Source organism: Amycolatopsis sp. lyj-109 (assembly GCF_046548995.1).
Taxonomy (GTDB): Bacteria; Actinomycetota; Actinomycetes; order Mycobacteriales; family Pseudonocardiaceae; genus Amycolatopsis.
Genome location: NZ_JAJPWR010000003.1, coordinates 1 through 455,001 on the forward strand (window position 1 = coordinate 1; position 455,001 = coordinate 455,001).

Here is a 455,001-nt window from a genome sequence, read left to right on the forward strand (position 1 = left end):
GGCTCCCAGCGTCAGACTGAATGACGGCCTCGACCCAGCGCCAAGGACACACGACGTCACGCAAGCGACCAGACACGATTTTCACCCCAGCACGGACGTCCCGCCAGGGACACCGACAACTGAATGACTCATTCAAGACACCGCGGCCACACCAGCGCCGCCGAAACCGCCCCCTTCGGGCCCGCCCCCTCGACCCTGCCGAAACTCCCCCACCCTCCCGGGGGGCGTGCCCAAGTCCAGTCTACCGGCCACCCCCGACAAAACCGCAGCTCAACGCCGGTTGTCCACAGGCGACCCCAGATGGGGACAACTCAGAGCAGCTCCAGCAAGAACGGCAGCTCCTGCGGCGCATACCAAGCCAGCTCGTGGTCCTCGGCATCGCCCAAAGTGAACTCCGCGTCCGGATCGCCCAGGTCCGCCGCGTCGATCACCGCCGCCGCCGCGGTCACCGCCTCGGCCGCCTCGGGGGCGTCCACGTGGATCGCCGCCACTGCCGACAGCGGGATCGGGCCGCCGATCCGGACCACCGGGGCGTCCAGGTCCGGCCGCAGCGTCACGCCCGCGACGTCCGCCGACACCACCACCCGGCGCGGCTCGCCCTTCTCCTCCGCCGCGATCAGGCGCAACGAGGCCCGGGCCGCGTCCAGCAGGGCCGAGTACTCCAGCTCTTCGTCCGAACCGCTGACGTACGCCTCTCGCAAAGCGGGCGTCAGCGCGAACGCCGTTCCGCTGCGGGCGCGGAACTCCCCCGATGACTCGAGGTCGCGAAGCATCGCGATGGTCGCAGGCAGATAGACCCTCACCAGTGCGCACCCTTCAGCTCTTCCAAGGACTCTTCGATCATCCCGGCGACCAGATCGACGTCGAACGCGGCCTTGCGGTCGCCGTTCAGTCCGAAGTAGACGCCGCCGTGGTAGGACGTCACCCCGATCGCCAGCGCCTGGGTGCGCATCAGCGGCATCACAGGGAACATCTCGACCAGTCTGGCCTCTCCCGCGTACATCGGCACCTGGGGGCCCGGTGAATTGGTCACCATGACGTTGAAGATGCGCCCGGACAGCGACCCCGCCGCTCGCGCGCCGAGGGAGTGCAGGGTAGCCGGGGCGAAGCCGCCGACCTTGAGCAGGCCGCGGGCCGCCACCGAACGGCCCGAATCGAGGTGCTCGGCCATCGCGTGCCCGATGTGCTGCAGCCGCAGGACCGCGTTCGGCTCGCCGACCGGCAGGTCCACCAGGTACGCCGCCACCTGGTTGCCGAGCAGGGCCGGCGTCGAGTACTCCGCCGTCTCGGCGTCGCGGACCGCCAGCGGGACCAGCGCGCGGATCGTCGTGTCCGGCGTCAGCTGGACCTCGCGCGAAAGCAGCCATTCGCGCAGCGCCCCGGTGATGGCCGCGAGGATCACATCGTTGACCGTGCCGCCGTGCGCCGCGCGGATCTTCCGGAAGTCCTCCAGCCGGGTGCGCACGACCGCGAACACGCGACCGCCCGAGACCCGGACGTTCAGCGGCCCCGGCGGCGCCGGGCTCACCAGCGTGCGCAGCGTCGACGCCACCCCGCCGACCGTCTCGGCGAACTTGCCCGCGGCCGCGAACGCGTCGTTCGCCGCCGACCGGACGTTCTCCACCACCTCGCCCGGCCGCTGGACGCCCTCGCTGACCGCGTCCAGCACCAGCTGGGTGCGGCTCGGCTCGCGGCGCGGCGTCCAGATGTCCTCGAACGGCTCCGGCTCGGCCGGCGCGGGGTCGAGGATGAGCTGACCGAGATCGATCGTGCCGACACCGTCCACAACGGACTGGTGGGTTTTCGTGACCAGCGCCACCCGGTCGCCGGCCAGCCCCTCGATGAAGTACGCCTCCCAGAGCGGCCGCTCCGGCGCCAGCCGGCGCGACATCAGGCGCGCGACCAGGTCGAACAGCTGCTCGTCGCTGCCCGGCTGGGGCAGCGCCGAGCGCCGGACGTGGTAGTTCAGGTCGAAGTCGACGTCGTCCACCCACACCGGCCGCGCCAGGTGGCCCGGCACCTCCAGCACGCGCTGCCGGTACCGCGGCAGGTACGCCAGCCGCCCGCCGATGAGGTCGACCAGCTGCGCGTAGGTGAACCCGGAGCGCGGCCGCTCGAAGATCGCCACGCCGCCGACGTGCATCGGGGTCGCGTGGTCCTCGACGTAGAGGAACGAGGCGTCCAGCGCGGAAAGGCGGTCGGGCATGGGCCGATCCTTACACAGTGCGAGACTGCTGGGTGTGGGTGATGAGTCGACGATCTCGCCGAAGGACCGCTTCCTGACCGTGTACGGCCGGAAGCCGGTGCTCGAGGCACTGGCGGACGACGGCCTGCGCGTGGACAAGGTGATCCTCGCCGACACCGCCCGCGGCCCCGGCGCGGCCGAGATCGAGCGCGCGGCGAAGGCCGCCGGCGTGCCGGTGCAGCGCGCCAGCGCCCACCGGGTCAAGGTGCTCGCCGGCAATGGCAAGCAGGACCAGGGCGTGCTCGCCGACGTCGTCGCCCCGCGGATGCGAGCGCTTTCCGCGGCGCTGGCCGACCGGCGGCCGCCGGCGCGGGTGCTGCTGCTGGACGGCATCACCACGCCCGCGAACGTCGGCATGATCCTGCGGACGGCGACCGCCGCGGGGTTGGAGGGCGTGATCGTGCCCCGGCGCGGCGTCGCGGCGCTGGACCCGCTGGTGGTCAAGGCGTCGGCCGGGGTGGCGTTCCGCGCGCCGGTGCTGCGCTGCGGCTCCGCGCGCGAGGCCGCGGAGCTGCTCACCGAAGCCGGCTACGGGCTCTACGCGCTGGGCGCCTCGGCTCGCGCGACGGTGTTCGACGTCGACCTGCCGCAGCGCGCGGCGTTCGTCCTCGGCGGCGAAACGGCCGGGGTCGGGCCGGAGGTCGGCGAGCTCGTCACGGAGTGGCTGTCGATCCCGATGCCGGGCGACGTCGAATCGCTCAACGTCTCGGCCGCCGCCGCGGTGGTGTCGTTCGAACTGGTCCGCCGCGCGCGCTGATCCTCAGCCGGCCGGGAACAACACGGCCAGTTCGTCCAGCGTCTCGCTGACCGACCGGTGGTGCACCCCGACCATGCCCGCCTGGACGGCGCCACGGATGTTCGTCGCGGAATCGTCGACGAACGCGCAGCGCGCGACGGGCAGCCCGAGCCGGTCGGCCGCGATCAGGTAGACCGCCGGGTCCGGTTTGGCCACACCGACCTCACCGGAAAACACCAGCGCGTCGAAATAGTGGAACATGGTGTTCTTGACCTCGTCCGATGCGCCGGGAGCGTTGGACAGCAACGCGGTGCGAACGCCACGCTCGCGTGCGGACGCCAGGTAATCGTAGAACCGGTCGGCGTCGGGCTCGGTGAGCACTCCGGCGAAATCGACCAATAGCCCTTTCAGCACCCGCCACACCATAGCCGTGGCGCTGAGACGTGTCTCGCCGAGTGGTCGGCTTACCGTATTCGTAGTCAGGAATCCACACTTCGACGGTTCTTGCCCCGATCGTGCGATTCTTGGTTCTTTTTCGGCCCGTTCCCGCCTCTAAGCGAAAGTCGAGTCAGGAAGGGCAGGAAATGATCGAGGAACACCGGTTGCGGACGCTGATCAACTGCGAGGTGCCCCGCCGGGCGGACCGTCCGGAGGAGGTGTCCCGGCGGGAGCACCGCCGCTCCCGCTGCCCGGCGCCGAGGCAGCTCGACGCGGGCGAAGTGGGCCACCTGCTGAACATGCTGCTGGAGGCGTACGACGGCCGCCGCCCGGCAGCGCAGGTCCGCGCGTTGGTGGCCCCGGAGGTGTACGCGGGTCTCACCGGGCCACGGCGGCCGCGGCCACGGCACCGGACGCAGACGATCCACACGTGCACCCCGGCGCCGGAGGTGGTGGAGGCGTGCGCCCGGGTGGAGGCGGACGGCCGGTCGTTCGCGTTGGCGGCCCGGTTCATCCGGACCCCGACGGGCTGGTGGTGCGAGCGGTTCGCGCTGCTCAAACCGCAGGAGCCGGCGAAGCCGAGCCGGCGGGCGGCGTGAGGTGGGGCGGCGGGAGCCGGTCGCCGCCCCGGGCGTGGACGCGGCGGCGCGCCGGTGCCTTGAATGACTCATCCAGGACGTCCGAGGGTGCTGTCGGCGAAGTCGTCGGATGCGGTAGTCGGGTGGTCTGCCGCGGCTTGTCGTGAGTGGTATTTAGGGTTAGAACCCTAAATACCACTCACGACAAGCCGCGGCAGGACGGTAAGCCGGACCCTGGCCCGACTTCGCCAATGCTCGCCACCGGAAGGGTCGACAGGCCGCGCAGGGTCGTCGTCGGGTTCCACTCCGGTGTTCCCGCCAACCTCAGGTCCGGGCGGCGGCGGGCCAGCTCGCGGAAGGCGATCCGGGCCTCCAACCTCGCCAGCGGCGCCCCCAGGCAGAAATGAATGCCCTGACCGAAGGCCAGCTGCCGGCCCGGCTCCCTCGCCGCGTCGAACATCTCCGGCGAGGGGCCCGTTGCCGGGTCGCGGTTGGCCGCTCCGAGGAGGACTACCAGCTGGCTGCCCGCCGGCACCGGCAGCTCGGCCAGCGTCGTGTCGCGCAGGGCCGTGCGGGCCGTCAGCTGGACCGGTGAGTCGTAGCGCAGGACCTCCTCCGCCACGCGCGCCGCGTTCTCGCCGTCCGTGCCCAGTGGCTTCAGGCCGTCCGGAGCGCGCAGCAGCGCCAGCACCCCGTTGCCGATCAGGTTGGTCGTTGTCTCGTGGCCGGCAATCAGCAGGAGCGTGAGCGTCACCAGCAACTCGCCCTCGGTGAGCACGTCGCCCGCGTCCGACACCGCCACCAGGGCCGACAGCAGGTCGTCACCCGGTTCGCGGCGCCGCTCGGCCGCCAATGACCGGAAGTACGCGACGAACGACTGGCGTGCCTTGACCGCCGGTTCGCGCGTGTCCGGGTGCTGCAGGAACGGCGGGTCCAGCGCCCGCGCCATCGCGTGCGACCACTCCGCGAAACGCTCGCGGTCGTCCAGCGGCACGCCGAGGAGTTCCGCGATCACCTCGACCGGCAACGGCTTCGCGAATGCCGTCATCAGGTCGAACTCGCCCGGCGCGCGGTCGATCAACGCTGCCGCGATCTCCTCGATGCGCGGCGCCAGCTGCTCCACCATCCGCGGCGTGAACGCCTTCGCCACCAGCCGCCGCAGGCGGGTGTGGTCCGGCGGGTTCAGCGACAGGAATGCCCGGACCACGCGTCCCGACTCGTCGACCGGCTGGTCCGGGAGGCGGTCCGCCGGATCCAGGTACTCGGGTTCGGGGTGCCCGAACGCCGGGTCGCGCAGCACCTGCGTGGCCTCGGCGAAGCCGCTGACCACGAACATCCGCTCGTCCAGGGCCGCGACCGGCCACCGCTCGCGCCACTGCCGGTACGCCGGGTACGGGTCCGGCCGCCGCTCGGCGGCGAACAACGCGAAGAACTCCTGCGGATCCACCAACTGCTCCCCCTCACGAAAAGAGCCGGGGTGCGCGCGGACACCACACGCACCCCGGCCCTGCTACGTCAGCGACGCGGGCCCTTCTTGCCCTTCTTGGCGGCGTCACGCTGGGCGGCGCGACGGTCCCGGCGGGTACCTCCGCCGCTGCCCGAGGACTGCTCCCCGCCCTCGGCGTGGGACTCGACCTCGCCGTCCTCACCCGGACCGGACAACGTCATGCCCGGCTGCTGGCCACCGCCGCCGAGGCCCTTGCCGCGCAGCGCGGCCGGGACGGACTCGGTGTCGGTCGTCGGCGGCTGCGGCGGCGCCGGCCGGGCGTGCCGGCCCTCCGCGGGCGCGCCTGCCTGGCCGTTACCGGTGGGGACGCCCGCCGGCAGCGCCGCGGCTTCCTCGGCCGGCGGGGCCTCGGCGCGCTCGACCTGCAGGTTGAACAGGAAGCCGACGGCCTCCTCCTTCAGCGAGTCGAGCATCGCGCGGAACATGTCGAAGCCCTCGCGCTGATACTCGATCAGCGGGTCGCGCTGCGCGAGCGCCCGCATGCCGATGCCCTGCTTGAGGTAGTCCATCTCGTAGAGGTGCTCACGCCACTTGCGGTCGAGGACCGTCAGCATCACCTGGTGCTCCAGGGTCCGCATGCCCTCCGGGCCGACGAGCGCGTTGATCTCCGCCTCGCGCTTGTCGTAGGCGTTGTGGGCGTCCTGGACCAGCGCGTCGCGGAGGGTGCTCTCGTCGAGGTCGCCGTCCTCCATGAGGTCGTCCCACTCGATGCTCACCGGGTACAGCGTCTTCAGCGCCGTCCACAGCTTCTCGTGGTCCCAGTCCTCGGCGTAGCCGTTGGCCGTCGCACCGTCCACATAGGCGTTGACGACGTCGACGAGCATGCCCTCGATCTGCTCGCGCAGGTTCTCCCCGGCCAGCACGCGGTGGCGCTCGGCGTAGATCACCTTGCGCTGCTCGTTCATGACCTCGTCGTACTTGAGGACGTCCTTGCGCTGCTCCATGTTGATCTGCTCGACCTGGGTCTGCGCGCTCTTGATGGCCTTGGAGACCATCTTGTGCTCGATCGGCACGTCGTCGGGCAGGCGCATGGTCGTCATGACGCGCTCGACCATCGTCGCGTTGAAGCGGCGCATGAGCTCGTCACCGAGCGACAGGTAGAAGCGGGACTCACCCGGGTCGCCCTGACGGCCGGACCGGCCGCGGAGCTGGTTGTCGATGCGGCGCGACTCGTGCCGCTCCGTGCCCAGGACGTACAGCCCGCCGGCCTCGCGGACCTCTTCGGCCTCGGCCTTCGACTCCGCCTTGACCTGCTCCAGGACCTCGGGCCACGCGGCCTCGTACTCCTCGGAGTGCTCGACCGGGTCCAGGCCGCGCTCACGCAGCACGTGGTCGGCGATGAGGTCGGGGTTGCCGCCCAGCACGATGTCGGTACCGCGGCCGGCCATGTTCGTGGCGACCGTGACGGCGCCCTTCTGGCCGGCGCGCGCGACGATCAGCGCCTCGCGGTCGTGGTGCTTCGCGTTCAGCACCTCGTGCGGGACGCTCAGCTTCACCAGCAGCTTCGACAGCCGCTCGGACTTCTCGACGCTCGTCGTGCCGACCAGCACCGGCTGGCCCTTCTCGAACCGCTCGGCGATGTCCTCGGCGACCGCCTCGTACTTCGCTTCCTCGGTCTTGTAGATCAGGTCCGCCTGGTCGACGCGGACCATCGGCCGGTTCGTCGGGATCGGCACCACACCCAGCTTGTAGGTCTGGTGGAACTCGGCGGCCTCGGTCTCGGCCGTACCGGTCATCCCGGACAGCTTGCCGTAGAGGCGGAAGTAGTTCTGCAGCGTGATCGTGGCGAGGGTCTGGTTCTCGGCCTTGATCTCGACCTTTTCCTTGGCCTCGATCGCCTGGTGCATGCCCTCGTTGTAGCGGCGGCCGTGCAGGACGCGGCCGGTGAACTCGTCCACGATCATGACTTCGCCGTTGCGGACGATGTAGTCCTTGTCGCGGTGGAAGAGCTCCTGGACCTTCAGCGCGTTGTTCAGGTACCCGACCAGCGGGGTGTTGGCCGCCTCGTACAGGTTGTCGATGCCGAGCTGGTCCTCGACGAACCGGACGCCCTTTTCGGTGACGGCCACCGTGCGCTTCCGGACGTCGATCTCGTAGTGGTACTTCGAGTTGATCAGGTTGGTCTTCTCGACCCGCTCGCGCGACCCCATCGTGGTGGTGTCGATGCCGTTCATCAGCGGGACGAGCCGCGCGAACTCGACGTACCAGCGCGACGACTGGTCCGCCGGGCCGGAGATGATCAGCGGCGTCCGGGCCTCGTCGATGAGGATCGAGTCCACCTCGTCGACGATGGCGTAGTAGTGGCCGCGCTGGACGCAGTCGTCGAGGCTCCACGCCATGTTGTCGCGCAGGTAGTCGAAGCCGAACTCGTTGTTCGTGCCGTAGGTGATGTCGGCGTTGTACTGGGCACGCCGGACCTCGGGCTGCTGCTCCGACAGGATGACGCCGACCTCGAGGCCGAGGAAGCGGTGGATCCGCCCCATCCACTCCGAGTCGCGCTTCGCCAGGTAGTCGTTCGTCGTGACGACGTGGACACCCTTGCCGGGGATGGCGTTGAGGTAGGCGGGGAGGACGCAGGTGAGCGTCTTGCCCTCGCCGGTCTTCATTTCGGCGACCTGGCCGAGGTGCAGTGCCGCGCCGCCCATCAACTGGACGTCGAAGTGGCGCTGGCCGAGTACCCGCTTGGCCCCTTCCCGGACGACCGCGAAGGCCTCCGGCAGCAGCTCGTCGAGGGATTCGCCGTCGCCGTGACGCTTGCGGAACTCCTCGGTCTTGGCCCGCAGCTCGGCGTCGGTCAGGTCCTTGACGTCGTCTTCGAGGGTGTTGATGTGATCGGCGATGTTGCGCAGCCGCTTCACCATCTTGCCCTCACCCGCGCGGAGCAGGCGGTTCAGCACCATCCGGTCGACCTCACTAGCTGATCTTGAGCGCGCCCAGGCCGGTCCCGGGCAGGTTCTCCCGCGGTGGCAGCCGTGTTCGGCACCACCTTCCCACCCCCATCGTAGGGAACGGTGGCCGTCGTGTGCACACGCCGTACGTCCTGAGAACCTTATTCAGCCGTCGACCGGCGCGAATGTCACCGCAAGCGGACGGCCTGCGGTCCGTAGCGCCGAGCTAACCAGAATAAGGTTCTGACATGCGGAGGGCCCGCACGCGAGCGCGTGCGGACCCTCCGACAGACCTCCCTTGGGGCCGGCTCAGCCGAGCCGGATCACGCCGTAGTCGAAGCCTTTCCGCCGGTAGACCACGCTGGGCCGGCCCGCGTCGGAGTCGTTGAAGAGGTAGAAGTCGTGGCCGACCAGCTCCATCTCGTAGAGAGCCTGGTCCACCGTCATGGGGTCGGCGGTGTGCTGCTTCTCGCGGACGACGCGGCCGGGCTGGTGACCCAGGTCGTCGTCGGCCCAGCTCTGCTGCTGGGGCAGGTGGAATTCTTCGGCACTCGCGAAGCCGTTCGTCTGCGGTTCGGCTTCGGGTGCGTCCAACACCGCGGTACGCGCGGCGGGACTGGCTGCGGCCGGGGATCCACCACCCGGCAGTGCCGAGGTCGCTTCGGCGACCGATTCCGGACGGCTGCGGCCGTAGTGCACGCGCCTCCGGTCGTGTGTCCTCCGCAGCCGGTTTTCCAGCTTGGTGACTGCGGAATCGAGCGCCGCGTAGAAGTCGGCGGCACACGCTTCAGCGCGTACAGCCGGGCCTCGCCCCTTTCCGGTGATTTCGACGCGCTGGCAGCTCTTGGCCTGGCGTCGGTTGGGTTCGTGGAACAGTTCCACGTCGTACCGGATGACTTTCCTGTCGTAGCGCTCGAGCCGGGCCAGCTTTTCGCTGACAAGCGCCCGATAGTGGTCGGGCACCTCCACGTTGCGGCCCTTGACGACGATGTCCATACACGACCTCCCTCGCTGAGATGACTGCGAGCTGTTGAGTTCACACACGGCGCCGGTATTGCGGGGACGTAAGCCCGGATCGCGGGCTGAGAAGGAACTCGGAAACGGTGGACGACGTCTCGTTCCGGTGACCGAGCGCGGACTCAGCGCACCTCCGGCGCCAGGGACATGGGCTCGTCACCTCCCTGCCTGCGGGGATTGCTGATTGCGGAGCACGTTAGCTCTCTCACGCCCGTTACAACAGCCCCCGAGCCGGGGGATGTCAGGGGATGGGACTCGGTCACCCCGCGCAGTGATCGCGAAGTGGGCACCGCAAAACACCCGCTGGTCGGACGCGCCGCGGTTGTCGTGCGTTCACACGGACGGCGCATCGTGGCCTCCTGCCGGACGCCGAGGGTGACCGCCCGATCTCCCGCTGCCGCCACTCCGGTGGAGTGGCCCGGCAGCCGAGTGATCGTGATCGACACCCTCATGCCCGGACAACGGGCGCCGGTCCGTTCGCGTTCCCGCTTGTTGTCACTCGTGTAGGTGACGTCGGGTTCACCCGGGCGCGAGGAGCGGTTTCCCGGGTGACTTTTTGTGGGTTGAGCTGAGCGGGGTGCGGTTTGCGGTTGTTTGATCGAGGTGAAACGCGGAACCGGTACCACCGTTTTTGGTGGCGTTGGCCCTCGGCCGCACCGCCGGTCTGCGCACTTCCCCGCGGAAGGTCCACAGTGGTTCGCACGGGGTGTCCGTTCGGAGCGCCGGGCCGGTTCAGCCGGCTGCCAGGAGGGTCAGGACGGCGGAGACCGCAAAGCCTTCCGCCGCCAGGGCTCTGGCGCAGGCGGCCGCGGTGGCTCCGGTCGTGACCACGTCGTCCAGGACCACGATGCTGAAGCCCGGGGGTGGGCGGCCGGCCTCGCGGAACGTCAGGCGGCCGGCCAGGTTGGCCATGCGTTGCTCGCGGCCCAGGCCGACCGCGTCGCGGGCTCCTCCGGACAGCTGCAAGGCCGGGGCGACCGCGACTTCGATGCCGCGCGCCGCCAGGACGCTTGCTGCCGCGTTGGCCATGCGCTCGACGTGCGGGCCTCCGCGTACTCGCGCTGCCGACGGGCGGCTGGGGGCCGGGACCAGGCAGATCGCTCGCGCCGAAGGTCGCGGCGGGCGGGTGGGTGTGGCCTGCGTCGGGGTGGGAGGGGACCCGCTCGCGGGCGGGGGCGCCGGGGCAGCGCGAGGGCCGCGCGGCTGAGCTGGGACGGCGTCCGGCCGGGTCGGCGGAGCAGCCAGCCTCGCCGGAACGGCACCGGGCAGAGCCGGAGCACCAGCCAGCCGAGCCTGAGCCTCACCCGGCCGAACCGGAGTACCAGCCAACCCAGCCGAAACCGCACCCGGCCGAGCCGGAGCACCAGCCAACCCAGCCGGAACGGCACCGGGCAGAGCCGGAACACCACTCGACCCCGCCGGAACCGCACCCGGCCCAGCCGAAACCCCACCCGGCCCAGCCGGACCGCCGGCCGGCACCGCGGAACCCGGCTTCAGCGGCAGCACCGCCAGCGCCTCCGCCAGCGCCCGCCCCAAAGACGGCGCCAGGTCCCGGCGACCGCGCTCCTTGTACGCGATCAGCAACCTGCGGCCCACCCCGCGGTACCGAGCCAGCGCGAACACGCGCACCAACCCCGCCGTAGGCCCACGCACCACTTCCCGGGCCGCACCCCACACCGCCGCGCAGCGGGCACAACACGGCTCGCCCCGGGCTCCGCACGCGGCGCAGCGGCTGGGGATCAGCAGATCGAGCAGTCTCTTCAGCACACGGACAGTGTCACGGCCGGCACCGACAGTTTCGAACGCCCGGACGTCACCTACCCGGGTGAAAGATCAGCCCGGGTAAAACGGATCCGCGTCCTTCATCGTGTGGCTGTGCGGGCGCCACACCTCGCCCAGCACCGACGCCGTCCACAGGCCGTTGGCGTCCGCCACCACGATCGGGCGGCCGGTGGCCGCCGTCACGCCGTGGACCGTCGGGGTCAGGTTGCTGCTGTTGAACGCGTCGATGCGCTGGCCGTCCACCGTCACCTTGATCACCGGCTGGGACGACGACTTCGTCACCGCCACCAGGCTGTCCGGGGCGACCCAGTCGACGTCGACGACGTCGACGAGGTCGTGCGGCTGGAGGTTGCGCGGCTCGCGCAGGGACACCGAGTCGCCGTTGACGACCACCGAGGCCACCCACAGCTGGCCCTTGATCACCGCCGCCACGCGGGCGCCGTCGCGGGAAAACCGGAGCTCGGTGATGTCGCCCTGCTGGGTCAGGTCCGTGGCGTTGACGCTGAGCGCCATCCAGTGGCCGTTCTGGTCGAGCACCATCCGGCCCACCGACAGCCCGTCGACCACCGTCCACAGCTCGCCGGTGCCGGGGCGCCACGTCGGGCGGGTCAGGGAACTGCCGCCGAGGCTGGTCAGCGCCAGGTCGTGGCCGAGGTCGCCGATCCGCAGGCGGACACCGCCGCCGCTGCGCTCCACCACCGCCAGGCGCTTGCCGTCGATCGACTGGGCCGCGCTCACGACGTCGTACCCGTCGTCGCCCGCCGGGCCGCCCACCGGGGCGCCGTCGGTGAGGGACCGGACCCGGCCGCCGACCGTCATCAGACCCTGCAGCGGCTGGCTGATCGACAGCGCCGCGCCGTAGTTGGGCAGGTCGTTCTGCCGCCAGTCCGGGTGGTTCGGCACGAGCGGAGCGCCGTCGGCGAGGATGCGGATCCGGGCCGACGTGACGTACTGCAGGGACAGCACGATCTGCGCGGCGATCAGGTTCCGGATGTCGTCGGGCACCCCGGAGAGCCCGGTCAGCGGCACCACCAGCGTCCCGTCGTCGAGGCTCTTGACGTTCGTGTCGATCTCGATGGGCTCGCCGAGCAGGTTCTTCACCGCGCCGGCCAAGCTCGTCGACGGCCCGCTCACCAGCAGGTCCATCACCCGGCCCGGCAGTCCCGACTGCGGCTTCGCGACGACGTAGCGCCGATCGGGCACGAAGGTGGCCGACGAGTCCGAGTAGAAGCTCACCGGCACCGGCGTGTAGTTCTCGCTGAAGTCGGACTCGGTCGCGTACAGGTCGGCCGGCGGGTCGACGATCCGCCACTGGTTGTTCGCCTGCCTGCGCACCTTCACCTGGAGCAGCGCCGAGCTGTAGTCGGGCACGAACGCGCTGCTCTGGTCCAGCGTGCCGATGTCGATCCCGCGCACGTTGACGACCTGCGTGTTCGGGTCCGGCGGCGGGGCGGTGTCGTAGACCGTGCCGAAGGTGTCCTGGATGATCGTCAGGTTGCGGCTCGGCCGCCAGTTCACCCGGCCCTGCTCGTCGAGGTAGGCACGCGCGGCGGCGTTGTTCTGCCCCGGCTTGAGCGTCGCCCCGACGAAGGCGCGGACCAGCGACAGCGGGTCGATGCCCGGCGGCGGCTCCGGCACCACGTCACCGGGGCTCTGCCCCTGGCGCTCGCCGGGCACCACCTGCGGCTGCGATTCCAGCGGCACGTTCGCGCAGCTCGCGAGCAGCACCGAGCACAGGACGAAAAGCAGGAGCTTCGCGCCGGCTCCCCGAAGAGCGGGTGGTTTCACTGACCGATTCCCTCACGTTCCGCGAAGATCGCCTCCGGCGCCGGCGTGACGTCGATGATGCCGAGCGGCACTTCGGTGGCGAACCGGTCGGGCGGCGGCAGGACCAGCGGCGAGTCCCCCACGGGCACGTCCTGCTGACGCGGCAGCAGGAGCCGGAAGCAGGCGCCGTTGCCGGGCTCGCCCCAGGCGTCGAGCTCGCCGCCGTGCAGGCGTGCGTCCTCCTGGCTGATCGCCAGGCCCAGCCCGGTGCCGCCGGTACGCCGGTTGCGGGACGGATCGGCGCGCCAGAACCGGTTGAACACCAGGTCCGCCTCGCCGGGCCGCAGGCCGACGCCGTGGTCCCGGACCGTGATGGCGACGGCGGTTTCGTTCGCCCCGAGCGTCAGCACCACCGGCCTGCCCTCGCTGTGGTCGACGGCGTTGGCGAGCAGGTTGCGCAGGATCCGCTCGACGCGCCGGGCGTCGACCTCGGCGATGACCTCTTCGTCGGGCAGCACCAGTTCCACCGAGCTGCCCGCGTTGCCGGCGATCACCCGGACCTGCTCGACCGCGCGGGTGGCGATCGGGCGGACGTCGATGAACTCCGCGGACAGATCTTCGACACCGGCGTCGAGCCTGCTGATCTCCAGCAGGTCGCCGAGCAGCGCTTCGAAGCGGTCGAGCTCGTCGACCAGCAGCTCGGTCGAGCGCGCGAGGCCGGCCGGGAACTGCTCGCGGGACGCGTGCAGCACGTCCGCGGCCATCCGGACGGTGGTCAGCGGGGTGCGCAGCTCGTGCGAGACGTCGGAGGTGAACCGGCGCTGCAGGCCGCCGAAGTCCTCGAGCTGGCGGATCTGGCGCTGGATGCTCGCGGCCATCTCGTTGTAGGACACCGCGAGCTTCGCCAGGTCGTCTTCGCCGAGCACGGTGAGCCGCTGGTCGAGGTCGCCGCCGGCGAACTGCTCGGCCGCCGCGGCGGCCTGCCGGACCGGGCGGACCACCTGCCGGGTCACCAGGTTCGTGATGCCCGCCAGCAGGAGCAGCAGCACGAGCCCGCCGACCAGCAGCGTGTTCTGCACCGTCGAGACGGTGTTCTGCTCGGTCGTCAGGGGGAACAGCAAGTACAGCTGCAGCGGGGTGGCCACGGTGCTCAGCGGCGTCCCGACGATCAGGTACGTCGTGCGGGCGCCCCCGGCCTCGGTGACGGTGTGCTCGAGGAAGCTCATCTGGTCGGCTTCGACGAACTGGCGCAGCCGCGGCGGCACGTTCTCGAACGGGCCGGCGGTCGACAGCTGGCCACCGGACTGGTCGTGACCGCCGCTGGCGAGGACCGGGACGAAGGTGCCCGCCGCCGACCCGGCCGCGTCCTGGCTGGTCGGCGTGATCGCGATCTTCTTCAGCGCGTTCTCGAGCCGGTTCCGGAGCGCGTCGTCGTTCTCGGAGGAGCCGAGGCCGACGAGCTCGCCGGCGGCCGTCTCCGCCGCCGCGCGGGTCTGCGCCACCGCCGCCGTGCGCTTGGTGTCCAGCAGCCGTTCGGTGATCTGGTTCTGCAGGACCATGCCCAGCACGAAGACCACGGCCGAGGACAGCGCGAGCGTCGAGACGGTGACACGGAACTGCAGCGAGTGCTTCCACAGCTCGTTGAACGCGACCGCGCGACGGCGCGCGAAAACGACGACACGCCGCACCAGGCGTGCCGTCGAACGCGCGAACGCAGGGAACCGTCTGCCAGTCGCGAGAGTCATCGACTCATCACGGCGGGCCGGCCTTGTACCCGACGCCGCGAACGGTCAACACCACCTCGGGGTGCTCCGGGTCCTTCTCCACCTTCGAACGCAGGCGCTGGACGTGCACGTTCACCAGCCGGGTGTCGGCCGCGTGCCGGTAGCCCCACACCTGCTCGAGCAGCACCTCGCGGGTGAACACCTGGCGCGGCTTGCGGGCCAGGGCCACCAGCAGGTCGAACTCCAGCGGGGTCAGCGGGATGGCCTTGCCTTCGCGCGTGACCTCGTGGCCCGGTACGTCGATCGCCAGGTCGCCGATGGTGAGCGATTCCGCGGGCTCGGCCTCGGTGCGGCGCATGCGGGCCCGGACCCGTGCGACCAGCTCCTTCGGCTTGAACGGCTTGACGACGTAGTCGTCGGCGCCGGACTCCAGGCCGAGGACGATGTCGACGGTGTCGCTCTTGGCGGTGAGCATGACGATCGGCACCCCGGACTCGGCGCGGATCGCCTTGCAGACGTCGATCCCGTTCATCCCGGGCAGCATCAGGTCGAGCAGGACGAGGTCGGGCTTCAGCTCACGCAGCGCGGGCAGCGCGCGTGAGCCGTCGGCGACCACCGCCGTGTCGAACCCCTCCCCACGGAGCACGATGGTGAGCATCTCCGCGAGGGCGGGGTCGTCGTCGACCACGAGAACACGTGCCTTCATGTCCCACATATTCGCACTAGTTCCGGCACCCGCACGCACGACCCGCGTGTTTGACCACCAGAAAGATCAAGATCGCGTCGGCTCCCTGCTCCATCCGGGTGCCCGTACCGGCCGCTTTGGACGGTCCGTGAAGGCCGCGCGCGAATCTCGATGCGGCCTTCACGGACCTGGAGGAGGGCTTCAAGGAAGGGCCGGCACGGGCGCGTCGACGTACACGACGCCGTCCGTGACGACCACTCGGTGGGTCCGCACGGGGTCCTTCGCCGGCAGGCAGGTGGGCGCGCCGGTGCGCAGGTCGAACCGTGCGGCGTGCAGCGGGCATTCGACGAAGCAGCCTTCGAGCCAGCCGTCGGCGAGCGAAGCGTCCTGGTGCGTGCAGGTGTCGCCGACGGCGAAGAAGCCGTCCTCGGTGTGGAACACCGCGATCGGAGCGGGGCCGTCGAGGCGGAGGGCCTCCCCTTCGGGCAGGTCGGCGACGGCGCAGGCTCGGATCATCTGGGCCTCCGGGTAACGACTGGCAGGATGCCGGGACGGTACGTGAAAGTTGCGCATTACGAGACTTTGTGCCTCTTGCGCAACAATCCGGCTTCGAGGAGGTGCGCGTCAAGAGATTCGCCCACTCAGCCGATAGCAACCCCGCAAAACGGATACTGTTGCGCCATGCGAAACCAGGACTCTGCTGACGCAACCTCGGCGGGAAAGCGTGCCTCGGCTGGTGGCAACGCAACTCAGAGCCAGGTGCAATCGGTCGACCGGGCCATCAGCGTGCTGGAACTGCTCGCGCGCAACGGCGAAACCGGCATCACCGAGATCGCGGGCGAGCTGGGGGTCCACAAGTCGACGGCGTCGCGCCTGCTCAGCGTCCTGGAAACCAGAGGCCTGGTCGAGCAGCTCGGCGAACGCGGGAAATACGCCATCGGGTTCGGCATCGTCCGGCTGGCCGGCGCCGCGACCGGCCGGATGGACCTCGCGAAACTGGGCCGGGCCAGCTGCCTGGTGCTGGCCGAGGAACTGGGCGAGACGGTGAACATCGCCATCGCCGACGACGGCGTCGCCATCAACATCAGCCAGGCCCGCGGCGCGGCCGCGATCACCACGCAGAACTGGACCGGCCAGCGGACGCCGCTGCACGCGACCTCGAGCGGCAAGATCCTCCTGGCGTACATGGGCGAAACCGAGCGCAAGCGGGTGCTGAAGCGGAAGCTGGAGCAGTACACCCCGCGCACGACGGTCGAGCCGGAAGAGCTGCTGACCGAGCTGGAACGGGTGGTCGAAGACGGTTACGCGGCCTGCTACGAAGAACTCGAGCTCGGCATGCACGCGGTCGCCGTACCGATCCACGGCCCGGGCGGGGACGTCGTCGCGGCGATGAGCGCTTCCGGGCCGTCGTACCGGCTTTCGAAGCAGCGGGTGAAGCAGATCGTGAAGCCGATGAGCGAGGCGGCGGAAGAACTTTCCGCACAGCTGGGGTACTTCCGGGATTAGCGTCGCGCGTCCGAGGTGCGTGACAGCGGCTCGGCTCAAGCGCCCCAATGTGGCCTTGGTTGCGTCTGACGCACCCAAGGCGGCCTTCGGTGCGTCTGACGCACCGAAGGCCGCCTTGGGTCGCTCGGGAACCGGGAAAGCAACTGGGGCATGGCGTTCACCCGCGCCTGAGGGACACCGTTTCGGGTGCTTGACACCGCGTCGCGCATGACGCACGTTGTTGCCGAAGACGCAACCTCGCCCGGAGGGATCCCGCGAAATGGCAGCACGGCCCCGGGTGGTCGTCGTCGGCGCCCGCCTGCTCGGCTGCGCGCTGGCCGACGAGCTGACCGAGCGTGGCTGGACCGACGTCACCGTCATCGGCGACGCCGCGGACGACCACCCGGGCCTGGTGTTCCGCACCCACGCCGACCGCACGCTGACGGCGTTCGCGAAGTACACCGTCGAGAAGTACAGCGGCCTGGACGGCCAGTGGTGCTTCAACCCGGTGGGCAGCCTCGAAGTGGCGACGTCGCCGAAGCGGCTCGATGACCTGAAGCAGCGTCACGGCTGGGCGACGTCGTGGGGCGTGCGAGGCTACCTGCGCACGCCCCAAGAGTGCGCCGACCTGCACCCGCTCCTCGACGAAGCCCGGGTCCTCGGCGGGTTCCACGTCCCCGGCGACGGTCTCCTGCACGCGGGACGTGCGGCCGAAGCCCAGGCCCGGCGGGCCAAGGGCCGCGGCGCCCGGTTCGCCGCCGAGGAAGTCACGGCGATCGAGCGCAGTGGCGGCCGCGTCACCGGCGTCGTCACCGCGGCCGGGCGGTTCCGCGCCGACATCGTCGTGTCGTGCGACGGCAGGCTCATGGACCTGGACGTGCCGCGGATGCCGTCGACCCACGAGTACGCGCTGACGGCACCGCTGCCGGAACTGGCCGGGCACAATGACGAACACGTGCAGGCGGGCCACCCCGTGCTGCGCCACCTCGACACCGGGATGTACGTCCGCGAGCACGTCGACCGGCTCGGCGTCGGGGTGACTCTGGCCGCCGATCTCCTGCCCGCGCTCCGCGACGCCGTCGTCGAAACCACCACGACGGTGGCCCTCCCCGGCACCCCGGACGGGCGGCCGCTGCTGGGCGAACACCCGGCCCTCGACGGCTTCTGGGTCGCCGAAGCCGTCCGGCCCGAGCACTCCGCGGGTGTCGCGCGCGAACTGGCGCGCTGGCTCGTCGACGGGCAGCCGTCGCTGGCCCTGCACGGCTGCGACCTCGCCCGGTTCGCGGCCCCGTTCACCGCGGAGCCGGTCCGGGCGAGCCCGTTCCACGAACGGCAGATCGCACTGGGTGCACACTTCGGTTCCGCGGCCGGCTGGGCGCGGCCGGAACGGTACTGTGACAACCGGGGCTTCGCCCCGGGGCCGGGGGCTTCGCCACCCGAACCCCCGAAAGCGGTGTTGGCGCAGATCGCCGCCGAAGCAGCCGTCACCCGCGAGCGCGTCGCGATGTTCGATCTGACGTCCGAGCCGCGGCTGGCCGTCACCGGCCCCGGCGCGCTGCCGTTCCTGCAGGCCATGACGACGAGCGACCTCGCGAAGGCGCCGGGCACGGCGACCTCCACGCTGCTGCTCGGCGAAGACGGCGGCGTGCGCGGTTGCCTGACGGTGGCTCGCCTCGGCGACGATCGGTTCCACGTCGGCGCCGGCAGACGTCTCGATTTCGACTGGCTGCGGCGGCACCTGCCGCGCGACGGCACCGTGCAGATCCACGAGACCACCCCCGGCACGTGCTGCCTCGGCCTGTGGGGACCGCTCGCCCACGAAGTCCTACCGGGACTGTCCACAGCGGACCTTTCCGCCGAGGAGACGTCCATCGGGGACGTTCCGGTCGTCGCCCTGCGACTGTCCACTGTGGGCGAACCGGGCTGGGAACTACACACCACGGCGGATTTCGGGCGCCGCCTGTGGGACACGCTGCGGGACCGTGGCGTCGGCGTCGCCGGTCACCAGGCCCTGACCAGCCTGCGGCTCGAGGCCGGCGTCCGCACCCCCGGCGTCGACTTCACCACCGAACACGACCCGTACGAGGCCGGACTCGGTTCCGCCGTCCGGCTGGACAAGGGCTACTTCCTCGGCCGCGACGCGCTGGCGGGCCGGTCCGCCGCGACCGTCAGCCGGCGGCTGTCCCGGCTGACGACCGGCAGCGTCGTCGAAAGCGGCGATCCGGTGTACGTCGACGGCCGCCCGGCCGGGTACGTCACCAGTGCCGGATACGGCCACACCGCGGGCAAAGCCGTCGCGTACGCCTGGCTTCCCGTGGAATACGGCCGATCCGGGACACCGCTGCAGGTCGGGCACTTCGGCACGCGCGTCCCGGGGAGGGTGGCATGACGCACTACGACGTGATCGTCGTCGGCCTCGGCGGGATGGGCAGCGCCGCGGCGTACCGGCTGGCGCAGCGCGGGCAGCGGGTGCTCGGCGTCGACCAGTTCGCGCCGGTGCACAACCGCGGGTCGAGCCACGGCGGCTCCCGGATCACGCGCCAGGCGTACCTCGAAGGCCCCGAGTACGTGCCGCTGCTGCTGCGGGCCCACGAACTGTGGGACGGCCTCGAACGCGACAGCGGACGACGGCTGTTCACCCGCTGCGGCGGCCTCATGGTCGGCACGGCGGATTCGCGGACGATCACCGGCAGCGTGGCGTCGGCGCAGGCGTTCGACATCCCGCACGAGCTGCTGGCCGCGGCCGAAATCCGGGGCCGGTTCCCGACGATGGCGCCGTCGCCGGACGAAGTCGCGCTGTACGAGCCGGGCGCCGGGTTGGTGTCCCCCGAAGGCAGCGTCGCCGCGCACCTGCAGCTCGCCGCGCGGTGCGGCGCCGAACTGCACCACGAGGAGAAGGTGTTCACCTGGAGCACCACGGCCGGCGGGGTGCGCATCGGGACGTCGGACAATTACTACACGGCCGGCCGCCTGGTGCTGTGCCCCGGCGCGTGGGCCGGCGAGCTGCTGCGCGGCTTCGGCGTCCCCTTCACGGTCCGTCGACAGGTGCAGTACTGGTTCGCGCCCTCGGGCGGGATCGCGCCGTTCCGGGAGCACCCGGTCTACATCTGGGAAGGCGACGGCTACACGTTCTACGGCTTCCCGGCGCACAACGCGCCCGCCGACGGCGTGAAGGTCGCGTTCCACAGCGGCGGCCGGACGTGCACGCCCGACGGCATCGACCGGGAGGTGTCCGGCGACGAGGTCCACGAGATCGCGGCCGTGGTGAAGCGGCACATCCCGACGCTGCCCGGCGCGTTCCTCCGGGCCGCGACCTGCATGTACACCGACACGGCCGACGAAAGCTTCGTGCTCGCCCCGCACCCGGACGAGGAGCGGGTGGTGCTCGCGTGCGGGTTCTCCGGCCACGGCTTCAAGTTCGCCCCGGTGATCGGCGAAGTCCTCGCGGACCTGGTGGTCGACGGCGCCACGGCCCACCCGATCGAGCAGTTCGACCCGGCCCGGCTACTGCCCTAGCGCCCCAAGGCGGCCTTGGGTGCGTCTCACGCACCGAAGGCCGCCTTGGTTGCGTCTCACGCACCGAAGGCCACATTGGGGCGCTTGAGCCGGGTCAGCTCAGCAGCGTCGTCGCCAGCGCTTCGAGGTCCACGCCCGCGACGCCGTCCAGGACGTGCCACGGCGCGAGCCAGCCCGAAGCGGCCAGCTCGTCGTAGACGGCCGCGCACCGCCGCTGCAGGCCGTCGTCGGTTTCGAAGGCGTCGCGCTCCCGGCCCGTCTCGGTCTCCGCACGGCGCTCGGCGCGTTCGGCCGCGACCGCCGGGGCGACGCGCAGGAGCAGGTGCGCGTCCGGGCGGGGCAGGCCGAAGCGGCCGACTTCCAGCTCCCACACCCACTTCACGACTTCGCCGGCGGCGTCCTGCCGCAGGCGCGCGGCCGCGTACGCGGCGTTGGAGGCGACGTACCGGTCGAGCAGGACGACGTCGTGCGCGGCCAGCAGCGCACGGATCTCGTCCGCGGTGCCGCTGCGGTCCAGCGCGTAGAGCATCGCCATGCCGTACACCGAGTCGGCGAGGTCGCCGTGCCCGCGGTGCAGCGCCTCGCGGACGAGGTCCGCGTGCACGCTTTCGCCGTAGCGCGGGAACGCCAGCGACGTCACACTCGCGCCCTTGGCGCCGAGCGCCGCCGTCAGCCCGTCGGTGAGCGTGCGCTTGCCCGCACCGTCGAGCCCTTCGATGACCACCAGTCGACCCACGGAGGTCACAGTACTGATGGTGGACCGGCGGGCTCGGTGGAAGGGGATCGACGCCGAGCCCGCCGGTTCGTCTAGGCGGGGTGCCGCCGGAGGTGGAGCACGTAGCCGGCGCCGCTGATCGCGAGCACGCCGACGAGGATCAGCAGCGGCACCCAGCCGGTGTCGTGGCCGGACGGCGCCGGGCCGCCGTCACCGCGGGGCATCACCTGGGACGTCGCGTCGTAGCCGCCGGCCTCGCCGTCGCGGGCGTAGACCGAGCCGGGGAGCTTGTCGGCGTAACGCGCCTCGACGATCCGCTGGTAGCCGGCGACCGCTTTGCCGTCGGCCAGCGACGTCACCCGGCCGCCCGAGACCGCGTACCAGGCGTCGACCTGCGGTTCGTGGAGCAGCTGGGCGCCCGCGGGCAGCTTCCGGGCGTACTCGCCCTCGACGTCACCCGAAGCGATGTTGCCGATCTGCCAGGTGCCGTCCGCGGCGCGGACCGACCAGAGCGTCGCGGTCCGGCCGTCCGAGGCACGCGCGGGGATCGCGAAGTAAGCGAAATCACCCGGCGCGGCTTCGGCCTTGCCCGCGACGAAGTCCGGCGAAAGCTCGTACACGGGGTACGCGTCCGGCGCGATCTTCACCGAGACCGGCCCCTGGGCGCCCGGTGCCTGGGCGAAGAACTGGACCAGGACGTCCTGGAACCCCGCGGCCGCGCGGTGCGCCGCGGAGGCATCGGCGCTGCTGATGCCGGCGGCCTGGGCCGCGCCTGACACCGGAGCCGTCATCAGCAGCGCCGCGCCCGTCAGCACGGCGAGCACGATCGCCCGCCTGCTCATCGGGCGATCCCGGTGAGCGTGTGCGTCCAGGTGAATGACGAGTTCTGCGTGTAGTAGCCGTAGGTCGACCAGTTGTAGCGCTTGGCGGGGCCGGGGTCGCCCCAGAACACCCAGTCGCCGTGGGTGTCGTAGCCGTAGAGGACGTGCACGTGGCCGCCGCCCGAGCGGTAGCCGACGCGGGTCTCGACCGGCCGGTCCGCGGCCGTCTGCGTCCGGACGTCGGCGTAGGAGATGCGCCGGTCGAGGTAGCGGCCCGGCGAGCTGAAGCCGAGCCGGGCGAAGGCGCGTTGCGGGTCGGCGAGCGTGCCGGGGAGGTTGGCGCAGTCCGCGCCGGTCTCGCCGTGGGCCAGCTGGCAGAACCGCGTCTGGCTGACGACCGCGCCGTGGTAGGCGGCGATGGTGTTGCCCGCGCCGGCCCAGCACCACTGGTTCTTCTGCTGGAGCTGCAGGACGATCTGGCTCCGGTAGGTCGACGGCACTCCGGGCGCGGCTCCGGCTGTGGCCGGCGCGACCAGGCACAACATCAGGCTCACCGCCAGTACGGCGTGGACCCTGCTCGACTTCACCAGCACGGACGGCCTCCTGCTCGAACGTGGGCGAACCAGCGGTGGTCACAACGGTGAACAACGCGGTCACAAGGAGCAAGAACGCCATCCGGAGGAACGGACCGTTCCGGGGCACAGCCGGAACGCGGAACGCTCACCTCAACGAGGCCAACCTCCCTGAACGGGGGTCGGCACGGCCACCCTACGCTGCTACCGTGAACGTTCCGCGGTGTTCACGCCCAGCGCACACACTGGTCGGGTGAAGGGACGAGCGGTGGCACAAGACGGGAACCTTCCACTGATCATCGATGGCGCCCGCACGACCCGGGCATCGGTCGCCGAACTGCCGAAAGAGCTGACCGAGGCACTCCGCACCGGCGAGTTCCACCACGCCCTCCGGCTGGCGATCGCCTACCGCGGGCTGTCGCTGGCCCGGCTGCGGGCCCACCTCGCGTTGCGCGGGGTCCAAATCGGACAGTCGACGCTGAGTTACTGGCAACGCGGGCTGCGTCAGCCCGAGGTGCCGAAGGCGCTGCCGGCGGTCCGGGCCCTGGAATCGGTCCTCCAGCTGCCGGCGGACGCCCTGGTGGTGCTGATCGGGCCTCGACTGGTCCGCCGTGGCCACCAGCCGGCGGCGTCGTTCCACGACCTGCGTTCCGGCGACATGGGGTCGATCGTCGAGGACCTCCTGGCCGAGCTGGGCGCGTACCCGTCGTCGAACCACTACAACGCCGACCTCGAGCTGCTGTCGGTGCACGACACGATCACCTTCGACGCGGAGCACCGCCAGGTCAGCCTGCGCACGCGGCTGGTGACGCGCGCGCGTCGGCACGGGCCGGATCGCTATCTGACGGTGTACAACGGCGACCCGGGCTGCCGCATCGACGACGTCGAGCTGATCACGGACGAGGGCTGCCGGGTGGGCCGGATGCGCCGCAACCCGGACGCGGACACGATGGCGACGGAGCTGCTGTTCGACCGCAAGCTGGCCGAGGGCGACATCCACGTGTTCTGCTTCGAGGTCCGCGACGACTCGGGATCGGCGTCGCCGGGCTACTACCGGATGCTGCGGGATCGGTGCGCGAGTTACCTGGTCCAGTTGCGGTTCGACCGGAACGCCCTGCCGGCCCGGTGTACCCGCCAGGTCCGGGCCCGCGACGACGCGCTGCCGGTGGTCGCGGAGGAGCTGGCGTGCGACATGGGTGGGGTGAGCAGCGCGTTCTTCAACGACGCCGGGCCGGGGCTGGCCGGGGTCGCGGTCGAGTGGAACTGACGCGTGTCGACCCTCCAGCCACGCGTGTCGACCCTCGGATCACGGCTGCTCTGCTCCGGAAGGGTCGACACGCGTGATTCGGAGGTCGACGCGCGTGATTGAAGGGTCGACACGGTGCCTCAGTGGCCGCGGTGTTTGGCGCGGGATTTGGCTTTCGCCAGGGTCCGGCGGCGGGTGGCGTCGGCGGCCGCGCGGCGTTTGCGGGCCGCTTTGTTCTCTGCCGCGTGCTGGGTGACCGCGTCGCGCAGGGCGCGCTGGGCGGCCGTGCCGATGCCCTCGTCTTGCTGGGCTTTCTTCGCCAGCTTCGCGAGACGCTTGGCGTTGAGCCGGGCTGTCGGCCGCTGTTCGGCGGGGACCGGCGGTGCCGCGCGGGCTTCGTCGGCCAAGCGCGCGAAGTCGCGGCCAGCGGCGAAGACCGCCAGTTCGGCGTTGGTGGGCTCGGCGCCGAAGACGTGACGCGCGGCCCGGACCAGGCCGTCTTCGTGGATCTCGTAGACGCCGACCCAGAACCGGCCGTCGTGGTACAGCGTGAACACCCCGTGCATCGGGAACCTCCAGGCGTGACGGATCAGCCTGGCGTCACCGGTTTCCCTTGACGGGACAACGGGCCCTGTGCGAGCCGCCCGGACTACCCACCGGGCCGTGAGGTTCGTGAAGCCAAGAACGGCCCAGACTACGCGGGGAGGCCGCCGATGCCGATCTCGTTTCCCTCGGGGTCGCGGTAGAGCAGCTTCCGGACGCCGTTGTCGTAGGTCTCCCGGTCCGCGGGCTCGATGCCCCGCTCGGAGATCGCCGCGACGCGCTCGTCCAGGTCGCCGACGAACAGGACGTGCATGGCGTGCCCGGTCGCCCGCTCCGGACGGCGCTCGATGAACACCGCGCCGTGTTCGGTGACCTCCCACAACGCCTCGGTCTCGCTGACCACGAACGTCGGCGGCGCCCCGAAGAGCTTCTCGTACCAGGCCAGCGCCCGCTCGTAGTCGAGCACGGCCACCCCCGCCATCAGGTCGACCATCACAACACCTCGAAACCGTTGGCCTTCGCGGCATCGGCCTGACGCTCGTCGCGGGTGACGAAGGTGACGGGTTCGCCGCCGGTGAGTTCGGCCGTGGAGTGCATCGCGACCGCGATGTGGATCGCGTCCAGGGTGCGCACCGGGTAGTTCTCGGTGACCAGCCGCCGCGCGGCGGGAATGACCCGGCTCGGGTCGAAGGGGATGAGCACCAAGTCCCCGTCCGGAGAGGCAAGGTGATCGAAGTGCGCCAGCATCGCCGCGGGATCGGGAATCCGGCCGGTCCGCTTGGCGGCCGTCATGGCACCGGCGAACTCGACGCGGGTGAAGTCGCTGCTCACCACCGGGGCATCACCCTCGAGGAGCAACTTGCGGAACTTGTCGTGCTCCGGCTCATCCCGAAGGTAGGCGGTGACCAGCGCGCTGGTGTCGACGTACAGCACGGTCACCACTCCCCTCGGGTCCAGTCGAGCGCTTCACTGACAGCCGTGCCCCAGCCTCGGGACAGGTCTTCGAGTTCGTCCAGGGTCGGCACGTGAGCCGGCGGCTCCACGTGCACGACCTTGCCTTCGGCGATCATTCGCCGCTTCCATTCCGCTCGGGTTTCCGTCTTCGCCACTACGCCCCTCAACGCTTCCGTGACCAGGTCGTTCATGCTGCGCCCTTCGGCTTCGGCTCTCGCCTTCAACCGGGCGTGCAGCTCGTCGTCGATCCTCGTGATCAACTGTTTCACCCCCCCATGATAACACGTCACCCGATCGTGCTATCACTGTCACAAGCGCAAAACAAAAGGCCGCCCCGAACACTTTCGGGGCGGCCCTGACCAGCTAAAACGCAAAGACCTCAGTACCGGTAGTGCTCCGGCTTGAACGGGCCTTCGACGTCCACATCGATGTATTCCGCCTGCTCCTTGGTGAGCTTGGTCAGCTCGCCACCCAGTGCATCCAGGTGAATGCGAGCCACCTTCTCGTCCAGCTTCTTCGGGAGCCGGAAGACCTCGTTGTCGTACTCCTCGTGCTTGGTGAACAGCTCGACCTGCGCGATCACCTGGTTCGAGAAGCTGTTCGACATCACGAACGACGGGTGCCCCGTCGCGTTGCCCAGGTTCAGGAGCCGGCCCTCCGACAGCACGAGGATCGTGTTGCCGTTCGGGAAGATCCACTCGTCGACCTGCGGCTTGATGTTCACGCGGCGGATGCCGGGGTAACGCGCCAGGCCGGCCATGTCGAGCTCGTTGTCGAAGTGGCCGATGTTGCCCAGGATCGCCTGGTGCTTCATCTTCGCCATGTGCTCGACCAGCACGACGTCCTTGTTGCCGGTCGTCGTGATGACGAGGTCGGCCTCGGGCAGCGCGTTCTCCAGCGTGCGGACCTGGTAGCCGTCCATTGCCGCCTGCAGCGCGCAGATCGGGTCGATCTCCGTCACGATCACGCGGGCGCCCTGGCCGCGCAGGGACTCCGCCGCGCCCTTGCCGACGTCGCCGTATCCGCAGACCACCGCGACCTTGCCGCCGATCAGGACGTCGGTGCCGCGGTTGATGCCGTCGATCAGGGAGTGGCGGATGCCGTAGCGGTTGTCGAACTTCGACTTCGTCACCGCGTCGTTGACGTTGATCGCCGGGAACAGCAGCTCGCCCGCCGCCGCCAGCTGGTACAGCCGCAGCACACCGGTGGTCGTCTCCTCGGTGACGCCGCGGATGCCCTCGCCGATCTTCGTCCACTTTCCTGTGTCGGCCGCGACCGACGTGCGCAGCAGCTCGAGGAACACGCGGAACTCGTCCGAGGTGTTCTCGTCCGGGGTCGGCACGACGCCGGACTTCTCGTACTCGGTGCCCTTGTGCACCAGCATGGTGGCGTCACCGCCGTCGTCGAGGATCATGTTCGGGCCGAGTTCACCACTGTCGTCCCAGGTGAGCATCCGCTCGGTGCACCACCAGTACTCCTCGAGCGACTCGCCCTTCCACGCGAAGACCGGGACGCCCTTGGGCTCCTCGGTCGTGCCGTGCGGGCCGACGACGATCGCGGCCGCCGCGTGGTCCTGCGTCGAGAAGATGTTGCAGGACGCCCAGCGCACCTCGGCACCCAGCGCCACCAGCGTCTCGATCAGGACCGCGGTCTGCACGGTCATGTGCAGCGAGCCCGAAACGCGCGCCCCGCGCAGCGGGTAGACCTCCGCGTATTCGCGCCGCAGCGCCATCAGTCCCGGCATCTCGTGCTCGGCGAGGCGGATCTCCTTGCGGCCGAACTCGGCGGCCTCGAGGTCGGCGACGGCGAACTCGATGCCGTTGCGGGTCTCGTGCCGCTTGGCAACGCTTTCGGGGGTCATAGTGGCGATTCCTCCAAGACTCGATGACCCCCGAACACTACCGTTGTCCGCTCGACTGTCCCTAGAAGTGTCAGGAGCCCTTACCGTGCCCATGCCCGGCCCGGACACCCGCGTCGTGGAAATCCGCGTCGCCGGGCTCGTGGGCACCAGCGGGGAAACGCTGCTCGACGCGGTTTCGACGGTCGACGTCGCCGGTGACGGCCTGGGCCGGGTGATCCGCCCGGCGGACCGGCTGCGCCGCCCGGCACCCGGGCCGGTGCTGCCGGCGCTGGGCCGGTCGATCCCGCGGACCCTCGAGGGCTACCTCTGGCACGGCATGACCTCGGGCGGCGCGGCGAAGGCCACCTGGGCGCTGCTGTTCCCGTTCTCCCTGGCCAACGTCGCGTTCTGGATGCTGCCCCCGGTCCCGCCGGACCGCCGCCTCGCGCGCGTCCTCGGCGCCGTCTGCCGCGGCCTGCTGCGCGTCGGTGCCCTGCTGCTGACGATGCTGCTGATGGGGCAGCTCGCGGCCATCGCGCTCGACCTCTTCGCCACGCAGTGCCTCGCGCCCGGGTCGGGCTGCCTGCCGGTGGTCCCCGACGTGCTGCGCACGGCGGGAGCCCGGATCGCCGTCGGCGTGCTGCCGCTGCTGGTCGTGATCTTCGTCCTGCACCGGATTTCGAGCGCGACCTGGGCGGTGCACGCCGACGGCGACCTCACCGGCGGCCCCCTGCGGATGCGCGCCGACCCGGAGACGCCGGCCCTGCGCTGCCTGCACACCGTGGCGGCGCTGGCCTCGGTCGCGCTGCTGCTGCTCGGCGGGCCGTTCCGCGTGCCGGCCGGCAGCGTGGACCTCGTTGTCTGGATCATCACACTGGCCGTGGTGCTCGCCACCGTCGTCGCCGCCGCGATCGGCGTCGACACCGGCCGGTTCGCCCGGCCCGGCGTGCTCGCCTTCGCGACCCTGCTCGTCGTCGTGACGGCGGTCCGGCTCAGGCCGGGCGCGGGTCCGCTGCCCGGCACGAACGGCGTCGTCGAGGGCCTCGGCGCGGCCCTGGTCGCCGTCACGGTGCTGTTCGCGCTGTTCCTCGCCCCGGCCGCGGTGCTGGCCCGGCCCGGCTGGAAGCACAAGCCCCAGCGGCTGCGGCCGTGGATGGGCGGCTGGGCGGCCGCGCCGGTGCTCGCGCTGGGCGGCCTGCTCGGCGGCGGCTTCGGCGCCGGGCTCGCCGAGGCGCTCCGACGTCTGTCCGGAGCGGAGCACCTGCGGGTGCCCGACACGTATTTGCTGGTCACGGTCCTGTGGGGCGCCGGGCTGACGCTGGCCGCGGTGCTCGGCGTGCTGGGCTTCGCGGTCGCCGTCCCGCTGCGCCGGCTGCGGCGGGGCATCCCCGAGATCGTCGAGCTGATGGAGCACGACGAACGGCAGGAGGCCCAGGCCGCGGCGGCCTGGGCGCGCTCGGCGTGGGAACGGCGGCACCTGCACCACCTGGCATTGGCGGTCGCGAGCGCGATGTCCGCGGGCGGCGCGGGGTTGCTGGTGCTGCGGTTCGGGTTCGGGCTGGTCCCCGGCTGGTTCGGCCCGCTGTCGGCGATCGGCGTGGTCGCGCTCGGCGCGCTGGCCGCAGGCCTGCTGCGCGTGGTCTACACGGCCGCGCGCACCCCGCAGCGCAGCCGGCACCTCGGCGCGCTGGCCGACCTGGTCTGCTTCTGGCCGCGGGCCGCGCACCCGACGGTGCCGCCCTGCTACGCGCTGAAGGTCGTCCCGGAACTGGCCGCGCGGGCGCGCGAGCACCTCGCCGATCCCGGCACGCGGGTGGTGCTCTCCGGCTACAACCTCGGCAGCCTGCTGACGATCATGGCCGCCGCCCGGCTCGCCGCCGATCTGCCGGCCGCGGACCTCGAACGCGTCGGCGTGCTCACCGCCGGGTCCCCGTTGCAGTGGGGCTACCAGCGCGCTTTCCCGGCGCTGCTGCCGCAGGAAGCGCTGGAACGGCTCTTCGCCGACCTCGACGGCCGGTGGCGGGCCCTCTGCCGCGGCACCGACATCTTCGGCGGCGGCGTGACGACCTGGCGGCACTCGGTCGCCGACCGGCGCCTGCACGGCGTCGGGTTCCTCGCCGGCGGCGGCTGCGGTCCGGTGTCGGCGACGGCCGACGCCAACGGCGTCCTGATCCTCGGCGGCGACCACTGGCTGCCGGACCCGCTGCGCGGCCCGAGCGGGCGGCACCGCTGGGCGCCGGGGGTGCTCAAGCACCAGGACTACGTGGTGGACGCCGAATGGGACCACGCCGTCGCGATGGCCGCCGGCCTCGGCAAGCCGTCCTGGGGCGAGCAAGGCTCGCTGTTCGGGGACTTTCCCCCGAAACGGTGAAGGCCCCTCGCGCGCGGAGCGAGGGGCCTTCGACCGGGGACTAGCTCAGCTTCACTCGGAAGCCTTGCGGCGGAACTTCAGCAGCGCGAGCAGGCCGCCACCGGCGACGAGCAGCAGCGCGCCGACCCAGATCAGCCAGCTGTTGTCGAAGCCGGTGTTGGCCAGGCCGCCACCGGTGCCCGACTCGTTGCCCGCCGGCACGACGGCCGGAGCCGAGCTGGTCGGCGAGACCGAGGTGTCCGCGGTCGCCGGGGTGCTCGGCTTGGCGGTCGTGGTGGTCGTGGCCGGCGTCGACGGCTTGGTGGGCGCCGTCGTGGTGGGCTGCGTCGGCTTCGTGGTCTTCGTGCCGCACAGGATCCACTTGTCGATGTTCGGCTGGCGGCCCTTGAACGTCTTGGTCGCCTTCAGGTTGTTCCACGGCGCGGTCGCGGGGAACACCTCGCCACCCTTGCCGACCTTGCCGGGGATGTACTCATTGAAGCCGTCGTCGCCACCGATGACGACGATGCGGGTCACCTTCACACCGTCGTGGACGGCGGTGATGTTCAGGGTGCTCTTGCCCTCGCCGCCCGTGAACTCCACGTCGCTGTGCTCAAGAGTCTTGTTGTCCGCGCACGCAGCCTTGCCGCGGTCGGGGATCGGGTTCGGGCGGTTGTCGTCGGTGTAGCAGGCCAGGGCGGAACCGGCGGTCCCGATCAGGGCGGCGGTGGTGAGCGCCATGACCGCAACGGCGCCGCGGAAGGAACGTCTGCGCATGAGTTCTCCAGTACCGAACGGGGGAGGAACGGCAAAATCGGGGGACGCGGCACCACTGAACGTGGGAATCACGCGGCTGTAATTCACCCGTCAGTGGCACACGAAGGATCGAAAGGTATCGCACGTCACCCAGCCGCTTACGCGGGGTCCCCCTTTGCACACAAATCGCAAGATCGTCTTGATCAAGTCGTAACCTCGCATTACGCAACCAAACGTAAAAAGCCCCGCCGACCTGGGCGTCCAGGCGGGCGGGGGCTGTTACCGAGCAAGTCAGGCTTCGGGCGCCTTCACGGGTTCGTCGAGCCCGCCGGCCTGCCGCTTGCCGACCAGCGAATGCCGTCGGCTGTAGCCGAAGTACAGCACCACGCCCAGCACCATCCAGGCGATGAACCGCAGCCAGGTCAGCACGGTCAGGTTCAGCATCAGCCACAGGCAGGCGAGGATAGCCAGGATCGGGATCAGCGGCACCAGCGGCACCTTGAACGCCCGGGGCAGGTCCGGCCGCGTCCGCCGCAGCACCAGCACCCCGGCCGAGACGAGCACGAACGCGAAGAGCGTGCCGACGTTCACCATTTCTTCGAGCTTGTCCGCCGGGAAGAACCCGGCCGCGAGCGCGACCAGCCCGCCGACGATGAGCGTCGCGCGCTTCGGCGTGCCGCTCTCGCCGGTCTTCGCCAGTCCGCGCGGCATCAGGCCGTCGCGCGACATCGCGAAGATGATCCGGACCTGACCCAGCATCAGCACCATGACGACGGTGGTGAGACCGGCCAGGGCGCCGAACGAAATGATGTTGGCCGCCCAGTCGATTCCGTTGGCGGAGAACGCCGTGGCGAGCGTCTTGTGGCTGCCGTCGCCCGCCTTGGTCGCGAGGTCCTTGTACGAAGTCATGCCGACGACCACGAGCGACACCGCGACGTACAGCACGGTCACGATGGCGAGCGAGCCCATGATCCCGCGCGGCACGGCCTTCTGCGGGTTCTTGGTCTCCTCCGCGGTGGTCGCGACGATGTCGAAGCCGATGAACGCGAAGAACACCAGCGAAGCGCCGGCCAGCAGGCCGAAGACGCCGAACGAGCTGCTCGCGCCGCCCGCGATCAGGGAGAACAGCGACTGGTCGACACCGGTCTGACCGGCTCCGCCCGTCTCGCCCGGCGGGATGTACGGCGTGTAGTTGGCGCCCTTGATGTAGAAGAAGCCGAGGATGATCACGAACAGCACCACGGCGACCTTGATCCCGGTGATCACCATGGACACCCGCGACGACAGCTTCGTGCCGACGACCAGCAGCGTCGTCAGGACCGCGACGACGAGCAGGGCGCCCCAGTCGACGGTGACACTCCCGATGTCGAACGTCGTCTTCGTGCCCTTGCCGAAGAGGTAGCTCAGCACCGTCTCGAGGTACACCGACCAGCCCTTGGACACCGCGGCGGCGCCGACGGCGAGCTCGAGGATCAGGTCCCAGCCGATGATCCACGCCATGAACTCGCCGAAGGTGGCGTAGGAGAACGTGTATGCGCTGCCCGCGACCGGCACGGTCGAGGCGAACTCCGCGTAGCACAGCGCCGCGAGCGCGCAGGCGATCGCGGCGAACACGAAGGCGAGCGAAACCGACGGCCCCGCGTAGTCACCCGCCGTGCGCGCTGTCAGTGTGAAGATGCCGGCACCGATGACGACGGCGACGCCGAAGACCGTGAGGTCCCACGCGCTCAGGTTCCGCCGGAGCTTCGTATCCGGCTCGTCGGTGTCCGCAATGGACTGTTCGATCGATTTAGTGCGCCACAATCCCGTTCCGGGCACCGTTGACCTCCTGCGGCTGGCCTGCATGTATCGCAGTAGGTCACCCTATCGGGTCAGGTCGGTGACGGCTCGCCGAAGACTGCGAAGTGGATCTTCGGTTATCGCGCGAGGCTGCGGTCGAGGTCCGGTTCGAGGTAGATCAGCTTGGCCACCGGCACCTTGGCGCGGACGCGGGCCTCGGCGTCGTCGATGGCCGTGGCCAGCTCGGCGGTGTCGAGCCCCGGCACCAGCGCCAGCTTCGCCGCGACCAGCAGCTCGTCCGGGCCCAGGTACTGGGTGCGGATGTGGATGACGCGCTCGACCTTGCCCGCGGCGAGCTCGTCGACGATCGTCGCGAGGACGCTCTCGTTGGCGCCTTCGCCGATGAGCAGGCTCTTCATCTCGATGATCAGGATGATCGCGATGACGCCCAGCAGCGCGCCGATCGCCAGGGTGCCGACGCCGTCCCAGACCGGGTTCCCGGTGATGACCGACAGCCCGACGCCCAGCAGTGCCAGGACAAGACCGAGCAGCGCGCCGGCGTCCTCGAGCAGCACGACGGGCAGCTCGGGCTCCTTGGCCTGGCGGATGAAGCCCCACCAGGTCGCGTTGCCCTTGATCTTCTTCGACTCGGTGATCGCGGTGTAGAAGCTGTAGCCCTCCAGGCCGACCGCGACCAGCAGGATGATCACCGCGACGATCGGCGATTCGAGCGGCTCCGGGTGACCGATCTTGTGGATGCCTTCGTAGAACGCGAACGCAGAACCGAGCGTGAAGAGCATCAGCGCGACGATGAAGGAATAGAAGTACCGGTCGCGGCCGTAGCCGAAGGGGTGCTCCTTGTCCGCTTCCCGCTTCGACGTCTTCTGGCCGAGCAGCAGCAGGCCCTGGTTCGTGGTGTCGGCCAGCGAGTGCACCGACTCGGCCAGCATCGACGACGACCCCGTGACGAGGAAGCCGGCGAACTTCGCCGCCGCGATCCCGGCGTTCGCCCCGAGTGCCGCGAGGATCGCCTTGGTTCCGCCTCCAGCTGACACGACCGCTCCCCTGGTAGGTCCTGAAATGTCCGGGTGGAGCCTAATGGGAGCGTGCGAGGACGGCCGTCCCGACCGGGTGAAGCGCGGTCGCCGGTTCTGTCGTACCCCTTCGCTACCGTGGGTTTCCCAGCCGACCACTCCCGGGAAGGTGACATGGCGCACTTCGCCGTGCTCGGTCCGCTCGCCGTCGAGAGCCCGCCGGGCCGGTGGGCGGTCCTGCGTGGCGAGCGGCAGCGCACGCTGCTGGCCGTCCTGCTGCTCAACGCCGGCCAGCACGTCCCCGTCGACGTGCTGGTCGAGGCGCTGTGGCCGGACGGGCCGCCCAAGTCGTACACGTCCAACCTGCACACCTACCTCTCGCGGCTGCGCGACCGGATCGAGGGCCTGCGGGTCGAGCACGGCCCGGCCGGCTACCGGCTGGACGTCGAGCCGGCGGAGCTCGACCTGCTCGCCTTCCGGTCCGCCGTCGCCGAGGGGCGGCGGGCCGGGGATCCGGTGGCCGCCGCGGGGCACTACCGGCGGGCGCTCGCGCTGTGGCGGGGACCGGTGCTGGCCGGGCTGCACGTGCCGCGGCTCGACGCCGACGTCGCCCGGCTGGAGTCCGAGCGGCTGGCCGTGTTCGAGGACTGCGTCGACGCGGAGCTGACAGCCGGGCGGCACGGGGAGCTGACCGGCGAGCTGCAGGCCATGATCACCGAGCACCCGCTGCGCGAGCGGCTGGCCGCGCAGCTGATGATCGCGCTGCACCGGGCCGGGCAGCAGGGCAGCGCGCTGGAGGTCTACCGGCGGCTGCGAACGACGCTGATCGAGGAACTCGGCGTCGAGCCCGGCGCGGAGGCCCGGCGGGTGCACGCCGCCGTCCTGCGCGGCGAGGACCCGGTGCCGCGGCTGCCGCCCGCGGTGTGGCCGGTGTGCCAGCTCCCGCCGGACATCGGGGACTTCACCGGCCGCGACGCCGAACTGGCGGAGCTGACCGGCGTGCTCGGGGCCGGCACCGGCGTCCCGGTCGCGGTGCTCAGCGGCGAGCCGGGGGCGGGCAAGAGCACCCTCGCCGTGCGCGCCGCGCACCGGCTGCGCGCCCGGTTCCCGGACGGCCAGCTGTACGTGCCGCTGGCGGGCCGGGACATCGGCGAGGTGCTGGCCGACCTGCTGCGCGCGCTGGGCGTCCCCGGCCCCGCCGTGCCGGACGACGTGCGGGCGCGCGCGGCGGTGTTCCGCGGCCGGCTCACCGACCGGCGGGTGCTGGTGGTGCTCGACGACGCCGTCGACCCCGAGCACGTCCGCACCCTGCTGCCGGGCACGCCGGGCTGCGCGGTGCTCGTGACGAGCCGCCGGCGGCTGAGCGGGCTGGCCGGCGCGCACCGGCTGCCGCTCGGTCCCCTGTCCGGCGCCGACGCCGCCGAGCTGCTGTACCGCCTCGCCGGGGCGCGCGTGAGCCGGGAGCGCACCGACGCCGAGCGGATCATCACGGCGTGCGCGCGGTTGCCGCTGGCCCTGCGGATCGCGGGCAGCAGGCTGGCCATCCGCCCGCACCTGCGGCTCGGCGAGCTGGCCGGCCGGCTGGAGGACGAGGTCCGCCGGCTCGACGAGCTGACCGTGAGCGACCTCGCCGTCCGGAGCAGCATCGCGCTGAGCTACGAAGCCCTGCGGCCGCCCGCGCGGCGCGCGTTCCGGCTGCTCGGCCGCTGCCGCCTCGCCGACCTGCCGGCCTGGGCGGTCACCACCCTCATCACCGACCCTGCCGGCCCTGCCGACCCGGACGAGGCCGTCGAAGAGCTCGTCGAAGCGAGCCTGCTGGAGGCGCACGGACCGGACGAGACGGGCGAAGGCCGCTACCGGATGCACGACCTCGTCCGGCTGTACGCGGCGGAGCTCGGCGACCCGGCGCCCGGTGACGGCCTCCGGACGGTGCTGGCGGCAACGCTGGCGCTCGCCGACGCGGCGGCGGCCCGGCTGCCGCGTACGGTGCCGATGCCGTCCCCGGCCCACGAAGCGCCCGCGCAGCCGTTGCCGGCCGAGCTGGTGGAGCGGCTGCTGGCGCGTCCGGACGACTGGTTCGCCGCCGAGCGCGCGAACCTGCTGCAGCTCATCGGCACGCTCGGTCCGCGGGAGGCCCTGCTGCTGCTCGACCGCCTCGGCGTCCACCTGTATCTGCACGGCCGGTACGCCGACATGCGGGCGGCGTACGAGACGGTCGTGGCCGCCGATCCCCCGCTGGCCACGGTCGCCGAGGCCACGCTGACGCTGCTGCGGCATGCGCGTGGCGAGTACGAGGAGGCCGCGGTCCGTTATCGGGCGTGCGCCAAGGAGCTCGAGGCGCAGGGTGATCGCCGCACGCACGCGTGGGTTTCGGCGAACCTGGCGCACTGCCTGATCGGTTTGGGCCGCGCGGAGGAGGCCCTGCAGACGGCGGCCCACGCCCGGGAGCTGTTCACTGTGGACGGTTCGGCGGCCTCCGCGGCCGAGCTGGGCTGGGTGCGGGCGGCGGAGTCGGCGGCCTTGCTGCGGCTGGGCCGGATTTCCGACGCCCAGGAGGTCGACCGCACGGCGCTGGCGGCGGCACGATCGGCCGGGGACGCCCGGATGATCGGCGAGGCGCTGCACGCGTTCGCGTGGTCAGCCCTGCTGACGGGCGACGATTCCGGTGCGGTGACGGCGATCGCGGAGTCGGTGGAGCTGCTGCGCGGCACGGCGGTGCGGTCGGCGCTGGCGAAGTCGTTGCGCACGCGGGGCGCGATCTCGGCGGCGACGGGCGCACGTGACGACGCGACGGCGGCCTTCGGGGAGGCTCGCGAGCTGGCCCGGGACCTGGACGAGCGACCGCGCGAGCTGTCGTGCACGCGGGCGCTGGCGGCGAGTTGGATCGGCGAGGGCCGCGCGGCGCAGGCGATCCCGGTGCTGCGGGCGTGCTTGGACGGGTTCCGCGAGATGGGCGGCCGGGCGGCGACGGGGCTGACGTGGCTGGTGTTGCACCGGGCGTACGTCGCCACGGGAGATGCGGAAGCGGCCGAGGAGGCGGCGACCGAGGCAGCGGAGCTGACCGACCCACGCGACGCCAGCGCGGCTGCCCTGCGCCGGGCGCTGCTCGCCCTCACCGAGCCGGCCCGCCGCCCGCCTGCGAAGTGAACTTCGTGAAGGCCACCTTGAGGAAGATAAACTTCCTCAAGGTGGCCTTCACGAAGTTCACCGGCGTCCCGCCAAGGGCCCGTGCGAACCCGGCCGCCGGGCGAGACAAGGTGGTGCCGCCCCCTCACTGCACCACCCGCCTCGCCCCGCCGGCCGGGGTGGCCGCCGAAGTGGTGCCGCCCCCTCGCGGCACCACCTCAAGCCCACGGACGCCGGGCGAATCCGACCGGCGTCACCCCCAGCGGACCCGGCGGCGCGCATCAGCGCACCAGGGTCCCCCCTTGGTGTCGATCGTGGCGGAGCCCGCCACACGGAACGCACACAGAATCTCCCGGGCCCACACACAGGCGCCTCGGGCAGCCCGCACCCGCAGGGCCGGCTGCCCGAGGCGGCTGGACCGTCGGATCGGGTAGCTGGGGAAGCCGGGTACGTGAGGGCAGCCCCTGAGGCGTCTCAGAGGCAAAAGGCAAGGCGGTGGGTCAGTCCTCGCAGGTGCCGGCCGTCGCGCGGAAGAGCTGCGCCCGCCCGCCGCCCAGTGCGCGTACGTGGACCGGCGGGTCCGCCGCCGGGAGCCACACCGACTGGCCCCGGCGCAGCTCGACCTTCTCGCCGTCGTCCGCCGTCACCAGCAGGTCGCCTGCCGTGCACAGCAGGATCTGTGGGCCCACGCTGTCGACCGAAATCTTGTCGTCCTGGCCGGCCGCCCACTCCACCCGCGACAGCTCGAACTCCGGCGCGTCCGTGCGGTACACCGACAGCCGTTCCCCGCTGTCGCCGCACTGGACCGGCATCTCGCCGCACGCGAAGTCGACCACGCGCAGGAGCTCCGGGACGTCCACGTGCTTCGGCGTCAGGCCACATCGCAGGATGTTGTCCGAGTTCGCCAGGATCTCCACGGCCGTTCCGTGGAGGTACAGGTGCAGGTTGCCCGCCGGCAGGTAGATCGCCTCGCCCGCGCGCAGCGTCAGGCGGTTCAGCAGCAACGCCGCCAGCACGCCCGCGTCGCGCGGGTGCGCCTCGCCGAGCTCCAGGATCGTCCGGCACTCCACCGCGAATTCGCCGTGCTCCTGGACGTGGCGGACGCACGCGTCGAGCACTTCCGGCAGCAGCGAATCCAGCGACGGCTGCGGCAGCGTGATCCACGTCGTGAACAGCGCCCGCAGGCCGTCCGGGTCCGGCTGGGCCTCGATCAGCCCGGTGTACTTCGCCAGCCCCGGCGTCTCGATCGCCTTCAGCAGCTTCACCGTGCGGTCCGGGGCGCGGAACCCCGCCAGCGCGTGGAACTCCGTCAGCGCGCAGACCAGCTCCGGCTTCGCCGTCGGATCCGGGTAGTTGCGGTTCGACGCGTCCCTCGGGATGCCCAGCTTTTCCTCGCGGGCGTGCCCCTCCGCGGCCTGGGCCGCCGACGGGTGCGCCTGCATCGACAGCGGCTCCTCCGCCGCAAGGATCTTCAACAGGAACGGAAGCCGCCCGCCCCACCGCTTCGCGCAGCGCTCGCCGAGCTGGGTCACCGGGTCGGCGTCCACCAGCTCGAGCAGGCTCCGCTCGGTCCCGTCGGGGCCGATGACGTGCGACGGGTCGCCCGGGTGGGCACCCATCCACAGCTCGGCCTCGGGGTGCGGCGCGGGTACCGGACGGCCCAGCAGCTCGGGGATCGCCGTCCGCGATCCCCAGGCGTAGGGCCGCACCGCATTGCGCAGCAGCTCCACTGTCACCTCAACTCCACTCCTTCGGCACCGGCGACGCCGGTGCTAGGCGGGTCTCACGCCGTCGCGGGCGCGAAGCGGCCCGCGCCGCCGATGCTGCCCGCCGCCAGCCCGAGATAGACCGCCGCCAGTTCGAACCGCAGTGCCAGCACCGCGGCCCGCACGATTTCGTCGGCCTCGATCTCCTCGGCCGGCGCGATGACGTCCGCACCCGGCAGCAGATCCTCGGCCTGGTAGCGCGCCGCGTCCGTGGCCGGACCGGTCCGCACCGAGAGCAACAGCACCCGGGTGGGGATGTCACCAGAGGAATCGTCCGGATCAGCGAAGATGTCACGCTCCCGGCCGCCCGATTGCGCCGCCCGCCGCAATGCGGGGCGCGCCAGGGCCTGACGATAGTCCTCGACGTCGCACACCGTGGCCGCGTGGGCCGCGAACGCGTGCGCAGCGTGTTCGCCGACGGCCACCGCGACCGGGTCCAGCCCCCACAGCAGGGGAACACGGTCGGCCACCCGCAGGGCGAGCGCCTTGGCCGGGTTCGCGAACGATTCCCTGGCCAGGTAGTCCTTCTCGGCTTCGAGATCCAGCTGGTCGGCCAGTGTCTGGACGTCGGAGATCAGCAGGCCCAGCGCGTTCGCGGTGAGCAGCCCGGCGGCCAGGCCGCGCGGGAACGCCAGCTCCGCCGGCACCGGGATCCGGGGCGCCAGCAGCAGGCCCTTCCCCGCAACGGCGGCCGCCACCGGGCCTTCCGACGGCGCCGAAAGCACCACGGAGGCGCCGTAGCGGGCGGCTCGCTCCAGCGACGCGGCGAGCTCGCGGTCACCGGGGTCGTCCGTGTGCGCGAAGACGACGTCGAGCGCGCCGATCCAGCTCGGCACCACCTCGGCGACTACCACGGGCACCGGGCACGACGGCGCCAGCAGGGCGGCCAGCAGCCGCGTGAGGGTGCGGCTGACCCCCGGCCGGTCGATCAGCACGACGGCGCGCGGACGGCCCATGTCCAGCCGGTCGGACAGTTCCAGCTCCGCGGCGAGCTCGGCGGCCGCCCGCACCTGGGCGCCCGCCATCGCGGCGGCCCGGAGCAACCCCGCACTGTCGGCCTCGGCCAGCCGCGCGGGGTCGTCGAGCAGCGAGTCGTCAAGCACTGTCGGCATCGGAATTTCCGCTGTCACCGGGAAGGGTCGCTTCGTCCAGCAGCAGCACCGGGATGCCGTCACGGACCGGGTACACCCGGCCGCATTCCGTGCACGTCAATGCGTCGGCCTCGGGGTCGTCCGGGGCGCCCGGCCGGAGCGGGGCGTGATCGGGCGACGGGCACGCCAAGATCTCGAGGAGCTGGGCGTCGAGCGTGATGGCCATGGTTCCTCCATACCACGCGGGGGACGGTGGCGAAGAGCACTTCAGGACACAGTTCGGCCCCGGCGCGCCTTCGCCGGGACGGGTCAGTTGCGGATGATCGCGAGCACTTCGTCCACCAGACCCTGCACGGCCTCGGCGTTCGCCGCCTCGACGTTCAGCCGGAGCAGCGGTTCGGTGTTCGACGGGCGCAGGTTGAACCAGGCGCCGCCCGGCAGCTGCACGGTCAGGCCGTCCAGCTCGTCGAGCTCGACGCCGGAGCGGGTGCCGAAGGCGTCCTTGACGGCCATCATCTTCGCGACCTGGTCGTCGACCGTGGAGTTGATCTCCCCCGAGGCCGCGTAGCGCGAGTACGCGCTGGTCAGCTCGGACAGCGGGCCGTTCTGCTCGCCGAGGGCGGCGAGGACGTGCAACGCCGCCAGCATGCCGGTGTCGGCGCGCCAGAAGTCGCGGAAGTAGTAGTGCGCGGAGTGCTCGCCGCCGAAGATGGCGCCGGTCTTGGCCATCTCGGCCTTGATGAACGAGTGCCCGACGCGGGTGCGGACCGGCTTGCCGCCGTGCTCGGCGACGATCTCCGGGACACCCTTGGACGTGATCAGGTTGTGGATGATCGTGCCGCCGGGGTCCTTCGCCAGCTCGCGGACGGCGACCAGCGCCGTGATCGCGCTCGGCGAAACCGGCTCGCCGCGCTCGTCGACGATGAAGCAGCGGTCGGCGTCGCCGTCGAAGGCCACGCCGGCGTCCGCGCCGACCTCGCGCACCTTCGCCTGCAGGTCGACGATGTTCGCCGGGTCCAGCGGGTTGGCCTCGTGGTTCGGGAAGTTGCCGTCGAGCTCGAAGTACATCGGCACGATGTCGATCGGGAGCCCGTCGAAGACGGTGGGGACGGTGTGGCCGCCCATGCCGTTGCCGGCGTCGACGACGATCTTCAGCGGGCGGTTGCCGGACAGGTCGACGAGGTTGCGCAGGTAGGCGGCGTAGCCGGCGAGGACGTCCCGCTCGCTCGTGCTGCCCCGCTGGCCCTCGAAGGCGGGCACGCCCTGCTCGACGGTGTCGCGGATCTCGGCGAGCCCGGTGTCCTGGCCGACCGGGGAAGCGCCGGCGCGGCACAGCTTGATGCCGTTGTACTTCGCCGGGTTGTGGCTGGCGGTGAACATCGCGCCCGGCAGGTTCAGCGAACCCGACGCGAAGTACAGCTGGTCCGTGCTGGCGAGACCGATGCTCACGACGTCGAGACCCTGCGAGGTGACGCCCTCGGCGAACGCGGCCGCCAGTGCCGGCGAGGAGTCGCGCATGTCGTGGCCGATCACCACCGACGGCGCCTCGGGCTTGATGAGCAGGGCGAACGCGGCGCCGAAGTCGCGGACGAGGTCCGCGTCGAGCTGCTCGCCGACCACGCCGCGAATGTCGTAGGCCTTCACGATGCCCGAAAGGTCTGGCACGCCGTCTCCCCGCGAATAGTCGTCCCGGCGCCCGCTGCGCCGCGCGGAAAGCCTACCGGCGGGGTGAGTGGGTTACGCGTTCAGGCGCGACCGGGCAGGACACGCAGGTGGCCGCGACGCCCGGACGGGCCCTCCGGCTCGGGCGCGGGAGCCGGTTTGCCGGGACGGCCGGCCTCGCGCACGGCCTCGGCCAGCGCGGTCAGTTCGTCGGCCGACGGGTCCGGCGCGGCGAAGGCCCCTTCGTGCCGGACGACTTCCCAGCCCTTGGGGACGGTCAGCCGCAGCGCGTGGACTTCGCAGAGGTCGTACGAGTGGGGTTCGGAGGCGGTGGCCAGCGGGCCGACGACGGCCGTGGAGTCGCTGTACGCATACGTCAGCGTGGCCACAGCTGGCTCGAGACAGCCAGTACGCGAACACTTCCGTACGCTCCGCACAAAACGAAACGATAGCGCGTCGCCGCAAGGTCTCCAGCGCGACACGCGCTGAACCGCGGTCGCATAGACTTCCGGACGTGGCGACGGCTCGTGATTACCGACAGCGGCGGCGCTCGCGACGGGACCGGCACGGCCGGGGTCTGCGCGGGACGCTGTATCCGGCGACCCTGCCCGCCGCCGCGAGCCGTGCGGAACGCTTCGACGCGCTGGTGCTCGACGCACTGGAGCCGATCGAAGCCCGCTGGCGGCACGAGCTGACGAAGCTCGACGTGGCGGTCGACGACGTGCCGGAGATCCGGGAGAACGGCCACTCGCCGGCGGACGGCGTCCTGCACGACGGCGCGGTGCCGCTGTCGAGGCTGGTCCCGGCGGGGGTGGACCGGGCGGGGCTGCCGACGCGAGCCCGGATCGTGCTCTACCGGCGGCCGCTGGAGGCGCGGGCGAAAGACCCGTCGGAACTGGCCGAGCTGGTCCACGACGTGCTGGTGGAGCAGGTGGCCGGCTACCTCGGCGTGGAACCGGACGTCATCGAAGGCGAGTGAGGGGCACTTTCACGTGAAAGTGCCACTTTGTCCCGCAAAGCGGCACTTTCACGTGAAAGTGCCGCTTTGGGGGCGCCGGGCCGGGACCGCCGTCAGGAGCGTGAACAGCACCGCCGCCAGCTGGGCCAGCAGCAGCAGGTTCCGTTCCGTGCCCGGGTACTCCACCGTCACCTCGGACGACGTCGGCGGCACCGACACCGCCACCTGGTGGCCCCAAGCCGGCACGATCGGGACCGGCTTGCCGCCCACCGCCGCCTTCCAGCCCGCCTCCTGCTCCGCCGCGAGCACCAGCAGGCGCCCGGTCGGGCCGTCGGACACGCGGACGCGCACGTCCGGCAGGTCCGCCCGGACCGGCGCCACGCCCGGCGAATTCCCCGGCGCGCCGCCGCCCGTGACCGCCGCCTTCGCCAGTTCCGGCGAGATCAAGATCACCTGGCCCGCCGGCGGCACGAGGCGCAGCACCCCGCGGCCGTCGGACGTCGGGGCGGCCACCGAGAGCAGGTCCTTCGCCGTCGGCAGGTACGCCTGGGGGGCCACGCCCGGCGGAAGCACCACGAACTGGACGCCCGCGGCCGCAGCCGCCGCGAGTGCGCCCTGGACCGCCGCCGCGTCGCCCTGGCCGAGGGCGACGCGCCACGACGTCAGGCGGGCCGGGGTGCCCGGCGTCGGGGCGAGCTCGTCGTCTCCATGGTGCGGGAGGCGGCCGCCGATCTGGCGGGTCGCGTCCGGGGCCAGGTCGAGCACCGACCGGCCGGACGCCGCCAGCTCGGCCGCGACCTCCGGCGCGAGCGACGGCCGCTCGCCCGCCCGCAGCGGGCCCTGCGAACCGACCACCACCGCGCCCGCCGCCAGCGCCAGGAACACCCCGACCCCGGCCACCGCCAGCACCTTCGGCAGCCATGTCGCCGGAACCCCGGCTGTGCCGCCGCCCTGCCACGACCCGAGCACGACCCACAGCAGCCCGGCGCCGACGATCAGCAGCGGCACGCCCGCGTAGCCGTACGACGGCGCGCCGCCCTGCAGCGGGGGCGCCGTCACCAGCCGCACCAGCACCAGCCCGCCCGCGCCCAGTGCCGCGAGCGCGAGCCCGCCGGCCGCGAGTTTCGTCGGCCGGACGACCACCGCCACCAGCGCGGCGGCGATCACCGCGACGCCGATCGGCCAGGCGCCCGGGCCGCCCGGGTCGAGCCCGGCGAGGTCCGTGCCGGAAACCGGCGAAGCCGCCCCGCCGAGGCCCTGCACGAGCAGCTCCGGGTGCTTCAGCAGCACCGTCGGCCACGGCAGCAGCAACGCCAGCGGCAGCAGCACCACGATCCCGACCGACGCGATCCGGCGCGCCAGCCCGGTCGGCGCGGGCAGCACGACGAACCCGATCAGCAGCCCGGCGAGCGCGAGCCCGTGCGCCAGCGGCGAAAACGCGCCGAGCAGCGCCACCCCGAACGCCGACAGCGCGGACACGTGCAGCCAGCGCGTGTCCGCGTGCACGAGCAGCCCCGCGATGCCCGCGGCCACCAGCGGCAGCACCAGGTGCACCACGACGACGTCGAGCCGGCCCTGTGCCACGCCGGCGGTCGCGGCCGGCAGCAGCGCGTACGTCGCGGCGACGACCGCGCGGACCCAGCGGCGCACGCGCAGCCGTCGCGTCGCCGCGTACGCGCTCAGTGCGGACAGGGGGATGTCACCGATGAGGAGAATCGCCACCAGCGCGGCCGGGCCGCCGATCGGCGCGAACACCGCGCCGAGCGTGCCGAGCACCGGCAGGGTGGCCGACGCGGGCGCGCCGGTGCCGCCCGCGATCGCGTGCCACGGCGTGAGGTACGACGTCCAGAGCTCCCCCAGGCCGCCGACCGGGAGCAGCTTGCCGCCGAAGAGGTCGAGGCCGAGCCGGGCGCGGTTGACGACCAGGCCGAGCGCGGTCAGCACGACGACCAGGACGACGGGCGGCGCGAAGATCGTGGCCGCCAGCACGCGGCGGCGGTTCACCTCCACGAAGACGAGTTCGGGTTCCGGCTCTTCGACTTCGGGGGCGTCGGTGGATGCGGCGGTGGATGCGGCGGTGGATGCGGCGGTGGCCGCCGGCGCCGGGGTTTCCGGCAGCGCGACGGCGACGAGCGTGCCCGGCCGGCGCAGCCCGGACCCGCGCGAGCCGACCCCGCGCAGCGCGCCCGCGGGCAGCGCCTCCGGGCCGACCGGACGGTTCTCGCGGGCGTCGAGCGCTTCCGGCGTCACCCACGCCGACTCGGTTTCGACGGTCTCGGGGATCCGGCCGAGCGCGACGTCGTTCTCGACGCCGCGGCGCACCAGGCCGACGACGCCGGCGCGGACGGCGTTGCGCAATCGGGTCCCACGTCCGGTGAAGAGCCCGCGAACCGTGCCCGGCCGCGGATTCCGCCGCCGGTGGGCGCGTGCGGCGCGCAATCCGCCGCGTCCACTGAGGAGGTACGCGACGGCGGCGAACTCGGCCCGCGCTGCCCCGGTGCGGCGCAACAGGACGAAGGCCGGTGCGCGCAGCACCGCCAGCAGCGGGAGCCGGATCATGCCGAGCCAGAAGGAAAACGGCGAGCAGTTCACCAGGAAGACGCGCAGCCCGTGGGCGCGGTGCGCGGCGGGCAGGGCGCCGGGGAGCGCGTCCGCCGCCCGCCGCCCGGTGGTGACGGCGCGGGCGTGCCGCACCCGCGCGAGCGGCACCGACAGGACGACGCCGCCGGCGGCGTTCGCGCGCCAGCCGAAGTCGAGATCCTCGCGCAGCAACGGGAAATCGGGGTCGAAGCCGCCGAGGGAGTCCCAGGCGTCGCGACGGACGAGCGAGCCCGCGCTGGGCACGGCGAGCACCTCGACCGGGTCCTCGCCGGTCGTGGCGATCTGCCGGCGGTGCCCGGAGGCGTCGGTGGACAGGCCGGCTTCGACGATCAGCCGCGGATCGGTCCAGTCGAGACCGAGCGAACCGAGCACGGTGGCCGACGGTTCCTTCGTCGCCACCTGCAGGAGCTGCTCGAGGCAGTCGGCTTCGGGCGCGCAGTCGTCGTGCAGCAGCCACAGCCAGGAACCGGGGTCGCCCCACCGCTCGGTGGCGTGCGCGACGGCTTCGGCGACCGCGGCCGCGAAGCCGGTTTCACTCGACAGTGTGATGACCCCGGACAGCACGGGAGAAGAATCGGACCCGGGATCCGCCACGGCTTCGGCGAGCAGCCGTGGGGTCGCGTCGGTGGAGCCGGTGTCGACGGCGAGCACGTGGCGGGGCCGGACGGCGCTGCGGCGCAACGCGGAAAGCGCCAGCGGCAGCCAGTTTTCGCCGTCGTGACAGACCACAATGGCCAGAACGGGCGCGGTGCGCGGAACGGGCGGCGCGGCGGTGCGGGGCAACGAAAGCTCCAGATCAGGCGGCAGTCGGTGCGGCCACCCTACGGCCCCGACCCGTCACCCGATGGTGAACCCGCCGAGACGCCACCGAAGGGAAATCGCCGGTGACGCAAGCATCACCGGCGATTTTCGCAGTTCCACTGTGCGGACGCGACGTAGACGCGAGTTCAACGCGGACCCGACCACGCGCGGGGGTCCGGGGGCGTGCCCCCGGGCGGGGTCTGGGGGTTGCACCCCCAGAAGACGCTGAAACGAGCGAGCATGGTTCGCGCGTTCCGCGAACGCACCTCTCCCTAAATCGCTCGTTTCTTCAGCTTCCGGCGCTCCCGCTCGGACAGACCACCCCAGATGCCGAAGCGCTCATCCTTGGCCAGTGCGTACTCAAGGCACTCGTCCTTGACCTCGCAGCCCAGGCAGATCCGCTTGGCTTCGCGGGTGGAGCCGCCCTTCTCGGGGAAGAACGCCTCCGGGTCCGTCTGCGCGCACAGGGCGCGTTCCTGCCAATCCTGCTCTTCTTCGGTGGCATCGATGAGCTCGGTGAGATCTCCCAGAGCCTGCTCCGGGATCTCGCCCCAACTCATGACGTGCCCCCATTCCTTCCCATCGGCTTCCAACCGCACGTCCGCCTCCTCGCTCCCTAGCACTCCCCAGGCTGGCGGTGGTGAAACGACACTCGCCGTCCCCTCTCGGCGGCGAATGACATCACTGTGATTACACCCGTGTAGTGCGGTCAGGTCAAGCGGAGTAGCGAGTTCGGGGGACGTTCCGGCCCGATCGCGCAAGGGGACACGCCGGTAACTTCACACCGGGCATACGGAAGACTGGAGTACGTGCAGAAGTCAGCAGTGCGCCCCAGCCCGGTCTTCCTCGGCCTCCTCGCGCTCACCGCCGCCGGTGGCGCCATGGCCGCGTTCGGTGACATCAACACCGTTTTCGTCCGCGATCGCGACCCGCTGCTCATCGCGGGCGTGGTGATCTTCGTCGCCGCCGGCTGGGTGGCGTCGCTGTCGCTGCACGAGTTCGGGCACGCGATGGTCGCCTACCGCGGCGGGGACTACAGCGTCGCCCACAAGGGTTACCTGACGCTGGACGTGCGGAAGTACACCGATCCCGTCCTGTCGATCGTCCTGCCGTTGATCTTCCTGTTCATCGGCGGCATCCCGCTCCCGGGCGGTGCGGTCTGGATCAACCGCGGCGCGCTGCGTTCGCGGGGAACGTCGTCGTGGGTGTCGCTGGCCGGTCCGTTGAGCAACCTCGCGGTGGGCGCGGCGCTGGCGCTGGTGGTCGCGCTGGTCCCGATGGCGGGCGGCCTGGTGATCGCGATGTCCTTCCTCGCCCTGATGCAGGTCGTGACGTTCGTCTTGAACATCCTGCCGATCCCGGGCCTCGACGGCTGGGGCGCGATCGAGCCGTACCTGCCCCCGCGGGCGCGCGAGCTCGGCGCCCAGGTCCGGCCGTGGGCGCCGATCATGCTGTTCGCTCTCCTCTTCCTCTTCCGCCCGGCGAACACCGCGCTGTGGGAGGGCTCCTACGCCATCTTCAACGCGTTCGGCGGCTACGTCGACGGCGCGAAGATCGGCTTCAGCGTGTTCCAGTTCTGGAACTGAGGTTTGCCGCGGCCGGGGCGCGGGAATGATCACCCCGCGTGCCCGGTCAGCCAGCCGTGCGCGCGCTGCCACACCTCCCGCAGCCCCGACCGCTCACTCAGGTAGTTCCCCGCCACGCCCACGACCGGCACCTTGCCGACCGCGCGCTGCAGCAACCGGCCACGCGGCCGTTTCTCGAGCTCTTCGGTGAGCTCGCGCAGGCTTCTGCCGAGCCGCCAGACCGTGCCCGCGGCGGCGTTGACCGTTGCCTTGCCGTTCTTCCGCGCCGACGCGGTGAGGTCCTCGGTGAGCCGGGCGGTGGCCGCCGCCTCGCCTTCGGCTTGGCCGGCGGCGAGCGCCGGCGGGATCTCCCGGCCGAACAGCACCGAGGCGATCAGCCGGACCCGGGTGCCGACGTCGGTGACGCCGTACTCGCCGGCGATCGCGCACAGCAGCAAGCCTTGCGAAGCCGCGCCGACGGTGTCCTGCACCGGCACCCGGCCGGCGAGCGCGCCGCCGAGGCCGGGGAGCGCGGTCAGCAGCGCCGTGAACCGGCCGACGCGGTTCATCCACCAGCTCGACCGGTCGTAGCCCGTCATCCGCGTCCACGCGTCCGTGCCGGGCACCTTCACCGACGTCACGCCGTTGACGAGTTTCGCCTTCAGCCCCGAGTCGGCGCCGGCCAAGTCCGGCAGCCCGAACGGGTCGGCGTCCCGCAGGGAGTCGAGCACCGGCCCGCACGCCAGCACGAACGGCCGGAGCACGGCCATGAGTTGCCCGTCGGAGATGGTCACGGTGTTCCTCCCGGCCGCCGAGCCCGGCGCCGGTGCGCCGGGCGTGCCAGAGTCGGCACCGAACCCGGCGGTGTTACGGGGTCAGCCGCGGTGCTCGGTCAGCCAGACGTGCGCGCGCTTCCAGACCACCCGCAGGCCCGACCGCTCCCCGAGGTAGTCCCCCGCCGCGCCGACGACCGGCAGCAGGCCGAGTGCCCGGTGGAACAGGTTGCCGCGCGGCCGCTTCTCCAGCTCCCCGGTGATCCCCAGCAGCCCGCGGCCCAGCCGCCACAGCGTGCGGCCCGCCGCCTTCACCGTCGCCTTGCCGTGCTTCTTCTCCGACGCCCTCAGTTCCTCGGTCAGCTTCGCCGCTTCGTCCGCCTCCGCGGCTTCGTCGTGCTCCGCGTGCTTGCCCGCCGCCAGCTCCGGGTCGATGTCGCGCTCGAAGAGGACCGACGCGATGAGCCGGACCCGCGTGCCGACATCGGTCACCCCGTACTCGCCCGCGATCGCGCACAGCAGCAGGCCCTGGGACGCCGCGCCGAGGGTGTCCTGCACCGGCAAGCGGTCGGCCAGCGCGCCACCCAGCCCGGGGATCGACGTCAGCAGCGCCGTGAAGCGGCCCACCCGGTTCATCCACCAGCTCGACCGGTCATAGCCCGTCATCCGGGTCCACGCCGCCGTGCCCGGCACCTTCACCGACGTGACCCCGTGGATCAGCTTCGCCTTCAGCCCGGACTCGACCTCGGCCAGGTCTTCCGAAGCCCGCGCCTGCAGGCCGAACGGGTCGGACTCGCGCAACGCATCCAGCATCGGCCCGCACGCACGCACGAACGGCCGCAGCACCGCCACGACCTGCCGATCGGAGATCGCCTCACCCACGTCCCGGTCCCCTTCCGACCGCCCGGCGCGGCACGCCGCCGAGCACCATCGCGCCCGGCAGCGCGCTCGCGCCGAGCAACAGCAACGCCCGCCAGTCCTGGATCAGCACCAGGTCACCACCCGGGCCCAGCAGGCCGACCCCGAACACGACGAGCACCCACACCGCCAGGGGTACCCAGGAAAGCCCGGGCCGCACCAGCTTCGCCGTGGTCCACACCAGCCACGGCGTGGTGACGGCGCCCACGAGCACCATCACCGGCAGCGGGACCACCCCGATCCGCAGCGGCAGGAAGAACAGCTCCAGCAGGGCGAGCAGCACCGTGTCGACGGCGAGCAGCGCGAGCAGCAGCCCCTGCTCCAGCGTCAGCCGCTCCGTCACGGTCACAGCCCGCCGAACAGGTCGTCCGCCGCGCCCTCGGCCGGGCCGTGGGCCAGCACGAAACAGTCCTTCGGGGGAATCGGCTGGGCGATCTCGTTGGTCAGCGCGAAGTACGGCACTTCGCCGTCGACCACGGCGAGCTGCGTCGCGTGCGCACGCAGGGCCGCCAGCTTCGCCGGGACGTACGCGGCGACGTCGAGCACCGTGGTGATCTCCTGGTCGGGCGTCACCGGCAGCTCGTCGTCGTCCGGGACGCGGTAGCGGGGCTCGCCCGCACGCAGCGCGGCCAGTCCGGCACGCACCGCGCTCTCCGACGTCACCGTGTGGAACACCCGCTGCACCGAACGCGCGCGGGGCGCCGCCGCCATCGTGATCTCGTGGGCCCGGATGTGGTCGGGGTGGCCGTAGCCGCCGAACGCGTCATAGGTGACGACGACCTGGGGCCGGATCTCGTCGAGGATCTCCGCCAGCTGCGCGGCCTGCTCGTCGACGCCGCCCCCGGTGAAGGCCCGCGGGTGCGACGCCGACGGCGTGCCCGCCATGCCCGAATCGCGCCACCGGCCGAGCCCGCCCAGATAACGGTGCCGCGACACCCCCAGCGCGGCGCACGCGGCCATCAGCTCGGTGACGCGGTAGCCGCCCAGCTGGTCGGCGGCGTGGGCACGCAGGCCGTCCAGCTCCCCGAGGTCGGCCATCACCTCGCCCTCCTCACCCAGCGTGCAGGTCACCACGGTCACCTCGGCGCCTTCGGCGGCGTATCGTGCGATCGAGGCGCCGGTGGTGATGCTTTCGTCGTCGGGATGGGCGTGGACGAACAGCAGCCTTCGCGATACCGGGGAGATCACGGGTTGAGCGTAATTCCCGTGCTCCGACCTTCGTCGGGGACACCCTCGGTTATCCTCGCGCGAGTCGCGACCGCCGCGTCGTGACCGTCTGTACCCCCACGAAGGGCATCTTGGTGAGCACTGAAGCAACTTCGGCGAACGTCGCCGGCGTGTCCGGATCCGTCCTGTCCATCTCCGACCTCAGCGTGTCGTTCCAGACCGAGGACGGCGTCGTGGACGCCGTCAAGGGCATCGGGTTCGACGTGCAGCCGGGCGAGATCGTCGCCGTGGTCGGGGAGTCCGGGTCCGGCAAGTCCGTCACGTCGATGTCGGTGCTGGGCCTGCTGCCCAAGACCAGCCGCATCGCCGGTGAGCTGCGCCTCGGCGAGCGCAACCTGGCGGATCTCAAAGAGAAGGACATGCAGAAGATCCGCGGCAACCAGGTCGCGATGATCTTCCAGGAGCCGATGACGGCGCTGAACCCGGTCTACACGGTCGGCTGGCAGCTGCGCGAGGCCCTGCGTTCGCACCTCGACATCGCCAAGGACGCCGCCGACCGGCGTGCGGTCGAGCTGCTCGACATGGTCGGCATCCCGAACCCCGAGCAGCGGTTCAAGCAGTACCCGCACCAGCTCTCGGGCGGCCTGCGCCAGCGCGTCGTCATCGCCATGGCGATCGCCTGCGACCCGAAGGTCATCATCGCCGACGAGCCGACCACGGCGCTCGACGTCACGGTGCAGGCGGAGATCCTGGGCCTGCTGCGCAAGCTGCGGGACACCCTCGACACGGCGATCGTGCTGATCACCCACGACATGGGCGTCGTCGCCGACATGGCCGACCGCGTCATCGTGATGTACCAGGGCGAGATCGTCGAAGAGGCGCCGGTGCGCGAGCTGTTCGCGTCGCCGAAGGAGGACTACACCCGGCGGCTGCTCGCCGCGGTGCCGGTGCTCGGCCAGCGCCCCGAGGGCCGCCGCCTGCTCGACGACGCGGGCATCGACGCCGACAGCACCGAGGCGGCCAAGATCGCCGAGGAGATCCGGCTGGCCGACGCCGAGCTGGAGGCCGTGATCGAGGAAGCCGCCCCGGCCCTCGAGATCAAGAACCTGGTGCTCGAGTACCCGGGCCGCCGCGGCCAGGCCAAGAACCGCGCGGTCGACGACGTCTCGCTGACCATCGCCAAGGGCGAGATCGTCGGCCTGGTGGGCGAGTCCGGTTCGGGCAAGTCGACCGTCGGCCGCTGCGCCGTCGGCCTGCTGAGCGCGACCCAGGGCACGATCGCGATCGCGGGCAAGGACATCACGAAGATGTCGGCGAAGGAGATCCGCCCGCTTCGCCGGTTCTTCTCGATCGTGTTCCAGGACCCGGCGTCCACCCTGGACCCGAAGATGACGATCGGCGAGTCGATCGCCGAGCCGATGGTGCTGCACAAGGTGCTGTCCGGCAAGGCGCTGTCGGCGCGGGTGCGCTCGCTGCTCGACAAGGTCGAGCTGGGCGGGCACTACATGAACCGCTACCCGCACGAGCTGTCCGGCGGCCAGCGCCAGCGCGTGGCGATCGCCCGCGCGCTCTCGCTCGACCCGGCGCTGCTCATCGCGGACGAGCCGACGTCGGCGCTGGACGTGTCGGTGCAGGCCCGCGTGCTGGACCTGTTCCTGGACCTGCAGCAGTCGCTGCAGTTCGCGTGCCTGTTCATCAGCCACGACCTCGCGGTGGTCGACCTGCTCGCCGACCGCGTCGCGGTGATGCAGCACGGCAAGCTGGTCGAGGTCGGCACCCGCGACCAGGTGCTGCACTCGCCGCAGCAGGACTACACGCGCCGCCTGCTCTCGGCGGCGCCGGTCGCGGACCCGATCCTGCAGGCCGAGCGCCGCGCGGCCTGGGAGGCCGGCAAGCTGGCCCCGGTGGCCGACTGACGCTCAGAGACGGCGGCCGGGCAGTCTGCCGCAGCTCCTCGTGAGTGGTAATTAGGGTTAGAACCCTAATTACCACTCACGAGAACCCGCACCGGACCCACCTTTGCGCAGCAGCGTCACCTGCACCCATGCGTCATTGGACCGGCGCCTCAGCCGACGCGGATGCGGGGATCCAGGATGCCGTAGAGGAGGTCAGCGAGCAGGTTCGCCACGATGACGCTCGCCGCGATCACCACCAGCCAGCCCATCAGCACCTGCGGGTCGTTCTTGTTGACCGCCTCCACCAGCAACGTGCCCATGCCGTGCCAGTTGAAGACCGTCTCGGTGATGATCGCGCCCGTCACCGTGGCGCCGAAGTTGACCGAGAACAGCGTCATCACCGGGATCAGCGCGTTGCGGAACGCGTGCCGCCAGATCACGCGGCTGTTCGAGACGCCCTTGGCGCGCGCCGTGCGGACGTAGTCGGCGCCCAGGACCTCCAGCATCGACGCCCGCTGGAACCGGCTGTACGCGGCGAACGTGATCGCCATGATCGACAGCGTCGGCAGCAGGAACGCGCCGACGTACTTCGCGAGCGCGTCGCCCACTCCGGTGGCCGAGAGGCTCTCCGGGCTCGTCGTGCGCAGCCAGGGGTCGCCGAGGACGTCGGACAGGCCCAGTTCGCGGACCCAGACGTTGGCGCGGATCGCGTAGCCCTTGAGCACGATCGCCACGCAGAAGATGGGCATCGAGAACATCAGGAACGCCAGCGTCGTCGCGGCGTAGTCCCAGATCGAATACTGCTTGACGGCGGCGAGGACACCCACCAGCACACCGAAGAACAGGGCCAGCACGGACGCCGTCAGCACCAGCTCCAGCGTCACCTCGAACGCGGCCATCACCTTCGGCTGGACCGGCGTGAACGCGTTGCCCTGCGCGATCGAGATGCCCCAGTCGCCGGTCAGGAAGTGCCCGAGCCAGGTGAAGTAGCGGGCGAGGACACTCTGGTCCAGGCCGAGCTTGTGCTCGGTCTCGGCGATGGCCGAGGCGCTGATCCCCGGCTTGCTGCGGAGCTCGCCGAGCGGGTCGCCGGTGTTGGCCACCATGACGAAGCAGAGGAACGTGCCGATCAGCAGGACCGGGATGGAGATGACCAGCCGCCGAAGCACGAAGAGCACGAGATTCATCCGAAACCCCCAGGTCCGGCGATCACCTGCGCGAAAACCGGACGCGGGGGCGACCGGAACCGGTCACCCCCGCGTCGCGCGTTCAGGCCTTCATTCTCCGCTGGCGCGGGTCGAAGGCGTCGCGAAGACCGTCACCGATGAAGTTGATCGTCAGTGAAATCAGCACGAGCACGATGAACGGCCCGAAGAACAGCGCCGGCCGCGTCTGCAGCTGGGCGTAGTTCTCCAGGATGACGCGGCCGAGCGAAGTGTCCGGCAGCTGGACACCCAGGCCGATGAACGACAGCGCGGCTTCCGCCAGCACGGCCTGCGCGACCGCGAGGGTCGCGTTGACCGTGATGCTGCCGACCATGTTCGGCACCAGGTGCTTGAAGATGATCCGGAACGTTCCGGCGCCCGACGCGCGGGCCGCGTCGACGAACTCGCGCTGGGACAGCGACATCGCCTCGGCGCGGGTGATCCGGGCGATCTGCATCCAGCCGAACGCCGCCAGCACCAGCGCGACGATGTACCAGGAACCGCCGCCGAACACCTTGGCGAGGATGGCCGCCGCGGCGATCTGCGGGATGATCAGGAACAGGTCCGTCACCCGCGAAATCACCGAGTCGGAGAACCCGCGCAGGTAGCCGGCGATCGCGCCGAACACGACACCGATCACGGTCGAGAGGATCGACACCGTGAGCGCGATGAGGAGCGAGTACTGCGTGCCGCGCAGCACCTGCGACACCATGTCCTTACCGACCTGCGTCGTCCCGAGCGGGAAGTCGCCGTTCGGTTTGGCGAACGAGGCGAACGAGCTGTCCTCGTAGTTGTGCTTCCAGAAGATCGGCATCAGGATGCTCATCAGCACGATCAGGATCAGCACGGCCGTCGACGCCATCGCCAGCTTGTGGTGCAGGAACTTCCGCAAGACCAGCTTGCCCTGGCTGCGCGGCTCGGGCAGCGCTTCCGGCGGAAGCGTGCCTTCGGCGGAAGCGGTTTCGCTCGCGAGAAGAGAGTTCAAGTCAGCCAACGCGAATCCTCGGGTCCAGGATGCCGTACATCAGGTCGGCGATCAGGTTGGCGACGATGACACTGCTGGCGATGACGACGAGCCAACCCATCATCACCTGAGTGTCGTTCTTCGTGACGGCTTCCACCAGCAATGTGCCCATACCGTGCCAGTTGAACACCGTCTCGGTGATGATCGCGCCGGCGAGCACCGACCCGAAGTTGACCGAGAACAGCGTCGACACCGGGATCAGGGCGTTGCGGAACGCATGCCGGAAGATGACCCGGCCGTTGCCGAGGCCCTTGGCGCGCGCGGTGCGCACGTAGTCCGAGTTCATCACTTCGAGCATCGAAGCGCGCTGGAACCGGCTGTACGCGGCGAAGCTGATCGCCATGATCGACAAGGTCGGCAGCAGGTACGCGCCGATGGTGCTGGTGATGAAGTCGCCGACGCCGTCGGTCCTCAGCTGCTCCGGGCTGGTCGTGCGCAGCCACGGGTTGCCGAGGACGTCGGCCAGGCCCAGGTCGCGCACCCAGCCGTTGATCTCGATCGCGTAGCGCTTCAGCACGATCGCGATGCAGAAGATCGGCATCGAAAAGAGCAGGAAGGCGAGGGTGGTCGCGAGGTAGTCGATGATCGAGTACTGCTTCACCGCGGCCAGCACGCCGACGATGATGCCGATGATCAGCGCGAGGATCTCGGCGCCGACGACCAGTTTCAGGGTGACGCCGAACGCGGCCATCACCTTGGGCGCGACCGGCGCAAGGGCGTTGCCCTGGGCGATGGAAATGCCCCAGTTCCCGGTCAGGAAGTCGCCCAGCCACGTGAAGTAGCGGGGCACGATGCCCTGGTCGAGACCGAGCTTGGCGGCCGTGGCGGCCAGCGCGTCCTTGCTGATGGTCGGGTTCTGCCGCAGCTCGCCCAGCGGGTCACCGGTGCCGGCAACCATGACGAAACACAAGAAAGTCCCGACCAGCAGGACGGGGATCGATATCGCCAGACGGCGAAGGATGTAGATCACCAGGTTCAACGAACTGCTCCTCATCCGGGCCTGGTCTTCAGAAGTGCGCTGGACCGCTACCCGGTTGTCTACCGTAGTGGCGGTAACCCTACGGTCAACAGCTACTTCCGGTGGGTACCGGGGCCCGGCTTGTGGCCGAACCCCGGTACCCGCCAGGTCATCTGGAGCGAGGGGAACGAAGAGGCGGGGCGAGCCCTACTTCTTCGGCTCCCACTCGCCGACGTTCCACAGAACACCGTCGTACGACTGCATGTAGACGCGGTCGATGCCCTTGAACGCCCACATGCTCGGCGTCTGGAACAGCGGCAGGGTCGCGTACTGGTCCGCGATCGCCTTGTCGACGTCCTGGTAGGCCTTGAGCTTCACGGCCTCGTCGGTCGCCTTGATCGCGATGTCGTAGTTCTTGTCGATGCCCTCCGCGTCGCAGAGGCCCTGGTAGTTCTGGTCGCCACCGTTCGCCTTGCAGACGTAGATGGAGCGCGACTCCGCCTTGGCGGGCGAAGCGGACCAACCGAAGAGCGCGATGTCGTAGTCACCGGTCGAGACGCGGCCACCCTTGAGGAAGTTGGCGTCGGTCTCGTCCTTGACCTCGATGCCCGCCGCCTTCGCCTGCGAGATGATGATCTCGACGGTCTGGCTGCGACGCGCGTTCTGGTTGTGCGTGATCTTGAACGAAGCGCGCTGGCCGCCCTTGGCGAAGATGCCGTCGCCACCCTTGACCCAGCCGGCGTCGGTCAGGGTCTTGGCCGCCGCGTCGGCGCCCAGGCCCGCCTTGCTGCCGTACAGGTCGGTGTAGCCTTCCTCGCCCTGGTAGAACTCGACCGAGTTCAGGGGCGCGGCGTCGGCCTGGACTTCCTTGAGCAGCTTGTCGGTGATCTCCTTGCGGTTGACCGACTCGAAGAACGCCTTGCGCAGGTCCTTGTCCTTGAACATGCGCGTGAAGTTCAGGTCGAGGTGCTCGTAGGTCAGCTGCGGAGCCGAACCGTAGACCACACCCTGCGCCGCGAGGCCCTTCATCGTCTGGGCCGCGGTGGCGTCCGGCTGGGTCGACGCCGCGACGTCGATCTCACCGTTCTGCAGCGCGGTGGCCATGGCCTTGGTGTCTTCCATGGCCTTGACGATGATCTTCGACGGGCCACCCTTGCCGCCCGCCCAGTTCGCGTTCTTCTCGAGAGTGACGGCCTTCTGGTTGGCGTCGAACGCGGTGATCTTGTACGGACCCGACGACGGCATGATCGACGCGTCGAAGCCCTTCCACTTGTCGGTCCAGAAGTCGCCGGCCTTCTTGAGCTGGGCCGGGTCACCGGTCGGGGCCAGCTTGGTGATGTCGGCGATGCCGGTTCCGGCCTCGAGGATGTGCGCCGGCAGGATCGAGACGCCGTTGAACAGACCCTTGTAGTCGAGGTACGGAGCGCTGTAGTCCGTCTCGAAGGTCAGGCTGTCCTTGCAGGTCGCGGTCGTGATCTGGGCGTACCCGGTGGTCGAAGCCGAGTTGAACGGCGTCTTGCCGTCCGGGCCCTTGGCCAGGCCGCTCTGCGCCAGCCACGCCAGGTACAGATCCTTGCAGTCGTACGGCTTGTCGTCCGACCACTTCAGGTTCGGCTTCAGCTTGTACGTGACGACCTGGGGGTCCTTCGACGTGATGGCCGCCGATTCGAACACGTCCCCGTTCAGCACCTGCTTGTTGTTGCCGTCGAGCTTGAAGGCACCGGAGAGCACGGCGTTGACGATGTAGTTGTTGTAGGAGCTGTTGGTGTCCGGCGTCTGGTTGTTGTACGCCGAGTACCCGTCGTCGATACCGATCGTGACCGTCGCGTTGTACCCCGGGGTGTCCGCGAGCTTGAACACGTCGCCTTGCTCGGCCTTGCCGACAGCCATCGACTTGACGTCGGTCGACGATCCGTTCTGGTCGGTGTTGCCCGAACCCGAATCGCCGCCGCTGCAGGCGCTCAGCAACAGCGAAGCGCCGGCGACGAGCGACAAAGCGGAGACTGCTTTGGATCTCCTCATGAAGTGTGCCCTCCTAGCACTGAGCCCTTGAATATCGGGACAAGGGCCCACACCGCTCCGGTTGTTGGGCCGGAGCCTACGACACGCCAAGCGACACTCAACTGGCGCACTGCGGGTGCACGCTAGAAAGGAAAAGTACCGACAGTCACCAGTTCCGGGTCGATCGTGACCAAAGGGTGACTTCCAGTCGACATCCAGAAATACGACGGTTACCTCATGGATTCACGAGGTCCCACTCGATGGCGTTGGTGAAGATCACCCAGTAGTACTGAATGCGTAGCCAACCGATTACTTCGGGCCGCGAGTCCAGTTCACGGCGGACCCGAACGGGCCCACCATGGGGGGACCGGGCGTGACGCCCGAGATGCCGGATCCGATCGCCAGGGTGTCAGCCAATTGGAACAGCGGAATCACCACGTTCTGGCGCCAAAGTTCAGGCTCAAGAGTGGTGAGCGCCTCGCCGATCGGGGTCGATCCGGACAGCGCCGCGTCGATCGACGGCTGCAGTGCCGGGTCGCAGAACCCGGCCGCGTTGCCCGGGACGACGGGCTTGGTCTTGTCCACGCCGGCGGCCGTCTGCTCCGGGCGGCAGCCGAACGTCGACGCGAGCACGGACGCGGAGTCGCCGCCGACCGCCTGCGGGACGACGGCGATGTCGATCCCGACGTTGCCCGCCGAGTCGCCGGTCGGCTGCTGGACCCCGCCCACGACCGGCATCGCCAGCAGGCCGCTGAACAGGTCGCGCGGCTGCGGCGTGATCGCGTTGACCTCGATGCCCTGCGCGGCGAGCTCGCTGGTGAGCTCCTTGGCGATCGTCGCGTACGGCTCCTGGGCCATCGGCGAGGCGATGACCAGCGAGAGCGCCCGGCCGTTCTTGCGCCAGGTGCCCGCGGTCTTGGTGTAGCCGGCCGCCTTCAGCGACTGCTCGGCCTTGGCGAGGTCGGGCGCGGTGGGCGGGCCGGGCGGGATGGTCGCCGCGTAGCCCTTCACCGACGGCGCCGTCACCTGAGCGTCGGCGTGCAGCGTCGACGACGGACCGCCGTTGACGCCCTCGGTGATCAGCTTGGTGCGGTCGATCAGCGCGGCGACACCGGCGCGGACCTGGGCGTCCTGCAGGGTCGCGCTGACCGGGCGCAGCAGCACGTCGGCCACGAGCGGGCGGGCCACCGTGTGCAGCCGGACGGACGAACCGAGCTCGCCGAGCAGCTTGAGCTCGTCGCCGCTGGTCCGCGCCAGCGCGAACTGGTCGTTGCCGCTGCGCAGCGCGGCCAGCAGCGTGTTCTGGTCCGACCGGCGGAGCACGATCCGGTCGATCGCGGCGGGCTTCTCCCAGTAGCGCTCGTTGCGCTCGAGGATCACCTCGCCGCGGGCGGTGTCCAGGCTCTTGATCGAGAACGGGCCCGCGATGGCCGGGAAGTTCGAGGCGAGCGCCCCACGCCAGCCGTCCGGCGCGTCCTTGAGCAGGTGGGCGGGCAGCAGGTCGGAGAACAGCGTCTGCCAGCCCGGGTACGGCTTGGCGAAGGTGACCTCGACGCGCTTACCGCCCTCGCGCGACTGCAGGTCGGTGATCTGCCGGTAGCCGGCGGGCTCGATCACGCCGGGCTGGTCGCGCAGCTGGGTGCGCAGGTAGTCGAAGTCCTCGGCGGCGATGGGCGCGCCGTCGGACCAGGAGGCGTCCGGCCGGATCTCGTAGGCCACCACGAACGGCTGCTGCGAGATCACCTGCGCGGACTTCATCAGGTTCTTGTCGAGCTGGGTGGTGCCGTCGTCCTTCTGGCGGAACACCGAGGGCAGCAGCAGCTGCGAGAGCGCGGAGGTCACCTGGGACGAGTCCGCCAGGTTGTGCGGGTTGTACCCGCCGAGCACGTCGTCGACGCCGACGACGATCTGCGACGGCGTCTTGCCGGTGGTGGACACGGGCGCGACCGACGACGACACGACCGGCGGTGGCGGGGTGTTGGAGCAGGCGGTGAGCAGCACGGTCGCGAGTGCCAGTACCGGCACCGCCTTGCGATTCACCCGCACGCCCCGTTCCTCCCCGTTTCTCACCGATCGGGTCAGTCATGCTCCCACGACCGCCTTCGCCGCCGGAACCGAGATTCCCATACCCGGATCGGGCGGCCCCGCCGCCCCAAGGTGGCCACTACGGGAATGGACGCGTGACCCACCGTCCGGGTTCCCGGACCGTTCCGGAACGGCGGAACGAACACGGGCCGGACACGAATCCGGTTCACCTCGGTGGTCGGCGCCAGGCAATGAGGCCGGCACGACCCCTATAAAGATATAAGGAGAAGAACGGCCGAATTCCTGACGCTGGGTTCGCCACCGGCCGACTCAGCGTAAGGGAACGGGCACGAAAAAACCTCCCGGCGACACGCGCCGGGAGGTTTTTCCGAAGGGGGATCAGCCGTTGTCGCGGCTCTTGGCGCGCGAACGCTCCTTCGCGCGGGTGTTCACGTCCAGGCTGACCTTGCGGACCCGGACGACCTCGGGCGCGACCTCGACGCACTCGTCGACGGAGCAGAACTCCAGCGCCTCTTCCAGGCCCATCTTGCGCGGGCGGGCCAGCGTCTCCATCACGTCGGCGGAGGACTGACGCATGTTCGTCAGCTTCTTCTCCTTGGTGATGTTGATGTCGAGGTCCTCGAAGCGCGGGTTCTCGCCCACGACCATGCCCTCGTACACCTCGGCGCCCGGCTCGACGAAGAACGTGCCGCGGTCGGCCAGCTGGATCATCGCGTACGCGGTGACCGGGCCGGTCCGGTCGGCGACCAAGGAGCCGCTGTGCCGGGTGCGGATCTCGCCCGCCCACGGGAAGTAGCCCTCGAACACGTGGTTCGCGATGCCGGTGCCGCGGGTCTCGGTGAGGAAGTCGGTGCGGAAGCTGATCAGGCCGCGCGACGGGAGCACGTACTCCAGCTTGATCCGGCCGGTGCCGTTGCCGCTCATGTCCTCCATGCGGCCCTTGCGCGCCGCCAGGAGCTGGGTGATCGCGCCGAGGTGCTCCTCCGGCGAGTCGATGTAGAGGCGCTCGAACGGCTCGTGCAGCTTGCCGTCGATCGTGCGCAGGACCACCTGCGGCTTGCCGACGGTCAGCTCGAAGCCCTCGCGCCGCATCTGCTCGACGAGGATGGCCAGCGCCAGCTCGCCACGGCCCTGGACCTCCCAGGTGTCGGGGCGCTCGGTCGGCAGCACGCGGATGCTGACGTTACCGATCAGCTCCTGGTCGAGGCGGGCCTTGACCAGGCGGGCGGTGACCTTGTCGCCGCCGTTGCGCCCGGCCAGCGGCGAGGTGTTGACGCCGATGGTCATCGAGATCGCGGGCTCGTCGACCGTGATCCGGGGCAGCGCCACCGGGTTCTCGGAGTCGGCGAGCGTGTCGCCGATCGTGATCTCCGGGATGCCCGCGATGGCGACGAGCTCGCCGGCACTGGCTTCGGTCGCCGGGACGCGGGTGAGCGCCTCGGTGACGAGCAGCTCGGAGATGCGGACGTTCTGCACGGTGCCGTCTTCGCGCATCCAGGCCACGGTCTGGCCCTTGCGCAGCTTGCCGGCGTGGATGCGGATCAGCGCGATGCGGCCGAGGAAGTTGGACGCGTCGAGGTTGGTGACCAGCGCCTGCAGCGGCGCGTCGAGGTCGGCGGCGGGCGGCGGCACGTGCCGGAGCAGCGTGTCGAACAGCGGGTCGAGGTTCTCGCTGTCGGGGATCTCGCCGTCGGCGGGCTGCTCGATGCTGGCCTTGCCGGCGCGCGCGGAGGCGTAGACGACCGGGAGGTCGAGGATCGCGTCGTGGTCGGCGTCCTCGATGTCGCTGGCCAGCTCGAGCAGCAGGTCGTGGGTCTCCTCGACGACCTCGGCGATCCGGGCGTCCGGCCGGTCGGTCTTGTTGACCAGCAGGATCACCGGCAGGCCGGCTTCGAGGGTCTTGCGCAGCACGAAGCGGGTCTGCGGAAGCGGGCCCTCGGACGCGTCGACCAGCAGGACGACGCCGTCGACCATGGCCAGGCCGCGCTCGACCTCGCCGCCGAAGTCGGCGTGGCCGGGGGTGTCGATGACGTTGATGGTCACCGAGCCCTCGGGCGTCTGACGGTGGATCGAGGTGTTCTTCGCGAGGATCGTGATGCCCTTTTCGCGCTCCAGCTCACCCGAGTCCATCACGCGGTCGACGAGTTCGGCGCGCTCGGCGAAGGCACCGGACTGGCGGAGCATCGCGTCCACCAGGGTGGTCTTGCCGTGGTCGACGTGGGCGACGATCGCGACGTTGCGCAGGTCGGGCCGGGTCTTACCGGTCGGCCGGCCGGTTTCGACGGTAGCGCTGGCTGCGGGCACGCGAGAACTCCTGAACTTCAAAGGGTGGGTGGCCGCGCAAGCCGTTCAGGCTGTGTTGCCCTCAAGCACCATGTGACCGGCTCTGGTCACACGCGGACCTCACCCAGGATACCTGCCGCCTCATTGTGAGCGGCCCCACGCCCCCCAGTCGGTTAGGCTGGCCTAACGTGGAAACCCGGTGAAGGTCGCCGATCCGGAAGGTGCGTGCGCGTGGGCAAGAAGCCGGACGACCCGCGAAAGGTCGTGCGCAAGCTGATGAAGGCCGGCAAGGTCAAGAAGAAGTGCTGCCGGTCGAAGCCGCGCTGCAAGAAGTGCCCGGTATTGGCTCTGAAGAAGGCGAAGCTGGACTTGGCCGCTTAGTGTGTGATGGCTTCGTTGAGCAGGCGCAGCTCGGGTGCGGTCTTCGTCGGGGAGAACTCGATGACCTCGTACTGGGCGAGGTGCCGCACGCAGAACGGGTCGGACGCCAGGATGGCGTCGAGCTTCCCGCGGTTCAGCGGGCGCGTGATGATGACGCCGCCGATGCGGGGGTTCCGCCGCCCGGACGCCAGGAAGTGGCCGTGCTCGTACTGCTTGTTCAGCCACTCGGCGTGGTCCGGGAGCGCCAGGTCGATGTCTTCGATGGGAGCCGTGTAGTTCAGCAGGACGACATACATGCTCATGACGGTAAACCCGCTCGCCGGGTTCGGCTATGCTCGACGCATGCACGCGCAGACGTCCAGCTGGTGGCCGCCCACGGCGGCCGTCTAGTCCTGCGCTGAATCCAGCGGCCGCCCCGGGATGGGCGGCCTTTTTCGTGCCTTCTCCGGGGTGGCCCCACCTCGGGAGGAAGCACCATGAGCAAGCTGTCCGGCATCACCCCCTCCGGTCACGTCCACCTCGGCAACCACCTCGGCGCGGTCCGCCGCTGGGCCCTCGAGGGCGGCGCGGACGACCTGTACTTCGTCGCCGACCTGCACGGCATGACGACGCCGCACAACCCGGCGAAACTCCGATCCCTGGCACGTGAGCAATCGGCCGTGCTGATCGCCGCCGGCATCGATCCCGAGCGGCTGTTCGTCCAGTCCGACCTGGCCCGCGAGCTGGGCGCGCTGACCTGGGTCCTGGAGTGCACCTGCAACTACGGCGAAGCCGCGCGGATGATCCAGTTCAAGGAAAAATCCAAGGGCCAGGCCGGGGTGCGGCTGTCGCTGCTGACCTACCCGGCGCTGATGGCCGCGGACATCCTGCTGCAGGGCGCGAACGAGGTGCCGGTCGGCGAGGACCAGCGCCAGCACGTGGAGCTGACGAGGACGCTGGCCAAGCGGTTCAACAGCACCTACGGCGAGGTGTTCACCGTCCCGGAGGCGGTGCTCCCGCCCGCGGGCGCGCGGGTCAAGGACCTCACCGACCCGACCCGCAAGATGTCGAAGTCGACGCGCGACGCGGTGGGCGTGGTGTTCGTGCTCGACGAGCCCGACCAGATCCGGCGCAAGATCCGCCGCGCGGTCACCGACGGCGGTTCGGTGCCGGTCCACGCCCCGGAGACCCGGCCGGGGATGGCGAACCTGCTGGAGATCCTCGCCGCCTGCCGGGGTGGCTCGCCGGCGGACCTGGCCGCGGAGTTCTCCTCGTACGGAGCGGTGAAGGACGCCGTCGCCGACGCGGTGATCGAGGAGCTGCGGCCGCTGCGCTCCCGGGCGCTGGCGCTGCTCGACGACGTCGCCGAGCTGGACCGGGTGCGGAAGGCGGGCGCCGAGCGCGCCCGGGAGCGCGGCTCGCACCGGCTCGACGCGGCGCTGCGGATGATCGGCGCTGCTGCGCCGATCGGTTACCAATCCGGCCACAGTCACGGCCGGATGACTTCGTAGCGACGGTCACGTGGCGAGCGCGGGGCGGCCTACTTTTGGCCGGCTTGGTAACTGAGCAGCGCGCGGAAGGCCGGCAGCAGGATCCGGTCGGCAGGCAGCCAGTCGACGTCGTCGAGGTCGTCGGGCCCGAGCCACTGCACGGCTCGGTGCTCGACGGCCCGCGGCTCTTCCCCGGGCGAAACGAGCGTCGCGGCGTAGATCCGGAGGACCTTCCCGCCGGGCAGCGGAATGTCCTCCCCGACCCGGCGGCCGACCTCGACGACGACGTCGAGTTCCTCGCTGCACTCACGGGCCAGCGCAAAGGCCTCGGACTCCCCGTCTTCGACCCGGCCACCGGGCAGTTCCCACTGCCCCGCGTGCTTCGGCGGCCAAGCCCGCTGCTGGGCCAGCAGCTTGCCGTCCCGCACCAGGGCGGCTCCCACGATCACAGCGTTCACAGTCCCGGAACTTACCCGGAAGCCCCCGCCCCGGCCGCGCGCCGGCTCCGCCTCAAGCGCCCCAATGTGGCCTTCGGTGCGTCTGACGCAACCAAGGCGGCCTTCGGTGCGTGAGACGCAACCAAGGCCGCCTTGGGGCGCTTGAGGCGAGCGGTCAGGCGGCCGGGGCCGCGCGCCAGACGACCACGAACCGGGCGCCGCCGTCCGGGGACTCGCTCACCTGGACGCGGCCGCCGCGGCGGCGGACCGTCTCCGCCACCATCGCCAGCCCCAGCCCGGTGCCGCCCGAGGACCGGGCCCGGTCGTCGGCGATCCGGTAGAACCGGTCGAACACCTTCTCTCGGTGCTCCGGCGCGATCCCCGGGCCGTCGTCGTCGACCACCACCCGCACCGAGGACCGCGACGCCAGCACCGACACCACGATCTGCCCGCGCGCGTAGCGGCACGCATTGCGCAGCAGGTTGTCCAGCACCAGCTCGACCTCCGCGTGCGCGGCCGACGCCCACGCCTGGGCGACCGCCGTGCTCACCCGCGTCTCCGGTGCTCCCGCCGGCAGCCGGGCGGCCGCCGCACGGACCTCGCTCACCAGCTCGACCGGCGACGCGGGCGGCACCTCCCCCGCGTCCGACCGCGCCAGCGACAGCAGCCCGTCCAGCAGCGCCGACAGCCGCTCGGCCTCCGTCAAGATGTCCGACAGCGTCTCCTGGGCCAGCTCCGGATCCGGGTTGGTCACCGCGACCTCGGCCTGCACGCGGATCGACGCGACCGGCGAGCGCAGCTCGTGCGCGGCGTCGCCGGTGAAGCGCCGGAGCCGGTCGCTGGCCTGCTCCTGCCGCTCCAGCAGCGCGTTGAACTCCTCCGCCAGCGCCCGCAGCTCGTCGTGCGAGTCCGGCAGCGCCAGCCGCGCCGCCGGTGGCAGCGACCGCACCGAACCCCGCATGCGCGCGACCGGCCGCAGCGACAGGCGCACGACCAGCCACGTCGCGAAGCCCGCCACCAGCGCGCCGACCGCCGCGACGACCACCAGCCACACGCCGCCGTAGTGCACCGCGGCGGCGAAGCCGACCAGGCCGGCGCCCGCGACCACCAGGCGTTGTGACCCGTCCGGCGCGCTGACGACCGTCCCCAGGTACCGCGCGCCGTCGCGCTGGACCGGCTGCCCCGCCTTGAGCGTCGAGACGTCCGAAGGGGCCAGCCCGGCCGGGGTGCCGCCGTCCACCGGCATGCCCGCGATGTCCAGCACCCGCAGCGTCACCGGGGCGGCGCCGGACAGCGGACGGCCCGCGCTCACCTCGGCGGCGGCCGGGCCCAGTGCTCCGGAAAGCTCCCGGTCGACCGAGCCGATGAGCAGCGGCGAGAGGTTCGACGCGGCCAGTGTGGCCAGCCCGAGCAGGCAGACCAGGGTGATCGTCGCGGCCAGGACGGTGATCCGGGCCTGCAGGGTGCGGCCCCGCCACCAGGGGATCACGGGGTGATGACCTCGTCGAGCTGCGCATCGGAGGCCAGGTAGCCGTGCCCGCGCACGGTCCGCAGCAATGCGCCGGCCCCGACCGCGTCGAGCTTGCGGCGCACGTACCCGACGTAGACCTCGACGAGGTTGCGGGTCACCGCCTGCTCCTCGCCCCAGACCGCGCGCAGCAGCTCGTCCTTCGTGACGACCGTGCCCGCGCGGCCGACGAGCACCTCCAGCAGCGCGAACTCCCGCGGGCTCAGGCCGACTTCTTCGTCGTGCCAGTGCACCTGCCGCAGCCCGCGGTCGACGGCCAGCGCGCCGAGCCGCAGCGTGCCGCGGCCGGCCTCCGGCCCCGCCCGGCGCAGCACCGCGCGGACCTGCGCGACCAGCACCACGAACGAGAACGGCTTGACGAGGTAGCCGTCGGCACCCAGGTCGAGGCCGTCGGCCTGGTCGATCTCGCCGTCCTTGGCCGAGACGAGCAGCACCGGCGTGGTGACGCCGTCCTTGCGCAGCCGTTCCAGCACGCGGTAGCCGGACAGGCCCGGCAGCATGATGTCCAGGAGGACGACGTCGAACGAGCCCGTGCTCGCCAGCTGCAGGCCGGTGGGCCCGTCCGCGGCGGTGACCACGTCCATGCCCTCCGCACGCAGCCCGCGCTGCAGCGCCTTCCGCACGCCCGGTTCGTCGTCGACCACCAGCACCCGAGGTTTCACGAGACTCATCATGGCCGGTTTGCGCAGGTCCTGCGTCGGTTCTCAGCGCGATCTCAGCCGGGGAGGGCGAACCTTCAGGGGTATCTCAGCCTCGAGAGGGAAGCGTCGTGGCCAGGGAGCCGGGCACACTCGAGTCCGGGAACACCACAGGGAGAGACGCATGAAACCGAAGACGAAGGGCATCACCGCCGCGGTCCTCGGCACCGCGCTCGGTGCCGGCGGGCTCGCGTTCGTCGCGATGCCGGCCAGCGCCGACGACAAGCCGGCGCTGCCGCAGGTGAGCGCCGAGGACCTGGTGCAGTCGGTGGCCAAGGCGAAGCCGGGCGCGTTCGACGGCACGGTCAAGGTGAGCAACGACCTGGGCCTGCCCGCGGTGGGGAACGCGGTGCCGGGCGCACAGGCGCTGAACATGGACTCGGCGCACATCTTCACCGACGGCGCGGGCAAGAGCCGGCTGGCCGTCACGCAGGGTGCGAGCCAGGAGACCGTGGTCCACGACGGCACCACCGTCTGGGACTACAGCTCCAAGACGAACACCGCGACCAAGGTGACCATTCCGGCCGACGTGGCCCAGCAGAAGGGCGCGGGCAGCGACCGGACGGCCGACCCGCTGGCGGCGTCGGCGGAACTGCTCGCGAAGGTCCGCGAGAGCAGCACGGTGTCGGTCGACGGCACCGCGACCGTCGCCGGCCGCCCGGCCTACGAGCTGGTCCTGACGCCGAAGCCGACCGAGCGGACGCTGCTGCGCGAGATCCGCGTCGCGGTCGACTCGCAGACGCGGATGCCGCTGCGGGTGTCGGTGCTGAGCAACGGCACGGCGACGCCGGCACTCGAGGTGGCGTTCACCGAGATCCAGTTCACCCAGCAGCCGGCCGACCTCTTCACCTTCACCCCGCCGAAGGGCGCCAAGGTGCAGGAGAAGACGCCGACGATCGACCAGAAGGACAAGGACCTGGCCGAGAAGGCGAAGCAGGACGTCAAGGTCGTCGGCGACGGCTGGGACACCGTCGTCACCGGCAAGGTCCCGGCCGACGCGCTGAACGCGGCGCCGAAGCAGCAGTCCGGTCGTGAAGGCCGCGGCGGCAACGCCGACCCGAAGGCGCTGCTCGAGCGGTTCGCCAAGAAGGTCAGCGGCGCGTGGGGCAGCGGCTACCTCGTCACCACGAAGGTCGGCAGCGCGGTGCTGACCGACGACGGCCGGTTCGCCGCCGGTGCGGTGCCGGAGCAGGTCCTGTACGAAGCGCTGGGCCAGAAGTGACCAGCACGGCTGTCCAGTCCGGGGCGGACGTCTCTTCGGAGGCGTCCGCCCCGGCGGTCCCGCTCGCCGCGCGGACCCGGGGACTGCGCAAGGTCTACGGCAGCACCGTCGCGGTCGACCACGTCGACCTCGACATCCCGCAGGGCGCGGTCGTCGGCATGCTCGGGCCGAACGGCTCGGGCAAGACGACCACCATCCGGATGCTGCTCGGCCTGGTCCGGCCGACCGAGGGCGAGGTCGAGCTGCTCGGCCGTCCGATGCCGGACGCCGCCGCGCACGCGCTGCCGGACGTCGGCGCGCTGGTCGAGGGGCCGGGCTTCCACCCCTTCCTCTCCGGGCGCGACAACCTGCTGCGCTTCGCCGCGGCGGAACCGCGGCTGTCCTCGGCCGGGATCCCCACCGCGGTGGACACGGCGCTGGAGCGCGTCGGCCTGACCGGCGCGGCGCGGCGGCGCTACAAGGGCTACTCGCTCGGCATGAAGCAACGGCTCGGGCTCGCTTCGGCGTTGCTGGTGCCGCGGAAGATGGTCGTGCTCGACGAGCCGACCAACGGCCTCGACCCTGCTGGTACCAGGGAGATCCGCAGGATCGTCGCCGAGCTGCACGCCGAGGGCGTCACCGTGCTGGTGTCGTCGCACCTGCTGGCCGAGGTCGAAGCGACGTGCACGCACGTGGCCGTCCTGCAGGCCGGGAACGTCGTCGCGCAGGGCGAGCTGGCGGAGCTGCTGGAGTCCGGGAACGCGGCCCTGCTGGTCCGCACGCCGGACGCGGAGCAGGCGGTGGAAGTGCTGCGGGAGAACCGGATCGGTGCCCGGCTCACGCCGGACGGCGTCCGGGCCGATCTCACCGCGGCCGAGGCGCCGCGGGTGCTGCAGGTCCTGGTGGGCGCGGGGGTCGCGGTCCACGAGGCGACGCGGGCCCGCACCGGCCTGGAAGACCTGTTCGCGCGGCTGACCGAGGGGGCGGAATGACTGCCGTCTTGGAGGCACCGGCGGCCCGCACGGGCCACGACACGGTCCCGCTGCCGCGACTGCTGGCCGCGGAGCTGCGCTGGATCTTCCGGCGGCCGCGCACGCTGGCCGTGCTCGGGCTCCTGGCGCTGATCCCGGTGGTGATCGGCATCGGCCTGACTCTGGTGGACGATGCGGGTTCGCAGGGTGGCGGCCCGAACGACGGCGGCGGAGCGCTGCTCTCGTCCGCGGTCAACAACGCGTTCGTGCTGCCCATCGCGGCGATCGTGATGTCATTGGCACTGCTGCTGCCGCTGGCCTCGGCCATGGCGGGCGCGGACGCGATCGCGGGCGAGACCTCGCACGGCACGCTGCGCGGCTGGCTGATCGCCCCGGTCGGCCGCGGCCGGCTGCTGGCGGTCAAGGCGTTCGGCGTCGCGACGGTGTCGGTCGTTTCGGTGCTGGCGATGTGCGTGACGGGCGTGGTGACCGGGCTGATCATCAACGGCACGGATTCGCTGTTCACGCTGTCGGGCACGACGTTGTCCCTCGGCGGCGCGCTGGCCCGCATCCTGCTGGTGGCGGGCTGGGTGGTGCTGCAGCTGTGGGCGGTCGGCGCGGTGGCGCTGGCGCTGTCCAGCTGGACCGAGCACCCGATGCTGGTGGTGGCTTCGGTCCTGGCGGGCGACATCGTGTTCACGATCCTCGGGTTCCTGACGTCGCTGGACTGGCTGCACCCGTTCCTGCTGACGCAGAACTGGTCGATGGCCCCGGCGGAGGTCCTCCAAGACCCGATGGGCACCCAGATGCTGGGCGAGGGCGCTCTGCGCGCGGTTTGCTACATCGTGATCGGACTTTCGCTGGCCTACGCCCGCATGTCCACTCGCGACGGCTGACGCGGTCGTGAGTGGTAATTCGGGTTAGAACCCTAATTACCACTCACGACGAGCCGACCACCGCCAGGCCGTCGGGGTCCAGTGCCAGCCGTACCTCGTCGCCGGCCCGTAGGTCCGAAGCCGCCGGGGCTACCGCGTCCACAGTGGACTCCGAGAGGCGCACCACCAGGCGCACGTGTTCCCGCCGGTGCACCGCCGCGATGACCTCGCCCGGCACGCCTTCGGCGGCGACGCGCAGCGCGTGCGGCCGCAAGCCCAGCCGCACCGGGCCGTCGTCGACGTCGGGCAAGGCCACGTCGCCGAGGGACGTGTGCACGACCCCGCCCGCGGCCGTGCCGTCCACGAACGTCGTCACGCCCAGGAAGCGGGCCACCTCGTCGTCCGCCGGGTTGCGCCACACCCGGCGGACCGCGCCCTCCTGCCGGACCTCGCCCGCGTCGAGCACCGCCACCCGGTCGGCGAGCGTGAACGCCTCCTCCTGGTCGTGGGTCACCAGCAGCGCCGTGATCTTGCTGCGCCGCAACAGGTCCGCCAGGTCGATCGCCAGCTGCTCGCGCAACCCCGCGTCCAAACCGGACAGTGGCTCGTCGAGCAGCAGCAACCGCGGCTTCGGCGCCAGCGCCCGGGCCAGCGCCACCCGCTGCGCCTGGCCGCCCGACAGCTCCGTCACCCGGCGCTTCTCGAAGCCGGTCAGGCCGACGAGCTCCAGCAGCTCGGCCACCCGTGGGGCCCACTGCGCGCGGGGCACGCCGTGCATCCGCAGGCCGAACGCGATGTTCGCGGCGACGTCGCGGTGGGTGAACAGCTGGCCGTCCTGGAACACCAGGCCGAAGCCGCGGCGGTGGACCGGGACCGGGCCGAGGTCCTCGCCGTCCCAGCTCACCGAGCCGCGAGCCGACGGCTCGAGCCCGGTGATCGCGCGCAGCAGCGTCGACTTTCCCGAGCCCGACGGGCCGAGCAGCGCCAGCACCTCGCCGTCGGCGATGTCCAGCCGGGCGTCGCGGACCGCCGCGAACGTTCCGTAGTGGACAGTCAGGTCCCGTACCGACAACGCCATCAGAACTCTCCCACCCCGCCGCGCCCGAGCCGGTCGATCAGCGCGACCGCCAGCACCGTCACGAGCATCAGCAACGCGCACGCCGCATAAGCCATCTGGTTGTTCAGCTCGCCCGGGCGCCCCATCAGCGTCGCGACCGCGACCGGCAGCGTCGGCGCCGTCGGCCGGGCGAGGAAGCTCGTCGCGCCGAACTCGCCGAGGGCCACGACGAAGCCGAAGCCCGCCGCCGCGACCAGCGGCCGCAGCGTCAGCGGCAGGTCGATCTCCCGCCACACCCGCAGCGGGCTCGCCCCGAGCGTCGACGCGGCCTGCCGCAGCCGGACGTCGACCGAGCGCAGCACCGGCAGCACCATCCGCACGACCAGCGGGATGATCACCAGCGCCTGGGCCAGCGGCACCAGGTAGGGCGACGTCCGCAGGTCGCCGGGCAGCGCGTCGAGCGTCACCAGGTAGCCGAACCCGACGGTCACCGCGGACACCCCGAGCGGCAGCATCAGGACGGCGTCCATCGTCTCGCCGAGGCCTCGCGCCGCCTTTGCGGGTGAGCGGCGCAGCGCCACCAGCACCACGGACGCGAGCACGCCGACGACCATCGCGAGCAGCGTCGCGTCGATGGCCACCTTGAGCGAGTTCAGCGCGGCGTCCCAGCCGGAGACCTGAAGGGCGCCTTTCTCGCCGGTGCCGGTCAGGGCCCGGTACCCGGCGAGGCTCCAGCCGTCCTCAGTGGACACCGATTCGGCGAGCAGCGCGACGATCGGCGTCACCAGCAACGCGAGCACGACGCCCGCCGCGCCGACGACCCACCACTCGCCGCCGCGAGGACGTCGCGCCTGACCCGAGCCGATCCGGGCCCCCTCCTTGCGCCGCCGCGCCAGCCCGCCGAGCACCAGCGCGGCGACCACGGCCGTGAACTGGATCAGCGAAAGCGCCGCGGCCCCCGAGAGGTCGAGGAGGTCGACCGTGCGCAGGTAGATCTCGGTTTCCAGGGTCCGGTAGCGGGCACCGCCGAGGATGAGCACGACCCCGAAACTGGTGGCGCAGAACAGGAACACGACGGCCGCGGCGGACGCGATCGCCGGCGCCAGCGCGGGCAGCGTCACCGACCGGAAGGCCCGCCACGGCGACGCGCCGAGCGCCCGGGCCGCGTCGGTCGTCCGCGAATCCAGCCGCGCCCACAGCCCGGCGACGGTCCGCGCGACGACGGCGACGTTGAAGAAGGCGTTGGCCAGCACGATCGGCAGCACGCCACCGTCCGGCCACAGCGCCCGGAACGCCAGCCCGACGACCACGGTCGGCAGCACGAACGGCACCAGCACCAGCGTCCGCGCCAGGCCGACACCGGGCAGCCGCACCCGGGCCAGCAGGAACGCCACCGGCAGCCCGGCCAGCACCGCGACCAGCGTCGACGCGGCCGCGCTCGCGACCGTGAACCCGGCCAGCTGCCAGGTCCGCGCGTCTTTCAGGACCACTTCGAGCCCGCCCGCGGCGAACCCGCGGCTGATGATCGCCAGCACCGGCCAGGCGAAGAACACCACCAGGAAGCCGATCGGGGCCAGGCCGAGCAGTGCCAGGCCGAGCCCGCGGGCCGTCCGCGGCGGGGCTGTCGCTTTTCGGGGCGGAGTCCCGGATGGCACTGGTGTCACTGCACGAGCGTGCGCCATTCGCCGATCCACTTCTCGCGTCCGGCCTGCACCTGGTCCGCGGGCAGCGTCTGCGGCTTCTGCGGCAGCGGCGCGACCTGCGCCCAGCCCGCGGGCAGGTCGACGCCCTGGCGCGCCGGGTAGACGTACATGTTGGCCGCGACCGTCGCCTGGAACTGCTGGGACAGCAGAAAGTCGACGACCTTGCGCGCGTTCTCGACCTGCTTGCCGTTCGCCAGCACGCCGGCGTACTCGACCTGCCGGTAGCAGGTGTCGAGCAGCGCTTTGGTGCGCGGCTTCCCGTCGTCGCCGATCTCGGCGGCCGGCGACGACGCGTACGAGACGACGATCGGCCGCGGCCCCTTGCCGGACGAGCCGGAGAACTGCTTGGTGTACGCCTCTTCCCAGCCGCTGACCACCTTGACGCCGTTGGCCTTCAGCTTCGTCCAGTAGTCCTTCCAGCCGGCCTCGCCGTACTTGGCGACGGTGCCGAGGAGGAACGCCAGCCCGGGGGACGCCGTCGCCGGGTCCTCGGCGACCAGCAGGTCCTGGTACTTCGGGTCGGCCAGGTCGTCGTAGGTCTCCGGCGCGGGGATCCCCTTGGTGGTGAAGTAGTTCGTGTCGACGTTGACGCAGACGTCACCGACGTCGACCGCGGACAGCCGGTGCTCGGGGTCGACGGCGTAGCGCTGCGGCCCGCGGTCGGCCTCGGGGCTGGTGTAGGGCTCGAAGACGCCCTCGCTGAGCGCGCGTGAGGCGAAGGTGGAGTCAACGCCGAAGGCGACGTCGCCGATCGGGTTGGCCTTCGTCAGCACGAGCTTGTTGGTCAGCGATCCGGCGTCGCCCTGCTTGAGCACGGAAACCTTGATGCCCGACTGCTTCTGGAAGGCGTCGAGCACCTCCTGCGGCGCGAGGAAGGAATCGTGCGTCACGAGGGTGACGGTGGGCGTCTGCTGCGTACCACCGTCACCGTCCGACAGCGAGCACCCAGCGGCGACGGCGCTGACGGCGGCGATGGCCGTCGCGGCGCGCACAGCCCTGCGTTTCATCTACCCTCCTGCACTTCGCCGGACGCGGAGGGAAGGCCCTCCCGTCGCCGGCATGATCCGGTCAGGTGCGAACGGTCGCGGAGTGACCCGCCTCTCAGCCCGGCTGACCGGACTCCCGTGGCAACCGTGCAGCGTAGTCCAGGACGGACGACCATGGAGACATGACGGAAATCTTGAGCGACTCCGAGGCCGATCGTCTTCTGCGCACCGGCTGGACCCGGTCCGGCGCGGTCATCTCCCGCGAGGCGGAGCTGGCGAGCTTCCCCCAGGCGATCGAGGTGGTGGACCGCGTCGCGGTGCTCGCCGAAGCCGCCGACCACCACCCGGACATCGACATCCGCTGGCGCACGCTGACGTTCCGGCTCTCCACCCATTCGGCGGGCGGGCTGACGGCGAAGGACTTCGACCTGGCCGCGCAGATCGACTCGGTGCTCGATTCCGTGTGATCCCGGTTACGCTGAGTGCACCTTTGACCGGGTTCGACGTCTCTCGGTTACCGGAACCTTCGGGAGGGAGACACAGATGACTCAGGCAATCGTGGTCGGCACGGCAGCGTTCGCGGCAATGGTGGCGGCGGCCGGTGGGGTGCTCTGGTTCACCGCCCGCAACCGCCGTCACCTGGACGGCTGAGAGTTCGATCACAGCTGTTAACACGGGGCATGATCAGCGCGCTGTTCCTGCGGAAGCATCGGTTTTAAGCCCTAGGAAGCGCCATGAACAGCACCGCCGCCCTCACGCCCGCCCAGCGCGTCTGGATCAACACCCTCGCCCCCGCGGTGGTGCTGATCGTGATCGCCCTGCTGGGCCTGCTCGGCTAACGAATCCGGTCGGGCGGCGGAAATTCGACCGGCTTCTCGTCGGCCGTGGACCAGTACTCCAGACACGACAACCGGCCGTCATCGACGAACACGATGAGCCCGCCGTCCGGCACATCGGCTTCGGCCGCCACCGAGTTCTTCAGCTCCGCGCGCGGTATCGCGTCGTCCACCGCGAGGTCGATCGTGGGGCACCCGCAGCCGCACCGGCCGATCACCCGGGCCGTGGCGGCCTGCGCCCGCAGTTCCGCGGCACTGGGGAAGTCGGCCGCGAGCAGCGTGTCCAGGGCCGTCCGCTCGTTCGGCGTGAGCGGGCGGGCCGCAGCGTCGTCCACGATCAGTACCGGGACATGCTCGGGATCGTCTTCTCGGCGACCCCGATCAGATCTTCGACCTTCGCGACGTCGGCCGCCACGTCCTCGGCGGTGACCGAAGGCGCTTCGGAAGAGCGGTAAGCGACTTCGTTGCGCCGCACCCGCATCCGGTTGAAGGGCCGCAGAAGCGGCCCGAGCGGCGGATCGAGCTGCGCGAGAACCGCTTCGTAGACGGCGATGTGGCCACCGCGGCTCGTCGCGCGCAGGCCTTGGTTCTGCAGGACGGCCGCCAACGAACGCCGTGCGGCGTCATACGCCAGCGTGTAGGCGCCCTCTGGATCCGAGTCCAGCAGCTGCAGTGCCGAAGCGACGTGCGTGCGGGCCCGGCCCAGCTCCGCCTCCGCAGCCTCCCGCGAAGCCGGGACGGGTTCGAGGGAGCCGCGCGCGATGAGCGCGTCGATCGTGGCGCGGCCCTGGTTCCACCGGGTCATTCTGTCTCCTGATCGAGCTGCAGCGGAGCCAGCGGACGCTCACGCACGCTGGTGAGGAACGGATCCGAGCTGCTCGACGCCCACGCCGACGGCGAGATTCGGTGGACGTTGACTTCGCGCCCCAGCCGCCGCGACACGCCCTCGGCCAGGTCGAAGAGCTCGTCCGGATCGGGCGAACCGACGACGAGGACATCGACGTCACCCGGCGGCGGCCCCGGTTCGCCGCTGTAGCGCGCGGCCCAGGACCCGTAGATGTAGGCCTCGCGCACGCCCGCCACCCCGGACAGGGCCTCGGCGAGCAGCGGCAGCGGCCCGAAGGTGACCGAGAGGACCTCGCTCAACGGCCGGTAGAGCGGGGTATCGGTGCGGGCTTTGACGAGCCGGCTCCGGCCGACCCGCCGGTCTTCGAGGATGCCGCCGACGACGAGCCGTTCGACCTCGCGCAGCACGGTCGTCGCCGAGACACCGAAAGCCTTGGCGAGCTCGGTGATGTTGTACTCGCGCTCGGGGTGCAGCAGGACCAGCGCGAGCAGCTCACCCTGCATGCGCGAACGCAGGAGGGGCAGCAGGCTCGGCGAAGCTTTCATTGGGCGCAGTATATCCTGCGCCCAATGAAAGCAACAGTCAGTAGTTGACGCTCACGGAACGTGCGTCAGACGTTGAAGCGGAACTCGACCAGATTACCACGCCGTGAAACACTTGAAGTGTGACAACACCCCGTCGTTGCGCCATCTACCTACGAGTCAGCTTAGACGCGACTGGCGAGCAGCTGGCTGTTCAACGACAGCGGGCGGACTGTCTACGCATCGCTGACCAGCGCGGATGGCATGTCGTCGGCGAGTTCGTCGACAACTCAGTCTCGGCATCCGACAGGCACAAGTCCCGCCCCGAGTACGACCAGTTGGTCGCCGCGTACGAAGCCGGCGAGTTCGACGCACTGGTCTGTTGGGACTTGGATCGGCTGACCCGCCAGCCTCGCCAGCTCGAAGACTGGATCGACGCAGCGCAAGAACGCGGCCTGTTGCTGGTCACCGCGAACGGCGAGGCCGATCTGTCGACCGACGGCGGCCGGATGTTCGCCCGGATCAAGGCGACCGTCGCCCGCGGCGAGATCGAGCGGAAGGCGGCACGACAGCGTGCCGCCGCCCTCCAGCGTGCGGAGCACGGCAAGCCTCCTCTCGGCGTTCGGTTGACGGGCTACACCCCGGCAGGCGAGGTCATCGAGAGCGAAGCTGTCATCGTGCGCGAACTCTTCGATCGGTTCGCCGCCGGGGATTCCCTCCGCGCGCTTGCCGCCTGGCTCACCGAAACCGGCTTCTCCACACGTCATGGCCGTCCATGGAACCCGTCGAGTGTCCGCACAATCCTGACCAACCCGCGCTACGCGGGACATGCGGTCTACCAGGGCCAGACCAACGGAAAGCGGGGAACCTGGAAGGCCCTCGTTGACGATGACGTGTTCAGACTGGTGGAGACCAAGCTGGCTGACCCGCGACGCAAGACCCAACAGGGGACGGACCGGAAGCATCTCGGGGCGGGTCTGTTCGAGTGTGGCAAGTGCGATGCGAAGGTCCGCTCATGGTCAGGCGACCGCTACCGCTGCCCCAACGGCTGCCTGACGCGTGCGCAGCACTACATCGACGACCTCGTGATCAAGACGATCCGGGAACGACTCGGTCGCGCTGACCTCGCTGACCTGATCACGCCGAAGGAGTCCAAGCGAGCAGAAGCAGCGAACGCTGAAGTCAAACGGCTTACCAAGCGACTGGAGCGCATCGAGGCGGACTACGACTCCGGGGACATCGACGGCCCGCGTTACAAGGTCTCGACGCAGAAGGTCAAGGCGGAACTTGCGGAGGCACAGCGCGTCCTGGCCCGGCTGAGCGCCCGGAACGCTGCAGCGTCGACGCTCTCCGCGTCCGACCCGGTGAAAGCGTTCGACGCCGCACCGCTGATGATCCGTCGCAACGTCGTGGACGCGGTGTCCATCGTGAAGATCGCGCCGACGCCGCGCGGGCGCAAGACGTTCGACCCGAATTCGGTGGCCATCAAGTGGCGCGAAGACCTGGACTAAACCGCAATTCGATTGCACACCGTAGTTGACCGAGTAGATCGACTTGTAGCAATGAACGATCTACGCTGGTCACCATGGGGGATGACAACGAAGACTTGGTGACCATAAGTCACTTCATTGACCGGATGACTCGTCCGGCCTCGCGCGCCGAGTCGTTCTCGGCCGGAGAGATCCTGGATCGCGCCGCGACACTCCGCGAGATGCGAGCAAGTCTCCCAGCCCACGAACAGGCCGCGGTCCTCGCTCAGCTTCCCCACGGTCACGCCGAGGGGTACGAGTCATTCGCTGCAAGCTTCCAGGCCGGACATGACCGGCTGGCCGGCAATCATCGCCGACGGCTTCAGCTCCTCAAAAGCGCAGAAGTCCTGCCGTACCTGGCGTATGCGGCACTGCTTCGCCAGACAACGAAGACAAACGTCAAGTCGGCCGAGAGCGACCTGATCGCCGACTTGAACCCAGGAGGAGCAGCGGACGCCGCCAAAGCTCGAACCTTGGTTCAGCTGATCAAGGTTCTGCTGCTCCTGTCGTCGGCCGGCCAGCGCACGTTCCTCATCACGGCGACTCCATTGTTGCTCTTCCTGCTGCTCGACTTGCTTCCGGCATTGCACGGCCCTGCCCCATCGGAGGGCGGCAGGCGAACCACCGAGCGTGTCTCACGACCTCCGGGCCGCGACCTTCGATCAAAGCCCCGCGTTGCCAGAGGACCGGGACATGTCGTGCCCCTTGCTGTCCCACGCAGTGAGGGTCGCGTCGGGCCGTGCGCGTTCGGGGGAGCGCTGTAGTCCCACGACCCGTCGTCGACCTTCCTGTTTCAGAAGGGCCACACCGTGGCAGACGACAACCTGATTTCCGCCGCGCACCCGGCTACACCGGACTTGGACGCCCACGCTCGCGAGCTCGTCGACGCAGCACCGCCGCTGACACCCAGGCAGCGGGACCGGCTGGCTGCCCTGTTGACCGCACATCGTCCGCCGTCGCGGCGCCCGCAACCACGAGGGAAGGCGGCATGAGCTAGACACCCGCCGCCGCGTTCGCTCGTTGAGCAGGCCGGTTACAGCAAGTATGGTACCGAGCGTGAAACGTGACGAAGGGGCAGCTGAAGCTCGGCTGGCGATCGTTGCGCAGCAGGTTTGGAGTGGCAACCGGGGTCCAGGTGACTTCGTCGACGCATTCGTGAGCGCGTTGGTCTACGCGCAGCGACCGGAGGAGCCGGCGCTGCTGGTGGCCGACCTTGGCGAACGCGGCAAATGGATGGCCGTCTTCACGACACTCGAACGGCTGGCAGCACACGTGGGCGAGTGCGACTACTTCACTACAACGGGTGCGGATCTGTTGGAACTGGTCCCGCCTGGCGTGGGTCTGATGGTCGACCCCGACGATGCGCATCGCTTCCCGGTCCTGTCTCGGATGGCGCCGCCGGAACTGATCGCGCGGGCATGGGCACACGCGGGAGAGCGGGGACGCAAGGCGGAGTAGTTGCCTGACGCAAGTGACAGAGGGGACGAAGAGGAGTGGATGGTCCAGGCTTTCACGTCGACATCGACGTGCTGGAGAACGCATCGAAAAACATGAGCGCCGTCGTACACGACCAGGACAGCTTCGAGCTTCGCGGACTGTGCGGTGAACCAGGTCTGTATGGCCACAGCGGCGTTCACGACGCACTCGCGGAGTTATGTGGCCGATGGAGTGTCGGGCTCGACGCGCTGTCTGATCGCGCCAGTAACCTCGGGGACCTACTCGGCAAGGCAGCATCCGCCTACCGGGCGATCGAGCACACCAACACAGCGGCTCTGAAGTCCGATCCCGGGTGGGACGCAGTCTCGCCCGACGAGCCGACGATTGGCGCTGTCTGATGGCGGAGCTCGGCCAGACGGCCGATCCGAAGGCCTTGATCCCCGGCGATCCGCCAGCCGTGTTCGAGAACGCCAGAGTACTGAGCGAGCGAGCCAAGACGGCCCACGCGGTCGGGGACGCGCTCCGGCGGATCGACACCGGCGCCTGGCAGGGACCAGCGGCGGACAAGTTTCACGAGGACCATCAGACCGAGGTGCCTCGTTGGGGGCAGGCCGGCGACTCGTTGGACAACGCCGCTCTCGCGCTGACGGACTTCGCGAACTGTCTCTCATGGGCGCAGGGGCAGGCAGCCGAAGCCATCGCCCAGTGGCAGCAAGGCGACAACGCCACCCAGCAAGCGAAGACCGAACATGATCGCGCTGTTGCCGATGCCGACGCGAAGACCAGGGCGAACGCACAACACGGTGACCCGACCGTGGTGCAGGCCCCGCCGTTCACCGACCCCGGCGAGGGCCAGCGCCAAGCCGCGCGGGACATTCTGAACCGCGCTCGGCAGCAGTTGGCGAGCGTAGGCAACCTGACGGCTGACGCACTCCGCTATGAGGGAGCAGTTGCGCCGCAAGACTCCCGAAAGCAGGCCGATGCGAACTTCTTCGGCGGCATCTGGGACAGCATCAAGGGGGCAGGTGAAGGCCTCTACCAGATCCTCGCGGATCCGGCTGAAGTCGTCGCATCGATGGCGCACAACATCGCCCATCCGGTCGACACGTTCAAAGAGATGGTCGCCTGGGACGACTGGGCCAATGGCCACGGCGACCGCGCGTTGGGCAAGATCACCGGCAACATGCTGCTTGGGTTCACCGCGTTCGGCGCGGGAAAGCTGCTCAAGGAGCGCGCACCCGGGCACGGCGAGCACGAGCCCGATTCGGAGCGCGGTATCCCGGGAGAGAGCGGCACCCCGGACGTACCCACCAGCTTCGCGCCTACCGACGTGTCCAAGGTCAAGGAGCATCTTTCCCGGCCCGGTCTTGACCATTTCGGACCGAACGACGTGATGCTGGACCGAATCGGGAAAGCTCTGGCTGAGGGAAAGCCGCTGTCAGAGGCACAGACCAACTTCATGCGTCACGAAACGCTCGAGGCGAAGCTGATGGATGGCGGGATGGGCTACGAAGAAGCGCACGCCGAGGCTTTGCAGACCCATCCTCCCGGCAAGAATTATGATCCTGACGTGATCGACCAGGAACCCCTGTTCGGTCCGTGGTGGCGGAAGATGAACGGGCTGGGACCGCGATGACGATCGTTGAAGTGGAACGGCACGGCCTCGTCGCGATCGGCGAAGGCGATCACCCAGCGGCATACCAAGCCGTAGAGTGGCTACGGTCGTCCCAGCCGGCCATCGGCGCCGTGGCCAACCCTGTCCGGATGCACGTCGAAGTCCTGCGACGGTTCGGTGGTCTCGCTCCACGCGCTCTTGTCGGCGGACAGTTCAAGCCCGGCCAGGGCGACCAGACGCAGTTCGCCGTGGCCGTGGCGACCTTCGACTTGTTCGACGCCGACGAGGAGCCGACCTGCACGAGCAAGCTGTGGAAGGAACCGTTCACTGTAGGGCTGCCCATCGAGTTCGCCCAAGCAGTGTCCAGTGCGCTCAGCGAGGGGCCCGGTCTCCCAGCGGGGACCCTCACAATCGACCGCGCAGGCTTCGACCTGGTCAATTCGTCCGAGATGATCTTCGGGCAGGCGACAGCCGTACTGAAGACCGCCATGGCCGCGCAGCTTTCGGGCCAGGATGCCGACGCCGCAGCCAGGTCGCTCGTCAGCACCTGGTGAGTCCGAGCAGTGCCGGAAGCCACGAAGTGTGCTAGTTCCGCTCCCCTCCCTAATCGCGCTGGCTAGCGACACCCAGTCTCGTCACTTACAGTGATCGCATGGCAGAGGCCGAGCCCGACCATCCCCAGATCACGCCGGAAGAAGTGCTGAATCGGGTGGCTGCGGCGGGCGGGCATCTCCTACTCCAAGACCTGAAGCCCGATGAGCTGAAGGCGTGGCGCCATGCGGCGCGAACCGCCCAGCTTCGGCTGTTGCGTGCCGGAACCGCTCGGCTCAGCAAATGGACATCTGGCAACTCCTTGCGGATCTCCGTGAGCGACCCGACCGCACCCCCGAAGCCACCTCGCCAGACGAGCTCGCCGAAGCCGACGCCCAAGAGCCAGGACCACGGCGACTTCATAGGACGTGACGTCCGGGTTCCGTCGAAGCTGCCCAAGGTTCCTCACGCGTTGGTAGTCGAGATGCAGGACGGGATGGCACGGCGCGATGCGGATCGGTGGCGTCCATATCACTCGCGCGCTTTCGTCCCCGACTGGATACCGGATGTACCGCGGCAGAAGACCGGCCGCATGCTCCGGATCTGGCAAGCGATCCTGGACGAGGCCGGTTTCCGGGGATACCGGGTCCGGATAGGAGGCCAGCGTCGCGGTGAACACGTCACGATCGAGGCAGGCCGAGACGAATTCAGGCTAACCGGCGGAGGCACTCAGAACGGATTGTGGCTCAAGCTCCACCCAGAGGAGGGCTACCGCCGCCAGAAGAACACATTCTGGTCCGATGCCCAGGACCGGCCACTCGAGCAGCAGCTTGGAGCAATGTTCGACCGTCTTGAGCTCATGATCAAGGCCGCCGTCGAGCGCCGGGAGGAAGAGGACCGCCAGGCTGCCGAGCGTCAGCGCCGTTGGGAAGCAGCGATGGCCAAGGCCCGGAAGCAGTTCGCCGAACAACACCGCAAGGACGCGCTGCGCGAACGGATCGACGAAGCAAGAGAGGCCGAGGACATCCGTGCCTATGCCGCAGCGCTTCGCTGCTCCGCAGAGACGGTCGATCCGTCGCGCCGAGACGACGTCATCGCCTGGGCGACGTGGGCGCAGACCTATGCGGACGAGATAGATCCAGTACGAAACCGTGCCGGAACGCCGGCCACGCCGGAACCGGGACGGGACGACCTCGCGCCGTACCTGCACGGCTTGAGCCCGTGGGGGCCGAGCTAACGTGACCACCACTTCTGATTCGGGTGCCAAGGTCTCGGCTCAGGCGGTGTCGCTCTGAACACGCTGGCCGGGGCTGGTTGTGGCGCCGTCGCCTTCTTGGTGGGCTCGGGCGGTAGAACTGGCGGCTCCGTCAAGGGGTCAATCTCGGTAGCACGTGCCCGCGCCCATGTCACCCACTCGTCGTGCTCATTCATGCCGGCCGAGATGAGCTGGTCGCAATGCTGCCGGATCCGCTCCGCCTCACACCAGGCGGCGACTTCAGCGCGCAACGCCTTCGCTCGGTGGTCACGGACGACTCTCGCGCGTTCCGTGGCCTTCCGGTCAGCTTCGCGCCGGTCCTTCTCTTCGATATCTCGTCGAGTGGCCTCCGCCCGTCGCTCGACGTCGTCGAGCACCTGCCCCAACGTTTCCTCGACCTGCCAGCCAGAGCGATCACACCACCGAGCATCAGCTGGTTCGCCCGGGCCGCGCACGTGGAGGACGAGCCGCAGGGTCCACCGAGCAGCACTTTCCTCGGTGACTCGTACGGCGTACTGGAGCCCCGACGCCTCTAGTTTGAGAAGCACGTCGCCGATTCCGGGCACCACCTTGAGTCCGCGACGGCCCGCTTCCTTCGCGAGCGCCTGAGCTATCAAGACCGCTCGACCGCGGTTCGTCGCCGAGGCCGGGAGACGTTCCGGCGCGTCGCGCAGTGACTGAACCGCGGGGTGCGGCTTCGCCAGCGTGGCGGGGATCGGCACCCGATCCCCGTCCGGCCGGCGGTACTTGTCAGCGGGATGCTCGCCGGGCCGCATCTCGATGACGAGGTCTCCACTGTCGCGGCCTCGGTGTAACAGGTGCCACCCTTCGGGGACGTGCTTGCCCTGCCGAACGCGGTGGATCACCCGCCGCCACGCAGCACGCACATCGTCGCTCGGCGACACGATCCGTAGTTCACCACCGGCATCGTCGAGCGCATCGAGGAACTCCTCGACCGTTGACGGCACCGGCGTTCGCGGCCCAGCTCGACGTGGTGAACGTGCCATTCACCCAGCCAACACCAACCAGCCGATCTGCGAAACAGAGCAAAGCCCGACCTGGACGAAAGAGTCCACAGCATCGCGACGTGACACCGACGGAACCAGCCAATCGCGGAGCCGGTGCCGGTCCCTCTCGCCTGCTGTCGCAAAATCTTCCATTACTGGCCTGGTTCGGCAGCAGTACCGTCCTCATCGATCTCGCCGAGATAGACCCCGAACGCGTGATTGGCCTCGTCGTAGATCCTGCGCATGCGATCGAGTTCCGCTGATGTCTGGTGAGGCTCCATCCGAAGGTAGCGTCCGAGCAGGGCGATGCCTTCCCGGCATACTCGCCATACGATCTCCTGGGCGCTCCCGATGACGTACCCATCGCCAAACTGGACCATCAGCCACGCGTCTCGGATGACGCCATGGACTAGTTCGGCGTCCGCTCTTACCTGGGCATTCGTCAAGTACGGAAGCGCCCGTTCGAGGCGCTGATGCTGCTCAAGGACGCCGGGATGCTCCACACTGGCCTGCTGGTTCGACACCTCAGCCGCTTCGCGCGAGTGCCCTTGCAGGAAGTACAGAGAAGAGATGGCCCCGTCGACCTTATCTCGTCCGTGCTCGGCAAGGGCCTGCTCCCGCTCGAATCTGTGCTGCGTATCCTGTTCCTTCTTTGATCGGCGACCGCCCAGCCAACCGCCGAACCCGGCCGTGATCATCGCGCCAACGATCGTTCCCGTTGGTGTCAGCCACTCTGCTGTCATGCCGGTCTTCCTTCTCCTGCTCACTCGAAATGCAGCCGCCTGATTCGGCTGACCGTATCCAACTCCGCATCAGTGGCTTCGACGGACGGCGGCGAACGTCGCCCAGCCCCGCCGACGTTGCGGACCCGCCGGTTGGTCGCGTTGCGGTGGAAGCTAAGAGCCGCCGCTGCGCCCGCTGCTGTGCACCCCAGCGCAAGCTCGCGGACGGGCTTTCTTGTCGCTCTTTGAGGATGTACGCCTGCACGGATTCGCATCCGATGCAACAGCGGGTCGGCAGAGCAAGATATTCCAAAGCGAAACGCTTTGCCCCAGACCGCTCCGCGGCCTGGCAGACTGTCCTTGCGGACATCCCGCACGGCAGTCTCAGGCCGACAGGCCGGAACCGGGACGCTGGGCGGCAAGAGCACCTGGGGATCGGCTCTCAACCCGCACCGAACAGATGACCACAGGACCGTCGGGTCGGCCCACCCGGACCCGACGCAGTCGACATCGCACAGCGGTGTCGCAGGACAGGTGTCGGGGGACACGATGACGGGTGGGAACGCGGGCTACCGCGAGCAGTCGACGACGGGCAAGCGCGAGCCGCGCGGGATGCTCCGCTACAGCGACATCGAGTGGGCGGTGATCGTCCAGGTCGCCGCCCTCGCTGGCATGAAGCCAGCAGCCTGGGCACAACAGGCGGCGTACGAGGCGGCTCTGCAAGCTCACCTCGGCAAGGGGACCGACCGCGGTGCCGTCACCGCGTTGATTCAGGAGTTGCGCGAGCACCGGCGAGTCGTCACCAACGTCGGAGGCAACCTGAACGACGTCGCCAAGGTGGCGAACTCGACCGGCGAGATCGAGAACGCGAACGCGGCTGCGACGGTCCTGCGCCTGGTCGCCAACGTGGTGCGAACCGCGGATACGATGATGAAGGACATCCGGCAACGGTTGCTGCCGTGATCGCCAAGGTCGTGCGCGGCTACCGGCCCGCCGGGTTGATCAGGTATCTGTTCGGTCCCGGCAAGTTCGAGGAGCACAAGACTCCCCACGTCGTCGCGTCATGGGACAGCGCGCCGTGGCTGCACAACCCGAACAAGCTGCCGTCCGTAGAACTCGATGACGAGGTGATCGAGCCCGGAGAGTTCGACTTCGATCTCGGTCCGCTGACCACCACGATGCAGGAGCTGGCCGCCGCTGGGCTGCCGGTGACCAACCCGCCCGCGATCTCATCGACGTGGTCGGACCGGCTGCGCACTGGCGGCGTCCCGGCGGACGCACCGAGTTGGCTGAAACACTACCGGTACGACCGCGAGAAGGAGGTCGTGGCGCGGCGTCCGGGCTACGTCTGGCATTGCCCGGTTCGTCTTCATGGCGAGGACCCGATTCTGCGTGACAAGCATTGGGAGTACGTCGCCGAGCGGTTGATGAAGGCCACCGGCATCCAACAGGCTGGCTGCCGGTGGATCGCGGTGCGCCATGCGGATGACCACATCCACCTCATGGCCACGCTCGTGTCGGAGACCACCGGCAAGCGGTTCTATCCGAAGAACGACTGGCCGAAGCTGCGCACAGAATGCCAGCGGCTCGAGCGGGAACTCGGGCTGGTGGCCACGGCGAGCGCAGACCAGACCGCTCTGAAGGAGCCGACCCGAGCTGAGAAGGGTAAGGCCGCCCAACGCGGCAAGCAGATAACAGCGCGAGAGGAGCTACGCCGGATCGTGGCTCAGTGCGCGGCAACATCGACCAGCGGGAGCGAGTTCCTCGCCGAACTCGCTCGTGAAGGTTTGGACCCGAAGACGACACACGACGCCGCAGGCCGCGTTCGCGGCTACACCGTCGCACGGCCAGGTGACCTGACCGCGAATGGCACGCCAGTCCGGTTCTCCGGGACCAAGCTTGCCGCGGACCTGACGTGGCCGAAGTTGCTGGTCCGCTGGGCAAGCGTGCCGACAATCGAGCCTGTCCATCGGACTGACGACGGACGAGTGTCGCCGGTAGATCGTCGTAACGTCCTTGAAGAGGTCGCGGAGGCCGCCGGCCGAGCCGCTGGTGCGATTCGCGACAGCCACGAGAACACCGAGGGGATTGCCCACGCTGCCGGAGAGGTCCTGACAGCTCTGGCTCGAGGCTACGAAGGATACGAGCCCGGCCCGATCAGCAGGATCGCTGAACGCTTTGACCGCGCCGCCCGCACTCCGCATCGCGTCCTACCGAGCCGACTGGGTGCTGCGGCATTCGACCTGCGGCAGGCCTCCAGTCGGATCGCGGTGGTCGGCGCGCTGTCCGGCCGCGGCCGCGAGAAGTTCGCCTTGCTCAGTCTCGTACTTGCCCTCGCGGGTCTGATCATGGAGATCGCAGCCTGGCAACGAGCCTGTGGCCGGATTCACCAAGCCACGGCCGCGCATGACGCGGCCACAGGCCTTTTCGCCCACGCGCAACCCGGCTGCAGCCGACGCACCGTGCAGCCACCAGCCCAGTCCGTGCAGGTACCCGTCCAGGCAACAGCGCCGGTTCGCGCCGCTACGACCAAGAGCAATTTCGCGCCTTCGCGAGTGGTCCCGCGGCTGACGCCGTCGCCCACTCAGCGAGGAAGGCGACAGTAGTCTTCGGCTGACGCGCTGCGGTGCCCCGCCAGCTGTGGATTCCGGACCCGATGAGCGAAGATGTCGTTTATGACGCGGCTACTGATCCTGGGTGGTTCCTGGTTCCTCGGACGCGCCGTTGCCGAGGCTGCGGTGGCTCGGCAGTGGGACGTGACGATCTTTCGACGCGGCCGCGTCGAGTCCGGCGCCGACCCAGCCGACGTGCGTACGATCCGCGGCGACTACGGCGATCCCCGCGATTTCGCCCGGCTCGCGGACAATGGTCCGTTCGATCTGGTGGTGGACAACCTCGCATTCACCCCGCGAGAGACGCTGGCAGTCACCGCAGCCCTGGAGCCGGTCGCGGCGCGGTACGTAGTCATCTCGTCCGTATCCGCGTATCAGGGATGGCCGACCGAGCCGCTCACCGAGGAGTCGGCCACTCTGGACTGCGCGCCGGACGCCGGCCCCGAACCCGGCTACGACGGTGACCCCGGGCCTAGCACATACGGCTTCGGTAAGGCCGGTTGCGAGCGCGCGGTGCTCCAGAATTTCGGAGCCAGCCGGTCGGTCGTTCTTCGTCCCGGTGTGATCCTCGGGCCTGGCGAGTACGTCGGCCGCACCGCCTGGTGGCTGAGCAGAATGAAGCGCGGAGGTGAAGTCGTCGCTCCCGATAGCCCTGGTCAGCCCATCCAGCCGGTGGACGTGCGCGACGTCGCTGCCTTCTCGCTGGACGCCCCGGCTGGCGTGTTCAACGTGACCGCGCCCGGCACGGACACCATGGCCGACTTCATCGCCGCCTGCGCAAAGTACGCACCGGCGCCGGACGGCACGACGGTGCACTGGGTGTCGCCGGAAGTCTTGATTGCGCACAAGGTGCGCCAGTGGACCGAGCTACCGCTATGGCGCACTTACGCGGGCGCTTGGGCGGTCGACGCCTCGGCGGCACGCGCCGCTGGCTTGGTGACCCGTCCGATCGCGGATACCGTCCGAGACACAGCCGACTGGCTTGCCTCAGGTGGCGAACTGATCGCGAGCGACCGTGCAGCTGAGCTGGGCCTATCCCCGGAGAAGGAGTCTGCGATCCTCGTCGACCACAACTCGCGTTCACACTTCGGGTAGTGGACGTCCTCGTGGCAGCTCCAGAGTCGCAGTTGCCCGAGGCAGAGCGTTGGCGGTGAAGTCGATGACGGCCTCGCCAATGCGTCCAGCTTCGGCAGCGCCTCGATACGGCCGCGTTCCGACCAGACGCCCGAGGTTGCCGAGCCGCTGCGTCAGCGCCTCGGTGCGATGCTCGGCCGGCAGCGCGAACACCTCGCTCAAGGCGTCCTCAGCGCCCGCCAGGTCTCCGGACAGCGCCCGCGCCGTGGACAAGTCGACTTGCGCCGACAACTCACCAGCCCGCCACCGCAGCGACTCGGGCTGCGCGGCGAACGACTCGAGGGCTGCCTCAGCTTCGACTTGGCCGCGGTCACCGTCGCGCAAAGCCACGTAGGCAGCGCCTGCGCACAGCGCCCGGCGCGTCCGGTCGAAGCCGAGTTCGCCGCCTACGCGATCCATCAGCTCGTCACTCCCAGCACGATCCAGCTCATCGGCGCTGGCAGCTAAGTCCGCTGTGACCTCGACGCCGGCGCCCAGGTAGGCGAGCGCCCGCGCCCGGACCGCGAACAGCCGGGCACGAGGTGTTCCGATCGGAGCCTGCTCAGCCGCCGCCGTGGCCACGGTGACGACTTCGCGATACCGGCCACCCCACAGCAGCACGGACATAGTTAGGGCACGCGCCCACGTACACAACGACGGATGGTCAATGACGTCGCCGTAGGTGTACGCCGCACGCGCCAGTTCTTCGGCGGTCTCCGGATGGCCGAGGTCGAAGGCCACCGACGACAGCAGTCCGCATACTTGGCCGGCGATCAGGTACAGCTCGGCTCGCTGGCGCGGCTTGTGGGTGCGGTCGAGCTGCGCATACACGGTGTCGCGAAGACGAACCAGCTCAGTAAGCAGCATCAGCGGCGCGACGGTGTAGTACGCGCGGGACAACCGTCCGGCTTCGGCGTGCAGTGCCTCCATCGCGGCCGGGGCGAGGGCGGCGGCCGAGTCCAGGGCGTGCTCGGCAGACTCGCGACCGGTGGTCATCAGCAATTCCTCCAACGTCGCGGTGACCAAGGTCGAGACCTGGTCGATGGGTCGGCCGAACAGGACATCAACGGACTCACCCCACCAGTGTTCGAGCACTCGGCACGCCTGCGGGCGCGGCTGCCCGCCATCCCCGGCAAGCCACCTCTTCGCCTGCCGAGGCGACACGTGCGCCTTCTCGCCGATCTCGGCGCCCGCACGAGTGAACCGGGCGCAGAAGTCGGACAGCGTCAGATGCTCGACGTGCGCGAGCTGTTCAAGACGGCAGCGCGGTCGTGGCATGGCGTCCTCCATGTCGGCTGCATCCACCGTACGAGTCCCGGCAGCGATCTCGCGCATTCCGCATCAGAAATGACCCGGTAACGGCCCGTAGTGGCCTGTGCTTGACCTCTCGGCGTCCAAGGCACAGTCCCGATGCTCAAATACATGACCGGACAGATACCGACCGTGAGCGCCCCGGCCCCTCTGCTGTGGGTGACGGCGGCTGACGCCGACCACTTGCTGAGTGACGAGGCCCTGGCTCACGGCATGTCCGGACACGCCTACATCGCACTCTGCGGATCTTCGATCTGGCCGAAACCGATGATTTGCCCGCCGATGCCAAGGTGCTCGGCTTGTACGTCGATGGCCAGGCCCGCGCCGCGAACCCCCGTCTGTCGCTTGAGCCTGGTCGATCGATTACGCCGACGGTTCATCATGACTCCGGCCGGTGCGGGTGCCCCCGACCCCGTACCGGCCGGACCCCATCCGCTGGTCACGCGGTGAAGGCCGCCGAGTTGCCCGCGCTTCACAAGCTGGCTCGGCTGCGCGACACCGGCTGGCACTTCCTGCCCGTCATCGATGCAGATGGCGACCTGGTCGAAGTCCACGGCGTCCGCACGTGTCCAGACTCTGCCAGCGCTGACGCCGTCCTAATCCGGTACATCACCGACGCCGCCGGCCTGCGCGTAGACCACGACGGCGGAGTGGTCTGGCATCTCGAAGGTGGCCTCGCTGAAGTCATCGACGGCTTGCTCGCGCTTCCTGCGCCGGGCTTTCCCGGCGCTCCACGACTGGTCCGAGGCACCTCACCAAGTGGGCTATGGCTGCCCTGATCCCCCACGGAGTTCCGCGCCAACCGGCGCGGCGCAGAAGCGACACCCGACCCGAAGGAGTCCCCGTGACCGCTGTGCTGACCGAGCGAACCACCGGCCGATCGCTGGTCTCCCATGAGCTGTTCCAGCGGCTCACACACCGGATAGTCACCGACGACAAGCTGGACCGAGACCTGGCCGAACGCATCGTCGACCAGGCCCTCGCGTTCCTGGCAACCTGCGCCACCAACATCGGCGCGCCTCTCGCTCCAAGTGAATTGGTGGACGTCGGCTGGCACACGTTCCTGCTGCATACCCGCGACTACGCCGCGTTCTGCGAACGGATCGCTGGCAGGTTCCTCCACCACGTGCCCACTGATCCGGGGGATCCGAACGCTCGCGGCGAAGCGGCCCGCGACACTCTCGCACGCACTGTCACATCCATCGAAGCGGCCGGGTTCACGATCGACGCCGACCTCTGGCCGCGGTCAGCCGTCAGTTCATGCACCGGCTGCCACAATGGCTGCCACAACGACCCGCCGCCCGCGCGCCGGTAGAAGGGAATCCGATGGCCCGGAGCACCTGGGACGAACTACCCGCTGGGGTGCGCGCTGCGATCGAGCGGAAAGCCGGTCCGGTGGCTGCCGCCGAGGTCCCCTCGGCCGGCCGCAACTCCGACTTCTCCGCCACGCTGCACACCGCCGACGGCCCGGTGTTCTGCAAGGGCATCGCTGACGCCGAGGGCAAGCGCGGACAGATGCATCGCCACGAGGCGGACATCAACCCGTGGCTGCCCTCGGCCGTGGCACCCCGTCTCCGCTGGCGGACAGAAGCCGATGGCTGGCTTCTGCTCGGCTTCGATCACGTCCACGGCCACCACGCCGGCCTCTCCCCCGGCTCGCCGGACCTGCCTGTGGTTGCCGCCACGGTGAACACGCTCGTCGACGCCCTATCCGAGTGCTCGGCCGAGGCACCCCGTCTGGCCGAACAGTGGAGTCGCCTCGCCGCCTGGCAACGGCTCGCCAAGGCCCCTGAAGCACCGCTAGACACGTGGACGCTCACTCACCTGGACCAGCTCGTCCAGTGGGAGGCCCGCGCCATCGACATGGCCGACGGCGACAGTCTCGTCCATACCGATCTGCACTCGCTCAACATGCTGGTCAACTCGGACCGAGCGCTGGCCATCGACTGGGCGTGGTCACGCAAGGGCAGAGCGGCCATCGACGTCGCGTTCCTGGTCGCACGCCTCGTCGCAGCCGGGCACACGGCGGCCAATGCTGAGCGCTGGGCCAACGCATTGCCAATCTGGCAGGACACTCTGCCAGAAACCCGAATCGCTTTCGCGATCGCGATCTGGGGCATCTGGACCTACCAGAGCAACCAGCAACCACGACCCCTCTGGGATCAGCTCGTACCCGCCGCGCGCGCCTGGTCTCACCACTGCCTTGCCCAGACTCCCCAAGGTCGCATATTTCAGTAACGAATATACTACACTGAGTAGCCGAACCTGCTAACATGCCTAGCGCAGCCAAGGGGGTCAGAAGCTCTTCAGCTCACCAAGACCGAACACGACGGCAACGTGGTCAATGAGTGATCTCGAGCTGGTCCGGATTGATGGCAGTGCGGCTCACGAACTCGCACGCATGTGCCAGCGACCACGGGACTGAGCCGGGCACCCGGAGCGCATCAACGAGCTTCACGTTGGCACGTTGTCAAGGACCTTCCGCCATCGGTAACGCAAGATGTCGGCGAGCTCTGGTAAGACTTCACCTTGTGACGACAGAGCCAGCCCGGACCATCACTGCAGAGGACCGCAAGAAGGAACAGGAGCGAGCCGAACTCCACCGGGTGATCTGGAAGATCGCCAACGACCTACGCGGAAGCGTCGACGGCTGGGACTTCAAGGCGTACGTGCTGGGGATGCTGTTCTACCGATTCATCTCCCAGAACCTGACGGCCTACCTCAACAAGGCCGAACGCAGTGCAGGCAACGAGGACTTCGACTACCGCTACCTGTCCAACGCCGACGCCGAGTTCGGGCGCAAGGAGACCGTCAAGGAGAAGGGCTTCTTCATCCTGCCCCAGGACCTCTTCGCGAACGTGCGCGAGCGGGCCAGCAAGGACGAGAACCTCAACGAGACCCTGACGCGCGTGTTCACCAATATCGAAGCCAGCGCGGTCGGCACCGCTTCCGAGGACGACATCAAAGGCCTTTTCGCCGACCTCGACGTCAACAGCGGCAAGCTTGGCCCCACCGTTGCGAAGCGCAACGAAAGGCTGGTCAAGCTCCTCGACGCAATCGGGTCGCTGAATTTCGGCAACGGCGAGTTCAACGAGAACACCATCGACCTGTTCGGTGACGCGTATGAGTACCTGATGCAGATGTACGCCTCCTCGGCCGGCAAGTCGGGCGGCGAGTACTACACGCCGCAGGAGGTCTCCGAGCTGCTCGCTAGGATCACCGTGGTCGGAAAGACCGAGGTGAACAAAGTCTACGACCCCGCCTGCGGCTCGGGTTCGCTGCTGCTGAAGTTCAAGAAGGTGCTGCCCAATGGGGTCAGGCAGGGCTATTTCGGCCAAGAGATCAACCTGACCACCTACAACCTGTGCCGGATCAACATGTTCCTGCACGACATCCCGTATGAGAAGTTCGACATCGCCCACGGCGACACGCTGATCGACCCGCACCACTGGGACGACGAGCCGTTCGAAGCGATCGTCTCGAACCCGCCCTACTCCACGCGCTGGGAAGGCGACGCGAACCCACTACTGATCAACGACGAGCGTTACGCCCCGGCCGGCGTGCTGGCACCGAAATCGAAGGCTGACCTGGCGTTCACGATGCACATGCTGTCGTGGCTGGCGGTCAACGGCACCGCCGCGATCGTCGAGTTCCCCGGTGTGCTCTACCGCGGCGGCGCGGAGCAGAAGATCCGCAAGTACCTCATCGACAACAACTACGTCGACACCGTCATCCAGCTCCCACCGGACCTCTTCTTCGGAGTAACGATCGCGACCTGCATCATCGTGCTGAAGAAGTCGAAGACCGACAACCAGGTACTCTTCATCGACGCCTCGGCCGAGTTCACGCGACAGGGCAACAAGAACAAGCTCGCCGCCGGCCACCAGGCCAAGATCCTGGAGGCGTTCACCCGCCGGGTGGTAGTCGACCACTTCACGGCCCTGGTCGACTACGAGACCATGCGCGACAATAACTATAACATCGCGGTCAGCTCCTACGTCGAGGCCGAGGACACCCGCGAAGCGGTCGATATCAAGGCGTTGAACGCCGAAATTGCCCGGATAGTCGCTCGCCAAGCCGAGCTGCGCACCCAAATCGACGCCATTGTAGGCGACCTGGAATCCGACGATGCGACTGTCTGAATTGTTGTCCAAAGCCCCTGCCAACGAGGAGGCGCAGGTCGAGCGTTTCCTCAATGCTCGCTTGCCCTGGGGCAAGCACAAGACGATCGAGGTCGGCAAAGTCGCTATCAACTTCAAGTGCAAGACCTGCGACAACGTTCGCACGTTCATGTCGGGCGACAAGCTGTCCTGCCTCGGCGTTGGTGAACGTGTGGTGAGCATCGACGCGTGCCTCAAATGCCCAGTTTGCAAAGCGACCATAGAAGCCTGGTTTCTTGTGGTGTCTAGGGATGAGCTGGACGTGCAGGCACCGACCGTGCGATTGGAGCGCTATGTGGACAACCGGCGCGACATAGCGAGTCGGATCGGAGTCGGTGCCGGTGATTTCGATGATCTGCTGGAGCGTGCACAGCTCGCCTACGAGGAACGACTCGGTGCGGGATCCATGGTCTACCTCCGGAAGATCTTCGAAGCGATCACCAAGCAAGTCGCCGATATCGCAAGCATACCCACCATCGGGAATAACGGCGGTCGCAAGCCGTTCCGCAACCTCCTGCAAGAGGTCGATGAGCAGTATCACATCATTCCGCTGGCATTCTCCAGCGATGGGTACAAGTTGTTCAGCGAATTGAGTGAGATCGTCCACGGAGATTCAAATGAGGAAGTAGCCCTGCAAAAGTACTATCCTTGCCGAAGCTTGGTCATCGGGATCATTCAGAATGTCGCCAGTGATCAGGAGATGAAGCGGGCGATCGATGCACTCGGATGGAATATTAACGGGTTGAACGTGCCTTCGAGTGGGGCGATAGTTCCATGAGCGAGATCGACAGGCTGCTTGCCGAGCACTGCCCAGATGGTGTTCCGGTCATGACGCTCGGCGAAATCGGAACCTTTGTCCGCGGCAAGCGGTTCACCAAGGCGGATTATGTCACCGAGGGAATCCCTGCAATCCACTACGGCGAGATCTACACCGCTTACGGGACAGCGACAGACACCGTGATCTCCCACCTTCGCCCAGACATGAAGACATCTCTCCGCTTCGCCGCCCCAGGAGACGTTGTGCTGGTCGACGTCGGAGAGACTGTCGAGGATGTAGGCAAGGCCGTGGCCTGGCTTGGTGACGAGCCCGTAGCGGTCCATGATCACTGCTACGTCTACCGCCATGAAATGAACCCATCGTTCGTTTCCTACTACATGCAAACTCGCCGCTTCCATGCAGAGAAGGCCAAGCATGTGGCGCGCACCAAGGTGAAGACGCTGCTGATGGACGGTCTCGCCAAGGTCTCGATACCCGTTCCTCCGCCTGAAGTGCAGAGCGAAATCGTGCGGATCCTCGACAAGATGACTGAGCTGCAAGCCGAGCTGCAAGCCGAACTGCAAGCCGAACTGCAAGCCCGCACGCGCCAGTATGAGCACTACCGGGACCAACTCCTCAGGTTTGCTGAAGGGGAGGAAGTCAGGTGGGCGACCTTGAGCGAGTTGGCGACGGTCCGAACAGGACAAGCCCCTCGAGACGTCCTTGCTTCCCCTGTCGAAGGCAGCAAATTCCCGTTTGTTAATGCCGGCACCACCGCATCGGGATGGGCCCTGGAGGCCAACACGCAAGCCGATACCGTTACGATTCCATCCCGGGGTCAAGGCGGGGTCGGGGTTGTTGGATACCAGACAAACAACTTCTGGTGCGGACCGCTCTGCTATCGGATCCGGAGTGTTGATGCGAGCATCGTGACGACGAAGTACCTCTACTACTTCCTGAAGTCAATCCAGCCGTCAATCCGTAGCCTCCAGCAGACCGGCGGGACACCTGCGTTGAATCGGAAGGAACTAATCACGGTCGACGTGGCATTGCCGAGCCGTGGAGAACAGGACCGGATCGTGGCAATCCTCGACCGGTTCGATGCTCTAGCGAACGATCTGACGTTGGGTCTGTCAGTGGAGATCGAGGCTCGGCGGAAGCAGTACGAGTACTACCGGGACAAGTTGTTGACGTTCAAGGGGCGGGTGGCGTGAGTCAGGGCGGTGGTGTGGAGGCACCGGATTCGGCGCTGCGGTACGAGCCGATCGTCGTGAGCGACGAATCGACCGTCGTGGCGGCGTACGAGCCGGATGACTGCGGCGATCAGGGCTACCAGTCCGAGGCTCAGCTTGAGGCCGCGTTTATCGAGCTGCTGGGGCAGCAGGCGTACGAGTGGCTCCACATCACGTCGGCGGCCGACGTGGAGGCGAACCTACGCCGTCAGTTGGAACTCCTGAACGATGTCACCTTCAGTGACGCCGAGTGGAGATGGTTCTTCACCAAGAAGACCGCTTCGAGGAACGAGGGCATCGTCGAGAAGACGGCGCGTATCCAGGAGGACCCGATCCAGGTTCTCGCGCGTGACGACGGCACCAGCAAGAACATCAAGCTGATCGACAAGTCGAACATCCATGCCAACCGGCTCCAGGTGATCAACCAGTACGAGACGGTCGGTGAGGGTGCCGGAACGGCTCGCAAGCATCGCTATGACGTGACGATCCTGGTCAACGGGCTGCCGCTGGTGCATCTGGAGCTGAAGCGGCGCGGGGTGCCGTTGAAGGAGGCGTTCAACCAGATCAACCGCTACCAGCGGGAGTCGTTCTGGGCCGACGCCGGACTGTTCGACTACGTCCAGCTCTTCGTGATCTCCAACGGTACGCACACCAAGTACTACGCGAACACGACGCGTGCCCGGAAGGTGGGTGAGTCCGAGAGCGGCAAGCGTGGTCGGAAGCAGACGTCGAACTCGTTCGAGTTCACTTCGTGGTGGACCGACGCAAAGAACCGGCGCATCAGCGACCTGACCGCGTTCACACGGACCTTCTTCGCGAAGCACACGCTGCTGAACGTGCTGACCAAGTACTGCGTCTTCGACGTCTCCCGCACCCTGTTGGTGATGCGGCCCTACCAGATCGTGGCGGCTGAGCGAATCCTGCGGCGGGTGGTGTCCTCGGCGAACGGGAACGGGAAGGCGACCGGGCCGGCGGCCGGCGGCTACATCTGGCACACCACCGGGTCGGGAAAGACGCTGACGTCGTTCAAGACCGCGCAGCTCGCGTCGAAAATGGAGGGTATCGACAAGGTTCTCTTCGTGGTGGACCGCAAGGATCTCGACTACCAGACGATGCTGGAGTACAACCGCTTTGAGAGGGGCTCGGTCAACGGGTCACGCTCGACTGCCGAGCTCAAGCGGCGACTCCAGGACGACAACGTCTCGATCATCGTCACTACGATCCAGAAGCTGTCGCGGTTCATCGAGCAGAACAAGGGCCACGAGATCACCAAGGCTCATTCGGTATTGATCTTTGATGAGTGCCACCGGAGCCAGTTCGGGGACATGGGGACTGCTGTGCGCAAGGCGTTTCGCCGCTCCCACCTCTTCGGGTTCACCGGCACCCCGATCTTCCCGGAGAACGCCGGCGGGGCGACAAAGGACACTACCGAGAAGATCTTCGGCGACCGACTGCACAGCTACACGATCGTGGACGCGATCAACGACGGAAACGTGCTGCCCTTCCGCGTCTCCTACCAGAACACCGTGCGGGTTGCAGACGACGTCGAAGACAAACAGGTTGCCGGGATCGACACCGAAGAAGTGTTGCGCCACCCTGAGCGAATTCGGAAGATCGTGGGGTATGTCCTCGACCACTTCGATACCAAGACCATGCGCACCCAGGGGTACAGCCTGGGAGAGAAGCGGGTGCGTGGCTTCAACTCGATGCTGGCGACCGCGTCAATCCCCGCGTTGAAGATCTACTACGACGAGTTCGCCCGGCAGCAGACGGAGCGCGCAGCCGCAGACCTGTCTTACCGGCCGCTGAAGATTGCTACGATCTTCAGCTACGCGGTCAACGAGGACGAGGAAGTCGGTGGCATCCTCGATGACGAGGCGATGGACGCGGACCAGCTCGACGCCTCCTCCCGCGACTTCCTCGAACGCGCGATCAGCGACTACAACGCTGCCTTCGGCACGACGTACGACACCTCGGCGGCGAAGTTCGAGAACTACTACAAGGACCTCGCGCGCCGAGTGAAGGATCGTGAGGTCGACCTGGTCATCGTGGTCAATATGTTCCTGACCGGGTTCGACGCAACCACACTGAACACGCTGTGGGTGGACAAGAACCTCAAGTCCCACGGGCTGATCCAAGCGTTCTCCCGTACCAACCGGATCCTCAACTCGGTCAAGGCCTACGGCAACATCGTCTGCTTCCGTAATCTGGAGAAGTCCGTCGACGATGCCCTGGTGCTCTTCGGCAACTCCGAGTCCCGCGGAGTGGTGCTGCTCAAGTCGTACGCCAAATACCACGACGCATACGTCGACCTGATCGGTCAACTCCTTGAGCGGTTCCCCGCCGGCTCTGAGCCGTTCGGCGAGGCCCAGGAGAAGACATTTGTCGTGCTCTTCGGCCAGATCCTCAAACTGCGCAACATCCTGACCTCCTTCGACGAGTTCGCTCACGACGAGTCGTTGACGCCGCGGCAACTGCAGAACTACACGAGCGTCTACAACGCGCTGTGGGAGAAGCATCGAAAGCGGGACACCGGCGAGAAGGAGTCGATCCTCGACGATGTCGTCTTCGAGATCGAGCTGATCAAGCAGGTCGAGGTCAACATCGACTACATCCTGATGCTGGTGCAGAGGTGGCGTGACGAGGGCCAGTCCAATATGGGCAAGGAAGCCACGTCGCCGCTGCGTGCCATCGAGGATGCCGTCGATGCCAGCCCATCGCTGCGGAACAAGAAGGACCTGATCATGGACTTCGTCGACTCCATGTCGGTCACCGGCGAGGTCAGCGATGACTGGCGCTCCTTCGTCACCCAACGACGAGACGCCGAACTCACCGAGATCATCGACGCCGAGCGCCTTCGGCCCGAGCAGACGAAGTCTTTTATTGAAGCGGCCTTCCACGACGGTGCGATCGCAACCAACGGAATGGCGATCACTCAGGTCCTGCCGCCGGTTTCGCGCTTCGCGAAGGACAACAACCTCGGCACTAAGAAGGAGCGCGTCATCGCGAAGCTGACCGAATACTTCGAGCGTTTCTCCGGGTTGGCCTGAAAGCACCACCATCATGGGGTCACCCAGCCTTTCCGGTCCGACGGCGGTTTCGAGCGTTCGGCGAGCACCAGACCGCATGTGACCGTGCGAGTTGCCGTAGCAGCTGTTCACGCAATCGGCTCGCGTGATCAGGGTCGTGCCAGCGGGCGGGTAGGCGTGACCTGGCGAATTCGGCGAGCCGCCGCGCCCTTCGGTACTGCTCGTCAGTGAGCAGTTCGCCATCGAGTACCAGCCCCGCCAGCTCGACTTCGCCGACCTGGTCGGCTGGCGAAGTAGTTGTCGCGGGGAACGGCACGAGCAGACCCAAGTCGTCCTCTTGAGCAGCCGTCATCGCTGATCACCGCCAGCGCTGGTGCGGCTCATCGCCAGGAGGGCGAAGCCGCACACCACCATCAACCCGTCGAGCACCAACGGACCGACATCCGCCGCCAGCGGCCCGTACTGCCACGCCAGCAGGACGCCACGCAGGTGGCCGTACGAGATGACCGCTGAGCCGACGGCGACAGCTCCGGCGCCGCCGAAGCGGGCAAGTCCCCACAGAATGCCCTTCGGCCAGGGGATACGGGACAGAGCCTCGATCGCCAGCATCAGGCCGACCGGCCACACAGCCGCCCCGACCTGTGGCGCCACCCCTGGCGACCAGCCAGGCAGTTCATGAGCTGCGGGCAGCCAGACATGCAGGACATTCGCCGCGATCGACATCACGGAGCCGAAGACGAAACCTGCCCAAGCGACCAGCCGACCGCCAGGATGGACCACGGACGACTCGTCGTCGTCGACAACGTCACGAGGATCACCAACGCGGACGCTGTCGGCCGCCACTTCCGCCAGTGCCTTACGGACGGCATGGTCGGTCGCGCCAGTCAGCTTCACCAGAGCCGGTCGCCCAGGAGTCGGTTGGCCAGCCTCGCGAGCCGCATCGAAGGCCTGGCGGACCAGCGCCACCAGCTCGCCGTTCGTCACGGTCATCGGGCAGCTCCCGCCGAACCGATCGCGGCCGGATGGCAACGCGGGCAGAGCGCCGAACGAACGCGGTCGGCATCTAGCCAGACGACGCGGGCCGAGACGGGATCGGCGGGCCGGGCATCGCACTGCCCACAGGGCGACACGGGCGCTCCAGGAGGACGGTTCGCTGGATGGTTAAGGACGTTTCGGGGGCAAGCTTTGCCGCCCGTCGGGTCGCTGTTTGCCCCTCGTGTCGGCACGGTTTGCCCCTCATGCGGATCAACGGGCGGCAAGCTCTGCCGACCGTCGTCCGAGTTGTCCACAAGGTGGATCGTGAGGTTGTAGCCATTCGGTCGCCGGTCAGCCCGCTTCACATATGCGGCCACGATTTCCGGATCCGACGGCTGGATCAGGTCGAGTTCTTCCAGCGCACGGAGGGCATAGCGAACCGACCGCTCGGACAGTCGCGTGTACCGCGACAGCCTCGCGAGCGATGGGAACGCGTTGCGCCCGTCGGGATCGGCGTGGTTGGCAAGTCCAACCAGGACCACCGCGAGGCTCGACGCATCGCGCCGATCCCGGGGAATCGGAGCCCGGGTGAGGGCCCAGTTGATCACTTCGATGCTCACCAGGCCACCGCCTCGGAGAGCGCATACAGCTCCGCTGCCTCAGCGTCGGCAAGACCGATCGTGCCTGTCCGGCGCCGAAGGTCGACTTGGCCAACAATCCACGCGTGAAACCCATCCCGGGCCTCGGTTTCAGTCAACCCCATCGCGTCGGCGGCTTGGTACCAGGAATCGATCACGCCCGAACGGAGCAGGTCAGCGACTACGCACCACCGGCTTGCGGTGGCTTCTTCCGCGATCCCGACGCCGTAAGCAAGCTCGGCGAATAGATCGCGCGGATCGGCCTCTCGGCTCTGGTGCCTAGCCAGGAAAGTCCGGCTGCGAGCAGCTGACCAGCGCTCGACCAGCGCATTGAGGGACAGCGGTGGAATGTCGTGCGGAGTGAGAGACTGATGGCTCACGGCGGGGCTCCATCCCGTCGGAGGCCCCGGTTGGCGGGTTCAGCGCTGGCCGGGGCCGACCTGAAGTCGGACCCGCTCGGCCAAGCGCACTACGTGCTGGAAGCCTCGCGGGCTTCCGACACGGTTACGCCTTTTTGGTGAGACTTGACGTTGCACCGTGTCGGAACTCCACCACGTCGCCGTCGGCCATGACGTAGTCCTTGCCCTCCATGCGGACCTTGCCCGCCGCGCGGGCCGCCGCCATCGAGCCCGCCGCCATCAGGTCTTCGTAGGAGACGATCTCCGCCTTGATGAAGCCGCGCTCGAAGTCCGTGTGGATCACGCCCGCCGCCTGGGGAGCCGTCGCACCCTGGGGGATCGTCCAGGCGCGGGACTCCTTCGGCCCCGCCGTCAGGTACGTCTGCAAGCCCAGGGTGTGGAAACCCGCGCGGGCCAGCGAATAGAGCCCCGGCTCCGGCTGGCCGACCGACTCGAGCAGCTCGCGCACCGACTCCTCGTCGTCCAGCTCCAGCAGCTCCGCCTCGACCTTGGCGTCGAGGAACACCGCGTCCGCCGGCGCGACCAGCTTGGTCAGCTCCTCGCGGCGGGCTTCGTCGGTGAGGACCGATTCGTCGGCGTTGAAGACGTACAGGAACGGCTTCGTCGTCAGCAGGCTGTGCTCGCGAAGCAGTTCGAGGTCGACGTCCTTCTGCGCGGAGAAGAGCGTGCGTCCGCTGTCGAGGATCTCCTTCGCCTTCTGCGCAGACTCGAGCGCGGGCTTCGCTTCCTTCTTGGTCCGCGCCTCCTTCTCCAGGCGCCAGACGGCCTTCTCGAGGGTCTGCAGATCGGCGAGGATCAGCTCGGTGTTGATCGTCTCGATGTCGCTCAGCGGGTCGATCCGGCCGTCGACGTGGATCACGTCGGGGTCGTCGAACACGCGGATGACCTGACAGATCGCGTTGGCCTCACGGATGTTCGCCAGGAACTTGTTGCCCAGCCCGGCACCCTCGGACGCGCCCTTCACGATGCCCGCGATGTCCACAAAGGACACGACGGCCGGGACGATCTTCTCCGACTTGTGCAGCTCGGCCAGCTTGTCCAGCCGGGGGTCCGGCAGCGGCACGACACCGACGTTCGGCTCGATCGTCGCGAACGGGTAGTTCGCCGCGAGCACGTTGTTGCGGGTCAGCGCGTTGAACAGGGTGGACTTGCCGACGTTGGGCAGGCCGACGATACCGAGGGTGAGGCTCACGACCCCGCAGTCTACGTGGCTACCCCGGTCCGGCCCCACGCACCCGACGCCGTGGCGGATTCCCGCCAGCGACGGCGCTGACCTGCTGGCATGCTCGGATCAATGGTCACCCCAACGCTCTCACTCTGGCGGGACGCCGAGCGCTGCTACCGCGTGGTCACCGCCCGTGACTCGCGCTTCGACGGCCAGTTCATCATGGCGGTCCGCACGACCGGGATCTACTGCCGCCCGTCGTGCCCGGCGTCGACGCCGAAGGTGCAGAACGTCCGCTTCTTCCCGACGTCGGCGGCCGCGCAGGCCAACGGCTTCCGCGCCTGCCGCCGCTGCCTGCCGGACGCCGTACCGGGCTCGCCGGACTGGAACGTGCGCGCCGACCTGGCCGCGCGAGCGATGCGCCTGATATCCGACGGGACCGTCGAGCGCGAAGGCGTCCCAGGCCTCGCCCGGCGGCTCGGTTACTCGGAACGCCAGCTCGGCCGGGTGCTCACCGCCGAGCTGGGCGCAGGCCCGCTGGCCCTGGCCCGGGCCCACCGCGCCCACTCGGCGCGGCTGCTCATCGAGATGTCCGAGCTGCCGCTGACGGACGTCGCCTTCGCGGCGGGCTTCTCCAGCGTGCGGCAGTTCAACGAGACGATCCGCGAAGTGTTCGCGACGACGCCTTCGCAGCTTCGCGCCTTCGCGGCTTCCCGACGGGGCCGGCAGAGCGACGTCACCGGGACCCGGCTCAGCCTGCGGTTGCCGTTCCGTCCGCCCTTCGACGCTTCGGGCTTGCTTCGTTTCTTCGCGGACCACGCCGTGCCGGGCGTCGAGGAAGTGACGCCGGAGGCCTACGCGCGCACCCTGCGGCTGGCCCACGGCACCGGCGTCGTGCGGCTGACGCCTTCGGCCAACCACGTGCGCTGCGAACTGATGCTCACCGACCTGCGCGACCTCGGCAGCGCGGTCAGCCGGGTGCGCCGGCTGCTCGACCTCGACGCCGACCCGGCGGCGGTCACCCGCGTGCTCGGCGCGGACCCGGTGCTGGCCCCGGTGGTCGCGGCCGTGCCGGGGATCCGGGTGCCGGGCGCCGTCGACGGCGAGGAACTGCTGCTCCGCGCCGTCGCGCCGGACGTGCCGCCCGGTGCGGAGGTCCCGGGCGAATGGGGCGTGACGCGGCTGTTCCCGACCGCGGCCCAGGTCGCGAGCACGGGCCACCCCGTCGCCGCCGCGCTGGCCGAGGGACAGCTGGACGTGCACGTCGGCCGGGACGCGGCCGAGCTGCGGGCGGAGCTGCTGACGTGCGTCGACCCGGCGACCGCGGACTACGTCGTGATGCGGGTCCTCGGCGCACCGGACGTCCTGCTCGCCGACGATCCCGCCGTCCGCCGCGGCGCCGAGGAGCTGGGGATCTCACCGGATTCGCTCGCCGGGCGAGCGCGCGCGTGGACGCCGTGGTGTTCCTACGCCGGGATGTACCTCCGGCGCGCCGGCGCCTAGCTCTGTTCGCCCTGCCACAGCACGGCCTGGGCGACGACGACCTGCTCACCGTCGTGGGTCGCGGCCGGCGAGCCGTACAGGCGGTAGCCGAGTTCCAGCGCCTCGCTGACCCGGTGGCAGAACTTGGCGTCGTCCGGGCCGGTGAGCAGGCGGTAGCGGGGCAGGCCGTTCGGCGGCTGGTCGGTCATGGCTTCATCTTGGCCGGGTGATCAGCCCGCGCGCACCTGCAACGTCGAGCCCGTGCGGGACTTGCGGACACGCAGCCGGGTGGGGATGCGCTGCCGCAGCTCCTCGACGTGCGACACGAGCCCGACCACTCGCCCGCCGGCCCGCAGCTCGTCGAGGATGTTCATCACGACGTCGAGGGTTTCGGCGTCCAGCGTGCCGAACCCCTCGTCGACGAACAGCGTGTCCAGGAGCGCGCCGCCGGTCTCCCCCGCGACGACGTCGGCCAGCCCCAGCGCGAGGGCCAGCGACGCGAGGAACGACTCGCCGCCGGACAGGGTCTTCGCCGGGCGGATGGTGCCCGAGTAGTCGTCGAGCACGTCGATGCCGAGCCCGCCGCGGGTGCCGCGCGCCCCGGCCGCGTCCGAGTGCACGAACGAGTACCGGCCCTGGCTCATCGTGCGCAGCCGGTGCGTGGCGGCGACGGCGACCTCTTCGAGCCGGGCCGCCAGGACGTACGACCGCAGCGACATCTTGCGGCTGTTCTGCCCGCGCCCGTTGACGACCTCCGCGAGGGCCCGCAGCTCGGTGTACTCCGCTTCGGCGGGGGCGAGTCCGGCGAGCGCCTTGCGCAGGAGCCCCGCCAGCCGGGTCAGCTCCTCGTGCTGTGCGGTGGCCGCCCGCAGCGCCGCGTACGCGGAATCGGCGCGCGCCCGGGCCAGCTGGGCCGCGTCGGTCGCCCGGCCGACGTCCGCCACGTCGTCCGGCGCGATCCCGAACAGGTCCGGCTCGGCCAGCAGCGCCCGCGCGCCCGCGGCGGCCGCCTCGGCCTCGGCGATGCCCTGTTCCAGCTTCTCGATCTGCTCGTCCGGCAACATCGCGGCCCGCGCCTTCTTCAGCGACGTGAACCCCTTCGCCTGCACCGCCGCCTCGACCAGCGCCCGTTGCTGGGTGACCCGTTCCCGGGCGCCGGCGACCGCCGTGCGCGCCTCCGCGACCGCCTCCAGGGCCTCGGCCAGGCCGAGGAGGTGCCGGCGCCGCGCGCCGACGTCCGCGAACTCGCCCCGCCCGGCGACCAGGCGGCGCTCCCGCTCGGCCAGCCGTTCCTCCAGGGCGCGGACGTCGGTCGTGGCTTCGGTCGCCGCCTGTTCGGCCCGGCGCAGGCGGTCGGCGCGCGCTTCCAGGTCGCGCTCCAGCAGCACGACCTGCCGGCCCAGCTTGGCCTTGGCGGCGGCCTGCTCGGTCAGCGCGGCGACGGTCGTGCGGCTTTCCGCCAGCTCGGCGGTGATCGACTCGGCCGTGCGCCCGGCCAGCCGCTCGATCAGCCCGGCCAGCCGCGCCTTCGCCTCTTCCAGCGCGACGACGACCCGCTGCCGCACCGCGTCCGCCGCCTGCTCGGCTTCCTCGGCCGCACGTTCCTCGGCCGGGTCGACCAGTTCGACGTCCCGGCTCGCCTTCGCCGGGTGCTCGGCCGACCCGCACACCGGGCACGGCGCGCCGTCGGCCAACGCGGCGGCCAGCTCGGCCGCCATCCCGTCGAGCCGCCGCTCGCGCAGGTCGAGCCGGCGCTGCCGGGCCGCCTGGTGCGCGTCGACGACTTCGCGCAGCTTCGCCTCGCCCCGCCGGACCTTCGCCTGTGCCTCGGGCAGCTCGGCCGCGTCGCGGGCGAAGGCCCGCAGCTCGTCCACCTTTGCCTTGGCACCGTCGAGTTTCGCCTCGGCTTCGGCCGCGGCCAGGGCGTCCGCGCGCAGTTTCGCCAGCTGGCCGGGGATCGCGGCGAGCTCGGCGGTCAGCTCCTCGACCTGCCGGCGGGCCGTGACGGCGGCCAGCTTCCGGTCGTCGCGCCGCATGACGTCCAGCTCTTGCTGCTCGGCCTCGGCGACCAGCTCCGCGACCGCGCCGGCCTCTTCGCGCGCGGTGGCCGCGCGCGCCTTCAGATCGCCGGTCGCCCGCGTGCCCGACTCCCGCAGCCGGGCCCCGCGGACCTTTTCCGCCTGCTCGGCTTCGGCCAGTTCGGCGGCCCGCCGATCCAGCAAGTCGGCCTCCACGGCGACGCCCGCCGCCCGCCGCGCGGCCGCGACCTCCTGCGCCCACTCGGCCCGCTGCGGCGCCTGCTCGGTGATTTCGAGGAGCCGCAGGTGCGCGTTGCGGACCCGGCGGATCTTCTCCGCGCCCGCGCGTTCTTCCTGCAGGTGGACATCCGCCCGGCGGGCGGCCGACCGGGACTGTTCCTCCTCGGCCGTGACCTGAGCGACGCGTGCTCCCGACTCGGCGAGCACCGCGCCGACCCACTCGGCCACGTCCGTCTCGGGCGGGTCCTGCTGGGCCTCCTGCGCGTACCGGGCCAGCAGCTCCCGCACATCCCGCTGCCGCACTTCCAGCTCGCGGCCACGCTCGGCGCGCAGGTCGGCGAACCAGCGTTCGACGTCGGCGAAGCGCTCGGTGCCGAACAGCCGCTCGAGGAGCTTCTCGCGCTCGGCGGTGTCCGAACGCAGGAAGCGGGCGAACTCGCCCTGGGGCAGCAGCACCACCTGGAAGAACTGGGCCGCGGTCATCCCGAGCAGCCGCTCGACGGTGCGCGCGACCTCTTCGATCCGGATCAGGCCCTCCGGCGCGAGCCCGCCGGGTGCGGTGCCGATCCAGCTCAGCGACACCCGCGCCTGCTGGGTGGTCGTGCCCTCGCCGCGCCGCTTCGGGCGCTGGTACTCGGGGTTGCGCACGATCTTCAGCCGGTGCCCCTGCACGGTGAGCTCCAGCGCGACCTCGGTGACCTGGTCGCGTTCGGCGAGGTCGCACCGCAGCCGCTTGGCCTCGTTGCGGGCGCCGGGGACCACGCCGAACAACGCGAACGCGATCGCGTCGAGCAGCGTCGTCTTGCCCGCGCCGGTTTCGCCGTGCAGGAGGAAGAGACCGTCGGCGCCGAGCACGTCGAAGTCGACCACTTCGCGTGCGCAGTACGGCCCGAAGGCTTCGACCTCCAGCCTGTGCAGCCTCATTTCGCGAGGGCCCCCCGGTCGGCCGCTTCCAAGGCTTGGAACAGGAGCTGCTCTTCGCGCTCGGTCGGCGGGGCGCCGCGGCAGTCGTCGAGGAAGCTGCGCGAGACCTCGATGTCGGACCGGCCGCGGACGGCGTCGGAGTAGCGCAGCGGGGCGCCGGCGTGCCCGCCCGCAGGTTCCCATTCCAGGTGCACCGCGTACGGGAACCGCTCGCGCAGCCGCCGCATCGCGTCGACCGGGCGGACCCGGTCGGTGACCGTGACCGACAGGAAGTGGTCGAGGTAGCTGTCGTGCGCCGGGTCCAGCAGAAGGTCTTCGATTTCGCCGGTGAGCGTGGCAAGCGCTCTCGGCACCGGCAGTTCGTGGCGCCGGACCTCGGCGAGGCCGCGCCGGTCGACGTCGACCAGCCAGACGGATTTGCGTTGGCGCGCTTCGGAAAACGAATACGCCAGCGGACTGCCGGAGTACCGCAGGTGCTCGGCGAGCGTCTGCGGGCCGTGGAGGTGGCCGAGCGCCACGTAGTCGACGCCGTCGAAGACCGAGCCGGGCACCTGCTCGACGCCGCCGACCGCGATCGTCCGCTCGGAGTCGGTGGGTTCGCCGCCGGTGACGAACGCGTGCGCGAGCACGACCGAGCGGACGCCGGGCCGGGCCTCGAGGTCCGCGCGGATGCGGCGCATGGCCTCGGTGAGCACGCCCGTGTGGCCGCGCGCGTCGGGTACGCCGAGGGCGTGGCGTGCCGGTTCCGGTTCCAGGTAAGGGATGCCGTAGACGGCGACCGGGCCGTCGGTGTCTTCGAGCAGCACCGGTTCGGCCAGCCCGGCGACGGTGGTGCGCAGGTGAAGGCCGCCGGCCGCGGCGAACTCCGCGAAGGCGCCGAGGCGGGGCGCCGAGTCGTGGTTTCCGGGCGTGACGACGAGTTGCGCACCGGCCGCGCGGATCCGGGCGACGGCCGCGGTGGCCACCCGCACGGCCTCGGCGGAGGGGACCGCACGGTCGTAGATGTCGCCTGCCACCAGGACGGCGTCGATCGCCTCGCCGGCCACGAGGTCGGCGAGGTGCCCGAGCACCGCTTCCTGTTCCGCGAGCAGATCGGCACCGTGGAACGTGCGGCCGATGTGCCAGTCGGAGGTGTGCAGGAATCTCACGGGGGCCAACGGTACGACCCGGCTCCGACGAAATCGCGCAGGCACGCCGCCCGCTCACTCGAACGTGTGTACTAACACGAGCGGGCAAGATCGGACACGCCCTGCGCGGAATCGATGTGTTCGCAGGTCAGCTACCCAGAGCGACGGGTCGGGTGCGTTTTTTGTCGGTGGGGTCCGCCATGATGTCTGCGAGCTCGCAAGCCCGGAGGTTCGGAGCTCGGGACGGAGGAGGCGAAGTGGCGACAGTGCTGACCACCGCGGCGATCGTGCTCGCGGTCCTGCTGCTGTTCGCCGTCGTGCTGCTGTGGCGGCTGTACCAGGACGGGATGCGCCGGGCGGACGCGGCGGCCCGGCTGGTGGCGGCCGAGCGGGCCAAGGCGGACCAGCAGCAGCTGGCACTGCGGCGCTACGAGGTGGCGTTCGCCTCGATCAGCGGCCGCGGCGAGCTGGGCGAGCAGGTCCTGGTCGAGACGGCCCGGGCGCTGGGCCTGCGCGAGGACCTGCACTTCACCCTGCAGACGGATCTGGCCGGCGGCGGCGCGGCCAAGCCGGACATGGTGCTGCGCGTGGGCGGCGACCGGACGGTCCCGGTGGACGCGAAGGCAAGCATGGCGACGTGGTCCGAGGCGGTGGAGACGGACGACCCGGACGAGCGGCTGGACGCATTGCGCGCACACGTGCGCCAGATCCGGTCCCGGGCGGCCGAGCTGGCGGGCAAGGGTTATCAACGCTGGGCGGACGCGATCTACGGAACGATCATGTTCGTCCCGTCCGACGCGGCGGTGGTCGCGGCACTGGACACCGACCCGGAGCTGCTGCGCTGGCTGATCGATCGCCGGGTGTTCATGTGCGGCCCGACGGGGTTCGGCGTGCTGGCTTCGGCGGCCCTGTTCGCGGCGAGTGACCGGACGCTGGAGGCGGACGTGGAGCAGGTCCGAGCCGGAGCGGCGGCGGCCCACCGGGCGGCGGGTGGCGCGGTGGAGGCGTTGAACCTGTCGAGCACGCACTTGCAGCGGTTCCTGTCGGCGCGACGGCGGGAGCTGGAGGCGTTGGAGACGTTCCGGTCGACGGTGGCGCCGCTGACCGAGGCATCGGGCAGCCCGGCGGCCGTCCCGGCGGTGCGGAAGGGAGACGAGCTGGCAGCAAGCTGAGCGGGCCGGGTTCCCCGGGGTCGACGGGTTCCGGAGGCGTCGCCTGAGCAGTCGCGCCGCCCTTGTCAGCCGGATGCGGCAGCGCTGTGGAAGGTCGCGAATGAGTCATTCGGGACCTCTGACGTCGCGAATGAGTCATTCGGGACACCCCTCCAGGCACACGGGCACTGGCGGTGAGCCGCCGTGACCGTGGCGACCCGGTCACGACCGGACGAGCCGAACGCGTCCGCGAGCCAGCGAGCCCTCGAAGGCCACCGGTCGCCGAGCCGAGCCGCCTGACCAGCTAAAACAACCGGTCGAAGCCGCGCACCCAGCCGCACCGCGCCCCCGTGGCAGGTGCACTCGCCGCGGTCCGGCGCAAGCACCCGACCAACCGCGGGTTGGCCTTGACGCCCCACCCAAGGCACTCTTGCCTCAGCGGGCCGCCGGCTCGCTCACCAGCGCTACCCGGCGCCACCGGAACACCCTCGTGGGTGGCTGTCGGCCCACGTCGGCGGCAGTGCTGGCAAGATCTTCACAACCACGAGATACGGTGTTGCCCTGTGACCGCGATTCGCGATCGCCAGAGCGATCCAGATGCCGACGACGTCCCCGTTGCGTGGGATGAGCGTCCTGTCGTCGGTTCGAGGCGCGGACTGCCCTGGTGGGCGGCGGTCCTGGTCGGCCTCGGCTTGGCGATCGTTGGCGCCCTCCTGGGCAAGCCCAGTCAGGGCAGCATCCCGCTGGTCTTCACCGTCTGCTACATCGCCGGGGCCGTGATCGCGGTCTGCGCGGTGCGGCGCCGCGGCCTGTTCGGGCCCATGGTGATGCCGCCGCTGGTGCTGGCCGTGACCGTGCCCGGCGTGATCCTGCTGACGTCCGGCTCGCAGGGCGACGACATGCTGTCGAAGGCGCTGAACATCGGCACCCCGCTGATCAACGGCTTCCCCATCATGGCCATCACCACCGGTATCACGCTGCTGATCGGCATCGTCCGCATCGTCCGCGAACGCGACCCGGACGCCCCGAAAAAGGGCCAAAAGGCCAAGGCGGACGAAGACGACGACAAGCGGGCCGGTGCGCGGCCGCGGCCGGCCGGTGCGAACCGGACCGGGCAGAACCCGCTCCCGCCCGGCGCGCGACGCGGCCGGGAAGGCGAACCGCCGCGACGTCCGCGTCCTCCGGCGGACGTCGAACGCCGTGCTCCCCGCGCCGGCGCTCCCGCCGAACGCGACCCGGGCACCCGTGGCACGCGCAAGCCGCCGCCGGCCGCCCGGCGCACGCCGCGTCCGGAAGAGGGCGACCCACGCCGGCGCGAGCCGCGCGGGGACGCTCCGCGGCGACGTCCGCGTCCGCCCGAGGACGGCCGTGACACTCCGCCACCCCGTCGCCCGTCCGGTGAACGGAACGCTCCACCGCGGCGGAGCCGTCCCTGGGACGAAGAAGAGCGCTGACGAAACGGCGGTCACCTCTCGTGAGGTGACCGCCGTTTCTCTTGATAGACCGTGCTTGCCGGACCGTGCGCCAACAGGCATCACGCGTGATCAGAGAGGCATCACGCGTGATTGGAGGGGCATCAGACCTTTCGCAGTTCCTTCGGCGGTGCGAAGGTGATCTTCTCGTTCGCCGTCGTGACCTCGTCGACGTCGCCGTAGCCGCGCTCGGCCAACCAGGCCAGCAGGTCCATGACCAGCTCGTCCGGGACCGACGCGCCCGACGTGACGCCCACCGTCGTCACCCCGGAGAGCCACGCTTCGTCGACCTCGTGGGCGAAGTCGACCAGGTAGGACGCGCGGGCGCCCGCCTTCAGGGCCACCTCGACCAGGCGCTTCGAGTTGGACGAGTTCGTCGACCCGACCACCAGCACCAGGTCGCACTCGGCCGCCATCGCCTTGACCGCGACCTGGCGGTTCGTCGTCGCGTAGCAAATGTCGTCGCTCGGCGGGTCCAGCAGGTTCGGGAAGCGCTCGCGGAGCTGGTCGACGCGCTCCATCGTCTCGTCGACCGACAGCGTCGTCTGGGACAGCCAGATCACCTTCGACGGGTCGCGCACCTCGACCTTGTCGACGTCCTCGGCCTGGTCGACCAGCTGGACCTTGTCCGGCGCCTCACCGGCGGTGCCCTCGACCTCTTCGTGACCCTCGTGGCCGATCAGCAGGATGTCGTAGTCCTCGTTCGCGAACCGGTTGACCTCCTTGTGCACCTTCGTCACCAGGGGGCAGGTCGCGTCGATCGTGCGCAGGTTCCGCTCGGCCGCCTCCGCGTGCACCATCGGCGAGACGCCGTGGGCGGAGAACACCACCAGCGCGCCCTCGGGCACCTCGGACGTCTCGTCGACGAAGATCGCGCCGCGCTCGCGCAGCGTGTCGACCACGTGCCGGTTGTGGACGATCTCCTTGCGGACGTACACCGGGGCGCCGTAGACCTCGAGGGCCTTCTCGACGGCGATCACCGCGCGGTCGACGCCGGCGCAGTAACCACGCGGTTTGGCGAGCAGCACCCGCTTGCCGGAGGCGGTTCCGGTGATCGTGGGGGTACCCGCGGGCTCGATTCCGGGACTCGCTGCACTCATGCCCCCAGGGTACGGGCAGCCCCGAGACGACCTCGAAGTCCCGTTCGGGTGAGCTTCGTCCCTCGACCGGGCTGTGCCGGACGTCACGCGCTGCACCCTTCCGGTTGGGCAGGAGGGGCAGTCATGCGGCAGGCTGGACCCATGAAGCCTTTCCCGCTCCCCCTCCGGGTCGCCGCGGGCCTCGCCGTCTCCACCGCCGAGCGGGTTCGCGAACTTCCCCGGCAGCTGGCCGGGCTCCCGGTGACCGTGGTCAGCCAGGTGCTGCAAGCCTCCATGCGGGTGCAGCAGCACGTCACCGAGCTGGCGATCAAGGGCGACAACGCCCTGTCGAGCCTGCGTCCGGTCGAGGACACGCCGAGCTGGGCGACCTTCGACGAGGACGCCGAGCTGGGCGACGTCCCGCCCGCGCGGCCGAACCTCACCCCGGTCGCCGAAGTGCCCGAGCCGCGCACGGAGATCAACGGCCGCGTGCCGTCGGCGGCCGAGCTCGAAGCCGAGCTCGGCGATCCGTGGGCCGACGAGGAACGCGCGCTCGCCGAGGACCACGCCGACGGCGAGCACGACAGCGAAGCCACCGAACCCGAGCCGCCGAAGAAGCCCAAGCCCGGCACGCCCAAGGTCGACAAGAAGACCAAGAGCGAGACGCCCCGGACCAGCGCCGCCGGGTACGAGGGACCGGCCGGGCTGACCGGCTACGACCAGCTCACCCTCCCCCAGCTGCGGGCCCGGCTGCGCCAATTCTCGATCGACCAGCTCGAGACCATCCTCGAGTACGAACGCGCCCACGCCGACCGCTCGTCGTTCACCGGCATGCTGTCCCGCCGGATCGCCAACGCCCGCAAGGCGGAACGGGCGAACGAGGACGAGGACGAAGACGGCGGCGCGGCAGGCCGGTGAGCACCGAGTCCGCCCAAGCCCCCACGAGCACCGCGGAATCGCCGTGGCCGGTCCGGACCGTCGCGCGCAAGATCGGCGACTGGATCCACCGGCTCGGCGCCGTCTGGGTCGAGGGCCAGGTCACCCAGGTCAGCTCGCGCCCGAACACGCAGACGGCGTTCCTGACCCTGCGTGACCCTTCGGCGGACGTCTCGATGTCCGTCACCTGCCCGAACTGGCTGATCCGCGAGATGGAGCCGCCGCTGCGGGAGGGTGCGAGCGTCGTCGTGCACGCGAAGCCGTCGTACTTCTTCGGCCGCGGCACGATCAGCCTGCGCGCCGACCAGATCCGCGCCGTCGGCGTCGGTGAGCTGCTGGCCCGGATCGAACGCCTCAAGAAGCTCCTGACCGCCGAAGGGCTCTTCTCGGCCCAGCGCAAGCGGCCCATCCCGTTCCTGCCGAAGGGCGTCGGGCTGATCACCGGCCGGGCGTCGGCGGCCGAGCGGGACGTCCTGGCCAATGCGCAGGGGCGGTGGCCGCACGTCCGGATCAAGGTGCTCAACACGGCCGTGCAGGGCTCGCAAGCGGTGCCGCAGGTCATGCGCGCGCTGCGGATCTTCGACGCCGACCCCGAGATCGACGTCATCGTCGTCGCCCGCGGCGGCGGCAGCGTCGAGGACCTGCTGCCGTTCTCCGACGAGGCGCTCTGCCGCGCCGTGTCGGCCGCGGGTACACCGGTGGTCAGCGCCATCGGGCACGAACCGGACACCCCGCTGCTCGACTACGTCGCCGACCTGCGCTGTTCCACCCCCACCGACGCCGGCAAGCGCATCGTCCCGGACCTGCGTGAGGAGACCGAGCGGGTCCGGCAGATGCGCGATCGTGGACGCCGGGCGCTGCACGGCTGGGTCGACACCCAGGCGCGGCTGCTCAACCAGATCCGGAGCCGCCCGGCGCTGGCCGACCCGCTGGGCCCGGTCCAGCGGCGGCAGGACGACGTCGACGTCCACCGCGAACGCGCCCGCCGCGCCATGCTGAGCCTGCTCGCCAAGGACCAGGCCGAGGTCGCGAACGCGCGGGCCCGGCTCACCGCGCTCGGCCCGGCGGCGACGCTGGCCCGCGGGTACGCGGTGGTGCAGTTCGTCGATGCCGAAGGCAACCTCCAGGTACTCCGCTCCGTCTCCGAAGTCGAGGCCGGTGCCCAGCTGCGTGTGCGCGTGGGTGACGGCGCTCTCAAGGCGGTGGCGGAAGGAGAGCAGGAGTGAAGGTGACGTTCCTCCCGCTCACCGTGGACGCGGCCAGGAAGCTCGGCGCACATCCGCTGCTGGACCAGGCGATGCGCACCGACCTGGCTGCCGCCGAGTGCTGGACGGCCCTGCTCGCCGGCTGCGGCACCGCCGCCCGCCGCGACCTGGGGCCACAGCTGCGCCGGCTGTCCGAGGCGACGTCCATGCAGGTCGGCTCGCGCTGGTGGTTCGCCGAAGGCGCGGGGCACCGGCGGCGGGTGGCCGGGGCACAGGAAAACCTCGAAGAGGCGATCGCGGAGGGTGACGGACAGGAGTTCGCACTGGCGTTCGTCGGGTACGACCACGCGATGGCCAGCGCGGTAGTGTGCGCGAACAGCGCCAGCCCGTCAGCCCGGAAGGTCGGAGAACACCGAGCGTGAGTGAAACAGCCAGCGAGGAACTCGGCTACGAGCAGGCTCGCGACCGCCTCGTCGAGGTCGTCCGCGAGCTCGAGGCCGGTGGCCTGTCCCTCGAGCAGTCGCTCGCGTTGTGGGAGAAGGGCGAGAAGCTCGCGAAGGTCTGTGAGCGGCACCTCGAAGGCGCGCGCGAGCGGATCGAAGCCGCGCTGGCCTCGGTGGAAGACGGAGAAGCCGACTCCGCGCAGTGAGCTAGGCCATGCCGACGGTATCTGGAATCACGGCGGGTATCTGACAGACTGAACGCCCGCCAGTTCCACGATCCGGGAGGCCCAGATGCCCGCCGCAGACAGTCGTCGTGAAGCGCCCGACCGCAACCTCGCGATGGAGCTGGTCCGGGTCACCGAAGCCGCCGCGATGGCCGCCGGCCGCTGGGTCGGCCGCGGGGACAAGATCGGCGGGGACGGCGCGGCCGTCGACGCGATGCGCCAGCTCGTCTCGACGGTGTCGATGCGCGGGGTCGTGGTGATCGGCGAGGGCGAGAAGGACGAAGCCCCGATGCTGTTCAACGGCGAAGAGGTGGGCAACGGCGACGGGCCGGACTGCGACGTCGCGGTCGACCCGGTCGACGGCACCACGCTGATGGCCAAGGGCATGCCGAACGCCCTCGCCGTGCTCGCGGTCGCCGAGCGCGGCGCGATGTTCGACCCGTCCGCGGTGTTCTACATGGAGAAGCTGGCCGTCGGCCCGGAGGCGGCGGGCAAGGTCGAGCTGGGCGCGCCGATCGCGGAGAACATCCGCCGGGTCGCCAAGGCCAAGCACAGCAGCGTCGGCGACGTCACCGTGTGCATCCTCGACCGCCCGCGGCACGAGCAGATCATCAAGGAGGTCCGCGAGGCCGGCGCGCGGATCCGGTTCATCTCCGACGGCGACGTCGCGGGCGCGATCGCCGCGGCCCGCCCGACCACCGGCGTCGACATGCTGATCGGCATCGGCGGCACCCCCGAGGGCATCATCGCGGCCTGCGCGATGAAGTGCCTCGGCGGCGAGCTGCAGGGCCGGCTGTGGCCGAAGGACGACGCCGAGCGCGAGAAGGCCCTCGCCGCCGGGCACGACCTCGACCGCGTGCTGCTCAACGACGACCTCGTGCGCGGCGACAACGTCTTCTTCTGCGCCACCGGCGTCACCGACGGCGACCTGCTGCGCGGCGTCCACTACCGCGAGGGCGGCGCGACGACGCAGTCCATCGTGATGCGGTCCAAGTCCGGGACCGTCAGAATGATCGACGGCTACCACCGGCTGAACAAGCTGCGGGCGTACTCCTCGGTCAACTTCGACGGCCACCTGGACGCGCCCGACGACGACGTCGTGCCCCCGCTGCCGTAAGGAGATCCGTGACCCGGCGACTGCTGGTTCTGCTGGCCTTGCTGTCCGTCCTGGTCCCGGGCACCGCCGCGGCCGCCCCCGCGATCGTCGGGGGCGCGAACGCCGATCAGCCGTACCCGTTCGCGGTGTCGCTGCACTCCGCGTCGGGCAAGCTGTTCTGCGCCGGCGCGCTGATCGCGCCCACCTGGGTGGTCACGGCCGCGCACTGCGCGTTCGACAAGGCCCCGGCCGCGATCTCGGTGCGCGCGGGCACGAACGACGTCGGCTCGGGCGGCGAGACCGCCCAGGTCGCCCAGGTCGTGGTGAACCCGGCGTTCAACACCCAGAGCCCGGCGGGCGACATCGCGCTGCTGCGGCTGGCCGCGCCGGCCGCGGCGACCCCGATCGAGCTCGCGACGGCCGCGTCGCCGGGCACCGCGACCCGGATCCTCGGCTGGGGCCAGACTTGCCCGAAGGTCAACTGCGGCGAGCTCCCGGCGACGCTGCAGCAACTCGACACGCAGATCGTCGAAGGCACCAAATGCACGTCGGTGTTCGACGGCACGGCCGAGCTGTGCACCGACAACCCCGGCGGCAAGTCCGGGGCGTGCTTCGGCGACTCCGGTGGCCCGGAGATCGTGCGAGACGGCGACCGCTGGCAGCTCGTCGGCGTCACCAGCCGCCCGGGCAACAACGAGCCGGAATGCGCGTCGGCGCCGTCGATCTACACCTCCGTCGTCGCCTACGCGCCGTGGATCGCGGAGAAGACGAAGGCCTGACCTACTCGGCGTTGCTCGAGTGGCCCGGAAACAGGTGCGCGTCCGGGTCGAGCGCGACGGCGATGTTGTTGACGGCCGTGGCCGCTTCGCCGAAGCCGGTCGCGATCAGCTTCACCTTCCCCGGGTACGCGGCGACGTCGCCCGCGGCGTAGACGCGTTCGCGCGCGGTCGCCATCGTCGAGTCGACCGCGATCGCGCGGTGGTGGATCTCCAGGCCCCAGCTTTCGATCGGGCCGAGGTCGGCGGTGAACCCGAGCGCCGCGACGACGGCGTTGGCCGGGAGCCGCTCGTCACCGCTGCCCTTGATCGAGACGTCGACGGCTTCGAGCGTGCCGTCCGGTGCCTCGACGAACCGCGTGACCTCCGCGTCGGTGATGATCCGGGTGCCGAGCTCGCGCGCCTGCCGGACGATCGACTCGGCGGCGCGGAACTTCGCGCGCCGGTGCACCAGCGTCACGCTCGCCGCGACCGGGTGCAGGGCGAGGATCCAGTCGAACGCCGAGTCGCCGCCGCCGACGACCACGACGTGCTGCCCCGCGTGCACCTGCAGCGAGGGGACGAAGTGGACCATGCCGCGGCCGAGCCAGCCGTCACCGGCGGGCAGCGGGCGCGGGGTGAACTCGCCGATGCCCGCGGTGACCAGCACGGCACGGGCCCGCAGCGTCTCGCCGCCGTCGAGGGTCAGCTCGACGGCGTCGCCGGCGCTTTCCAGCTTCTCGGCCTTGCGCCCCAGCAGGTACCTGGGCTTGAACGGCGCGGCCTGCTTCACCAGGCCGTCGACGAGATCGCGGCCGCGGACCTCGGCGAACCCGCCGACGTCGTAGATCATCTTCTCCGGGTACATCGCGGTCACCTGGCCGCCGGGCTCGGGCAGCGAGTCGACCACCGCCATCGAGAGGCCGCGGAACCCGGCGTAGTAGGCGGCGAACAGGCCCGTCGGGCCCGCGCCGATGATCACGAGGTCGTAGGAGTCCCCAGGGACTTCAGTCATGCTCGCTCCAGCCAGTGGTGGATGGCGGTGATCGAGAACACAGCCGATCCTAGCCGGATTGCGCGGGGATGTTCCGGTGTCCGTACAGCCCGAGCAGCCAGGTGTGCCGGATGGCTTCGCGGGCGCGGGCGTAGGCGTCATCGGTAGCAAGCCAGATGGCCTGGGTGAGCAGCTCGATCGTCGCGGCGACGACGGTGCGTGCCGTGAACGGCGGCGGGAGCGGCAATCCCGGCTCGGTCGTGCGCAGCCAGACCGCAGTCCGGTCGAACACCGCTTCGCTCGCGCGCAGCATCTCTTCGCGCGCTTCGAGGCCCGCGTCGCCGAGGGCGTAGATCTCCAGGAGCACCGCACGGGCCACCACGGGACGGCGGCGCACGTAGCCGACGACGAAGTCGCCGCACGCGGTGACGGCGTCGAGCGGGGCCGGCGCCTCGGCCGCCACGGCGACGCCCTGGTCGAGGAACTCGCCGGTCACCGACCGGTAGGCGGCCAGGAACGCGGCCTGCTTGCCGGTGAACTGCTCGTAGAACGACGTGCGGGAGACCCCCGCGGACGCCGTGACGTGGCCGACCGTCGTGGCCGCGTAACCGCGTTCGCCGACGTTGGCCAGCACCGCCTCGACCAGCCGGGCGCGCTGGGCCTGCGCCACCTCTTCCCGGCTGAGGCTGTGCGGCCCTTTGGGGAGACGGGTCTGCATCGCGGCACCGTACCCGGCGGGCGGGCCCGCCGGGTACGGCCGCGGTCCGCCGACGCTCCCCCGCCTCAAGCGCCCCAATGTGGCATTGGGTGCGTCACATGATGCTGTCGGCGAAGTCGGGCCAGGGGCCGGCTTACAGTCCTGCCGCGGCTGGTCGTGAGTGAAAAATAGGGTTAGAACCCGAATTACCACTCACGACCAGCCGCGGCAGACCGCTCACCTGCAATCTTCGCCGCGTTTGGGGGGGCCACGTCCGTGCGTGAGCGGGCGCCCAGCCTGTCCGCGATCTCGCGGTTCGCCCGGCCCTCCGCGAGCATCCGCGGTCAGGCCGGCTGTTCCGGGTCGAGCGCGTTGCCCGCCGGGATGTGCCCGCAGCTCGACGGCGCCGCCTTCCCGGCGAACCGGTCGGCCAGCCAGGCGATCGCCGAGGGTGCCCACGCCGCCGCGCCGCCGACGTGGCTGAGCGCGTCGTACTGCGTGTACTCGATCGAGCCGTTGCCGGTCGCGCAGTACTGGCGGGCGAGCGCCCGCACGTCGCCGGCCACCATCACGCCGTCGCCGGTGCCGATGCCCGGGAGGGTGCGCGTGGTCCCTTCGAGGAACCCGGCGTTGCCCTGTGCGATGAACCCGGGGACCGACGGGGTCGGCGCGGACCCGATGTTGACCTTGTTCACCGCCGCGACGAACGGCGGCACCGAGTTCGGGTTCGCGTACTCGGGTTTCGCGATCTTCTGCCACGTCAGGCCCGGGTACCGGCCCAGGGCGGTGATGATCGACGCGTGCTCCAGCTCGTCGAGCACCTTCAGCCCGTACTCGCTCGCGTACGGCCGCAAGTCGATGCCGTAGCCGCGCGCGACGCCGATCAGCGCCATCGGGATGACGCCGGACCAGACCGGGCTGCCGCCGACGTACTTCAGGTTGTGCGCGGGGTCGACGAGCACGCCGCCTTAAGTGAAGCCGACGAGGTTTTCGTTGACGTCCGGGGCGTAGCCCGGCGCCAGTGCGGCCGCCCAGCCGGTCGCGATGGCGCCGCCCGAATAGCCGAGGAGCCCGAACTTCGTGCTCCTGCTCATCCCCGTCGCGGCCGAGCCGGTCACGGCGCGGATCGAATCGAGGGTGTTGGTGCCGTACTCGGGCCCGGCGGCGAAGTTCGCGGTCTGGCCTTCGGTGTCGGGCACGACGACGTTGTAGCCCAGCAGGAGCGACGGCAGGAGCAGCAGGGACTCGCCGTTGGGCAGGAGACCGCCGAGGGTGACGTCCCCGGCGATCGCCCGCGACGGCGCGTCCGCGGGGTCGAGCGAGTCGTAGGCCGACTGGTACGACACGGCTTTCGTGGGGTCGCCGGTAATGCTGCGGACGACCGAGGTGACGTTCGCGGCCGGACGGCCCTGCGCGTCGGTGGTCCGGTAGAGCAACTGGACAGCCTGCACCGGCGTCGCGAGCCCGACGACGTGGTAGTCCAGGGTCCGGGTCTTGAGGACGGTCCCGGGCGCGTACGACGACAGCGGTGCACTGCCGTCGTAGGAGTAGAAGGAATCGGCCGAGGCGGCGGCCGGACTGGCCGGTGCGGCGGCGAGGGACAGTGCGAGCGCGGCGGCGAACGCGGCGGTGCGAACGGTCATGACTCCCCTTTGAATCATGAAGCTGATCACGCGGATCGCCGTAACCTACCAACGAGTAGGGGTGATGTACAGCCGCGTACACCATCCGGTGAACGGGGTGCGCAACGCCACCACGCGCCGGCCGCCGATCAGGGCCAGAATCGGTGTCATGGCTGATCAGGAATACCGGATCGAACACGACACCATGGGCGAGGTCCGCGTGCCGGCCGACGCGCTCTACCGCGCGCAGACCCAGCGGGCCGTGGAGAACTTCCCCATCTCCGGCCGGGGCCTGGAGCGCGCCCAGATCCGCGCGCTCGGCCTGCTCAAGGCGGCCGCCGCGCGGGTCAACCTCAAGCTGGGGGTGCTCGACGCCGACGTCGCCGACGCCATCGCGGCCGCCGCCGACGAGGTCGCCACCGGAGCCCACGACGCGCACTTCCCGATCGACGTCTTCCAGACCGGCTCGGGCACGTCGTCGAACATGAACGCGAACGAGGTCATCGCGACGCTCGCCTCCCGCGCGCTCGGCAAGGACGTGCACCCGAACGACCACGTCAACGCGTCGCAGTCGTCGAACGACACCTTCCCGACGACCATCCACGTCGCCGCGACCGAGGCCGTCCTCAAGGACGTCATCCCGGCGCTGGAGTACCTGGCCGGCGCGATCGAGGTCCGCGCCGCCGAGTGGGCCGACGTGGTCAAGTCCGGCCGGACGCACCTGATGGACGCCGTGCCGATCACGCTCGGCCAGGAGGCGGGCGCGTGGGCGTCGCAGGTCCGCTTCGGCGTCGAACGGCTGAAGTCGGGCCTGCCGCGGCTGGGCGAGCTGCCGATCGGCGGCACGGCCGTCGGGTCGGGCCTGAACGCCCCGGACGGCTTCGGCTCCAGCGTGGCGGCGGAACTCGCCACGGTGACCGGCCTGCCGCTGACCGAGGCCCGCGACCACTTCGAGGCGCAGGCGACGCAGGACAGCGTGGTCGAGACGTCCGGGCACCTGCGCACGGTCGCCGTGTCGCTCAACAAGATCGCCAACGACCTGCGCTGGCTGGGATCCGGCCCGCGCACCGGCCTGGCCGAGCTGGCGCTGCCGGACCTGCAGCCGGGCTCGTCGATCATGCCCGGCAAGGTGAACCCGGTGATCCCGGAGGCGACGCTGCAGGTGGTCGCGCAGGTGATCGGCAACGACGCGGCGGTCGCGTTCGCCGGCGCGGCGGGCAACTTCCAGCTGAACGTCAACCTGCCGGTGATCGCCCGGAACGTCCTCGAATCGGCGCGGTTGCTCGCGGCCGTTTCCCGATTGCTGGCGGACAAGGTGTTCGCTGGCATCACGGTGAACACCGAACGCACGCGGACCTACGCCGAGGGTTCGCCGTCGATCGTGACGCCGCTGAACAAGTACATCGGCTACGAAGAGGCGGCAGCGGTCGCGAAGCAGGCGTTGAAGGAGCTGAAGACGATCCGCGAAGTCGTCATCGAACGCGGGTACGTGCAGGACGGAAAGCTCACCGAGGAGCAGCTCGACGAGGCTCTCGACGTGCTGCGCATGGCCCGCGGCGGGAAGTGACGCGCGAAGCATGAGTGACGCAGCCGAGCTCGGCGCCTTCCTCAAGGCACGCCGCGCCGCCCTCGACCCCGCCGACCTGGGCCTGCCGCCCGGGGTCACCCACCGGCGGGTCAAGGGCCTGCGCCGCGAGGAACTGGCGCAGCTGGCCGGGATCAGCGTCGACTACTACACACGGCTGGAACAGGGCCGCGCGAAGAACGTCTCGGACGCGATCCTCGACGCACTGGCCCGTGCCCTGCGCCTCGACCCCGGTGAAGCGTCCTACCTGCACAACCTCGCCGGGCCGAAGAGCCGCGAGAAGCCCGCGCCGCAGCGGGTCCGGCCCGAGCTGCAGCAGCTGCTGGACGCCATCCAGGCACCCGCGTTCGTCTTCGGCCGCTACCTGGAGGTGCTGGCCTGGAACGCCCTCGGCGGCGCGGTCGCCTTCGACTTCGGCCGGCTCGACGAGCGCAACATCGCCAAGCTGTCCTTCGCCGGCGACCGGGCGAAGAAGTTCTACCCGGAGTGGGACACCGTCGCCCGCGAGGTCGTCGCGAACCTGCGGGCGGAGGGCGGCCGGCACCCGGGCGACCCGGAGTTCGCCCGGCTCGTCGAGGAGCTTTCGGCGGCCAGTGCCGAATTCCGCGCGCTGTGGGCCGAGCACGCGGTGCGGGAGAAGGCGCAGGGGTGGAAGGTGCTGCGCAACCCCGTCGTCGGCGAGCTGCGGCTGCGGTACGAGACGCTGCGGCTGCCCGACGACCCGGACCAGGGCCTGGTGATCTACCACGCCGAGCCGGGATCGGACAGCGAGCACGCACTCCGCCTGCTGGCCAGCTGGATCGCCGAAGCCCCGCTGACCAGGGCAAACGTGCCGCCGTCCTGAAATTGTCGGTGGTCCGGGTCATGATGTCCGGGTGTTGCTGAGCGAGTTGGTCCACGCGTCCGCCGAGCTGGCGGCGACCAGGTCCAGGAAGGCGAAGATCGCCGTCCTGGCCGCTGTGCTGCGCGCGGCGGAGATCGCCGAGCTGCCCGCGGTGGTCGCCTACCTGACGGGGCAGACGGCGCAGGACAGGCTGGGTGCGGGCTGGCGCACCCTGGCCGCTCTTGGTGCCGATCCCGCTCCGGAGCCGGTGATCCCGGTGCTCGAGGTGGACGCGGCGCTGACGGCGGCCGCGGGCGTGGCGGCGGGCACGGGGTCGAACACCCGGCGGCAGGAGGTCCTGCGCGCGCTGTTCACCCGGCTGACGGACGACGAGCAGCAGTTCCTGTTCCGGCTGGTCACCGGCGAGCTGCGGCAGGGCGCGCTGGAAGGCGTGATGGTCGACGCCATCGCGGCCGCGGCCGAGGTGCCGGCCGAGGACGTGCGGCGGGCGTTCATGTTGTCCGGGAAGCTGGGCGTCACCGCCGTCGCCGCGCTGACCGGTGGGCAGGCCGCCCTGGCGGAGTTCCGGCTCACCCTCGGCACGCCGGTCAAGCCGATGCTGGCGTCGCCGGCGGAGTCGCTGGACGAAGCCATCGCCGAGCACGCCGAGGCGATCGTCGAGTACAAAATGGACGGTGCCCGGATCCAGGTGCACCGGCAGGGTGACGAAGTGCACGTCTGGACGCGGACGCTGCGCGAAATCACCGGGAGCGTGCAGGAACTGGTCGAGCTCGTGCGGGCGCTGCCGTGCGAGTCGGTGGTGCTCGACGGCGAGACACTGGCCCTGACCGACGCCGGGCGGCCGCGGCCGTTCCAGGACACCATGAGCCGGTTCGGCAGCACCCGCGACGAACAGGTCAAGGCGCTGCTGCTGCGGCCGTACTTCTTCGACTGCCTGCACCTCGACGGCGTCGACCTGCTGGACGCGCCGTTGTCGGAGCGGAACGCGGCGCTGCGCAAGGTCGCCGGGGCACACGTGATCCCCGGCGAGGTGGGCACTTCGCGCGCCGCCGCCGTGCTGGAGGCGGCGATGGAAGCGGGCCACGAAGGGGTGATGGTCAAGGACCTGGCCTCGCCGTACGCGGCCGGGCGGCGCGGGCGGGCGTGGCTGAAGGTCAAGCCGGTGCACACGATCGACCTGGTGGTGCTGGCGGCGGAGTGGGGCCACGGCCGGCGCACCGGCACGTTGTCGAACCTGCACCTGGGCGCCCGGGACCCGGACGGCGGTCCGCCGATCATGGTGGGCAAGACGTTCAAGGGCATGACCGACGAGCTGCTGGCGTGGCAGACGAGGACGTTCCAGGAGATCGAGACCCACCGCGACGACTGGACGGTGTACGTCCGGCCGGAGGTCGTGGTGGAGATCGAGCTGGACAGCGCGCAGGTTTCGACGCGCTACCCGGGTGGGCTCGCGCTGCGGTTCGCCCGCGTGGTCCGGTACCGCCCGGACAAGGAAGCGGGAGACGCCGACACGATCGACACGGTCCGCGGCCTGCTGCACGGCGACCGGTCGGAAGGGAGCTGAACGAGGGCGCGCCGATCACGACATTCCGCGCTTCGGCGGTGTTTTCCTCCTAAAAGGAAAGACGAAAGTCGATGTTGCCTTCTCGTCGTTCTCGCCAGAGTGGCTGAGGGAGTTTCCACCAGTCACGGGAGAACAGCATGAGATTGCGCGCTGCAGCGGGGTTGCTCGCCGGCACGACATTGCTCGCGACAGCCTTCGCCGCGCCGGCCGGAGCCACGCCCGTGCCGAGCACGCCGGCTGCCGGGCACCAGCCGTCGAAGCACCACTTCTCGGCGGCCGCGCAGTCGTTCGCCGGCGCGGACACCGTGCCGAAGCGGGTCGCCAAGCTGGAAGCGGCGATGGCGTCACTGCCGAAGGAAAGCACCGCGTACAGCGCGACGAAGCTGTGGAACGCCGGCATCACCGGCGCGGGCAGCACGGTCGCGACGCTGGTGTCCTTCGGCGACGACAAGGTCAAGCAGGTGCTCGACACCTACTCGAAGAACCACGGCCTGCCGCCGGCGAACGTCGAGATCCTCCAGCCGTCCGGGCCGGTGCCCGCCTGCACCGACCCCGGCGTTGACACCGCCACCTGCCAGGGCTGGGGCGGCGAGACCGACCTCGACGTCACGATGATGCACGCCATGGCGCCGAACGCGAAGATCATCGTCGCGGCGACGCCGGTCGCCGAGACGCAGGGCTTCACCGGCCTGCCCGAGATGATGCACGCGGTCGACTACCTGACCGAGCACAAGCTGGTCGACGTCATCTCGATGAGCTTCGGGACGACCGAAGAGAACTTCCCGTCGTTCGACTCGATCAAGACGCTCGACCCGGCGCTGGACCGCGCGAGCAAGGCCGGGATCACGATGGTCGCCTCCTCCGGCGACGACGGCCCGACCGGCGGGTACCTCTACGGCCCGGGCAACTACCCGTACCGGGTCGCGAGCTGGCCGGCGTCCGACCCGCGGGTCACCACCCTCGGCGGCACCCAGCTGCACCTCGACGCGACGGGCGCCCGCACCAAGCCGGACGACGTCGTGAACGTCGCCGACAACGGCTTCTCCGAAGGCGCGGGCCTCTCGAAGACGTATGCGCGGCCGAACTGGCAGGACGGCGTCAAGAAGATCACCGGCAGCAGGATGCGCTCGTTCCCGGACATCAGCATGGAAGGCGTCCACGGCACGTCGCAGTCCGCGCCGCTGTTCGCCGGCGTCCTCGCGCTCGCGGTGCAGGCCAAGCACGGCAAGCTCGGCCAGATCAACCCGGCGCTGTACGAAAAGCTGGGCCCGGCGGGTGCGAAGGCGGGCATCGTCGACGTCACCGAAGGCGACAACAGCCAGGACGGCGTCGTCGGCTTCACCGCGGCGAAGGGCTTCGACATCGCCAGCGGCTGGGGCACGGTCGACGCGTCGGTCTTCGTGCCGGCCTTGGTGAAGGCGCTTCGCTGACGAACTCGCCCACGGAGGCGACGTCCGGCCCGCCGGACGCCGCCTCCCGGCTCGAACTGACGAGAATTTTGCCGACACGCCCCGGTGGCGGCGATCCCTAGAGTGCGCTCCTTCACACCGATCCCGCTCGCTTCCCGAGCGGTCATGGAGGAGCAACCCAAGTGGTCAGCAAGGAACAGATGAAGGCAGCCATCCACGCCGCCTTCGACGGAGCCGTCGCCGACGGGTCGAGCTACACCAAGGTGTACGCCGCGGAAATCAGGCAGAAGAACTACCTGGTCTTCCGGACCACCTCGGTCGCCAACTTCGCGCTGGGCTTCAAGCCGGGGCAGACCGATCTCGTCCTCGTCCCGCTCGAGGAGAAGAACGGCGCCGTCACGGCGGGCACGCCGCTGACGATCAACGACGCCAACCGGGCTTCGGTCAAGAAGCGCGACCTGCAGGGCCGGTTCGTCATCAAGACGACCGACGGCCGGACGTTCCGGCTGAGCATCATCCCGTCCGTGACGAAGCTCCTGGCTGTCGCCTACCAGCTGCCGGTCGAGCAGAAGGCGGAGTACGAGGCGTTCGTCGCGCTCCGGGACTCGCTCCTCGCGACGTAACCGCACCCCCGGGGCTGTCCACGCGCTGGGCAGCCCCCTGGCCGCCGGAACTCGACACCTTCGAGGGGTCCACTGTGGAGTTACCCACGGGTACGCTCCGGCGATGCGCAGCGAGAAGTTCACCCGAGCCTGGTTCGGGGTCACCGCGGCGGTCGCCCTGACCGGCCTCGTCACCCAGGTGGCCCTCACCGCGAGCGACCCCGGCGGACAGGTCGCGAATCTGTTCTGCTTCTTCACGATCGATTCGAACCTGCTGGTCACGCTCGTCTCGACGCTGGTCGCGCTGGGCCTGGTCCGCGGCCGGCTGTTCGCCGTTCTCTGGCTCGACGCGCTGGCCGGCATCATCGTGACCGGCATCGTCTACCAGGTCGCCCTCGCCGGCTTGCACGATCTGCACGGCCTCGCGTTCTTCGCGGACACGATGCTGCACAAGGTGACGCCGATCCTGTTCGTGCTCGGCTGGCTCCTGGCCGGCCCGCGCGGAGCCCTCTCGTGGCGCACAGTCTGGTGGTCGCTGCTCTACCCGCTGACGTGGCTCGCCTTCACGCTCCCGCGCGGCGCGCTGACCGGCTTCTACCCGTACCCGTTCGTCGACGCGGGCGCGCTCGGCTACGGCCTGGTGACGCTCAACTGCCTCTTCATCGGGCTCTTCTTCACCGCGCTCACCGCGGGCGCGTTCCTGTACGACCGCCGGTTCGCGCGGCTCGAACCGGCCTAACCGCGGACGCGGCGGAACGCGTTGAGCCCGTCGGTGAGCCCGGCCTGCACCAGGGTCGGGAGCGCGCCGCGCCGGTCGACCGGCTTACCGGCGGCGATCCGGTGCATCTGCCGGGTGTGCCACTGGATCTCCAGGAGGCTGTCGGCCGGCCGGATGCCGGTCTTCGGGCACAGCCGCGCCGCGCGGACGTCCTCGCCGTCGATCAGCCGGGCGGGCAGATCGGGGTTGACGATCAGCGGTCGGCCTAGGCCGATCACGTCGACCTCGCCCGAGCGCAGCGCTGCTTCCATCCCGCCCGGGGTGGCGAAGCCGCCGGTGACCATCAGGGCGACGTCGGAGACTTCACGCGCTTTCGCCGCGTAGTCCAGGAAGTACGCCTCGCGCGCCTCGGTGCTCGCGCGCCCGGAGCCCATCATCGCGGCCTTCTCGTACGTCCCGCCGGAGACTTCCAGCAGGTCCAGCCCGGCCTCGCCGAGCTCGCGCACGACCTCCAGGGACTCGTCCTCGGTGAAGCCGCCGCGCTGGAAGTCCGCGCTGTTGAGCTTGACCGACACCGGCACGTCGCCCCCCACCGCCGCGCGCACCCGCCGGACCACCTCGAGCAGGAACCGGCGGCGGCGGACGGCGGCGCCGCCCCAGGCGTCGGTCCGCAGGTTCGTCAGCGGGGACAGGAACTGCGAGACCAGGTAGCCGTGCGCGCCGTGGATCTGGACGCCCGTGAAGCCCGCTTCGACGAACGTGCGCGCCGCGACGCCGAAGCGTTCGATGATCGCTTCGATCTCTTCGCCGGTCAACGCGCGCGGCGCCGCGAAGGCGGTCCGGATGCCCCGGTTGCCGAACGGTACGGCGGAGGGCGCCACCGGCTCCCGCGACAGGTACCGCGGGCTCTGCCGGCCGGGGTGGTTCAGCTGCACCCACAGCCGCGTGTCCGTGCCCTCGACCGCGGCGGCCCACGGCCGGTAGCCGGCCGGATCCGGCGTCGCGGCCACGTTGCGCGGCTCGCCGAGCGCGGCCGGGTCGACCATGACGTTCCCGGTGATCAGCGCGCCCGCGCCGCCGCGGGCCCAGGTCCGGTACAGCTCGGCGAGCTCGCGGGTGGGCGCGTTGCGGCGGTCGCCGAGCTGCTCGCTCAGCGCCGACTTGACCAGGCGGTTCGGCAGCACCGCGCCGCACCGCAGCTTCAGCGGCTCGGCCAGGAGGTCCCGGGTCATCGCGTCACCTCTCGAACTTACTCACAGTAAGATGACTCGACAGTAGCATACCGTTGGTATGTCAACTACCTGTCGAATGACCACTAGGGTCGGGCGCATGACGGCGATCGTGCAGAACCTGGTGACCTCCGGCGTTTTCCGGCTCGACGGAGGCAGCTGGGACGTCGACAACAACGTGTGGATCGTGGGCGACGACGCGGAAGTGATCGTGATCGACGCGGCGCACGACGCGAAGGCGATCGAAAACGTCGTGGGCGAGCGGAAGCTGGCCGCGATCGTCTGCACCCACGCGCACAACGACCACGTCAACGCCGCCCCGGAGCTCGCCGCCGCGACCGGCGCGCCGATCCTGCTGCACCCGGACGACCGGGTCGTCTGGGACCTCACGCACCCGGACCGCGCCCCGGACGGCGAGCTGGCCGACGGCCAGGCGATCACCATCGCGGGCACCGAGCTCCGCGTCATCCACACGCCGGGCCACGCACCCGGCGCGGTCTGCCTGTACGCGGCGGAACTGGGCATCCTGTTCACCGGCGACACCCTGTTCCACGGCGGCCCCGGCGCCACCGGCCGGTCCTATTCGGACTACCCGACGATCGTGCACTCGATCCGCGAGAAGCTGTTCGCCCTCCCGGACGCGACCAAAGTCCACACCGGACACGGCGAGGGCACCACGATCGGCGCCGAAAAGGCCGCATCGGACGGCTGGGACCAGCCTTGAGAAGGGGGCACTTTCACGTGAAAGTGCCCCCTTCTCAAGAGGTGTGCTTCCGGGCGACGAGGGCGAACTCCTCGATCGAACGGTCCAGGGCGACCACGGCCTCCCGGACGACCGTCGGCAGCACGGCCCGGGTGAACTCGCCCCCGTCGTCCGGCGCGTGCCGGACGTGGTGCAGGTCCATGTCCTTCTTCCGCACGTTCTTGGCCGCGTCGACCAGTTCGTCCGGCCCGCTCATGACCAGGAGCCCGAGCAAGGACCGCATCTCCGCCCGCACGGTGTAGTACTCGTCCTCGTAGGCCGCGACCCGCTCGGCGCCGGCTTCGCCTTGGCGGTGGTTGACGTTGAGGCTGACGAGGTGCTGCCGGGCCCGGGCGGCGGCCTCGATCAACCTGCCGCAGCGGTCTGCGCGTTCCTGTCGCTGCTTCGCCCGCCGCGCGGCGTTGAGCTTCAGCGGCTCGACCAGCGCGCCCAGCGTCACGCCGACCAGCGACGCGATCGCCGCGATGGCCGCGGCGCTCACCGCCGTCAGCACGTCAGCCGCGGCACGCTCGGCGACACCCGCACCCGCTCCTTGGCCTCTTCGGCCAGGCTTCGCGCCCACTCCTGCAGCCCGGCGACGTCGATCCCGTGCGGTGGCTCGCCCCGGAACGGCTCGATGTTCGCCGCCCCGCGCTCCAGCAGGGACACCGCGCCGACGTTGTTGCCGCGCGCCGCGTGCGTCAGCCCGACCGCCAGCTGCGCGAGGCCGCGCCAGATCTCGCGGTCGGGGCCGTCGGTGGTCTTCCAGGCGTCCTCGAAGACCTCGTGCGCGTGGAACGGCTTGCCGTCGTCGAGCAGCTGCTGGGCTTCCGCAAGCGTTTGCGCGGGCGTCCTGGCGATGCCTTCCGGCTGGCGCTCGACGCCGTCCGAGCCGTACGGCAGCGGGCGGCCGAGGCCGTCACGCGGCCGTGCGTTGCGTGCCCGTCCCTCGGCGTCCCGGTCGCGGCGGCTCATACCCTGAGATCCTGCCACGCGCTCGGCAGGTAGTCTGGGGACTCGTGCGTTTCCTCGACGGCCATCGGCCCGCCCACGACCTGACCTACGACGACGTGTTCCTGCTCCCGAACCGTTCGGACGTGGAGTCCCGCTTCGACGTCGACCTCTCCACCGCGGACGGCACCGGCGCGACCATCCCGATCGTCGTCGCGAACATGACCGCGGTCGCCGGCCGCCGGATGGCCGAGACCGTCGCCCGTCGCGGTGGCCTGGTGGTGCTGCCCCAAGATGTGGACAGCTCCGCCGTCGGCGAGATCGTCGGCTGGGTGAAGAGCCGTCACCCGGTCTGGGACACGCCGCTGGTGCTCACCGGCGGCGACGCGGTCGCCGACGCCCTCAACCTGGTCCACAAACGCGCACACGGCGCCGTCGTCGTCGTGGACGGCGAAGGCCGTCCGGTCGGCATCGTCGACGAAGCGGCCTGCGCGGGCGTGGACCGCTTCGCGCGGCTCGCCGACGTCGCGCAGCCGCCGGCCGTCGCGGTCCCGCTGACCACGCCGGCGCGTGAGGTGTTCGAGCTGCTGAACGGCCACGGCGCCCACCTGGCGCTCGGCCTGGACGCCGACGGCCGGCTCGCGGGCGTCCTGACCGCCGTCGGGGCGCTGCGCGCGGAGGTCTACACCCCGGCCGTCGACGACGCGGGCAAGCTGCGCGTCGCCGCCGCGGTCGGCGTCAACGGCGACGTCGCGGCGAAGGCCGAGGCCGTGCTCGCCGCGGGCGTCGACGTGCTGGTCGTCGACACCGCGCACGGGCACCAGGAGAAGATGATCGCCGCGCTGAAGGCCGTCCGGTCGGTGTCGCCACAGGTCCCGGTGGTCGCCGGGAACGTGGTCACCGCCGAGGGAACGCGCGACCTGATCCAGGCCGGCGCCGACGTCGTCAAGGTCGGCGTCGGGCCGGGTGCGATGTGCACGACCCGGATGATGACCGGCGTGGGCCGCCCGCAGTTCTCCGCGGTCGCCGACTGCGCGGCCGCCGCGCGCGAGCTGGGCAAGCACGTCTGGGCCGACGGCGGGGTCCGCCACCCCCGCGACGTCGCGCTGGCGCTGGCCGCGGGCGCGTCCGCGGCGATGGTCGGCTCGTGGTTCGCCGGCACCTACGAATCTCCCGGTGACCTGCGCTTCGACGAGCAGGGGCGGCCCTACAAGGAGTCGTTCGGCATGGCGTCGAAGCGCGCGGTCGGCGCGCGGACGCGGACGGACAACACGTTCGACCGCGCGCGCAAGGCGCTGTTCGAGGAGGGCATCTCGACTTCGCGGATGTCCCTCGACCCGCAGCGCCCGGGCGTCGAGGACCTGCTGGACTCGATCGGCTCCGGCGTGCGCTCTTCCTGCACTTACGCGGGCGCTCGCACCCTGGAGGAGTTCCACGAGCGCGCGCTGCTGGGCGTCCAGTCGGCGGCCGGCTTCGCCGAAGGCCGCCCCCTCCCCTCCGGCTGGTGACCGCGGTCGTGAGTGGTAATTAGGGTTCTAACCCGAATTACCACTCACGACAAGCCGCGGCAGACTCCTCAGCCCGCGCAGCAGACGTGTTCCGACCACTCCGGAACGTGCCACCAGTGCTGCTTCTCGGCCGATCGGGCAGCGGGCGCCACCTCGGTGGCCGCCCGCGCGCCTGGCTGGCCCCGGTAGGGCGCCAGCAACTCGCCGACCGTCCGCAGCACCCCGCCGACCACCACGGTGCGGACGTTGGCGGCCGCCTTGATGTCCTGCAGCGGATTGCCACACACGAGTGACAGATCGGCGTAGGCACCTCGCTTGAGCACCCCGACCCGGTCCTCCAGCCCCAGCCACCGCGCCGGGTTGCGGGTGGCGGTGGTGAGCGCCTCGTACGGCGTGAACCCGAACGCGACCATGGCGCGCAGGTTCTGGTGGGTGGAGACGGCCACGTTGTCCAGCGGGGAGTCCGTGCCGGTGACCACGAACCCGCCTGCCCGGTGGATCCGCAGCACCATGTCGACGTTCCCGGCGAGGACCCGGCGAACGTACGCGTTCTCCGGGGTGCCCGCGGCTTCCGCCGCGGTCTTGAGCTGCGCGTATTCCCACGGCGGGAAAAGGACCTCCGTGCGCTCGTCGGTCACGAGCGACTTGTCGTCCGCGTACAACGCCTTGGAGTTGAACAACGTCGGCGTGACCGACATCCCCGAGCGGGCGAACAGGGCGATCGCGTCCTGGTACGACCGGCCGATGCGGCTGACCGTGTGCGAGTATCCGAGCCGGTTGGTGGCCCCGGTGTGCTCCATCGCGTCCATGCCGATGTTCGCCGCCGGGTACAGGTAGTGCGACGACAGCGGGATACCCGCCCGGTGCGCGGCGCGGACCACCGCCTGCTGGGAGGCCACCGGAAGCCGGACGTACGTCTTGATCATGTCGTATTCCAGCTCGACCGCGCGGGACAGCTCCAGGTTCAGCTGCTCGGGCGAAAGCGTCGGCCGCATGAAGTTGTAGTAGATCCGGGAGCCGTCGATGGCTTCCCCGGTGCCGAAGTACCTTGGCCCGACCCGGTTTCCGGATTCCAGGGCCTCGCGCGTCTCCAGCATCTGGTACACCGGGTCGCCGGGCGAGCGGGTCGTGGTGATGCCGTAGGACAGCCACAGCCTGCCCTGCCGGTCACCCCACTGCCTGCCGCGCAGGTGCCAGTGGTTGTGGATGTCGACGAGCCCGGGCATGGCGGTCAGGTCGTGCGCGTCGACGGTGCCGGGTGCGTCCCGATGCGGCCGGACGTCGGCGATCCGGCCGCCTTCGACGACGATGTCGACGTCCCGCCGCAGTGTCCGGGCGACGCCGTCCCACGCCGCGCCGACGTGGATGACGGTCCGCCGCGGCGGGCGCGGGCGGGCCCACGTGAAGTCGAGCCGGATCGTGCGCGGCTCGCCGCCGGTGATCTTCTGGGCCTTGAGCTGCCCCTTCGACAGGTACACGAGCGCGTCGTTTCCCTGCCAGGCCAAGGAATCGGTGACCTCGTGGGTGACCTGCCGCGGCGCACCGATCAGCCGTCCGGCGCCGTCGACCGGGGCGATCCAGGCGACGCTTTCGACGGTGAACGCGAGGTACCGGCCGTCGGGTGACCACAGTGGACCGTCGTCGCCGCGGGTGGCGAGCGACCGGAACGGCATCGGTTCGGCGTAGCGGAGTTCCTGGGTCTTCAGGTCGACCGTGAGGATCTGGCTCGTGCCTTCGCGGTACCGCCGCGAGTACGGCTTGACCGCGGCGAGCGCGAGGACCGACCCGTCGGGCGACCAGGTGGGACGGCCCGGCATGAACAGCGGCGGCGTCACCTGCTGGGCACTGTCCAAGGCCACGTCGTAGATCCACGTGGCGCCGTCCTGGTCGGCGTAGGCCACCCGGCCGCCGTCCGGCGACCACCGCGGCGCGACCTGGGCGCCAGCCAGCCGGGTGAGGACGGTGTCCTCGCCGGTGCCGAGGTCGCGCAGCCACAGGTCGGCGGTGCCGAGCCGGTCGCTCGTGTAGAGCAGCTTCGTCCCGTCCGGGTGGAAGTCCGGGTCGGAGGTGAAGTAGCCGTCGTCGATCAGCCGCTGCGGCCTGCCACCGCCGGCCGCGACGACGTAGATCGCGTTGAGGGCCCGGAACGCGATCCGCTTGCCGTCCCTGGACACCACCGGACCGGCGATGCCCCGGACCGGCTTCGGCGCGGCCGAGTCCAGGTCACGGACCCGCCGCCGGTAGTCGCGCGGTGCCGTGGACACGCCCGCTTCGAACGGGACGTCCTTGACGGCGCCGGACTGCTCGCGCCACCGGAGGTGCCCGTCGGCGGTGTAGAGCACGGCGGCCCCGGACCAGTTCGCGGCGAAGCCGAAGACGTCCTCGCCCTTGGTCAGCTGCCGGTCGCCGAGCATGAGGTCCGCTTCGGCGCCGCGCAGCCGCAGGTAGCTGGGCTGCCCGCCGGGACCCGACGCGGGGCCGTAGAGCTTGTCGGCGCCGGTCGCGGTGACCAGGCGCGTGCGGGCGCCGGTGGCCAGGGTGAGGACGTCGATGGCGGTGTCGTTCACCGTGAAGACGATCTTCGTGCCGTCGGCCGACCACCGCGGCGACGCCTCTTCGTCGACCGTGGAGGCCACCGCGGTGATCGCTCCCGAGGCGACGTCCAGCAGGTGGATGCCATAGCTGCCGTCCCGGTCGCCGCTGAAGACGATCTTGGTGCCGTCCGGGGAGAACACGGGCTCCCGGTGGTCGAACCGCCCGCTGGTGAGCTTGCGGGGCGTACCACCGGCGACATCGATGACATAGAGGTGGAAGTTGCCGTCGCGGTACGACTGGAACGCGATCCGGCGGCCGTCCGGCGACCAGCTGGGGAGCGTGGCGTCCTGGAGGTCGTCGGTGAGCCGCCGGGCGCGGCCGCCGGCGGCGGGCAGCACCCAGATCCCGGTGACCAGGTCGACCGCGATCCACCGGCTGTCCGGGGACAGCGCGGCGGACATGTTCGTGCCCTCCCGCAGCACCACGCCGTCTCGCCCGGCGTCCGGCGGCACGTCCGGTTCGGCCTCGGCGACCCCCGCCCCGGCCACGGTCAGTGCGGCGGCGGCTGCGCCACTTCGGACGAGAAGCTCACGACGTGAAAGATTTTCCGGCCCCATCCGGCCAACTATGCCCAGCCCGGGATCGACGGCATAGCGGCCGAGCGGGTTTTTCACCGGATGTCCGGCAAAGGCGGAAAGAACTGCCCAGCTGGTGGCCGCAGTCGTGAGTGGTAATTAGGGTTCTAACCCGAATTACCACTCACGACAAGTGCGGCAGGCTGATCAGCCGTGGTCCTCCAGCATCTCGGTGACCAGGGCGGCGATCGGTGAGCGTTCGGAGCGGGTGAGGGTCACGTGCGCGAACAGCGGGTGGCCCTTGAGCTTCTCGATCACCGCCGAGACGCCGTCGTGCCGTCCGACGCGCAGGTTGTCACGCTGGGCGACGTCGTGCGTGAGCACCACCCGCGACGCCGTGCCGAGCCGCGAAAGCACCGTGAGCAGGACGTTCCGTTCCAATGACTGCGCCTCGTCGACGATCACGAACGTGTCGTGCAGCGACCGGCCGCGGATGTGCGTCAGCGGAAGCACCTCGAGCATGCCGCGGTCGAAGACCTCGTCGAGGACCTCCTGGCTGACCAGCGCGCCGAGGGTGTCGAACACCGCCTGCGCCCACGGCTGCATCTTCTCGCTCTCGGACCCGGGCAGGTAGCCGAGGTCCTGACCGCCGACCGCGTAGACCGGCCGGAACACCACGACCTTGCGGTGCTGACGGCGTTCCATCACCGCCTCGAGGCCGGCGCAGAGCGCGAGCGCCGACTTGCCGGTGCCTGCCCGGCCGCCCAGCGACACGATCCCGACGTCGGAGTCGAGCAGCAGGTCGAGCGCGACGCGCTGCTCGGCGCTGCGGCCGTGCAGGCCGAACGCCTCGCGGTCGCCCCGGACCAGCCGGATGCGCTTGTCCGCCGTGATCCGTCCCAGCGCACTGGAGCTGCCCGCGAGCAGCCGCAGCCCGGTGTGGCAGGGCAGTTCGGCGAGCTCGTCCATGCCGTACTCGACCGGGTCGACGGTGCCGCCGCCGAACAGCGTGTCGAGCACGTCCTGTTCGACGTCGACGTCCGCCATGCCGGTCCAGCCCGACGGCGTCACTTCCTGCGCGCGGTACTCGTCGGCCTCCAACCCGACCGCACCCGCTTTGACCCGCAGCGGGATGTCCTTCGTCACCAGCGTGACCGCCGGGAACTCCGCCGCCAGGTTGAGCGCGCAGGCGAGGATGCGGTGGTCGTTGGAGTCCGTCCGGAACCCGGACGGGAGCACCGACGGGTCCGAGTGGTTCAGCTCCACCTGCAGCGTGCCGCCGTGGTCCCCGATGGGGAGCGGCGCGTCGAGCCTGCCGTACTGCCGGCGCAGGTCGTCGAGCATGCGCAGGGATTCCCGGGCGAACCAGCCCAGCTCCGGGTGGTGGCGCTTGGCCTCCAGTTCACTGATGACGACCAGCGGAAGCACGACAGCGTGCTCGGCGAACCGAGTGACCGCCCACGGGTCCGAAAGGAGGACCGACGTGTCGAGCACGTACATGTGCTGCTGGGATTCGGGCGCTTTCTCCGGGCCAGGAACGGCACCGGTCGAAGAGTGGCCAGAGGCCTTACGGGGCAAACGCTGCGCAGTCACGACGGCATCTCCCTCGAGGGCGTGTGCACCTCACGCCCGCACTCGCTGGGCCGGGCACCTCCCTGGCTGGACCACTCCTCCTGACCGGTTGGTCAGGCGGTGCGGCCACGAGGGCCGGGTGCCGGCCCCCTCGAGCGTCTCGTGGGCGGCTGAGCCGCCCCCTCGATCACCGCCACGACCAGGGCCTCCCGCGAGGACCCGCACGGAACGCGCGCCCTCACCTCGGAAGGTACCCACGAATCCGGCGTCGCGCAGGGAGCCAACACGGTGATTCGCCAGATCGTCACCTCACCGTCGGTCGTCCGAAATCAACTCGGAGTGTCTCCGAGGCGGCATGACCAGCGGCTTTGCGGGTTGTCTAGGAGCCGAACCGGCGGTGCCGCCAGGCGTAGTCGCGGATGGCACGCAGGAAGTCGACCCGCCGGAAGGCGGGCCAGTACGCCTCGGTGAACCAGAACTCGGAGTGCGCGGACTGCCACAGCAGGAAGCCGGAAAGCCGTTGCTCGCCGGAGGTGCGGATGATGAGGTCGGGGTCCGGCTGGCCCGACGTGTAGAGGTGCTCGGAGATGTGGTCGACGTCGAGGATCTTCGCCAGCTCGTGAATGGAAGTTCCCTCGTCGGCGTGCTGCAGCAGCAGCTTGCGTACGGCGTCGGCGATTTCCTGCCGCCCGCCGTAGCCGACCGCGATGTTGACCTCCATCCCGCTCCGCCCCTCGCTCCGGACGGCGGCTTCGCTCAGCCGCTTCGCGACGTCGGCGGGGAGCAGGTCGAGCGCGCCGACGATCCGCAGCCGCCACGGCGTCCCGGGCGCGGCGAGCTCGTCGGTGACGTCGGTGATGATCTTCAGCAGCGGCGTGAGCTCGTCCGGGTCGCGGTTGAGGTTGTCGGTGGACAGCAGCCACATGGTGACGACCTCGACGTCGGCCTCCTGGCACCAGCTCAGGAAGTCCGCGATCTTCTTCGCCCCGGCGCGGTGCCCGTCCGAAACGTCCGTGAAGCCCGCTTCACGGGCCCACCGGCGGTTGCCGTCGAGCATGATGGCGATGTGCCGGGGATGCCGCCCGGCGGCCTGCTGGATCAGGCGCCTGCCGTAGGCGCTGTACACGACGTCGGACAAGAACGAGCGAACACTCACGTCGAGTCAGCCTACGCACCCCGATGTGAGGCGTGTGACTTGAGCACTGCTGGAGAACCTACGCTGCCGTAACCTGGATGTGTGAGCCTGAAGACGGAACCACCCGAGCCCGTAGTGGACCTCCGCCCCCGGCTGCGCGGGCACATCCACTTCTGGACGTTCTTCGGTGCCCTGGCCGCGGCGGCGACCCTGATCAGCGTGGCGGCGTCCACAGTGTCCCCGGTCGCCGCACTGGCGACGTCGGTGTACGGCCTGACGGTGCTCGGCCTGTTCGGCGTGAGCGCGCTGTACCACCGCAAGTTCTGGAGCCCCCGCGCGTACAAGTGGATGAAGCGCGCGGACCACTCGATGATCTTCCTGTTCATCGCCGGGACGTACACGCCGTTCACGCTCCTGGCGATGTCGAAGCCGACGGGCTACGTGATCCTGTCGATCGTCTGGGGCGGGGCGATCGCCGGCGTGGCGCTGAAGATGCTGTGGCCGAACGCGCCGCGCTGGCTCGGGGTGCCGATCTACATCGCGCTCGGCTGGGTCGCGGTGTTCGTGTTCCCGGAGCTGGCTTCGCACGCCGGGGCCGGCGCGCTGGTGCTGCTGTGCGTGGGCGGGCTGTTCTACACGCTGGGCGCGGTGTTCTACGCGGTGAAGTGGCCGAATCACTGGCCTGAGACGTTCGGGTACCACGAGTTCTTCCACGCGTGCACGGTGCTGGCCGCGGTTTCGCACTACATCGCGATCTGGCTGGCCATGTACGCCTGATTCCCGCCCGTAGTAAAACGCGAAAAGCGCGGCCATTCACTCGACATCGAGTGAATGGCCGCGCTTTTCGCGAAGATGGACCGCGGGTGGCTGATGCACACTCAACCACCCACCCACGGACTCCTTCTTTCGTCAGCCCGCCGAGTTGCCGTTGCAGGCGACGTACGACGGGTTGTGGTCGACCGTCAGCAGCTCCAGCGGACCGTTCCACTGCCAGGGCAGCAGGCACGCGTTGTTGAGGATGCTGATGCCACCGTGACCGCCGCCGGTGGAGTTGTTGTTACACGCCGCGTACGAGGGCGCGTGGCCCGCGTGCAGCGCCTCGATGGGACCGTTCCACTGCCACGGAGCCGCGCACAGGTTGTCGCCGATGCTGATGCCACCGCCACCCGGGTGGTGACCCTCGCCGGCGGAAGCCGGGGCGGCAACAGCGAGCATGGCGCCACCGATGACTGCGGCTGCGAAGAGCGTCTTTTTCATCATGAAAAAGTCATCGGGCGATCCGCGTCAGTCCTTTATCGACATCACTCGATGGCTTGGACAACATCACCCGTCCCGGCACTCAAACAGCTTACGCCGGGCGGTGGCCCCAGACCTGTGCAACGGTCAGGGGTTCCACCGCCGTGCGGTTGTCACCATCCAAGCTGGACAGACGCCGCACGGCAGGTGAAGGGCCTCCTCAGCCGAACATCCCCGGCTGGTACTCGCCCGCCGGGTTGCGGACGATCACGTTCAGCCGGTTCCACGCGTTGATCGTGGCCACCAGCGCGATCAGCGCGCCGATCTGCTCGTCGTCGTAGTGCTTGCGCACCGCGGCCCACGTCTCGTCGGTGACGCCGGTGTGCGCGTCCGCCAGGCGGGTGCCCTCCTCCGTCAGCGCCAGGGCCGCGCGCTCCGGCTCGGTGAACACCACCGCTTCGCGCCACGCCGCCACCATTGCCAGGCGGACCGCCGTCTCGCCTTCGGCCGCCGCGTCCTTCGTGTGCATGTCGAGGCACATGCCGCAGCCGTTGATCTGGCTCGCGCGGATCTTCACCAGCTCCTGCGTCGCCCTCGGGAGCGACGACTCCTCGACCGGGCGGGATGCCGCGATCAGGCGCTTGACGAACTTGCCGGTGATCTCGTTCTCGAACATGTTGAGCCGGGCTTCCATGTCGTTCCCCTTCCATCGTCTGCTTCACCCCCTTGACGACCCGGGCGACAGCGTTGTGACAGCGCCGGAAGTGACGCCGGTCACGCCGAATTCAGACCACACCTTCGCGTCCCCGCGGCCGTGGCCGGTCACGCCGGCGGCACCGCGCCCCACCTGCGGACGCCGCCGGACCTGGCCCGCCGGAGACGGTTCAAACGATCACGTTCAGGGGTCACCCACGGGTACACCACGACGGTTGCCGTGGTCGCCGGCGGGGCCGACGGTGGGCTTCATCAAGGAATCGACGTGTGGAAGGAGCACGACCGCGATGGCCAGGACCCTGCAGCCCGAAGAACTCATCGACAGCGCCGTGGTCGACCCGAACGGCAACAAGCTCGGGAAGGTCGGCAACGTCTACCTCGCCGACGCGACGCACCAGCCCGAGTGGATCACCGTCAAGACCGGACTGTTCGGCACGAAGGAAAGCTTCGTCCCGCTCTCCGGCGCACGCACGGACGAGGACGGCGTCCACGTCCAGGTCGACAAGGACAGCGTCTCCGACGCGCCCCGCATCGACGCCGACGGGCACCTCTCGCCCGAAGAGAGCACGCAGCTCTACCAGCACTACGGCCTGCCGGTGCCGCGTACGTCGCCGGACGGGCGGATGGACCGGGGCACGGACCGCGGCAGGGACAGCGGCAAGGCCGCCATGGACGGGAAGCGCGAAGACCGGGCCATGACGCGCTCCGAGGAACGGCTGAACGTCGGCACCGAGCAGGTCAAGACCGGGCACGTGCGGCTGCGCAAGTACGTCGTCACCGAAGAACAGCAGGTCACCGTGCCGGTGCGGCACGAGGAGGTGCGCGTCGAACGCGAGCCGATCACCCGCGGCGACGGCACGGCGGAGATCGGCGAGGCCGAACAGGAGGTCGTCCTGCACGCCGAGAAACCCGTGGTGCGCAAGGAAACCGTGCCGGTCGAGCGGGCACGGCTGCGGACCGAGACGGTCACCGACGAGCAGACCGTGTCCGGCAAGGTCCGCAAGGAGCAGTTCGAGGTCACCGACGACGACCGCAAGCACCGCCGGTCGTGACGGCGCCCGGGCGGGTGGCCGGTACCGGCCACCCGTCCGGGTTACCACCCTGGGGTGCGCCGTCAGGACGTGAGCATCGGCGCCGCGAGGAACTGCTCCGGGATCGCGAACGCGTCCACCAGCGTCCGCGCGTGCGGGCGCAGCTCCGAGCACAGCCGGTTCACCGCCGAGGTGACGGCCTTCGCGCGCGACGCCGTCAGGCGGCCGTGGCCCAGGAACCAGGCCAGATCGTCTTCGATCGCCGACAACGCGTAGAGGTCGCAGACGCGCTCCAGCAGCGAACGGGCGTCGGGATCCGAACAACGCTCGATCGCCGCCGTGAACGCCGCCAGCACCAGGCGCTCGACGTGGACGCGGCCCGCGCGCAGCACGTGGTCCTGCGCCGCGTTGAACACGCCGAACGGGTCGGACGCGGCCTTGCGCAGGCGCTTCGCCACGCCTTCCACGACGTGGTCCTCGCGGTCCTCGAACAGCCGCAGCTGCCACTCGCGACGGAAGAAGACCTCCGAGTCGGACCCTTCGGTGAGCGACTCGAGCGCCTTGCGCACGGACGTCCGCTCCAGGAACGCGTTGACCACCTGGTCGGTGAAGAACCGGGCCGTCGCCAGCGGCGAGAGGTCCTCGAAATCCTGCTTGTAGCTGGTCAGCAGGCCCTTCGCGACCAGCTGCAGCAGCACCGTGTTGTCGCCTTCGAACGTCGTGAAGACGTCGGTGTCGGCCTTCAGCCCGGGCAGCACGTTCTCCGCCAGGTAGCCCGCGCCGCCGCACGCCTCGCGCGCGGTCTGGATGGCCGCCGTCGCGTGCCACGTCGTGAGCGCCTTCAACCCGGCCGCGCGCGACTCCAGCTCGCGCTGCTCCTCCTCCGGCGCCGACGCGTCGATGTCGTGCAGCTTCGAGACCAGCTCTTCCTGGGCGAAGTGCAGCGCGTACGTCTTCGCCAGCGCCGGCAGGAGTTTCCGCTGGTGGGCCAGGTAGTCCAGGACGACGACCTCGTCGCCGTCCGGCTTCGCGAACTGGCGGCGGAACTCGCCGTAGCGGATCGCCAGGGCCAGCGCGCGCTTCGTGGCGCTGCCCGCGCTGCCCGCGACGCTCACCCGGCCGCGGATCAGCGTGCCCAGCATCGTGAAGAACCGGCGGCTGTCGCTCTCGATCGGGCTCGAGTACGTCCCGTCTTCGGCGACGTCGCCGAAGCGGTTCAGCAGGGCTTCGCGCGGGACCCGGACGTCGTCGAAGCCCAGCCGTCCGTTGTCGACGCCGTTGAGGCCCGCCTTCGGGCCGCAGTCCTCAATGGACACCCCGGGCATCGGCGCGCCGTCGTCGTCGCGGATCGGCACGAGGAACGCGTGCACACCCCGCGACTCCGAGCCCGTGATCAGCTGCGCGAAGACCACCGCCAGCCGGCCGTCGCGGGCCGCGTTGCCGATGTACTCCTTGCGTGCCATGGCGTCCGGCGTGTCGATGACGAACCCGCCGTCCACGAAGGTCGCCGTGGTGCGCAGGTGCTGGACGTCGGAACCGTGGCCGTGCTCGGTCATCGCGAAGCAGCCCAGCACGTCGAGGTCCATGATCCCGCGCAGGTACCGCTCGTGGTGGCGCTCGGTGCCGAGCAGCTGGACGGCCCCGCCGAACAGGCCCCACTGGACGCCGGCCTTCACCATCAGCGACAGGTCGCCGTAGCCGAGCATCTCGAACGACGTCACCGAGCCGCCGACGTCGCCACCACCGCCGTACGCCGGGTCGAAGCCCAGGCCGGGGCGGTCGGTCTCGGCGAGCGCGCGCAGCTGGTCGAGCACCTGGGCGCGGTGCGCCTCGATGCCGAGGTCGACCGGGTCCCGGAACCGCGTCTCGGCCATCTGCGCCCGCACCCCGCGGCGCAACTCGGCCCAGCGACCGTCGAGGACGGCGGTCACTGCGTCCGGATCCACCTTCGAGGGCACTTCGGGGACGTCCACGGCTACCTCCGGAAAGGACGAACGGCAGGCTTCCTACTCGTTGGTAGTCAGCCTGCCGCAGCCTGGCCGATCCCGCAGGCTCAGATCGGCTTGCCGTTGACCGTCACGTTCGTGAACTGCGCGTTGTCCACGTACTTCAGCGTGTTCGACGTGTCGGACACGCCTTTGAACGTGGAGTTCGCCACGGCGAACCCGTGCACGTGGGCGTTCGAAAGCCCGCTCACGTCGAACGTCTTGCCGGCGATCTTCGTGCTCGCACAGTTGCTGATCGTGAACGGCCCGAATGACGGGACGTAGCTGCCGGTCTGGCTGTTGTAGGTGGACGTCACGAACACGAAGTTCCGCGCGAAGGTGCCGGAAACGCTGTCGAGGTTGATGTTTTCGGAGAATCCGCCACGCTGCGTGTTGGACTTCACGTACAGGGCGAACTTCGTGTCCCCCTTCACGGTGAGCTTGTACGCGTAGACGTTGCGGATCCCGCCGGTCTGCTCGCTGCCGCAGGTGATCGCGCCCCAGTTGCCGTTCATCACGCAGTTCACCACGACGAGGTTCTGGCACGGGACGTTCACCCTGCGCCCGTCCGCGTCACGCCCGGCCTTGATGGCGATGTTGTCGTCGTGCGCGCCGAGGGTGCAGTTGGCGATGACGACGTGGTCGCACGACTCCGGGTCACAGCCGTCGGTGTTGCTGTGCGCGGTGCTGGGGTCGGTGCTGACGCCGTCGACCGTGACGTTGCGGCACAGCGTCGGGTGCAGCTGCCAGAACATCGAGTTCTTCAGGGTGATGTCCTGGATGAGCACGTTTTCGCAGGCGTACGGCTCGACGAACGCCGAGCGCATGGTGTGGCCCGAGCCCGGCACCACCCGCTTCTCCGGCGCGGTTCCCTTGGCCACCAGCGATTCCAGGTAGGCCCGGTCGCTGCCCTTGTTCCACGACGACGTCGCCGCCGCGTCGAGCGTGCCACTGCCGGTGAGGCCGATGTTCTTCTCCCGGTAGGCGTAGATCATCGGGGACCGGTTGACGCATTCGATGCCTTCGTAGCGCGTCAGGACATTCGGGAACTTCGCCGCGTCACCGCTGAACTTCAGCACCGAACCGGATTCGAGGTGCAGATCGACGTTGCTCTTGAGGTAGATGGCACCGGTGAGGAAGCTGCCGCCGCCGGGCACGATCACGTGGCCGCCGCCGGCCGCGGCGCAGGCGTCGATCGCCTTCGCGATGGCCGCGGTGTTGTCGGTTTTGCCGTCGTTCTTCGCGCCGTACCCGGTGATCGGGAAACTGCGGTCCGGGAACACCGGAATCGTCGTGTTCGCGACGATGTCGTTCGCCGCCGGCCACGGGAGCACGGGAACGTCGATGCGGGGCGCCGCCGAGGCCGGTGAGATGGGCAAGGCCGGGAGCAGCGGCACCGCCGCCACCGCGAGCCCGCCCTTGATCAGCTGCCGCCGGGTGAACCTGCCGTCCATGGACACTTCCTTCACGGAAAGACCTGTGCGACGGCGGAACCGCGGTACGGACCGCGGGCACGACGAACTCTAGGCGCGGAAGCGGGTTCAGGTCCAGGCTTGCGCGATCGGCGAAAAAGCTGTCATGATCGGGGCATGTCGATTCGAAAGGGCGTGCGCGCCCTCGCGCTTTGAGCGCCTCCCGGCGGCCGGACCGCCGAGTTCCCGATATTTCCGCGTGGCTGAACCACGCCTTCAGCACGGCCCCCGCTGATCGCCCGGCGGCCGAAGACGCCATCAGCCGGCTCTACGCCCTGCTCGGCGAGCCACCGCCGCGGTTCACCTGGGTGCCCTCACCGAACGCCGGGCTACCGCAGTTGCCGCCGTCGCAAGCGCTTTCCACGATGCCGCTGGAAGCCCGCCTGGCGAACCGGACGGCCGCGTTGCGGCGTCAGCGCGACACCCAGCCCGAAGCGCAGCAGACGATCCGGGACGGCGTCGCCGGGTTGATCCGGGCGGCCATCCCGCAGTCGCTCGGCCTGCACTGGTACGGCCAGCAGGACGCCTACTGGGTGACGCCGGGCTCGGGAGACCCGGAGCTGGAGCTGTGGGCGACCCTCGTGCGCTCGTGCGGCTGGTGGTGGCCGCGTGACGGCGTTTGCGTCGTCGCCGAACGGCCGTTGGCCCTCCGTCTCGACGACGAGCGCCGGCTCCACGGCACGACCGGGCCCGCGGTGGTCTACCCCGACGGCTGGGCCGTGCACGTCTGGCACGGCACGCGGGTGCCGTCTTGGGTGATCGAAGACCCCACCGCGGACCGGATCAACCGCGAGTTCAACGTCGAGGTACGCCGCTGCGCCGTCGAGCACCTCGGTTGGTCGGCCTACCTCGAGCAGGCCGGGTTGCGGATCCTGAGCCGGGCACCCGATCCCGGCAACCCGGGTTGTGAGCTGCAGCTTTACGACCTGCCGGCGCAGAAGTGGCACGCGCCTTCGCGGCTGCTGCTGGCGGTGAACGGCTCGGTGGAACGCGATGGCACCCGCCGTCGCTACGGGCTGCGGGTGCCCGCCGGATTCGACCATCCCCTCGACGCGGCCGGCTGGTCGTACGGGCTCACCGGGGCCCAGTACGCAGGCCTGCAGCGCCGGACCTGACTTTCCCGAGGTGATCACATGTTTCTTGCCGAACTGCTCGATCGGACCGGACTCGACGTCCTCGACCACCTGGACCGCCAGGTCACCGTGCCGGTGATCGACGGGCTCCAGGCCCAGGGTGACCTGATCGTCCTGCCGTTGGGGTTGCTGGACCCGGCGCCCTCCCGCCGCGACTGGTGGGTGCTGCCCGAGGAAGGACGCGAACTGGTCCGCGGCGAAGCGGGCAACAACCCGCACACGCTGGTCGCGGAGCGCGGGACGTGCCGGCTGACGACGTGGCTGAACGATCCCGAGCGGCTGGCGATCGCGGCGTTCCAGAACACGGCGCCGGCGTGGCTGATTCACCCGGAGCACGGGGCAACCGGAATCGCTCCCGGGGCGTGGTTCGTGCGACGGCAGCGAGAGATGGGAGCCGGGTTCCGGAAGCCCGTGCTGGTCGCGGACTGAGGAGCCGTGGGGTGCCACCGAGGGGGCGGCACCCCACGCCCTCGGTCCTCGAGTTCGTGAAGGCCACCTTGAGGAACTTGTACTTCCTGAAGGTGGCCTTCACGAACTTTGACGGGGGGGGGCGTCAGGCCAGGTCGGGGCCCTTTGCGCGCAGGTCGTCGACCTTGGTCATCGCCTCCCGCAGCTCACCCAGCCAACTGTCCGCGTGCTGGCCGACCAACCGCACCGCCCAGGCCAGTGCGTCCGAGCGCGACCGCGCCACGCCCGCGTCCACCAGCGTGTCCAGCACCAGGCGTTCCGGCTGGCGCAGGCGCGTCATCACCGGGGCCGAGTGCGTCGTGAACAGCGCCGTCGTGCTACCCAAGCGCGCACCCCAAGCCACCTTGCGCTGGTAGCGGTGCTCCGCTTGACGGGCGATCTCGATGCGCTCGTCGCGCGTCTCCTCGCGGTACCGGCTGATCCGGCCCTCTTCGGCCGCCGCGCGGGCCGCGTCGTCCGGGTACTCCTCCGTCAACGCCGGGAGCTCGCCGACCACGATGATCTCTTCGCGGTCGACCGTGACCTCCGGTGCGCCCGTGAACCAGCCGTCGGGCAGGCGGCCGCCGAACCAGGCCGCCGCGTCGTCCGCCGGCGGTACCTCGGCCTGCTGCCAGCCCCGGCTTCCGCGCCATCCGCGTCCCATGTCGTACCTCCGGATTACATGATTACAACGCTACCGAAGTTACGCCGAAAACAAGGCAACGGACACCGCGTTCACCCAGGGCGATCAGAGCTGGGCGGCGAGCTCCTCCGCGGACGTGACCGGGCGGTCGCAGACGTACCCGCGGCAGACGTACGCCGCCGGGGCGCCGTCGACCAGCGGACGGTCGGCCAGCAGCGGGACACCCGGCGCGTCCGGCTCGCCGGCCAGCACGATGCCGCCGCCGTGGATGCCCCGCGCGGCCGCGCGCAGCAGATCCGGACTGGAACCCACCACCGCGACCTGCACCGGGCCGGCCTGCAGCGCTTCGGCCACCGACAGCCAGTGCCCGGCGAACCGCGGTACCCGCCCGGCCAGCACCCCGACCCGCCGCAGCGCCTGCTCGGCCGCCTCCCGGTACCGCGCCGCGTTGTCGTACCCCGCGAGCGCGGACGCCGTCAGCAGCGCCCCGGCCAGCGCGGACGCCCCCGCCGGGCTCGCGTTGTCGCCCGGGTCGGCCGGGCGCTGGACCAGCGTCTCGGCGTCGTCCGCCGTGTCGAAGTACGCGCCGGGGACGTCCGGGGACGCGAAGTGCGCCAGCGCCAGGTCGAGCAGCCGGGTCGCTTCGGTGAGCCACTTCGCGTCGCCGGTCGCCTGGTGCAGCGCCAGGAACCCGTCGGCGGCGCAGGCGTAGTCCTCCAGCACCCCGGCGGATTCGCCGACGACGCCGTCGCGCGAGCTGCGCCGCAGCCGTCCGTCGACGACGTGCACCCGCAGCAGCAACTCGGCCGCGCCCACCGCCCACTCGATCCACTGTGGACGATCCAGGGCGGCACCCGCCTCGGCCAGCGCCGTGATCGCCAGGCCGTTCCACGACGCGATCACCTTGTCGTCGCGGCCTGGCTGCGGCCGCTTCGCGCGCGCCTCCAGGAGCCGGCCGCGCATCGGCTCCGGCAGGTCGCCGAACAGGCGCAACGTCGACGCGCCTTCCTCGAACGTCCCCTCGTCGGTGACGCCGAACAGCTCAGCGGCGGAATCGTCACCGACCACCTCACGCAACTGCGAAGGCGTCCAGACGTACGTCGAGCCTTCGACGCCTTCGGTGTCCGCGTCCAGCGAAGACGCGAAGCCGCCCTCGGGCGTCCGCAAGCTCTCGAAGAGGAACTCCGCCGTTCCGGTGGTGACCCGCAACGCCGTCGCCGAGCCGGTGCGCCGCCAGAGGTGCGCGTAGAAGCGCAGGAGCAACGCGTTGTCGTACAACATCTTCTCGAAGTGGGGCACGATCCACTCGGCGTCGACGGAGTAGCGCGCGAAGCCGCCGGCCAGCTGGTCGTACAGGCCGCCGCGGGCCATCGCCTCGGCCGTTTTGTCCACAAGAGACAGTGCCACCGCGGAACCGGTGCGCTCGTGGTGGCGCAGCAGGAACTCCAGGACCATCGACGGCGGGAACTTCGGCGCGCGGCCGAACCCGCCGTTCACCGGATCCGCTTCCTGCTGGAGTTTCCCGACGGCGCCGGCGAGCACCGCTTCGTCCACGACGGACTCCTGGAGCGGCCCGGTCTGTTCGGCGAGGTGCGCGACGATCTGCTTGGCGCCGTCAAGCAGCTCGTCCGGCCGCTCCTGCCACGCCTCGGTGACGGCGGCGAGGAGCTGCCGGAACGACGGCATGCCCGGCCGCGGCGACGGCGGGTAGTAGGTGCCGCAGTGGAACGGCTCGCCGTCGGGCGTCAGGAAGCAGGTCATCGGCCAGCCACCCTGGCCGGTCATCGCCTGGGTGGCGGCCATGTACACCGCGTCGATGTCCGGCCGCTCCTCGCGGTCGACCTTGATGGTGACGAAGTTTTCGTTCATCAGGGCCGCGGTCCCGGCGTCCTCGAACGACTCGTGCGCCATGACGTGGCACCAGTGGCAGGCGGCGTACCCGACGGAAAGCAGGATCGGCACGTTCCGCCGCTTCGCCTCGGCGAGGGCGTCGGGTCCCCAGGGCCACCAGTCGACCGGGTTGTCCGCGTGCTGGAGCAGGTACGGGCTGGTCGCGCTGGCGAGGCGGTTCATGGTCCCAGGGTCGCACCCGGGAAAACCGGGCGCGCGGTCACCGGCTCCTCGGCCACACTGTGCCAGTGTTGCTCACCATCACGACCACCCGGAACCCGGCCACCGACCTGGGCTTTCTCCTCCACAAGCATCCGGAGAAGGCGCAGTCGGTCGCGCTGTCGGCCGGCACCGCGCACGTCTTCTACCCGGAGGCGGCGCCGGACCGCTGCACCGCCGCGTTGTTCGTCGAGATCGATCCGGTCGGGCTCGTCCGCGGGGGCGGGACGTCGCTGACCCAGTACGTCAACGACCGGCCCTACGCCGGCGGTTCGTACCTCGCGGTGGCGCTGCGGGCCGCGTTCACGACGGCACTGGCGGGCCGGTGCGCCGCCCGGCCCGAACTCGTCGACGAGCCTTTCGACCTGGAGATCCACCTGCCGTCGCTGTCCGCTCGCGGTGGCGCCGAGGTCGTGCACAAGCTGTTCGAGCCGCTCGGCTGGCGCGTTTCGTCGACGCCGATCCCGCTCGACCCGCAGTTCCCGCAGTGGGGCGAAAGCCGCTATGTCGACTTGCGGCTCACCGGCACCCAGCGCGTCGCCGACGCGCTGCGGCACCTCTACGTGCTGCTGCCGGCGCTCGACGGCGACAAGCACTACTGGGTCGGCCAGGACGAGGCGGACAAGCTGCTGCGCGCCGGCGACGGCTGGCTCGCCGGGCACCCCGAGCGGACGCTCATCACGAACCGCTACCTGGAGCGGCGCCGCGCGGTCGTCACGTACGCGCTTTCGCGGCTGGCCGAGGCGGACGACGTCCCGGCGGAGGCCGAAGCGCTGGTCACGGAAGTCACAGATAGGCCGGAGAGCCTCGCGTCGCAGCGCCACGGCAGCGTGCTCGCCGCGCTGCGGGCCGCGGGCGCCCGGCGCGTGCTGGACCTCGGCTGCGGCTCCGGCGCGCTGTTGCGCGTCCTCGAGAAGGAGCGGTCGTTCACCGAGATCGTCGGTGTCGACGTGTCGAGCAGTGCGCTGAACATCGCGGAGAAGCGGCTGAAGGGCAGCACCCGCGTGACGCTGCGGCAGTCCGCGCTGACCTACGCCGACGCGGCGCTGGCCGGCTTCGACGCCGCCGTGCTGATGGAGGTCGTCGAGCACGTCGACTCCGACCGGCTGCCGGCCCTGGAACACGCGGTGTTCGGGGTCGCGGCGCCGCGCACGGTGCTCGTCACGACGCCCAACGCGGAGTACAACCGGCTGTTCGAATTCCTGCCGATGGGGCATTTCCGGCACGCCGACCACCGGTTCGAATGGACGCGAGCCGAGTTCCGCGCCTGGGCGGACGGCGTCGCGACCCGGCGCGGCTACGACGTCCGGTACCTGCCGATCGGACCGGAGGACCAGGAATCGGGACCGCCGACCCAACTGGCGGTCTTCACCACCCAAAAGGAGGTGGCCGCGTGAAGCTGACCGTCCCCGACATGGCGCTCGTCGTGCTCGTCGGCGCTTCCGGCTCCGGCAAGTCGACGTTCGCGCGCACGCACTTCGCGCCGACGCAGGTGCTCTCCAGCGACTTCTTCCGCGGGCTCGTCGCCGACGACGAGAACGACCAGTCGGCCTCGGCCGACGCCTTCGACGCGCTGCACTACGTCGCGGCGAAGCGGCTCGCGGCCGGCCGGACGACCGTCATCGACGCGACGAACGTCCAGCGCGCTTCGCGGGCGAGCCTGGTGAAGCTCGCGAAGGAGCACGACGTGCTGCCGACGGCGATCGTGCTGGACCTGCCGGTCGCCGTCTGCGCCGCGCGCAACGCCTCGCGGGCCGACCGCGACTTCGGCGACCACGTGATCCGGCGGCAGCGCGGCGAGCTGCAACGATCGCTGAAGTCGTTGGAGCGCGAGGGTTTCCGGCGTGTGCACGTGCTGCGGTCCGAAGCCGAAATCGCCGAAGCCGAGATCGCCGTCGAGCCGCTGCGCAACGACAAGCGCGCGCTGACCGGGCCGTTCGACGTGATCGGCGACGTCCACGGCTGCGCGGCCGAGCTCGAGGAGCTGCTCGCCGAGCTGGGGTACGCCGACGGCGTGCACCCGGACGGCCGGACCGCCGTGTTCGTCGGCGACCTCGTCGACCGCGGCCCGGACACCCCGGGCGTGCTGCGGCGCGTGATGGGCATGGCGTCGTCCGGGAACGCGCTGGTCGTGTGCGGGAACCACGAGCAGAAGCTGGTGCGCGCGCTGCACGGGCGCAAGGTCAACGTCGCGCACGGGCTCGCCGAGTCCCTGGAGCAGCTCGGCGCGGAGACCGAGGAGTTCCGCCGTCAGGTCCACGAGTTCTGCGACGGGCTGATCGCGCACTACGTCCTCGACGGCGGGAAGCTCGTCGTCGCGCACGCCGGGCTGCCGGAGCGGTACCACGGGCGTGCGTCCGGGCGGGTGCGCAGCATGGCGCTCTACGGCGACACGACCGGCGAGACCGACGAGTACGGCCTGCCGGTGCGGCTGCCGTGGGCCCACGACTACCGCGGAACGGCGATGGTGCTGTACGGGCACACGCCGACGCTGGAGCCGGAGTGGGTCAACAACACCATGTGCCTCGACACCGGCGTGGTGTTCGGCGGGAAGCTGACCGCGCTGCGCTACCCGGAGCGCGAGGTCGTCTCGGTGAAGGCGCACCGCGTCTGGTACGAGCCGTCACGCCCGCTGGATTCCTCGCGGCCGCTGGGCGGCCGCGAGCCGGCCGTGCTGGAGCTGACCGACGTCACCGGGAAGCGGATCGTGCAGACGGTGCACCACGGCCGGGTCGGCGTCTCGGCGGAGCAGTCGGCGGCCGCGCTGGAGGTGATGAGCCGGTTCGCGATCGACCCGCGGTGGCTGGCGTACCTGCCGCCGACGATGGCGCCGTGCTCGACGTCGTCGCGGGAGGACTACCTGGAGTACCCGGAGGAGGCGTTCGCCGAATACCGGGCCGCCGGCGTGCAGTCGGTGCTGTGCGAAGAGAAGCACATGGGCTCACGGGCCGTCGTGCTCGTCTGCCGGGACGAGGAGGTGGCGTACCGCCGCTTCGGGATCCGCGGCGGCGGCGCGGTGTACACGCGGACCGGGCGTCCGTTCTTCTCGGCCGCGCAGAACGCCGCGCTACTGGCCGACGTGCGCGCGGCGGCGGCCGGGCTGTTCGAGGAGCTGGACTCGGGCTGGTTGCTGCTCGACGCCGAGTTGCTGCCGTGGAGCGCGAAGGCGGGCTCGCTGATCTCTTCTCAGTACGCGTCCGTGGGCGCGGCCGCCCAGGCGGTGTTGCCGGCCGCGGTCTCGGCTTTGACGACGGCGGCCGCGCGCGGCATCGACGTCGGCGAGCTGCTGGCACGGACGGCTTCGCGTTCCTCCACAGTGGACTCCTACCGGACGGCGTACCGGCGCTACTGCTGGCCGACGTCCGGGCTGGACGGCGTCCGGCTGGCGCCGTTCCAGCTGCTGGCGTCCGAGGGGAAGGCGTACCACGACCGGCCGCACGCGTGGCACCTCGCGCAGCTGGACGTGCTCACCGGGCCGCGGTTCCAGCGCACCCGGACGCTCGAGGTGGACCTGCTGGACGACGCGTCGGTCGCCCGGGGCGTCTCGTGGTGGGAGGAGCTCACGGCCGACGGCGGCGAAGGCATGGTCGTCAAGCCGGCGGCGAACCTGACCCGCGGGACGCGCGGGCTGGTCCAGCCCGGGGTGAAGGTGCGCGGGCGCGAGTACCTGCGGATCATCTACGGGCCGGACTACACGCTGCCGGAGAACCTGGAGCGGTTGCGCAAGCGCGGGCTGAACCGCAAGCGCATGCTGGCGCTGCGCGAGTACGCGCTGGGCCTGGAGGCCCTGGAGCGCGTCGCACGGGGTGAGCCGCTGTGGCGCGTGCACGAGTGCGTGTTCGCGGTGCTCGCGCTGGAGTCGGACCCGGTTGACCCGCGGCTGTGAGCCGGTTGTGGCAGGTCAGGCCGTCGAGGACAGGGCACCCTGGTTCTCGGCGGCCCACTCGGCGAGGTGCGCCAGGGGACCCCTGGCGAAGGACGCCCCCAGCGGCGTGAGTTCGTAGACGGCGGCGTCGCGCCCCGCTTCCTGGGGCGTCCGCGCGACCAGGCCACGCGAGGCCAGGCGCCGGAGTGACTCGGTCAGCACCTTGTCGCTCACCCCGGCGATGCGGTCCAGTAGGACGCTGCGCCGGGTCGGTCCCATCCGCAGAGCGGAGACGACGACCGGGTCCCACGTGTGCCTGACGAGTTCGACCGCGGCTCGGACGTGGCAGTCCGAGACGAAGGTCTCGCAGCCCTGTTCGTTCACTTGCCCAGCCTCCCACCCGCGCTCCTACCGATTGGTAGGAGCAGGTTTCTTAGCGTCGTCGTGACACCTCACGAGACGAAGGAGACCATGGTGAAGATCGGACTGCTGGGGACCGGGAACCTTGCGGTGGCACTGGGAAGCGCGTGGGCGAGCGCCGGGCACTCGATCGCGGTCACCGGCCGTAGCCCCGATCGGGCGAAGGCCGCCGTGGAGCGGATCGGTGCCGCCGCGACGCCGGTCGACCCGGGCCGGCTCGCGGGCCAGGCCGAAGCCATCGTGGTGGCGATCGCCTGGGACGGGTTGGCGGAAGCACTGAGGCTCGTCGGCGGGCCGGAGGGGAAGCTGTCGGGAAAGACCGTCATCGACTGCACCAACGCCGTGGACTACGCGACCGGACGCTTGCTCCCGGAGACCGGGTCGGCCGCCGAACTGGTCGCCGACGTCGCGGCCGGCGCCCACGTGGTCAAGGCACTGCACCTGTTCGCCGGCGCATCCTGGCCGTTCACCGGCGAGAGGGAGTCGGCACCGGTGGTCGCGATCTGCGGCGACGACACCGCCGCCCTGAATCGGACCGCCGCGCTGATCGGTGACCTCGGCGCGCGGACCGCGGTGTCGGGCGGGCTCACCGCCGCCCGGCAGGCCGAGGAAGCCGCCGGCTTCGTGATGCGGGTGGTCGCGGCCGGCGCGAACCCGCGCTTCGCGGTTCCGGACGTGGACCCCGGCCTCCTCCGCGCGGAGACCTCGGACAGCTAGTCGGCCTTGGTGGCCGGGGAGTCCTTCACGGGCTTCTCGGCCGCCTCCGGCTGGGCCTTCTCCGCGGCCTCGGGCTGCTCCGGCGCCTCTTCGGCCGGCGGGTCGTCGAAGCTGGCCGGGACGCGCTTGAGGTGCTTCGTCATCGAGCGGACCAGGAAGGCCACCGCGATGAGGAACAGGATCAGCACCAGGAAGCCGACCGGAGAGGACTTGCCGAAGTCCTCCCCCTGCCCGCCGTTGTCGCCGTTGCCCGGCTGCTGCGTCAGGACCAGGGCCGACGCGGTCACCGGAAGCGCCACGCCGGCCGGCAGCGTCAGACTCATGTGTTCACCTTCTCCTCGGCGCCGGCGATGCCGGCGAACAGATCGTCCTCCGGCAACGTGCTGTCGACCAGCGACTTCACCAGCTCGTACTCCTCGGTCGGCCAGACCTCGCGCTGCATCTCGCGCGGCACGGCGAACCAGCGGCTGGTCGGGTCGATCTGCGTGGCGTGCGCCTTGAGCGCCTCGTCCCGCACCTCGAAGTATTCACTGCACTCGACGCGGGTCGTCACCCGCTCCATCACATCGCCCCGGTTCGGGTCCCAGTTCGCCAGCCACTCGGTGTACGGCGACTCGAGCCCGGCCTTCTTCAGCGCCTCGTCGAACAGCACCATCCGGGCGCGCGAGAAGCCGTGCCCGTAGTACAGCTTCAGCGGCTGCCACGGCTCGCCGGCGTCGGGGAAGCGGCTCGGGTCCGGCGCCGCGTCCCACGCCGCCATCGACACCTCGTGGGTGCGGATGTGGTCGGGGTGCGGGTAGCCGCCGTTCTCGTCGTACGTCGTGATGACGTGCGGGCGGAACTCGCGGATCACGCGCACCAGCGCCTCGGTGGACTCCTCCAGCGGCACGACGGCGAACGACCCCTCGGGCACCGGCGGCAGCGGGTCGCCCTCCGGCAGACCGGAGTCGACGAAGCCGAGCCAGCGCTGGCTCACGCCGAGGATCTTGGCCGCGCGGGCCATCTCCTCACGGCGGATCTCGGTCATGTTGGCCAGTACCTCGGGCCGGTCCATGGCCGGGTTCAGGATGCTGCCGGCTTCACCCCCGGTGCACGTGACGACCAGCACCTCGTGACCCTCGGCGGCGTAGCGCGCCATCGTGGCGGCACCCTTGCTCGACTCGTCGTCCGGGTGCGCGTGCACGGCCATCAGGCGCAGGCGCGGGTTGACGGTGTTCCTCAGCTCGTCGGCGTCCACCATGCTCCGAACGACTCCCCTTCTACCCTTATTCCGCGACCCACCTGCGGGCCGCCCACCCAGCGGGCGGATACTCGAGGCGTACCCGCGTCACCATTGTCCTCACGGGTACGACAAGAACGAGCAGGAGGCCCGGGTTGGCAGGCGGACCGGCGGAAACAGCCGTCGGCGGCAGCGCGCCCGCGCTGCCCGAGGGCCGGTACGGCACCGGACGCGCGAAGACGTCCCGGCGCTGGCGACGCTGGCTCTTCCTGGCCATCGCCCTGCTGGTCAGCGGCCTGATCGCCTGGGTCGCGTACCTCAACCTCGGTGCCGCGCCGATCGACGCCGAGCGCATCGCGTTCAGCGAAAAACCGGGCAACGCGATGGAAATCACCATCAACGTGACCCGGGACGACGACAGCAGGCCGGGCGTGTGCGTCGTCCGGGCCCGCGACAAGACCGGCGCCGAGAGCGGCCGCAAAGAGCTCCTGATCCCCGCCGGCGCGAAGTACAACAGGATGAGCACGACGATCAAGAGCATCGGGGAACCGGTGACCGCCGACGTTTTCGGCTGCTCGTACGACATACCACGCTACCTGTCAACCCCATAGCGGCCAACGGGGTGAACCACGCGCTCAACGCCCAGAGCGCGGGGAAATTACGGGCGTCGACCTCTCGCGCCGTGATACTCTGACCGTTCAGCACGGCCCGCGACGGGCCGTGTTTTTCCTTTATCTCAGCCGCGTGGGCACCTAGGCCCGCGCGGGCCGGCTTGAACACGCAAGCCTGGCAGGCCCGACGAGGAGATGGTGACCGTGAGCGACACCAAGGTGACCTGGCTCACCCAGGATGCCTACGACCGGCTCAAGCACGAGCTCGACGAAATGATCGAGAATCGGCCGGTCATCGCCGCGCGCATCAACGACAGCCGCGAAGAAGGTGACCTCAAGGAAAACGGGGGTTACCACGCGGCTCGCGAAGAGCAGGGCCAGGCCGAAGCGCGCATCCGGCACCTGCAGGAGCTGCTGCGCTCGGCCAAGGTCGGCGAGAAACCCGCGAACGACGGCACCGCGGGCCCCGGCAAGGTGCTCACCGTCCGGTACGAGGGTGACGACGAGGACGAGAAGTTCCTGCTCGCCACCCGCGAGGAGGGCGCCGAGGGCGAGCTCGACGTGTACTCCCCGGAGTCACCGCTGGGCAAGGCCCTGCTCGGTGCCAAGGAGGGCGAGGCGCGCGAGTACGAGCTGCCCAACGGCAAGCTCCAGAAGGTGACGCTCGTCAAGGCGGTTCCGTACACCGACGCCAAGTAGGTCGCGGCTAGCGTGTCCTCCCAGGATTCACATTCTGGGAGGAATCAGCCGTGAGCACCGAACCGATCTGCCAGGCGTGCGGCATGCAGTACGCCGTGGCCCGCGACGACTGCCCGGTCTGCGAGGACGAACGCCAGTACGTCCCGCAGTCCGGGCAGCAGTGGACGAACCTCGCCACGCTCCGCTCGAGCGGCACCTACACCCCGCGGATCGAGGAGCAGGGCCCCGGCATCGTCGGCGTCGGCTCGAACCCGGGGTTCGCGATCGGGCAGCGGGCGCTGCTGGTGCAGGCGCGCTCGGGGAACTTCCTCTGGGACTGCGCGGCCTACCTCGACGACGCGCTGGTGGCGCAGGTCCGCGACCTGGGCGGGATCACCGGCATCGCGATCAGCCACCCGCACTACTACACGACGATGGTCGAATGGGCGCGCGCGTTCGACGTGCCGATCTACCTGCACGAAGGCGACCAGCAGTGGATCGGCAGGCCCGACCCGGCGGTGAAGCTGTGGTCCGGGACCACCCTGGACGTCGCTCCTGATCTACGCCTGATCAACCTGGGAGTGCACTTCGCGGGCGGCACGGTGCTGCACTGGCCGGATGGCGAAGGCGGTCAGGGCGCCCTGCTGTCCGGCGACATCGTGCAGGTGATCCCGGACCGGACGCACGTGGGCTTCATGTACAGCTACCCGAACCTGATCCCGGAGCGGCCACACGTGGTCCGTCGCGCGGCGGAGCTTCTCGCGGGGTACCGCTTCGAGGCGATCTACGGCGCCTGGTGGAACGCGATCGTGCGCACCGACGGCTTCGACGTCGTCCAGCGCTCGGCCAAGCGCTACCTGGCCCACGTCATCGACGAAGGCTGAGCGAGCAGTCTGCCGCGGCTTGTCGTGAGTGGTAATTCGGGTTCTAACCCGAATTACCACTCACGACCGGGCGGTGCGTTCGAGCAGGGGGCGGACGCGTGGTGGGACCGGGGTCGACAGCGCGATCGACGTCGACGTGCGCAGGACGTCCGGGACGCCGACCACCTTGTCGATCACCCGCTGCAGGTCGTCGTTGCCCCGGGCCACCATGCGGACGAACAGGTCGCCCTGGCCCGTCGTCGCGTGGACCTCGCAGACCTCGTCGATCGCGGCGAGGGCCTCGGCGACCTCCGTGCGGCGGCCCTGCGCGATCTCCAGCACCGCGAACGCCGTCAGGCCGTAACCCATCGCCGCCAGGTCGAGCTCCGGCGGGAAGCCGCCGAGGATGCCGCGCTCGGACAGGCGGTCGAGGCGGGCCTGGACGGTGCCACGGGCGACACCCAGGCGGCGGGCGCACTCCAGCACGCCCAGGCGCGGCGAGTCCGTGAGCAGCAACAGCAGCCGCGCGTCCAGTGCGTCGAGGTTCTCCGGCATTGCTCGCTCCCTGCGCAAGTTGTCCACCATGACCGCCGGCGCCCGGCACCCACGAAACATATTGTCCAGCAAAAACTGGGACCATTGCACATCTTGCCTCGCTGGGTCGATCCTTCGAGGTATGACCCAGACTGCCGAACCCCAGGGTGCCCTCGACGACGTCAGCTATGACCAGCTGCGTCAGCTGGTCGGGCTCGTCGACCACGACGCCTCGACCGACCCGTTCCCGGTCAAGGCCATGGACGCGGTCGTGTTCATCGCCGGCAACGCCACCCAGACCGCCTGGTACTACCAGATCGCGTTCGGGATGCAGCTCGTCGCGTACTCCGGTCCGGAGACCGGCGTCTACGAGCGCAAGTCCTACGTGCTGAAGTCCGGCTCGGCCCGGTTCGTCATCACCGGCGGCGTGAAGCCGGACTCGCCGCTGCTCGACCACCACCGCAACCACGGCGACGGCGTCATCGACCTGGCGCTGGAGACCACCGACGTCGACAAGTGCATCGAGCACGCCCGCGCGCAGGGCGCGACCGTCCTCGAGGAGCCGCACGACGTCTCCGACGAGCACGGCACGGTCCGCGTCGCCGCCATCGCGACCTACGGCGAAACCCGCCACTCGCTGGTCGACCGGTCGCGCTACACCGGCGTCTACCTGCCCGGCTACGAGCCGCGCGAGAGCACGATCAAGCGGCCGGAAAGCGCGCCGAAACGGCTGTTCCAGGCCGTCGACCACTGCGTCGGCAACGTCGAGCTCGGCAAGATGGACTACTGGGTCGACTGGTACCACCGCGTCATGGGCTTCGTGAACATGGCGGAGTTCGTCGGCGACGACATCGCGACCGAGTACTCGGCGCTGATGAGCAAGGTCGTCTCGAACGGCAACCACCGGGTCAAGTTCCCGCTGAACGAGCCCGCGGTCGCGAAGAAGAAGTCGCAGATCGACGAGTACCTCGAGTTCTACGGCGGCGCGGGCTGCCAGCACATCGCGCTGGCCACCAACGACATCATCGCCACCGTGACGGCGATGCGCGCCGCCGGCGTCGAGTTCCTCGACACCCCGGACTCCTACTACGACGACCCCGAGCTGCGCGCCCGGATCGGCAACGTCCGCGTGCCGATCGAGACGCTCAAGGAGCACAGCATCCTGGTCGACCGCGACGAGGACGGCTACCTGCTGCAGATCTTCACCAAGCCGATCGGCGACCGCCCGACCGTCTTCTACGAGCTGATCGAGCGCCACGGCTCGCTGGGCTTCGGCAAGGGCAACTTCAAGGCCTTGTTCGAGGCCATCGAGCGGGAACAGGAGCGCCGCGGCAACCTCTAGGGTAAAACTTCGTGAAGGCCACCATCAGGAACTCTAAGTTCCTTATGGTGGCCTTCACGGCGTTTTCGGGAACCGGCGGGACCCGGGATCCGTCAGTGTGGAGACGCAGAGAGAAGGGGCCGGGATGCCGGACAGCATCGACGCCAGCGACGCGATGATCGACAACTGGACCAAGCGGCTCGAGGAGAACGCCGCCCGGTACCAGGCGCTGGCCGATCGCATGCAGGGCCAGACGGTCACCGAGCGGTCGAAGGACGGCACGGTCCAGGTGACGATCGATTCGCGCGGGCTGCTGAAGAACCTCGTCATCGCCGAAACCGCGGCCGGGAAGCGGATGGCCGAGGTGTCGGCGCAGGTCATGCAGCTGGTGCAGCGAGCGCAGGCGCGGATCCCGGAGTTGTTGCAGCAGGCGATGACCGAGACCACCGGCACCGGTGACCAGGCCGCGGTGGAGATCGTCCGCGAGGCGCAGAGCACGTTCCCGGCGCCGCCACCCGAGGCCGAGCCGGCGTTCCCGGAGCCCGACCGCGTCCGCCGGTTCCTGCCGGAGGACACGGACGAGCCGCCGCGCACCCCGCCCCCGCCCGCGCCACCCGCCCCGCCGCAGCAGCCGCGGCGCCGGCGTCCGGCGGACAACGACGATGAAGACGATTTCGGCGGACCGATTCTTTCCTGAGGGGGAACCGATGGCGGATGTGGAACTCAGCACCGACCTCACGGCGCACGCGCAGCAGCTCGACGCCATCGGTGACGGGCTGCAGCAGGCCGTCGACGCGGCGAACCAGGTGAGCATGCCGACCGACGCGTACGGCATCCTCTGCCAGCCGTTCCGGATGCTGCTCGACCCGGTGGAGCAGTACGGGATCGACGCGCTCAAGGACGCCGTGCAGGCGATGACGGCGGTGTCGGGCAAGGTGCGCGAGGCCGCGGCGGCCTACCACCGGTACGAGACGGGTGTCGCCGACGACCTGGACAAGTCCGCGGGCGGTGCGTGATGCCGGAGGGGAACCCGCTCGTCGCGGACGCCAAGAAGGACCCGGACGGGCCGGGCGCGTTCACCGCGGGCAACGGCGACTACGGCTGGGCCGGCGGCATCGGCATCGCCGAGTCGTCGATGGACGCGTTCAACGGCATCAAGGACGGCGACTGGGTTTCCGGCGGCCTCGGCACGCTGTCGCTGGCCGGCGAGATCGCCGGGGCGGCGATCGACCCGTTCGGGTACTTGATGTCGTCGGTGGCGTCGTTCCTGATGGAGCACATCCAGCCGTTGAAGGACATGCTGGACTCCCTCGCGGGCAACCCGCCGGTGATCCAGTCCTATGCGGACACTTGGGGCAACGTCTCGAAAGCGCTGGGCGAGCGCAAGACGGAGTTCGACAACGCGGTCAAGAACGGCACGACGGGCTGGACCGGCGCGGGCGCGGACGCGTACCGGAAGTTCGCGGCCGAGCACAGTGACGCCCTGTCGGGCGCGGCGACGGTGGCCGGTGCGATCAGCACGGTCACGATGATCATGGGCCAGATCGTCTCATTCGTGCGGGAAACCGTGCGGCAGCTGATCGCCGACCTGGTCGGCAAGCTGATCTCGTGGGTGATGGAGGAGGTCTTCAGCCTCGGCTTCGGCACGCCGGTGGTGGTGGCGCAGGCGTCGGCCGCGATCGCCGAGTGGGGCAAGAAGATCGCCGGGCTGCTCAAGAAGCTGACCGACTCCATTCGCCGGGTTTCGCCGCTGCTGTCGAAGCTGGTGGACATCTTCGAGAAGATCGCGAAGGTCTTCGGGAAGGTGCTGGGCAAGGTCAGCGGACTGGACGGGCTGAAGGTCAAGGAAGGCGGCTTCGTCCGGAAGATCCCGAAGGGCGAGGCCGGCGGCGTCCACGCGCGCGCCCACGGCGAGGGTTCTTCCGGTGGCGACGGCGAAAGCTCGCACGCCGGCGACGGAGACGGTTCGCCGGACGGCTCGGGCGATTCCGGCCACGCGGACGGGGATTCGCCGAGCTCCGACCCGATGAACACCGACTCCTCGCCCGATGCGGGATCCCGCCGCGGTTCGAGCGGAGACGGATCGCGGTCGCCGGACGGCTCACCGTCGCACGCCGGGGACGATTCCCCGTCGGCGCACAGCGGTGACGGTTCGCCGGAGAGCGGCCCGTCGGAGGTGCGCTCGGGCGACGGCTCGCCTGCCCACACCGGGGACTCGAGCCCGTCGCCTGCTCGCGGCAGCGACGGCACGCCCTCGCACGCGGGAGATGGCAGTCCGTCGCCGACTCGATCGCCATCCCACGCGGGTGATTCGAGCCCGTCTCCTGCTCGCGGCGCCGACAACACGCCCTCCCACACAGGCGACAGCAGCCCCTCGCCCACCCACGCGGGCGACGACACGCCCTCGCACGCCGGAGACAACCGCCCCTCGCCGACGCGCGGCGCCGACGGCACGCCGTCCCACGCCGGGGACGGCAGCCCCTCACCCACCCGCGGCAGCGACAACACGCCCTCCCACACAGGCGACGGCAGCCCCTCACCCACCCGCGGCGCCGACAACACGCCGTCCCACGCGGGAGACAGCAGCCCCGCTCCGACCCGTGCAGGCGACAACGCGCCCTCACACGCGGGCGACAACAGCCCGTCCCCGGCCCGCGCGGGCGACAACACGCCCTCCCACACGAGCGACAACAGCCCGTCCCCGGCCCGTGGCGGCGACAACGGCCCGGCCCCCACGCACTCCGGCTCTTCGCCCGCCGCGCGGTCCGACGCGCCCGGCTCGCACGCCGGCACCGAAACCCCGAGCAGCGCCGCCGCCCCTCCCCGGGCCGACGGCACCACCTCCGCCAGCGGCACCGCGCCGGCGGCTCCGCGCACCGGCGATCCGGGCACGGTCCCGTCGCCGCGCGGCGGGGACGGCGCCGCGGCCGGCGTTCCGCCGCAGGCCGGGGCGCCGATGGCGGGCGGCGGGATGCCGCCCGGCGGCGCACCCGGGAGCGGAACCGGCGGCTCGCCGCGCACCGGCGGTGGCTGGACCGGCACCCCGGGCAGCCCGGGCGCGCCCACCCCGCACGTCGACGCACCGGGCCGGCCCCGCACCGGCGGCGGTGATCTGCCTCCGGGCCGGCCGCGCACGCCGGACGCACCCGCACCGGCCGCCCGCGGCTACGGCCCCGGCACCCACGGACCCGGCACCCACGGACCCGACACCCGGCCGCACACCCCCGACGGCGACACCCACCGCCCGCACGAAAACGCACCCCACGAAACCGGCCCGCACGAAACCGGCCCGCACGACCCGGACGGCGGCGCCCCGCCCCACCACGGCGAGCCGCCGACCCCGGACGAAGTCAACGCGCGGCACTCGGAAAGCACGCCGTCGGGCACCTCGTACCACGCCGGCGATGCCGACATGGGCGACCTGCCGCACCGCGTACAGCCCGACCCGGACGGCCGCTACACCGTCGACGTGCACGTCACGCCCGACGGTCACGCCCGCATCGGCGACCGGCTGTACACGCCGGAGGAGTTCGCGGACATCCTGCGCCGCAACGGCGACTACGACGGGCGCCCGGTCCGCCTGATCGGCTGCGACGCGAGCTCGAACGACTTCGCGCACCGGCTTTCGCGCGAGCTCGACACCGAGGTCATGGCCCCGACGAAGCCGGCCTGGACCGACTCGCACGGCCGCGTCTTCTCGTCCGGCTACGAGATCGGCCCGGACGGCCGGATGCGTCCCCGCATCCCGCCGGACGGCGAGTGGAACACCCACCGCCCGGACGGCTCGACCCACCGCGCCGGCGACGACGGCTTCGCGCCGGACAGCCACCACGGCGACGCGCACGACGTCGACGCCGACAGCGCCCTCGCCCGGGGCAAGGACCACCCGGACCTGCACGACCTCGACGAAGGCTGGCACGAACCGGAGTACGAGGGCCCGCACCCCCACGGCCGCCCCGAACCGGTGACGTTGGCGCCGGGCGAACGGTTCTACGACCCGGCGAACCCCCGGCACCTCGAACCGAACACCCGCTACGAGATCACCGACCCCGACGGGCGCTTCACGCGTGTCTACACCAACGGCGAGGAGCCGCCGCGGATCACGCACGTCGACGCCGACGTGCCGAACACCCGCGTCGGGAACAGCCCCGTCGAGGTCGGCAACCCGGACACGACCCACCTGCTCGGCGACGTCGACTACCGGGTCAACACCGGGGAAGGCCACTTCGAGTTCCACACCGACGCGGACGGCCATCCCCAGCTGGACATCGACTACTTCGACCCGCCGATGACCCCGCCACCCGTCGAACGCCGGATCACCGGCTACGACCCCGGCCACAACGGGGACGGCCCCTTCGGCGCCACACCCCCGGAAGACCTCAAGCCGAACAGCCGGTACGAGATCTACTCGAAGGCGCCCGACGGCACCGACCAGTGGCACGGCACCTTCTACACCAGCGGTGACAACCCACCGGAGTTCACGCACATCAAGACCTGGCACGACAACGAGCGCGGCATGATCAACCCGGAGACGGGTGACAAGCACACGATGCACGACCAGCACGCGGGCCGCTCCGAAGGCGTCCCGGTACGCGGCGCGAAGTACGAGATCGGCGACCTGCACTACCACGCCGACGCGCACGGCAACGCCGCGGTTTCGTGGCCGCCGGACTACTCCAGCCCGGCGACGAAGCGGGTCAACACCGAAGTCCAGGACCGGGTCGGCAAGATCGGCCAGGCCGACGACGGCACCAGCAACGTCAACCGCGGCGGGCACACCGCCGACCACCGCTCCGGTGGCCTGCAGGGGCGGCTGGGCATGGTGCCGCAGCTCTACGAGCAGAACCACAGCGTCGGCAACCCGCACAACTGGCGGCAGATGGAGATCGACCGCCAGACCTTCGCACGCAACCACGGGGACAACGGCCTGGTGCGCGTCTACGCCGACGCCCCCTCGGTCGGGGAGACGCCCGACCGGCTGCACGTGATGTCCGAGAGAATCCACCCCGACGGCACTCGCACGTACAACTACAGGAGCTTCCCGAATGTCGCGAACCCAGCCCCCGTGGTACCCCCCACCCGGACCTGACCTCCGGGCGGCGGACGAGGACCAGGTGGTCCGCTGGATCGGCGGCTTGCTGATGGACGCCGCTCCCGAAGGCTGGCTGCGGATCGACACGACCGCCCGGCTGACCGTGGCGGTCGAGGAGATCGCGCTGGCCGTCGTGATGCCGGACGGCGCGGCCGCACGCATGGAGCCGCCGCCGGATGTCAGCCCGCTGCTGTTCGAGCTGCGGAACAAGAAGTACGTGCGCGGGCGCGGCACCTGGCTGTCGATGCGCCTGGTCATCGAGCCGGACGGCGACTACCGCGTCTCCTACAACTTCGACCTGGACCCGCTGTGGGATCCGCCGCTCGACCCCGAGGTGTACGAGCAGGACTTCGAGGCGTTTCCCCGGGACGACGAGTGGATCCCCGCCTGGTACCGCGAGGGCGTCAAGGGCGAGACCGGCGGGAAGCGGACCCCCGACGAGCCCAACGCGCTGCTGAAGAGCGTCACCGACTACCTGAAGTTCACCCTCCCCGCGGGCTGGGACTACGTCCAGCTGCAGTACCGGGCGGTCGGCGACCACGAGGAGTCGGGTGCGGTCGTCCACTCGATCACCGGCACGGTCTATCCGTGGAACCCTCCGGAGCAGGTGCTCGACCTGCTCCGGCGGCACCGCGCGGCCTCGCTGTCCGACGGCCGGGGCACGTGGGTGAGCCTGAAGTACGAAATGCGCTTTCCCGAGACGGTCAAGGCACAGTTCAACGCGACCGAAGACCCGGGCTTCCAGGAGCAGCCGCCCGCCGAGGCGTACGCCGAAGAGCTGCGCCGCTACCCGCGCTCCGAACGGCGCACGCCTGACTGGCTCCGCCAAGGCGCCGAAGGGGTCTGACCATGACGCAGCCACCGGGGCCGCTGCGGCCGGAGCAGCAGCAGGAGCTCGTCCGGCAGATCGGGGCGGTGCTGACCGCGCAGCTGCCGCCGGGGTGGGGGCAGCTGCGGGTGGAGTACCGCGCCGCGGGCCGGCACGTCGAGGCCGACCTGCTGGTGACCGGCCCGGACGGGCGGCCGCGCCCGGCGCAGCCGCACCCGGAAGCGGTCCGGCTGCTCGGGGTGCTGCGGTCGGGCATGTACCGGCCCGGCTCGGGGACGTGGCTGGGCGCGATCCTGGTCTTCGAACCCGGGCAGCCGCCCGACGTCGACTTCGTACGGCCCGACCTCGAACCGCCGTTCCGGCAGCAGCCGCCACCGATCGGGTTCCAGGACGAGCTGCGGTTCTTCCCGCGCGCCGACGAGCACATCCCGGCCTGGCTGCGGGAGCACGCCGGGCTGACCCCGCCGGCGGCCGACGGCGAGGTGCGCACGCCGCGGATCTACGACGGCGTCGACGCGGCGGGCAAACCGCTGGTCCGGCGCGCGCCGCTGATCCCGGCGGAAGCCGAGCGAGTGCTCGCCTACCTCGACGCGGCGCCGGTCATCCTGGCCTCGCGCAGCAACGGCCCGGACGCCTTCGCACCGGACCGCGCGGACGCGGTGCCGATGAACTTCCGCACCGACGGGGCCTGGGCCTGGCCCGGCGCGGTGGCGTACTACCTGCGGGAGCACGGGGTGCCGCCGGACCCGGACCTGGTCGCCCACATCCGGGCCCGCCGCTTCACCGCGCCGTCGGAGGTCCCCGAGCCCGCCAAGGACCTGGCCCTGGCAGCCATCACCGGAGAGTCCCCTCAGACGACCGTGTAGCCCGCGTTCGTCAGCGCGACCTCGACCTCTTTGCAGTGCTCGGGACCGCGGGTCTCCAGCGCGAGCACGACATCGGCCTCGCCGAGGTCGAGGCTGCCGGAGATGCGCGAATGCTCGACGTCGAGCACGTTCGCGCCCAGTTCGCTGACGCACGACAGCACGCCCACCAGCGACCCCGGGCGGTCCGGGACCCGCAGCCTCAGGTGCAGGTAGCGGCCGCCCGCCGTCATGCCGTGCTGGATGATCTGCAGCAGGAGCACCGGGTCGACGTTGCCGCCGGAAAGAACGGCCACGACCGGGGGCTCGAAGATCCCGGGGTGCTGGAGCAGCGCGGCGACCGTCGCCGCACCCGCCGGCTCGACCACCAGCTTCCGGCGTTCCAGGCACAGCAGCACGGCGCGGGACAGGAACTGCTCGGACACCGTCACGACGTCGTCGACCAGCGCCTCGACGTGGGCGAAGCTGACCAGGCCGGGTTCGCCGACCGCGATCCCGTCGGCCATGGTCGAGGTCGTGCTCAGCCGCACCGGCGCGCCCGCGGCCAGCGACGGCGGGTACGCCGCGGCTTCCTCGGCCTGGACGCCGATGACGCGGACGTCCGGGCGCAGCGGCTTCACCGCCGACGCGACCCCGCCGACCAGCCCGCCGCCGCCGGTGGCGACCAGGATGGTCTTCACCCCCGGCACCTGCTCGAGGATCTCGAGGCCGACCGTGCCCTGGCCGGCGATGACGTCCGGGTGGTCGAAGGGGTGGATGAACACCGCACCGGTCCGCTCGCCGAACTCGATCGCGGCTCTGAGCGTCTCCTCGAGGAGCGCGCCGTGCAGGTGGACCTCGGCGCCGTAGCCGCGGGTGGCGGCGAGCTTCGGCAGCGGGGCCCGCAGCGGCATGAAAACCGTGGACTTGGCCCCGAGCAGCGACGACGCCAGCGCGACGCCCTGCGCGTGGTTGCCGGCACTGGCCGCGACGACGCCCCGCTCGCGTTCGGCCTCGGTCAGGCCGTGGATGCGCGTGTAGGCGCCACGGATCTTGAACGACCCCGTCCGCTGCAGGTTTTCGCACTTCAGGTGCACCGGACCGCCGTGGAGTTTGCGCAGGTCGCGCGCGTGCTCCATCGGCGTCACCCGGGTCACTCCCTTAAGGAGTTCCCGGGCGGCCTCGATCCGCTCGAGGGTGACGAGTTCCATGGGCCGGACTATGCCACTCAGGAACTCCACAGGTTGACCGGACCGTGATCCGGGTACCCTGGGTCGCGTCAACACGCGGTAAACAAGGAGCAACCATGGCAGCGGGGAACGACGCGGACTCGGCCCGACGGGCGCGCGCCACCCGCTCCGCCGGCCTGTTGCCGCTGGTGATCGGGCTGGCCTCGGCCGCCGCGCTCACCGGCGCCGCGTACATCACGGTGGACAGCGCCTCGTGCGGATCGCCGGCCCAGTACATCCGCCACGACAGCCACGTCGAGCTGGTCGGCGGCTGCGTCGACGGTGCGAAGCTGCCGGCCACCGGAACGCCGTCGGCCGGCGACGTCGTGCACGGCAACTACAACCCCTGACCTGGCGGGTTATCTCCCCGCGTGCCCCGGGATGTCTCAGTGCGGGCTGACCAGAGCGCCCCAATGTGGCCTTCGGTGCGTCAGACGCAACCAAGGCGGCCTTCGGTGCGTCAGACGCACCGAAGGCCGCCTTGGGGCGCTTGGGGCTCAGCCGAGGGCGGCCAGGAGGTCGGCCACCAGGTCGCGGCCGTCCTCGATGCCGACCGAGAGGCGGAGCAGGTCGGCCGGGACCTGGAGGGTCGAGCCCGCCGTGCTCGCGTGGGTCATCTTGCCCGGGTGCTCGATCAGCGACTCGATGCCGCCGAGCGACTCGGCGAGGATGAACAGCTTCGTGCGCGAAGCCACCTCCAGCGCGGCCTGCTCGCCGTCGACGTGGCTGAAGGACACCATGCCGCCGAAGCGGCGCATCTGCTTCGCCGCCGTCTCGTGGCCCGGGTGCTCCGGCATGCCCGGGTAGTAGACCTTCGCCACCTTCGGGTGCTTGACCAGCGCCTGGACGACCTTCTCGGCGTTGTCGCTGTGCCGTTCCATGCGCAGGGCGAGGGTCTTGATGCCGCGCAGGGTCAGCCACGCGTCGAACGGTCCCGGCACCGCGCCCGCGGCGTTGCGCAGGTAGAAGAACTGCTCGCGCAGCTCGTCCTCGTTCGTGATGATCGCGCCGCCGACGACGTCGGAGTGGCCGCCCAGGTACTTGGTCGTCGAGTGCAGGACGATGTCCGCGCCCAGCGACAGCGGGTTCTGCAGGTACGGCGTCGCGAAGGTGTTGTCGACCACCAGGCGGGCGCCGGCGTCGTGCGCGACCCCGGCCAGCGCGGCGATGTCGGCGATGCCGAGCATCGGGTTGGTCGGCGACTCGCACCAGATCAGCTTGGTCTCGGGCCGGATCGCGGCGCGCACCTCGTCGAGGTTCGCCAGGTCGGCGACGGTGTGCTCGACGCCCCACAGGCTGAGCACCTTGTCGATCAGCCGGAACGTGCCGCCGTAGGCGTCGTTGCCGAGCACGAGGTGGTCACCGGGGCGGAGGGTACTGCGCAGCACCACGTCGGACGCGGCCATGCCGGACGCGAAGGCCAGCGCGTGCCGGCCGCCTTCCAACGAGGCCAGCGCCTCCTCCAGCGCCGAACGGGTCGGGTTCGCGGTGCGCGAGTACTCGTAGTCGCCCTCGCGGGTCCCGCCCACGCCGTCCTGCGCGTAGGTCGAGGTCTGGTAGATCGGCACGATCACGGCGCCGGTGCGGGGGTCGGGCTTCTGACCGGCGTGGATCGCGCGAGTCTCGAAACCCAGTACGGAGTAGTCGTCCACCATCGGTTCAGCGTACGGGCCGCCCCTGACATTCCCGCCAGGTGGGATAGCTCTCAGTGCCGCGTCCAGTGGCGGGTGGCCGGCCGGGCCGCGAGCACCAGCAGGGCCACGAGCGGCGCCGCGATGACCATGCCGCGCAGCACAGGGTTGTCGATCCCCGTCGGGCCGGCCACGATGAAGAAGATGAGCTGGTAGCGGAGCGCCAGGTCGACGATCGTTGCGACCAGCGCCAGGACCGCCGCGCCCAGGCACAGCACCCGGCCCGCCTCCACGCGCGCGAGCAACGAGACCCCGCCGAGCAGGAGCAGCAGGCCGATGACCGCGTCGGTGATCTGGCTGGGGACCAGCAGATCCTGCTGGTCGAACCCGACAACGAGGGTCCACCAGAAGGTGCCCGTCAGGAACCACAGGCCGCCGAGCACGGCGAGCACCCCGGCGGCGATCGCCGTTCCCGGCCGGGGCTTCGGCGGGGCCGTGACCTCCACTCACCAGCTCCGGTACGAATAAGCACCCTGGCCGGACAGCACCGGGACCACCGACGTGCGGTAGCGCAGGTAGCGGAACGTCGGTGGCAGGAACGCCAGCACCAGGACGAGCACCGCCAGCGCCGCCAGGCCGACGCGGTCGGCCATCGCGAACCCGCCGTGGGTGAACATCGCGTCGGCGAAGCGGGCCGGGGGCACTCCGACCGACATCGGCTCGGTGAGCAGGGCGCCGATGGCCAGCAGGGCCCCCAGGCCGAGCAGGACCGCTCCCGCCGTCGCGCGGAACAGCGTCGCCAACGAACCGAGGAGGAGCACCAGTCCCGCGACGAGGTAGGCGGCGAGGTCCACCAGCACCCAGCCCGGCAGCGCGCCAAGGCTGAATTCGGCCGGCATGTCGAGGAAGATCTTCACCGGTACATATCCCGCGGCGACCGCGGCCGGAAAGCCGAGCATGCCGGCGAGGACCGCCGTTACTCCGGATGGTCGAGTCGATGAATACGAATGCGAATGCGACACCGGGAATCGGTGCGGACCAGTCACAACTCCCCCATCAGGCCGAGCGCGGGACAACGGCGCTCACCCTAACCGGAATCAAGGGAATCAGTCCGGAATGAGAACGGAATTCGGCCGGACGGCGGAACCCAAGATCATTCTTGTGCGGTAGTGGCAGAAATACCGTCACGCGATTACTGACAGTGGCACCACTCCGCAATTGTCCTCTTCGGACAATTGCCGACCGGTGAAATGCATGGTGCCCCGGAGCCGAATCGGCTCCGGGGCACCAATGGTCGTCCTAGCTCACCACTGCTGCTGCGGGGGCTGCGGGGGCTGGCCCGGCTGGCCGAACCCGCCGCTCGGCGGGCCCTGCTGCCCCGGCGGCTGGCCCCAGCCCTGCGGCGGCTGACCCGGCTGACCCGGCTGGCCGTAGCCACCGGGCTGACCCGGCTGGCCGTACCCGCCCGGCTGACCCGGCTGGCCGTAACCACCCGGCTGACCCGGCTGGCCGTAACCACCCGGCTGACCCGGCTGCGGGAAGCCCCCGCTCGACGGCTGTGGGAACCCGCCGCTGGACGGGTTGGGCCCGCCCGGCTGACCGTAGCCACCCGGCTGGCCGTAACCCTGCGGCGGCTGACCCGGCTGGCCGTACCCACCGGGCTGCCCAGGCTGCCCGAACCCGCCCGGCTGCCCGGGCTGACCCGGCTGGCCGAAGCCCGGCTGCTGCGGGCCACCGAAGCCCGGAGGCGGTCCGCCGAAGCCCTGCGGCCCACCCGGCGCGGCACCGCCGCCACCGAGACCGACGAACTGCTGCGTCGCCGGGATGAGCCCGAGCACACCCACGATGAGGATGAGGATGCCCAGGATCAGCGGGGGAAGCCCGATGCCGAACGTGTCCGGGCCGGAAGTCCCGCCGAGCGCCTCGCTGTTCGGGGTCATCCCGATCTTGAGCAGCAGGGCGAAGAGCGCGAGGAGCGCACCACCCGCGACGACCGCGATCGGGACGAACTTCTTGAGGCCGCCCAGCTTGCCCGCGAGCGCCAGCCCGACACCGCCGGCCAGGGAGATCAGCGAACCCAGCAGGATCATGATCACGTAGAACCAGACGAGCCCCGGGCCGATGAGGCCGGCGGCCTCCAGCGCCTTCTGGAGGAACTCCTGGCTCCCGTTGACGATCGTGGAGTAGTCGCTCGCGTCACCCATGTAGTTGAACGAGATGATGAGCGCGATCAGGCCCAGCAGGGTGACGATGCCACCGGCGATGTAGCCGAAGAGGGCGTTGCCGCCCGCGGCCGGCGCGCCGAACGGCTGCTGCGACCCGCCGAAACCGGGCTGCTGCTGGCCACCGAAACCGGGCCCGCCGAACCCCTGCGGAGGCTGGCCGAAGCCCGGCTGCTGCCCGAAGCCACCCTGCTGGCCCGGCTGCCCGTACCCGCCGGGCTGCTGGGCGTACCCACCGGGCTGCTGCCCGAAGGCCGCGGCCGGGTTGTCGGCCGCGCTGGGCGGCGGGGTGTACGGGATCGCCGGCGGCTGGGAGCCCGGGGGCACCAGCTGCGTCGAGTCCGCGACCGGAGCGTCGCCGCCGACCGGGCTCACCATCTGGGTCGCGTTCGCGTCGAACGGCGGCATCGCCTGGGTCGCGCCCGCCCCGCCGTCACCCGGCCGGACGACCTGGGTCGGCTCCGGCGTCTCCCCGAACGGGGAACCGCCCTGGTGCTGGGCGGGCTGGACGACCTGGGTCGGTTCCGGGCTGCCGAACGGGTCCTGCTGCGGCTGGGGGCCACTCGGCGGGCCTTGGGGTGGCTGGCCGCCACCCCACGGCTGGTTCGGTGGCTGCGGTGCACTCATGTGGGTCTTGAACCCCCTTGACGAGAACGCGAAAGTGTTCTATTCGCGACCACGCTATCGGATCGCCCGGCAGGGCGCTCGTAACGCCCCTGCCGGGTTCGCCGATGAAGACTCTTCTGAGGCCTCTTCCGGGGCCTCTTCCGGGGCGCGGTCAGCGACCGGCCAGGAAGCCCAGGAGGTCGTGCCGGGTGAGGACCCCGGCCGGCTTGCCGTCGACCAGCACGAGCGCGCCGTCGGCCCCTTCGAGCGCGGTCATCGCCGCGCCCACCTGCTCGCCGCCGCCGATCGTCGGCAGCGGCGGGGACATGTGCTGCTCGAGCCGGTCGGCCAGCTGCGCCTTGCCGGTGAACAGCGCGTCCAGCAGGTCACGCTCGTTGACGGCGCCGACGACCTCGGCGGCCATCACCGGCGGCTCCGCGCTGACGACGGGCATCTGGCTCACGCCGAATTCGGAGAGGATCGCGATGGCTTCGGCGACGGTCTCGTTCGGGTGAGAGTGCACGAGATCGGGCAGCGAGCCGCTCTTCTTCGTGAGCACGTCGGCGACCGTCGCGCCCGAGGAGTCCGGCGGCAGGAAGCCGTAGGAGGACATCCAGGTGTCGTTGAACACCTTCGTCAGGTAGCCGCGGCCGCCGTCGGGCAGCAGCACGACCACGACGTCGTCCTCGGTGAGCCGCTCGGCGAGCTTCAGCGCGGCGGCGACGGCCATCCCGCAGGAGCCGCCGACCAGCAGGCCCTCCTCCAGCGCGAGGCGCCGGGTGACCTGGAAGGAGTCGGCGTCGGAGACCGGGATGATCTCGTCGGCGACGCCGCGGTCGTAGGTGTCCGGCCAGAAGTCCTCGCCGACGCCTTCGACCAGGTACGGGCGGCCGCTGCCGCCGGAGTAGACCGAGCCCTCCGGGTCGGCGCCGACGACCTGCACGGCGCCGTCGCTGACCTCCTTGAGGTACTTGCCGGTGCCGGAGATCGTGCCGCCGGTGCCGACGCCCGCGACGAAGTGCGTGATCTTGCCCTCGGTCTGCGTCCACAGCTCCGGGCCGGTCGAGAGGTAGTGGCTCTCCGGGTTCTGCGGGTTGGCGTACTGGTTGGGCTTCCAGGCGCCCTCGATCTCGCGGACCAGGCGGTCGGAGACGTTGTAGTAGGAGTCCGGGTGCTCGGGCGCGACCGCCGTCGGGCACACCACGACCCGGGCGCCGTACGCCTTGAGCACGTTGCGCTTGTCTTCGCTGACCTTGTCCGGGCAGACGAACACGCACCGGTAGCCCTTGCGCTGGGCGACCATGGCCAGCCCGACGCCGGTGTTGCCGGACGTCGGCTCCACGATCGTGCCGCCCGGGCGCAGCTCGCCGGATGCTTCGGCGGCCTCGATCATGCGCAGCGCGATCCGGTCCTTGACCGAGCCACCCGGGTTCAGGTACTCGACCTTGGCCAGCACGAGCGGCTTGAGCCCCTTGGTCAACGAGTTCAGCTTGACCAGCGGGGTGTTGCCCACGAGGTCTGCGATGTGCTCTGCGTACTCCACGACCACCAGCCTAAACGGCGCACCGGTGACGTTGTCCACTCGTGGTCCACTCGTGCGGGATCGGCCCCCGGGGAGTGGCGCAGGTCGCGTTCGGCTTTGCCGCCGGCGCCGCGCCCGGCAGTATGGTGAGCAACTGCTTAGCTCGCGATACGAGGATGTGTCACGTCATGCCTGAAGCCGTCATCGTCTCCACCGCGCGCTCGCCCATCGGGCGGGCCAACAAGGGCTCGCTGGTCGGCATCCGGCCCGACGACCTGACCGTGCAGATGGTTCGCGCGGCGCTGGCCAAGGTGCCGCAGCTGGACCCCGCCGACATCGACGACCTGATGCTGGGCTGCGGCCTCCCCGGTGGTGAGTCCGGGTTCAACATGGGCCGCGCGGTCGCCGTCGAACTGGGTTACGACCACCTGCCCGGCTGCACGATCACCCGGTACTGCTCCTCCAGCCTGCAGACCACGCGGATGGCGTTCCACGCGATCAAGGCCGGCGAGGGCGACGTCTTCATCTCGGCCGGCGTCGAGACCGTCTCGCGGTTCGGCAAGGGCAGCTCGGACTCCTGGCCCGACACGCACAACCCGCTGTTCGCCGACGCCGAGGCGCGCACCAAGGCGACCGCCGAGTCCGGCGCCGACACCTGGACCGACCCGCGCACCGAGGGCACCGTCCCGGACGTCTACATCGCGATGGGCCAGACCGCGGAGAACCTGGCGCGGCTGAAGGGCGTCACGCGCGAGGACATGGACGAGTTCGGCGTCCGCTCGCAGAACCTGGCCGAAAAGGCCATCGCGGACGGCTTCTGGGCCAAGGACATCACCCCGGTGACGCTGCCGGACGGCACGGTCGTCTCGAAGGACGACGGCCCGCGCGCCGGCGTCACCGTCGAAGGCGTCTCCGGCCTGAAGCCGGTGTTCCGCCCGGACGGCCGGGTCACGGCGGGCAACTGCTGCGCGCTCAACGACGGCGCGGCGGCACTGGTGATCATGTCCGACACGAAGGCGCGTGAGCTGGGCCTGACGCCGCTGGCGCGGATCGTGTCCACCGGCGTCACCGGGCTTTCGCCGGAGATCATGGGCTACGGCCCGGTCGAGGCGTCCAACCAGGCGCTCTCGCGCGCGGGGCTGTCGATCGGCGACATCGACCTGGTCGAGATCAACGAGGCGTTCGCGGCGCAGGTCATCCCGTCGTACCGGGACCTGGGCATCGACCTGGACCGGCTGAACGTCAACGGCGGCGCGATCGCGGTCGGCCACCCGTTCGGCATGACCGGCGCCCGGATCACCTCGACGCTGATCAACTCCCTGCAGCACCACGACAAGCAGTTCGGCCTGGAGACGATGTGCGTCGGCGGCGGCCAGGGCATGGCGCTGATCATCGAGCGCCTTTCCTGACCCGAGCGCCCCAAGGCGGCCTTGGTTGCGTCAGACGCACCCAAGGCGGCCTTCGGTGCGTCTGACGCACCGAAGGCCACATTGGGGCGCTATTCGTTCGTCTTGACGCACATCGTCGTCGCCGGCTCCGGGTACACCGCGACGCGGGTGGCGTCGGTCCCCTCGCAGACGTTCTTGTCCGCCTGGCCCGTCGCGACCTTGACGAGTTCGCCGTCCTTGGTCGGGTCGGTGCAGGGGACCTTCAGGTAGCCCTTGGTCTTGGACGTGAAGTTCGCCAGGCAGTCGCCCTGCTTCGCGTTGATCATCAGGCACAGCTTGTACGAGCTGCGGCCGCTGACCGAGTAGGTGTCGTAACCCGCGTCCGACCCGCCGGGGCAGTCCTCCGAGGAGGTCTCCAGCTTCTTGGCGATCTTGACGTTCGCCTTCGGGTCGTTGCAGTCGGCCTTCGCCGGGTCGTCGCCGCCCTGGGTGAACTCGGTGATGGTGAGGCAGTCACCGGCGTTCGAGGTGGCCGGCGACTTCATGAAGGAGACGATCCCGATGATGACGATCGCGACCACCACGATCGCACCGATGCCGCCCAGGATCAGCCTGGGAGCCTTCGAGCGCTTCGGCGGAGCCGGCGGCGCGGGCGGGAACTGACCGGGCGGCGGGCCGTACTGGCCGGGCTGCCCCTGCGGCGGCTGACCGTACTGGCCGGGCTGGCCGTACGGCTGCTGCTGCTGGCCGCCCGGAGGCGGTCCGTAAGGATCGGGCTGACCCACCGGCTGCTGGCCCCCGGGGGCCGGAGGGGGAACGCTCACTGTGAACCTCACACATGTGAAATTGAGAACCGACCGGCCCATCAAACACGCAGGGTGAGCGGAACCCGCAACGGGGTCCCTATATGCACGAATTAGACACAGAAAAGGCGCCCCGATGGTTACGGAGCGCCTTCACTGCGGAACTGTGAGCCAGGTTACTCGCGGAAGTACGAGAGCAACCGGAGGATCTCGAGGTACAGCCAGACCAGCGTGGTCATCAGGCCGAACGCGGTGTACCAAGCCCACTTCGACGGCATGCCCTCGCGGATCATCCGGTCCGCCTGGTCGAAGTCGAGCAGGAAGCTGAAGGCCGCGATGCCGATGCAGACGAGGCTGAAGATGATGGCGATCGTGCCGCCGCCGCGCAGCGGGTTGAAGCCGAAGGCCAGTGAGCTGATCAGGTTGAACAGCATCAGGATGGCCACACCGACGGTGGCACCGACGATCCACTTGGTCAGCTTCGGCGTGACCTTGACCGCGCCGGTCTTGTAGACCACCAGCATGCCGATGAACACACCGGCGGTGCCGATGATCGCCTGCAGCGCGATGCCGGGGTAGATCGCTTCGAACACGCCGCTCAGCGCGCCGAGGAACAGGCCTTCGGCCGCCGAGTACGTCAGCGTCAGCGCGCCACTGGGCTTCTGGCGGAAGATGATCACCAGCGAGATGACGAGCCCGACGACGAGGCCGCCGAGCATCGCACCGAGGAGCGCGCCGGAGATCCGGCCGGTCTCCGTGATCTGGACCTGCGCCCAGATCGCCGTGATCACCCCGACGAGCAGCGCGACGCCGAGGGACATCCCCGTCTTGACGACGACGTCGTCGACGGTCATCGGGCGATCGCCCTCGCCGGAGGTCGCCCGGCCGGGACCGTACCCGGGCACGCCGCCCTGGGGTTGGTTGAAGCCCACCGGGGGCCCGTACTGGCCGTAAGTCTGGGTTCCGCCGCCGGGCAGGTTGCGGAACGCCGGGTTGCTACTGGAACGCACCTGATCCTCCTGGATCTGCTGCTTTGTGAATCATCGCTGCATCGGGTTCAACGACCGCCGCGGGCCTGCGGTTCCCGTCGAGTAAAGACCACTTTACTCGACGGCAGCCCGCCTGCCTCGGACGACACGGTAAGCGACGGATGTCACGACCGTTCGGCGACAGCCACCCGAAGAGCGGTACACAGTTTTCCCCCTTGGCGCAACGCTCACTTCGCGTGCTCGGATCTTCACCGAACGCGCGTCGGGGCTTGATCAGTCGTGTGACCTGCAGAGACGCCGGGCGCTGCCGCGCGTCGAACGAAGGAGCATTGACACCATGGGGTGGTCAGCACGCCCGCGCGCGGGAGTTCGCGCGCTCACCGGCCTCGTCGCCGCGGCCCTGCTCGGCACGCTTTCCGTGACGGCCGGCGCCGCACCGGCCTCGGCTGCCAGCCAGGAGGGCATCGGGCACGACGTCGGCGGCCAAGCGGGCTTCGGCTCGGTCTGGCTGGGGTCGTACGTCGTCGGCGGGCAGCAGGTGTTCTGCGTGAGCTTCCTGCTCAAGGCGCCGGACACCGACGAGCAGTACAAACCCGGCGACGAGTTGCTCACGAAGTGGGGCACGAAGCTGCCCGCCGACGAAGCCGCGAACATCTCCTACCTGCTGCTGCGCTACGGCGACACCAAGAACGCGGACGAGGCGACCGCGCTCGCGCACCTGCTGCACTCGTGGACCGCGGCGCCGCGGTCCCCGGCCGACCTCGAGCCGAGCCTGCCCAAGGACAAGATGGCCTACAACGCGCAGGCGCACCTCGACTTCATGCGCGAGCACGGCTTGCAGGCCGCGGCCGACGCCGTCGAGCGGCTGGAGACGGACGCCGAAACCAACCGCGGGCCGTGGACCGCTTCGATGACCACCCCCAAGGGCGACCAGCACCTCGGCGAAGCGGCCGAGTGGACCGCGACCGTGAAGAACGCCCACGGCAAAGGTGTCCCGGGCGTCGCGGTGAAGCTGACGGCGACCGACGCCACCCTCGACGGCGACAAGGCGGACAGCGCCGCGGGCAACGCGAGCCCGCAGGCCGCTGCGAAGGACGTCACGCTGAAAACCGGCGCCGACGGCACCGTGGCCGTGAAGCTGACCCCGACCGGCGACAAACCGAAGCTGGTGGCCTCGCTCACCGCGCCGGCGGACCGGCCGTACGTCCGGCTGCCGATCGACACCGCGGTGCAGCGCGTCGTCTCCACCGGCGGCGAGAAGGAACTGACCGCCCAGGGCGTCGTCAACGTCGCGAAGCCCGGCAAGGTCCAGGTGACCAAGACGGACGCGACCACGGGCCAGGGCGTCGGCGGCGCGGTCCTGCGGATCACCGCCAAGGACAAGACGTCCGCGGCGCTCGGGCAGGACGGCAAGCCGCTCACCGGGGCCGACGGCAAGCCCGCGGTCGTCACCACCGACGGCAAGACCGGCGGCGTGACGGTCGAGAACCTCCGCGCCCCGCAGGAGATCTGCGTCGTCGAGGCGAGTCCGCCGCCGGGCTACACGAACGCCTTCGACCCGAAGAACCCGCCGTCGGCGTGCGGCACGCTGAAGCCGGGCGAGACGCTCGCCCTGACCGTGGCGAACAAGGCGAACGAGGTCCCGCGCGCGATCCCGGCCGGCGACCAGCCGGTCGCGCTGGCGCACGGCGTCGTCGAGACGAGCTACTCCGGGCCGGGCCTGGCCGGGCTCGGCCTGCTCGTGCTGCTGGCGGCCGGGCTGATCGGCGTCGCCGCGCGGCGGGCGTCCCGGCGGTAACGACGTGGTGAAGCACGGCGGCGACTGGCAAGGCGAAGACTGGTTCGTCGAGGAATGGCACCGGGGCACCGGCTGGGCGGCCGTAGAGGACGAACCGCCCGTCCACCCGGCCCCGCCCGCGCCGAAGCCCCGCCGGGGCCGGCTGCTCACCGGCTTCGCCCTCGGCGCGGCCACGGTGCTCGCGGCCCAGTTCGGCGCCACCGTGTTCACCGCGCCGCCGGTGGCGGTCGTGGCCGGCACGGCGTTGCCCGCCGCGGGCGCGGCGGGAGCCGCGGCTCCGGTGCCGTCCCCATCCCCGACGGCCACCGCTTCCCCGGCTCCGGCCGCGCCGGCCGCGCAGACGCCGTCCCCGGCCGCGCAGACGCCGTCCCCACCGCCGCAGCCGCCGGGTACCGTCCGGCTGCCCGCCGGCGGGACGGCGACGCTCGTGCGCAAGGACCTCGGCCCGGGTGGCGAACTGCCGGTGCCCACCGACCTCGGGCAGGCGACGTGGTGGGGCGCGTCACTCGACGCGGCGGGCGGGGCGAGCGTGTTCGCCGGCCACGTGAACTGGCGGGGCGCGACCGGGCCGTTCGCCGAGCTGTGGAGCGCCCGGATCGGCGCCGAGGTGACCATTGTGGACAGTGCGGGCAAGACGTGGCGGTACCGGATCTCACAGCTGGTCACGGTGCACAAGAGCGACCTGCCGGCCCGGGCGGACTACCTGTTCGGCCCGTCCGGCCCGCACCGCGTGGTGCTGGTGACGTGCGGCGGCCGCTGGGTCGGCGGATCGGACGGCTACGAGGAGAACCAGGTCGTCATCGCGGACCCCAGCTAAGTTACTCGTGGGTAACATCACGTTTCGACACGGTGGTCGTCGGCGTCGCCATGCAGCAGAATGCCCAGGGTCAGGGCGGTGCGGCGAGAGGTGAGAAGACGATGACGACGTTCTTGGTGACCGGGGCGACCGGACTGATCGGGCGTCACTTCACCCGGCTGCTGCTCACCCGCCCCGAAGACGACCGCGTCGCCCTCGTGGTGCGCGCCTCCTCGCGGGCCAAGCTGGCGGCGCTGGTCGACCAGTGGCCGCACTCCGACCGCGTCACGCTCGTCACCGGCGACCTCGGCGAGCCGCTGCTCGGCGTGTCCGAAGCCGACCGCGAGCAGCTGCGCGGGAGCGTCGACCACGTCGTCCACCTCGCCGCGCTCTACGACCTCACCGCCGACGACGAAGCCAGCATCAAGGCCAATGTGGACGGTACGCAGGCCGTCGTCGACCTCGCCGCGGACCTGCGCGCGGGCTGCCTGCACCACGTGTCGTCGGTGGCCGTCGCGGGCGACCACGAAGGCGTGTTCACCGAGGAGATGTTCGACGCCGGGCAGCGGCTCGTCACGCCGTACCACCGGACCAAGTTCGAAGCCGAGAAGATCGTCCGCGAGCAGGACCGGGTGCCGTGGCGGGTGTACCGGCCGGCCGTCGTCGTCGGGCACTCCGAGACCGGCGAAATGGACAAGATCGACGGCCCGTACTACCTCTTCCCCGCGATCAACCGGCTCTCCGGGCTGCCCGACGTGCTCCCGTTCGTCGGCCCCGACCTCGGCGACACGAACATCGTGCCGGTCGACTACGTCGCCAAGGCCCTGCTGGAGCTGGTGGTCAAGCCGGGGCTCGACGGCCACGCCTTCCACCTGGTCAACCCCGAGCCGCAGCCGGTCGTCTCGGTGTACAACGCCTTCGCGCGGGCCGCGGGCGCGCCGACGATCACCGTGCAGCTGGGCGAAGGCCTCTCGAAGCGGATCGTCGGGCTGGTCAAGCTGACCGAGCACATCCCCGGCGTCACCATCGCGCGCGACGCCGTCATGGAGCGCTTCGGCATCCCGCCGGTGCTGCTGGACACGATGGCGTTCCCGTCCGTGTTCTCCTCGGCCGAGACGCGCAAGGCGCTGGCCGGCACCGTCGAGGTCCCGCGGCTGGAGGAGTACGCGCCGACGTTGTGGCGCTACTGGCGCGAGCACCTCGACCCGTTCCGCGCACGCAAGCACGGCCCGCGCGGCGAACTGGACGGCCGCCGCGTGATCATCACCGGCGCGTCCTCGGGCATCGGCCGCGCGACCGCGCTGAAGGTCGCCGCCGCGGGCGGTGTCCCGCTGCTCGTCGCGCGCCGCCGGCACGAGCTGGAAGAGGTCCGCGACGAGATCGTCGCCGCCGGCGGCACGGCCTCGGTGTACCCGGCCGACCTGACCGACGAGGACTCGGTGCACAAGGCCGTCGACGCGATGCTGGCCGAGCACGGCCGGATCGACATGCTGGTGAACAACGCCGGCCGATCGATCCGCCGCTCGATCAAGCTGTCGTACGACCGGATGCACGACTACGAGCGCGCGATGGCGATCAACTACTTCGGCGCGGTGCGGCTGATCCTCGCGGTGCTGCCGCACATGTCGGAGCGGAAGTTCGGGCACATCGTCAACGTGTCGTCGATCGGCGTGCAGGGCATCGCGCCGCGCTTCTCGGCGTACGCGGCGTCGAAGGCGGCGCTGGACTACTTCTCGCGGATCGCGGCGACCGAGACGCACGGCGACGGGATCACGTTCACCACCATCCACATGCCGCTCGTGCGGACGCCGATGATCCGGCCGACGAAGATCTACGACGCGTTCCCGACGAAGTCGCCGGAGCAGGCCGCGGACATGGTGCTGAAGGCGCTCGTCGAGCGGCCGAAGCACATCGGCACCCCGGCGGGGCAGGCGATCGGGCTGGCCTACACGCTCACGCCGGGCCTCACCGACGCCGTCGCGTACCAGGGTTTCCGGATCTTCCCGGATTCGACCGCGGCGGGCGGTTCGGGCGAACTCAAGATCGGACGTGGCGAGAAACACCTCTCGCGCGCGGCGATGGCGCTGGCCCGGCTCTCCCGCGGCTTTCACTGGTGACTTCTTCTGGTGACGCAGGGTTTCCGGGGTGAGGCCATTCCGGCGACACGGCGACACGTGTTGGTGATTCGTCAAGCCGGAGGGCGGAGGCGGCGGGTGCCCGGGTACGGTCGGGCCCATGGTTCCTGAGCGCGACCCCGCCGCAACCGCCCTCAACGGCCTCCTCCCCCTCCGTCGTGAGTACACCCAGGCTTGGCACGGCTTCGACCGCAACGAAGTCCGGCAGTACCTCGACCACATCGAAGCCCAGCTGCGCCGGGTGCTCAGCGAACGCGACGCCGCCGCCGCGCAGGCCGCCGCCGCGAGCCGCGAGGCCGAGACGGTGCGGCAGCAGGTCGCGGCGCTTGAAGCGCGCGTCGAGGAGCTCAAGAAGCCGCCGGAGCGGCTCGAGGACCTCGACGAGCGGATGCAGCGGACGGTGACGCTCGCGCAGGCACGCGCGGACGAGATCATCAAGCGCGCCGAAGTGGCCGCGGAGAAGACGTGGGCGTCCTCGACGGAGGCGTCGACGAAGCTGCGTGAGCGGTACTCGAAGCTGGTCGCGGAGCTGGACAAGCAGGCCGACCTGCTGCACTCCGAGCACGAGAGCGCGCTGGCGGAGACGCGCGCCGAAGTCCAGCGGCTGACGGTCGAGGCGGCCCAGCGGCGGGAGCTGCTGGACAACGAGGCCGAGCGGAAGCGCCGGAAGATCGAGCGCGAGTTCGAGGCGGCCCAGGCGGCCCAGAAGGCGGCGCTGGAGAAGCACGTCGCCGACCAGCGCACGGCGAGCAAGAACCAGGCGGAGCGCCGGCTCGCGGAGGCGACGGCGGAGGCGAAGCGGCGTCTCGACGAGGCGACCACGGAAGCCAAGCGGCGCCTGGACGAGGCGACGACTCAAGCGGCGCAGCGGACGACGGTGGCGAACCGGAAGGTCGAGCGGCTGGCGGAGATCCGCGAGCAGGCGCGCAAGAGCCTGGCGATGGCGGAGGACATCCTCAACCGGAGCGAGACGCAGCTGGCGACCCTGCCGGAGGAAGCGGTGATCCCGCAGGCGGCGAAGCTGGTCGGCGGTGACACGGAGTCGGCGACCACGCCGGCGGCGCCGGTCGTTCCGGTGGTGCAGCCGTCGATCCCGAAGTCGGCTTCGAAGCCGACGCCGAAGCCCGCTGCGGCCCCCAAGCCCGCGGTCGCGCCGGCGAAGCCCGCGCCGCAGGCGGCGAAGCCGGCGAACTCGAACGGCCCGGCGACGAAGCCGGCGAACGGCAATGGCTCGAACGGCAATGGCTCGAACGGCAACGGCGCGAAGCCGCTGTCGCCGACGGGCAGCAAGCCGGGCAACTGAGTCCCCGCGTCTTGAATGACTCATTCAGGGCTTCGGAGGTCCTGAATGAGTCATTCAAGACACTTCGGCGGGCCCACCCGGCCTGAGCAGCCCCCGATTTCCACGCTACCGGCGGGCACCGACAGTTCCGGTCTCGCCGGCCGGACACTCAAGCGCCCCAAGGCGGCCTTCGGTGCGTCTGACGCACCGAAGGCCGCCTTGGGTGCGTCTCACGCACCGAAGGCCACATTGGGGCGCTCTAGTTGCGGGCCGTCCGGGGCCAGGGGTTGGCCGTCTCCAGCTGGGCCGCCAGGCCCAGCAGCAGTGACTCCCCGCCCGGGCGCGCCACCAGCTGCACCGACGTCGGCAGCCCCGAGACCGCCGACCGGCCCGCCGGGACCGTGATCGCCGGGTAGCCCGCGAAGTTCCACTGGCCCGTGAAACCCGCCAGGCGCGTCGACGGCAGCACGTTCGCCAGCCACCCGCGTTCGTGCCAGCGGCCCGCCTTCACCGGCCAGTGCGACAGCGTCGGCGTCAGCAGCACCTCGTGCGACGCGAAGAACTCCTCCGCCCGGCCCACCCACCGGTCACGCGTCTGCGAGCGGATCAAGCCCGCCCGCTCGACCAGCCGTCCCGCACGGAAGTGGGCTCGCGTCCGGCGTTGCAGGCGTGAACTGTCGAAGTCGCGGGCCTGCTCCGCCGGGCCCGCCAGCCAGCGGGCCGTCATGCCCAGGACCATCGTCGCCGGATAACGCGGTGCGGCCGGGGAAATCGCGTGGCCCGCCGCCGCCAGGTGGCCTGCCGCCGTCGAGACCGCCGCCACCAGCTCCTTCGGGACCGGGCTGGGCAGCAGCGGCACCGTCGTCGACATGCCGATGCGGACCGAAGACGGCGTAGGCACCGAAGCCAGCGAAGGTGCGTCCGCCAGCACCGACAGCAGCAGTGCCGTGTCGGCGACCGTCGTGGCCAGCGGGCCGTGGACCGACATGCCGAACCAGCCGCCCTCCGCCAGCAGGTCCGCGCCCGGCTTCAACCCCACCAGGCCGCACATCGCCGCCGGGAGGCGGACCGAGCCCATGCCGTCCGAGCCGTGGGCCAGCGGGACCAGCCCCGCCGCCACCGCCGCTGCGCTGCCGCCCGACGAGCCGCCCGCCGCGTACGTCGGGTCCCAGGGGTTGCGGGCGATGCCGTCCGGGGTGTCGCTCATCGGCCAGATGCACAGCTCCGGCACCCGGGTCAGCCCGACGATCACCGCGCCCGCCGCACGCAGCCGCGTCGCGATCACGCCGTCCGAATCCGCCCGCGCGGACGATCCCGCCAGCGACCCGTGCGACGCGTACTCGCCGGCCACCTCCGTGACGTCCTTGACCGCGACGGGCACCCCGGCGAGAGGCAGCGACGCCAGATCCGGCCGCGCGGCGACCTCCGCGGCTTCCTTTAGCGCCTCCTCGGCGCGCACCCGGCGGAAGGCGCCGACGACGCCGTCCGCCGCGGCGATCCGCTCGAGGGCCTCCTCGGTGACCTGCACCGGATCGAGCTGCCCGGCCCGGACGGAGGCCGCGATCTCCACTGCCGTGAGCACCATGATCGGACCCTAGTCCACGAAAAGGTGACAGTGGCAAAGAAAACGTCTCAGATCGCGCCGGCTCGAAGCGCGTAGGCGACAGCGTGGGCACGGTTGTTCAGGCCGCAGCGGGTCATGAGCCCGTAGAGGACGTTCTTCACGGTCCGCTCCGAGTAGCACAGCTTCGCCGCGATCTCCTCAGTCCCGAACCCCTCGGCGACCAGCCGCAGCACGTCGCACTCGCGGGCCGCGAGCCCCGACAGCGTGAGCCCGTTCGGCTCGAGGACGTCCTTGCGCATCCGCTGCACCTGCGCGAGCAGCGCGCCCTGCAACCGCGGCGGCAGGTTGGCCGTGCCGTCACCCGCGGCGAGCACCGCCGTCACCAGCTCGGCGCCGCCCGTCTCGCGGCGCGGCAGGATCGCCACCACCCCGCACTCCAGCGCCGCCATCAGGTCGCTTTCGCGGAAATGCTCGACGACCAGCACGACGTGGGACGCCTTGGCCGCCCGGATCTCGCCCAGGACGGTCTCGTTGACGTGGTCCTCCATCACCAGCAGCACGTCCGGCAGGAGGTCGGTCAGCCGGAGGTCGGGATGGTTGTCCAGCAGGCTCACCGCGCCGGCGTGCGTGATCGGGTCCGAGGCGAGGACGCTCACTTCGACGGGCTTCATGGGGGCAGTGTGGACGGCGTGTCTTCACGCCTTCCCTATTCCGCCTTCACGCCCGTGAAGACAGCTCCTCGAACGCCGCCTGCGCGCGCTCCAGGCACCCCGGCATCCGCCCGGCCGCGCGGGCCCAGTCCCGCTTGGCGCGCCAGTACTCTTCCCGCGCTTCCGGGGGCCAGCCGGCCAACTCCGGCTCGACCCGGGCCTCCAGGTCGGCCAGCAGTTCGCCGAGCTCCCCGGTGATGGCGCCCATCCGGTCCAGCACCAGATCGGCGAAGCTGAAGTCGAGCCGCGTCACGGCTCGCGCGGCCGCGGCATCGAGCCGCCGGTCGCCTCCAGCAGCTGCGCCAGCCGCGACAGGATCACATCGAACTCCTGCTCCCAGTCGCTCATCGCCTGGCCGAAGCGCACCGACGCCTCACCGCGCCACGACGCCTGGACCATCGCCATGTCGCTGTTGACGTCGCGAAGGCCGGAACGCGCGCCTTCCAGGGCGTACGCGAAGCAGGCGGCGGCCCGCTGCATGTCTTCGGTCGGCATCCGCGGCTCCTCTCGGCACCCCGAGCGTGGCGCACGGCGTGGCGGCACGGAACCCCGCCGGGTACCCCTTGCCCGAATGTCCGCCATCCTTGCCTGCCGGTTCCCGGCGTCCGCGTATGCTCACAGCAGGCATCCGGCGTGTGACGATTCGTTCACGCACGAAGGGAGACCGATGTCGGCCGCGGACGGCTCCGCACCGAGACTCCAGCTGCTGGGTCCGCTCAAGGCCTGGCAGGGCGAAACGGAACTCGACCTCGGCTCCGCGCACCGGCGGACGGTCCTCGCCGCACTGGCGATGCACCCGGATCGCACGGTTTCGCGCGAAGAGCTGATCGACGCCGTCTGGGGTGACGCGCCGCCGCAGAGCGCGCAGGGCTCCATCTACACCTACGTCTCCGGGCTGCGCCGCGCGCTGGAACCCGGCCGGGCCAAGGGCGAGGGCCCGCAACTGCTCGCGTCGATCGGGTCCGGCTATTCGCTGCGCCTGGCCGCCGACGCGATCGACGTCCACCGGTTCGAGGCCCTGCGCGAGCAGGCGCAGCGCCGGCACGCCGCCGGTGATCTCCGCGGGGCACGCGAAACTTTCGACGAAGCTTTGGCGCTCTGGCACGGCGTCCCGCTGTCCGGCCTGCCCGGGCCGTTCGCCGCCGCGCAGCGCGCCCGGCTGACCGAAGTGCGGCTCACGACCGTCGAGCGGCGCGCCGAAGTCGTGCTGGAATCGGGCGGCCACGCCGAACTCGTCGCCGAACTGACCGCGCTGACCCGCGAACACCCGTTCCGCGAGGCGTTGCGCGGGCTGCTCATGCGTGCCCTGGCCGGGGCCGGACGGCGGACCGAGGCGATCGCGGTCTACGCCGACGTCCGCGACCGGCTCGTCGAGTCCTCGGGCACCGAACCCGGCCCGGTCCTGCGGCGGCTGCACGACGAGCTGCTGGCGAAGCCCACCGCGGCACCGGAACCGCAGCCGCCGCCCGTTCCGGCGGTGCCGCGGGTGCCGGCCACGGCGTTGCCGGGGCGGGCGGAGATCTTCGTCGGCCGGGAAGCGGAACTCGACCGGCTGCACGAAGCCGTCGTCGATCTCGGCGCCGGGGTGGGGCGGTCGGTGTGGCTGGAAGGCGAGCCGGGCAGCGGCCGGACCGCGCTGCTCGCCGAAGTCGTTGCCGCGGCACAGGATTTTCAGCCGGCGTTCGCCGCCGCGGACGCGCTGGACCAGCGGTTCGCCCTGCGGCCGTTGCTCGACGCGCTGGGCGTGCACCCGCGCGCCACCGACCCCCGCCTGGCCGCACTGGCCGCGCGGCTCGCCGAGCGGCCCGGCGAGCGGCCCGGCGAGGATCCCGTCGACGACGTGCTCGGGCTGGTCCGCGAGCTGTGCGCGGAGGCCCCGCTCGTGCTCGTGGTAGACGACCTGCAGTGGGCCGACGACGCCACGCTGAGCGTCTGGCGCTACCTCAGCCGGGAGACGCGGCGGCTGCCGTTGCTGCTCGTCGGCGCGTGCCGTCCGGTACCCCGGCCCGGCGCGCTGGAAGACCTGCTTGACAACGATGACATCACCGTCCTGGTCCTGCCGCCGCTGGCCGAGGACGCCACGCGCGAGCTGACCACCGAGCTGGCCGGCGCGCCACCCGGGCCCGGCCTGCAGCTGCTGGTCTCCTACGCGGCCGGAAACCCGCGCTACGTCCGGGAAATCGTCGAGACGCTGCTCGCGCAGTCGATGATCGTGCTCGACGGCGTCCACGCGCACCTGGACGGCAATTCGCGCCAGACGATCCCGCCGCCGCTGGGCTCGCGGATCACCCAGTACCTGAGCTTCCTGTCCAGCGGCACCCGCGACACGCTGCGCTGGGCCGCGCTGCTGGGCCGCGAGTTCTCGCCGGCGGACATCGCCGTCGCCACCGAGCGCCCGCCGACGGCGCTGGTCGGCGCGGTCGACGAGGCGATCACGTCCGGGGTGCTCGTCGAATCGGGCGACCGGCTGGCGTTCCGGCACCCGCTGGTGCGCCGCGTGCTCTACGAAAAGACGCCCGCCGCGATGCGGGTCGCGCTGCACCGGCAGCTGGCCGAGGCCTTCGCCGCCGCCGGTGCGCCCGCCGAACGCGTCGCCGAGCAGCTGGCCGCCGCGCCCGCGCAGGTGGACCCGTGGGTCACCGGGTGGCTGCTGGAGCACATCGGGACGGTCGCCACCGAGACCCCGCGGGTCGCGGTGGACCTGCTGCGCCACGCCATCACCCAGGGCACGCTGCCGCCGGACGCGCGGGAGACGCTGACCGCGACCCTGGCCCGGCTGCTGTTCTGGCTCGGCCGGGAGCCCGAAGCCGAGGCTCGCTCGGTCGTCGCGCGGACGTCCGACAGCAGGCGGGCGGCCGAGATGCGCTGGATCCTGGCCTACGTCTACTACCGCCGCGGCGACTTCTCCGAGGCGACGGCCGAGCTCAAGCGGACGCTCGACGACGCCGACGTCCCGGAGATGTGGCGCGGACGGCACGAGTCGCTGCTGGCCACGCTGGAGAAACTCGGCGAAGAGACGGCGCTGGCGCCGGCCGGGCTGCACCCGCTGGACGACGCGGCGCTGGCCGTGCCGAAGCTCGACAGCCTCGACGACGCCGCCGAGCCCCTCGACGCCGCCCGCCGGATCGCCGCGACGCGCGCGGTGCCCGGCGAGATGCACCTGGCCGGCGCCGTGCACTACTACTGGCTGGGCCGCTGGCGTGAGGCGTTGGCGGAGCTGGACGCGGTGATCCGCGACGGCGCCGAGACCGCGTCCTACGTCCTGCGCAGCCCGGGTTCGGCGTTGCTGGTCCACGGCGTCGGCGCGCTGATCGCGGGGCACCGCGGCGAACCGGGCCAGGCGCGGACGCACCTCGACGCGGCCGACCGGCAGCAGTGGCCACCGGGCCTCGAGCCGGACGGCGGCGACTTCCTGCTGGCGGCGCGGGCACTGCTGGCCGAGCAGGAAGGCCGGCCGGAGGCGGCGCTGACGGCGTTGCTGCCGTTGCTGGAGGACACCTACCCACCGGCGGCCCGCCACCAGTGGCTGCCCGACCTGGTGCGGCTCACGTTGCTGCTCGACGACCGGCCGCGGATGCGGGAGGCGTTGCGCCTGCTCGAGCCCGAGGGAGAGGTCCCACCGGCGCACGCGGCGGCGGCCGCGCACTGCCGCGGCCTGGCGACCGGAGACCCCGGGCCGGTCCTGACGGCGGCCGGGCACTACCGGGCGGCCGGGCGGGCGCTGAAGCACGCGAAGGCGACCGAGGACGCGGCGATCCTGCTGGCGGAGTCGGGCGAGCTGGCGGAGGCGCGCACGGCGTTCCGGGGCGCGTTGACGGTGTACACGGAGATGGGCGCGGTGTGGGACGTGCGGCGCGCCGAGTCCCGGATGGGGCCGTTCGGCATCCGGCGGGCGCCCGCGACGAGGCCGCGAGCCACCGCCGGAAGCTGACCGCCCCAAGCGCCCCAAGGCGGCCTTCGGTGCGTCTGACGCACCCAAGGCGGCCTTCGGTGCGCGAGACGCAACCAATGTGGCCTTCGGTGCACCTCCCCTGCCCCCACCGCCGCTTGGGGACGCTGTTGGCGATTGCCGACCGGAACGGCCAACATGCCGACCGGAACGGCCAACTCAGCGACCGCAACGGCCAACACACCGGAGAACCCGGGCGAGTTGGCCGCTGAATTCGCCGACGGCATCCCTGGGGTGCCTGGGTGCGCAACCTTACGAGGGGTTGGCACGTCGGTAAGGTCACCGGAGAAGTCGGTACCGAGATGTCCCTGGGGGATGGGGTCTGGGGCGCACGCCCCAGAGGGGACGGCAACGACATGCCAGGGGATGCGGACGCCGGCCTGCGGGTGGGCGTGCTCGGCCCGCTGCGGGCCTGGCGCGGGGCGGCCGAAATCGGCCTCGGCCCCGCCCGTCAGCGTGCCATCTTCGCGGTGCTCGCCGTCAACGCCGGCCGCCCGGTTCCCCGTGCCGAACTGATCGCCGGCGTCTGGGGCGATTCCGCGCCCGCGAGTGTCGAAGGCAGCGTCCACACCTACGTCTCCGGGCTGCGCCGCGCCCTCGAACCGGACCGTTCGCGCTGGTCCGCGGCCAGCGTGCTGGTCTCGGATCCCGCCGGCTACTCGCTGATCCTCGACGACGACGCGCTCGACGCCGCCCTGTTCGAACGGCATCGCGAACGCGCGCAGCGGCACCTCGAGCAGGGCGATCCGCGGGCGGCCGTCGCCGAACTGGACGACGCTCTCGCGCTCTGGCAGGGCGAAGCCCTCTCCGGCGTCCCCGGCGGGTTCGCCGAACGGCACCGCGAATACCTCGCCGAACTCCGGCTGAACACGCTCGAACGGCGTGCCGAGGCGGTGCTCGCCCTCGGCGGGCACGTCGACCTCGCGCCGGAGCTGGCCGTGCTGGCCGGCGAACACCCGCTGCGGGAGTCGCTGCGGGAGTCGCTCATGCTCGCCCTCTACCGCAGCGGGCGGCCCGCCGACGCCCTCGACGTCTTCCGCGACGCCCGGGCCACGCTCGTCGCGGAACTCGGCGTCGAACCCGGCCCCGCGCTGCAACAGCTGCAACGGCAGGTCCTCGCCCAGGACCCGGTCCTCGACGCGCCCGCGCCGCCGGTCGTCGTCACCGGGCACCGGCTGTTCGGGCGGGAAGCCGAAACGAGGAAACTCGGCGAGCTCGTCGCCGACGTCCGCGCCGGGCGGGGCCGGGCCGTCTGGATCGAAGGGGACGCCGGGATCGGCAAGTCCGCGCTGCTCACCTCCTCGCTACCGGACGGCCCCGGCTTCCAGCGGCTCCGGGCCGCCGCCGACGAGCTGAGCACCCGGTTCCCGCTGCAGGTCGTGCTGGAGTGCCTGGCGATCGACGCGCACTCCCCCGACCCGCGGCGCGCGCGGGTGGCCAAGGAGCTCGCCGGCGAGGGCCCGGCGCGGCGCAGCTGGGGCCCGGCCGACCCGGTGCTCGGCGCCGTCGACCGGCTGCTGGCCCTGGTCGACGAGCTGTGCGCGCAGTCGCCGCAGGTACTGGTGCTCGACGACCTGCAGTGGGCCGACGAGGCTTCCGTGCTGGTCTGGCACCGGCTCTGCGCGGCAACCCGGCAGCTGCCGCTGCTGCTGGTGGCCGCCACCCGCCCGGCGCCGGACCGCGCCGAGCTCGCCCAGCTGCGCCGCGGTGTCCAGGCGCGGGACGGGGTCGTCCTCGACCTCGGGCCGCTGACCGGCGAGGACGTCGGCCGGCTGATCGAGGACCAGCTCGGGGCGCCGCCCGGGCCGGGGCTGCGCGAGCTGGCCGCCCGTGGTGCCGGAAACCCGTTGTACGTCAAGGAAATGGTCGACGTCCTCCGCCGGGCCGGTGCGGTGGAGGTGAGTGGCGGCCAGGCCGACGTCGACGACCCGGCGGAGTTCGAGGCACCGCGGTCACTGGTCGCCGCGGTCGACCGGCGGCTGGACTTCCTCACCGCGCGGACGCAGGAGGTCCTGCGTTGGGGCGCGCTGCTCGGCATGGAGTTCGCCGTCGGCGACGTCGCGGCGGTGCTCGGCACCCGGCCGTCCGACCTGCTGGCGCCGCTCGAAGAGGCCGTCGCGGCGAACGTGCTCATCGACACCGGGACGCAGCTCGCGTTCCGCCACCCCCTGCTGCGCCAGGCGCTGTACGACCGGCTGCTGGCCGGGACGCGGGCGGCGCTGCACCGGCAGGCCGCCGAGGCGCTCGCCGGCATCGGCGCGCCGGTGAAGCGCGTCGCCGAGCAGCTGGTGGCGGCACCGGCCACAGTGGATGAATGGGTGCTGGATTGGCTCGCCGCGCACCACGCCGTCGTGTCGACCCGGGCGCCGCTGATCGCCGTCGAACTCCTCGAACGCGCGCTGGCCGCGTGCACCGGCACCGATCCGCGCCGGGAGACGCTGCTGATCGCGCTGGTCAAGGTGCTGTTCCGGCTGGAGCGCAGCCCGGAAACCCTGGCGCGGCAGGCACTCGACGTCGCCACCGACCCGGACGCCGTCGAGGAGATGCGGCACGTGCTCGCGGCGCTGCGGCACCGCCGCGGGGACACCGAGGGCGCCGTCGCGACGCTCGCCGCGTGGGTGGACGACCCGGCCGTGCCGGAGCTCTGGCGGGTCAAGCACCGGCAGCTGCTGGCGAACTTCCGCCGCGGCAGTCTGTCCGATTTGGACACCGCGGAGCAGACGGCGCACGAGACGAAGGCGCTCGCCGGCGGCGACCGCTACCTGACCGCGCACGCGCTGCAGTCGTTGTGGCTGGTCGATTCGGTGCGCCGCGAGCACGACCGCGCGCTCACCCACATCGACGCGGCGATCGAGGCGGTCGGCGACGAGCACGAGCTGGCCGACCTGCACCTCGACCTGCTCGACAACCGCGTCTTCACGCTGCAGAACCTCGACCGGCTGGCCGAGGCGGGCGATGCCCTGCGCGCGGCGGGCGAAGTCGCGGCGCGGCACGCGCTGCCGGTCGGGCTGCAGGTGTCCGCCGCGGTGCACCGGTACTGGGAAGGCCGCTGGGACGAGGCCTTGGTCGAGCTGGACACGGTCATCGAGGACGGCCCGGCGATCACGTTCTACGGCCTGCGCGAACCGGGCCCGGCGGCGCTGCTGCTGCACGGCGTCGCGGCCCTGATCGCGGGCCGCCGCGACGACCGGGCCCAGGCCGCGGCCCACCTCGACGCGGCGGAGGAGTACGCACCGGCGACCGGCGCCGAGCGCGAGAGCTTCGACTTCCTGCTGGTCGCCGACGCCCTCGCCGCCGAGCAGCGCGGCGACCGCGTCCGCGCGCTCGCGGTGCTGGAGCCGATCCTGAACCCGACGTACGCGCAGATGATGCTGCGGCACCAGTGGCTGCCGGCGTTCGTGCGGCTGGCGATGGAGCAGGACGACGTCGGCCGCGCCCGGCGCGCTCTGGCGGTGTGCGAGGAAGAAGCCGCGAAGGAGCGACGTCCGGCGCGAGCGCACGCGGCGGCGTCGTGGTGCCGCGGGCTGATCGAGGAGGACCCGGCCCCGGTGCTGGCCACGGCCGAACACTTCCGCGCGGTCGGCCGCCGCCCCGAGCTGGCCTCGGCGCTGGAGGACGCGGCCGTGCTGCTGGCCCGCGCGGGCCGGCTGGACGCGGCGCACGCGGCGTTCGAGGAGACCGCCGAGCTGTACACGACATTGGCGGCCCGCTGGGACCTGCGGCGCGCGGAGACCCGGCTGCGCCGCCTCGGCGTCCGCCGGGGTGCCCTGTTCTCCCCGATCCGGCTGGGCCACGGCTGGGAGTCGCTGACGCCGATCGAGGTCCGGATCGCCGGCCTGGTCGCGGAGGGCCGGTCCAACCCGGACATCGCGGCGGAGCTGTCCCTGCCGCGCCGGACGGTCCAGGCCCACGTGGCGCGGCTGCTGGGCAAGCTGGAGACGCCGTCACGTTCGGGCGTCGCCGACGCCGTCCGCCGGCGCGTGTCCGGCTGACCGGGGTTGCGGTTCAGGGAACTGCCGGAAAATGCGGTGAGCACCGACCCGGCCGGGTCGGTGCTCACCGAGCTGCTGCGAGTGCCGTGGCCAGTGTCAGCAGGGCGTGGGCGACAGCTGGATGTACCAGACCGGATCCCAGTTGACGGAGTCGGCTGTCCCCGCCCACTGGCAACGGATCAGCTTGCCGTTCTGGTCAAGAATCCGCATGCCCGCGTTTCCGGTTTGGCTGTTGTTGATGGAGCCCGAGTTGCCGGTGAAGTTGCTCAGCGAATACGTGCCGTAGTTGTAGAACTGGAACTCCCAGCCACCGTTGGCCCCCCAGCTCGGAGTGGCACAGGCGTAGCCGACCGGGCAGTCGTGCACCTCGCCGATCGAGACCCAGACACGCCGGGCCGGAGCCGGCGACGTCGACGGTTCCGCGGCCGCGACCGACGCGGATTTGGCGGCGCCACCTCCCACGCCCGGGAGCGCGCTGCCGGCACTGTTGGCGGGCGCTGCCTGCGCCGGCAGGACACCGGCGGCCAGGAAGCCCACCACGATTCCGATGACCGCCGCGATCCGGCGCTGTCGAATCCTCACTACAATCCCCCTAGGTTTGCGTGAACCGGACCGTACTGACATTCGGGACGGAGATCAAGTTCGGTGGACCGACCCGGCGAAAAGCGATCGGGATCACGAATCACAGCGAGTTGGCCTTGGCGACCCGGCCGAGGTAGCGGCCGGACTCCTTGACCGTCCGCCGCTGGGTCTCGAAGTCGACGTGAATCAGGCCGAACCGCTGCGTGTAGCCCATCGCCCACTCGAAGTTGTCCAGCAACGACCACGCGAAATACCCGCGGACGTCGACCCCGAGATCAAGCGCGTCGCGGACCGCCCGCAGGTGCTCCATGAAGTAGTTCACCCGAGCTGCGTCGTACACGCGGCCGTCGACCACGGTGTCCACAAAGGACGCTCCGTTTTCCGCGACCACCAGCGGCAAGCCACCGGACCGGGTGGAAATCCACGCCAGCAGTGAAGTGAGCGTCGAAGGGGACTGCTCCCAGCCGAACGCCGTCAGCGGTGGCGGGGCCGGCAGGACGTCCAAGCCGCGCAACGTCGGCAGCGGGCAGTTGCTCGGCGCCTCCGGATCTTCGAGCGGTGTGACGCGGGCCGGTGCGTAGTAGTTCACGCCCAGCCAGTCGATCGGGGCCGCGATGAGGTCGGTGTCGCCGTCGCGGACGCACTCCGCGAACCGGCCGGCGGCGGCCACGACGTCTTCCGGGTAGCCGCGGCCGAGCACCGGGTCCAGGAAGAACCGGTTGTGGATGCCGTCGAACTTCCGGGCCGCTTCGAGGTGGGCCGGGGTGCTGCCGTCCGGGATCGCCGGGGCGAAGTTCAACGCCAGCGAGAACTCGTGGCCCGGCCCGGCAAGCGCGCGGGTCGCCAGGCCGTGCCCGAGCAGCAGGTGGTGGGCCGCGACCAGCGCCGTGTCGTGGTCCTGGACGCCGGGAGCGTGCACGCCGCTGCCGTAACCGAGGAAGGCCGCGCAGAACGGCTCGTTGATCGTGGTCCACTGGCGCACGCGGTCACCCAGTGCGTCGTGGACCACGGCGGCGTACTCGGCGAACCGGAAGGCCGTGTCACGCTCCGGCCAGCCGCCCGCGTCTTCGAGCGCCTGCGGGAGGTCCCAGTGGTAGAGGGTCAGCACCGGCTCGACGGCGTGGCCGAGCAGCTCGTCGACCAGCCGGTCGTAGAAGGCGAGCCCGGCCGCGGACGTCGTCCGGCCGTCCGGCATCACCCGCGGCCAGGCGACCGAGAACCGGTAGGCGTTCAGGCCCAGGTCGGCGAGCAGGCCGACGTCCTCGGGGTAGCGGTGGTAGTGGTCGCAGGCGACGGCGCCGGTCGCGCCGCCGAGCACCTTGCCTTCGGTGGCCGCGAAGGTGTCCCAGATGGACGGTCCGCGGCCGCCCTCGGACACCGCGCCCTCGACCTGGTAGGACGCGGTCGCCGCGCCCCACCGGAAACCCGCCGGGAAGGTCATACCGGTGCCCCTTTGAAGATGCCCCGCACGAGGTGGCGGCCCAGCAACAGGAACAGCGCGATGACCGGCACGACGGCGAGGGTCGCGCCGGTGAGCATCAGCGCGTAGTCGGTGTAGTAGCCGCTGGCCAGCTGCGACAGCGCGACCTGCACGGTCGGCGTCTCGTTGGGGTCGAGGACCACCAGCGGCCAGAAGTAGTCGTTCCAGGTGGCCATGAAGCTGAGCATCGCGAGCACCGCGGCCGGCGCGCGCAGGGCGGGCACGGCCACGTGCCAGTAGGTGCGCAGGATCGAGCAGCCGTCGACGGTCGCGGCGTCGACGAGGTCCGGGCTGATCGCGTTCTCGCACGCCTGGCGCATCCAGAACACGCTGAAGGCGCTGACCAGCGCCGGCACGATCACCGCTTCGAGCCGCCCGTACCAGCCGAGGTCGCCGACGACGAGGTACAGCGGGATGACGCCGAGCTGGGCCGGCACCATCGCCGAGCCGACGACCAGCAGGAACAGCGTGTTGCGGCCGGGGAACCGCAGCCGCGCGAAGGCGAATCCGGCCAGGCTCGCCAGCACCACGTTGGACACCATGACGGTGCCCGCGACGATCAGCGAGTTCCCGATGGCCAGCCAGAAGTCGACGGTGTCGAAGACGCGCCGCACGTTTTCGGCCAGGTTCCCGCCCGGCAGCAGCAGCGGCGACGTCTCCCCGATCGCGGCGTTGTCGCGCGTGGCCACGACGAACGACCAGTACAGCGGGAACACCGACGCGCCGAGCACCCCGGTCAGCACGGCGTACACCCAGCCGCCCGGTCGGCGGCGCGCCGTCACGCCGACCTCACGAACCGGCGCACCAGCCGGTAGTTGACCAGCGCGAACAGCGCGCAGATCACGAACATCACCCAGGTCAACGCGGCCGCGTAGCCGGCGTCCAGGTGCGTGAACCCCTTCTCGTACAGATACATGACCAGCGTCTGGAACTGCCGGTCGTTGCCGCCGGTGCCGGCCGAGCCGCCGGCGTCGAACAGCTGCGGCTCGGCGAACAGCTGCAGGCCGTTGACCGTGCCGGCGATGGCGGTGAAGGCCAGCGCGGGCCGGATGCCGGGGACGGTGATCGACCAGAACGTCCGCCACCGCGAGGCGCCGTCGAGCTCGGCGGCCTCGTACAGGTCGCCGGGGACGGCCTGCATCGCGGCCAGGTAGATCAGGGCGTTGTAGCCGGTCCAGCGCCAGAGCACCATGCTCGCCACCGCGAAGTGCGAAGTCCAGGTGGATGCCCGCCAGTTGACCGGCTCGACGCCGAACCAGCCGAGGACCTCGTTGACGACGCCGTAGTCGCGGCTGAACAGCTGCCCGAAGACCAGCCCGACGGCGACGACGGACACGACGTTCGGCAGCAGGACGCCGGTGCGCCACCAGGTCGCGGCCCGCAGCGGCCGGTCGAGCAGCGCCGCGATGCCCAGGGCCAGCAGGAATTCCGGCACCGCGGCGAGCAGGAAGATGGAGACCGTGTTGGCGAGCGCGTTGTAGAAGTGCGGATCCGTGAGCAGGTCGCCGTAGTTGGCGACGCCGAAGCCGCCCTGGTCGCCTTCGAGCAGGTTCCAGTCGTGCAGCGAAACCCACGCCGTGTACAGCAGCGGGAAGGCGCCGAAGACGACGAACAGGGCGAAGAAGGGCGCGACGAACAGCAGCGGCGTGACCGTGCGGTCCCAACGGGCGAGCCGGTGCTGCACGCGCGGCTACTTCAGGGCGGCTTGGGCCTGCTGGACGGCTTTCGTCCAGGCTTGCTCGACGGTGTCGGTCCGTTCTTCGATCCGCCCGAGGGCGCGGCCGAACTCCGGCCGGACGTCGGCGTCGCGCAGGCCGCGGTAGTTGGGGCGCAGCTGGTCGGCCGAGGCAGCGAAGATCCGCCCGGTCGGTGCGTCGCCGAAGTACGCGTCGGTGTGCGCGACGACCTGCGGATCCTCGTACACCGCGGGCTCGCTGGGCAGGATGCCGTCGGAGAGGAAGAGCTTCTTCTGCTGCTCCGGCGCGGTCAGCCAGCGGGCGAGCTCGTACGCCTCCTTCTGGTGCGTGCCCTGCTTCGGCACGGTCAGGAACGAGCCGCCCTGGTTGCCGCTCCTGCCGGGCACGGTGGTGACGTCCCACTTGCCGCGGTTGGCGTCCCCGCCGGCTTCCTTGATCTGGCTGAGCATCCACGCGGGACACGCGACGGTGGCGAAGGAACCCTGCTTGATCGCCACGTTCCACGCCTGGGTGAACGTGGTCGCCGCCGCGGTCCGCCCCTTTGCGGCGAGGCCGCCGGAGAGGAAGAAAGCCGCGCGCACGCTCGGGTTGCGGTCGGCGATGAAGGAGTCGTCGCGCCGGGCGAAGTAGTTCTCCGGCGACTGGTTGAGCATCGCCGTGTAGACCGTCCCGGCGGAGTCGGTGAACTTCACGTCCGGTGTCCTGCTCGCGAACCGCTCGGCGGTGGCGGCGTAGGCGTTCCAGTCCGGGATCAGCTTCGCGACCTCTTCGCGGTCGGTCGGCAGGCCCGCGTTCTGGAACAGGTCACGCCGGTAGCAGAGGGCGAGGCTGCCCATGTCCGTGCCGAGGCCCAGCACGAAGGCGCCGTCGGTGCCCTGCGCCCACTTCCACGGCACCCACTGCTTTTCGAGCTCGCCGGCGCCGTACCCGGCGAGGTCGGCGAACTTGTCCTTCACCTTCCGGTACTGCGGCATGTACTGCTCTTCGATCGCGACGACGTCGGCGGCACCGTGCCCGGTGGCGAGCTGCGTCGCGAGCCCCTTGTGGTGGGTGTCGAAGTCGGTGACGCGGTTCTGCACCGTGATGTCCGGGTGCAGCTTCTCGTACTCCGCGATCAGGGGCGCGTAGCCGAACTCACCGAAGGTCGCGATGGTGAGCTTCGTCTTCTCCCCGGCGTCACCCGGACCGCAGGCGGCGAGCGGGATCAACGCGGCGACCACGATGGCGGTCCGGCGGGCGATCGTTCGCAACAGGCTTCCTCAGATCACACCGGCCCGCACGGCGTAGGCGACCGCGTGCGGCCGGTTGCGCAGGTTGAGCCGGTTGGTCATGGCGTAGATGACGTTCTTCACGGTCCGCTCCGAGTAGCAGAGCTTGCCCGCGATCTCGGCAGTGTCCCAGCCTTCGGCCATCAGGCGAAGCACATCCACCTCGCGCGGCGTGAGTGCCGCCCGGCCACCTTCGCCGGAAAGCGCCTCGACCTGCGCGCGCAGGGACGACGAGCGGCCCCGCGCCGCGGCGAGCACGTTCGCGGTGAGCCGGTCGAGGGCAGTCCGCGGCAGCACGGCGGAGACGTGGCAGTCGGCGAGCAGGCCGACGTGCGCGGGGTCGACGTGCCCGGCCACCAGCACGATCGCGGCGGGCGACTCGGCGGCCGCGGCCCGCAGCGCGGTGACGGCCTCGCGGTCGACCTCCCCGACGGCGAACACCAGCACCGCCGCCTCGCCCCGGCGGGCGCGCGGCAGGACCAGCAGCTCGGGGCGGGCCTTCAGGTGCTTGATCAGCCCGGTCAGGGCGATCGGGTCGGACGCCCACGCCGCCACTCGAACCTGGTCCATCGACCCCTCCTCCGCCCACGTCGAATCCTGACTGCGGCCAGTGTGCTGAGGGCGCCTTCACGAATTCTCTAACGACGGCGGAGCCATTCTTCACGCCGTGAAGTTTGGTCGTCGACTACGGTCGGCGGCACACACCAAATGAGTGAAGGGACCGATGAACCGCCGACGTCTTGCCGCCCTCGGGGTGGCGTTCTCCATCGTGGCCGGATGTCTGCTGGTCGTGGGCCTGCAACCGCGGATCGTGTCCGGTCTGGCGGTGCCCCTGACCTCCGGCCGGCCGGTTCCGCCGCCCGCGGCCGCGCCGCCCGCTCCGGCCGCGCCCACGTCCCGGCTCGCGCGGCCGGACGACTGCGCGTCGCCGGCGGCCGGGCTCGACGTCCGCGCCCAGGTCGCGCAGCTGGTCGTCGTGGGCGTCTCCGGCGACAACCCGGCGGCGACGGTGTCCCTGGTGCGCGACCACCAGGTCGGCGGGATCTTCATCGGGGGTAACGCAACAGCGTTGTTGAAAGACCGCTCACTGGCCGCGGTGCAGGCCGTGGCGCGGGTGCCGGTCGCGGTATCGGTCGACGAGGAAGGCGGCCGCGTCCAGCGCATCGACGACCTCGACGGCGACCGGCCCTCGGCCCGGACGATGGCCGGGACGAAGTCCCCGGACGAGGTTCGCGCGCTGGCCGCCGAGCGGGGCCGCCAGCTGCGCGCCCGCGGGGTGACGGTGGACTTCGCCCCGGACACCGACGTCACCGGCGCCCCGGACGACGACGTCATCGGCGACCGGTCGTTCAGCCCGGACCCGGTCAAGGTGAAGACGTACGCGAAGGCGTTCGCGGCGGGACTGCGCGACGCGGGGATCCAGCCGGTGCTGAAGCACTTCCCCGGCCACGGCCACGGCTCGGGCGACTCCCACAAGGGCACGGTCGTCACGCCGCCGCTGGACAAGCTGCGCGCGGTCGACCTGGTGCCGTACCGGGGTATCGCCGACTACGGGCCGGTCGCGGTGATGGTCGGCCACCTCGACGTGCCGGACCTGACCGACGGCGTCCCGGCCTCCCTGTCGCCGGCCGCGTACCGGATGCTGCGCGGCGAGTTCGCGTTCACCGGCCCGGTGGTGACCGACGACCTCGGGGCGATGAAGGCGATCACCGCGCAGTACCCGCTGCCGGAGGCGGTGCTGAAGGCCCTTCAAGCCGGCGCGGACCAGGCGTTGTGGTCGTCCGGGGGCCGGGTGGACCAGGTGCTGGACCGGCTGGTGAAGGCCGTGCAGAGCGGGGAACTGCCGAAGGCGCAGGTGCAGGAATCGGTGACGCGGGTGTTGCGGGGCAAGGGAATCTGCTGATTTCCGCGGCCGGGCCTAGACTTCCCCGCAACGGCACCCGGAGCGAGGAGCGGCATGGCGGAACTCGGCGGCACCTTCACCCTCGGTGGCGAACTTCCGGTGACCCGGATGGGTTACGGCGCCATGCAGCTGGCCGGACCCGGTGTGTGGGGGCCGCCGAAGGACCACGACACCGCCGTCGCCGTGCTGCGGGAAGCCGTCGAGCGCGGGGTCACCCACCTCGACACCAGTGACTACTACGGCCCCCACACCGTGAACGCCCTGATCAAGGAAGCCCTGCACCCCTACCCCGAGTCGCTCGTCATCGTGACGAAGGTGGGGGCGCGGCGGAGCGCGGACAAGGGGTGGCCGCCCGCGCTGTCGGCCGCCGACCTCACCGAGGCCGTGCACGACAACCTGCGGAACCTCGGCGTCGACGCGCTCGACGTCGTCAACCTGCGGCTCAGCAACGCCGCCGGCGACTACCCCGTGCCGATGTCGCTCGCCGAACCGTTCGGCGTGCTCGCCGAGCTGCGGGAACAGGGACTGATCCGGCACCTCGGCGTCAGCCACGTCAGCGCCGGGCAGCTCGACGAGGCGAAGGCGATCGCGCCCGTCGTCTGCGTGCAGAACCAGTACAACCTGGCCCACCGGGAGAACGACGACCTCGTCGACAAGTGCGCCGCCGAGGGGATCGCCTTCGTGCCCTACTTCCCGCTCGGCGGGTTCAGCCCGCTGCAGTCGGGCCTGCTCGACGACTGCGCCGCCCGGCTCGGCGCCACGCCGATGCAGGTCGCGCTCGCCTGGCTGCTGCACCGGTCGCCGTCGATGCTGCTGATCCCCGGGACGTCCTCGCCCGGGCACCTGCGGGAGAACCTCGCCGCCGCCGACCTCGAACTGCCCGCCGGCGTTCTCGCCGATCTGGACCGGATCGGCACCGCCTGATCGCTACGCTGAGCGCTCGGACAGGCACGAGAACGGAGTCACCGTGGCGGAGTGGGGCGATCTGGTCGCGTACATCAGGCAGGCGTACCGGGTGGTGCGCGACGAGCCCGACGAGCTGCGCATCCGCCTCGTGTTCGGCGACGACCCCGACACCGAACAGCGGGCCCAGATCGTCGTGATCGCCCGCGAGATCCTCGACCAGCGCGAGGACTGGGTGCAGATCGCCACGCCGTTCGCCCGGCACGAGCAGGTCGACCTCCTCGAGGTGCTGACCGAGGTCGGCGAGGCGATCGTGGTGGGCGGGCTCGCGGTGATGGGCGAACACATCGTGCTCCGCCACTCGCTGCCGCTGGTCAACCTCGACATCAACGAGTTCATCGACCCGCTGGAGCTGGTCGCCGGCGCGGCCGAACTGCTGGAGCAGCAGTTCACCGGCCGCGACGACTACTGAGTGTCCGGCTCTCGGCTGGTGCGGTGTCTTGAATGACTCATTCAGGACCTCGGAGGTCCTGAATGAGTCATTCAAGACGTTTCGACGCGCGGCCGGACCCTCGTGCGGCTGAGCGGCACCACCGCGACCGCGGCGGCCACGGCGAGCGCGCCAGCCAGGCCGAGCGCCGCGGCCGCCGTGCCGGTGCCGAGGTAGAGCCCGCCGAGGAGGGCGACGCCGAGGGTGCCGCCGAGCTGCTGCACGGCGTTGAGCAGCCCGGCGGCCGAGCCCGTCTCGTGCGGCCGGACCCGGTGCAGGGCCGCGGTGAAGAACGGCACCGTGAACGTCCCCATCCCGAGCCCGCACAGCGCCAGCGCCCACGGGTACGCGGGCACCCCGCCGGCGTCCATGGCGAGGACCCCGGTCAGCAGGAGGGCCAGTCCGGCGAACATCACGCGTGAGCCGAACTTCGGCACCAGCCGGGCACCGGCGAGGTACGACGACACCGCGAGCCCGGCCGAGAGCGGCAGCAGCGTCAGGCCCGCGGTGCGGACGTCGGCGCCCAGCCCGAGCTGGAGCTGCATCGGCACGAGCTGCATCAGGCCGGTCATCGCCGCGAAGAACAGCAGCGAGCCGGCCAGCGCGGCGGGGAACCCGCGGTGGGCGAACAGGCTCGGCTCGACCAGCGGCGCGGCCGCGCGGCGCTGCTGGAAGCCGAAGACGACCAGCAGCGCGGCCCCGGCCGCGAGCAGGCCCCGGTTCGTCCCCGCCGGGTCGATCAGCGGGTAGACGAGCAGCCCGGCCCCGGCGACGACGAGCGCGGTACCGGCGAGATCGAGCCGGGGCCGGATGGCGGCCCGGTCCTCCCGCAGCAGCCGCGCGGCGAAGAGCACCGCGAGCCCGAGCGGGACGTTCACGAGGAACACCGCCCGCCAGGAGATCGCCTGCGTCAGCAGCCCGCCGAGCAGCGGCCCGGTGACCGCGGACAGGCCCATCACCGGGCCGATCGTGCCCAGGGCCTTCGCGAGTTCGCCGCCGTCGAAGAGGGCGCGGATGAGGCCGATGGTCTGCGGGATGATCAGCGCGGCCGCTGCGCCCTGCACCGCGCGCGCCCCGATCAGGAGTCCGGCGTCCTGGGCGGCCGCGCAGACGAGCGACGCGAGCACGAAGCCCGCCACGCCGAGCTTGAACACCTTCGCCCGGCCGAGGATGTCGCCGAGCCGGCCGCCGGTGATGAGGAAGGCGGCGAAGGGCAGCGTGTAGGCCGCGCTGAACCACGGGATGCCGGCGGCCGGACCGGGGAGATCGGCGTGGATGGCGGGGCCGGCGACCTGCACGATCGTGGCGTCGAGCAGGTTCATGGCCTCGGCGACGAGCAGCACGGCGAGCGCGGCCCAGCGCCGCCGGTGACGCGTCTCGGTGGGCATGGGTGCCTCCTTTCGTTCGGCGCCCACCTTGACCTTGACGCGCCCTTTCGTTCCAGCCCTCACCTGTACTTGGCGGATTTCTTCCATGCCGTGCGCTTGAATGAGGAATATGACCACCCTGGACGCCGTCGACCGCGCGTTGATCCACGCGCTGCACATCGACGGGCGGGCACCGTTCACCAAGATCGGCGACGTCCTCGGCGTCTCGACGCAGACGGTGGCGCGGCGCTACCGCCGGCTGCGGGCCGAGGCGTCGCTTCGCGTCGTCGGCCTGCCGGATCCGCAGCGGGCCGGCCAGGCCGAGTGGATGGTCCGCCTGACGGCGACCCCGCAGACGGCACAGGACCTCGCCCAGGCGCTGGCGCGCCGCGCCGACACGGCGTGGATCAAGCTGATGTCGGGCGGCACGGAGATCTGCGTGAACGTGCACCTGCCATCGGCGAGCGACCACGCGCTGCTGCTGCGGGACATCCCGCGCACGGCGAGCATCACGGCCGTCTCGGCGCACCAGCTGCTGCACCGCTACTTCGGCGGCCCGACGGCGTGGCTGGGCCGGGCCAACGCCCTCGACGCGGCCCAGATCGCGGCGCTGACCCCGCACCACACCGAGCCAGGCAAGCCGCTGACCAGCGACGACGCCGCCCTGATGGCGGCACTGCAGCGCGACGGCCGCACGGGCCTGGCCGATCTGGCGGCGGCCACCGGGTGGTCGGCGGCGACCGTCGCGCGCCGGCTGGCCGGCCTCCAGGCGGGCGGCACGGTGTTCTTCGACCTGGAGATCGACCCGGAGCCCCTGGGTGCGACGACGCAGGCGCTGCTGTGGATGGCGGTGGCGCCGGCCCAGCTCGATCGGGTGGCGCGGACGCTGGCGACCCACCCGGAGCTGGCCCTCGTGGCCGCGACGACCGGGCCGGCGAACCTGGTCGCGCTGGCACTCTGCCCGGACGCGGCCGCCCTGCACCACTACCTGATCCACCGGCTGGGGGCGCTGGACGCCATCCGGACGCTGGAGACGGCGCCGGTGTTGCGGACGGTCAAGGCGGCTGCCTCGCGCTGAGCGGTCGCCCCGGGTCGCCAGGGTCCTAAGTGGACTTCACCTCGACCAGGTGGTCGAGCAGGCCGCGGACGGCTTCGAACTCCCGGGCCTCCTGGCGGCAGTCCGGGCACGCCGTGAGGTGCCGCTCGACCCGGGCCGTCTCGGCGGCGTCGAGCAACCCCAGGCTGTACGCCCCGAGGTCGGTCCGGTCGTACCGGCCCATGGATCGCGTCTCCATTCCGCGTTCCGCAGGGAACGCCCGCCCTATCCGATGCCTCCAGAGTCCTGAGCCGGACGCGTCATCGGCAAACTTCCGCGGATTTCTACCCGAACGGCCGACAACTTCGGGCGGCAAACAGCCCATGTGAGTGACAGCCATGGTCACGCATTTCACCCGGCCGAACACGGAAAGCTTTTGTGCCACCAACTTCGCCGATTCGGCGTCATGGCTCCCGGGCTCGCTCGTCGGACTGGCGTCGGACCGGGATTTCCCGGCTTCGACCTGGGCAAGAAGGCGATCCGAAACGAGGAGAGCGATGACCGTACGGAGCCACCGGGCGGACGACGTCGTGGACGAGGTCGGGGTGTGGCTGGCCGGGGAGTTCGCGGGGCGGCTCCCCGCCTCGGAGATCGAGCGCGTCGTCCGGACGACGCGGATCGACCTCGCCGGGAGCATCGCGCCGGAGGAGCTCGGGGAGATGCTCCACCGGCTGGGCCGGGCGAGGCTGCAGCGCATCCTGCAGCTCGCCCCGGCCGCGCAGCTGAGGATCCCGCTGGCGCGGTGACGTGCCGGGCGGGCACGCGGCTTCGGTGCCGCGTTGCCCGCCCCGCGACCAGTACTTCACCGCAGTGATCGTCGACGATTTCGACGACAGGGCACGTTCGCGCACAACCCTTGCCCGGGACACCCGCGCAATCTTGACTGGACTAGACCAATCTGCTCTAGTGACCGGTGTCACGTTCGTCTCGGCCGGATGAGCTACCCCCACCTTCGACGGCGGGCGCCTGTGCGCCCGGGTTCTGTCGTGGCCGAAGGAGTGAGCGAGCCTTGAGAAGACGCCTTGTCGCGGTCCTGTCCGCTGTTGCCGCCGTTGCCGGGCTCCTGTTCGGCGTGCCCGCCGTCACCGGGCAGGCATCGCAGGCGGCGGCCGCCGCCTGCAGTGCGCCGAACTGGGTCGCCGGGCAGTGGTACGACGTCGGCGCCGTCGTGCGGTACACCAACGGCGGCTACTACCGCGCCAAGAACGCCAACCCGGGCTACGACCCCGTGATCAGCACCTGGTACTGGGAGCCCTACAGCTGTGACGGCGGTGGCGGCACCACCTGCAGCTACCCGAACTGGGTGCCCGGGCAGTGGTACGACGTCGGCGCGATCGTGCGCTACACCAACGGCGGCTACTACCGCGCCAAGAACGCCAACCCGGGCTACGACCCGGTCATCAGCACCTGGTACTGGGAGCCCTACAGCTGCGGCGGCGGCACCGATCCCGGCAACCCCGGCGCGTTCGTGGTGAGCGAGGCCCAGTTCAACCAGATCTTCCCGGGCCGGAACTCCTTCTACAGCTACAGCGGCCTCACCGCGGCCCTCTCGGCCTACCCCGGCTTCGCCGGCACCGGCAGTGACACCGTCAAGAAGCAGGAAGCCGCCGCGTTCCTCGCCAACGTCAACCACGAAACCGGCGGGCTCGTCTACATCGTCGAGCAGAACACCGCGAACTACCCGCACTACTGCGACTGGAACCAGCCCTACGGCTGCCCGGCCGGCCAGTCCGCCTACTACGGCCGCGGCCCGATCCAGCTGAGCTGGAACTTCAACTACAAGGCCGCCGGCGACGCGCTCGGCATCGACCTGCTCGGCAACCCCTGGCAGGTCGAGCAGAACTCGGCCGTCGCCTGGAAGACCGGGCTCTGGTACTGGAACACCCAGAGCGGCCCGGGCTCCATGACCCCGCACAACGCGATGGTCAACGGCCGCGGGTTCGGGGAGACCATCCGCAGCATCAACGGCTCCATCGAATGCAACGGCGGCAACCCGGCCCAGGTCGAGAGCCGCGTCTCGAAGTACCGCCAGATCGCGTCGGTCCTCGGCGTCGACCCCGGCGCCAACCTGTACTGCTGAGCCGGTGGGTGGGCGGGTTCGCCCCGCCCGCCCGCTCGCCCAGTGCCGCGAATGACTCATTCGGGACGTCGGAGGGTGCGGTTGGCGAAGTCGTCGGACGCGGTAGTCGGGTGGTCTGCCGCGGCTGGTCGTGAGTGGTAATTCGGGTTCTAACCCGAATTACCACTCACGACCAGCTGCGGCAGACCGGCAGACCGGCGTCCAGGATTGTCCTGGCCGGCCATCTTCGGCCGCACCGGGCAAAGATCTCGCCCTGCAGTACTAGGGCCGGCTGTAGCGCTGGAGGGTCTGCGGGGAGGGCCGCAGCGCCGGCAGCCCGACGACGACGTCGATGACTCCGAGCGCGAAGGCGATCACCGGCATGATCATGAAGGCGAAGATGCCGAAGGTGATCTGGATGAAGCCGTGCGGATTGTCCGGACCGGGGTCGGACCAGATCAGCGGCGCCGCGTAGGAGAGGTAGAACAGCGGCCACCCGGCGATCGACACCGCCCCGCCGCAGAGTGGGCCGATGGACACCGAAGCCGGCCGGAGCCGCAGGATGTGGCCGGTCCCGCCCGGGTAGTGCCCGACCTCGACCCAGGCCGGGGCGAACAACAGCGCGATGCCGGACATGAGCAGCATGATGGCGCTGAACATTCCGAACATGACCGGGATGTCGTTGGCCGCATTGTGGCTCGTCGGCAGGGTGTACCCCAGTACCGGGACGGCGACGCACATGGCCAGTGCGATGACGGTGGTGACGCCGCCGAGGAGCGGCAGGGTGCCTTTCAGTGGGACATGGCCGTGGTGGTTGCCGCGTTGGCCGCGGTCAACGCGTTCGAGCGGGGTCGTCCGGTGTCGGTTCTTCTTCGGTCGGCGGCGAGCCTTCGCCGTCGTCCCAAAGATCGATCTCGTTCTCGAACGCCCACTCTTCGTCATCCGGCACCTGCACCCTCCCCGATGCGTCACGCTCAGTACCCGGGAGGGACTGTACCGGTGATCGCGGTGAGTGTCAGTCGAAGAGCGAAATGCGACGGAGGCCACCACCCGGCCCGGGTGATGGCCTCCGTCTGCGCAGCTCAGACGCCCAGCGGGTGCCAGACCGTCTTCGCCTCCAGGTACCGCCGCAGGCGCGTGATGTCCGGCGCCGCCGTCCAGTCCGGCTCCGCCGAGGGGACCGTCAGCACCCGCTTCACCGTGTTCGCAGCTTCGCGGGCCAGGTCCGGACGGTCCGCCGGGGCGGCTCCCGTCGGGTCCAGCGCGTTGACGTCACCGTGCGAAGCCAGCCACGTGCCCAGTTCCGAAGCCCGCCCGGTCAGGATGTTCGCCACGCCGCCCGGGACGTCGGACGTGGCCAGGACCTCCGACAGCGTGATCGCCGGCAGCGGCCGCTCCGCGCTGGAGACCACCACCGCCGTCGAGCCGGTGGCCAGGACCGGGGCCAGCACCTCGACCAGGCCCAGCAGCGACGAGCCCTGCGGCGCCAGGACACCCACCACGCCCGTCGGCTCCGGGACCGTGAACGAGAAGTACGGGCCCGCCACCGGGTTCGCCGCGCCGAGGACCGTGGCGATCTTGTCCGTCCAGCCCGCGTACCAGACCCAGCGGTCGATCGCCGCGTCCACAATGGACTCGGCTTTCTTCCTGCCGAGGCCTTCCGACGCCGAGACTTCGGCCGCGAACTGGTCGCGGCGGCCCTCCAGGACCTCGGCCACCCGGTAGAGCACCTGGCCGCGGTTGTACGCCGTCGCGGACGACCAGCCCGGGAAGGCCTTGCGGGCCGCCACCACCGCGTCGCGGACGTCCTTGCGGGACGCGTGGGCCGCGTTCGCCAGGAACTTGCCGTTCGCGTCCGTCACCGGGTACACCCGGCCGGACTCCGAGCGCGGGAACTTGCCGCCGATGTACAGCTTGTACGTCTTCGCGACGGAAATCCGGTCAGACTGCTTTGAATTGGATGTTGAATCAGACACTGAGGTACGCCTCCAGCCCGGTGCGGCCGCCTTCGCGCCCGAAGCCGGATTCCTGGTAGCCGCCGAACGGGGCGGCGGGGTCGAAGCGGTTGAAAGTGTTGGCCCAGACCACGCCGGCGCGCAGCTGGTTCGCCATCCACAGGATCCGGGAGCCCTTTTCGGTCCAGATGCCGGCCGAAAGCCCGTACGGCGTGTTGTTCGCCTTCGCGACGGCCTCGTCCGGCGTGCGGAACGTCAGCACCGACAGCACCGGGCCGAAGATCTCCTCGCGCGCGATCCGCATCGACTGCTGGACGTTCGCGAACACCGTCGGGGCGAAGAAGAACCCGCGGTCCGGGACCGGGCACGGGCTGGTCCAGCGCTGCGCGCCCTCGGCGTCACCCGATTCGACGAGCCCGCGGATCTTGGCCAGCTGCTCGGCCGAGTTGATCGCGCCGATGTCGGTGTTCTTGTCCAGCGGGTCGCCGATGCGCAGCGTCGAGACGCGGTAGCGCAGCTTTTCCAGCACCTCTTCGGCGACGGACTCCTGCACCAGCAGGCGCGAGCCCGCGCAGCAGACGTGGCCCTGGTTGAAGAAGATGCCGTTGACGATGCCCTCGATCGCCTGGTCGAGCGGGGCGTCCTCGAAGACGATGTTCGCCGCCTTGCCGCCCAGCTCCAGGGTCAGCTTCTTCGCCGTGCCCGCCACCTGGCGCTGGATCGCCTTGCCGACGTCGGTGGAGCCGGTGAAGGCGATCTTGTCGATGTCGCCGTGCTCCACAATGGACGCACCGATGTCGCCGGCGCCCGGGAGGATGTTCACCACGCCCGGCGGCAGCTCGGCCTGCTGGCAGATCTCCGCGAAGGCGAGCGCGGTCAACGGCGTCGTCTCGGCCGGCTTCAGCACCACGGTGTTGCCGGTGGCCAGCGCCGGGGCGATCTTCCAGGCCAGCATCAGCAACGGGAAGTTCCACGGGATGATCTGGCCCGCGACGCCCAGCGGCTTCGGGTCCGGGCCGTAACCGGCGTACGCCAGCTTGTCGGCCCAGCCGGCGTGGTAGAAGAAGTGCGCGGCCGCCGTCGGGACGTCGGAGTCGCGCGACTCCTTGATCGGCTTGCCGTTGTCGAGGCTCTCCAGCACGGCCAGCTCGCGCGAACGCTCCTGGATCAGCCGCGCGATGCGGAAGAGGTACTTCGCGCGCTCGGTGCCCGGCATCCTGGACCAGACGCTCGTGTACGCCTTGCGCGCGGCCTTCACCGCGATGTCCACATCGGACTTCGACGCGGTGCCGACCTCGGCGAGGACCTCTTCGGTGGCCGGGTTGATCGTCTTCAGCGGCTCACCCGAGCCGTCGACGAATTCGCCGTTGACGAACGGCTTGTAGGAGTCCTTCAGGTTCGCGATGGCGCGCGACTCGGGCGCCGGTGCGTACTCGAAAACAGGCATCAGTCCACCGTCACGTAGTCGGGGCCGCTGTAGTGGCCGTCCACCTGGGTGCGGCGCTGCAGCAGCAGGTCGTTGAGCAGGCTGGACGCGCCGAAGCGGAACAGGTCCGGGGTCAGCCACGGCTCGCCGGCGACCTCGTGCACGGCGACCAGGTACTTGATCGCGTCCTTCGTGGTCCGGATGCCGCCCGCGGGCTTGACGCCCCGCAGCTCGCCGGTCTGCGCGTGCCAGTCGTGGACGGCCTGCAGCATGATGTGGGTGACCGGCAGCGTCGCGGCGGGGGAGACCTTGCCGGTGGAGGTCTTGATGAAGTCGCCGCCGGCCAGCAGCGCCAGCCACGACGCGCGCCGCACGTTGTCGTAGGTCGCCAGCTCGCCGGTCTCGAGGATGACCTTCAGGTGGGCGTCGCCGCAGGCGGCCTTGATGGCCTGGATCTCTTCGAAGACGGCCATGTACCGGCCTTCGAGGAAGGCGCCGCGGTCGATCACCATGTCGATTTCGTGCGCGCCGGCGTCGACGGCGATCTTCGTGTCGGCCAGCTTGATCTCCCGCGAAGTGCGGCCCGCGGGGAAGCCGGTGGCGACACTGGCGACGTGCACGCCGCTGCCCTGGAGCGCTTCGACGGCGGTGGCGACCATGTCCGGGTAGACGCAGACGGCGGCGACGCGCGGGGTGTCCTGGCGTTCCGGGTCGGGACGGACGGCCTTCGCGGCCAGCGCCCGGACCTTGCCCTGGGTGTCGGCGCCCTCCAGGGTGGTCAGGTCGACCATGGAGATGGCGGTGTCGATGGCCCACCGCTTGGCGTCCTTCTTGATGCTGCGCGTGCCGAGGCCCGCCGCGCGCTGCTCGACGCCGACCTGGTCGACACCGGGCAGCCCGAGCAGGAAGCGGCGCAGGCTCGCGTCATCGCGAGTCGCGTCCACCAGCGGTGCCGGGGTGGCCGGCGCCGCTGACGTGCTGGTCGTGACTGTCATGCGCCTGAGTCTAGGCGGCGGGTCCGACAGTTTGCGGCGCCCAGAGGTGGGTCACCCTCTGTGACGCTTCAGGTAGTGAGTGTCAATACCGCCGGCAGATGTCCGAGCCGGGAAGCACGCACCAGCCGTCGGCCGTGGCGCTCCCAGGCGGCGGAGCCGTGCACGGGCCGGCGCCGACCGAGCACCAGTCGGGTTCGGCCGCCGAGGCCACGGGCACGACGGTCAGGACGGCGGCCGAGGCGAAGAGGCCGGCGGTGACGATCCGGGTGAAAGTGCGCATGACGCCACGCTAGCGGCCAGGCGGCCGGTCAGGACTCGATTTGCGGCGGTTCGGCCCGCTTCGCCGGCTTCCGGTACACGACCACGCCGCCCCAGAAGGCCAGGCCGTTGATCTTCACCGTCGGAGCCGTCGGCGGGGCCGGCGGTGCTCCCGACTTGTCTTCCAGCACGAACCCGCCCATCAGGCCGATCCCCGTGACGTCCACGTTGATGTCGTCCGGGACCGTGATCTGGATGCCGCCCATGATCGCCACCGCGGTGATCGTGCAGTGCCGGTCCGCGAAGCGCGCCTGCCGGAGATCGATCTCCGCGCCGCCCCAGAAGGCGAAGCTGTTGTGCTGCGGGGGCAGGACCCAGCTGCCCTTGCGGACCGCGCCCGACAGCACGCCGATCGACACCGGGGAACCCGGGTGGCCGCCGATGCGCTGGTCCGGGTAGCCCAGGGCCCGCGTGGTCGCCGGCTCGACGGCCGCCGAAGCGACCGGCAGGTCCACCGTCACCGGCTTCAGCTCGCCGAGCGTTTTCGCCGCGTAGACCGTCGTGAGCCGCTCTTCCAGCTCGTTGACCGTGATCCGCCCTTCCGAGAGGGCGTTGTGCAGCACCTGGGCGACGCGTTCGCGGTCCGCGTCGGAAGCCCGCATCTGGTCGGGCGTCAGTTCGCTCACCCGGCGCAGCCTATCGGCGAAAACCACCCAGCGTGTCCCTCTTCCGGAGGACACTGGACCGATGGGGTCGACAACAGTGGAATTCCCGGACGGCGTCCGGGTCCGCGGCCGTGGGCTGGGGCGCCCGCGGCCGGACGAAAGCGCGCCGGACTTCGGGCTCTACCTGGGCACGAGCCGGCTGCGGCGCAAGCACGGCGGGGGTATCAGCTGGCCGCACGAATGGGTCACCTGGCCCGATTTCCTGCTGCCCACCCGGCCCGCGGAAGCGCGCCGGCAGATCAAGGCCTTCCACGAACGGGCGAAGGCCGAGACGGTCGAAGTCGCCTGCTACGGCGGCGCGGGCCGGACCGGCACGGTGATGGCCTGCCTCGCCACGCTGTCCGGCGTCCCGGCCGGGGAAGCCGTCGCCTGGGTGCGGGCGAACTACCACGAGCGAGCCGTCGAAACGCCCTGGCAGCGCGGCTGGGTGAAGAGCTTCGCGAAACAGCTAGATTGACCCGCATGGATGTGCACGTCGTCGATCACCCCCTCGCGAAGGCCCGGCTCTCCACGATGCGCGACGCGCGCACCGACAGCGCCGCGTTCCGGGCCGCGCTGCACGAGCTCACCGTCATGCTGGTCTACGAAGCCACGCGCGACGTGCCGGTGAAGATCGAGAAGATCCACACGCCGGTCGCCCGTACCGACGGCTACAAGCTGGCCAAGCCGCCGCTGCTGGTGCCGGTGCTGCGCGCCGGGCTGGGCATGGCCGACCAGGCGCACAAGCTGATCCCGGACGCGCAGATGGGCTTCGTCGGCCTGGCGCGCGACGAGGAGACGCTCAAGCCGACGCCGTACCTGGAGTCGCTGCCGGAATCGCTCGCCGACCGGCCGGTGCTGGTGCTCGATCCGATGCTCGCCACCGGCGGCTCGATGGAGTACACGATCCGCCTGCTCACCGACCGCGGCGCCGACGACGTGACCGCGATCTGCGCGCTGGCGGCCCCGGAGGGCCTGGCGCACCTGGAGAAGACCGGCCTGCCGGTCCGGGTGGTCACGGCGAGCATCGACGAGCGCCTCAACGACTCGGGCTTCATCGTCCCGGGCCTCGGCGACGCGGGCGACCGCCAGTACGGCGCCGTCTGAGCCGGTGCCGGTCCTGAACTGGCGGTGGATCGCGGTGACCGCCGTCGCGGTCGCGGCCGTCACCGGAGGGCTGCTCTGGCTGTTCTTGGCCTGGTCGGGACGGCCGGAGGCACCGGTCCGGATCGACGCGGTCAAGACCGCGTTCGGCATCGGCGCGGGCGCGGGCGGCGTGTTCGCGCTGTGGCTCGCGACGCGCCGCCAGCGCACGCTGGAGCTGCAGCTGGCCGAGACGACCCGCGTCGCGTCCGTGACCGAACGGGACCTGGAGGAGCGGCGGGTCACCGAGCTGTACACGAAGGCCGTCGAGCAGCTGGGCAGCGAGAAGGCCCCGGTGCGGCTCGGCGGGCTGTACGCGCTGGAACGGCTCGGCCAGGACAACCCGAAGCAGCGCCAGACGATCGTCAACGTGCTGTGCGCCTACCTGCGGATGCCCTTCGAAGGCCCGGAACACGGCATCCGCGGCGCGGACGCGGTCCAGCGCGCCGGGGACGCCATCGGCTACGACGCCGCCGAGCTGCAGGTCCGCCTGGCCGCGCAGGAACTGCTGAAGACCCACCTCGCCGCCGACCACCCGGCGTTCTGGCCGGGCATGTCGATCGATCTGCAGCGTGCGACGCTGGTCGACTTCCGGCTCAGCGGCTGTGCCGTGGTGGTGGCGGACTTCAGTCACGCCAAGTTCATCGGCTCGGTGCACATTCGGGGGACCACCTTCGCGCAGAAGGCCGGCTTCTACGGCAGCACGTTCACCTCGCTCGCGAACTTCGACCGGTCCGTCTTCGCCGAAGGCGCGTACTTCTCCTGGGCGACCTTCGAAGGCGTCGCCCGCTTCGCGCGGACGCGCTCGGAGGGCGGCCTGCGGTTCCACCACACGACGTTCGCCGCCGAAGCCGTGTTCGAACGCAGCAAGCACGAGTTCGACCTCGAAGGCGCGACGTTCGCGGTCGAGCCGGAGCTGCCGCAGACGGGCACCGGGTAGCGCAACGTCCGGGCCGGTGCCGGCCATTAGGAGGCGTGACCAGCCAAGCTACGGGGGCGCCGGTGGGTGACCGGGCACAGGATGACCGAGCACAGGATGACCGAGCACAGGATGACCGAGCACTGTGGGACCGGGCGGCCGAAGGCGACGAAACGGCCTTCAGCGAGCTCTTCGAACGCCATGCGGAGGCCGTCTGGAACCACGCCTACCGCCTGACGGGCTCGTGGAGCGCGGCCGACGACCTGACCTCGAACACCTTCCTGACCGCCTGGCGCCGCCGCGCCGACGTCACGCTGGTGCGGGACAGCGCCCTGCCGTGGCTCTACACGGTCGCCGCCAACGCGGCCCGGGACGAATACCGCGGAGTGCGAAGACGGCTACGGCTGCTGCGCAAGATCCCGGATCCGCCGGTGGTGTCCGACCACGCCGACGCGGTGGCCGAGCGGCTCGACGGCGAGCAGCGGCTGCGCGAGATCGTCGAGGCCGTCCGGACGCTGCCGAAGTCGCAGCGGGAGGTCGTCGAGCTGTGCCTGCTCGGTGACGTGAGCGTCGCCGACGCGGCCGCGTTGCTGACGGTCGCCGAGGTCACCGTCCGCGCCCACCTGTCCCGGGCCCGCGCCCGGCTGCGCACGTTGCTGGAGGAGAAATGAGCGACGATCTCGGCCTGCCACTCCGGCGGAAGCTGCCGGACGACGTCCGCGCGCGGTTGCGGGCGGACGTCCGCCGGGGCATGGGGAAGCCGCGTCCGGCCCGCGTCCGGTACGTCGCCGCCGCGGCGGCCGTCGTGGCGCTGGCGGCGGGAGCGGTCGTCGCGACGCAGGTGTTCCGGCACCAGCCCGCGGCCGAGCCCGGCCCGCCGCCGCCCCCGGGCGTCGTCAACCCGCCCACCCTCGACGTGCGGGTGGCGACCTCGTCCCTGGACCGCTGCTGGGCCGCGGTGCAGGCGGCGGGCAAGCAGGACCGCGTGCCCCCGCGGCAGGACTGGGTCCCCGTGTTCACCGAGGTCTTCCAGACCGACTCGGTGGTCGCGGCGACCGCCGCCGGCAAGCCGATGTTCTGCGAGACCACCGAGACGACCGTGACGCTGTCGGACCCGGAAGCCGCCCCCGCCTACACCCCGGGCACGCGCACGGGCCTCCTGCTGTACAGCGCGACCGGAATGGCCGGCGGGATCCTCGCCCCGGGCGGGGAAGGGAGCTACCTCGCCGCGGAAACCGAGGGCGGGGAGAGCAGCATGTCGCAGATATCGTTCTCCCCGGTGACCCGTCAGTTCACCGGCGTGACCCGGAGTGACCCGGCGCGGACGACGCTCTCCATCGGCAAGCCGATGGAACCGGGCGTGCGGCTGCCCGCGGCGCCGGCGCCCCTGCTGGCGGTCGTCGACCGGCCGGTGACCGCCGACCGGACGTCGGCCGCGGGCCGCGCGCTGGGCGACTGCCTGGCGGCGGCGGAGATGGAGGCGATCCCCGATCCCGCGGCGTACGAGCCGGGGCCGTTGCTGGAGACGGACACCTACCGGGTGGTCCTCGGCCGCCGCGGCGACCGGTTCGTGGTCTGCACCACCGAGCCGGACTACCGGCGGCCGGGGAAGACGAGGGTCCGCGCCTTGCCCAGCGGCCCGCCGCCGCAGGCACCGCCGGCGTACCCCTTGATCGTGGACACCCTGGGCCGCGAAACGGGTGCCCCGCCGGCGACGGATCGCCGTCCGTTCGCCGCGGCCCTGCCCGCGACCGCGGCGACGGCGGTCGTCGACTTCGGGAGTCAGGGGAGTATCGAGGCCCACGTCGTGGCCGGCATGGTCGTCGTGTGGGACCCCGAGAACGTCAAGCTCTCCCCGGAGACGAACGTCCACGTGACGGCGCGGGACGCGAAGGGCGCGGTCGTCTACGACGGCTCGCTGCCGCTGGTCTGAGGCCGCAGCCAGCCGGAGGCGTTCGCGCGCAGGGCCGCCTGGTACGCGCCCGTGACGTCGAACTCCTCCGGCAGGTTGCCGGTCAGCTCCAAGGACACCAGGCCGTGCACGATGGCCCAGCAGCCGACCGCGACGGTCTCCGGCGGGACGTCGAGGAAGACGCCGTCGGCGATCGCGCGGCGGATGATCCGTTCCAGGGGCTTGAGGGTCTCGCGGGCGAGCTTCTCGGCGTCTTCGTTCGGCTCGAACCCGGGCACCGACTTGGTGAACATGATCCCGTACAGGTGCGGGTCGGCCAGCGCGCTCGTGCGGTAGGCGCTGCCGAGCGCGACGAGGTCTTCGACGGCGTCGCCGGTCAGCGGCGTCCCGGCCATCCGGGCGCCGAAGCGGCGGAAGCCCTCGGTGTAGAGGGCGTTCACCAGATCGGGTTTGCTGCCGAAGAGCGAGTACACGGCGGTGGTCGACGTCCCGGCGTCGGCGGCCAGCTTGCGCAGGGAAAGCGCCTTCGGCCCGTCGGCCGCGAGGAGCTCGCCGGCTCGGTCGAGCAGCTTGAGCCGGAGCGCTTCGTCGTGCGTGCGGGGTCGAGCCATGCACGCAGCGTATCGGAACGGTGTTATGGATGACCAGCGAACAGATTTGACCTGGAGTGCACTCCAGGTCGTACTGTCGGGCGCATGAGCTACTCGATAGCGGAAGCCGCGCGACGTAGCGGACTGTCCATCGACACCCTCCGGTACTACGAGCGCATCAAACTGCTCGACCCGCCCGCGCGGGACGCCGCGGGCCGCCGGGCCTATTCCGACGACGACCTCAACTGGCTGGGCTTCCTGACCAAGCTGCGTACCACCGGGATGCCCATCAAGAGCATGCGCGAGTACGCGTCCCTGCGCCGGCACGGCGTCGCGAGCGCGGGCCGCCGCAAGGCCTTGCTGGTGGAGCAGCGCCGGTCGGTCGCCGAGCGGATCGCCGAGCTGCAGGGCTGTCTCGACATCCTCGACTACAAGATCGAGAACTACGCCCAGGTCGAGCGCAACGTGCTCGGCGTGGAACCCGGTATGGAGGAGATTTCCGCGTGAAGAACAGGAAGCTGGGCGGCCTGGAAGTCGGCGCTCAGGGGCTCGGCTGCATGGGGATGAGCCAGGCCTACGGCGTCCGCGACAACGACGACGAGTCGATCGCGACCATCCACCGCGCGCTCGAACTCGGCGTGACGCTGCTGGACACCGCGAACGTCTACGCCAACGGCGTCAACGAAGAGCTGGTCGGCCGCGCGATCGCGGGCCGCCGCGACGAGGTCGTGCTCGCGACGAAGTTCGGCATCGTGTGGAACGACGGCGCGATGGGCGCCCGCGGTGACGCCGCGTACGTGCAGCAGTCGTGCGACGAGTCGCTGCGCCGGCTCGGCGTCGACCACATCGACCTGTACTACCAGCACCGCGTCGACCCGGACACGCCGATCGAGGAGACCTGGGGCGCGCTGGCTTCGCTGGTGGAGGCCGGGAAGATCCGGTACGCCGGGATTTCCGAGGCGAGCGCCGCGACGATCCGGGCCGCGCACGCGGTGCACCCGGTGACGGCGCTGCAGAGCGAATGGTCGCTGTGGACCCGGGGGATCGAGGGCGAAATCCTGGACACCTGCCGGGAGCTCGGCATCGGGATCGTCCCGTTTTCGCCGCTGGGCCGGGGATTCCTGACGGGCGCGGTGACGTCGGTCGCCGACTTGCCGGAGGACGACATGCGCCGCGGCCTGCCGCGGTTCGCCGAGGGCAACTTCGAGCGCAACATGGCGATCGTCGACGCGCTGCGCGAGCTGGCGGGGGCGAAGGGCGTCACCGCCGGGCAGCTGGCGCTGGCGTGGGTCCAGTCCCAGGGCGAGGACGTGGTGCCGATCCCGGGGACCAAGCGCCGCAAGTACCTCGAGGAGAACGTGGCGGCGGCTTCGCTGGAACTCACGCCCGAGGACCTGGCCGCCATCGCGGCAGCCGCACCCGCCGACGCGATCGCCGGGGAGCGCTACCCGGAGCGCCTCGCCCGCGCCGCCGGCCGCTAAGCAGTCTGCCGCAGCTCGTCGTGAGTGGTAATTAGGGTTCTAACCCTAATTACCACTCACGACGGGGTACGTGCGTAACTTTCCTCTGAGGGTTTTCTGAGATCTCCGGAGCAGGCTCGGCGCCGATCATGCGGTCGGTGCCGAGCTCCTGGAGGTCGTCGTGGCGGAGGAAGTGCTCGATTATCTGGTCGTCGGGGCCGGGCCGGCCGGATTGCAGCTGGCTCAGCACCTCGGCCACGCCGGGCACCGCTACCTCGTGCTGGAGGCCGGTTCCGCGCCCGGGCACTTCTTCGAGACCTTCCCGCGGCACCGGACCCTCATCTCCATCAACAAGAAGCACACCGGGTACACCGACCCGGAGCTGCGCATGCGGATGGACTGGAACTCGATCCTGGCCGACGGCGACGACAACCCGGTCCTGTTCACGGACTACAGCGAGAAGCTCTTCCCGGACGCCCCGGACCTCCTCCGGTACGTCGCCGACTACGCGGCGAAGCACGAACTCGACATCCGCTACGACACCCGGGTGACGCGCATCCGCCGCGAAAACGAAAGTTTCGTGCTCACCGCCGGTGCCGAAGAGTTCAGGTCGAAACGGCTGATCATGGCCAGCGGCGTCACCAAGCCGTACATTCCGCAGTTCCCCGGCGCCGAGCTGATCGACCAGTACGTCGACGTCGACGTCGACCCGAAGAGCTTCACCGACCAGCGCGTCCTCGTGCTCGGCAAGGGAAACTCCGCCTTCGAGACCGCCGACAACCTGATCGAGCAGGCCGCCGTCGTGCACGTCGGCGGGCCACGCCCGGTGAAGCTGGCCTGGCGCACGCACTTCGTCGGCCACCTCCGCGCCTACAACGCGGGCATCCTCGACATGTACCAGCTCAAGCTGCAGCACGCGATCCTCGACGGCGACGTGCGCGAAGTCCGCAAGGACGCCGACGGCTACCACGTCAAGTTCGCCTTCGCCCGCGCCGACGAAGTGATCAAAGAGATCCGCTACGACCGCGTGATCGGCTGCACCGGCTTCCGGTTCGACGCGTCGCTGTTCGACGAGGACTGCCGCCCGGAGCTCACCATCAACGGCCGGTTCCCGGCGCAGACGCCGAGCTGGGAGTCGGTCAACGTGCCCGGCCTCTACTTCGCCGGCACGATCACGCAGGTCCGCGACTTCAAGAAGGCCACCAGCGCCTTCATCCACGGCTTCCGCTACGGCGTCCGCGCGCTGGCGAAGGTGCTGAACGAGCGTTACCACGACGTCCCGTGGCCGCACACCGAGCTGCCCGCCAAACCGGACGCGCTGACCGACGCGGTGATCACCCGGATCAACCGGAGTTCCGCGCTGTACCAGCAGTTCGGCTTCCTCGGCGACATCGTGGTCGTGGACGGCGACACCGCCCGCTACCTCGAAGAGGTGCCGGTCGACCGGGTGCTGGAGGACCCGCCGGACGACGCCTACGTCGTCACCCTCGACTACGGTCCGGACCACGACAAGATCGACCCGTTCGACTTCGTCGCGCGCGCCGCCCAGGACAAGGCGAACGACCACGGCGAAGGCCACTACCTGCACCCGATCGTCCGGCACTACCGCCGCGGGGAGCTGGTCGCGACCCACCACGTCACCGAGAACCTCGAGAACGAGTGGGACAAAGAGGTGCACGTCGAGCCGCTGACCGCGTTCTTCGCACGGGAGCTGTGATGCGGACGATCGCGGAGTTCGAGGCGGCGGCCCGGCAGCGCCTCGACCCGGTGCACTACGACTACTTCGCGGGCGGTGCGCAGGACGAGATCACCCTGCGGGAGAACGAAACGGCGTTCCAGCAGCTGCGGCTGGTGCCCCGGGTGCTGCGCGGCAGCGACAAACGGGACCTGAGCATCGAGCTGCTCGGGACGCCGTCCTCGATGCCGATCCTGGTCGCGCCCACGGCGTTCCACCGGCTCGCGCACCCCGACGGCGAGCTCGCCACCGCGCGGGCGGCGGCGCGGGCGGGCACGATCATGATCGTCAGCATGGCCTCGACCACGGCGATCGAAGACATCGCCGCGGCCGCCCGTGAGGTCGCGCCGGACCCGGGCCTGTGGTTCCAGCTCTACCTGCAGCCGGACCTGGAGTTCACCGAGGCGATCGTGCGGCGCGCGGAGAGCGCCGGCGTCAAGGCGTTCGTCGTCACCGTCGACTCGCCCGTGCTCGGCCGCCGCGACCGCGACGACCGCAACGACTTCCACGACCTGCCGCCCGGCCTGGCCGTGGAGAATCTCCGCAACCTCGGCGAAAACCGCAGCGGCGGGAACGCCAGCCACGTCCGTGAGATCGTCATGTCGGCCGGGCTGAACTGGGACCACATCGCGTGGCTGCGGTCGAAGACCAAGCTCCCCGTGCTGATCAAGGGCGTGCTGCACGCCGAGGACGCGCGGCTGGCCGTGCACCACGGCGTCGCCGGCCTCGTCGTGTCCAACCACGGCGGCCGCCAGCTCGACACCGTGCCCGCCACCGTCGACGTGCTCCCCGAGATCGCCGCGGCCGTCGGGGGAGCGCTGCCGGTGCTGCTGGACGGCGGGATCCGCCGGGGCACCGACGTCGTCAAGGCGCTGGCCCTGGGCGCGGACGCGGTCGGCGTCGGCCGCCCGGTCGTGTGGGGATTGGCCGCGGGCGGGCGCGAAGGCGTCTCGGAGGTGCTGGAGATGCTGCGAGCCGACTTCGACCAGGCCCTCGCGCTGTGCGGCGGGCGGCACCCGGCCGATCTCACCCCGGACCAGGTGCGGCGGTGATCGGCAAGGTGATCGGCAAGGTGCTCGCCTGGCTGCCCGGCCGCGTCGTGGCGCTGCGGATGCGGATCTTCGCGCTGGTCAACGGCCAGGACGTGGTGACCATCCCGGGTCCGCAGGTCGGCGTCGCCGACTTCCGGCGCGTCTACGCCGACCCGGCGGCGAACGGCCGCAGCCGCGGTGCCGCGCTGTCCGACCTGTTCTGGTACTGGCTGTCGCCGGGACCCGAAGTGCACCAGGAACACCTCGAAGCCGGGCCGCGCTACGACGAGGTCGCCAAGTGCACCCGGCACATCCTGATACGGTCCAAAAAGGACTCCGAAGAGCTGACCCGGCGCGTCGCCCGCCACGTCCTGGCCGGCGTCCGCCCCGGGCTCGTCCGGCTGCGCGACGAGATGATGCCGATCTGGGCCGAGCTGTACTACGAGCTGGTGTTCGACGAGCCGTGCCCGCGGCAGGCGCGCGAGCTCATCGTGGCGCACGCGGACGACGTCGCCTCGGCGCTGAAGTGCGTGCGGCCGCGGAACATGCGCCGCCGGGCGCGGCTGACGAAGTACCTCAGGCAGCGCCTCGCCGACGTCCCGCACCCGCTCCCGGAGTCCCTGACACCGGCGGAGCAGGCCTACTACCTGCAAGGCACGTTCTTCACCACGGCCGTCGTGCAGATGTCGGAGGCGATGGCGCACCTGCTGATGATCATCGCGCAGGACGACGGCATCCAGCAGCGGCTCGTCGATCACCCGGAGGACATCGACCGCGTCATCGATGACGGGCTGCGCGAATACCCGCTGTTCGGCATCGCGCACCGCATCTCCACGGCGGACATCGAGCTGGACCACCTCACCATCCCGGCGGGCACGGTGCTGTGCTTCAGCTACCCCGAATACGCCGCACAGTCCACATCGGACGCATTCATCCCGTTCGGCGTCGCGCAGAACCGGGCCTGCCCGGCCCGGGGCCTCGCGCCGCCGACCATGCGGATCGTGACGCGGGAAGTGCTGCGCCGCTTCAGTCTCGCCTCGACGGCCGCGCACACGCGCTCGATCCCCAACCGCGGCCCGGCGCTGCTCACCCCCCGCGGAGCCCGGCCGCGGCGCGCGCCCCTGGTGTGGCTCGCGGTCCGCGACCGCTGGGAAGACGTCTGGCGCAGCTTCGCCCAGCTCGTGTTCGGCACGTACATGGTTCTCGACGCCCGTCGCCAAGCCCTGTGCTCGACCTATTTCGCCGGAGGCACCCGATGAGCCCGTCCGAAGCGGCACCGGTCTTCTTCCTCGCCGTCGTGGCGATCCTCGTGGCGGTCCGGCTGGTCTGCCTGGCCGCGGTCAAGCTCGGCCAGCCGCCGGTGGTCGGGGAGATGATCGCCGGCGTGCTGCTCGGCCCGTCGCTGTTCGGGCTGCTGCTGCCGGACGTGCAGGCGGCGCTGTTCCCGGACGGCATCCGCTCCCTGCTCTACGTCGGCGGCCAGATCGGCCTGGTCATCTACATGTTCGGCGCCGGCTACGAGTTCAACCTGAGGAGCGTCGCCGAGTCGCGGAAGTCGGTCGCCGCCATCTCTTCGGCCGGCACGCTGGTGCCGCTGGCGCTCGGCATCGGCGTCGCCGTCGTCGGCATGACGTGGGTCGGCATCGGCAAGGACGGTGTTTCGCCGGCGACCTCGGCGGCTTTCGTCGGCGTCGCGCTGGCGATCACGGCGTTCCCGATGCTGGCCCGGATCATCACCGAACGCGGGATCGCCTCGACGAGGTTCGGCTCCCTGGCGCTGGCCTGCGGCGCGCTCGACGACGTGCTGGCGTGGCTCCTGCTGGCCGTCGTGCTGGGGATGCACGCGGGATCGGCCGGGCCGGTGGCGCTCGCGCTGGGCGGCGGCGTCCTGTTCGCCGGGCTGGTGTTCATCGTCGGCCGCCGGCTGCTGGCGAAGGCGATGCGCAGCGAGCGCATGGGGCTCGACCAGCGGGTCCTCGTCACGGCGATGACGTTGTTCGCCGCCGCCTGGTTCACCGACGTGATCGGCCTGTACGCGGTGTTCGGCGCGTTCTGCGTCGGGATCGCGTTCCCTCGCACGCCCGCCGCGGATGCCGTGCTGGCGAAGATCATGCCGATCGGCCGGATCGTGTTCCTGCCGCTGTTCTTCACCTACTCCGGCCTGAACACGCGGTTCGCCCTGCTCGCCGACCCCAAGCTGCTCGCGTTCGCCGTGCTGTGCGTGGTGGTCGCGATCATCGGCAAGCTGGGGGCGTCCTGGGGTGCGGCCCGGCTGGCGGGGGAGCCGCCGGCGATCGCGACGCGCGTCGGCGTGCTCGTCAACGCCCGCGGGCTGATGCAGCTGATCGCGCTCAACGTCGGGCTGGCCGCGGGGATCGTCTCACCGGCGCTGTTCACGGTGCTGGTGCTCGTCGCGCTGGTCACCACGATCATGACCGCGCCGCTGCTGAGCTGGCTCGACCGGCGTGCTGCCCGCAAGGGGAGTACCGACGTACTCCTGACGGCCGAGCCCATTCCGGTGACCGGGAAAAGTTGATTCTTCAAGTTCGGAAATAACTGTCAAGATGGATCGGTGCGCGACGGGGTGGCGAAACCGAAGGTGCTGCTGGTCGAAGACGACCGGGAACTGGTGGGCATGTTGGGGGAGCTGCTCGCGGACGAAGGCTACGAGACGGAAGCCGCGCACGACGGCCAGCGGGGCCTGCACCTCGGGCTCACCGGGCACTACGACGTGCTGGTCATCGACCGCCGGCTCCCGGTGCTCGACGGGCTGGAGCTGCTGCGGCGGCTGCGGGCCCGCGGGGTGACCACGCGGGTCCTGGTGCTCTCCGCGCTCGGCGAGGTGGCCGATCGCGTGGCGGGCCTCGACGCCGGCGCGGACGACTACCTCGTCAAGCCGTTCGAGGCCGAGGAACTGCTCGCGCGGCTGCGTGCGCTGGGCCGCCGCGACCTCGAAGGAGCCGAGTGCCTGCCGCTCGGCACGGCGGCGCTCGACCTGCAGCGCCACGAAGTCGTGTTGCCGCGCGGCGAGCGGATCATGTTGTCCGGGCGGGAGTTCGAGCTGCTGCGAACGCTGGCCCAGCGGCCCAAGGCGATCCACCCGCGGGCGGCGTTGCGCACGCGCGTGTTCGCCGACTCGACCGGTGAGTCCATTGTGGACACTTACGTGTACTACCTGCGGCGCAAGCTCGGCCGGGACGCGGTGCGGACCGTGCACGGCCTGGGGTACCAGATCGGCGTGGTATGAGCCCGGAACCCGAGGAGCGGGCCCTGCGGCGGGCGCGGTGGGTGATCACCGCGCAGATCTCCGTGGTGGTGTCGCTGCTCGTGGCCGTCGCGGGCGCGATCGCGTACGGGATCTTGCTGTCCGGCCAGCACGCCGACGCGGACCGCCTGCTGGCCAGGACGATCCAGCTCGGCCCCGGCGCGACCCCGCCCGGCTGCGTCTGGCTGTTCACGCCGGGGGCGCACACGCCTTCGGGACCGCCGCCGGCGGGGATGCCGATCCCCGAGCTGAACGCGCTGGTGCCCTCGCCCGGCGACGTCCACACCGAACGGCGGGCGATCGACGGGATGACGTACACGTTCCGGGTGGAGAACCGCGGCGGCGTCGTCTCCCAGGCGTTCTTCGAGGAGCGCTACCAGATCCAGGACCGCTCGTCGCTGGTGTCCGGGCTCGGCGTCGCCGAGGTGCTCGCGCTGCTGGCGGCCCTGGGGTGCGGGCGGGTGCTGGCCCACCGCGCGATCCGGCCCCTGGAGGACGCGCTGCGGCGGCAGCGGACGTTCGTCGCGGACGCGTCCCACGAACTGCGCGCCCCGCTGACCCGGCTGCACACGCGCGCGCAGCTGCTGGCCCGGCGGGCGTCCGGCCGCGACGCGGCGGAACTCGACCAGCTGGTGCGCGGCACGCGGGAACTCGGCGAGGTCGTCGAGGACCTGCTGCTGTCCGCGCAGGCGTGCGGCGAACGGCCGTCGCTGGAGCTGGTCGAGCTGGGCGTGCTGGCCGAGGAGGCGGTGGCGGCGGAGGCGGTGCGCGCTTCGCAAGGCCAGGTCCGGTTGGCGGTGACGCGCGAGCGGCGGCCGTACGTCGTCCAGGGCGTCCCGACGGCGTTGCGGCGGGTGCTGTCGGCGTTGCTGGACAACGCGCTCGGCCACACGCCGCCGGGCGGCTCGATCGAGGTCTGGCTCGGCGTCCCCGACGAGCGGCACGTGGAGCTGCGCGTCCGCGACACGGGCGTGGGCTTCCCCGCCGCCGACGCGGACCGCATCTTCGAGCGCTTCGCCCGCGGCTCCGACGGCGACGGCCGCCGCTTCGGCATCGGCCTCGCCCTGGTCCGCGAAGTCGTGACAGGCCACGGCGGAACGATCGCGGCCGCCACCCGCCCCGGAGCCGGCGCAACCTTCACCCTCCGCCTCCTCCGCGCCGACCCCTCGTGATCAGACCGCCGACACGCGTGACTCAAGGGTCGACACGCGTGATCCGAGGGTCGACACGTGTGATTGGGGCGACGACACGGCGAGGCATGCCGGGCTTCGCCGTGTCGACCCTTCAATCACGCGTGTCGACTGCTCAATCACGCGTGTCGACCCTTCAAACACGGCGGCTTGGGAGGGCGAAGCGGATTTGGCGGGCCAAGGCCGGGGCGAGGGTGGTGCAGGCCGCGTCGATTTCGGCCGCCAGGGGCGGGGGGTGGGGTGGTGTAGGTCGCGGCCGAGTGGTGGAGCCAGGCGTGGAGGTCGTTGTGGGCGTCGGCGGCGAGGGCGGGATCGTGCAGCAGGGTTAGGTCGGTGTGCAGGCGCAGCCAGGTGTCGCGGTTGCGGAGGAGGGCCACGGCCGCCCGTCGGGTGTGGAGCGGGTGGGCGGGGGACAGCAGGGCCTGCAGCGTGGCCGGGTCGACGAACCGCCCGCGCAGGAACGTCACCACCTGGCGGGTCACCGCGGGTGACGGGTCCGTCAGCAGTGGCCGCACCGCCGTCGACTCCGGGGCGATCCGGCGCAGGCCGCGGACGGCCACCCGGCGGATCCGGGGCCGGTCGTCGGCGAGGTGACGCTCCAGGCGCCGGGCGTCGGCAGCCGTGCCGGTCTCGCCGAGCCCCGCGAGCGCGCCGAAGGAGACCGGCATCGCGCGGTAGTGCGCCGCCAGGTCGCCACCTGCCTTCAGGACCAATGCCTGCGCCATCGACCGGACCGCCGACGACCGATCCGCCAGGTGGGTCACGGCGACGTCGGGGCCGAGCAGCGCCAGCGCCCGCATCCGGACCTTCGGCACGCCGGCCGCCAGCAGCTCCTCGACGCACTCGCCGCGGTCGAGCAGCGCGTTGCCACAGGTCGCACGCACCACGAAGTCGGCGTCCTGAGTCGCGATGGCGAGCAGCCGCTCGCGCGACAGCCGCCCGATCGCCTCCGCGTGCACCCACCGGCGGGTCTCCCGGTCCTCCAGCGCCAGCGCGTCGTCGAGCAGCCGGGGCGTGAACGCCCGCCGGAACAGCGTGGTCATCCAGTCGTCGACGGCCCGCCGTCGCAGCACCCCGATCAGCGGCAGCATCGTCCGGAAGGCCGGCTCGTCCAATTTGGACAGAGCGGCCGGCCGGGCGAGCTCCCGGATCGGCCGTACCCAGTCGACGCACCGGATCAGCAGCAGCGGCAGCGCTTCGGGATCGGTGCGCACGGCCAGCCGTTCGACGGCGACCTCCCGCATGCGCCCGTTGCCGTGGCACGCGGCTTCGGCCACCACCGCCCGCGACGGGTCGCGGCCCAGGTCACGCGCCTCGTGGCCGCGGAAGCGGTACCACCGCTGGTTGGTCCACCACGCGTTGCGGACCGCGACGTCGAACTCCACCCACCGCCGGGCATCGCCCGCGGCGAACACGGCGAACACGTCGAGGTCGGGCATTTCCTTCTCGAACATCGGCCTCCCCCTCCGGCGCCCAGGATGCCGGACGCCGGAGGGGAGCCGAACCGATTTACGCCAGCAGCGCCCGCACCGCCGCCGGGGCGTCGGCGATCGCGACCGGGTTCTGCTCCCGCGTCGCCAGGCTCCGGACGGTCACGTTCCCCGCGGCCCAGTCGTCCTGGCCGACGATCACCACCGCGACCGCGCCCGCCTTGTCCGCGCGGGTCAGCTCCTTGCCCAGCTTGCGGTGCTCGATCGGCGTCGACGTCCGCAGTCCCGCGCCGCGCAGGGACGCCGCCACCGAGCGGGCCGCGTCCGAGAGGTCCTCGGTCACCGGGATCACCATGACGTCGACCTCGCTGCGCGGGGCCGGGGTCAGGCCGTGCGTGTCGAGGAAGTCGATCAGCGTGACGTCACCCATGCCGAACCCGATGCCCGGGATCTGCTGCGGCGTGAACATCGACGCCAGGTCGCTGTAGCGGCCGCCGCCGAAGAGGGCACGGCGGTTCTCCGGCGAGGTGTCGAAGACCTCGAACACGGTCGACGTGTAGTACGCCAGCCCGCGCACGATGATCGGCTCGTACTTCACCAGCGAACCCGCGCTGCTGTTCAGCACGCGCACCAGGTTCGACTGCTCCCGCACCGCGGCCGGGATCTCGTCGAGCAGCGCCTCGCCCGCGTCGAGCGTCTCGGCGAGCTTCTCGAACTGCTTGTCCGACAGCCCGATCTCGCCCGCGCTCTCGGCCAGCTTCTCGCGCGGGTACTTCTCCCAGCGGTCCACCAGCGCGAACACCTGGGACAGGTGGTCCACCGACACCCCGGCGACGTCGGTGAGCGCCGACGTCAGCAGGTTCCGGTCGTTGACGCGCAGCACGAACATGTCCGGCGTCGCGCCCAGCGCGGCCATCATGTCGTGCACCAGCTCGAAGATCTCGATCTCGCAATTGGCGCTGTCCGAGCCGAAGATGTCCGCGTTGATCTGCCAGTGCTCGCGCACGCGGCCGCGCTGCGGCGCCTCGTAGCGGTGGCAGTTCGGGTGGCTGTACCAGCGGACCGGGAACGACAGCGACTTCGCGCTGCCGGCGATCATCCGCGCCACCGACGGTGTCATCTCCGGCCGCAGCGCCAGCCGCCGCCCGCCCTTGTCGGTCAGCGTGTAGAGCTGCTTGTCGGCGAGCTCCTGGCCGGACTTCCGTTCGTAGATCTCGGCCGACTCGAGGATCGGGCCGTCGTAGCGGAGGAAGCCGCGGCGCTCGAGGACGTCGTAGAGATGACCGAACACCTGCGTCCGGACGGACATTTCGGCGGGCAGGAAGTCCCGGGTCCCCTTGTAGGGCGCGGTCGGCAGGTATTCAGGCACGTCCCCAGCTTAACGACCGGCCGCATCCGGGTTTTCAGGGGAAGGCGACCCCGTACGCCGTGAGCAGCATCGTCGCGGCCAGGAACACCGCGCCCGCGGACGTCACGCGTCCGCCGAGCTTGCCGCGGTTCGGGATCAGGTGGAGGAAGAAACCACCCGATTGGGCAAGGATGCCGAACAGCAGCAGGAAGCAGGTGATCCACAACGTCGTGTCGGGCAGCGTCGTGCGGCTCAGGATCTGCAGCGCGACCAGGGCGAGGATCAGCAGGACGCCGGCGTGCGCGTGGCCGGCGCGGAACATCGCGCGCTGGTGCTCGGTCAGCTTGCGGTCGCGCATGACGCCCATCAGCGCGTAGCCGCCGTACATGACGGTCGGTAGCGAGACCAGGGCGATCACCGTGAACAGCTGGGTGGGTCCGTGCATCGGAGACTCCTTGAAGAGGGTGCGGCGACTGTAACACTGTTTTAAAACACTGTCACCAAAGCCGGCATTCCCAGTTCGTGAAGGCCACCTTCACGAACTTGAAGTTCCTCAAGGTGGCCTTCACGAACTTCAGACGGGACGGCCCTGGGCCAGCACCAGCAGCGGGTTGCGGAGGGCGGCGAGCGAAGCGAGGGGGTCGCCTTCGACGACCAGGACGTCCGCCGCGAGCCCGGCTTCGAGCCGTCCGGTCACCGCGGCGAGGCCGAGCCCGGCCGCGCTGTCCTCGGTCGCGATCTCCAGGATCCGGCGCCGTGGGAAGCCGAGCCATTCGTAGAGCTCCAGCGCGCCGACCGGGTCGTCGAACACCGAGCCCGGCAGGCCGGCGTCGGTCCCGGAAAGCAGCCGGACGCCGTGCTCCTCCATCCACGGCAGCCGCCCGTACATCGCCTGCGCGACGTCGTCGCCGAGCTTCTCGACGATCACCCGCCAGTTGCGGCTGCTCGTCGAACACGCCGAGATGCCGTCGGTGGCCATCTGCTTGGCGACGTGCGAGCGGCGGTCGAAGGAGCGCGGCCCGGTCAGGAAGCTGCAGTGCTCGACCGTCGACACACCGGCGTCGACGGCGGCCTCGATCGCGTCGGCGCCGTGGGCGTGCGCGGCCACCGGCAGCCCGTGCGACGCCGCGTGCTCGGTGATCACCCGCAGCTGCCGGGCGTCGAACTGCGACTCCCACATGTCCGCGCCGCCCTCGGTGATCTGCCCGCCGCTGGCCATCACCTTGATCACGTCCGCGCCCGCGGCCGCGTTGGCGTCGATCAGGGCGCGGATTTCGCCGTCGGAAGCCGTTTCGCCGCCGAAAAAGTGGCAGTGCCCGCCCGGCACGGTGATCGGCGGGCCGGACACCAGCAGCCGCGGCGCAGGAGAACCCTCGAACGAGCGCCGGACGGCCGCGCCGAGGTGCCCGCGGTCCCCGAGGTCCCGCACGGTCGTGACGCCGCTGCGCAGCATCGCCGTGAGCCGCGAGCGCGCGCCGTCCAGGAGGTCTTCGGTTCCGGAGAAGCGGGCCGGCATCTCGCGGGACGCGTCGAACGCCAGGTGCACGTGGACGTTGCACAGCCCGGCCAGCGCGGTCCCGGTGGGGAAGTCGTGCCGGGCCGCGTCCGGCGCGGCCTGCGCGACGACGTCCGCGCGCGGGCCCGCCGCGACGATCACGCCGTCCCGGACGAGGACGGCGCCGTCGTCGACCGGGGTGGCGGGCCGCGGCAGCACCCGGCCGGCGGTGATCAGGGTGTCCACGTCACTTCCCGTTCGTCATCGCGGCCGACAGCGCGAGCAGCGGCCGGACGTCGGATTCGATGTCGTCCGCCCCGGCGGGCAGGACCTGCTTGGCGCGGCCGTCGCTGGCTTCGCCGTCCGCGTGCCGCCGCAGCGCCGTCTTCAGCGCGGCCGCCGCGGCACCGGGATCGGTGGCGACGACCTCGCCGAAGTCCGCGTCCAGGTACGGCGACAGCTGCACCAGGCCGTCCCGGATCTCGATCACCCGGCGGTAGTGCACGCGGTGGATGCCGCGCGGGGAGAGCCGGTCACCGCGGCGTGGCGGGGTCCGCAGCACGATGCTGGGGAACGCCTCGACCAGGACCGTCCACAAAGGAGCCAGCGTCTCGTGTTCGCGCCGGTGCTGGCGGCGGCGCCGCAGAGCGGAAACCCGCGCCCGCAACCCGGGATAGGTGACGCCGGCGAGGAACAGCATCCCGCCGGCGATCACGAACGGCACGCCGAGCAGCAGCAGGATCTTGACGACGGGGCCGAACCCCCACGCCACCACGATGTACAGCGCGCGGAAGATGCTGCCGACGGCCGCGCTGGCCATGCCGATCGCACTCAGCCGCAGTCCGATCCGCAGGTTTCGGTCGGCCACCCGCAGATATCGCACGATCCAGGCCGTGCAAGCGAGGAGACCGTAGATCAGGTACAGCCCGGCGCCGAGGTAGAAGACCGCGACCCCGCTGTCGTGGATCGTCGACGGTCCCAGCGGCAGGCCGCGCAGCTCGGGCGGCGTCCGGCTCATCGCGACGATCATCAGCACGATCGCCGCCACCAGCGGGATCAGCTCGACCACCACCCGGCGGTACCGGCGGGGGCCCAGCGTCGAGCCGAGGAAGAAGATCACCAGCGCGCAGATGCCGCACGCCAGCAGCGCGTTGTTCGCCACCCGCGACGCGCCCAGGCCCAGCAGCGCGTCGACGTCGTCGGAGAGCACCGGCTGCTGCAGCAGGAACGCCGCCGCGAACCCGGCGACGCACGCGGTGACGGCCCAGTTCGGCACGGTCGGCGCGCGCGTCACCTGGTAGATCCGCCACGCGAGCGCGGCGGCGAACAGCACCAGTGCGATCAGGTTGACAGGGCTGAACAGTGTGCTCACAACCACCCTTGGTGATCGCCGAGCGCCCCCTGGATCCGGCGGAGATCCCGGTCAGCGGCGCGCCTGGGGATCGTGTAGTTCAGGACCGACGCCCATTCGAGGATGATCGTCGCGACCGTTTCGGCTTCCCACTCGTGCGCGTCATCGTAGGACGAGCGGCGCAGGGCGCGGTGTACGGCATCCGGGTCAAGATCCGTCGCGGGGCCGCGCAGGAAGTCCGCCGGCTCGGCGTCGCCGTGCGGGTGGTGATCCGCCAGCATGTGCCCGAGCTCGTGCAGGATGATGTGGTCCTGGTGCGATTTCGTCGTTTCGGCCTGGTAGAAGATGTAGTCCGCGGCCGCCGTCGCGATCCAGCAGCCGAACGGCCCGGGCACTTCCAACGGGTACGCCATCAGCCGGATCGGCTTCCCGCGCCGCTCACCGAGCCGCGCGCACAGCACTTCGACGTCCAGCGGCGGCCCGATGTCCAGGTCCTTGAGCAGCTTCCGGCAGCGGCGGCGCAGCTCGCGCTCCTTCATCGCGCCGTGTTCCCCGGGCCCCAGCCCTCGCGGTCCGCCGGGTTCCGGCCATCGCGTTCGGCCCGCTCGTAGCGCTCGACGAGCTCCAGCAGGTCCATCACCTGCCGCCGGCCCTGCGGTGACAGCTCCTGCGCGCGCATCGCCATCAGCTGGGCCTCGCCCCCGGGCGCCGCGGCCGCCTCTTCGTCGAAGAAGTACGTCACCGGCACGCCGAACAGCCTCGCCAGCGCCTCGACGTAGTGGATCTTCGGGTTGACCCGCTTGCCCGTGGCGAGCTGCTGCAGGTAGGCGGGCGACATCGCCGGGCCGCCCGCCCGCTCGACGGCGGCCGAGATCTCCCGGTAGCTGTGCGGTGCGCGGCCATCGACCCGAGCGGCCTCGATGAGGGCGCTCAGACGCTCCGCGAAAGTGCGTTCCCGTGCCATCTCCACCCCCTGGAAAGCCAGCCGCGGAAAGTCTAACCGCACATCCACTGTACGCATATGTTGACAGCTGTCGTATGCAGTGGTTTACAGTTGGCTCGCCTCTCGCCTGGCTCTCCGTGCCCTGGGGGTGCACGGAACGACTCAGGCGAGAGGTTGTCGCGCCTTCGACTCGTCATGATCGGCCGTCTGTAGTACGCTTCAGAGGTCAAGGTTGAACGCCCTCGGGCGATCCCTTGATTACGGCCTGTTGCCGGAGGTCGACCCCCAGGGCTTCCGGTGACAGGCCCCTTTAATTTCTGCCCCTCCGCGGTCAGTCCATCAGGGTGGCGGCCAGCGTGCCGCCCAGTTCCGTGCAGGCTTCGAGGGTCTTCTTGTCCGGATCACCCGTGGTGATGACGGGTTCTGCCGCTTTGGCCCACGCCAAGCCGGTCGTGATGGCCAGCAGTTGTCGTTCCGTGCCCGAAGTGTCGCTGTTGCCGTGAATCCAATACCCGAACGGGCGACCTCGCGTCTCGTCCAGACACGGGTAGTAGATCGTGTCGAAGAAGTGCTTCAGCGCGCCGCTCATGCTGCCCAGGTTCGCCGGCGTGCCCAGCAGGTAGCCATCCGCCTCGAGCACGTCGGTGGCCGTGGCCGCCAGTGCCGCGCGGCGGACCACCTCCACTCCCTCGATGTCCGGGTGCGCCGCCCCGGCCACGACCGCCTCGAACAGCGCCTGCGTCGACGGCGACGGCGTGTGGTGGACGATCAGCAGCTTCGGCATCAGGCGAGCAGCTCCTCGACGTCCGCCCGCAACGCCGTCAGCCGCTCCTGCGCCGCACCGCGCGCGCCCGCCACCACCTGCAGGTACGCCTTCAGCTTCGGCTCGGTCCCGGACGGCCGCACGACCACACGCACGCCGTCGCCGGTCAGCCGCACCACGTCGGCGTCCGGCAGCAGGTCTTCGAGGGTGACGTCGACGCCGCCGAGCCGCGCCGGCGGGGTGGCCCGCACCTTCGCCATCAGCTGCCCGCGGACGGCGAGATCGGTGACCCGCAGCGAAACCTGGTCGGTCAGGTGGACGCCGTGGCGCTGCGCCAGTTCGTCGAGCACGTCCAGCGGCGTGCGGCCCTGCGCCTTCAGCTGCGCGGCCAGCCCCGCGGCCAGCGTCGCGGCGGCGATGCCGTCCTTGTCGCGCACGAAGCCCGGGTTCACGCACAGCCCGAGCGCCTCTTCGTAGGCGAACACCAGTCCTTCGCCGGCGCGCACCAGCCACTTGAAGCCGGTCAGCGTCTCGGCGTAGCGGGCGCCTTCGGCCTTCGCGATCTCGCCGAGCATCGACGACGACACGATCGTGGTGGCCACCAGCGGGTCCGGCAGCGTCGTACGGTCCACTGTGGACAAGACGTACGAGCCGAGCAGCACGCCGGTCTCGTCGCCGCGCAGCATGCGCCACCGCCCGTCCCGCTCGCGGACGCCGAGTGCGCACCGGTCGGCGTCCGGGTCGAGCGCGATCGCCAGGTCGGCGTCCACATCGGACGCCAGCGCGAGCAGCAGGTCCGTCGCGCCCGGCTCTTCGGGGTTCGGGAACGACACGGTCGGGAAGTCCGGGTCCGGCGCGGCCTGGGCGCCGACCAGGTGCAGGTCGGTGAACCCGGCCCGCTCGAACGCCGCTTGCAGCGTGTCGGCGCCGACGCCGTGCAACGCCGTCGCGGCCACCCGCACCGCGCGCTCGTGCCCCAGCGGCAGGGTCGCGACCTCGTCGAGGTAGCGGTCCAGCAGGTCGGCGACCTCGGCACCGGGCGCCCGCGGCACGTCGACGGCGGCCGGCGCGGCCTCGATGGCGCGCTCGATCTCGCCGTCGGACGGCGGGACGATCTGCCCGCCGGTCGCGTCGTAGAGCTTGTACCCGTTGTCCGCCGGGGGATTGTGTGACGCGGTGATCTGGATCCCGGCCACCGCGCCGAGCCGGCCGACGGCGAACGCGAGCACCGGCGTCGGCAGCGGGCGGGCGAACACCTTGACGTCGAAACCGGCCGCGGTCAGCACCTCGGCGGCGGCCGTCGCGAAGGCTTCCGACCCGTGTCGCGCGTCGCGGCCGACGACGACCAGCGCACCGGCGTGCCCGTGCGCCTTCAGCCACTCCGCGACCCCGGCCGTCGTGCGGGTGACGACGGCGACGTTCATCCCGTTCGGCCCGGCGCGCACCGGGCCGCGCAGCCCCGCGGTGCCGAACTCGAGGGGGCCGGCCAGCCGGTCGGCCAGGTCTTCGGCGGCGCCGGGGTCGCTGTCCGCGCGGGCCAACACGGCCTCGAGTTCGGCGCGGGTGGCGGGGTCCGGGTCGGCGGCGATCCAGCGGGAAGCGGCGTCACGCAGGGTGGAATCCGATGTCACCGCGACAGCCTACGGGCTATGGTCGGGTAGGTGCGCTTACTCTTCACCTCACTGGGGTCCTTCGGCCACACCTTCCCGCTCGTCCCGCTGGCGGTCGCCGCGCGCGACGCGGGCCACGACGTCGTCTTCGCCACCTCGGAAGACTTCCTGCCACAGCTGACGAAAGCCGGGCTCGAGACGGCGGCCGCCGGGCTCGCCATCAAGGACGCGTTCGGGCAGGCGTTCGGCGAAGGGGGTCCGCCCGGCCCGCCGGGAGACATCCCGCGGGAGCTGCTCTTCCCGGTCGTCGCGAAGGTGTTCGGCGAGCTGATGCCGAAACGGTTCGTCGCCGACCTGCTGCCGCTGTTCGAGCACGTCCGCCCCGATCTGGTGGTGAGCGAGGCGGGCAATTCGGGCGGCGCGTTCGCCGCGCTCAAGGCCGGGATCCCGGTGGTGGCGCACGGGTTCGGTCGCGTGTCGACCGGCGACCCGATGACCACGCAGATCCGGGACGCGATCCGCGCGCACGGCGCTTCGCTGGGCATCGAGGTCGGCGAGGACCTGGCGTTCGGCGGCCCGTTCGTCGACATCTGCCCGGAGTCGGTGCAGGACACGGACTTCCTGGCGCGCACCCTCCGGGTGCCGCTGCGCCCGGTCGGCTGGAGCGAGCCGGGCGAGCTGCCGCCGGGCGTGCTCGACAAGCGGCGTCCGCTGGTCTACCTGACGCTGGGCACGGCGATGGGGCACGCGGGCGTGCTCACCGAGGCGATCGCCGGACTGTCCGGTTTGGACGTCGACGTCCTGGTCGCCACCGGTCCGTCGCTGCCCGAGGACGCGCTGGGCGAGGTCCCGGCGAACGTCCGGCTCGAGGCGTGGGTCCCGCAGGCGGCGCTGCTCCCGCACGTCGACCTGGTGGTCCACCACGGCGGCAGCGGCACGACGCTCGGCGCGTTCGGCGCGGCCCTCCCGCAGTTGCTGCTGCCGCAGGGCGCGGACCAGTTCACCAACGCGGACGCGGTCGTCACGGCCGGCGTCGGCGACCGCCTGCTCGGCCGCGGGATCACCGCCGAGGCCGTCGCCGAGAAGGCCCGCCACCTCCTCGCGGACACCTCGGTCCGCGACGCGGCCCGCACCTTGGCCGCCGAAGTCGCCGCCATGCCATCCCCGGCCGACGTCGCCGCCCAGCTTCCCGCCTTCGCCTGAACTTGCGTCAGGCGCGGGTGACCAGGTCTCGGAGCAGGGAGCCCATGCGGGTTGCGGCCGCGCGGCCGGCTTCCAGGACTTCTTCGTGGTTGAGGGGTTCGCCGGTCATGCCCGCCGCCAGGTTCGTCACCAGGGACAGGCCGAAGACCTCGACGCCGGCCGCGCGGGCGGCGATCGCCTCCAGGACCGTCGACATGCCGACCAGGTCCGCGCCGAGCGTGCGCAGCATCCGGATCTCCGCCGGCGTCTCGAAGTGCGGCCCGGTCAGGCCCGCGTAGACGCCTTCTTCGAGCGACGGGTCGATCTCGCGGGCGATGCCCCGCAGCCGCGCCGAGTACAGGTCCGTCAGGTCGACGAAGTTCGCGCCGACGATCGGCGAGCGCGCGGTCAGGTTCAGGTGGTCCGAAATCAGCACCGGCTGACCCACCTGCAAGCCTTCGCGCAGGCCGCCCGCCGCGTTCGTCAGCAGGACCGTCCGGACGCCGGCCGCGGCCGCGGTGCGCACGTTGTGCACCACCGGGTCGATGCCCTTGCCCTCGTAGAAGTGCGTCCGGCCCAGCATCACCAGAACGTTCTTGTCGCCGACCTTCAGCGAGCGGATGGTGCCGCCGTGGCCGACCGCGCCGGGTGTGGTGAAACCGGGCAGTTCGGCGAACGGGATCTCCGTCTCGCACTCCCCGATGACGTCCGCCGCCGGGCGCCAGCCCGACCCCAGGACCACCGCGATGTCGTGCGCGTCGACGCCGGTGCGCTTGGCGATGGCGCTCGCGGCTTCTTGTTCACTCATACGAGGGAGCGTAACCGGGCACTTTGCCACTTCCGGGGTCCGGGGGCGGGCTCCCGGCCGGGGTGCGGGGGCGGGCCCCCGCAAGACACTGCACCACCAGGAACACCACCAGCCCGAACGGCGACAGGAAGATCGTCAGCAGCAGGATCGGGCTGACGAGCCACGGCGAGATCCCGCGGGCACGCCCTTCGAAGTACATCCACCGGGCGATGAACAGGTCGAACGCGATGAGGTGCGCCCAGACGAGCCCGGCGCCCCACGGCGTGGCCAGCAGCGCCTGCAGGACGCCGAGGTCGGGCCGCAGCATCGCCCGCCCCCACTCGCCGAAGTGCGGCAGCACGAGCGCGAAGTAGCACCCGAGCGGCAGCAGCGGCACCCACGGCGACTTCATGATCCGCTCGGTCCACCGCCAGTTCGGGGCCAGGATCATCAGCGCCCAGAACGGCGCGGCCAGGGGGAAGGTCAGGTCGAAGAGGCTCATCGGACGCGCACCGTAGCCCACGAAGCCAGCCCGGCCGCCGCGACCAGCACCGCGAACGTCTCGAGCGTCGTCGCGTCCGGGTGCACGATCGACTGCGCCCGCAGCGCCTGCCAGGTGACCAGCGCGGTCAGGCCCGCGTACCCGGCCGCCCCGATCAGGACGAGCCGGGCGCGGACGATGTCGTCGCGCAGCCGCCGGAACCGCGGAGCCAGCGCCGCCAGCGCGATGGCCAGCAGCGGCAGGGCCTGCAGCGCGTGCATCCCGACGAAGTGGGGGATCCGCAGGTCGCCGCCGGCCGTGCTCCAGCCGAGGATCGGCAGGCCGGGGCCGCCGTCTTCGAGCCCGACGGTGTGCCCGCCGACCAGGTCCGGCTGCCCGCCGGTCCGCCACTGCGCGAGCTGCTGCGCGGTCGGTGATGTCATCAGCTGGCCGAGCGTGATCCCCACCAGCGACAGCGCGGCCCCGGCCCGCACCGCCCAGAACGTCGCGCGGTCGGGCACCTTCGTGAACAGCACCAGCACCGTGAGCGCCAGGGTGGCGATCCAGAGCACGGCGATCATCGCGGCCATGGTGCCGAAGATCGCGGCGTCCTGCGTGGTCGAGACGTTGAAGTGGCTCGCGTGGCCGCGCACGGCCTGGAACACCAGCAGGACGTACTCGGCGGCGAAGATCACGACGAGGAGGTTGGTGAGCCCGTTCGCCGTGCGCCGGAACTTCGGCAGCAGCGAGACGAGCCAGCTCCAGGTGGCGAAGTAGAACGCCCCGGAGACCGCGAACTTGAACGGCTTCGCCCAGATCGGCGCGCCGGCCAGGGTCCGCCGGTCGAGCAGCAGGGCCGCGACGCACAGCACCGCCACCACCCCCAGCGCGACGGCCGCGAGCGCGGACGGCCGGTGCCACGTGTTCGTTCTGTGCCGGAGATCGGCAAGGATGGTCATGGTTCCTCCCAGAACGGATAGTCAAGCTCTCCGTTATGGGAAGTTAAACTATCCATACTGAGAAGTCTTCAGGGTCGTCCCCGAGACGGCCCCGGGATCGGAGCGGAAACGCATGCGGATGGCCGAGCTGAGCGCCGAGTCCGGGGTGCCGGTCGCGACCGTCAAGTTCTACCTGCGCGAGGGCCTGCTCCCGCCCGGCGAGCGCACCAGCCCGAACCAGGCGCGGTACTCGGCGGCGCACGTCCAGCGGCTGCGGCTGATCAAGGCGCTCACCGAAGTCGGCGGGCTGCCGCTGGCCTCGGTCGGCGTCGTCCTGAGCACGATCGACGGCGACGAGACCCCGCACCGGACGATGGGCGTCGTCCAGCAGGAGCTGGCCGGGCCCGCCCCGAAGGTGTCCGACGAGGCCGCCGAGTGGGCGTCCGGGCGGCTGGCGGACCTCATGAGCCGCCACGGCTGGAAAGGGCACCCGCCGGAGCACCGCACGATGGCCAACCTCGTCGCGGCCCTGGCGACGGCCAAGGAGCTGGGCCAGGAGAAGCTGACCGAGCGGCTCGAGGAGTACGCCGAGCTGGCGATGCGCGTCGCGGAGCTCGACGTCGAAGTGGTGAACGGCCTGACGTCGCTCGACAAGATCATCGAAGCCGGGCTGGTCGCCTCCGTGCTCGGCGACCGGATCTTCGTCGGCCTGCGCCACCTCGCCCAGGAGCAGGTGTCCCGCCAGGTGCTCGGCGGTTAGTCCGAGACGCTCAGCGTCGGGGCGACCCGGTCGAAGACGTCCTGGCGGCCGGAGTTCTCCTGCTCGGCCGGCACGGTGACCGAAAGGATCCACAGGCTCGTGCCCGCCTGGACCAGGTTCATGAACGTCACCCGGGTGCCGCCCCCGTCGCTCGCCGGCAGGTTGCCGCCCTCGGCCAGGCGGTACGTCAGCGTCGAGCCCTTGCCGCCGGGCAGCGGTGACGGCCCGAAGAGCTGGAACGCGTTGCCCGGGTAGGACTCCTTCAGCCAGGAGATGTACGCCTCGTCGTCGGAGTACTGGGCGAAGTACTTCATCAGCCGTTCCACCCGCAGCGACCGGCGGCCGTCGGGGGAGACGTACTGCACCGCCGTGCTCGCCCCGAACTTCGACGTCGTGTGCGGGGCGACGAACTTCTGCCAGCCCTCCGGCACCTGGAGGCCGAACTGCCCGCCGTTGCCGGTCACGTAGCTCGCGTCGCCGGACTGCTGCACCAGTGACGGCGGCGGCACGTCGGTCGGGCCGTTCGACGTGTTCCGCGAGGCGGCGTCCGGCGGCAGCAGCGACTGGCCGCCGACCGCTCTGGCCAGCGCGAACCCGCCGCCCGCGGCGAGCAGGAAGAGCAGGATCGCCACCGCGACGAGCACGGCGGTGGCCGTGGAGCCGCGCCGCGCCGGCCGCGGCGGCGGGGGCGGGACGAACATCGTCGGCGCACCCGAGGCGGGGCCCGCCGAGGGCGCCGGGGTGGGCGGCCGCAGGAACGGCAGCGGTCCCGGGTCGGCGGCGAGCTCGCTGCTCGACGCCTCGGCCTTCTTCTCGGCCTTGATCCGGTCCTTCTCGGGCAGGATGGTCTTGATCACCTGCGTGTCGGTCGCGTCCGGCTGCGCGGACGTCTTCTTGCCGTCCGGGGTGTGGAACAGCTCGGGCCCGAACAGGTCGAGCGGCGTCTTCGTCTGCAGCGGGTACAGCCGGTGCCGGACCTCGCGCAGGGTGATCCGCTTGCCCGGCTCCTTCTTCATCAGCGCGCCGATGACGTCGGCCAGCGGGCCGGCCTTCGGCTGCGGCACCTTCCCGTTGACGACCTTGCCGACCGTTTCCAGGGGGTCGCCGTCGGCGTCGTACGGCGGCGCGCCCTCGACCGCGGCGAACAGCGTCGCGCCGAGGCCCCACAGGTCCGCGGACGGCGTGACGGCGCCGCCGGAGGCCACTTCCGGCGCGATGTAGGCGGGCGAGCCGAGCATGATCCCGGTCCGGGTCATGGTCGCCTCGGAGACGTTGCGGGCGATGCCGAAGTCGGTCAGCTTGATCCGGCCGTCGCTGGCCACCAGGACGTTGCCCGGCTTGACGTCGCGGTGGGTGATCCCGGCGGAGTGCGCCGCCTCCAGCGCGGACGCCACGGCGATGCCGACCGCGGCGGCCTGCCCGACGGTCAGCGGCCCGTGGTCGCGCAGGATGTGCGCCAGGCTGCGCGAGGGCAGCAGCTCCATCACCACGAACGGCTGGTCGTCCTCGCGGGCCACGTCGTGCAGGATGATCACGTTCGGGTGGGACAGCACGGCGATCGCGCGGGCCTCGCGCAGGGTGCGCTCCCGCAGCTCGTCCGCCTGCGCCGCCGGGATGCCCGGCGGCACCTTCATCTCCTTGACGGCCACCTGCCGGTGCAGGAACTCGTCGTAGGCGGACCAGACGGTGCCCATCGACCCGGAGCCGAGCACCGAACGCAGCCGGTAGCGACCGGCGACCACTCGTGTCTCTTCGCTGGAGGGGGGCACCCGCCAATTGTGGCGTACGGGACCGACAGTCTGTGCAAGCTGGCCCCTAACCCGTCCCCGGCCGCCCCCTAGCGCGACCAGACTCACAGGTCGAGCGCGGCGAGTGCCTCTACCATCACTGGTTATGACTGATGTGGCCGGTCCGGAGTCAGTGCCGATCTCCGAGCTCGACCTCGCGGCCGAGTTTCCCCAGGCAACGCGCGCGCAGTGGCAAGAGCTGGTCGCGGGCGTGCTGCGCAAGAGCGGGAAGCTGCCGGAGGACTTCGCGGGCGCCCCGGAGAGCAAGCTCGTCACGCGGACCTACGACGGGATCGAGATCCAGCCGTTGTACACGGCCGAGGACGTCCCCGGCGACATCGGTTTCCCCGGCCTGCCGCCGTACGTGCGCGGCGCGCGCCCGGAAGGCCAGGTCGGCACCGGCTGGGACGTCCGGGCCCGGTTCACCGGCGACGACGCCCGCGCGGTCAACAAGGCGATCCTCGCCGACCTCGAAGGCGGCGTGACGTCGATCTGGCTCTCGGTGCCGCCCGCGTCGCTCGCCGACGCGCTGAACGAGGTGTACCTCGAGCTGGCGCCGGTCGTACTGGACGCGGGCCCGGAGTACGAAGCGGCCGCCGAAGCCCTGTTCGAGCTGTTCGCCGAGCGCGAGATCCCGGCCAGCGAAGCCACCGCCGTGCTGGGCGCCGACCCGATCGGGCTGGCGGCCCGCTCCGGCGCCGCCGTGGCGCTGGAACCGGCCGCCGCGCTCGCCGTGCGTGTCGCCGGGAAGTACCCGAAAGTGCGGACGATCGTCGCCGACGGCCTGCCGTTCCACGAAGCCGGCGGCTCGGACGCGCAGGAGCTGGGTGCGCTGGTCGCCGCCGGCGTCACCTACCTGCGGGCGCTGACCGACGCCGGACTCGACGTCGAAGCCGCCGCCGGGCAGCTGGAGTTCCGGCTCGCCGCGACCGCCGACCAGTTCTCCACCATCGCGAAGCTGCGCGCGGCACGCCGCCTGTGGGCGCGCGTCGCCGAGGTCTGCGGCTTCACCTCGCCGATGCGCCAGCACGCGGTGACGTCGCCGGCCATGCTGACCAGGCGCGACCCCTGGGTGAACATGTTGCGCACGACCGTGGCCTGCTTCGGCGCGGGCGTCGGCGGCGCGGACGCGGTCACCGTGCTGCCGTTCGACGCGGCGATCGGCCGCCCGGACGCCTTCTCCGCGCGGATCGCCCGCAACACCCACGCCGTGCTGCTGGAGGAGTCCAAGCTGGCCGGTGTGGCCGACCCGGCGGGCGGCTCCTGGTACGTCGAGAAGCTCACCGACGACCTCGCGCACGCGGCCTGGGCCGAGTTCACCGCCATCGAAGGAGCGGGCGGCCTGGTCGCCGAGCTTTCCTCCGGTGCGCTGGCCGGGCGGCTGGCTTCGACGTGGGAGAAGCGGTCGAAGCGGATCGCGACGCGCCGCGACCCGCTCACCGGCGTCAGCGAGTTCCCGAACCTGGCCGAGAAACCGGTGGTCCGGGCGCCCTCGGAGTCCCCTGTGGACGGTGGGCTGCCACGGCACCGGTACGCCGAAGACTTCGAAGCCCTGCGGGACGCCTCCGACGCGCACCTCGCTTCGACCGGTGCGCGGCCGAAGATCTTCCTGGCCACGCTCGGCCCGGTCGCCGCGCACACCGCGCGCGCCGGGTTCGCCGCCAACCTGTTCCAGGCGGGCGGCATCGAAGCCGTCAACCCGGGCGCGACCGATGACCTGCCCAGCGCGTTCCGGACCTCCGGTGCCCGCGTCGCCTGCCTCTGCGGCACCGACGACGCCTACGCGGCACAGGCGGCCGACGTCGCCGCGGCCCTCGGCGCCGAGTACGTCCTACTCGCGGGGAAGGGGTCCTACGACGGCGTGGACGGGAACGTCTTCGCCGGCTGCGACGCCCTGGAAGTCCTCGACGGCCTGCACGCCAAGCTGGGAGTCACCCGATGAGCATCCCGAACTTCGCCGGTCTCGACCTCGGCACGCCGTCGCCGGGTGACCGCGACACCTGGGCACGTGCGGTGGAGAACGCCACCGGCAAGGGCCCCGACGCCCTGGCCTGGGAGACGCCCGAGGGCATCGGCGTCAAGCCCGTCTACACCGCCGCCGATCTGTCCGATGTGGACTTCCTGGGCACGTACCCGGGCGTCGCGCCCTTCCTGCGCGGGCCGTACCCGACGATGTACGTCAACCAGCCGTGGACCATCCGCCAGTACGCCGGGTTCTCCACCGCCGAGGAGTCCAACGCCTTCTACCGGCGCAACCTCGCCGCCGGGCAGAAGGGCCTCTCGGTCGCCTTCGACCTGGCGACCCACCGCGGCTACGACTCCGACCACCCGCGCGTCTCGGGTGACGTCGGCATGGCGGGCGTCGCCATCGACTCCATCTACGACATGCGGCAGCTCTTCGACGGCATTCCGCTCGACAAGATGTCGGTGTCCATGACGATGAACGGCGCGGTGCTTCCGGTGCTCGCGCTGTACGTCGTCGCGGCCGAGGAACAGGGCGTCAAACCCGAGCAGCTCGCGGGGACCATCCAGAACGACATCCTCAAGGAGTTCATGGTCCGCAACACCTACATCTACCCGCCGCAGCCGTCGATGCGGATCATCTCCGACATCTTCTCCTTCACTTCGCAGCACATGCCGAAGTACAACTCGATCTCCATCTCCGGCTACCACATGCAGGAAGCCGGCGCGACGGCCGACCTGGAGCTGGCCTACACGCTCGCCGACGGCGTCGAATACCTCCGTTCGGGTGTCGCCGCGGGGCTCGGCGTCGACAAGTTCGCGCCGCGGCTGTCGTTCTTCTGGGCGATCGGGATGAACTTCTTCATGGAGGTCGCGAAGCTGCGCGCGGCCCGCCTGCTGTGGGCGAAGCTGGTGAAGGGCTTCGACCCGCAGTCTCCGAAGTCGCTTTCGCTGCGGACGCACTCCCAGACGTCGGGCTGGTCGCTGACCGCGCAGGACGTCTACAACAACGTCGTCCGCACCTGCGTCGAGGCGATGGCCGCGACCCAGGGGCACACGCAGTCGCTGCACACGAACGCCCTCGACGAGGCGCTCGCGCTGCCGACGGACTTCTCCGCGCGGATCGCCCGCAACACCCAGCTCCTGCTGCAGCAGGAGTCCGGCACCACGCGTGTGATCGACCCGTGGGGCGGCAGCGCCTTCGCCGAGAAGCTGACCTACGACCTCGCGCGCAAGGCGTGGGGCCACATCAGCGAGGTCGAGCAGGCCGGCGGCATGGCCAAGGCGATCGACGCGGGCATTCCCAAGCTGCGTATTGAGGAGGCCGCCGCGCGCACCCAGGCGCGCATCGACTCCGGGCGGCAGCCGGTCATCGGCGTCAACAAGTACCAGGTCAGCGCCGATGAGGAGATCGACGTCCTCAAGGTCGACAACGCCGGCGTCCGGGCCCAGCAGCTGGAGAAGCTGCGGCGGCTGCGGTCCGAGCGTGACTCCGCGGCGACCGAAGACGCGCTGAGGCGCCTCACCGAAGGCGCTCAACAGGGCGGCAACCTGCTGGAACTGGCCATCGACGCGGCCCGCGCGAAGGCGACCGTCGGCGAGATCTCCGACGCGCTGGAGAAGATCTGGGGCCGGCACTCCGGCCAGATCCGGACCATCTCGGGCGTGTACCGCGAGGAGGTGGGGAAGACGCAGAACGTCGAGAAGGCCCGTCAGCTGGTCGACGAGTTCGCCGCGGAGGAGGGCCGCCGCCCGCGGATCCTCGTCGCGAAGATGGGCCAGGACGGCCACGACCGCGGCCAGAAGGTGATCGCCACCGGCTTCGCCGATCTCGGCTTCGACGTCGACGTCGGCCCGCTGTTCTCCACCCCGGCCGAGGTGGCGCGGCAGGCGATCGAGGCGGACGTGCACGTCGTCGGCGTCTCGTCGCTGGCCGCCGGGCACCTTTCGCTGGTGCCCGCGCTGCGGCACGAGCTCGCCGAGCTGGGCCGCGCGGACATCATGGTCGTCGTCGGCGGCGTCATCCCGCCGCAGGACTACCCGGCGCTGCGCGAGGCCGGTGCGGCGGCGATCTTCGGCCCCGGCACGGTGCTCGCGGACGCGGCCATCGACCTGCTCGGCCAGCTGTCGGCGCAGGAGTCCTGACCGTTGCCGCGCAAGATCGACGTCACCGCCTACGCCAAGGGGGTCCTGGCGGGTGATCGCGGGACGCTGTCGAAGGCGATCACGCTGGTCGAGTCGCAGCGGGAGGACCATCGGGCACTGGCGCAGGAGCTGCTCGTCGAACTGCTGCCCGCGGCCGGTGGCGCCCGGCGCGTCGGCATCACCGGCGTCCCCGGAGTCGGCAAGTCGACATTCATCGACCAGCTGGGCACCGACCTGACCGCGGCCGGGCACCGGGTGGCCGTGCTGGCCGTCGACCCGTCGTCCACCCGGACCGGCGGGTCGATCCTCGGCGACAAGACCCGGATGGCGCGGCTGGCGGTGGACCCGCGGGCGTTCATCCGGCCGTCGCCGACGTCCGGGACGCTGGGCGGGGTCGCGCGGGCGACCCGCGAGACGATCGTGCTGATGGAGGCGGCCGGCTACGACGTCGTGCTGGTCGAGACGGTCGGCGTCGGGCAGTCCGAGGTGACCGTGGCGAACATGGTCGACTGCTTCCTGTTCCTGACCCTGGCCCGCACCGGCGACCAGCTCCAGGGCATCAAGAAGGGCGTGCTGGAACTCGCCGACGTCATCGCCGTCAACAAGGCCGACGGCGACCACGAGCGGGACGCCCGCCGCGCGGCTCGCGAGCTGGCCGGCGCGCTGCGGATGATCTACGGGCCCGAAGCGTCGTGGACGCCACCGGTGCTGACCTGCAGCGGCCTGCACAACGTGCGGCTCGACGAGGTCTGGGGTGCGATCGAACAGCACCGCGACACGCTCACCGCGTCCGGCGAACTCGACGCCCGGCGGCGGCAGCAGCAGGTCGACTGGACGTGGGCGATGGTGCGCGAGCAACTGCTCGGTCGGCTGGCGGTGCATCCGGACGTGCGAACGGTCGTTCCCGACGTCGAACGGGCGGTGCGGGACGGTGAACTGACGGCTACCCTCGGTGCACAGCGGATCCTCGACGCGTTCGGTGGCTGACGTGCGGGTGGTCCGTGGGCAGAATGCCTGGTCGTGGCGAAGGGATGACATGGCGAAACTGCGGGGTCTGGTCCTGGTCGGGCTGCTGGGGGCGGTCCTGTTCACGGCGTCGCCGGCACTGGCTGCACCGGTGCGTCCGGCCGCCGTCACATTGAGTGTGGCTTCTCCGGCGCTGGTCCCGGCGCAAACCACGGTCAATCCGGGTCCGGTCCTCGACCCGGCCCAGACGGACAAGGCCAACACCGAGAAAACCAGGAACAAGCTGGTCGCGGGCTTGATCGCGGTGGTACTGCTCGGCATCGTGATCTGGGGGCGCAAGATCCGTTCGAAGCGGGCCAAGGGGTCCTGAGGTTTTCGGCTTTGCCGAAGTGGTGCACGCCGTTCAACGCAGATCCGGTACCGGCCGTCTAGGACGCCGGTTTTCGAGGCGCGGCTTGCCGCCTGCATGGTGCACGATCGTCTGCAAATGCGTACAGATCGATCGGCACGACGCGTGACCCCAGCCGCTGCGCGGGTTACCCGTGTTGCGGGAGGAGGTGCGGCGTGACGGTGCTCGACTCACGGCCGGACGTTCCAGGCGACCCCCAAGGGCGCATCATCAACCCCATGGAGGGGTCCGAGGCGCTCATTTCCGAAGCCGGCGTAAGCATGGCTCCCGTGGAGGACCTTGGTGCGGGCCGCGGCCCGTTCTGGCTGGACGACTGGCTGCGCGCCAACGCGACCGACGTGCTGGCCTGGCGGCGGCACATCCACGCGCACCCGGAGCTGTCGCGGCACGAGTTCGCGACCACGGAGCTGGTCGTCACCCTGCTGCGCTCGGTCGGCCTCAAGCCGTGGGTGCTGCCGGGCGGCACCGGCGTCGTCTGCGACATCGGCAGCGGTGAGCGGTGTGTGGCGCTGCGCGCGGACATGGACGCGCTGCCGCTGACGGAGGCGACCGGCCTGCCGTACTCGTCGACGACCGAGGGCGCGGCCCACATGTGCGGCCACGACGCCCACACGGCGATCCTCCTCGGCGCGGCCCGCGCCCTGGCCGGCGCGCCGGAGCTGCCGGGCCGGGTGCGGCTGATCTTCCAGCCGGCCGAGGAGGTCATGCCCGGCGGCGCGCTGGACATGATCGCGGCGGGCGCGCTGGAAGGCGTCGAGCGGATCTACGGCCTGCACGTCGACCCGCGGCTCGAGGTGGGTTTGGTCGGGATGCGCGTCGGCGCGCTGACGTCGGCCGCGGACCTGATCGAACTGCGCCTGACGTCGCCGGGCGGCCACACGTCCCGCCCGCACCTGACGGCGGACCTGGTGCACGCGCTGGGCACGGTGATCACGTCGCTGCCCGCGGTGCTCTCCCGCCGCGTCGACCCGCGTTCCGGGACGGTCCTGGTCTGGGGAGCGGTCCACGCGGGCCAGGCGGCCAACGCGGTCCCACAGGACGGCGTCCTTCGCGGCACGTTGCGCACGGCGGACCACGAGGTCTGGACGGCCCTGGAACCGCTGGTCGCCGCCTCAGTGGAGTCCCTGCTGGCCCCGACCGGTGTCGGCTTCCACCTGGACTACCGCCGCGGCGTCCCGCCGGTGGTCTCGGACGCGGAGTCGACGGCCCTGATGCGCGCGGGCACCGAGGCGGCCCTCGGAGAGGGCGCGGTGGCCCCGACGGAGCAGTCATCCGGCGGCGAGGACTTCGGCTGGTACCTGGAGCACGTCCAGGGAGCCTTCGCCCGCCTCGGCGTCTGGCCCGGCCCCCCGGCCCCCCAATCGGACATCCACCGCCCCACGTTCGTCCTCGACGAGCGAGCCCTCCTCTGCGGAGTCCGAACCCTGATCCACACCGCCCTAACCACCCTCGCCTAGCCTGTGTCGTCTCTTAAAACACGCGTGTCGACCCTCTGATCACGCGTGTCGACCCTTCCCGCACTGTCGGGTTGTGCACAAGTTATCCACAGGCAGCTAGTTGTCCACAGATCGAGAATGAGGTCCTTCCAGGCGGACGCGGAAGGGCCTCATTCTCGATCTTGTGAACGATTGGGCAAGACGACATGGAGTGCTCTCGCGAGGCGAAGCCGATCGGATTCTAGGCCGGCGGAAGGTCCTCGAAGGGCTCCAACGAGGGCTGCTTTCGCAGCCGTGGCGGGGCGTCGTCGTGCACGCCACCGACCTGCTGAAGCTGCCGACGAGAGCCGCCGCCGCATTGCTTGCCGTCGGTCCGCCTGCTGCGCTGAGCGGTGTGACTTCCCTTGCCCTGCATGGTGTTTCGGCTGCCGACGACCGTGACATCCATGTGATGGCGCCGTATTCGCGGCGCATCCGGTCGCGAGCCAGCCTGGTCGTGCACCAGGGTGGTTTCCGGGACGGGGACGTGATCGAGATCGAAGGCCTTTCGACCTTCATGATCGACCGCGCCCTCGCCGATCACCTCTGCGACGGGAACAAGCGAAGCGCGTTCAGCGCAGTTGACGAAGCTATGCGAGGGCTACCTCCGGACCACTGCGCGAAGCTCCGGGAGAACGTGCGCGATCGGCTCGCCGACCGTCGGGACCGGCGAGGTATCCACAGGGCGTTGATGCTCTTGGACCTCGCCACCGGCAAGGCGGAGTCGCCTCCGGAAAGTGTGCTCCGGCTCATCGTCGTGGAAGCCGGCTTTCCGGTGCCCGAGCCCCAGTACCCGGTCACCACGATCGACGGCCGCAAGTTGTACGTGTTCGACATGGCGTGGTCGAGCAGGCAGATCGCGCTCGAGTACGACGGGTACGCAGCGCACGAGGAGCGGCGTGAGTACGACCTCGAACGTGACAACCGGATGGCAGCTCGCGGCTGGATCACCGTCCGGGCCGCCGCAGCCGATCTCCGGGATCCGAGTCGTCTTCTGATTGAGTTGCGGTGTGCCTTCGACCAGCGATCCGGCCGGGCCGCGTGATCAGAAAGTCGACACGCGTGATTGAAGGGTCGACACGCGTGATCAGAGGGACGACACGGTTAGCCGGTTATGCCGGAGCAGGGGCGGGTTCGGAGGTCGTCGACGTAGTCGGCTGGGGCGCCGGCCGCCTCGGCGGCGTCGGCGAGGACGCCGAGGTAGCGGGCTGAGGGGAGGCCGCCTTCGTAGGCGTCCAGGACGTAGAGCCAGGCCAGGACCGAGCCGTCCATGGACTGGACGCGGAGGCGGATCTTGTTGTGGATCCCCAGCTCACCGCCTTCCCAGCGGTCCAGGCCGGCCTCGTCCAGCGAGGTCACGTCGTAGAGCACGACGAACACCCGTGACCCCGGGTCCTCGACGATCGTGGCCAAGGCACCTTCCCACCCCAGGTCCTCGCCGCCGAAGGTCAGGCGCCAGCCCTCCAGCCAGCCGCTGCCGGCCATCGGAGAGTGCGGCGCGCGCTCCAGCATCTGGGCGGGCTCCATGTTCGATCCGTACGCGGCATACAACGGCACGCCGACAGCGTAGCGACACCTCCCTCACCCGAGTGGACGCACTCGCCGTGTTCGCCCACTTCAGTGTCCGGACACCTTCGCCGCGTACGGTGAGAGCACCGCACGCACACTCCGAGGAGGACCCAGGTGACCAGGATCGTGATCATGGGCGGGGGCCCGGCCGGCTACGAAGCCGCGCTGGTCGCAGCCCAGCACGGGGCCGACGTCACGATCGTCGAGCGGGACGGCCTGGGTGGCGCCTGTGTCCTCTACGACTGCGTCCCTTCGAAGACGTTCATCGCGAGCTCGGGCGCGCTGGCGAAGATGCACGACCTCAGCGAGCTCGGCATCAACACCGACCTGGCCGACACCAGCATCGACCTCCCGACCGTCCACGGCCGGGTGAAGGGGCTCGCGCTCGCCCAGTCCGCCGACATCCGCGCCCGCGTCCAGCGCGAAGGCGTCCGCGTCATCGCCGGCGAGGCCCGCTTCTGCGACGAAGAGCCCGGCCTGGCGACGCACAAGGTCGCCGTCACGACCAAGGACGGCACCGAGAAGCTGCCCGCCGACGTCGTCCTCATCGCCACCGGCGCCACCCCGCGCGTCCTGCCCGGCGCCGTGCCGGACGGCGAGCGCATCCTCGACTGGCGTCAGCTCTACGAGCTCCAGGAGCTGCCGGAACACCTCGCCGTGATCGGCTCGGGCGTCACCGGCGCCGAGTTCGCGTCCGCCTACACCGAGATGGGCGTCAAGGTCACCGTCGTCTCCAGCCGCGACCGCGTTCTCCCGCACGAAGACGCCGACGCCGCCGCGGTGCTCGAAGAGGTCTTCTCGCAGCGCGGCACGACCGTCGCGAAGCAGGCGCGCGCCGACCGCGTCGAGCGCACCGAAAAGGGCGTCGAGATCCACCTCGCCGACGGCCGCGTGATCGAAGCCAGCCACGCGCTGATGACCGTCGGGTCGGTCCCCAACACCCAGGACGTCGGCCTCGACAAGGTCGGCATCTCGCCCGGCCCCGGCGGGTTCATCACCGTCGACCGCGTTTCGCGCACCTCCGTTCCCGGGATCTACGCCGCCGGCGACTGCACCGGCGTGCTCATGCTGGCCTCGGTGGCGAGCATGCAGGGCCGCATCGCGATGTGGCACGCGCTGGGCGAAGGCGTCGCGCCGATCAAGCTCAAGACCGTCGCCGCCAACGTGTTCACCCACCCGGAGATCGCCACCGTCGGCATCAGCCAGCAGGCGATCGACTCCGGCGAGGTGCCCGCGCGCACCATCATGCTGCCCCTGGCCACCAACGCGCGCGCGAAGATGGAGGGCCTCCGCCGAGGCTTCGTGAAGCTGTTCTGCCGCCCCGCCACCGGCGTGGTCGTCGGTGGTGTCGTCGTGGCGCCGCAGGCGAGCGAGCTCATTCTTCCCATCGCGCTCGCCGTCCAGAACCAGCTCACAGTGGACCACCTGGCACTGACATTTTCGGTCTACCCCTCGCTGTCGGGCTCGATCACCGAGGCCGGCCGCCAGCTCATGCGCCACGACGATCTCGACTGATCCGGCACGCAACCCGGGCGCACCCGTCGCGTCTTGTCGGTTGTAAGGCTGAAGAACGCGAAGGGTGCGAGAGTGCGCAAGACGGTGGTTTTCGTTGTGGCAGCGGTGATCGGGACGACGGCGCTGACGGGACCGGCGATGGCGCAGAGCACCGGCCCGGCGCCGAGCCAGGCCTCGAGCACGAGCCCGGCCCCGAGCGCGAAGGCCGGCAGCGTTCAGCTCAACGTGAACACCGCGATCAACCAGACGCTGGTGGACAAGTACGTCCGCGACGCGCCGAACGTCGCGCTGGCGAAGTGCGAAGGCCCTTCTCCGACGTTCTCCTCGCCGGCGCTGACGTTCGCCAACTACACCCCCGGCCCGTTCATGGGCGCCGACGCGAACATCAGCGCCGATGTCGAGCTGAAGCCCGGCACCGCGGCGGGGACGTACCCGCTGACCGTGACGTGCGGCAGCCAGACCTACACGACGCAGTTCACCGTGCCCGCCGCCCAGGTCGCGAAGGTGCCGTCCGGCGCCGCGAAGGCCGGCGACGGCAGCATGGCGGGCTGATTTCCCGAAAACGTCACGACCACCCCGGAGCCGCGCTCCGGGGTGGTTTTTTCATGGCCCGAGGCAACCCTCTCCGCAGGTAGAGCGTCTTTCCCAGCAGAACTCCCGGGGAGGGAAAAGGAAATGCAGAAGATTCTGGCCGTCGCCGCCGTTGCGGGCGGATTGCTGCTCTCGGCCCCGGCGGCCTTCGCCGCGACGCCGGCGGAGCACCCGGGGAACCCGAAGGCCTACTTCCGTGTCATGCCGACCGCGGCCCGCCCGGGCGCGAAGGTGCAAATCCGGCTCGGCTGCGAAGCCGCGAGCACGCGGAATCCGGCGTCCCCGGTCCTCACGATCGGCGCGCTGCGGCGCGTCGGCCCGCAGAACGACCCGGCCAAGGCACCGGCCGCAGCCGCGTCGGCGGTCGTGCAGCCGGCGAAGCCGGGTGTCTACCAGGTGTCGTTCTCCTGCGGCGGTGCGGAACTGACCACGAAGTTCACCGTCCTGGGTGAACGTCGACAGGTGGCGAAGGTGCCGTCGGGAGCACCCCAGACCGGCGGCGGTCCGGTCGGCCACGGCCCGCTCGCCGCCGCGGGTGCGATGGGCGTGCTGGCCGTCGGCGGTGGCGGTCTCGTGCTGGCGCGGCGATCCCGGCGGCGCTGACCCGCTGATTACCGGATCGGAGGCCGCCTCTCGGGGCGGCTTTTTCGTGGGCTCCCGACGTATCTTTTCGCGACGCATTCGTGACCTCCAGGTGCAACCAACCGCTGGTGGAGACGTCCTTGGAAGCGTAGGTGGGGGCTGGGGCCGAAGCAGGGGGAACTGCGAACGGTGTCCGCGACCCGTCGTTTTCCGATCCGGAATTATTTGGGGAGAAAGAATGAAGAACACTGTTGTCGTCGCGGGCGTTGCCGCGGCTTTCCTGGTTCTCGCGCCCGGCGCCGCGCTCGCCACCACGCCGACAGGGGCGCCGGCGACGCCGTCGACGAGCACGATCCGGACCGCGCCGCCGTCCCCGACCGGCATGCCGACGGTGACGCCCACGCCGGACCCGGGGACCGACTTCCCGGACGGCCCGATCGCCCGGATCAACCGGTCGTTGACCGTGTCGCCGGGCAAGGCGGTGCCGGGTGCGCGCGTGAAGCTCGACTTCGTCTGCCGGACGCACGGGCCCGACGAGAAGGTCTCCGTTCAGTCGGCGGCGCTGGCCTTCGGCAAGCCCGGCGACCCCGCCAGATGGGCCACCGCCACCGTGAAGGACGTCAAGCCCGGCAAGTACGCCGTGACGATGTACTGCGCCCACGAGGACTCCACCACGTTCTTCGAGGTGCTCCCGGCGGCCAAGCAGGTCGCCAAGGTGCCGTCGGGTGCGCCGCAGACCGGGGGCACCGACGGCCCGGCCGATGACTCCGGGTTCCCGGCCGCGGCCGCCATGGGCATGCTGGCCGTCGGCGGAACCGGGCTCGTGCTGGCCCGGCGGGCGCGCCGTCGCTGACCCGGCGGGCCACTCCGGAGCCACGGTTCCGGAGTGGCCCGGCCGCGGAGGTACCGTCGGGCTCAACCGAAGTAACCACCCGGACGTGTGAACGTGCAGGCGCCAGTCAGGGGGAGAGCATGACCAGGAGGATCACGAGCAGACGGGGTGTCCTGATCGCCGTCATCGCGGCGCTACTGGCCACGCTGGTGGTGCTGGCGCTGACGCTGGGCGGCGGCCCCGCCCCGGACACCGCGCAGCCGCCGTCCACCCAGCCGGTCGCGGTCGTCCCCACGCCGGCGGCGGGCAGTCAGGACGCCGACGCAGACGCCGACGCGGCGCTGCCCAAGTCCGAGCCCGTCTCGATCGACATCCCCAAGATCGGCGCGCATTCGTCGCTGATCCCGCTGGGGCTCAACCCGGACAACACCGTCCAGGTGCCGCCGGTGACCACGCCGCTGCAGGCCGGCTGGTACACCTACGCGCCGACGCCGGGCGAGACCGGTCCGGCCGTCGTGCTCGGGCACGTCGACGGCAACCACCAGAAGGGCATCTTCTTCCGGCTCAAGGAGCTGGCCGCGGGCGATCGCGTCTCGATCGCCCGCAAGGACGGCACCACCGTGGTGTTCGAGGTGACGAAGGTGCACCAAGTGCCGAAAAAGGACTTCGAGAACGAGGGCGTCTACGACGACACGTCCGGTCCCGAGCTGCGGCTGATCACCTGCGGCGGCGTCTTCGACCGGAGCGCGCACAACTACGTCGACAACATCGTCGTCTACGCCCGCCTGGTCCAGGGCTGATTTTCGGTTTTTGTCGGTGCCCGGTGCCAGACTGTCCCGGTCGTCACCAGAGGCGACGCAGACGGAGGGTTGGGAGTCGCCATGGTGTTCCGGGACGAAAGATGGCCCGAGGGTACGCCCGGCTGGGTGGACCTCATGGTGCCCGATCAGGCGAAGGCGATCGCCTTCTACGGCGGCCTGTTCGGCTGGGACGTGCAGCGGGGCGGTGAGGAGACCGGCTACTACGGCATGGCGGAGCTGCGCGGACGTCCGGTCGCCGGCATCGGCCAGACCCCACCGGGCCAAGACATCCCCCCGGTCTGGACGACGTACCTCGCGGTGTCCGATGTGGACCGGACGGCCGCGGCGATCACCGAGGCCGGCGGGCAGATCGTCATGCCGGTGATGGAGGTGCTGAAGGAGGGCCGGATGGCCGTCGCCGCCGATCCGGCGGGCGCCGTCTTCGGGCTCTGGGAGGCCGGCAACCACATCGGCACGCAGGTCACGGCGGCCCCGGGCACGCTGGCCTGGAACGAATGCATGAGCCGCGACTACGCGGCGGCGAAGCCGTTCTACGAGGAAGTCTTCGGCTACGGCTTCCAGGACATCTCCGGCGACGACTTCACGTACGCGGTGGTGCTCATCGACGGGCGTCCGGTCGGCGGCCTCGGCGCGGTGCCACCATCGGTGCCACCGGAGGTGCCGTCGTACTGGTCGGCGTACTTCTGGGTGGCGGACGCCGTCGCGAGCGCGGCCAAGGTGACCGCGCTCGGTGGCACGGTCGAGGGGAAACCCTTCGACTCGCCGTACGGGCGGCAGGTGCGGGTCACCGACGACCAGGGCGTGCCGTTCATGCTCGTCGCCCCGAACGAGCAGTCGGGCGAACCGGAGGGCTGGGAAGTGTGAACGGGCGGGCCGGGAGCGCCATGAGGCGGCACCCCCGGCCCTCGCCGGTCGGTCGGCTCAGTCGGCTCAGTCGTCTTCGGAGACCCAGTCCAGGGTCTTCGTGACGGCCTTCTTCCAGTTGCGGTACTCGCGCGCGCGGCGGTCGTCGTCCATCGACGGGTCCCACTGCTTGTCCTGGGCCCAGTTGGTGCGGATGTCGTCCTCGGACTTCCAGAACCCGACGGCGAGACCGGCGGCGTAGGCGGCACCCAGCGCGGTGGTCTCGTTGACCACCGGGCGGACCACCGGCACGCCCAGGATGTCGGCCTGGAACTGCATGAGCAGCTCGTTGACGACCATTCCGCCGTCGACCTTGAGCGCCTTCAGCGGGACTCCGGAGTCGGCGTTCATCGCGTCGAGCACCTCGCGCGTCTGGAAGGCGGTCGCCTCCAGCACCGCGCGGGCCAGGTGGCCCTTGTTGACGAACCGGGTGAGCCCGACGATCGCGCCGCGCGCGTCGGATCGCCAGTAAGGAGCGAACAGACCCGAGAACGCCGGGACGAAGTACGCGCCGCCGTTGTCTTCGACGCTGCGCGCGTGCTCCTCGATCTCGGCCGCGGTCGAGATCATGCCGAGGTTGTCGCGCAGCCACTGCACCAGCGAACCGGTGACGGCGATGGAGCCTTCCAGCGCGTAGATCGTGTCGTTCGAGCCGATCTTGTAGCAGACCGTGGTGAGCAGCCCGTTCTGCGACATCACCTTCTCGGTACCGGTGTTGAGCAGCATGAAGTTGCCGGTGCCGTAGGTGTTCTTGGCTTCCCCGGGCGAAAGGCAGGCCTGGCCGAACGTCGCGGCCTGCTGGTCGCCGAGGATGCCCGCGATCGGGACGCCGGCCAGCGCGCCCTTCTCGCGGACCTTGCCGTACTCCTCGGACGAGGAGCGGATCTCCGGCAGCATCGAAAGGGGGATGCCCATCTCGCCGGCGATCCCGGCGTCCCACTGCAGGGTGTCGAGATCCATCAGCATGGTGCGGGAGGCGTTGGTCGGGTCGGTGACGTGCACGCCGCCGTCGGCCCCGCCGGTCATGTTCCACAGCACCCAGGTGTCCATGTTGCCGAAGATCAGGTCACCGGCTTCGGCCTTCTCACGTGCGCCCTCGACGTTGTCCAGGATCCACTTGATCTTGGGCCCGGAGAAGTAGGTCGCGAGCGGGAGGCCGACCTTGTCGCGGTAGCGCTCCTGGCCGCCGCCGAGGTTGCCGAGCTCGGTGACGATCTTGTCGGTGCGGGTGTCCTGCCAGACGATCGCGTTGTACACGGGCTTGCCGGTCGTCTTGTCCCAGACCAGGGCGGTCTCCCGCTGGTTGGTGATGCCGACGGCGGCGATGTCCTTGGCCGTGAGGTCGGCCTTGGCCAGCGCGCCCGCGGCGACCCGGCGCGTGTTCTCCCAGATCTCTTCCGCGTTGTGCTCGACCCAGCCGGCGCGGGGGAAGATCTGCTCGTGTTCGCGCTGGTCGACCGAGACGACGCGGCCCTCGTGGTTGAAGATCATGCACCGGGTGGAAGTGGTGCCCTGGTCGATCGCTGCTACGTACGAAGTCATGTGTGCTCCCGGAAATCGGCGTCGGAGGAGGCGATCAGGTCAGGTTGTGGACGACGAGGTAGAGCAGGGCGGCGATGGCGCCACCGGCCAGCGGGCCGACGACGGGGATCCACGAGTAGCCCCAGTTGGGGTTCGCCTTGTTGCGGATCGGCAGCAGGAAGGCGTACGCGATGCGCGGGCCGAGGTCGCGGGCCGGGTTGATGGCGTAGCCCGTCGGCCCGCCGAGCGAGGCACCGATCACGAGCACCACGAACGACACGCCCGCGTAGCCCAGTGCGGAGTTGCCGAAGTTCGGCGTCCCGCCGTCGCCGGCGGCGTAGCTCGGGCTGAGCAGGATCCACGCGACCAGGACGAAGGTGCCGATGACCTCGGTGACGAGGTTCCACACGGTGTTCGGGATCTGCGGTCCGGTGGAGAAGATGCCGAGGGTGTTCTCGGGCTCGGGGTGGTCGTCGAACTGCAGCTTGTAGGTCGCCCAGCAGAGCACCGCACCGATGATGGCGCCGGCCATCTGCCCGATGAAGTAGAACGGGACGTCGGCCCACGGCGTCTTGTCGGCGATGGCGAGCCCGAGGGTCACCGCCGGGTTCAGGTGCGCGCCACTCGGCGCCGCGATGCTGGCGCCGGTGAACACCGCGAACGCCCAGCCCAAGTTGATGAACAGGAAACCTGCGTTGTGACCGTTGTTCTTGCGCAGTACGTGGTTGGCCACCACGCCGTTGCCGAGCAGGATCAGCGTCGCCGTTCCCAGTAGTTCCCAGACGATTATCGCTCCAGCACTCACCGCTGCACCTCCACACTGGACACTCTGCGCAGGGTCGATCACGGCGTGCCACGGCACCGTTGCCGACCCACGTCCGCGCGACGTTACCGGGGCGTAGAAGCTACTTCCAAGCACCTGGAAGGCGAATCTTTTCAAGATCCCAGTCAAGATCCCGGTCAAGATCGCGGAGGGTTACGCCACAAGTGTCATCCGTGGACGGGCGGATGATCACCTGGTCGTGCGATGCTGGAAGCCTCGCCGGCACGAGGAGGAATGTCACGTGGCTCAGCACGCATCGGAGACGAACCCGGCTCGCTTGGGCCCGGTCAAGCGGGAAGAGACGTGGCAGCGGCTCGGCAAGGAAACGTTCGACGTCGTCGTCATCGGCGGTGGCGTGGTCGGCGCGGGCACGGCGCTGGACGCCGCGACGCGTGGGCTGCGGGTCGCGCTCGTCGAGGCCCGTGACCTCGCCTCCGGGACGTCGAGCCGGTCGAGCAAGCTCTTCCACGGCGGCCTGCGGTACCTGGAGCAGCTCGAGTTCGGCCTGGTCAGGGAGGCGCTGCGCGAGCGTGAGCTGATGCTGACGACCATCGCGCCCCACCTGGTGAAGCCGGTCAGCTTTCTCTACCCACTGACGCATCGCGTGTGGGAACGGCCGTACACCGCGGCGGGCCTGCTGATGTACGACACGATGGGCGGCGCCCGCAGCGTCCCGGGGCAGAAGCACCTGACTCGCGCCGGCGCGCTGCGGATGGTGCCGGCGCTCAAGCGTTCGGCGCTGATCGGCGGGATCCGCTACTACGACGCGCAGTCCGACGACGCCCGGCACACGATGACGGTGGCCCGGACGGCGGCGCACTACGGCGCGGTCGTGCGGACGTCGACGCAGGTCGTCGGGTTCCTGCGCGAGGCCGACCGGGTGTCCGGCGTGCGCGTGCGCGACGTCGAGGACGGGCGCGAAACGGAGATTTCGGCGGCCGCGGTGATCAACTGCACCGGCGTCTGGACCGACGAGCTCCAGCGCCTTTCGGGAGGCCGCGGCCGGTTCCGGGTGCGCTCGAGCAAGGGCGTGCACATCGTCGTCCCGCGCGACCGGATCGTCTCGGAGTCGGGGATGATCCTGCGCACCGAGAAGTCGGTGCTGTTCGTGATCCCGTGGCGCAACCACTGGATCATCGGGACGACGGACACGGACTGGAAGCTCGACCTGGCCCACCCGGCGGCGACGAAGCACGACATCGACTACCTCCTCGAGCACGTCAACACGGTCCTCGCGACGCCGCTGACGCACGACGACATCGAAGGGGTGTACGCGGGCCTTCGACCGCTGCTGGCGGGGGAGAGCGAAGAGACGTCGAAGCTCTCGCGCGAGCACGCGGTGGCGCGGGTGGCCCCGGGCCTGGTGGCGATCGCGGGCGGCAAGTACACGACGTACCGCGTGATGGCGGCGGACGCGGTCGACGCGGCGGCGGTGGACCTGCCGGGCCGGTCCCAGCCGTCGATCACGGACAAGGTCCCGCTCCTGGGCGCGGACGGCTACCACGCGCTGGTCAACCAGGCCGACCACCTGGCGGCGGAGCACGGCTTGCACCCCTATCGGGTGCGGCACCTGCTGGACCGCTACGGCTCACTGGTCCACGAGGTCCTGGCCCTGGCGGAGGGCCGCCCGGAGCTGCTGAAGCCGATCGAGCACGCCCCGGACTACCTGGGCGTCGAAGTGGTGTACGCGGCTTCGCACGAAGGGGCGCTGCACTTGGAGGACGTCTTGGCCCGCCGGACGCGCATCTCGATCGAGTACGCGCACCGGGGCGTGGACTGCGCCGAGCAGGTGGCCACCCTGGTGGGTGAGGTCCTGAGCTGGTCCTCCGAAACGGTGAAGCACGAGATCGAGGTCTACCGGGCCCGGGTGGAGGCGGAGCGCAAGTCCCAGTCCCAGCCGAGCGACGAAGCGGCGGACGCGTTGCGGTCGGCGGCCCCGGAGGCCCGCGCGGGGATCGTGGAGCCGGTGAGCTGAGGCCGGCTTCGGTCAGGACGTGCGGTGCCAGCGGATCAACCGCTCACCCGTCGGCGCTCGCTCCGCCTCCGGGCCGACCAAGGTGAACCCGCAGCGCTCGGCCACGATCGCCGAGGCCGCGTTGCTCTCCTCGTACCGGTAACTCACCTCGGTCAACCCCAGCCCCCCGAAGCCGAACCGGAGCGCGGCGTTCAGCGCCGTCGTGGCGATCCCCTTGCCGCGCTCCGTCGGGTGGATCCAGATCGTCGCTTCCGCGTACGACGCGTCCAGGTTCAGCTCCCGTAGCCCCACCTCGCCGAGCAGCCTGCCCGAGGTCGGCTCCGCGATCGCCCAGGAGCAGCGCTCGTCGCCCGCCCACTGGGCTGCGCGCAGGGCCACGTACTCCGTGGCCTCGTCCGGCGTGCGCAGCCGGTAGTTCAGCACGTACTTGCGGTGCGTCGGGTCGGCGAACGCCTCCATCAACAACGGGCGGTCGTCGATGTGGCGGTCGGCGCGCAGCTGGCGCAGGTAGTAGGTGCCCGCGTTGATCTCCACCGGTTCCACTCCGCCCAGCCTAGCCAGGCCGGGAGCACGCCGCCCCCGGCCCGGCGATCAAGACCGGTTCACGTCATCAGGCGCCAGACCACCGGTACGCCGCCCTCGTCGAGCGGACCGTTCGACGCGACCCCGGCGAACGTTCCGTCGTCGGTCACCTGGCTCGCCTGGTAGCTCGAATAGCTACCGGGCTGCCGCAGGTCGCCGGTCGGGGTGGTGTCGAACCACGTGACCGGCTTCCCGCGGAACGAGCCCGGTACCGGGGCCGTCCCGAAAGTCAGCCCCGCGCGGTTCAGCGCATACGCGCCGTCGCCGCCGGGCAGCACGGTCGGCACCCCCGCCGAGTTCCAGCGCATGGCCCGGGAGCCGGCGACCGTGCCGTCCGAGGCCGAGCCGACGACGACGCCGTTGCGGATCGCCGAGCCGCTCGTGTACTGGAATCCCGGTGCGGTGAGCTCCCGGTAGACGCCGTCCTTCCACACCAGCCCCGACTTGAACGAGGAGAACAGGACGGTCCCGTCGTCGTCGATGTCCAGCGGGATCTCGTACTCGTGCGTCGCCGGGATGATCACCGGTGTGCTGCCGTCCGCCGGCCACACGATCGCGCCGTTCCGCGCCGGGTCTTCGTCGAAGACCTGCCCCACCACGTCTCCGCGGGCGTTGACGGCTGTGGTCTGAGCCTCCTTGTAGCCCGCCGGGGTCTCGCGGAGGTGGAATCCGGCCGCGTCCAGCACGAACGACCGGACAGCGCTCGTGTCGTAGTCGATCGCCGTGCCGACGACGGTGCCGGCGCCGTTCTCGTCTTCGGCCATCGCCCATTCGAAGCCGTCCGGAACGCCGCGCAGCACCGGCTTACCGCCGCGCCAGCTCACGACCTGCAGCTTGCCGCCGACGATGAACGACCCCGTGTATTCGCCGCGGCCGTTCGAAGCCGTCAGATAACCGTGCCCGGCGGCATCGGCCCCGGCGGGCAACGGCAGCACCGTCGGCCGCCAGCCCAACCGCGCGGCCTGCGCCGGTCCCGCCGCCAAGGCCGCAACGGCGATCGCCACGGTGGCGAGCACCCCCGAGCGCGCCCACATCTTGTTCATGGACTCCTCCCTTTCCCCCGACCTGCATGATCACCACGCCCGAACGCGGGAGCAGGTTGCTTGGCAAAAGGAGTAATCAGGAGCGGCGGCGGGCCCTCGCGATCATCGCGACGACCAGCGGCAGCGCGACCGAGATGATCAGCAGCCGGCCCCGGGAGAGGATCAGCACCGCGATCGCCAGGACGATCGCGATCGGCACCGCGCCCGCCGTCAGGAACCGGACCAGTGCGGTGTCCTCCGAGGACGCCACCGGTACCCCGGGCGCGGAAACGCCGCTCAGCAACGCACTCGGCCGGGGCGACGGCAGGTCGTCGAACAGCGGTACGAGCTCGCTGACCCGCTTCGCCGCCGTGACCTTCGCGGTCCGGGCTCCGTACTCGTCGATGTCGAGCCGCCCGGTGCGGACGTGTTCCTCCAGGACGTCCAGGGCGTCCTGGCGTTCCTCGTCGCTCAAGCGCATGTCGCCCACCGTGGGATCAGCGACCCAGCTCGCGGCGGTAGGAGTCGCGCAGCTCGCGGCGGCGCTGCCGGTCGCGCAGGTGCCGGTCATGGCGATCACGGTGGCGCTGGTCGTGGTTCCAGTCGTGGCCCCACATCGACTTGCCGAACACCGTCAGCCCGATCGGGACGAAGATGATCGGCCAGGCCAGGACGCCCGAGGCGATCAGCGCGATCGCGGCGATGAAGGCCAGCGGCACGATCGCGGCGACGAACCGCTGCGGCGGCGACCAGTTGTCGGGGGTTCGCGGGCGGGCCGGCTCGGGGGCCGCGGCGGCGGGCTCGGGTGCCGCGACGGCCTGGGGGACGTCCTCGTACCGCGGGTGCGGGGCCGGCAGGTCCGCGAAGATCTCGCTGAGCTCGCCGCGGGTCTTGGCCGCGGTGATCCGGGCCGAGCGTTCGCCGTACTCGTCGATGTCGATCCGTCCCGCCGTCATGTGCTCGCCGAGGGCGGACAGCGCGGACTCACGGTTCTGGTCGCTGATCCGCAGCTGCGGAGACGGGACTTCGGTCACGTAGTCGATGGTAGGCCGCCTCGGGGTCGGCCCACCACGACATCCGTAACGAACTGCGCTACTTGATCTCGAGCAGCTGTGTGCCTTGCGTCACGGCAGCGCCCACTTCGACCGAAAGGCCGGTGACGGTGCCCGCCTTGTGGGCGGTGACCGGGTTCTCCATCTTCATCGCCTCGAGGACGACGATCAGCTCACCGGCTTCGACCGGCTGGCCCTCTTCGACGGCCACCTTCACGATGGTGCCCTGCATCGGCGCCGTGACGGCGTCGCCGCTGACCGCGGCCTTGGTACCGCCGGCGCGCTTGCGCGGCTTCGATTTGACGGCGGTGCCGCCCCCGCCGCCGCCTTCGAGCGCGAACCCGCCCGGCAGCGACACCTCGAGCCGCCGGCCGCCGACCTCGACGACGACGTTCTGCCGCGGTTCCTCTTCGGCCGCTTCGACGTCCGGCGCCACGAACGGCTCGATCTTGTTGTCGAACTCCGTCTCGATCCAGCGGGTGTGCACGCTGAAGCCGTTCTCGTCGCCGATGAACGCCGGGTCGTCGACGATCACGCGGTCGAACGGCAGCACCGTCGCCATGCCTTCGACGACCATCTCGGCGAGGGCGCGGCGGCTGCGCTCGAGTGCGTTGTTCCGGTCCGACCCGGTGACGATCAGCTTGGCCAGCATCGAGTCGAACTGCCCGCCGATGACGCTGCCGGATTCGACGCCGGAGTCGACGCGCACGCCCGGCCCGCTCGGCGCGACGAACTTCGTCACCGTGCCCGGGGCGGGCAGGAACCCGCGGCCGGCGTCCTCGCCGTTGATGCGGAACTCGATCGAGTGGCCGCGGGGTTCGGGGTCGGAAGTGATCCGCAGCTTTTCGCCACGCGCGATGCGGAACATCTCGCGCACCAGGTCGAGCCCGGTGGTTTCCTCCGACACCGGGTGCTCGACCTGCAGCCGCGTGTTGACCTCGAGGAACGAGATCGTGCCGTCGACGGCGACGAGGTACTCGACCGTGCCGGCGCCGTAGTAGCCGGCTTCCTTGCAGATCGCCTTCGCGGACTCGTGGATGCGCTTGCGCTGCTCGTCGCTCAGGAACGGCGCGGGCGCCTCCTCGACGAGCTTCTGGTGCCGGCGCTGCAGCGAGCAGTCGCGGGTGCCGACGACGATCGCGTTGCCGTGCATGTCGGCCAGCACCTGCGCCTCGACGTGCCGCGGCTTGTCCAGGTAGCGCTCGACGAAGCATTCGCCGCGGCCGAACGCCGCGACCGCCTCGCGGGTGGCCGATTCGAACAGCTCGGGGATCTCTTCGCGGGTGCGGGCGACCTTCAGGCCGCGGCCGCCACCGCCGAACGCGGCCTTGATGGCCACCGGCAGGCCGTTCTCGTCGGCGAACGCGACGATCTCGGTGGCGTCCTTGACCGGCTCCTTCGTGCCCGGCACCAGCGGCGCGCCCGCACGCATGGCGATGTGGCGCGCGGTGACCTTGTCGCCGAGGTCGCGGATGGCCTGCGGGCTCGGCCCGATCCAGGTCAGCCCGGCGTCGAGGACGGCCTGGGCGAAGTCCGCGTTCTCGGAGAGGAAGCCGTAGCCCGGGTGCACCGAGTCGGCACCCGACCGCTTGGCGGCGTCCAGGAGCTTGTCGAAGTTCAGGTAGCTCTCGGCGGCCGTCGTGCCGCCCAGCGCGAAGGCTTCGTCGGCCAGTCGCACGTGGGGCGCGTCGCGATCCGGGTCGGCGTACACCGCGACGCTGGCCAGGCCTGCGTCCTTGGCGGCTCTGATGACGCGTACCGCGATTTCGCCACGGTTGGCGACCAGGATCTTGGTCACCGGACCACCCGTGGTTTCGCCGACCTGCTCGGCCACCCCGCACCTCCTGCGTCCGACAGCTGCATTGCTGACCGCCCACGCGGCATCAGGGAGTCTACGGATATGACGTCGGGAGTCTCTTGAGTGAGAGGTGAACCACGCTCAGACGTGGTGGCGCAGCTCCTCGGGCAGCGGCGAATCGAGCACGATCACGTCGTACGGGTTCGCGGAGTGCACCTTCGGCAGGTGCTCGGTGTTCACCAGCACCCACGGCTGGTGCTCGCCGCAGCAGTCGATCAGCCGGTCCAGCGCGGTGAAGGCGACCAGCGCGGTGCGGCCGTCCGGCGTACGGCGCAGCTCGATCGACGCGCCTTCGGTCTCGGTGCTGACCGGGCCGGTCGGGAGGTACAGGGCGGGCGGCAGGTTGGGGTTCGTCACCCGGACAACATAGACGGACACCCTCCGCTACCCGCGACCCCGTCGGGCACCCACGCTTTGGGGGGTCCGTGGGGGCGGGCCCCCCGGGCGGGGTACGGGGGTTGCACCCCCGGGGGATTCAGTCACATCGCGCCGGGGCGCCGCCGACAGACGGTCGGGAAGCGGCTTACGCTCTGTCTTATGCGGACTACGGCAGCGCGGACGCCTCGGTCGGCGCTGCTCACCGCGGTGCTGGCCGCGGTGGTCACCGTCGCCGCGATCGGCGCGGTGTTCCTGCTGCGGCCGCGGCCCGAGGCCACCCCCGGCCTGGCCGAACCCGCCGCCGCGCCGGTGACACCGGCGGTGACCTGCGGTGGCGGCCCGTGCCGCCAGCTCGCGGCGGTGACCGTCGGGGGCACGCCGGTGGTGCTGCTGACCGGCCCGGCGGGTGGTTCGGCCCGCCTGCGCGTCGGACCCGAGCCGGGGACGGTGTTCGAGCTGTCGATCGCCCAGCTGGGTGTGCGGCTGGACCAGAACTCCCTGCGCTGCATCGACGGCCCGGCCCCGGCGTGCCTGGTCCGCGGCGATGTCGGTGACGACGGCACGGCCGCGTACGGCGAACTGCTGGTCGGCAGCGGGGGAGTGTGGCGCGACGCGGGCAAGCCGTACTACGCGGACGCCGGGACGCTCTCGCTCTACGACGTCACGGCCGACGCCAGCCCCGACGTGATCGTGGTCCGCCACGACTGCGCGGACTCCGCCTCCGGCACCCCGAAGTGCGCGGCGGCCCCGGTGCTGGGCGAGGTGTACGACCTGGCGGGCAAGTCGGTCGGCTGCACCCGCCGGGTCACCTCGCCCTCGGACCTGCGCGGCTGGCCGGACATCCGCTTGACCCGCGCCGACCTCCGCGCCTGCCCGTCCTGAAACGCCGTGAAGGCCACCTTCACGAACTTTAAGTTCCTCAAGGTGGCCTTCACGAACTTGTGGGTCAGGCGGGAGCGGGGGCGGTGTGACGGGCGGTGGCGCCGTCGTCGCTGTGGTCGGGACGGTCGGTGGGGGCGTTGAGGACCTCGTCGTCGAGGAGGCCTTCGCTGCGCGCCACGATCGTCGGGACCACGATCTGGCCGGCCACGTTCGTCGCCGTGCGCATCATGTCCATGATCGGGTTGACCGAGTAGATCAGGGCCAGGCCCAGCGCGACCTGCTTGGCGTCGAGGCCGATGAACGACGTCGTCAGCGTGAACGCCGTCAGCCAGCCGGTGGTCCCGGCGGTCGCCAGTGCGCCGACCACGGCGACCACGACGATGCCTGCGTACTGCCAGAAGTTCAGCGACACCCCGGCCAGGTTGGCCACGAAGATGGCCGCGATCGCCGGAAACACCGCCGCGCAGCCGTCCATCTTGGTCGCGCTGCCGAGCGGGGTCGCGAAGGCCGCGTACGCCGGCTGGACGCCGAGGTTGACCGCGGACTGGCGGGTCAGCGGCAGCGTCGCGGCCGAGGACTGCGAGGCGAACGCGAACTGGATCGCCGTGCCCGCCTTGGCGAAGAACTTCAGCGGGCTGACCTTCGCCACGAACTGCAGCAGGATCGGGTAGACGACGAACAGCACGAGCAGGCAGCCGACGTACACCGCGAGCGTGGTGGAGAACAGCGGCCGGAACAGCGCGTCGCCGTAGTTGGCGACCGCCGCGCCGATCAGGCCGATGATGCCGATCGGGGCCAGCCGGACGATCCAGCCGAGGTAGCGCTGGATGATCTCGAACACGCTCGTCGTGAAGTCCACGAACGGCTTCGCCTTGTCACCGAGGCTGTAGGCGGCGGCGCCGATGACCAGCGCGAGGAACAGCACCTGCAGCGTCTCGCCGTCGGCGAACGCTTTCACGAAGTTCTCCGGCAGCAGCCCGTTGACGAAGGCGTCCCAGGAGCCCCAGCGGTCGACGCTCTTCGCTGCCTTGTCGGCGTTCTTCGCGGTCGCCTCGACGCCGCCGAGCCCGCCGGCACCCGGGTTGAAGATCCGGCCGACCGCGATGCCGATGAGCGACGCGATGAACGACGTGATGGCGAACCACAGCACCGTCTTGCCGCCGAGGCGCGCGGCGGTACGGCCGCCGCCGAGCCCGCGGAGGCTGTTGATGCCGACCACGATCGCCGTGAAGACCAGCGGGATCACCGCGATCTGCAGCAGCGTGGTGAAGATGGTGCCGATCTGGTCGAGGAGATCGGTCAGCCAGCCGGCCTCGGTCTGCCGCGCGATGACACCCAGGAGGGCGCCGACGACGAGCGAGCCGAGAACCGCGGCCGCGAACACCCGCGGTTTGGTGTACGTCCGGATGAAAGACACGGGGCGACTCCGGTGCTCGAAAGTTGCAGTCTGTCTTGCCGGGTAAAGGGAACGTCAGGCAAGCGAGGACTCTTCCGGATCACCCGAAGGTGTGGTGCCTTTCTCAGGATGCGGGAGGCCGCCAGAGATCGACCACACTCACGCCGACCTCGGCCAGCAGCCGGCGCGTCAGCGGCAGGCTGATGCCGATCACGCTGGTGTGGCCGCCCTCCAGTCCTTCGACGAACCAGCCGCCCAGGCCGTCGATCGTGAAGCCGCCGGCGACGTTGAGCGGCTCGCCGCTGGCGACGTAGGCGTCGATCTCCGCGGGGCTCGGCGTGCCGAACCGGACGGTGGTCGATTCCCAGCCCGCGGCCTCCTTCGCGCGCGTCCCCCCGTCGAGCCGGACGACCGCGTGTCCGGTGAGGAGTTCACCGGATGTTCCCGCCATCGCGGCCCAGCGGCGGCGGGCGACGTCCGGCGAACCGGGCTTTCCGACCATCTCCCCGTGGATCGAAAGCATCGAATCGCAGGCGACGACGACGGCGTCCGGGTGCGCGGCGGCGACCTGGTCGATGACCGCTTCGGCCTTGGCCGCGGCGAGGGCCGCGACCAGTTCGGAAGGGGACGGGTCGGTCAGGGAGGCGGCGACCGCGTCCTCGTCGACGCCGGACACGAACACGGCGGGATCGAGGCCCGCGGAACGCAGGAGGGCGAGGCGGGCGGGGGACTGGGAGGCGAGGACGAACTGCACGACTGAAACTTACTTGACCAGGGGGACGTGACCGAATCGTGACCGGCGTCACGCCGCAGGCGAGTTAATTTGTTTTGGCTCGCAACTTATGGATCGACGGATTGTCACGGAGAACCGATGCCGCTCCTCCGCACCACGAGATCATTGCGAACCACTGTCCTGGCTGGTCTGCTCCTCGCGGGCACGGCCCTCGTCCCGATGGCGTCCGCCACCGCGACGCCGCGCTACGAGAACCCGCGCGCTTCCGTGGCCGACCGCGTCACGGATCTGATGGCGCGGATGACGCTCGACGACAAGGTCGGGCAGATGACCCAGGGCGAGCGGGGCTCCGCGACTCCCGCCCAGTCCGCCGCTGCCCGGCTCGGCTCCATCCTCTCCGGCGGCGGTTCGACGCCGGCGCCGAACACGCCGGCCGCCTGGGCGGACATGATCGACGCCTATCAGCGGGCGGCGACGTCGACCGGCCTCGGCATCCCGATCATCTACGGTTCCGATGCCGTGCACGGCCACAACAACGTCCAGGGCGCCACGGTCTTCCCACACAACATCGGCCTGGGCGCGGCGAACGACCCGCAGCTGGTCGAGCAGATCGGCGCGGTCACGGCCCAGGAAACCGCCGCCACCGGCGTCAAGTGGGCGTTCGCGCCCTGCCTGTGCGTCGCCCGCGACGACCGCTGGGGCCGCACGTACGAGTCCTTCGGCGAAGTCCCCGCCAACGCCGTCGCGAACTCGGTGGTCATCAAGGGCCTGGAGGGCCGCGCGCTCGGCGACCCGACGTCCGTGCTGGCCTCCGCCAAGCACTTCATCGGCGACGGCGGCACCACCGGCGGCGTCGACCAGGGCAACACCCAGATCACCCTCGACGAACTGCGGAAGATCCACCTGCCGCCGTTCCAGGCCGCGATCGCCCACGGCGTCGGCTCGGTGATGATCAGCTTCAACAGCTGGAACGGCGTCAAGGACCACGGCAACAAGTTCCTGATCACCGACCTGCTCAAGGGTGAGCTGGGCTTCTCCGGGTTCGTGGTCTCCGACTGGAACGGCATCGACCAGATCGACGGCCAGACGGGATTCACCGCCGCCGAGGTCAAGCAGGCCGTCAACGCCGGGATCGACATGGTGATGGTCCCCAACGACTACCTGAAGTTCGTCAGCACGCTGAAGGCCGAAGTCCAGAACGGGCACATCCCGATGGCGCGCATCGACGACGCCAACCGGCGGATCCTCACGAAGAAGTTCGAACTCGGCCTGTTCGAGCACCCGTACACCGATCGCTCACTGCAGAAGGACTTCGGCAGCGCGGCCCACCACGCACTGGCGCGGCAGGCGGCGCGCGAGTCGCAGGTGCTGCTGAAGAACGACGGCGTGCTGCCGCTGGCCAAGACGAACAACAAGATCTTCGTGGCCGGGAAGAACGCCAACGACCTGGGCAACCAGTCCGGCGGCTGGACGCTGACCTGGCAGGGCCAGAGCGGCGAGCGGGTGATCCCCGGCACGACGATTCTCGACGGCATCAAAGCGGGTGCCGGGAAGGGCACGGGAGTGACCTATGACCGTGCGGGTAACGGAATCAACGCCACTTACCAGGTCGCCGTCGCCGTGGTGGGCGAAACGCCGTACGCCGAAGGGCAGGGCGACCGGCCGAACGGTCTCGGCCTCGACGCCGAAGACGTCGCCCTCATCGGCAAGCTGAAGGCCGCTCGGGTGCCCCTGGTCGTCGTGACCGTCTCCGGACGGCCGCTGGACATCGCCGCGCAGCTGCCTTCGTTCAACGGGCTGGTGGCGGCCTCGCTGCCCGGCTCGGAAGGCGCCGGCGTCGCGGACGTGCTGTACGGCGACTACAACCCGACCGGGAAGCTGAGCTTCACCTGGCCGAAGAGCTCGTCCCAGGAACCGATCAACACCGGTGACGGCAAGCAGGGCCTGTTCCCGTACGGGTTCGGCCTGTCCTACAGCCGTCGCCACTGAGCGGGTGGCTCGTGAGTGGTAATTAGGGTTAGAACCCTAATTACCACTCACGACCAGCCGCGGCAGACCACCGCTCCCGCGGTCCGTGCAGGCCCTCGTCCCGGTACCCGACACCGGAACGGGGGCCTGCACGGTGCTACGCCGCGGCCGCTTCGGGCACCGGGGTTTCCCAGCGTGGCTTGACCCGCTGCATCACCGCCGCCGAAACCACGCCGAGCAGGAGCACGCCCATCGGCAGCAGCATCGTCACCCGGGCGGCGTCGGTCAGTCCACTGTGGACCGCCTCGGTCGCCAGCTTCCCCGCCTGCGCGGCGATCTCCGCGGGCAGGCCCGGCATCGGCGACGGGCCGCCGGCCGAGCCGAACTCCCCGGTGCCCGCCGCCGCGTGCGCGATCCCCTCGGCGAACGGCGCCCGGTACTGCTCCGGCAGCTGCGAAGCCGCCTTCGTGGCCTCGTCCGCGATGGACGCGCTGATCCGCGCCTGCAGCAGCACGCCGATCGCCGCGCTGCCGAGCACGCCGCCCACCTGGCGCGCGGTGTTGAAGATGCCGGACGCGGTCCCGGCCAGCCGCGGCTCGACCGAGCCCATCGTCAGGTTGCTCATCGGCGAGAAGATGCAGCCGATGCCGAGCCCGCACACCAGCAGCGCCGGGACGAACGTCCACGGGTTGCTGTCCGGCGTCGCCTGCAGCGCGATGATCCCGAGGCCGGCCGCGAGCGCCGCCAGGCCGAACATCACCAGGTACTTGCCGTTCACCTTGTCCGACAGGTTCCCGACGAACGGCGCCACGATTCCGGCCAGCAGTGACATCGGCGCGGTCAGCAGGCCCGCCGTCGTCGGGGCCAGGCCGAGCACGGACTGGATGTAGATGACCAGCGGCAGGAACATGCCGGTCATCGCGAAGCCGACGGTGGCCGCGGTGAGCGTCCCGGCCGAGAAGTTCCGGTTCGAGAACACCTGCAGCGGCAGCAGCGGCTCACGCTTGTTGAACCGCTGCCAGACGACGAACGCGACCAGCAGCACCACGCCGGCGCCGATGATCTCGAAGACGGTGATCCCGCCGAAGACCGTGCCCCAGTCGTACTGCTGGCCGTTCTGGACGCCGAACACGATGCACAGCAGCGCCGCGCTCGAGAGCACGATCCCCAGCAGGTCGAAGGAGTGCGAGTGCTTCGGCTGCCAGTCCGGCACCAGCAGCAGCGTGAGCACGACGGCGATCACGCCGATCGGCACGTTGACGTAGAAGATCCACTCCCAGCCGAAGTGGTCGACCAGCACGCCGCCGAGCAGCGGGCCGGCGATCGTCGCCAAGCCCGCGACGCCGCCCCACATCCCCATCGCCGGGCCGCGCTTGGCCGGCGGGAACAGGTGCGTGATGAACGCCAGCGTCTGCGGCGTCATCAGCGCGGCGCCGAGCCCCTGCACGGCCCGCGCGGCGATCAGCATCTCGACGTTGCCGGACAGGCCGCACCACAGCGACGCGCCGGTGAACACGACGAGCCCGGCGAGGAACACGCGCTTCGGGCCGAAGCGGTCACCGAGCCGGCTGGTGAACAGCATCGGCACGGCGTAGGTGAGCAGGTAGACGCTGATCACCCAGACGATCGAGTTCAGCCCGGCGCCCAGCTCGCGCAGCATGGTCGGGATCGCGATCGACACGATCGTCGTGTCGAGCAGGATCATGAAGAAGCCGAGGCACAGCGCGCCCAGCGCGGCCCACGGGTTAGCTTGTCTTGCGTTCATCGTCGTCTTCCTCGGTGATGAGCGTGAGCTTGGGTGGTTGGTGTTCCTGGAACGGGATCCGCCCGGAGCGCAGGTCTTCCATGAGTCGTTCGGTCCACTCGAGTTCGAACAGCCGGTGGTCGCAGCTGTAGCGCCAGTCGAGCCAGTAGATTTCCGGCGTCTTGTCCTCGGTGAGGTGCTGCAGCACGGCCCGATCGGAAGCCACCGCGGAGCGCAGCCGCATGAGCCGGGTTTCGAGCTCGTTCAGGGACGCCTCGCGCCCCAGTTCGTCGATCACGGCGAGCCCGGACAGGTAGGCGGGGAACTCCGTGGCGACGTCTCCCAGGAGTTCGCGGCCGCGCTGGTTGAACTCGTCCAGCCCGGTCTGCGTCATGCCGTAGACGGTCCGTTCGGGCCGCCTGCCGTCGCGTTGCGTGTCGACGACCTCGATGAAACCGCTGCGGTGCAGGCGTTCCACGGTGTGGTAGAGCGAGCCCGCCTTCACGTTGACCCGCGTGTCGACGTACCGCTCGCGCATGAGCGTGGCCATCTCGTACGGGTGCATGGGCTTCTCGTGGAGCAGCTCCAGCACGGCGATGCCGAGTGGCGTCAGCTTGGCCGAGGCCATGATCGGATTCCTCCATATCGTTTATTCCACGTGGACTATACGACTCGGGCTACCGTCCGGTCCACGGTCATTTCCGTGACGGTCCGTACACCTTCCGACATGCGTGAAGGCCACCTTGAGGAACTTCAAGTTCCTCAAGGTGGCCTTCACGAACTTGCGGTCAGAACGGCCAGTCGGCCATCGAGCCGCGCTCGAGCAGCGGGATCATCCGGAAACCCTGGTCGGTCAGGCCGCCGAACGTGTGCCGCAGCCCGCTACCGGACGGCGCGTGACCGGCCCGGTACCCCGCGAGGTTCCAGGTGTACAGCGGCACGTGCGCGGGCAGCGCCTGCCCGACGTCGCCGTACGCGGCCTGCTCGTCGGTGAGGATCACGACGCGGTCGTGCTTCGCGTAGTGCTTCTTCACCGCGCCCGCCGTGTCGGTGCCGCCGCCGATGAAGAACCCGCCGGACTTCCAGCGCTCGACGTCGTTCAGCAGCGAGCCGCCCCGGCGCAGCTTGAACACCTTGGTGCCCTGACCCCAGTAGCCGTCCGAGAACGACACGACGTCGGCCTTCGCGCAGCGCCGGCCGAGCGCCAGGCCGAAGACCGCGGCGGCGTCCCAGCGCATCAGGCTGCCGTCCTTGCTGAAGCGGTCGTTCATCGACGCCGACGTGTCGACGAGGACGAGCGTCCGGCCACCCAGCACCGGCACGTTCGCCAGCGCGTGCGCGATCGCCCGCTCCAGCGCCCAGCCCCACAGCGGCGACGGCGCCGCCCGGTGGGCCGCGAGGAACCGCATCGGCAGCTGCCGCGACTTCGCGACCTGCACGGGGTCGGCGAGCCGCTCGGCAACCCGCTGGGCGACCGTGTCCGAGACGCCGGCCTCGTCGAAGTTGCGGAGGTTCCGCAGCAAGGCCATGTAGCCCATCGACGGGATCAGCGCTTCCCAGACGCGCGCGTCCAGGGGACCCTGCAGCCACCCGGCGACCGACTCCCACGTCATGCCCGCGGAGTGGAGCACGTCCGCGGCGTCCGGTCGGTCGAAGAGCCGCCGGCGACCGCCGACGTCCCGGCTCATAAGCTCCGCGCGGGCGCGCAGGGTGGCGAGGGCGTCCGGGATCGCGTTGCCGCGGCCGTGGCGCTCGTCGAGGATGTGCTTGAACAGCTCGCCCCCGCCGGCCGGGTGGGTCAGCTCGAGGACGTCGGCGAACCGGAACGTGTGCGCGGCGGAGTCCCACTTGACGAAGGATCGCTCGTCGTAGAGCTTCACCGCGGCATCGGCGATCCCGCGCTTGACGGGCTTCGGAACGGCCCGGCCGTGCACGGAGGTCCAGTAGGCGAGCAGCTCACCGGGCTCGTCGGCCCGCTGCAGTACATCGGCGACGACCTGGCGGCTGAGCCCGTCGAGGCCGGCGTCGCGGCGCGCCTTGGCGAACTCGGCGGCCCCGACGAGGGACGCCGTCCGCAGGTGCGCGCCGGAGCGCAGCCAGCGAAGGAACCGCACAGTCCACTGTGGATCGTCCAGGGTGGACTTCCGGATCAGCTCGGCGTACCGGGTGTCGCGCGTGCCGGCGGACTCGTAGAAGCTGTGCTCGCCGACCATGTTGGTGACGGCGAGCAGGAAGAGTTCGAACTTGGTGTCGCGCGCGTAGCCGGCGCCACCCTGGTGGGTGACGGTGGACGGCGTGGCCTCGCCGCGGACCGGAGAGGTCGCGGCGGGCGCTCGTGCGGTATTGAACTTGCTCATTTCTCCCCCTTGGGTGGAACTTTGCGGGGAGCCACGGCCACAGCGATGCCCGAGATCGAAGTCGGTGAAGGTACGGTTGCTGCTCTGCCGCTGAGCTACCGGACCGTGAGTGGTCCGGGAGGGATTCGAACCCCCGACCTGCCCATTAGGAGTGGAAGTAACCCTCGCCTGCGCACCGGGCATCGGTGAAGCCGTGGCTCCCGAGATCTTCGCTGCCCGCGGGGGTCTCGTTTACCGCAAGAAGTAACCGCGGGCTTCGCACCGGGAGTGCGAACCCAAGGTAGCAAGCGATCGCCGTCGGCTCGAACGCTTTTCGGGTGTAACAGCCGGTCGCGTCCGGTCGACTCCGTGTTCTGTGACGATCGGTGGAGTCGACCTCTCCCAGCACCTGCTGCCCTTCGGCCTGGTCGTGCTGGTGGCCGCGGTCGTGGTGGTCTGGGTTTCGAAGCAGTTCTTCGGTGAGTACTTCAAGAAGTCGGGGGCGAAGGCGTTCGACCGGTCGGCAGCCTTGTTCTCCCGGAAGACGAAACTGCGGAAGCGCCTGATCCGCCGGTACGCCGAAGTGGTGTCGCGGGACTACTCACAGCATGCGGTCGGGTTCGTGACCGACCGGGTGATCGACATCGACCGGGTGTACGTCCCCCTTCAGTACGAGCGGGACGGGTGCCGGGAGGACATCTACGAGAAGCTCCGCGAGCAGCCCCGGTCCGTCATCATCGGCCCGGCCGGCGCGGGCAAGTCGCTCCTGCTGAAGAACTCGATGCTGATGTGGGTGCGCCGGGTCCGTACCGGCGCGGCCGAGCGGATGCCGGTTCTGATCGAGCTGCACCGGTGCAACGACGGCTCGGCGGCATTGGCCGACCTCGTGGTCGCCGAACTGGCGCGGGCGTACCCGGCCCGGTCTCGGCACCGTGACGCGGTGAAGGAGATGACGGCGCAGGCGTTGCGGGACGGCCGGCTGACCTTGCTGTTCGACGGTCTCGACGAGGTCGGTCGCGTTCAGCAGAACCGCGTGTTCGGGACGCTCCGCGACTTCGCGCGGGATTACCCGGAGTGCCAGGTCATCGTGACCTGCCGGGACGTCGTCTACCAGGGCCAGCCGATGGGCTCCCAGTTCACCCACGTCGTCCGGGTGGCGGAGTTCGACGATGCGGCCATCATCCGGTTCCTGGGGAAGTGGGAAGGACTCGCCGGCACTCCGGCGGCGGCCGAGGTGTTCGCGAGCCTGCAGAAGAACCCGGCGTTGATGCGGCTCGCGCGCAGCCCGCTGCTGCTGACGATGATCGCGTATCTGCAGACCGAGGTGTTCGCGAAGACCGGCCGCAGGCTCCCGACGTCGCGTCCGGCGTTCTACCAGGAGGCGATCACGCACCTGCTCGGCCGGGACGCGGACCTGGGCCGGGGCGACTCGCTCACCGTGTACGAAGTGGGCGAGAAGCTGGCGGTGCTGCAGCGAGTCGCCCTGGTCACGATGCAAACCACGACCGAGGTCGACGACCGCCTGACCATCACGAAGAAGCTCCTGGAGAGCACAACCCGGGGGCTGCTGCCGGACCTCAACCTCGACCAGACGCACATCAAGCCCCTGCTCGACGAGATCATCGACCGCAGTCAGTTGCTGGTGTCGATCACCAAGAACCGGACGGCCTTCGTCTTCCGCCACCTGACGCTGCAGGAGTACCTGGCAGCGACCGAGCTGGCGGATGATCCAGACGGGCTGCTGCTGCGGTATCGCGCGGATCCGCTCGCGTGGCGGGAGACGGTGAAGCTGTGGTGCGGCGCGAGCAGCCGGGACAGCACCAAAGTGATTTGCCGCATCTTCGAATCGCCCGAGATGCACCACAAGATCCTCGCCTTGGAGTGCTTGGCGGAGGCGAAACGAGTCGACACCGCGTTCGCCCGGACGGTCGTCGATTACTTCCTGGACCGCCTGGGGCGGCCGGCTCTGGATCGACCGGCGATCGTGTCGGCGGTCGGATCGGTGGCGGCGGACAGCCGGCCGCGGGGGCAGGAAGTCCTGCGGCGGTTGATCGCGATCGTCGATGCCGACGGCGAAGCCAAGGCCGACGCGATGCAGGCGCTCTCGGCGTCGGGGCGGGTGGAGGCCGCGGAAGCGCTGGCGCCCCGGGCCGCTGCCGACGAGGACCGCCGGGCGGCCCTTCGGGGGATGGGTGAGCTGGCATTGCCGGTCCTCACCGCGCGAGCGGCCAATGGGTTTCTCTGGGCGGTGGACGACCTGGCCATCGTCGGGACGCCGGCCGCAGCCGCAGCCCTCGCACAGATCGTTTGGGGTGACACCAGGGCGGCCCGCCGGTCCGCATGGCGCCTCGCGGCGATGCTCGGCGACCCGAACGTGGAGGAGGAGCTGAAACGGCAGTCCGTTCCGCTGGAAGGTTTCCCGGTGGACCGGTGGATCTGGCAGCCTTTCGGTGAGGCGCCGAGCGAGCCGCTGGCCATGATCGCCGGCCGCATCGGACGCCTGCTCGGGAGTTCGCGCCTCCGCGACATCCCGGACGACCTGGGCACCATCGACCGCCGCCTGGGCATCCCGCTGACCCTGCGAGCCCTCAAAGACGTTCAACTGCGCCCGGGTGCGCTCGGCGGTCCGATCAAGGAACTGCTCGGCATGGGCCGGACCGCGACCTTGACCGGTGTCCGGCTGCAGCTCAAGGACTACTTCCGCGACGCGGCCAAGCGACCGGCGCCGAGTGCGGAGGACGAGCGGCTCGCCGCCCTGATCAGAACCGAAACCGGGATGGTGGCGTTCTCCCGCCGGCTGATCGGGATGTTGAGTTGGCCGGTGCGTGCGGCGATCTACGGCGTCGTCATCCCGGAATCGTCCCTGCACCCGATCCGCACCGAGGACTGGCCGACGGTGCTGAAATCGCGCAGGAACACCCGAGCGCTCTGGGTCGCGGCCCGTGTCGGCCTGGGATTGGTGAGCGGTGGCTGGCTGGCGGCGGGCGTGGTCCGGTCGATCCTCGCGCTGACCGGGACCTGGCCGCTGGGGCCGACCTGGGTGAATTGGGCGCTTCAGCTGTTCATCCCGCTCGCGATCCTGCTTTACTTTTGCATCGACTACGACTTCATCGCCGATGTGCTTGTGCTGGCGCTGGTCGTCATCATCGGGACGCTGCTGTTCTTCGGCATGCTGACGCTCGCCTCGATGTCGACCTGGTACGCCGTGGCGGGGTTGCTGGCGATTCTGGTGGCCGCCGGCGGTTGCGCCCTGTGGGCACGCCGCCTCGACCGGATCAACGACAACCCGTTCCGCCGCTGCCTGGAGGCCGACGCCGTCCGGCTCGACGACCGGACCTCCGTGATCGCCAGTTAGTTCGCATCAAGAACTACTTGTGCTATGTTCGTGGTACGAACTAACTGGGAGGAATCATGACGCACTTCGGCATCGGCGTGTCCACCGCGGTCACCGCCGTCTCCGACACCCTGAAGCTCGCCGTCCAAGCCGACCGTGGCGGGCTCGATCTCATCACCGTCTCCGATCACCCCTACTACGCCGACCGGCTCGACGCGTACGCCGAAATCGGTGTCCTACTGGGGAAGACCGAACGGGTCTCCGGCTTGGTCAGCGTCACCAACCTGCCGACGCGGCCCGCGTCGATGCTCGCGCGCACCGTCACGAGCCTGTCCGCGCTGACCGGGGGCCGGATCGTGCTCGGCATGGGGGTCGGCGGGCTGTGGGACGACATTGCCCGGCTCGGCTTCACCAAACTGACGCCCGGGCAGGCCGTCCGGGCCTTCGAGGAAGGGATCCGGCTGGTGAAGCTGCTCGGCGGGGGCGGCGAGCCGGTCTCCTTCGACGGCGAGTTCTACCAGGTCACCGATCTGGAACCGGCCGCGGCGGAGATGCCGCCGGTGTGGACCGGGTCGGTCGGGCCGAAGTCGCTCGCCGTCACCGGGCGGGTGGCCGACGGGTGGATGCCCGGGCACGCCGCCGACTGGCTCAGTGAGCGTTACCGCACCTCGCGTCCGCTGATCGACAAGGCCGCCGTGGACGCCGGGCGGGATCCCGCCGAGATCGCCACCGTCTACAACTTCCCGGGCCGCATCACGGCGGAGCCGCTGGCCGACACCCGCGCCGACGACGGACGCTGGATCGGCGGCTCGCCCGCCCAGTGGGTCGAAGAGCTGACCGGTGCGGTGCTGGAGCACGGCGCCGCCGGGTTCGTGCTCTTCGGGCCGGGCGGGACCACGCCCGACGCGACCGCCGCCGCGCGCTGGGCCGAGGAAATCGTGCCCGCCGTGAGGGAAGCCGTAGGCTGACCGGATGGGGAAGAGCGGGGCGGACCTCGGTGTCGTGGCGGGGCTCGTGCGGGCGTCGTTCCTGGTGAACGCCGTCTACGCCGAGTCCGCCCGCGAGTTCGGGCTCACCGTGGCGCAGGGCCAACTGCTGTGCGTGCTGATGGGCCGGCCGTACGGCATGGGTGACCTGGGCGCGACGCTCGGCCTCGAGAAATCCAGCCTTACCGGCCTGGTCGACCGCGCCGTCCGGCGTGGGCTCGTCCGCCGCGAGCCCGACCCGGTCGATCGCCGGGCCGTCCACGTCGTCCTGACCGGGGACGGCCGCGAGCTCGCCGAGGACTTCTACGCGGTGACGTGCCGCCGGGTCGACGAGCTGGCCGCGGGCCTGAGCACGCCGGACCGCGACCGGCTCGCCGCGCTGCTGGGCGCGATCGTGCGGGACAACGAAGCCCCGACGGTCTTCCTCGACGCCCTTCAGGCCTGAGGCAAACCCGAAGCGCGCCAAGCACCTTCGCCGGGGTGAAGCGGCCGGCGCAGCGAAGCGGCGTGATCGCCCCACCACGACGTCCGCGGCTTCGGCTTCTCCGGCGCCTTCGCGGCCGACGCAGCGGCGACGATCGCCGTCAGCGCCGCCAGCTCGGCGTCGCTCGGGTTTCCCCGGACCACCCTCAGCAGGGGGCGCTGCGGTTCGTCGCTCACAGCGGGATGTTCCCGTGCTTCTTGGGCGGGAGCGATTCCCGCTTGTTCCGCAGCAGCGAAAGCGCCCGCGCGACGTGCCCGCGGGTGTGCGCCGGCACGATCACCGAGTCGACGTACCCCCGCTCGGCCGCCGCGTACGGGTTCAGCAGCGTGTCCTCGTACTCCTGGATCAGCTCGGCGCGGAGCGCATCGACGTCCTGTCCTTCGGAAGCCGCCTTCGCGAGGGTCTTGCGGTGGACGATGTTCGCGGCGCCCTGGGCGCCCATCACCGCGACCTGCGCGGTCGGCCAGGCCAGGTTGATGTCGGCGCCGAGGTGCTTCGAGCCCATGACGTCGTACGCGCCGCCGTAGGCCTTGCGCGTGATGATCGTGACCAGCGGGACCGTCGCTTCGGCGTAGGCGTAGATCAGCTTTGCGCCGCGACGGATGATGCCGTTCCACTCCTGGTCGGTGCCCGGGAGGAAGCCCGGCACGTCGACGAAGGTGAGCACCGGGATGTTGAACGCGTCGCAGGTGCGGACGAACCGCGCGGCCTTCTCGGACGCGTCGATGTCGAGGCAGCCGGCGAACTGCGTCGGCTGGTTGGCCACCACGCCGACGCTGCGGCCGTCGACGCGGCCGAAGCCGACGATGATGTTCGGCGCGAACAGCTCGTGGACCTCGAGGAAGTCGCCGTCGTCGACCACCCGGTTGATGACCTCGTGCATGTCGTACGGGGTGTTCGGCGAGTCCGGGATGATCGTGTCGAGCTCGCGGTCGGCGTCGGTCACGTCGTCGAAGAAGCCGGCCGGCGCATCGGAGGGCTCGAAGACCGGCGCTTCCGACAGGTTGTTCTGCGGCAGGTAGGAGAGCAGTTCCTTGACGTAGGCGATGGCGTCCTCGTCGTCGGAACCCAGGTAGTGCGCGACGCCGGACTTCGTGTTGTGGGTGCGGCCGCCGCCGAGCTCCTCGAAGGTGACGTCCTCGCCGGTGACCGTCTTGACGACGTCCGGGCCGGTGATGAACATCTGCGACGTCTCGTCGACCATCACCACGAAGTCGGTCAACGCGGGGGAGTAGACGTGCCCGCCCGCGTTCGCGCCCATGATCAGCGAGATCTGCGGGATGACGCCGGAGGCCTGCACGTTGCGGCGGAAGATCTCGCCGTAGAGGCCGAGCGAGACGACGCCCTCCTGGATCCGCGCGCCGCCGCCCTCGTTGATGCCGACGATCGGGCGGCCGGTCTTGATGGCCAGGTCCATCACCTTGACGATCTTCTCGCCGTAGACCTCGCCGAGGCTGCCGCCGAAGACGGTGACGTCCTGGCTGAACACGCACACCGGGCGGCCGTCGACGGTGCCGTAGCCGGTGACGACGCCGTCGCCGTACGGGCGGTTCTTCTCCTGCCCGAAGTTGGTCGAGCGGTGCCGGGCCAGCTCGTCGAGCTCCACGAACGAGTTCTCGTCGAGCAGCAGCTCGATGCGTTCCCGTGCGGTTTTCTTGCCCTTGGCGTGCTGCTTCTCCACCGCGCGGGCCGAGCCGGCGTGCACCGCCTCGTCGTACCGGCGGTACAGGTCGGCCAGCTTGCCGGCCGTGGTGTGGATGTCCGGTTCATCCTCGGGCGGCGTCCCGAGCGGCTCCGTCGCACTGCTCATGCCACGGGAGCTTAGCTACTTGCCGGTCACTTCGCGTGTGGCGTAGGCAACGTTGAGAGGTTCGCCGGTGGTGGCGTCCAGGTAGGTCACCCGGAGGTAGGTGATCTTCGCGCCCGGGATGACCACGCGGCGCCAGTCTTCGCCGATGACCTTCGTTTCTTCGTCTTTCTCGCAGGTCAGGGCGTCGCCTTCGAGGACGAGCTCGCGCTCGGCGAGCGGGCCCGACGGGGTGTACGAGCGGACGTACCCGTAGAACGACGTGCCGTTCTCCAGCTGGGCGTGTGCCCAGGCCCGGCTTCCCTTCGGCCGGTCCGTGCGCAACGCCTGTGCCCATGCCGAGCGTTGCTGGACCGTGGCCGCTTCTCCTCGGCGGCGGGCGAAGAACGCCTCGAACCCCGTCGCCAGTGCGCACGCCACCGCGAGTTCGACCGCGACGCTCACCACGATCAGCGTCAGGTGCTCGCGTGCGTAGGCCTCGCCTCGGGCCAACCAATCCGACGGGCTGACGAACAAGCGGGCTCCCGTTGCCTGGACGGCCGTCAGGAGCAGCACGGAGACCAGCGTGAAGACGAGGCTGCCGAGCGCGACGCGGGACGCTTCGCGGAACGCCGTCTCCTGGTGACGGCCACGGCGTCGTTCGCGGCGCAGCTCGAACACGATGCCCGGCGCCACCAGGGCCAGGAAGCCGGCCAGTGCGCCGAGGGTCTGGGGGATCATGGGCGGCTCAGCCGGTCGGGCCGCCGCGGCGGGGTGGGGGACCGTCCTCCGAGTCGAGGTCCGGCCGGACCCGTTCGTGGCGGGGTGGTGGGGGCGTGCCTGGGAAGTCCTCCCAGTCGCCGTCCACAGGCTCCCAGTCCCCGGGCGGCGGTGGTGGTGGGTGGTTGGTGCTCATCGAGTTCCCCCTCGTGATCGGCCGCTCCACCTTACTCAGGACGCCGTCGCGCGGACCAGGCCCGACTCGTACGCCGCGATCACCAGCTGCGCCCGGTCGCGCGCCGCCAGCTTGTGCAGCAGGCGGCCGATGTGGGTCTTCACCGTGGCGATGCCCAGGTGCAGGCGGGCCGCGATCTCGTCGTTCGACAAGCCTCGTGCGATCAGCGTCAGCACCTCCTGCTCGCGGGCCGTCACCCCGTCCAGCCGGGTCACCGGGCCGGATGGCAGCCGCGCGAACTCCGCCACCAGGCGCCGCGTCACCGACGGCGCCAGCAGCGCGTCGCCGGACGCCACGACCTCGATCGCCGCCAGGAGGTCCGCCGGGCGGGTGTCCTTCAGGAGAAAGCCGCTCGCGCCCGCGCGCAACGCCGAATAGACGTACTCGTCGAGGTCGAACGTCGTCAGCATCAGGACGCGGACGTCGGATTCCGTGCAGATCCGGCGGGTGGCCTCGATGCCGTCCATCTCCGGCATCCGGACGTCCATCAGCACGACGTCCGGCTGCTCGACGCGGGTCAGGGCTACCGCCTCGGCGCCATCGGACGCCTCGCCGACGACTTCGAGGCCCGGTGCGCTGTCGACCAGCACCCGGAAGCTCCCGCGCAGCAGTGCCTGGTCGTCGGCGATCAGGACGCGGGTCATCGGGCCGCCACCGTTTCTTCGTAGGGGAGCCGCGCGAACACCCGGAAGCCGGTTTCGGCTGGTGCGGCGGAGAATTCGCCCGCGTAGACCGCGACGCGTTCGCGCATGCCGATCAGTCCGTGGCCGGGGACGGCCTCGCCACCGCGGCCGTCGTCGAGCACCTCGATGGTCACCTCGCCGTCGCCGCCGGCGACGTGGATGCGGCACTTCGCGGCGCCCGCGTGCTTGACCACATTGGTCAGTGCCTCCTGGACGATCCGGTACACCGACTGGCCGACCCCGCCCGGCAGCTCGGTGAGGCCGTCGACGACCAGGTCGACGGCGGGCCCCGCCTGCTGCGCGCGTTCGGCCAGTGTCCGCAGGTCGTCGAGCGACGGGGCGGGCGCCAGCGCCGGGACGCCGGTGCCGTCGCGCAGCACGCCGAGCATGCGCCGCAGCTCGGCCAGGGTCTCGCGGCTGGTGTCTTCGATGACGCGCAGCGCGTCGCGGGCCTGGTCGGGCTGTTCGAGGGCGACGTGGTTGCCGACCGCCGCCTTCACCGCGATCAGGCTCATGCTGTGCGCGACGACGTCGTGCATCTCCCGCGCGATCCGCAGCCGCTCCGCCGAAACCGCTTGCTGGGCGTGGGTTTCCCGCTCGATGGCGGCGTGCGCGCGGCGGCCGTGGACGGCGATGCCGAGCGCGAACCCGACGATCAGCGCCGACGCGCCGAAGTTGACCGTCGTCGCCGTGCTCGGGTTCGGCACCGCGACGCCGATCACGCCGACGCCGACCAGCCCGGCCGCGAAGCCGATCCGGGTCGCCCGGCTGCCGTGGGCCACCACGAAGGTGTACAGCGCGCAACCCGCCGCCACGACGGAGACCGCCAGCACCGGCCCGCCGATCGGCACGGCCGCCGCCGTGATCACCAGCGACAGGATGTAGGCGGGGCCCGGCCACCGGCGCCGCAGCACGATCGGCACGACGCTCAGCGCGAGAATGGTCCAGCCCAGCCAGGTGGGCAGCCAGGGCGGCAGCGACCACGCGCCGGCGGCGAGGTTGCCGCCGGCCCCGAGGGTCAGCACGAGGACGGCCAGGACGTCCAGGACGACGCGAATGCGCATGAACCGAACGTAACGCCGAATCGGCGGCCGCGCGTCAGCCTTTGGTCGGACCCGAGGCGTAGTGCTTTCGTACGACTTCGACGCGCTCGGGCGCCACTCGGGCAGGTCGACGTCGTGGGTGGCGGCGAACAGCTTGTCGAGTGGCTCGTGCCGCCGTCTGCAGTGGGGTCAAGCGCCGCGGACGGCGGAGACCGCGGCGGCGAGTTCCGGGTCGCCCGCGGCTTTGTCGAGCGCGGTCCGCAGTACCGCGCAGTACGTCGGCTCGGTCTCGGAGTAGCGCTTGCGGCCGGCGTCGGTGATCACCGAGTAGACGCCGCGGCGGTCGTCTTCGCACAGGTCGCGGATGGTCAGGCCGGCGTCTTCGAGGCGGGCGCACATCCGGCTGACCGAACTCTGGTTGAGGCCGATCGCGTCGGCGAGTTCCTGCATCCGCAGGCCGCCGGGGGGTCCCGCGACGAGCTTGCCGAGCGCGCGGTAGTCGGACAGGCCGAGCCCGTGGCGCCGTTGCAGGGCTTTGGCGAGTTCCTGCTCGATCCGGGCGTGCAGCACGAGAACGCGGCCCCAGGCCAGTTCGTCGACGGTCATCTTCCGGCCTCCTCTTGACGCCAGGATAGTCCAGGGACAGTATTTATATGTACATGCAAGTAGATCGAGAGGGTGGACATGAGCGATCGCAGCTTCCTGTTCCTGGTGGGCGCCGCGCGGGCCGGGGGCAACACCGAAATGCTGGCCCGGCTGGCGGCCGAGGGGTTGCCCAAGGACGTCGAACAGCGGTGGCTCCGGCTGCCGGAGCTGCCGCTGCCGCCGTTCGAGGATCGCCGCCACGGAGCCGGCGAACACCCGGCGCCGGGGGAGAACGAGCGGCTGCTGATGGACGCGACGTTCGCCGCGACCGATCTCGTCATCGTGTCGCCGGTGTACTGGTACTCGGTGGCGGCGAGCGTGAAGCTCTACCTCGACTACTGGTCGGGCTGGATGCGGCTGCCGGTCGAGTTCAAGCCGCGGATGCGCGGCAAGACGCTGTGGGGCGTCAGTGTCCTGAGCGAGACGGCGCGCGAGGCCCAGCCGCTGATCGGCACGCTGGAACTGTGTGCGGAGTACCTGGGCATGAACTGGGGTGGCGTCCTGCTCGGCAACGGCAGCCGCCCGGGTGACGTGCTCCGGGACGCCGACGCGGTGTCGGCCGCGCCGACGTTCTTCGCCGGCGCGGACCTGGTCACCGCCTAGTGCGCCAGGGACACTTGCGCGCGCGACCTGGCAAAACCCGGCTGGCCGGCCAACTCGCCAACGGCAGCGGCCAACTCACCCGCGTGTCCGGTGAGTTGGCCGTTCCGGTGTGTGAGTTGGCTGCTGCGAGCGGTGAGTTGGCCGTTCCTGTCCCGGCAGACCAGCCACCACTGCCACGTCGACCGAAGAACTGTCCCTGTAGTGCTAGCTCAGACGGCCTTCGCGATCAGGCGGAGGCCGGCCACCAGGTCGGCGCCCGAGGGGGCGTGGTCCGGGTCGATCAGCCACTGGAGCATCACGCCCGACAACAGGGCCTGGTGCACCGTGCCGACGGCCCGGGCCTCGGCGCTGCCGTCGTCGAGGCCCTGGAAGAGGTTCGCCAAGCCGTGGCGGGCCCGCTCGACCGCGTTCGCCAACTGGGCGCGGACGTGCTCGTCGAGATCCGCCTGGGAGCACGCCTCGAAGCTCACCGCCCACATCCGGCGGTGCTCGCCGAACGACTCGATCACCCGCTGCCAGATCAGCTCGAACCGCTCGGCCGGCGACGCGTCCGGCGGCGTCTCCACCTGCAGCGTCTTCGCCAGCGTTTCGCCCCACTCCTCGTTCGCCTCGATCAGCGCGGCGTTGAGCAAAGCCTCGCGCGAGCCGAAGTGGTAGCCGATGGCCGCCATGCTCACGTCCGCCGCCGAGGCCAGGTCTCGCACCGTCGTGCGGGCGTAGCCCTTCTCGTGCAAGCAGCGCTTCGCGCCGGCCAGCAGTGACTCCTTGTTGCCCATGCCGGAAGCCTAGCACGAACGTCTTAGGCTAACGCCTTGCGCGATCGCCCAAATCCGGGTTACCGTTCGCGGCATGCAGAACAGACGAGTCCTCATCTCCGGCGCGAGCGTCGCCGGCCCCGCCCTGGCCTTCTGGCTCCGCCGGCACGGCTTCACGCCGACGGTCGTCGAACGCGCTCCCGAACTGCGCGACGGCGGCTACGCGGTCGACTTCCGTGGTGCGTCCCTGCAGGTCCTCGACCGGATGGGCCTGCTGGGCGCGGTCGAAGCGGCGGCGACCCGGATGGGCGACGTGACCTATGTGGACAGTGCGAACCGGCCGCTGGTGGTCACGCCCGCGACCTACCAGAGCGGCGAGCTGGAAATCCTGCGCGGCGACCTCGCGCGCATCCTGTACGACGCGACGCAGGACGGCGTCGAATACGTCTTCGGCGACTCCGTCACCGGCATCACCGAGCACGGCGGTGCCGGTGACGGCGTCACGGTCAGCTTCGCCCACGGCGAGCCGCGCGAGTTCGACCTGGTCATCGGGGCCGACGGGCTGCACTCGAACGTGCGGTCGCTCGCCTTCGGCGACGAGTCCCGGTATCGCCACGACCTCGGCTACTACGTCTCCATCTTCACCGTGCCGAACCACCTCGGCCTCGACCGCGTCGGCCGCTTCTACAACGAGCCGAACCGGACCGTCGGCGTCTACAGCGCGCGGGACAACACCGAGGCCAAGGCCCTGTTCTGGTTCGGCGCCGATCGGCTGGACCACGACCCCCGGGACGTCGGGCAGCAGCGCCGGATCGTCGAGGAGACGTTCCGCGACGTCGGCTGGGAGACACCGGCGCTGCTCAAGGCCATGCGGGAAGCGCCGGACTTCTACTTCGACTCGGCGAGCCAGATCAAGCTGGACTCGTACGCACGCGGACGCGTCGCGCTGGTCGGCGACGCCGCGTACTGCGCCGCGCCGCTCTCGGGGATGGGGACGAGCCTGGCGATCGTCGGCGCGTACGTGCTCGCGGGGGAACTCGCGGCCGCGGGCGGCGAGCACACGGCGGCGTTCGGCGCGTACCAGGAGGAGATGCGCGGCTTCGTCGACGCCTGCCAGAAACTGGCCGAGGGCAACGGGAAGTGGTTCGTCCCGCCGACGCGCGGGTGGCTGCGGTTCCGCAACCTGAACTACCGGCTGCTGCCGTACCTGCCGTGGCGCAAGCTGATCGAAGAGCTGCCGCTCAAGGCGGGCAACGCGATCACGCTGAAGCCGTATGCGGTGGCGCCGGCGTGACGCCGCGGCGGTTCGCGATGCCAGCCATGTTCTCCTCGCCCCAGTCACCCAGCGGCAGCAACGCCGTGTTCAGCCGCTGACCCAGCTCCGTCAGCGAGTATTCGACCTTCGGCGGGATCTCCTGGAACACCTCGCGGTGCACGATCTCGTCCGCCTCCAGCTCGCGCAGCGCCTGGATCAGCATCTTCTCGCTGATCCCCGCCACCTTCCGCTTCAGCTCGCCGAACCGCAGCGGCTCGGCGTGCAGCGCCCAGAGGATCAGGGCCTTCCAGCGGCCGCCGATGACGTCGACGGCCGCGTCCAATCCGCAGCGGTACGTTCGAGGCTGCATCCAGGATCCTTACGTTTTGGTGGGTACCTGACTTATTAGTCGGTACTTGTCCAGTGTAAAGCGTGCCAGCAGCATGGAACCCATGGGAGAAAGCAAGAAACAGGTGGGCGTGCTCGGCCTGGGGCGGATGGGCGCCGCCCTCGCCGGCGCGCTCTTGGGGGCGGGACACGACGTCTCGGTGTGGAACCGGTCGCCGCTCAAGGCGGGACCACTGCTCGACCGTGGCGCCAAGCTTGCAGCGACCCCGGCGGAAGCGGCATCGGCCGACGTGGTCCTCAGCTGTCTGTCCACATACGACAGTCAGCAGCCGGTGCTCGAGGCTGCTTCACCGAAAGTCCTCGTCAACCTCACGTCCGGGACGCCGGAGCAGGCGCGTGTCGCTGCGAAGTGGGCCGCGTCCGAGGGCATCGACTACGTGGACGGCGTGATCATGGCCGTGCCGCAGGGCATCGGGACACCGGCGGCGCAGATCCTCTACGGCGGCTCCGAACCGGCGTTCGCGGCGCAGCGCGACGTGCTGGAAGTGCTGGGGACGCCGGTGTTCCTCGGCGAGGACGCCGGGCTGGCGGCGCTGTACGACCTGGCGCTGCTCGGCATGATGTGGTCGACCATGGCCGGCTACCTGCACGCGCTGGCGCTGGTCGGGACCGAAGGCGTCACGCCGGCGCAGTTCGCGCCGATGGCGTCGGCCTGGCAGTCGGCGGTCGGCGGGTTCCTGCCCGGCATCGGCGAGCAGGTCGCCAGTGGCGACTACGCCACCGAGGTGTCCGCTTTGGACATCAACGCGGCCGGGCTCGGCCTGCTGGTCGAGACCAGCCGCGCACAGGGGATCAGCACGGCGGTGCCCGCCGTGCTGCGGGAGTTGTTCGACCGTGCGGTCGCGGCGGGCCACGGTTCGCACGCGATCGCCAGCGTCATCGAGGAGATCCGGTGAAGTACCTCGGGAAGAAGGCCGTCGTCACCGGCGGCACGCACGGCATGGGCCTGGCGGTGGTGCGCGCCCTGCTCGACGGCGGCGCGGAGGTGCTGCTGACCGGCCGGGACGTGTCGCCGCTGGAAGGGACGCTGCCGGGCAAGGCGCACCTGCTGTCGTCGGACGCCGCGCGCCTGGACGACGTCGCCGAGCTGGGCGCGGTGGCCGCGGACACGCTCGGCGAGGTGGACCTGGTGTTCGTCAACGTCGGCTTCTCGACACTCACGCCGTACGAGGAGGCGACGCCCGAGCTCTACGACCGGACGTTCGACGTCAACACCAAGGGCGCGTACTTCACGGCCCGGCGGCTCGCGCCGCTGGTCCGGTCCGGTGGCTCGTTCGTGTTCACGACGTCGGTCGCGGCCGAGGCAGGAATCGCCGGGATGGGCCTGTATTCGGCGGCGAAGGCGGCGGTCCGCTCGTTCGCCCGCACGTACGCGGCCGAGCTGGCGCCGCGCGGGATCCGGGTCAACGTGGTCAGCCCCGGCTACACCGACACGCCGTCGATGGGCGTGTCCGGCGTGCCGGAGTCCGTCTTGGCGGAGTTCAAGGCGATCGGGGACGAGATCACGCCGTTGAAGCGCCACGCCACGGTCGAGGAGGTCGCGGCGGCGGTGCTGTTCCTGGCCTTCGACGCGACGTTCACCACCGGGGCCGACCTCCCGGTGGACGGCGGTTTGGGACAGCGCCTCACCCTGCCCGCGTGAGGTGCACGCCCAGGCCGGTGCCCCCGGGCGCGCGGTCGGGGCGCAGGACGAGATCCTCGTCGTAGTCGCCGCCGTTCTGCGTGCGGAAGGGGATGGGCTCGTCGGTTTCGAGCGTCCGCAGGCGTTCGCGAAGAAGGTCGCGCGCTTCGGTGAACTCGTCGTCCGGGACGCGGTCGGCGCCGTGGACCGCGACCGGCGGCAGCACCGACATCCCGGCGGAGAAGAGCGTCCCGTGGTGCACCGGGAAGAGGACGTCGGCCAGCGCGCCGTTCACCCCGCGCGGCCCCATGGACGGCTCGCGGGCACCCGCGGTGAGCACCACCACCGCGCGTTTGCCCGCGAGCCGTCCTTCGCCGTAGCGCAGGGTCCGGCCGTCCTCGGCCCGGACGCCGTACCCGAAGCCCTTCACGAAAACCCGGTCGAACCAGCCCTTGAGGATCGCCGGCAGGCCGTACCACCACAGCGGGAACTGCACGACGACCGCGTCCGCCCAAGCCAGTTTTTCCTGCTCGGCCACGATGTCCGCGCTCAGCTCGCCGCGCGCGTGCGCCCGGGCCGACGTCGCCCCGACGACCAGCCGGCCGTCCCCGGCTTCGGCGCCGAAGTCGGCGGCGCCGACCACCGGGTTCCACTTCATGGCGTACAGATCCGACTCCCGGACGGCGTGACCGAGCGCCCGGAGCGTCCGGAGCCCGTCGTCTCGGAGCGCCCCGCTCAGCGAGCGCGGCTCGGGATGCGCGAATACCCACAACACGTTCATGTCTTCGATGATCACGCGGTCGCCAGGCTCGATCGAGTGGCCTGATAGCCAACATGTGCAAGAATCGAGCCATGGCCGAGTCTTCTGGGGCTGAGCCCCAGGCCCCAACCGGGGGGCAAGCCCCCCTGGGCCCCCCAGGGCGTCAATTCGCGCACCCGAACCGCCACCACGTCGCCGTCCTGGTTCGCCACGGAATGCTGGTGATGGAGCTGGGCATCGTCCACCGCCTGTTCGGCCAGGCCCGCTCGGCGGCCGGCGAGCCGCTGTACGAGGTCGTGACCTGCACCCTCGAGCCCGGCCCGGTGCGCACCGACGCGGACGTCGCCATCCCGGTCGACCGCGGCCCCGAGGTGCTGGCCGAGGCCGACACGGTGATCGTCCCGGCGTCCCTGGTCGAGTACGAGCCGATGGCACGCGTGCTCACCCCGCCGCTCGAGGCCGCGCTCGGCCGCATCCCGCCGGACGCGCGCATCGCGTCCATCTGCACCGGCGCGTTCGTGCTCGCCGCGGCCGGCCTGCTCGACGGCCGCCGGGCCACCACCCACTGGCGCTCCGCGGAGGAACTGCAGGACCGGTTCCCCGAGGTCGACGTCGACCCGTGCGTGCTCTACACCGACGACGGCGACGTCCTGACCTCGGCGGGCGTCGCCGCCGGAATCGATCTGGTGCTGCACATGATCCGCCGCGACCACGGTGCGGCGGTGGCCAACGAGGTCGCTCGCGGGACGGTCGTGTCCCCGCACCGCGAAGGCGGCCAGGCCCAGTTCGTCCGGCGGCCGGTACCGGAGCCCCGCACGTCGTCGACCAAGGCGGCCCGGGCCTGGGCCCTGGAGAACCTGCACCGGCCGCTGACCCTGCGCGAGCTCGCCGCCCGCGAGGCGATGAGCACGCGCACGTTCACCCGCCGCTTCCGGGAAGAGGTCGGCATCTCGGCCCTGCAATGGCTGACCCAGCAACGGGTCGAGCGCGCCCGCCAGCTCCTCGAGGAGACGGATCTGCCGGTCGACCGGGTCGCCACCGAGGGGGGATTCGGCACGGCGGCCTCGCTGCGCCAGCACTTCCAGGCGGCGCTCGGGGTGTCGCCCAGCGCGTACCGGTCGACGTTCCGCGGGGAATTGGCTGTTCAAGCCGGCTGAAATTTCGCTAGCGTCCGGTTATGGACGACTTTTACGTCAGCCACAGCCGCTTCACCGATCCCGGCCCGTACGCGGACTGGCTCGGTGCCACCCCGGCCGACCTCGCCGTCCTGCGCGAAGGGGCGTCCCAGCTCGTGTTCCACTACTGGGGCCAGGGCGCCATCACGGAGCACGGTTTCCCGGCCGCCCGCAACGACGAGATCACCCTGCGGTACGCCGAGGACATGTGGGCGCGCCTGCGCGAGCTCGACCCGGCACCACCCGGCGAGCCGCGGCCGCCGCTGCACCGGATCGTCGGCTGCTGCCGCGACTTCACGCTGCTGTTCGTCTCGATGGCGCGCCACCACGGCATTCCGGCCCGCGTCCGGGTCGGCTTCGCGAGCTACCTGATGCCCGGCTGGTACCTCGACCACGTCGTCGCCGAGGTCCGTACCGCCGACGGCTGGCGCCTGGTCGAGCCCCAGCTGCCGGCCGGCTTCCGCGACCCGGTGGACGACGTGGAGTTCGACCTCCTCGACGTCCCCCGAGACCGGTTCCTGACCGCCCCCGACGCGTGGACCGCCGCCCGCTCGGGCGCGCTCGATCCGGCCCGGCTGGTCGTTTCGCCGGACCTGGACGTGCCGTTCCTGCGCGGTATCCCGTACGCGTGGCACAACCTCGTGCTCGACCTCGCCGCGCTCAACAAGCACGAGATGCTCCAGTGGGACATCTGGGGCGCACTCGACGATTCCGTCGTGCTCGCCCCGGCCACCGCCGCCCGCGCCGACGAGCTGGCCGAGCTGATCGCCGACGCGGACGTCGAGCGGCTCCGGGCGGCGTTCGCGGCCGACGACCTCCGGGTGCCGCCGGTGATCCACACGGTCACCCCGCCGGGACAGCTCCCGGTCGAGGTAGTGCTTCGCTGACCTCGGTGGCGGTCCGCACGAACCGCGCGATCCGCGGATCCCGCGCCCCGGACGGCCACGCGAGCGCCGGCGAGTACGGCGTCGCGTCCACGACCGGCCGGTAGACGACGTCGTCGCGCGAGCGCAGTTCGGCGACCGACGCCGGCAGCAGCGCGACCGCCTGCCCCAGCGCGACCGTCTCCAGCAGCTGGGCGCTGTCGTGCACGATCGGCCCCGGCGTCACCGGCCCGCCGGTCACGTCCTGCCCGGACCAGTACGCCCGGTCCGCGGCCGACGAGAGCGGCCAGCACGGCGTGGGCTGCCCGGCGAAGTCGGCGCAGGTCAGCACGGCCCGGCCGGCGAGCTCGTGGTCCGACGGCAGCGCGGCCACCCGCGGCTCGCTGAACAGCACCTCGACGTCCAGGCCGTGGTGAGGGCCGCCCTGGCAGCCGAGCACGGCCACGTCGGCCCGGCCGTCCCGCAACAGCTCCGCATGTTCACTGAACCCGCTGACCCGCACGTCGACCGGATCCGGGTGCACGTCGGCGATCCGCCGCAGCAGATCGGTCGCGACCCCCGGCTTCGCGGTGACGACGAGCGCCGGCGTCCGCTGCGCCGCCCGTCGCGTGCGCCGGACCGCCGCGGTGACGGCGTCCAGCGCCTTCGCCGACTCGGTGAAGAGGACGGCCCCGGCCGGCGTCAGCGAGACGTGCCGGCTGGTGCGTTCGAAGAGCTGCACCCCGAGCCGCCGCTCCAGCAGCCGGATCGCGCGGGACAGCGGTGGCTGCGCCATCCCGAGCCGCTCGGCGGCGCGGGAGAAGTTCAGCTCTTCGGCGACCGCGCGGAAATACCGCAGCTCACGGACCTCGACATCGTCCATACCGGGAGAGTATCGCGGCAGTGTCCACAGGTCTTTCCCTTTCTGTTTCGCGCGCGGCGGACTTGGTGTCGATAACTCCACAAAGGACAGACGCCGGAGGAAGCCCCTCCAGGAGCCCTGCTACGCGCAGCGCGCCGGGCTCGTCGTCACCGAAGGACCTTGGGTGAGCGACCGGCTGTCGGCTTCTCGAACGTTCCCGGGGTGTACGCCGAGGTCGACGGGTGGCGGCGGGTCACGGACGTCGTGCACGCGCTCGGCGGCCGGATCGTGCCGCAGTTGTGGCACACCGGGGCCGTTTCGCACCCGGACTTCCTCGGCGGCCGGCCGGGCCGCTCGGCCTGCCGACCGCGCCGGCCGACCCCGCGATGTTCTACGGCGGCGGGGCCGCCGGTTACGTCGAGCAGGCGGTGCTAGGTCCGTGACCACATCGCCAGTTCGCTCCCGCCGGGCTCGCGGAAGTGGAAGCGGCGCCCGCCGGGGAAGGCGAACGGTTCCTTCGTCACCACACCGCCCGCTGCCGCCACCGCCTCGCGGGCCGCCGCCAGGTCGTCCGTGCGGATCGTCACCAGCGGCGCCCGGGTCTGTTCGGCCGCGGCCGACTGGAATCCCAGGGTCAGGCCGTCGGCCCGGACGTCGGTGTAGTCCGGGCCGTACGGGGTCACCGGCCACCCGAACGCGCGCTCGAAGAACCGCCCGGACGCCGCGGCGGAGGTGGACGGGAACTCGGCGAAGTCGATTTCGAACATGCCCCGAAGCTAGCGGCGACCACCGACAAAACCGCGCGAGCGCGCCATCGACAGCCCGCCGAGGACGAGGGCGGCCGCGCCGATCACCAGGTCCACGTAGCCGCCGACGATCCCGTAGCCGGTGCCGGGCCCGCCCTTCGCGGCGGCCACGACCCACCCGCCGATGACGACGGCGGCCAGGCCACCGGCCACTGCCACGATCGCTCCCCGGCCGCGGCGCACGGCCGGCACGCCCGCGACCACCCCCGCCACGCCGAACACGACGGCGATCAAGGACCAGAGCCGTCCCGGCGTCAGGTCGTAGGTACTGGCCGCGGCGAGGACGTTCATGAGTGCTCCTTCGGTTCCGGATCGGACGCCGGAAGCATGTCCGCCGGACCCCGCGCCCGTCGTCGTGCGCGAGCAGACACTTCGTGCTGCCGCGGGCGTCGCAGGAACCGGGGGACTACCGCGGCCGCGGTAGTCCGGAAATGCGCTCGCTGCGGGACTTCGCCGGGCGGGCCCGCGGTTAGGGTTCAGGGGTGAGCCGTGCGCAGGTCGTCGACGGGGTGATCGCCGCCGGGGTCGCGGCGGCCCTGGTGGTCGCCGGGCGGTCCGCGACGCACACGCCGGCGGACCTCGACGTCCTGGGGTACGCGGCCCTGGCGGCCGGTGGGCTGGCACTGGCCGCGCGCCGCCGGATGCCGGTCGCCGTGCTGGCCGCGACCGCGATCTGCGCGCTCGCGTACCAGGTCGCCGGCTTCGAAGTGCCCGTCGTCGCGTACCTCTTCGCCGTGTACGCCGCCGTCCGGGCGGGACACCGGATCGCCGCGATCGTGGCTTCGGTGCTGATGCTGGTCGCGCTTCCGCCGGCGCTGCTGGCTTCGGGCGTACCCGACACCGGCGCGGCGTTCACGCAGGCGCGGGACGTCCTCCAGCTGGCGTGGCTGATCGCCGCCGGGGCGGCGGGGGAGGCGTTGCGCCAGGCCGAGCGCCGGGCCGACGAAGCCGAGCGCACCCGCGAGGAAACCGCCCGGCGGCGCGCGGACGAGGAACGGCTGCACATCGCGCGGGAGCTGCACGATTCGCTCACCCACCAGATCTCCGTCATCAAGGTGCAGGCCGAAGTCGCCGTCCACCTGGCCCGCAAGCGAGGCGAAGAAGTACCCGAGGCGCTGCTGGCGATCCGCGAAGCCGGCCGCGAGGCGACCCGGGAACTGCGCGCGACCCTGGAGGCGCTGCGCGACGACGACCAGGACCCGCCGCGCGGGCTCGACGACGTCCCCGACCTCGTGCGCCGGGCCCGGACCACCGGCCTCGACGCACAGTTGACCGTCGAAGGCCCGCGTGACGCTGTGCCGGCTGCGGTCGGCCGGACCGCCTACCGGATCGTGCAGGAATCGCTGACCAACGTCGCCCGGCACGCCGCCGCGGCCACCGCGTCGGTCCGGATCGACCACCGGCCCGGCACACTGGTCATCCGGGTCGACGACGACGGAAAGGCCACAGTGGACACCGTGCCGGAGCCCGGCGTCGGCCTGCTGGGCATGCGCGAACGCGTCACCGCCCTCGGCGGCCGGCTCGAAGCCGCGCCCCGTCGCGAAGGCGGCTTCCGCGTCCAGGCCGAGCTTCCGGTGGACCCGGCGTGATCCGCGTCCTGCTGGCCGACGACCAGCCGCTCATCCGCAGCGGGTTCCGCGCGCTCCTCGACGTCGAGGACGACATCGAGGTGGTCGCCGAAGCCGGCGACGGCGGCGAGGCGGTGCGGCTCGCGCTGGCGCACCGGCCGGACATCGCGCTCGTCGACGTCCAGATGCCCGGCGTCGACGGCATCGAGGCGACCCGGCGCATCGCCGCGGACCCGGCGCTGGCCGCGGTGCACGTCGTCATCCTGACCAACTACGGCTTGGACGAGTACGTCTTCGAGGCGCTGCGCGCGGGCGCGGCCGGATTCCTCGTCAAGGACATCCAGCCGGAGGACTTCCTGCACGCGGTGCGCGTCGCGGCGCGCGGGGACGCCCTGCTGGCGCCGTCGATCACCCGCAAGCTGATCGACCGGTACGTGACCCAGCCGCTCGTGCCCGGTGCGGGGCTGGCGGAACTGACGAACCGGGAGCGCGAAGCCGTCACGCTCGTGGCGCGGGGGCTGGCCAACGAGGAGATCGCCGAACGGATGGTGATCAGCCCGCTGACCGCGAAGACGCACGTCAACCGGGCCATGATGAAGCTGCACGCCCGCGATCGGGCGCAGCTGGTGGTGTTCGCCTACGAGTCGGGATTGGTGGTGCCGCGGTGACGGTGGCCGAGCTGAAGGCCGCCCCGGACCGCCTGCAGTGGGCGATGAACACCTGCCTGGCGCAGATCGGGATCGAGCACGCCGGGTACCGGGCCCGGGCCGTCGCCGTCGGGGAGCGCCTGGAGGTGCTCAAGGACTACCCGACGCCGCCGAACTGCACCTCGCCGTTCACGCCCGTCCGGATCGCCGAGATGGTGCGCCGCCGACCGGGGCGGTGACCGGAACCCGTCAGGGTCGGCGGGCCGCGGCGAGCAGGGTGAGTGCGGCCTCGCGCGCGAGTTCGCCCGTGTGGGCGGGGTTGTGGTGGTCGGCCACGACGGTGGCGCCCTCGACGAGGATGAGCAGTTGCCGCGCGAGCCGGAGTGGGTCGGCGGCTCCGGCCCCCTCGGCGATCTCGGTGAGCAGGTCGAGGTAGCGGCCGAGGTGGCGTGCGGTGATGGCCCGGACCGGGTCGGTGTGGTGCTGGGCGGCGGCGTTGAGCAGGCCGCAGCCGCGGAATGCCGGCTCGTCGTACCAGCCCTGGAGGACGTCGAACAGGGCGATGAGCCGGCCGGCGGGATCCTCGCCGGCGGCCACGACCGCGTCGGTCAGCCGGCGGACGACTCGGTCGCTTCGTGCCTCGAGCACCGCTTGGACGAGCCCGTCCTTGCTGCCGAAGTGCCGGTAAAGCGTCTCCTTGGACACGCCCAGGCGGGTGCAGAGCTCGGCCACGCCGACGCCGTCGAGCCCGCGTTCGTACAAGACCCGGGTGGCCGCCTGCAGGATCGCGGCGCGGGTCCGCCCGGGGTCGATGGTGGAACCTTTGGAAACCGGCACAAGACGATGGTACCGATCGGTTCGATCAGTGTGCTAGCGTCCGGATCGAACTGATCGGTTCGATCTTCTGGGGTGTAGATGACGGCGGTGGGGCGGGCTGCGCGGCTGGCGCTCGGGACCGCGTCCGCGCTGGGGCTCGCGCGGTTCGCCTACGGCCTGCTCGTTCCGGCCATGCGAGACGACCTGGGGTGGACGTTGGCCGAGGCGGGATCGGTCGCCACCGCGAACGGGCTGGGCTACCTGGCCGGCGCGCTGGTGACGGCGGCCGTGGTGCGCCGGTGGGGTGCCGCCGCGGCGTTCCGCTGGGGCATGGTCGTCACGGCACTGGCGCTGGCCGGCACAGCGGGCGGCGACGACTTCGCGGTGCTGCTGGCCGTTCGGGCGGTGGCGGGGGCGAGCGGGGCGGTGGTGTTCATCGCCGGTGGGGTGATCGTGGCCCGCATGACCGCCGGCTCGAGCGCGCCCATCACGGTGTACTTCGCCGGCGCGGGGCTGGGGATCGTGCTCAGCGGCCTGACCGTCCCGGCACTGGCCGGGCACTGGCGGGTGGCGTGGCTCGCCCTGGGCGCCGCGGCCGGGCTGGCGGCCCTGGTCTCGTGGCGGGCGGCCGGATTCAACGACGAGCGGCCGCTGGATGCGGACGGCCGGGTGCGGGTGCGTCCACTGTGGCGGGTGGCCGTGGCGTACTTCCTCTTCGCGTCCGGCTACATCACCTACATCACCTTCCTGTCCGTGTACCTGGCCGACCGGCACGCACCCCTCGCGCAAGTGGTGCTCACGTGGACGGTGCTGGGTGCCGCCGTCATGGCGTCCCCCGTCGTGTGGAGCCGCCCGATCACACGCTGGCCCGGCACGCGTGCCCTGGCTGTCGTGCTCGGCGTGCTGGCCGGTAGCTCGGCGCCGGCACTGCTGTCTCCGTCGCCTGCGGTGGTGCTCGCCTCGGTGGCCGGCTACGGGGTGACCTTCATGGCGGTCCCGGCGGCCGTCACCGCGCACATCCGGACGGCCGTGCCGCCCGCCGACCGGACCGCCACCCTGGCCGCGTTCACCGCGCTCTTCGCCACGGGACAGACCGTGGGGCCGTGGCTGGCCGGCATCCTCGCCGACCACACCTCGACCGCCGCACCCCTGGCCTGGACCGCCGTCCTGTGCGGAGCGGCGGCCGTGGTGACCCTGACCCGATCCGACAACCACAAGGAGCACGCTCATGGCCACCTTCGTTCTCGTCCCCGGCATGTGCCACGGCGGCTGGTGCTTCGCCGGACTGACCGAGCAGCTGCGCGGGCACGGGCACGTCGTCCACCCGCTGACGCCGACCGGGATCGGTGAGCGCAGCCACCTCCTGCCCGGCGGGGTCAACCTCGACACGCACATCGAGGACGTGACCGCGCTGCTCACGGCCGAGGACGTTCGCGACGCCGTGCTGGTCGGCCACAGCTACGGCGGGATGGTGATCACCGGGGCCGCCGACCGCCTCCCCGAGCGCGTGGACAGCCTGGTGTACCTCGACGCCGTCGTGCCCGCGCACGGCGACTCCTGCTGGACACTGGTCTCCGAGCAGGAACGCCGGTGGTACCTCGACGTCGTCGACACCGGCTACGGTGTGCGCCCGCTGCCGTTCTTCGACCCGCGGGCCACCCCGCATCCGCTCGCTTCCCTGCTCCAGCCGCTGCGCCTGGCCGGCGACCCGGCCCGGTTCCGGCGCCGGGACTACGTCTACGCCGCCGGATGGGACGGCGAATCGCCGTTCACTCCCGTTTACCAGCGCCTGCGTGCGGATCCCGCGTGGACCACGCACGCCCTCGACGGCGGCCACAACCTCATGCGGGACGCGCCCGGCGAGCTGCTGAAGATCCTGCTCGCCGTGCCCGGTCAAGCTGGTGGAGTGTAGGTATTCGAACCCTGTCGTATTCCCCCGGCAGCTAAGCCAGTTTGAGTGGCGTCCTCGGCCTGGTTCGTCGGCCAAACTCCGACCGCGCACCGCAAGTCCATCGTTCGCCCGCCGGGATCTATCGGTGGGCAAGTGATCTGGAAGGCGCGACGCATCTGATGCTGCCGCTCAGGGTACGTCATTTGGATGAGGCTGTATTGGGCGGCGTGGTTGGTTCGAGCATGGATACTCTGCCGCACCACCTGAACCTCCGGTTGCAGCAGATACAACATCGTTGCATCCACCTCCAACAGTCCAGGTCAGCGACATGCCACTACCATCGCCGACCTCGCCGGAGAACCCTCTGACCAGTATGAACAGGAAGTATCAAACCCTGGCCAATGTTGCGTTCGATGCAATAAAGCCTAGTTGGCCGGGCGGCCCGCGCCCGCGTAGTCGTCGCCCTTCGAGTGGTACGTGTGGATCTGGATCGCCTGGCCCTCGGTCGGGGCGTTGATCATCAGGCCGTTGCCCAGGTACAGGCCGACGTGGTGGATGCGGGTCGCCGGATTTCCGTAGAACACCAGGTCGCCCAGGCGCGGCTCCTGCGCCGCGGGGACCGGCGGGAGCGCGCGGAACTGGCTGTCCGCCGTCCGCGGCAGGGCCACACCCGCGCTGTCGTACGACGCCTTCGTGAGGCCGGAACAGTCGAAGCCCGCCGCGCCCGCGTCGGGGCCGTTGCCGCCCCAGACGTACGGGAGGCCGAGCTGGCCGAGCGCGAACCGGGTCGCGCGGATCCGCGGGGAGTCCGCCGAGGCCGGGTCGAGGGACAGTGTCGCGTACAGCTGCGCCATGCCGAGCACGCGCTGGCGGAACAGTTCCGTCTCGCTGCCCGGGTGGTACGCCGCGATCGCCTTCCACCAGCCGGGGCCCGCGCCGAGGTCGGTGCCGCCCGCGCACAACGCCCGCCCGGCCGCGATCGGCGCGTCGGCGCCGTACCTCTTGGCCTGCGTAGCCGACAGCCCGAGGAGGTTGCCGCCGTCGCGGCCGTGGTTCGACGCCGCCGAGCCGACGCCGGCCAGGGTGACCCACGAAAGGTGGCACGACGGGTCTTCGCCGCGCAGCGCCAGTTCGCCGTTCGCGTAGCCGATCAGCGCGTCCGCGGGGATGTCGAGGGGGCCGGCCAGCTGCTCCGCCCACTGCCGCAGCGGGCTCTTGCCGCCCTGGCCGGACGCGCCCTGGCCCGGTTCCCGGGCCTTCACCGGTGCGCTGACTTCGAGGACCGACGGGCCCGACGCCGCGTCGCGCACCACCGGCGGGGGCGCCGGGGCGGCCGCGGGTTCCGGCGCCCTCTCGGCCAGCAGCCAGCCCGCCGTGACCAGACCCGCGACGAGCGGCAGCGCGACCAGGCCGCGCAGCGCAGCGCCGCGGGCCCAGGAGGTCGGCTTGGTCGTCACGGGGTCCAACTTAGAAGAGCACACCTCTTTGTGAACGAGTGAGTAGCTTGCACGTTAGGGGGACTCCCATATTGTGGGCACATGCCCGAGATCGACGCTGTCCGGCTCAGTGCGGCGCTTCAAGATCGTTACGCGAAGATCGACGTCGTCGAGCGCACCGGCTCCACCAACGCCGACCTGCGGAAAGCGCTCGAAGACGGCGCCGCGGACCGGACCGTCCTGCTCGCCGAAGAGCAGACCGCGGGGGTCGGCAGGCGGGCTCGGACGTGGAGCTCGCCCAAGGGGGCCGGGCTGTACCTGAGCGTCGCGCTCCGGCCGGGCGTCCCCTTCGCGGTGCTGGGTTCACTGTCCGTCGTCGCCGGGCTCGCCGTCCGGGCCGCCGCGGCGTCCGTCGGGGTGGACGCCGTGCTCAAGTGGCCCAACGACGTCCTCGTCGACGGCGCCAAGTGCGCCGGCATCCTCGCCGAAGCCGTGGCCGGGGACGACCCGTCGATCGTGCTCGGCATCGGCCTCAACGTCCTGCCGCTCGGCGACGTCCAGCCGGGCCCGGGCGGGCTGCCCGCGACGTCACTGGCCGAGCAGGGCGCCACGAACACCGACCGCACCGACGTCGCCATCGCGCTGCTCACCGGCTTCGCCGACCTCGAGCGGCGGTGGCGCCTCGCCGGCGGCGACCTCACCGAGGCCGGCCTGCTCGGCGACTACCGCGCCCACTGCGCGACCCTCGGCCAGGACGTCGAGGTGCAGCTGCCGGACGGGACGGCGCTGACCGGCCGCGCGGCCGACATCGACGCCGCCGGCCAGCTGCAGGTCGACGTGGCGGGCGGACAGCGGCACACTGTCTTCGCAGGTGACGTGGTCCACGTGCGTCCGGCCTGATTCTTCGGGGCGTTGCGCCCACCGCCTCCTCGCTCGCCGGTACGGTGAGACGACACCGCCGCACCGACCTTGGGAGCGTCCGCCGTGGCTTATCCGGACGATTTGCTCAGCGAGCAAGAGCACGTCGTGGTGCACAGTCACCCGCACTTCAAGATGCTGATCTTCCCCACGCTCGCGCTGCTGGTCACCCTGGGCGCGGGCACCTGGCTCGCGATCCTGGCCAAGGACGCGTCCGCGCCGTGGAACTCGGTCGGGCTGATCGCCGTCGCGGTCGTGGCGCTCGTGCTGGTCGTGTGGCTGTTCCTGGCGCCACTCGTGCGCTGGCGGACCACCCACTTCATCGTGACGACCGACCGGCTGATCGCCCGCGAGGGCGTCCTCAAGCGCACCGGCATCGACATCCCGATGGGCCGGATCAACAGCGTCCAGTTCGAGCACGGCCTGCTCGACCGGGTCTTCGGCTGCGGCACGCTCATCATCGAGTCGGCGTCGGACGAGCCGCTGCGCTTCGAGGACATCCCGCACGTCGAGAAGGTGCACACGGTCATCTACCGCGAGGTCAACGACAACCCGTACGACGACTACCGGCCGGGTGCGGGTGCTCCACCGCAGCCCCAACAGACCACGCCCCTGCCGCCCCAGGGCGGCGGGCGCCCGCCGCGCGGCGAGAGACGCCGCTGATGAGTACACGCGCACTGGGCCTGCCCGAGCGGGTCCCCTCGGCGGGAGAGCTGCCGGACCGGGTGACCATCTGGGAGGTCGGCCCGCGAGACGGGCTGCAGAACGAGAAGACGATCGTCCCGGTCGAGGTCAAGCTGGAATTCCTCGACCGCCTCGCGGGCGCCGGGCTCACCACGCTGGAAGCGACCAGCTTCGTCCACCCGAAATGGGTGCCGCAGCTGGCCGACGCCGAGCAGCTGCTGGCCCGCCTCGACCGCCGCGAAGGCGTCCGGTACCCGGTGCTGGTCCCGAACGAGAAAGGCCTGGACCGGGCCCTGGAAGCCGGCGTCCAGCACATCGCGATCTTCGCCAGCGCGACGGAGACGTTCGCGCGCAAGAACCTCAACTCATCGCTCGACGAACAGTTCGCGATGTTCGAGCCGGTCGTCACGCGGGCCCGGGAAGCGGGCCTGGACGTCCGCGGATACCTCTCCATGTGCTTCGGCGACCCCTGGGAAGGCGTCGTGCCGGCGAAGCAGGTCGCCACCGCCGGCCGCCGCCTGCTGGAGATGGGGTGCTCGCAACTTTCCCTGGGCGACACCATCGGCGTCGCCACGGCCGGCCAGGTCGAAACACTCATCGGGCTCTTCGGCGATGTCGGTACTTTGGCCGTGCACTTCCACGACACCTACGGCCAAGCTCTCGCGAACACGCTCGCGGCGCTCCGATGTGGAGTGTCGACTGTGGACTCTTCGGCGGGTGGGCTCGGCGGCTGCCCATACGCCGAATCGGCCACCGGGAACCTGGCGACCGAAGACCTCGTGTGGATGCTGGAGGGCCTCGGGGTGACCACCGGCGTCGACTTGGACGCGCTGGTGGCGGCCAGCGCGTGGATGGCGGGACAGCTCGGCCGCCCGAGCCCGTCCCGCGTGGTCGCAGCATTGAGCTGAGACATCCGGGGCTCCGCCCCGGGCCGGGGGCTCCGCCACCCGGAGCCCCCGGAAAACAACTGAGACATCCGGGGCCCCGCCCCGGGCCGGGGGCTCCGCCACCCGGAGCCCCCGGAAAACTAGCGACCTCGTCGCGCCCTGGGGGATGGGGTGCGGTATCAAGGGGGGCCGACAGCGCTGCGGCCGCGTCGAACAGCGTGTGCCCACCAGGCACCGACCGAGCCGGAGGATGGGTGTGACCGAGCCTTCCGAGGCGGGCTCCGAACCGGTCGAGGCCGACCTCGACACCGGGCCGGTGCAGCTGCCCGGGTACGGCCTGACGGATTCGGGCGCCTTCGAAGAGGCGCCGACCCCGCCCTCGGGCAACCCCGCGGCGTGGCCGCACGCGGTGTCGCCGCTGCTGCCGCCGTTCCCGCTGCCACCGGCACCACCGGCCCCGCCGACGCCGCCGCCGGCTCCGCTGCCCCCGCCGGTGGCCGGGCCGCCCCCGGTCGCGGGCCCGCCACCGAACCCGGGTTCGCCCGTGCCGCTGCCGCCGCTCGGCTCGCCGCGCACGGAGCGGGGAAGCGTCGTCGCGCTGTTCCTGGTGCACATGTTCCCGATCGGGCACCTGCCGGTGGCGATGGACAAGCCGGCGCGCCAGCTGCCGCTGCCCGACGACCCGGACGGCTTCGCGCCGAACGACCACCCGGACGCCCGGCTGATCTTCGACGACCAGGCCCTGACCAACGTCACCGCGGGCTTCCGCCGGTCACCGACCGCCCCGTCGCGGCCGGTGCCGCGGCACCTGAAAGAGGGGTACGTGCCGTACGCGCGGGCGACACAGGCCGTGTGGATCCGCCGGTTCGTCGTCGGGCACAGCGAGCTCGGCCCCGAGTACGCGTGGCCGCCGGGCGAGCAGTTCCCCGAATGCAGCGTGGACTGGCCCGAGCCGGTGATGGTCCCGGCCGACACGGTCCTCGACCGCTTCGGCCCGGCGTACGGGCGGGTGCTCTTCGCCGACGGGACGCCGTTCGCGGAACGCTCGCTGCCACCCGCGTTCCTGGACGCCGAGTACCGCCGGTACGTCGTGGTGCGCAAGGTGCCGATGTGGCGCTCGGAGACCGCGAACTGGTTCGGCCAGGTCGGTGGTGGCACCCGGTACCGTGCCCTGCTGGCGGCCGACGAACTGGTGACCCTCGGCTACCTCGCCGAGGCCAAGGGGGATGAGGACTGATGAACACCCAGTCGATCCAGCGGTGGCTCGGCGTGCTGGGCGTACCGCCGGAGGTCGTCTCGCTCGGCGCCGAGGTCGACAACGCCTGGTGCCTGATGCAGGGCGAGGACGAGGCGTGGGAAGTGTTCTGGCGCGAGCAGGGCAACCGCTACGACTGGGCCCGGTTCACCAGCGAACAGGTGGCGTGCCACTACCTCTTCGGCCGGCTGGCCTGGGCCCAGGTCGCCCGCGGCGCCGTCGGCCTGCTCCCCGGCTCCTGACCTGAAGGGGCACTTTTACGAGAAAGTGCCCCTTTCAGCGCTTGAGGATGGCCAGGGTCTCGTCGTGGAGGCGGCCGTTCGTCGAGAGCGCGCTGCCGTTGTCGTAGCGGCCGAGGCCGTCCAGGTCGCTGAACCGGCCACCGGCTTCGGTGACGATCACCTGCGCGGCCGCGACGTCCCACGGGTTGACGATGCACTCCGCCGCCACGTCGAGGGCGCCCTCGGCCACCAGCACGTGGTGCCAGAAGTCGCCGAACGCGCGGGTCTCCCAGCACGCGTCCACCAGGCCGAGGTACTTCTCGCGCGAGTGGTACTCGCTCCACGAGTTGAGGTCCGTTGTGGACAGATAGGCGTCCGAAAGGGACGAAACCTTCGAAACCGACAGTTTCCGGGTTCCGGCCGAGTCGCTCGAAAAGGCGCCGTCACCCGAAGCCGCCCACCAGCGGCGGCCCAGCAGGGGCGCGCTGATCAGGCCGACGACCGGATCGCCGTCCTCCACGAGGGCGATGAGGGTCGCCCAAACGGGTACTCCTCGGAGGAAGTTCTTCGTCCCGTCGATCGGGTCGAGCACCCACGCGCGGCCCGTCGCGGCCGAGCCGCCGCGCTCCTCGCCGAGCACCGCGTCGTCCGGGCGTTCCGCCGCCAGCAGGGCGCGGATCGCGTCCTCGACCGCGGTGTCGGCGTCGGTCACCGGGGTGCGGTCGGGCTTGCGCTCCACCGCCAGGTCCAGGGCGCGGAACCGCGCCGTCGTGATGGCGTCGGCGGCGTCGGCCAGCCGGGTGGCGAGAGCCAGATCATCTTCATAGCCAGGCACGGTCACGATGTTTTCACGCCCGCGAGCCGTAGAGTTGGCCAGGTGAGCATGGTCCTACTTGCCGAAGACGATCCGGCCATCGCCGAACCGCTCTCCCGCGCCCTCGAACGCGAGGGATACGAGATCCACGTCGTCACCGACGGCCCTTCGGTGCTCGACGCCACCGCCGCCCAGCGCGTCGATCTGCTCGTGCTGGATCTCGGCCTGCCCGGGATGGACGGTCTCGAGGTCTGCCGGCGCCTGCGCGCCGCCGGCACCGAGCTGCCCGTCCTGATGCTCACCGCCCGCACCGACGAGGTCGACTTCGTCGTCGGCCTGGACGCGGGCGCCGACGACTACGTCGCCAAGCCGTTCCGGCTCGCCGAGTTGCTCGCCCGGATCCGCGCGCTGCTGCGCCGCCGGGCGCCCGAGGTCCTGGAGGCCGGCGGGGTGCGGATGGACCTCGGCGCGCGGCTGGTCACCGTGGACAACCACGAGGTCCAGCTGGCGAACAAGGAGTTCGAGCTGCTGCGCGTGCTGATGACCCGGGCCGGGCAGGTCGTCAGCCGCGACGAAATCCTCGCCGAGGTCTGGAACGACCTCGAGTCGAAGACGTCCAAGACGCTCGACATGCACATGTCGTGGCTGCGGCGGAAGCTCGCCATCGCCGCCGACGAGGCCGCCGGGCGGACCAGCAAGACCCACGACGGCGAACGGCGGATCGCGACCGTCCGCGGCGTCGGCTTCCGCTTCAACGCCGAATAAGCCGTGCGCCGCCGCATCCTGCTGGCCATCCTGCTGGCCGTCGCCGTCACCGCGGCGGTCCTCGGCATCCCGCTGGGCATCGTGGCGAGCTGGCAGATCGAGTCGAGCTACCGCGAGACGCTCGCCGAGAACGCCCGTGCGGCGGCGGCGATCCTGGACACCGAAATCGCCAACGGCCAGGAGATCGACCTCGACCAGGTGCGCGCGGCGGTCCCGGCGAACGGATTGCTCAGCGTCCAGGTCCCCAACCAGCAGGAGAAGCGCTACGGTAACGACCCCGGTCCCGACACCGTCACCGAGACGGCCGACCTGGCCCGCGACGGCAAGGTGGCGATCGCCGTCGCGGCGGGCCCGATGCACGAGCGGCAGACGACGGTGACGCTGGTCGTCGTGCTGCTGGTGCTGCTGTCGATCGGCACCGGCGCGGTGGTGGCGATCGCGACCGCCAGACGGCTCGCGAAACCGCTGCGGCACGTCGCCGAACGCGCGGCCCGCCTCGGCGGCGGCGACTTCCGGCCCGACCCGAGCCGCTACGGCGTCGGCGAGCTCGACATGGTCGCCGAAGCACTGGACGCGTCCGGCACCGCGCTGGCCCAGCTCGTGCAGCGGGAGCGGCAGCTCGTCGGGGACGTTTCGCACCAGCTGCGCAGCCGGCTGACGGCGTTGCAGCTGCGGCTGGAACCGCTCACCGTGCACCCGGACGACGAGGTGGCCGACGAGTCGAAGGCGGCCCAGGAGCAGGCGGACCGGCTTGCCGAGGCACTGGACGAGCTGCTGGCGGCGGCCCGCGCGGCGCGTGAGGTCGGCGCGGAACCGGTGGACCTGCCGACCCAGCTGCCGGAAATGGCGCAGGAGTGGCGCGCGCTGCTCCGCGCGGAGGGCCGCAACCTGCGGACGCGCGTGGCGGACGGCCTGATGGCGCGGGCCACCCCTGGCCGGCTTCGCGAGGTCATCGGGGTGCTGCTGGACAACGCGCTGCGCCACGGCTCGGGCACGGTGACGCTCATCGGCCGCCGCGGCGACGCCGAGGGCACGGTGGTGATCGAGGTGAGCGACACGGGGCCCGGCGTGCCGGACGAGCTCGCGCCGCACATCTTCGAGCGAGGGTTTTCCGGCGGCGGCTCGACGGGGGTGGGCCTGGCGTTGGCGCGGGCCTTGGTCGAGGCCGACGGCGGCCGCCTGGAACTGTCGAACCGGCGTCCGGCGGTGTTCAGCCTGTTCTTGAAGGTGCCGCGGCCGAGCGACGTTCCGGAAGTGCGCTGGCCGGCCGAGCGCGTCCCGCGTTAGAAACCGCGGGACGCGGCCGGTCGGTCAGATCAGCCCTTCCCGCAACGCATACGCGACCGCGTGCGACCGGTTCCGCAGCTGGAACCGGTTGGTCACGTCGTGGAGGATGCTCTTCACCGTGCGCTGCGAATAGCACAGCTCGTCGGCGATCTCCTGCGTCGAATGTCCCGCCGCGACGAGCCGCAGGACCTCCGTCTCGCGGTCGCTCATGCCGCCCAGCCGCAGGCCGCGCGGCTGGAGCACTTGGCGCTGCAGGCGGGAAACCCGGTTCAGCAACCGGCCGAGCAGGTCGGGCGGCAACGCGCCTTCCCCGGCCGCCGCGGCTTTGATCAGGCGGACGAGGACTTCCGGGCCCGCGTCGGCGCGGCGGGCGACCGCGCAGACGCCGTGCTCGACCGCGTTGAGGATCTCGTTGTCGTCGACTTCGCCCGCGATCAGGACGATGCGGGTGAAGCCCTGGTGGTGCAGCGCGGACAGCAGCTGGGTCATCGGCTCGTCGAGCCGGTCGGTGACCAACAGGGCGACCTGAGCCGTACCGTCATCCACCACCCGGACGTCGTCGCGCGAACGCAGCGTCATGCAGACGCCGTTGTGCAGGATCGGATCGGTGGCGCGGACCACCACCGGGGTCCGGTCGGTTTCGAACATCGTTCCCCATTCCCCTCGAACGGTGCAGGCTCCCAGCCTGCCCGTTCGCGTGTCCCGGGCGCATGGGACCGGGGTCCCGATGTTGCCCGGACGGGCACCCGATCAGGACTTCGGTTCGGGGGTCCGGGTGGCGGAGCCCCCGGCCTGGGGCGAAGCATCCCGTGTCACAGACGGCCGAGCCCGGCGTCCCTGGCCCGGACGATCGCCTCGGCCCGGTCGGCCACGTGGAGCTTGGCGAAGACGTTCGAGATGTGGTTGCGCACGGTCTTCGGGCTCAGGCACAGCGTGCTCGCGATGACGCTGTTACTGTGCCCGGCCGCGATCAGCGCGAGCACCTCACGTTCGCGCCCGGTCAGCTCCGGGAACACCGGCTCGCTGGCCGGCGGCTGGTTGAAGAAGGCGAGCACGCGGTTCGCGATGTCCGGGCCGAAGATCGCCTCCCGCCGGGCGACCGCCTGGACGGCGCGGATGATCTCGTCCGGCTCGGCGTCCTTGAGCAGGTAGCCCCGGGCACCGGCGCGCATCGCCGCGAAGACCGACTCGCTTTCGTCGGCCATCGTCAGCATCAGCACGCCGGTGCCCGGGTTCGCCGCCACGATGTGCCGGGTCGCCTCGATCCCGGACATGTCGGGCAGGTGCAGGTCCATCACCACGACGTCCGGCCGCAGAGTGGCGGCGGAGGTGACCGCGGTGGCTCCGCCGGCGGCCTCGCCGACGACCTCGATCCCGGGTTCGGCGGCGAGCAGCGTGCCCACGCCGATCCGGAACAGGGGATGGTCGTCGACGACGAGGACGCGCAGGTCACTCATCCGCCGTCACCTCGCCCTCGTCACTCCTGGTGATGGTACGCGGACGCGTTCTCCTCTGCCCAGGCCGCGAAGGTCAGCGGCCGTCGGCCGAGCAGCCGCTCGACCGTGTCGAAGACGACCCGTTCGTGTGGTGCTGACTCCCGCTTGAGGGCGAAGAGGCCGTCGATCGCCTTCGCGGGCCAGCCGTACATCCGGATCAGCCGCTCCTTCGCGGCACTTTCGGTCTCTTCGACGTACTTCAGCGGACGGCCGATCGCTTCGGCCAGGATCGCCACCTGCTGCTCGGTGGTGAGGGCTTCGCCGCCGGTGAGCTCGTAGGTCGCGCCTTCGTGACCGGACGTCGTCAGCGCGAGGGCCGCGACCGCGGCGATGTCGCGGACGTGGACCAGCGCGGACGGCGGATCGGTCTCGGGCACGTACACCGCGTTTTCCTCGCGGATCGAGCCGATCCAGGCGAACCGGTTGTCCATGAAGGTGCCGGGCCGCAGGATCGTCCACGCCGGTCCGGCTTCGCGGATCGCCTGCTCGGCTTCGGCGTGGGCGCGGCTGATCGCGTCCTTCTGTCCGAAGTGGACACCCGTGGTGGACAGCTTGACGAGGTGGGTGACGCCGGCCTGGGCGGCGGCCTGGGCGACCGCCACCTCCCGGTCGGCGCTGTGCCCCTGGCTCAGCACGAACACGCGGTCCGCGCCGGCCAGCAGGGCGGGCAGGTCCGAGGTGTCGAGGTCGCCGCGGACCACTTCGGCGCGCGGGTCGATCCGGGCCTTCGCCGGGTCGCGGGTCAGGGCGCGGACGCCGGCGGCGGCGTCGAGCAGGGCGGGGACGAGCCGGCGGCCGACCTTGCCGGTGGCACCGAGTACGAAGATCATCGTGGTTCTCCTATCGGGAAAGCGGGACGTGGGGGAGCGCGAACGCCGTGACGAGGCCGAGCGCGAGCACGGGCAGCAGCGCGAGGAACACGCCGTGGGTGCCGGCGTGGTAGGCGAAGCCGAGCGCGACCGGGCCGAGGGCCGACCCGAGCGCGCGGGCGAGGTTGACGCCGGCGGCGACCGCGCCGCGATCCGCGGCGGGGGCGGTGTTCTGCGTGGCCATGGCGAGCACCTGCAGGTTCAGCCCGGCCGCGAAGCCGAAGACGACCAGGCAGGCGAGGATCTGCGGCAGACCGTCCAGTGCGAGCAGGCCGAGCACCGCGAGCAGGCCGAGCGCCATGCTCGACCGCGGCGCCCACCGGTACGCGCCGGTGCGGGCGATGACCTTGCTCGCGACGACGGAGGAGAGCGACACGGCGAGCGTCATCGGCAGCAGCCGCAGCCCGCCTTCCGCCGGACCGGCGTCGGCCTGCAGGTAGACCGCGATGTAGTTGACCGAGCCGAGGAACGCGAACCCGGCGAGCACGCTGAGCAGCACGGACACGGTGAACGTCCGGTCGCGGAACAACCGCAGCGGCAGGACGGGCGCTTCGGCCCGCCGTTCGACGAACACGAACACCACGGCCGCGGCCGCGCCGAGGCCGATCGACAACGGCGTGAGCAGGGTGAACCCGGTGATCGCCGTGCCCAGCAGGAGTACGCCGGCGAAGTCGAACGGCGCTTCCCGGCGCCGGGTCGACAGGTCGAGCGTCTTCAGGCAGACGAGGGCGACCAGCCCGAGCGGCAGGTTGACCAGGAAGATCGACCGCCACCCGGCGAGCCCGGTGAGCAGGCCGCCGACGACCGGCCCGGCGAGCGAAGCGACGGCGAAGCAGATCGAGAACCAGCCGAAGTACTTCGCGCCTTCGCGAGGCGTGAACATCTCGCCCAGCGAAGCGCCGACGGAGACGAAGAGGCCACCGGACCCGGCGCCCTGCAGCACGCGCCCGGCGATCAGGAACGCGGCCGACGGCGCCAGGCCGCAGGCGAGCGAGCCCAGCAGAAAGAGGGCGAGCGCGCCCAGGAGCACGCGTTTGCGCCCGAAGACGTCACCGAGCTTGCCGTACAGGGGCGCGGTGGCGCTCCCGGCGAGCAGGTAGGCGGTGGTGACCCAGGCGTAGGCGCCGGTCCCGCCGAATTCGGCGGCGATCCGGGGGAGCGCGGTGGCGACGACCTGGGCGTCGAGCATCGCGAGGAAAACGGACAGGAACAGGCCCGTGAGGGCAGGTTTTAGGGCGCGCGAAGGCGCGATCGTGCGCAAAAGAAATCCTTGTTTCGTCAGAAGGGACGAGAGATGCGGACGCGCGGAAAACACGTCCCGTCGAGTCGGGAAAAGGCTCCATCGTCATCCGCGGACGGATGCGACCTCTTCGCGCTCGGAAACCACCTCGAATCGTCCCGCTCGCCCGGCCGAACCCGGACGGCGTCATCTGCGCAGGAACACTGACGAGGATGACTGTAGACAACTACATGTAAAAAGACAAGTACTTGCTCAGGGCAGGCGGGTGATCTGGTCGTTGTCCCGCCGCCGCTCGCCCAGCTCGTCCGGGAACACCCACTTCTTGAAGCCCCAGAAGCGGAAGAACATGGCCAGCAGCATGCCGATGATCGAGCCGCTCGCGAAGTCCGCGATCTCCTGGACCAGGAAGGTCACGTGCGGGACCTCGAGGTCGAGCACGTACCGCGAGACGATCAGCGGGACCAGGTTGACGCCCACCGCGATGCCGCTGATGACGAAGAACAACGCGGCTTCGTGGTGTCGCTCGCGCCCGCCGCGGGTCCGGAAGGACCACTCGCGGTTGAGGATGTAGGACACGATGGTCGCGACGATGATCGCGATCGCCTTTGCTGTGGTCGGTTTCGGCTCCAGCACGGTCAGCTTCAGCGTGTACCAGACGCCGTTGTCGACCAGGAACGTCGTGCCGCCCACGATCCCGAACTTCAGCAGCTCCCGGTGCTTGATCAGCACCGAACGCAGTGGCTCCGGCGTGCGCTTGAGGACGGTTTCCACAACGGTCACACCACGCAGTCTAGGAGAACACCGCGTTGAACTGTGGTTCAGGCGGCCTTGCTGCCGTGAATGTCCGGATCTTCGGTGGTTTCGGGAAGGCCCACCACCGGAACAGCGTGCCCAGCAGCGTGCCGATGACGATGCCGCTGACGAAGTCGGCCACCTCGACGCCGAACGGCGACCGCCGCTACCCGGTCAGCCAGCCCAAACCCTTCTCGGGGCTGACCGTCGGCGGTTTGGCCCCGGGATTCCCGCCGGACCGCGGCGGCGCGCTCGTCGTGGTCGAGGACACCGGTGGCTCGCTCGCCGACTCCTCCGTCGTCGTCACCGGTGGCTTCGGCTTCGTCGGCGTCGGTTTCGTCGGTGTCGGCTTGGCCGGAGTCGTCGACGACTCCGTCGGGACCGACGGAGTCGTCGACGAGGGCAGCGGGTCCTTGCCGCACCAGTGGCGCCAGCAGCCGAAGTTCACGGTCACCGGCGGGGCCGCCGCCCGGCCGAGCTGGGCGTTGATCGTCACCCGCCCGTCGTGGGGACGGCCCTTCAGCCGCACCCACAGGTTGACGTGCTGACCCGGCGCCACGGCGCTCTTCGTCGTGCAGCTCGTGCCGGTGCCGGTCGTCGTGCAGGGGAAGTCGCGCAGGCTCCACCACTGCTTGAGCGGGGCGTCGAAGGTGACCGTGACCGGCTTGGTCGTCTCGCCGGTGTTGTGGACCGTCACGTAGACCCGCGGGTCGGGGAACCACGGGAGCAGCGAGAGCGGGTCGGTGTGCGCTTCCAGGACCACGGCGTCCGGCGGGAGCTTCACGGTGACCTTGACGCTCACCTTGACGGAGATCTCCACGCCGGCCGTGACCGAGCCGGTCACCGTGCCGCCTTCGGCGTCTTCGTCGGCCTGCAGGCGGAAGTTCAGCGTCGCGCTCTGGCCGGGCTGCAGGCCGGCGCCGGTCTTGCAGACGACCGTGCCCTCGCCGCCGGGGCAGTTCACCGATACCGGGCCGGGGGCCTGCGCACGGGCGGCCGGCGCGCCGCCACCGCCGGTGTCGACCGCGCGCACGCCGCGCGGCAGGTTCAGCGCGACCGCCACCGGCTCGGACAGGCTGCCGCCGTCGTTGCGCACGGTGATCGGCAGGTTCGTCGCGGCGCCCGGGCTGAGCTCGACGCCGTCCGGCGGGGTCGTCGCGGACATCGACGGCGGCGCCGGCGCGGGCGGGGCAGGCGCGGGCGGCGGGGCCGGCGCGGGCGGGGCGACCGGCGGCGGGGCGGGCTCGACCGCCGGCGGGGCGGGTGGGGCGGGCGGTGCGGGCGGTGGCGGCGCCGGGGGTTCGACCGGTGGCGCCGCGGGCGGTGCCGGAGGTGGCGGGGCCGGCGGTTCGACCTGCTGGACCGGCGGCGGCTCCTGGGCGGCGACCGGGATCTCCTGCGCCCCGCCGCCCGCGGTGAGCGCGATGACGACGGCCGCGACGATCGCCGTGCCCGCGGCGGCGACCCCGGCGAACTGGCGAGGGCCCGCGGCGGCGGCCCCCGCGGAGGCGCCGGCCTTGCCGCCGGCCGCCGCGGCACCGGCAGCGGCGGCCGCACCCGCGGTGGCCGCCGTGGCCGCGCTCGCCTTCGCGGCGCCGATGGTGGCGAGGTAGCCCAGCGCGGCGCCGCCCAGGACGATCGGGGCGATGATCGCGCGCAGCCCGCCGTTGACGTCGGCCAGCTCCGCGGCCAGCGCCCGGCAGCTGTCGCACTCGTCGAGGTGGCTCTCCACCTGGGCGCGTTCCCGCTTGGACAGCCCGTCGCGGGTCCACGCGCCGAGCCGCTCGGCGCAGGCGCGGCAGCGTTCCTCGGCGTTCTCCTGCAGGTGGACCTGCAGGTAGGCCTGGCGAAGTCCCTCGCGGGCGCGGTAGGCGAGCGCGGAGACGCCGTTCGCGGTCAGGCCCAGCAGCGGCGCGACCTCGGCCGGGCTCTGCTGCTCGATCTCGGTGTGCCAGAGCACCGCCTGCCAGCGTTCCGGGAGCCGCGCGAACGCCTTGGCGGCCATCGTCCGCTCGAGCCCGGCGACCGCGGTGTCGGAGAACGGCACGGTCAGCGCCTCCGCCGCGGCGCCGCCGACCTCAGACATGTCCTCGTTGAGGTCGACCCGGCGCTCCTTGCGGGTGCGGTCGTACGCGGTGTGACGCAGCGCAGTCAGCAAATACGCCCGAAAGGCTGTGTCCGGGCCCTTGCCGCCACGGAGCGTGTCGAGCACCTTGGCGAACGCCTCGGACACGAGATCGTCGGCTTCGGAGCTGGAGCGGGCCAGCTGGCGAGCCAGATTGCGGGCCGCGCCGGTGTGCCGTTCGTAGAGCGTCCCGTACGACGCGATCTTCCCGGAGCGAACTTCCGCGATCAGCTCGGCGTCACTCTTTCCGCTGAGTTCGGCGGGAACGTTGGACACGGCACTCCTCGGTCGGCTAGAGCCAGGACCTGCCATTACAGGCCGATCCGGGACGCGAGACAAGTGTGACTGACCCACCTCCGGCGGTCACGTCGTGGTCGGGGTGATGACTCCGACGGCGGAGCAAAATCACCCACCCCCGCGCGGGGGCGGGGAAAAGCTCCAAGACAAAAAGTGGTCAGTGCGCGTCACGGCGCCCGGCTGGGTACGTCCTCATCGTGAAGCGAAGAACAAGATCGTGGCAAACAGGACGAAAGGGGCGGGTGGCCAGTGGATGTTCCGGCTACGCGACCCGGCTCCGATAACACCCCGCCCACGCGGGCCGAGCGCGACGCCTCCCTGCGTGTGCTGCGGGCCCGCTGGCGCACGGCCAGCCTCGCCGCGGGCTGGCGGTTCCCCAGTGACTGGGCCCTGCCCGAGGTCGACGCCGTCTGCGCGGCGGTGATGGCGAAGGGCCGCGTCGAAGCTGCCGAAACCGCGCTGGCCGGCCTGGCCAGAGCACGGGCGGCGGCCGGGGCGGGGCTCGCGGAGACCCTCGCCGACCTCGCCGCGCTGCACGCCGTGCTCGACCAGAGCGGCGACGGGTTCGTCTCGCCGGACGTCGACGCCACGCCGGCGCGGCTGCTCCGGACCACGGCGCTGGCCTGGGCGGACGTCGCCACCGACCAGCTGGTGCACACCGAGGTCACCGACCCGCTGACCGGCCTGCCGTCGGCTGCGTACCTGCGCACCCGGCTCGCGGAGGTCTACCGCGCCGCCGACGCGCGCGAGCGGCCGGCCGCCGAGGACCACGTGCTGCTCGTCGTCTCGCTCGACCTCACCGCCGTCGCCGGGTTCCCGCGGCTGACCGGGATGATCCTGGTCGCGGACGCGCTGCGGACGGTGTTCGACAGCGGGCAGAGCGTCGCTTCGCTGGGGCCGTCCGTCGTCGCGGCCCTGGTCCCGAAGGACGCGCGGGTCGCTTCGCAGGGTGTCGCGCTGAGAAGGGCGTTGCACGAGCGGCTACAGGTCGACGCCCAGCTGGCGGACATCGGCCGTCCGCGCGTCTCGGCGGTGCGGCTGCCCGCCACCCATGAGCTCGCCTGTGACCTGCTGGCCCACCTGGCGCGCGCGTAGAACATCGGAAAAGTCCGGTTTTGCCCGGACCCTTCCGACCAGGACCGGGCCGGTCATGATTTCCTGGTGCGGTGACCCGGACCGTACCCACCGACGTCGATGGCGAAGTCGCGGCCAGACCCCAGCACCGCTTGGCCCTGCGGAAATCTCTCGCCCGCCTGTCCGTCCGCCCCCGGTCGATCCTGATCCTGTCGGTGATTCCGCTGGTCGCGATCGGGTACGGCATCTACGGCTGGCAGCACGACTGGGTGCTCGGCGTCGACAGCGCGGTCTACCGGGCCGGCGCGCTGACGCTGTTGCACGGCGACTCGCTCTACGACGCCAACACCCTGCCCGACGAGCCGTGGTGGGCGTTGCTGCCGTTCACCTACCCGCCGACGGCGGCCCTCATCTTCGTCCCGCTCGCCGCGTTCCCGACGCAGATCTCCTGGGGCCTGATCACGGCCGTGTCGCTGGGGGCGATGGCGCTGTCGATCCGGATCGCGATCGGCGCGCTGCCGCGTCCCGCCGCGGACGGGCCGCGCTGGTGGGCCTCGCCCGCCCGCTCGACGATCGTGTTCTTCCTGGTCTTCCTCGCCCTCGAGCCGGTATGGCGGACGATCTTCCTCGGCCAGATCAACCTGATCCTGATGGCCATGATCCTGCTGGACATGCTGGTCATCGGCACCCGGGGCAGCAAGTGGGGTGGCGTGCTGGTCGGCGTCGCCGCGGCGATCAAGCTGACGCCGCTGGTGTTCCTCGGGCACCTGTTCATCACCGGCCGCCGCATGGACGCCATCCGCGGGTTCGCGACGTTCGTGCTGCTCCAGGGCCTGATGTTCCTGATCAACGCGCACGACGCGGCCAAGTACTGGACCGTCACGCTGCCGGACACCGGCCGGATCGGGCCGGTGCACTGGGCGGGCAACCAGTCGCTGAACGCGCTGATGAACCGGGCCACCGACCTCGCGCCGTGGGCGTCGAAGGCGGCGATGGGCATCGGCTTCCTGCTCGCGATCCCGGCGCTGTGGCTGCTGATGCGCTTCCACCGCAAGGGCCAGGCGCTGGCCGCGCTGCTCGTCACCGCGTTCTGGACGCTGCTGATGTCGCCGATCTCGTGGACCCACCACTGGGTCTGGGTGATCCCGCTGATCGTGTTGCTGGTCTCGCGGCTGCCGAAGACCACCCCGAAGACGGCGTGGAAGCGCTGGGTCGGGACCGGGTTGGTGGGGTTCGTGTTCGTCAGCTGCGTGCTGCTGATCCTGCCGAACGGCCGCAACGTCGAGCTGCACTGGAAGGTGTGGCAGAACATCCTGGGGGACGCCTACATCCTGATGCCGGTCGTGCTGGCCTTCGCGCTGATCCTGCGGTGGGGGCTCCTCCGTCGAGCGCGGACGAAGGCCGCACCGGACGAGCATGCCGACGTCGAAGCCGGGGTCTGAGGCACGCACCGGCCGGGTGCTCGCGGGGGTTCTCGCGCTGGTCGTCCTCGCTTTCGGGGTCGTCGTCTGGCTCGCCGGCTGGCACCTGGGCGCGGACAGCGCCGTGTACCGCGCGGGTGCGCTGACTCTGCTGCACGGCGACCCGCTCTACACGCGGGACGTGCTGACCGCGCTGCCGGACTGGGTGCGGCTGCCGTTCACCTACACGCCGGCCGCCGCGCCGCTCTTCCTGCCGCTCGCGCTCGTGCCATCAGGCCTGGTCTGGGGCGTGATCGCGGTTTTGTCGGTGGTCGGCCTTATGGTCGTCATCACGGTGGTTTCGTCGTCGCCGGGGGGCTCGTCGCTTCTGGGAAGAAGCCGGTGGGCGCTGCCGGCGGGAACGGCCATCGCGCTGGCGCTGGAACCGGTGTGGAAGACGCTGTTCCTGGGCCAGATCAACTTGATACTGATGGCGTTCGTGGTGCTGGACGTCCTGGTGCTCTCGGCCCGGCGGTCGCGGTGGGCGGGCGTGCTGATCGGCGTGGCGGCGGCGATCAAGCTCACCCCGCTGATCTTCGTGCCGCACCTGTTCTTCACGGGCCGGTGGAAGGATGGGCTGCGGGCCCTGGGCACGTTCGTGGCACTCGAAGCGGTGATGTTCGCGGTCATCCCGGTCGACGCGGCGAGGTTCTGGCGGGATTCGGCGACCGACCCGAGCCGGGTCGGGTCGGTGCACTGGATCTTCAACCAGTCGCTCAACGGGCTGGTCAGCCGGGCTTCGGCGCTGGCCCCCTGGTCGCTGGCGGTGGCGGTCGGGGTGGCGGCGGTGCTCGCCGTGCCGGCGGTGTGGCTGGTCGTGCGGTTGCACCGGCGTGGCGAGGATGCGGCGGCGTTGCTCGTCACGGCGTTCTACGGGCTGCTGCTGTCACCCGTGTCGTGGTCACACCACTGGGTGTGGTGCGTGCCCCTGCTCACGCTGCTGGTGGTGAAGGCGCGGTGGTGGGCCGCGGCGGCGGTCGCGCTGCTGTTCGGCTCGCAGATCGTGATGCTGGTGCCCAACGGCGGCGACACGGAGTTCGGCTGGGGCCTCGGCTGGTCGGTCCTCGGCAACGTCTACGTGCTGGCGGCGGCCGCGGGGATTCTCGGCCTCGCGGCGCGTGAGCTACGTCTGGTCCGGGGGTCGGCCCGGCTGGTGACAGTTTGACAATCCGGCCGAAAGCAGGCGGACACGGACCGCAAGTGGCCTGCTCACCGCACCTGCTCCGCCGTGACTGCCGGTCGGATCGGCAAAAATCGGCGCAGTAGGCTGATCGGCGCTATGGACAAACACACCGGTCTGCCCGTCGTGGGCATGGTGGGCGGCGGCCAACTGGCCCGGATGACCCACCAGGCGGCGATCTCCCTCGGCCAGTCCCTGCGCGTGCTCGCCGCGGGCGAAAACGAAGCCGCCGGGCTCGTCGCCGGCGACGTCACGCTGGGGCACCACACCGACCTCGACGCGCTGCGGAAGTTCGCGGCCTCGGTCGACGTGCTCACCTTCGACCACGAGCACGTGCCGGGTGAGCACCTGCTGACGCTGGCGACGGAGGGGCACGTCATCCGGCCGGCGGCGAGCGCGCTCGGCTTCGCGCAGAACAAGCTCGTGATGCGCGAGATGATGGCGGGCCTCGGCGTGCCGGGCCCGGCGTTCGCCGAGGTGTCCTCTGTGGACGACGTCGTGGCGTTCGGCGGCGAGCACGGCTGGCCGGTGGTGCTCAAGGCGTCGACCGGCGGGTACGACGGCCGCGGCGTCTGGATGCTCGACACCGCGCAGCACGCCCGCGAAACCGTGCCGGAGCTGCTGGCCGCGGGCACGGCGCTGCTGGTCGAGGCGAAGGTGGCGATGCGGCGGGAGCTGTCCGCGCTCGTCGCCCGCTCGCCCTTCGGCCAGGGCGCGGCGTACCCGGTGGTCGAGACGGTGCAGACCGGCGGCATCAACACCGAGGTCCTCGCCCCGGCGCCGGGGCTCGACGACTCGCGGGTGCACGAGGCCCAGGACCTGGCCCTGCGGATCGCGGCGACGCTGGACGTCACCGGGTTGCTCGCGGTCGAGCTGTTCGAGACCGACACCGGGCTGCTGGTGAACGAGCTGGCGATGCGCCCGCACAACTCCGGGCACTGGACCATGGACGGCGCGCGCACGTCGCAGTTCGAGCAGCACCTGCGGGCGGTGCTCGACTACCCGCTGGGCCGGACGGACCTGATCGCGCCCGCGTGCGTGTCGGCGAACGTGCTGGGCGCGCCGGAGCTGCCGGAGATGGGGCCGGACGAGCGGCTGCACCACCTGTTTGCGCGGTACCCGGAGGCGCGGGTGCACCTGTACGGCAAGCAGGAGCGGCCGGGCCGCAAGCTCGGGCACGTGAACTTCACCGGCGAGCGCATGGAGGACCTGCGCAACCGCGCGCTGCTGTCGGCGCACTGGCTGTCTCACGCCGTCTGGCTCGACGGCTACGAAATCCACTGACGGGAGAGGTCGGTATGGCGCCGCAGGTGGGCGTGATCATGGGCAGCGACTCGGACTGGCCGACGATGGAGGCGGCGGGTGCGGCGCTGGACGAGTTCGGCGTCGAGTACGAGGTCGGCGTCTACTCGGCGCACCGGACTCCGCAGCGCATGCTGGACTACGCGACCTCGGCGGCGTCCCGAGGGCTGAAGGTGATCGTCGCGGGCGCGGGCGGCGCGGCGCACCTGCCGGGCATGGTGGCGTCGGCGACGGTGCTGCCGGTGATCGGCGTGCCGGTCCCGCTGAAGTACCTCGACGGCCTGGACTCGCTGCTGTCGATCGTTCAGATGCCGGCGGGCATCCCGGTGGCCACGGTCTCGGTGGGCGGCGCGCGCAACGCGGGCCTCCTGGCGGTCCGCATCCTGGCGGCGTCCGACGAAGGCCTGCGGGCGAAGGTGGCGAAGTTCCAGGCGGACCTGGAGAAGCTGGTCCTGGACAAGGACGCGGCCCTGCGCGAGAAGACGGGCCGCTAGATCTCCCTGCCCAAGCGCCCCAATGGGGCGTTGGGTGCATCCGGATCGAGCTGGTCGAGGTCGCCGATCAGCTGCTGCCGGAGCTCGCGTTTCAGCACCTTTCCCGCGGCGGACACCGGGATCTGTTCCACCACGCGCACCTCCCGCAGCCGCTTGTACGGCAGCACCTTCTCGTTGAGCGCGGCCATCAGCGCGTCGGCGTCCAGCGATCCTCGCGGCACCACGAACGCCACCGGCAGCTCGCCGACCTCCGGGTCGGGGCGGCCGACCACCGCGGCCGCCGCGACGCCCGGCATGGCGATGAGCAGTTCTTCGAGTTCGCGGGGGAAGACGTTGTAGCCCTTGTACAGCAGCATGTCCTTCTTGCGGTCCACGATGGACAGGTACCCGTCCGCGTCGAGGATGCCGATGTCGCCCGTGTGCAGCCAGCCGTTCACCAAGGCCGCCGCCGTCTCCTCGGGGCGGTTGCGGTAGCCGGGCATGATCTGCGGGCCGCGCAGGCAGACCTCGCCCTTCTCGCCCGGGGGCAGGGGGTCTTCGCCGCCCTCGGCCGGGACGATCTTGACCTCGGTGTCGAAGATCGGCAGGCCCACCGAGCCGACCTTGCGCGTGCCCGAGCGGTACGTCGGCGAGATCACCGCGCCCATCGTCGCCTCGGTGAGGCCGTAGCCCTCGGTGACCACCACGTCCGGGAAGCGCAAGCGCAGCGCGTTGATCATCGCGTGGTTCATCGGCGCCGCACCCGAACCGATCGCGCGGACCGATGACAGGTCGGCGGTGTGGAACGACGGCGTCGCGAGCAGGGCCGCGAACAGCGCCGGCGCGCCGCCGATGCCGGTGACGCGGAGCCGCTCGGCGTCGGCGACGTACGCCGCCGGGTCGAAGCGGGTGTGCAGGACCACCGTCGTCCCGGCGATCACCGCGGCGTTGAGGCCGCCGATGATGCCCATCGCGTGGAACCACGGCGTCAGGTTGATCGCGACGCCGGTGCCCAAGCGTGACGGCCACTCGTCCTCGCTGCCGATCTGGTCGATGACGACGTCGCCGTGCGCGTCGAGCGCCGGGACCGAGCCGGTGCCCCAGCAGGCGTGCTGGAGCGTGTTGACCACGACGTTGCGGTGCGACAGCCGCACGCCCTTGGACCGGCCGGTGGTGCCGCCGGTGTAGGCGAGGTGGGCGAGGTCCTCGTGGAGGTCGAGGTCGACGGCCGGGGGAGTCTCGGGCTGGGCGGCGTGGAACGCCTCGAACTCGGTGGCGCCCTCGGGCAGGTTGCCGGCGGGCTGGACGACGACGGTGAACCGCGCCGGGATCCGGTCGGCGACGCTCGCCAGCGCCCCCGCGACCGGGCCGAACGTCACCACGGCCGCGGCCTCGCAGTCGGTGAGCTGGAAGGCGAGGTCGTCCGGCGGGAGCAGCGGGTTCGCCGGGCTGAAGGTGGCCCCGGCCAGCAGCGTGCCGTAGTAGGCGATCGGGAAGGCCAGGCAGTTCGGCAGGTGCAGCGCCACGACGTCGCCGCGGCCGATGCCGCGTTCGCGCAGCGCGTTGGCGAACCGGCAGGCGGCTCGGTAGGTGTCGGCGAAGGTGAGGTGGTGGCCGTCGTGGGCGAAGGCCGTCCGATCGCCCCAGCGCGCGGCACCCGCCGCCAGGATCGAACCGGCGGGGACTTCCGGGTAGTCGAGGGAGGCGGGCAGGCCGGGCGGCGTCGTCGGCGCGGTGAGCGGCATCACTCGACCATACGAATTCTGCGGTCAAGGCCACAAGGACGACGTAGGTGAACGAGCGCTAACATCGACGGAACCCCTCCCGACGTTCCAGAGAAGGTGACCGGAAGTGACCGACGGCCTGTACCAGCTTGCCGAGGAGCACGAGGAGCTGCGGGCCGCGGTCCGGGCTCTGGCCGAGAAGGAGATCGCGCCGTACGCGGCGGAGGTCGACGAGAACGAGCGCTACCCGATCGAGGCGTACAACGCGCTGGTCAAGTCGGGTTTCAACGCCGTGCACATCGGTGAGGAGTACGACGGGCAGGGCGCAGACGCGGTCGGCGCCTGCATCGTGATCGAAGAGGTCGCGCGGGTCGACGCGTCGGCGTCGCTGATCCCGGCGGTCAACAAGCTGGGTACGCAGCCGATCATTCTGTCCGCTTCCGAGGAGCTCAAGAAGCTCGTCCTGCCCTCGATCGCGTCGGGCGAGGCTTCGGCGTCGTACGCGCTGTCGGAGCGAGAGGCCGGGTCGGACACCGCTTCCATGCGGGCGCGGGCTCGGCTCGATGGCGATCACTGGGTGCTGAACGGCACCAAGTGCTGGATCACCAACGCCGGGGAGTCTTCCTGGTACACCGTCATGGCCGTCACCGATCCCGACGCCGAGAAGAAGGCCAACGGGATTTCGGCGTTTGTCGTGCACAAGGACGACCCGGGTTTCTCCGTGGGGCCGAAGGAGAAGAAGCTCGGCATCAAGGGTTCGCCGACCCGGGAGATCTACTTCGAGAACTGCACCATTCCCGAAGACCGGATCATCGGTGAGCCGGGTTCGGGGTTGAAGACGGCGCTGCGGACACTTGATCACACCCGGCCGACCATCGGTGCTCAGGCGCTGGGTATTGCTCAGGGCGCGCTGGATGCCGCTGTTGCGTACGTCAAGGATCGCAAGCAGTTCGGCAAGTCCATTGCCGAGTTCCAGGGTGTTCAGTTCATGCTGGCCGACATGGGGACGAAGATCGAGGCTGCCCGGCACCTGGTGTACGCCTCGGCTGCTGCGTCCGAGCGGGGGGACAAGCGGGCCGGGTTCATGGCTTCGGCTGCGAAGACGTACGCATCGGACATTGCCATGGAGGTGACCACGGATGCCGTTCAGCTCTTTGGTGGGGCTGGGTACACGCGGGACTTCCCGGTTGAGCGGATGATGCGGGATGCCAAGATCACGCAGATCTACGAAGGCACCAACCAGATTCAGAAGGTCGTGATGGCTCGGGCTCTTCTGAAGGGCTGATTTTCGCGGGGTTCCGCCACCCCGAAGCTTGAATTGTGACTACGGCCGGCGGCACCGTGTCAAGGCAGGAAAGCGTGCCTTGACACGGTGCCGCCGGCCGTGTTTTGGCTTCGGATCGGGGTTGCGTGGGGTCTGGGCGGCGTGGGCCGGCTATCGCGTTCGGCTCGCTTCCGTTGGTTCCGCTGCCTACCGGGGACGGAAAATGACCCACTAGGGGGAGGTTCGAACAAGTTACCCGCGCGTTAAGCCATCGGTGACGCGGATCACCATCGGTTCACAGAGAGGTGAAGCGGATGGGCGCAACGACGCGCAGGTGGCTCACGGCGGCCGTCGCCACGGTGGCGGTACTCGTGCTGGGAGCGGGGACCGCGCAGGCGGCGGCAACGGAACCGACCGGGCCCGTGCAGCCGAACATCCTCACGGCGGCGCTGTACTCGCTCGGCGCGCCCACCATCGCGCCACCAGGGGCGAACGACTGGAACTGCAAACCCACCGACCGGCATCCCCATCCCGTGCTGCTCTCCAACGGGACCACCGCCAACGCCTACGAGAACTGGGCCAACCTTTCGAAGAAGCTCGCCGATGCCGGGTACTGCGTCTTCGCCGGCAACTTCGGCGGGGCGCCCGGTTCCTTCCTGCAGACCGTCGGCCCGATCGCCGACACCGCGAAAGCGCTTGCCGCCTTCGGGGATCGCGTCCTCGCGGCCACCGGGGCCTCGAAGCTCGACGTCGTCGGGCACTCGCAGGGCGGGATGAACATCCGGTACTGGATCAAGTACCTCGGGGGCGCGGACAAGATCAGCCGGCTCGTCGGGCTGTCGCCGTCCAACCACGGGACCGATCTCTTCGGGCTGCTGAGCACCCTCGAGCTGATCCCCGGCGTCCCCGCCGCGCTCGGGACCGTCTGTCAGTCCTGCAACGAGCAGGCCGTCGGCTCGACCTTCCTCGCCGACCTCAACGCCGGCGGGGAAACCGTGCCCGGCATCCAGTACACCGTCATCCAGACCCGCTACGACGACGTCGTGACGCCGTATGGCAGCGCTTTCCTCGCGGCCGCTCCCAACGTCAAGAACATCCTGCTCCAGAACGTCTGCGGGCTCGACTTCATCGATCACCTCGGCATCACTTACGACCCCGTCGCGCAGGGGCTGGTGCTCAACGCGCTCGATCCCGCGCACGCCAAGACGCCGCCCTGCGTCTTTGTGCCGCCCGTCATCAGCTGAGTTTCGCCACATGAGACATAACCCACCGCCGGGGCGGATTTCCGCTCCGGCGGTGTCACTCTCGAAGCATGTACTGGCCGGTTCCGGCGTCCTGGACGCCCCACGACGAAGCCGAGCTGGTCGCCGGCTGGCGGCTGTGGCTCGAGCTGTCCGATCGCGCCTGGCCGACAGCCGCCTGGGACGGGACCCCGGCCGGCGCCGTCCGCCAGCTGCGTGACCTGCTTGCCGCGTGCGACGAGATCGAGACCGCCTACCGCGCGGCCGCCGATGAGCCGTCGCCCGGGTTCCTGAGCCTGACGCAGGGGCTCGCCGTCACGGCGGGCTCGGCCATCTCGCTGTGGTTCGACGACTTCGACCAGCTCGACGGCGAGCGCGCGACCCTGCTGCACGAGGACCTCTCGCGGTTCGCCGAGCAGGCGGAGCAGGTGCTGACGCTGCTGGCGGTCAACGGCGGCTGGGCCGGCCTCGACGAGGTGCGGCGCCGCCCCGCCTAGTCCAGCGTCGGATCGGTGCCACCGTCGGCGACCGGGAGGAACCGCGTACCGCAGGGGTTGCCCAGCCCCCGGTCCAAGGTCAGCTCCGTGTTCGGTTCGATCGCCCAGCCGACCTCGACGACCGTGTCGTCGTCCTCCCGGTATTCGACCTGGTGCGTGACGTCCCCGTTGTCGACCGACCACTCGCCGCCGATGGTCAGGTACAGCCGGACGGCCAGCACGCCCGGCGCCGGAAGGTGTCAGCGGAACCGCTCGACGATGAATTCCGTGCTCCAGCTCGACCAGTACTTCCAGCCCGAACCGTCGGCGCGAAAGCCCAGGTCGGTGTACTCGGGCGAGCTGGGGTGGATCTCTTGCCCCGACCAATAGCCGATCAATTGCGCGGTCACAGCGCGATCGTCTCAGCCACAGCAAGTGATTAGGCCGGATGGCCCAGCGGATCAAGGTCGGTCGTGGGTACCCCAGCAGGCATGAACCGGACAGAGGCCACCGCCGAAAGAGGCGAGAAGAGCGACACCGCGCAACTGCTGGGGCGCGTCGGTATGGCGTGCTACGGCGTCGTGCACCTCGTCATCGCCTACCTTGCCCTGCAGGTCGCCTTCGGCGACAGTGAGCAAGCGGACCAGAAGGGGGCCCTGCAGCAGATCGGCTCCACGGCGTTCGGCCAGATCCTGCTCTGGATCGTCGCTGTCGGCCTGATCCTGTTCGGGCTCTGGCAGTTCATGATGGCCGCCACCGGGTACGAGTGGGTCAGCGGTGGCAAGCGGACGCGCAAGCGGATCGGCGCGGCCGCGCGCGGCGTCGTCGTGCTCGTGCTCGGTTTCACCGCCATCCGCATCGCCACCGGCAGCGGGGGTGGCGGGTCCGGCAACCAGAAGCAGCAGGAGTTCACCGCCGAACTGCTCAAGCTGCCGGCCGGGCCGGCGCTGGTCGTGATCGCCGCCGCGGGCATTCTCGGCGTCGCCATCGCCGCGGGCGTCAAGGGTGTGAAGAAGAAGTTCCTCGAGGACCTGAACACGACGGAGCTGCCGGGGAAGACCAAGCGCTGGATCGGCTGGATCGGCACCACTGGCTACCTCGCCAAGGGCGTCGTCCTGGCCATCGTCGCGATCCTGCTGGCCATCGCCGGGTTCACGGCCGACCCGAACAAGGCCGGCGGGCTGGACGCCGCCCTCAAGACGCTCTCCGCCCAGCCCTTCGGCACCGTGCTGCTGATCGTCGTGGCCCTCGGCCTCGCCGCGTTCGGCGTGTACTGCTTCGGCGCGGCCCGGGCGCACAAACGCTGAAACGTGCCTGTCGGTTTCCTGTCGATCACCGTCCGGAGCTTCGGGTCCTGGTGCCCGGTGCCCTACTTTGGGTCGGGTCAGTTGAACTTTCACCTACCCGGGAGCTGAAACCGATGTTCGGACGATTCAAGGACGTGGCCCTGTTGCTGGGGAGGATCGGCGTCGCGGTCGTCTTCCTCGCGCACGGCCTCCAGAAGTGGAACAACGGCATCGACGGCACGGCGAAGTTCTTCGAGATGTCGGGCATCCCGCTGCCCACGGCCGCCGCGGTCTTCGCGATGACCGTCGAAATCCTCGGCTCGGTCGCCTTCATCGTCGGCTTCCTGCTGCCGCTCGTCGGCATCGGCTACGTCGTGATCTCGGTCGGCGCGCTGCTCTCGGTGCACATCGACAACGGCCTGACCGGCCAGGGCGGCTACGAGCTGGTCCTGGTGCTGGCGTTCGCCGGGCTCGCGCTCGGCTTCAACGGCGGCCGGCTCTCGCTCGACCACCTGCTGTGGGGTCGCAAGCGCGCCCGGCGCGACGCCGAGGTCGGCGAGTTGCAGAACGCCTGACCCGTGGTTCGTGAAGGCCACCTTGAGGAACTTGAAGTTCCTCAAGGTGGCCTTCACGGCTTTACGCCGGGAGGTCCGCCGTGGTGCGTTCCGCGTCACGGCGGGCGGCCAGCTTCGCCGGGTCCGCGTTGCTGACGTGGACCAGGTGCGCGCCCGCGGCCAGGGGGACGAGCAGGCCGTCGAGGATGCCCTCCGGTCCGCTCCAATCCCGGGTGGACAGCACCCGGTCGTCCGCGGTGAGGCCGAGTTTCGCCGCGCGAGCCCTGGCTTCGGCCAGTACCTCGTCCACAGTGGACTCGAAGAGCGCGGCCGTGGTGCCCGGGATCGGGAAGAGCGGCCGGTACTGGTCGCCCGCCAGTCGGGCCTCGCTCAGGTAGTCGAACGCGCCGCCGCCGGGCGGCTCGGAGAGGCCGCGCCCCATCGGGTCGAGCGTCACGACTGCGGTGGCCGCCGCGCCGGTCGGCTCCGGGTCGTCCGGCCCGACGAACGCCACCCGCGCGCCGGCGCCCTCGGTCACCACGCGTGCCCCGCACCACCACGCCCCGAGCAGCACGCCGACGGTCTGCCAGTGCCCCGGGAGCTGCACGGCCACGGCGTCGCCCGGCTCGACGTCGAACTCCTCGGTCAGCCAGTTGGCCGTCTTCGCCGCCCAGTTCGCGGTGGTCGCCACGGACAGCTCGACGCGGCTGCCCAGCTGGTCGTCGTAGTGGGTGATCAGCGGTTGGGCGGCCGGCAGCGGGCGCAGCAGCTCGTCGGTCAGGCTCATGGGGACAAGGCTAAAGCGCGGACCGCGCGCCGCGCCGGTTGACACCGGGTGATCGGCCTCAGTACCTTTGCTTTGAAAGCAAATATATCTTGAGAGCTGGGGGTCAGCATGACCATTCTCGTCACCGGAGCGAGCGGACACGTCGGGCGCGCGGTGGTCGACGCGCTCGTCGCCGCAGGTCAGGACGTCCGCGCGGCGAGCCGCGACGCCGCGAAGCTCGACGTGCCGGACGGCGTCGCGAAGGTGAACGCGGACCTGGAAGACGCCTCGACGCTGGAGCCCGCGCTCGACGGCATCTCCGCGGCCTTCCTGTACACGCGACCGCAGGGAATCGAAGGGTTCGTGAAGGCGGCCGAGGCGGCCGGCGTGCGGCACGTGGTGCTGCTGTCGTCCGGCGCGACGCTCGAGCCGCAGTCGGCGCAGAGCCGCATCGCGCGCCTGCACCGGGTGGTGGAGGAGGCGCTGATCGCGGCGCCGTTCGCGGAGACGCTGCTCAACCCGGGCTCGTTCGCGACGAACGCCCTGGGCTGGCGCGCGGACATCGCGGAAGGCGTGGTGCGCACGCCGTACCCGGACTCGCGGGTCGGCTCGATCCACGAGCGGGACATCGGCGACGTCGCGGCCAAGATCCTGACGGACGGCTCGCACGTGGGGGAGGCGCTGCAGCTGAGCGGGCCGGAGCCGATCAGCTTCCGCGAGCAGGCGGCCGTGCTGGCGGACGTCCTCGGCCGGCCGCTGCAGGTCGAGGAGCTGACGCCGGCGCAGGCCGCCGAGCGGATGACCGCGCTGGGCTGGCCGCCCGAGGTGCCGCCGGAGGTCCTGCGCGCGATGGAGCGGACGACGCGGGAGCCGTCGGTGGTGACGGACGTGGTCCGCGAGGTGACCGGCCGCGCGCCGCGGACCTTCCGCCAGTGGGCGGAGGAGCACCGCGCCGACTTCGCCTGACCAAGGTGGCACTTTCCCTGCGAAAGTGCCGCATCGGGTTCCCCGGACGAAGGGGCACTTTCACGTGAAAGTGCCGCCCCTGGGTCAGTTGACGCAGGGCACTCCGGGGGAGGCTTGGAGCAGCGGCGCCGCGGCGGGGGCGGCGCCGCTGCCCGAGCCGCCGCCTGAACTGCCGCCCACCGGAGGGCGGCCGGGAGCCTGCGCTGCCGCCGGGGCCGGCCGGCCGGCCAAGCTCGCCACGAACTCGCGGACCGCTTTCAGGTCGATCTGCACGATGCTCTGCCCGTCGGCACTCCGGCCGTTCGCCGTCACCACCGGGATCGTCGCGAACGTCAGCTCGCCCGACGCGATCCCCTTCGCCTGCTGCGCGAACCGCAGCAGGTCGAGGCCCGGGTCCAGGGTCAGCGACCGGTGGACCGCGTCCATCAGGTCGTTGAGCATGCCCGGGCTGGTCAGCGTGCCCGCCGACAGCAGCTGATGCAGCGCCGACGTCAGGAACGCCTGCTGCCGCACGATCCGGTCCAGGTCGCCGCGCGGCAGGTTCTTGCGCTGCCGGACGAACGACAGCGCCTCGCCGCCGGAGACCGTCTGCTCGCCACGGCGGAAGTTCGCGCCCGAATCCTTGTCCTCGGTCGCGTGATTCAGGCACACCTTGACGCCGCCGAGCGCCTCGGTCAGCAGGTAAAAGCCCAGCAGGTTGATCTCGGCGTAGTGGTCGATCCGCACCTGCGTCAGATCCTGCACCGCCTGCACCAGCACCCGGCGGCCTTCGGTGTCGGAGTCGCGCTCGATCTTCGCCTGGTCGCGCTCGCCCTGCCCGCGCAACGCCTGCGCGAAGTGCGCCTTCGCGATGCCGTACGCCGAATTGATCTTCGCCTCGCCGCGGCCCGGAATGGCCGTCCACGTGTCGCGCGGGATCGAGACCGCCGACGGCTTGCCGCCGTTCTTCGGCACTCGCAGCAGGATCATCGTGTCCGTGTTCACCGCGCCGTTGTTGGCTTCGGTGCGCAACTGCCGCAAGACCCGCGGCGGCAGCGCGTTGCCCTGCGCGTCCGTCCGCGCGTCGCTGCCGACGAGCAAGATGTCCTCCGCGCCGTCGTCCGCGGGCGGTGGCGCGGGCTCGCCGGCCCGCGGGGTGAGCGCGTCGGTCGTCGGGACCGTGCTCTGCAGCTGGTCCTTGGTGACGTAGACGTAGCCGCTCGCGCCGAGCGCGAGCAAGGACACCAGGCCGACGGCCACCCGGCGGCTCACCCGGCCCACGCGGCGCACCCGCGACGGCGGCGGTGGAGCGGGCGCCTGTCGCGGAACCGGCGACGGCTTCCAGTCGTCGTCGCTGTGCGTCACCGGCTCGGCCGTCGCCTCCGGTTCTTCCTGGTCCTCTGCCACGCTGGCCTACCTCCCCCGAACACCCTGCGTGCGCAGTCTAGTTGACGCAGGGGACGTCGCCCGCCGTGATCGGCGGCGCGGCGGGGGTGGCAGGAACCGTCGGCGGCTTCGCGGCGGTCGACGTCGGCGCGCCGCCCGGGGCGGCGGCCGAGTTCCGGAGGTCCTTGCCCAGCAGCACGCGCACGTGCCCGGCGGGGATGTCCCGGTCCGGCTCGGCCTGCACGCCCGCGCTCAGCGCCTGCTTGACCAGGGCCAGCGCGGCGTCGTCGGCCGGGTGGTACCGGAGGACGGTGGTGTTGCGGGTGCTCAGCCGCTGGTCCGCGGCGAGCGTGAAACCCTTGCCCTGCAGCATCGTGTGCGTCTGGCCGGCCAGTGACGGCACGCCCGAGCCGTCGAACAGTTCGACCGTGACGGCCTTCGCGCCGGCCAGCTCCGTCGACGTCGGTGCCGCCGGGGTGTCGCCGTCCGACGTCAGCCGCGCCACCTCCGCCGCCACCTGGGCCGGGTCGACGCGCAGCACGTCGGCGCCGCCGATGTTCGCGTTGCCCAGCGTGGGGATGGTGTGGAACTCGATGTTGCCGCCGGTCAGGCCGCGCATCTGCTCGGCGAACTCGGTCAGGTCCCAGCCCTGCGAGACCACGACGGACTTCTTCACCGCCGCCACCAGGTCGGCGATCTTCACCGGACTGGTCAGCACGTCGGTCGAGATCACCTTGCGGGCCAGGCCGGAGAGGAACGCCTGCTGGCGCGCGATCCGGTCGAGGTCGTAGTTGGGCAGGCCGTAGCGCTGCCGGACGAAGGCGAGCGCCTGCACGCCTTCGATCGTCTGCCGCCCGCCCGGCAGGTCGACGCCGGACTTCGCCTCCTTGGCCGGTCCGTTGAGGCAGACCTCGACGCCGCCGATCGACTTCGTGATCTCGTAGAAGCTCGCCAGGTTGACTTCGGCGTAGCGGTCGATCATGCCCGGCTTGCCGATGAACTTCTCGAGCGTGGCGATGAGGTTCTTCCGCCCGGCGACCTTCGCCTGCGCGTCGGCCTCCTTGAGGTCGGTCATGCCCTGGCGCTGCAACGTCCGGTAAGTGTCCGTGTATGCGTAGACGAACGCGCTGTTGAGCTTGTGCTTGCCGAAGCCACCGGTCAGTTCGACCCACGAGTCGCGGGGGAACGAGACCGCGATCGCGTGCTTCCCGTTCTGGGGGATGTGCACGAGCATCATCGTGTCGGTGTTCAGCTCGCCGTCGGAGACGCCGGCGTGCAGCATGTCCAGCACCTCGCGGGGCAGCGGGTTGCCCTGCGCGTCGGTGCGGCTGTCCTGGCCGACCAGGAGGATGTCGATCGCGCCGTCGAGCGGCTTCGCGTGCGCCTCGGTGTCGGCGAAGACGTTCGTGGTCGTCAGGCCGGTGTTCGGGTCGCCGATGTACTGCCAGCCGTACCAGGTCAGGGCCAGGACGGCCACCGACAGCAGGGAAACCACGGCCTTGCCGCCGCGACGGGCGAAGGTCGCGGCACCGCGGCCGGTGTCGTGCCCCCGGCGCGCCGGGATGGGCGGCGCAGCCTGTTCGGTCACGCGCTTCCTCCCCTGAACCCCGTGCTTCCCCCTGGACACCACTGTGTCTCCACCACAGACTCTACTGAGGGTGTTGTGGGACCTCCGTAGGCTGGGGGCGGATTGCCCTGTCCGAGGGCGTGAGGAAAGGCGGGAAGATGCGGGTCCTGGTCACCGGGGGTGCCGGCTTCATCGGGTCGCACTACGTCCGGCAGGTGCTGACCGGCGCCTATCCGACGTTGCGTGACGCCGAGGTGGTCGTGCTGGACAAGCTCACCTACGCGGGCAACGAGGCCAACCTGGCCCCGGTCGCCGCCGACCCGCGGCTGACGTTCGTCCGCGGTGACATCTGCGACACGGCGCTGGTCGTCGAGGTGATGACCGACGTGGACCTCGTCGTGCACTTCGCCGCGGAGTCGCATGTGGACCGCTCGATCCTCGGCGCCGCCGACTTCGTGCTGACGAACGTGCTCGGCACGCAGAACCTGCTGCAGGCGGCGCTGGAAGCCGGCGTCGGCAAGTTCGTGCACGTGTCCACCGACGAGGTGTACGGCTCGATCGAGGAAGGTTCGTGGACCGAAGACCACCTGCTGGAGCCGAACTCGCCGTACTCGGCGTCGAAGGCGTCGTCCGACCTGGTGGCGCGCTCGTTCTTCCGCACCCACGGGCTGCCGGTGTGCATCACCCGGTGTTCCAACAACTACGGTCCGTACCAGTTCCCGGAAAAGGTCATCCCGCTGTTCGTCACCAGCCTGCTCGACGGGCGCAAGGTGCCGCTCTACGGCGACGGGCTCAACGTCCGTGACTGGCTGCACGTGGACGACCACTGCACCGGCATCCAGCTGGTCGCCGACGGCGGCCGGCCGGGCGAGATCTACAACATCGGCGGCGGCACCGAGCTGACGAACCGCTCGCTGACGGAGAAGCTGCTGGAGGCGGTCGGCGCGGGCTGGGACAGCGTCGAGCCGGTCGAGGACCGCAAGGGCCACGACCGCCGGTATTCGGTCGACATCACCAAGATCGGCGAGGAGCTGGGGTACGCTCCGCGCGTCTCCTTCGAGGACGGTCTGGCCGAGACGGTGGCCTGGTACCGGGACAATCGCGCGTGGTGGGAGCCCCTCTCCGGGCGGACCGCGCTGAAGAAGTAGGGAAAGTTTCTGTGCCACTGACGGTGCTTGTGCCCGGGGGTTCCGGGCAGCTCGGCCGGGACCTCGCCGCGCTGGCGTCCCCTTCGGTGGACGTCGTGGCCCCGGGGTCCGCCGAACTGGACGTGACGGTGACGGGCCAGGTGCTCGCCGCGGTCGGGGCATTGGCCGAGCGGGCCCGGGAAGCGGGCTCGCGCCCGGTAGTCGTCAACGCGGCGGCGTACACGGCGGTCGACGCGGCCGAGACCGACGAGGAGCGCGCGTTCGCGGTGAACGCGGACGGGCCGCGCGTGCTGGCGGCGGCTTGTGCGTCCCGGCGGGTGCCGCTGATCCACGTGTCGACCGATTACGTCTTTTCCGGTGACGCATCGGCGCCGTACGAGCCTTCGGACGAGCTGGGGCCGCGGTCGGCGTACGGCCGCACGAAGGCGGCGGGCGAGGACGCGGTGCTCGGGTCCGGGGCGTCTTCGTGGGTGGTGCGGACCGGGTGGCTCTACGGGCGGTCCGGGTCGAACTTCGTGAAGACCATGGCAGCGCTGGAGTCTTCCCGGCCGGAGCTGTCCGTTGTGGACGATCAGGTGGGCGGTCCCACGTGGACGGCCGACCTGGCCGCGGGGCTGCTGGAGCTGGCTTCGCGCGCGGCGGCGGGGGACGGGCCGTCGCAGCGGATCCTGCACTGCACGAACGCGGGTTCGGTGAGCTGGTGCGGGTTCGCGCGCGCGGTCTTCCGGCAGCTGGGTGCGGACCCGGAGCGCGTGCAGCCGTGCACGACGGCGGAGTTCCCGCGTCCGGCGGCACGTCCGGCGTACTCGGTGCTGTCGCCGGCTTCGTGGCGGGAGGCCGGGTTGACCCCGATGCGGTCCTGGGAAGCGGCGCTGGACGCCTACTTCGCCACGGCGTAGGCCCGGATTCAAGCGCCCCAATGTGGCCTTGGTTGCGTCAGACGCACCCAAGGCGGCCTTCGGTGCGTCAGACGCACCGAAGGCCGCCTTGGGGCGCTTGGGCCGGGGCGGGTCAGTGGCGGCCGGAGGCGAGCCGGTACGCGCCCACTGTCAGCTCCGCGCAGGTGCGCCACGTGAAGTTCGCCGCGTGGGCTCGCCTGGACGCCGACGTCGCCACCGCGTGCGGGTCCGTCACCGCGGTCCGCAACGCCTCCGTCAGGCCGTCCACATCGCCGTACGGAACCAGGCTCGCGCACTCGCCCGCCACCTCGCGCAGCGCCGGGATGTCCGTGCAGACCACCGGGACGTCCGAGGCCATCGCCTCCAGGACCGGCAGCCCGAACCCCTCGTCGCGCGAGGGCAGCACCAGGGCCGATGCTCCGGCCACCACCGTGCGCAGGTCCACATCGGACAGATAGCCGGTCTGGAACCTCCGGTCGCCGCGGGGGAACGGGCCGGGGCCCGCGAACACCAGGTCCGGGAGATCGGGGGCCGCCGCGTGGGTGCGGGAGAGCCAGTCCAAGCCCTTGCGCGGGCCCGCCGCGCCCGCGAACAACAGATAACGTGCGGGCAAGCCCAGCCGGGCGCGGCGCTCGTCGTCCGGAGGGCGGGCGGTGAACCACGCCGGGTTCACGCCCAGCGGCGTCACCACGATCTTGTCGCGGGAGACGTCGAGGCGCTCCGCCACCGCGTCCGCCACCGCCGCCGTCGGGGTGCAGATGACGTTCGCGCGGCGGGCGCCGCGGCGGACCAGGGCCGGGAGGTCCTTGTCGCTCGGGGCGAGCTCCTCGGGATTGTCCAAAAAGGCCAGATCGTGGATCGTCACCACACCCGCCGCGCGGAGGCGGCCCGGGAGTACGAAGTTCGTGCCGTGCACCACGTCCGTCGGGCCGGCGAACAGCTCCACCGGCGGGAAGTCCGACCGCAGCCACGCCATCCGCAGCAGCCGCGCCGCCACCGGCATACCGCGGGCGCGCGCGCCGTACGGGAGCACGTGGCGCAGCCGCCGCCAGCCGCGCAGCGTGAACGCCACCGCGCGCGTGTCGACCTCCGGGATCGACACCAGTTCTTCGATCAGCGCGGACGTGTACCGGCCGATCCCGGTGCGCGCACCGAGCAGCGGAGTGCCGTCGAGAAGGACGCTCAGAGACCTAGCCACGGCGGAGCCGTTGCTTCGCCACTTTGAGCACGCGGCCACCGACGCGCCGCGCCAGTTCGGCCGGCCCGCCCGCGTCCAGGTACTCGCGGATCAGGTCGGCGTCCCGCCGCAGCAGCGCCCGGCCGCGCGTCGGCGGCGTCGTCACCAGGTCCGCCGATCCGGGCAGCCGGTCGGCTGCCGGGCGCGGGTCGCGGCAGAACTCCACCAGCGGCTTGAGCGCCTCGGGCCACGCGAACCGCTGCGCGACCACGGCGAGCCGCTCGACGCAGCCCGCGGCGAACTCCTCGTCGTACAACGCCTTTTCGAGCGCGTCGGCCAGCGCGGCGTCGTCCTCGGCCGGGACGACGACACCCAGCCGCTCCGCCCGGACCAGGTCGGCGAAGGCGTCGCCGTCGGTGGTGACGATCGGCAGCCCGGCCCACAGGTAGTCCAGGACGCGGGTGCGGAACGCGAACGTCGTCTCGACGTGCTCGTAGTGCGTGGTGACGCCGCAGTTCGCGTCGAGCAGCCAGTTCTGGCGCTCGTGGTAGGGCACCCACTGCTCGTTGAAGTAGACGTGCTTGCCGGTCAGCCCCAGCGAATCGGCCAGCCGGATCGTCCGCGCGCCGATGTCCATCTCGGCGACCTCGGGGTTCGGGTGCTTCATGCCGAGGAACACCAGCCGGACGTCGCCGCGGCGACGGCGCAGCTTCTCGATCGCGCGGACCAGGGTCAGCGGGTCGAACCAGCTGTACACCCCGCCCGCCCACAGCACGACGTGGTCGGTGCCGCCGATGCCCAGCGACGAGCGCAGCCCCGGCCCGGTGCGCACCGGCGACGCCGGGGGCAGGCCGAAGGGGACGACCGCGAGCAGCGACTGCGTGGTCGGGTCGGCGTCGTAGAGACGCGGCGAGAGCCGGCCCATCGCGGCGAGGTGGCCCAGCCAGAAGTGCCGCTGGCGCTCGGACGCGCAGAGGAAGAAGTCGCCGCGCTCGAGCTGGGCGTCGAGGACGCGGGTGACGCCGGCGAGGTCGGCCGCGCGCTTGTCGTCCGGGACGCCCTTGCCCTGCTCCAGCAGCTCGAGGTGCATCGGGTCGTACAGGTCGGCGACGACGATCTTGCCGCTGTGCTGCTTCTTCAACGACGGTGCCAGTTCCAGCACGTGCCCCTGCAGGACGACGACGTCGGCCCAGGCGATCGGCGCGTCCAGCTCGCGGTGCTTGCCCCCGCTCACCCGGAACGGTGCCGGCGGCGGCGTCGCGAGGGGGTTGGTGGTGACGAGGTGGACGTCGTGCTCGGCGGCGAGCGCGAGGGCGATGTTCCAGGCGCGGATCGCCGGGCCCGCCATCCGCTCGGTGAGCGCGTCGCCGGTGAGCACCAGGATCTTCCGGCGCTGCCCGAACGCCTTCTCGATGCCGAACGCCTCGACGAGGATGTCGTGCGCGGCCAGGTAGCGCGGCAGCGGGTACGCGGGTTCCAAAGCCTTGCGCAGCAGGGGAAGCAGGTCGGCGTCGGTGCGGACGCGGGCGGCCTGCTCGACGGCCCGCGACTCGGCCAGCGAAGGCAGCTGCTCGACGAACTGGTCGATGGCCAGCAGCCCGGCGAGTGTGGTGCGGGGGATCGCGACGTCACCGGACTCGACCGGGCCTGAAGGAGCACCGCCGCGCTCCAGGTCCAGCTGGGTGGCGTCCAGCTCGCCGCGGGCGGTGGCCCGGCGCACGGCCAGGGCGAGCGCCGCGGGCAGCGCGCGGGCCAGCGTCTCGTCGGAGAGGTTCTTGTAAAGCGCGGCCAGCGCGTTGCGCTCCAGGAGGAAGGTCTCGCGGCCGGTTTCCGGCGCGTCGACCGACGCCATCGTGGCGTGGTGGCGGTGGAAGGTCAGCGATTCGGGGACGTACCGGACGCGCCAGCCGCGCAGGTTGAGCCGCCAGCCGAGGTCGACGTCCTCGTAGAACATGAAGAACCGTTCGTCGAACCCGCCGAGCTCGGCGAACACGCTCGCCCGGACGAACAGCGCCGAGCCGGTGCCGAACAGGACGTCCTTCGCGACCTCGTGCTCGGCCGCCGGGACGTCTTTCAGGGGCGAGCCGGCGTGGCGCTTGTAGCCCATGCCGAACCAGGTCAGGCCGCCGTCGACGAAGTCGGTGCCGGTGCCGTCCCAGTCGAGGACCTTGCTGGCCACGGCGGCGACGCGGGGCTGGGCGCGCAGCTCGGCGACGGCGGCGGAGACCCAGCCGGGCGCCGGGCGGGCGTCGTTGTTGAGGAAGGCGAGGACGGTGCCCTTCGCGTGCTTCGCGCCGAGGTTGCAGCCGCCCGCGAAGCCGGTGTTGCGGCCGGCCTCGACGAGCTGGGCCTGCGGGACGGCCTCGCGGATGCGCGCGGCTTCGGCTGCGGTGGCCGAGTTGTCGACGCAGATCAGCTCGAGCTCGGCGTAGTCGTGCTCGGCGAGCGCGCGCAGGCAGGTGATCGTGTCGTCGGCGCCGTGGTAGTTCACCACGATCACCGAGACGAGCGGTTGCGGATCCCCCTGCGCCAAAGCCAGCTCCTCGTCGTCGATCCTGGCGCAAGCTTAAAGGCCTGCCCATGCCTCCCAGACCGCGCCTCGGCCGAGCGCCGCGCGGCGGGTGATCTTGCGCCGGGTCAGCAACGTCGCTGGTAGCCGCAAGGCCACTTCGGCCAGCACGCGGCAGCGCAGGCCGAACCGGAAGTTCGCCGCCGCCGGCCGCCCGGGACGCAGCGGCAGCACCGCTGTCAACACGGCGAAGCGGAGCAGCTGGTTCACCGCGACGCCGCGGGGCGCGCAGCGCAGCAGCATGAGCAGCCGGTTGCGCTCGTTCCAGCGGTGGAACTCCGGCGAGCCCAGCTCGCTGCTGACGCCGTGGGCGTGCCGGACGCGGGCGGCCGGCGCCGGGATGACGTCCCACCCGGCCAGCCGCAGCCGCCACGCCGTGTCGGTGTCCTCGTAATAACAGAAGAATTCCGCCGGGATGCCGTGCACGCTGCGTAGGGCGTCGGTGCGGAGCAGGGCCGCGCCGCCGCAGAAGCCGAACACCTCGCCGACGGGCTCGGCGACGTCGGCGCCGTGGCCGTCGGCGGTCAGCCGGACGCCGGCCGACTGCGTGGTGCCGTCGGGGCGCACGAGCAGCGACGTCGCCGCGGCGGCCAGCGGCGCCTTCCCGAGGGTGTCCTCCAGCGTCGCGAGCCACTCCGGTTCGGGCTCGGCGTCGTCGTTCAGCCACGCCATGAGCGGGGTCGAGATCCGGCCGATCGCGACGGCGAGGGCGCCCGCGTAGCCGGTGTTGCGGGGGAGCCGGAGTACTTGCGGGTGCGAAGGATGGGCCGCGAGCAGGGCGGCGGTGCCGTCGGCGGAGGCGTTGTCGACCACGAGCGTCCGATGTGGACGCGTCTGCGCGGCGAGCGCGTCGAGGCAGGCCGTGATGTGCCCGGCGCCCCGCCAGGTCACGACTACCACCGTGGTGGCGGGATTCGCGGTCACGTCCCGCACAATAGCCGCGTGCCCGAACTGGTCGTGCTCGCCGAGCAACTCCTCGCGCCCGTGCCCGGTGGCACCGGGCGCTACACGGCCGAACTCCTGCCCGCGCTCGCGAAGAGCGCGCCGCCGGGCTGGACGGTGTCCAGCGTCGTCGCGCGGCACGCCGAGGTCGACGCCGCCCGCGTGTCCGGTGTCGAGGGGCCGCGGGTGCTGCGGGTCCCGCCGCGGGTGCTGGTCGCCGCGTGGCAGCTGGGCCTGCGCTGGTGGCCGGGCGGCGACGCGGTGCACGCGCCGACACCGTTCGCGCCGCCGCGGGCCCCGGCCGGGAAGACGCTGAGCGTGACCGTGCACGACACCGTGCCGTGGACCCACCCCGAGACGCTCACCGCGCGCGGGGTGAGCTGGCACCGGTCGATGATCGCGCGGGCGGCGCGGCGGGCGTCCGGGCTGGTCGTGCCGACGCGGGCGGTCGCCGACGAACTGGCCGTGCTCGTCGACGTCGACGTTCCGGTGCGCGTGGTGCCGCACGGCGTGCGGGTGCCTGCCGGTTCGGCCGAGCTGGACCTCCCGGCGCAGTACGTGCTGGCGGTCGGCACGATCGAGCCGCGCAAGGGCATCGACGTGCTGGTCGACGCGGTCGCGGCGCTGGAGGGCACGGTGCTCGTGCTGGCCGGCCAGCAGGGCTGGGGCGGCGTCGATCCGGTGGCGCTGGCGCAGGAGCGCGGCCTGCCCGCGGAGCGGCTGCGGGTGCTGGGCAAGGTGACCGACGCCGAGCTGGCGACCGTGCTGCGCCGCGCCGACGTGCTGGCCGTGCCGAGCCTCGCCGAAGGGTTCGGGCTGGGCCTGCTGGAGGCCATGGCGGCCGGGATCCCGGTGGTGCACACCGACGTCCCGGCGCTGGCCGAGGTGGCGGGCGGGGCCGGGCTCATGGTGCCCCGCGGGGACGCCGCGGCGCTGGCGGCCGCGCTCCGCGAAGTGCTCGGTTCGCCGTCGAAGGCCGCGGAGCTGACCCGGTCGGGGCGGGAGCGGGCGAAGGCGTTCACCTGGCGTCGCGCGGCGGAGGCCGTGTGGGCGATCCACCGGCGCGCGCACGACTGACGGGCACGACTGACCAGCCCGGTTTGCCAGTTCCTCACCATGGCCCGGGGGTGCCGCCGTACTCTGCTGGGGTGAGCGACGACCCCCGGGTGCTGATCGACGCGACCGCGGTTCCCGCGGACCGCGGCGGCGTCGGCCGGTACGTGGATTCGCTCGTCGCCGCCCTCGACGCGGACGGGGCGCGGCTCACCGTCGTCTGCCAGCCCCGCGACCTGCAGCTCTACGATCGGCTGGCGCCGCGCTCGCGGGTCGTGCCCGCCTCACCGGCGACGACCACCCGCACGGCCCGCCTGACGTGGGAACAGGCGACCCTGCCGCGGCTGACCCGCCGCCTCGGCGCGGACGTCGTCCACTCGCCGCACTACACGATGCCGCTGGCGACGTCGGCCGCGTCGGTGGTCACGCTGCACGACGCGACGTTCTTCACCGACGCCGTCCTGCACTCGTCGGTGAAGGCCCGCTTCTTCCGCGCGTGGACGGCGACGGCGTTGCGTCGCGCGACGCTCTGCGTGGTGCCTTCGGCGGCGACGGCCACCGAGCTGGCCCGCGTCGGCCCGGTCCGCCACGCTTCGCTGGAAGTGATTCACCACGGCGTCGACAGCGAGCGCTTCCACCCGCCGTCTCCGGCGGAGGTCGCGGCGGCCCGCGCGGCCGTCGGCCTGGGGCGGACACCGTACGTGGCGTTCCTGGGCGCGCTGGAGCCGCGGAAGAACGTGCCCGCGTTGATCCGCGGGTTCGCGCGAGCGGTCGCGGGCCGCCCGGACGCGCCGGCGTTGGTGCTGGCGGGTCAGCCGGGCTGGGACACGCAGGTGGAGCGCGCACTGGACGCGGTCCCGCACCGGCTGCGCGTGATCCGGGCGGGATATCTGCCGTTCGGCACGCTGGCCGGCTTCCTGGGTGGTGCTTCGCTCGTCGCGTACCCGTCGCTGGGCGAGGGGTTCGGGCTGCCGGTCCTGGAGGCGATGGCCTGTGGGGCGTGCGTACTGACCACGCGCCGGCTGTCGCTGCCCGAGGTGGGCGGTGATGCGGTCGCGTACTGCGGAGTGGGCGCGGGAGACGTCGCGGCGGCTCTGAGCGAGCTGCTGGCGGACCCGGGCCGGCGGGCCGAGCTGGCCACGGCGGCGCAGCAGCGGGCCAAGGAGTTCTCGTGGGCCACGACGGCGGAGCGGCACCGGGAGGCGTACGCGAAGGCCTGGTCCCGGCACCTCCGCACCCGCTGAACTGTGATCCCAGGGTCGACACGCGTGATTCCCGGGTCGACACGCGTGATCCGAGGGTCGACACGGCGGGGGCCAGGCTCGTGCGGCGTGTCGACCCTCGGATCACGCGTGCCGGCTTCCTGATCACGCGTGTCGGCGCTTCCGTCACCCGCTGATTTCCTCCGTCGTGCTGCTGGGCCGGGGCACCCGATTCACCCTCGGTGACGCGTGGACAATGGCCGGGTGACTGAGCACTCCCGCTATGGCGACGATGTCGGCGTCGTGACCGTGACCTACTTCTCCGAGGACACCATCGAGCGGTTCCTCGACACCCTCGAAAAGGCCACCGAGCGCGAGGTCAAGGTGGTCGTCGCGGACAACGCGTCCGTCGAGGGCGCCCTCGAGCAGGTCATCGCCGACCGGGCGAACGTCCAGCTGCTCACCATCGGGGAGAACGTCGGCTACGGGACCGCCGCCAACCGGGGCGTCGCCGAGCTCGATGACTCCTACGGGTGGGTCGTCGTCGTCAACCCGGACCTCGAATGGGAGCCCGGGTCGCTCGATGCGCTGCTCGAGGTGGCCGGGCGCTGGCCGCGTGGGGGTGCCTTCGGGCCGCTGATCCACGACGTCGGCGGCACGGTCTACCCCTCGGCGCGGCTGCTGCCGTCGTTCGGGCGCGGGATCGGGCACGCCGCTTTCGCGAAGGTCTGGCCCGGCAACCCCTGGACCAAGCAGTACCGGCAGGAGACCGGCACCCCGGCCGAGCGCGTCTCGGGCTGGCTGTCCGGCTCGTGCCAGCTGTTCCGCCGGGAGGCGTTCGACTCCGTCGGCGGCTTCGACACGCGTTACTTCATGTACTTCGAGGACGTCGACCTCGGCGACCGGCTGGCGAAGGCGGGCTGGCTGAACGTCTACGCGCCGTCCTCGCGGGTCACGCACGAAGGCGGGCACTCGACGTCGCAGGCGTCGAAGAAGATGCTCGCCGCGCACCACGCCAGCGCCTACCGCTACCTCGCCGACCGCCACCAGGGGCTTGCCTGGAAGCCGGTGCTGGCCGCCGTGAAGCTCGGCCTCGCACTGCGGCTGAAGCTGGAAACCCGCTAGATCCCGTCGAGCCGACGGGAAAGGTCGGACTTGCCGATGTTCTGCGTCACCGTCGGCACCAGGCCGGTGTCCTCCGGATCGGGCTCCTTCAGCGGGCTCGTGATCTGCTCGGCCTGGGGCCGGCGGGACAGCGGCGTGGGCATCGGTGTCGTCGGCGACGGCATGCTCAGCGGCGTCGTCTGCTGCGGGCGGCGGCCGCCCTGGACCTCCATCCGCCGCGTCGGCGCCGAGCCGGCCAGCGGGTGGTCGTTCTCCTCGATCAGCGACGCCGGCAGCTGCGTGGTCGTGTCGGGGTCCTTGCTGCGGTCGAGCCCGTCGATCTGCGCGCGCGGGATTTGCTGGGTGTTCGACGAGTCCATCGGTGACGTCGCGCTGTCGGGTGTCACGACGAACACACCGCGCGCCTGGGCTCGTGCGAGCAGGGCGTCCGCCCGATCGCGGGGGTCCATCCCCTCGGCCTCCCGACTGACCCGGGGCCCTCTGGGGAAAGGCCCGCCTGTTTCCTGTCTAGGGTAGGCCCTCCGGGCTACCTCCGTCAGGGTTTCCCGCGGCTTGTCGCTCAGCGGTGCGTGATAAAAGAGGAGATTTCCGTGACGTCCGAGGTCCGAAGCGAGGCTGTCGACGCCGTCGTGCTGGTCGGGGGCAAGGGCACCCGCCTCCGTCCATTGACCCTGTCGGCGCCGAAGCCGATGCTCCCGACTGCCGGGACGCCGTACCTGAGTCACCTGTTCTCCCGCATCCGTGAGGCCGGTATCCGGCACGTCGTGCTGGGCACGAGCTACCGGGCGGAGGTGTTCGAGGAGTACTTCGGCGACGGCAAGTCCATCGGCCTGGACCTGGAGTACGTGGTCGAGGAGGAGCCGCTCGACACCGCGGGCGCGATCCGCAACGTGTACGACAAGCTGCGTGCCGACCACGTGATCGTCTTCAACGGCGACATCATCTCCGGCTCGGACCTCGGCGAGCAGCTGCGCATCCACCGCGAATCCGAGGCCGACGTCACACTGCACCTGCAGCGGGTGCCGGACCCCAGCCGGTTCGGGTCGGTGCCGACCGACGAGACCGGGCGTGTCCAGGCGTTCCTCGAGAAGACGCCGAACCCGCCGACCGACCAGATCAACGCCGGCTGCTACGTCTTCCGCCGTCCGGTGATCGAGGCCATCCCGACCGGGCGGCGGGTGTCGGTCGAGCGCGAGACGTTCCCGCAGCTGCTGGCGCAGGGCGCGCACATCCAGGGGTTCGTCGACGAGTCCTACTGGCTGGACGTCGGCACGCCGGAGGCGTTCGTGCGCGGCTCGGCCGACCTGGTGCGCGGCGTGGCGCCGACGTCGGCGCTGCCCGGCCGTCCCGGCGACTTCCTCGTCCTCGACGGCGCTTCGGTGGCCGAGGACGCCCAGCTCAGCGGCGGTTCGACGATCGGCGTCGCCGCCGTGGTCGGCTCGGGCGCGAAGATCGACGGCTCGGTCCTGTTCGACGGCGCGGCGGTCTCCGAGGGCGCGATCGTCGAGCGCTCGGTGCTCGGCCACGGCGCCCGCGTCGGCGCCGGCGCGGTGCTGCGCGGCGTGGTGCTGGGCGACGGCGTGTCCGTCGGCGCCGGCTGCGAGCTCCTGGACGGCGCCCGCGTGTGGCCGGACGTCGTCCTGCCCGACGGATCCGTCCGGTTCTCGAGCGACGCGTAGCCCGATGTTCTGGCGTCCCGCGTTCGAGGTCGACCCGGGCCGGGTCCTGGGTCCGCTGAAGCGCGGCCGCGGGTCGCTCAACATCCTCACCGACGAGCGCGGCATCACCTGGCTCGCGACGAACACGCCCGACGGCCCCGGCACCCTGGCGCTGCGCCGGTTGCCGGACGGCCGCATCGAGGCCGCGGCCTGGGGTGCGGCGAAGGACCGCCTGCTCACCGGGGTGCCCGCGCTGCTGGGGGCGAACGACGACGACGCGGGCTTCGTGGCGCACCACGACGTCGTCGCGCGGGCCCGCCGGGCGAATCCCGGCCTGCGGCTCGGGTCGACCGGGGTGGTGTGGGATTGGCTGGTGCTCGCCGTGCTGGAGCAGAAGGTGGCCGGCAAGGAAGCGATCCGGTCGTGGGCGGAGCTGTGCCGCCGGTTCGGCGGCCACCCGCCCGGCCCGGCGCCGGAGCGGCTGCGCGTGCCGCCGTCACCGGAGACGCTGAGGGCGCTGCCGGACTGGCACTGGCACCGCGCGGGAGTCGACATCAAGCGCCGGACGGCCCTGGTGAACGCGGCGCGCGTGGCGGGTCACCTGGAGCGCGCGGTGGAGCTGGGCGGGCTCGAGGGACGGCACTGGCTGCGCCAGGTCCCGGGCATCGGAGTCTGGACGGCGGCGGAGATCGCCCAGCGCGCCTGGGGCGACCCGGACGCGGTGAGCTTCGGCGACTACAACATCCCGTCGATGGTGGGCAACGCGGTGCTGGGCACGAAGCTCGACGACACGGGGATGGCGGAGGTGCTGGCGCCGTACGCGCCTCAGCGGCAGCGGGCGGTGCGGTATCTGGAGGCCGCGGGGCACACGCGGCCGCGGTTCGGGCCGCGGATCGAGCTGCGCGACTACCGCGCGATGTGAGGGCTGCGCTGCCTGGGGGGCCGGCCGCGGGCTGAGCGCTCCTGGGCGAGTGACCACCGCTCGCGGAGTGCCGCGAATGACTCATTCGGGACGTCCGAGGTCCCGAATGTGTCATTCGCGACATCGTGGGCACCGCCGGCGCGGACCGGCGGCCGCGCTGCGAGCTACTGCTGCGGCGGGTAGCCATCCGGCGGCGGCGGGTACGGCGGCTGCTGGCCCGGGAATCCCGGCGGCTGCTGGCCGGGGTAGCCCTGCTGCGGCCCGCCATAGCCCTGCTGCGGCGGATATCCCGGCGGCTGCTGCGGCCCGCCATAGCCCTGCTGCGGCGGATATCCCGGCGGCTGCTGTCCCGGAAAGCCTTGCTGCGGTGGGTACCCCGGCTGCTGCTGGTACCCCGGGTACTGCGGCGGGTACGGCGGCTGCTTCGGCTTGTTCGCGTTCACCACGAGCAGCACCACCCCGACGATGCCCGCGAGCACCACCAGCAGGATCAGCAGCGTCAGGACGCTCAGCATCAGCCGTTCCCCTCGTCGAGTGCCGCGCGGACGATCGAGAGCGCCTCGGCGTCGGCGAGACCGAGCTTACGGGTGGTCTTCGCGTACTCCGCCGCCGCTTGCTGGGCTCGGCGGCGGGTCTGGTCGCCCGCTGCCGCGACGAAGCTTCCTGCTCGGCCGCGTGTCTCGATCAGGCCCGCTTCCTCCAGCTCGCGGTACGCCCTCGCCACCGTGTTCGGGGCGATGCCCAGGTCGGCCGCCAACTGCCGGACCGTGGGCAGCTTGGTGCCCACGGCCAGGCTCCGGTCGTTGATCCGGGTCGCGAGGCCGGACCGGACCTGCTCGTACGGCGGGACCGGCGAATCGCTGTCGAAGGGGACGATCACCAGCTCTGCGGACCCGCTCCCGGCCCCGGCAGCTGCTGCGACGGCGGGAACGACGGCCCCGGTGGCGCGTACTGCTGCGGCGCCGGCGGGTACCCCGGCTGCTGCGGGAACCCCTGCGGCGGCGGCGGCGCGTACCCCGGCGCGAACCCCGGCTGCGCGAACCCCGCCGAACCCGGCTGCGCGAATCCTTGCGACGGCGGCGGAGAACCCACCGGCGCGAATCCCTGGGACGGCGCAGAACCCGGCTGCGCGAATCCCTGGGACGGCGGCGGAGAACCCGGCTGCGCGAATCCCGGCGAACCTGCCGGCGGGAAGCCCGGCTGCGCAAAACCCTGCTGTGGCGGGAAACCCGGGTTCGGCGGGAACTGCCCGCGCTTCTTCATCGCCTCTTCGCGCCGCATCTTCGACACCCGGACCGCCACCGCGATGACGAACACGATGATGCCCAGGATGATCAGCCCGAGCACGATGTACCCGAACACGCCGGTGTCGCCGCCACCGCCGGAGTGGTAATGCACCCGCTCCGGGAATTGTGTAGCCATCTGGTCCCTCCCTCTCCGCGGACCAGGTTATCGCCCGGCACCGACAGGAACGGCCGCTTTCACCAGATCGGCGAGATCTTCCGACCCCGCCGGCAGCGCGTCCGCCGGCCACCACCGCAGGTCGTCGGACTCGTCGCTGCGCACCGGCGAAGCGCCCGGCGGGGCGTGCACCGCGAACCGGACGTCGAAGTGCCGGGTCGGCACCCCGAGCGAGCAGGTGATCGGGTGGACGTCGAGGTGCACCGGCTCCGCCACCAGACGCAGCCCGGACATCCCCGACTCCTCCGTCGCCTCCCGCAGCGCCGCGCCGGCGAGCGACACGTCCGACGGCTCGCAGTGGCCGCCGAGCTGCAGCCAGCGGCCGACCCGCGGGTGCAGGGTCAGCAGTACCTGCGTGCCGGTGTGGTCCAGGACCACTGCCGACGCCGTCAGGTGCCCGGCCTCGCAGGAGCGCCGGCACGAATCCTCGCGCGCGGCCAGGAAGCCGAGGAACGCCTGCCGCAGCGACTCCTGGCCGGCGACAGCAGGCCGCCACGACGAAAGTGCCGCGACGGCGTCCGCGTGCAGGCTCACAGCTCCAGCAGTCCTTCCCCGGCCAGGGCCGGTCCGCGCGGGTCCGGCTCGGACAGCGGTACGCCGATGGCGACCGAACCCAGCGGGTGCCAGCGCTCGTCGAGGCCGAGGACGTCCCGGACGACGTCCGCGGCGAAGATCGTCGACCCGATCCAGCACGATCCCAGGCCCTCGGCCGCCAGCGCGACCAGCAGGCCCTGGACCGCGGCGCCGCCGGCCACGGTGAACATCGTCTTCTCGCACGCGTTGCGGCGGTCGTCGCGGTAGGTGTGCGCGCCGTCCGGCACCAGGAACGGGATGACGATTTCGGGGGCCCGGTACAGGATGTCGCCGCGGCTGAGCCGCTTCGCGACCTGCTCCGGCGTGAAGTCGTCCCCGGCCAGGTCGGCCTGCCACGACTCGCGCATCGCGTCGAGCAGCTTCTTCCGAACGCCGGAATCGCGCAGCCAGACGAACCGGACCGGGTGCGTGTGGTGCGGCGCGGGCGCGGTCAGTGCCGAGCCCACCGCCCGCCGGATCGAGGTGGGGGAGACCGGCTCGTCCGCGAAGTGCCGCACCGAACGCCGGGCTGGGACGGCTTCCCGGCGGCCCTGTGCGACGGCCTCGTTGACGCCCAGCCGGAACAGGTCCTCCTCCAGCGGGCGGATCAGGTCCCGCGCGGACGAGCCGTCGTCCTCCGGGAGAAACCCGCGGACGACCGCGACCGGCGTCCCGCCGAGCTTGCCCTTGACCAGGTCGGCGGCCGCGGCGAGCTCGTCGGCGACGGCGACCTCGGTGACGGCGAGCTCGTTGCCCTGCCCGTCGATCTGCCCGCGGTAGGCGTGCAGCACGCGCAGCCCGGACGAGCCGATCGCGGCGTCGGTCTGCCCGACCCGCCAGGCGCGGCCCATGGTGTCGGTGACGACGACGGCGACCTCGACGCCGAGCCGCTCCCGCAGCCCGTTGCGCAGCGCCAGCGCCGAAGCGTCCGGGTCGGAGGGCAGCAGCGCGACCTCGTCACCGGCCACATTGGACGCGTCGATCCCGGACGCGGCCTGCACGATCCCCAGCCGGTTCTGGGTGATCACCGTGCGCGCGATCCGCGCGACGATCCGCACGGCCTCCTGCTCGACGAGCTTCCGGCGTTCGGCGTCGCGGGCCTCGGGGTCGCTGGGCACGCGCACCAGCATGCCCTCGGCCTTGGAGACGATCTTGCTGGTCACGACCACGACGTCGCCGGAGCGCAGCCAGGGCGCGGCGGTCACGATCGCGCCGGTCAGGTCGTCGCCGGGGCGGAACTCCGGCAGCCCGGTGACGGGCAGGATCTCCAGTTTCGGGGAGGCGTGGTCAGCGGTGTCGGTCAACGGGGGCTCCAGCCAGTTCCAGGGCGGCGCGGGCCATCGCCGCGGTCGCGTCCACATCGGACATCAGCAGCGGGACGTCGCGGACGGTCACGCCCGGCACGTCGGCCGTCTCGCCTTCGGCGATCAGCCAGCCGTCGAGGACACCGCCGTCCTTGCGCGCGCCGTAGTGCCGCCCGACCGCCTCCGCGGACGTCTCGACGCCGATCGCGGTCAGGCACGCGTCGGCCATCCCGCGCAGCGCCTTGCCGCCGATGATCGGGGACACCCCGACGACCCCGGCCGACGTCTTGCGCAGCGCGTCCCGGACCCCCGGCACGCCCAGCACGGTGCCCACCGAGACGACCGGGTTGGACGGCGCGAACAGCACGGCGTCGGCGTCCTTCAGAGCTTCCAGCACGCCCGGCGCGGGCTTGGCCTCGTCGTTGCCGACCGCGACGATCGAGTGCGCCTTCGGCTCGGCGCGGTAGCGCACCCACCACTCCTGGAAGTGGACGGCCTTCTGCTGCCCGTCCTGCTCCGGGTCGTCGATCACGACGTGCGTCTCGACCCGGTCGTCGGACATCGGCAGCAGCCGGACGCCGGGCTGCCAGCGGTCGCACAGGGCCTCGGTGACCGCCGAGAGCGGGTAGCCCGCGCGCAGCATCCGCGACCGGATCAGGTGGGTGGCGATGTCCTTGTCGCCGAGCCCGAACCAGTCGGGGTCGGCGCCGTAGGCCGCCAGCTCCTCCTTGACCACCCAGGTCTCGCCCGAGTGCCCCCAGCCGCGTTCGGGGTCGATCCCGCCACCCAGGGTGTACATGCAGGTGTCCAGGTCGGGACAGATCCGCAGCCCGTGCATCCAGACGTCGTCGCCGGTGTTGACCAGCGCCGTCACCTCGTGCGCGGACTCGGAGGCACCTTCCGGTGCCATGCCCAAAGCCGCCTTCACACCCAAGAGGAAGCGGGCCCCGCCCACTCCGCCGACCACTACCACGATCTTCACGACGTCGAATCCTCGCACGAGCCGGGTGCGGGCACCCAGTACCGGTATCTGTGGTGCGGGGCGTAGCCGAGCCCCGCGTAGAGCGCGAGCGCGCCCGAGTTCCCCTCCGCGACCTGCAACACCGCGTGGTCCGCTCCGTGTTCCGCACCCCACGTCTGCACCGCGCTCATCAGCGCCGACGCCAGCCCGCGGCGGCGGAAGGCCGGGGCGACCGCCAGCCGCCCGACGTGCAGCCAGCCGTCGACCAGGGACCCGCGGACGACGCCGGCGGTGCTGCCGTCGATCACCGCCACGCCGTAGCCGACCTTCCCGGCGGTCAGCACCTGCCGCGCAGCGGGCGAGTCCTCGCCAGGCCGCAGCGCGAGCCCCCACCACCCCGGCGGCGCCTCATCGGGCACTTTCACGTGAAAGTGCCCACCTGGGGGCGGCACTTTCACGTGAAAGTGCCGCTTGGTGAGGACGACGACCTCGTGGCCGGCGCCGTGCCCGGTGGCCGGGACCCAGCCGGCGGCGGCGATGGCGTGCTCGTTCCGGCTGTCGCGGACCACCTGCACCATCGGGGCGATCCCCCGATCGTGGGCGAAATCACACACCGCGCGCAACGCCTGGTCGAGCGGCCGGCCGGCGTCGCCGACCGCGAGTGCGCTGTTGGCGCGCCCGGTGAAACCGTCCGCCCAGCGCAGGCGCCACTCACCCAAGGGATCCTCGACCAGGGGCAGCCATGCTTTGCTGCAGGTGATTTCGAGCTTCTCGCGGGCGTTCACCGCTAGATTGTGACGGAGACGGTGAAAGTCGCGGGAGCGGATTTCGCAGGAGGTGCGGCGTGGGTATCCAGCGCAAGGACGAGCGGCACAACGAGAAGCTCGTCGACGAGATCGCCGAAGGGTTCAACCGAGCCGTGGGGGAGAAGAAGACTGAGGACGAGGCCCCCAAGCCGCGCTTCGTCATCACCGGCGACGCCCGGGCGACCCCGCCCCCGCGCCGCCGGGAGAGGTGAGCCCATACCCCGGGTATGGCTAAGGCTTGCCTCACCGACCGAACGGGTGCCGACGCCGCGTAATGTCGGCACCCGACTGGCTGTTCGCAAAGACTGGTTTGCAGAGACTGGTTTGCAGAGAAAAGCAGGAGTGCGCAGTGACCTACGTGATCGCCGAGCCCTGCGTCGACGTGCTCGACAAGGCGTGTATCGACGAGTGCCCCGTGGACTGCATCTACGAGGGCGAGCGGATGCTGTACATCCACCCGGACGAGTGTGTCGACTGCGGCGCCTGCGAGCCGGTCTGCCCGGTCGAGGCGATCTACTACGAGGACGACGTCCCGGACAACTGGTCGGACTACACCAAGGCCAACGTCGACTTCTTCGACGAGCTGGGCTCGCCCGGCGGTGCGTCCAAGGTGGGCAAGACCGCCCACGACCCGGCCTTCATCAAGGCGCTGCCCCCGCAGGGCGAATGAACCGGATCGCGCTGCCCGACTTCCCCTGGGATTCGCTCGCCGAGGTCAAGGCCACGGCGCAGGCGCATCCCGGCGGGGTCGTCGACCTCTCCATCGGCACGCCGGTCGACCCGGTCCCGGACGGCATCCGCGAGGCGCTTGCGTCGGTCTCGGCGATCCCCGGGTACCCGACCACCCACGGCATCCCGGAGCTCCGGGAAGCCGCGCGCGATGCGCTTTCCCGGCGTCACGGCGTCGACGGCATCGAGCCGGACGCCGTGCTGCCGACGATCGGGTCCAAGGAGGCCGTGGCCTGGCTGCCGCGGCTGCTCGGCTTCGGCCCCGGCGACGTCGTCGTCATCCCGGAGCTGGCCTACCCGACGTACGAGGTCGGCGTGCTGCTGGCAGGCGCGTCGATCCTGCGGTCCGACGGCCTGACCGCGCTCGGCCCGCAGAAGCCGGCGATGATCTGGCTGAACTCGCCGTCCAACCCGACCGGCCAGGTGCTGCCGGTCGAGCACCTGCGCAAGGTCGTCGAGTGGGCGCGCGAGCGGGACGTCGTCGTGGTCTCCGACGAGTGCTACCTGGCGCTCGGCTGGGAGTCCGACCCGCTGTCGGTGCTGCACCCGGACGTCTGCGACGGCCGGACCGACGGCCTGATCGCGGTGCACTCGCTGTCGAAGTCGGCGAACCTGGCCAGCTACCGCGCCGGGTTCCTGACCGGTGACCCCCGCCTGATCAAGCAGCTCCTGGAAGTCCGCAAGCACGCGGGCATGATCGTGCCGCGCCCGGTCCAGGAGGCGATGGTCGCCGCCCTGACCGACGACGAGGCCCTGCGCACGCAACGCGAGCGCTACGCCCGCCGCCGGCTCGTCCTGCGGAAGGCGTTGCTGGACAACGGCTTCCGCATCGACCACTCCGAAGCGGGGCTCTACCTCTGGGCCACCAGGGACGAGGACTCCCCGGCGACGGTCCGGTGGCTGGCCGACCGCGGGATCCTGGTCGCGCCCGGGACGTTCTACGGCCCGAAGGGCGGCAAGCACGTCCGTGTCGCGCTGACGGCGACGGACGAGCGCGTCGACGCCGCCGTGGAGCGGCTGACTCAGTAGTCGCGGCCGGTGAGGCCCCGGTAGACGAACCGCGTGAGCATTTCGACGGCTTCTTCGTCGGTCGGCGCGGTCCCCTCCGGGGCCGAGCCGTGCAGCCACGTCGCCGCGAACGAGTCGACCAGGTGGTAGATCAGCATGCCGCAGTGGTCGGGGTCCGCCGGCAGCCGCAGACCGGCCCGGGTGATGTACGCGAGGTGGTCGTCGAGATCGGTGGCCTGGGACGTGCTGAACCGCGCCAGCGTGCGCGCGAACGACTCGCTCACCATCGCGGCCTGGCGCAGGGCCAGCATCGTCGCGGCGTTGTCCCGGTAGAAGGTCCAGTACTGCTCGACGTGCCAGCGCACGGCCACCGGGTCGCTGAAGTCGGCCAGGTGGTCTTCGCTGTCGGCACTCTCGTCGCCTGACGCCGCGATGTCGGCCATGAGCGCTTCCAGGAGCTCTTCCTTGCCCGCGAAGTGGTTGTAGAACGACCCCGCGGCCCGGCCCGCTTCGGCGGTGATGTCGGTGATCTTCGTGTTCAGGTAGCCCTTCCGGGCGAAGACGCGCTTGGCCGCGGCCTTCAGCGCGCTCTCGGTCTCCGCGGCCTTTTCCTTGCGGCTCGTCGCCGTCATCGCCACCTCCCTTGACAGGGGACGCTAGCAGCGCCATTCTGAATCCAGATTCACTGAACCGAAATTCACTGGGAGGGTGACATGGACACTCGGGTGCTGATCGCGGGAGCAGGGCCGACCGGGCTGACGCTGGCCATCGAGCTGGCGCGGCGGGACGTCGCCGTGCGGATCATCGACAAGGCTTCGGAGTACTTCGTCGGTTCGCGCGGCGACGGGATGCAGCCGCGCACGCTGGAGGTGTTCGAGGACCTGGGGGTGCTCGACGCGGTGCTGGCCGCGGGCATGGCCCCGGTCGCGACGCAGATCCACCTCGGCGGCGAGGTGGTCGGCGAGCGGATGATGTTCGATCTGGTCGAGCCGACGCCGTCGAAGCCGTACCCGACCGGCTGGTTCCTGGGCCAGTCGCAGACCGAGGGCATCCTGCGCGACCGGCTGGCCGAGTTCGGCGTGCGCGTCGAGCTGAACACCGCGCTGACCGGCTTCGAGCAGGACGCCGACGGCGTCACGGCCACGCTGAGCACGGGCGAGACCGTCCGCGCGGAGTACCTGGCCGGCGCCGACGGAGGCAAGAGCTTCGTGCGCAAGGCGCTGGGGATCGCGTTCGAGGGCACGACCGACGAGTCGATCCGGATGCTGCTCGGCGACGTCGTGGCCGAGGGCCTCGACCGCAGCTTCGGTCACTGGTTCGCGACGCCGGACGAGCCGATGAACGGCATGATGTTCAGCCCGCTGCCGGGGACACCGCACTTCCAGTTCGGCGCCTCGCTCCCCGACGGCGAGACCGACGTCGAGACGGCGTTGCCCGCGGTCCAGGCCCGGCTCGACGTGCTGAGCGGCGGCACGGTCAAGCTGTCCGGCCTCGCCTGGTCGACGGTGTGGCGGCCGAACATCCGCCTGGCGGCCCGCTTCCGCGACGGCCGGGTGTTCCTGGCCGGCGACGCGGCGCACGTCCACCCGCCGACCGGCGGGCAGGGGCTGAACACGGGCATCCAGGACGGCTACAACCTGGGCTGGAAGCTCGCGGACGGGGCACCGGAGCTGCTGGACAGCTACGAGATCGAGCGGCGCACGGTCGCGGCCCGGGTGCTGGGGGTCACGGCGGGCATCCTGCAGAAGTACGTGGACGGCGACGAGGACGCCCACCGGCGTGGGGAAGACACGCAGCAGCTGGACATCACGTACCGCGGTGGTCCGCTGTCACCGGCGGGGACCGGAGAGCTGCGGCCGGGGGACCGGGCGCCGGACTCGCCGCTGGTGGACGCGAACGGGAAGCGGGTGCGGCTGTTCGAGCTGTTCCGCGGGCCGCACGCGACGGAGCTGGTCTTCGGCGAAGGCCCGACGTCCGGCTACCGGATCCTCCCGGCGGGGAGCGTGGCGACTGGCGCGGACCTGGTCGACGAGGGCGGCCACGCGTACGCGGCCTACGAAGCTTCGGCCGGCCGCCGAGTGCTGATCCGCCCGGACGGCTACGTCTGGTCCATCTCCGGCTCGTGAGTGGTAATTCGGGTTAGAACCCTAATTACCACTCACGAGGGGTTAGGCGTGGAGGGCTTGGGCGGCCGCGTCGACCGCGGCCCAGGAGGCGCGCCAGGTGGCGCGGGCCTCGGCGCGGCGGGCCAGCTCGCGCTCGGCGATGCGGCCCGCCACGAACCCCATCGGGCCGTCCACGGACTCCAGGACCGTCCGCATCCGCTCGGCCGCGTTCACCGCGTCCTGGTGGTCGCCCAGCACCGTCTGGAAGTCCTTCGTCGCCTTCAGCAGCGTCTTGATCCTCGCCACCTGCTTCTTCTTCGCCGACGTCTGGGCCAGCTCGGCGGCGTACCGCAGCTTCTTCCCGTGGATGCGCAACGCGTGCAGGTCGTCGTCCGGAGGATCCGAGGGCAACGCGCGAACTGCCTTCGCCAGCTTCCGGTGCGGCTTCGCCAGGCCCGCGATCAGGTCGTGCGGCCGATCGGCGGGCGGGACGGCCTCCGCCCGCGTCAGCAGGCTCACCTCACGCAGCAACGTCGAGTACCGGGCACTCGACAGCGCCCGCGTCAGGCGCCGCTTCGCCGAAGCACGCTCGCTGACGAACTTCGATACCAGGCGGCGGCCCGGGGCCTGGTCGCGGACCTCGAAGTCGGCGATGACCTCGCGCAGGTGCTCGATCAGCACGTCGTAGTCCCGCACCTCGCCGAGGGACTGGCCCAGCCAGCCCAGCTCCGCGCGCACCGGCTCGGCGCCGTCGCCGACCAGGTCGCCGGACAGCTTCAGCACGCTGCGCATCCGCCGCAGCGCCACGCGCATCTGGTGCAGGTCCTCCGGATCCGCTCCCGAGCGCGTGCCCGGTTCGTGCGCCAGCAGCGCGCGGATCTCGCGGTCGAGCTTGGCCCGCACGTGGTGGACCGCCGGGTCGGCCGGACGCGCTTCGACGGGCGCGTCCGGCAGTCCCAGCTCGGCCGGGGTGCGACGCAACGATTCGGTGGTCACCCCATGAATGGTAGGTGAACGAAGAGCCTCAGTCGTTGGCGTGCAGCGCCGCGTTCAGTTCGACACCGGAGCCGGTCCGCGCCACGACCTCGACCGCGCCGCTGGCCGAGTTGCGCCGGAACACCGCGCCCGAAATGCCGTTGAGCTCGCGGGCCTTGACGACCTTGCCCTCGACGACGACCTTCGTGCCCGCCGTCACGTACAGGCCCGCCTCGACGACCGTGTCGTCGCCCAGCGAAATCCCGACGCCGCCGTTCGCGCCGATCAGGCAGCGCTCGCCCAGGGAGATCGTCTCCTTGCCGCCGCCGGAAAGCGTGCCCATGATCGACGCGCCGCCGCCGACGTCGGAGCCGTCGCCGACGACCACGCCGGCCGAAATGCGGCCCTCGACCATCGACGCGCCGAGCGTGCCGGCGTTGAAGTTGACGAAGCCTTCGTGCATCACCGTCGTGCCGGACGCCAGGTGCGCGCCGAGCCGGACGCGGTCGGCGTCACCGATGCGGACACCGGACGGCATGACGTAGTCGACCATCCGCGGGAACTTGTCGACGCTGTAGACGGTCACCGCGCCGCGCGCCCGCAGCCGCAGCCGGGTCGTCTCGAAGCCTTCGACCGGGCACGGGCCGTGGTTGGTCCACACGACGTTGGCGAGGAGGCCGAAGAGGCCGTCGAGGTTCTGGCCGTGCGGGCGGACCAGCCGGTGCGAGAGCAGGTGCAGCCGCAGGTAGATGTCGTGGGTGTCCGCGGGAGCGTCGGCGAGCTTGCCGATCGTGGTGCGCACGGCGACGACCTCGACCCCGCGGTCGGTGTCCGGGCCGAGCAGCGCCGCGGCGGCCTCGCCGAGCAGCTCGGTGACCTCTTCGGCGCTCAGCCGCTCGGTGCCGGGCGTGCCGCTTTCGATCAGCTTGGGGTGCGGGTACCAGGTGTCGAGGACCGTCCCGTCGGTCGTGACGGTGGCCAGCCCGACGCCGCTGGCGCCGGTCGTTTCGGGGTTCGGGCTCTGCTCGCTCACGGCCCTCACGGTAGTCGAGTGACGCCGATCAACCACTCGTGGGCCGCGCGTCTACCTGCTTCTTCAGGCCTTCAAGCGCCGCGGCGATGTCGACCAGCGCCTGCGAGCAGGGACCGCCCGCGGCCGGGACGGTCGTGCAGCCCGCGCTCCGGAACGCCCCGACCGCCTGGTCCAGCTTGGCGGCCTCGGCGGTCAGCTGCGGGTCGCGGTCGTCCGCGCGCTTGCGGGCCGCGCCCGGCACGTTGCCGACCTCGGTGACGTACTTCTCACAGCCCTTCGGCAGCTGGGTGCGCGGGCTCGCGTAGCACTGGTCGACGGTCAGCGCGGCCAGCTTCGTCGGCAGCGCGTCCGGGCCGGGCTCCCCGCGGGTGCGCGGCGGCGTGGGCCCGGCCTCGTTCCCGCAGCCCGACAGGACCAGGACCAGCACCGCGCCGCCCACGGCGACTCCCAACCTGCGCACACCCCCACGGTAGCGTGCGGTGCATGAGCCTCGACCTGCACGCCGACCCGGTGGACCTGACCGCAGCGCTGGTGGACATCTTCAGCGTGTCCGGCGCCGAGGCGGAGATCGCGACCGCGGTGCAGGAAGCGTTGCGCACGCAGGCTCCGCACCTCGAGGTCGTCCGCAACGGCGACGCCGTCCTCGCGCGGACCAACCTCGGCCGCGGGTCGCGGGTCGTGCTCGCCGGGCACCTGGACACCGTGCCGGAGAACGGCAACCTCCCTTCGCGGCGCGAAGGCACCGGTGACGAAGAGATCCTGCACGGCCTCGGCACGGTCGACATGAAGGGCGGCGACGCGGTCTTCCTGCACCTGGCGGCGACGCTGGCCGAGCCGAAGCACGACATCACCTTCGTCTTCTACGACAACGAAGAGGTCGAAGCGGTCAAGAACGGCCTCGGCCGGATCGAGCGGGAGCTGCCGGAGTGGCTGGCCGGCGACCTGGCGATCGTCGGCGAGCCGTCGAACGGCGTGATCGAGGCCGGCTGCCAGGGCACCATGCGCGTCGAGCTGCGGCTGGCGGGAAAGCGGGCGCACACCGCGCGGGCGTGGATGGGCGAGAACGCGATCCACGCGCTGGCCGAGCCGCTGCGGCGGCTGGGGGAGTACACGCCGCGGATCGTCGACATCGACGGCCTGACCTACCGCGAGGGCCTCCAGGCGACGTCGATCAGCGGTGGCGTCGCGGGCAACGTGGTTCCGGACGCGGCGGTGCTGACGGTGAACCACCGCTTCGCTCCCGACCGCGACGCGGCGGCGGCCGAACGGCACCTGCGCGAGGTTTTCGACGGTTTCGAACTGTCCGTTGTGGACCTGTCCCCGGGCGCGCTCCCAGGCTTGTCGGCCCCGGCGGCGGCGGAACTGGTGGCGGCGGCAGGCGGCCGCGCGGCGGCCAAGCTGGGCTGGACCGACGTCGCCCGCTTCGCGGCCCGGGGCATGGCGGCGGTGAACTTCGGGCCGGGCAACCCGACCTTGGCGCACACGAAGCAGGAAAACGTCCGGACGGCGGAGATCCGCCAGGTGACGGACGTCCTCCGCAAGTTCCTGGGCTGAGCCCGCGGCGCCCCGGTGCGGGCGCGTTGTGGCCCTCGTCACAGTCGGAGTCCTGAGCTGCGGTGACGCTCCGCCACCGCAGGTCACCGCAACTTTTCCCGGCCGCGGCCCGTATGTCCTTCTGAAGCCGTGCACCCGGGGAGGACCCATGCCGAAAACCGCGAGACGAGCCGCGGCCGTGGCCGTGCTCGCCCTGGCGGTGGCCGGATGTGGCGTGGAAAGACAGCCCGTTGCCGCGCCGGCGGCCGGGCCGGTCCTCACCGCCATCGGGGAGGCCACCTCCATCCCGCCGCCGCCGGCCGAGCGGGAGCCCGTGACGCAGAGCGCGCCCGTCGAGGTCGCCATCACCTTCCCGCGGACCGGGTCCGGCCAGTGGATGTTCACCCCGGGCAGCGACGAGGTCGCCGGCAAGTCGGGCCGGCTGATGCGCTACCGGATCGCCATCGAGACCGACATCGACGGCGTGGGGCCCGCCGAGTTCGCCAAGGACATCCGCGCCATCCTCGGCGACTCGCGTGGCTGGACCGCCGGCGGGCAGTGGCGGCTGCAGCAGGTCGGCCCGGCCGACGGCGCCGACTTCACCCTCTACCTGGCCACGCCGTCCAGCCGCGACAAGCTCTGCGGCGGCACGCCGGACAGCTACACCTCCTGCCGCAACGGCAGCAACGTCGTGCTCAACGTCGCCCGCTGGGCCAACGCCGTGCCGAACTACGGGGCTCCGCTCGCGGCCTACCGGCAGTACATGGTGACCCACGAGACCGGACACCGGCTGGGACAGGGCCACGAGCTGTGCCCGGGGCCGGGCAAGCCGGCGCCGGTGATGGAGCAGCAGACGCTCGGACTGCACGGCTGCGTCCCGAACCCGTGGCCGTTCCCCGACGGCAACCGCGAATACGCCGGCCCGCCGGGCGAGTACGACGACCCGATCCCGGCGGGCGACTCCTGATCTAGGCTCGTTGGCATGCCGGACAGCACCTCGACGTCGCGCGTGGTCGGAGGCGATGTCGTCGAGGGGCGGCAACGTCTCGTCTTCATCCGCAACAGCGGTTACCACGCACTCGGCACGCTCGGTGTCTTCGCGGACGGCGCCGTCCTCTGGAACTACGAAACGACCGATTTCGCCGGTCTCCGCGCCGCGTTCGCCGACGGCACGCTGACCCTTACCCCGCCCGAGGGCGCCCCGCTCATCATTACCGGCACGGCAAAGGGAACCGTGCCGGCCCTGGAGTCGTGGCTGACTCCGGAGCTGCTGATCGGCGAACTCGCCGACGAGGTCGACAAGCTCAACGACCGGCCGGACTCTTCCGGGCGCTGCTGGGACACGCTGGTGGCGTACGCCGCGGATCCGACCGCGGCCAACCTCGAGCTCGTCCGCGAGTCGTACCACGCGGTGCCCGAGCACCGCCGGATCTTCATGCTCGGCGACATGGACCACAACGACGTCCCGGTGCGGATCCTGCTCGCGGAGGTGGGCGAGACGATCCCGGCCCGGCGCCCGGGCCGGACGCTCGAGGTGACCCCGGAGCTCCGGGAGTGGGCGCTCGGCTACTTCCGCAGGAGCGAGGCCGGTGTCGCCGGAGACCGGACGCGTCGGGTGGCGGACGGACCGGAGACGACCGTCCCGCTCGTCGTGGGCGGCACCGTCTACCCGAGCGGCTGGCCCGATCCGGCCGGCCTGGAGGTCCTGCAGATCGACTACCCGGCGGCGGTGACCCGCGGCGGCCGGGAGTACGCGAGCGTCATGCACGCCTACTGGGCGCTGTCCACCGACGACGCCGGGTGGCACGACCGGATCGCCGCCGCCTCCCGTGGCCTTGACGCCCGGACCCTCGGCGAGGACGCGCCCCGGCGGGCGGGCTGGCCGGCGGCCCGGCTGGGCGTGATGGCGGCGCTGCTGCGGGACAAGTTCGAGCGCCACCCGGCCATGGCGGCGACGTTGCTGGGCACGGGTGACGCCCGCCTGCTCTACAGCGACTGGGCTTCGAAGTACTGGAGCTCGAACGGTGCCGACTGGCTGGGCCGGCTCCTGGAACTCGTCCGTTCCGAGCTGGCCGTCGGCCGACCTACCGGCCCTGCAACGCCTTGACGTTGTTGCCGAACGTCCAGCCCTTCGAGCCGTCCCAGTTGATCGACCAGTCCATCAGGCCCTTGAGGCCCGGAACCGAGCGCCACGCCTGGGAAACCAGGCTCGGCGACAGGTACCCACCGCCCGCGCCGGGCTGGGCGGGCAGGCCGGGGACCTGCTTGTCGTAGGGCACCCGGATCGTCGTGCCCTGCACGACCAGGCCGTTGTTCAGGCACTGGGTCTGCACGGTGAAGCCCTGCACGGTCCCGGCCTGGTACGAATCGCCGGAGCAGCCGTACATCGAGCCGTTGTAGTACTGCATGTTCAGCCACCACAGCCGGCCGTTGTCCGCGTACTTCTTGATGATCGGCAGGTACGCGCCCCAGATCGAGCCGTAGGCGACGCTGCCGCCGGTCACGTACGCGGTCTCGGGCGCCATCGTGAGCCCGAAGTTCGACGGCATCCGCGCGAGCACGCCGTCGATGATCCGGATCAGGTTGGACTGCGACGCCGAAAGCGTCTTGATGTTCCCGGTGTTCGTCAGCCCGGTCTCGATGTCGATGTCGATCCCGTCGAAGTTGTACTGCTTCAGGATCGGCACGACGGTGGCGACGAACCGGTCGGCCACCGCGGACGACGAGAGGTCGATCCCGGCGGCCGCGCCCCCGATGGAGAGCAGGATCGTCGCGCCCGCGGCCTTCGCGGCGCACATCTCGGCGGGGGTGGACACCTTGACCCCGGCGTCCATCCCGTTCTCCCACAACACGGTTCCGTCGGAGCGGATCACCGGGAAGGCCGCGTTGACGACGTTGTAGCCGTGCTGGGCCAGCCGGCTGTCGGTGATCGGGACCCAGCCCAGCCCGGGGTGGACGCCGTTCGCGGCGCCGTCCCAGTTTTCCCAGTAGCCCTGGAGGACCTTGCCCGCGGGCCGCGATTTCACCGCGCAGGTGTCGGCCTGCACCGCCCCCTGCGCGGGGGCCGAGGCGAACAGCGGGACGGCGAGCAGTGCCGTCAGGAGGGTTCCGAGCAGGCGGCTTCTCATACCGGCTCCCATCGTCGTTGAGGGGCGAACGCGGCGTGTCCGCCCAACATAAGCGCCGTGGGAAACCGTTGACTACCGACGAACGGGTGGTCTAGACAACCAAGGGGGTGCGAAGTTCGTGAAGGCCACCTTGAGGAACTTGTAGTTCCTCAAGGTGGCCTTCACGAACTTGGGGTTAGGGGGTGAGGGTCCAGGTGGAGAGGTAGCCGGTGTCGGCGGGGCCGACGTCGCGGATGCGGAGTTGCCAGGTTCCGTTGGCGGCTTCGGTGGAGGCGTTGAGGGTGTAGGTGGTGTCGATGTTGTCGGCTGAGTCGCTGCTGGAGTTCTTCAGTCGGTAGGCGGTGCCGTCGGGGGCGATGAGGTCGAGGACGAGGTCGCCGCGGTAGGTGTGGGTGATGTGTACTTCGACCTTCGTGGTGCTGGATGCGTTGCGGGCGCAGCCGCTGACGGTGTTGGTGCTGTTGACCGCGCTTGCTGGGTAGTCGGGGATGTTCAAGCGGGTCGAGTTGGTCACCGGGGCGCACGACGAGCTGCCGACGCCGAGCGAGAATGACGCCGTGTGGTCGGCGTTCGCGCCGTCCGCGGTCACCGTGATCGGGAAGGTGCCGGTCGGGGTCGACGCGGTAGTCGCGATGGTGAGGGTCGAGGAGCCGCCCGACTGGACGGTGGCCGGGTTGAACGTCGCGGTTGCGCCGGCGGGCAGGCCGGAGGCGGACAGCGTGATGGACTGCGCCGAGCCGGACGTCGTCGCGGTGCTCACCGCGACCTGCAGCGACTGTCCGGGTTGGACGGTCCCGGATGCCGGGTTCAGCGAGACGGAGAAGTCGTTGCCCTGCGGCGTGCCGACGGCCAGCTTCCAGAGCGCGTAGGCGATGGCGTCGCTGTTCTTCTCCAGCGGCGGGTCCGGGATGTTCGCCGTCGTGTCGCAGGCGCGGTGGTAGCAGTTGTCGAACGGCGAACCCGCGGTGCCGCCCCACTTCTGCGCCTGCGCCGAGCTCTTGATGTCGCCGGCGCCGGTGGCCAGGCCGCCGACCGGGATGCCCGCGCTCTTGAAGGAGGCGTGGTCGGACCGGCCGTCGCCTTCGCTGTCGCCTTCGGTCTGGATGCCGATGGAGGTGAAGTACTCGTCGAAGACCGCCTTGACCGAAGCGACGTCGTCGTAGACGAAGTAGCCCCAGTTCTTCGAGCCGATCATGTCGAAGTTGAGGTAGGTCTTGATCTTCGTGCGCTCGGCGCTCGGCAGGTTGTTGACGTAGTACTTGGAGCCGACCAGGCCGGACTCCTCGTCGGCCCACCAGCCGAACCGGACGCGCTTGGTCATCGCCGGGTTGGTCCGGGCCAGCGTCAGCGCGACCTCGAGGATCGACGCGCTGCCCGAGCCGTTGTCGTTGATGCCGGGGCCGGCGCTGACCGAGTCGAGGTGCGAGCCGAGCATGATGACCTGGCTCGCGTCGCCTTGCGGCCACTCGGCGATCAGGTTCTGCGACTGGCCGATGCAGCTGGTACAGGTCTGCCGGGTGGTCGTGTAGCCCGCGTCCTTGAGGAGGTTCTCCACGTAGGACACCGAGGCCGCGTACCCGCCACCGCGTGGTGAGCGCGTGCCGCCGTTGTTGTTGGCGATGGTCTGCAGCTGGTTGAGGTGGGCCTTGACGTTGGCCAGGGAGATGTCCGGCGCGGCGAGCGCCGTGGCGGGCGCGGCGGTCGCCGCGGGCGCGCTGACGACGCCCAGCACGGCGGCGAGGGCGGTGACCCCGGCGCCGAGTCGTGTCTTCCACTTCATGGCGGTGAATTCCTTCGGTGGGGTGGGGGAGAGAAGTTCGTGAAGGCCACCTTGAGGAACTTGTAGTTCCTCAAGGTGGCCTTCACGAACTTGGGGTTAGGGGGTGAGGGTCCAGGTGGAGAGGTAGCCGGTGTCGGCGGGGCCGACGTCTCGGATGCGGAGCTGCCACGCGCCGTTGGCGGCTTCGGTGGAGGCGTTGACGGTGTAGGTGGTGTCGATGTTGTCGGCTGAGTCGCTGCTGGAGTTCTTCAGTCGGTAGGCGGTGCCGTCGGGGGCGACCAGGTCGAGGACGAGGTCACCGCGGTAGGTGTGGACGATGTGCACCTCGACCTTCGTGGTGCTGGAGGCGTTGCGGGCGCAGCCGGTGATGGTGTTGGTGCTGTTGACCGCGCTCGCCGGGTAGTCCGGGATGTTCAAGCGGGTCGAGTTGGTCACCGGGGCGCACGTGCCCGTGGTGCCCACGGAAAGGGTGTACGACGCCGTGTGGTCGGTGCTGGCCCCGTCGGCGGTGATGGTGATCGGGAAGCTGCCGGTCGGGGTCGACGCGGTAGTCGCGATGGTCAGCGTCGAGGAGCCACCCGACTGGACGGTGGCCGGGTTGAACGTCGCGGTTGCGCCGGCGGGCAGGCCGGAGGCGGACAGCGTGATGGACTGCGCCGCGCCGGAGGTGATCGCGGTGCTGATCGTGGTGGTCACCGAGGCGCCCGGCTGCACGGAACCCGAAGCCGGGTTCAGCGCGACCGAGAAGTCCGGCCCGCCGCCGCTGCACGAGGCAGGCTCACCGGTCGCGGCGGTGACGGAGATGGCGTCCCACGCGGCCTTGGTGGTGTTGTACTCCGTGCAGCTGCCCGGGAAGAGCGCGATCGCGGCTTCGAGGGTCGCCTTGCGGGCGGCCTTGTGGTTCCACGACGAGGTCTTCTTCAGCAGGCCGTTGTAGAAGATCTTGCCGGCCTTCTGGATGCCGAGGCCGGTGACCGACGAGCTGTTGCAGGTCGGGCTGGCCGGCTTGCCGCCGCCCGGGTTCGAGCCCTCGGCCAGCAGGTAGAACCAGTGGTTCTGCGGGCCCGCGGCCGCGTGCACCTCGGTGCTCGGGATCGACGACGAGTAGCAGTTCGGGTCGCCCACCTTCGACGGCTGGTACATGTAGCGGATCGGGCCCTGGCCGACCAGGTTGACGCCCTCGCCGACCTCGTAGTCCGGCGTGTCCTTGGCGTTGTTCGCATACGCCTCGGTCAGCGCGCCGAAGATGTCACCGGTCGACTCGTTCATGCCGCCGTTCTCGTTGCCGGAACCGGCACCGCCCGGGGTGAACTGGAAGATGCCGTGGCCGAACTCGTGCCCGACGACGTCCATCGAGGTGGCCTGGCGCTGGTTGTCCTGCGAGTGCCCGAAGTGGGTCGAGGAGCCGTTCCAGTACGCGTTGACGTCGGACAGGCCCACCGAAGCCGGGTAGCCGGTCCCGCTGCCGTTGATGCCGTTGCGGCCGAGCCACTCGGCGAGCATCTTCCACTCGGTCTGGACGCCGTACAGCGTGTCGACGCAGGCGGTTTCGAGGTCGGTACCGGAGCCGTTGCCCCAGGCATTGTCCGGTCCACTGTAGACGGAACCGCCCTCGCGGCCGCAGCTGATGCCCGTGCGGCCCGGGTCACGCAGCGTGTACGTGGTGCCGGACTGCGTCGTGTCGATGGAGACGTTCCCGACGTAATAGCTGTTGCCGGTGCCTGCGACGTTCACCGTGGCGGGCTGCGCCTGGCCCTTCGCTCCGGAGGCGAACGTCTTCACGTCGTCCCGCTTGTCGAGGATCGCGCCGGTCGCCGCGTCGACGAACACGTGCAGGTTGCTCGGCGCCGTGGCGGTGCGCCCGGCGACGACGACCTCGTAAGCCAGCTTCGGGCTCGCCCCGGCCAGCACCACCTTCTCCGGCGTGCCCACACTGTCCACAGTGGGCAGTTGAGCGCGCGCGGTGGCCGCGGCCTTGGCCGCGTCGAGGGACGCCTGGGTCCCGACGGTGATGGCCGCGGTCTCGGCGGAGCTGGTGCCGCGCACGCGCCCGGCGCCGTCGGCGACGACGACCGCGTCCCCGCCCACGACCCGCAGGCCTTGGTAGGTGCGTTGGTAGGCGCCGTAGAAGAGGCCGGCGCCGCCGGCGGTCAGGCCGATGCGCTGGAACGATTCGGCCGGGCCGCGGCGCAGGGCGTCGAGACCGCTGGCGGCCGCCTGGTCGGCGGCGCGGGCGGCCACCGCTTCCGGGGCGGCGGGCTGTGCTGAAGACGCTGCGCTCGCCGGGGTCACCGGTAACGCGAGCGTCATGGCGAACCCGGCGACGGCCGCCAAGCCCGTGCTGAACCCACGATGGGTCATCGAGGTCTTCCTTCCATGAAGGCAGAATCGAGGTCCGGTAAGAGGAAGAGGGAGACGTGTCCGGGGTGCTAACTGCAGGTATGCGTCCGGACGCATTCGAGTAAAGGATCAGCGGATCGGGGCGTCAATGCGCCGAACGGACCAATGGCACGTTCCGGATTATCGAATCAAATCGTACAAACCCCGCCGCAGCAGGGGATTCTTCCCGCGTTCCGTCCCGGAACGACTTTCGTAGGGATTGTCGGCGACACCATCCGAACGCCGGACGATCTCGATCACCGGGATTCGTCAGTACCGCTTGGAAAACGGTTACCCGCCTGCTCAGCCGTCTTCCGCGCCCAGCGCGATGAGCCCGTTCCGCAGCACGTCCGCCGCCTCCGCCTGCTTGCCGGTCTCGCCGAGCAGCTCGCTCAACGGCCGCAGTGCGCGGACCAGCACCCCCCGGGCGCCCAGGCCGGTGGCCAGCTCGACGGCGGCCCGCAGGTCCTCGGCCGCGCGGCGGGCGTCGCCGCGGGCCCTGGCCAGCGAGCCCTGCTGCAGCCGCAGCTCCGCGGCCAGCGGCGTGCCCGCCACGATCGCCGGGCGGATCTGGTCGAGCAGCGCGGCCGCCGTCTCCAGCCTGCCCGCCGCGAGGTACTCCGCGGCGAGCTCGACGGTGATCGCCGGGACGTCGTCCGGCCACGCCGTGTCCCGCGCCGCGCCGAGGTCGGCCAGCGCACCCTCGACGTCACCCGACCGGCCGCGGATCCGGGCCCTGGCCAGCAGGCAGTACGCCATCGCCGGGTGCAACGCCCGTTCCTGCATCAGGTCGTAGGCCGCGGCGACCGACGCGGCGGCGTCGGTGAACCGGTCCGCCGCCAGGTGGCTGCGGCACACCTCGACGTGGCTGCGGGTCAACTCCGCGAGCACCGCCGGGCCGCCCCGGGCCAGCCGCAGCGCCGAGCCGGCGTACTCGGCCGCCCGCTCCAGGTCGCCCTGACGCAGGTGCCGCTCGGCCAGGCAGGCCCGCAGCGTCAGCAGCATCGACGGCTGCGGGTAGCCGTCGCGCAGCAGCTCGGCGTGGCAGGTTTCCAGCAGGTGCACCGAATACTGCACCTCGCCCCAGCCGGTCAGCACGGCCGCGCGCAGGGGCACGACCATGGCCCGCACCGGCGGTGGCTCGCCGGAAAGGACCGTTTCGGCGTCGGCGACGTACTTCGTGCGGACGTCGCCGGTCGAGTACCCGGCCAGCCACAGCAGCGCGATCCCGGCCTGACGCGGCCGGTCCAGCCGCTCGGCGTGCCGCCGGATCCGCTGCATCCGCGGGGCCGCGCGGCGGGCGTCGCCGGCCAGGAACCGCTCCGCCGTCTCGATGAGCTCGAGGTCGAGCTCGATCAGCTCCCGCGGGGACCGGCCGCCGAGCAGCTCGCCCGCGTCGATGCCGAGTTGCCGGGCGAAGAACCGCAGGGCGTCCCCCGACGGCGTCCGCGCGCCGGTCTCGACCGACGACACGTACGCCGCGGAGTACTGCGGCCCGGCGAGTTCGCGCTGCGTGAGCCCGCGTTCGGTGCGCAGCTGACGCAGGCGTTCGCCGACGTTCTCGCTCACCCGGGTGCCTTTCCGCCGTGGACGTCCAGGTTAGGCCTCAGCACGCGCCGCCGTCGCTCCAGACGGCCCACGAGGTGGGCGCGCCGGGCTCGGCGCCGGTCGAGTACCACAGCGACGTCCACTTGTGACCGTTGTGGCCCACGACGTCGTTGGGCACGTACGCCTTGGCGGCGTCCCACTCGGCGAGCCCGGCGCAGCCGGTCGGCGGGGTGCCGGTGCCGACGGTGAGCGAGAACTGCGCGGTGTGGTCGGCGTCCGTGCCGTCGCCGGTGACCGTCACCTGGCTGGTGCCCTCCGGCGTGGTCGCCGAGGTGGTGATGGTCAGCGTCGCAGTGCCGCCGGAGGAGATGCTCGCCGGGGCGAAGGTCGCCTTCGCGCCCTCGGGCAGGCCGGTGGCCACCAGCTGCACGGTCTGGGCGGTGCCCGAGGTGATCCGGGTGGTCACCGTGGTGGTCGCCGTCTGTCCGGGTTGGACGGACGCCGAGGTCGGGGCCAGCGTCAGCGAGTAGTCGTTGCCGGCGGGCGGCTGGCCGGTGCAGGCCGGCTCACCGCTGACCGCGGGCACGCTCACCGCGTCCCACGCGGCTTTGGTGGCGGCGAACTCGGTGCAGCTGCCCGGGAACAGCGCGACCGCGGCTTCCAGGGTGGCCTTGCGGGCCGCGCGGTGGTTCCACGACGACGTCTTCTTCAGCAGGCCGTTGTAGAAGATCTTGCCCGCCTTCTGGATGCCGATGCCGGTCACGGCCGAGCTGTTGCAGGTCGGGCTGGCGCCGCTGCCCTGGGAAAGGAGGTAGAACCAGTGGTTCTGCGGGCCCGCGGCCGCGTGCACCTCGGTGCTGGGGATCGACGCCGAGTAGCAGTTCGGGTCGCCGGCCTTCGACGGGTTGTCCAGGTAGCGGATCGGGCCCTGGCCGACAAGGTTGACGCCTTCGCCGACGCTGAAGTCCGGCGTGTCCTTCGGGTTGTTCGCGTAGAACTCGGTCAGCGCGCCGAAGATGTCGCCGGTGGACTCGTTGAGCCCGCCGTTCTCGTTGCCCGAGCCCGCGCCGCCCGGCGTGGTCTGGAAGATCGCGTGGCCGAACTCGTGGCCGACGACGTCCATCGGCGTGGCTTGGCGGCGGTTGTCCTGCGAGTGTCCGAAGTGCGTCGAGGAGCCGTCCCAGTAGGCGTTGACGTCGTTGAGGCCGACGCCGGCGCGGAACCCGCCGCCGGCGCCGTCGATGCCGGTGCGGCCGAGCCACTCGGCGAGCATCTTCCACTCGGTCTGGACGCTGTAGAGGACGTCGACGCAGCCGGTCTCGAGATCGGTGCCCGAGCCGGTACCCCAGGTGTTGCTGCTCTTCGTGAAGATCGAGCCGCCTTCGCGGCCGCAGGCGACGCCGCGGCGGCCCGGGTCGGTCATCGAGTACGAGCTGCCGGAGCCCGAGGTGTCGATGGCGACGGTGCCGGCGTAGTAGGAGTTGCCGGTGCCGGCCTCGCGGACGTCGTCGCGCGTGTCGAGGACGGCGCCGGTCGCGCTGTCGACGAAGACGTGCAGGCGGGTCGGCTTGCCGTGGTCGCGGCCGCTGACGACGACCTCGTAGGCGAGCTTCGGGGTGTCCCCGGCCAGCACGACCAGCCGCGGCGTCGCCACGCTGTCTACAGTGGACACCCGGCGGCCCGCGGTCTTCGCCGCTTGATCGGCGTCGACGGTGGCTTGCGTGCCGACCTTGATCGGCGCGGTGGGCGCGGCTTCGGTGCCGCGGACGCGCCCGGCACCGTCGGCGACGACCACCGCGTCGCCGCCGATGACCGGCAGGCCGTGGTAGGTGCGCTGGTAGGAGGCGAAGTAGAGCCCGCCGCCACCCGGAGTGACTCCGGTGCGGACGAAGGCCTCCCCGGCACCCTTCGCGAGCCGGTCGGCGCCGCTGAGGGCGGCCTGGTCGGCGGCGCGGGCGGCGAGCGCCTCGGGCGGGGTGGCGGCGGGAGGTGCGGGAGCGGCGGCGGCCGGGATCGCCGGCACCGCGAACGTCAGGGCCAGGCCGGCGATCGCCGCCAGCCCACGTGGGGATCTCATGGGGAACCTTTCCGGGGACCGGGAGGAATGTGCCCGGGTGAATAACTGGTGTTATTGCGCCGGACGCGTCCGAGTAAAGGTTTCGGTCGCGCACGGGTCAATGGGCCGAACGGCCTAGCGTGCGCCCGGCAAGATCGTCGTGGCCGGCGGAAAACCGCAGGTGGACAGGCTCGCCGCTGGTGGTCTGAACCAATTCACAGACTTTCGTAGGAAAGTTGCGTCGGTTCGGACCACTACCCCCGCTGGTCCGCCGTGTCGACCCTCCAATCACGCGAGTTGGCGTTCCAATCACGCGAGTTCCACACCCGATCACAAGAGTTCGGTGGCGGGAGGGTCATCACGTGTGATCAGAGGGTCATCACGCGTGATTGGGGGGACGACACGGTTATGGCTCGCCGGCGGCCGAGTCCAGGCCGCGCCGGTAGGCCTCGACGGCTTCGTCGAGACGGCCGTGGTGCCGGAGGGTGTCGCCGAGCCGCAGGGCCGTCGAAACCGCCGCGCCGTGCAGGGATGCCCCCGTCTGGATCTCGAAGGCCTCGCGCAGCAGCCGGGCCGCCGTCTCCGGGTCACCCTGGGCCTCGGCGATCTGGCCCAGCAGGCTCGTCGCCTCGCCCAGCGACTCGATGTCGCGGGACAACAGGGTGCGGACCTCGGAAACGAGCGTCGCGGCTTCCTCGGGCGCTCCCTGTCGGAGCCGGACCTCGGCCAGCTCGAGCGTCGCCCCGGCGAAGCCCTCGTCCGCGCCGATCGCCGCGAGCTGGTCGCGGGCCGCGGTCAGTTCCGCGCGGGCTTCGTCGAGGCGGCCCAGGTGGCGCAGCAGGTAGCCGCGGGCCCAGCGGCAGCGGGCCGCGTCGCGGTCGAACCCCGCGGACGCGAACAGCCGGCACGCCTCGGTCAGGTCCTCGTCCGCCCGGTCCGCGCGGCCGGTCGCCTGCCACACCTGCGACGCCTGCCGGTGGAAGCGCGCGACGAAGTCCGGCCGCGTCGCCGCGCGCGCCAGCCGCCGTCCGTCCTCGGCCGCGCGGCGGGCCCGGTGCAGGCCGCCCATCTCCATCAGCGGGTGGATCAGCGCCGTCAGCAGGCACAACTCGGCGTCCGGGTCGGAGGGCCGCGTCGCCAGTTCGGCCTCGACGCGCGCGACCGCCGCACCCGCGTCGCCGCTCTGGAACCGGCAGCCCGACCACCGGTGCACGATCATCGCCCGCAGCCACGGCGGCGCCGCGCCGGCCAGTTCCTCCGCGTGCTCCAGCGCCTGCTGCGCCCCCGCGACGTCGAAGAGCTGCCACTTCACCTCGGCCTGGCAGAACCGCGCGTAGCACTCGACGTCGTCGAGGTGGTAGCCCGCCGCCTGCTTGCCCGCGGCCGCGAACCGCTCTTCCGCGGCGGCGATCCGGCCCTGTTCCAGGTCGCGGTAGCCCTCGTCCAGTGCCGCCCGCAGCTCGTCGGCGACGCCGGGCGGGCGGCCGAACCGCAGCTCGTCCACGGTCAGCCCGAGCCGCTGCGCCAGGTAGGTCAGCATCTCCTCCGACGGCGGTCGGCTGCCGGTCTCGACCTTCGCCAGGAAACCCCGGTCGTAGCCGGGCTCGGCCAGCTCGCGCTGGGTCCAGCCGCGGCCGGTGCGCAGCCGCCGGATCCGCGCTCCGAGCGGTTCGGCGGGGGCACTGGTCATCTCCCCACGGTAGGTCATCGGCGCGCCGGTCGCGGAAACGGACATATTGACGCCCGTGACCGCGCCGGGATAGCGTTCTCTGCTAAATAGGAAACTTTCCTAACAAAGTGGAGGCCGATCATGCGCCTGCTTCCCTTCGCGACGGCGGCCGCGCTCGCCGTGCCGCTCGCGGCCACTCCGGCCGAGGCCGCGACCACTCCGGTGGAAGTGCGGGTCGACCAAGTCGGCTACGCGCTGGGCGAGGCGAAGCACGCGTACCTGCTCGGCGGCGCGGCCGGGAAGTTCACCGTGGTCGACGAGCGTGGCCACACCGTCCGCGAAGGTCGCACCGGCGCGAGCCTCGGCGCCTGGAACGCGCGCTACCCGGCGGTGTTCGACCTTGACCTGTCCACTGTGGATAGACCGGGCACCTACCGGGTCAAGGCGGCGGGCGCGACGTCGCCACCGTTCCGGATCGACACCGCGCGCCGGCTGTTCCGCCCGCTCGTGCGCGCCACCACCGAGTTCTTCCAGGCCCAGCGAGACGGCCACGACGTCATCCCGGGCCGCCTCGACCGCAAACCGTCGCACCTCGCCGACCGGACGGCGACCGTGTACGCGGAGCCGAAGTTCGCCGGTGAAGGCGGTGACGAGATCGTCGAACCGTTGCAGCCGCGGGGTGGCCCGGTCGACGTCGAAGGCGGCTGGGTCGACGCCGGCGACTTCGTCAAGTTCACCTCCAACACCGCGTACTCACTGGCCGAGCTGGGTTTCGTGCTGCGCGAAGACCCCGATCCGGTGCTGGCGAAGGAGGTCCGCTTCGGCCTCGACTGGCTCGACAAGGTGTGGGACGGCCGCACCCGGACGCTCTACGCCCAGGTCGGCATCGGCACCGGCAGCGAGGAGTTCGGCTTCCTCGGCGACCACGACGTCTGGCGCAACCCGCAGGACGACGACGCGCTCGACGTCAAGCCCGGCGACCCGGCCTACTTCGTCAAGCACCGGCCGGTGTTCCCGGCGGCCCAGGCGGGCGCCCCGCTGTCCCCGAACCTCGCCGGCCGCGTCGCCGCGGCGTTCGCACTGGGCGCGCAGGGGTACGCCCACCGCGACCCGCGGCTCGCCCGGCACTACCTCGCCGAGGCGGCGGCCGTCTTCGCGCAGGCCAAGACGACCGGCGTCGGCGAGCTCGTCACCGCCTTCCCGCACGCCTACTACCCGGAATCCTCGTGGGAGGACGACCTGGAGCTGGGGGCGACCCAGCTCGCCCTGGCCGCGCGAGCGCTGCAGGACCCGCGCGCGAACGGCTGGGCCCGCGACGCGGCGAGGTGGGCGAAGGCCTACATCGGCAGCGGCGACACGAGCACGTTGAACCTCTACGACACCAGCGCGCTCGCCCACGCCGACCTGGCCGCCCTGCTGCGCACCGGCGTCCCGGGCGCGGTGCTCGGCGTCCGCGAACTGGCCGCCGACCTGCGGCGCCAGCTGGACTCCGGCGTCGAGGCGGCGAAGACGAGTCCATTCCGGACGGCCGTCGCGGTGACCGAATTCGATGCGGCCAGCAAGAGCTTCGGCTTCGCCGCGACCGCCCGGCTCTACCAGCGGGTCACCGGCGATGCGCGGTATGCCGCGTTCGGGGCGCAGCAACGGAACTTCACCCTCGGGGCCAACGCCTGGGGCGTGTCGCTCGTGGTCGGCGTCGGCACGACGTCCCCGCAGTGCCCGCACCACCAGGCCGCGAACCTCGCCGGACCTTCGAAAGTGCTCTACGGCGCGGTGGTGAACGGCCCCAACGGCGCGGACAATTTCGCCGACCTGCCGTTCCCGGCGGGCGCCAAGGAATGCACCCGTCCGTATGAATCCTTCGACGGCCGGGGAAGCCGCTACGCCGACGACCTGAGTTCATGGCCCAGTAACGAGCCCGCAATCGACTTCACGGCTACCGCGCTGCTCGCATTCTCGCTGGCGGCGAGGCCGTAGCATGGGGAAGTGAGCGAACAGTCTGAATGGCCGGACGGCCAGTACCCCGAACGCCCGGTGGAGCGGCACAAGGGCCCGGTCGTGCTGCGCCGCGACCGCCGCGACCAGGGCAGCACCACCGACCAGCGCCTCCTGGACTCGCGCGGCCCGAGCGACTGGGTGCACACCGACCCGTGGCGGGTGCTGCGCATCCAGGCCGAGTTCGTCGAGGGCTTCGGCGCGCTCGCGGAGGTCCCGCGCGCGGTCACGGTGTTCGGCTCGGCCCGCACCAAGCGCGACAACCCGGAGTACGAGCTGGGCCGCAAGATCGGCGCGGCGCTGGCCAACGCCGGTTTCGCGGTGATGACCGGCGGCGGCCCGGGCGCGATGGAGGCGGTCAACCGCGGCGCGGCCGAGGCGGGCGGCTTCTCCGTCGGGCTGGGCATCGAGCTGCCGTTCGAGCAGGGCCTGAACCCGTGGGTCGACCTGGGCGTCAACTTCCGGTACTTCTTCGCCCGGAAGACGATGTTCATCAAGTATTCGCAGGCCTTCATCTGCCTGCCCGGCGGCTTCGGCACGCTCGACGAGCTGTTCGAGGCGCTGACGCTGGTGCAGACCAAGAAGGTCACCAAGTTCCCGGTGGTGCTGTTCGGCAGCGACTACTGGGGCGGGCTCTACGACTGGATCGCCAAGACCGTGCAGGCCCAGGGCAAGGTCAGCCCGCACGACCTCGACCTGCTGCACGTCACCGACGACATCGACGACGCGGTCCGCGTGGTGCAGGAGTCCTACCAGGCCTGGGAGGACACGCACTGATGCGGCGGATCTGCGTCTTCTGCGGCTCGGCGATGGGCTTTTCGCCCCGCTACGCCGAGCAGGCGGCGGCGCTCGGCAAGCTGCTGGCCCAGCGCGGCATCGGCCTGGTGTACGGCGGTGCGAGCGTCGGCACGATGGGCGTGGTCGCCGACGCCGCACTGGCCGCGGGCGGTGAGGTGATCGGCGTGATCCCGGACGCGCTGTCGTCGGTCGAGATCGCCCACGCCGGGCTGACCGAGCTGCACGTCGTCGCGGACATGCACGAGCGCAAGGCCAAGATGGCGGCCCTGTCCGACGGCTTCCTCGCCCTCCCGGGCGGCGCGGGCACGCTGGAGGAGCTGTTCGAGGTCTGGACCTGGGCCCAGCTGGGCCTGCACGGAAAGCCGATCGGCCTGGTCGACGTCGACGGGTACTACGGGCCGCTGCTGACGTTCGCCGACCGGATGGTGACGGAGGGGTTCGTCAAGCCGGGCTACCGCGAGCTGCTGCTCACCGACGCCGACCCGGCGGCGCTGCTGGACAGGTTCGAGACGTACGAGCCGCCGGCGCCGCCGAAGTGGGCGAAGGAAGCGCCGGGCATCTAGCGCCCCAAGGCGGCCTTCGGTGCGTCTGACGCAACCAAGGCGGCCTTCGGTGCGTCAGACGCAACCAAGGCCACATTGGGGCGCATCGGCCCGAATGTCAGGCGACGCCTTCGCTCGGCCGCTTGTGGTAGGTGTCCACGTACTCCTGGCCGGACAGCTCCAGGATCGCGTACATCACCTCGTCGGTCACCGATCGGCGGATCGCCGGCGCGTTGTCCTGGCCTTCGTACCGCGAGAAGTCCAGCGGCTTGCCGAACGTGACGCCGATTTTGGCCGGGCGGGGTATGCGAGCGCCGCCCGGCTGGAGGTTCTCGGTGCCGGTCAGCGCGACCGGGACCACCTTCGCACCGGTTGCCAGGGCGAGCGCCGCGACGCCGGTGTGGCCGCGGTGCAGCCGTCCGTCCAGTGAGCGCGTGCCCTCCGGGTAGATCGCGAAGACGCCGCCCGCGTCGAGCACCTTGCGGGCCGCCTCCAGTGCCGCCAGTCCGGCCTGGGCGTTGCCGCGCTCGACCGGCACGTACCCGAGGCCGCCGAGGAACCCGGCCAGCGCCTTGCCCTTGAGGCTCTTGCCGACGAAGTACTCCGCCTTGCCGAGGAACTTCACCTGCCGCGGGGTCGCGAAGGTGATCACGCCGGTGTCGAGGGCGGCGCGGTGGTTGGCCGCCAGGAGCACCGGGCCCGTGGTGGGCACGTTTTCCACGCCGTGCACTTCGGGCCGGTACACCGCCCTGACCAGCGGTCCCAGCACGAACCGGACAAGCAGCGCGATCAAGTGGTCCTCCTCCTCGGGTGCGGTGCCACCAGCATGGCACGATCGTTACTCGTGAGTTGGTTCGAGCGGCGTACGTGGCAGGAGCCCGGCTGGACGCCCGCGGACATCGTGGCCGCGAAGGGTGACCGGACGGTTTCGGTCGTGCTACCGGCGCTGGACGAAGAGCGGACCGTCGGTGACGTCGTCGCGTCGGTGCGTCCCCTTCTCGGGAGTGTCGTCGACGAGCTGGTCGTCATGGATTCGGGGTCCACGGATGCGACCGTGGAAACCGCCGAGGCCGCGGGCGCGCGGGTGGTCCGGCGCGAGGACGTCCTGCCGGAGCTGCCGCCGGTGCCCGGCAAGGGCGAGGTGCTGTGGCGGTCGCTGGCCGCGACCAGCGGCGACTTCGTCGTCTTCCTCGACTCCGACCTGGTCGACCCGGATCCGGCGTTCGTGCCGTCGCTGCTCGGCCCGCTGGTCGCCGAAAGCGGCGTCCACCTGGTCAAGGGCTTCTACCGCCGCCCGCTGCGGCTGGAGAGCAGCGGCGGCGGGCGCGTCACCGAGCTGCTGGCGAGGCCGGTGCTCTCGGCGCTGCGCCCGGCCCTCGGCGGCCTGATCCAGCCCCTCGGCGGCGAGTACGCGGGCAGCCGCGAGTTCCTCGACTCGGTGCCCTTCGCGGCCGGCTACGGCGTCGAGATCGGCCTGCTGCTCGACGCCGAGGCGCGGTACGGCCTCGACGGGCTGGCGCAGGTCAACCTGGGTGTCCGGAAGCACCGCAACCGGTCGCTGGCCCAGCTGGGCGTGATGTCCCGCCAGATCCTCGGCACCGCCCTGGACCGCTGCGGCGTGCCGGCCGCCGACGCGCCGTTCACGCAGTTCGTGCCGGTGGACGAGGAGTGGCTGCCGGACGTCACGGAGGTCCGGGTCGCCGACCGGCCGCCGATGCGGGACGTAATCGCCCGTCTTCGAGGGTGAGGACCTCGTCGAAGCCGCCGAGGTGTTCGGGGCGGTGGGTGACGAGGACCACGCTGCCGTTCGCCTTGGCGAGAACCTGCGCCAGGACGGCGTCGCCGTGGACCGGGTCGAGGCCTTCCACCGGCTCGTCGAGCACGAGGACCTGCGGTGCCGCCAGGACGGCCCTGGCGAGGATCAGCCGCTGCCGCTGACCGCCGGAGAGCGCCTCGCCGTCGGGGCCGGTGTCGCGGTCGAGGCCGAGGTCGAACCCGGCGGTGGCGCAGGCTTCCCGCAGCTCGTCGTCGGTCGCGTCCGGCTTGGCGAGCAGGAGGTTCTCGCGGACGGTCGTGTGGAAGACGTGGGCGTCGGCCTCGGCGCCCGAGACGAGCTTCGACAGGTCGGCGTACTCGCCGATCGGATGGCCGTCGAGAGTCACCCGGCCTTCGGTGGGCGCCTGGTTGCCGAGCAGGAGACGGAGGAGGGTCGTCTTGCCGGCGCCGCTGGGGCCGAGGATGCCGACGCGCTTGCCGGGCGGCAGGTCGAGGTCGACGTCCCGGAGCGCGGGGGCCCGGCCCGGGTGGCGGACGCCGGCTTTCTCGAGCCGAAAATGGCCGGTCGACGCGGTGCGCGTGCCTTGCGGCGGTGCCGGCTCGGTGAGCACGGCGCGCACCCGGGCGGCGGACGCGCGGATTTCGGGCACGCGCCGGGCGGCACCGATCAGCGGGAGGACGACTTCGAAGCAGGTCAGGGCACTCAGGGTCAGCGCTGCGGTCCACGGCACGGAGGCGTGGGCGAGCAGCCCGACGGCCACGGTCGTGCCCAGCTGGACGAGCACGCCGGCGGCCGAGAGGAGGGCCGTCTTGGCCGAGGCCGTCCGCTCGCCCGCGGTGATCTCGTGGACGACGCCCGTGGCGCGTTGCCGGTGTTCTTCGAGGGCCCCGGCCGCGACGAGCTCCCGGTGCCCGGTGCCGAGTTCGACGGCCCGCTCGGCCAGTTCGGCCCGGTTCGGCGCGTTCTCCCGCGCGGCCCCGGCGGTGACGCGGACGACCAGCCACGGCAGGAGCACCCCGGCCACGAGCAGCCCGGCGGCGAGCGTCCCGGCGGCCTGCGTCGACGCGGTTGCCGTGCCGGCGACGGCGGCGGTGCCCACGATCCCGGCGACCCCGGCGGGCAGGACCCACCGCAGGACGGCGTCCTGCAGAGCGTCCACATCGGACACCAGGCGGGTGACGAGATCGCCGCCGGAGTACCGGGTCCCGGGCAGGAGAGCTTGGTAGACGCGGGTCCGCAGCGAGCCGAGCCACCGGAGGACGACCTCGTGCCCGGCGAGCCGTTCGGCGTACCGGAGGCCGCCGCGGAGGAGGGCAAGGGTGCGGACGGCGACGATCGCCACGGTGAGTGCGGCGAGCGGCGGTCGCTCGGCGGCGCGGAGGAGGAGCCAGGCGGCGGTGGCCATCAGAGCCAGGGCGGCGAGCTCGGCGGCGGCCCCGAGAAGGGCGGCGCGGAGCAGCCGGAGCAGCTCCCTTGCGGACAACGCCCAGACGTTCGTGAAGGCCACCTTCAGGAAGTACAAGTTCCTCAAGGTGGCCTTCACGAACTCGAGGGCCGAGGGCGTGCGGTGCCGCCGCCTCACGCCGCCACCTCTGTCCGAACCCGGCCGCCGCGGAGCTCGAGCACCCGGTCCGCCAGTGAGACCATCGCCGGGCGGTGGGCCACCAGCACCGCCGTCCGGCCGGGCAGCAGCCGCCGGGTCGCCGACAGCACCGCCTCCTCCGTCCGGGCATCCAGCCGGGCCGTCGGTTCGTCCAGCAGCACCAGCCCCGCCGAAGTCCGCGCCAACGCCCGGGCCAGCCCCACCCGCTGCCGCTGACCCGCCGACAACACCTCGCCCAGCTCGCCCACCGGCGTCTCGTAGCCCGACGGCAACCCCGCGGCCACCGCATCGAGGGCCGCCGCCCGGGCCGCCGCGGCCACGTCGGCCGAAGGAACGCCGAGAGCGATGTTCGACGCCAGCGAGCCGCGGAACAACGTCGGCCGCTGCGGGACCCACGCCACGTCGGCCAGCCACTCCGCCGGAGACAGCGAACGCAGGTCCACGCCGTCGACCAGGACCCGTCCCGAAGACGGCGGCACGAACCCCAGCAGCACCGCCAGCACCGTGCTCTTCCCCGACCCGCTCGGCCCGACCAAGGCCACCCGCGAGCCGGCGGGCACCGAGAAGTCCACGTCGGACAAGGCCGGGACGCCGTCGTAAGCCACCGAGACCCGCTCGAAAACCACCGAAGGCGCGCCCCGCCGGCGGCACCGGGCCCCGGACGAAACCGGAACCACCGGCACCGCCAGTGCCTCCCGCAACGCCGTCAGGCCCTCGGCCGCCGCGTGGAACTTCGCGCCCGCCGCCCGCAGCGGCAGGTACGCCTCCGGCGTCAGCAGCAGGATCACCAGCGCCGGACGCGCCTCCAGGCCGCCCGACAGCAACCGGAAGCCGATCGGCACCGCCACCAGCGCGACCGAAAGCGTTGCCACCAGTTCCAGCACCAGCGCCGACAGGAACGCCACCCGCAACGTCTTCATGGTCGCGTCGGCGTGCGCGGCGGCCATCGAACGCACCGTCGCCGCCTGGGCCGCCGCCCGGCCGAACACCTTCAAGGTCCCGAGCCCGCGGACGACGTCCAGGAAGTGCCCGCCCAGCTTCGTCAGCAGCTCCCACTGGACGGACGCCTTCGCGTGCTTCCCGACCAGGATCGCGAACACCGGGATCAGCGGCAGGGTGCACACGACGATCAAGGCCGAGGCCAGGTCCGTCGTGAACAGCCGCACGATCACCGCGACCGGCACCACGACCGACCCGGCCAGCGACGGCAGGTAGCCGGTCAGGTAGCTGTCCGTGGCGTCGACACCGCGCGTGATCTGCGTCGCGACCACGCCCGCGCGGTCCGAAGCGGACCCGAGCAATCGCCGTCGCAGGGCGCCGCGAACCGACGCCGCAAACCGTCCACTGAGGACGCTCTGGCCCCACGAAAGCGCCACCCGCGCCGCGATGGCCACCGGCAGCACCACCGAAACCCCGCCACCGGTGAGCAGCGTGGCGAGCCCTTCGGCCTGGAGGAGCACGGAAACCGCGGTGAGCACGCCGAGCAGGCCGAGAAAGAACAGGTACCGCCGGAGTCCGGGCAGTGCGGGCACAGCGTCCTCCTAGAAGTGCAGCAGCGAGCGCTGGTCGACGGGACGGCGGTGCGCGCGCCAGGTCAGCCACTGCACCACCAGCAACACCAGCACCGCGGGCGGCGCGAACCAGGCCAGCACCGCGAACGTCTCCGGTGCCGTCGCCGCCTGGTCGAGCGTCAGCGCGTACCCCGGCGAAGCCAGCACGGTGGGAAAGCGCAGCGTCCCGACGAGCAGCGCCGGGCAGGCCGAAAGCACCATCGACCCGACGAGCGCGAGCCGGTACCGCCGCGTCGCCAGGCCGAGCCGGGCACCGGCGAAAGCCGCGAACGCCAGCCCGGCGACGACCGCACCGAACCCGGAAACCCCGTCGAGCGAGAAGAAACCCCATCCCGCGGCGATCACGAGGAAAGCCAGCACCGGCGCCGAGAACGCGCGCGCCAGCCGCACCGCGCGGCCGGTCAGCTCGGCCGGGGCCCGCACGGCCAGGAACGCCGCGCCCTGCAGGCAGAACAACGCGACGAACCCGAGTCCCCACAGCACCGCGTACGGCGAGAACAGCGCGAGCACGTCCCCCAAAGGCGAGCCGTCGGGGGACAGCGGCAGCCCGATGACCAGGTTGCCGAGGAACAGGCCCCACGACAGCGCCGTCACCAGGGCGCCGCCGACAATGCCCGCCGTCCAGGCGCCGCGGCGGGCGTCCGGGCGGCGGCTGCGCAGCTGCATCGACGCCGTGAACGTCACCAGGCCGAGCAGGAGCGTCACCACCAGGACGTACGCCCCGGCGAACACCTTGCCCTCCAGGTGCGGGAACGCGCCGAACAGCAGGCCGACGGCCGCCACCAGCCAGACCTCGTTGGCCAGGAAGAACGGCCCGAGCGCGCCGAGTGTCTGCCGCCGCTTCCGCTCGTCGGCCTCGAACCCGGGCAGGAGCATGCCGACGCCGTAGTCGTACCCCGCGAGTGCGAAGTAGCCGCAGGTCAGCAGGCCGAGGGTGCACCACCAGAAGGTCGCCATCGGTCAGACTCCGTTCAGGACGGGCAGTTCGGCGGGCGCTTCGACCGGGTCCGGGCCGCGCTTGGCGACCCGCGCCATGAGCACCCAGTCGGCCACCGCGAGCGCGGCGAACAGCAGTGTGAACGCGATGAAGGAGAACAGGATCTGGCCGGCCGGGACGTCCGCGAGCGCGTCGGCGGTGCGCAGCTTCCCCCAGATCAGCCACGGCTGACGGCCGATTTCGCGCACCAGCCAGCCCAGGATCGCCGCGGCGAACGGCAGCGGGATCGCCGCGACCATCAGGTAGTGCAGGAACCGTGCCTTGGTGAGCCAGTTCCGGAACAGCAGGACCGTGCCCAGCAGTGCGCAGAGGAGCATGGTGAACCCCAGCAGGATCATCAGGCCGAGCGGCCACCCGACACCACCGTCCTCGAGCTTGTCCGGCTGGTACTTCGCGAGCTCGCCGAACTGCGCGAAGCCCTGATTGACCACGAAGATCGAGCCGACGAGCGCCGCAACCACGCCGAGGCGCATCGAGCGGCGGAAGAATTCGACCTCGGTGGTGCGCTTGAGGAAGTGCCACGCGCTGACGCCGACCACGAAGAAACCGCCGGTCACGATCGCGGCGCTCACGACGTGCGGCAGCGACGCGACCAGTGCCGGGTTGGTGAACAGCGCGCCGAAGTCGTCGAGGCGCAGCGTGCCGTTCTCGACGTGGCTGCCGACCGGGTTCTGCAGGAACGAGTTGGCCAGCATGATGAACAGCGCCGACGTGTACGCGGTCAGCGTGACCAGCCAGATCAGCGTCAGGTGCAGCCACTTCGGCAGCCGGTCGAAGCCGAAGATCCACAGGCCGAGGAACGTCGACTCGAGGAAGAACGCGACGAGCGTCTCGATGGCCAGCGGTGCGCCGAAGACGTCGCCGGCGAAGGCGGAGAGCCCGGTCCAGGTCAGCCCGAACTGGAACTCCAGCACGATCCCGGTGACGATCCCGAGCGCATAGTTGATCACGTAGAGGCGGCCCCAGAACCGCGTCATCCGCAGCAGTTCGGGCTTGCCGCCGAGCGTCCAGCGCGTCTGCATCACGGCCACCAGCGTGACCAACCCCAGGGTGAGCAGCACGAACAGGAAATGGAACGAAGTCGTCGTCGCGAACTGGAGTCTCGCGATCGGAAGAGCGTTCATGTAGACAGACTACACATAGCCTGCCTACATGTAGCGAGCCGACGTGTAGACTGCGTACTCATGAAGGCGGACACCCTGCGCGGACACCTCGACGCGTTGCTGCTGGCCGTGCTCGACGGCCGGAAACTCCACGGCTACGCGATCATCGAGGCGCTCCAGCTGCGCAGCGACGGCGCGCTCGACCTGCCGACCGGCACCGTCTACCCGGCCCTGCGCCGGCTCGAGCGGGCCGGCTGGCTGGCCAGCGAATGGGACGTCGTGTCCGGCCGCAAGCGCCGCACCTACCGGCTGACCCGCTCCGGCGAGCAGGCGCTGGCCGCCGAACGCGTGGAGTGGCGGGAGTTCACCGCGGTCATCGGGGGAGTGCTGGAAGCATGATCGACGAATACCTGGCCGATCTCGACCGGCGGCTGCACGGCTGCGGCCGGTTCAAGGCCGACCTGCTCGGGGAAGCCCGCGACGGCCTGCACGACGCCGCCGACGCCTACCGCGCCGGCGGGCGGACCGGCGAGGAAGCCGAGCGCCGCGCCGTCGCCGACTTCGGCCCGGCGGCGGTCGTCGCCCGCGACTACCAGGCCGAGCTGGGCATGCTCAGCGGCGTCCGCACGCTGTGGAAGCTCGTCATCGGCGTCCCGGCGATGCAGATCCTCTGGGACTACGCGCGGATCCTCACCTTCGGCGACTGGACGAAGCTCTCGACGCCGACACCGGAGTGGTACAAGGTCGTCGCGCACGCCTCGCACGGCGCGGTGTTCGTCGTGCCGGTGATCGGGGTGCTCGCCCTGCTCGGCATCCGCTGGCTGAGCCGCCGCCTCGACGGCACCAGGCTCGCCCGGTTCTGCGGGGTCCTGATCGCGCTCGCGGTCGGCGTCAACCTCGCCTCGATGGGCATGCTGATCGCGGCGACCGGCGTCGTCGACGTCTCGCGGCTGTTCCTCAGCGTCCCGTGCGTGCTCCTGATGCTCGCCTGGGTGGCGCTTTCGGTCCGGCTGGTCGTGCTCGCGAGACGTTCCTGGGGTGGGTATGCCACGATCGTCGCGTGACGACCGCGCTGATCTACCTCGTAGTCATGCTGCTGGTGGCGGCCGTGGTGTTCCTGCTCGCCGCGGTGGTGTTCGGCCGGGGTGAGGAGCTCGCCCCGCTGCCGCCGGGCAGCTCGCCCACGCGGCTGCCCGCCGAGGACATCACCGGTGAGGACCTGACCGAGGTCCGGTTCCAGCTGGTGCTGCGCGGCTACAAGATGTCCGAAGTGGACTGGGTGATGCGGCGGCTGGGCGTCGAGCTCGACGAACTGCGCGAACGCGTCGCCGAGCTGGAGCAGCGCGAACGCGAGCGGGAGAGCTCGCCCGAGGCCGCTCCGTGACGGACCTGGTCCTCTCGGTCGACGTCCGCGCCCCGGCGGGGACGACCTGGCTCGCGCTGACGGACTGGGCGCGCCAGGGCGAGTGGATGCTCGGCACGGAGGTCGAGGTGGTCGAGGGCAACGGCCGCAGCGTCGGCTCGCGGCTTTCGGCGTTCACCGGCGTGGCCGGCCTCGGCTTCACCGACACCATGGAGATCACCAGCTGGGAACCGCCCGTGCGGTGCGGAGTCCGGCACCTCGGCAGCGTCGTGCAGGGCACCGGCGTGTTCCAGGTGGTCCCGAAGGGCGCGTCGCTCTCGACGTTCGTCTGGGCCGAGCACCTGCGGCTGCCGTTCGGGCCGCTGGGCCGGCTCGGCTGGCCGGTCGTGCGGCCGGCGTTCGCGCTCGGGGTGCGTCAGTCGCTGCGGCGGTTCGCGCGGTTCGCGGAGAACTATTCGGTGGGTGGGGATGAGTGAGCTTCTGGGCGCCGACGGCGTCACGCGGTGCAGCTGGGGCAATTCGACCCCGGATTACGCTTCGTACCATGACGAAGAGTGGGGCGTGCCGCTCCACGGGCAGGACGAGCTGTACGAGCGGCTGTGTCTCGAGTCGTTCCAGTCGGGCCTGTCGTGGATCACGATCCTGCGCAAGCGCGAGGGCTTCCGGAAGGCGTTCAAGCAGTTCAAACCGGCGAAGGTGGCGAAGTTCGGCGACGCCGACGTCGAGCGGCTGATGCAGGACGCCTCGATCGTGCGGAACCGGGCGAAGATCCTGGCCGCGATCAAGAACGCGCAGGCGATTGCGGCTTTGGACACCCCGTTGGACGACCTGCTGTGGTCGTTCGCGCCTGCGTCGCACCGGCGTCCCGCGTCGATGGCCGACGTCCCGGCCATCACCGACGAGTCCAAGGCGATGGCGAAGGAGCTGAAGAAGCGCGGCTTCGTCTTCCTCGGCCCGACCACCTGCTACGCGCTGATGCAGGCCACCGGCATGGTCGACGACCACATCACCGGCTGCTTCCGCGCGGCCTGACGGTCCCGAGTCTGCCGCGGCTGTCGTGAGTGGTAATTAGGGTTAGAACCCTAATTACCACTCACGACCAGCTGCGGCAGACTGCTTACTTGCCCTGGAAGGTGGGCTTGCGCTTGCCGACGAAGGCCTCGACGGCCTCGGTGTGGTCGGCGGTCGCGCCGAGCTCGGTCTGGGCCGCGTCCTCGGCGTCGAGGGCCTCGTCGAACGTCGACTGCGCGGCCAGGTTGAGCACGCCCTTGATCTTCGCGTAGGCGACGGTCGGGCCGGCCGCGAGCTTCGCCGCCACCTTCTGGGCGCGGGCGGCGAGTTCGGTGTCCGGGACGACCTCGCCGACCAGGCCGAGCCGCAGCGCCTCGGCCGCGTCGACGGTCCGGGCCAGCAGCATCAGCTCGGCGGCGCGGCCGTAGCCGACCAGCCGCTGCAGCGTCCAGGACGCGCCCGAGTCCGGGCCCAGCCCGACGTTGGCGAAGGCCATCAGGAACGACGACGACTCGGCGGCGATCCGCAGGTCGCTGGCGTAGGCGAAGGCGGCCCCGGCGCCGGCGGCGGTGCCGTTGACCGCCGCGATCACCGGCTTCTCCATCGCCACGATCGTCTTGACGATCGGGTTGTAGTGCTCCTTCACGGTGTGTAGCGGGGCGGGGTCACCCGCTTGCAGCAACCCCACGTGTTCCTTCAGGTCCTGCCCGGCGCAGAACGCCTTGCCCGAACCGGTCAGGACGACCGCGCGGACTCCCTTGTCGTCCGCCGCCTCGCGCAGCGCCGCGAGCAGTGCTTCCTTCAGCTCGACGGTCAGCGAGTTGTACGCCTGCGGCCGGTTGAGGGTGAGGGTGCGCACCCCGTCGGCGTCGGCGGTCAACAGGACGTCGGATGTGGTCACGTCTTCTCCTTGCGCGGAAAACTTCGGTCGGCCGAGAGTCTTTCACCTCGCGCGGGCCGCATACCAGCACCGATACGGCGGCAAAAGATCGGTCCGCTGATGCGCCCGGCCGCTGATGAGGGACAATGGACACCAGACCCGGCTGGCTTTCACGCGAGCGCGACCCGGGCGCGCCGGTTGAGACGGAGGGAGCACGCTATGGCGGCCATGAAGCCCCGGACCGGAGATGGTCCCCTCGAAGTGACTAAGGAGGGGCGGGGCCTCGTGATGCGCGTACCGCTCGAGGGTGGTGGGCGACTCGTCGTCGAACTTTCCGCGGAAGAAGCGAAGGACCTCGGCGCCGCACTGGCGGAGGTCACCGGCTGAGCCGACTCTCTCCAACCGTCCTTCCGTCGCACCCCGGTCTCCCTTCGGAGGCCGGGGTCGCGGTTCCTCTGCGCCCGAAGGTTGCTCACTGTGCGTAATCCGCTACCGCCCGTTCCGGCTACTCTGCTCGACATCGAGGTCGCGGGCGAGCTCCGCCGCGGCGTCCCGACGGCCCGGCTGGTGGCCGCGCCCGACAACGATGACGTCGAGCCGTTGGAGATCGAGGGCGTCCGGATCACCGGCAAAGCGGGCGACGTGCAGACGGTGCCCGGCGACGGGCCGCGGTGGATCGCCGGACTCGGCGGCGGTGAGCCGAAGGACTACCGCAAGACCGGCGCGGCCCTGGTCCGAGCGGTGAACGCCGGGCTGGCAGACGACGTCGACAGCGGCGGCAAGGCGTTCCGCGCGGTGCAGCTCGAGCTGCCCGAGGAGGCGTCCGGCGAGCACGTCACCGAGCTCGCGCTGGGCCTCCTGCTGGGCGGCTACCGGTACAAAGTGTCCGGCGAGGACCCGAAGCCGGCGGTGCGGACGGTGCGGCTGGTGGCGGCCGACCCCGCGCTGCCTTCGCTGGTCGAGCGGGCTTCGGTGCTGGCCGCGGCGACGGCGCTGACGCGCGACCTCGCGAACACCCCGTCCAATGTGAAGACCCCGGCCTGGCTGGCCGACACGGCGGCTCGCGTGGCCGGCCCGCGCGTCGAGGTGACGGTGCGGGACGAGAAGTGGCTGGCGGCAGAGGGCTTCGGCGGCGTCGTGGCCGTCGGCGGCGGTTCCGCGCGGCCACCGCGCCTGATCGAGATGGCGTACAAGCCGTCGGGCGCGGCGAAGCACCTGCTGCTGGTGGGCAAGGGCATCACGTTCGACACGGGCGGCCTGTCGATCAAGCCGGCCGACGGCATGCACCTGATGCGCACCGACATGGCGGGCGGCGCGGCGGTGATCGCGGCGATCCGCGCCATCGCGGCCCTGGGGCTGCCGGTCCGGGTGACGGCGCTGGTCCCGTGTGCGGAGAACCACGTGTCGGGCTCGTCGTACCGGCCGGGCGACATCGTCCGCCACTACGGCGGCAAGACGACCGAGGTCGGGAACACGGACGCGGAGGGCCGGATGGTCCTGGCGGACGCGCTGGTCTACGGAATCCGCCGCTTCACGCCGGACTACGTGGTCGACGCGGCGACGCTGACGGGCGCGATGAAGGTCTCGCTGGGCCTGCGCACCGGCGGGCTGTTCGCATCGGACGACTCGCTGGCCGCCGCGGTCGCCGCGGCGGGGGCCAGGGTGGGCGAGGCGTGGTGGCGGATGCCGCTGGTGGAGGACTACGCGGAGAACGTCCGCGGCGAGTTCGGCGACGTGCGGCAGACGCCCGGTGGCCCGGGCGGCATCACGGCGGCGTTGTTCCTGCGGGAGTTCACGTCCGGCCTGCCGTGGGTGCACCTGGACATCGCGGGGCCGGCGCGGTCGGAGAAGAACTACGAGGAAGTCGTGCCGGGAGCGACCGGGTTCGCGGCGCGGACGCTGGTGGAGCTGGCGGCTTCGCTGGCTTGACAGTCATGAAGGGCACCCTCATGGCTGCTATGTCCATGAGGGCCCTTCAGGACTGCGCGGTGGCGAGGACGTGCTCGCGGAACCCCGTCACCGCCGGGGTCATCGGCTCGTCCGCTCGCCACACCAGCCCGATCGTCCGGTGCGGCGGGGGTGACAGCGGCACCTCCGCCACCCCCGCCGGCGTGCCGGGCCCGAACCGTGGCAGCAGCGCCACCCCCAGCCCCGCCGCCACCAGGCCGCGCACGGTGTCCGACTCCTGGCCCTCGAACGCGATCCGCGGCGTGAAGCCCGCCGCCGCGCAGAGCTCGTCCGTCAGCGTCCGGACGCCGTACCCCGGCTCGAGCAGCACGAACTCCTCGTCCGCCAGTTCCGCCACCCGCACTTCGCGGCGCCCCGCCAGCCGGTGGCCCGCCGGCACCGACAGCAGGATCTCTTCGTCCACCAGGCCGGCGCAGGCCAGCGCCGGAACGTCGGGCAGCGGCGCCACCAGCGCCAGGTCCAGCTCCCCGCCGGCCAGCCGGTCGACCATGTCCTGCCGCGAGCCCTGGACCAGCGTGAACCGCACCCCCGGGTAGCGCGCCCGGTACCCGCCCAGCAGCGAAGGCACCAGCGACCGCCCGAGCAGGTGCAGGAACCCCAGCACGACGTGTCCCGACTCCGGCGACACCTCCTCGCGCGCCAGCCGGACCCCGGTGTCGAGCGCCGCCAGCCCGCGCTCGGCCGCCTCGGCCAGCAGCTCCGCCGCGCGCGTCAGCCGGATGCCGCGGCCGTCCGGGACCGTCAGCGGCGCACCCAGCGCGTCCGACAGCGCCGCGAGCCGCCGGCTCACGGTCGGCTGCGGGACGCCCAGCAGTTCGGCCGCGCGTGTGACGTTCCTCGTCTCCCGGAGGGCGGCGAGCAACGGCAGGTGCGGCGCGACCTGCGCGGACAGCGAGTCATACGTCACCGCATCAATTCTGCCATCTGACTGCATTGGACGTATTGGTTAGTCCTGCTTACTTTCAGGACGTGACCTCCACCCGCCGAGTCAAGATCGCCGTAGCCGCGGCCGGGATCTCCTCGTTCGCCCTGCTCTACGCGCCGCAGCCGGTCCTGCCGCAGCTGGCGGCGCAGTACCACCTCGACCCCGGCGGCGCGGCGCTCGCGGTCAGCGTGGCGACCGGCGCGCTCGCCATCGCGGTCCTGCCGATCGCGGCGCTGTCCGAAGTGGTCGGCCGCCGTCCGGTGATCCTGACCTCGGTCATCGCCTCGGTCGGGTTCGGCCTGCTGCTGCCGCTGATGCCGACGTACCCGGCGCTGCTCGTCCTGCGCGCGCTGCAGGGCGTCGCGATCGCCGGGTTCCCCGGGGTGGCGGCCGCGTACCTGGCCGAACGCCTGGGCCGGGCCGGCGTCGCGGCGGCGGTCGGCGCGATGATCGCCGGCAACACGGTCGGCGGCATGCTCGGCAGGCTGGCCAGCGGCTTCACCGCGGGCCCCCTCGGCTGGCGCGGCGCCCTGCTGGTGGTGGCCTGCGTAGGAGCGGTGTGCTCGGCCGTCACCGTGGTGACGCTGCCGCCGGGCACCCGGCCGCCGGGCAACGCGCGGCTGCGGGACGTCGCACCCGGGCTGGTCACGGCGTTGAGCAAGCCGGTCCTGCTGGCCCAGTACGCTGTGGCGCTGCTCGCGATGGGCTCGTTCGTCGCCCTCTACAACGCGGCCGGCTTCCGGCTGACCGGCGACCCGTTGGGGCTCTCGCCGGCGATCGCCTCGCTGGTCTTCCTGGCTTACGCGACGGGCTCGGTGTCCTCGGCGGCGGCGGGGAGGCTGGTGGCGCGGGTGGGCCGCCGCCGGGCGCTGATCGGTGCGCTGCTGCTGACAGCGGTGGGCGCGGCGCTGACGCTGCCCGACTCGTTGCCGCTGGTGATCGCCGGATTCCTGGTTCTGACCTGCGCTTTCTTCGCGGCGCACGCGGTCGCGAACGGCTGGGCGGCGGCCGACGCGCCGGAGACCGCCCGCGGCCAGGTGGGCGGGATGTACACGGCGACCTACTACCTGGGCAGCAGCGTCGGCGGCGCGGCCGGGGCCTGGGTGTACGGGCACGCGGGCTGGTCGTGGCTGATCGCCGTGGTGGCGGTGTGGCTGCTGCTGGCGGTGGCTGCGGTGGTGGCCGGGACCGGAAATGCCCCCATCCGCCCCGGCGGAGCCTCGGCAAAGTCGCCTGACCAGCCGCGCGGGCGGGTGCGGCAGCGCGTCGAAACGTCTTGAATGACTCATTCAGGGCTTCCGGTGTCCTGAATGAGTCATTCAAGACGCCGGGGACCGAGCCTGTGGACAGACCTCAGGTAGCGGCGCCGACCAGCAGTCCGCCGCCCACCGGGAGCAGGGCCGGGACCAGGCGCTCGTCCTCCCGGAACGCCCGGGCCACCTCACGCAGGGCCAGCGTCTCCGGATCCCGGTGGGCCGGGTCGATCACCCGGCCGCCGGCCAGCACGTTGTGGAACGCGATGATCCCGCCGCGCCGCAGCAGCGAGACACCCAGCTCGTAGCAGCCGGGGTACTCGATGTGCGCGGAATCGACGAACACCAGGTCGTACCCACCCGGCGTGAGCCGCTGCAGGACGTCCAGCGCACGGCCGATGATCAGCCGGGTGCGGCCCGGCGCGAAGCCGGCCTCGCGGAACGTCGCGCGCGCGGCCCGCTGGTACTCCGGCTCGACGTCGATCGACGTCAGCACGCCGTCGGGGGCCATGCCGCGCAGCAGGCTGAGCCCGCTCACCCCCGCGCCCGTGCCCACCTCGACGACGGCCTTCGCGCACAGCGTCGCGGCCAGGAAGCGCAGCGTCGCTCCCGCACCCGCGCTGAGCGGGGTGCAGCCCAGGTCTTCGGCCCGTGCCCGCGCCGAAGACAGCACCTCGTCGTCGGGCAGGTACCCGTCGACGAACCCGGTATCGGCCGGTGCGGCCGCAGGGGTGGGCGTGTTCACGCACGGAGGTTAGCGTTGGTTGTCGATAAATCCGCGCAGGCTCCCTGGTAAGCACCCCGGAAGAAGTTCTCAGCCTGCTCTCAGTCCAGTCTCACTAGAACCATAAGGAACCCGGAGAGACTGAAATCCGAACACACGGGAACACCGTGCCGAGGGCCCGCGTTGGGTGGAGCAGACAGGAGAAACGCTGATGGAGGTGCCTGCTCCCGCGATGCAGAACGCCGTTGCCGACACCGGGGCCCAGCCCGTGACCCTGGACGAGGCCGCTTGGACGCCGCCGTCCTGGGACGAGGTCGTGCGCGAACACGGCGACCGGGTCTACCGGCTCGCCTACCGCCTGACCGGTAACACCCACGACGCCGAGGACCTCACGCAGGAGACCTTCATCCGGGTCTTCCGCTCGCTGGCGTCCTACAAGCCCGGTACGTTCGAGGGCTGGCTGCACCGGATCACCACCAACCTGTTCCTCGACATGGCCCGCCGGCGCTCGCGCGTCCGGATGGAAGGCCTGCCCGAGGACACCGACCGCATCGTGGGCGACGACCCGAGCCCCGAGCAGGTCTACTCGGACACCCACCTGGACCCGGACCTGCAGGCGGCGCTCGACGACCTGCCCCCGGAGTTCCGCGCCGCCGTCGTGCTGTGTGACGTCGAAGGGCTGTCGTACGAGGAGATCGGCGCGACGCTGAATGTGAAGCTGGGCACCGTCCGCAGCCGGATCCACCGTGGGCGTCAGGCGCTGCGTGCGTCGCTGGAGCGTCGTCGCGCTTACGCACCGCAGTCTGCGAAGGTGACGGTATGACCGCACCGCGAGGCTGGGCACTCCCCGAGTCGCACCTGCTGCCGGACGTCGTGGTGGCGTTCGTCGACGGCGAGCTCTCCCACGGCGCACGCGACCGCGCGGGGTCGCACATCACCCGCTGCCCGGCGTGCGCGGCCGAGGTGCGCGCGCAGCGTCAGACGGTCGAGGCGATCCGCCGCGCGGGTGCGCCGTCGATGTCGGCCGGGTTCCTGGCGAGCCTCCAGTCGATCCCGCAGCACACGGAGCTGCCGAGCAGCCCGGACAACCTCGCGATCACGGCGGACGGCCAGCTGGTCGCGGTCCAGCGCCCCGACCGGGTCGCCGGCTTGCGCGACGCGGGCGTCCTGGGTGGTGTGGCGCCGTTGGGATCATCGGCCCCGCTGGGCCAGTCGCCGAATGTCCTCGGCGGCGGCCGCTTCAAGCGCCGCGCGGCGCAGGGGGCGGGCGTGGTGGTCTCGGGCCTGGTGCTGAGCGCGCTGGCCCTGGTGGGGACCTCGGCGGACGGTGACGGATCCCCGGAGACGGGCGGCGTGGCGCCGCAGCCGGCGAACCTGCTCCCGGCCCAGATGGCGGTCCCGCAGCAACCGGCCCCGGTTTCGACGCCGGCGAGCACGACCCCGGCGGCAGCTCCGGCGGGCATCCGCTGAGTGAACTTTGAAGGCCGCTGCGAACCCATTCGCGGCGGCCTTCGGTGTGTCCGGGCACGGCCGGGCCACGCCAGGCCAGGCCAGGCCACGCCGGGTCGCGGCTTCGGTGAGCTTCGTTGTGAGGGGCTGAGGGCGTTGGGGGCTCTCGCCGGTGTCTTGAATGACTCATTCCTGGCGTCGGAGGTCCTGAATGAGTCATTCAAGACGCTGCAGCACGGTGGGTCCCGACCTTCGTGACCCCGGCCGGAGCTGCCCAACCCCGGCCAGAGCTGCCCAACCCCGGCTCTGCCGCAGCCTCCACCCTCGCGGGGCAGGGTTCCGGCAACGCCGGTTGCCAGGCGGCCCTCCGCGGGTGGCCGAGCGCGTCGAGAACTGCACTCCGGAACCTTCCAGCGGCCAAGCCGGGGCAGCCACGGCCTGCCGACCTAGCCCCAGCCCCAGCCCAGCCCACGAGAAGCGACTTGCCGGCGCTGCCTCCCCGCGGGGGCGCCCCCCGGGTCCAGCGTATCGGCGCGGACCGACCAAAACCGCCGTTCACAGCCCCGCCGGGCCGTTTTGTCCACATCGCCGTCGCCCGGTGGACAGGTGGCTCAAGAAACAGCCACTTCACCCGTGGACCGGCAGACTCGGAGCATTGGGCTTGGGTATCGTCACGCCCAGCCACCTGATCTTCTGCACCGGGGAATGATGACCGAGCCGAACGTGAATCCCGAGCAGCCCGGCGCGCGTGAAGCCGACCGGCTGGGCCCGCGGCCGCTCGCGCGGCCGGCCGTCGATCCGGCGCAGGCCGCCGTGTTCGGCAGGCCGCAGGGCGTCGATGGTGCGTTCGACAAGCTCTACTCCCCGCAGAAGGCCAACGGCGTCAACCTCGCCCCGCCCGCGCCCGAGTCGCTCGCCGAGGCCTTCCGGCGGCCGCCCGGGGCCGAAGGGGTGCTGCTCGAACGGCCGCGGGAAGCCACCGGGGACGCGCCCGACGCGGAACCGCCCCTGTGGACCGGCATCCGCGATCCCTGGCGTGATCCCGGGGCCGCCGCGGTGCTCGCCGGGCCCGCCATGCCCGCCGAAGACGAGGAAAAGCCCGCCAACCGGCCGCCCGGTGCGCTGCTCAGCCTGCCCGAGGTGCTCTTCGGACGGCGGGTGCACCCGAAGGCGCTCGTCCTGCTCGGTGTCGTCGCGCTGCTCATCGGCGCCGCCGGGGGCGTCGTCGGGTGGTGGGCCGCCGACACCGGCACCGAGCTCACCGGCTCGGCCACCATCTCCGAAGCCGAGGCCGGCAAGGAACGCCCCGCCGGGTCCGTCGCCGAAATCGCCAAGCGCGTCGCGCCCGCCGTCGTCTCGCTCGAGGTGTTCAAGCCCGGCGCCGAATCCGGCGAGCAGGGCTCCGGCGTCATGATCGACCCGCAGGGCTACATCCTCACCAACGAACACGTCATCGCCTCCGCCGCCGCCGACCCGGGCGTCAAGGTCACGGCGGTCTTCATCGACGGCACCCGCACCGAAGCCAAGCTCGTCGGCGCCGACCAGAAGACCGACCTCGCCGTGGTGAAGGTCAACGTCACCAACCCGACCGTGCTGCAGATCGGCAAGTCCGCGGACCTGCAGGTCGGCGACACCGTGATGGCGATCGGCTCGCCGCTGGCGCTGCAGAACTCGGTGACCGCCGGCATCGTCAGCGCGCTGAACCGGCCGATCACCGCGGGCGGCGACAACGGTGCCCCGCCGGTCACCTACGAGGCCATCCAGACCGACGCCGCGATCAACCACGGCAACTCGGGCGGCGCGCTCGTCGACTCCACCGGCGCCCTGGTCGGTATCAACTCGTCGATCCGCTCGGCCGGCGCGGACGGCGGCAGCATCGGCATCGGCTTCGCCATCCCGAGCGACTACGCGATCAAGATCGCGAAGGCGCTGATCAAGGACGGCAAGGTCCAGCACGCCGACATCGGCATCAACGCGTCGTCGACGGTCGCCGGCTCGTCCACGATGGGCGCCCAGGTGAAGAACGTCGCACCCGGCGGCCCGGCCGCGAACGCGGGTATCAAGGAAGGCGACGTCATCACGAAGATCGGCAACCGGCTCGTCCGCGACTCCGCGGAATTGACGGTCGCGGTCCGCGCGCACGACGTCGGCGAGGTGGTCCCGGTGTCGCTGGCCCGCGACGGCGCCAGTTTCGTCGTCGACGTAACCCTGGCTTCCGACTGAGTTCCCGTGTTCGGCCTGCCGGAGCGCGGCGGGTGGCGGGTACCCTGGGCGGGTAGGTTCCGAGTGGAGGTAGACGGGTGTTCGAGAGTGTCGGATGGGGAGAGATCCTCGTCCTCATCATCGCCGGTCTGTTCATCCTCGGCCCGGAACGGCTGCCGGAGGCGGCGTCCTGGCTCGCGAAGAGCGTGCGCAAGGTCCGCGACTTCGCGACCGGCGCGAAAGAGCAGCTTCGCGAAGAGATGGGCCCGGAGTTCGACCAGCTGCGCAAGCCGCTGGAGGACCTCCGCGGGCTGCGCAACTTCGACCCGAAGCGGGTCGTGACGCAGCACCTGTTCGACGGCGACGCCGACCCGCTCGGCTTCAAGAGCATCACGAACGGCAGCAGCACCCCGGCGAACGGGACCAACGGTTCCAGCAGCTACCTGGCCGGCCAGACCCAGTCCGCGCCGGAGCCGCTCAAGCCGGGCGAGCGCCCGCCGATCGACCCGGACGCGACCTAGGCCCCACCGTTCAAGCGCCCCAAGGCGGCCTTGGTTGCGTCTGACGCACCGAAGGCCGCCTTGGTTGCGTCTGACGCACCGAAGGCCACATTGGGGCGCTTGGGGCTCAGCGGCCCGCGGGGGTCACGTTGAGCATCATCCCGGCCAGGCCCCGCGCCCGGACCGACAGCTTCTTCGCGACGTCGCTCAGCACCACCGAGGCCGGCGCCTCCGGCTCGGACAACACGATCGGCGTGCCCGCGTCGCCCTGGGCGACCACTCGCGGGTCCATCGGGACCTGGCCGAGCAGCGGGACCTCCGACCCGATCGACTTCGACAGCGATGACGCCACCGTCTGCCCGCCACCGGCGCCGAAGAGCTCGAGCCGGGAGCCGTCGGCCTGCTCCAGCCACGACATGTTCTCGATGACCCCGGCCACCCGCTGACGCGTCTGCAGCGCGATCGCCCCGGCCCGCTCGGCCACCTCGGCCGCCGCCTGCTGGGGCGTGGTCACCACCAGGATCTCCGCGTTCGGGATCAGCTGGGCCACCGAGATCGCGATGTCGCCGGTGCCCGGCGGCAAGTCCAGCAGGAGGATGTCCAGGTCACCCCAGAACACGTCCGCCAGGAACTGCTGCAGCGCTCGGTGCAGCATCGGGCCGCGCCAGATCACCGGGGTGTTGCCCGGGGTGAACATGCCGATCGAGATCACCTTCACGCCGTGGGACTGCGGCGGCATGATCATCGTGTCGACCTTCGTCGGCTTCTCGCGCGCGCCCAGCATGCGGGGGATCGAGTGGCCGTAGATGTCCGCGTCGACCACACCGACCGACAGCCCGCGGGCCGCCATCGCCGCCGCCAGGTTGACCGTCACCGAAGACTTGCCCACGCCGCCCTTGCCCGAGGCCACGCAGTACACCCGGGTCATCGAGCCCGGCTGCGCGAACGGGATCACCGGCTCCGCCGCGTCGCCGCGCAGGGATTTGCGCAGCTCCGTGCGCTGCTCGTCGCTCATCACGTCCAGCTCGACGCGGACGTCGGAAACGCCCGGGAGCTTCGAGACGGCGGCCTGCGTGTCGTTGGTCAGCGTCGCCTTGAGCGGGCAGCCCGCCACCGTCAGGTAGATCCCGACCGTGACCACGCCGTCGTCGCCGACGACGACGTCCTTGACCATCCCCAGGTCCGTGATGGGTTTCCGGATCTCGGGATCTTGCACGCTCTTCAGCGCGCTGCGGACGTCGTCGACGCTGGGGAGCTGCTGGGTGCTGGTCACCCCGTCCATGTTACGAGCCGGTAGGAGTACGGGACTTCCTGGGCTGGATGGACAGGTCCTCCCGCAGCCGGTCCAGCTCGCTGCGCAGGTAGTCGCGCGTCGCCACCTCGCCGACCGCCAGGCGCAGCGCCGCCAGCTCCCTGGCCAGGTACTCCGTGTCCGCCTTCGTCTGGGTCGCCCGGTTGCGGTCCTCCTCCAGGGAGACGCGGTCGCGGTCGTCCTGGCGGTTCTGGGCCAGCAGGATCAGCGGCGCCGCGTACGCCGCCTGCGTCGAAAACGCCAGGTTGAGCAGGATGAACGGGTACGGGTCCCACTGCAGCGAAACCGCGGTGATGTTCAGCACGACCCAGACGACCACGAGCATCGTCTGCCAGAACAGATACTTCCCGGTGCCGAGGAACCGGGCCAGCCGCTCGGACAGCCGGCCGAAGGTGTCCGGATCGATGTTCAGCCTGAACCGGGTCTGGCCGCGGGGCTGGTCGAGCCGCCGTCCCGAAGTCAGCTCAGGCACGGTCTTCCTCCAAGGTGTCGTGCAGCCCGGTCTCCCGCCAGTCCTCCGGCAGCAGGTGGTCGAGGACGTCGTCGACGGTCACCGCGCCGATCAGGTGGTCCTCGGCGTCGATGACCGGCCCGCAGGTCAGGTTGTAGGCCGCGAAGTACCGCGTGACCTCGGCGAGCGAGGCACCCGGCTGCAGCGGCGGCAGCCCGGTGTCGACGGCGCCGGCGACCAGCTCCGCCGGCGGCTCCCGCAGCAGCCGCTGGAAGTGGACGACGCCGACGTAGCGCCCGGTCGGCGTCGCGGTGGGCGGCCGGCAGACGAACACCATGCTGGCCAGCGCCGGCGGCAGGTCGGCGTTGCGGATGTGGGCGAGGGCTTCGGCGATCGTCGTGTCCGGGGTCAGCACCACCGGTTCCGGCGTCATCAGGCCGCCCGCGGTGTCCGACGAGTACTCCAGCAGCCGCCTGACCGGCGCGGATTCCTCCGGCTCCATCAGCTCCAGCAGCCGGCTCTGGTCGGCCGGGGCAAGCTCGGCCAGCAGGTCGGCCGCGTCGTCGGGGTTCATCGCCTCCAGGACGTCGGCCGCGCGTTCCTCGGCCAGGTAGGCCAGCAGTTCCTTCTGGTCGTCGTCCGGCAGTTCCTCGATGACGTCGGCGAGGCGCTCGTCGTCCATCGCGTCGGCGACCTCGTGCCGCCGCTTGAGCGGCAGGTCCCGCACGGTCGCGGCGATGTCGGCCGGGCGCATGGTGTCGAACAGCATGAGCAGCTGCCCGGCGCCCTGCGGCTGGCCGGTGAGGTCGGTCAGGCCGAGCCCGGCCACCTCCGGCCACGGCAGCACCTGCATCGGCGCGCGACGGCGGCCCAGCCCGACCCGCCGTTCGCGGATGGCCAGCTTGGCCAGCACCCAGTCGCGGGTACGGGTCGGTTCCATCCCGGCGTCGACGACGGTGATCCGCGTCTCCGACCCGGCCAGCGTGGCGTGCGCGTCGAGCAGCTGGCCGAGCACCAGGACCTCGTTGGGACGCTGGTTGAACTGGCGCATGTTGACCGAGCCGGTGGCGAGCGTCACCGCGGACGGCTCGATCGAGGTGACGCGCAGCATCGGCACGAAGACCCGCCGCCGGGTGGCCAGTTCGACGACCAGGCCGAGGATCCGCGGTGGCTGCGCGTCCAGGCGCAGGCCGGCGACCAGGTCGCGGACGCGGCCGATCGACTCGCCGTCGGGGCCGAATACCGGCAACCCGGACAGCTGAGCTGCGAAAACCCTGTTGACCCCGGCCATGCCGCTGACACTATCGGCTGGCTGCCCAGGGAGCGATTTCCGCCACTGTGACGAAGGCCGGGTCGTCGCTTTCTTCGCCGGAGTCGAGCTGCTCTTCGACCATCCAGATCCAGTTCTGCACCGCCCGCACCAGCGTCCAGGCCCGCGCTTTCGCGGCGTCCAGCTCCTGCGATGCGACGATCAGCGCGAACCGTTCGTCCAGTGTGGACTCGGTGAAGCGGTTCCAGAACAGCGGGATGACGCCCCACTCCAGGTCACCGGCGAGCGGCTTCGGGTCGATCACCAGCCACGGCTCGCGGGTGCCGGCCAGCACGTTCTCGAAGTGCAGGTCCTCGTTCACCAGCAGTTCACCCGCCGACGGCCCGAGCTCGCGGCAGATCGCGACGGCGTCGTCGACCAGCCGCTTCTCGAACGGCTCGCCGAGCTCGGCCCAGCGGCGGGGGAGTTCCTCGGTCAGCGACCCGGCTTCGGCGCGCAGCCGTCGCCGCATCGACGCCGGTGCGGGGACGGCCAAGCGCTCCGCCAAACCGCCGATGAGCGGGATCGCCGAGCGCAGCGGGAGGTCGTCGAGGGTGCGGCCGGCGTCGAGCCGTTCGAGCAGCAGGACGCCGTCGTCCGGCGCGGATTCCAGCAGCAGCACCGCACCCCGGCCGGCCCATGTGGACAGTGCGAGCGGCTCGTCGGCGGACTCCTCGTCGCGCCAGCCCAGTTTCAGCACCACCGGCGTGCCGTCGGGCAGGCGCGCGGGCTGCACCACGCCGACGTAGCCGTGCATCGCCTCGCCCTCGAACGTCAGGCCCCACTTCCGGGCGTACTCGGCGGCGAGCTCCGGCAGGGCGGCGAGCCACGGTACGGCGCCGTCGCCCAGCACCCGGGGCGCGCGGGCGGCGAACAGAGGGGGGATGCGAAGGTCGGTCACCACCCCAGCCTGTCAGTCGCGTCCAGTGCGTTTCGTCGGCTGCGCAGCGGGCGTACGCTGGGCTTTCAAGGGGAAACGCAACCCCGGGGAGCAGCCATGGTGGTGGAGATTCTCGGCATCGTCGTCCTCGCGGGCGGGGCCTGGCTCGCGTCGAGCGTGCGCGTGGTGAAGCAGTACGAACGCGGTCTGGTCTTCCGGTTCGGCCGGGTGCGGTCGCGGGTCGCGGAACCCGGCCTCAAGGTGCTGGTGCCGTTCGCGGACCGGCTCCAGAAGGTCAACATGCAGATCGTGACCATGCCGATCCCCGCCCAGGACGGCATCACGCGCGACAACGTCACGGTCCGCGTCGACGCCGTCGTCTACTTCAAGGTCATCGACCCGGTCGTCGCGGCGGTCAACGTGCAGGACTACCGGTCGGCGGTCGGCCAGGTCGCGCAGACGTCGCTGCGCTCGATCATCGGCAAGAGCGAGCTCGACGACCTGCTGTCCAATCGCGAGCGCCTCAACGAGGGCCTGGAGCTGATGATCGACAGCCCGGCACTGGACTGGGGCATCCACATCGACCGCGTCGAGATCAAGGACGTCGCGCTGCCGGAGGCGATGAAGCGCTCGATGTCGCGGCAGGCCGAGGCGGAGCGGGAACGGCGCGCGCGCGTCATCTCCGCCGACGGCGAGCTGCAGGCGTCGTACAAGCTCTCGCAGGCCGCCGCCCAGATGGCCGACACCCCGGCGGCGTTGCAGCTGCGGCTGCTGGAGACCGTGGTGCAGGTGTCGTCGGAGAAGAACTCGACGCTGGTGCTGCCGTTCCCGGTGGAGCTGCTGCGGTTCCTCGACGCGCAGACGCCGAAGCCGGCCGCCCCGGCCCCGAAAGCCGAGCCCGAGCCGGCCAAGCCGGTGGAGGCAGCGGAGGCGCAGCCGGAGGGGAACGGCCACGCGACGCCGTCGCCGCGCAGCCCCGGCGACGCGGTGCTGCCGGCGGCGGACTAGCACTGGTGCGCGTGACCTGGGGAAAGTCACCGTCTGCCGTGGCTGGCGGTCGTGAGTGGTATTTAGGGCTAGAACCCTAAATACCACTCACGACAAGCCGCGGCAGGACGCGCGACGCTAGTTGCTCAGGTAGCCGTTCGTGCCCAGGATGATCAGGGTGGTGAAGAACCCGACCCACAGCGCGACCACGACGTAGCCGACGATCACCGCGCCCGTCGCGATGCCCCGGCCGCCGCCTTCGCCGCGGTTCGTCTTGCTCAGCGCGATGTGGCCCATGATGATCCCGGCGAGCGCGGTGATGCCGGAGCAGAAGCCGAGGATCGAGCACACCAGGGCGCCGATCGCCAGCGCGTTGTCCTGCGTGCGCGGCGCCGCGTAGGGCTGCCCGTACGGCGCGGGCTGTCCGTACGGTGCCGGCGCCGCGTACGGCTGCCCGTAGGCCGGCGGGTACGCCTGCTGCTGGTAGGCCTGGGGGACCGGCTGTCCCGGGGCCACGAACGGCGTGCCGGGGATGTACGCCGCCGGGGTTTCGTACGCCCCGGGCGGCAGCGGGCCGGGCTGCTCCGCGGCGACAGTCACGTCCTCGGCAGCCGGGATCCCCGTCGGCGGGGTGTCGTCCGACGGTGTCGCCGCGGCGATCGTGGCGTCGGGCGGCGTCGGGTCGTAGTTCTCCGGCTGGTACGGCGCCGGGTCCGCGGGCGGCGGCGGGTCGTACTCCGTGGCCGGGTCGGCGGCCGGGCGGTCCTTGTCGCCGGACGGGTCGGTCATGACGGGTCCCCTCGGTGCGGGTGGGAAGCCAACGTGGGGGCGCCGCTCAGCGCCAGGAGCCGAAGAAGCCGAAGGCGGCGCCGATGACGACGAACGCGATGTTGAGCGCGATGCCCACGTAGCCCACGATGACCGCCGCCAGCGCGACGCCCTGGCCGTCCGCCTCGCCGCGCTTCGCCTTGCCGTGGGCGATGTGGCCCATGATGATGCCCGCGACGGACACCAGGAAGCAGAGGAAGAGGCCGAGGATCGAGCAGATCAGCGCGCCGATCGCGAGCCCCGAGCCTTCCCGCGGCCGGCCCGGCATTCCGGGGTAGCCGGGGGACGGCGGGTACTGCGGGTAGCCGCCGCTCGGGTACTGCTGGCCGTAACCGGGCTGCTGGTAGCCGCCCGAGGGCGGGTACTGCTGACCGTACGGGTTGTTCGGGTCCTGCGGATAAGTCATGATCTCTCCCCTCCTCGCGGCACTTTACGGGGCCGGACCCGCTGAGCGTGAGCGCCCTCATAGCAGGGTTGGGGCTTTCGGGTCATACTCACCGGTAACCCAGCGCCGGGAGCGGCGTCCTACTCCGGAAAGGGAGCCGTGATGGCCCGTCTCGCCCAGACCGCCGGCCTGACCGACGTGCAGTCGGAGATCCTCGCGACCGTCCGCCAGTTCGTGGACAAGGAGGTCATCCCGCACGCGCAGGAGCTCGAGCACGCCGACACCTACCCCGCCGACATCGTCGCCGGGATGAAGGAGATGGGCCTGTTCGGGATCACCATCCCGGAGGAGTACGGCGGGCTCGGCGAGTCGCTGCTGACCTACGCGCTGGTCGTCGAGGAGATCGCGCGGGGCTGGATGAGCGTGTCCGGTGTGATCAACACCCACTTCATCGTGGCGCACATGATCACCCGCCACGGCACCGAGGCGCAGAAGCGGCACTTCCTGCCGCGGATGGCCACCGGTGACGTCCGCGGCTCGTTCTCGATGTCGGAACCCGACCTCGGCTCCGACGTCGCCGCCATCAAGACCAAGGCCAAGAAGACCGATGACGGCTACGTCATCGACGGCTCGAAGATGTGGCTGACCAACGGCGGGTCGTCCAACCTGATCGCGCTGCTGGTCAAGACCGACGAAGGGGCCGAGAAGCCCCACCAGAACCTGACCACGTTCCTGGTCGAGAAGCCGGAGGGCTTCGGCGAGGTGGCGCCCGGGCTCACCATCCCCGGCAAGATCGACAAGATGGGCTACAAGGGCGTCGACACGACCGAAGCGGTCTTCGACGGCTACCGGATCGGCGCGGACATGGTCCTCGGCGAAGCGCCCGGCAAGGGCTTCGCGTACATGATGGACGGTGTCGAGGTCGGCCGCGTGAACGTCGCGGCCCGCGCCTGCGGCATCGCGATCCGGGCGTTCGAGCTCGCGGTGGAGTACGCCCAGCAGCGCAAGACGTTCGGCAAGGCGATCGCCGAGCACCAGGCCGTCGCGTTCAAGCTGGCCGAGATGGCGACCAAGGTCGAGGCGGCGCACCTGATGATGGTGAACGCCGCCCGCCTCAAGGACTCCGGTGCACGCAACGACGTCGAGGCCGGGATGGCGAAGCTGATCGCGTCCGAGTACTGCGCGGAGGTCACGCAGGATTCGTTCCGCATCCACGGCGGCTACGGGTACTCCAAGGAGTACGAGATCGAGCGGCTGATGCGCGAGGCGCCGTTCCTGCTGATCGGCGAGGGCACCAGCGAGATCCAGAAGACGATCATCAGCCGCGGCCTGCTGCGCGAGTACAAGTCCCGCTCCTGACCCGGCCCAACTTCGTGAAGGCCACCTTGAGGAACTTCAAGTTCCTCAAGGTGGCCTTCACGAAGTTCGATGGAATGTCGATACGGCGACAAAAGCGGTCGGGCCTTTCGGGGTAAGCGGCTCGCACGGTCCGGGCGTTCTTGACAAGATGGACGCCCGGACCCACGAGTGCGCAGGTGATGATGTGAGTAGTCCCTTTGGCGGGGGGCGGGCGCCCGGTGGCCTGCCGCGGCTGCCGACCCCGCCGACCGGCTGGCCGATCGGGTCGTACGCGACCTACGGCGAGGCGCAGAAGGCAGTCGACTTCCTCGCCGAGAGCGAGTTCTCCGTCGGCGACGTCACGATCGTCGGCGTCGACCTGATGCTCGTCGAGCGCGTGATCGGGCGGCTCACCTGGGGGCGCGTGCTCGGCACCGGCGCGGTGTCCGGCGCGTGGTTCGGCCTGTTCGCGGGGCTGCTGCTCGGGCTGTTCGTCAACCAGGGCTTCGCGTTGCAGGTGCTGACCGGGGTCGTGCTCGGGGTGCTCTCCGGGCTGATGTTCGCCGCGATCGGATACAGCATGTCGCGGGGTCGCCGCCGGGACTTCTCCTCGGCGAGCCAGCTCGTCGCCGGCCGCTACGACGTCCTGTGCCAGCCGCGCTCGGCCGAGCAGGGCCGGGAACTGCTCGCCAAACTGGCCCTTAAGCCGCCGTCCGCGAACCCCTGAAAAACCCCACCTTTACCAGGGAAGAACCACGATTCGGCGCGCGGTGCACTGGATCGTTACCGATACTGCTTGCGGGGTGTGATCGCCCGGCATAAGTTGGCCGACACCAGTCGGGCGGCCTCGCCCCACAGCGCGGCGGCCCGAGCACTAGCACGTCGGGGTGCTGGCGCGGTTTCGCCTCATCGCGTCGCGGTGCCCACCGGGTACCGCGATAACCGGCGTGCACGCGGGTGAGGAGGCCTGATGGGGAAGAGGATCGGCGCGGGCAAACGAGGACGTTCGCCCGGCCGCACCGCCGTCCTGCTGGGGGCAGGGGCATTGGTGACCGGCATGCTCGCCGGTTGCGCGACGAGTTCCGGGCTCAAGATCAACGTTTACATGTCTCCCGAGGACAATTTCCAGAAAGTTGTCGACGGCTGCAACGTGAAGGCGGCCGGGAAGTACGAGATCGTCTACAACAAGCTGCCGCGCGGGGCGGACGACCAGCGGCTGCAGATGGCGCGCCGGCTGGCCGCGGGCGACACCGCCATGGACATCCTGGGTCTCGACGTCACGTGGGTCTCGGAGTTCGCCGAAGCCGGCTGGGCCGAGGAATGGACCGGCCAGAACAAGGTGGAGGCGTCCCAGGGTGTGCTGCAGGGGCCGCTGGACACCGCGACCCACAACGGGAAGCTGTACGCGGCCACGAAGAACACCAACGTCCAGCTGCTCTGGTACGACGACCGGGTCACGCCGGAACCACCGGCGACCTGGGACGAGATGATGCAGCAGGCCCAGCAGCTCAAGGGGCAGGGCAAACCCTACGAGATCGTGTTCACCGGCGCGCAGTACGAAGGCCTGGTGGTCTTCTACAACACGCTGGTCGCGTCGATGGGCGGGCACATCCTGTCCGACGACGGCAAGTCCGTGGTGGTGGACGAAGGCGCCGTGAAGGCGTTGGAACTGCTCAAGAAAGTCTCGACCTCCGGGCTCACCGACCCGTCGCTGAGCAACATGAAGGAAGACGACATCCGGCAGGCGTTCCAGCGTGGCCAGGCCGCGTTCCAGCTCAACTGGCCGTACGTCTACGCCGCCTACGCCAAGGACAAGAAGGCGGACCTGCCGCACTTCAAGTGGGCGGTCTACCCGGCGGCCGCGCCCGGCATGCCCGCGCGGACCACGATCGGCGGGTTCGACCTGGCGGTGAGCACCTATTCGGAGCACAAGCCGGAGGCCTTCGAGGCGGCGTTGTGCCTGCGCAGCCCGGAAAGCCAGAAGATCTCCGCGATCAACGACGGCGTGCCGCCGAGCATCGAATCGGTGTACCACAACGACGTCCCGCTCGACCCGGGCAAGCCGGCGTCGGACGACAACCCGAACATGGCGAGCAAGTACCCGATGCGCGACGCGATCCTCGCCGCGCTGAAGACCGCCGCGGTGCGCCCGCTGACCCCGGCGTACCAGAACGCCTCGACGGTCATGTCGAAGATCCTTTCGCCGCCGTCGGACATCGACCCGCAGGCCACCGCGGCCAAGCTGCGGGAGCAGCTCGGTGACGCGCTCCAGTCGAAGGGAGTGATCCCGTGACCGTCCAGGACTCGACCCCGGCCGGGGCCACGGTCGCCGAGGAGGCGACAGCCCGCAAGCAGGGCAAACCCGTCCTCTCCGAAGGGAAGAAGGCCGAGCGGCGGCTCGGGCTGTGGCTGTGCGCGCCCGCGTTCATCGTGATGATCGCGGTCACCGGCTACCCGATCCTCTACTCGATCTGGCTGTCGCTGCAGCGGTACGACCTGCGGTTCCCGTCGCAGCAGGAGTTCGTCGGCTTCGACAACTACGGCGCCGTGCTGTCCAGTTCGTACTGGTGGACGGCGTTCGGCACGACGATGTTCCTGACCGTCGTGTCGGTGGCGATCGAGTTCGTGCTCGGCATGGCGCTGGCGCTGATCATGCACCGGACGCTGGTCGGGCGCGGCCTGGTCCGCACCGTCGCGCTGATCCCGTACGGCATCGTCACGGTCGTCGCGGCGTTCTCGTGGTACTACGCGTGGACGCCGAAGACCGGCTACCTGGCGAACTTCCTCTCCTCCGACGCGGCCCCGCTGACCGACCAGTGGCCGTCGCTGTTCATCATCATCGGTGCCGAGGTGTGGAAGACCACGCCGTTCATGGCGCTGCTGCTGATGGCCGGCCTGGCGCTGGTGCCCGAAGACCTGCTCAAGGCCGCGTCGATGGACGGCGCGACCGCGTGGCAGCGGTTCACCAAGGTGATGCTGCCGGTGATGAAGCCGGCGATCCTGGTGGCGCTGCTGTTCCGCACGCTCGACGCGTTCCGCATCTTCGACAACATCTACGTGCTCACCAACGGCGCGCAGGACACCGGATCGGTGTCCATGCAGACCTACGACAACCTGGTCAAGGGGCTCAACCTGGGCATCGGGTCGACGATGGCGGTGCTGATCTTCATCACGGTGGCGATCATCGCCTTCCTCTTCATCAAGGTGTTCGGCACGGCCGCACCGGGTTCGGACAACGGGGGTAAGCGCTGATGGCGATGGGAACCGTCACGACGGGCCGCAAGGTCAGGTGGGGCCTCGTCGACATCCTCGTGCTGGTGTTCGCGCTGGTGCCGGTGCTCTGGGTGGTTTCGCTGTCGTTCAAGACCAAGGACACGCTGACCGACGGGGCGTTCATCCCGCAGTCGTGGACCTGGCAGAACTACGCGGACATCTTCCAGACGTCGGAATTCCTGCTGGCGCTGGTGAACTCGATCGGCATCGCGATCATCTCGACGGTGATCGCGGTGGTGCTGGGCACGATGGCCGCGTACGCGATCGCGCGGCTGGACTTCCCCGGCAAGCAGGTGCTCGTCGGGCTGTCGCTGCTGATCGCGATGTTCCCGCAGGTGTCGCTGGTGACGCCGCTGTTCAACATCGAGCGGAACCTGGGGCTGTTCGACACGTGGCCGGGGCTGATCCTGCCCTACATCACGTTCGCGCTGCCGCTGTCGATCTACACGCTGTCGGCGTTCTTCCGGGAGATCCCGTGGGAGCTGGAAAAGGCGGCGAAGATGGACGGCGCGACGCCGGCCCAGGCGTTCCGCCGGGTGATCGCGCCGCTGGCCGCGCCGGGCGTGTTCACCACGGCGATCCTGGTGTTCATCTTCTGCTGGAACGACTTCCTGTTCGCCATCTCGCTGACGTCGACCACGGCGTCGCGCACGGTGCCGGCGGCGCTGTCGTTCTTCACCGGGTCCTCGCAGTTCGAGGACCCGACCGGGCAGGTGTGCGCGGCCGCGGTCGTGATCACCATTCCGATCATTGTGTTCGTCTTGTTCTTCCAGCGTCGCATCGTGGCGGGGCTGACCTCCGGTGCGGTGAAGGGGTAGCGCTATGGCAGAGATCGTGCTCGACAAGGTGTCGAAGAAGTACCCCGACGGCGCCCTCGCCGTGTCCGAAGTGGACATGACGATCGGGGACGGCGAGTTCCTCGTCCTGGTCGGCCCGTCCGGCTGCGGGAAGTCCACCATGCTGAACATGGTGGCCGGGCTGGAGGACATCACTTCCGGTGAGCTGCGCATCGACGGCAAACGCGTCAACGAGAAGGCCCCGAAGGACCGGGACATCGCGATGGTGTTCCAGTCCTACGCGCTCTACCCGCACATGAGCGTCCGGGAGAACATGGCCTTCCCGCTGCGGCTGGCCAAGGTGGACGACAAGACCGTGCGGGCGAAGGTCGAAGAGGCGGCGAAGATCCTCGACCTGACCCAGCACCTGGACCGCAAGCCGGCCAACCTCTCCGGTGGCCAGCGCCAGCGCGTCGCGATGGGCCGGGCGATCGTCCGCAACCCCAAGGCGTTCCTGATGGACGAACCGCTGTCCAACCTCGACGCGAAGCTCCGCGGCCAGATGCGGACGTCGGTGTCGAAGATCCAGAAGCAGCTCGGCACCACCACGCTGTACGTGACGCACGACCAGACCGAGGCCATGACGCTGGGCGACCGGGTCGTGGTGCTGCGCGGCGGGTTCGTGCAGCAGATCGGTGCGCCGCAGTTCCTCTACGACAACCCGGCGAACCTGTTCGTGGCCGGCTTCATCGGCTCGCCGTCGATGAACTTCGTCCCGGCGACGCTGGAGAACAACGAGCTGCGGAGTGCGCTGGGCACGACGCCGCTCACGGACCGCGTCCGGCAGCTGGTGGAGCGGGCGGACGCGCCCCGCGACGTCATCGTCGGTATCCGGCCGGAGCACTTCGAGGACGCGGCGCTGGTCGAGGCCGGGCAGAAGACGGGCGGCGGCACGTTCACCGCGCACATCGACGTGCTCGAGTCGATGGGCTCGGAGAAGTTCGCCCACTTCACCGTGGAGGGCGAGGCCGCCACCGCGGCGGAGCTGGCCGAGCTGGCCGCGGACAGCGGGTCCGCGGACGTGCCGGGCGCGGAGTCCCAGATCGTGGCCCGGTTGTCGGCCGAGTCGTCGGCGGCGGAGAACGCCGACCTCGAGGTCTGGTACGACGCGGACAAGATCAAGCTGTTCGACCCGTCGAACGGCAAGAACCTCACCTACGAGGACTAGGCAAGTTCGTGAAGGCCACCTTGAGGAACTTCAAGTTCCTGAAGGTGGCCTTCACGGCTTTCCGGGGGCCGGGAGCCGGGGGAAGACCGACGTCGCCGCGGTGCGGGCCAGTGTGCACGTGCCGTCGCCCGCCGTGCCGGCCGTCTCGACCACGCTGATCTCGGCCAGTTCGCGGCGGCCCGGCAGGCTCGGGGCCGGCTGGGTCGTGTCGACCAGGCAGAACGCACCGGCCACCCGGACGCGGGCGGCACGGCCGCCGAGCTTTTCGACCGGTCCGGCCGGCTCGGTCGTCTCCACCGTCAGCTTGAGGCTCACCTTGCCGCGGATGCAGCTGTGCCCGGACAGGCCGATCGTCGGCCGGCTGCTCGGGCCGGCGGCGTCGTCGAGGTCGTGGTTGTCGAGCGGGACGCACGGCGCCACCCGGCCCCACGAGCGGTCCGCGAAGGTCAGCCGCTTCACCTTGCGCGCGGTGATCGCGGCCAGCGCCGAGCCGACGGCGGCGTCCGCCACCCCGCAGCGGGCGGCCTGGTCGCCGGCGTCGTCGGTGACCGACAGGTCCAGCCGGTTGCCGTCGGCGAAGGTGATCGCGCGGGTGCAGGCGCTGCGGTCGTTGAACATCGACTGCTGGATCGCGACGCCGTCCGGCAACTGCCCGAGGTAGGCGTAGGGCTTGATGTTCGGGTCGGAGTCGAAGGCCAGCGGCCCGACGAGGATCGTGCGCGGGCCGGCGGTGGCGTGGCAGTCCTCGAACGTCGGCACGACGACCGCGCCGGGCGCCACCTCGGGCACGTCCAGCAGGCTGCAGAAGTCGATGCTGCCGAAGTCGCCGAGCGCGTCGGCGGCGGTCAGCGGGGTGGGCCCGGAAGTCGGCTCGGGCGCGGCCTGGGTGGTGGCGCAGCCACCGGCGAGGAGGGCGCAGAGCATCGCGACGGCCAAGCATTTCGGACGCGGGTACACGGGGTGCAAGTATCACCGCATCGCGCGGAAAAACCACCCCTGACGGGGACATCTCTCAATCTTTTCTTGCCGCGCGGCAAGAAAAGGCAGCTCAGGCGGTTCCGGGTGCACGGGCGCGGGTTTTGCCGGTCATCTGAACTATTTTCGGCTTTGCCGTCCCCTAAGGGAGCGATCCATCCCGCGAGCGATGCGGAAGCGGGTACTCCGGTGGTGAAGTAGCGGTATCGGAAGTTCGAGGAAAGGGAAACGACGATGAGCGCACCGGTCACCCGCAGGCTGTCCCGCCCCCGTCACGGCCGCATGATCGGCGGCGTCTGCGCGGGCTTGGCCCAGCGGTACGGCATGAAGCCCGGCACCGTACGGCTGCTGGCCGTGCTGTCCTGCTTGCTGCCGGGGCCGCAGTTCGTGGCCTACCTGATCATGTGGGCGGTCATCCCGTCCGAGTAAACCCGTTGGCAGGTAAGGGAAATGTCGTTACGCTGCGGCGATGACGACCAGGGGGACGTGGCGCGCGGCCTTGCACGAGCTGACGGGGCCCGATTGGGACGACGCGTTCGTGCGGTTGTCCGGAACACTCGTGCCGGCATCGGGGCGGTGGAACCCGGAGGCGGCGGACGCTCTCCCCGAGCTGCTGGACTACGTCGCGAACCAGGGCGCCGCCGAACGGCCCGAGGTGCTGGAGCTCGTGTACCGGCTCGCCCACGCCGCCCGCGAGACGGCGGACGAGCGCTGGTCCGCCGCGCGGGCGGACGCCGTGCCGAGGCTGCTCACCCTGCTCGACGACCCGGTCGGCGGCGTGCGGCTGATCGCCGCGCTGGTGCTGGGCGAGCACCCGGATCCGGCCCTGCTGCGCGCGCTGCTGGACCGCTGGCCCGGCGAGAAGAGCGAGCAGGTCCGGGTGGGGCTCGTGGCCGCGATCGGCGAGCTGGGCGGCGAAGACGTGCTGCCGTGGCTGGCCGAGCGGACCGAAAGCGACGCGATCGCGGCGGCGGCCCTGACCGCGATCGCCCGGACCACCGGCGACGGGCCGATGGACCGGCTCGCCGACCTGATGTGCGGTGACATGTCGGCCTTCGCGGGCCTGCCCGCCTACGGGCCGTCGCCCGCCGTCCACTGGGTGGCCGGTCAGCTGTCCCCGCGGTCACGGGCGGCGGTGCTGGTCGCGCTGGCCACCCGCCCGCGCCGGCGCGAGGCGGCTCTGAGCGTGGCGGCGGCCGAGGTCGCCGACCGGCCGTCGGCGGCCGAAGCGCTGCGCCCGGTGTTCGGCGCGCTGCTGGACTCACCGGAGCGGGGCACGGCGGCCGCGGTGCTCGGCTGCCTGGCACCGGCGTCGGCGGAGTACGCGGACCGGCTCTTCGCCCTCGCGGGCGACAAGACGCTTGCCGGCGACGACGAGGTCCGCGACTACGCGTTGTGGGCGTTGCTGCGGCTCAAGGACCGGCGGTGCGTGGCTCCGCTGCGGGATCGGTTCGGCTCGCGAAGGAACCTGCTCTCGACGGTCGGCGGTGGTCGCTTCGAGGGCTCCTGGAGCACGCACAAAGCGCCCGGCGCGCACGAAATGCTCATGGACGCGCCGGAGTTCGCGCCCGACTTCCTGCCGTGGGTCTGCCGGACGCTGGACCGCAGCACCCACCGGTTCACGGTGTGGCCGTTGACCGAGCTGCTGCAGGCGTGGGGTCCGGCGGGCGCGCCGGCGGCCCGGCACGTGGCCGCGCAGCTCGACGCCGCGGACCCGCTCACCGTGGAGTGGTGCGCCGACACCCTCGCCGAGATCGGCGCCGACGACGAACTGTCGACGGTCGCCTTGAAGAAGGCCGCGAAACACCGGAGGCTGCCGTGGGCCGCGCGTTGCGCCGCGGCGACGGCTCTGGCCCGGCTCGGCGGTGACTCTTCGCTCGCGGTGAAGCTGCTCCGGCCCGGCCTCGAGAAAGGCGACGTGCAGGCGGTCGCCTGGGCGGCTTCGCTGGGGACGCTGGGCGCGCCGCTCGAAGGCGTATTGCGCGCTTTCCAGGCGAAGGGGCCGCGCGACCAAGTGGCTGTGGCGTACGCGACCGCGCGGGTCACCGGAGACGTCGGAATGGCGCTTCCGGTGCTGTTGCGCGCGCTGACGGACGTCGACCCCGTGCACATCGGATGGCCCGCGATCGACGCGATGCGGGCCCTGGCGAAACTGGGCCCGCTGCCCGCGGAGGTCGCGCCGGTGCTGCGGGAGCTGCTGGCCAGGGACGCGCGATTCTCCTCGTCGGGCGGCTGTGACCTGTACCGCAACGACGAGACCTTCCGCCGGGACGCGGCTCGCGCGCTGGCGCACTGCGCCGGCTGAACCGGGTCAGGGGCGCCAGCAGGACATCGCTTCGTCGACCTCGCGCTCGCTGAGCGGCGGGTGGGGCAGCGCCGACGGCTTGCCGGGCTCGGCGCGGAGCCCGTCGAGCAGCATGGCGAGGGAACGCCGCCAGAGGTCCGGGTCCACCGCGCAGGTGAACTCCACCACCGAACCGATCATCATGTGCACCATCGCCATGTCCGACGGGGCGAAGTCCGGCCGCAGCCCGCCGGCCGCTTGGGCCCGCTCGATGAGCTGTGTGATCAACGGCACCATGCGGGCTTTCTTTTCGGCGACGTGCTCGTGGCCGAACTTGTTGGACAGCATGATCTCGCGCAGCCCACGGTCGGTGGAGTGCAGCTCGGCCGCCTTCCACGTGAAGTCGACGAACGCCTGCCACGCGTCATCGGCCTTCAGTGACTTCACGGCGAGATCGCCGATCTCCTCCATCCGCTCGGCGAACATGGCTTCGACCAGGTGTTCCTTGCTGGGGAAGCGGCGATAGACCGTGCCGACGCCGAGGCCGGCGTGGTGGGCGATGTCGTCCAGCGTGGCTTCGAGCCCACGCCGGCCGAACACTTCGCGGGCCGACGCCAGGATGCGACGGCGGTTGAGTTCAGCGTCACGCCGCAGCGGCCGCGCCGGTGCGGCGGGACCAGCGTCCCGTGCCATGTCCCCAGTCTAGCTCGTGAAGTAGAGGCGGCATCTCCGGTTGTTGTGTACCTTGGGTCGCGTAAGGGGAGATACCTACTCCACATAATCTTGTGATCACCTTCTGTGAGGACATCCATGACCGAGTCCACACTCGCCGTCGCGCCGTCGGGGGACACGCGCGCCGGCGAAAACCCGCACCACGCCAGACGCTGGCTGATCCTGGTGATGATCGGCATCGCGCAGCTGATGGTCGTGCTGGACGCGACCGTCGTGAACATCGCGCTGCCGTCGGCCCAGGTCGACCTGGGCTTCTCCAACGACGCCCGGCAGTGGGTCGTCACGGCCTACGCGCTCGCGTTCGGCAGCCTGCTGCTGCTCGGCGGGCGGCTGGCGGACCTCTTCGGCCGCAAGAACGCCCTGCTCGTCGGCCTGGCCGGCTTCGCCGCGGTGTCCGCCCTCGGCGGCTTCGCGGCCAACATCGAGATGCTGCTGGTCGCCCGAGCGGCCCAGGGCGTGTTCGGCGCGCTGCTCGCGCCCGCCACGCTTTCCCTGCTGACCACCACGTTCACCGACCCGAAGGAACGCGGCCGCGCGTTCGGCGTGTTCGGCGCCATCGGCGGCGGCGGCGCGGCGGTCGGGCTGCTGCTCGGCGGCGTGCTCACCGAGTACCTCGACTGGCGCTGGTGCATGTTCGTCAACATCATCTTCGCCGTCATCGCGTTCGTCGGCAGCTCGGTGCTGCTGCGCAACCAGAAGGACGACGGCCCGCGGCCGAAGCTCGACCTGCCGGGCACGGTGACGGCGTCGGCCGGCCTGTTCGCGCTGGTCTACGGTTTCGCCAACGCCGAGTCCGACTCCTGGTCCGCGGTGTCGGTCTGGGGCTTCCTGGCCGCCGGCGTGGTGCTGCTGGGCGTGTTCGTCTGGCTGCAGCAGCGCGTCGAGCACCCGCTGCTGCCGCTGCGCGTGCTGCTCGACCGGGACCGCGGCGGTTCCTACCTGGCGATGTTCCTGCTCGCCATCGGGATGTTCGCGATCTTCCTGTTCCTGACGTTCTACGTGCAGCAGAACCTGCAGTTCACGCCGATCCAGAGCGGCCTCGGGTTCCTGCCGATGGTGGCGACGCTGATGCTGTCGGCCACGACGGCGACGGCCGTCCTCCTGCCGCGCTTCGGCCCCCGGCCACTGGTGCCGACCGGCATGGCGATCGCGGCCGTGGGCCTCTTCTGGCTGAGCGGGATCGGTCTCGGCAGCACGTACGCCTCCGGCGTCCTCGGCCCGCTCCTGGTGATGGGCTTCGGCATCGGGCTGGCGATGGCGCCGGCGATGAGCGTCGCGACCTTCGGCGTCGAGGCGCGCGACGCGGGTGTCGCGTCCGCGGCGGTCAACACCGCGCAGCAGGTCGGCGGCTCGATCGGCACGGCGCTGCTTTCGACGCTGGCCGGCAACGCGGCCACGGCGTACATCGCGGGCAAGACCCCGACGCCGCAGCTGGCGGCCGAAGCGGCCATCGAGAGCTACACGACGGCCTTCACCTGGGCCGCGGTGATCTTCGTGGCCGGCGCGGTGCTCAGCGGCCTGTTGCTGCGCCCGGGCGTCCCGAAGGGCGAAGCGGCGCCGGGCGCCGTGCACATGTAGTTCCCCGTGCGTGACCGGGCCTCCCGTCGGGGGGAGGCCCGGTCACGTCACCAGGCCGTGGCGGTAGGCGTAGACGACCGCCTGGACGCGGTCGCGCAGGTCCAGCTTCGTGAGGATGCGCGACACGAACGTCTTCACGGTTTCCTGGCTGATCACCAGCCGTTCCGCGATTTCGCTGTTGGACAGGCCGTCCGCGAGCAGGCGCAGAACCTCCAGCTCGCGGGGCGTCAGCCGGACGTCCGGTGCGGCGTCCGGGGCGGGCCGGATCCGGGCGGCGTGCCGGCCGACCAGCCGGCGCGTCACCTCCGGGTCCAGCAGGGCCGCGCCGGTGGCCACGGTCCGGAGCCCGTGCAGCAGCCGGTCCGGCGGTGCGTCCTTGAGCAGGAACCCGCTCGCCCCCGCGCGCAGCGCCTCGTAGACGTACTCGTCGAGGTTGAAGGTCGTCAGCACGAGCACTTTGACCGGGTGCGGCACCCCGGCGCCGGCCAGCAGCCGGGTGGCCTCGATGCCGTCGAGCACCGGCATGCGCACGTCCATCAGGACGACGTCCGGGCGCAGCCGGGCGGCGAGGTCGACCGCGGCCCGCCCGTCGCCGCACTCGCCCACCACCTCGAAATCGGGCTGGGCGCCGATGATCGTCACCAGCCCGGTGCGGATCAGCATCTGGTCGTCGCAGACCAGGACCCGGATCGGTGCGCTCATGCCGGGTTCCCGGTGGGGATCCGGGCGCACACGGTGAAACCGGCGCCGTCGCGGTCCGCGCTGAACTCGCCGCCCAGGACGCCGACGCGCTCGCGAAGCCCGGCGAGGCCGCGGCCGCTCCCGCCGGGGGACACGCTCCCGGAACCGGCCGTGCGGACCGCCACCGCGATTTCCCGGTCGCCGTGGTGCACTTCGACGGCGGTACGGCTGCCGCGGGCGTGCTTGAGCGCGTTCGTCAGTGCCTCCTGGACGACCCGGTAGGCCACCAGGTCGGCGCTGCCCGCCGACTCCGCGGGCGTGCCCTCCTCGGTGAACTCCACCGGCTGCCCGGCCTGGCGGGCCTGCTCGACGAGCGAGCCGAGCCCGCCGGGGGAAGGCCGGCCGACCTCGGTCCCGTGGTCGGGGTTGAGCAGGTCCAGCAGGTGCCGCAGGTCCGTGATGGCCCGGCGGCCGGTGTCGGTGATCGCGGTCAGGGTCCCCTCGAGCCGCTCCGGCGCCGCGGTCAGGTACCGGGCCGCCTCGGCCTGCACGACCATCGCCGTCACGTGGTGGGTGACGACGTCGTGGAGCTCGCGGGCGATGGTGGCCCGCTCGGCGGCCCGGGTGTCCTCGGCGACGCGGCGGCGGTACCTGGCTTCGGCGGCGCGGGTCCGGCGCAGCCAGGCCCCGATGCCCCACGCGAACACCAGTAGCAGGTAGAACGTCACGAACTCCGACACCGGCTCCGAACCCGACCGGGCGAGGAGGACCGCCAGCACCACGTACGCCACGGAAAGCAGCGCCGCGGTGAGGTGCCGGCGCCGGTCCAGGTGGGCGCCCGCGCTGACCAGCGCGATGGCCAGCGCGGAGGCCGCCACCGAGTGGTAGCCGCGGAGCTGGTCGACGGCGAAGCCGATCGACACCAGCGTCGCGCACAGCGCGGGCCACCGCCGTCGCAGGGCGAGCGGGAGGCTTTCGACGGCGATCATCACGACGGCCAGCGCGTCGAAGGGCCGGGCAGGCACCCCGCCGAGCTGCGTCCCGTGGCCCTGGATCACGGGCAGGAAGGACGCCGCGAGGAACAGCAGTCCGACGGGCAGATCGCGGATCACGACGTCGAGCCGGCGCCACCGCGCCAGGGCCGCCCGGTACTCGATCACGCGGAAAGTGTAGTGACGTCGGCGGTCCGCTCGTCGCGCCGGCGGGGCACCAGCCGGCCGCGCCGGTGGGCCAGCCGCAGGAACACGCACGTCGCCAGGAAGCAGAACAGCACCGAGTACAGGCTGCCTTCCGGTCCGAAGTCCCCGCCGGTGACGATCGACGGCCCGGACGTGACGGCGTCCAGCAGCCCCTGAGGGGCGCCCTTGCCGGAGACCACCGTGCCGAAGATCCCCGCCCCGGCGAAGTTCCAGCCGAAGTGCAGGCCGATGGGCAGCCACAGCTTGCGCGTCGCGATGTACGCGGAGGTCAGCAAGCCGCCGCCCTCGATGGCGATGGCGATGGCGCCCCACAGGCTCGCGTGCTCGTTGAACAGGTGCACGACGCCGAACAGCAGGCCGCTCAGCACCAGGGCGAGCCAGGTACCGAGCCAGTTCTCGACGATCCGGAACAGGAGGCCGCGGAACAGCAGTTCCTCCGTCACCGCCGCCGCGGCCATGAAGCCGGCGAGCCCGAGCGCCCCCGGCACGGTGCCCCAGCCGCGGATCTCGTAGTCCCCGAGGAGGGCGATGTTCGCGATGACGGCCGCGAACAGAGCGATCCCGACCAGCGTCCCCCGGCCGAGCGCGCGCCGGGCCCCCGACCCGGCGAGCTCGGTGACCGGGCGGTGTTCGGTCTTCCGCACCACCCAGCGGTAGGCGAGAACCGCGAGCACGGCGGTCAGGCCGCCGAAGAACAGCGTCAGCCACGGATTTCCGTCCACCGCGGCAACACACAGCTGCCCGGCGAACGAGACCGCCGCCACGGCCAGCAACTGCCAAACGATCCTCATGAGAACCCCTACGTCTCACCCGCGATCCGGTGTCCCGCGGCTGTGGAGAACGCTAGGGAGCCGGCGGCCGGGAATCGTCCCCACCGAGTGGACACCCGGGCGTAGCTCGCACGGGGGACACTTGAACCTTCCCGGGGCCCACGCACTAATAAGGGTGTGTCGAGAGACGTCGATTTCAGCGAGTACTTCGCCGCGCGGGTCCAGCGGTTCCGCCGGGTGGCGTTCGCGCTCTGCGGGGACTGGCACGCGGCCGAAGACCTGGTCCAGGCGATGTTCGTCCAGCTGTACCGGCGCTGGCGCCGGGTCCGGCCGGGCACGGTCGACGCGTACGCGCGCCGCATCCTGCTGAACCTGTTCCTGGCCGGTCGGCGGGTCTCCGGGCGCGAGCACGTGACGTCTTCGGTGCCGGACCGGGAGTCTCCACCGGGCCGGGACACGCCGTTGCGCCTCGACGTGGAGCGCGCGTTGGCGGAGCTGACGCCCCGGCAGCGCGCGATGGTGGTGCTGCGGTTCCTCGAAGACCTCTCGGTGAGCGAGGTGGCGGCGTTGCTCGGCGTCGCCGAAGGAACGGTCAAGTCCCAGACGGCCCGCGGGGTCGAGGCGTTGCGCACGGCCCTGCCGGCGCCGGCGACGGAGGAGTCGTGATGGAAGACGTCCGGTCTGCGTTGACGACGTACGTGACGGAAGGCGAGCCGCCGATCGGCCTGTCCGGCGACGCGGTGCTGACGGCGGCCCGCCGTTCGCGGCGGCAGCACTTGCTCACGGGGGCGGTGGCGGTGTGCGTCGTCGTGCTGGCCCTCGGGCTGGCGGTGGTGGTGCTGCCGAACCGGGGTCCGGTGGCGGGCCCTGCGTGCCCGTCCGGGGCGACCCGCGAGGCGTTGGTGGAGCGCTTGAGCTGCGTGGTGGGACAGGCCGTGCGCGCGCTGCTGCCGCCGGACGCGCGGGTCTCGCGACTGGGGGACGAAGGGCCGTCCGACCCGTTCGCCGTCGTCGCGGACCCGGTCGGCGAAGCGCCGCGGGAAGCGAACTTCCGCACGGACGTCCGGGTGACCGACGCCCGGGGTACGGGGTCGGTGACCGTGGTGCTGTACCCGACACCGAACTCGGCGACCCCCTTGTGCGTCCCGGGCGATTTGATCTCGTGTTCGGTGGAGCAGCTGCCGGAGGGAACGCTGCAGCTGACGACGGACCGGAGCACGGGGGCGTTGACCTACCGGGCGGCGTTGTCGGCGCCCTGGGGGTATGCGGCGGTCTCGTCCAACGACACGGGGGAGCCGGAGCGGAAGGACCTGCAGACGCCGTCCCAGCGCCCGGAGCCGACGCTGACGCTCGACCAGGTGCGGCAATTGGCGTTGACCCCGGGGCTGGCCTTTTAGGGGACGAGGGCGACGAACCCGAGGCCGGTCGTGCGCCCTGGTGTCGCGCGTCTGAGGTTCGTCGACAGCGGCTGACTCAAGCGCCCCAAGGCGGCCTTGGTTGCGTCTGACGCACCCAAGGCGGCCTTCGGTGCGTCAGACGCACCGAAGGCCACATTGGGGCGCTCTAGGGACGGCGGGACCGCAGCGTCTCGATGACGTCGTCGTCCCAGCGGTGGGTGCGGATCAGCCGGTACCGCTCCGCCGCCACCCACATGTACGCCTCGGCGTCCGTCCGGTCGCCGATCAGGTCCGCCTGCCGCAGCATGCCCACCACCGGGACGAACTCTTCCTCGAACCAGCGCTGCGCCACGCTCGCCCGGTCGTGGAACTTGCCTTCGTCCTGCATCAACCGGAATCCCCACGCCTCCACGTGCTCGCCCAGCTTCGCGTAGTCCCACGGGTCCGACACGATCACCGACGCGCGCGCGTGGCCGGTCAGCGGGACGCGCTCCAGGAACAGCCGCCGGTAGTCCTTGACGATCAGGTCGCCGCGGTGGCGGATGCCGCTCGGGTCCAGTTTGGTGCGGACCACCGTCACCATTGCCTCTATTGTGGACAGTCCCTGGGCGAGCGCCACCGAGACGCGGTGGTGGCCGTCGATGATGAAGTGCAGTTCGCCGACCCGGTAGACCTCGATCGGCGGGATCTCCTCGCCGCGGCGGGCGGCCACGGCCAGGCGTTCCCAGCGCTCGCGGACGCGGGCCGACGTCGGGCGGAAGCGGCGGTCGAAGTCGCGGCTGCGGTCGACCGTGCCGACGATCGAATCCAGCTTGATCACCCGCAGCCCGATCCGGTGCTCGCCGAGGTAGCCGAGCGCCTCCACCACCTCGTGGAACGGCAGCATGATGTTGACGTCGTCGGGCTCGCGCCGCAACCACGTCGAAAGCCGCGAGAGCACCTGGCCCCGGCGCGCGCGGAGGAAGTCGTTCTCCGCGTCGGCGCGGGGGAATCCCGTTTCCTTCATCAGAACTCCATGATCCGGTGGCCCACCACGTTGCGGATCCGGGTCGTGCCGACCACCCGGTCCGGCACCGGCTCGCCGTGGGGGTGGATGTGCCCGTGCAGCAGCCACTTCGGGCGCAGCGCCTCGATGGTCCGGTGCAGGCACGCGAACCCGCGGTGCGGCGGGTCCTCGCGATCGCCCAGGTTCCGCGGCGGCGAATGCGTCAGCAGGATGTCGACGTCGTGCCCGTCGCGCCACCGCCGGAAGCGGGCGCGCCGGACCAGCCCGCGGGCCCGCCGGGCCTGCTGGCGCTGCGTCCACTGGTTCGGCCCGTCGTTGTAGCGGATCGAACCGCCGAGCCCGGCGAACCGCAGGCCGGCGACGTCGACGAGGCGTCCGTCGGCGTTGATACCGCCCGCCGGGCCGGGCCAGGCCGTCGGGAAACCGTCCTTCATGGACAGCCCGCCGTAGCGCGTGTAGCCGCTCAGGTCCGGGTCGTGGTTGCCGGGCACGAACACGCACGGCACGTCGAGCGCGCCGGCCAGGAACGCCAGGTAGTCGTAGGGCAGGTCGCCCGCGCCGATGACGAGGTCGACGGCGTGGCCGCGGACCGCGTCGGTCCACAGCCGTTCGTCGACCTCGTCGGAGACGACCAGCGCTTTCGGCATGCGCCCAGGGTACGACGCACGGGCGTCATTTCATTCCGTGCGCGAACCCCGGGTCGGCGACGATGACGAAAGTGATGACGACGATCCACAGCACGCTGAGCGCGAGCGCCCAGAACTTGAGGTTGGACAGCAGCCTGGACATGGCGGTTCTCCGAAGGAATCCGGTGGAAAGAAAGGGGACCTAGAGCCAGCCGTTCTTCCGGAATATTCGGTACAGCAACAGGCAGATCGCCAGGATCACGCTGATGACCAGCGGGTACCCGAACTTCCAGTGCAGCTCGGGCAGGTAGTCGAAGTTCATCCCGTAGATGCCCGCGATCATCGTCGGGACGGTGATGATCGCCGCCCACGACGTGATCTTGCGCATATCGGTGTTCTGCTGCAGCGAAATCTTCGCGACGGTCGCGTCGACCAGGGTGGACAGCAGTTCGTCGAACGCCGCGACCCGCTCGGACACCGTCGTGAGGTGGTCGGCGACGTCGCGGAAGTACGAGCGGACGTCGTCGGGCACCAGCCGCGTGTAGCCCTCGGCCAGGCGCTGGATCGGCGTGGCCAGCGGCATCACCGCGCGGCGCAGCTCGAGGACCTCCCGCTTCATCAGGTAGATCTGCTCGGCGCTGACCTGCGAGCGGGGCGCGAAGACCTGCGCCTCCATGACGTCGATGTCGTTCTCGATCCGGCCGGTGACGTCGAGGTAGTGGTCGACGACGTGGTCGGTGATCGCGTGCACGACCGCGGACGGGCCGAGCTGCAGGCGCTCGGAGTCGTCGTCCAGCTCGCGGCGCAGCCGCGCCAGGCCCGAGTGGTTCCCGTGGCGGACGGTGATCACGAAGTCCCGGCCGAGGAACACCATGAGCTCGCCGGTCTCGACGATTTCGTTCGCCGTGGTGGGTGATTCGTGTTCGACGTACCGGACGGTCTTGACCACCAGGAACAGCGTGTCGTCGTAGCGCTCCAGCTTGGGCCGCTGGTGCGCTTCGAGCGCGTCTTCGACGGCCAGCTCGTGCAGCCCGAACGTGTCCGCGACGCCCTGGATCTGCTGGGCGTCCGGCTCGTGCAGCCCGATCCAGACGAATCCCTCGTGCCGTTTCCGGACCTCTTTGATCGCCTCGGAGTGGGTCCAGCGGCCGGGCAGGCGCTCACCGGCGACGTAGACCGCGCAGTCGACGACGTACGCGGACAGCGGCACCGGAATCGGGCGCACCGGGACGGCGGCCTTGTTGCCGCGGCCGCGAAGGCCACCGAGCGAAGGAATGGCAGGCATGGGATCTCCTGGTGTCGTGCGTGGTCGTGCGAGACGACTGACCAGGGGCGGAAATGCGTCCGCCCGGCGACACACCAGCGTTCCCGGGAGAGAGAAGGCCTACCAGAAGATGAGCCGGCCGGCCGGTGAGGTGGGAACGCTGGGACTACTAGGGAGCGGACTATCGCCACTACTCATCGAGTTCCTCACCTCCTTCGGGCCGGGTGCGACAGTGGTGGGGCTCGCGTTGACGCGCGAACACCGATGGTTGAGGGTACTCCTCACTACGGATGCGTGTCGTACCAGCCTCACGCGGTGTTACGTGGAACGGGAGATGACGAGTGCAGTTCGGTCGGTACTACGAGGAGTTCGAGGTCGGTGCGGTCTACAAGCACTGGCCGGGCAAAACGGTCACCGAATACGACGACCACCTGTTCTGCCTGATCACCATGAACCACCACCCGCTGCACCTGGACGCGCACTACGCCGAGGAGACGACCGACTTCGGCAAGAACGTCGTGGTCGGCAACTACGTCTACTCGCTGCTGCTGGGCATGTCGGTGCCCGACGTCTCCGGCAAGGCCATCGCGAACCTCGAGGTCGAGTCGCTCAAGCACGTGAAGCCGACCTTCCACGGCGACACGATCTACGGCGAGACCGAGGTGCTCGACAAGACGCCGTCGAAGTCCAAGGACGATCGCGGCGTGGTGTACGTCGAGACGCGTGGTTACAAGCAGGACGGCCTGATCGTGTGCACCTTCCGGCGGAAGGTGATGGTGCCGAAGCGCTCGTACGGGGAGACTCGGGGCGGCGAGCAGCCGGGCCGTCCGGTGCCGCACGAATGAGGCTCTGATGGACCTGGACGGGATCAAGGAAATACTCCGCACGTTCGCGGAAGTCGAGGCCCGCGGGGTCTCGCCGCTGTACGAGCACCTGGCGCTGCAGGCCGCCGCGGACGACGACGTCGCCGGGCTGCTGGCCGCGGCCCGCGACGGCGAGGTCCGGGGCACGCTGCTGATGGCGGTCGCGCACCGGCTGGTGCAGGCCGACCCGATCCACCCGCTCTCGCGGTACTACCCGTCGCTGGGCGGCTTCGACGGCGTCGACTCCGAAACGTGGCCGCTGTTCCGGTCGTTCCTGCTGGAGCGGTCCGAGAAGGCGCGCGCGTTGATCGCCGCGCGCTACACGCAGACGAACGAGGTCCGCCGGGCGGCGTTGCTGTACCCGGGGGTGGCCCGGGCGGCCCGCGAAGCCGGCGGGAAGGTGTCGCTGCTGGAGGTCGGCTGCAGCGCGGGGCTGCTGCTGGGCCTGGACCGGTTCGGCTACCGCTACCAGTGCGACGGTGGCGACCAGCTGACGGCGGGCCCGGCGAAGGCCGCGGTCGGGTTGCACTGCGCGCTGGACCTGGCGCCGGGCGCGGTGGTCCCGAAGCTGCCGAAGAAGCTCGCCCTGCTCGACCGGGCGGGTCTCGACCGGGCGCCGGTGGACCTGTCGGACGAGGACGAACTGGCGTGGCTGGAGGCGTGCGTCTGGGCGGACCAGCCGGACCGCATCCGGCTCCTGCGGACCGCGGCGGCCGAGCAGGCTCGCCACCGCCCGCGGTTGATCACCGGGGACGGCGTCGACGACCTGGCCTCGGCGGCCGGGTCCCTGGACGGGCCGCTGGTGGTGCTGACGAGCCACGTCCTGGGGTACTTCTCCGCGTCGCGGCGGTCCGCGTTCGTTTCGGAGCTCGCTTCGCTGGCGTCTTCGCGGCCGGTGTGGTGGGTTTCGGAGGAGTTCTACGGAGCCGGCCTGGAGGAGGTGCTCCCGGGGCGTGCGGACCTGGCCGGCGCCGACGGGCTCGCGACGCTGGGCGTCGTGCGGTGGGAGGACGGGAAGGCCGAGGCGCACGCCCTGGCGCGGACCGCGCCCCACGGGCAGCGGATGACCTGGCTGCCGCTGTAGCGGCTCGCTCACCCGGCAGCGCAGCTCAGCCAACGTCTTGAATGAGTCATTCAGGACCTCCGAAGCCCTGAATGACTCATTCAAGACACCGCAGCCACACCAGCGCCGCCGAAACCGCCCCCTTCGGGCCCGCTCCTCGACTTTGCCGGGGATGGGCGGGGCCGCTGTTCGGCGGTCTCAAGCCCGCGGCAACGCCCCCCACTCACGCAACGTCACGAAAAGCCGGTCGACCAGTTCCCCGGCCGCCTCCAACTCCGCAAGGTCTGCCGCATCGGACCAACGCGCGTCCGAGGCATCGTCACCAGCCGTGAGAACCCCGCCGTCGACCTCGCAGGCGTAGTCGAAAATCTCGTACGGTCCCCGCCGGACCGAGCCGACCAGTGTGCCCGGAATCACGTCCAGACCGGTCTCCTCGAAAAGCTCCCGGACCACGGCCTCTTTGTCCGTTTCGCCTGGTTCGACTCGGCCGCCTGGCAGCGACCATTGCCCCGAACCGGGGTTGTTCAGGCGCCGGATGAGCAGCAAACGGCCGTATCGGTCGAACACGATGCCGCCGACACAGCGGATAGTGGCGCTGGTGAGGCCCTCCATGTCCCGAAGGGTAGACGTAACCGAGGTGAAAACGGATGTCCTGTACACGGAGAGTAGCCATACGGTACACTTCGGACCGCGTGCTGCCCCAAGCGCGGGACTTTCCTCCCCTGCGCCTGTTCAGTGCGGTACAACGTAAAACGTCAGGATCTCTGCTGTTGTCCGGTGTCGCTGTAAGAGACGGGATTTGATCGCGGTGAACGTGAAGAAGATTGCGGGCCTCGCTGGTATCGCGTTGGTGCTGTTCTTCGTCATCGCCCAGCCCGGGCAGGCTGCCGGTCTGGTCGGCAACATCATCGACTTCCTTCGGAGCTCGGCCGAATCGGTGATCACCTTCGTCAGCAACGTGTTCAAGGGCTGATCGCGGGGTTACCCTCGAACCATGTTCGCGCCACGCGACCCCGACGAGTACCTCCTCGACACCGAGCGGCGGGTCATCCGGATCCGCCGCCACTGGGCGGTGCTGCTGTGGGACACCTTCGAGGCGGCCGCGCTGCTGGCCGTCTGCGTGCTGGTGTCCTACCTGCTGCCACCGGCGCTGTACATCGGCCAGAACATCCTCTGGTACGTCGCGCTGCTCGTCGTCCTGCGGTTCGCCTACGTGGTGATGGAGTGGTGGGTCGAGCGCCTGGTGGTCACCGACAAGCGGTTCGTCATGACCACCGGCGTCTTCACCACCAAGGTGCTGATGATGCCGATCAGCAAGGTCACCGACCTCAGCTACGTCCGCACGGCCACCGGCCGCATGATGGGCTACGGCACGATGGTGGTCGAGTCGGCCGGTCAGATCCAGGCGCTCAACAAGATCGACTTCCTGCCGCGGCCCGAAGAGTTCTACGACACGATCTCCGAGCTGGTCTTCGGCGACAAGCAGAAGCAGGCCGAACGCTTCTCGATGATCAAGGCCCAGCGGGCCGCCCGGGGCAAGAAGCCGGTCGGGTGACGCGCGCCGGGGTGTCCCGGCCGCGGTGTGACGCACCGCATCGTCGACAATGGACACGATGCGCATCGACCTGCACGCCCACTCCACCGCTTCCGACGGCACCGACACGCCGGCCGGGCTCGTCGCCGCGGCCGCGAACGCCGGGCTCGACGTCGTCGCGATCACCGACCACGACACCACCGCGGGCTGGGCGCCCGCTTCAGCAGCGGTGTCACCAGGCCTGACGCTGGTTCCCGGCGCCGAGCTGTCCACGGTGTCGATCGACCCCGGGACCGGGCGGCAGATCAGCGTCCACCTGCTCGCCTACCTCTTCGACCCGACCTCCGAGCCGATCGTCACCGAGCAGACCCGGCTGCGGCTCGAGCGCCGCACGCGGCTGCGGCGGATGGCCGAGCGGATGGCCGCCGACGGCCTGCCGATCGACGCCGACGAGATTTTCGGCCTGCTGCCCGAGGACTCCCCGCCCGGACGTCCCCACCTGGCCCAGGCGCTGGTCCGGGCCGGGCTGGTCAAGTCCGTCGACGAGGCCTTCGCCGACTACCTCAGCCCCCGCCGCGGCTACTACGTCGCCCGGCGCGACACGCCGGTCGAGGAGGCCATCGACATGATCGTCGCGGCCGGCGGCGTCACGGTCGTCGCGCACCCCTTCGCCTTCAGCCGCGGCGCCACCATCAGCGAGGACACCCTCGCCGGGCTGGCCGCGCGCGGGCTCACCGGCGTCGAGGCCGACCACCCCAACCACGACGCGCCGACGCGGGCCCGCACTCGCGAGCTTGCCGGCGAGCTCGGCCTGCTCGTCACCGGGTCCAGCGACTACCACGGCACCAACAAGACGATCGCGCTCGGCGAGTGCACCACCGACCCCGGGCAGTTCGAGGAGCTCGCTTCGCGCGCTACGGGCTTCCAGGTCGTGAAGGGCTGACATGGCGCTCGCCGACGTCTTCGACGCGAAGCTGTTCATGAGTGCGACGATCACCCTGATCGTCATCATGGACCCGCCCGGCACCGTGCCGGTGTTCCTCAGCCTCGTCGGCCGCAAGCCGATGGCGACCCGGGCGCGCGCCGCCCGGCAGGCCGTCCTGGTGTCGCTGCTGGTCATCAGCCTGTTCGCGGTTGCGGGCCAGGCGATCCTGGCCTACCTCGGCATCGGCATCCCCGCGCTGCAGGGCGCGGGCGGGCTGCTGCTCCTGCTGATCGCGCTGCAGCTGCTCACCAGCAACGGCCACGAGCCCGAGGCCGCGGCCGAAGACGTCAACGTCGCGCTCGTGCCGCTCGGCACGCCGCTGCTGGCCGGGCCCGGCGCGATCGCCGCGACCATCGTGTTCGTCCGGCAGGCCGACGGGCACATCGGCGCGTACATCGCGCTGGCGCTGGCGATCGTCACGACGCACTTCGTCATCTACCTGTGCATGCGCTACTCCGGCCTCGTCATCCGGCTGATCAAGGAAAGCGGCATCACGCTGCTGGCCAAGGTGGCCGGTCTGCTGCTCGCGGCCATCGCCGTGGAGCTCGTCGCGAACTCCGTGCGCGGGTTCATCGCCGGCGGGAACTGACCCGCCACCCGGGTTGTCCTGCCGGACAGGATGCGCCAGGGTCGTTGACATCGTTGGCACCGCTCCCGCAGCCTGAATCTCAGCTCCGCGTTTGAAACGATTCAACGCCATGCGGGAGGCCTCGATGAAGTGGCTCAGAGCAGTCCTGCCGGTCACGGTGCTGGTGGCGAGCGGCGTGGTCGCCGCGCCCGCCGACGCCGCACCAGGCTGGCAGAAGTACGTTGTCGCACCTTCGGGCCGGGACGTCCGGCCGGTGCGGGTGCTGTCCACCACCGGCGACGTCGCGAACCCGAACGGCCTGCTCGGGCGTGGGGTGGCGACGTTCAAGCGGCAGGCGCCGCCGCCGAAGCCGGTGTGGCCCGCGGGCACCACCGCGGCCGCGTCGTCGTTCCACGCGCCGAACAACGGCGGCAACGGGCAGCCCCGGACCTACGGCCCCGGCAACGCCGTCGACGGCAACACCGAGACGTTCTGGAACGACGACACGATCGGCGCCTACCCCGACGTCCTGACGATCACCGCGGGCGCGCCGGTCGCGCTGCCCGGCGTCACCGTGCTGTCCAATGTGGACGGTGTGCCGCAGGACTTCACGGTCGAGGTGCTGGACGCGGGCGCGTGGCGGGTGGCTGCCACGGTCGGCGGCAACACGGCGGTGCAGCGCGCGGTCACCTTCGACCGGCCGGTGACGACCGCGCAGGTCCAGATCACCGTGACCAAGGACCAGAACACGCCGTCCGGCGAGTTCAGCCGCGTCGCCGAGGTGTGGCCCGGCGTGGTCGCCGACCCGCCGGTGCCCACCGCCGTCGTCGACTTCGGCAAGGTCGTCGCCGGCTACCCGAAGATCGCGTTCGCGGGCGCGTCGGCGAACCACCCCGGCATCCGGGTGTCGACCTCGGAGACCCAGCAGTACCTCGGCGAGCGCTCCGACTTCTCGCGCTCGGACTTCTCGGGCGGGCCGGGCAGTGACCAGATCGCCGTGCCCGCGACCCCGACGGTCTGGCGGGACACCAAGGGCTGCGCGGCCGGTACCCAGGTGTGCGCGGACGGCCTGCGTGGCTTCCGCTACCTGCGGATCAGCCTCGACGCGCTGCCGTCGGACGCGCCGTTGACCCAGCCGTCCGGTGAGGTGCGCATCAGCGGCGTCTCGCTCGACTTCACGCCGTTCCTCGGCACGCCGTCGACCTACCGTGGCTGGTTCGAGTCGTCCGACGAAGACCTGAACAAGTACTGGTACGCGGCGTCCTACACGAACGAGCTGGGCATGGACACCTTCCGGGAGTCCGATGTGGACCCACGCGGCGCGTTCTCGCCATCGCTGGACGGAAAGCTGGTGCTGCACGATGGCGCGAAGCGCGACCGGGATCCGTACGTCGGCGACGTCGCGGTCTCCGGCCTGACGCAGTACCTGACCCACCAGGACGGCACGGCGGCTCGGAATGTTCTCGCCGACCTGGCCGACCACCAGCGTGCGGACGGCTGGATCCCGCCGGCGTCGATCAACAACTACACGTTGCCGCTGTTCGACTATCCGCTCTGGTGGGTGACCTCCAGCTGGGACTACGTGCTCTACACGGGCGACACCGCGTACGCGGCTTCGTACTACGCGCACCTCGTGAAGGCGCTCGACAGCTGGTACCCGTCGGTGACCGATTCGCACGGGTTGCTCGCGAAGGGCCTCAACGGCACCGGCGGCTACGGCGACTACGCGTTCCTGCCGCGTACGGGCGAAGTGACGTACTACAACGCGTTGTACGTGCGGGCTCTTCAGGGGGCCGCCGGTCTGGCGCGGGCGACGGGGCACCCGGCCGACGCGGATCGGTGGCTTTCGCGGGCTTCGGGCGTCTCCGCGGCGGTGAACCAGTACCTGTGGGATCCGGCGGCGGGCGCGTACCTCGACTCGGCGACGGGCGCGGTGCGCCACGGCCAGGACGGCAACAGCCACGCTGTTTTGGCCGGCATCGCGTCTCCTGCCCAGGCCGCTTCGGCGCTGGCGCGGCTCGCGGCGGGCGCGTTGCCGTACGGGAACCCGTTCATGGACAACGACACTTTGGTGGGCGACGGCACGAAGCGGGTGTACGCGTTCACGTCGTTCCCCGAGCTGCAGGCGCGGTTCCGGACCGGGCAGCCGGCGTCGGCGATCGACCAGATCAAGCGGATGTACGGCTGGATGGCCACCCACGACCCGGGCATCACCGCCTGGGAGGGCATCGGCGAGGGCGGCTCGCACTACGAGCAGGGGTACACCTCGGCCGCGCACGGCTGGTCGACCGGTGTGGTGCCGGTGCTGACGAACGAGCTGCTGGGCGTCTCGCCGACGTCGCCGGGCTTCGCGACCTGGACGGTTTCGCCGCACCCGGGCTCGGTTTCGTGGGCTCGCGGAGCGGTGCCGACGCCGAAGGGCGCGTTGTCGGCTTCGTGGTCTCAACAGGGTTCGGTGTTCTCGTTGACGGTGACGGCGCCGCGGGGGACGTCCGGCTCGCTGGTGGTGCCCGCCGGCCGGCTGGTGCTGCTGGACGGGCGAGCGGTGCGCGCGGCGGGGGCGTTGCAGGTGGCGGGCGGGACGCACACCGTGCTCGTCGTGCGGTGAACCGGCTTTTCGCGCGGGGCGGCCTCGCCCCGCGCGGAAAGTGTCGGTGGTGGTGCGTAGCGTGGGCGGCGTGAAGGACCAGATGGGCTTCGACTTCGGCGTGGCGCAACCGGTGCGGCTCACGAAGGTCTCGCCGGCGCGGCTGGCGACCTTCGACGACTGCCCGCGCCGGTACCGCCTCGCGTACCTCGAACGGCCGACGCCGCAGCGCACCGGGCCGTGGGCGCACAGCACGCTGGGCGCGGTGGTGCACAACGCGCTGCGGGCGCTGTTCGACCTGCCGGTGCTCAAGCGCGTGCCGCAGCGGGCGGTGGCGCTGGTGGCCGAGTACTGGAAGGACGCGGGCTTCGAGAGCGACGAGCAGGCGGCGCGCTACCGGGCGCGGGCCAAGGGATGGGTGGCGGAGTACGTCGAGGACAACGACGTCTCGCACGACCCGGTCGGCTTGGAGCGCTGGGTGTCGGCGCCGGTCAGCGGATCGCCGGGGGAGCGGCCGTCGATGATCATCGAGGGGCGCGCGGACCGGATCGACGCGCGTTCGGGTGAGCTGGTCATCGTGGACTACAAGACGGGCCGCCGTCCGCCGGACGAGTACGAAGCCCGGGCGTCGCAAGCACTGGCGCTGTACGCGGTGGCGGGGGCGCGGACGTTGCGCATGCCGTGCACGACGGTGGAGCTGCACCACGTGCCGACGGGCACGATCGCGGCGGCGGAGCACACCCCGGAGAGCCTGCAGCGGCATTTGCAGCGAGCGGAAGAGACCGCGGGGGACCTGCGGCTGGCCATGGATACCCTGGACGCGGGCGGCGACGGGGACGTCCTGTTCCCAGCCCGCCCGGACCGCCGATGCGCCTGGTGCGACTTCAGGCCGAGCTGCCCGACGGGCCAGGAAGCGGCCCCGGCGGCGCAGCCTTGGGACCTGCTCGCGCCCTGAACGGGAGGGAACGTGGCTTCACCGGACACCGACGAACTGGCGACCACCCCGCTGCCGGCGGGGCCGCCGTTCGCGCGGCAGCAGCCGGCGCCACAGGCGCGGCAGCAGCCGGCACCACGGGAGTCGGCACGGCAGGAGTCGGCACAGCAGGAGTCGGCGCCACGGGAGTCGGCACAGCAGGAGTCGGCGCCGGAGGCTGAGGCGCCGACCGTCGAGCAGAAGCGGATCGTGCCCGAGCGGACCGAGCCCGCCAATGCCTCCCCCGAGCGAATCGAGCCCGCCGATGCCTCGCCGGCTGCCGAGGGCGATTCGTCCACCGGGTCCGCCAAAGCCCGCGGCCGCTGGTGGCGGGGGTTCACCGGTTCCCTGGCCGCAGGCCTCACCGTCCTGGCGATCGGGGTGCTCGTGGTGGCGGTCATCTGCCTGTTCACGGGCGCGCCCGGCCCCGGCCCAGCCCTCCTGATCGGCCACCCGGTAGCGGCAACGCTGGCCCTGCTGGCTCAGCGGGTCGCCGACCGTCGCAACGGCCCCCCGGCAGCAGGAGCGGGCCTGGTGGTGGTGCTGTTCACCGTCTCCGCACTGACCATCTTCTGGCTCGCCTGACCCCGAGGCCCCCGGCTTCCGCCCCAGTCACGCGAGATGCCCGCCCAGTCACGCGAGATGCCCCTCGGCTCTCGCAGACCTCGCCTCCCACCGCGGGACCCGGACCGGACCTCGCGCGACTGCCGCCGGATCTCGCGTGACCAGGCGGGCTTCTCGCGTGATTCGGCGGGCTTCTCGCGTGCCTGGAGGGGCATCACGGGGCTTGGCTACTTCAGGGCCGTGAGGGTCGGGCCGCGCTGCTCCAGCAGCACCGGGCCGGCCGCAGCCAGGCGGACCACGCCCGTATAGCCGCGGCGCTCGACGCCGACCGTTCGGATCGTCGATCCGTCGTTTTCGTTCAGCACGGCCAGGCCGCCCTTGATCGGGACCACCAGCTGCTGGGCGAACATGATTCCCGGGCCGGCCGCGCTGCTCAGCGTCCAGCGCGGCGACAGGTCGTCGCGGGACAGGGCCACCACCTTCGACCCGCTGAACCAGTACATGTTCGCCGCCGTCTGGGTGGTCGCCTCGACACCCGACGGCGGGTCGGCCGCCAGGTCGCCCGCCGGGACGTCCAGCGGGTACGCCGCCCGCTGGGTGCCGTCGCCGTTGTACACCACCAGGAGCTTCTGGTCCGGCAACACCACCGCCGTCAGGTCGCCCGACATCGCGATCACGCGGGCGCGCTTGCCCGCCAGCACCGAACTGAAGCTGACCTGGGGTTCGTCGTCCTTTTCCGGCGTCGCCTTGTACACCGTCAGGCGGTCGGCCGAGTCGCCCGGACAGCGCTCGATCACGCCGATCTTGCCCGACGCCGTCGCGACCGTGCCGTACGTGCAGCCCGTTCGCGGCTGCTTGCCCGCGTTGACCAGCGCCGGGACCTGGCCGTACTCGGCGCTCTGGACCAGGTCGTCGCGCCAGGTCGTGAGGAGCGACTTGCCCGTTGCCGTCACGTGGGAGCCGTCGTCGACCAGCTGGGTGCCCAGCTCCGCGTTGCCGTTGCGCTGAGCGGTGATCCGGCCGGTGCCCGGGTCCAGCTGCGTGACCTCGCTGCAGTTGCGGCTCTTGTGGTAGACGGCGTTCAGCCGCCCCCACACCGAGTCCAGGGTGCACAACGGCAGGTCACGCGTGTAGTGCCAGCGGATCTGCCCGGTCAGCGGGTCGCGGGCGGCGACCTCGCCGCCGTCCGCGGTGGCCACCGACTCGCCGGCCACGACCGGGACCGGCGTCGCGCCGCTGGGGGCGCTCCAGATCTCGGAGACCGATCCCGGCACCTTGTCCGGGACCGCGGGCAACGCCGGGGGCGGCGCCGCCTCGGTCCGGTCGGTGGCCGCGCTGTCGCTCGTCGCGCCGATGATCAGCGCGACGGCGACCGCGACCACCGCGACCAGCGCGGCGGCCACCCTGTCCCGCCCGCGGTTCCACGGCGAACGCCGGGCCTTGACCCGCGGGGCGGGCGGAGTGCTCTCGGGAGCGTCCTCGAGTACGTCCTCGGACCCGTAGGCAGGCGTCTCTTCAGCCGCCTTCTCGACGTCGCTCACGTACCCGAACCCCCCGATGGAGAAGCCTCAGTCTGCCGACGCAGGTGTATCAGACGTCGCGGCCGGGCGGCGACGGCGGCGCCGTCGAGCCGGGCGTTCGGCGTTCTCGCCGGCTTCCTTTTCGACGGCCGGGCCGGTCGTCTCCGGGGCGTTGCCACTGCGGGTGCGGCGGCGGCTGCGGGTGCGGCCCTCCGACGCGGGCGCGTCGGCAGCGGCGTCCGGCGAAGCGGAAGCGTCGGCGTTGTCCGCGGCCTCGATCGCCTCGGCCGACCGCGAGCCACCGCGGGTCCGCTTGCGCGGGGTCCGGGCGCGCTTGCGCGGCGCCTCCTCGTCCGAAGCCGAAGGCCCGGCAGCCTCGCCGGTCCGGCCACGACCGCGGCCGCGCTTCTTGCCGCCCAGGTCCTCTTCCTCCTCGGCGGCCAGGCCCGCACGGGTGCGGTTGGCCAGCGGCAGCCGGCCGGTCTTGCCCGCGGGGATACTCAGGTCTTCGAACAGGTGCGGCGAGGACGAGTACGTCTCCACCGGCTCCGGCTTGTCGAGGCCGAGGGTGTCCGAGATCAGCTTCCAGCGCGGCATCTCGTCCCAGTCGACCAGGGTGACGGCGACGCCGGTCCGGCCCGCGCGGCCGGTGCGGCCGATGCGGTGGACGTAGGTCTTCTCGTCGTCCGGGCACTGGTAGTTGATGACGTGCGTGACGTCGTCGATGTCGATGCCGCGGGCGGCGACGTCGGTGGCGACCAGCACGTCGACCTTGCCGGAGCGGAACGCGCGCAGTGCCTGCTCGCGGGCGCCCTGGCCCAGGTCACCGTGCACGGCGGCGGCCGCGAAGCCGCGCTCGACCAGGTCGTCGGCCACCTTCTGCGCGGTGCGCTTGGTGCGGCTGAAGATCATCGTGAGGCCGCGGCCCTCGGCCTGCAGCACGCGGGCGATGACCTCGGGCTTGTCCATCGAGTGCGCCCGGTAGACGAACTGGGCGGTGCGCTCGTGGATCGCGCTCGCGTCGTTCTCTTCGGCGCGGATGTGCGTCGGCTGGGTGAGGAACGTGCGGGCCAGCGTGATGATCGGGCCCGGCATGGTCGCCGAGAAGAGCATCGTCTGGCGCTTGTCCGGCACCATCCGCAGGATGCGCTCGATGTCCGGCAGGAAGCCCAGGTCGAGCATCTCGTCGGCCTCGTCGAGCACCAGGCCGCGGACCTTGCCGAGCACCAGGTGCTGCTGCTCCGCGAGGTCGAGGAGGCGGCCCGGGGTGCCGATCACGACGTCGATGCCCTTGCGGAGCGCCTCGATCTGCGGCTCGTACGGGCGGCCGCCGTAGATGGCCAGCGTCCGGATACCCAGGTGCTTGCCGGCGCCCTTGAGGTCGTTGGCGACCTGGATGCACAGCTCGCGGGTCGGCACCACGACCAGCACCTGCGGGGTGCCGTCGCCGGGGACCTCCACGCGGTGCAGCAGCGGGACGCCGAAGCCCAGCGTCTTGCCCATGCCGGTGCGGGCCTGGCCGATGAGGTCGTCGCCGGCCATGGCCAGCGGCAGGGTGAGCGCCTGGATCGCGAAGGTCCGCTCGATGCCGGCTTCGCCGAGGGCCTTGACGATCTCCGGCTTGACGCCGAAGGACGCGAAGGTCGGGGCTTCGGGCTCGACCTCGACCCCGGCCTGCAGCGGGTGCGACACGTCGAGCGCGGCAGGGCCGGTCTCGCTGTGCTCCAGCGCGACGGCGGGGGTCTGTTCGGTTGTGGAAATTTCTGCGGTCAGGGTGATCGCCTCTCTCGTGACCAGCGCGCACAGCCGTGGGTCCGCTCGACACTCGACCGGGAGTAAACCCTGGTCCCTGGCGCTGATCTTCAAGCGCGGAACCGGTCCGCCCCGGGAATGCCGGAAGAGGCGTGCACGCACATTGCAGTACGTCGGCAGGCCACGCGACCCGCCTGTTTCCCGACGCCGGTATGGCGTACGGAAGCTTGATATCGAACGCCAGTGTACCTGGTCAGCAGTTTTTCGACAGTACCCGGCGCGCCGGAACCAGTGTGATCGGTCTCGTCCCGACACGCCCAGGTGCTTCGGCGATACCCTGCCCCCGTGACCGAGCCGAAAGAGATCTCAGAAGGCGTAGTCGACCTTCTGGGTGTGATCGCCTATGGCGAACTGTCCGCGTTCGACCGCCTGGCCGAGGACGCGCGCAGCGCCCCCACCCTGGCCGGGCGGGCCGCGCTGGCGGCGATGGCGGCCGCCGAGATCGGTCACTACGGCCAGCTCGCCAAGCACGTGGCCGCGAACGGCATCAAGATCGAAGACGCCATGGCGCCGTTCGTGAACCACATCGACGCCTGGCACGCTTCGACGCCCCCGAAGTCGTACCTGGAGTCGCTGGTCAAGGCGTACGTCGGTGACGGGCTCGCCGCCGACCTCTACCGGGAGATCGCCAGCTGGCTCGACCCGGAGACCAAGGACCTGGTGCTGACCGTGCTGGCCGACACCGGCCACTCGGCCTTCGCCGAACGCGAGGTCGCGGCCGGTATCGAAGCCGACCCCAAGACCCGCGACAAGCTCGCCCTGTGGGGCCGCCGCCTGCTCGGCGAGGCTCTGACCCAGGCCCAGTACGTCGTCGCCGAGCGCGACGGGCTGGCCGAGCTCATCATCAGCGGCTCGGGTGACCTCTCCGGAATTGCCGCGCTGTTCCGGCGGTTGCAACAGGGGCACACGAAGCGCATGCAGGCGCTCGGCCTGGGCTGAACCCGATGGAGTACCCGGAAGTGACGACGCGGTCGGGCGCGGACATGCGCCACCGGAACGAGCCGGTTCGGTTAGCCTTGGCCGGCACATCCCTTACGAATTTTCAGCGGAGGTCCCACGTGGAGGTCAAGATCGGCATCAAGGACACGCCGCGCGAGCTGGTGGTGTCCAGTGGCCAGTCTCCCGAAGAGGTGGAGAAGCTGGTCGCCGAGGCCCTGACGGCCGGTGACGGGCTCTTCCGCATCAACGACGAGAAGGGGCGCAAGTACATCGTCCCCTCCGACCGCATCGCGTACGTCGAGATCGCCCCCTCCGACGTCCGCAAGGTCGGCTTCGGCGTCGGCGACTGACCCACAGCGAAACTTCGTGAAGGCCACCTTGAGGAACTTGTAGTTCCTCAAGGTGGCCTTCACGAAGTGCGGGGGTTCACTGGATGGTGGCGATTTGTTTGGAGTGTCGCTTTTCTGCCGCCTAGCTTCGGCCGGTGACCACTCTCGAGCCGACCGCCGTCGCGGATCTCGTGCGGAGCACCCTCGCCGCGCACCAGTCCTTGTTCCTCGCCACTTCGGGGAGCACCGGGCCGTGGGTCGGCGGGGTGTACTTCGCCGAAAGCGGCGAATTCACCCTGAACCTCGTGCTCGAGGACCGCGGCCGGACGCTGGCCGCCATCCGGGAGAACCCGGTGGTCTCGGTCGTCGTCTCGACGGGCTCGCCGATGCAGCCGTTCCTGCAGGCCCAGGCGTTCGCCGAGGTCCTCGGGGGCGACGACGACGCGCGGGTGCGCGAACTGCTCGTCACGAAGGTGCCCGAGGCCGCGCCCTTCCTGGCCGCGCCGGTCACCGCGGTCCGGCTGGCCGTGCGGAAGTGGCGGGCCACGGACATCGCGAACGGCCTGCTGCCCGGCGTGGAGCTGCCGGGCCCGCGCAACCCCTGATCCGAACTTCGTGAAGGCCACCTTGAGGAACTACAACTTCCTCAAGGTGGCCTTCACGAACTTTCAGGCGTTCAGCTCTTCCAGGGTTGTGGGGACGTGGAACGGTGGCGTGCTCGTGCCCATGATCCGGTAGCGGCCCCACGGGTCCGGGTCGGAAAGCTCGCCTGACGCCGTGTGTGAGCCCGCCTGGATGGACACGGCCTTCTTCTTGTCGCCCGCCAGGCGGGTCAGCTCGTCGTTCACCGCCACCCGGCCGTACCAGCGGTAATAGCCGTCGATCGGCTGGAAGTAGCCGCGCAGCTCGACCGTCACCGGCAGCGAAACGCCGTCGACCACGAGGGTCGCTTCACCGCTGTAGCCGTCTTCGCCATGCTCGCTCACGATGTTTCCTCCAGCGGCTCCGGGGCGCGGCCCAGCTGGACCACCTTGTTGACTTCCAGGGGCAGGTTCGGGTCGATGACCACGCCGTTCTGGCGGGTCAGCCCGTCGATGGCGGCCCAGATGATCTGGGTCAGGTACTCCACGACCGCGTCGCGGCTCATCGAGCGGCGGTCGAGCCACCACTCGCCGGTGTTCTGGACCATGCCGACGATGCCGTGCGCCCACGGCTCGGCCGCGCCCGAATCCATGTTGAACATCCGCATGTAGTCGCCGAGCAGCGCCGTCAGCGCCGTCGCGATCAGTTCCTTGTCCTCGGCCACGACGTCCGACGACACCGGTTTCTCCGGCCGCCCGTGCGCCAGCAGCCGGTAGAGGTTCGGGTGCTCCTCGATCACGGTGAAGAACGCGTCGAGGGCCATCCGGATCCGCGGCACCGGCGCCAGCTCGGCGTTGATCGCCGGGATCAGCCGCTCGAAGAGGATTTCCGTGCCGCGCTGGCCGAGCGCCACGTACAGGTCGGCCTTGTCGTCGAAGTGCCGGTACAGCACCGGCTTCGTGACACCGGCCTCCGCGGCGACGTCCTCCATGCCGAGGTCCGGGCCGTGCGTGTCGAGCGCCCGCAGCGCGGCCTCGACGAACTCCTTGCGCCGGGCGATCCGGTGCTTGCGCCAGCGGTCACGCCGGGCGTCGCCGGTCGCCTCGTCGCTGCGGGAAGGCTGTTTGGTGCGCTTGACACGTTCGATCACGGAGGTCATGCTACGCACAGGTAACTGTTACCTCAAGTTACACATCGCGGAAGGGGTGTCGGCAATGACGCGGACGCTGGAGGAACCGGATCGCGACAAGACCGCGGACCGCCTGCTGAAGTCGTCGGCGAACAAGTTCTACGACCCCGACGTCGACATCGACTGGACCGCGCCGCTGGTCGAGGGCAAGCGGTTCATCCTCGACGAGCGCTCGTCGCTCTACGGCACCGAACTCTGGGAGAAGCTGACCCCCGAGCAGCGCATCGAGCTGGGCAAACACGAGGTCGCGAGCGTCGCCACCACCGGACTGTGGTTCGAGATCCTCCTGATGCAGATGCTGCTCAAGGAGGTCTACAACGAGGACCCGACGTCCGCCCACGCCCAGTTCGCGCTCACCGAAATCGCCGACGAATGCCGGCACTCGACGATGTTCGCGCGGATGGCGTCGCGGATCGGCTGCCCCGCCTACGGCCCGGTGCCGTGGCTGCGGCGCCTGGCGAAGCTCATGCCGACGATCTCCTACGGCCCGGCGCGCTACGGCGCGATCCTGGTCGCGGAGGAGGTCCTCGACCGGCTGCAGCGCGAGCAGATGAACGACGAAGGCGTCCAGCCGCTGGTCCGGATGGTCAACCGGATCCACGTCCTGGAAGAGGCCCGGCACGTCACCTTCGCCCGCGAAGAAGTCACCCGCGGGATGGCGAAGCTGTCGAAGGCCGAGATCGCCTACCAGCAGTTCGTCATCGCGCTCATCTCGTACTTCGTGACGCGGGCGTTCATCAACCCGGACGTCTACAAGGCGGTCGGCATCCGCCCGCGCGACGGCGTCGAGGCGGCGCTGGCCAACCCGCACTGGCAGGGCACGATCGCGTGGGCCGGGGAGAAGATCATGCCGTTCCTCCAGGAATCGGGGCTCGTGGGGCTGCCCGGGAAGTACTTCTGGCGCAAGTCGTTCCTGCTCCCGGCGGGTCGATGACGACGGCGTCGCGGCTGCGGAACCCGTCGATCGGGCACCGGTTCGTCGCGAGCGACGGCGCCGCCCTGCACGTCGCGCAGTCCGGGCCGGCCGACTCGGCGGTGACGCTGGTGCTGGTGCACGGCTGGACGCAGGACCACCGGACGTGGGACTTCGTGCTGCCGCACCTCGACTCCGGCCTGCGCGTGCTGCGCTACGACCTGCGTGGCCACGGCGGTTCGGCGCCCGCCCGGCCCGGCGGCGCCACGATCGCCCGGCTCGCCGACGACCTCGCCGAGCTGATCGCCGCCCGCGTCCCGTCCGGGCCGCTGGTGCTGGCCGGGCATTCGATGGGCGGCATGACGCTGATGATGCTCGCGGAACGGCACCCGTCACTGGTCCGGGAGCGGCTGGCGGGCGCGGCGTTCGTGGCGACGTCGTCGGGGGACATGGACCAGCTGACGCTGGGGTTCCCGGGGCTGGTCGGCCGGAGCGTGACGCGCTTCGAGCCGCGGGTGGCGCGGCTGCTGGCCCGGTTGCGGGCGGACACGCTGCGGCTGCGGCCGGGACTGGTCCGCTCGGGCGCCCGCCGGCTGGTGTTCGGCGATCGGCCGGGGCGTGCGCAGGTGGACAGCGTCGTCGAGCAGCTGCTGTGCGCGCACCCGGCGAGCGCGGGGATGTTCCTGGACGCGATCGCGGCCCACCGCGGCGTCGGCGGGCTGGGCGCGCTGTGCGACGTGCCGTCGGTGGTGCTGGCGGGGGAGAAGGACCGGCTGTGCCCGCTGCCGCACGCGAAGGTGATCGCGGACGAGCTGCCGCACGCGGAGTTCGTCCGCTTCCCCGGCGCCGGCCACATGCTCCCGCAGGAACGCCCCCACGAAGTCGCCCGCCGCCTCACGGCCCTGGTCCGCACGGCCGCCACCCGCTGAAAGGTGGGCACTTTCACGTGAAAGTGCCCACCAGGAGGCGGTCAGCCGTCCTTGAGGGGGAAGCCGCCGCCGATGCCGCGCCAGGCCAGGTTGGCCGTCAGGGCCACTGCTTCCTCGCGGCTCATCGACTGGTGGTGGGCCAGCCAGAACCGGGCGCTGACCTGGCTCATCCCGACCAGCCCGACCGCCAGCAGCCGCGCCTTGTCCTCGTCGAGACCCGCGTCCGCGGTGATCGTCTCCGTGATCGCGTCCACGCTCGCCGTCGTCGCGCGGTCGACCGCTTCCTGGACCGCCGGCTCGCCGCGCAGGTCGGACTCGAACACCATCCGGAACGCGCCCGCGTCGTTGCTGACGAAGTCGAAGAACGCGCCGACCGTCGCCGGGACGCGCTGCTTGTTCTCCGTCGTCGAGTCCAGCGCGTTCTGGACGCGCTTCACCAGCTCGTCGACGTGGCTCTCCAGCAGCGCGATGTACAGATCGAGCTTGCCGGGGAAGTGCTGGTACAGCACCGGCTTCGAGACGCCCGCGACCTCGGCGATCTCGTCCATCGCGGCGGCGTGGTAGCCGTTCTCGGCGAAGACCCGCTGCGCCGCGGCGAGGAGCTGAGCCCGGCGCTCGGTCCGGGGCAGCCGCACCCCACGTTGCTGCAGCCGCGTCATCTCCGTCATGCTCATCCTCCCGTCATCGCTTCTTCGACGGGCGGGGTCGCCACCGCGTGAAGTCGACCCGAAGATTACTCGCCGGTACGTGTGCCGCGCCAAGGGTCGGGCATTCTGGACCCGTGGACACCCCTGTGCAGGCCCGGCCGCCGCTGACCCACGTGCCGCTCTCGGCCAGGGCTTTGCCGTCGCTCGACCCGGTCCCGCCGCCCTGGCCGGCGGCCTTCGAAGAGGTCGGCACCGCCCGGCTCCACGTCCGCCGCACGCCCGGCCCGCACGGCGTGCCGGCCGTGTACGTGCACGGCCTCGGCGGCTCGTCGACGAACTGGACCGACCTGGCCGCGCTGCTCGCGCCGGTCGCCGGCGGCACCGCCCCCGACCTGCCCGGGTTCGGCTACTCCGAGCCCGAACAGGGCTTCGACTTCACGCTCCAAGCCCACGCCGATGTGGTGGTCGAACACGTCGAGGCCGTCGGGGCGCCGGTGCACCTGTTCGGCAACTCGATGGGCGGCGCCATCGCGTTGCTGATCGCGGCGCAGAGGCCGGACCTGGTGAAGACGCTGACGCTGATTTCGCCGGCGGTGCCCGACCTGCGCCTCGACCCGCGGCGGCTGTCGGACCCGCGGATGGCGTTCGCCTACCTGCCGCTCGTCGGCGCGCGGGTGCGGGCCCAGCTGGCCGCGCTCGGGCCGCGGGAACGCGCCGCGCGGGTCATCAAGCTGTGCTTCGCCGATCCGTCACGCTTCCCGGAGAGCCGGCTCGACGAGCTGACCGAGGAACACGGTGCCCGCGCCGGGTTCGCCTGGGCCGCGCCCGCGATGGCACGCAGCACGTTCGCGATCTTCCGGGCGTGGTCGACGCTGGGGAAGGCGTCGCTGTGGGCGGTCGCGCCGCTCGTCAAGGCGCCGACGCTGGTCGTCTGGGGGCGGGAGGACCGCGTCATCTCGGTGAAACGCGCGGTGCGGACCGCCCGGGCGATCCCGCGGGCCCGGCTGCTGGTGCTCCCGCGCACCGGGCACGTGGCGCAGATGGAGCGCCCGGTCGTCGTCGCGAAGGCCGTGCTGGGCATGTGGGAGCACGTCGAAGCGGGCACCTGGTAAGCCGATCGGGTGGCCGCGGGTTCACTCGATGATCCGCCAGTCGGCGCGAGCGGTGCCTCGCCGCTGTGGCACCCTGGTGCGGTGGACCGGGTGAAGCAGGACGCGCGAGGCGAAGATCGGCGGACGCCCCACCGCGCGTCGGCTCGCCGGACGCCGGACGCCGAGGACCACCCCCGCACCGGGCAGTACCGCCCGTCGAGGGCGCCGGCGCAGCGCGTCGAGGAGGACCGCTACCGCCCGGGCAGCCGGCGGACCAGTGCCGAGCCGCTGAGCGCCTCCTGGAAGCCGCACGGCGAGACCCCGACGGAGAAGGCGCCCGAGGCGGCGCCGAACCCGGGCATCGCGCACCTCGCCAAGACCTACGGCTGGCGCGTCTACGCCCTGCCGATCCTGGTCGTGCTGACCGTGCTCGTCGTGGTCAACACGGCCAACAGCCCGGCCCAGCCGATCGCCGAGCAGGGCACCGGCCCTTCGGCGCCCGGCATCGAGTCGGCGGGCGGCGACACCTCCGGCGGCGCCATCGACGGCAACGGCGAGCAGGCCATCCCGGAGAACCCGGCCACGCCGGTCGACCTCAAGGTGCCGACCGCCGAGCTGCCCGAAGGCGGCGCGTTCACCCAGGCCGGCGCCGGCAAGTGGCACGTCGTCCCGGGCAGCGGCCCGAAGATCGGCAACGGGAAGCTGTACACCTACACCGTCGAGGTCGAGGACGGCATCGACCCGGCGAGCTATGCCGGTGACGACGCCTTCGCCGCGGCCGTCCAGGGCACCCTGTCGAACCCCACCCAGGGCTGGACCTGGGACGGCAAGATCGCGTTCCAGCGGGTGGACGCCACTTTCCCGAACCCGTCGTTCCGGGTGAGCCTCACCACGCCGGAGACCACCCACCGGCCGGACGCCTGCGGCTTCCAGATCAAGTTCGAGGCCTCCTGCTACCGCAAGAGCCTCGGCCGGGTGCTGATCAACCTGGCCCGCTGGGTGCGCGGCGCCAAGGCGTACGGCCCCGACATGACCGGGTACCGGCAGTACGCCATCAACCACGAGGTCGGGCACGCCCTGGGCAACCAGCACGTCGGCTGCGGCGGCACCGACCAGCCGGCGCCGGTGATGATGCAGCAGTCCTTCGGCGTCTCCGACGACTACGTGTCGATGCTCAACGACATCCCCGGTGGCGACAAGGGCAAGGTGGCCAAGGACGGCCGCATCTGCAAGACGAACTCCTGGCCGAACCCCACGCCGTAGGGGGTGTCCCACCATCCGGACGCGGGAAGGCATATTTGCCCGCGCGCGTTGTGCATAGTGGGATGGACGCGATCCGCGCGAGATGGAGGACCCATGTCAGCACTGCCGCCGCTCGTCGAGCCGGCTGCCGAGCTCACCAAGGATGAGGTGGCCCGGTACAGCCGTCACCTGATCATCCCCGACGTGGGGGTGAACGGGCAGAAGCGGCTGAAGAACGCCAAGGTCCTGGTGATCGGGGCCGGCGGCCTCGGCAGCCCCGCGTTGCTGTACCTGGCCGCGGCCGGGGTCGGCACGCTCGGCATCGTCGACTTCGACGTCGTGGACGAGTCGAACCTGCAGCGCCAGGTCATCCACGGCCAGTCCGACGTCGGCAAGCTCAAGGCCGCGTCCGCGCAGGAGTCGATCGCGGAGATCAACCCGCTGGTCAAGGTGCACCTGCACACCGATCGGCTGGACTCGTCGAACGCGCTGGAGATCTTCGAGCAGTACGACCTGATCGTCGACGGCACCGACAACTTCGCCACGCGCTACCTGGTCAACGACGCCGCGGTACTCCTCGGCAAGCCGTACGTCTGGGGCTCGATCTTCCGGTTCGAGGGCCAGGTCAGCGTGTTCTGGGAGGACGCGCCGAACGGCAAGGGCCTCAACTACCGCGACCTCTACCCGGAGCCGCCGCCCCCGGGCATGGTCCCCTCCTGCGCCGAGGGTGGCGTGCTGGGCGTGCTGTGCGCGTCCATCGGCTCGATCATGGTGACCGAGGCGATCAAGCTCATCACCGGCATCGGCGAGCCCCTGCTCGGCCGCCTGATCAGCTACGACGCGCTGGACATGAAGTACCGCGAGGTCCGGATCCGCAAGGACCCGGACACGCCGAAGATCACCGAGCTGATCGACTACGAGGCGTTCTGCGGTGTCGTGTCCGATGAGGCGGCTTCGGCCGCGTCGGGCAGCACGATCACGCCCGCCGAGCTCAAGGCCAAGTTCGACAGCGGCGAGAACTTCGCGCTGATCGACGTCCGCGAGCCGCACGAGTACGAGATCGTCAACATCAAGGGCGCGACGCTGATCCCGAAGGACCGGATCCTCTCCGGCGAGGCCCTGGCCGAGCTGCCGCAGGACAAGCCGATCGTCCTGCACTGCAAGTCGGGTGCCCGGTCCGCCGAGGCCCTCGCCGCGCTGCACGCGGCCGGTTTCAAGGACGCGACGCACCTCGGCGGCGGCGTGCTCGCCTGGGCGAAGCAGATCGACCCGAGCCTGCCGACCTACTGACAGTGGTGGTTCGTGAAGGCCACCTTGAGGAACTTAAAGTTCCTGAAGGTGGCCTTCACGGCTTTTCGCCGGGTCGAGAAACCGTGTGTGAGCAGCGCGTCTTCTCATTCGTGGAACACCCGGCCGGGTAACGTCCCGCTCGTGCGGTCAACCCTCGAACGTCCTCCGGCGCACGTATGCGCGGCCTTCGGCGGCCCCGCCGACGGCGGTGACCGGCTGCCGGACTCGACGGCGTGGCGTTGCGGCGACCTCGTGCTCAAGCCGGTCGTCGACAAGGCCAGGACGCTGTGGACCGCCCACGCACTCGACTACGTCCGCGAGCCGGGGCTGCGGGTCGGGAAGCCGGTCCGGTCCACCGACGGCCGCTGGATCGTCGGCGGCTGGACGGCGTCGCGGTTCGTCCCGGGCACGCCGGAGCACCGCGGCGACGCGTCGGTGCTGGCGGCGGTCAAGCTGCACCGGGCCACGGCCGGGCTGCCGCGGCCGGACTTCCTCGACACACGCACCGACGTCGACGCCGTCGCCGACCGCGTCGCCTGGGAAGAGCTCGACGTCCCGCTCGAGGAGACAAAGGGCGGCCGCTGGTTCGAGGTCCTCACCGGCGCCCGCCGCCCGATCCGGCTCCCGCACCAGGTGGCCCACGGCGAGCTGCTGGCCGGACTGCTGTTCGACGGCGACGACATCCCCGGCGTGGTCGACTTCGTGCCGTACTACCGGCCGGGCGAGTACGGCGCGGCGATCGTCGCGGTCGACGCGCTCGCCTGGGGCGGCGCGGGCCGTGACCTCCTAGAGCGCTGGGCGCACCTGCCGGAGTGGCCGCAGCTGCTGCTGCGCGCGGTGCTGTTCCGGCTGGCGTCCAACGCGCTGAACCCGAGGTCGACGCAGGCATCGCTGGACGGCTTGCGCGCGGCGGCCCGCGAGGTGTCCGGCGTCCTCTGACGTCCGTGTCGTCCATCTGCGTACGCGTGTCGTCCGCTCAGACACGCGTGTCGTCCGGCTGGGTACGCAAGCCGGCTGCTTGGGAGCGAGGTCTCGGTACCTGAGCGGACGACACGCGTGTCTGGATGGACGACACGCGTGTCTGGAGGGACGACACGGTGTTCGGTGGTTTGTGACCGAGGTCGCAAGATCGCGGGACACACCGGGAAGGCGTCACTGACCTCCGGACTCCCGGTCCGTGGACGCCGATCTCACCGAGCGGGCGCCGCGTAAACCGCCGCAATGTCAACTGCCTGAAACATTCGGACGAATCCGGTTAACAAGGCCTCCTTAGCGTCAGGGCAAGCCCGAAACGCCGAGGAGGTGCCCGATGCCGCAGGTCGACACCCACTGCCCGTACTGCGCCCTGCAGTGCGGGATGAGCCTCGACGGCGCCCGCGTGACGCCGCGGGACTTCCCGGTCAACGCCGGCGGCCTGTGCCAGAAAGGCTGGACGTCCGGCAGCCTCCTCACGAGCACGAAGCGGCTGACGACCCCGATGATCCGCGTGAACGGTGCGCTCGAGCCGGTCAGCTGGGACTTCGCCCTCGACCACGTCGCCCGGAAGCTCGCCGAGATCCAGGACGAACACGGCCCGGACGGGGTCGCGATCTTCGGCGGCGGCGGGCTGACCAATGAAAAGGCCTACCTGCTGGGCAAGTTCGCCCGCGTCGCGCTCGGCACCTCGCAGATCGACTACAACGGCCGGTGGTGCATGTCCTCGGCCGCCGCCGCCGGGATCAAGGCCTTCGGGGCCGACCGCGGGATGCCGTTCCCCGTCACGGATCTGAAGAACGCCGACGTCGTGCTGCTCGCCGGCGCGAACCCGGCCGAGACGATGCCGCCGTTCATCCAGCACCTGCGTGGCGCGGACCTCATCGTCGTCGACCCGCGGCGGACCCCGACCGCCGAGCTGGCCGGCCTGCACCTCGCGCCCGCGCCGGGCACGGATCTCGCGCTGGCACTGGGCATCCTGCACGCCGTCGTCGAAGGCGGCCACGTCGACCAGTCCTATGTGGACGACCGAACGAGCGGGTTCGCCGAGATGTGGCGGATCGCCGCGAGCTGGTGGCCGGAGCGCGCCGAGCGCGTCACCGGTGTCTCGGCCGCCGACATGCGCCTCGCGGCGGAAAAGCTCGCCGGCGCCCGCAACGCCTACATCCTCACGGCCCGGGGCACCGAGCAGCACGCCACCGGCACCGCGACCGTCGGCGCCTGGATCAACCTCGCGCTGAGCCTCGGCCTGCCCGGCCGCAAGGGTTCCGGCTACGGCTGCCTCACCGGCCAGGGCAACGGCCAGGGCGGCCGCGAGCACGGGCAGAAGGCCGACCAGCTGCCCGGCTACCGCAAGCTCGACGACCCGGCCGCGCGCGAGTACGTCGCCGGCGTGTGGGGTGTCGACGCCGAAAGCCTGCCCGGTCCCGGCCGCTCGGCGACCGAACTGCTCGAAGCGCTCGGCCAGGAGAACGGCCCGAAGGCGCTGATGGTCTTCGGCAGCAACGTGGTCGTCTCGGCGCCGCGCTCGCAGCGCGTCCAGGACCGGCTGGCGTCGCTGGATCTCCTGGTCGTCGCCGACTTCGTGCTGTCGGAGACCGCGGCCATGGCCGACGTCGTCCTCCCGGTCACCCAGTGGGCTGAAGAGGACGGCACGCTCACCAACCTCGAAGGCCGGGTCCTGCTGCGGCGCAAGGCACTGGACCCACCGGTCGGCGTCCGGTCCGACTTGGACGTCCTCAATGGACTTGCAACGCGGCTGGGGCAGCCGGAAAACCGGTTCCCGACCGACGCCGAGACGGTGTTCGAGGAACTGCGGATCGCGTCGAAGGGCGGCATCGCCGACTACTCCGGCGTCAGCTACGACCGGCTGCGCGCGGGCGAGGCCCTGCACTGGCCGGTCCCCGAGAACAACCACCCCGGCACCCCGCGGATGTTCCTCGACGCCTTCGCGCACCCGGACGGCCGCGCGCGGTTCGTGCCGGTCGAGCACACCGGCCCGGCCGAGCTCCCGGACGACGAATTCCCCTTGCAGGCCACCACCGGCCGCGTGCTCCAGCACTACCAGTCGGGTGCGCAGACGCGGCTGATCAGCGAGCTCAACGAGGTCGTCCCGGAGGCGTTCGTCGAGGTCCACCCGGACACCGCCAAGCGCGCCGGCCTGGAGGAGGGCGACCGCGCGGTGGTCCGATCCCGTCGCGGCGAGACTGTCGCGCGAGTCCGGTTCGCCCAGAGCCTCAAGCCCGACCTGGTTTTCCTGCCCTTCCACTTCCCCGGTGAGCAGCGCGCCAACCTGTTCACCCACCCGGCGCTCGATCCGGTCAGCCGGATGCCGGAGTTCAAGGTGTGTGCCGTTTCCCTGTCTACTGTGGATGGTGCCGCATGAGTCCCCGTGAAGTCGTCATCGTCGGGTACGGCATGGCCGGTGCCCGGCTGGCCGACGAGATCCGCCGTCGCGACCCGATCGCCGAGCGGGTGCGGCTGACCGTGCTCGGTGCCGAGAAACACGCCGCCTACAACCGGGTGCTGCTGTCCGCCGTCGTCGCCGGCGGGATGAGCGCCGAAAGCGTCCGCCTGCACGACGACGAGTGGGCCCAGCGGCACAACATCGACCTGCGGCTCGGCGTCGACGTCGCCCGGATCGACCGCGAGAAGCGCTGCGTCGAGCTGGGCGACGGATCCTCCGTCGACTACGACGCACTCGTGCTCGCCACCGGCGCCAACCCGTGGATCCCGCCGGTCGAAGGGCTCGAAGCCGGGCCCGGCAGGCTTTTCGGGGGTCCGGGTGGCGAGGCCCCCGGCCCGGAGCGAAGCTCCGGTTCTCACTGCGTGGTCGCCTTCCGCAGCCTCGACGACTGCGCCAAGATCCTCGACGCCGCCCGCTTCGGCGCGCCGGTCGCGGTGCTCGGCGGCGGCCTGCTCGGCCTCGAAGCCGCCCGCGGCCTGGCCGGGCGCGGCAACCAGGTGACCGTCGTGCACCCGCTGGGGCACGTCATGGAACGCCAGCTCGACCCGGCCGCCGGCCACGTGCTGGCCCGGCAGCTCACCGACATGGGCGTCACCTTCAAGTTCGGCGCCACCGCCGCCCGCTACCTCCCCGGCGACGGCCTCAAGCTCGACGACGGCAGCCTCGTCCCGGCCGACTTGGTCGTGGTCGCCGCCGGCGTCCGCGCCGAGACGCGCCTGGCCATCGAAGCCGGCCTCGACGTCGACGGCGCTGTCGTTGTTGACGACACCCTGCGCACCAGCGACGGCCGCATCCACGCGCTCGGCGACTGCGCCCGCCACCCCGGCGCCCCGGCCGGGCTGATCCAGCCCGCGTGGGAGCAGGCGTCGGTGCTGGCCGATGTCCTGACCGGGACCAACGCGGCCGCCCGCTACCGCGGCACCACGGCCGTCACCCGGCTCAAGGCCCGCGGCATCGACCTCGCCGCGCTGGGGGAGACCCAGCTGCAGGCCGGTGACGCCGACGTCGAGGTGCTGACGTTCAACGACCCGACCGGCGGCCGGTACGGCAAGCTCGTCGTCCGCGAAAACCGCGTCACCGGGGCGATCCTGCTCGGCCTGCCCGACGCGGCCGCCACGATCACCCAGTTCCACGACCGCGGCACGCTGCTGCCGGACGACCGGCTCGCCGTGCTGCTCGGCCGCGCGCTGCCCACCGGCAGCACCCCGGCGGCCAGCCCGGCCGACCTGCCCGCCACGGCGGTGATCTGCCGCTGCAACAACGTCACCAAGGGCCGGCTGATCGAAGCCTGGAAGGCCGGGTCCACCGACACTCCCGCACTGGCGCGGGCCACGCGAGCCACGACGGGATGCGGCGGGTGCACCGACACCGTCGGCGGCATCGCGAACTGGCTCGCCGCGCAGTGACCGATCCCCAGTGACCGATCCCCGGTCACCGATTCGCACTGACCACCACGAACCGCCGCATTAAGGAGCACGCCGTGGCCCACCAAGGAAAGCACTGGATCGAACACTGGGAACCCGAGAACGACGAGTTCTGGGAGTCCACGGGCAAGAAGGTCGCCCGCCGCAACCTCTGGTTCTCGGTCTTCGCCGAGCACATCGGCTTCTCGATCTGGACCCTGTGGTCGGTCATCGTCCTGTTCATGGGCAAGGACTACGGCTTCTCCGCCGCCGACAAGTTCCTCCTCGTCTCGACGCCGACGCTGATCGGCGGCCTGATGCGGCTGCCCTACACCTTCGCCGTGGCGAAGTTCGGCGGCCGCAACTGGACGGTCGTGTCCGCCGTGCTGCTGCTGATCCCGGCCACGCTGGCCGCGATCGTGCTGCACCCCGGCACGTCGCTCGGCACCTTCCTGCTTGTCGCCGCCCTCGGCGGGGTGGGCGGCGGCAACTTCGCCTCGTCGATGACGAACATCAACACCTTCTACCCCGAGAAGCACAAGGGCTGGGCGCTGGGCCTCAACGCCGGCGGCGGCAACCTCGGCGTCGCGGCGATCCAGCTGATCGGCCTGCTGGTGATCGGCACGGCGGGCGCGACCGCGCCGCGGCTGGTGCTCTACATCTACATCCCGCTGATCGTGGTCGCCGCGGTGCTGGCGTACTTCTACATGGACAACCTCGCCACCGTGAAGGGCGACACCAAGGCGATGCGCGAGGTCGTCAAGGAGCCGCACACCTGGGTGATGTCGTTCCTCTACATCGGCACCTTCGGTTCCTTCATCGGCTACAGCTTCGCCTTCGGCCTGGTGCTGCAGAACCAGTTCGGCCGCACCCCGCTGCAGGCGGCCGCGGTGACGTTCCTCGGCCCGCTGCTCGGCTCGCTCTCGCGGCCGATGGGCGGCTGGCTGGCCGACCGGATCGGCGGCGGCAAGATCACCTTCTTCACGTTCACCGGGATGGCGCTGGCCACGGTCGTGCTGATCCTCGCGTCGACGTCGAAGTCCCTGGCGCTGTTCACGGTCGCCTTCATCGTGCTGTTCGTGCTCGCCGGTGTCGGCAACGGCTCGACCTACAAGATGATCCCGGCGATCTTCCGCGCCAAGGCGAAGGTGGCGATCGCGAACGGCGCCGAGGAGGCGGCCGAGCTGCTCAAGGCGCGGCGCCTCTCCGGCGCGCTGATCGGCCTCGCCGGTGCGATCGGCGCCGAGGGCGGCCTGTTCATCAACCTCGCCTTCCGGCAGTCGTTCGCCGACGCCAAGAGCGGGGTGCCCGCCTTCGTCGGATTCCTGGTCTTCTACGGGCTCTGCTTCGCCGTCACCTGGGCGGTCTACCTGCGCAAGCCCGCCGAACAGCCCACGAGTGAGCGCGGTCTGGCGCTCGCGGGAGCGGAGGTCTGAGATGCCCACCCTGGTCGTCGCCGGACACGGCATGGTCGCCCATCGGCTCGTGGAGGCGGTGCGCGCGGAAGACCCACAAGGCACCTGGCACGTCGTCGTCCTGTCCGAGGAGCCGCGCCCGGCGTACGACCGGGTGGCGCTCACGTCCTATGTGGACACGTGGGACCCGGCTTCACTGGCCCTCCCGGGCTCGGACTACGCGGACGACCCGCACGTCGACCTGCGGCTCGGCGAACTGGCCGTGACGGTGGACCGTGCCGCGAAGACGGTCACCACGGCGTCCGGCGCGGTCGTCTCGTACGACGCCCTGGTGCTGGCCACCGGCTCGCGGCCGTTCGTGCCGCCGGTGCCCGGGCACGACCTGGCCGGCTGCTTCGTCTACCGGACCATCGAGGACCTCGACGCGATCCGCGCGGCCGCCGTCGAGAAGCCCGGTCGCGGCCGGCGCTCGGCCGTCGTCATCGGCGGTGGCCTGCTCGGCCTGGAGGCCGCGAAGGCGTTGCGGGACATGGGCCTGTCCCCGCACGTCGTCGAGATGGCGCCGCGGCTGATGCCGCTGCAGGTCGACGAGGGCGGCGGCTCGATGCTCCGCAGGATGATCACGGCGCTGGACGTCACCGTCCACACGGGAACGTCCACCAACTCGATCGAAGCCGACGGTTCGCGACTGCTGGCCAAGCTGGGCAACGGCACCGAGCTCGACGTCGACCTCGTCGTGTTCTCCGCCGGCATCCGGCCGCGTGACGACCTCGCCCGGCAGTCCGGCCTGGACGTCGGCCCGCGCGGCGGTGTCCTCACCGACGCCTCCTGCCGGACCAGCGACCCGGCGATCTACGCGATCGGCGAATGCGCCGCGGTCGAGGGCAAGGTCTACGGCATCGTGGCGCCCGGGTACGCGATGGCGGAGATCGTCGCCGCGCAGCTGACCGGTGGGGCCGGGACGTTCCCGGAGCCGGACACGTCCACGAAGCTGAAGCTGATGGGCGTCGACGTCGCTTCCTTCGGTGACGCCCACGCGGCGACCGAGGGCGCGTTGGAAGTCGCCGTCAACGACGCGGTCGCCGGGACGTACAAGAAGCTCGTGGTCACCGACGACGGCAAGACGCTCCTGGGTGGGGTGCTCGTCGGCGACGCCACCGAGTACAACACGCTGCGCGCGCTGGTCGGCCGTCCGCTGCCGGCCGAGCCGGGCGCGATCCTCGCCCCGGCGGGCGGCGGTGCCGCGGTCGGCGTCGACGCGCTGCCCGACGCGGCGCAGATCTGCTCGTGCAACGCGGTCTCCAAGGGCGCGATCACCCAGGCCATCCACGAGGACGGCTGCGACACCGTCCCGAAGCTGAAGGCGTGCACCCGCGCGGGCACCGCCTGCGGGTCGTGCGTCCCGCTGCTGGGCCGGCTGCTCAGCGCGGCCGGCGTCGAGCAGTCGAAGGCCGTCTGCGAGCACTTCCCGCAGTCGCGCGCCGAGCTGTTCGAGATCGTCCAGGCCACCCGGATCACGACGTTCAGCGAGCTGATCGGCCGCTACGGCTCGGGCAGCGGCTGCGCGATCTGCAAACCGGCGGTGGCGTCCATCCTGGCCACCCTCGGCAACGGGCACGTGCTCGGCGGCGAGCAGATGACCCTGCAGGACACCAACGACCGGTACCTGGCCAACCTGCAGCGCAACGGCACGTACTCGGTGGTCCCGCGGATCCCCGGCGGCGAGATCACCCCGGACAAGCTGATCGTGATCGGCGAGGTCGCGCGCGACTTCGGGCTGTACACCAAGATCACCGGCGGCCAGCGGATCGACCTGTTCGGGGCGACCGTGGACCAGCTGCCGCTGATCTGGCGGCGGCTCGTCGACGCCGGGTTCGAGTCCGGGCACGCCTACGGCAAGGCGCTGCGGACGGTCAAGTCGTGCGTCGGGTCGACGTGGTGCCGCTACGGCGTGCAGGACAGCGTCGGGCTGGCGATCGAGCTGGAGCTGCGCTACCGCGGCCTGCGCTCGCCGCACAAGCTCAAGTCCGCGGTCTCGGGGTGTGCCCGCGAATGCGCCGAGGCGCGGAGCAAGGACTTCGGCATCATCGCCACGGAGAACGGCTGGAACCTCTACGTCGGCGGCAACGGCGGCACCACCCCGCGCCACGCCGACCTGCTGGTGTCCGATGTGGACAGTGAGACGCTGATCCGGACCATCGACCGGTTCCTGATGTTCTACGTGCGCACGGCCGACCGGCTGCAGCGGACCGCGCCGTGGATCGAAGAGATGGAGGGCGGCCTCGACCACCTGCGCGCGGTGATCGTCGACGACTCCCTCGGCATCTGCGAAGACCTCGACGCGGCGATGGCCAAGCACGTCGACAACTACGCCGACGAGTGGAAGGGCGTGCTGGAGGACCCGGAGAAGCTGGCCCGGTTCACCTCCTTCGTCAACGCGCCGGGCGCGCCCGACCCGGCCATCTCGTTCCGCGAGGAGCGGCAGCAGAAAGTGCCCGTGATGCTGGGAGTTCCGGAGGTGCGGCGATGACCACGTCGATCGAGCGGACCTGGACGGCGGTGTGCGCGGCGGACGTCGTGCCGGAGTACTCGGGGGTCGCCGCGCTGCTGGACGGTGTGCAGGTGGCGATCTTCCGGCTGCCGGGCGACCGGTGGTACGCCCTGTCCAACTGGGACCCGTGCAGCGGCGCGGCGGTGCTCTCGCGCGGCATCGTCGGCGACGCGGAGGGCGTGCCGGTGGTGGCCTCGCCGGTCTACAAGGAGCGGTTCGCCCTCGACACCGGCCAGTGCCTGGACGCTTCGGACGTCTCGGTGCCGGTGTACGAGGTGCGCGTGCGGGAAGGCGTCGTCGAAGTGGAGAGTCCGTGACCGATGTCCTCCCGCTGGCCGGTTTCGTCATCGGCATCACCGCGGCGCGCCGGGCTGACGAGCTCGGCGCGCTACTGGTGCGCAAGGGGGCGAGCGTCCGGTACGGCCCGGCGATCCGGATCGTGCCGCTGACGGACGACCGCGAGCTGCACGCGGCGACGGCGGCGCTGCTTTCCTCGCCGGTGGACGCGGTCGTCGCGACCACCGGCATCGGCTTCCGCGGCTGGCTGGAGGCGGCCGAAGGCTGGGGACTGGGGGATTCCCTGCTGGCGCGGCTGTCATCGGCGTCGCTGCTGGCCCGCGGGCCGAAGGTGACCGGTGCGCTGCGGGCGGCCGGGCTTTCGGAGTCGTACTCGCCGGCTTCGGAGAGCAACGCGGAGCTGCTGCAGCACCTGCTCTCATCGGGGGTCGACGGGCTGCGCATCGCGATCCAGCTGCACGGGGAGCCGCTGCCGTACTTCGTGGACACGCTGCGCGCAGCCGGCGCCGAAGTCATCGAGATCCAGGTGTACCGCTGGGTCGGCCCGGTGGACCCGGGGCCGGTCGACCGGCTCCTGGACGGCGTCCTGGACGGCTCGATCCACGCACTCCCGTTCACCAGCGCGCCGGCGGCGGCGTCGCTCATCGCCCTGGCGCGGCGCACGGGCCGGCTGCCGGGGCTTGTCACGGCGCTGTCCGGCCCGGTGGTGGCGGCCTGCGTCGGACCCATAACGGCTGGACCGTTGGCGGCTTTGGGGGTGCCGACGGTCCAGCCGCACCGCGCGCGGATCGGCGCGCTGGCCCTGACGGTCTCGGAGACCCTGGTGGCGCGTTCACCCCGGTTGCGGGCGGGAGGGCATGCGATCGAGCTCCGCGGCCAGGCGGCCATCGTGGACGGCGAGTGGCGCGAAGTGGCCCCGGCGCCGATGGCGTTGCTGCGGGCCCTGGCGGCGTCACCGGGGCGGGTGGTGTCGCGGCGGGAGCTGATCTCGGCGTTGCCCGGGGGCGGCGAGGAGCACGCGGTCGAGACGGCGATCGGGCGGCTGCGGACGTCACTGGGGGGCGGGAAGGTCGTCCAGACGGTGGTGAAGCGGGGATACCGGCTGGCTGTCGACGCCTGACCGGTGTGTCAGCGGCCGTGTCAGTGCGGTGGCCTTCCGGTGTCAGCGGGCCCGGCGAAGGTGGTCTCACACCACCTACCGAGGAGAATCCGATGCAGAAGTTCACCACCCCCGCCCCGATCGCCACCGTTCTCGAGATCCCCGCCGGCCGCGTCCGGTTCGTCGCTTCTCCTGGCTCCGACACCGTCGTTCAGGTTCTTCCCGCCGACCCGGCGAAGAGCCGCGACGTGAAGGCGGCTTCGGAAGCCTCCGTGACGTTCGACGACGGCGTCCTGCGGGTTTCGCTCGAGGCCAAGAACCAGTACTTCGGCCCGTCCGGCGCCGTCGACGTGACCGTTTCGCTGCCCGCCGGTTCTTCGGTCGAGGCCAAGGCCGCCAGCGTGGAGCTGCGCGGCGTCGGCCGCCTCGGCGACGTGACGGTTTCAGGCGCCCACGGCGAGGTGGTCTTCGACGAGGCGGCGAGCCTCCGGTTGACGGCCCACGCGGGTGACGTGTCGGTCGGCCGCCTGACCGGCCCGGCGGAGATCACCACCGGCAAGGGCGACATCCGCATCGCCGAGGCGACGAGCGGCAACCTGGTCCTGAGCACCCAGGCCGGCAACATCACGGTCGGCGCGGGCGCCGGCGTCTCGGCTTCGCTCGACGCCGGGACGACGTACGGCCGGATCCACAACGCCCTCAAGAACGAGGGCACGGCGGAGCTGACCATCCAGGCGACCACGTCCTACGGCGACATCGACGCCCGCAGCCTGTGACCCCCGCCCGGAAGCGCCCCAATGTGGCCTTCGGTGCGTCTGACGCACCGAAGGCCGCCTTGGGTGCGTCAGACGCAACCAAGGCGGCCTTGGGGCGCTCGGGGCGACCGGAACTGTCGGTGCCTTCCGGTAGCGTGGAAAACGGGGGGCGCCCCCGCGGGCCGGGGTCAGCCGGCCCAGGTGACCGCGTGCTTCTCGAAGCCTCGCGCCGCCGCCACCCGCGCCGCCTCGGCTTCCGCTTCCTCGCGGACCGCCGGGCGCAGCGGGTCGAAGGCCGTCAGCGTGAACGTCAGCTTCGCGCCGCTGCCCTTCGTGCGCCACGTTCCCGCGATGTCGCCGTCCGCGAGCAGCACGCCCGGGTTGCCCAGCATCTTCCAGACTTCCTTGCGCCGCAACGGGTCCGGGACCAGCAGTGCCTTGTCGCGCGCCTGGATGAACGGGTCCAGCGGCGGCAGCAGCCGCACCACGTCCGGCTCCGGCGGGTTCTCCAGCGCCGCGAGCCGGTCCGCGGGCAGGTACCGGGTCTTCCCCTCGACCCGCACTTCGGCCAGGTCCGCCGGCCACGTCCGGTCGACCACCGCCCGGGCCGTGCCCGCGAACTCCGCCGCTTCGCCCGGGGACGCCGGGCCGTTGAGCCGCAGGTACCGTTCGATCACCGCCGTCGCCGCGACGGGGTCCGGCGTCTTGCGCAGGCGGCCGCGGCCTTCGAGCGGTGCGAGTGTCGCCGGGGACGCGCCCGTCACCAGGCGGATGCCGCCGAGCGGGGCCGCGATGCGCATCAGCTGCTCGTGGATGTGCGTCGCGTTGCAGCCGCGGCACCAGCGCGCGAACGCCGGCGGCACGCGCTTGGTGACCGCCGTCGAAACAGCGCCCTTCGTCATCGGCGCCGTCACGACCTCGCGCAGCGCGGCGGCCGCGGTGAACACCACCTCGGACGCGGCCAGCTCCGTCGCCGCCAGTTCCTTGCGCTGCCACAACATCCGGGCCAGCGCGTCGGCGTCGTCGAGCGGGATCAGCGACCGGATCGCCTCGGGCAGATCCGAACGCAGGTGGTAGTGCGGCGCACCCCGCAACGTCCAGGCCAGGACCAGCCGTTCGTCGTCCTCGAGGGACACCGGGCCGTCGAGCCGGGCGGCGAGGGCGAGCAGCGCGGTGTCGCGCATGCTGTCCTGCAGCCCGGCCCGGACGACGGCCAGGTCGGCGACGTCCCGCGCCGAGCGGTGCAGGCCGTGCTCGGCGATGCGGTAGGCGAGAACCTGACGGCGGTCCACGTGCGGCTCCTAGAACGTGTACTCGAAGGTGTAGCTCATTTTCTCCTCGCCCATCACGCCGCCGACGGTGCCGCTGCCGGTGAGCCCGGCCAGTTCGCCGGTGCCCGAGCCGGGGACGACGGTGAACGTCGAGGCGATGCCCTTCGCGTCGAACGTGTACTCGTGGCGCACGATGAACGTCCCTTCGCGACCCTCCACCTTGCCCTCGAAGCGCTCGAAGCTCGGCGACGTCGTCTCGCCGCTTTCGTACCCTTCGCCCGCGTAGTACAGCAGAAGGTCGCAGATCGACTCACCCTCGATGACCCCGTCGTACGCCATCGTGGCGTGCGCGTACGCCACGCGGGGGCCGACGCCCTCGGTGCCGCTGACGATCTTTTCGTCCCAGTTCTTCATGGTGAATGCGTTCATGGGGACCACCCTGCCGGGCATACCTGTCAGCTCGTGTCAGGTATTTCTGCCAAAATCGGGAGATGCGCGCGAGCCGTCTCCTGTCCGTCCTCCTGCTGCTGCAGAACCGCGGCCGGATGACGGCCGAGGAGCTGGCCGAAGAGCTCGAGGTCTCGGTGCGGACGGTCTACCGGGACATCGACGCGCTCTCGGCGTCCGGCGTCCCGGTGTACGCCGACCGCGGCCGGACCGGCGGTTACCGGCTGGTCGACGGCTACCGCACCCGGCTCACCGGGATGACCGAGGAGGAGGCGCAGTCGCTGTCGCTGGCCGGGCTGCCCGTGGCGGCGGCCGAGCTGGGCCTCGGCACCGTCCTGGCGGCGGCGCAGCTCAAGCTGTACGCCGCTTTGCCGGCCGAGCTGCGTGACCGCGCCGGGCGCGTCGCCGAGCGGTTCTACCTGGACGTCCCCGGCTGGCACCGGGGCATCGAGAGCCTGCCGACGCTGTCGGGGATCGCCGACGCCGTGTGGTCGTCGCACCGGATCCGGATCCGCTACGAGCGGTGGGGGCAGCGGGTCGTCGAGCGGGAGCTGGAGCCGCTGGGGCTGATCCTCAAGGCGGGCAACTGGTACCTCGCGGGCCGCTGCGACGGCACCGACCGCACCTACCGGATTTCGCGGGTGCTGGAGCTGACCGACCTCGGCGAGGTGTTCGAGCGGCCGGCCGGCTTCGACCTCGCGAAGTACTGGCAGGAGTGGTCCGAGCAGTTCGAACGCCGGATGTACCCGCGCGTCGCGGTGGTGCGCCTTTCGCCGCGGGCGCAGGCTCTCGTACCGTTCTACGGAGGTTCTGTCGGCGCCCGCGCGTTGCGCGACTGCCGTAACGAGCCCGACGCGGACGGCTGGCTCACCGTGGAGCTGCCGGTGGAGCCGGGCGAACCGGCCATCGGCGAGCTGCTGCGCTTCGGGTCGCACCTGGAGGTCCTGGCACCGGCGGACCTGCGGGCGGAGCTGGCGGAAGCGATCGAGGAGATGGGCGCGTTCTATGGGTGAGCTGAGCGGCATCGCCATCGGGGTCACGGCCGAGCGGCGAGCCGGCGAATTCATCGCGGCCCTCGAACGCTACGGCGCCGAGGTCCGCCACGCGCCGACGATCACCATCGTGCCCCTGGACAGCGATCCTGAGCTGCGCGCGGGCACCGAAGCCGTGCTGGCGGCCCCGGTCGGATTCACGGTGGTCACCACGGGCGCGGGCTTCCGCGGCTGGCTCGATGCGGCCGAAGGCTGGGCTCTGCGTGCTCGGCTCGTGGCGGCGCTGGGGGAGTCCCGGATCTATGCCCGCGGCCCGAAGGCGGTGGGCGCCGTCCGCGGCGCCGGTCTGCGCGAGTCCTTTTCGGCCGCTTCGGAGTCGAACGCCGAGCTGTTCGGGGCGCTGGCCGCGGCCGGGGTCGGCGGCGAGCGGGTGGCCGTCCAGCTGCACGGGACACCGCTGCCGGAGCTCACGAACCCCCTGGTGCGGGCCGGGGCGTCCCTGGTCGAGCTGCAGCCGTACCGCTGGCATTCGCCGCCGGACGTGACTCCGGTGCACGACCTGATCGACGCGATCGTGGCGGGCGACCTGGACGCAGTGGCCTTCACGAGCGCCCCGGCCGCGGCGAACTTCCTGACCCTGGCCCGCACGTCCGGCCACCACGACGAGCTTCTGGCGGCTCTGCGTGACCGGCTGGTGTGCGCGTGCGTCGGCCCGGTGACGGCGGCCCCGCTGGAGGCGGCGGGCATCGAGACGCTGCAGCCGGACCGCCAGCGCCTGGGTGCCCTGGTGAAGCTGCTGGTCACGAAGCTCGGGAAGGTCTAGTACGACGGGGCTGGGTCTTCGGACGCCGGTGACTTTGTTTGCCCAGGTCACGCACACAAGTGGCGCCCGGCGGGAGCTGCTCGACGATCGCGCCGATCGCCGGGAGCGCCGTCTCGTCGCTCACCAGCAGCTGCCAGTCGCAGCCGTCGGGCGGCGCGTCGACACCTCGCAGAAGCCTGATCAGCTCGGTCAGAACAGTCCTTCCGGTCCGGTGTCCTCCTCTCCGTCCGGTTTCCACCGGTACTTCCGCAGGTCGATGCGCTGGCCGTCGGCCAGGACGCCCTCCGCGCGCAGGCGCTCCAGCTGGTCGTGGACCAGGTGCGGCGCCGGGGTGCCGTTCGCGCGCAGGATCCGGTGCCACGGCAGGTCGTGCCCGTCCTCGGCCAGGATGGCGCCGACCATCCGCGGCGAGGGCGCCCCCGCGAGGGCCGCGATGTCGCCATACGTCGCGACCGTGCCGGCCGGCACGGACTCGATGATTTCCCGCACGCGCTCGTGCAGAACGTCGTCCATACCGACACTCTGCCGGATACCACCGACACTTTTCGCAACCATCCACCGCACCGCCGGGCGCCTTCGCCGAACGCATCCCCGCTAAGCCGTGCCGGTGCACCACCCGGGGGACCCGGCGTGGTTCCATCGCGGGGTGAACGGGAGGCGAACGGCGCAGGCGGACGCGCGGCTGGTGCGCACGCCGATCACCGCCACACCCTCGTTCACCTGGGACGAAGGCGCCCGGCGCGTGCTCTCCGCACCCGGCGGGTTCCTCCGCGTGCTCGGCGGTCCCGGCACCGGCAAAACAGCCCTGCTGGCTTCGGCCGCGACCCGCCGCATCGCCGAGGGCGCCGACCCGGAGAGCGTGCTCGTCCTCACCACGTCCCGCCGGTCCGCCGACGCGCTGCGCGCCGACATCACGCAACGCCTCACCGCCGACCCCGACCTGGCGCGGCCGCTGCCCCGGACCGTTCGCGAACCCCTGGTCCGCACCGTGCACTCCTACGCCTATTCGCTGCTGCGCCTGGAAGCGATGGCCGAAGAGCTCCCGCCGCCGCGGCTGCTGGCCGGCGCGGAACAGGACGTCGTCGTCCGTGAACTGCTGGCCGGTGACCTCGACGAAGAGGCCGAGTACTGGCCCGAGCAGCTGCGGCCCGCCCTGGTGGTTCCCGGCTTCGCCGAGGAGCTGCGCGACCTGCTGATGCGCGCGGCCGAGCGCGGCCTCGGCCCCGAGGACCTCACCGAGCTCGGCCGGCGCCGCGGCCGCGAAGAGTGGATCGCCGCCGGGCAGTTCTGGGCGCAGTACGAAGAAGTCACGCAGCTGCAGGGCGCGGGCGGCAACGCGCTCGGCGTGGCGAGCGCGCCCGCGCTGGACGCCGCCGAGCTGGTCACCTCCGCGCTGCTCGCCCTGGAGGACGACGACGAGCTGCGCGAACGCGAGCGCACCCGCGTCCGGCACCTGTTCGTCGACGACGCCCACCACCTCGACCCGCTGCAGACCAGCCTGGTCCGGGTGATCGGGCACACCGCGGCCGAGTTCGTCGTGGCCGGCGACCCCGACCAGAACGTGTTCTCCTTCCGCGGCGCCGACGCGAGCCTGTTCGCCGACGCCGACCCGGACGGCAGCCGCACCGTCACGCTCACCACGGCCCACCGGCTCGCCCCGGCCGTGCGGCTCGCGGTGGCCAAGATCGGCGCGACGCTGCCGGGCGCGTCGCCGCACCGCAAGATCCTCCCGCCAGCGGGCGCTTCCGGCGGGAACGTCCGCGTCCGCGTGATGCCGACGCCGGCCGCCGAAGCGAGCTGGATCGCCGACCAGCTCCGGCGCGCGCACCTCGTCGACGGCGTGCCGTGGTCGGAGATCGCGGTGCTCGTCCGGTCGCCCGCGCGGACCTTCCTCGTCCTGCAACGCGCGTTGCGCGCGGCCGGCGTCCCGATCGGGTCGGCGACCGAGGAGCTGCCGCTGGCCAAGCAGCCCGCCGTGCGGCCGCTGCTGGCCGTGCTGAAGCTGGCGCCGTCGCCCGATCTGCTGGACGTCGACCTCGCCGAGATGCTGCTCTCTTCGTCGCTCGGCGGTGCCGATCCCTTGGCGCTGCGCCGGTTGCGGCGCGGCCTGCGCCGGCTCGAACTGGCCGGCGGCGGGCAGCGCTCGAGCGACGAACTGCTCGTGGAGGCGTTGCGCGGCGGCGACATCCTGGCCGGGCTCGCCGACGCCGAGGCCGAGCCGGTGCGGCGCGTCGGCGGGCTGCTGCGCGTCACGCACCAGGCCGTCGCGCGCGGCGAGGGCGTCGAGCAGGTGCTGTGGCAGCTGTGGCGCGAGAGCGGGCTCCAGGACAAGCTGCTGAACCAGGTCGACCGCCGTGGGTCGCTGGGCGCGCAGGCCGATCGCGACCTCGACGCCGTCGTCGCGCTGTTCGACGCCGCGGGCCGGTACGTCGACCGGCTGCCCCGCGCGAGTGTCGCGTCGTTCGCGGATTACCTTGGCGCACAACGGATCGCGGGTGACACCCTGGCGCCGGCGGCCGTCCCGTCGGACGGCGTCTCGCTGCTCACCGCGCACGCCGCCGCCGGTCGCGAGTGGACGGTCGTCGCCGTCGCCGGTGTCCAGGAGGGCGCGTGGCCGGACCTGCGGCTGCGGGGGTCCGTGCTGGGCGTGGAGCGGCTCAAGGACCTGATGGCCGGGGTGGACGACGACGCCGTCTCCCAGACCGCGCCGATCCTCGCCGAGGAGCGGCGCCTGTTCTACCTCGCGATGAGCCGGGCGAAGCAGACGCTGCTGGTCACGGCGGTGTCGGGCGAGGACGAGCAGCCGTCCCGGTTCCTCGACGACCTGGAGGAGAACGGCGCCGACGACGGCGGGCTCGACTCGCGGATGAAGCCGCCGGGCCGGTCGCTGGTACTCGCCGAGCTGGTGGGGGAGCTGCGCGAGGTCGTCTGCGACGACAAGGCCGAGCCTTCGCGGCGGCGGCGGGCGGCGAAGCAGCTGGCGCGGTTGGCCGACGCGAAGGTCCCGGGCGCGCACCCGTCGACGTGGTACGGCCTGCTGCCGGCGTCCAGCGACGAGCCGGTGCACCCGCCGGGCGACCTGATCCGGATCTCACCGTCCACAGTGGAAATCCTGACGAAGTGTCCGCTGCGCTGGATGATCGAGCGCCACGGCGGCAGCGACCCGGCCCAGCTGGCGGCGGTGACGGGGACGCTGGTGCACGGGCTGGCCCAGGCGGTGGCGTCCGGCAGCACCGACGCCGAGCTGCAGACGGCGCTGGACGAGGCCTGGGTGCGCGTCGACGCGGGGGCGCCGTGGTTCTCCCGGCGGGAGCGGCGCCGGGTCGAGCAGATGCTGCGGAACTTCACGACGTGGCTGGAGCGCAGCCGGGCGGAGCTGAAGGAAGCCGGAGTCGAGCAGGACATCGAGGTCGAGCTGCCGGCCGGGGGCGAGGACGAGGTCCGGGTGCTGCTGCGCGGGCGGGTCGACCGGGTGGAGCTGGACTCCGAGGGGCGGCCGGTGATCGTCGACATCAAGACGGGCAAGGTTCCGGTGTCCGGCGCGGAGGCCGAGGCGCACCCGCAGCTGGCGGCGTACCAGCTGGCGGTGCTGCTGGGGGCGATCGAGGGCCGGACCGAGGCCGGCGGCGCGCGGCTGGTGTACGTGGCGAAGGCCAACAACAAGACGGGCGCGACGGAGCGGTCCCAGCCGCCGATGGACGAGGTCGGCGGCAAGCAGTGGCTGGAGCTGGTCCAGAAGGCGGCGGCTTCGGCGGCGGGGCCGGACTACCAGGCCCAGGAGAACCCGGACTGCGACCGGTGCCCGGCGCGCGGCTGCTGCCCGCTGCGCCCCGAGGGCCGTCAGGTGCCGGGCCCATGACCAAGCCAAAAGACGTCGTGAGTGGTAATTCGGGTTCTAACCCTAATTACCACTCACGACAAGCCGGGGTACTCCCGTGAGCCCGCTCCTCGTCGCCAACCCCGTCGAGCCTGGCGAACTCGCCGATGCTCTTGGGCTGCACCGGCCCACGCCCGAACAGGCGACCGTCATCGCCGCGCCCGTCGAACCGTCGCTCGTCGTCGCCGGCGCGGGGGCCGGGAAGACCGAAACCATGGCCGCGCGGGTCGTCTGGCTTGTCGCCAACGGCATCGTCAGCCCCGACCGCGTCCTCGGCCTCACCTTCACCCGCAAAGCCGCGCGCCAGCTCGGCGAACGCGTCCGCGCCCGGCTCCGCCGCCTCGCCGGGTCCGGCCTCCTCGACCGGCTGGACCCGACCGGCGGCCTGCGGTCCACCGTGGCCGCCGGCGAACCCACCGTCCTCACCTACCACGCCTACGCCGGGCGCCTGCTGTCCGAACACGGCCTCCGCCTGCCGGTCCAGCCCGGCGTCCGGCTCCTCTCCGAAACCTCGTCGTGGCAGATCGCGCACCGCGTCGTGTCCACTTGGGACAACGAGCTCGACACCGACCGCGTCCCGCCGACCGTGACCGCCGACCTGCTCGCCCTGGCCGGGGAGCTGGGCGAGCACCTCGTCTCCACCGAGCAGCTCGCCGAGTACACGACCTGGCTGTGCCAGGTCATCGAGAACGCGCCGCGCGTCAAAGGGCAGCGGGCCGCACTGCCGCAGAAACTCACCGAAATCATGGCGGCGCAGCACTTCCGGCTCGCGCTGCTGCCGCTCGTCGACGACTACCACCGCCGCAAGCGCAACGAAGGCGCGCTGGACTTCGCCGACCAGATGTCCCTCGCCGCCCAGCTGGCCGGCGGGTACCCGTCGGTCGTGCGCGGTGAGCGTGAGCGCTACGGCGCCGTGCTGCTCGACGAGTACCAGGACACCGGACACGCCCAGCGCGTCCTGCTGCGGGCGCTGTTCGGCGGCGTCGAGAACCCGCCGATGCCGGTCACCGCCGTCGGGGACCCCGCGCAGGCGATCTACGGCTGGCGCGGGGCCAGCGCGGCCAACCTGCCCCGGTTCACCACGGACTTCCCGCGCTTCGACGGCGAACGGCTCGTCCCCGCGCGCGAATTCGGGCTGCTGACCAGTTTCCGCAACCCGCCGGAGGTCCTGGAGCTCGCGAACGCGATCGCCGAACCGCTGCGCGCCGCCGGCCTCGGCGTCGAACGGCTGCGGGCGCGCGAAGGCGCCGGGCCCGCAGACATCGCGTGCGCGCTGCTGCCGGACATCCGCGCCGAGCGCGCGTGGGCCGCCGACGCCCTCGCCCGGCGCTGGTACGCCCACCAGGAACAGACCGGCAAGCCGCCGACCGCCGCGGTGCTGGTGCGCCGCCGCGCCGACATGGCCCCGATCGCCGCCGAACTGCGGGCGCGCGGGCTGCCCGTCGAGGTCGTCGGGCTCGGCGGACTGCTGGACGAGCCCGAGGTCGCGGACCTCGTGTCGACGCTGAAGGTGCTCGCGGACCCGCTGTCCGGGAGCGCGGCGGCCCGGCTGCTGACCGGCGCCCGCTGGCGGCTCTCGGCGGCCGACGTCGCCGCGTTGTGGCGGCGGGCCGGCGAGCTGTCCAGCCCGGAAAAGGCCGACACGCCGGAGCTGGTCGTCGAGCGCGTCGAGCAGGCCGGGCTGATCGACGCCATCGACGAGCCCGGCGACCCGGCGCGGTACTCCGAGGAAGGGTACAAGCGGATCCGGCGGATCGGCTGGGAACTGGCCGCGCTGCGGCGGCGGCTCGACCAGTCGCTGCCGGAGCTCGTCGCCGACGTCGAACGCACGATGCTCCTGGACGTCGAATCCCTGGCCCGGCCGGGATCCGCGGGGCGGGCACACCTGGACGCGTTCGCCGAAGTCGTCACCGACTACGCCGAGACCGCGCCGACGGCCACCCTGTTGTCCTTTGTGGACTACCTGAACACCGCCGCGCACGCCGAGGACGGGCTCACCCCGGGCGAGGTCGAAGTGGTGCCGGACCGCGTGCAGGTGCTGACCGTGCACTCGGCGAAGGGCCTCGAGTGGGAGGTCGTCGCGGTGCCGCACCTGGTGCGCGAGGTGTTCCCCGGCCGCCGGCGGTCGTCGTCGTGGCTGCGGACGGCGACGTCGCTGCCCGCGAAGCTGCGCGGTGACGCCCAGGACCTGCCCACATTGGACATCGCCGAAGGCCACGACCGCAAGGAAGTCCAAGAAGGACTGGAGCTGCACGAAGCCGGGTTCGTCGAACGGGAGCAGGCGGAGGAACGGCGCCTCTGCTACGTCGCGCTGACGCGGTCCGAGCACGCGCTGATCGTCTCCGGGCACTGGTGGAACGAAAGCAGCAGCCGGGCGAAGGGACCTTCGGAGTTCCTCACCGAGATCGCCGGCGTCCTGCGGGAGACCGGCGTCGGGCAGCTCGCCGAGTGGGCGCCGGAACCCACCGAGGACGACGAAAACCCGCTGGTCTCGGACTCGCGGGCGGCGCGCTGGCCGGTCGACCCGCTCGCCGACCGCCGCACCGGCGTGCAGACCGGCGTGGAACTGGTGTCCGAGGCGCTGGCCTCTGCGGCAGGCGACGAAGAGGAGGAGGACGACGATCCCGACGGCTGGGTGACCGACACCGACGTCCTGCTGGAGGAGTGGGCGCGCAAGGACGACCACATCAAGCGGGTTCCGCTGCCTTCCCGGCTTTCGGTGAGCCAGCTGGTCGCACTGGCCGACGACGCCGCCCGCCTCGCCGCCGACCTGCGCCGGCCCCTCCCGGTGGAACCCAACAGCTTCGCCCGCCGCGGCACGGAGTTCCACGGCTGGCTGGAACGCCGCTTCGCGGGCGACCAGCTGATCGAGATCGACGACCTCCCGGGCGCGGCCGACTTCGGCGAGGCCCCCGACGCGGACTTCGAGGAACTGCAGACGGAGTTCGAGAAGAGCGAGTGGGCGGCGCGCGTCCCGGTGGCGGTGGAGGTGACGTTCTCGGCCGACGTCGAAGGCATCACCCTGCGCGGCCGCATGGACGCGGTCTTCGCCGACCCCGACGGCGGCTGGACGGTGGTCGACTGGAAGACCGGCTCGGTCCCGCCGGAGTCCCGGATCCCGGCGTTGTCGGTCCAGCTGGCGGCGTACCGGATGGCCTGGGCGGCGCTGAAGAACGTCCCGGTGGAGCGGGTCCGCGCGGCGTTCCACTACGTCCGCGCGAACCGCACGATCCGCCCCGCCGACCTGCTGGACCCGGAAGCCCTCCGCGGGTTGCTCCGCGACATCCCCGAGGCGTGACGGTCACTGGAGCTGGAGTTCGGAGCTGCGGTGGGCCCAGACGGTGGCGCCCGGGTCGACGCGGCTGGGGCGGCTGCCGCCTTCGTGGCCGCAGAGGAGGGCGACCCAGTTTCCGTTGTTCGTGCTGTTCACCGTGGCCGCGACGGTGATCGGGACGACCAGGGCGCCGTCGCCCGCGTTGCCCGGCGTGGTGCTGTTGCCGACCAGCGCCGAGGCGACGTTCAGGATGACGCCGTCGGCGTCGGACAGGCGGCAGCGGTAGTAGTCGCTGGGGCCCCAGTTGACGACGGTCGCGGTCGCCTGGACCACCCAGTTGCCGGTGCCACCGGTGATGCTGGCGGTGGCGACCCCGACGTAGATCCCCGCGGACGCGGAAAGTTCCGTCGTTCCCCAGGACCGGGCGAAGACGTCCTGCGTGGTGCTCGCGGCGGACGCGGGCAGGCTGCTGACGACGCCCGCGGCGGCCACACAGGCGGTGACGACGGCGGTGCTCCAGAGCGCGAATCGGCGGACGGACACGGGACCTCCCCGGAAAGCAGTGGATTTCCTGCCACGCTAAGGAGAACGAGCACACCGCACCCCCGCCGAAGGTGCCGACGATCAGGCAGCACGCGTGATCAGAGGGGCATCTCGCGTGATTGGAGGGCCATCTCGCGTGATTGGAGGGGCATCAGGCGTTGTCGCGGACCCGCAAGGCCCACGCGATCAGCGGCCACTGCAGCGGCAGCCGGGCCCAGGCGATCGCCCGCTGCGGAGCCGGGGCCCGTCGGGCGTCCACCGCCATCTTCACGTTCCCCGGGAACACGCCCAGGAACAGCAGGGCCGCCGCCAGGCCGCCGAGGCGCCGGGTGCGGGGCGCCGCCACCGCGGCCGCGACCGCCAGTTCGGCCACTCCCGAGCCGTACGTCCAGGCCCGCCGCGACCCCGGCAGCGAGGCCGGGATCAGGCCGTCGAACGGCTTGGGGACGGCGAAGTGCAGGACTCCCATGAAGCCCAGCGCGCCCGCCAGCAGGTGCGCGGGCCGTTGCGAGGTTGCCATGGACTCATCGTTTCACGCGGCGGCGCGGTGTCCGGTTCGGCTATCCTCCGGGCGTGAGTGACGCTCGACACGAGCCAGCATGAAGGCCCTCAAACGGTTGCCGCTGGGCAGTCTCACCGATCGGCCCGACCACGAGCTCGTCGGCGTCCTGCGGATGCCGGAACTGACGGTCAGCCCGCTCCGCGCGATCGTCAAGCGGATCATCGGCGCGACGCTCGCGCTGCTGGCCACGGTGATCATCGTCTACCTCGACCGCGACGGCTACCGGGACGCCAACGGTGACGGCCTGTCCCTGCTGGACAGCCTGTACTACGCCACCGTCTCGCTGTCGACGACCGGCTACGGCGACATCGCGCCGGCCACGTCGTCCGCGCGGCTGGTGAACGTCCTGGTGATCACCCCGCTGCGGGTGCTCTTCCTCATCGTCCTGGTCGGGACCACCCTGGAAGTGCTCACCGAGCGCTCCCGCCAGGCGTTCAAGATCCAGAAGTGGAGGACCAAGGTGCGCGACCACACGGTCGTCGTCGGGTTCGGCACCAAAGGCCGGTCCGCCGTCAACGCGCTGCTCGGCGACGAGAACATCGTCCCGGAGCAGATCGTCGTCGTCGACACCGACCAGCAGGCCCTCGACGCGGCGAGCGCACTCGGCCTCGTCGCCGTGCACGGCTCGGCCACCCGGGCGGACGTCCTGCGCGTGGCCGCGGTCCAGCACGCGCGTGCGGTCGTGGTCGCCCCGAACCGGGACGACACGGCGGTGCTCGTCACCCTCACCGCCCGCGAGCTGGCGCCCAAGGCGCACATCGTCGCGTCGGTGCGGGAGGCGGAGAACGTCCACCTGCTCAAGCAGTCGGGCGCCGACCAGGTCGTCGTCTCCAGCGAGACGGCCGGGCGGCTGCTCGGCATGGCGACGTCGACGCCGCTGGTCGTGGACATCATGGAGGACCTGCTGACCCCCGAATCGGGCCTGGCGATCGCCGAGCGGGCGGTCGAACCGTCCGAAGAGGGCGGTTCGCCGCGGCACCTGTCCGACCTCGTCCTCGGCCTGGTCCGCGACGGCGTCCTGTACCGCGTGGACTCCCCGCAGGCCGACGCGATCGAACCGGGCGACAAGCTGCTGTACGTCAAGAAGGTGACGCAGACGGAGAAGATCGAGCGCTGACCAGGGCACCTGGGTTTTGCCCGCGGGATCTGGAACCATGACCGGGTGCCCCCGCGATCCCTCGCCCTCAGGTGGCCCACGGTGGCGATCCCGGCCGCGGCGGGCGTGCTCGTCGTGCTGCTCGCCTGGCTGGCCGGGCCCGGGCTGCTCGGCATCGGCAACGACGTCCTGGGTGCGCCGGTGCCGGCGGAGGTGACCAAGCCGGCGCCGTGCGGTCAGGCGGACGCGAAGGAAACCGTGAAGTTCACCGTCGCCGGCAAGGCCCACGAAGGCACCCTCGACGGCTGCGGGCACGGCCAGGGCGAACGCATCGAGGTCGCCGTGCCGGAGGTGCTGCCGGACCAGGGCCCGGTCGCCGTCAACCTCGCGGACACGTCGATGGGCGCGTCCGACGCCCGGCGCCCGCTCGGCCTGGCGCTGCTGGTGTTCGCGTGCTTCTCCGGCGGGATGTTCGTCTACCTCTGGCTGAGCATCCCGCTGCGACCCAGAACAGCTAGCTGACCTCGGACGACGGCGCCGCGAAGGTGTTGCAGTCGGAGATCCGGTTGCTCGTCGCCCCCGCCCGCCACCAGGACGCGTAGTGCGCGTTCGTCCCGTGGTCGTGGCTGCGGGAGGTGTTGTCGCCGCGGGTCTCCTGGTCGTTCCAGGCCTTGTTGTACATGTCGCGGGTGATCGTGCCGCCCTGGTCGACGTGCGCGCCGAGGAACATCCCCGAGAAGCACTGGGCCTGCAGTTCCTTGCGCCGCGACATCTCGAGCCCGGCCGGGCTGTTCTGTCCGGCCTCGTAGATCTTCTGCCAGGCCGCGTCCATCAGCCCGGCGACCTCCTGCACGTGGTGGCCGTACTCGTGGGCGAACAGGGCCAGGTAGACACCCGGGTTGTTGCCGTACTGGTCGGTCTGCAGGCCGCGGAACGGGACGTACAGGTTGTTTTCGCAGTAGTACGCGGCCGTCGCGATGCCGACCTGGATCGTGCCGCACTCGGTCTCGAAGCTCGCGCCGGTCGGGAAGTGCAGCGACGGCGGCGTGAACGGCAGGCGGTAGGCCGTGAGGAGCGGGCCCCACGCCGCGTCGAGGCACTTGCTGGCGGCGGTGAAGAACGCTTCCGCGCCGGC

434 protein-coding genes, 1 tRNA gene, 1 pseudogene and 1 riboswitch (1 of these 437 only partly in view) are annotated in these 455,001 nt (G+C 71.0%); of the genes and pseudogenes, 215 read left to right on the top strand and 221 right to left on the bottom strand.

Features of this window, described 5'->3' with window-relative positions:
* Positions 1-311: 311 nt before the first annotated feature.
* Entirely contained in the window at positions 312-803 is a 492-nt protein-coding gene (locus tag ACLJQF_RS07400; RefSeq protein WP_410607471.1) for a DUF6912 family protein, read from the bottom strand.
* Positions 800-2,206: a WS/DGAT/MGAT family O-acyltransferase gene (locus ACLJQF_RS07405; RefSeq protein WP_410607472.1), complete on the bottom strand. Its 1,407-nt coding sequence runs from the start codon at positions 2,204-2,206 to the stop codon at positions 800-802. Before ACLJQF_RS07405 ends, ACLJQF_RS07400 begins: the two co-directional genes overlap by 4 nt.
* A gap of 34 nt (positions 2,207-2,240) precedes the next feature.
* Between ACLJQF_RS07405 and ACLJQF_RS07410 the strand changes: the two genes are divergently transcribed.
* Positions 2,241-3,002 carry a TrmH family RNA methyltransferase gene (locus ACLJQF_RS07410; protein ID WP_410607473.1) on the top strand — a complete coding sequence of 254 codons (762 nt, stop codon included), beginning with the start codon at positions 2,241-2,243 and terminating at the stop codon, positions 3,000-3,002.
* Positions 3,003-3,005: 3 nt separating this feature from the next.
* Here the strand turns inward: ACLJQF_RS07410 and ACLJQF_RS07415 are convergent, their stop codons facing one another.
* On the bottom strand, positions 3,006-3,380 hold the full coding sequence (locus ACLJQF_RS07415; RefSeq protein ID WP_410607915.1) for an HAD-IA family hydrolase: 375 nt from the start codon (positions 3,378-3,380) through the stop codon (positions 3,006-3,008).
* A 185-nt stretch (positions 3,381-3,565) separates the two neighbouring features.
* On the opposite strand from ACLJQF_RS07415, the gene ACLJQF_RS07420 reads away from it, so the two are divergent.
* Positions 3,566-4,018: an Rv3235 family protein gene (locus ACLJQF_RS07420; protein WP_410607474.1), complete on the top strand. Its 453-nt coding sequence runs from the start codon at positions 3,566-3,568 to the stop codon at positions 4,016-4,018.
* Positions 4,019-4,196: 178 nt separating this feature from the next.
* On the opposite strand, the gene ACLJQF_RS07425 is transcribed toward ACLJQF_RS07420, so the two are convergent.
* The 8 genes from ACLJQF_RS07425 to ACLJQF_RS07460 all read right to left on the bottom strand — a co-directional run bounded on the left by ACLJQF_RS07425 (position 4,197) and on the right by ACLJQF_RS07460 (position 15,883).
* The gene (locus tag ACLJQF_RS07425; protein WP_410607475.1) at positions 4,197-5,444 is read right to left on the bottom strand and encodes a cytochrome P450; all 1,248 of its coding nucleotides are present in this window, start codon (positions 5,442-5,444) and stop codon (positions 4,197-4,199) included.
* Positions 5,445-5,512: 68 nt separating this feature from the next.
* On the bottom strand, positions 5,513-8,404 hold the full coding sequence (gene secA, locus ACLJQF_RS07430; RefSeq protein WP_410607476.1) for a preprotein translocase subunit SecA: 2,892 nt from the start codon (positions 8,402-8,404) through the stop codon (positions 5,513-5,515).
* Between the two features lie 297 nt (positions 8,405-8,701).
* A complete protein-coding gene (gene hpf / locus ACLJQF_RS07435) occupies positions 8,702-9,388 on the bottom strand; it encodes a ribosome hibernation-promoting factor, HPF/YfiA family (protein ID WP_410607477.1) in 687 nt (228 codons plus the stop codon).
* A 753-nt stretch (positions 9,389-10,141) separates the two neighbouring features.
* Positions 10,142-10,438 carry a hypothetical protein gene (locus ACLJQF_RS07440; RefSeq protein WP_410607478.1) on the bottom strand — a complete coding sequence of 99 codons (297 nt, stop codon included), beginning with the start codon at positions 10,436-10,438 and terminating at the stop codon, positions 10,142-10,144.
* Between the two features lie 804 nt (positions 10,439-11,242).
* Entirely contained in the window at positions 11,243-12,979 is a 1,737-nt protein-coding gene (locus ACLJQF_RS07445; protein ID WP_410607479.1) for an LpqB family beta-propeller domain-containing protein, read from the bottom strand.
* Entirely contained in the window at positions 12,976-14,703 is a 1,728-nt protein-coding gene (gene mtrB, locus ACLJQF_RS07450) for an MtrAB system histidine kinase MtrB (protein ID WP_410607480.1), read from the bottom strand. The genes ACLJQF_RS07445 and mtrB overlap by 4 nt, the downstream gene beginning before the upstream one ends.
* 7 nt (positions 14,704-14,710) lie before the next feature.
* The gene (gene mtrA, locus ACLJQF_RS07455) at positions 14,711-15,388 is read right to left on the bottom strand and encodes an MtrAB system response regulator MtrA (protein WP_005150760.1); all 678 of its coding nucleotides are present in this window, start codon (positions 15,386-15,388) and stop codon (positions 14,711-14,713) included.
* 180 nt (positions 15,389-15,568) lie between these two features.
* A complete protein-coding gene (locus tag ACLJQF_RS07460; protein ID WP_410607481.1) occupies positions 15,569-15,883 on the bottom strand; it encodes a bifunctional 3-phenylpropionate/cinnamic acid dioxygenase ferredoxin subunit in 315 nt (104 codons plus the stop codon).
* A gap of 165 nt (positions 15,884-16,048) precedes the next feature.
* Between ACLJQF_RS07460 and ACLJQF_RS07465 the strand changes: the two genes are divergently transcribed.
* From ACLJQF_RS07465 to solA, 3 genes are all read left to right on the top strand, one after another.
* Complete coding sequence (locus ACLJQF_RS07465; protein WP_410607482.1) at positions 16,049-16,873, top strand: IclR family transcriptional regulator; 825 nt, start codon at positions 16,049-16,051, stop codon at positions 16,871-16,873.
* Positions 16,874-17,132: 259 nt separating this feature from the next.
* The gene (locus ACLJQF_RS07470) at positions 17,133-19,241 is read left to right on the top strand and encodes an FAD-dependent oxidoreductase (RefSeq protein ID WP_410607483.1); all 2,109 of its coding nucleotides are present in this window, start codon (positions 17,133-17,135) and stop codon (positions 19,239-19,241) included.
* A complete protein-coding gene (solA, locus tag ACLJQF_RS07475) occupies positions 19,238-20,368 on the top strand; it encodes an N-methyl-L-tryptophan oxidase (protein WP_410607484.1) in 1,131 nt (376 codons plus the stop codon). Before ACLJQF_RS07470 ends, solA begins: the two co-directional genes overlap by 4 nt.
* Before the next feature lie 94 nt (positions 20,369-20,462).
* Here solA and ACLJQF_RS07480 read toward each other — a convergent pair whose 3' ends face one another.
* The 3 genes from ACLJQF_RS07480 to ACLJQF_RS07490 form a co-directional block, all read right to left on the bottom strand.
* On the bottom strand, positions 20,463-21,113 hold the full coding sequence (locus ACLJQF_RS07480; RefSeq protein WP_410607485.1) for a dTMP kinase: 651 nt from the start codon (positions 21,111-21,113) through the stop codon (positions 20,463-20,465).
* A gap of 62 nt (positions 21,114-21,175) precedes the next feature.
* The gene (locus ACLJQF_RS07485; protein WP_410607486.1) at positions 21,176-21,925 is read right to left on the bottom strand and encodes a hypothetical protein; all 750 of its coding nucleotides are present in this window, start codon (positions 21,923-21,925) and stop codon (positions 21,176-21,178) included.
* Positions 21,922-22,497, bottom strand: coding sequence for a papain-like cysteine protease family protein (locus tag ACLJQF_RS07490; protein WP_410607487.1), 576 nt, complete (start codon positions 22,495-22,497; stop codon positions 21,922-21,924). The genes ACLJQF_RS07485 and ACLJQF_RS07490 overlap by 4 nt, the downstream gene beginning before the upstream one ends.
* Before the next feature lie 247 nt (positions 22,498-22,744).
* Between ACLJQF_RS07490 and ACLJQF_RS07495 the strand changes: the two genes are divergently transcribed.
* Positions 22,745-23,743 (top strand): hypothetical protein, encoded by a 999-nt coding sequence (locus tag ACLJQF_RS07495; RefSeq protein WP_103341215.1) that lies wholly within the window; start codon positions 22,745-22,747, stop codon positions 23,741-23,743.
* Between the two features lie 119 nt (positions 23,744-23,862).
* Here the strand turns inward: ACLJQF_RS07495 and ACLJQF_RS07500 are convergent, their stop codons facing one another.
* From ACLJQF_RS07500 to ahcY, 5 genes are all read right to left on the bottom strand, one after another.
* A complete protein-coding gene (locus tag ACLJQF_RS07500) occupies positions 23,863-24,288 on the bottom strand; it encodes a YjdF family protein (protein ID WP_410607488.1) in 426 nt (141 codons plus the stop codon).
* Between the two features lie 128 nt (positions 24,289-24,416).
* Positions 24,417-24,758: a VOC family protein gene (locus tag ACLJQF_RS07505; protein ID WP_410607489.1), complete on the bottom strand. Its 342-nt coding sequence runs from the start codon at positions 24,756-24,758 to the stop codon at positions 24,417-24,419.
* Positions 24,758-25,207, bottom strand: a complete 450-nt coding sequence (locus tag ACLJQF_RS07510; RefSeq protein ID WP_410607490.1) for a type II toxin-antitoxin system VapC family toxin — start codon at positions 25,205-25,207, stop codon at positions 24,758-24,760. Before ACLJQF_RS07510 ends, ACLJQF_RS07505 begins: the two co-directional genes overlap by 1 nt.
* Positions 25,201-25,488, bottom strand: coding sequence for a FitA-like ribbon-helix-helix domain-containing protein (locus ACLJQF_RS07515; protein WP_410607491.1), 288 nt, complete (start codon positions 25,486-25,488; stop codon positions 25,201-25,203). The genes ACLJQF_RS07510 and ACLJQF_RS07515 overlap by 7 nt, the downstream gene beginning before the upstream one ends.
* A gap of 110 nt (positions 25,489-25,598) precedes the next feature.
* Positions 25,599-27,080, bottom strand: coding sequence for an adenosylhomocysteinase (gene ahcY, locus ACLJQF_RS07520; protein WP_410607492.1), 1,482 nt, complete (start codon positions 27,078-27,080; stop codon positions 25,599-25,601).
* A 91-nt stretch (positions 27,081-27,171) separates the two neighbouring features.
* Here ahcY and ACLJQF_RS07525 point away from each other — a divergent pair, with 91 nt between their 5' ends.
* Positions 27,172-29,430, top strand: a complete 2,259-nt coding sequence (locus ACLJQF_RS07525; RefSeq protein ID WP_410607916.1) for a hypothetical protein — start codon at positions 27,172-27,174, stop codon at positions 29,428-29,430.
* Positions 29,431-29,481: 51 nt separating this feature from the next.
* Here ACLJQF_RS07525 and ACLJQF_RS07530 read toward each other — a convergent pair whose 3' ends face one another.
* The 3 genes from ACLJQF_RS07530 to ACLJQF_RS07540 all read right to left on the bottom strand — a co-directional run bounded on the left by ACLJQF_RS07530 (position 29,482) and on the right by ACLJQF_RS07540 (position 32,999).
* The gene (locus ACLJQF_RS07530; RefSeq protein ID WP_410607493.1) at positions 29,482-30,186 is read right to left on the bottom strand and encodes an LPXTG cell wall anchor domain-containing protein; all 705 of its coding nucleotides are present in this window, start codon (positions 30,184-30,186) and stop codon (positions 29,482-29,484) included.
* A gap of 270 nt (positions 30,187-30,456) precedes the next feature.
* Complete coding sequence (locus ACLJQF_RS07535) at positions 30,457-31,983, bottom strand: amino acid permease (protein WP_410607494.1); 1,527 nt, start codon at positions 31,981-31,983, stop codon at positions 30,457-30,459.
* Between the two features lie 98 nt (positions 31,984-32,081).
* Positions 32,082-32,999 carry a cation diffusion facilitator family transporter gene (locus ACLJQF_RS07540; protein WP_410607495.1) on the bottom strand — a complete coding sequence of 306 codons (918 nt, stop codon included), beginning with the start codon at positions 32,997-32,999 and terminating at the stop codon, positions 32,082-32,084.
* Positions 33,000-33,152: 153 nt separating this feature from the next.
* On the opposite strand from ACLJQF_RS07540, the gene ACLJQF_RS07545 reads away from it, so the two are divergent.
* On the top strand, positions 33,153-36,125 hold the full coding sequence (locus ACLJQF_RS07545) for a BTAD domain-containing putative transcriptional regulator (RefSeq protein ID WP_410607496.1): 2,973 nt from the start codon (positions 33,153-33,155) through the stop codon (positions 36,123-36,125).
* A 479-nt stretch (positions 36,126-36,604) separates the two neighbouring features.
* Here the strand turns inward: ACLJQF_RS07545 and manA are convergent, their stop codons facing one another.
* The 5 genes from manA to ACLJQF_RS07570 all read right to left on the bottom strand — a co-directional run bounded on the left by manA (position 36,605) and on the right by ACLJQF_RS07570 (position 41,060).
* Positions 36,605-37,834, bottom strand: a complete 1,230-nt coding sequence (gene manA / locus ACLJQF_RS07550; RefSeq protein ID WP_410607917.1) for a mannose-6-phosphate isomerase, class I — start codon at positions 37,832-37,834, stop codon at positions 36,605-36,607.
* Positions 37,835-37,887: 53 nt separating this feature from the next.
* Positions 37,888-38,982, bottom strand: a complete 1,095-nt coding sequence (locus ACLJQF_RS07555) for a hypothetical protein (protein ID WP_410607497.1) — start codon at positions 38,980-38,982, stop codon at positions 37,888-37,890.
* Positions 38,966-39,187 carry a Trm112 family protein gene (locus tag ACLJQF_RS07560; RefSeq protein WP_410607498.1) on the bottom strand — a complete coding sequence of 74 codons (222 nt, stop codon included), beginning with the start codon at positions 39,185-39,187 and terminating at the stop codon, positions 38,966-38,968. Before ACLJQF_RS07560 ends, ACLJQF_RS07555 begins: the two co-directional genes overlap by 17 nt.
* A gap of 83 nt (positions 39,188-39,270) precedes the next feature.
* Entirely contained in the window at positions 39,271-40,626 is a 1,356-nt protein-coding gene (locus ACLJQF_RS07565) for a phosphomannomutase/phosphoglucomutase (RefSeq protein WP_410607499.1), read from the bottom strand.
* An 80-nt stretch (positions 40,627-40,706) separates the two neighbouring features.
* Positions 40,707-41,060: a DUF3499 domain-containing protein gene (locus ACLJQF_RS07570; protein ID WP_410607500.1), complete on the bottom strand. Its 354-nt coding sequence runs from the start codon at positions 41,058-41,060 to the stop codon at positions 40,707-40,709.
* 77 nt (positions 41,061-41,137) lie between these two features.
* On the opposite strand from ACLJQF_RS07570, the gene ACLJQF_RS07575 reads away from it, so the two are divergent.
* Entirely contained in the window at positions 41,138-41,602 is a 465-nt protein-coding gene (locus ACLJQF_RS07575; RefSeq protein ID WP_410607501.1) for a metallopeptidase family protein, read from the top strand.
* 48 nt (positions 41,603-41,650) lie between these two features.
* Here the strand turns inward: ACLJQF_RS07575 and ACLJQF_RS07580 are convergent, their stop codons facing one another.
* Together ACLJQF_RS07580 and ACLJQF_RS07585 are read right to left on the bottom strand one after the other, a co-directional pair.
* Positions 41,651-44,965 carry a glycosyltransferase gene (locus ACLJQF_RS07580; RefSeq protein ID WP_410607502.1) on the bottom strand — a complete coding sequence of 1,105 codons (3,315 nt, stop codon included), beginning with the start codon at positions 44,963-44,965 and terminating at the stop codon, positions 41,651-41,653.
* Between the two features lie 290 nt (positions 44,966-45,255).
* Entirely contained in the window at positions 45,256-45,543 is a 288-nt protein-coding gene (locus ACLJQF_RS07585) for a WhiB family transcriptional regulator (protein ID WP_364524949.1), read from the bottom strand.
* 264 nt (positions 45,544-45,807) lie between these two features.
* On the opposite strand from ACLJQF_RS07585, the gene ACLJQF_RS07590 reads away from it, so the two are divergent.
* On the top strand, positions 45,808-46,569 hold the full coding sequence (locus tag ACLJQF_RS07590) for a site-2 protease family protein (protein ID WP_410607918.1): 762 nt from the start codon (positions 45,808-45,810) through the stop codon (positions 46,567-46,569).
* A 29-nt stretch (positions 46,570-46,598) separates the two neighbouring features.
* Here the strand turns inward: ACLJQF_RS07590 and ACLJQF_RS07595 are convergent, their stop codons facing one another.
* The 4 genes from ACLJQF_RS07595 to mshB form a co-directional block, all read right to left on the bottom strand.
* Complete coding sequence (locus ACLJQF_RS07595; protein WP_410607919.1) at positions 46,599-47,318, bottom strand: hypothetical protein; 720 nt, start codon at positions 47,316-47,318, stop codon at positions 46,599-46,601.
* Between the two features lie 105 nt (positions 47,319-47,423).
* Positions 47,424-48,203, bottom strand: a complete 780-nt coding sequence (locus ACLJQF_RS07600) for a hypothetical protein (protein WP_410607503.1) — start codon at positions 48,201-48,203, stop codon at positions 47,424-47,426.
* Entirely contained in the window at positions 48,196-48,588 is a 393-nt protein-coding gene (locus ACLJQF_RS07605) for a hypothetical protein (protein ID WP_410607504.1), read from the bottom strand. The genes ACLJQF_RS07600 and ACLJQF_RS07605 overlap by 8 nt, the downstream gene beginning before the upstream one ends.
* The gene (gene mshB, locus ACLJQF_RS07610; RefSeq protein WP_410607505.1) at positions 48,585-49,427 is read right to left on the bottom strand and encodes an N-acetyl-1-D-myo-inositol-2-amino-2-deoxy-alpha-D-glucopyranoside deacetylase; all 843 of its coding nucleotides are present in this window, start codon (positions 49,425-49,427) and stop codon (positions 48,585-48,587) included. Before mshB ends, ACLJQF_RS07605 begins: the two co-directional genes overlap by 4 nt.
* A gap of 113 nt (positions 49,428-49,540) precedes the next feature.
* Between mshB and ACLJQF_RS07615 the strand changes: the two genes are divergently transcribed.
* A complete protein-coding gene (locus ACLJQF_RS07615) occupies positions 49,541-51,322 on the top strand; it encodes an ABC transporter ATP-binding protein (RefSeq protein WP_410607506.1) in 1,782 nt (593 codons plus the stop codon).
* A gap of 149 nt (positions 51,323-51,471) precedes the next feature.
* Here ACLJQF_RS07615 and ACLJQF_RS07620 read toward each other — a convergent pair whose 3' ends face one another.
* The 6 genes from ACLJQF_RS07620 to typA all read right to left on the bottom strand — a co-directional run bounded on the left by ACLJQF_RS07620 (position 51,472) and on the right by typA (position 60,839).
* The gene (locus ACLJQF_RS07620; protein ID WP_410607507.1) at positions 51,472-52,488 is read right to left on the bottom strand and encodes an ABC transporter permease; all 1,017 of its coding nucleotides are present in this window, start codon (positions 52,486-52,488) and stop codon (positions 51,472-51,474) included.
* An 82-nt stretch (positions 52,489-52,570) separates the two neighbouring features.
* Positions 52,571-53,500 (bottom strand): ABC transporter permease, encoded by a 930-nt coding sequence (locus ACLJQF_RS07625; RefSeq protein ID WP_410607508.1) that lies wholly within the window; start codon positions 53,498-53,500, stop codon positions 52,571-52,573.
* Positions 53,493-54,509 carry an ABC transporter permease gene (locus ACLJQF_RS07630; RefSeq protein WP_410607509.1) on the bottom strand — a complete coding sequence of 339 codons (1,017 nt, stop codon included), beginning with the start codon at positions 54,507-54,509 and terminating at the stop codon, positions 53,493-53,495. The genes ACLJQF_RS07625 and ACLJQF_RS07630 overlap by 8 nt, the downstream gene beginning before the upstream one ends.
* Before the next feature lie 186 nt (positions 54,510-54,695).
* Entirely contained in the window at positions 54,696-56,510 is a 1,815-nt protein-coding gene (locus ACLJQF_RS07635) for an ABC transporter family substrate-binding protein (RefSeq protein ID WP_410607510.1), read from the bottom strand.
* Positions 56,511-56,798: 288 nt separating this feature from the next.
* A complete protein-coding gene (locus ACLJQF_RS07640) occupies positions 56,799-58,535 on the bottom strand; it encodes an ABC transporter family substrate-binding protein (protein ID WP_410607511.1) in 1,737 nt (578 codons plus the stop codon).
* Between the two features lie 378 nt (positions 58,536-58,913).
* Positions 58,914-60,839, bottom strand: a complete 1,926-nt coding sequence (gene typA, locus ACLJQF_RS07645; RefSeq protein ID WP_410607512.1) for a translational GTPase TypA — start codon at positions 60,837-60,839, stop codon at positions 58,914-58,916.
* A gap of 210 nt (positions 60,840-61,049) precedes the next feature.
* Here typA and ACLJQF_RS07650 point away from each other — a divergent pair, with 210 nt between their 5' ends.
* Positions 61,050-61,199, top strand: a complete 150-nt coding sequence (locus ACLJQF_RS07650) for a hypothetical protein (protein ID WP_020641186.1) — start codon at positions 61,050-61,052, stop codon at positions 61,197-61,199.
* Here ACLJQF_RS07650 and ACLJQF_RS07655 read toward each other — a convergent pair.
* Positions 61,196-61,495, bottom strand: coding sequence for a YciI family protein (locus ACLJQF_RS07655; protein WP_360482054.1), 300 nt, complete (start codon positions 61,493-61,495; stop codon positions 61,196-61,198). The two genes, ACLJQF_RS07650 and ACLJQF_RS07655, sit on opposite strands and share 4 nt — an antisense overlap.
* 180 nt (positions 61,496-61,675) lie before the next feature.
* Between ACLJQF_RS07655 and trpS the strand changes: the two genes are divergently transcribed.
* Positions 61,676-62,689, top strand: a complete 1,014-nt coding sequence (trpS, locus tag ACLJQF_RS07660; RefSeq protein ID WP_410607513.1) for a tryptophan--tRNA ligase — start codon at positions 61,676-61,678, stop codon at positions 62,687-62,689.
* A gap of 29 nt (positions 62,690-62,718) precedes the next feature.
* Here the strand turns inward: trpS and ACLJQF_RS07665 are convergent, their stop codons facing one another.
* The 3 genes from ACLJQF_RS07665 to ACLJQF_RS07675 all read right to left on the bottom strand — a co-directional run bounded on the left by ACLJQF_RS07665 (position 62,719) and on the right by ACLJQF_RS07675 (position 65,307).
* Positions 62,719-63,126 (bottom strand): NUDIX domain-containing protein, encoded by a 408-nt coding sequence (locus ACLJQF_RS07665; RefSeq protein WP_410607514.1) that lies wholly within the window; start codon positions 63,124-63,126, stop codon positions 62,719-62,721.
* Positions 63,127-63,280: 154 nt separating this feature from the next.
* Positions 63,281-64,594 carry a sensor histidine kinase gene (locus ACLJQF_RS07670; RefSeq protein WP_410607515.1) on the bottom strand — a complete coding sequence of 438 codons (1,314 nt, stop codon included), beginning with the start codon at positions 64,592-64,594 and terminating at the stop codon, positions 63,281-63,283.
* The gene (locus ACLJQF_RS07675; protein WP_199191173.1) at positions 64,591-65,307 is read right to left on the bottom strand and encodes a response regulator transcription factor; all 717 of its coding nucleotides are present in this window, start codon (positions 65,305-65,307) and stop codon (positions 64,591-64,593) included. The genes ACLJQF_RS07670 and ACLJQF_RS07675 overlap by 4 nt, the downstream gene beginning before the upstream one ends.
* A gap of 148 nt (positions 65,308-65,455) precedes the next feature.
* Between ACLJQF_RS07675 and ACLJQF_RS07680 the strand changes: the two genes are divergently transcribed.
* Genes ACLJQF_RS07680 through ACLJQF_RS07690 form a run of 3 tightly spaced genes read left to right on the top strand, consistent with a single transcriptional unit; the run spans position 65,456 to position 68,399 of the window.
* Positions 65,456-66,553, top strand: coding sequence for a LolA family protein (locus ACLJQF_RS07680; RefSeq protein WP_410607516.1), 1,098 nt, complete (start codon positions 65,456-65,458; stop codon positions 66,551-66,553).
* Complete coding sequence (locus tag ACLJQF_RS07685; protein ID WP_410607517.1) at positions 66,550-67,524, top strand: ABC transporter ATP-binding protein; 975 nt, start codon at positions 66,550-66,552, stop codon at positions 67,522-67,524. The genes ACLJQF_RS07680 and ACLJQF_RS07685 overlap by 4 nt, the downstream gene beginning before the upstream one ends.
* Positions 67,521-68,399, top strand: a complete 879-nt coding sequence (locus tag ACLJQF_RS07690; protein WP_410607518.1) for an ABC transporter permease — start codon at positions 67,521-67,523, stop codon at positions 68,397-68,399. The genes ACLJQF_RS07685 and ACLJQF_RS07690 overlap by 4 nt, the downstream gene beginning before the upstream one ends.
* 43 nt (positions 68,400-68,442) lie before the next feature.
* Here ACLJQF_RS07690 and ACLJQF_RS07695 read toward each other — a convergent pair whose 3' ends face one another.
* The 3 genes from ACLJQF_RS07695 to ACLJQF_RS07705 form a co-directional block, all read right to left on the bottom strand.
* Positions 68,443-69,456, bottom strand: coding sequence for an ABC transporter ATP-binding protein (locus tag ACLJQF_RS07695; RefSeq protein ID WP_410607519.1), 1,014 nt, complete (start codon positions 69,454-69,456; stop codon positions 68,443-68,445).
* Positions 69,456-71,012 (bottom strand): ABC transporter permease, encoded by a 1,557-nt coding sequence (locus tag ACLJQF_RS07700; protein ID WP_410607920.1) that lies wholly within the window; start codon positions 71,010-71,012, stop codon positions 69,456-69,458. Before ACLJQF_RS07700 ends, ACLJQF_RS07695 begins: the two co-directional genes overlap by 1 nt.
* A gap of 83 nt (positions 71,013-71,095) precedes the next feature.
* Positions 71,096-72,145 (bottom strand): thiamine ABC transporter substrate binding subunit, encoded by a 1,050-nt coding sequence (locus tag ACLJQF_RS07705; RefSeq protein ID WP_410607520.1) that lies wholly within the window; start codon positions 72,143-72,145, stop codon positions 71,096-71,098.
* 22 nt (positions 72,146-72,167) lie between these two features.
* Positions 72,168-72,274: riboswitch (TPP riboswitch) on the bottom strand.
* Positions 72,275-72,306: 32 nt separating this feature from the next.
* Here ACLJQF_RS07705 and ACLJQF_RS07710 point away from each other — a divergent pair.
* Positions 72,307-72,591 (top strand): 4a-hydroxytetrahydrobiopterin dehydratase, encoded by a 285-nt coding sequence (locus ACLJQF_RS07710; RefSeq protein WP_410607521.1) that lies wholly within the window; start codon positions 72,307-72,309, stop codon positions 72,589-72,591.
* 368 nt (positions 72,592-72,959) lie between these two features.
* Here ACLJQF_RS07710 and ACLJQF_RS07715 read toward each other — a convergent pair whose 3' ends face one another.
* From ACLJQF_RS07715 to ACLJQF_RS07725, 3 genes are read right to left on the bottom strand one after another with little or no spacing between them, the layout of a single operon-like run.
* Positions 72,960-73,295: a hypothetical protein gene (locus ACLJQF_RS07715; RefSeq protein WP_410607522.1), complete on the bottom strand. Its 336-nt coding sequence runs from the start codon at positions 73,293-73,295 to the stop codon at positions 72,960-72,962.
* 2 nt (positions 73,296-73,297) lie between these two features.
* Complete coding sequence (locus ACLJQF_RS07720) at positions 73,298-73,765, bottom strand: hypothetical protein (RefSeq protein ID WP_410607523.1); 468 nt, start codon at positions 73,763-73,765, stop codon at positions 73,298-73,300.
* Entirely contained in the window at positions 73,762-74,352 is a 591-nt protein-coding gene (locus ACLJQF_RS07725) for an ArsR family transcriptional regulator (RefSeq protein WP_410607524.1), read from the bottom strand. Before ACLJQF_RS07725 ends, ACLJQF_RS07720 begins: the two co-directional genes overlap by 4 nt.
* A 119-nt stretch (positions 74,353-74,471) precedes the next feature.
* On the opposite strand from ACLJQF_RS07725, the gene ACLJQF_RS07730 reads away from it, so the two are divergent.
* From ACLJQF_RS07730 to ACLJQF_RS07760, 7 genes are all read left to right on the top strand, one after another.
* Positions 74,472-75,839, top strand: a complete 1,368-nt coding sequence (locus ACLJQF_RS07730) for a recombinase family protein (RefSeq protein ID WP_410607525.1) — start codon at positions 74,472-74,474, stop codon at positions 75,837-75,839.
* Between the two features lie 74 nt (positions 75,840-75,913).
* Entirely contained in the window at positions 75,914-76,621 is a 708-nt protein-coding gene (locus ACLJQF_RS07735) for a hypothetical protein (RefSeq protein WP_410607526.1), read from the top strand.
* Between the two features lie 292 nt (positions 76,622-76,913).
* The gene (locus ACLJQF_RS07740) at positions 76,914-77,315 is read left to right on the top strand and encodes an SseB family protein (protein WP_410607527.1); all 402 of its coding nucleotides are present in this window, start codon (positions 76,914-76,916) and stop codon (positions 77,313-77,315) included.
* A 35-nt stretch (positions 77,316-77,350) separates the two neighbouring features.
* Entirely contained in the window at positions 77,351-77,692 is a 342-nt protein-coding gene (locus ACLJQF_RS07745) for a hypothetical protein (protein WP_410607528.1), read from the top strand.
* Entirely contained in the window at positions 77,692-78,930 is a 1,239-nt protein-coding gene (locus ACLJQF_RS07750) for a putative T7SS-secreted protein (protein WP_410607529.1), read from the top strand. The genes ACLJQF_RS07745 and ACLJQF_RS07750 overlap by 1 nt, the downstream gene beginning before the upstream one ends.
* Positions 78,927-79,463: a hypothetical protein gene (locus ACLJQF_RS07755; RefSeq protein WP_410607530.1), complete on the top strand. Its 537-nt coding sequence runs from the start codon at positions 78,927-78,929 to the stop codon at positions 79,461-79,463. Before ACLJQF_RS07750 ends, ACLJQF_RS07755 begins: the two co-directional genes overlap by 4 nt.
* 98 nt (positions 79,464-79,561) lie before the next feature.
* On the top strand, positions 79,562-80,677 hold the full coding sequence (locus ACLJQF_RS07760; protein ID WP_410607531.1) for a hypothetical protein: 1,116 nt from the start codon (positions 79,562-79,564) through the stop codon (positions 80,675-80,677).
* On the opposite strand, the gene ACLJQF_RS07765 is transcribed toward ACLJQF_RS07760, so the two are convergent.
* The gene (locus ACLJQF_RS07765) at positions 80,674-81,663 is read right to left on the bottom strand and encodes a hypothetical protein (protein ID WP_410607532.1); all 990 of its coding nucleotides are present in this window, start codon (positions 81,661-81,663) and stop codon (positions 80,674-80,676) included. The two genes, ACLJQF_RS07760 and ACLJQF_RS07765, sit on opposite strands and share 4 nt — an antisense overlap.
* Before the next feature lie 191 nt (positions 81,664-81,854).
* On the bottom strand, positions 81,855-82,445 hold the full coding sequence (locus ACLJQF_RS07770; protein ID WP_410607533.1) for a hypothetical protein: 591 nt from the start codon (positions 82,443-82,445) through the stop codon (positions 81,855-81,857).
* Positions 82,446-82,973: 528 nt separating this feature from the next.
* Between ACLJQF_RS07770 and ACLJQF_RS07775 the strand changes: the two genes are divergently transcribed.
* The 3 genes from ACLJQF_RS07775 (at position 82,974) to ACLJQF_RS07785 (ending at position 86,131) form a co-directional block, all read left to right on the top strand.
* On the top strand, positions 82,974-83,387 hold the full coding sequence (locus ACLJQF_RS07775; protein ID WP_410607534.1) for a hypothetical protein: 414 nt from the start codon (positions 82,974-82,976) through the stop codon (positions 83,385-83,387).
* Positions 83,384-85,030, top strand: coding sequence for a relaxase/mobilization nuclease domain-containing protein (locus ACLJQF_RS07780; RefSeq protein ID WP_410607535.1), 1,647 nt, complete (start codon positions 83,384-83,386; stop codon positions 85,028-85,030). The genes ACLJQF_RS07775 and ACLJQF_RS07780 overlap by 4 nt, the downstream gene beginning before the upstream one ends.
* A gap of 69 nt (positions 85,031-85,099) precedes the next feature.
* Entirely contained in the window at positions 85,100-86,131 is a 1,032-nt protein-coding gene (locus ACLJQF_RS07785) for an NAD-dependent epimerase/dehydratase family protein (protein ID WP_410607536.1), read from the top strand.
* Here ACLJQF_RS07785 and ACLJQF_RS07790 read toward each other — a convergent pair.
* Complete coding sequence (locus ACLJQF_RS07790) at positions 86,117-87,439, bottom strand: hypothetical protein (RefSeq protein ID WP_410607537.1); 1,323 nt, start codon at positions 87,437-87,439, stop codon at positions 86,117-86,119. The two genes, ACLJQF_RS07785 and ACLJQF_RS07790, sit on opposite strands and share 15 nt — an antisense overlap.
* Positions 87,440-87,687: 248 nt before the next feature.
* On the bottom strand, positions 87,688-88,014 hold the full coding sequence (locus ACLJQF_RS07795; protein WP_410607538.1) for a hypothetical protein: 327 nt from the start codon (positions 88,012-88,014) through the stop codon (positions 87,688-87,690).
* A 290-nt stretch (positions 88,015-88,304) separates the two neighbouring features.
* Between ACLJQF_RS07795 and ACLJQF_RS07800 the strand changes: the two genes are divergently transcribed.
* The 6 genes from ACLJQF_RS07800 to ACLJQF_RS07825 all read left to right on the top strand — a co-directional run bounded on the left by ACLJQF_RS07800 (position 88,305) and on the right by ACLJQF_RS07825 (position 96,659).
* Positions 88,305-88,775 carry a glycine-rich domain-containing protein gene (locus ACLJQF_RS07800; protein ID WP_410607539.1) on the top strand — a complete coding sequence of 157 codons (471 nt, stop codon included), beginning with the start codon at positions 88,305-88,307 and terminating at the stop codon, positions 88,773-88,775.
* A gap of 11 nt (positions 88,776-88,786) precedes the next feature.
* Positions 88,787-89,698 (top strand): phosphotransferase, encoded by a 912-nt coding sequence (locus ACLJQF_RS07805; protein ID WP_410607540.1) that lies wholly within the window; start codon positions 88,787-88,789, stop codon positions 89,696-89,698.
* 293 nt (positions 89,699-89,991) lie between these two features.
* Positions 89,992-91,602, top strand: a complete 1,611-nt coding sequence (locus tag ACLJQF_RS07810) for a type I restriction-modification system subunit M (RefSeq protein ID WP_410607541.1) — start codon at positions 89,992-89,994, stop codon at positions 91,600-91,602.
* Positions 91,589-92,398, top strand: coding sequence for a hypothetical protein (locus ACLJQF_RS07815; protein WP_410607542.1), 810 nt, complete (start codon positions 91,589-91,591; stop codon positions 92,396-92,398). Before ACLJQF_RS07810 ends, ACLJQF_RS07815 begins: the two co-directional genes overlap by 14 nt.
* On the top strand, positions 92,395-93,591 hold the full coding sequence (locus tag ACLJQF_RS07820; protein WP_410607543.1) for a restriction endonuclease subunit S: 1,197 nt from the start codon (positions 92,395-92,397) through the stop codon (positions 93,589-93,591). Before ACLJQF_RS07815 ends, ACLJQF_RS07820 begins: the two co-directional genes overlap by 4 nt.
* Positions 93,588-96,659, top strand: coding sequence for a type I restriction endonuclease subunit R (locus tag ACLJQF_RS07825; RefSeq protein ID WP_410607544.1), 3,072 nt, complete (start codon positions 93,588-93,590; stop codon positions 96,657-96,659). The genes ACLJQF_RS07820 and ACLJQF_RS07825 overlap by 4 nt, the downstream gene beginning before the upstream one ends.
* A gap of 327 nt (positions 96,660-96,986) precedes the next feature.
* Here ACLJQF_RS07825 and ACLJQF_RS07830 read toward each other — a convergent pair whose 3' ends face one another.
* The 4 genes from ACLJQF_RS07830 to ychF all read right to left on the bottom strand — a co-directional run bounded on the left by ACLJQF_RS07830 (position 96,987) and on the right by ychF (position 99,862).
* On the bottom strand, positions 96,987-97,628 hold the full coding sequence (locus tag ACLJQF_RS07830) for a hypothetical protein (RefSeq protein ID WP_410607545.1): 642 nt from the start codon (positions 97,626-97,628) through the stop codon (positions 96,987-96,989).
* On the bottom strand, positions 97,625-98,233 hold the full coding sequence (locus ACLJQF_RS07835) for a helix-turn-helix domain-containing protein (protein ID WP_410607546.1): 609 nt from the start codon (positions 98,231-98,233) through the stop codon (positions 97,625-97,627). The genes ACLJQF_RS07830 and ACLJQF_RS07835 overlap by 4 nt, the downstream gene beginning before the upstream one ends.
* The gene (locus tag ACLJQF_RS07840; protein WP_410607547.1) at positions 98,230-98,631 is read right to left on the bottom strand and encodes a hypothetical protein; all 402 of its coding nucleotides are present in this window, start codon (positions 98,629-98,631) and stop codon (positions 98,230-98,232) included. Before ACLJQF_RS07840 ends, ACLJQF_RS07835 begins: the two co-directional genes overlap by 4 nt.
* Positions 98,632-98,755: 124 nt before the next feature.
* Positions 98,756-99,862 carry a redox-regulated ATPase YchF gene (gene ychF / locus ACLJQF_RS07845; RefSeq protein WP_410607548.1) on the bottom strand — a complete coding sequence of 369 codons (1,107 nt, stop codon included), beginning with the start codon at positions 99,860-99,862 and terminating at the stop codon, positions 98,756-98,758.
* Between the two features lie 102 nt (positions 99,863-99,964).
* Between ychF and ACLJQF_RS07850 the strand changes: the two genes are divergently transcribed.
* Positions 99,965-101,338: a DNA-3-methyladenine glycosylase 2 family protein gene (locus ACLJQF_RS07850; protein ID WP_410607549.1), complete on the top strand. Its 1,374-nt coding sequence runs from the start codon at positions 99,965-99,967 to the stop codon at positions 101,336-101,338.
* Here the strand turns inward: ACLJQF_RS07850 and ACLJQF_RS07855 are convergent.
* The 3 genes from ACLJQF_RS07855 to ACLJQF_RS07865 are packed head-to-tail and all read right to left on the bottom strand — an operon-like array spanning position 101,335 to position 105,647.
* Entirely contained in the window at positions 101,335-101,526 is a 192-nt protein-coding gene (locus ACLJQF_RS07855) for a DUF1737 domain-containing protein (RefSeq protein ID WP_410607550.1), read from the bottom strand. The two genes, ACLJQF_RS07850 and ACLJQF_RS07855, sit on opposite strands and share 4 nt — an antisense overlap.
* Before the next feature lie 21 nt (positions 101,527-101,547).
* Positions 101,548-104,499: an AAA family ATPase gene (locus tag ACLJQF_RS07860; RefSeq protein ID WP_410607551.1), complete on the bottom strand. Its 2,952-nt coding sequence runs from the start codon at positions 104,497-104,499 to the stop codon at positions 101,548-101,550.
* On the bottom strand, positions 104,496-105,647 hold the full coding sequence (locus ACLJQF_RS07865) for an exonuclease SbcCD subunit D (protein WP_410607552.1): 1,152 nt from the start codon (positions 105,645-105,647) through the stop codon (positions 104,496-104,498). The genes ACLJQF_RS07860 and ACLJQF_RS07865 overlap by 4 nt, the downstream gene beginning before the upstream one ends.
* A 236-nt stretch (positions 105,648-105,883) precedes the next feature.
* On the opposite strand from ACLJQF_RS07865, the gene rmuC reads away from it, so the two are divergent.
* Positions 105,884-106,798, top strand: coding sequence for a DNA recombination protein RmuC (gene rmuC, locus ACLJQF_RS07870; protein WP_410607553.1), 915 nt, complete (start codon positions 105,884-105,886; stop codon positions 106,796-106,798).
* 542 nt (positions 106,799-107,340) lie between these two features.
* Positions 107,341-108,231, top strand: a complete 891-nt coding sequence (locus ACLJQF_RS07875) for a DUF6542 domain-containing protein (RefSeq protein WP_410607554.1) — start codon at positions 107,341-107,343, stop codon at positions 108,229-108,231.
* A gap of 122 nt (positions 108,232-108,353) precedes the next feature.
* Here ACLJQF_RS07875 and ACLJQF_RS07880 read toward each other — a convergent pair whose 3' ends face one another.
* The gene (locus ACLJQF_RS07880) at positions 108,354-109,349 is read right to left on the bottom strand and encodes a 4-hydroxy-3-methylbut-2-enyl diphosphate reductase (protein WP_410607555.1); all 996 of its coding nucleotides are present in this window, start codon (positions 109,347-109,349) and stop codon (positions 108,354-108,356) included.
* 141 nt (positions 109,350-109,490) lie between these two features.
* Between ACLJQF_RS07880 and ACLJQF_RS07885 the strand changes: the two genes are divergently transcribed.
* From ACLJQF_RS07885 to ACLJQF_RS07910, 6 genes are all read left to right on the top strand, one after another.
* Positions 109,491-110,246, top strand: coding sequence for a lipid droplet-associated protein (locus tag ACLJQF_RS07885; protein WP_410607556.1), 756 nt, complete (start codon positions 109,491-109,493; stop codon positions 110,244-110,246).
* Positions 110,243-111,490 (top strand): exodeoxyribonuclease VII large subunit, encoded by a 1,248-nt coding sequence (xseA, locus tag ACLJQF_RS07890; RefSeq protein WP_410607557.1) that lies wholly within the window; start codon positions 110,243-110,245, stop codon positions 111,488-111,490. Before ACLJQF_RS07885 ends, xseA begins: the two co-directional genes overlap by 4 nt.
* Entirely contained in the window at positions 111,487-111,891 is a 405-nt protein-coding gene (locus ACLJQF_RS07895; RefSeq protein ID WP_410607558.1) for a hypothetical protein, read from the top strand. Before xseA ends, ACLJQF_RS07895 begins: the two co-directional genes overlap by 4 nt.
* Positions 111,888-112,118 (top strand): exodeoxyribonuclease VII small subunit, encoded by a 231-nt coding sequence (locus tag ACLJQF_RS07900; RefSeq protein ID WP_410607559.1) that lies wholly within the window; start codon positions 111,888-111,890, stop codon positions 112,116-112,118. The genes ACLJQF_RS07895 and ACLJQF_RS07900 overlap by 4 nt, the downstream gene beginning before the upstream one ends.
* A gap of 85 nt (positions 112,119-112,203) precedes the next feature.
* Positions 112,204-113,253, top strand: coding sequence for a class II fructose-bisphosphatase (glpX, locus tag ACLJQF_RS07905; protein ID WP_410607560.1), 1,050 nt, complete (start codon positions 112,204-112,206; stop codon positions 113,251-113,253).
* 8 nt (positions 113,254-113,261) lie between these two features.
* The gene (locus ACLJQF_RS07910; RefSeq protein ID WP_410607561.1) at positions 113,262-114,011 is read left to right on the top strand and encodes a S1 family peptidase; all 750 of its coding nucleotides are present in this window, start codon (positions 113,262-113,264) and stop codon (positions 114,009-114,011) included.
* A 1-nt stretch (position 114,012) separates the two neighbouring features.
* On the opposite strand, the gene ACLJQF_RS07915 is transcribed toward ACLJQF_RS07910, so the two are convergent.
* The 4 genes from ACLJQF_RS07915 to ACLJQF_RS07930 all read right to left on the bottom strand — a co-directional run bounded on the left by ACLJQF_RS07915 (position 114,013) and on the right by ACLJQF_RS07930 (position 117,321).
* The gene (locus tag ACLJQF_RS07915; protein WP_410607562.1) at positions 114,013-115,002 is read right to left on the bottom strand and encodes an NAD(P)/FAD-dependent oxidoreductase; all 990 of its coding nucleotides are present in this window, start codon (positions 115,000-115,002) and stop codon (positions 114,013-114,015) included.
* A 49-nt stretch (positions 115,003-115,051) separates the two neighbouring features.
* The gene (locus ACLJQF_RS07920; RefSeq protein ID WP_410607563.1) at positions 115,052-115,699 is read right to left on the bottom strand and encodes a TetR/AcrR family transcriptional regulator; all 648 of its coding nucleotides are present in this window, start codon (positions 115,697-115,699) and stop codon (positions 115,052-115,054) included.
* Positions 115,700-116,022: 323 nt separating this feature from the next.
* Positions 116,023-116,640: a lipase family protein gene (locus ACLJQF_RS07925; RefSeq protein WP_410607564.1), complete on the bottom strand. Its 618-nt coding sequence runs from the start codon at positions 116,638-116,640 to the stop codon at positions 116,023-116,025.
* A gap of 6 nt (positions 116,641-116,646) precedes the next feature.
* Entirely contained in the window at positions 116,647-117,321 is a 675-nt protein-coding gene (locus tag ACLJQF_RS07930) for a lipase family protein (protein ID WP_410607565.1), read from the bottom strand.
* Between the two features lie 148 nt (positions 117,322-117,469).
* On the opposite strand from ACLJQF_RS07930, the gene ACLJQF_RS07935 reads away from it, so the two are divergent.
* The 6 genes from ACLJQF_RS07935 (at position 117,470) to ACLJQF_RS07960 (ending at position 124,043) form a co-directional block, all read left to right on the top strand.
* Positions 117,470-118,867 carry a class II fumarate hydratase gene (locus ACLJQF_RS07935; protein WP_410607566.1) on the top strand — a complete coding sequence of 466 codons (1,398 nt, stop codon included), beginning with the start codon at positions 117,470-117,472 and terminating at the stop codon, positions 118,865-118,867.
* A 10-nt stretch (positions 118,868-118,877) separates the two neighbouring features.
* The gene (locus ACLJQF_RS07940) at positions 118,878-119,729 is read left to right on the top strand and encodes a helix-turn-helix domain-containing protein (protein ID WP_410607567.1); all 852 of its coding nucleotides are present in this window, start codon (positions 118,878-118,880) and stop codon (positions 119,727-119,729) included.
* Between the two features lie 31 nt (positions 119,730-119,760).
* A complete protein-coding gene (locus ACLJQF_RS07945; RefSeq protein ID WP_410607568.1) occupies positions 119,761-121,293 on the top strand; it encodes an ATP-dependent DNA ligase in 1,533 nt (510 codons plus the stop codon).
* 137 nt (positions 121,294-121,430) lie between these two features.
* Positions 121,431-122,723 carry a S8 family serine peptidase gene (locus ACLJQF_RS07950; protein WP_410607569.1) on the top strand — a complete coding sequence of 431 codons (1,293 nt, stop codon included), beginning with the start codon at positions 121,431-121,433 and terminating at the stop codon, positions 122,721-122,723.
* Between the two features lie 161 nt (positions 122,724-122,884).
* Positions 122,885-123,325: a hypothetical protein gene (locus ACLJQF_RS07955; protein ID WP_410607570.1), complete on the top strand. Its 441-nt coding sequence runs from the start codon at positions 122,885-122,887 to the stop codon at positions 123,323-123,325.
* Between the two features lie 103 nt (positions 123,326-123,428).
* Complete coding sequence (locus ACLJQF_RS07960; protein ID WP_410607571.1) at positions 123,429-124,043, top strand: Pr6Pr family membrane protein; 615 nt, start codon at positions 123,429-123,431, stop codon at positions 124,041-124,043.
* On the opposite strand, the gene ACLJQF_RS07965 is transcribed toward ACLJQF_RS07960, so the two are convergent.
* Positions 124,040-125,254: an NADH:flavin oxidoreductase/NADH oxidase family protein gene (locus ACLJQF_RS07965; RefSeq protein WP_410607572.1), complete on the bottom strand. Its 1,215-nt coding sequence runs from the start codon at positions 125,252-125,254 to the stop codon at positions 124,040-124,042. The two genes, ACLJQF_RS07960 and ACLJQF_RS07965, sit on opposite strands and share 4 nt — an antisense overlap.
* A 97-nt stretch (positions 125,255-125,351) precedes the next feature.
* On the opposite strand from ACLJQF_RS07965, the gene ACLJQF_RS07970 reads away from it, so the two are divergent.
* Positions 125,352-125,975, top strand: a complete 624-nt coding sequence (locus ACLJQF_RS07970; RefSeq protein ID WP_410607573.1) for an MBL fold metallo-hydrolase — start codon at positions 125,352-125,354, stop codon at positions 125,973-125,975.
* A gap of 34 nt (positions 125,976-126,009) precedes the next feature.
* On the opposite strand, the gene ACLJQF_RS07975 is transcribed toward ACLJQF_RS07970, so the two are convergent.
* Positions 126,010-126,495, bottom strand: coding sequence for a hypothetical protein (locus tag ACLJQF_RS07975; protein ID WP_410607574.1), 486 nt, complete (start codon positions 126,493-126,495; stop codon positions 126,010-126,012).
* A gap of 5 nt (positions 126,496-126,500) precedes the next feature.
* On the bottom strand, positions 126,501-126,968 hold the full coding sequence (locus ACLJQF_RS07980; RefSeq protein ID WP_410607575.1) for a DUF309 domain-containing protein: 468 nt from the start codon (positions 126,966-126,968) through the stop codon (positions 126,501-126,503).
* Between the two features lie 44 nt (positions 126,969-127,012).
* On the opposite strand from ACLJQF_RS07980, the gene ACLJQF_RS07985 reads away from it, so the two are divergent.
* Positions 127,013-128,452: a GuaB1 family IMP dehydrogenase-related protein gene (locus tag ACLJQF_RS07985; RefSeq protein ID WP_410607576.1), complete on the top strand. Its 1,440-nt coding sequence runs from the start codon at positions 127,013-127,015 to the stop codon at positions 128,450-128,452.
* 68 nt (positions 128,453-128,520) lie between these two features.
* On the opposite strand, the gene ACLJQF_RS07990 is transcribed toward ACLJQF_RS07985, so the two are convergent.
* The 3 genes from ACLJQF_RS07990 to ACLJQF_RS08000 form a co-directional block, all read right to left on the bottom strand.
* Positions 128,521-131,604, bottom strand: coding sequence for an amidohydrolase family protein (locus ACLJQF_RS07990; protein ID WP_410607577.1), 3,084 nt, complete (start codon positions 131,602-131,604; stop codon positions 128,521-128,523).
* A 165-nt stretch (positions 131,605-131,769) separates the two neighbouring features.
* Positions 131,770-133,062: a PhoH family protein gene (locus tag ACLJQF_RS07995; RefSeq protein WP_410607578.1), complete on the bottom strand. Its 1,293-nt coding sequence runs from the start codon at positions 133,060-133,062 to the stop codon at positions 131,770-131,772.
* A 451-nt stretch (positions 133,063-133,513) separates the two neighbouring features.
* On the bottom strand, positions 133,514-134,290 hold the full coding sequence (locus ACLJQF_RS08000) for an isoprenyl transferase (RefSeq protein ID WP_410607579.1): 777 nt from the start codon (positions 134,288-134,290) through the stop codon (positions 133,514-133,516).
* A 114-nt stretch (positions 134,291-134,404) separates the two neighbouring features.
* Between ACLJQF_RS08000 and trhA the strand changes: the two genes are divergently transcribed.
* Positions 134,405-135,046 (top strand): PAQR family membrane homeostasis protein TrhA, encoded by a 642-nt coding sequence (gene trhA / locus ACLJQF_RS08005; RefSeq protein WP_410607921.1) that lies wholly within the window; start codon positions 134,405-134,407, stop codon positions 135,044-135,046.
* Positions 135,047-135,178: 132 nt separating this feature from the next.
* Here the strand turns inward: trhA and ACLJQF_RS08010 are convergent, their stop codons facing one another.
* A complete protein-coding gene (locus tag ACLJQF_RS08010; RefSeq protein ID WP_410607580.1) occupies positions 135,179-135,526 on the bottom strand; it encodes a hypothetical protein in 348 nt (115 codons plus the stop codon).
* A gap of 199 nt (positions 135,527-135,725) precedes the next feature.
* Entirely contained in the window at positions 135,726-136,199 is a 474-nt protein-coding gene (locus tag ACLJQF_RS08015; protein WP_410607581.1) for a carboxymuconolactone decarboxylase family protein, read from the bottom strand.
* A gap of 307 nt (positions 136,200-136,506) precedes the next feature.
* Between ACLJQF_RS08015 and ACLJQF_RS08020 the strand changes: the two genes are divergently transcribed.
* Entirely contained in the window at positions 136,507-137,271 is a 765-nt protein-coding gene (locus tag ACLJQF_RS08020) for a DUF2382 domain-containing protein (RefSeq protein WP_410607582.1), read from the top strand.
* Between the two features lie 62 nt (positions 137,272-137,333).
* On the opposite strand, the gene ACLJQF_RS08025 is transcribed toward ACLJQF_RS08020, so the two are convergent.
* On the bottom strand, positions 137,334-139,223 hold the full coding sequence (locus ACLJQF_RS08025) for an acyl-CoA dehydrogenase (protein WP_410607583.1): 1,890 nt from the start codon (positions 139,221-139,223) through the stop codon (positions 137,334-137,336).
* An 80-nt stretch (positions 139,224-139,303) separates the two neighbouring features.
* Entirely contained in the window at positions 139,304-140,689 is a 1,386-nt protein-coding gene (locus ACLJQF_RS08030; protein ID WP_410607584.1) for a glycoside hydrolase family 28 protein, read from the bottom strand.
* Positions 140,690-140,859: 170 nt separating this feature from the next.
* Between ACLJQF_RS08030 and ACLJQF_RS08035 the strand changes: the two genes are divergently transcribed.
* Together ACLJQF_RS08035 and ACLJQF_RS08040 are read left to right on the top strand one after the other, a co-directional pair.
* Positions 140,860-141,822 (top strand): DUF6745 domain-containing protein, encoded by a 963-nt coding sequence (locus tag ACLJQF_RS08035; protein ID WP_410607585.1) that lies wholly within the window; start codon positions 140,860-140,862, stop codon positions 141,820-141,822.
* Between the two features lie 18 nt (positions 141,823-141,840).
* Positions 141,841-142,269 carry a hypothetical protein gene (locus ACLJQF_RS08040; protein WP_410607586.1) on the top strand — a complete coding sequence of 143 codons (429 nt, stop codon included), beginning with the start codon at positions 141,841-141,843 and terminating at the stop codon, positions 142,267-142,269.
* A 124-nt stretch (positions 142,270-142,393) separates the two neighbouring features.
* Here ACLJQF_RS08040 and ACLJQF_RS08045 read toward each other — a convergent pair whose 3' ends face one another.
* Both ACLJQF_RS08045 and ACLJQF_RS08050 read right to left on the bottom strand, forming a co-directional pair.
* Positions 142,394-142,951 (bottom strand): hypothetical protein, encoded by a 558-nt coding sequence (locus ACLJQF_RS08045; RefSeq protein WP_410607587.1) that lies wholly within the window; start codon positions 142,949-142,951, stop codon positions 142,394-142,396.
* An 84-nt stretch (positions 142,952-143,035) separates the two neighbouring features.
* The gene (locus ACLJQF_RS08050) at positions 143,036-145,003 is read right to left on the bottom strand and encodes a thioredoxin domain-containing protein (RefSeq protein ID WP_410607588.1); all 1,968 of its coding nucleotides are present in this window, start codon (positions 145,001-145,003) and stop codon (positions 143,036-143,038) included.
* Positions 145,004-145,068: 65 nt separating this feature from the next.
* On the opposite strand from ACLJQF_RS08050, the gene ACLJQF_RS08055 reads away from it, so the two are divergent.
* Entirely contained in the window at positions 145,069-146,436 is a 1,368-nt protein-coding gene (locus ACLJQF_RS08055) for a 3' terminal RNA ribose 2'-O-methyltransferase Hen1 (protein ID WP_410607589.1), read from the top strand.
* Entirely contained in the window at positions 146,433-148,925 is a 2,493-nt protein-coding gene (locus ACLJQF_RS08060; RefSeq protein WP_410607590.1) for a polynucleotide kinase-phosphatase, read from the top strand. The genes ACLJQF_RS08055 and ACLJQF_RS08060 overlap by 4 nt, the downstream gene beginning before the upstream one ends.
* A 15-nt stretch (positions 148,926-148,940) precedes the next feature.
* Here ACLJQF_RS08060 and ACLJQF_RS08065 read toward each other — a convergent pair whose 3' ends face one another.
* Positions 148,941-149,288 carry a winged helix-turn-helix transcriptional regulator gene (locus ACLJQF_RS08065; RefSeq protein WP_410607591.1) on the bottom strand — a complete coding sequence of 116 codons (348 nt, stop codon included), beginning with the start codon at positions 149,286-149,288 and terminating at the stop codon, positions 148,941-148,943.
* Between the two features lie 90 nt (positions 149,289-149,378).
* Between ACLJQF_RS08065 and ACLJQF_RS08070 the strand changes: the two genes are divergently transcribed.
* Positions 149,379-150,041 (top strand): NADPH-dependent F420 reductase, encoded by a 663-nt coding sequence (locus ACLJQF_RS08070; RefSeq protein ID WP_410607592.1) that lies wholly within the window; start codon positions 149,379-149,381, stop codon positions 150,039-150,041.
* On the opposite strand, the gene ACLJQF_RS08075 is transcribed toward ACLJQF_RS08070, so the two are convergent.
* Both ACLJQF_RS08075 and mca read right to left on the bottom strand, forming a co-directional pair.
* Entirely contained in the window at positions 150,038-150,364 is a 327-nt protein-coding gene (locus ACLJQF_RS08075; protein ID WP_410607593.1) for a hypothetical protein, read from the bottom strand. The two genes, ACLJQF_RS08070 and ACLJQF_RS08075, sit on opposite strands and share 4 nt — an antisense overlap.
* Complete coding sequence (gene mca, locus ACLJQF_RS08080) at positions 150,361-151,281, bottom strand: mycothiol conjugate amidase Mca (protein ID WP_410607594.1); 921 nt, start codon at positions 151,279-151,281, stop codon at positions 150,361-150,363. The genes ACLJQF_RS08075 and mca overlap by 4 nt, the downstream gene beginning before the upstream one ends.
* A 134-nt stretch (positions 151,282-151,415) precedes the next feature.
* Here mca and ACLJQF_RS08085 point away from each other — a divergent pair, with 134 nt between their 5' ends.
* From ACLJQF_RS08085 to ACLJQF_RS08095, 3 genes are all read left to right on the top strand, one after another.
* Positions 151,416-151,871, top strand: coding sequence for a DUF4307 domain-containing protein (locus tag ACLJQF_RS08085; protein WP_410607595.1), 456 nt, complete (start codon positions 151,416-151,418; stop codon positions 151,869-151,871).
* A gap of 195 nt (positions 151,872-152,066) precedes the next feature.
* Complete coding sequence (gene greA, locus ACLJQF_RS08090) at positions 152,067-152,570, top strand: transcription elongation factor GreA (protein ID WP_410607596.1); 504 nt, start codon at positions 152,067-152,069, stop codon at positions 152,568-152,570.
* Positions 152,571-152,620: 50 nt separating this feature from the next.
* Positions 152,621-153,433 (top strand): MBL fold metallo-hydrolase, encoded by an 813-nt coding sequence (locus tag ACLJQF_RS08095; RefSeq protein ID WP_410607597.1) that lies wholly within the window; start codon positions 152,621-152,623, stop codon positions 153,431-153,433.
* Between the two features lie 60 nt (positions 153,434-153,493).
* On the opposite strand, the gene ACLJQF_RS08100 is transcribed toward ACLJQF_RS08095, so the two are convergent.
* Positions 153,494-153,967 (bottom strand): Lrp/AsnC family transcriptional regulator, encoded by a 474-nt coding sequence (locus ACLJQF_RS08100; RefSeq protein WP_410607598.1) that lies wholly within the window; start codon positions 153,965-153,967, stop codon positions 153,494-153,496.
* 121 nt (positions 153,968-154,088) lie between these two features.
* On the opposite strand from ACLJQF_RS08100, the gene hppD reads away from it, so the two are divergent.
* The 6 genes from hppD (at position 154,089) to ACLJQF_RS08130 (ending at position 162,054) form a co-directional block, all read left to right on the top strand.
* Positions 154,089-155,288 (top strand): 4-hydroxyphenylpyruvate dioxygenase, encoded by a 1,200-nt coding sequence (hppD, locus tag ACLJQF_RS08105; protein ID WP_410607599.1) that lies wholly within the window; start codon positions 154,089-154,091, stop codon positions 155,286-155,288.
* 124 nt (positions 155,289-155,412) lie between these two features.
* Positions 155,413-155,964 (top strand): YbaB/EbfC family nucleoid-associated protein, encoded by a 552-nt coding sequence (locus ACLJQF_RS08110; RefSeq protein ID WP_410607600.1) that lies wholly within the window; start codon positions 155,413-155,415, stop codon positions 155,962-155,964.
* 10 nt (positions 155,965-155,974) lie between these two features.
* Positions 155,975-156,283 carry a type VII secretion target gene (locus ACLJQF_RS08115; protein ID WP_410607601.1) on the top strand — a complete coding sequence of 103 codons (309 nt, stop codon included), beginning with the start codon at positions 155,975-155,977 and terminating at the stop codon, positions 156,281-156,283.
* Entirely contained in the window at positions 156,283-160,356 is a 4,074-nt protein-coding gene (locus tag ACLJQF_RS08120; protein WP_410607602.1) for a hypothetical protein, read from the top strand. The genes ACLJQF_RS08115 and ACLJQF_RS08120 overlap by 1 nt, the downstream gene beginning before the upstream one ends.
* A 25-nt stretch (positions 160,357-160,381) precedes the next feature.
* Positions 160,382-161,206 (top strand): hypothetical protein, encoded by an 825-nt coding sequence (locus tag ACLJQF_RS08125; protein WP_410607603.1) that lies wholly within the window; start codon positions 160,382-160,384, stop codon positions 161,204-161,206.
* Positions 161,207-161,208: 2 nt separating this feature from the next.
* On the top strand, positions 161,209-162,054 hold the full coding sequence (locus ACLJQF_RS08130) for a ferredoxin (protein ID WP_410607604.1): 846 nt from the start codon (positions 161,209-161,211) through the stop codon (positions 162,052-162,054).
* On the opposite strand, the gene ilvA is transcribed toward ACLJQF_RS08130, so the two are convergent.
* Entirely contained in the window at positions 162,039-163,241 is a 1,203-nt protein-coding gene (gene ilvA, locus ACLJQF_RS08135; protein ID WP_410607605.1) for a threonine ammonia-lyase, read from the bottom strand. The genes ACLJQF_RS08130 and ilvA overlap by 16 nt on opposite strands.
* A gap of 95 nt (positions 163,242-163,336) precedes the next feature.
* On the opposite strand from ilvA, the gene ACLJQF_RS08140 reads away from it, so the two are divergent.
* Entirely contained in the window at positions 163,337-163,609 is a 273-nt protein-coding gene (locus ACLJQF_RS08140; RefSeq protein WP_410607606.1) for a hypothetical protein, read from the top strand.
* 147 nt (positions 163,610-163,756) lie between these two features.
* Here ACLJQF_RS08140 and ACLJQF_RS08145 read toward each other — a convergent pair whose 3' ends face one another.
* The 5 genes from ACLJQF_RS08145 to ACLJQF_RS08165 form a co-directional block, all read right to left on the bottom strand.
* On the bottom strand, positions 163,757-164,914 hold the full coding sequence (locus ACLJQF_RS08145; protein WP_410607607.1) for a cystathionine gamma-synthase: 1,158 nt from the start codon (positions 164,912-164,914) through the stop codon (positions 163,757-163,759).
* Positions 164,915-164,964: 50 nt separating this feature from the next.
* Positions 164,965-165,396 carry a hypothetical protein gene (locus tag ACLJQF_RS08150; protein ID WP_410607608.1) on the bottom strand — a complete coding sequence of 144 codons (432 nt, stop codon included), beginning with the start codon at positions 165,394-165,396 and terminating at the stop codon, positions 164,965-164,967.
* On the bottom strand, positions 165,397-165,849 hold the full coding sequence (locus ACLJQF_RS08155) for a hypothetical protein (RefSeq protein ID WP_410607609.1): 453 nt from the start codon (positions 165,847-165,849) through the stop codon (positions 165,397-165,399).
* Between the two features lie 345 nt (positions 165,850-166,194).
* Positions 166,195-167,739 carry a hypothetical protein gene (locus ACLJQF_RS08160; protein ID WP_410607610.1) on the bottom strand — a complete coding sequence of 515 codons (1,545 nt, stop codon included), beginning with the start codon at positions 167,737-167,739 and terminating at the stop codon, positions 166,195-166,197.
* Positions 167,740-167,890: 151 nt separating this feature from the next.
* Positions 167,891-169,261 (bottom strand): cystathionine beta-synthase, encoded by a 1,371-nt coding sequence (locus ACLJQF_RS08165; protein WP_410607611.1) that lies wholly within the window; start codon positions 169,259-169,261, stop codon positions 167,891-167,893.
* Positions 169,262-169,428: 167 nt separating this feature from the next.
* Here ACLJQF_RS08165 and ACLJQF_RS08170 point away from each other — a divergent pair, with 167 nt between their 5' ends.
* Positions 169,429-170,649 (top strand): acetyl-CoA C-acetyltransferase, encoded by a 1,221-nt coding sequence (locus tag ACLJQF_RS08170; RefSeq protein ID WP_410607612.1) that lies wholly within the window; start codon positions 169,429-169,431, stop codon positions 170,647-170,649.
* An 89-nt stretch (positions 170,650-170,738) separates the two neighbouring features.
* Here ACLJQF_RS08170 and ACLJQF_RS08175 read toward each other — a convergent pair whose 3' ends face one another.
* Positions 170,739-171,413, bottom strand: a complete 675-nt coding sequence (locus ACLJQF_RS08175) for a hypothetical protein (RefSeq protein WP_410607922.1) — start codon at positions 171,411-171,413, stop codon at positions 170,739-170,741.
* 194 nt (positions 171,414-171,607) lie between these two features.
* On the bottom strand, positions 171,608-172,441 hold the full coding sequence (locus ACLJQF_RS08180) for a Bax inhibitor-1/YccA family protein (RefSeq protein WP_410607613.1): 834 nt from the start codon (positions 172,439-172,441) through the stop codon (positions 171,608-171,610).
* Positions 172,442-172,757: 316 nt separating this feature from the next.
* Here ACLJQF_RS08180 and ACLJQF_RS08185 point away from each other — a divergent pair, with 316 nt between their 5' ends.
* The 4 genes from ACLJQF_RS08185 (at position 172,758) to ACLJQF_RS08200 (ending at position 178,452) form a co-directional block, all read left to right on the top strand.
* Entirely contained in the window at positions 172,758-174,218 is a 1,461-nt protein-coding gene (locus ACLJQF_RS08185) for a collagen binding domain-containing protein (RefSeq protein WP_410607614.1), read from the top strand.
* Positions 174,219-174,222: 4 nt separating this feature from the next.
* Complete coding sequence (locus tag ACLJQF_RS08190; RefSeq protein WP_410607615.1) at positions 174,223-175,035, top strand: class F sortase; 813 nt, start codon at positions 174,223-174,225, stop codon at positions 175,033-175,035.
* A gap of 101 nt (positions 175,036-175,136) precedes the next feature.
* Positions 175,137-177,131, top strand: coding sequence for an SDR family oxidoreductase (locus ACLJQF_RS08195; protein ID WP_410607616.1), 1,995 nt, complete (start codon positions 175,137-175,139; stop codon positions 177,129-177,131).
* 118 nt (positions 177,132-177,249) lie between these two features.
* Entirely contained in the window at positions 177,250-178,452 is a 1,203-nt protein-coding gene (locus tag ACLJQF_RS08200) for a cell division protein DivIVA (RefSeq protein WP_410607617.1), read from the top strand.
* Between the two features lie 238 nt (positions 178,453-178,690).
* Here ACLJQF_RS08200 and ACLJQF_RS08205 read toward each other — a convergent pair whose 3' ends face one another.
* From ACLJQF_RS08205 to ACLJQF_RS08220, 4 genes are read right to left on the bottom strand one after another with little or no spacing between them, the layout of a single operon-like run.
* Positions 178,691-180,016 (bottom strand): amidase family protein, encoded by a 1,326-nt coding sequence (locus ACLJQF_RS08205; RefSeq protein ID WP_410607618.1) that lies wholly within the window; start codon positions 180,014-180,016, stop codon positions 178,691-178,693.
* A 47-nt stretch (positions 180,017-180,063) separates the two neighbouring features.
* Positions 180,064-180,666, bottom strand: coding sequence for a helix-turn-helix transcriptional regulator (locus ACLJQF_RS08210; protein ID WP_410607619.1), 603 nt, complete (start codon positions 180,664-180,666; stop codon positions 180,064-180,066).
* A gap of 46 nt (positions 180,667-180,712) precedes the next feature.
* Positions 180,713-180,958, bottom strand: coding sequence for a hypothetical protein (locus ACLJQF_RS08215; protein WP_410607620.1), 246 nt, complete (start codon positions 180,956-180,958; stop codon positions 180,713-180,715).
* Positions 180,955-181,200: a WXG100 family type VII secretion target gene (locus ACLJQF_RS08220; RefSeq protein WP_410607621.1), complete on the bottom strand. Its 246-nt coding sequence runs from the start codon at positions 181,198-181,200 to the stop codon at positions 180,955-180,957. Before ACLJQF_RS08220 ends, ACLJQF_RS08215 begins: the two co-directional genes overlap by 4 nt.
* A gap of 172 nt (positions 181,201-181,372) precedes the next feature.
* On the opposite strand from ACLJQF_RS08220, the gene ACLJQF_RS08225 reads away from it, so the two are divergent.
* Together ACLJQF_RS08225 and ACLJQF_RS08230 are read left to right on the top strand one after the other, a co-directional pair.
* Positions 181,373-184,636 (top strand): BTAD domain-containing putative transcriptional regulator, encoded by a 3,264-nt coding sequence (locus ACLJQF_RS08225; protein WP_410607622.1) that lies wholly within the window; start codon positions 181,373-181,375, stop codon positions 184,634-184,636.
* Positions 184,637-185,010: 374 nt separating this feature from the next.
* Positions 185,011-188,646: a BTAD domain-containing putative transcriptional regulator gene (locus ACLJQF_RS08230; RefSeq protein ID WP_410607623.1), complete on the top strand. Its 3,636-nt coding sequence runs from the start codon at positions 185,011-185,013 to the stop codon at positions 188,644-188,646.
* Positions 188,647-188,742: 96 nt separating this feature from the next.
* On the opposite strand, the gene ACLJQF_RS08235 is transcribed toward ACLJQF_RS08230, so the two are convergent.
* The 6 genes from ACLJQF_RS08235 to ACLJQF_RS08260 form a co-directional block, all read right to left on the bottom strand.
* Positions 188,743-189,228, bottom strand: a complete 486-nt coding sequence (locus tag ACLJQF_RS08235; protein ID WP_410607624.1) for a hypothetical protein — start codon at positions 189,226-189,228, stop codon at positions 188,743-188,745.
* A gap of 100 nt (positions 189,229-189,328) precedes the next feature.
* Positions 189,329-190,669: a GH1 family beta-glucosidase gene (locus ACLJQF_RS08240; protein WP_410607625.1), complete on the bottom strand. Its 1,341-nt coding sequence runs from the start codon at positions 190,667-190,669 to the stop codon at positions 189,329-189,331.
* The gene (locus ACLJQF_RS08245) at positions 190,666-191,490 is read right to left on the bottom strand and encodes a carbohydrate ABC transporter permease (RefSeq protein ID WP_410607626.1); all 825 of its coding nucleotides are present in this window, start codon (positions 191,488-191,490) and stop codon (positions 190,666-190,668) included. Before ACLJQF_RS08245 ends, ACLJQF_RS08240 begins: the two co-directional genes overlap by 4 nt.
* Positions 191,487-192,392 (bottom strand): carbohydrate ABC transporter permease, encoded by a 906-nt coding sequence (locus tag ACLJQF_RS08250; protein ID WP_410607627.1) that lies wholly within the window; start codon positions 192,390-192,392, stop codon positions 191,487-191,489. The genes ACLJQF_RS08245 and ACLJQF_RS08250 overlap by 4 nt, the downstream gene beginning before the upstream one ends.
* 6 nt (positions 192,393-192,398) lie before the next feature.
* Positions 192,399-193,655 (bottom strand): extracellular solute-binding protein, encoded by a 1,257-nt coding sequence (locus ACLJQF_RS08255; protein ID WP_410607628.1) that lies wholly within the window; start codon positions 193,653-193,655, stop codon positions 192,399-192,401.
* 9 nt (positions 193,656-193,664) lie between these two features.
* Positions 193,665-194,243, bottom strand: a complete 579-nt coding sequence (locus ACLJQF_RS08260; RefSeq protein WP_410607629.1) for a response regulator transcription factor — start codon at positions 194,241-194,243, stop codon at positions 193,665-193,667.
* A 154-nt stretch (positions 194,244-194,397) separates the two neighbouring features.
* Between ACLJQF_RS08260 and ACLJQF_RS08265 the strand changes: the two genes are divergently transcribed.
* The 3 genes from ACLJQF_RS08265 to ACLJQF_RS08275 are packed head-to-tail and all read left to right on the top strand — an operon-like array spanning position 194,398 to position 196,951.
* Entirely contained in the window at positions 194,398-195,576 is a 1,179-nt protein-coding gene (locus tag ACLJQF_RS08265; protein ID WP_410607630.1) for a glycoside hydrolase family 3 N-terminal domain-containing protein, read from the top strand.
* A 54-nt stretch (positions 195,577-195,630) separates the two neighbouring features.
* Positions 195,631-196,500, top strand: coding sequence for an oxidoreductase (locus ACLJQF_RS08270; RefSeq protein ID WP_410607631.1), 870 nt, complete (start codon positions 195,631-195,633; stop codon positions 196,498-196,500).
* 43 nt (positions 196,501-196,543) lie between these two features.
* On the top strand, positions 196,544-196,951 hold the full coding sequence (locus ACLJQF_RS08275) for a hypothetical protein (protein ID WP_410607632.1): 408 nt from the start codon (positions 196,544-196,546) through the stop codon (positions 196,949-196,951).
* A gap of 71 nt (positions 196,952-197,022) precedes the next feature.
* Here the strand turns inward: ACLJQF_RS08275 and ACLJQF_RS08280 are convergent, their stop codons facing one another.
* Entirely contained in the window at positions 197,023-198,357 is a 1,335-nt protein-coding gene (locus ACLJQF_RS08280; protein ID WP_410607633.1) for an MFS transporter, read from the bottom strand.
* A gap of 109 nt (positions 198,358-198,466) precedes the next feature.
* On the opposite strand from ACLJQF_RS08280, the gene ACLJQF_RS08285 reads away from it, so the two are divergent.
* Entirely contained in the window at positions 198,467-199,414 is a 948-nt protein-coding gene (locus ACLJQF_RS08285; RefSeq protein ID WP_410607634.1) for an Lrp/AsnC family transcriptional regulator, read from the top strand.
* 25 nt (positions 199,415-199,439) lie between these two features.
* On the opposite strand, the gene ACLJQF_RS08290 is transcribed toward ACLJQF_RS08285, so the two are convergent.
* Positions 199,440-199,631, bottom strand: coding sequence for a zf-HC2 domain-containing protein (locus ACLJQF_RS08290; protein ID WP_410607635.1), 192 nt, complete (start codon positions 199,629-199,631; stop codon positions 199,440-199,442).
* A gap of 298 nt (positions 199,632-199,929) precedes the next feature.
* Between ACLJQF_RS08290 and ACLJQF_RS08295 the strand changes: the two genes are divergently transcribed.
* Both ACLJQF_RS08295 and ACLJQF_RS08300 read left to right on the top strand, forming a co-directional pair.
* Positions 199,930-200,178 (top strand): hypothetical protein, encoded by a 249-nt coding sequence (locus ACLJQF_RS08295; protein WP_410607636.1) that lies wholly within the window; start codon positions 199,930-199,932, stop codon positions 200,176-200,178.
* A gap of 317 nt (positions 200,179-200,495) precedes the next feature.
* Entirely contained in the window at positions 200,496-201,512 is a 1,017-nt protein-coding gene (locus tag ACLJQF_RS08300; protein ID WP_410607923.1) for a glycoside hydrolase family 19 protein, read from the top strand.
* A 261-nt stretch (positions 201,513-201,773) separates the two neighbouring features.
* On the opposite strand, the gene ACLJQF_RS08305 is transcribed toward ACLJQF_RS08300, so the two are convergent.
* The 6 genes from ACLJQF_RS08305 to ACLJQF_RS08330 all read right to left on the bottom strand — a co-directional run bounded on the left by ACLJQF_RS08305 (position 201,774) and on the right by ACLJQF_RS08330 (position 206,787).
* Complete coding sequence (locus tag ACLJQF_RS08305) at positions 201,774-202,232, bottom strand: hypothetical protein (RefSeq protein ID WP_410607637.1); 459 nt, start codon at positions 202,230-202,232, stop codon at positions 201,774-201,776.
* Positions 202,233-202,573: 341 nt separating this feature from the next.
* On the bottom strand, positions 202,574-203,467 hold the full coding sequence (locus tag ACLJQF_RS08310; protein ID WP_410607638.1) for an aldehyde dehydrogenase family protein: 894 nt from the start codon (positions 203,465-203,467) through the stop codon (positions 202,574-202,576).
* Positions 203,460-204,893, bottom strand: coding sequence for an aldehyde dehydrogenase family protein (locus tag ACLJQF_RS08315; RefSeq protein WP_410607639.1), 1,434 nt, complete (start codon positions 204,891-204,893; stop codon positions 203,460-203,462). Before ACLJQF_RS08315 ends, ACLJQF_RS08310 begins: the two co-directional genes overlap by 8 nt.
* A complete protein-coding gene (deoC, locus tag ACLJQF_RS08320) occupies positions 204,893-205,867 on the bottom strand; it encodes a deoxyribose-phosphate aldolase (RefSeq protein ID WP_410607640.1) in 975 nt (324 codons plus the stop codon). Before deoC ends, ACLJQF_RS08315 begins: the two co-directional genes overlap by 1 nt.
* 82 nt (positions 205,868-205,949) lie before the next feature.
* The gene (locus ACLJQF_RS08325; protein WP_410607641.1) at positions 205,950-206,147 is read right to left on the bottom strand and encodes a hypothetical protein; all 198 of its coding nucleotides are present in this window, start codon (positions 206,145-206,147) and stop codon (positions 205,950-205,952) included.
* Between the two features lie 28 nt (positions 206,148-206,175).
* Positions 206,176-206,787: a DUF1707 domain-containing protein gene (locus tag ACLJQF_RS08330; RefSeq protein ID WP_410607924.1), complete on the bottom strand. Its 612-nt coding sequence runs from the start codon at positions 206,785-206,787 to the stop codon at positions 206,176-206,178.
* Between the two features lie 85 nt (positions 206,788-206,872).
* Here ACLJQF_RS08330 and ACLJQF_RS08335 point away from each other — a divergent pair, with 85 nt between their 5' ends.
* The 5 genes from ACLJQF_RS08335 (at position 206,873) to ACLJQF_RS08355 (ending at position 210,824) form a co-directional block, all read left to right on the top strand.
* Positions 206,873-207,307 carry a protein-tyrosine phosphatase family protein gene (locus tag ACLJQF_RS08335; protein ID WP_410607642.1) on the top strand — a complete coding sequence of 145 codons (435 nt, stop codon included), beginning with the start codon at positions 206,873-206,875 and terminating at the stop codon, positions 207,305-207,307.
* Between the two features lie 5 nt (positions 207,308-207,312).
* Positions 207,313-207,936, top strand: coding sequence for a uracil phosphoribosyltransferase (upp, locus tag ACLJQF_RS08340; RefSeq protein ID WP_091304537.1), 624 nt, complete (start codon positions 207,313-207,315; stop codon positions 207,934-207,936).
* A 4-nt stretch (positions 207,937-207,940) separates the two neighbouring features.
* Positions 207,941-208,912, top strand: a complete 972-nt coding sequence (locus ACLJQF_RS08345) for a pentapeptide repeat-containing protein (protein WP_410607643.1) — start codon at positions 207,941-207,943, stop codon at positions 208,910-208,912.
* Positions 208,913-208,974: 62 nt separating this feature from the next.
* Complete coding sequence (locus ACLJQF_RS08350; protein WP_410607925.1) at positions 208,975-209,562, top strand: RNA polymerase sigma factor; 588 nt, start codon at positions 208,975-208,977, stop codon at positions 209,560-209,562.
* Entirely contained in the window at positions 209,559-210,824 is a 1,266-nt protein-coding gene (locus ACLJQF_RS08355; protein ID WP_410607644.1) for a hypothetical protein, read from the top strand. The genes ACLJQF_RS08350 and ACLJQF_RS08355 overlap by 4 nt, the downstream gene beginning before the upstream one ends.
* Here ACLJQF_RS08355 and ACLJQF_RS08360 read toward each other — a convergent pair.
* Complete coding sequence (locus ACLJQF_RS08360) at positions 210,797-211,414, bottom strand: TetR/AcrR family transcriptional regulator (RefSeq protein WP_410607645.1); 618 nt, start codon at positions 211,412-211,414, stop codon at positions 210,797-210,799. The two genes, ACLJQF_RS08355 and ACLJQF_RS08360, sit on opposite strands and share 28 nt — an antisense overlap.
* A gap of 84 nt (positions 211,415-211,498) precedes the next feature.
* Between ACLJQF_RS08360 and ACLJQF_RS08365 the strand changes: the two genes are divergently transcribed.
* The 8 genes from ACLJQF_RS08365 to ACLJQF_RS08400 all read left to right on the top strand — a co-directional run bounded on the left by ACLJQF_RS08365 (position 211,499) and on the right by ACLJQF_RS08400 (position 220,056).
* Positions 211,499-211,900, top strand: coding sequence for a MerR family transcriptional regulator (locus ACLJQF_RS08365; RefSeq protein ID WP_310971071.1), 402 nt, complete (start codon positions 211,499-211,501; stop codon positions 211,898-211,900).
* A 50-nt stretch (positions 211,901-211,950) separates the two neighbouring features.
* Positions 211,951-212,874 carry an aldo/keto reductase gene (locus ACLJQF_RS08370; RefSeq protein WP_410607926.1) on the top strand — a complete coding sequence of 308 codons (924 nt, stop codon included), beginning with the start codon at positions 211,951-211,953 and terminating at the stop codon, positions 212,872-212,874.
* Positions 212,875-213,034: 160 nt separating this feature from the next.
* On the top strand, positions 213,035-214,570 hold the full coding sequence (locus ACLJQF_RS08375; protein WP_410607646.1) for an NAD(P)-binding domain-containing protein: 1,536 nt from the start codon (positions 213,035-213,037) through the stop codon (positions 214,568-214,570).
* Positions 214,570-215,640: an alpha-hydroxy acid oxidase gene (locus ACLJQF_RS08380; RefSeq protein WP_410607647.1), complete on the top strand. Its 1,071-nt coding sequence runs from the start codon at positions 214,570-214,572 to the stop codon at positions 215,638-215,640. Before ACLJQF_RS08375 ends, ACLJQF_RS08380 begins: the two co-directional genes overlap by 1 nt.
* Positions 215,641-215,648: 8 nt before the next feature.
* On the top strand, positions 215,649-216,878 hold the full coding sequence (locus ACLJQF_RS08385) for a cytochrome P450 (RefSeq protein ID WP_410607927.1): 1,230 nt from the start codon (positions 215,649-215,651) through the stop codon (positions 216,876-216,878).
* Positions 216,875-218,155 carry a cation:proton antiporter gene (locus ACLJQF_RS08390; protein WP_410607648.1) on the top strand — a complete coding sequence of 427 codons (1,281 nt, stop codon included), beginning with the start codon at positions 216,875-216,877 and terminating at the stop codon, positions 218,153-218,155. Before ACLJQF_RS08385 ends, ACLJQF_RS08390 begins: the two co-directional genes overlap by 4 nt.
* A 63-nt stretch (positions 218,156-218,218) precedes the next feature.
* A complete protein-coding gene (locus ACLJQF_RS08395; RefSeq protein WP_410607928.1) occupies positions 218,219-218,866 on the top strand; it encodes a response regulator transcription factor in 648 nt (215 codons plus the stop codon).
* Positions 218,863-220,056, top strand: a complete 1,194-nt coding sequence (locus ACLJQF_RS08400; protein ID WP_410607649.1) for a sensor histidine kinase — start codon at positions 218,863-218,865, stop codon at positions 220,054-220,056. The genes ACLJQF_RS08395 and ACLJQF_RS08400 overlap by 4 nt, the downstream gene beginning before the upstream one ends.
* Before the next feature lie 137 nt (positions 220,057-220,193).
* On the opposite strand, the gene ACLJQF_RS08405 is transcribed toward ACLJQF_RS08400, so the two are convergent.
* The 9 genes from ACLJQF_RS08405 to ACLJQF_RS08445 form a co-directional block, all read right to left on the bottom strand.
* A complete protein-coding gene (locus ACLJQF_RS08405; protein ID WP_410607650.1) occupies positions 220,194-221,528 on the bottom strand; it encodes a hypothetical protein in 1,335 nt (444 codons plus the stop codon).
* A 55-nt stretch (positions 221,529-221,583) separates the two neighbouring features.
* Positions 221,584-222,873, bottom strand: coding sequence for a histidine--tRNA ligase (gene hisS / locus ACLJQF_RS08410; protein WP_410607651.1), 1,290 nt, complete (start codon positions 222,871-222,873; stop codon positions 221,584-221,586).
* Positions 222,874-222,907: 34 nt separating this feature from the next.
* Complete coding sequence (locus ACLJQF_RS08415; protein ID WP_410607652.1) at positions 222,908-223,297, bottom strand: hypothetical protein; 390 nt, start codon at positions 223,295-223,297, stop codon at positions 222,908-222,910.
* Positions 223,298-223,426: 129 nt separating this feature from the next.
* The gene (locus ACLJQF_RS08420; RefSeq protein ID WP_410607653.1) at positions 223,427-224,593 is read right to left on the bottom strand and encodes an amidohydrolase family protein; all 1,167 of its coding nucleotides are present in this window, start codon (positions 224,591-224,593) and stop codon (positions 223,427-223,429) included.
* Position 224,594: 1 nt separating this feature from the next.
* A complete protein-coding gene (locus tag ACLJQF_RS08425) occupies positions 224,595-225,719 on the bottom strand; it encodes an MAB_1171c family putative transporter (protein WP_410607654.1) in 1,125 nt (374 codons plus the stop codon).
* Complete coding sequence (locus ACLJQF_RS08430) at positions 225,716-226,237, bottom strand: hypothetical protein (RefSeq protein ID WP_247014731.1); 522 nt, start codon at positions 226,235-226,237, stop codon at positions 225,716-225,718. Before ACLJQF_RS08430 ends, ACLJQF_RS08425 begins: the two co-directional genes overlap by 4 nt.
* Complete coding sequence (locus ACLJQF_RS08435; protein ID WP_410607655.1) at positions 226,234-226,662, bottom strand: XRE family transcriptional regulator; 429 nt, start codon at positions 226,660-226,662, stop codon at positions 226,234-226,236. The genes ACLJQF_RS08430 and ACLJQF_RS08435 overlap by 4 nt, the downstream gene beginning before the upstream one ends.
* Before the next feature lie 310 nt (positions 226,663-226,972).
* Positions 226,973-227,425, bottom strand: a complete 453-nt coding sequence (locus tag ACLJQF_RS08440; protein WP_410607656.1) for a flavodoxin family protein — start codon at positions 227,423-227,425, stop codon at positions 226,973-226,975.
* Positions 227,425-229,035 carry a phospho-sugar mutase gene (locus ACLJQF_RS08445; RefSeq protein WP_410607657.1) on the bottom strand — a complete coding sequence of 537 codons (1,611 nt, stop codon included), beginning with the start codon at positions 229,033-229,035 and terminating at the stop codon, positions 227,425-227,427. The genes ACLJQF_RS08440 and ACLJQF_RS08445 overlap by 1 nt, the downstream gene beginning before the upstream one ends.
* A gap of 30 nt (positions 229,036-229,065) precedes the next feature.
* Between ACLJQF_RS08445 and ACLJQF_RS08450 the strand changes: the two genes are divergently transcribed.
* Positions 229,066-230,217, top strand: a complete 1,152-nt coding sequence (locus tag ACLJQF_RS08450; protein WP_410607658.1) for a glycosyltransferase — start codon at positions 229,066-229,068, stop codon at positions 230,215-230,217.
* Between the two features lie 7 nt (positions 230,218-230,224).
* Here ACLJQF_RS08450 and ACLJQF_RS08455 read toward each other — a convergent pair whose 3' ends face one another.
* From ACLJQF_RS08455 to ACLJQF_RS08465, 3 genes are read right to left on the bottom strand one after another with little or no spacing between them, the layout of a single operon-like run.
* Complete coding sequence (locus ACLJQF_RS08455; protein WP_410607659.1) at positions 230,225-231,004, bottom strand: purine-nucleoside phosphorylase; 780 nt, start codon at positions 231,002-231,004, stop codon at positions 230,225-230,227.
* Complete coding sequence (locus ACLJQF_RS08460; RefSeq protein WP_410607660.1) at positions 230,997-231,485, bottom strand: ABA4-like family protein; 489 nt, start codon at positions 231,483-231,485, stop codon at positions 230,997-230,999. Before ACLJQF_RS08460 ends, ACLJQF_RS08455 begins: the two co-directional genes overlap by 8 nt.
* Positions 231,482-232,423 (bottom strand): hypothetical protein, encoded by a 942-nt coding sequence (locus ACLJQF_RS08465; protein ID WP_410607661.1) that lies wholly within the window; start codon positions 232,421-232,423, stop codon positions 231,482-231,484. The genes ACLJQF_RS08460 and ACLJQF_RS08465 overlap by 4 nt, the downstream gene beginning before the upstream one ends.
* A gap of 118 nt (positions 232,424-232,541) precedes the next feature.
* Between ACLJQF_RS08465 and ACLJQF_RS08470 the strand changes: the two genes are divergently transcribed.
* Entirely contained in the window at positions 232,542-233,162 is a 621-nt protein-coding gene (locus ACLJQF_RS08470) for a MerR family transcriptional regulator (protein ID WP_410607662.1), read from the top strand.
* Here ACLJQF_RS08470 and ACLJQF_RS08475 read toward each other — a convergent pair.
* Entirely contained in the window at positions 233,159-234,904 is a 1,746-nt protein-coding gene (locus tag ACLJQF_RS08475; protein WP_410607929.1) for a serine/threonine-protein kinase, read from the bottom strand. The genes ACLJQF_RS08470 and ACLJQF_RS08475 overlap by 4 nt on opposite strands.
* Before the next feature lie 151 nt (positions 234,905-235,055).
* Between ACLJQF_RS08475 and ACLJQF_RS08480 the strand changes: the two genes are divergently transcribed.
* The 6 genes from ACLJQF_RS08480 (at position 235,056) to ACLJQF_RS08505 (ending at position 242,951) form a co-directional block, all read left to right on the top strand.
* On the top strand, positions 235,056-236,891 hold the full coding sequence (locus ACLJQF_RS08480) for a methylmalonyl-CoA mutase family protein (RefSeq protein WP_410607663.1): 1,836 nt from the start codon (positions 235,056-235,058) through the stop codon (positions 236,889-236,891).
* The gene (scpA, locus tag ACLJQF_RS08485; RefSeq protein WP_410607664.1) at positions 236,888-239,056 is read left to right on the top strand and encodes a methylmalonyl-CoA mutase; all 2,169 of its coding nucleotides are present in this window, start codon (positions 236,888-236,890) and stop codon (positions 239,054-239,056) included. Before ACLJQF_RS08480 ends, scpA begins: the two co-directional genes overlap by 4 nt.
* A gap of 3 nt (positions 239,057-239,059) precedes the next feature.
* Complete coding sequence (gene meaB / locus ACLJQF_RS08490) at positions 239,060-240,043, top strand: methylmalonyl Co-A mutase-associated GTPase MeaB (protein WP_410607665.1); 984 nt, start codon at positions 239,060-239,062, stop codon at positions 240,041-240,043.
* Between the two features lie 49 nt (positions 240,044-240,092).
* Complete coding sequence (locus ACLJQF_RS08495; protein WP_410607930.1) at positions 240,093-240,392, top strand: hypothetical protein; 300 nt, start codon at positions 240,093-240,095, stop codon at positions 240,390-240,392.
* A gap of 194 nt (positions 240,393-240,586) precedes the next feature.
* A complete protein-coding gene (locus ACLJQF_RS08500) occupies positions 240,587-241,888 on the top strand; it encodes an amidohydrolase (RefSeq protein ID WP_410607666.1) in 1,302 nt (433 codons plus the stop codon).
* 289 nt (positions 241,889-242,177) lie between these two features.
* Positions 242,178-242,951, top strand: coding sequence for an endonuclease domain-containing protein (locus ACLJQF_RS08505; RefSeq protein ID WP_410607667.1), 774 nt, complete (start codon positions 242,178-242,180; stop codon positions 242,949-242,951).
* 59 nt (positions 242,952-243,010) lie between these two features.
* Here the strand turns inward: ACLJQF_RS08505 and ACLJQF_RS08510 are convergent, their stop codons facing one another.
* Entirely contained in the window at positions 243,011-243,463 is a 453-nt protein-coding gene (locus ACLJQF_RS08510) for a gamma-glutamylcyclotransferase (protein WP_410607668.1), read from the bottom strand.
* 126 nt (positions 243,464-243,589) lie between these two features.
* Here ACLJQF_RS08510 and ACLJQF_RS08515 point away from each other — a divergent pair, with 126 nt between their 5' ends.
* The 6 genes from ACLJQF_RS08515 to ACLJQF_RS08540 all read left to right on the top strand — a co-directional run bounded on the left by ACLJQF_RS08515 (position 243,590) and on the right by ACLJQF_RS08540 (position 248,680).
* Positions 243,590-244,990 carry an NAD(P)H-quinone dehydrogenase gene (locus ACLJQF_RS08515; protein ID WP_410607669.1) on the top strand — a complete coding sequence of 467 codons (1,401 nt, stop codon included), beginning with the start codon at positions 243,590-243,592 and terminating at the stop codon, positions 244,988-244,990.
* Between the two features lie 72 nt (positions 244,991-245,062).
* Positions 245,063-245,542 (top strand): hypothetical protein, encoded by a 480-nt coding sequence (locus tag ACLJQF_RS08520; protein ID WP_410607670.1) that lies wholly within the window; start codon positions 245,063-245,065, stop codon positions 245,540-245,542.
* Between the two features lie 123 nt (positions 245,543-245,665).
* The gene (locus tag ACLJQF_RS08525) at positions 245,666-246,184 is read left to right on the top strand and encodes a hypothetical protein (RefSeq protein WP_410607671.1); all 519 of its coding nucleotides are present in this window, start codon (positions 245,666-245,668) and stop codon (positions 246,182-246,184) included.
* 217 nt (positions 246,185-246,401) lie between these two features.
* On the top strand, positions 246,402-247,016 hold the full coding sequence (locus tag ACLJQF_RS08530) for a hypothetical protein (RefSeq protein ID WP_410607672.1): 615 nt from the start codon (positions 246,402-246,404) through the stop codon (positions 247,014-247,016).
* A gap of 119 nt (positions 247,017-247,135) precedes the next feature.
* On the top strand, positions 247,136-247,795 hold the full coding sequence (locus ACLJQF_RS08535; RefSeq protein WP_410607673.1) for a class F sortase: 660 nt from the start codon (positions 247,136-247,138) through the stop codon (positions 247,793-247,795).
* 81 nt (positions 247,796-247,876) lie between these two features.
* Positions 247,877-248,680, top strand: a complete 804-nt coding sequence (locus tag ACLJQF_RS08540; protein ID WP_410607674.1) for a VOC family protein — start codon at positions 247,877-247,879, stop codon at positions 248,678-248,680.
* Positions 248,681-248,746: 66 nt separating this feature from the next.
* On the opposite strand, the gene glpK is transcribed toward ACLJQF_RS08540, so the two are convergent.
* Complete coding sequence (gene glpK, locus ACLJQF_RS08545) at positions 248,747-250,261, bottom strand: glycerol kinase GlpK (RefSeq protein WP_410607675.1); 1,515 nt, start codon at positions 250,259-250,261, stop codon at positions 248,747-248,749.
* A 34-nt stretch (positions 250,262-250,295) separates the two neighbouring features.
* The gene (locus tag ACLJQF_RS08550; protein WP_410607676.1) at positions 250,296-251,045 is read right to left on the bottom strand and encodes an MIP/aquaporin family protein; all 750 of its coding nucleotides are present in this window, start codon (positions 251,043-251,045) and stop codon (positions 250,296-250,298) included.
* 259 nt (positions 251,046-251,304) lie between these two features.
* On the opposite strand from ACLJQF_RS08550, the gene ACLJQF_RS08555 reads away from it, so the two are divergent.
* A complete protein-coding gene (locus ACLJQF_RS08555) occupies positions 251,305-253,038 on the top strand; it encodes a glycerol-3-phosphate dehydrogenase/oxidase (RefSeq protein ID WP_410607677.1) in 1,734 nt (577 codons plus the stop codon).
* Between the two features lie 12 nt (positions 253,039-253,050).
* Here the strand turns inward: ACLJQF_RS08555 and ACLJQF_RS08560 are convergent, their stop codons facing one another.
* The 6 genes from ACLJQF_RS08560 to ACLJQF_RS08585 all read right to left on the bottom strand — a co-directional run bounded on the left by ACLJQF_RS08560 (position 253,051) and on the right by ACLJQF_RS08585 (position 257,909).
* Positions 253,051-253,581 carry a GNAT family N-acetyltransferase gene (locus ACLJQF_RS08560; RefSeq protein WP_410607678.1) on the bottom strand — a complete coding sequence of 177 codons (531 nt, stop codon included), beginning with the start codon at positions 253,579-253,581 and terminating at the stop codon, positions 253,051-253,053.
* 59 nt (positions 253,582-253,640) lie between these two features.
* A complete protein-coding gene (locus ACLJQF_RS08565) occupies positions 253,641-254,663 on the bottom strand; it encodes a hypothetical protein (protein ID WP_410607679.1) in 1,023 nt (340 codons plus the stop codon).
* A 76-nt stretch (positions 254,664-254,739) separates the two neighbouring features.
* On the bottom strand, positions 254,740-255,132 hold the full coding sequence (locus tag ACLJQF_RS08570) for a DUF1707 domain-containing protein (RefSeq protein WP_410607680.1): 393 nt from the start codon (positions 255,130-255,132) through the stop codon (positions 254,740-254,742).
* Between the two features lie 7 nt (positions 255,133-255,139).
* Positions 255,140-255,676: a DUF1707 domain-containing protein gene (locus ACLJQF_RS08575; RefSeq protein ID WP_410607681.1), complete on the bottom strand. Its 537-nt coding sequence runs from the start codon at positions 255,674-255,676 to the stop codon at positions 255,140-255,142.
* Between the two features lie 58 nt (positions 255,677-255,734).
* On the bottom strand, positions 255,735-257,528 hold the full coding sequence (locus ACLJQF_RS08580; protein ID WP_410607682.1) for an acetyl/propionyl/methylcrotonyl-CoA carboxylase subunit alpha: 1,794 nt from the start codon (positions 257,526-257,528) through the stop codon (positions 255,735-255,737).
* A 105-nt stretch (positions 257,529-257,633) separates the two neighbouring features.
* On the bottom strand, positions 257,634-257,909 hold the full coding sequence (locus ACLJQF_RS08585) for an SAV_915 family protein (protein WP_167455284.1): 276 nt from the start codon (positions 257,907-257,909) through the stop codon (positions 257,634-257,636).
* Between the two features lie 180 nt (positions 257,910-258,089).
* Here ACLJQF_RS08585 and ACLJQF_RS08590 point away from each other — a divergent pair, with 180 nt between their 5' ends.
* Positions 258,090-258,812 carry a hypothetical protein gene (locus ACLJQF_RS08590; RefSeq protein ID WP_410607683.1) on the top strand — a complete coding sequence of 241 codons (723 nt, stop codon included), beginning with the start codon at positions 258,090-258,092 and terminating at the stop codon, positions 258,810-258,812.
* Positions 258,813-258,876: 64 nt separating this feature from the next.
* Here the strand turns inward: ACLJQF_RS08590 and ACLJQF_RS08595 are convergent, their stop codons facing one another.
* Complete coding sequence (locus tag ACLJQF_RS08595; protein ID WP_410607684.1) at positions 258,877-260,229, bottom strand: dicarboxylate/amino acid:cation symporter; 1,353 nt, start codon at positions 260,227-260,229, stop codon at positions 258,877-258,879.
* A 103-nt stretch (positions 260,230-260,332) separates the two neighbouring features.
* Entirely contained in the window at positions 260,333-260,962 is a 630-nt protein-coding gene (locus tag ACLJQF_RS08600; RefSeq protein ID WP_410607685.1) for a Maf family protein, read from the bottom strand.
* Between the two features lie 117 nt (positions 260,963-261,079).
* On the opposite strand from ACLJQF_RS08600, the gene ACLJQF_RS08605 reads away from it, so the two are divergent.
* Positions 261,080-262,930 (top strand): glycoside hydrolase family 3 protein, encoded by a 1,851-nt coding sequence (locus ACLJQF_RS08605; protein ID WP_410607686.1) that lies wholly within the window; start codon positions 261,080-261,082, stop codon positions 262,928-262,930.
* 136 nt (positions 262,931-263,066) lie between these two features.
* On the opposite strand, the gene ACLJQF_RS08610 is transcribed toward ACLJQF_RS08605, so the two are convergent.
* The 4 genes from ACLJQF_RS08610 to ACLJQF_RS08625 form a co-directional block, all read right to left on the bottom strand.
* The gene (locus tag ACLJQF_RS08610; protein WP_410607687.1) at positions 263,067-264,674 is read right to left on the bottom strand and encodes a DHA2 family efflux MFS transporter permease subunit; all 1,608 of its coding nucleotides are present in this window, start codon (positions 264,672-264,674) and stop codon (positions 263,067-263,069) included.
* On the bottom strand, positions 264,655-265,281 hold the full coding sequence (locus ACLJQF_RS08615; protein WP_410607688.1) for a PadR family transcriptional regulator: 627 nt from the start codon (positions 265,279-265,281) through the stop codon (positions 264,655-264,657). Before ACLJQF_RS08615 ends, ACLJQF_RS08610 begins: the two co-directional genes overlap by 20 nt.
* A 160-nt stretch (positions 265,282-265,441) precedes the next feature.
* Positions 265,442-267,010, bottom strand: coding sequence for a TROVE domain-containing protein (locus ACLJQF_RS08620; protein WP_410607689.1), 1,569 nt, complete (start codon positions 267,008-267,010; stop codon positions 265,442-265,444).
* A gap of 110 nt (positions 267,011-267,120) precedes the next feature.
* A tRNA-OTHER gene (locus tag ACLJQF_RS08625) sits at positions 267,121-267,189 on the bottom strand.
* Between the two features lie 176 nt (positions 267,190-267,365).
* Here ACLJQF_RS08625 and ACLJQF_RS08630 point away from each other — a divergent pair.
* The 3 genes from ACLJQF_RS08630 to ACLJQF_RS08640 are packed head-to-tail and all read left to right on the top strand — an operon-like array spanning position 267,366 to position 271,754.
* On the top strand, positions 267,366-270,344 hold the full coding sequence (locus tag ACLJQF_RS08630; protein WP_410607690.1) for an NACHT domain-containing protein: 2,979 nt from the start codon (positions 267,366-267,368) through the stop codon (positions 270,342-270,344).
* A 56-nt stretch (positions 270,345-270,400) separates the two neighbouring features.
* On the top strand, positions 270,401-271,291 hold the full coding sequence (locus ACLJQF_RS08635) for an LLM class flavin-dependent oxidoreductase (RefSeq protein WP_410607691.1): 891 nt from the start codon (positions 270,401-270,403) through the stop codon (positions 271,289-271,291).
* Positions 271,292-271,295: 4 nt separating this feature from the next.
* The gene (locus ACLJQF_RS08640) at positions 271,296-271,754 is read left to right on the top strand and encodes a MarR family winged helix-turn-helix transcriptional regulator (RefSeq protein WP_410607692.1); all 459 of its coding nucleotides are present in this window, start codon (positions 271,296-271,298) and stop codon (positions 271,752-271,754) included.
* Here the strand turns inward: ACLJQF_RS08640 and ACLJQF_RS08645 are convergent.
* The 7 genes from ACLJQF_RS08645 to ACLJQF_RS08675 form a co-directional block, all read right to left on the bottom strand.
* Complete coding sequence (locus ACLJQF_RS08645; protein WP_410607693.1) at positions 271,745-271,969, bottom strand: acyl-CoA carboxylase subunit epsilon; 225 nt, start codon at positions 271,967-271,969, stop codon at positions 271,745-271,747. The genes ACLJQF_RS08640 and ACLJQF_RS08645 overlap by 10 nt on opposite strands.
* Positions 271,966-273,603 carry an acyl-CoA carboxylase subunit beta gene (locus tag ACLJQF_RS08650; RefSeq protein ID WP_410607694.1) on the bottom strand — a complete coding sequence of 546 codons (1,638 nt, stop codon included), beginning with the start codon at positions 273,601-273,603 and terminating at the stop codon, positions 271,966-271,968. The genes ACLJQF_RS08645 and ACLJQF_RS08650 overlap by 4 nt, the downstream gene beginning before the upstream one ends.
* A 15-nt stretch (positions 273,604-273,618) precedes the next feature.
* Complete coding sequence (locus ACLJQF_RS08655; protein WP_410607695.1) at positions 273,619-274,320, bottom strand: DUF6338 family protein; 702 nt, start codon at positions 274,318-274,320, stop codon at positions 273,619-273,621.
* A 7-nt stretch (positions 274,321-274,327) separates the two neighbouring features.
* Complete coding sequence (locus ACLJQF_RS08660; protein ID WP_410607696.1) at positions 274,328-274,495, bottom strand: hypothetical protein; 168 nt, start codon at positions 274,493-274,495, stop codon at positions 274,328-274,330.
* Between the two features lie 35 nt (positions 274,496-274,530).
* Positions 274,531-275,178, bottom strand: coding sequence for a response regulator (locus tag ACLJQF_RS08665; RefSeq protein WP_410607697.1), 648 nt, complete (start codon positions 275,176-275,178; stop codon positions 274,531-274,533).
* Positions 275,175-276,281, bottom strand: coding sequence for a sensor histidine kinase (locus tag ACLJQF_RS08670; protein WP_410607698.1), 1,107 nt, complete (start codon positions 276,279-276,281; stop codon positions 275,175-275,177). Before ACLJQF_RS08670 ends, ACLJQF_RS08665 begins: the two co-directional genes overlap by 4 nt.
* Positions 276,282-276,449: 168 nt before the next feature.
* A complete protein-coding gene (locus ACLJQF_RS08675; protein WP_410607699.1) occupies positions 276,450-276,866 on the bottom strand; it encodes a MarR family winged helix-turn-helix transcriptional regulator in 417 nt (138 codons plus the stop codon).
* A gap of 78 nt (positions 276,867-276,944) precedes the next feature.
* Between ACLJQF_RS08675 and ACLJQF_RS08680 the strand changes: the two genes are divergently transcribed.
* Entirely contained in the window at positions 276,945-277,508 is a 564-nt protein-coding gene (locus ACLJQF_RS08680; RefSeq protein WP_410607700.1) for a flavodoxin family protein, read from the top strand.
* A 209-nt stretch (positions 277,509-277,717) separates the two neighbouring features.
* Here the strand turns inward: ACLJQF_RS08680 and ACLJQF_RS08685 are convergent, their stop codons facing one another.
* Positions 277,718-278,284 carry a TetR/AcrR family transcriptional regulator gene (locus ACLJQF_RS08685; RefSeq protein WP_410607701.1) on the bottom strand — a complete coding sequence of 189 codons (567 nt, stop codon included), beginning with the start codon at positions 278,282-278,284 and terminating at the stop codon, positions 277,718-277,720.
* Positions 278,285-278,357: 73 nt separating this feature from the next.
* Here ACLJQF_RS08685 and ACLJQF_RS08690 point away from each other — a divergent pair, with 73 nt between their 5' ends.
* Positions 278,358-279,557, top strand: a complete 1,200-nt coding sequence (locus tag ACLJQF_RS08690) for an FAD-dependent monooxygenase (RefSeq protein ID WP_410607702.1) — start codon at positions 278,358-278,360, stop codon at positions 279,555-279,557.
* Here ACLJQF_RS08690 and ACLJQF_RS08695 read toward each other — a convergent pair.
* Positions 279,523-279,888: a winged helix-turn-helix transcriptional regulator gene (locus ACLJQF_RS08695; protein ID WP_410607703.1), complete on the bottom strand. Its 366-nt coding sequence runs from the start codon at positions 279,886-279,888 to the stop codon at positions 279,523-279,525. The two genes, ACLJQF_RS08690 and ACLJQF_RS08695, sit on opposite strands and share 35 nt — an antisense overlap.
* Before the next feature lie 82 nt (positions 279,889-279,970).
* On the opposite strand from ACLJQF_RS08695, the gene ACLJQF_RS08700 reads away from it, so the two are divergent.
* Both ACLJQF_RS08700 and ACLJQF_RS08705 read left to right on the top strand, forming a co-directional pair.
* Positions 279,971-280,822 (top strand): NAD(P)-dependent oxidoreductase, encoded by an 852-nt coding sequence (locus ACLJQF_RS08700; protein WP_410607704.1) that lies wholly within the window; start codon positions 279,971-279,973, stop codon positions 280,820-280,822.
* A complete protein-coding gene (locus ACLJQF_RS08705; RefSeq protein WP_410607705.1) occupies positions 280,819-281,568 on the top strand; it encodes an SDR family NAD(P)-dependent oxidoreductase in 750 nt (249 codons plus the stop codon). The genes ACLJQF_RS08700 and ACLJQF_RS08705 overlap by 4 nt, the downstream gene beginning before the upstream one ends.
* Here the strand turns inward: ACLJQF_RS08705 and ACLJQF_RS08710 are convergent.
* Positions 281,552-282,328 carry an NAD(P)H-dependent oxidoreductase gene (locus ACLJQF_RS08710; protein ID WP_410607706.1) on the bottom strand — a complete coding sequence of 259 codons (777 nt, stop codon included), beginning with the start codon at positions 282,326-282,328 and terminating at the stop codon, positions 281,552-281,554. The genes ACLJQF_RS08705 and ACLJQF_RS08710 overlap by 17 nt on opposite strands.
* A gap of 44 nt (positions 282,329-282,372) precedes the next feature.
* On the opposite strand from ACLJQF_RS08710, the gene ACLJQF_RS08715 reads away from it, so the two are divergent.
* A complete protein-coding gene (locus ACLJQF_RS08715; protein WP_410607931.1) occupies positions 282,373-283,464 on the top strand; it encodes a GlxA family transcriptional regulator in 1,092 nt (363 codons plus the stop codon).
* 20 nt (positions 283,465-283,484) lie between these two features.
* A complete protein-coding gene (locus tag ACLJQF_RS08720; RefSeq protein ID WP_410607707.1) occupies positions 283,485-284,369 on the top strand; it encodes a transglutaminase domain-containing protein in 885 nt (294 codons plus the stop codon).
* Here the strand turns inward: ACLJQF_RS08720 and ACLJQF_RS08725 are convergent.
* From ACLJQF_RS08725 to ACLJQF_RS08740, 4 genes are all read right to left on the bottom strand, one after another.
* Positions 284,326-285,228, bottom strand: a complete 903-nt coding sequence (locus tag ACLJQF_RS08725; RefSeq protein ID WP_410607708.1) for a LysR family transcriptional regulator — start codon at positions 285,226-285,228, stop codon at positions 284,326-284,328. The genes ACLJQF_RS08720 and ACLJQF_RS08725 overlap by 44 nt on opposite strands.
* A gap of 120 nt (positions 285,229-285,348) precedes the next feature.
* Positions 285,349-285,531, bottom strand: a complete 183-nt coding sequence (locus tag ACLJQF_RS08730; protein WP_410607709.1) for a hypothetical protein — start codon at positions 285,529-285,531, stop codon at positions 285,349-285,351.
* A 107-nt stretch (positions 285,532-285,638) separates the two neighbouring features.
* Positions 285,639-285,974: a VOC family protein gene (locus ACLJQF_RS08735; protein WP_410607710.1), complete on the bottom strand. Its 336-nt coding sequence runs from the start codon at positions 285,972-285,974 to the stop codon at positions 285,639-285,641.
* A 9-nt stretch (positions 285,975-285,983) separates the two neighbouring features.
* The gene (locus tag ACLJQF_RS08740; protein WP_410607711.1) at positions 285,984-286,304 is read right to left on the bottom strand and encodes a DUF6223 family protein; all 321 of its coding nucleotides are present in this window, start codon (positions 286,302-286,304) and stop codon (positions 285,984-285,986) included.
* Positions 286,305-286,495: 191 nt separating this feature from the next.
* Here ACLJQF_RS08740 and ACLJQF_RS08745 point away from each other — a divergent pair, with 191 nt between their 5' ends.
* The 3 genes and pseudogenes from ACLJQF_RS08745 to ACLJQF_RS08755 all read left to right on the top strand — a co-directional run.
* Positions 286,496-287,602, top strand: coding sequence for a histidine kinase (locus tag ACLJQF_RS08745; RefSeq protein WP_410607712.1), 1,107 nt, complete (start codon positions 286,496-286,498; stop codon positions 287,600-287,602).
* Complete coding sequence (locus tag ACLJQF_RS08750) at positions 287,599-288,249, top strand: response regulator (protein ID WP_410607713.1); 651 nt, start codon at positions 287,599-287,601, stop codon at positions 288,247-288,249. The genes ACLJQF_RS08745 and ACLJQF_RS08750 overlap by 4 nt, the downstream gene beginning before the upstream one ends.
* A pseudogene (locus ACLJQF_RS08755) lies at positions 288,246-288,467 on the top strand (DNA alkylation repair protein); the annotation flags it as partial. The gene ACLJQF_RS08750 and the pseudogene ACLJQF_RS08755, both read left to right, overlap by 4 nt.
* Positions 288,468-288,477: 10 nt before the next feature.
* On the opposite strand, the gene ACLJQF_RS08760 reads toward ACLJQF_RS08755, so the two are convergent.
* Positions 288,478-289,065, bottom strand: coding sequence for a TetR/AcrR family transcriptional regulator (locus ACLJQF_RS08760; RefSeq protein ID WP_410607714.1), 588 nt, complete (start codon positions 289,063-289,065; stop codon positions 288,478-288,480).
* A gap of 78 nt (positions 289,066-289,143) precedes the next feature.
* Between ACLJQF_RS08760 and ACLJQF_RS08765 the strand changes: the two genes are divergently transcribed.
* Together ACLJQF_RS08765 and ACLJQF_RS08770 are read left to right on the top strand one after the other, a co-directional pair.
* Positions 289,144-290,394: a YbfB/YjiJ family MFS transporter gene (locus tag ACLJQF_RS08765; RefSeq protein ID WP_410607715.1), complete on the top strand. Its 1,251-nt coding sequence runs from the start codon at positions 289,144-289,146 to the stop codon at positions 290,392-290,394.
* Positions 290,300-290,956: an alpha/beta fold hydrolase gene (locus tag ACLJQF_RS08770; protein WP_410607932.1), complete on the top strand. Its 657-nt coding sequence runs from the start codon at positions 290,300-290,302 to the stop codon at positions 290,954-290,956. The genes ACLJQF_RS08765 and ACLJQF_RS08770 overlap by 95 nt, the downstream gene beginning before the upstream one ends.
* 404 nt (positions 290,957-291,360) lie before the next feature.
* Here ACLJQF_RS08770 and ACLJQF_RS08775 read toward each other — a convergent pair whose 3' ends face one another.
* A complete protein-coding gene (locus ACLJQF_RS08775) occupies positions 291,361-292,392 on the bottom strand; it encodes a C40 family peptidase (protein WP_410607716.1) in 1,032 nt (343 codons plus the stop codon).
* Between the two features lie 81 nt (positions 292,393-292,473).
* Here ACLJQF_RS08775 and ACLJQF_RS08780 point away from each other — a divergent pair, with 81 nt between their 5' ends.
* From ACLJQF_RS08780 to ACLJQF_RS08800, 5 genes are all read left to right on the top strand, one after another.
* Positions 292,474-293,271: a biotin--[acetyl-CoA-carboxylase] ligase gene (locus tag ACLJQF_RS08780; RefSeq protein WP_410607717.1), complete on the top strand. Its 798-nt coding sequence runs from the start codon at positions 292,474-292,476 to the stop codon at positions 293,269-293,271.
* Positions 293,272-293,355: 84 nt separating this feature from the next.
* Positions 293,356-293,952, top strand: coding sequence for a PH domain-containing protein (locus ACLJQF_RS08785; protein ID WP_410607718.1), 597 nt, complete (start codon positions 293,356-293,358; stop codon positions 293,950-293,952).
* Positions 293,952-294,881, top strand: a complete 930-nt coding sequence (locus ACLJQF_RS08790) for a hydroxymethylglutaryl-CoA lyase (protein ID WP_410607719.1) — start codon at positions 293,952-293,954, stop codon at positions 294,879-294,881. Before ACLJQF_RS08785 ends, ACLJQF_RS08790 begins: the two co-directional genes overlap by 1 nt.
* A gap of 229 nt (positions 294,882-295,110) precedes the next feature.
* Entirely contained in the window at positions 295,111-296,097 is a 987-nt protein-coding gene (locus tag ACLJQF_RS08795) for a TNT domain-containing protein (protein ID WP_410607720.1), read from the top strand.
* Positions 296,097-296,357 (top strand): hypothetical protein, encoded by a 261-nt coding sequence (locus ACLJQF_RS08800; RefSeq protein WP_003105220.1) that lies wholly within the window; start codon positions 296,097-296,099, stop codon positions 296,355-296,357. Before ACLJQF_RS08795 ends, ACLJQF_RS08800 begins: the two co-directional genes overlap by 1 nt.
* A gap of 34 nt (positions 296,358-296,391) precedes the next feature.
* Here ACLJQF_RS08800 and hisN read toward each other — a convergent pair whose 3' ends face one another.
* On the bottom strand, positions 296,392-297,177 hold the full coding sequence (gene hisN, locus ACLJQF_RS08805) for a histidinol-phosphatase (protein ID WP_410607721.1): 786 nt from the start codon (positions 297,175-297,177) through the stop codon (positions 296,392-296,394).
* 42 nt (positions 297,178-297,219) lie between these two features.
* Between hisN and ACLJQF_RS08810 the strand changes: the two genes are divergently transcribed.
* Together ACLJQF_RS08810 and ACLJQF_RS08815 are read left to right on the top strand one after the other, a co-directional pair.
* Entirely contained in the window at positions 297,220-297,915 is a 696-nt protein-coding gene (locus tag ACLJQF_RS08810; protein WP_410607933.1) for a response regulator transcription factor, read from the top strand.
* Positions 297,916-297,918: 3 nt separating this feature from the next.
* A complete protein-coding gene (locus ACLJQF_RS08815; protein ID WP_410607722.1) occupies positions 297,919-299,202 on the top strand; it encodes an ATP-binding protein in 1,284 nt (427 codons plus the stop codon).
* 24 nt (positions 299,203-299,226) lie between these two features.
* On the opposite strand, the gene ACLJQF_RS08820 is transcribed toward ACLJQF_RS08815, so the two are convergent.
* The 7 genes from ACLJQF_RS08820 to ACLJQF_RS08850 form a co-directional block, all read right to left on the bottom strand.
* Positions 299,227-299,850, bottom strand: a complete 624-nt coding sequence (locus ACLJQF_RS08820) for a LuxR C-terminal-related transcriptional regulator (protein ID WP_410607723.1) — start codon at positions 299,848-299,850, stop codon at positions 299,227-299,229.
* A gap of 164 nt (positions 299,851-300,014) precedes the next feature.
* Entirely contained in the window at positions 300,015-300,659 is a 645-nt protein-coding gene (locus ACLJQF_RS08825) for a response regulator (RefSeq protein ID WP_410607724.1), read from the bottom strand.
* A 20-nt stretch (positions 300,660-300,679) separates the two neighbouring features.
* The gene (locus ACLJQF_RS08830; RefSeq protein WP_410607725.1) at positions 300,680-301,528 is read right to left on the bottom strand and encodes an NAD(P)H-binding protein; all 849 of its coding nucleotides are present in this window, start codon (positions 301,526-301,528) and stop codon (positions 300,680-300,682) included.
* A gap of 10 nt (positions 301,529-301,538) precedes the next feature.
* Positions 301,539-302,828: an MFS transporter gene (locus ACLJQF_RS08835; RefSeq protein WP_410607726.1), complete on the bottom strand. Its 1,290-nt coding sequence runs from the start codon at positions 302,826-302,828 to the stop codon at positions 301,539-301,541.
* 231 nt (positions 302,829-303,059) lie between these two features.
* Positions 303,060-303,587, bottom strand: coding sequence for a GtrA family protein (locus tag ACLJQF_RS08840; protein WP_410607727.1), 528 nt, complete (start codon positions 303,585-303,587; stop codon positions 303,060-303,062).
* A gap of 10 nt (positions 303,588-303,597) precedes the next feature.
* Positions 303,598-303,741: a hypothetical protein gene (locus ACLJQF_RS08845; protein ID WP_410607728.1), complete on the bottom strand. Its 144-nt coding sequence runs from the start codon at positions 303,739-303,741 to the stop codon at positions 303,598-303,600.
* Between the two features lie 24 nt (positions 303,742-303,765).
* On the bottom strand, positions 303,766-306,000 hold the full coding sequence (locus ACLJQF_RS08850) for a sigma-70 family RNA polymerase sigma factor (RefSeq protein WP_410607729.1): 2,235 nt from the start codon (positions 305,998-306,000) through the stop codon (positions 303,766-303,768).
* A 270-nt stretch (positions 306,001-306,270) separates the two neighbouring features.
* Here ACLJQF_RS08850 and ACLJQF_RS08855 point away from each other — a divergent pair, with 270 nt between their 5' ends.
* From ACLJQF_RS08855 to purE, 5 genes are all read left to right on the top strand, one after another.
* Positions 306,271-307,116, top strand: coding sequence for a GGDEF domain-containing protein (locus ACLJQF_RS08855; protein WP_410607730.1), 846 nt, complete (start codon positions 306,271-306,273; stop codon positions 307,114-307,116).
* A 71-nt stretch (positions 307,117-307,187) separates the two neighbouring features.
* On the top strand, positions 307,188-308,537 hold the full coding sequence (locus tag ACLJQF_RS08860; RefSeq protein ID WP_410607731.1) for a glycosyltransferase 87 family protein: 1,350 nt from the start codon (positions 307,188-307,190) through the stop codon (positions 308,535-308,537).
* Entirely contained in the window at positions 308,512-309,720 is a 1,209-nt protein-coding gene (locus ACLJQF_RS08865; protein WP_410607732.1) for a glycosyltransferase 87 family protein, read from the top strand. Before ACLJQF_RS08860 ends, ACLJQF_RS08865 begins: the two co-directional genes overlap by 26 nt.
* 114 nt (positions 309,721-309,834) lie before the next feature.
* Complete coding sequence (locus tag ACLJQF_RS08870; RefSeq protein WP_410607733.1) at positions 309,835-311,019, top strand: 5-(carboxyamino)imidazole ribonucleotide synthase; 1,185 nt, start codon at positions 309,835-309,837, stop codon at positions 311,017-311,019.
* A 14-nt stretch (positions 311,020-311,033) separates the two neighbouring features.
* Positions 311,034-311,531 carry a 5-(carboxyamino)imidazole ribonucleotide mutase gene (gene purE, locus ACLJQF_RS08875; protein WP_410607734.1) on the top strand — a complete coding sequence of 166 codons (498 nt, stop codon included), beginning with the start codon at positions 311,034-311,036 and terminating at the stop codon, positions 311,529-311,531.
* Here the strand turns inward: purE and ACLJQF_RS08880 are convergent.
* Entirely contained in the window at positions 311,528-313,255 is a 1,728-nt protein-coding gene (locus ACLJQF_RS08880; RefSeq protein WP_410607735.1) for a class I adenylate-forming enzyme family protein, read from the bottom strand. The two genes, purE and ACLJQF_RS08880, sit on opposite strands and share 4 nt — an antisense overlap.
* 106 nt (positions 313,256-313,361) lie before the next feature.
* Between ACLJQF_RS08880 and ACLJQF_RS08885 the strand changes: the two genes are divergently transcribed.
* The 3 genes from ACLJQF_RS08885 to ACLJQF_RS08895 all read left to right on the top strand — a co-directional run bounded on the left by ACLJQF_RS08885 (position 313,362) and on the right by ACLJQF_RS08895 (position 316,236).
* Positions 313,362-314,519 carry an acyl-CoA dehydrogenase family protein gene (locus ACLJQF_RS08885; protein ID WP_410607736.1) on the top strand — a complete coding sequence of 386 codons (1,158 nt, stop codon included), beginning with the start codon at positions 313,362-313,364 and terminating at the stop codon, positions 314,517-314,519.
* A gap of 293 nt (positions 314,520-314,812) precedes the next feature.
* On the top strand, positions 314,813-315,742 hold the full coding sequence (locus tag ACLJQF_RS08890) for an esterase/lipase family protein (protein WP_410607737.1): 930 nt from the start codon (positions 314,813-314,815) through the stop codon (positions 315,740-315,742).
* Positions 315,743-315,810: 68 nt separating this feature from the next.
* On the top strand, positions 315,811-316,236 hold the full coding sequence (locus ACLJQF_RS08895) for a hypothetical protein (protein ID WP_410607738.1): 426 nt from the start codon (positions 315,811-315,813) through the stop codon (positions 316,234-316,236).
* On the opposite strand, the gene ACLJQF_RS08900 is transcribed toward ACLJQF_RS08895, so the two are convergent.
* Entirely contained in the window at positions 316,233-316,457 is a 225-nt protein-coding gene (locus ACLJQF_RS08900) for a hypothetical protein (RefSeq protein WP_410607739.1), read from the bottom strand. The two genes, ACLJQF_RS08895 and ACLJQF_RS08900, sit on opposite strands and share 4 nt — an antisense overlap.
* A gap of 18 nt (positions 316,458-316,475) precedes the next feature.
* Positions 316,476-316,625 (bottom strand): hypothetical protein, encoded by a 150-nt coding sequence (locus tag ACLJQF_RS08905; protein WP_410607740.1) that lies wholly within the window; start codon positions 316,623-316,625, stop codon positions 316,476-316,478.
* Between the two features lie 81 nt (positions 316,626-316,706).
* Between ACLJQF_RS08905 and ACLJQF_RS08910 the strand changes: the two genes are divergently transcribed.
* On the top strand, positions 316,707-317,522 hold the full coding sequence (locus ACLJQF_RS08910) for a DUF1206 domain-containing protein (RefSeq protein WP_410607741.1): 816 nt from the start codon (positions 316,707-316,709) through the stop codon (positions 317,520-317,522).
* A gap of 113 nt (positions 317,523-317,635) precedes the next feature.
* Entirely contained in the window at positions 317,636-318,076 is a 441-nt protein-coding gene (locus ACLJQF_RS08915; protein WP_410607742.1) for a DoxX family protein, read from the top strand.
* 61 nt (positions 318,077-318,137) lie between these two features.
* Here the strand turns inward: ACLJQF_RS08915 and ACLJQF_RS08920 are convergent, their stop codons facing one another.
* A complete protein-coding gene (locus ACLJQF_RS08920) occupies positions 318,138-318,842 on the bottom strand; it encodes a TIGR03089 family protein (protein WP_410607743.1) in 705 nt (234 codons plus the stop codon).
* A 108-nt stretch (positions 318,843-318,950) separates the two neighbouring features.
* Between ACLJQF_RS08920 and ACLJQF_RS08925 the strand changes: the two genes are divergently transcribed.
* Positions 318,951-319,787: an NAD(P)H-binding protein gene (locus ACLJQF_RS08925; RefSeq protein WP_410607744.1), complete on the top strand. Its 837-nt coding sequence runs from the start codon at positions 318,951-318,953 to the stop codon at positions 319,785-319,787.
* Between the two features lie 84 nt (positions 319,788-319,871).
* On the opposite strand, the gene ACLJQF_RS08930 is transcribed toward ACLJQF_RS08925, so the two are convergent.
* Both ACLJQF_RS08930 and ACLJQF_RS08935 read right to left on the bottom strand, forming a co-directional pair.
* Positions 319,872-321,173, bottom strand: a complete 1,302-nt coding sequence (locus tag ACLJQF_RS08930; protein WP_410607745.1) for an LCP family protein — start codon at positions 321,171-321,173, stop codon at positions 319,872-319,874.
* Positions 321,174-321,210: 37 nt separating this feature from the next.
* Positions 321,211-322,740 carry an LCP family protein gene (locus ACLJQF_RS08935; protein WP_410607746.1) on the bottom strand — a complete coding sequence of 510 codons (1,530 nt, stop codon included), beginning with the start codon at positions 322,738-322,740 and terminating at the stop codon, positions 321,211-321,213.
* A gap of 137 nt (positions 322,741-322,877) precedes the next feature.
* Here ACLJQF_RS08935 and rfbB point away from each other — a divergent pair, with 137 nt between their 5' ends.
* Positions 322,878-323,867 (top strand): dTDP-glucose 4,6-dehydratase, encoded by a 990-nt coding sequence (gene rfbB, locus ACLJQF_RS08940; protein WP_410607747.1) that lies wholly within the window; start codon positions 322,878-322,880, stop codon positions 323,865-323,867.
* An 11-nt stretch (positions 323,868-323,878) separates the two neighbouring features.
* Positions 323,879-324,766 carry a dTDP-4-dehydrorhamnose reductase gene (rfbD, locus tag ACLJQF_RS08945; protein ID WP_410607748.1) on the top strand — a complete coding sequence of 296 codons (888 nt, stop codon included), beginning with the start codon at positions 323,879-323,881 and terminating at the stop codon, positions 324,764-324,766.
* A gap of 112 nt (positions 324,767-324,878) precedes the next feature.
* Here rfbD and ACLJQF_RS08950 read toward each other — a convergent pair whose 3' ends face one another.
* The 3 genes from ACLJQF_RS08950 to ACLJQF_RS08960 are packed head-to-tail and all read right to left on the bottom strand — an operon-like array spanning position 324,879 to position 329,445.
* Positions 324,879-325,964, bottom strand: a complete 1,086-nt coding sequence (locus ACLJQF_RS08950) for a glycosyltransferase family 4 protein (RefSeq protein WP_410607749.1) — start codon at positions 325,962-325,964, stop codon at positions 324,879-324,881.
* Complete coding sequence (locus tag ACLJQF_RS08955) at positions 325,957-328,476, bottom strand: glycosyltransferase (protein WP_410607750.1); 2,520 nt, start codon at positions 328,474-328,476, stop codon at positions 325,957-325,959. Before ACLJQF_RS08955 ends, ACLJQF_RS08950 begins: the two co-directional genes overlap by 8 nt.
* Before the next feature lie 33 nt (positions 328,477-328,509).
* A complete protein-coding gene (locus ACLJQF_RS08960; RefSeq protein WP_410607751.1) occupies positions 328,510-329,445 on the bottom strand; it encodes a glycosyltransferase family 2 protein in 936 nt (311 codons plus the stop codon).
* Positions 329,446-329,454: 9 nt separating this feature from the next.
* Here ACLJQF_RS08960 and ACLJQF_RS08965 point away from each other — a divergent pair, with 9 nt between their 5' ends.
* From ACLJQF_RS08965 to ACLJQF_RS08975, 3 genes are all read left to right on the top strand, one after another.
* Positions 329,455-330,531 carry a glycosyltransferase family 4 protein gene (locus ACLJQF_RS08965; RefSeq protein ID WP_410607752.1) on the top strand — a complete coding sequence of 359 codons (1,077 nt, stop codon included), beginning with the start codon at positions 329,455-329,457 and terminating at the stop codon, positions 330,529-330,531.
* Between the two features lie 89 nt (positions 330,532-330,620).
* The gene (locus tag ACLJQF_RS08970) at positions 330,621-331,751 is read left to right on the top strand and encodes a glycosyltransferase family 4 protein (RefSeq protein WP_410607934.1); all 1,131 of its coding nucleotides are present in this window, start codon (positions 330,621-330,623) and stop codon (positions 331,749-331,751) included.
* A 222-nt stretch (positions 331,752-331,973) separates the two neighbouring features.
* Complete coding sequence (locus ACLJQF_RS08975; protein WP_410607753.1) at positions 331,974-332,834, top strand: glycosyltransferase family 2 protein; 861 nt, start codon at positions 331,974-331,976, stop codon at positions 332,832-332,834.
* Here ACLJQF_RS08975 and ACLJQF_RS08980 read toward each other — a convergent pair.
* On the bottom strand, positions 332,831-333,283 hold the full coding sequence (locus ACLJQF_RS08980) for a hypothetical protein (protein WP_410607754.1): 453 nt from the start codon (positions 333,281-333,283) through the stop codon (positions 332,831-332,833). The two genes, ACLJQF_RS08975 and ACLJQF_RS08980, sit on opposite strands and share 4 nt — an antisense overlap.
* A gap of 141 nt (positions 333,284-333,424) precedes the next feature.
* Between ACLJQF_RS08980 and ACLJQF_RS08985 the strand changes: the two genes are divergently transcribed.
* Positions 333,425-334,513, top strand: coding sequence for a sugar phosphate nucleotidyltransferase (locus ACLJQF_RS08985; protein ID WP_410607755.1), 1,089 nt, complete (start codon positions 333,425-333,427; stop codon positions 334,511-334,513).
* A gap of 4 nt (positions 334,514-334,517) precedes the next feature.
* Positions 334,518-335,414 carry a DNA-3-methyladenine glycosylase family protein gene (locus ACLJQF_RS08990; protein ID WP_410607756.1) on the top strand — a complete coding sequence of 299 codons (897 nt, stop codon included), beginning with the start codon at positions 334,518-334,520 and terminating at the stop codon, positions 335,412-335,414.
* A gap of 164 nt (positions 335,415-335,578) precedes the next feature.
* On the opposite strand, the gene ACLJQF_RS08995 is transcribed toward ACLJQF_RS08990, so the two are convergent.
* Genes ACLJQF_RS08995 through ACLJQF_RS09025 form a run of 7 tightly spaced genes read right to left on the bottom strand, consistent with a single transcriptional unit; the run spans position 335,579 to position 340,498 of the window.
* Positions 335,579-335,929 carry a hypothetical protein gene (locus ACLJQF_RS08995; RefSeq protein ID WP_410607757.1) on the bottom strand — a complete coding sequence of 117 codons (351 nt, stop codon included), beginning with the start codon at positions 335,927-335,929 and terminating at the stop codon, positions 335,579-335,581.
* Positions 335,929-336,294: a GntR family transcriptional regulator gene (locus ACLJQF_RS09000; RefSeq protein ID WP_410607758.1), complete on the bottom strand. Its 366-nt coding sequence runs from the start codon at positions 336,292-336,294 to the stop codon at positions 335,929-335,931. Before ACLJQF_RS09000 ends, ACLJQF_RS08995 begins: the two co-directional genes overlap by 1 nt.
* Positions 336,291-336,836: a hypothetical protein gene (locus ACLJQF_RS09005; RefSeq protein ID WP_410607759.1), complete on the bottom strand. Its 546-nt coding sequence runs from the start codon at positions 336,834-336,836 to the stop codon at positions 336,291-336,293. Before ACLJQF_RS09005 ends, ACLJQF_RS09000 begins: the two co-directional genes overlap by 4 nt.
* Before the next feature lie 27 nt (positions 336,837-336,863).
* Positions 336,864-337,409, bottom strand: a complete 546-nt coding sequence (locus tag ACLJQF_RS09010) for an NUDIX hydrolase (RefSeq protein WP_410607760.1) — start codon at positions 337,407-337,409, stop codon at positions 336,864-336,866.
* A complete protein-coding gene (locus tag ACLJQF_RS09015; protein ID WP_410607761.1) occupies positions 337,406-338,752 on the bottom strand; it encodes a coenzyme F420-0:L-glutamate ligase in 1,347 nt (448 codons plus the stop codon). Before ACLJQF_RS09015 ends, ACLJQF_RS09010 begins: the two co-directional genes overlap by 4 nt.
* Positions 338,736-339,734 (bottom strand): 2-phospho-L-lactate transferase, encoded by a 999-nt coding sequence (gene cofD / locus ACLJQF_RS09020; RefSeq protein ID WP_410607762.1) that lies wholly within the window; start codon positions 339,732-339,734, stop codon positions 338,736-338,738. The genes ACLJQF_RS09015 and cofD overlap by 17 nt, the downstream gene beginning before the upstream one ends.
* Positions 339,731-340,498 (bottom strand): GNAT family N-acetyltransferase, encoded by a 768-nt coding sequence (locus ACLJQF_RS09025; protein WP_410607763.1) that lies wholly within the window; start codon positions 340,496-340,498, stop codon positions 339,731-339,733. The genes cofD and ACLJQF_RS09025 overlap by 4 nt, the downstream gene beginning before the upstream one ends.
* A 59-nt stretch (positions 340,499-340,557) precedes the next feature.
* Here ACLJQF_RS09025 and ACLJQF_RS09030 point away from each other — a divergent pair, with 59 nt between their 5' ends.
* The 3 genes from ACLJQF_RS09030 to dapC all read left to right on the top strand — a co-directional run bounded on the left by ACLJQF_RS09030 (position 340,558) and on the right by dapC (position 342,277).
* On the top strand, positions 340,558-340,731 hold the full coding sequence (locus ACLJQF_RS09030; RefSeq protein WP_285988400.1) for a hypothetical protein: 174 nt from the start codon (positions 340,558-340,560) through the stop codon (positions 340,729-340,731).
* Positions 340,732-340,868: 137 nt separating this feature from the next.
* Positions 340,869-341,189, top strand: coding sequence for a ferredoxin (fdxA, locus tag ACLJQF_RS09035; RefSeq protein WP_003083029.1), 321 nt, complete (start codon positions 340,869-340,871; stop codon positions 341,187-341,189).
* Entirely contained in the window at positions 341,186-342,277 is a 1,092-nt protein-coding gene (gene dapC / locus ACLJQF_RS09040) for a succinyldiaminopimelate transaminase (protein ID WP_410607764.1), read from the top strand. Before fdxA ends, dapC begins: the two co-directional genes overlap by 4 nt.
* On the opposite strand, the gene ACLJQF_RS09045 is transcribed toward dapC, so the two are convergent.
* Positions 342,271-342,888, bottom strand: a complete 618-nt coding sequence (locus tag ACLJQF_RS09045; protein WP_410607765.1) for a TetR/AcrR family transcriptional regulator — start codon at positions 342,886-342,888, stop codon at positions 342,271-342,273. The two genes, dapC and ACLJQF_RS09045, sit on opposite strands and share 7 nt — an antisense overlap.
* A gap of 81 nt (positions 342,889-342,969) precedes the next feature.
* Here ACLJQF_RS09045 and ACLJQF_RS09050 point away from each other — a divergent pair, with 81 nt between their 5' ends.
* Positions 342,970-344,382, top strand: a complete 1,413-nt coding sequence (locus ACLJQF_RS09050; RefSeq protein WP_410607766.1) for an FAD-dependent monooxygenase — start codon at positions 342,970-342,972, stop codon at positions 344,380-344,382.
* A gap of 42 nt (positions 344,383-344,424) precedes the next feature.
* Here ACLJQF_RS09050 and ACLJQF_RS09055 read toward each other — a convergent pair whose 3' ends face one another.
* The 3 genes from ACLJQF_RS09055 to ACLJQF_RS09065 are packed head-to-tail and all read right to left on the bottom strand — an operon-like array spanning position 344,425 to position 346,808.
* Positions 344,425-345,357 carry a CHAD domain-containing protein gene (locus ACLJQF_RS09055; protein WP_410607767.1) on the bottom strand — a complete coding sequence of 311 codons (933 nt, stop codon included), beginning with the start codon at positions 345,355-345,357 and terminating at the stop codon, positions 344,425-344,427.
* A gap of 28 nt (positions 345,358-345,385) precedes the next feature.
* Positions 345,386-346,369 carry a 2,3,4,5-tetrahydropyridine-2,6-dicarboxylate N-succinyltransferase gene (dapD, locus tag ACLJQF_RS09060; protein ID WP_410607768.1) on the bottom strand — a complete coding sequence of 328 codons (984 nt, stop codon included), beginning with the start codon at positions 346,367-346,369 and terminating at the stop codon, positions 345,386-345,388.
* Between the two features lie 28 nt (positions 346,370-346,397).
* Positions 346,398-346,808, bottom strand: coding sequence for a hypothetical protein (locus ACLJQF_RS09065; protein ID WP_410607935.1), 411 nt, complete (start codon positions 346,806-346,808; stop codon positions 346,398-346,400).
* A 44-nt stretch (positions 346,809-346,852) separates the two neighbouring features.
* Here ACLJQF_RS09065 and dapE point away from each other — a divergent pair, with 44 nt between their 5' ends.
* The 3 genes from dapE to ACLJQF_RS09080 all read left to right on the top strand — a co-directional run bounded on the left by dapE (position 346,853) and on the right by ACLJQF_RS09080 (position 350,009).
* The gene (dapE, locus tag ACLJQF_RS09070; RefSeq protein ID WP_410607769.1) at positions 346,853-347,923 is read left to right on the top strand and encodes a succinyl-diaminopimelate desuccinylase; all 1,071 of its coding nucleotides are present in this window, start codon (positions 346,853-346,855) and stop codon (positions 347,921-347,923) included.
* A gap of 148 nt (positions 347,924-348,071) precedes the next feature.
* On the top strand, positions 348,072-348,869 hold the full coding sequence (locus tag ACLJQF_RS09075) for a DUF3152 domain-containing protein (protein ID WP_410607770.1): 798 nt from the start codon (positions 348,072-348,074) through the stop codon (positions 348,867-348,869).
* A 15-nt stretch (positions 348,870-348,884) separates the two neighbouring features.
* Positions 348,885-350,009, top strand: coding sequence for a hypothetical protein (locus tag ACLJQF_RS09080; protein ID WP_410607771.1), 1,125 nt, complete (start codon positions 348,885-348,887; stop codon positions 350,007-350,009).
* On the opposite strand, the gene ACLJQF_RS09085 is transcribed toward ACLJQF_RS09080, so the two are convergent.
* The 6 genes from ACLJQF_RS09085 to ACLJQF_RS09110 form a co-directional block, all read right to left on the bottom strand.
* The gene (locus tag ACLJQF_RS09085) at positions 349,987-351,030 is read right to left on the bottom strand and encodes a chitinase (protein WP_410607772.1); all 1,044 of its coding nucleotides are present in this window, start codon (positions 351,028-351,030) and stop codon (positions 349,987-349,989) included. The genes ACLJQF_RS09080 and ACLJQF_RS09085 overlap by 23 nt on opposite strands.
* Positions 351,031-351,205: 175 nt before the next feature.
* Positions 351,206-352,810 (bottom strand): M28 family peptidase, encoded by a 1,605-nt coding sequence (locus ACLJQF_RS09090; protein WP_410607773.1) that lies wholly within the window; start codon positions 352,808-352,810, stop codon positions 351,206-351,208.
* 96 nt (positions 352,811-352,906) lie between these two features.
* On the bottom strand, positions 352,907-355,171 hold the full coding sequence (locus ACLJQF_RS09095) for a M4 family metallopeptidase (RefSeq protein WP_410607774.1): 2,265 nt from the start codon (positions 355,169-355,171) through the stop codon (positions 352,907-352,909).
* A 321-nt stretch (positions 355,172-355,492) separates the two neighbouring features.
* Positions 355,493-356,758, bottom strand: a complete 1,266-nt coding sequence (locus ACLJQF_RS09100; protein WP_410607775.1) for a helix-turn-helix domain-containing protein — start codon at positions 356,756-356,758, stop codon at positions 355,493-355,495.
* 37 nt (positions 356,759-356,795) lie between these two features.
* A complete protein-coding gene (locus ACLJQF_RS09105) occupies positions 356,796-358,814 on the bottom strand; it encodes a M4 family metallopeptidase (RefSeq protein ID WP_410607776.1) in 2,019 nt (672 codons plus the stop codon).
* 385 nt (positions 358,815-359,199) lie between these two features.
* Complete coding sequence (locus ACLJQF_RS09110) at positions 359,200-360,483, bottom strand: tetratricopeptide repeat protein (RefSeq protein ID WP_410607777.1); 1,284 nt, start codon at positions 360,481-360,483, stop codon at positions 359,200-359,202.
* A 120-nt stretch (positions 360,484-360,603) separates the two neighbouring features.
* On the opposite strand from ACLJQF_RS09110, the gene ACLJQF_RS09115 reads away from it, so the two are divergent.
* From ACLJQF_RS09115 to ACLJQF_RS09125, 3 genes are read left to right on the top strand one after another with little or no spacing between them, the layout of a single operon-like run.
* On the top strand, positions 360,604-362,439 hold the full coding sequence (locus tag ACLJQF_RS09115; RefSeq protein ID WP_410607778.1) for a glycoside hydrolase family 9 protein: 1,836 nt from the start codon (positions 360,604-360,606) through the stop codon (positions 362,437-362,439).
* A 9-nt stretch (positions 362,440-362,448) separates the two neighbouring features.
* On the top strand, positions 362,449-363,234 hold the full coding sequence (locus ACLJQF_RS09120) for a TIGR00730 family Rossman fold protein (RefSeq protein WP_410607779.1): 786 nt from the start codon (positions 362,449-362,451) through the stop codon (positions 363,232-363,234).
* A complete protein-coding gene (locus tag ACLJQF_RS09125; RefSeq protein ID WP_410607780.1) occupies positions 363,234-363,818 on the top strand; it encodes a TIGR00730 family Rossman fold protein in 585 nt (194 codons plus the stop codon). The genes ACLJQF_RS09120 and ACLJQF_RS09125 overlap by 1 nt, the downstream gene beginning before the upstream one ends.
* 97 nt (positions 363,819-363,915) lie before the next feature.
* Here ACLJQF_RS09125 and ACLJQF_RS09130 read toward each other — a convergent pair whose 3' ends face one another.
* A complete protein-coding gene (locus tag ACLJQF_RS09130) occupies positions 363,916-364,590 on the bottom strand; it encodes a lysophospholipid acyltransferase family protein (RefSeq protein ID WP_410607781.1) in 675 nt (224 codons plus the stop codon).
* A gap of 51 nt (positions 364,591-364,641) precedes the next feature.
* Here ACLJQF_RS09130 and ACLJQF_RS09135 point away from each other — a divergent pair, with 51 nt between their 5' ends.
* Positions 364,642-365,544, top strand: a complete 903-nt coding sequence (locus tag ACLJQF_RS09135) for a glucosyl-3-phosphoglycerate synthase (RefSeq protein ID WP_410607782.1) — start codon at positions 364,642-364,644, stop codon at positions 365,542-365,544.
* Here ACLJQF_RS09135 and cydC read toward each other — a convergent pair.
* The 4 genes from cydC to ACLJQF_RS09155 all read right to left on the bottom strand — a co-directional run bounded on the left by cydC (position 365,480) and on the right by ACLJQF_RS09155 (position 370,869).
* Complete coding sequence (cydC, locus tag ACLJQF_RS09140) at positions 365,480-367,081, bottom strand: thiol reductant ABC exporter subunit CydC (RefSeq protein WP_410607936.1); 1,602 nt, start codon at positions 367,079-367,081, stop codon at positions 365,480-365,482. The two genes, ACLJQF_RS09135 and cydC, sit on opposite strands and share 65 nt — an antisense overlap.
* A gap of 71 nt (positions 367,082-367,152) precedes the next feature.
* Complete coding sequence (gene cydD, locus ACLJQF_RS09145; protein WP_410607783.1) at positions 367,153-368,709, bottom strand: thiol reductant ABC exporter subunit CydD; 1,557 nt, start codon at positions 368,707-368,709, stop codon at positions 367,153-367,155.
* Positions 368,710-368,718: 9 nt separating this feature from the next.
* Positions 368,719-369,705 carry a cytochrome d ubiquinol oxidase subunit II gene (locus ACLJQF_RS09150; protein ID WP_410607784.1) on the bottom strand — a complete coding sequence of 329 codons (987 nt, stop codon included), beginning with the start codon at positions 369,703-369,705 and terminating at the stop codon, positions 368,719-368,721.
* Between the two features lie 3 nt (positions 369,706-369,708).
* Positions 369,709-370,869 (bottom strand): cytochrome ubiquinol oxidase subunit I, encoded by a 1,161-nt coding sequence (locus ACLJQF_RS09155; RefSeq protein ID WP_410607785.1) that lies wholly within the window; start codon positions 370,867-370,869, stop codon positions 369,709-369,711.
* A 60-nt stretch (positions 370,870-370,929) separates the two neighbouring features.
* Between ACLJQF_RS09155 and ACLJQF_RS09160 the strand changes: the two genes are divergently transcribed.
* The 5 genes from ACLJQF_RS09160 to ACLJQF_RS09180 are packed head-to-tail and all read left to right on the top strand — an operon-like array spanning position 370,930 to position 373,243.
* Entirely contained in the window at positions 370,930-371,247 is a 318-nt protein-coding gene (locus ACLJQF_RS09160) for a helix-turn-helix transcriptional regulator (protein WP_410607786.1), read from the top strand.
* On the top strand, positions 371,244-371,912 hold the full coding sequence (locus ACLJQF_RS09165; protein WP_410607787.1) for a permease prefix domain 1-containing protein: 669 nt from the start codon (positions 371,244-371,246) through the stop codon (positions 371,910-371,912). Before ACLJQF_RS09160 ends, ACLJQF_RS09165 begins: the two co-directional genes overlap by 4 nt.
* Positions 371,909-372,232, top strand: a complete 324-nt coding sequence (locus ACLJQF_RS09170) for a DivIVA domain-containing protein (protein WP_410607788.1) — start codon at positions 371,909-371,911, stop codon at positions 372,230-372,232. Before ACLJQF_RS09165 ends, ACLJQF_RS09170 begins: the two co-directional genes overlap by 4 nt.
* Positions 372,229-372,687, top strand: coding sequence for an SRPBCC family protein (locus ACLJQF_RS09175; RefSeq protein WP_410607789.1), 459 nt, complete (start codon positions 372,229-372,231; stop codon positions 372,685-372,687). Before ACLJQF_RS09170 ends, ACLJQF_RS09175 begins: the two co-directional genes overlap by 4 nt.
* A complete protein-coding gene (locus tag ACLJQF_RS09180) occupies positions 372,680-373,243 on the top strand; it encodes a DNA-3-methyladenine glycosylase I (RefSeq protein ID WP_410607790.1) in 564 nt (187 codons plus the stop codon). The genes ACLJQF_RS09175 and ACLJQF_RS09180 overlap by 8 nt, the downstream gene beginning before the upstream one ends.
* A gap of 85 nt (positions 373,244-373,328) precedes the next feature.
* On the opposite strand, the gene ACLJQF_RS09185 is transcribed toward ACLJQF_RS09180, so the two are convergent.
* Positions 373,329-374,123 (bottom strand): enoyl-CoA hydratase-related protein, encoded by a 795-nt coding sequence (locus tag ACLJQF_RS09185; RefSeq protein WP_410607791.1) that lies wholly within the window; start codon positions 374,121-374,123, stop codon positions 373,329-373,331.
* Positions 374,124-374,321: 198 nt separating this feature from the next.
* On the opposite strand from ACLJQF_RS09185, the gene ACLJQF_RS09190 reads away from it, so the two are divergent.
* Together ACLJQF_RS09190 and ACLJQF_RS09195 are read left to right on the top strand one after the other, a co-directional pair.
* A complete protein-coding gene (locus ACLJQF_RS09190; RefSeq protein ID WP_013222969.1) occupies positions 374,322-374,489 on the top strand; it encodes a DUF3117 domain-containing protein in 168 nt (55 codons plus the stop codon).
* Positions 374,490-374,579: 90 nt separating this feature from the next.
* A complete protein-coding gene (locus tag ACLJQF_RS09195; RefSeq protein WP_410607792.1) occupies positions 374,580-376,031 on the top strand; it encodes a leucyl aminopeptidase family protein in 1,452 nt (483 codons plus the stop codon).
* Positions 376,032-376,077: 46 nt separating this feature from the next.
* On the opposite strand, the gene ACLJQF_RS09200 is transcribed toward ACLJQF_RS09195, so the two are convergent.
* Positions 376,078-377,004 carry a LysR family transcriptional regulator gene (locus ACLJQF_RS09200; RefSeq protein WP_410607793.1) on the bottom strand — a complete coding sequence of 309 codons (927 nt, stop codon included), beginning with the start codon at positions 377,002-377,004 and terminating at the stop codon, positions 376,078-376,080.
* 35 nt (positions 377,005-377,039) lie between these two features.
* Between ACLJQF_RS09200 and ACLJQF_RS09205 the strand changes: the two genes are divergently transcribed.
* Complete coding sequence (locus tag ACLJQF_RS09205) at positions 377,040-378,275, top strand: MFS transporter (protein ID WP_410607794.1); 1,236 nt, start codon at positions 377,040-377,042, stop codon at positions 378,273-378,275.
* A gap of 73 nt (positions 378,276-378,348) precedes the next feature.
* On the opposite strand, the gene ACLJQF_RS09210 is transcribed toward ACLJQF_RS09205, so the two are convergent.
* Positions 378,349-378,993 (bottom strand): O-methyltransferase, encoded by a 645-nt coding sequence (locus ACLJQF_RS09210; RefSeq protein WP_410607795.1) that lies wholly within the window; start codon positions 378,991-378,993, stop codon positions 378,349-378,351.
* Between the two features lie 190 nt (positions 378,994-379,183).
* On the opposite strand from ACLJQF_RS09210, the gene sigE reads away from it, so the two are divergent.
* The 4 genes from sigE (at position 379,184) to tatB (ending at position 383,144) form a co-directional block, all read left to right on the top strand.
* Positions 379,184-379,795 (top strand): RNA polymerase sigma factor SigE, encoded by a 612-nt coding sequence (gene sigE, locus ACLJQF_RS09215; protein WP_410607796.1) that lies wholly within the window; start codon positions 379,184-379,186, stop codon positions 379,793-379,795.
* Positions 379,792-380,442, top strand: a complete 651-nt coding sequence (locus tag ACLJQF_RS09220; RefSeq protein ID WP_410607797.1) for an anti-sigma factor family protein — start codon at positions 379,792-379,794, stop codon at positions 380,440-380,442. The genes sigE and ACLJQF_RS09220 overlap by 4 nt, the downstream gene beginning before the upstream one ends.
* Positions 380,443-381,126: 684 nt before the next feature.
* Positions 381,127-382,644: a S1C family serine protease gene (locus ACLJQF_RS09225; RefSeq protein WP_410607798.1), complete on the top strand. Its 1,518-nt coding sequence runs from the start codon at positions 381,127-381,129 to the stop codon at positions 382,642-382,644.
* A 77-nt stretch (positions 382,645-382,721) separates the two neighbouring features.
* Positions 382,722-383,144, top strand: coding sequence for a Sec-independent protein translocase protein TatB (gene tatB, locus ACLJQF_RS09230; protein WP_410607799.1), 423 nt, complete (start codon positions 382,722-382,724; stop codon positions 383,142-383,144).
* A 106-nt stretch (positions 383,145-383,250) separates the two neighbouring features.
* On the opposite strand, the gene ACLJQF_RS09235 is transcribed toward tatB, so the two are convergent.
* From ACLJQF_RS09235 to ACLJQF_RS09250, 4 genes are read right to left on the bottom strand one after another with little or no spacing between them, the layout of a single operon-like run.
* Positions 383,251-384,396 carry an Mrp/NBP35 family ATP-binding protein gene (locus ACLJQF_RS09235; RefSeq protein ID WP_410607800.1) on the bottom strand — a complete coding sequence of 382 codons (1,146 nt, stop codon included), beginning with the start codon at positions 384,394-384,396 and terminating at the stop codon, positions 383,251-383,253.
* Between the two features lie 10 nt (positions 384,397-384,406).
* The gene (locus tag ACLJQF_RS09240) at positions 384,407-384,907 is read right to left on the bottom strand and encodes a DUF1003 domain-containing protein (RefSeq protein ID WP_410607801.1); all 501 of its coding nucleotides are present in this window, start codon (positions 384,905-384,907) and stop codon (positions 384,407-384,409) included.
* Positions 384,900-386,177: a magnesium transporter MgtE N-terminal domain-containing protein gene (locus ACLJQF_RS09245; protein WP_410607802.1), complete on the bottom strand. Its 1,278-nt coding sequence runs from the start codon at positions 386,175-386,177 to the stop codon at positions 384,900-384,902. The genes ACLJQF_RS09240 and ACLJQF_RS09245 overlap by 8 nt, the downstream gene beginning before the upstream one ends.
* Before the next feature lie 10 nt (positions 386,178-386,187).
* Complete coding sequence (locus tag ACLJQF_RS09250) at positions 386,188-387,099, bottom strand: aminoglycoside phosphotransferase family protein (RefSeq protein ID WP_410607803.1); 912 nt, start codon at positions 387,097-387,099, stop codon at positions 386,188-386,190.
* A 93-nt stretch (positions 387,100-387,192) separates the two neighbouring features.
* Here ACLJQF_RS09250 and ACLJQF_RS09255 point away from each other — a divergent pair, with 93 nt between their 5' ends.
* On the top strand, positions 387,193-388,083 hold the full coding sequence (locus ACLJQF_RS09255) for an SPFH domain-containing protein (RefSeq protein WP_410607804.1): 891 nt from the start codon (positions 387,193-387,195) through the stop codon (positions 388,081-388,083).
* A 117-nt stretch (positions 388,084-388,200) separates the two neighbouring features.
* Here the strand turns inward: ACLJQF_RS09255 and ACLJQF_RS09260 are convergent, their stop codons facing one another.
* Complete coding sequence (locus ACLJQF_RS09260) at positions 388,201-388,851, bottom strand: DUF4190 domain-containing protein (protein WP_410607805.1); 651 nt, start codon at positions 388,849-388,851, stop codon at positions 388,201-388,203.
* Positions 388,852-388,897: 46 nt separating this feature from the next.
* Positions 388,898-389,296, bottom strand: a complete 399-nt coding sequence (locus ACLJQF_RS09265) for a DUF4190 domain-containing protein (protein ID WP_410607806.1) — start codon at positions 389,294-389,296, stop codon at positions 388,898-388,900.
* A gap of 141 nt (positions 389,297-389,437) precedes the next feature.
* On the opposite strand from ACLJQF_RS09265, the gene ACLJQF_RS09270 reads away from it, so the two are divergent.
* The 6 genes from ACLJQF_RS09270 to ACLJQF_RS09295 all read left to right on the top strand — a co-directional run bounded on the left by ACLJQF_RS09270 (position 389,438) and on the right by ACLJQF_RS09295 (position 395,890).
* On the top strand, positions 389,438-390,634 hold the full coding sequence (locus ACLJQF_RS09270) for an acyl-CoA dehydrogenase family protein (protein ID WP_410607807.1): 1,197 nt from the start codon (positions 389,438-389,440) through the stop codon (positions 390,632-390,634).
* Positions 390,635-390,782: 148 nt separating this feature from the next.
* The gene (locus ACLJQF_RS09275; RefSeq protein ID WP_410607808.1) at positions 390,783-391,340 is read left to right on the top strand and encodes a general stress protein; all 558 of its coding nucleotides are present in this window, start codon (positions 390,783-390,785) and stop codon (positions 391,338-391,340) included.
* 243 nt (positions 391,341-391,583) lie between these two features.
* Positions 391,584-392,906: an ABC transporter substrate-binding protein gene (locus ACLJQF_RS09280; protein ID WP_410607809.1), complete on the top strand. Its 1,323-nt coding sequence runs from the start codon at positions 391,584-391,586 to the stop codon at positions 392,904-392,906.
* Positions 392,903-393,865: a carbohydrate ABC transporter permease gene (locus tag ACLJQF_RS09285; RefSeq protein ID WP_410607810.1), complete on the top strand. Its 963-nt coding sequence runs from the start codon at positions 392,903-392,905 to the stop codon at positions 393,863-393,865. Before ACLJQF_RS09280 ends, ACLJQF_RS09285 begins: the two co-directional genes overlap by 4 nt.
* Positions 393,865-394,704, top strand: a complete 840-nt coding sequence (locus ACLJQF_RS09290) for a carbohydrate ABC transporter permease (protein ID WP_410607811.1) — start codon at positions 393,865-393,867, stop codon at positions 394,702-394,704. Before ACLJQF_RS09285 ends, ACLJQF_RS09290 begins: the two co-directional genes overlap by 1 nt.
* A 4-nt stretch (positions 394,705-394,708) precedes the next feature.
* A complete protein-coding gene (locus tag ACLJQF_RS09295; RefSeq protein WP_410607812.1) occupies positions 394,709-395,890 on the top strand; it encodes an ABC transporter ATP-binding protein in 1,182 nt (393 codons plus the stop codon).
* 51 nt (positions 395,891-395,941) lie between these two features.
* On the opposite strand, the gene ACLJQF_RS09300 is transcribed toward ACLJQF_RS09295, so the two are convergent.
* The gene (locus tag ACLJQF_RS09300; RefSeq protein ID WP_410607813.1) at positions 395,942-396,847 is read right to left on the bottom strand and encodes a hypothetical protein; all 906 of its coding nucleotides are present in this window, start codon (positions 396,845-396,847) and stop codon (positions 395,942-395,944) included.
* Positions 396,848-397,099: 252 nt separating this feature from the next.
* Between ACLJQF_RS09300 and ACLJQF_RS09305 the strand changes: the two genes are divergently transcribed.
* Positions 397,100-397,294 carry a PspC domain-containing protein gene (locus tag ACLJQF_RS09305; RefSeq protein WP_285988455.1) on the top strand — a complete coding sequence of 65 codons (195 nt, stop codon included), beginning with the start codon at positions 397,100-397,102 and terminating at the stop codon, positions 397,292-397,294.
* 40 nt (positions 397,295-397,334) lie between these two features.
* The gene (locus ACLJQF_RS09310; protein WP_410607814.1) at positions 397,335-399,170 is read left to right on the top strand and encodes a HEAT repeat domain-containing protein; all 1,836 of its coding nucleotides are present in this window, start codon (positions 397,335-397,337) and stop codon (positions 399,168-399,170) included.
* A gap of 6 nt (positions 399,171-399,176) precedes the next feature.
* Here ACLJQF_RS09310 and ACLJQF_RS09315 read toward each other — a convergent pair whose 3' ends face one another.
* The gene (locus ACLJQF_RS09315; RefSeq protein WP_410607815.1) at positions 399,177-399,842 is read right to left on the bottom strand and encodes a TetR/AcrR family transcriptional regulator; all 666 of its coding nucleotides are present in this window, start codon (positions 399,840-399,842) and stop codon (positions 399,177-399,179) included.
* A gap of 117 nt (positions 399,843-399,959) precedes the next feature.
* Between ACLJQF_RS09315 and ACLJQF_RS09320 the strand changes: the two genes are divergently transcribed.
* Positions 399,960-401,459, top strand: a complete 1,500-nt coding sequence (locus ACLJQF_RS09320; RefSeq protein WP_410607816.1) for an MFS transporter — start codon at positions 399,960-399,962, stop codon at positions 401,457-401,459.
* A 42-nt stretch (positions 401,460-401,501) separates the two neighbouring features.
* Here ACLJQF_RS09320 and ACLJQF_RS09325 read toward each other — a convergent pair whose 3' ends face one another.
* The 3 genes from ACLJQF_RS09325 to ACLJQF_RS09335 are packed head-to-tail and all read right to left on the bottom strand — an operon-like array spanning position 401,502 to position 404,130.
* Positions 401,502-402,161, bottom strand: a complete 660-nt coding sequence (locus tag ACLJQF_RS09325) for a response regulator (protein ID WP_410607817.1) — start codon at positions 402,159-402,161, stop codon at positions 401,502-401,504.
* Positions 402,158-403,300 (bottom strand): sensor histidine kinase, encoded by a 1,143-nt coding sequence (locus ACLJQF_RS09330; protein WP_410607818.1) that lies wholly within the window; start codon positions 403,298-403,300, stop codon positions 402,158-402,160. Before ACLJQF_RS09330 ends, ACLJQF_RS09325 begins: the two co-directional genes overlap by 4 nt.
* Positions 403,297-404,130 (bottom strand): CPBP family intramembrane glutamic endopeptidase, encoded by an 834-nt coding sequence (locus tag ACLJQF_RS09335; protein ID WP_410607819.1) that lies wholly within the window; start codon positions 404,128-404,130, stop codon positions 403,297-403,299. The genes ACLJQF_RS09330 and ACLJQF_RS09335 overlap by 4 nt, the downstream gene beginning before the upstream one ends.
* Before the next feature lie 156 nt (positions 404,131-404,286).
* On the opposite strand from ACLJQF_RS09335, the gene ACLJQF_RS09340 reads away from it, so the two are divergent.
* Together ACLJQF_RS09340 and ACLJQF_RS09345 are read left to right on the top strand one after the other, a co-directional pair.
* Positions 404,287-404,775 (top strand): SigE family RNA polymerase sigma factor, encoded by a 489-nt coding sequence (locus ACLJQF_RS09340; RefSeq protein WP_410607820.1) that lies wholly within the window; start codon positions 404,287-404,289, stop codon positions 404,773-404,775.
* Positions 404,775-405,506: a hypothetical protein gene (locus ACLJQF_RS09345; protein WP_410607821.1), complete on the top strand. Its 732-nt coding sequence runs from the start codon at positions 404,775-404,777 to the stop codon at positions 405,504-405,506. The genes ACLJQF_RS09340 and ACLJQF_RS09345 overlap by 1 nt, the downstream gene beginning before the upstream one ends.
* Before the next feature lie 166 nt (positions 405,507-405,672).
* Here the strand turns inward: ACLJQF_RS09345 and ACLJQF_RS09350 are convergent, their stop codons facing one another.
* From ACLJQF_RS09350 to corA, 3 genes are all read right to left on the bottom strand, one after another.
* The gene (locus ACLJQF_RS09350) at positions 405,673-406,512 is read right to left on the bottom strand and encodes a chromosome partitioning protein ParB (protein WP_410607822.1); all 840 of its coding nucleotides are present in this window, start codon (positions 406,510-406,512) and stop codon (positions 405,673-405,675) included.
* Positions 406,512-407,159, bottom strand: coding sequence for a metallophosphoesterase family protein (locus ACLJQF_RS09355; protein WP_410607823.1), 648 nt, complete (start codon positions 407,157-407,159; stop codon positions 406,512-406,514). Before ACLJQF_RS09355 ends, ACLJQF_RS09350 begins: the two co-directional genes overlap by 1 nt.
* A 181-nt stretch (positions 407,160-407,340) precedes the next feature.
* Positions 407,341-408,423, bottom strand: coding sequence for a magnesium/cobalt transporter CorA (corA, locus tag ACLJQF_RS09360; protein ID WP_410607824.1), 1,083 nt, complete (start codon positions 408,421-408,423; stop codon positions 407,341-407,343).
* Between the two features lie 320 nt (positions 408,424-408,743).
* Between corA and ACLJQF_RS09365 the strand changes: the two genes are divergently transcribed.
* Together ACLJQF_RS09365 and ACLJQF_RS09370 are read left to right on the top strand one after the other, a co-directional pair.
* Entirely contained in the window at positions 408,744-409,247 is a 504-nt protein-coding gene (locus ACLJQF_RS09365) for a MaoC family dehydratase (RefSeq protein WP_013223004.1), read from the top strand.
* A 7-nt stretch (positions 409,248-409,254) separates the two neighbouring features.
* The gene (locus tag ACLJQF_RS09370; RefSeq protein ID WP_410607825.1) at positions 409,255-410,349 is read left to right on the top strand and encodes a DUF2332 domain-containing protein; all 1,095 of its coding nucleotides are present in this window, start codon (positions 409,255-409,257) and stop codon (positions 410,347-410,349) included.
* A gap of 177 nt (positions 410,350-410,526) precedes the next feature.
* Here the strand turns inward: ACLJQF_RS09370 and ACLJQF_RS09375 are convergent, their stop codons facing one another.
* On the bottom strand, positions 410,527-410,940 hold the full coding sequence (locus tag ACLJQF_RS09375; RefSeq protein WP_410607826.1) for an NUDIX hydrolase: 414 nt from the start codon (positions 410,938-410,940) through the stop codon (positions 410,527-410,529).
* Between the two features lie 196 nt (positions 410,941-411,136).
* On the opposite strand from ACLJQF_RS09375, the gene ACLJQF_RS09380 reads away from it, so the two are divergent.
* The 7 genes from ACLJQF_RS09380 (at position 411,137) to ACLJQF_RS09410 (ending at position 417,560) form a co-directional block, all read left to right on the top strand.
* The gene (locus tag ACLJQF_RS09380; protein WP_162146229.1) at positions 411,137-411,301 is read left to right on the top strand and encodes a hypothetical protein; all 165 of its coding nucleotides are present in this window, start codon (positions 411,137-411,139) and stop codon (positions 411,299-411,301) included.
* A gap of 21 nt (positions 411,302-411,322) precedes the next feature.
* Positions 411,323-411,883 carry a PH domain-containing protein gene (locus tag ACLJQF_RS09385; RefSeq protein WP_003095467.1) on the top strand — a complete coding sequence of 187 codons (561 nt, stop codon included), beginning with the start codon at positions 411,323-411,325 and terminating at the stop codon, positions 411,881-411,883.
* Between the two features lie 49 nt (positions 411,884-411,932).
* Positions 411,933-412,805 carry a PHP domain-containing protein gene (locus ACLJQF_RS09390; protein WP_410607827.1) on the top strand — a complete coding sequence of 291 codons (873 nt, stop codon included), beginning with the start codon at positions 411,933-411,935 and terminating at the stop codon, positions 412,803-412,805.
* Between the two features lies 1 nt (position 412,806).
* Positions 412,807-413,436 carry a MarC family protein gene (locus tag ACLJQF_RS09395; RefSeq protein WP_364013155.1) on the top strand — a complete coding sequence of 210 codons (630 nt, stop codon included), beginning with the start codon at positions 412,807-412,809 and terminating at the stop codon, positions 413,434-413,436.
* 124 nt (positions 413,437-413,560) lie between these two features.
* Positions 413,561-416,023, top strand: coding sequence for an alpha-L-rhamnosidase C-terminal domain-containing protein (locus tag ACLJQF_RS09400; RefSeq protein WP_410607828.1), 2,463 nt, complete (start codon positions 413,561-413,563; stop codon positions 416,021-416,023).
* An 82-nt stretch (positions 416,024-416,105) separates the two neighbouring features.
* Positions 416,106-416,957: a RecB family exonuclease gene (locus tag ACLJQF_RS09405; RefSeq protein ID WP_410607937.1), complete on the top strand. Its 852-nt coding sequence runs from the start codon at positions 416,106-416,108 to the stop codon at positions 416,955-416,957.
* 12 nt (positions 416,958-416,969) lie between these two features.
* On the top strand, positions 416,970-417,560 hold the full coding sequence (locus ACLJQF_RS09410; RefSeq protein WP_410607829.1) for a hypothetical protein: 591 nt from the start codon (positions 416,970-416,972) through the stop codon (positions 417,558-417,560).
* A 206-nt stretch (positions 417,561-417,766) separates the two neighbouring features.
* Here ACLJQF_RS09410 and ACLJQF_RS09415 read toward each other — a convergent pair whose 3' ends face one another.
* Both ACLJQF_RS09415 and ACLJQF_RS09420 read right to left on the bottom strand, forming a co-directional pair.
* The gene (locus ACLJQF_RS09415; RefSeq protein ID WP_410607830.1) at positions 417,767-419,080 is read right to left on the bottom strand and encodes a hypothetical protein; all 1,314 of its coding nucleotides are present in this window, start codon (positions 419,078-419,080) and stop codon (positions 417,767-417,769) included.
* A 27-nt stretch (positions 419,081-419,107) separates the two neighbouring features.
* Positions 419,108-420,925 carry a DEAD/DEAH box helicase gene (locus tag ACLJQF_RS09420; RefSeq protein WP_410607831.1) on the bottom strand — a complete coding sequence of 606 codons (1,818 nt, stop codon included), beginning with the start codon at positions 420,923-420,925 and terminating at the stop codon, positions 419,108-419,110.
* A 231-nt stretch (positions 420,926-421,156) separates the two neighbouring features.
* On the opposite strand from ACLJQF_RS09420, the gene ACLJQF_RS09425 reads away from it, so the two are divergent.
* The 3 genes from ACLJQF_RS09425 (at position 421,157) to ACLJQF_RS09435 (ending at position 422,744) form a co-directional block, all read left to right on the top strand.
* Complete coding sequence (locus ACLJQF_RS09425) at positions 421,157-421,810, top strand: ferritin-like fold-containing protein (RefSeq protein WP_091304346.1); 654 nt, start codon at positions 421,157-421,159, stop codon at positions 421,808-421,810.
* Between the two features lie 119 nt (positions 421,811-421,929).
* Positions 421,930-422,160, top strand: a complete 231-nt coding sequence (locus tag ACLJQF_RS09430; protein ID WP_013223016.1) for a DUF3107 domain-containing protein — start codon at positions 421,930-421,932, stop codon at positions 422,158-422,160.
* Positions 422,161-422,294: 134 nt separating this feature from the next.
* Positions 422,295-422,744, top strand: a complete 450-nt coding sequence (locus ACLJQF_RS09435; RefSeq protein WP_410607832.1) for a pyridoxamine 5'-phosphate oxidase family protein — start codon at positions 422,295-422,297, stop codon at positions 422,742-422,744.
* A 63-nt stretch (positions 422,745-422,807) separates the two neighbouring features.
* On the opposite strand, the gene ACLJQF_RS09440 is transcribed toward ACLJQF_RS09435, so the two are convergent.
* Positions 422,808-423,125: a DUF4873 domain-containing protein gene (locus tag ACLJQF_RS09440; protein ID WP_410607833.1), complete on the bottom strand. Its 318-nt coding sequence runs from the start codon at positions 423,123-423,125 to the stop codon at positions 422,808-422,810.
* Entirely contained in the window at positions 423,122-423,880 is a 759-nt protein-coding gene (locus ACLJQF_RS09445; RefSeq protein WP_410607834.1) for a TetR/AcrR family transcriptional regulator, read from the bottom strand. Before ACLJQF_RS09445 ends, ACLJQF_RS09440 begins: the two co-directional genes overlap by 4 nt.
* A 55-nt stretch (positions 423,881-423,935) precedes the next feature.
* On the opposite strand from ACLJQF_RS09445, the gene ACLJQF_RS09450 reads away from it, so the two are divergent.
* Together ACLJQF_RS09450 and ACLJQF_RS09455 are read left to right on the top strand one after the other, a co-directional pair.
* Entirely contained in the window at positions 423,936-424,844 is a 909-nt protein-coding gene (locus ACLJQF_RS09450; protein WP_410607835.1) for an AurF N-oxygenase family protein, read from the top strand.
* Positions 424,841-425,752 (top strand): alpha/beta fold hydrolase, encoded by a 912-nt coding sequence (locus tag ACLJQF_RS09455; protein ID WP_410607836.1) that lies wholly within the window; start codon positions 424,841-424,843, stop codon positions 425,750-425,752. The genes ACLJQF_RS09450 and ACLJQF_RS09455 overlap by 4 nt, the downstream gene beginning before the upstream one ends.
* A gap of 41 nt (positions 425,753-425,793) precedes the next feature.
* Here the strand turns inward: ACLJQF_RS09455 and ACLJQF_RS09460 are convergent, their stop codons facing one another.
* Positions 425,794-426,420, bottom strand: coding sequence for a TetR/AcrR family transcriptional regulator (locus ACLJQF_RS09460; RefSeq protein WP_103336620.1), 627 nt, complete (start codon positions 426,418-426,420; stop codon positions 425,794-425,796).
* Positions 426,421-426,533: 113 nt separating this feature from the next.
* Between ACLJQF_RS09460 and ACLJQF_RS09465 the strand changes: the two genes are divergently transcribed.
* The 11 genes from ACLJQF_RS09465 (at position 426,534) to ACLJQF_RS09515 (ending at position 441,002) form a co-directional block, all read left to right on the top strand.
* Entirely contained in the window at positions 426,534-427,511 is a 978-nt protein-coding gene (locus tag ACLJQF_RS09465) for an alpha/beta fold hydrolase (protein WP_410607837.1), read from the top strand.
* 81 nt (positions 427,512-427,592) lie between these two features.
* Entirely contained in the window at positions 427,593-428,753 is a 1,161-nt protein-coding gene (locus ACLJQF_RS09470) for a DUF3152 domain-containing protein (protein ID WP_410607838.1), read from the top strand.
* 93 nt (positions 428,754-428,846) lie between these two features.
* Positions 428,847-430,022, top strand: coding sequence for an adenylyltransferase/sulfurtransferase MoeZ (moeZ, locus tag ACLJQF_RS09475; RefSeq protein ID WP_410607839.1), 1,176 nt, complete (start codon positions 428,847-428,849; stop codon positions 430,020-430,022).
* 141 nt (positions 430,023-430,163) lie between these two features.
* Positions 430,164-430,961 (top strand): TIGR02569 family protein, encoded by a 798-nt coding sequence (locus ACLJQF_RS09480; RefSeq protein WP_410607840.1) that lies wholly within the window; start codon positions 430,164-430,166, stop codon positions 430,959-430,961.
* 370 nt (positions 430,962-431,331) lie between these two features.
* On the top strand, positions 431,332-433,380 hold the full coding sequence (locus tag ACLJQF_RS09485; protein ID WP_410607841.1) for a molybdopterin oxidoreductase family protein: 2,049 nt from the start codon (positions 431,332-431,334) through the stop codon (positions 433,378-433,380).
* Positions 433,377-434,867 (top strand): FAD-dependent oxidoreductase, encoded by a 1,491-nt coding sequence (locus ACLJQF_RS09490; protein WP_410607842.1) that lies wholly within the window; start codon positions 433,377-433,379, stop codon positions 434,865-434,867. Before ACLJQF_RS09485 ends, ACLJQF_RS09490 begins: the two co-directional genes overlap by 4 nt.
* A 74-nt stretch (positions 434,868-434,941) precedes the next feature.
* Positions 434,942-436,300 carry a nitrate/nitrite transporter gene (locus ACLJQF_RS09495; protein ID WP_410607843.1) on the top strand — a complete coding sequence of 453 codons (1,359 nt, stop codon included), beginning with the start codon at positions 434,942-434,944 and terminating at the stop codon, positions 436,298-436,300.
* Between the two features lies 1 nt (position 436,301).
* Positions 436,302-438,809 carry a nitrite reductase large subunit NirB gene (gene nirB, locus ACLJQF_RS09500; protein WP_410607844.1) on the top strand — a complete coding sequence of 836 codons (2,508 nt, stop codon included), beginning with the start codon at positions 436,302-436,304 and terminating at the stop codon, positions 438,807-438,809.
* Positions 438,806-439,147, top strand: a complete 342-nt coding sequence (gene nirD / locus ACLJQF_RS09505; RefSeq protein ID WP_410607845.1) for a nitrite reductase small subunit NirD — start codon at positions 438,806-438,808, stop codon at positions 439,145-439,147. The genes nirB and nirD overlap by 4 nt, the downstream gene beginning before the upstream one ends.
* Positions 439,144-440,247, top strand: coding sequence for a uroporphyrinogen-III synthase (locus ACLJQF_RS09510; protein ID WP_410607846.1), 1,104 nt, complete (start codon positions 439,144-439,146; stop codon positions 440,245-440,247). The genes nirD and ACLJQF_RS09510 overlap by 4 nt, the downstream gene beginning before the upstream one ends.
* Positions 440,248-440,339: 92 nt before the next feature.
* Complete coding sequence (locus ACLJQF_RS09515) at positions 440,340-441,002, top strand: DUF4097 family beta strand repeat-containing protein (protein WP_410607847.1); 663 nt, start codon at positions 440,340-440,342, stop codon at positions 441,000-441,002.
* Positions 441,003-441,169: 167 nt separating this feature from the next.
* Here the strand turns inward: ACLJQF_RS09515 and ACLJQF_RS09520 are convergent, their stop codons facing one another.
* Entirely contained in the window at positions 441,170-442,273 is a 1,104-nt protein-coding gene (locus tag ACLJQF_RS09520) for a DNA glycosylase AlkZ-like family protein (protein ID WP_410607848.1), read from the bottom strand.
* A 9-nt stretch (positions 442,274-442,282) separates the two neighbouring features.
* A complete protein-coding gene (locus ACLJQF_RS09525) occupies positions 442,283-442,681 on the bottom strand; it encodes a DUF3224 domain-containing protein (RefSeq protein WP_410607849.1) in 399 nt (132 codons plus the stop codon).
* 62 nt (positions 442,682-442,743) lie between these two features.
* Here ACLJQF_RS09525 and ACLJQF_RS09530 point away from each other — a divergent pair, with 62 nt between their 5' ends.
* Positions 442,744-443,712, top strand: coding sequence for a helix-turn-helix transcriptional regulator (locus ACLJQF_RS09530; protein WP_410607850.1), 969 nt, complete (start codon positions 442,744-442,746; stop codon positions 443,710-443,712).
* Positions 443,705-444,514 carry a uroporphyrinogen-III synthase gene (locus ACLJQF_RS09535; RefSeq protein ID WP_410607851.1) on the top strand — a complete coding sequence of 270 codons (810 nt, stop codon included), beginning with the start codon at positions 443,705-443,707 and terminating at the stop codon, positions 444,512-444,514. The genes ACLJQF_RS09530 and ACLJQF_RS09535 overlap by 8 nt, the downstream gene beginning before the upstream one ends.
* A 189-nt stretch (positions 444,515-444,703) precedes the next feature.
* On the opposite strand, the gene ACLJQF_RS09540 is transcribed toward ACLJQF_RS09535, so the two are convergent.
* Positions 444,704-445,027 (bottom strand): MGMT family protein, encoded by a 324-nt coding sequence (locus ACLJQF_RS09540; protein ID WP_410607852.1) that lies wholly within the window; start codon positions 445,025-445,027, stop codon positions 444,704-444,706.
* Positions 445,028-445,199: 172 nt separating this feature from the next.
* Between ACLJQF_RS09540 and ACLJQF_RS09545 the strand changes: the two genes are divergently transcribed.
* Both ACLJQF_RS09545 and ACLJQF_RS09550 read left to right on the top strand, forming a co-directional pair.
* Positions 445,200-448,373 carry an ATP-dependent helicase gene (locus ACLJQF_RS09545; protein ID WP_410607938.1) on the top strand — a complete coding sequence of 1,058 codons (3,174 nt, stop codon included), beginning with the start codon at positions 445,200-445,202 and terminating at the stop codon, positions 448,371-448,373.
* Positions 448,374-448,449: 76 nt separating this feature from the next.
* Complete coding sequence (locus tag ACLJQF_RS09550) at positions 448,450-451,689, top strand: ATP-dependent helicase (protein WP_410607853.1); 3,240 nt, start codon at positions 448,450-448,452, stop codon at positions 451,687-451,689.
* Between the two features lie 3 nt (positions 451,690-451,692).
* Here ACLJQF_RS09550 and ACLJQF_RS09555 read toward each other — a convergent pair whose 3' ends face one another.
* Both ACLJQF_RS09555 and ACLJQF_RS09560 read right to left on the bottom strand, forming a co-directional pair.
* Positions 451,693-452,208 carry a hypothetical protein gene (locus tag ACLJQF_RS09555; protein ID WP_410607854.1) on the bottom strand — a complete coding sequence of 172 codons (516 nt, stop codon included), beginning with the start codon at positions 452,206-452,208 and terminating at the stop codon, positions 451,693-451,695.
* Between the two features lie 151 nt (positions 452,209-452,359).
* The gene (locus ACLJQF_RS09560; protein ID WP_410607855.1) at positions 452,360-452,728 is read right to left on the bottom strand and encodes a hypothetical protein; all 369 of its coding nucleotides are present in this window, start codon (positions 452,726-452,728) and stop codon (positions 452,360-452,362) included.
* A gap of 79 nt (positions 452,729-452,807) precedes the next feature.
* Between ACLJQF_RS09560 and ACLJQF_RS09565 the strand changes: the two genes are divergently transcribed.
* Positions 452,808-453,887 (top strand): potassium channel family protein, encoded by a 1,080-nt coding sequence (locus tag ACLJQF_RS09565; protein ID WP_410607856.1) that lies wholly within the window; start codon positions 452,808-452,810, stop codon positions 453,885-453,887.
* 81 nt (positions 453,888-453,968) lie between these two features.
* Positions 453,969-454,388, top strand: coding sequence for a hypothetical protein (locus ACLJQF_RS09570; protein ID WP_410607857.1), 420 nt, complete (start codon positions 453,969-453,971; stop codon positions 454,386-454,388).
* On the opposite strand, the gene ACLJQF_RS09575 is transcribed toward ACLJQF_RS09570, so the two are convergent.
* On the bottom strand, positions 454,381-455,001 hold the 3' portion of the coding sequence (locus ACLJQF_RS09575; protein ID WP_410607858.1) for a neutral zinc metallopeptidase. The gene runs 402 nt beyond the window's last position; only the last 621 of its 1,023 coding nucleotides appear in the window; its start codon lies off the right edge, out of view; it ends in the stop codon at positions 454,381-454,383. The genes ACLJQF_RS09570 and ACLJQF_RS09575 overlap by 8 nt on opposite strands.

Coding starts and splice junctions, on each gene's coding strand:
- ACLJQF_RS08795 (WP_410607720.1), top strand. CDS start 295,111: ATGGGTGTGACCGAGCCTTCCGAGGCGGGCTCCGAACCGGTCGAGGCC.
- mtrB (WP_410607480.1), bottom strand. CDS start 14,703: ATGACTCTCGCGACTGGCAGACGGTTCCCTGCGTTCGCGCGTTCGACG.
- ACLJQF_RS08020 (WP_410607582.1), top strand. CDS start 136,507: ATGGCCAGGACCCTGCAGCCCGAAGAACTCATCGACAGCGCCGTGGTC.
- ACLJQF_RS08540 (WP_410607674.1), top strand. CDS start 247,877: ATGGTGTTCCGGGACGAAAGATGGCCCGAGGGTACGCCCGGCTGGGTG.
- ACLJQF_RS08590 (WP_410607683.1), top strand. CDS start 258,090: ATGCGGACTACGGCAGCGCGGACGCCTCGGTCGGCGCTGCTCACCGCG.
- ACLJQF_RS09345 (WP_410607821.1), top strand. CDS start 404,775: ATGGAAGACGTCCGGTCTGCGTTGACGACGTACGTGACGGAAGGCGAG.
- ACLJQF_RS08925 (WP_410607744.1), top strand. CDS start 318,951: ATGACCATTCTCGTCACCGGAGCGAGCGGACACGTCGGGCGCGCGGTG.
- ACLJQF_RS07635 (WP_410607510.1), bottom strand. CDS start 56,510: ATGAGGAGATCCAAAGCAGTCTCCGCTTTGTCGCTCGTCGCCGGCGCT.
- ACLJQF_RS08325 (WP_410607641.1), bottom strand. CDS start 206,147: ATGCGCACTTTCACCCGGATCGTCACCGCCGGCCTCTTCGCCTCGGCC.
- ACLJQF_RS09310 (WP_410607814.1), top strand. CDS start 397,335: ATGACGACCAGGGGGACGTGGCGCGCGGCCTTGCACGAGCTGACGGGG.
- ACLJQF_RS08200 (WP_410607617.1), top strand. CDS start 177,250: ATGGTTCCTGAGCGCGACCCCGCCGCAACCGCCCTCAACGGCCTCCTC.
- ACLJQF_RS07620 (WP_410607507.1), bottom strand. CDS start 52,488: ATGAATCTCGTGCTCTTCGTGCTTCGGCGGCTGGTCATCTCCATCCCG.
- ACLJQF_RS07770 (WP_410607533.1), bottom strand. CDS start 82,445: ATGACAGCAGAGTGGCTGACACCAACGGGAACGATCGTTGGCGCGATG.
- ACLJQF_RS09295 (WP_410607812.1), top strand. CDS start 394,709: ATGGCAGAGATCGTGCTCGACAAGGTGTCGAAGAAGTACCCCGACGGC.
- ACLJQF_RS07760 (WP_410607531.1), top strand. CDS start 79,562: ATGGCAGAGGCCGAGCCCGACCATCCCCAGATCACGCCGGAAGAAGTG.
- ACLJQF_RS09490 (WP_410607842.1), top strand. CDS start 433,377: ATGAGTCCCCGTGAAGTCGTCATCGTCGGGTACGGCATGGCCGGTGCC.
- dapE (WP_410607769.1), top strand. CDS start 346,853: ATGAGCCTCGACCTGCACGCCGACCCGGTGGACCTGACCGCAGCGCTG.
- ACLJQF_RS09105 (WP_410607776.1), bottom strand. CDS start 358,814: ATGAGATCCCCACGTGGGCTGGCGGCGATCGCCGGCCTGGCCCTGACG.
- ACLJQF_RS07820 (WP_410607543.1), top strand. CDS start 92,395: ATGAGCGAGATCGACAGGCTGCTTGCCGAGCACTGCCCAGATGGTGTT.
- ACLJQF_RS08040 (WP_410607586.1), top strand. CDS start 141,841: ATGTTTCTTGCCGAACTGCTCGATCGGACCGGACTCGACGTCCTCGAC.
- nirD (WP_410607845.1), top strand. CDS start 438,806: ATGACCACGTCGATCGAGCGGACCTGGACGGCGGTGTGCGCGGCGGAC.
- ACLJQF_RS08605 (WP_410607686.1), top strand. CDS start 261,080: ATGCCGCTCCTCCGCACCACGAGATCATTGCGAACCACTGTCCTGGCT.
- ACLJQF_RS07695 (WP_410607519.1), bottom strand. CDS start 69,456: ATGGCGTTGTCGGTACGGGACCTGACTGTCCACTACGGAACGTTCGCG.
- ACLJQF_RS08660 (WP_410607696.1), bottom strand. CDS start 274,495: ATGAGCACCAACCACCCACCACCACCGCCGCCCGGGGACTGGGAGCCT.
- ACLJQF_RS09125 (WP_410607780.1), top strand. CDS start 363,234: ATGCGGCGGATCTGCGTCTTCTGCGGCTCGGCGATGGGCTTTTCGCCC.
- ACLJQF_RS09165 (WP_410607787.1), top strand. CDS start 371,244: ATGATCGACGAATACCTGGCCGATCTCGACCGGCGGCTGCACGGCTGC.
- moeZ (WP_410607839.1), top strand. CDS start 428,847: ATGTCAGCACTGCCGCCGCTCGTCGAGCCGGCTGCCGAGCTCACCAAG.
- ACLJQF_RS08720 (WP_410607707.1), top strand. CDS start 283,485: ATGGACGACTTTTACGTCAGCCACAGCCGCTTCACCGATCCCGGCCCG.
- ACLJQF_RS09560 (WP_410607855.1), bottom strand. CDS start 452,728: ATGGCAACCTCGCAACGGCCCGCGCACCTGCTGGCGGGCGCGCTGGGC.
- ACLJQF_RS08075 (WP_410607593.1), bottom strand. CDS start 150,364: ATGAGTCTGACGCTGCCGGCCGGCGTGGCGCTTCCGGTGACCGCGTCG.
- ACLJQF_RS08525 (WP_410607671.1), top strand. CDS start 245,666: ATGCAGAAGATTCTGGCCGTCGCCGCCGTTGCGGGCGGATTGCTGCTC.
- ACLJQF_RS07990 (WP_410607577.1), bottom strand. CDS start 131,604: ATGGGGCCGGAAAATCTTTCACGTCGTGAGCTTCTCGTCCGAAGTGGC.
- ACLJQF_RS09260 (WP_410607805.1), bottom strand. CDS start 388,851: ATGACCGACCCGTCCGGCGACAAGGACCGCCCGGCCGCCGACCCGGCC.
- ACLJQF_RS09150 (WP_410607784.1), bottom strand. CDS start 369,705: ATGGCGACCTTCTGGTGGTGCACCCTCGGCCTGCTGACCTGCGGCTAC.
- ACLJQF_RS09565 (WP_410607856.1), top strand. CDS start 452,808: ATGAAGGCCCTCAAACGGTTGCCGCTGGGCAGTCTCACCGATCGGCCC.
- ACLJQF_RS07725 (WP_410607524.1), bottom strand. CDS start 74,352: ATGAAAGCTTCGCCGAGCCTGCTGCCCCTCCTGCGTTCGCGCATGCAG.
- purE (WP_410607734.1), top strand. CDS start 311,034: ATGGCGCCGCAGGTGGGCGTGATCATGGGCAGCGACTCGGACTGGCCG.
- ACLJQF_RS09045 (WP_410607765.1), bottom strand. CDS start 342,888: ATGACGGCGACGAGCCGCAAGGAAAAGGCCGCGGAGACCGAGAGCGCG.
- ACLJQF_RS08825 (WP_410607724.1), bottom strand. CDS start 300,659: ATGAGTGACCTGCGCGTCCTCGTCGTCGACGACCATCCCCTGTTCCGG.
- ACLJQF_RS09320 (WP_410607816.1), top strand. CDS start 399,960: ATGACCGAGTCCACACTCGCCGTCGCGCCGTCGGGGGACACGCGCGCC.
- ACLJQF_RS09155 (WP_410607785.1), bottom strand. CDS start 370,869: ATGAACGCTCTTCCGATCGCGAGACTCCAGTTCGCGACGACGACTTCG.
- ACLJQF_RS08170 (WP_410607612.1), top strand. CDS start 169,429: ATGCCTGAAGCCGTCATCGTCTCCACCGCGCGCTCGCCCATCGGGCGG.
- ACLJQF_RS07960 (WP_410607571.1), top strand. CDS start 123,429: ATGCGCAGCGAGAAGTTCACCCGAGCCTGGTTCGGGGTCACCGCGGCG.
- ACLJQF_RS08495 (WP_410607930.1), top strand. CDS start 240,093: ATGGCGAAACTGCGGGGTCTGGTCCTGGTCGGGCTGCTGGGGGCGGTC.
- ACLJQF_RS08260 (WP_410607629.1), bottom strand. CDS start 194,243: ATGGACCAGGTTCGAGTGGCGGCGTGGGCGTCCGACCCGATCGCCCTG.
- greA (WP_410607596.1), top strand. CDS start 152,067: ATGGTGACCGTGAGCGACACCAAGGTGACCTGGCTCACCCAGGATGCC.
- ACLJQF_RS09275 (WP_410607808.1), top strand. CDS start 390,783: ATGGACGCCCGGACCCACGAGTGCGCAGGTGATGATGTGAGTAGTCCC.
- ACLJQF_RS08145 (WP_410607607.1), bottom strand. CDS start 164,914: ATGGTGGACGACTACTCCGTACTGGGTTTCGAGACTCGCGCGATCCAC.
- ACLJQF_RS07735 (WP_410607526.1), top strand. CDS start 75,914: ATGGGGGATGACAACGAAGACTTGGTGACCATAAGTCACTTCATTGAC.
- ACLJQF_RS09220 (WP_410607797.1), top strand. CDS start 379,792: ATGACCGCACCGCGAGGCTGGGCACTCCCCGAGTCGCACCTGCTGCCG.
- ACLJQF_RS08380 (WP_410607647.1), top strand. CDS start 214,570: ATGCGGACGATCGCGGAGTTCGAGGCGGCGGCCCGGCAGCGCCTCGAC.
- ACLJQF_RS08390 (WP_410607648.1), top strand. CDS start 216,875: ATGAGCCCGTCCGAAGCGGCACCGGTCTTCTTCCTCGCCGTCGTGGCG.
- hppD (WP_410607599.1), top strand. CDS start 154,089: ATGACCCAGACTGCCGAACCCCAGGGTGCCCTCGACGACGTCAGCTAT.
- ACLJQF_RS07775 (WP_410607534.1), top strand. CDS start 82,974: ATGACGGGTGGGAACGCGGGCTACCGCGAGCAGTCGACGACGGGCAAG.
- ACLJQF_RS08185 (WP_410607614.1), top strand. CDS start 172,758: ATGGGGTGGTCAGCACGCCCGCGCGCGGGAGTTCGCGCGCTCACCGGC.
- ACLJQF_RS09455 (WP_410607836.1), top strand. CDS start 424,841: ATGACGACGGCGTCGCGGCTGCGGAACCCGTCGATCGGGCACCGGTTC.
- ACLJQF_RS08315 (WP_410607639.1), bottom strand. CDS start 204,893: ATGCCTGTTTTCGAGTACGCACCGGCGCCCGAGTCGCGCGCCATCGCG.
- ACLJQF_RS08460 (WP_410607660.1), bottom strand. CDS start 231,485: ATGAGCCTCTTCGACCTGACCTTCCCCCTGGCCGCGCCGTTCTGGGCG.
- ACLJQF_RS09530 (WP_410607850.1), top strand. CDS start 442,744: ATGCGCGCGAGCCGTCTCCTGTCCGTCCTCCTGCTGCTGCAGAACCGC.
- ACLJQF_RS09050 (WP_410607766.1), top strand. CDS start 342,970: ATGGACACTCGGGTGCTGATCGCGGGAGCAGGGCCGACCGGGCTGACG.
- ACLJQF_RS09075 (WP_410607770.1), top strand. CDS start 348,072: ATGCCGAAAACCGCGAGACGAGCCGCGGCCGTGGCCGTGCTCGCCCTG.
- solA (WP_410607484.1), top strand. CDS start 19,238: ATGACGCACTACGACGTGATCGTCGTCGGCCTCGGCGGGATGGGCAGC.
- secA (WP_410607476.1), bottom strand. CDS start 8,404: ATGGTGCTGAACCGCCTGCTCCGCGCGGGTGAGGGCAAGATGGTGAAG.
- ACLJQF_RS09540 (WP_410607852.1), bottom strand. CDS start 445,027: ATGGACGACGTTCTGCACGAGCGCGTGCGGGAAATCATCGAGTCCGTG.
- ACLJQF_RS08440 (WP_410607656.1), bottom strand. CDS start 227,425: ATGCCGAAGCTGCTGATCGTCCACCACACGCCGTCGCCGTCGACGCAG.
- ACLJQF_RS07545 (WP_410607496.1), top strand. CDS start 33,153: ATGGCGCACTTCGCCGTGCTCGGTCCGCTCGCCGTCGAGAGCCCGCCG.
- ACLJQF_RS07710 (WP_410607521.1), top strand. CDS start 72,307: ATGACGGAAATCTTGAGCGACTCCGAGGCCGATCGTCTTCTGCGCACC.
- ACLJQF_RS07465 (WP_410607482.1), top strand. CDS start 16,049: ATGCGAAACCAGGACTCTGCTGACGCAACCTCGGCGGGAAAGCGTGCC.
- ACLJQF_RS09160 (WP_410607786.1), top strand. CDS start 370,930: ATGAAGGCGGACACCCTGCGCGGACACCTCGACGCGTTGCTGCTGGCC.
- ACLJQF_RS07560 (WP_410607498.1), bottom strand. CDS start 39,187: ATGGCCATCACGCTCGACGCCCAGCTCCTCGAGATCTTGGCGTGCCCG.
- ACLJQF_RS09385 (WP_003095467.1), top strand. CDS start 411,323: ATGTTCGCGCCACGCGACCCCGACGAGTACCTCCTCGACACCGAGCGG.
- ACLJQF_RS07940 (WP_410607567.1), top strand. CDS start 118,878: ATGAGTGACGCAGCCGAGCTCGGCGCCTTCCTCAAGGCACGCCGCGCC.
- trpS (WP_410607513.1), top strand. CDS start 61,676: ATGAGCAAGCTGTCCGGCATCACCCCCTCCGGTCACGTCCACCTCGGC.
- ACLJQF_RS08770 (WP_410607932.1), top strand. CDS start 290,300: ATGTGCCACGGCGGCTGGTGCTTCGCCGGACTGACCGAGCAGCTGCGC.
- ACLJQF_RS09350 (WP_410607822.1), bottom strand. CDS start 406,512: ATGAAGGAAACGGGATTCCCCCGCGCCGACGCGGAGAACGACTTCCTC.
- ACLJQF_RS08480 (WP_410607663.1), top strand. CDS start 235,056: ATGACTGATGTGGCCGGTCCGGAGTCAGTGCCGATCTCCGAGCTCGAC.
- ACLJQF_RS07980 (WP_410607575.1), bottom strand. CDS start 126,968: ATGAGCCGCCGCGACCGGGACGCCGAGGGACGGGCACGCAACGCACGG.
- ACLJQF_RS07705 (WP_410607520.1), bottom strand. CDS start 72,145: ATGAAACGCAGGGCTGTGCGCGCCGCGACGGCCATCGCCGCCGTCAGC.
- ACLJQF_RS08690 (WP_410607702.1), top strand. CDS start 278,358: ATGCAGAACAGACGAGTCCTCATCTCCGGCGCGAGCGTCGCCGGCCCC.
- ACLJQF_RS09190 (WP_013222969.1), top strand. CDS start 374,322: ATGGCGGCCATGAAGCCCCGGACCGGAGATGGTCCCCTCGAAGTGACT.
- ACLJQF_RS09200 (WP_410607793.1), bottom strand. CDS start 377,004: ATGCAGTCAGATGGCAGAATTGATGCGGTGACGTATGACTCGCTGTCC.
- ACLJQF_RS08790 (WP_410607719.1), top strand. CDS start 293,952: ATGAGTACACGCGCACTGGGCCTGCCCGAGCGGGTCCCCTCGGCGGGA.
- ACLJQF_RS08665 (WP_410607697.1), bottom strand. CDS start 275,178: ATGACCCGCGTCCTGATCGCCGACGACCAGGCACTGCTGCGCGGGAGC.
- ACLJQF_RS08270 (WP_410607631.1), top strand. CDS start 195,631: ATGGCGGAACTCGGCGGCACCTTCACCCTCGGTGGCGAACTTCCGGTG.
- ACLJQF_RS09390 (WP_410607827.1), top strand. CDS start 411,933: ATGGACACGATGCGCATCGACCTGCACGCCCACTCCACCGCTTCCGAC.
- ACLJQF_RS08620 (WP_410607689.1), bottom strand. CDS start 267,010: ATGAGCAAGTTCAATACCGCACGAGCGCCCGCCGCGACCTCTCCGGTC.
- ACLJQF_RS08430 (WP_247014731.1), bottom strand. CDS start 226,237: ATGAAGGAGCGCGAGCTGCGCCGCCGCTGCCGGAAGCTGCTCAAGGAC.
- ACLJQF_RS07950 (WP_410607569.1), top strand. CDS start 121,431: ATGAGATTGCGCGCTGCAGCGGGGTTGCTCGCCGGCACGACATTGCTC.
- ACLJQF_RS09225 (WP_410607798.1), top strand. CDS start 381,127: ATGATGACCGAGCCGAACGTGAATCCCGAGCAGCCCGGCGCGCGTGAA.
- ACLJQF_RS08740 (WP_410607711.1), bottom strand. CDS start 286,304: ATGAACGTCCTCGCCGCGGCCAGTACCTACGACCTGACGCCGGGACGG.
- ACLJQF_RS08265 (WP_410607630.1), top strand. CDS start 194,398: ATGAACCGCCGACGTCTTGCCGCCCTCGGGGTGGCGTTCTCCATCGTG.
- ACLJQF_RS07585 (WP_364524949.1), bottom strand. CDS start 45,543: ATGAGTTGGGGCGAGATCCCGGAGCAGGCTCTGGGAGATCTCACCGAG.
- ACLJQF_RS09515 (WP_410607847.1), top strand. CDS start 440,340: ATGCAGAAGTTCACCACCCCCGCCCCGATCGCCACCGTTCTCGAGATC.
- ACLJQF_RS07805 (WP_410607540.1), top strand. CDS start 88,787: ATGGCCCGGAGCACCTGGGACGAACTACCCGCTGGGGTGCGCGCTGCG.
- ACLJQF_RS08010 (WP_410607580.1), bottom strand. CDS start 135,526: ATGAAAAAGACGCTCTTCGCAGCCGCAGTCATCGGTGGCGCCATGCTC.
- ACLJQF_RS07405 (WP_410607472.1), bottom strand. CDS start 2,206: ATGCCCGACCGCCTTTCCGCGCTGGACGCCTCGTTCCTCTACGTCGAG.
- ACLJQF_RS08680 (WP_410607700.1), top strand. CDS start 276,945: ATGAGCGATCGCAGCTTCCTGTTCCTGGTGGGCGCCGCGCGGGCCGGG.
- ACLJQF_RS08015 (WP_410607581.1), bottom strand. CDS start 136,199: ATGGAAGCCCGGCTCAACATGTTCGAGAACGAGATCACCGGCAAGTTC.
- ACLJQF_RS08610 (WP_410607687.1), bottom strand. CDS start 264,674: ATGAACGCAAGACAAGCTAACCCGTGGGCCGCGCTGGGCGCGCTGTGC.
- ACLJQF_RS07750 (WP_410607529.1), top strand. CDS start 77,692: ATGGCGGAGCTCGGCCAGACGGCCGATCCGAAGGCCTTGATCCCCGGC.
- ACLJQF_RS09405 (WP_410607937.1), top strand. CDS start 416,106: ATGGGCTTCGACTTCGGCGTGGCGCAACCGGTGCGGCTCACGAAGGTC.
- ACLJQF_RS09290 (WP_410607811.1), top strand. CDS start 393,865: ATGGCGATGGGAACCGTCACGACGGGCCGCAAGGTCAGGTGGGGCCTC.
- ACLJQF_RS07790 (WP_410607537.1), bottom strand. CDS start 87,439: ATGGAGGACGCCATGCCACGACCGCGCTGCCGTCTTGAACAGCTCGCG.
- ahcY (WP_410607492.1), bottom strand. CDS start 27,080: ATGACCCCCGAAAGCGTTGCCAAGCGGCACGAGACCCGCAACGGCATC.
- ACLJQF_RS09085 (WP_410607772.1), bottom strand. CDS start 351,030: ATGAGAAGCCGCCTGCTCGGAACCCTCCTGACGGCACTGCTCGCCGTC.
- ACLJQF_RS09355 (WP_410607823.1), bottom strand. CDS start 407,159: ATGCCGAAAGCGCTGGTCGTCTCCGACGAGGTCGACGAACGGCTGTGG.
- ACLJQF_RS07505 (WP_410607489.1), bottom strand. CDS start 24,758: ATGGTCGACCTGATGGCGGGGGTGGCCGTGCTCGACTACGAGCGGGCG.
- ACLJQF_RS07885 (WP_410607556.1), top strand. CDS start 109,491: ATGAAGCCTTTCCCGCTCCCCCTCCGGGTCGCCGCGGGCCTCGCCGTC.
- ACLJQF_RS08725 (WP_410607708.1), bottom strand. CDS start 285,228: ATGGACGATGTCGAGGTCCGTGAGCTGCGGTATTTCCGCGCGGTCGCC.
- ACLJQF_RS07915 (WP_410607562.1), bottom strand. CDS start 115,002: ATGACTGAAGTCCCTGGGGACTCCTACGACCTCGTGATCATCGGCGCG.
- ACLJQF_RS08800 (WP_003105220.1), top strand. CDS start 296,097: ATGAACACCCAGTCGATCCAGCGGTGGCTCGGCGTGCTGGGCGTACCG.
- ACLJQF_RS07850 (WP_410607549.1), top strand. CDS start 99,965: ATGGTCACCCCAACGCTCTCACTCTGGCGGGACGCCGAGCGCTGCTAC.
- ACLJQF_RS07755 (WP_410607530.1), top strand. CDS start 78,927: ATGACGATCGTTGAAGTGGAACGGCACGGCCTCGTCGCGATCGGCGAA.
- ACLJQF_RS09115 (WP_410607778.1), top strand. CDS start 360,604: ATGCGCCTGCTTCCCTTCGCGACGGCGGCCGCGCTCGCCGTGCCGCTC.
- ACLJQF_RS08115 (WP_410607601.1), top strand. CDS start 155,975: ATGGCGGATGTGGAACTCAGCACCGACCTCACGGCGCACGCGCAGCAG.
- ACLJQF_RS09005 (WP_410607759.1), bottom strand. CDS start 336,836: ATGGCTACACAATTCCCGGAGCGGGTGCATTACCACTCCGGCGGTGGC.
- ACLJQF_RS07530 (WP_410607493.1), bottom strand. CDS start 30,186: ATGCGCAGACGTTCCTTCCGCGGCGCCGTTGCGGTCATGGCGCTCACC.
- ACLJQF_RS09370 (WP_410607825.1), top strand. CDS start 409,255: ATGGACCTGGACGGGATCAAGGAAATACTCCGCACGTTCGCGGAAGTC.
- ACLJQF_RS09305 (WP_285988455.1), top strand. CDS start 397,100: ATGAGCGCACCGGTCACCCGCAGGCTGTCCCGCCCCCGTCACGGCCGC.
- ACLJQF_RS08210 (WP_410607619.1), bottom strand. CDS start 180,666: ATGAAGCCCGTCGAAGTGAGCGTCCTCGCCTCGGACCCGATCACGCAC.
- ACLJQF_RS07815 (WP_410607542.1), top strand. CDS start 91,589: ATGCGACTGTCTGAATTGTTGTCCAAAGCCCCTGCCAACGAGGAGGCG.
- ACLJQF_RS08700 (WP_410607704.1), top strand. CDS start 279,971: ATGGGAGAAAGCAAGAAACAGGTGGGCGTGCTCGGCCTGGGGCGGATG.
- ACLJQF_RS08155 (WP_410607609.1), bottom strand. CDS start 165,849: ATGCTCGGCTTTCCGGCCGCGGTCGCCGCGGGATATGTACCGGTGAAG.
- ACLJQF_RS08915 (WP_410607742.1), top strand. CDS start 317,636: ATGTTCGGACGATTCAAGGACGTGGCCCTGTTGCTGGGGAGGATCGGC.
- ACLJQF_RS08100 (WP_410607598.1), bottom strand. CDS start 153,967: ATGCCGGAGAACCTCGACGCACTGGACGCGCGGCTGCTGTTGCTGCTC.
- ACLJQF_RS08455 (WP_410607659.1), bottom strand. CDS start 231,004: ATGAGTGAACAAGAAGCCGCGAGCGCCATCGCCAAGCGCACCGGCGTC.
- ACLJQF_RS08435 (WP_410607655.1), bottom strand. CDS start 226,662: ATGGCACGGGAACGCACTTTCGCGGAGCGTCTGAGCGCCCTCATCGAG.
- ACLJQF_RS08330 (WP_410607924.1), bottom strand. CDS start 206,787: ATGCGGGCTTCCGACGCGGACCGCGAACGCGTCGCCCAGGTGCTGCAC.
- ACLJQF_RS08830 (WP_410607725.1), bottom strand. CDS start 301,528: ATGATCTTCGTACTCGGTGCCACCGGCAAGGTCGGCCGCCGGCTCGTC.
- ACLJQF_RS08220 (WP_410607621.1), bottom strand. CDS start 181,200: ATGCCGACCGAAGACATGCAGCGGGCCGCCGCCTGCTTCGCGTACGCC.
- ACLJQF_RS07460 (WP_410607481.1), bottom strand. CDS start 15,883: ATGATCCGAGCCTGCGCCGTCGCCGACCTGCCCGAAGGGGAGGCCCTC.
- ACLJQF_RS08910 (WP_410607741.1), top strand. CDS start 316,707: ATGAACCGGACAGAGGCCACCGCCGAAAGAGGCGAGAAGAGCGACACC.
- ACLJQF_RS08990 (WP_410607756.1), top strand. CDS start 334,518: ATGTTCTGGCGTCCCGCGTTCGAGGTCGACCCGGGCCGGGTCCTGGGT.
- ACLJQF_RS08290 (WP_410607635.1), bottom strand. CDS start 199,631: ATGGAGACGCGATCCATGGGCCGGTACGACCGGACCGACCTCGGGGCG.
- ACLJQF_RS08335 (WP_410607642.1), top strand. CDS start 206,873: ATGGGGTCGACAACAGTGGAATTCCCGGACGGCGTCCGGGTCCGCGGC.
- ACLJQF_RS08225 (WP_410607622.1), top strand. CDS start 181,373: ATGTCGGCCGCGGACGGCTCCGCACCGAGACTCCAGCTGCTGGGTCCG.
- ACLJQF_RS08670 (WP_410607698.1), bottom strand. CDS start 276,281: ATGCGCATTCGCGTCGTCCTGGACGTCCTGGCCGTCCTCGTGCTGACC.
- ACLJQF_RS07525 (WP_410607916.1), top strand. CDS start 27,172: ATGCCCGGCCCGGACACCCGCGTCGTGGAAATCCGCGTCGCCGGGCTC.
- ACLJQF_RS08370 (WP_410607926.1), top strand. CDS start 211,951: ATGGGGATGAGCCAGGCCTACGGCGTCCGCGACAACGACGACGAGTCG.
- dapC (WP_410607764.1), top strand. CDS start 341,186: ATGAACCGGATCGCGCTGCCCGACTTCCCCTGGGATTCGCTCGCCGAG.
- ACLJQF_RS08995 (WP_410607757.1), bottom strand. CDS start 335,929: ATGCTGAGCGTCCTGACGCTGCTGATCCTGCTGGTGGTGCTCGCGGGC.
- ACLJQF_RS08470 (WP_410607662.1), top strand. CDS start 232,542: ATGGCCGAGCTGAGCGCCGAGTCCGGGGTGCCGGTCGCGACCGTCAAG.
- ACLJQF_RS09080 (WP_410607771.1), top strand. CDS start 348,885: ATGCCGGACAGCACCTCGACGTCGCGCGTGGTCGGAGGCGATGTCGTC.
- ACLJQF_RS07485 (WP_410607486.1), bottom strand. CDS start 21,925: ATGAGCAGGCGGGCGATCGTGCTCGCCGTGCTGACGGGCGCGGCGCTG.
- ACLJQF_RS08565 (WP_410607679.1), bottom strand. CDS start 254,663: ATGAACAAGATGTGGGCGCGCTCGGGGGTGCTCGCCACCGTGGCGATC.
- ACLJQF_RS09335 (WP_410607819.1), bottom strand. CDS start 404,130: ATGAGGATCGTTTGGCAGTTGCTGGCCGTGGCGGCGGTCTCGTTCGCC.
- ACLJQF_RS09180 (WP_410607790.1), top strand. CDS start 372,680: ATGAGTGAGCTTCTGGGCGCCGACGGCGTCACGCGGTGCAGCTGGGGC.
- ACLJQF_RS07965 (WP_410607572.1), bottom strand. CDS start 125,254: ATGACCCGGGACCTCCTGGCCGAGCCGCTGAAGCTGCGGTGCGGCGCG.
- ACLJQF_RS07595 (WP_410607919.1), bottom strand. CDS start 47,318: ATGGCCGTGCTCCGGCCGTTCGTGCTGGCGTGCGGGCCGGTGCTCGAC.
- ACLJQF_RS09460 (WP_103336620.1), bottom strand. CDS start 426,420: ATGACGGAGATGACGCGGCTGCAGCAACGTGGGGTGCGGCTGCCCCGG.
- ACLJQF_RS08045 (WP_410607587.1), bottom strand. CDS start 142,951: ATGGGACGCGGATGGCGCGGAAGCCGGGGCTGGCAGCAGGCCGAGGTA.
- ACLJQF_RS08305 (WP_410607637.1), bottom strand. CDS start 202,232: ATGTGCGTCGCCGTCCCGGTACTGGGGTACACCCTGCCGACGAGCCAC.
- ACLJQF_RS08355 (WP_410607644.1), top strand. CDS start 209,559: ATGAGCGACGATCTCGGCCTGCCACTCCGGCGGAAGCTGCCGGACGAC.
- ACLJQF_RS08030 (WP_410607584.1), bottom strand. CDS start 140,689: ATGGACGGCAGGTTCACCCGGCGGCAGCTGATCAAGGGCGGGCTCGCG.
- glpK (WP_410607675.1), bottom strand. CDS start 250,261: ATGACTTCGTACGTAGCAGCGATCGACCAGGGCACCACTTCCACCCGG.
- ACLJQF_RS07830 (WP_410607545.1), bottom strand. CDS start 97,628: ATGACCGTGACGAACGGCGAGCTGGTGGCGCTGGTCCGCCAGGCCTTC.
- ACLJQF_RS09525 (WP_410607849.1), bottom strand. CDS start 442,681: ATGAACGCATTCACCATGAAGAACTGGGACGAAAAGATCGTCAGCGGC.
- ACLJQF_RS09445 (WP_410607834.1), bottom strand. CDS start 423,880: ATGACCTCCGTGATCGAACGTGTCAAGCGCACCAAACAGCCTTCCCGC.
- ACLJQF_RS08110 (WP_410607600.1), top strand. CDS start 155,413: ATGCCGGACAGCATCGACGCCAGCGACGCGATGATCGACAACTGGACC.
- ACLJQF_RS08615 (WP_410607688.1), bottom strand. CDS start 265,281: ATGGCCTCGGCCAAGCTGACGCCACTCGGCATCGCCGTGCTGGAGCTG.
- ACLJQF_RS09315 (WP_410607815.1), bottom strand. CDS start 399,842: ATGGCACGGGACGCTGGTCCCGCCGCACCGGCGCGGCCGCTGCGGCGT.
- ilvA (WP_410607605.1), bottom strand. CDS start 163,241: ATGGAACTCGTCACCCTCGAGCGGATCGAGGCCGCCCGGGAACTCCTT.
- ACLJQF_RS07500 (WP_410607488.1), bottom strand. CDS start 24,288: ATGCACGGGGTGTTCACGCTGTACCACGACGGCCGGTTCTGGGTCGGC.
- ACLJQF_RS07855 (WP_410607550.1), bottom strand. CDS start 101,526: ATGACCGACCAGCCGCCGAACGGCCTGCCCCGCTACCGCCTGCTCACC.
- ACLJQF_RS08295 (WP_410607636.1), top strand. CDS start 199,930: ATGACCGTACGGAGCCACCGGGCGGACGACGTCGTGGACGAGGTCGGG.
- ACLJQF_RS07470 (WP_410607483.1), top strand. CDS start 17,133: ATGGCAGCACGGCCCCGGGTGGTCGTCGTCGGCGCCCGCCTGCTCGGC.
- ACLJQF_RS08870 (WP_410607733.1), top strand. CDS start 309,835: ATGGACAAACACACCGGTCTGCCCGTCGTGGGCATGGTGGGCGGCGGC.
- ACLJQF_RS07785 (WP_410607536.1), top strand. CDS start 85,100: ATGACGCGGCTACTGATCCTGGGTGGTTCCTGGTTCCTCGGACGCGCC.
- ACLJQF_RS07720 (WP_410607523.1), bottom strand. CDS start 73,765: ATGACCCGGTGGAACCAGGGCCGCGCCACGATCGACGCGCTCATCGCG.
- ACLJQF_RS08285 (WP_410607634.1), top strand. CDS start 198,467: ATGACCACCCTGGACGCCGTCGACCGCGCGTTGATCCACGCGCTGCAC.
- glpX (WP_410607560.1), top strand. CDS start 112,204: ATGCCCGCCGCAGACAGTCGTCGTGAAGCGCCCGACCGCAACCTCGCG.
- ACLJQF_RS08120 (WP_410607602.1), top strand. CDS start 156,283: ATGCCGGAGGGGAACCCGCTCGTCGCGGACGCCAAGAAGGACCCGGAC.
- ACLJQF_RS08140 (WP_410607606.1), top strand. CDS start 163,337: ATGGCAGCGGGGAACGACGCGGACTCGGCCCGACGGGCGCGCGCCACC.
- ACLJQF_RS08710 (WP_410607706.1), bottom strand. CDS start 282,328: ATGAACGTGTTGTGGGTATTCGCGCATCCCGAGCCGCGCTCGCTGAGC.
- ACLJQF_RS09535 (WP_410607851.1), top strand. CDS start 443,705: ATGGGTGAGCTGAGCGGCATCGCCATCGGGGTCACGGCCGAGCGGCGA.
- nirB (WP_410607844.1), top strand. CDS start 436,302: ATGCCCACCCTGGTCGTCGCCGGACACGGCATGGTCGCCCATCGGCTC.
- ACLJQF_RS07420 (WP_410607474.1), top strand. CDS start 3,566: ATGATCGAGGAACACCGGTTGCGGACGCTGATCAACTGCGAGGTGCCC.
- ACLJQF_RS08365 (WP_310971071.1), top strand. CDS start 211,499: ATGAGCTACTCGATAGCGGAAGCCGCGCGACGTAGCGGACTGTCCATC.
- ACLJQF_RS08400 (WP_410607649.1), top strand. CDS start 218,863: ATGAGCCCGGAACCCGAGGAGCGGGCCCTGCGGCGGGCGCGGTGGGTG.
- ACLJQF_RS07920 (WP_410607563.1), bottom strand. CDS start 115,699: ATGCAGACCCGTCTCCCCAAAGGGCCGCACAGCCTCAGCCGGGAAGAG.
- ACLJQF_RS07860 (WP_410607551.1), bottom strand. CDS start 104,499: ATGAGGCTGCACAGGCTGGAGGTCGAAGCCTTCGGGCCGTACTGCGCA.
- ACLJQF_RS09095 (WP_410607774.1), bottom strand. CDS start 355,171: ATGACCCATCGTGGGTTCAGCACGGGCTTGGCGGCCGTCGCCGGGTTC.
- mtrA (WP_005150760.1), bottom strand. CDS start 15,388: ATGAAGGCACGTGTTCTCGTGGTCGACGACGACCCCGCCCTCGCGGAG.
- hpf (WP_410607477.1), bottom strand. CDS start 9,388: ATGGACATCGTCGTCAAGGGCCGCAACGTGGAGGTGCCCGACCACTAT.
- ACLJQF_RS09325 (WP_410607817.1), bottom strand. CDS start 402,161: ATGAGCGCACCGATCCGGGTCCTGGTCTGCGACGACCAGATGCTGATC.
- deoC (WP_410607640.1), bottom strand. CDS start 205,867: ATGACAGTCACGACCAGCACGTCAGCGGCGCCGGCCACCCCGGCACCG.
- ACLJQF_RS09375 (WP_410607826.1), bottom strand. CDS start 410,940: ATGGAGGGCCTCACCAGCGCCACTATCCGCTGTGTCGGCGGCATCGTG.
- ACLJQF_RS08415 (WP_410607652.1), bottom strand. CDS start 223,297: ATGCACGGACCCACCCAGCTGTTCACGGTGATCGCCCTGGTCTCGCTA.
- ACLJQF_RS08160 (WP_410607610.1), bottom strand. CDS start 167,739: ATGAGTGCACCGCAGCCACCGAACCAGCCGTGGGGTGGCGGCCAGCCA.
- ACLJQF_RS09280 (WP_410607809.1), top strand. CDS start 391,584: ATGGGGAAGAGGATCGGCGCGGGCAAACGAGGACGTTCGCCCGGCCGC.
- ACLJQF_RS08695 (WP_410607703.1), bottom strand. CDS start 279,888: ATGCAGCCTCGAACGTACCGCTGCGGATTGGACGCGGCCGTCGACGTC.
- ACLJQF_RS08195 (WP_410607616.1), top strand. CDS start 175,137: ATGACGACGTTCTTGGTGACCGGGGCGACCGGACTGATCGGGCGTCAC.
- ACLJQF_RS08890 (WP_410607737.1), top strand. CDS start 314,813: ATGGGCGCAACGACGCGCAGGTGGCTCACGGCGGCCGTCGCCACGGTG.
- ACLJQF_RS09110 (WP_410607777.1), bottom strand. CDS start 360,483: ATGACCAGTGCCCCCGCCGAACCGCTCGGAGCGCGGATCCGGCGGCTG.
- mca (WP_410607594.1), bottom strand. CDS start 151,281: ATGGTGGACGCCGACGAGCTGAGGAACACCGTCAACCCGCGCCTGCGC.
- ACLJQF_RS09255 (WP_410607804.1), top strand. CDS start 387,193: ATGGTGGTGGAGATTCTCGGCATCGTCGTCCTCGCGGGCGGGGCCTGG.
- ACLJQF_RS08820 (WP_410607723.1), bottom strand. CDS start 299,850: ATGTTCGAAACCGACCGGACCCCGGTGGTGGTCCGCGCCACCGATCCG.
- ACLJQF_RS08230 (WP_410607623.1), top strand. CDS start 185,011: ATGCCAGGGGATGCGGACGCCGGCCTGCGGGTGGGCGTGCTCGGCCCG.
- ACLJQF_RS08780 (WP_410607717.1), top strand. CDS start 292,474: ATGCCCGAGATCGACGCTGTCCGGCTCAGTGCGGCGCTTCAAGATCGT.
- ACLJQF_RS08465 (WP_410607661.1), bottom strand. CDS start 232,423: ATGACCATCCTTGCCGATCTCCGGCACAGAACGAACACGTGGCACCGG.
- ACLJQF_RS08655 (WP_410607695.1), bottom strand. CDS start 274,320: ATGATCCCCCAGACCCTCGGCGCACTGGCCGGCTTCCTGGCCCTGGTG.
- sigE (WP_410607796.1), top strand. CDS start 379,184: ATGGAGGTGCCTGCTCCCGCGATGCAGAACGCCGTTGCCGACACCGGG.
- ACLJQF_RS08810 (WP_410607933.1), top strand. CDS start 297,220: ATGGTCCTACTTGCCGAAGACGATCCGGCCATCGCCGAACCGCTCTCC.
- ACLJQF_RS09485 (WP_410607841.1), top strand. CDS start 431,332: ATGCCGCAGGTCGACACCCACTGCCCGTACTGCGCCCTGCAGTGCGGG.
- ACLJQF_RS09270 (WP_410607807.1), top strand. CDS start 389,438: ATGGCCCGTCTCGCCCAGACCGCCGGCCTGACCGACGTGCAGTCGGAG.
- ACLJQF_RS08880 (WP_410607735.1), bottom strand. CDS start 313,255: ATGCCGCTCACCGCGCCGACGACGCCGCCCGGCCTGCCCGCCTCCCTC.
- ACLJQF_RS07680 (WP_410607516.1), top strand. CDS start 65,456: ATGAAACCGAAGACGAAGGGCATCACCGCCGCGGTCCTCGGCACCGCG.
- ACLJQF_RS07995 (WP_410607578.1), bottom strand. CDS start 133,062: ATGTACGTGCTCGACACGTCGGTCCTCCTTTCGGACCCGTGGGCGGTC.
- ACLJQF_RS08735 (WP_410607710.1), bottom strand. CDS start 285,974: ATGTTCGAAATCGACTTCGCCGAGTTCCCGTCCACCTCCGCCGCGGCG.
- scpA (WP_410607664.1), top strand. CDS start 236,888: ATGAGCATCCCGAACTTCGCCGGTCTCGACCTCGGCACGCCGTCGCCG.
- ACLJQF_RS08240 (WP_410607625.1), bottom strand. CDS start 190,669: ATGACCTTCCCGGCGGGTTTCCGGTGGGGCGCGGCGACCGCGTCCTAC.
- ACLJQF_RS07655 (WP_360482054.1), bottom strand. CDS start 61,495: ATGTATGTCGTCCTGCTGAACTACACGGCTCCCATCGAAGACATCGAC.
- ACLJQF_RS08280 (WP_410607633.1), bottom strand. CDS start 198,357: ATGCCCACCGAGACGCGTCACCGGCGGCGCTGGGCCGCGCTCGCCGTG.
- ACLJQF_RS07675 (WP_199191173.1), bottom strand. CDS start 65,307: ATGATGAGTCTCGTGAAACCTCGGGTGCTGGTGGTCGACGACGAACCG.
- ACLJQF_RS08535 (WP_410607673.1), top strand. CDS start 247,136: ATGACCAGGAGGATCACGAGCAGACGGGGTGTCCTGATCGCCGTCATC.
- rfbB (WP_410607747.1), top strand. CDS start 322,878: ATGCGGGTCCTGGTCACCGGGGGTGCCGGCTTCATCGGGTCGCACTAC.
- ACLJQF_RS07930 (WP_410607565.1), bottom strand. CDS start 117,321: ATGACCGTTCGCACCGCCGCGTTCGCCGCCGCGCTCGCACTGTCCCTC.
- ACLJQF_RS08205 (WP_410607618.1), bottom strand. CDS start 180,016: ATGGTGCTCACGGCAGTGGAGATCGCGGCCTCCGTCCGGGCCGGGCAG.
- ACLJQF_RS09395 (WP_364013155.1), top strand. CDS start 412,807: ATGGCGCTCGCCGACGTCTTCGACGCGAAGCTGTTCATGAGTGCGACG.
- ACLJQF_RS09245 (WP_410607802.1), bottom strand. CDS start 386,177: ATGGCCGGGGTCAACAGGGTTTTCGCAGCTCAGCTGTCCGGGTTGCCG.
- ACLJQF_RS09450 (WP_410607835.1), top strand. CDS start 423,936: ATGACGCGGACGCTGGAGGAACCGGATCGCGACAAGACCGCGGACCGC.
- ACLJQF_RS07970 (WP_410607573.1), top strand. CDS start 125,352: ATGACGGCGATCGTGCAGAACCTGGTGACCTCCGGCGTTTTCCGGCTC.
- ACLJQF_RS08635 (WP_410607691.1), top strand. CDS start 270,401: ATGACGCACTTCGGCATCGGCGTGTCCACCGCGGTCACCGCCGTCTCC.
- ACLJQF_RS07555 (WP_410607497.1), bottom strand. CDS start 38,982: ATGCCGACAGTGCTTGACGACTCGCTGCTCGACGACCCCGCGCGGCTG.
- ACLJQF_RS08130 (WP_410607604.1), top strand. CDS start 161,209: ATGACGCAGCCACCGGGGCCGCTGCGGCCGGAGCAGCAGCAGGAGCTC.
- ACLJQF_RS07880 (WP_410607555.1), bottom strand. CDS start 109,349: ATGAGTGCAGCGAGTCCCGGAATCGAGCCCGCGGGTACCCCCACGATC.
- ACLJQF_RS09090 (WP_410607773.1), bottom strand. CDS start 352,810: ATGAAGTGGAAGACACGACTCGGCGCCGGGGTCACCGCCCTCGCCGCC.
- ACLJQF_RS09265 (WP_410607806.1), bottom strand. CDS start 389,296: ATGACTTATCCGCAGGACCCGAACAACCCGTACGGTCAGCAGTACCCG.
- ACLJQF_RS09400 (WP_410607828.1), top strand. CDS start 413,561: ATGAAGTGGCTCAGAGCAGTCCTGCCGGTCACGGTGCTGGTGGCGAGC.
- ACLJQF_RS08765 (WP_410607715.1), top strand. CDS start 289,144: ATGACGGCGGTGGGGCGGGCTGCGCGGCTGGCGCTCGGGACCGCGTCC.
- ACLJQF_RS08685 (WP_410607701.1), bottom strand. CDS start 278,284: ATGGGCAACAAGGAGTCACTGCTGGCCGGCGCGAAGCGCTGCTTGCAC.
- ACLJQF_RS08980 (WP_410607754.1), bottom strand. CDS start 333,283: ATGGACCCCCGCGATCGGGCGGACGCCCTGCTCGCACGAGCCCAGGCG.
- ACLJQF_RS07935 (WP_410607566.1), top strand. CDS start 117,470: ATGGCTGATCAGGAATACCGGATCGAACACGACACCATGGGCGAGGTC.
- ACLJQF_RS08530 (WP_410607672.1), top strand. CDS start 246,402: ATGAAGAACACTGTTGTCGTCGCGGGCGTTGCCGCGGCTTTCCTGGTT.
- ACLJQF_RS08895 (WP_410607738.1), top strand. CDS start 315,811: ATGTACTGGCCGGTTCCGGCGTCCTGGACGCCCCACGACGAAGCCGAG.
- ACLJQF_RS08640 (WP_410607692.1), top strand. CDS start 271,296: ATGGGGAAGAGCGGGGCGGACCTCGGTGTCGTGGCGGGGCTCGTGCGG.
- ACLJQF_RS08920 (WP_410607743.1), bottom strand. CDS start 318,842: ATGAGCCTGACCGACGAGCTGCTGCGCCCGCTGCCGGCCGCCCAACCG.
- ACLJQF_RS08360 (WP_410607645.1), bottom strand. CDS start 211,414: ATGGCTCGACCCCGCACGCACGACGAAGCGCTCCGGCTCAAGCTGCTC.
- ACLJQF_RS08050 (WP_410607588.1), bottom strand. CDS start 145,003: ATGAACCGCCTCGCCAGCGCGACCAGCCCGTACCTGCTCCAGCACGCG.
- ACLJQF_RS08675 (WP_410607699.1), bottom strand. CDS start 276,866: ATGACCGTCGACGAACTGGCCTGGGGCCGCGTTCTCGTGCTGCACGCC.
- upp (WP_091304537.1), top strand. CDS start 207,313: ATGGATGTGCACGTCGTCGATCACCCCCTCGCGAAGGCCCGGCTCTCC.
- ACLJQF_RS08650 (WP_410607694.1), bottom strand. CDS start 273,603: ATGAGCAGTGCGACGGAGCCGCTCGGGACGCCGCCCGAGGATGAACCG.
- ACLJQF_RS07690 (WP_410607518.1), top strand. CDS start 67,521: ATGACTGCCGTCTTGGAGGCACCGGCGGCCCGCACGGGCCACGACACG.
- ACLJQF_RS07440 (WP_410607478.1), bottom strand. CDS start 10,438: ATGGCCAACGCGGCAGCAAGCGTCCTGGCGGCGCGCGGCATCGAAGTC.
- corA (WP_410607824.1), bottom strand. CDS start 408,423: ATGCCTGCCATTCCTTCGCTCGGTGGCCTTCGCGGCCGCGGCAACAAG.
- ACLJQF_RS08405 (WP_410607650.1), bottom strand. CDS start 221,528: ATGTTCGAGAAGGAAATGCCCGACCTCGACGTGTTCGCCGTGTTCGCC.
- ACLJQF_RS08865 (WP_410607732.1), top strand. CDS start 308,512: ATGCCGACGTCGAAGCCGGGGTCTGAGGCACGCACCGGCCGGGTGCTC.